Origin of the sequence: Idiomarina sp. Sol25 (assembly GCF_033052775.1) — a bacterium.
Classification (GTDB): domain Bacteria; phylum Pseudomonadota; class Gammaproteobacteria; order Enterobacterales; family Alteromonadaceae; genus Idiomarina.
The window spans coordinates 1-461,373 of the sequence record NZ_JAUPEW010000001.1 but is presented as its reverse complement, the minus strand read 5'-3'; the positions used below and the strand labels follow the sequence as shown (position 1 = coordinate 461,373).

At 46.6% G+C, this 461,373-nt stretch carries 434 protein-coding genes, 19 tRNA genes and 1 riboswitch (1 of these 454 only partly in view); of the genes, 181 read left to right on the top strand and 272 right to left on the bottom strand.

The genetic code is table 11. The features are described 5' to 3' along the window. The 5 genes in view from Q5L94_RS02265 to Q5L94_RS02245 are tightly spaced (at most 58 nt apart) and all read left to right on the top strand, a layout consistent with a single transcriptional unit that may run on beyond the window. Nucleotides 1–1,120, top strand: partial view of a class I SAM-dependent DNA methyltransferase gene (locus Q5L94_RS02265; RefSeq protein WP_317496862.1) — the 3' portion only. 863 nt of this gene lie to the left of the window's left edge; the window shows 1,120 of its 1,983 coding nt (coding positions 864–1,983); its start codon lies beyond the left edge, outside the window; its stop codon occupies nt 1,118–1,120. Next, nucleotides 1,117–2,502 carry a restriction endonuclease subunit S gene (locus Q5L94_RS02260; RefSeq protein WP_411161924.1) on the top strand — a complete coding sequence of 462 codons (1,386 nt, stop codon included), beginning with the start codon at nt 1,117–1,119 and terminating at the stop codon, nt 2,500–2,502. Before Q5L94_RS02265 ends, Q5L94_RS02260 begins: the two co-directional genes overlap by 4 nt. Continuing rightward, on the top strand, nt 2,495–5,659 hold the full coding sequence (locus tag Q5L94_RS02255) for a type I restriction endonuclease subunit R (RefSeq protein WP_317496861.1): 3,165 nt from the start codon (nt 2,495–2,497) through the stop codon (nt 5,657–5,659). The genes Q5L94_RS02260 and Q5L94_RS02255 overlap by 8 nt, the downstream gene beginning before the upstream one ends. A gap of 58 nt (nt 5,660–5,717) precedes the next feature. Next, nucleotides 5,718–7,304, top strand: a complete 1,587-nt coding sequence (locus tag Q5L94_RS02250) for an ATP-dependent nuclease (protein WP_317496860.1) — start codon at nt 5,718–5,720, stop codon at nt 7,302–7,304. Beyond that, the gene (locus Q5L94_RS02245) at nt 7,289–8,320 is read left to right on the top strand and encodes an AAA family ATPase (protein ID WP_317496859.1); all 1,032 of its coding nucleotides are present in this window, start codon (nt 7,289–7,291) and stop codon (nt 8,318–8,320) included. The genes Q5L94_RS02250 and Q5L94_RS02245 overlap by 16 nt, the downstream gene beginning before the upstream one ends. A gap of 34 nt (nt 8,321–8,354) precedes the next feature. Here Q5L94_RS02245 and Q5L94_RS02240 read toward each other — a convergent pair whose 3' ends face one another. After that, nucleotides 8,355–8,915: a tyrosine-type recombinase/integrase gene (locus Q5L94_RS02240; protein WP_317496858.1), complete on the bottom strand. Its 561-nt coding sequence runs from the start codon at nt 8,913–8,915 to the stop codon at nt 8,355–8,357. Nucleotides 8,916–9,178: 263 nt separating this feature from the next. Between Q5L94_RS02240 and tnpA the strand changes: the two genes are divergently transcribed. From tnpA to Q5L94_RS02205, 7 genes are all read left to right on the top strand, one after another. Continuing rightward, nucleotides 9,179–9,478, top strand: coding sequence for an IS66 family insertion sequence element accessory protein TnpA (tnpA, locus tag Q5L94_RS02235; protein ID WP_317496857.1), 300 nt, complete (start codon nt 9,179–9,181; stop codon nt 9,476–9,478). After that, nucleotides 9,475–9,831 (top strand): IS66 family insertion sequence element accessory protein TnpB, encoded by a 357-nt coding sequence (gene tnpB, locus Q5L94_RS02230; protein WP_317496856.1) that lies wholly within the window; start codon nt 9,475–9,477, stop codon nt 9,829–9,831. Before tnpA ends, tnpB begins: the two co-directional genes overlap by 4 nt. Before the next feature lie 113 nt (nt 9,832–9,944). Then, complete coding sequence (tnpC, locus tag Q5L94_RS02225; protein WP_317496855.1) at nt 9,945–11,519, top strand: IS66 family transposase; 1,575 nt, start codon at nt 9,945–9,947, stop codon at nt 11,517–11,519. A 147-nt stretch (nt 11,520–11,666) separates the two neighbouring features. After that, entirely contained in the window at nt 11,667–12,176 is a 510-nt protein-coding gene (locus tag Q5L94_RS02220; RefSeq protein ID WP_317496854.1) for a hypothetical protein, read from the top strand. Then, nucleotides 12,173–12,397 (top strand): hypothetical protein, encoded by a 225-nt coding sequence (locus tag Q5L94_RS02215; protein ID WP_317496853.1) that lies wholly within the window; start codon nt 12,173–12,175, stop codon nt 12,395–12,397. Before Q5L94_RS02220 ends, Q5L94_RS02215 begins: the two co-directional genes overlap by 4 nt. 207 nt (nt 12,398–12,604) lie before the next feature. Then, nucleotides 12,605–13,864, top strand: a complete 1,260-nt coding sequence (locus Q5L94_RS02210; RefSeq protein ID WP_317496852.1) for an ATP-binding protein — start codon at nt 12,605–12,607, stop codon at nt 13,862–13,864. Nucleotides 13,865–13,875: 11 nt separating this feature from the next. Then, entirely contained in the window at nt 13,876–14,547 is a 672-nt protein-coding gene (locus tag Q5L94_RS02205) for an RloB family protein (protein ID WP_317496851.1), read from the top strand. 114 nt (nt 14,548–14,661) lie between these two features. On the opposite strand, the gene Q5L94_RS02200 is transcribed toward Q5L94_RS02205, so the two are convergent. Beyond that, nucleotides 14,662–15,972 (bottom strand): tyrosine-type recombinase/integrase, encoded by a 1,311-nt coding sequence (locus tag Q5L94_RS02200; RefSeq protein WP_317496850.1) that lies wholly within the window; start codon nt 15,970–15,972, stop codon nt 14,662–14,664. Between the two features lie 293 nt (nt 15,973–16,265). Here Q5L94_RS02200 and Q5L94_RS02195 point away from each other — a divergent pair, with 293 nt between their 5' ends. Then, nucleotides 16,266–17,405 (top strand): tyrosine-type recombinase/integrase, encoded by a 1,140-nt coding sequence (locus tag Q5L94_RS02195; RefSeq protein ID WP_317496849.1) that lies wholly within the window; start codon nt 16,266–16,268, stop codon nt 17,403–17,405. 114 nt (nt 17,406–17,519) lie between these two features. Here the strand turns inward: Q5L94_RS02195 and Q5L94_RS02190 are convergent, their stop codons facing one another. The 5 genes from Q5L94_RS02190 to Q5L94_RS02170 form a co-directional block, all read right to left on the bottom strand. Further along, on the bottom strand, nt 17,520–18,572 hold the full coding sequence (locus tag Q5L94_RS02190) for a hypothetical protein (RefSeq protein ID WP_317496848.1): 1,053 nt from the start codon (nt 18,570–18,572) through the stop codon (nt 17,520–17,522). A 61-nt stretch (nt 18,573–18,633) separates the two neighbouring features. Continuing rightward, nucleotides 18,634–18,777: a hypothetical protein gene (locus Q5L94_RS02185; RefSeq protein WP_317496847.1), complete on the bottom strand. Its 144-nt coding sequence runs from the start codon at nt 18,775–18,777 to the stop codon at nt 18,634–18,636. 67 nt (nt 18,778–18,844) lie between these two features. After that, nucleotides 18,845–19,894 (bottom strand): hypothetical protein, encoded by a 1,050-nt coding sequence (locus Q5L94_RS02180; RefSeq protein WP_317496846.1) that lies wholly within the window; start codon nt 19,892–19,894, stop codon nt 18,845–18,847. Between the two features lie 64 nt (nt 19,895–19,958). Beyond that, nucleotides 19,959–20,297 (bottom strand): hypothetical protein, encoded by a 339-nt coding sequence (locus Q5L94_RS02175; RefSeq protein ID WP_317496845.1) that lies wholly within the window; start codon nt 20,295–20,297, stop codon nt 19,959–19,961. Between the two features lie 19 nt (nt 20,298–20,316). Continuing rightward, nucleotides 20,317–20,622 carry a hypothetical protein gene (locus Q5L94_RS02170; RefSeq protein WP_317496844.1) on the bottom strand — a complete coding sequence of 102 codons (306 nt, stop codon included), beginning with the start codon at nt 20,620–20,622 and terminating at the stop codon, nt 20,317–20,319. 797 nt (nt 20,623–21,419) lie between these two features. On the opposite strand from Q5L94_RS02170, the gene Q5L94_RS02165 reads away from it, so the two are divergent. Then, a complete protein-coding gene (locus Q5L94_RS02165) occupies nt 21,420–22,001 on the top strand; it encodes a hypothetical protein (RefSeq protein ID WP_317496843.1) in 582 nt (193 codons plus the stop codon). Beyond that, nucleotides 21,994–22,167, top strand: a complete 174-nt coding sequence (locus Q5L94_RS02160; RefSeq protein WP_317496842.1) for a hypothetical protein — start codon at nt 21,994–21,996, stop codon at nt 22,165–22,167. Before Q5L94_RS02165 ends, Q5L94_RS02160 begins: the two co-directional genes overlap by 8 nt. A gap of 83 nt (nt 22,168–22,250) precedes the next feature. Here the strand turns inward: Q5L94_RS02160 and Q5L94_RS02155 are convergent, their stop codons facing one another. The 10 genes from Q5L94_RS02155 to Q5L94_RS02110 all read right to left on the bottom strand — a co-directional run bounded on the left by Q5L94_RS02155 (nt 22,251) and on the right by Q5L94_RS02110 (nt 28,642). After that, nucleotides 22,251–23,132, bottom strand: coding sequence for a hypothetical protein (locus tag Q5L94_RS02155; protein WP_317496841.1), 882 nt, complete (start codon nt 23,130–23,132; stop codon nt 22,251–22,253). A gap of 118 nt (nt 23,133–23,250) precedes the next feature. Further along, nucleotides 23,251–23,337, bottom strand: a tRNA-Leu gene (locus tag Q5L94_RS02150). 185 nt (nt 23,338–23,522) lie between these two features. After that, nucleotides 23,523–23,596, bottom strand: a tRNA-Cys gene (locus Q5L94_RS02145). A gap of 6 nt (nt 23,597–23,602) precedes the next feature. Beyond that, nucleotides 23,603–23,678 (bottom strand) — tRNA-Gly (locus tag Q5L94_RS02140). A 96-nt stretch (nt 23,679–23,774) separates the two neighbouring features. After that, nucleotides 23,775–24,323, bottom strand: a complete 549-nt coding sequence (gene pgsA, locus Q5L94_RS02135) for a CDP-diacylglycerol--glycerol-3-phosphate 3-phosphatidyltransferase (RefSeq protein WP_011233905.1) — start codon at nt 24,321–24,323, stop codon at nt 23,775–23,777. A 23-nt stretch (nt 24,324–24,346) separates the two neighbouring features. Then, entirely contained in the window at nt 24,347–26,185 is a 1,839-nt protein-coding gene (gene uvrC, locus Q5L94_RS02130) for an excinuclease ABC subunit UvrC (RefSeq protein ID WP_317496840.1), read from the bottom strand. Next, the gene (locus Q5L94_RS02125; RefSeq protein WP_317496839.1) at nt 26,182–26,832 is read right to left on the bottom strand and encodes a LuxR C-terminal-related transcriptional regulator; all 651 of its coding nucleotides are present in this window, start codon (nt 26,830–26,832) and stop codon (nt 26,182–26,184) included. Before Q5L94_RS02125 ends, uvrC begins: the two co-directional genes overlap by 4 nt. A 207-nt stretch (nt 26,833–27,039) precedes the next feature. Continuing rightward, entirely contained in the window at nt 27,040–27,633 is a 594-nt protein-coding gene (locus tag Q5L94_RS02120; protein ID WP_317496838.1) for a 3-methyladenine DNA glycosylase, read from the bottom strand. A gap of 7 nt (nt 27,634–27,640) precedes the next feature. After that, nucleotides 27,641–28,435, bottom strand: coding sequence for a thioesterase family protein (locus tag Q5L94_RS02115; protein WP_317496837.1), 795 nt, complete (start codon nt 28,433–28,435; stop codon nt 27,641–27,643). A gap of 115 nt (nt 28,436–28,550) precedes the next feature. Continuing rightward, nucleotides 28,551–28,642, bottom strand: a tRNA-Ser gene (locus Q5L94_RS02110). A gap of 245 nt (nt 28,643–28,887) precedes the next feature. Between Q5L94_RS02110 and Q5L94_RS02105 the strand changes: the two genes are divergently transcribed. From Q5L94_RS02105 to Q5L94_RS02085, 5 genes are all read left to right on the top strand, one after another. Then, nucleotides 28,888–29,556 carry a Bax inhibitor-1/YccA family protein gene (locus Q5L94_RS02105; RefSeq protein ID WP_317496836.1) on the top strand — a complete coding sequence of 223 codons (669 nt, stop codon included), beginning with the start codon at nt 28,888–28,890 and terminating at the stop codon, nt 29,554–29,556. A gap of 65 nt (nt 29,557–29,621) precedes the next feature. Then, nucleotides 29,622–29,966: a sulfurtransferase complex subunit TusD gene (tusD, locus tag Q5L94_RS02100; RefSeq protein ID WP_317496835.1), complete on the top strand. Its 345-nt coding sequence runs from the start codon at nt 29,622–29,624 to the stop codon at nt 29,964–29,966. Next, complete coding sequence (locus Q5L94_RS02095; RefSeq protein ID WP_317496834.1) at nt 29,966–30,289, top strand: DsrE family protein; 324 nt, start codon at nt 29,966–29,968, stop codon at nt 30,287–30,289. Before tusD ends, Q5L94_RS02095 begins: the two co-directional genes overlap by 1 nt. Then, entirely contained in the window at nt 30,286–30,555 is a 270-nt protein-coding gene (locus tag Q5L94_RS02090; RefSeq protein ID WP_317496833.1) for a hypothetical protein, read from the top strand. The genes Q5L94_RS02095 and Q5L94_RS02090 overlap by 4 nt, the downstream gene beginning before the upstream one ends. 9 nt (nt 30,556–30,564) lie before the next feature. Continuing rightward, nucleotides 30,565–30,894: a TusE/DsrC/DsvC family sulfur relay protein gene (locus tag Q5L94_RS02085; RefSeq protein ID WP_317496832.1), complete on the top strand. Its 330-nt coding sequence runs from the start codon at nt 30,565–30,567 to the stop codon at nt 30,892–30,894. Between the two features lies 1 nt (nt 30,895). Here Q5L94_RS02085 and serS read toward each other — a convergent pair whose 3' ends face one another. The 6 genes from serS to lrp form a co-directional block, all read right to left on the bottom strand. Then, nucleotides 30,896–32,188, bottom strand: a complete 1,293-nt coding sequence (serS, locus tag Q5L94_RS02080; protein ID WP_317496831.1) for a serine--tRNA ligase — start codon at nt 32,186–32,188, stop codon at nt 30,896–30,898. Between the two features lie 7 nt (nt 32,189–32,195). After that, nucleotides 32,196–32,585 (bottom strand): fluoride efflux transporter CrcB, encoded by a 390-nt coding sequence (gene crcB / locus Q5L94_RS02075; protein ID WP_317496830.1) that lies wholly within the window; start codon nt 32,583–32,585, stop codon nt 32,196–32,198. Then, on the bottom strand, nt 32,578–33,864 hold the full coding sequence (locus Q5L94_RS02070; protein ID WP_317496829.1) for a replication-associated recombination protein A: 1,287 nt from the start codon (nt 33,862–33,864) through the stop codon (nt 32,578–32,580). The genes crcB and Q5L94_RS02070 overlap by 8 nt, the downstream gene beginning before the upstream one ends. A gap of 59 nt (nt 33,865–33,923) precedes the next feature. Further along, nucleotides 33,924–34,526: an outer membrane lipoprotein chaperone LolA gene (gene lolA, locus Q5L94_RS02065; protein WP_317496828.1), complete on the bottom strand. Its 603-nt coding sequence runs from the start codon at nt 34,524–34,526 to the stop codon at nt 33,924–33,926. A 3-nt stretch (nt 34,527–34,529) separates the two neighbouring features. Next, on the bottom strand, nt 34,530–36,938 hold the full coding sequence (locus Q5L94_RS02060) for a DNA translocase FtsK (protein ID WP_317496827.1): 2,409 nt from the start codon (nt 36,936–36,938) through the stop codon (nt 34,530–34,532). Between the two features lie 94 nt (nt 36,939–37,032). Further along, nucleotides 37,033–37,524: a leucine-responsive transcriptional regulator Lrp gene (lrp, locus tag Q5L94_RS02055; protein WP_411161922.1), complete on the bottom strand. Its 492-nt coding sequence runs from the start codon at nt 37,522–37,524 to the stop codon at nt 37,033–37,035. A gap of 141 nt (nt 37,525–37,665) precedes the next feature. On the opposite strand from lrp, the gene ald reads away from it, so the two are divergent. From ald to infA, 5 genes are all read left to right on the top strand, one after another. Continuing rightward, nucleotides 37,666–38,793 carry an alanine dehydrogenase gene (gene ald / locus Q5L94_RS02050; protein WP_317496826.1) on the top strand — a complete coding sequence of 376 codons (1,128 nt, stop codon included), beginning with the start codon at nt 37,666–37,668 and terminating at the stop codon, nt 38,791–38,793. 146 nt (nt 38,794–38,939) lie between these two features. Next, entirely contained in the window at nt 38,940–39,899 is a 960-nt protein-coding gene (gene trxB, locus Q5L94_RS02045) for a thioredoxin-disulfide reductase (RefSeq protein WP_317496825.1), read from the top strand. A gap of 9 nt (nt 39,900–39,908) precedes the next feature. Further along, entirely contained in the window at nt 39,909–40,619 is a 711-nt protein-coding gene (gene aat, locus Q5L94_RS02040) for a leucyl/phenylalanyl-tRNA--protein transferase (RefSeq protein WP_317496824.1), read from the top strand. Continuing rightward, nucleotides 40,619–41,347 carry an arginyltransferase gene (locus Q5L94_RS02035; RefSeq protein ID WP_317496823.1) on the top strand — a complete coding sequence of 243 codons (729 nt, stop codon included), beginning with the start codon at nt 40,619–40,621 and terminating at the stop codon, nt 41,345–41,347. Before aat ends, Q5L94_RS02035 begins: the two co-directional genes overlap by 1 nt. 9 nt (nt 41,348–41,356) lie before the next feature. Beyond that, nucleotides 41,357–41,575: a translation initiation factor IF-1 gene (gene infA, locus Q5L94_RS02030; protein ID WP_008489926.1), complete on the top strand. Its 219-nt coding sequence runs from the start codon at nt 41,357–41,359 to the stop codon at nt 41,573–41,575. 70 nt (nt 41,576–41,645) lie between these two features. Here the strand turns inward: infA and clpA are convergent, their stop codons facing one another. Both clpA and clpS read right to left on the bottom strand, forming a co-directional pair. Further along, on the bottom strand, nt 41,646–43,916 hold the full coding sequence (clpA, locus tag Q5L94_RS02025; RefSeq protein ID WP_317496822.1) for an ATP-dependent Clp protease ATP-binding subunit ClpA: 2,271 nt from the start codon (nt 43,914–43,916) through the stop codon (nt 41,646–41,648). Nucleotides 43,917–43,943: 27 nt separating this feature from the next. After that, the gene (gene clpS, locus Q5L94_RS02020; RefSeq protein WP_011233927.1) at nt 43,944–44,252 is read right to left on the bottom strand and encodes an ATP-dependent Clp protease adapter ClpS; all 309 of its coding nucleotides are present in this window, start codon (nt 44,250–44,252) and stop codon (nt 43,944–43,946) included. Between the two features lie 217 nt (nt 44,253–44,469). Between clpS and cspD the strand changes: the two genes are divergently transcribed. Beyond that, nucleotides 44,470–44,685 carry a cold shock domain-containing protein CspD gene (cspD, locus tag Q5L94_RS02015; protein ID WP_011233928.1) on the top strand — a complete coding sequence of 72 codons (216 nt, stop codon included), beginning with the start codon at nt 44,470–44,472 and terminating at the stop codon, nt 44,683–44,685. 77 nt (nt 44,686–44,762) lie between these two features. Here cspD and yejK read toward each other — a convergent pair whose 3' ends face one another. Next, on the bottom strand, nt 44,763–45,806 hold the full coding sequence (yejK, locus tag Q5L94_RS02010; RefSeq protein ID WP_317496821.1) for a nucleoid-associated protein YejK: 1,044 nt from the start codon (nt 45,804–45,806) through the stop codon (nt 44,763–44,765). A 67-nt stretch (nt 45,807–45,873) separates the two neighbouring features. On the opposite strand from yejK, the gene Q5L94_RS02005 reads away from it, so the two are divergent. From Q5L94_RS02005 to Q5L94_RS01995, 3 genes are all read left to right on the top strand, one after another. Then, nucleotides 45,874–47,508, top strand: a complete 1,635-nt coding sequence (locus tag Q5L94_RS02005) for a DUF3413 domain-containing protein (protein WP_317496820.1) — start codon at nt 45,874–45,876, stop codon at nt 47,506–47,508. 86 nt (nt 47,509–47,594) lie between these two features. Next, nucleotides 47,595–47,671 (top strand) — tRNA-Pro (locus Q5L94_RS02000). A gap of 225 nt (nt 47,672–47,896) precedes the next feature. Beyond that, nucleotides 47,897–48,058 carry a hypothetical protein gene (locus Q5L94_RS01995; RefSeq protein ID WP_317496819.1) on the top strand — a complete coding sequence of 54 codons (162 nt, stop codon included), beginning with the start codon at nt 47,897–47,899 and terminating at the stop codon, nt 48,056–48,058. A gap of 226 nt (nt 48,059–48,284) precedes the next feature. Here the strand turns inward: Q5L94_RS01995 and Q5L94_RS01990 are convergent, their stop codons facing one another. The 10 genes from Q5L94_RS01990 to Q5L94_RS01945 form a co-directional block, all read right to left on the bottom strand. After that, entirely contained in the window at nt 48,285–49,064 is a 780-nt protein-coding gene (locus Q5L94_RS01990; RefSeq protein WP_317496818.1) for a hypothetical protein, read from the bottom strand. A gap of 20 nt (nt 49,065–49,084) precedes the next feature. After that, on the bottom strand, nt 49,085–50,488 hold the full coding sequence (locus tag Q5L94_RS01985; RefSeq protein WP_317496817.1) for a hypothetical protein: 1,404 nt from the start codon (nt 50,486–50,488) through the stop codon (nt 49,085–49,087). Then, complete coding sequence (locus tag Q5L94_RS01980) at nt 50,488–50,841, bottom strand: hypothetical protein (RefSeq protein WP_317496816.1); 354 nt, start codon at nt 50,839–50,841, stop codon at nt 50,488–50,490. The genes Q5L94_RS01985 and Q5L94_RS01980 overlap by 1 nt, the downstream gene beginning before the upstream one ends. Nucleotides 50,842–51,524: 683 nt before the next feature. Beyond that, the gene (locus tag Q5L94_RS01975) at nt 51,525–54,011 is read right to left on the bottom strand and encodes a hypothetical protein (RefSeq protein WP_317496815.1); all 2,487 of its coding nucleotides are present in this window, start codon (nt 54,009–54,011) and stop codon (nt 51,525–51,527) included. After that, a complete protein-coding gene (locus tag Q5L94_RS01970; RefSeq protein ID WP_317496814.1) occupies nt 54,011–54,250 on the bottom strand; it encodes a hypothetical protein in 240 nt (79 codons plus the stop codon). The genes Q5L94_RS01975 and Q5L94_RS01970 overlap by 1 nt, the downstream gene beginning before the upstream one ends. Next, the gene (locus tag Q5L94_RS01965) at nt 54,247–54,558 is read right to left on the bottom strand and encodes a hypothetical protein (RefSeq protein ID WP_317496813.1); all 312 of its coding nucleotides are present in this window, start codon (nt 54,556–54,558) and stop codon (nt 54,247–54,249) included. Before Q5L94_RS01965 ends, Q5L94_RS01970 begins: the two co-directional genes overlap by 4 nt. 2 nt (nt 54,559–54,560) lie before the next feature. Further along, nucleotides 54,561–54,875, bottom strand: a complete 315-nt coding sequence (locus Q5L94_RS01960; RefSeq protein ID WP_317496812.1) for a helix-turn-helix transcriptional regulator — start codon at nt 54,873–54,875, stop codon at nt 54,561–54,563. Nucleotides 54,876–54,969: 94 nt separating this feature from the next. Next, nucleotides 54,970–55,446 (bottom strand): hypothetical protein, encoded by a 477-nt coding sequence (locus Q5L94_RS01955; RefSeq protein ID WP_317496811.1) that lies wholly within the window; start codon nt 55,444–55,446, stop codon nt 54,970–54,972. Continuing rightward, complete coding sequence (locus Q5L94_RS01950; protein ID WP_317496810.1) at nt 55,446–56,936, bottom strand: tyrosine-type recombinase/integrase; 1,491 nt, start codon at nt 56,934–56,936, stop codon at nt 55,446–55,448. The genes Q5L94_RS01955 and Q5L94_RS01950 overlap by 1 nt, the downstream gene beginning before the upstream one ends. Nucleotides 56,937–57,208: 272 nt before the next feature. Beyond that, nucleotides 57,209–58,258: a Fic family protein gene (locus Q5L94_RS01945; protein WP_317496809.1), complete on the bottom strand. Its 1,050-nt coding sequence runs from the start codon at nt 58,256–58,258 to the stop codon at nt 57,209–57,211. A gap of 122 nt (nt 58,259–58,380) precedes the next feature. Here Q5L94_RS01945 and Q5L94_RS01940 point away from each other — a divergent pair, with 122 nt between their 5' ends. Beyond that, nucleotides 58,381–60,294: a methyl-accepting chemotaxis protein gene (locus tag Q5L94_RS01940; RefSeq protein WP_317496808.1), complete on the top strand. Its 1,914-nt coding sequence runs from the start codon at nt 58,381–58,383 to the stop codon at nt 60,292–60,294. On the opposite strand, the gene Q5L94_RS01935 is transcribed toward Q5L94_RS01940, so the two are convergent. Both Q5L94_RS01935 and Q5L94_RS01930 read right to left on the bottom strand, forming a co-directional pair. Continuing rightward, nucleotides 60,284–60,688 carry an HIT family protein gene (locus Q5L94_RS01935; protein WP_317496807.1) on the bottom strand — a complete coding sequence of 135 codons (405 nt, stop codon included), beginning with the start codon at nt 60,686–60,688 and terminating at the stop codon, nt 60,284–60,286. The two genes, Q5L94_RS01940 and Q5L94_RS01935, sit on opposite strands and share 11 nt — an antisense overlap. A gap of 3 nt (nt 60,689–60,691) precedes the next feature. Next, entirely contained in the window at nt 60,692–61,192 is a 501-nt protein-coding gene (locus Q5L94_RS01930; protein ID WP_317496806.1) for an alpha/beta hydrolase, read from the bottom strand. Between the two features lie 115 nt (nt 61,193–61,307). On the opposite strand from Q5L94_RS01930, the gene Q5L94_RS01925 reads away from it, so the two are divergent. After that, entirely contained in the window at nt 61,308–62,150 is an 843-nt protein-coding gene (locus tag Q5L94_RS01925) for a TIGR02285 family protein (protein ID WP_317496805.1), read from the top strand. Here Q5L94_RS01925 and Q5L94_RS01920 read toward each other — a convergent pair. The 5 genes from Q5L94_RS01920 to asnA all read right to left on the bottom strand — a co-directional run bounded on the left by Q5L94_RS01920 (nt 62,147) and on the right by asnA (nt 65,990). Then, on the bottom strand, nt 62,147–62,530 hold the full coding sequence (locus tag Q5L94_RS01920; protein ID WP_317496804.1) for a glutathione S-transferase N-terminal domain-containing protein: 384 nt from the start codon (nt 62,528–62,530) through the stop codon (nt 62,147–62,149). The two genes, Q5L94_RS01925 and Q5L94_RS01920, sit on opposite strands and share 4 nt — an antisense overlap. 84 nt (nt 62,531–62,614) lie before the next feature. Continuing rightward, a complete protein-coding gene (locus Q5L94_RS01915; RefSeq protein ID WP_317496803.1) occupies nt 62,615–63,598 on the bottom strand; it encodes an LLM class flavin-dependent oxidoreductase in 984 nt (327 codons plus the stop codon). A 6-nt stretch (nt 63,599–63,604) separates the two neighbouring features. Beyond that, nucleotides 63,605–64,342, bottom strand: a complete 738-nt coding sequence (locus tag Q5L94_RS01910; RefSeq protein ID WP_317496802.1) for an SDR family oxidoreductase — start codon at nt 64,340–64,342, stop codon at nt 63,605–63,607. 20 nt (nt 64,343–64,362) lie between these two features. Beyond that, nucleotides 64,363–64,953 carry a TetR family transcriptional regulator C-terminal domain-containing protein gene (locus Q5L94_RS01905; protein ID WP_317496801.1) on the bottom strand — a complete coding sequence of 197 codons (591 nt, stop codon included), beginning with the start codon at nt 64,951–64,953 and terminating at the stop codon, nt 64,363–64,365. Between the two features lie 56 nt (nt 64,954–65,009). Then, nucleotides 65,010–65,990 carry an aspartate--ammonia ligase gene (asnA, locus tag Q5L94_RS01900; protein WP_317496800.1) on the bottom strand — a complete coding sequence of 327 codons (981 nt, stop codon included), beginning with the start codon at nt 65,988–65,990 and terminating at the stop codon, nt 65,010–65,012. Between the two features lie 150 nt (nt 65,991–66,140). Between asnA and asnC the strand changes: the two genes are divergently transcribed. The 11 genes from asnC (at nt 66,141) to Q5L94_RS01845 (ending at nt 80,242) form a co-directional block, all read left to right on the top strand. After that, complete coding sequence (gene asnC, locus Q5L94_RS01895; RefSeq protein WP_317496799.1) at nt 66,141–66,611, top strand: transcriptional regulator AsnC; 471 nt, start codon at nt 66,141–66,143, stop codon at nt 66,609–66,611. Continuing rightward, nucleotides 66,608–67,648 (top strand): selenide, water dikinase SelD, encoded by a 1,041-nt coding sequence (selD, locus tag Q5L94_RS01890; protein ID WP_317496798.1) that lies wholly within the window; start codon nt 66,608–66,610, stop codon nt 67,646–67,648. Before asnC ends, selD begins: the two co-directional genes overlap by 4 nt. After that, on the top strand, nt 67,649–68,653 hold the full coding sequence (mnmH, locus tag Q5L94_RS01885) for a tRNA 2-selenouridine(34) synthase MnmH (protein ID WP_317496797.1): 1,005 nt from the start codon (nt 67,649–67,651) through the stop codon (nt 68,651–68,653). Nucleotides 68,654–68,747: 94 nt separating this feature from the next. Then, nucleotides 68,748–71,366 (top strand): M14 family metallopeptidase, encoded by a 2,619-nt coding sequence (locus Q5L94_RS01880; protein ID WP_317496796.1) that lies wholly within the window; start codon nt 68,748–68,750, stop codon nt 71,364–71,366. A 137-nt stretch (nt 71,367–71,503) separates the two neighbouring features. Continuing rightward, nucleotides 71,504–71,677, top strand: a complete 174-nt coding sequence (locus Q5L94_RS01875) for a DUF1328 domain-containing protein (protein ID WP_016341288.1) — start codon at nt 71,504–71,506, stop codon at nt 71,675–71,677. Nucleotides 71,678–71,799: 122 nt separating this feature from the next. Next, entirely contained in the window at nt 71,800–73,482 is a 1,683-nt protein-coding gene (locus Q5L94_RS01870) for a carbon starvation protein A (RefSeq protein ID WP_317496795.1), read from the top strand. A gap of 15 nt (nt 73,483–73,497) precedes the next feature. Then, entirely contained in the window at nt 73,498–73,770 is a 273-nt protein-coding gene (locus tag Q5L94_RS01865; RefSeq protein WP_011233950.1) for a cory-CC-star protein, read from the top strand. A 35-nt stretch (nt 73,771–73,805) separates the two neighbouring features. Further along, a complete protein-coding gene (locus Q5L94_RS01860) occupies nt 73,806–74,816 on the top strand; it encodes an ArsA family ATPase (protein ID WP_317496794.1) in 1,011 nt (336 codons plus the stop codon). Nucleotides 74,817–74,887: 71 nt separating this feature from the next. Beyond that, nucleotides 74,888–75,904 carry a zinc-binding alcohol dehydrogenase family protein gene (locus tag Q5L94_RS01855; RefSeq protein ID WP_317496793.1) on the top strand — a complete coding sequence of 339 codons (1,017 nt, stop codon included), beginning with the start codon at nt 74,888–74,890 and terminating at the stop codon, nt 75,902–75,904. Between the two features lie 69 nt (nt 75,905–75,973). Beyond that, nucleotides 75,974–77,128 carry an efflux RND transporter periplasmic adaptor subunit gene (locus Q5L94_RS01850; RefSeq protein WP_317496792.1) on the top strand — a complete coding sequence of 385 codons (1,155 nt, stop codon included), beginning with the start codon at nt 75,974–75,976 and terminating at the stop codon, nt 77,126–77,128. A gap of 12 nt (nt 77,129–77,140) precedes the next feature. Continuing rightward, nucleotides 77,141–80,242, top strand: coding sequence for an efflux RND transporter permease subunit (locus Q5L94_RS01845; RefSeq protein ID WP_317496791.1), 3,102 nt, complete (start codon nt 77,141–77,143; stop codon nt 80,240–80,242). 62 nt (nt 80,243–80,304) lie between these two features. Here the strand turns inward: Q5L94_RS01845 and Q5L94_RS01840 are convergent, their stop codons facing one another. The 5 genes from Q5L94_RS01840 to Q5L94_RS01820 all read right to left on the bottom strand — a co-directional run bounded on the left by Q5L94_RS01840 (nt 80,305) and on the right by Q5L94_RS01820 (nt 85,498). Next, the gene (locus Q5L94_RS01840) at nt 80,305–81,348 is read right to left on the bottom strand and encodes a bifunctional glycosyltransferase family 2/GtrA family protein (protein WP_317496790.1); all 1,044 of its coding nucleotides are present in this window, start codon (nt 81,346–81,348) and stop codon (nt 80,305–80,307) included. Between the two features lie 21 nt (nt 81,349–81,369). Beyond that, on the bottom strand, nt 81,370–81,738 hold the full coding sequence (locus Q5L94_RS01835) for a hypothetical protein (protein WP_317496789.1): 369 nt from the start codon (nt 81,736–81,738) through the stop codon (nt 81,370–81,372). 75 nt (nt 81,739–81,813) lie between these two features. Next, nucleotides 81,814–83,514, bottom strand: a complete 1,701-nt coding sequence (locus Q5L94_RS01830) for a M28 family metallopeptidase (RefSeq protein ID WP_411161921.1) — start codon at nt 83,512–83,514, stop codon at nt 81,814–81,816. 14 nt (nt 83,515–83,528) lie between these two features. Beyond that, on the bottom strand, nt 83,529–84,023 hold the full coding sequence (locus tag Q5L94_RS01825) for a DUF192 domain-containing protein (RefSeq protein ID WP_317496788.1): 495 nt from the start codon (nt 84,021–84,023) through the stop codon (nt 83,529–83,531). A 68-nt stretch (nt 84,024–84,091) separates the two neighbouring features. Further along, nucleotides 84,092–85,498, bottom strand: coding sequence for a protein adenylyltransferase SelO (locus tag Q5L94_RS01820; protein WP_317496787.1), 1,407 nt, complete (start codon nt 85,496–85,498; stop codon nt 84,092–84,094). A 106-nt stretch (nt 85,499–85,604) separates the two neighbouring features. On the opposite strand from Q5L94_RS01820, the gene Q5L94_RS01815 reads away from it, so the two are divergent. Beyond that, a complete protein-coding gene (locus tag Q5L94_RS01815) occupies nt 85,605–86,501 on the top strand; it encodes a uridine diphosphate-N-acetylglucosamine-binding protein YvcK (RefSeq protein ID WP_317496786.1) in 897 nt (298 codons plus the stop codon). Here Q5L94_RS01815 and dcd read toward each other — a convergent pair. Next, complete coding sequence (gene dcd / locus Q5L94_RS01810; protein WP_011233961.1) at nt 86,498–87,085, bottom strand: dCTP deaminase; 588 nt, start codon at nt 87,083–87,085, stop codon at nt 86,498–86,500. The genes Q5L94_RS01815 and dcd overlap by 4 nt on opposite strands. Nucleotides 87,086–87,130: 45 nt before the next feature. Beyond that, nucleotides 87,131–88,114, bottom strand: a complete 984-nt coding sequence (apbC, locus tag Q5L94_RS01805) for an iron-sulfur cluster carrier protein ApbC (protein ID WP_411161929.1) — start codon at nt 88,112–88,114, stop codon at nt 87,131–87,133. 108 nt (nt 88,115–88,222) lie between these two features. Here apbC and metG point away from each other — a divergent pair, with 108 nt between their 5' ends. Beyond that, nucleotides 88,223–90,259, top strand: coding sequence for a methionine--tRNA ligase (metG, locus tag Q5L94_RS01800; RefSeq protein ID WP_317496784.1), 2,037 nt, complete (start codon nt 88,223–88,225; stop codon nt 90,257–90,259). Nucleotides 90,260–90,271: 12 nt separating this feature from the next. Here the strand turns inward: metG and Q5L94_RS01795 are convergent, their stop codons facing one another. After that, nucleotides 90,272–90,574, bottom strand: a complete 303-nt coding sequence (locus Q5L94_RS01795; protein ID WP_317496783.1) for a PilZ domain-containing protein — start codon at nt 90,572–90,574, stop codon at nt 90,272–90,274. Between the two features lie 98 nt (nt 90,575–90,672). Here Q5L94_RS01795 and hspQ point away from each other — a divergent pair, with 98 nt between their 5' ends. Together hspQ and Q5L94_RS01785 are read left to right on the top strand one after the other, a co-directional pair. Beyond that, a complete protein-coding gene (gene hspQ / locus Q5L94_RS01790) occupies nt 90,673–90,984 on the top strand; it encodes a heat shock protein HspQ (RefSeq protein WP_317496782.1) in 312 nt (103 codons plus the stop codon). Between the two features lie 61 nt (nt 90,985–91,045). Next, a complete protein-coding gene (locus tag Q5L94_RS01785; protein ID WP_317496781.1) occupies nt 91,046–91,414 on the top strand; it encodes a histidine triad nucleotide-binding protein in 369 nt (122 codons plus the stop codon). Between the two features lie 5 nt (nt 91,415–91,419). Here Q5L94_RS01785 and Q5L94_RS01780 read toward each other — a convergent pair whose 3' ends face one another. Both Q5L94_RS01780 and ggt (Q5L94_RS01775) read right to left on the bottom strand, forming a co-directional pair. Then, nucleotides 91,420–91,860 carry a hypothetical protein gene (locus tag Q5L94_RS01780; RefSeq protein ID WP_317496780.1) on the bottom strand — a complete coding sequence of 147 codons (441 nt, stop codon included), beginning with the start codon at nt 91,858–91,860 and terminating at the stop codon, nt 91,420–91,422. Nucleotides 91,861–91,866: 6 nt separating this feature from the next. Continuing rightward, entirely contained in the window at nt 91,867–93,606 is a 1,740-nt protein-coding gene (gene ggt, locus Q5L94_RS01775) for a gamma-glutamyltransferase (RefSeq protein WP_317496779.1), read from the bottom strand. A gap of 53 nt (nt 93,607–93,659) precedes the next feature. Between ggt (Q5L94_RS01775) and rrtA the strand changes: the two genes are divergently transcribed. After that, a complete protein-coding gene (gene rrtA, locus Q5L94_RS01770) occupies nt 93,660–94,253 on the top strand; it encodes a rhombosortase (RefSeq protein ID WP_317496778.1) in 594 nt (197 codons plus the stop codon). An 8-nt stretch (nt 94,254–94,261) separates the two neighbouring features. On the opposite strand, the gene Q5L94_RS01765 is transcribed toward rrtA, so the two are convergent. The 14 genes from Q5L94_RS01765 to pspA all read right to left on the bottom strand — a co-directional run bounded on the left by Q5L94_RS01765 (nt 94,262) and on the right by pspA (nt 108,747). Then, nucleotides 94,262–96,745, bottom strand: coding sequence for a S9 family peptidase (locus tag Q5L94_RS01765; RefSeq protein ID WP_317496777.1), 2,484 nt, complete (start codon nt 96,743–96,745; stop codon nt 94,262–94,264). Between the two features lie 30 nt (nt 96,746–96,775). Further along, nucleotides 96,776–97,414 (bottom strand): maleylacetoacetate isomerase, encoded by a 639-nt coding sequence (gene maiA, locus Q5L94_RS01760; RefSeq protein ID WP_317497191.1) that lies wholly within the window; start codon nt 97,412–97,414, stop codon nt 96,776–96,778. Next, complete coding sequence (locus Q5L94_RS01755; RefSeq protein WP_317496776.1) at nt 97,414–98,439, bottom strand: fumarylacetoacetate hydrolase family protein; 1,026 nt, start codon at nt 98,437–98,439, stop codon at nt 97,414–97,416. Before Q5L94_RS01755 ends, maiA begins: the two co-directional genes overlap by 1 nt. 6 nt (nt 98,440–98,445) lie before the next feature. Next, nucleotides 98,446–99,576 carry a homogentisate 1,2-dioxygenase gene (locus tag Q5L94_RS01750; RefSeq protein ID WP_317496775.1) on the bottom strand — a complete coding sequence of 377 codons (1,131 nt, stop codon included), beginning with the start codon at nt 99,574–99,576 and terminating at the stop codon, nt 98,446–98,448. Beyond that, nucleotides 99,569–100,642, bottom strand: a complete 1,074-nt coding sequence (gene hppD, locus Q5L94_RS01745) for a 4-hydroxyphenylpyruvate dioxygenase (protein WP_317496774.1) — start codon at nt 100,640–100,642, stop codon at nt 99,569–99,571. Before hppD ends, Q5L94_RS01750 begins: the two co-directional genes overlap by 8 nt. A 190-nt stretch (nt 100,643–100,832) precedes the next feature. After that, complete coding sequence (tyrR, locus tag Q5L94_RS01740; RefSeq protein WP_317496773.1) at nt 100,833–102,413, bottom strand: transcriptional regulator TyrR; 1,581 nt, start codon at nt 102,411–102,413, stop codon at nt 100,833–100,835. A 115-nt stretch (nt 102,414–102,528) separates the two neighbouring features. Then, a complete protein-coding gene (locus tag Q5L94_RS01735) occupies nt 102,529–102,870 on the bottom strand; it encodes a 4a-hydroxytetrahydrobiopterin dehydratase (RefSeq protein WP_317496772.1) in 342 nt (113 codons plus the stop codon). A gap of 19 nt (nt 102,871–102,889) precedes the next feature. Further along, on the bottom strand, nt 102,890–103,684 hold the full coding sequence (gene phhA / locus Q5L94_RS01730; RefSeq protein WP_317496771.1) for a phenylalanine 4-monooxygenase: 795 nt from the start codon (nt 103,682–103,684) through the stop codon (nt 102,890–102,892). 59 nt (nt 103,685–103,743) lie between these two features. Beyond that, nucleotides 103,744–104,970: a trans-sulfuration enzyme family protein gene (locus Q5L94_RS01725; RefSeq protein ID WP_317496770.1), complete on the bottom strand. Its 1,227-nt coding sequence runs from the start codon at nt 104,968–104,970 to the stop codon at nt 103,744–103,746. Between the two features lie 108 nt (nt 104,971–105,078). Continuing rightward, nucleotides 105,079–106,068, bottom strand: coding sequence for a TIGR01620 family protein (locus Q5L94_RS01720; RefSeq protein ID WP_317496769.1), 990 nt, complete (start codon nt 106,066–106,068; stop codon nt 105,079–105,081). Further along, nucleotides 106,065–107,438, bottom strand: coding sequence for a YcjX family protein (locus tag Q5L94_RS01715; protein WP_317496768.1), 1,374 nt, complete (start codon nt 107,436–107,438; stop codon nt 106,065–106,067). Before Q5L94_RS01715 ends, Q5L94_RS01720 begins: the two co-directional genes overlap by 4 nt. Continuing rightward, complete coding sequence (gene pspC, locus Q5L94_RS01710; protein WP_317496767.1) at nt 107,435–107,818, bottom strand: envelope stress response membrane protein PspC; 384 nt, start codon at nt 107,816–107,818, stop codon at nt 107,435–107,437. The genes Q5L94_RS01715 and pspC overlap by 4 nt, the downstream gene beginning before the upstream one ends. Next, the gene (pspB, locus tag Q5L94_RS01705) at nt 107,815–108,057 is read right to left on the bottom strand and encodes an envelope stress response membrane protein PspB (protein WP_011233982.1); all 243 of its coding nucleotides are present in this window, start codon (nt 108,055–108,057) and stop codon (nt 107,815–107,817) included. The genes pspC and pspB overlap by 4 nt, the downstream gene beginning before the upstream one ends. 15 nt (nt 108,058–108,072) lie before the next feature. Then, entirely contained in the window at nt 108,073–108,747 is a 675-nt protein-coding gene (gene pspA, locus Q5L94_RS01700; RefSeq protein WP_011233983.1) for a phage shock protein PspA, read from the bottom strand. A 190-nt stretch (nt 108,748–108,937) separates the two neighbouring features. Between pspA and pspF the strand changes: the two genes are divergently transcribed. The 8 genes from pspF (at nt 108,938) to ggt (Q5L94_RS01660) (ending at nt 118,705) form a co-directional block, all read left to right on the top strand. Next, nucleotides 108,938–110,014, top strand: a complete 1,077-nt coding sequence (pspF, locus tag Q5L94_RS01695; protein ID WP_317496766.1) for a phage shock protein operon transcriptional activator — start codon at nt 108,938–108,940, stop codon at nt 110,012–110,014. Continuing rightward, entirely contained in the window at nt 110,007–111,632 is a 1,626-nt protein-coding gene (locus tag Q5L94_RS01690) for an ABC transporter substrate-binding protein (protein ID WP_317496765.1), read from the top strand. The genes pspF and Q5L94_RS01690 overlap by 8 nt, the downstream gene beginning before the upstream one ends. Beyond that, entirely contained in the window at nt 111,629–112,657 is a 1,029-nt protein-coding gene (locus Q5L94_RS01685; RefSeq protein WP_317496764.1) for an ABC transporter permease, read from the top strand. The genes Q5L94_RS01690 and Q5L94_RS01685 overlap by 4 nt, the downstream gene beginning before the upstream one ends. Continuing rightward, nucleotides 112,644–113,537 carry an ABC transporter permease subunit gene (locus Q5L94_RS01680; protein ID WP_034820655.1) on the top strand — a complete coding sequence of 298 codons (894 nt, stop codon included), beginning with the start codon at nt 112,644–112,646 and terminating at the stop codon, nt 113,535–113,537. The genes Q5L94_RS01685 and Q5L94_RS01680 overlap by 14 nt, the downstream gene beginning before the upstream one ends. Next, nucleotides 113,537–114,529: an oligopeptide/dipeptide ABC transporter ATP-binding protein gene (locus Q5L94_RS01675; RefSeq protein ID WP_317496763.1), complete on the top strand. Its 993-nt coding sequence runs from the start codon at nt 113,537–113,539 to the stop codon at nt 114,527–114,529. Before Q5L94_RS01680 ends, Q5L94_RS01675 begins: the two co-directional genes overlap by 1 nt. Beyond that, nucleotides 114,526–115,338: an ATP-binding cassette domain-containing protein gene (locus Q5L94_RS01670; RefSeq protein ID WP_317496762.1), complete on the top strand. Its 813-nt coding sequence runs from the start codon at nt 114,526–114,528 to the stop codon at nt 115,336–115,338. Before Q5L94_RS01675 ends, Q5L94_RS01670 begins: the two co-directional genes overlap by 4 nt. Before the next feature lie 23 nt (nt 115,339–115,361). Beyond that, nucleotides 115,362–116,891, top strand: coding sequence for a sodium/proline symporter PutP (putP, locus tag Q5L94_RS01665; RefSeq protein ID WP_317496761.1), 1,530 nt, complete (start codon nt 115,362–115,364; stop codon nt 116,889–116,891). Nucleotides 116,892–116,995: 104 nt separating this feature from the next. Then, the gene (ggt, locus tag Q5L94_RS01660) at nt 116,996–118,705 is read left to right on the top strand and encodes a gamma-glutamyltransferase (RefSeq protein WP_317496760.1); all 1,710 of its coding nucleotides are present in this window, start codon (nt 116,996–116,998) and stop codon (nt 118,703–118,705) included. A gap of 70 nt (nt 118,706–118,775) precedes the next feature. Here the strand turns inward: ggt (Q5L94_RS01660) and rssA are convergent, their stop codons facing one another. Further along, complete coding sequence (gene rssA, locus Q5L94_RS01655) at nt 118,776–119,750, bottom strand: patatin-like phospholipase RssA (protein ID WP_317496759.1); 975 nt, start codon at nt 119,748–119,750, stop codon at nt 118,776–118,778. A gap of 80 nt (nt 119,751–119,830) precedes the next feature. Between rssA and Q5L94_RS01650 the strand changes: the two genes are divergently transcribed. Then, nucleotides 119,831–121,153, top strand: coding sequence for an anti-phage deoxyguanosine triphosphatase (locus tag Q5L94_RS01650; protein WP_317496758.1), 1,323 nt, complete (start codon nt 119,831–119,833; stop codon nt 121,151–121,153). A gap of 60 nt (nt 121,154–121,213) precedes the next feature. Here the strand turns inward: Q5L94_RS01650 and recA are convergent, their stop codons facing one another. Together recA and Q5L94_RS01640 are read right to left on the bottom strand one after the other, a co-directional pair. Continuing rightward, nucleotides 121,214–122,332, bottom strand: coding sequence for a recombinase RecA (recA, locus tag Q5L94_RS01645; protein WP_317496757.1), 1,119 nt, complete (start codon nt 122,330–122,332; stop codon nt 121,214–121,216). 99 nt (nt 122,333–122,431) lie between these two features. Beyond that, nucleotides 122,432–122,938, bottom strand: a complete 507-nt coding sequence (locus tag Q5L94_RS01640; protein ID WP_317496756.1) for a CinA family protein — start codon at nt 122,936–122,938, stop codon at nt 122,432–122,434. A gap of 30 nt (nt 122,939–122,968) precedes the next feature. On the opposite strand from Q5L94_RS01640, the gene mutS reads away from it, so the two are divergent. Beyond that, on the top strand, nt 122,969–125,584 hold the full coding sequence (mutS, locus tag Q5L94_RS01635) for a DNA mismatch repair protein MutS (RefSeq protein ID WP_317496755.1): 2,616 nt from the start codon (nt 122,969–122,971) through the stop codon (nt 125,582–125,584). Nucleotides 125,585–125,625: 41 nt separating this feature from the next. Here mutS and rpoS read toward each other — a convergent pair whose 3' ends face one another. From rpoS to ftsB, 9 genes are all read right to left on the bottom strand, one after another. Next, nucleotides 125,626–126,594, bottom strand: a complete 969-nt coding sequence (rpoS, locus tag Q5L94_RS01630) for an RNA polymerase sigma factor RpoS (protein WP_317496754.1) — start codon at nt 126,592–126,594, stop codon at nt 125,626–125,628. A 78-nt stretch (nt 126,595–126,672) separates the two neighbouring features. Next, complete coding sequence (locus tag Q5L94_RS01625; RefSeq protein WP_317496753.1) at nt 126,673–127,590, bottom strand: peptidoglycan DD-metalloendopeptidase family protein; 918 nt, start codon at nt 127,588–127,590, stop codon at nt 126,673–126,675. Then, nucleotides 127,591–128,175, bottom strand: a complete 585-nt coding sequence (locus Q5L94_RS01620; protein ID WP_114981397.1) for a YqaA family protein — start codon at nt 128,173–128,175, stop codon at nt 127,591–127,593. Then, nucleotides 128,172–128,813, bottom strand: coding sequence for a protein-L-isoaspartate(D-aspartate) O-methyltransferase (locus Q5L94_RS01615; protein ID WP_404398985.1), 642 nt, complete (start codon nt 128,811–128,813; stop codon nt 128,172–128,174). The genes Q5L94_RS01620 and Q5L94_RS01615 overlap by 4 nt, the downstream gene beginning before the upstream one ends. After that, nucleotides 128,813–129,565, bottom strand: coding sequence for a 5'/3'-nucleotidase SurE (gene surE, locus Q5L94_RS01610; protein ID WP_317496752.1), 753 nt, complete (start codon nt 129,563–129,565; stop codon nt 128,813–128,815). Before surE ends, Q5L94_RS01615 begins: the two co-directional genes overlap by 1 nt. Next, on the bottom strand, nt 129,562–130,614 hold the full coding sequence (gene truD / locus Q5L94_RS01605) for a tRNA pseudouridine(13) synthase TruD (protein ID WP_317496751.1): 1,053 nt from the start codon (nt 130,612–130,614) through the stop codon (nt 129,562–129,564). The genes surE and truD overlap by 4 nt, the downstream gene beginning before the upstream one ends. Next, the gene (gene ispF / locus Q5L94_RS01600) at nt 130,614–131,093 is read right to left on the bottom strand and encodes a 2-C-methyl-D-erythritol 2,4-cyclodiphosphate synthase (RefSeq protein WP_317496750.1); all 480 of its coding nucleotides are present in this window, start codon (nt 131,091–131,093) and stop codon (nt 130,614–130,616) included. Before ispF ends, truD begins: the two co-directional genes overlap by 1 nt. A gap of 15 nt (nt 131,094–131,108) precedes the next feature. Then, the gene (ispD, locus tag Q5L94_RS01595) at nt 131,109–131,870 is read right to left on the bottom strand and encodes a 2-C-methyl-D-erythritol 4-phosphate cytidylyltransferase (RefSeq protein ID WP_317496749.1); all 762 of its coding nucleotides are present in this window, start codon (nt 131,868–131,870) and stop codon (nt 131,109–131,111) included. A gap of 18 nt (nt 131,871–131,888) precedes the next feature. Next, complete coding sequence (gene ftsB, locus Q5L94_RS01590; protein ID WP_317497190.1) at nt 131,889–132,170, bottom strand: cell division protein FtsB; 282 nt, start codon at nt 132,168–132,170, stop codon at nt 131,889–131,891. Between the two features lie 41 nt (nt 132,171–132,211). Between ftsB and Q5L94_RS01585 the strand changes: the two genes are divergently transcribed. Together Q5L94_RS01585 and Q5L94_RS01580 are read left to right on the top strand one after the other, a co-directional pair. Next, complete coding sequence (locus Q5L94_RS01585; RefSeq protein ID WP_317496748.1) at nt 132,212–132,985, top strand: sulfite exporter TauE/SafE family protein; 774 nt, start codon at nt 132,212–132,214, stop codon at nt 132,983–132,985. 40 nt (nt 132,986–133,025) lie between these two features. Continuing rightward, the gene (locus Q5L94_RS01580) at nt 133,026–135,515 is read left to right on the top strand and encodes an EAL domain-containing protein (RefSeq protein WP_317496747.1); all 2,490 of its coding nucleotides are present in this window, start codon (nt 133,026–133,028) and stop codon (nt 135,513–135,515) included. A 1-nt stretch (nt 135,516) separates the two neighbouring features. Here the strand turns inward: Q5L94_RS01580 and Q5L94_RS01575 are convergent, their stop codons facing one another. Further along, nucleotides 135,517–135,783 (bottom strand): DksA/TraR family C4-type zinc finger protein, encoded by a 267-nt coding sequence (locus Q5L94_RS01575; RefSeq protein WP_317496746.1) that lies wholly within the window; start codon nt 135,781–135,783, stop codon nt 135,517–135,519. Between the two features lie 108 nt (nt 135,784–135,891). Here Q5L94_RS01575 and Q5L94_RS01570 point away from each other — a divergent pair, with 108 nt between their 5' ends. Together Q5L94_RS01570 and Q5L94_RS01565 are read left to right on the top strand one after the other, a co-directional pair. After that, a complete protein-coding gene (locus tag Q5L94_RS01570) occupies nt 135,892–136,194 on the top strand; it encodes a DUF2007 domain-containing protein (protein ID WP_317496745.1) in 303 nt (100 codons plus the stop codon). Between the two features lie 30 nt (nt 136,195–136,224). Beyond that, nucleotides 136,225–136,647 carry an MAPEG family protein gene (locus tag Q5L94_RS01565; protein ID WP_317496744.1) on the top strand — a complete coding sequence of 141 codons (423 nt, stop codon included), beginning with the start codon at nt 136,225–136,227 and terminating at the stop codon, nt 136,645–136,647. 25 nt (nt 136,648–136,672) lie between these two features. Here the strand turns inward: Q5L94_RS01565 and Q5L94_RS01560 are convergent, their stop codons facing one another. Continuing rightward, nucleotides 136,673–137,329, bottom strand: a complete 657-nt coding sequence (locus Q5L94_RS01560) for a Fe2+-dependent dioxygenase (protein WP_317496743.1) — start codon at nt 137,327–137,329, stop codon at nt 136,673–136,675. Nucleotides 137,330–137,417: 88 nt separating this feature from the next. Between Q5L94_RS01560 and Q5L94_RS01555 the strand changes: the two genes are divergently transcribed. The 11 genes from Q5L94_RS01555 to thiH all read left to right on the top strand — a co-directional run bounded on the left by Q5L94_RS01555 (nt 137,418) and on the right by thiH (nt 147,623). After that, complete coding sequence (locus Q5L94_RS01555) at nt 137,418–138,197, top strand: hypothetical protein (protein ID WP_317496742.1); 780 nt, start codon at nt 137,418–137,420, stop codon at nt 138,195–138,197. Between the two features lie 135 nt (nt 138,198–138,332). Beyond that, nucleotides 138,333–138,725, top strand: a complete 393-nt coding sequence (locus Q5L94_RS01550) for a cytochrome c (protein ID WP_317496741.1) — start codon at nt 138,333–138,335, stop codon at nt 138,723–138,725. A gap of 33 nt (nt 138,726–138,758) precedes the next feature. Further along, a complete protein-coding gene (locus tag Q5L94_RS01545; protein WP_317496740.1) occupies nt 138,759–139,916 on the top strand; it encodes a multicopper oxidase domain-containing protein in 1,158 nt (385 codons plus the stop codon). 10 nt (nt 139,917–139,926) lie between these two features. Continuing rightward, nucleotides 139,927–140,679 (top strand): formylglycine-generating enzyme family protein, encoded by a 753-nt coding sequence (locus Q5L94_RS01540; RefSeq protein WP_317496739.1) that lies wholly within the window; start codon nt 139,927–139,929, stop codon nt 140,677–140,679. Beyond that, on the top strand, nt 140,672–141,316 hold the full coding sequence (locus Q5L94_RS01535; protein WP_317496738.1) for an SCO family protein: 645 nt from the start codon (nt 140,672–140,674) through the stop codon (nt 141,314–141,316). The genes Q5L94_RS01540 and Q5L94_RS01535 overlap by 8 nt, the downstream gene beginning before the upstream one ends. Nucleotides 141,317–141,356: 40 nt before the next feature. Next, nucleotides 141,357–141,475: riboswitch (TPP riboswitch) on the top strand. Between the two features lie 83 nt (nt 141,476–141,558). Beyond that, nucleotides 141,559–143,265, top strand: coding sequence for a phosphomethylpyrimidine synthase ThiC (gene thiC / locus Q5L94_RS01530; RefSeq protein WP_317496737.1), 1,707 nt, complete (start codon nt 141,559–141,561; stop codon nt 143,263–143,265). After that, a complete protein-coding gene (gene thiE / locus Q5L94_RS01525) occupies nt 143,265–144,779 on the top strand; it encodes a thiamine phosphate synthase (RefSeq protein ID WP_317496736.1) in 1,515 nt (504 codons plus the stop codon). Before thiC ends, thiE begins: the two co-directional genes overlap by 1 nt. Continuing rightward, nucleotides 144,769–145,527, top strand: a complete 759-nt coding sequence (locus Q5L94_RS01520) for a HesA/MoeB/ThiF family protein (RefSeq protein WP_317496735.1) — start codon at nt 144,769–144,771, stop codon at nt 145,525–145,527. The genes thiE and Q5L94_RS01520 overlap by 11 nt, the downstream gene beginning before the upstream one ends. Further along, nucleotides 145,511–145,711 carry a sulfur carrier protein ThiS gene (gene thiS / locus Q5L94_RS01515; RefSeq protein WP_317496734.1) on the top strand — a complete coding sequence of 67 codons (201 nt, stop codon included), beginning with the start codon at nt 145,511–145,513 and terminating at the stop codon, nt 145,709–145,711. Before Q5L94_RS01520 ends, thiS begins: the two co-directional genes overlap by 17 nt. Nucleotides 145,712–145,713: 2 nt before the next feature. After that, on the top strand, nt 145,714–146,484 hold the full coding sequence (locus Q5L94_RS01510; protein WP_317496733.1) for a thiazole synthase: 771 nt from the start codon (nt 145,714–145,716) through the stop codon (nt 146,482–146,484). Continuing rightward, complete coding sequence (gene thiH, locus Q5L94_RS01505; RefSeq protein WP_317496732.1) at nt 146,481–147,623, top strand: 2-iminoacetate synthase ThiH; 1,143 nt, start codon at nt 146,481–146,483, stop codon at nt 147,621–147,623. Before Q5L94_RS01510 ends, thiH begins: the two co-directional genes overlap by 4 nt. On the opposite strand, the gene Q5L94_RS01500 is transcribed toward thiH, so the two are convergent. From Q5L94_RS01500 to Q5L94_RS01450, 11 genes are all read right to left on the bottom strand, one after another. Continuing rightward, a complete protein-coding gene (locus tag Q5L94_RS01500; RefSeq protein ID WP_317496731.1) occupies nt 147,574–148,251 on the bottom strand; it encodes a hypothetical protein in 678 nt (225 codons plus the stop codon). The two genes, thiH and Q5L94_RS01500, sit on opposite strands and share 50 nt — an antisense overlap. Continuing rightward, a complete protein-coding gene (gene eno, locus Q5L94_RS01495) occupies nt 148,205–149,497 on the bottom strand; it encodes a phosphopyruvate hydratase (protein ID WP_317496730.1) in 1,293 nt (430 codons plus the stop codon). The genes Q5L94_RS01500 and eno overlap by 47 nt, the downstream gene beginning before the upstream one ends. 39 nt (nt 149,498–149,536) lie before the next feature. Further along, nucleotides 149,537–151,174: a CTP synthase gene (locus Q5L94_RS01490; RefSeq protein ID WP_317496729.1), complete on the bottom strand. Its 1,638-nt coding sequence runs from the start codon at nt 151,172–151,174 to the stop codon at nt 149,537–149,539. 162 nt (nt 151,175–151,336) lie between these two features. Then, nucleotides 151,337–151,717: a DUF6404 family protein gene (locus Q5L94_RS01485; protein ID WP_317496728.1), complete on the bottom strand. Its 381-nt coding sequence runs from the start codon at nt 151,715–151,717 to the stop codon at nt 151,337–151,339. Then, nucleotides 151,718–152,071 carry a hypothetical protein gene (locus Q5L94_RS01480; RefSeq protein WP_317496727.1) on the bottom strand — a complete coding sequence of 118 codons (354 nt, stop codon included), beginning with the start codon at nt 152,069–152,071 and terminating at the stop codon, nt 151,718–151,720. It lies immediately after the preceding gene. A 32-nt stretch (nt 152,072–152,103) separates the two neighbouring features. Then, a complete protein-coding gene (locus tag Q5L94_RS01475; RefSeq protein ID WP_317496726.1) occupies nt 152,104–152,583 on the bottom strand; it encodes an RDD family protein in 480 nt (159 codons plus the stop codon). A 37-nt stretch (nt 152,584–152,620) separates the two neighbouring features. Beyond that, the gene (locus Q5L94_RS01470) at nt 152,621–152,857 is read right to left on the bottom strand and encodes a hypothetical protein (protein ID WP_317496725.1); all 237 of its coding nucleotides are present in this window, start codon (nt 152,855–152,857) and stop codon (nt 152,621–152,623) included. A 127-nt stretch (nt 152,858–152,984) separates the two neighbouring features. Then, a complete protein-coding gene (locus tag Q5L94_RS01465; RefSeq protein WP_317496724.1) occupies nt 152,985–156,116 on the bottom strand; it encodes a CusA/CzcA family heavy metal efflux RND transporter in 3,132 nt (1,043 codons plus the stop codon). 10 nt (nt 156,117–156,126) lie between these two features. Further along, nucleotides 156,127–157,032 (bottom strand): efflux RND transporter periplasmic adaptor subunit, encoded by a 906-nt coding sequence (locus Q5L94_RS01460; protein ID WP_317496723.1) that lies wholly within the window; start codon nt 157,030–157,032, stop codon nt 156,127–156,129. After that, a complete protein-coding gene (locus Q5L94_RS01455; RefSeq protein ID WP_317496722.1) occupies nt 157,029–158,276 on the bottom strand; it encodes a TolC family protein in 1,248 nt (415 codons plus the stop codon). The genes Q5L94_RS01460 and Q5L94_RS01455 overlap by 4 nt, the downstream gene beginning before the upstream one ends. A gap of 49 nt (nt 158,277–158,325) precedes the next feature. Next, on the bottom strand, nt 158,326–158,652 hold the full coding sequence (locus Q5L94_RS01450; protein ID WP_317496721.1) for a hypothetical protein: 327 nt from the start codon (nt 158,650–158,652) through the stop codon (nt 158,326–158,328). A gap of 184 nt (nt 158,653–158,836) precedes the next feature. Between Q5L94_RS01450 and Q5L94_RS01445 the strand changes: the two genes are divergently transcribed. The 3 genes from Q5L94_RS01445 to Q5L94_RS01435 all read left to right on the top strand — a co-directional run bounded on the left by Q5L94_RS01445 (nt 158,837) and on the right by Q5L94_RS01435 (nt 162,283). After that, on the top strand, nt 158,837–159,616 hold the full coding sequence (locus Q5L94_RS01445; RefSeq protein ID WP_317496720.1) for an acetoin reductase: 780 nt from the start codon (nt 158,837–158,839) through the stop codon (nt 159,614–159,616). 250 nt (nt 159,617–159,866) lie between these two features. Beyond that, entirely contained in the window at nt 159,867–161,015 is a 1,149-nt protein-coding gene (gene yiaY, locus Q5L94_RS01440; RefSeq protein ID WP_317496719.1) for an L-threonine dehydrogenase, read from the top strand. Between the two features lie 383 nt (nt 161,016–161,398). Then, on the top strand, nt 161,399–162,283 hold the full coding sequence (locus Q5L94_RS01435; RefSeq protein WP_317496718.1) for a ZIP family metal transporter: 885 nt from the start codon (nt 161,399–161,401) through the stop codon (nt 162,281–162,283). A 94-nt stretch (nt 162,284–162,377) separates the two neighbouring features. Here Q5L94_RS01435 and Q5L94_RS01430 read toward each other — a convergent pair whose 3' ends face one another. The 16 genes from Q5L94_RS01430 to rpoE all read right to left on the bottom strand — a co-directional run bounded on the left by Q5L94_RS01430 (nt 162,378) and on the right by rpoE (nt 176,721). Continuing rightward, nucleotides 162,378–162,974 (bottom strand): HAD family hydrolase, encoded by a 597-nt coding sequence (locus tag Q5L94_RS01430; RefSeq protein WP_317496717.1) that lies wholly within the window; start codon nt 162,972–162,974, stop codon nt 162,378–162,380. A 12-nt stretch (nt 162,975–162,986) separates the two neighbouring features. Continuing rightward, entirely contained in the window at nt 162,987–163,178 is a 192-nt protein-coding gene (locus Q5L94_RS01425) for a hypothetical protein (protein WP_317496716.1), read from the bottom strand. 290 nt (nt 163,179–163,468) lie between these two features. Continuing rightward, entirely contained in the window at nt 163,469–164,242 is a 774-nt protein-coding gene (gene mazG / locus Q5L94_RS01420) for a nucleoside triphosphate pyrophosphohydrolase (protein ID WP_317496715.1), read from the bottom strand. A gap of 22 nt (nt 164,243–164,264) precedes the next feature. Then, nucleotides 164,265–166,454 carry a GTP diphosphokinase gene (relA, locus tag Q5L94_RS01415; protein WP_317496714.1) on the bottom strand — a complete coding sequence of 730 codons (2,190 nt, stop codon included), beginning with the start codon at nt 166,452–166,454 and terminating at the stop codon, nt 164,265–164,267. A gap of 3 nt (nt 166,455–166,457) precedes the next feature. Then, nucleotides 166,458–167,810: a 23S rRNA (uracil(1939)-C(5))-methyltransferase RlmD gene (gene rlmD / locus Q5L94_RS01410; protein ID WP_317496713.1), complete on the bottom strand. Its 1,353-nt coding sequence runs from the start codon at nt 167,808–167,810 to the stop codon at nt 166,458–166,460. Between the two features lie 27 nt (nt 167,811–167,837). After that, the gene (gene acpS, locus Q5L94_RS01405; protein WP_317496712.1) at nt 167,838–168,218 is read right to left on the bottom strand and encodes a holo-ACP synthase; all 381 of its coding nucleotides are present in this window, start codon (nt 168,216–168,218) and stop codon (nt 167,838–167,840) included. Next, nucleotides 168,218–168,946, bottom strand: coding sequence for a pyridoxine 5'-phosphate synthase (gene pdxJ / locus Q5L94_RS01400; protein WP_011234058.1), 729 nt, complete (start codon nt 168,944–168,946; stop codon nt 168,218–168,220). Before pdxJ ends, acpS begins: the two co-directional genes overlap by 1 nt. Nucleotides 168,947–168,985: 39 nt before the next feature. Next, a complete protein-coding gene (gene recO / locus Q5L94_RS01395; RefSeq protein ID WP_317496711.1) occupies nt 168,986–169,690 on the bottom strand; it encodes a DNA repair protein RecO in 705 nt (234 codons plus the stop codon). A gap of 3 nt (nt 169,691–169,693) precedes the next feature. Beyond that, complete coding sequence (era, locus tag Q5L94_RS01390) at nt 169,694–170,611, bottom strand: GTPase Era (RefSeq protein WP_317496710.1); 918 nt, start codon at nt 170,609–170,611, stop codon at nt 169,694–169,696. Then, entirely contained in the window at nt 170,608–171,297 is a 690-nt protein-coding gene (gene rnc, locus Q5L94_RS01385; RefSeq protein ID WP_317496709.1) for a ribonuclease III, read from the bottom strand. Before rnc ends, era begins: the two co-directional genes overlap by 4 nt. Further along, entirely contained in the window at nt 171,294–172,214 is a 921-nt protein-coding gene (lepB, locus tag Q5L94_RS01380; protein WP_317496708.1) for a signal peptidase I, read from the bottom strand. Before lepB ends, rnc begins: the two co-directional genes overlap by 4 nt. 3 nt (nt 172,215–172,217) lie before the next feature. Further along, complete coding sequence (gene lepA / locus Q5L94_RS01375) at nt 172,218–174,029, bottom strand: translation elongation factor 4 (protein WP_317496707.1); 1,812 nt, start codon at nt 174,027–174,029, stop codon at nt 172,218–172,220. A gap of 103 nt (nt 174,030–174,132) precedes the next feature. Beyond that, the gene (locus Q5L94_RS01370; RefSeq protein ID WP_317496706.1) at nt 174,133–174,576 is read right to left on the bottom strand and encodes a SoxR reducing system RseC family protein; all 444 of its coding nucleotides are present in this window, start codon (nt 174,574–174,576) and stop codon (nt 174,133–174,135) included. After that, entirely contained in the window at nt 174,576–175,541 is a 966-nt protein-coding gene (locus Q5L94_RS01365) for a MucB/RseB C-terminal domain-containing protein (protein ID WP_317496705.1), read from the bottom strand. The genes Q5L94_RS01370 and Q5L94_RS01365 overlap by 1 nt, the downstream gene beginning before the upstream one ends. 4 nt (nt 175,542–175,545) lie before the next feature. Then, nucleotides 175,546–176,124, bottom strand: a complete 579-nt coding sequence (locus tag Q5L94_RS01360) for a sigma-E factor negative regulatory protein (protein WP_317496704.1) — start codon at nt 176,122–176,124, stop codon at nt 175,546–175,548. 18 nt (nt 176,125–176,142) lie between these two features. Continuing rightward, nucleotides 176,143–176,721, bottom strand: a complete 579-nt coding sequence (gene rpoE / locus Q5L94_RS01355; RefSeq protein WP_317496703.1) for an RNA polymerase sigma factor RpoE — start codon at nt 176,719–176,721, stop codon at nt 176,143–176,145. Nucleotides 176,722–176,866: 145 nt separating this feature from the next. Between rpoE and nadB the strand changes: the two genes are divergently transcribed. Beyond that, complete coding sequence (gene nadB / locus Q5L94_RS01350) at nt 176,867–178,468, top strand: L-aspartate oxidase (protein ID WP_317496702.1); 1,602 nt, start codon at nt 176,867–176,869, stop codon at nt 178,466–178,468. Here nadB and Q5L94_RS01345 read toward each other — a convergent pair. Next, nucleotides 178,465–178,698 carry a hypothetical protein gene (locus Q5L94_RS01345; RefSeq protein WP_317496701.1) on the bottom strand — a complete coding sequence of 78 codons (234 nt, stop codon included), beginning with the start codon at nt 178,696–178,698 and terminating at the stop codon, nt 178,465–178,467. The two genes, nadB and Q5L94_RS01345, sit on opposite strands and share 4 nt — an antisense overlap. A 45-nt stretch (nt 178,699–178,743) precedes the next feature. Further along, nucleotides 178,744–179,016, bottom strand: a complete 273-nt coding sequence (locus Q5L94_RS01340; protein ID WP_317496700.1) for a succinate dehydrogenase assembly factor 2 — start codon at nt 179,014–179,016, stop codon at nt 178,744–178,746. A 79-nt stretch (nt 179,017–179,095) separates the two neighbouring features. Between Q5L94_RS01340 and Q5L94_RS01335 the strand changes: the two genes are divergently transcribed. Together Q5L94_RS01335 and Q5L94_RS01330 are read left to right on the top strand one after the other, a co-directional pair. Further along, nucleotides 179,096–179,989 carry a folate-binding protein gene (locus Q5L94_RS01335; protein WP_317496699.1) on the top strand — a complete coding sequence of 298 codons (894 nt, stop codon included), beginning with the start codon at nt 179,096–179,098 and terminating at the stop codon, nt 179,987–179,989. Nucleotides 179,990–179,993: 4 nt separating this feature from the next. Further along, the gene (locus Q5L94_RS01330; protein WP_317496698.1) at nt 179,994–180,476 is read left to right on the top strand and encodes a peptidylprolyl isomerase; all 483 of its coding nucleotides are present in this window, start codon (nt 179,994–179,996) and stop codon (nt 180,474–180,476) included. Between the two features lie 60 nt (nt 180,477–180,536). On the opposite strand, the gene lysS is transcribed toward Q5L94_RS01330, so the two are convergent. The 6 genes from lysS to Q5L94_RS01300 form a co-directional block, all read right to left on the bottom strand. Continuing rightward, complete coding sequence (gene lysS / locus Q5L94_RS01325; RefSeq protein ID WP_317496697.1) at nt 180,537–182,048, bottom strand: lysine--tRNA ligase; 1,512 nt, start codon at nt 182,046–182,048, stop codon at nt 180,537–180,539. Nucleotides 182,049–182,084: 36 nt separating this feature from the next. Next, a protein-coding gene (gene prfB / locus Q5L94_RS01320) for a peptide chain release factor 2 (RefSeq protein WP_317496696.1) occupies nt 182,085–183,183 on the bottom strand; the annotation gives its coding sequence in 2 pieces (ribosomal slippage) (nt 182,085–183,107 and nt 183,109–183,183; 1,098 coding nt in all). A 39-nt stretch (nt 183,184–183,222) separates the two neighbouring features. Then, the gene (gene recJ, locus Q5L94_RS01315; RefSeq protein ID WP_317496695.1) at nt 183,223–184,935 is read right to left on the bottom strand and encodes a single-stranded-DNA-specific exonuclease RecJ; all 1,713 of its coding nucleotides are present in this window, start codon (nt 184,933–184,935) and stop codon (nt 183,223–183,225) included. Between the two features lie 3 nt (nt 184,936–184,938). Next, nucleotides 184,939–185,670 carry a bifunctional protein-disulfide isomerase/oxidoreductase DsbC gene (dsbC, locus tag Q5L94_RS01310; protein WP_317496694.1) on the bottom strand — a complete coding sequence of 244 codons (732 nt, stop codon included), beginning with the start codon at nt 185,668–185,670 and terminating at the stop codon, nt 184,939–184,941. 55 nt (nt 185,671–185,725) lie between these two features. Then, nucleotides 185,726–186,628, bottom strand: coding sequence for a site-specific tyrosine recombinase XerD (xerD, locus tag Q5L94_RS01305; protein ID WP_317496693.1), 903 nt, complete (start codon nt 186,626–186,628; stop codon nt 185,726–185,728). Between the two features lie 97 nt (nt 186,629–186,725). Then, on the bottom strand, nt 186,726–187,211 hold the full coding sequence (locus tag Q5L94_RS01300; protein ID WP_317496692.1) for a VC2046/SO_2500 family protein: 486 nt from the start codon (nt 187,209–187,211) through the stop codon (nt 186,726–186,728). A 111-nt stretch (nt 187,212–187,322) separates the two neighbouring features. On the opposite strand from Q5L94_RS01300, the gene Q5L94_RS01295 reads away from it, so the two are divergent. Then, nucleotides 187,323–187,407: transfer RNA gene (locus Q5L94_RS01295), tRNA-Tyr, on the top strand. Between the two features lie 37 nt (nt 187,408–187,444). Here the strand turns inward: Q5L94_RS01295 and Q5L94_RS01290 are convergent. Further along, nucleotides 187,445–188,413, bottom strand: a complete 969-nt coding sequence (locus Q5L94_RS01290) for an NAD(P)H-quinone oxidoreductase (protein ID WP_317496691.1) — start codon at nt 188,411–188,413, stop codon at nt 187,445–187,447. Between the two features lie 84 nt (nt 188,414–188,497). Here Q5L94_RS01290 and Q5L94_RS01285 point away from each other — a divergent pair, with 84 nt between their 5' ends. Further along, nucleotides 188,498–190,141 (top strand): response regulator, encoded by a 1,644-nt coding sequence (locus Q5L94_RS01285; RefSeq protein WP_317496690.1) that lies wholly within the window; start codon nt 188,498–188,500, stop codon nt 190,139–190,141. Here Q5L94_RS01285 and Q5L94_RS01280 read toward each other — a convergent pair. From Q5L94_RS01280 to rpsB, 16 genes are all read right to left on the bottom strand, one after another. Then, nucleotides 190,138–190,974: a pirin family protein gene (locus tag Q5L94_RS01280; RefSeq protein WP_317496689.1), complete on the bottom strand. Its 837-nt coding sequence runs from the start codon at nt 190,972–190,974 to the stop codon at nt 190,138–190,140. The two genes, Q5L94_RS01285 and Q5L94_RS01280, sit on opposite strands and share 4 nt — an antisense overlap. Then, the gene (locus Q5L94_RS01275) at nt 190,971–191,933 is read right to left on the bottom strand and encodes a glutathione S-transferase family protein (protein WP_317496688.1); all 963 of its coding nucleotides are present in this window, start codon (nt 191,931–191,933) and stop codon (nt 190,971–190,973) included. Before Q5L94_RS01275 ends, Q5L94_RS01280 begins: the two co-directional genes overlap by 4 nt. 94 nt (nt 191,934–192,027) lie before the next feature. Beyond that, the gene (gene lpxB / locus Q5L94_RS01270) at nt 192,028–193,167 is read right to left on the bottom strand and encodes a lipid-A-disaccharide synthase (protein ID WP_317496687.1); all 1,140 of its coding nucleotides are present in this window, start codon (nt 193,165–193,167) and stop codon (nt 192,028–192,030) included. Further along, nucleotides 193,167–193,934, bottom strand: coding sequence for an acyl-ACP--UDP-N-acetylglucosamine O-acyltransferase (gene lpxA, locus Q5L94_RS01265; protein ID WP_317496686.1), 768 nt, complete (start codon nt 193,932–193,934; stop codon nt 193,167–193,169). Before lpxA ends, lpxB begins: the two co-directional genes overlap by 1 nt. After that, the gene (gene fabZ, locus Q5L94_RS01260) at nt 193,935–194,390 is read right to left on the bottom strand and encodes a 3-hydroxyacyl-ACP dehydratase FabZ (RefSeq protein ID WP_011234085.1); all 456 of its coding nucleotides are present in this window, start codon (nt 194,388–194,390) and stop codon (nt 193,935–193,937) included. A 14-nt stretch (nt 194,391–194,404) separates the two neighbouring features. Further along, nucleotides 194,405–195,430 (bottom strand): UDP-3-O-(3-hydroxymyristoyl)glucosamine N-acyltransferase, encoded by a 1,026-nt coding sequence (gene lpxD, locus Q5L94_RS01255; RefSeq protein ID WP_317496685.1) that lies wholly within the window; start codon nt 195,428–195,430, stop codon nt 194,405–194,407. Nucleotides 195,431–195,433: 3 nt separating this feature from the next. Further along, nucleotides 195,434–195,949 carry an OmpH family outer membrane protein gene (locus tag Q5L94_RS01250; RefSeq protein ID WP_317496684.1) on the bottom strand — a complete coding sequence of 172 codons (516 nt, stop codon included), beginning with the start codon at nt 195,947–195,949 and terminating at the stop codon, nt 195,434–195,436. 44 nt (nt 195,950–195,993) lie between these two features. Continuing rightward, the gene (gene bamA / locus Q5L94_RS01245; RefSeq protein ID WP_317496683.1) at nt 195,994–198,495 is read right to left on the bottom strand and encodes an outer membrane protein assembly factor BamA; all 2,502 of its coding nucleotides are present in this window, start codon (nt 198,493–198,495) and stop codon (nt 195,994–195,996) included. A gap of 31 nt (nt 198,496–198,526) precedes the next feature. After that, nucleotides 198,527–199,882, bottom strand: a complete 1,356-nt coding sequence (gene rseP, locus Q5L94_RS01240) for a sigma E protease regulator RseP (RefSeq protein ID WP_317496682.1) — start codon at nt 199,880–199,882, stop codon at nt 198,527–198,529. After that, nucleotides 199,882–201,072 carry a 1-deoxy-D-xylulose-5-phosphate reductoisomerase gene (gene ispC, locus Q5L94_RS01235; RefSeq protein WP_317496681.1) on the bottom strand — a complete coding sequence of 397 codons (1,191 nt, stop codon included), beginning with the start codon at nt 201,070–201,072 and terminating at the stop codon, nt 199,882–199,884. The genes rseP and ispC overlap by 1 nt, the downstream gene beginning before the upstream one ends. A gap of 4 nt (nt 201,073–201,076) precedes the next feature. Next, nucleotides 201,077–201,940, bottom strand: a complete 864-nt coding sequence (locus Q5L94_RS01230; protein ID WP_034820446.1) for a phosphatidate cytidylyltransferase — start codon at nt 201,938–201,940, stop codon at nt 201,077–201,079. A gap of 3 nt (nt 201,941–201,943) precedes the next feature. Continuing rightward, entirely contained in the window at nt 201,944–202,717 is a 774-nt protein-coding gene (uppS, locus tag Q5L94_RS01225; RefSeq protein ID WP_317496680.1) for a polyprenyl diphosphate synthase, read from the bottom strand. An 82-nt stretch (nt 202,718–202,799) separates the two neighbouring features. Next, on the bottom strand, nt 202,800–203,357 hold the full coding sequence (gene frr / locus Q5L94_RS01220) for a ribosome recycling factor (RefSeq protein WP_317496679.1): 558 nt from the start codon (nt 203,355–203,357) through the stop codon (nt 202,800–202,802). 31 nt (nt 203,358–203,388) lie between these two features. Further along, complete coding sequence (gene pyrH, locus Q5L94_RS01215; RefSeq protein ID WP_016341299.1) at nt 203,389–204,123, bottom strand: UMP kinase; 735 nt, start codon at nt 204,121–204,123, stop codon at nt 203,389–203,391. 103 nt (nt 204,124–204,226) lie between these two features. Next, on the bottom strand, nt 204,227–205,105 hold the full coding sequence (gene tsf, locus Q5L94_RS01210; protein WP_317496678.1) for a translation elongation factor Ts: 879 nt from the start codon (nt 205,103–205,105) through the stop codon (nt 204,227–204,229). Nucleotides 205,106–205,120: 15 nt separating this feature from the next. Then, complete coding sequence (gene rpsB, locus Q5L94_RS01205) at nt 205,121–205,849, bottom strand: 30S ribosomal protein S2 (protein WP_011234096.1); 729 nt, start codon at nt 205,847–205,849, stop codon at nt 205,121–205,123. Between the two features lie 285 nt (nt 205,850–206,134). Here rpsB and map point away from each other — a divergent pair, with 285 nt between their 5' ends. From map to dapD, 3 genes are read left to right on the top strand one after another with little or no spacing between them, the layout of a single operon-like run. Beyond that, nucleotides 206,135–206,923, top strand: a complete 789-nt coding sequence (gene map / locus Q5L94_RS01200; protein WP_317496677.1) for a type I methionyl aminopeptidase — start codon at nt 206,135–206,137, stop codon at nt 206,921–206,923. Between the two features lie 20 nt (nt 206,924–206,943). Further along, nucleotides 206,944–209,583 (top strand): [protein-PII] uridylyltransferase, encoded by a 2,640-nt coding sequence (glnD, locus tag Q5L94_RS01195; RefSeq protein ID WP_317496676.1) that lies wholly within the window; start codon nt 206,944–206,946, stop codon nt 209,581–209,583. Nucleotides 209,584–209,592: 9 nt separating this feature from the next. Next, complete coding sequence (gene dapD / locus Q5L94_RS01190; RefSeq protein ID WP_317496675.1) at nt 209,593–210,417, top strand: 2,3,4,5-tetrahydropyridine-2,6-dicarboxylate N-succinyltransferase; 825 nt, start codon at nt 209,593–209,595, stop codon at nt 210,415–210,417. A gap of 3 nt (nt 210,418–210,420) precedes the next feature. On the opposite strand, the gene truC is transcribed toward dapD, so the two are convergent. Continuing rightward, nucleotides 210,421–211,131, bottom strand: a complete 711-nt coding sequence (gene truC, locus Q5L94_RS01185; RefSeq protein WP_317496674.1) for a tRNA pseudouridine(65) synthase TruC — start codon at nt 211,129–211,131, stop codon at nt 210,421–210,423. A 2-nt stretch (nt 211,132–211,133) separates the two neighbouring features. Continuing rightward, nucleotides 211,134–211,478, bottom strand: coding sequence for a YqcC family protein (locus Q5L94_RS01180; RefSeq protein ID WP_317496673.1), 345 nt, complete (start codon nt 211,476–211,478; stop codon nt 211,134–211,136). 93 nt (nt 211,479–211,571) lie between these two features. Here Q5L94_RS01180 and Q5L94_RS01175 point away from each other — a divergent pair, with 93 nt between their 5' ends. Both Q5L94_RS01175 and Q5L94_RS01170 read left to right on the top strand, forming a co-directional pair. After that, the gene (locus Q5L94_RS01175; RefSeq protein WP_317496672.1) at nt 211,572–212,603 is read left to right on the top strand and encodes a DUF3549 family protein; all 1,032 of its coding nucleotides are present in this window, start codon (nt 211,572–211,574) and stop codon (nt 212,601–212,603) included. After that, entirely contained in the window at nt 212,603–212,914 is a 312-nt protein-coding gene (locus tag Q5L94_RS01170) for a DUF3301 domain-containing protein (protein ID WP_317496671.1), read from the top strand. The genes Q5L94_RS01175 and Q5L94_RS01170 overlap by 1 nt, the downstream gene beginning before the upstream one ends. Before the next feature lies 1 nt (nt 212,915). Here Q5L94_RS01170 and Q5L94_RS01165 read toward each other — a convergent pair whose 3' ends face one another. Together Q5L94_RS01165 and syd are read right to left on the bottom strand one after the other, a co-directional pair. Then, nucleotides 212,916–213,596 carry a GNAT family N-acetyltransferase gene (locus tag Q5L94_RS01165; protein ID WP_317496670.1) on the bottom strand — a complete coding sequence of 227 codons (681 nt, stop codon included), beginning with the start codon at nt 213,594–213,596 and terminating at the stop codon, nt 212,916–212,918. A gap of 96 nt (nt 213,597–213,692) precedes the next feature. Continuing rightward, on the bottom strand, nt 213,693–214,244 hold the full coding sequence (syd, locus tag Q5L94_RS01160) for a SecY-interacting protein (RefSeq protein ID WP_317496669.1): 552 nt from the start codon (nt 214,242–214,244) through the stop codon (nt 213,693–213,695). 59 nt (nt 214,245–214,303) lie between these two features. Here syd and queF point away from each other — a divergent pair, with 59 nt between their 5' ends. Then, nucleotides 214,304–215,128, top strand: coding sequence for an NADPH-dependent 7-cyano-7-deazaguanine reductase QueF (queF, locus tag Q5L94_RS01155; RefSeq protein ID WP_317496668.1), 825 nt, complete (start codon nt 214,304–214,306; stop codon nt 215,126–215,128). Between the two features lie 4 nt (nt 215,129–215,132). On the opposite strand, the gene Q5L94_RS01150 is transcribed toward queF, so the two are convergent. Further along, nucleotides 215,133–216,938 (bottom strand): M61 family metallopeptidase, encoded by a 1,806-nt coding sequence (locus Q5L94_RS01150; RefSeq protein ID WP_317496667.1) that lies wholly within the window; start codon nt 216,936–216,938, stop codon nt 215,133–215,135. Nucleotides 216,939–217,089: 151 nt separating this feature from the next. Between Q5L94_RS01150 and Q5L94_RS01145 the strand changes: the two genes are divergently transcribed. The 5 genes from Q5L94_RS01145 to Q5L94_RS01125 all read left to right on the top strand — a co-directional run bounded on the left by Q5L94_RS01145 (nt 217,090) and on the right by Q5L94_RS01125 (nt 223,067). Then, on the top strand, nt 217,090–218,613 hold the full coding sequence (locus Q5L94_RS01145; protein WP_317496666.1) for a GGDEF domain-containing protein: 1,524 nt from the start codon (nt 217,090–217,092) through the stop codon (nt 218,611–218,613). A gap of 74 nt (nt 218,614–218,687) precedes the next feature. Continuing rightward, entirely contained in the window at nt 218,688–220,043 is a 1,356-nt protein-coding gene (gene ppnN / locus Q5L94_RS01140) for a nucleotide 5'-monophosphate nucleosidase PpnN (protein ID WP_317496665.1), read from the top strand. Between the two features lie 7 nt (nt 220,044–220,050). Then, nucleotides 220,051–220,437, top strand: coding sequence for a DUF3192 domain-containing protein (locus Q5L94_RS01135; protein ID WP_034820394.1), 387 nt, complete (start codon nt 220,051–220,053; stop codon nt 220,435–220,437). Beyond that, on the top strand, nt 220,434–221,957 hold the full coding sequence (locus Q5L94_RS01130; RefSeq protein WP_317496664.1) for a hypothetical protein: 1,524 nt from the start codon (nt 220,434–220,436) through the stop codon (nt 221,955–221,957). Before Q5L94_RS01135 ends, Q5L94_RS01130 begins: the two co-directional genes overlap by 4 nt. A 105-nt stretch (nt 221,958–222,062) precedes the next feature. Beyond that, nucleotides 222,063–223,067 (top strand): isocitrate dehydrogenase, encoded by a 1,005-nt coding sequence (locus Q5L94_RS01125; RefSeq protein WP_317496663.1) that lies wholly within the window; start codon nt 222,063–222,065, stop codon nt 223,065–223,067. Between the two features lie 45 nt (nt 223,068–223,112). On the opposite strand, the gene rlmM is transcribed toward Q5L94_RS01125, so the two are convergent. The 9 genes from rlmM to Q5L94_RS01080 all read right to left on the bottom strand — a co-directional run bounded on the left by rlmM (nt 223,113) and on the right by Q5L94_RS01080 (nt 231,727). Continuing rightward, on the bottom strand, nt 223,113–224,222 hold the full coding sequence (gene rlmM, locus Q5L94_RS01120) for a 23S rRNA (cytidine(2498)-2'-O)-methyltransferase RlmM (protein WP_317496662.1): 1,110 nt from the start codon (nt 224,220–224,222) through the stop codon (nt 223,113–223,115). After that, the gene (locus Q5L94_RS01115) at nt 224,222–224,602 is read right to left on the bottom strand and encodes a DUF423 domain-containing protein (protein WP_317496661.1); all 381 of its coding nucleotides are present in this window, start codon (nt 224,600–224,602) and stop codon (nt 224,222–224,224) included. The genes rlmM and Q5L94_RS01115 overlap by 1 nt, the downstream gene beginning before the upstream one ends. Further along, a complete protein-coding gene (locus Q5L94_RS01110; RefSeq protein WP_317496660.1) occupies nt 224,599–225,222 on the bottom strand; it encodes an alpha/beta fold hydrolase in 624 nt (207 codons plus the stop codon). The genes Q5L94_RS01115 and Q5L94_RS01110 overlap by 4 nt, the downstream gene beginning before the upstream one ends. Further along, the gene (locus tag Q5L94_RS01105; RefSeq protein WP_317496659.1) at nt 225,222–226,121 is read right to left on the bottom strand and encodes a transcriptional regulator GcvA; all 900 of its coding nucleotides are present in this window, start codon (nt 226,119–226,121) and stop codon (nt 225,222–225,224) included. Before Q5L94_RS01105 ends, Q5L94_RS01110 begins: the two co-directional genes overlap by 1 nt. Before the next feature lie 97 nt (nt 226,122–226,218). Continuing rightward, nucleotides 226,219–226,983, bottom strand: a complete 765-nt coding sequence (locus Q5L94_RS01100; RefSeq protein WP_011234117.1) for an SDR family oxidoreductase — start codon at nt 226,981–226,983, stop codon at nt 226,219–226,221. A 20-nt stretch (nt 226,984–227,003) separates the two neighbouring features. Next, on the bottom strand, nt 227,004–227,900 hold the full coding sequence (mmsB, locus tag Q5L94_RS01095) for a 3-hydroxyisobutyrate dehydrogenase (protein WP_317496658.1): 897 nt from the start codon (nt 227,898–227,900) through the stop codon (nt 227,004–227,006). 26 nt (nt 227,901–227,926) lie between these two features. After that, nucleotides 227,927–229,048: an enoyl-CoA hydratase/isomerase family protein gene (locus Q5L94_RS01090; protein WP_317496657.1), complete on the bottom strand. Its 1,122-nt coding sequence runs from the start codon at nt 229,046–229,048 to the stop codon at nt 227,927–227,929. A 9-nt stretch (nt 229,049–229,057) separates the two neighbouring features. Next, the gene (locus Q5L94_RS01085; RefSeq protein ID WP_317496656.1) at nt 229,058–230,215 is read right to left on the bottom strand and encodes an acyl-CoA dehydrogenase family protein; all 1,158 of its coding nucleotides are present in this window, start codon (nt 230,213–230,215) and stop codon (nt 229,058–229,060) included. Nucleotides 230,216–230,227: 12 nt separating this feature from the next. After that, nucleotides 230,228–231,727, bottom strand: a complete 1,500-nt coding sequence (locus tag Q5L94_RS01080; RefSeq protein ID WP_317496655.1) for a CoA-acylating methylmalonate-semialdehyde dehydrogenase — start codon at nt 231,725–231,727, stop codon at nt 230,228–230,230. Between the two features lie 68 nt (nt 231,728–231,795). On the opposite strand from Q5L94_RS01080, the gene Q5L94_RS01075 reads away from it, so the two are divergent. Beyond that, nucleotides 231,796–232,674, top strand: coding sequence for an EamA family transporter (locus Q5L94_RS01075; RefSeq protein WP_317496654.1), 879 nt, complete (start codon nt 231,796–231,798; stop codon nt 232,672–232,674). 20 nt (nt 232,675–232,694) lie between these two features. Here Q5L94_RS01075 and Q5L94_RS01070 read toward each other — a convergent pair whose 3' ends face one another. After that, nucleotides 232,695–233,876, bottom strand: a complete 1,182-nt coding sequence (locus Q5L94_RS01070) for an acetyl-CoA C-acyltransferase (RefSeq protein WP_317496653.1) — start codon at nt 233,874–233,876, stop codon at nt 232,695–232,697. 78 nt (nt 233,877–233,954) lie between these two features. Between Q5L94_RS01070 and Q5L94_RS01065 the strand changes: the two genes are divergently transcribed. The 11 genes from Q5L94_RS01065 to rcsF all read left to right on the top strand — a co-directional run bounded on the left by Q5L94_RS01065 (nt 233,955) and on the right by rcsF (nt 247,955). Next, nucleotides 233,955–234,374: a MerR family DNA-binding transcriptional regulator gene (locus Q5L94_RS01065; RefSeq protein WP_317496652.1), complete on the top strand. Its 420-nt coding sequence runs from the start codon at nt 233,955–233,957 to the stop codon at nt 234,372–234,374. Then, nucleotides 234,371–235,540 carry an isovaleryl-CoA dehydrogenase gene (locus tag Q5L94_RS01060; RefSeq protein ID WP_317496651.1) on the top strand — a complete coding sequence of 390 codons (1,170 nt, stop codon included), beginning with the start codon at nt 234,371–234,373 and terminating at the stop codon, nt 235,538–235,540. The genes Q5L94_RS01065 and Q5L94_RS01060 overlap by 4 nt, the downstream gene beginning before the upstream one ends. A 15-nt stretch (nt 235,541–235,555) precedes the next feature. Beyond that, nucleotides 235,556–237,163: a carboxyl transferase domain-containing protein gene (locus tag Q5L94_RS01055; protein WP_317496650.1), complete on the top strand. Its 1,608-nt coding sequence runs from the start codon at nt 235,556–235,558 to the stop codon at nt 237,161–237,163. A 16-nt stretch (nt 237,164–237,179) separates the two neighbouring features. Then, nucleotides 237,180–237,965, top strand: coding sequence for an enoyl-CoA hydratase-related protein (locus tag Q5L94_RS01050; RefSeq protein WP_317496649.1), 786 nt, complete (start codon nt 237,180–237,182; stop codon nt 237,963–237,965). A 14-nt stretch (nt 237,966–237,979) separates the two neighbouring features. Further along, on the top strand, nt 237,980–239,950 hold the full coding sequence (locus Q5L94_RS01045) for an acetyl/propionyl/methylcrotonyl-CoA carboxylase subunit alpha (RefSeq protein ID WP_317496648.1): 1,971 nt from the start codon (nt 237,980–237,982) through the stop codon (nt 239,948–239,950). Between the two features lie 32 nt (nt 239,951–239,982). Then, a complete protein-coding gene (locus tag Q5L94_RS01040) occupies nt 239,983–240,882 on the top strand; it encodes a hydroxymethylglutaryl-CoA lyase (protein ID WP_317496647.1) in 900 nt (299 codons plus the stop codon). A gap of 22 nt (nt 240,883–240,904) precedes the next feature. After that, complete coding sequence (locus tag Q5L94_RS01035; RefSeq protein ID WP_317496646.1) at nt 240,905–242,848, top strand: acetoacetate--CoA ligase; 1,944 nt, start codon at nt 240,905–240,907, stop codon at nt 242,846–242,848. A gap of 3 nt (nt 242,849–242,851) precedes the next feature. Then, complete coding sequence (locus tag Q5L94_RS01030; protein ID WP_317496645.1) at nt 242,852–245,068, top strand: putative bifunctional diguanylate cyclase/phosphodiesterase; 2,217 nt, start codon at nt 242,852–242,854, stop codon at nt 245,066–245,068. Between the two features lie 17 nt (nt 245,069–245,085). Further along, complete coding sequence (locus Q5L94_RS01025; protein WP_317496644.1) at nt 245,086–246,735, top strand: electron transfer flavoprotein-ubiquinone oxidoreductase; 1,650 nt, start codon at nt 245,086–245,088, stop codon at nt 246,733–246,735. Between the two features lie 324 nt (nt 246,736–247,059). After that, the gene (locus Q5L94_RS01020) at nt 247,060–247,476 is read left to right on the top strand and encodes an H-NS family nucleoid-associated regulatory protein (protein WP_317496643.1); all 417 of its coding nucleotides are present in this window, start codon (nt 247,060–247,062) and stop codon (nt 247,474–247,476) included. A 182-nt stretch (nt 247,477–247,658) separates the two neighbouring features. After that, complete coding sequence (rcsF, locus tag Q5L94_RS01015; RefSeq protein WP_317496642.1) at nt 247,659–247,955, top strand: Rcs stress response system protein RcsF; 297 nt, start codon at nt 247,659–247,661, stop codon at nt 247,953–247,955. Here rcsF and Q5L94_RS01010 read toward each other — a convergent pair. Then, the gene (locus tag Q5L94_RS01010) at nt 247,952–248,593 is read right to left on the bottom strand and encodes a hypothetical protein (protein ID WP_317496641.1); all 642 of its coding nucleotides are present in this window, start codon (nt 248,591–248,593) and stop codon (nt 247,952–247,954) included. The genes rcsF and Q5L94_RS01010 overlap by 4 nt on opposite strands. A 211-nt stretch (nt 248,594–248,804) precedes the next feature. On the opposite strand from Q5L94_RS01010, the gene tsaA reads away from it, so the two are divergent. Together tsaA and Q5L94_RS01000 are read left to right on the top strand one after the other, a co-directional pair. After that, on the top strand, nt 248,805–249,512 hold the full coding sequence (tsaA, locus tag Q5L94_RS01005) for a tRNA (N6-threonylcarbamoyladenosine(37)-N6)-methyltransferase TrmO (protein WP_317496640.1): 708 nt from the start codon (nt 248,805–248,807) through the stop codon (nt 249,510–249,512). A 78-nt stretch (nt 249,513–249,590) separates the two neighbouring features. Further along, entirely contained in the window at nt 249,591–251,294 is a 1,704-nt protein-coding gene (locus tag Q5L94_RS01000) for a proline--tRNA ligase (protein WP_317496639.1), read from the top strand. 79 nt (nt 251,295–251,373) lie between these two features. Here the strand turns inward: Q5L94_RS01000 and gpt are convergent, their stop codons facing one another. Next, nucleotides 251,374–251,859: a xanthine phosphoribosyltransferase gene (gpt, locus tag Q5L94_RS00995; protein ID WP_317496638.1), complete on the bottom strand. Its 486-nt coding sequence runs from the start codon at nt 251,857–251,859 to the stop codon at nt 251,374–251,376. A 7-nt stretch (nt 251,860–251,866) separates the two neighbouring features. Beyond that, nucleotides 251,867–253,159, bottom strand: a complete 1,293-nt coding sequence (locus Q5L94_RS00990; protein ID WP_317496637.1) for an NCS2 family permease — start codon at nt 253,157–253,159, stop codon at nt 251,867–251,869. 108 nt (nt 253,160–253,267) lie between these two features. Between Q5L94_RS00990 and Q5L94_RS00985 the strand changes: the two genes are divergently transcribed. Beyond that, a complete protein-coding gene (locus tag Q5L94_RS00985) occupies nt 253,268–253,588 on the top strand; it encodes a 2Fe-2S iron-sulfur cluster-binding protein (protein WP_317496636.1) in 321 nt (106 codons plus the stop codon). 12 nt (nt 253,589–253,600) lie between these two features. Here the strand turns inward: Q5L94_RS00985 and Q5L94_RS00980 are convergent, their stop codons facing one another. The 5 genes from Q5L94_RS00980 to prmB are packed head-to-tail and all read right to left on the bottom strand — an operon-like array spanning nt 253,601 to nt 257,458. Then, nucleotides 253,601–254,743 (bottom strand): ATP-NAD kinase family protein, encoded by a 1,143-nt coding sequence (locus tag Q5L94_RS00980; RefSeq protein ID WP_317496635.1) that lies wholly within the window; start codon nt 254,741–254,743, stop codon nt 253,601–253,603. A 2-nt stretch (nt 254,744–254,745) separates the two neighbouring features. Then, nucleotides 254,746–254,874 (bottom strand): entericidin A/B family lipoprotein, encoded by a 129-nt coding sequence (locus tag Q5L94_RS00975; RefSeq protein ID WP_110012565.1) that lies wholly within the window; start codon nt 254,872–254,874, stop codon nt 254,746–254,748. 20 nt (nt 254,875–254,894) lie between these two features. Next, the gene (locus Q5L94_RS00970) at nt 254,895–255,434 is read right to left on the bottom strand and encodes an elongation factor P hydroxylase (RefSeq protein ID WP_317496634.1); all 540 of its coding nucleotides are present in this window, start codon (nt 255,432–255,434) and stop codon (nt 254,895–254,897) included. A 6-nt stretch (nt 255,435–255,440) separates the two neighbouring features. Continuing rightward, nucleotides 255,441–256,529, bottom strand: a complete 1,089-nt coding sequence (gene aroC / locus Q5L94_RS00965; RefSeq protein WP_317496633.1) for a chorismate synthase — start codon at nt 256,527–256,529, stop codon at nt 255,441–255,443. Beyond that, nucleotides 256,529–257,458, bottom strand: coding sequence for a 50S ribosomal protein L3 N(5)-glutamine methyltransferase (gene prmB / locus Q5L94_RS00960; protein WP_317496632.1), 930 nt, complete (start codon nt 257,456–257,458; stop codon nt 256,529–256,531). Before prmB ends, aroC begins: the two co-directional genes overlap by 1 nt. 86 nt (nt 257,459–257,544) lie before the next feature. On the opposite strand from prmB, the gene smrB reads away from it, so the two are divergent. Continuing rightward, nucleotides 257,545–258,108, top strand: a complete 564-nt coding sequence (smrB, locus tag Q5L94_RS00955) for an endonuclease SmrB (protein WP_317496631.1) — start codon at nt 257,545–257,547, stop codon at nt 258,106–258,108. A 3-nt stretch (nt 258,109–258,111) separates the two neighbouring features. Here smrB and sixA read toward each other — a convergent pair whose 3' ends face one another. The 3 genes from sixA to Q5L94_RS00940 are packed head-to-tail and all read right to left on the bottom strand — an operon-like array spanning nt 258,112 to nt 259,392. After that, nucleotides 258,112–258,594, bottom strand: a complete 483-nt coding sequence (gene sixA / locus Q5L94_RS00950) for a phosphohistidine phosphatase SixA (protein WP_114981509.1) — start codon at nt 258,592–258,594, stop codon at nt 258,112–258,114. Further along, nucleotides 258,591–258,968 carry an RnfH family protein gene (locus Q5L94_RS00945; RefSeq protein WP_114981510.1) on the bottom strand — a complete coding sequence of 126 codons (378 nt, stop codon included), beginning with the start codon at nt 258,966–258,968 and terminating at the stop codon, nt 258,591–258,593. Before Q5L94_RS00945 ends, sixA begins: the two co-directional genes overlap by 4 nt. After that, nucleotides 258,946–259,392: a type II toxin-antitoxin system RatA family toxin gene (locus tag Q5L94_RS00940; protein ID WP_317496630.1), complete on the bottom strand. Its 447-nt coding sequence runs from the start codon at nt 259,390–259,392 to the stop codon at nt 258,946–258,948. Before Q5L94_RS00940 ends, Q5L94_RS00945 begins: the two co-directional genes overlap by 23 nt. A 107-nt stretch (nt 259,393–259,499) precedes the next feature. On the opposite strand from Q5L94_RS00940, the gene smpB reads away from it, so the two are divergent. After that, nucleotides 259,500–259,979 (top strand): SsrA-binding protein SmpB, encoded by a 480-nt coding sequence (gene smpB / locus Q5L94_RS00935; RefSeq protein WP_034820895.1) that lies wholly within the window; start codon nt 259,500–259,502, stop codon nt 259,977–259,979. On the opposite strand, the gene Q5L94_RS00930 is transcribed toward smpB, so the two are convergent. The 13 genes from Q5L94_RS00930 to queE form a co-directional block, all read right to left on the bottom strand. Beyond that, nucleotides 259,921–260,433, bottom strand: coding sequence for a hypothetical protein (locus Q5L94_RS00930; protein ID WP_317496629.1), 513 nt, complete (start codon nt 260,431–260,433; stop codon nt 259,921–259,923). The two genes, smpB and Q5L94_RS00930, sit on opposite strands and share 59 nt — an antisense overlap. After that, the gene (locus Q5L94_RS00925) at nt 260,387–260,779 is read right to left on the bottom strand and encodes a DUF192 domain-containing protein (protein ID WP_317496628.1); all 393 of its coding nucleotides are present in this window, start codon (nt 260,777–260,779) and stop codon (nt 260,387–260,389) included. The genes Q5L94_RS00930 and Q5L94_RS00925 overlap by 47 nt, the downstream gene beginning before the upstream one ends. Continuing rightward, a complete protein-coding gene (locus Q5L94_RS00920; RefSeq protein WP_317496627.1) occupies nt 260,776–261,564 on the bottom strand; it encodes a type II secretion system F family protein in 789 nt (262 codons plus the stop codon). Before Q5L94_RS00920 ends, Q5L94_RS00925 begins: the two co-directional genes overlap by 4 nt. After that, nucleotides 261,561–262,412: a type II secretion system F family protein gene (locus tag Q5L94_RS00915; RefSeq protein ID WP_317496626.1), complete on the bottom strand. Its 852-nt coding sequence runs from the start codon at nt 262,410–262,412 to the stop codon at nt 261,561–261,563. Before Q5L94_RS00915 ends, Q5L94_RS00920 begins: the two co-directional genes overlap by 4 nt. Next, nucleotides 262,394–263,617 carry a CpaF family protein gene (locus tag Q5L94_RS00910; protein ID WP_317496625.1) on the bottom strand — a complete coding sequence of 408 codons (1,224 nt, stop codon included), beginning with the start codon at nt 263,615–263,617 and terminating at the stop codon, nt 262,394–262,396. Before Q5L94_RS00910 ends, Q5L94_RS00915 begins: the two co-directional genes overlap by 19 nt. After that, nucleotides 263,614–264,828 carry a type II and III secretion system protein family protein gene (locus Q5L94_RS00905; protein ID WP_317496624.1) on the bottom strand — a complete coding sequence of 405 codons (1,215 nt, stop codon included), beginning with the start codon at nt 264,826–264,828 and terminating at the stop codon, nt 263,614–263,616. The genes Q5L94_RS00910 and Q5L94_RS00905 overlap by 4 nt, the downstream gene beginning before the upstream one ends. After that, on the bottom strand, nt 264,813–265,520 hold the full coding sequence (locus Q5L94_RS00900; RefSeq protein WP_317496623.1) for a Flp pilus assembly protein CpaB: 708 nt from the start codon (nt 265,518–265,520) through the stop codon (nt 264,813–264,815). Before Q5L94_RS00900 ends, Q5L94_RS00905 begins: the two co-directional genes overlap by 16 nt. Nucleotides 265,521–265,704: 184 nt before the next feature. Next, a complete protein-coding gene (locus tag Q5L94_RS00895) occupies nt 265,705–266,211 on the bottom strand; it encodes a hypothetical protein (protein ID WP_317496622.1) in 507 nt (168 codons plus the stop codon). 110 nt (nt 266,212–266,321) lie between these two features. Continuing rightward, nucleotides 266,322–266,822 carry a hypothetical protein gene (locus Q5L94_RS00890; protein WP_317496621.1) on the bottom strand — a complete coding sequence of 167 codons (501 nt, stop codon included), beginning with the start codon at nt 266,820–266,822 and terminating at the stop codon, nt 266,322–266,324. A gap of 2 nt (nt 266,823–266,824) precedes the next feature. Beyond that, nucleotides 266,825–267,364, bottom strand: a complete 540-nt coding sequence (locus tag Q5L94_RS00885) for a hypothetical protein (RefSeq protein ID WP_317496620.1) — start codon at nt 267,362–267,364, stop codon at nt 266,825–266,827. Continuing rightward, nucleotides 267,351–268,574, bottom strand: coding sequence for a Tad domain-containing protein (locus Q5L94_RS00880; protein ID WP_317496619.1), 1,224 nt, complete (start codon nt 268,572–268,574; stop codon nt 267,351–267,353). Before Q5L94_RS00880 ends, Q5L94_RS00885 begins: the two co-directional genes overlap by 14 nt. Continuing rightward, the gene (locus tag Q5L94_RS00875; RefSeq protein WP_011234161.1) at nt 268,571–268,849 is read right to left on the bottom strand and encodes a Flp family type IVb pilin; all 279 of its coding nucleotides are present in this window, start codon (nt 268,847–268,849) and stop codon (nt 268,571–268,573) included. Before Q5L94_RS00875 ends, Q5L94_RS00880 begins: the two co-directional genes overlap by 4 nt. A 95-nt stretch (nt 268,850–268,944) precedes the next feature. After that, complete coding sequence (queE, locus tag Q5L94_RS00870) at nt 268,945–269,616, bottom strand: 7-carboxy-7-deazaguanine synthase QueE (protein ID WP_411161928.1); 672 nt, start codon at nt 269,614–269,616, stop codon at nt 268,945–268,947. Nucleotides 269,617–269,678: 62 nt separating this feature from the next. Between queE and queC the strand changes: the two genes are divergently transcribed. Next, a complete protein-coding gene (queC, locus tag Q5L94_RS00865) occupies nt 269,679–270,335 on the top strand; it encodes a 7-cyano-7-deazaguanine synthase QueC (RefSeq protein WP_317496617.1) in 657 nt (218 codons plus the stop codon). Between the two features lie 14 nt (nt 270,336–270,349). On the opposite strand, the gene nagZ is transcribed toward queC, so the two are convergent. Beyond that, entirely contained in the window at nt 270,350–271,342 is a 993-nt protein-coding gene (gene nagZ, locus Q5L94_RS00860; protein ID WP_317496616.1) for a beta-N-acetylhexosaminidase, read from the bottom strand. A gap of 130 nt (nt 271,343–271,472) precedes the next feature. On the opposite strand from nagZ, the gene Q5L94_RS00855 reads away from it, so the two are divergent. Then, a complete protein-coding gene (locus tag Q5L94_RS00855; RefSeq protein ID WP_317496615.1) occupies nt 271,473–272,825 on the top strand; it encodes a S41 family peptidase in 1,353 nt (450 codons plus the stop codon). 31 nt (nt 272,826–272,856) lie between these two features. Here Q5L94_RS00855 and Q5L94_RS00850 read toward each other — a convergent pair whose 3' ends face one another. From Q5L94_RS00850 to hemA, 10 genes are all read right to left on the bottom strand, one after another. Further along, the gene (locus tag Q5L94_RS00850; RefSeq protein ID WP_317496614.1) at nt 272,857–275,196 is read right to left on the bottom strand and encodes an acyl-CoA dehydrogenase; all 2,340 of its coding nucleotides are present in this window, start codon (nt 275,194–275,196) and stop codon (nt 272,857–272,859) included. 63 nt (nt 275,197–275,259) lie between these two features. Beyond that, the gene (locus Q5L94_RS00845) at nt 275,260–275,886 is read right to left on the bottom strand and encodes a TetR/AcrR family transcriptional regulator (protein WP_011234169.1); all 627 of its coding nucleotides are present in this window, start codon (nt 275,884–275,886) and stop codon (nt 275,260–275,262) included. Nucleotides 275,887–276,002: 116 nt separating this feature from the next. Further along, entirely contained in the window at nt 276,003–277,490 is a 1,488-nt protein-coding gene (locus Q5L94_RS00840) for a TrkH family potassium uptake protein (RefSeq protein WP_317496613.1), read from the bottom strand. Nucleotides 277,491–277,500: 10 nt separating this feature from the next. Further along, nucleotides 277,501–278,343, bottom strand: coding sequence for a 3-deoxy-8-phosphooctulonate synthase (gene kdsA / locus Q5L94_RS00835; RefSeq protein ID WP_411161927.1), 843 nt, complete (start codon nt 278,341–278,343; stop codon nt 277,501–277,503). Between the two features lie 15 nt (nt 278,344–278,358). Next, nucleotides 278,359–279,630 carry a DUF819 domain-containing protein gene (locus Q5L94_RS00830; RefSeq protein ID WP_317496611.1) on the bottom strand — a complete coding sequence of 424 codons (1,272 nt, stop codon included), beginning with the start codon at nt 279,628–279,630 and terminating at the stop codon, nt 278,359–278,361. Between the two features lie 15 nt (nt 279,631–279,645). Then, nucleotides 279,646–280,020 carry a SirB2 family protein gene (locus Q5L94_RS00825; protein ID WP_317496610.1) on the bottom strand — a complete coding sequence of 125 codons (375 nt, stop codon included), beginning with the start codon at nt 280,018–280,020 and terminating at the stop codon, nt 279,646–279,648. A gap of 24 nt (nt 280,021–280,044) precedes the next feature. Further along, nucleotides 280,045–281,517 (bottom strand): DUF3369 domain-containing protein, encoded by a 1,473-nt coding sequence (locus Q5L94_RS00820; protein WP_317496609.1) that lies wholly within the window; start codon nt 281,515–281,517, stop codon nt 280,045–280,047. Continuing rightward, complete coding sequence (gene prmC / locus Q5L94_RS00815) at nt 281,517–282,365, bottom strand: peptide chain release factor N(5)-glutamine methyltransferase (RefSeq protein WP_317496608.1); 849 nt, start codon at nt 282,363–282,365, stop codon at nt 281,517–281,519. The genes Q5L94_RS00820 and prmC overlap by 1 nt, the downstream gene beginning before the upstream one ends. Continuing rightward, nucleotides 282,362–283,456 (bottom strand): peptide chain release factor 1, encoded by a 1,095-nt coding sequence (prfA, locus tag Q5L94_RS00810; protein WP_411161920.1) that lies wholly within the window; start codon nt 283,454–283,456, stop codon nt 282,362–282,364. The genes prmC and prfA overlap by 4 nt, the downstream gene beginning before the upstream one ends. 4 nt (nt 283,457–283,460) lie before the next feature. After that, nucleotides 283,461–284,732, bottom strand: a complete 1,272-nt coding sequence (gene hemA / locus Q5L94_RS00805; protein WP_317496607.1) for a glutamyl-tRNA reductase — start codon at nt 284,730–284,732, stop codon at nt 283,461–283,463. Between the two features lie 132 nt (nt 284,733–284,864). On the opposite strand from hemA, the gene lolB reads away from it, so the two are divergent. From lolB to ychF, 6 genes are all read left to right on the top strand, one after another. Further along, entirely contained in the window at nt 284,865–285,500 is a 636-nt protein-coding gene (gene lolB / locus Q5L94_RS00800; RefSeq protein ID WP_317496606.1) for a lipoprotein insertase outer membrane protein LolB, read from the top strand. Continuing rightward, a complete protein-coding gene (ispE, locus tag Q5L94_RS00795) occupies nt 285,482–286,342 on the top strand; it encodes a 4-(cytidine 5'-diphospho)-2-C-methyl-D-erythritol kinase (RefSeq protein WP_317496605.1) in 861 nt (286 codons plus the stop codon). The genes lolB and ispE overlap by 19 nt, the downstream gene beginning before the upstream one ends. A 15-nt stretch (nt 286,343–286,357) precedes the next feature. Next, nucleotides 286,358–287,305: a ribose-phosphate pyrophosphokinase gene (locus tag Q5L94_RS00790; protein WP_016341307.1), complete on the top strand. Its 948-nt coding sequence runs from the start codon at nt 286,358–286,360 to the stop codon at nt 287,303–287,305. Nucleotides 287,306–287,443: 138 nt separating this feature from the next. Beyond that, nucleotides 287,444–288,109, top strand: coding sequence for a 50S ribosomal protein L25/general stress protein Ctc (locus Q5L94_RS00785; protein ID WP_317496604.1), 666 nt, complete (start codon nt 287,444–287,446; stop codon nt 288,107–288,109). A gap of 14 nt (nt 288,110–288,123) precedes the next feature. Next, on the top strand, nt 288,124–288,720 hold the full coding sequence (pth, locus tag Q5L94_RS00780) for an aminoacyl-tRNA hydrolase (protein WP_317496603.1): 597 nt from the start codon (nt 288,124–288,126) through the stop codon (nt 288,718–288,720). A 6-nt stretch (nt 288,721–288,726) separates the two neighbouring features. After that, nucleotides 288,727–289,818 (top strand): redox-regulated ATPase YchF, encoded by a 1,092-nt coding sequence (gene ychF / locus Q5L94_RS00775; protein ID WP_253619648.1) that lies wholly within the window; start codon nt 288,727–288,729, stop codon nt 289,816–289,818. A gap of 44 nt (nt 289,819–289,862) precedes the next feature. On the opposite strand, the gene Q5L94_RS00770 is transcribed toward ychF, so the two are convergent. Genes Q5L94_RS00770 through Q5L94_RS00755 form a run of 4 tightly spaced genes read right to left on the bottom strand, consistent with a single transcriptional unit; the run spans nt 289,863 to nt 294,094 of the window. Continuing rightward, on the bottom strand, nt 289,863–290,270 hold the full coding sequence (locus tag Q5L94_RS00770) for a group 1 truncated hemoglobin (protein ID WP_317496602.1): 408 nt from the start codon (nt 290,268–290,270) through the stop codon (nt 289,863–289,865). A 9-nt stretch (nt 290,271–290,279) separates the two neighbouring features. Further along, a complete protein-coding gene (locus Q5L94_RS00765) occupies nt 290,280–291,134 on the bottom strand; it encodes a DUF3034 family protein (protein WP_317496601.1) in 855 nt (284 codons plus the stop codon). Nucleotides 291,135–291,140: 6 nt separating this feature from the next. Next, nucleotides 291,141–293,438: an EAL domain-containing protein gene (locus tag Q5L94_RS00760; RefSeq protein ID WP_317496600.1), complete on the bottom strand. Its 2,298-nt coding sequence runs from the start codon at nt 293,436–293,438 to the stop codon at nt 291,141–291,143. Next, on the bottom strand, nt 293,438–294,094 hold the full coding sequence (locus Q5L94_RS00755; RefSeq protein ID WP_317496599.1) for a methylamine utilization protein: 657 nt from the start codon (nt 294,092–294,094) through the stop codon (nt 293,438–293,440). Before Q5L94_RS00755 ends, Q5L94_RS00760 begins: the two co-directional genes overlap by 1 nt. A gap of 197 nt (nt 294,095–294,291) precedes the next feature. Between Q5L94_RS00755 and Q5L94_RS00750 the strand changes: the two genes are divergently transcribed. From Q5L94_RS00750 to Q5L94_RS00720, 7 genes are all read left to right on the top strand, one after another. Beyond that, entirely contained in the window at nt 294,292–295,674 is a 1,383-nt protein-coding gene (locus tag Q5L94_RS00750) for a class II fumarate hydratase (RefSeq protein WP_317496598.1), read from the top strand. Between the two features lie 24 nt (nt 295,675–295,698). Next, the gene (locus Q5L94_RS00745; RefSeq protein ID WP_317496597.1) at nt 295,699–296,367 is read left to right on the top strand and encodes an SDR family oxidoreductase; all 669 of its coding nucleotides are present in this window, start codon (nt 295,699–295,701) and stop codon (nt 296,365–296,367) included. A 145-nt stretch (nt 296,368–296,512) separates the two neighbouring features. Then, nucleotides 296,513–296,589 (top strand) — tRNA-Met (locus Q5L94_RS00740). 19 nt (nt 296,590–296,608) lie between these two features. After that, nucleotides 296,609–296,693: transfer RNA gene (locus Q5L94_RS00735), tRNA-Leu, on the top strand. Between the two features lie 21 nt (nt 296,694–296,714). Then, nucleotides 296,715–296,789 (top strand) — tRNA-Gln (locus Q5L94_RS00730). A gap of 37 nt (nt 296,790–296,826) precedes the next feature. Then, nucleotides 296,827–296,901 (top strand) — tRNA-Gln (locus tag Q5L94_RS00725). Nucleotides 296,902–296,915: 14 nt separating this feature from the next. Beyond that, nucleotides 296,916–297,002: transfer RNA gene (locus Q5L94_RS00720), tRNA-Leu, on the top strand. 77 nt (nt 297,003–297,079) lie between these two features. Here Q5L94_RS00720 and Q5L94_RS00715 read toward each other — a convergent pair. Beyond that, nucleotides 297,080–298,222, bottom strand: a complete 1,143-nt coding sequence (locus tag Q5L94_RS00715; protein ID WP_317496596.1) for an FAD-dependent oxidoreductase — start codon at nt 298,220–298,222, stop codon at nt 297,080–297,082. A gap of 106 nt (nt 298,223–298,328) precedes the next feature. Between Q5L94_RS00715 and Q5L94_RS00710 the strand changes: the two genes are divergently transcribed. The 22 genes from Q5L94_RS00710 (at nt 298,329) to Q5L94_RS00605 (ending at nt 318,954) form a co-directional block, all read left to right on the top strand. Continuing rightward, nucleotides 298,329–299,198 (top strand): DMT family transporter, encoded by an 870-nt coding sequence (locus tag Q5L94_RS00710; RefSeq protein WP_317496595.1) that lies wholly within the window; start codon nt 298,329–298,331, stop codon nt 299,196–299,198. A 79-nt stretch (nt 299,199–299,277) separates the two neighbouring features. Continuing rightward, complete coding sequence (gene miaB / locus Q5L94_RS00705; RefSeq protein ID WP_317496594.1) at nt 299,278–300,717, top strand: tRNA (N6-isopentenyl adenosine(37)-C2)-methylthiotransferase MiaB; 1,440 nt, start codon at nt 299,278–299,280, stop codon at nt 300,715–300,717. 15 nt (nt 300,718–300,732) lie between these two features. Beyond that, the gene (locus Q5L94_RS00700; RefSeq protein ID WP_317496593.1) at nt 300,733–301,722 is read left to right on the top strand and encodes a PhoH family protein; all 990 of its coding nucleotides are present in this window, start codon (nt 300,733–300,735) and stop codon (nt 301,720–301,722) included. Next, nucleotides 301,722–302,213: an rRNA maturation RNase YbeY gene (gene ybeY / locus Q5L94_RS00695; protein ID WP_317496592.1), complete on the top strand. Its 492-nt coding sequence runs from the start codon at nt 301,722–301,724 to the stop codon at nt 302,211–302,213. The genes Q5L94_RS00700 and ybeY overlap by 1 nt, the downstream gene beginning before the upstream one ends. Beyond that, nucleotides 302,210–303,097 (top strand): CNNM family magnesium/cobalt transport protein CorC, encoded by an 888-nt coding sequence (gene corC / locus Q5L94_RS00690; RefSeq protein WP_317496591.1) that lies wholly within the window; start codon nt 302,210–302,212, stop codon nt 303,095–303,097. Before ybeY ends, corC begins: the two co-directional genes overlap by 4 nt. Beyond that, nucleotides 303,097–304,608: an apolipoprotein N-acyltransferase gene (gene lnt, locus Q5L94_RS00685; RefSeq protein WP_317496590.1), complete on the top strand. Its 1,512-nt coding sequence runs from the start codon at nt 303,097–303,099 to the stop codon at nt 304,606–304,608. The genes corC and lnt overlap by 1 nt, the downstream gene beginning before the upstream one ends. Nucleotides 304,609–304,696: 88 nt before the next feature. Then, on the top strand, nt 304,697–304,894 hold the full coding sequence (locus Q5L94_RS00680) for a hypothetical protein (RefSeq protein ID WP_253619662.1): 198 nt from the start codon (nt 304,697–304,699) through the stop codon (nt 304,892–304,894). Between the two features lie 36 nt (nt 304,895–304,930). Then, entirely contained in the window at nt 304,931–307,507 is a 2,577-nt protein-coding gene (leuS, locus tag Q5L94_RS00675; protein ID WP_317496589.1) for a leucine--tRNA ligase, read from the top strand. 3 nt (nt 307,508–307,510) lie between these two features. Continuing rightward, nucleotides 307,511–307,996 (top strand): LPS assembly lipoprotein LptE, encoded by a 486-nt coding sequence (gene lptE, locus Q5L94_RS00670; RefSeq protein WP_317496588.1) that lies wholly within the window; start codon nt 307,511–307,513, stop codon nt 307,994–307,996. Between the two features lie 12 nt (nt 307,997–308,008). Further along, on the top strand, nt 308,009–309,091 hold the full coding sequence (holA, locus tag Q5L94_RS00665; protein WP_317496587.1) for a DNA polymerase III subunit delta: 1,083 nt from the start codon (nt 308,009–308,011) through the stop codon (nt 309,089–309,091). Continuing rightward, nucleotides 309,088–309,717, top strand: coding sequence for a nicotinate-nucleotide adenylyltransferase (gene nadD / locus Q5L94_RS00660; RefSeq protein WP_317496586.1), 630 nt, complete (start codon nt 309,088–309,090; stop codon nt 309,715–309,717). Before holA ends, nadD begins: the two co-directional genes overlap by 4 nt. Before the next feature lie 63 nt (nt 309,718–309,780). Continuing rightward, complete coding sequence (rsfS, locus tag Q5L94_RS00655) at nt 309,781–310,098, top strand: ribosome silencing factor (protein ID WP_317496585.1); 318 nt, start codon at nt 309,781–309,783, stop codon at nt 310,096–310,098. A gap of 3 nt (nt 310,099–310,101) precedes the next feature. Beyond that, the gene (gene rlmH / locus Q5L94_RS00650) at nt 310,102–310,572 is read left to right on the top strand and encodes a 23S rRNA (pseudouridine(1915)-N(3))-methyltransferase RlmH (protein ID WP_317496584.1); all 471 of its coding nucleotides are present in this window, start codon (nt 310,102–310,104) and stop codon (nt 310,570–310,572) included. Between the two features lie 8 nt (nt 310,573–310,580). After that, nucleotides 310,581–312,476, top strand: coding sequence for a penicillin-binding protein 2 (gene mrdA / locus Q5L94_RS00645; RefSeq protein WP_317496583.1), 1,896 nt, complete (start codon nt 310,581–310,583; stop codon nt 312,474–312,476). Continuing rightward, nucleotides 312,463–313,581 (top strand): rod shape-determining protein RodA, encoded by a 1,119-nt coding sequence (rodA, locus tag Q5L94_RS00640; protein WP_317496582.1) that lies wholly within the window; start codon nt 312,463–312,465, stop codon nt 313,579–313,581. The genes mrdA and rodA overlap by 14 nt, the downstream gene beginning before the upstream one ends. Nucleotides 313,582–313,598: 17 nt before the next feature. After that, nucleotides 313,599–314,570: a lytic murein transglycosylase B gene (gene mltB, locus Q5L94_RS00635; protein ID WP_317496581.1), complete on the top strand. Its 972-nt coding sequence runs from the start codon at nt 313,599–313,601 to the stop codon at nt 314,568–314,570. Next, nucleotides 314,557–315,384: a septal ring lytic transglycosylase RlpA family protein gene (locus tag Q5L94_RS00630; RefSeq protein WP_317496580.1), complete on the top strand. Its 828-nt coding sequence runs from the start codon at nt 314,557–314,559 to the stop codon at nt 315,382–315,384. The genes mltB and Q5L94_RS00630 overlap by 14 nt, the downstream gene beginning before the upstream one ends. Before the next feature lie 62 nt (nt 315,385–315,446). After that, a complete protein-coding gene (locus Q5L94_RS00625) occupies nt 315,447–316,604 on the top strand; it encodes a D-alanyl-D-alanine carboxypeptidase family protein (RefSeq protein WP_317496579.1) in 1,158 nt (385 codons plus the stop codon). Between the two features lie 12 nt (nt 316,605–316,616). Then, nucleotides 316,617–316,883, top strand: coding sequence for a DUF493 family protein YbeD (gene ybeD, locus Q5L94_RS00620; RefSeq protein WP_317496578.1), 267 nt, complete (start codon nt 316,617–316,619; stop codon nt 316,881–316,883). A 44-nt stretch (nt 316,884–316,927) separates the two neighbouring features. Further along, nucleotides 316,928–317,593 (top strand): lipoyl(octanoyl) transferase LipB, encoded by a 666-nt coding sequence (gene lipB / locus Q5L94_RS00615; protein WP_317496577.1) that lies wholly within the window; start codon nt 316,928–316,930, stop codon nt 317,591–317,593. After that, nucleotides 317,577–318,545 (top strand): lipoyl synthase, encoded by a 969-nt coding sequence (gene lipA / locus Q5L94_RS00610; RefSeq protein ID WP_317496576.1) that lies wholly within the window; start codon nt 317,577–317,579, stop codon nt 318,543–318,545. Before lipB ends, lipA begins: the two co-directional genes overlap by 17 nt. Nucleotides 318,546–318,561: 16 nt before the next feature. After that, nucleotides 318,562–318,954 (top strand): MAPEG family protein, encoded by a 393-nt coding sequence (locus Q5L94_RS00605; RefSeq protein ID WP_317496575.1) that lies wholly within the window; start codon nt 318,562–318,564, stop codon nt 318,952–318,954. A gap of 9 nt (nt 318,955–318,963) precedes the next feature. On the opposite strand, the gene Q5L94_RS00600 is transcribed toward Q5L94_RS00605, so the two are convergent. From Q5L94_RS00600 to rlmE, 17 genes are all read right to left on the bottom strand, one after another. After that, a complete protein-coding gene (locus tag Q5L94_RS00600) occupies nt 318,964–320,079 on the bottom strand; it encodes a peptidase (protein ID WP_317496574.1) in 1,116 nt (371 codons plus the stop codon). Nucleotides 320,080–320,090: 11 nt separating this feature from the next. Beyond that, the gene (nlpI, locus tag Q5L94_RS00595; RefSeq protein ID WP_317496573.1) at nt 320,091–320,975 is read right to left on the bottom strand and encodes a lipoprotein NlpI; all 885 of its coding nucleotides are present in this window, start codon (nt 320,973–320,975) and stop codon (nt 320,091–320,093) included. 124 nt (nt 320,976–321,099) lie between these two features. After that, complete coding sequence (gene pnp / locus Q5L94_RS00590) at nt 321,100–323,250, bottom strand: polyribonucleotide nucleotidyltransferase (RefSeq protein ID WP_317496572.1); 2,151 nt, start codon at nt 323,248–323,250, stop codon at nt 321,100–321,102. A 180-nt stretch (nt 323,251–323,430) separates the two neighbouring features. After that, nucleotides 323,431–323,700: a 30S ribosomal protein S15 gene (gene rpsO, locus Q5L94_RS00585; protein WP_011234216.1), complete on the bottom strand. Its 270-nt coding sequence runs from the start codon at nt 323,698–323,700 to the stop codon at nt 323,431–323,433. A 97-nt stretch (nt 323,701–323,797) separates the two neighbouring features. Continuing rightward, entirely contained in the window at nt 323,798–324,730 is a 933-nt protein-coding gene (truB, locus tag Q5L94_RS00580; protein WP_317496571.1) for a tRNA pseudouridine(55) synthase TruB, read from the bottom strand. Continuing rightward, nucleotides 324,730–325,116, bottom strand: a complete 387-nt coding sequence (gene rbfA, locus Q5L94_RS00575) for a 30S ribosome-binding factor RbfA (RefSeq protein WP_317496570.1) — start codon at nt 325,114–325,116, stop codon at nt 324,730–324,732. The genes truB and rbfA overlap by 1 nt, the downstream gene beginning before the upstream one ends. A gap of 18 nt (nt 325,117–325,134) precedes the next feature. Then, nucleotides 325,135–327,825 carry a translation initiation factor IF-2 gene (gene infB / locus Q5L94_RS00570; protein ID WP_317496569.1) on the bottom strand — a complete coding sequence of 897 codons (2,691 nt, stop codon included), beginning with the start codon at nt 327,823–327,825 and terminating at the stop codon, nt 325,135–325,137. Nucleotides 327,826–327,851: 26 nt separating this feature from the next. Further along, a complete protein-coding gene (gene nusA, locus Q5L94_RS00565) occupies nt 327,852–329,351 on the bottom strand; it encodes a transcription termination factor NusA (protein WP_317496568.1) in 1,500 nt (499 codons plus the stop codon). A 26-nt stretch (nt 329,352–329,377) separates the two neighbouring features. After that, nucleotides 329,378–329,836 carry a ribosome maturation factor RimP gene (rimP, locus tag Q5L94_RS00560; RefSeq protein WP_317496567.1) on the bottom strand — a complete coding sequence of 153 codons (459 nt, stop codon included), beginning with the start codon at nt 329,834–329,836 and terminating at the stop codon, nt 329,378–329,380. 176 nt (nt 329,837–330,012) lie between these two features. Next, a tRNA-Met gene (locus Q5L94_RS00555) sits at nt 330,013–330,089 on the bottom strand. Nucleotides 330,090–330,164: 75 nt separating this feature from the next. Then, nucleotides 330,165–330,251: transfer RNA gene (locus Q5L94_RS00550), tRNA-Leu, on the bottom strand. Between the two features lie 6 nt (nt 330,252–330,257). After that, a complete protein-coding gene (gene secG, locus Q5L94_RS00545; protein ID WP_317496566.1) occupies nt 330,258–330,599 on the bottom strand; it encodes a preprotein translocase subunit SecG in 342 nt (113 codons plus the stop codon). A 4-nt stretch (nt 330,600–330,603) separates the two neighbouring features. Then, the gene (gene tpiA / locus Q5L94_RS00540; RefSeq protein ID WP_317496565.1) at nt 330,604–331,362 is read right to left on the bottom strand and encodes a triose-phosphate isomerase; all 759 of its coding nucleotides are present in this window, start codon (nt 331,360–331,362) and stop codon (nt 330,604–330,606) included. An 87-nt stretch (nt 331,363–331,449) separates the two neighbouring features. Then, the gene (gene glmM, locus Q5L94_RS00535) at nt 331,450–332,790 is read right to left on the bottom strand and encodes a phosphoglucosamine mutase (protein WP_317496564.1); all 1,341 of its coding nucleotides are present in this window, start codon (nt 332,788–332,790) and stop codon (nt 331,450–331,452) included. Then, on the bottom strand, nt 332,787–333,602 hold the full coding sequence (folP, locus tag Q5L94_RS00530) for a dihydropteroate synthase (protein ID WP_317496563.1): 816 nt from the start codon (nt 333,600–333,602) through the stop codon (nt 332,787–332,789). The genes glmM and folP overlap by 4 nt, the downstream gene beginning before the upstream one ends. 70 nt (nt 333,603–333,672) lie before the next feature. Next, on the bottom strand, nt 333,673–335,622 hold the full coding sequence (ftsH, locus tag Q5L94_RS00525) for an ATP-dependent zinc metalloprotease FtsH (RefSeq protein WP_317496562.1): 1,950 nt from the start codon (nt 335,620–335,622) through the stop codon (nt 333,673–333,675). A gap of 41 nt (nt 335,623–335,663) precedes the next feature. Continuing rightward, nucleotides 335,664–336,290 (bottom strand): 23S rRNA (uridine(2552)-2'-O)-methyltransferase RlmE, encoded by a 627-nt coding sequence (gene rlmE / locus Q5L94_RS00520; protein ID WP_011234227.1) that lies wholly within the window; start codon nt 336,288–336,290, stop codon nt 335,664–335,666. Between the two features lie 91 nt (nt 336,291–336,381). Here rlmE and yhbY point away from each other — a divergent pair, with 91 nt between their 5' ends. Further along, nucleotides 336,382–336,678, top strand: a complete 297-nt coding sequence (gene yhbY, locus Q5L94_RS00515) for a ribosome assembly RNA-binding protein YhbY (protein WP_011234228.1) — start codon at nt 336,382–336,384, stop codon at nt 336,676–336,678. On the opposite strand, the gene Q5L94_RS00510 is transcribed toward yhbY, so the two are convergent. The 10 genes from Q5L94_RS00510 to grpE form a co-directional block, all read right to left on the bottom strand. Continuing rightward, nucleotides 336,653–337,201 (bottom strand): hypothetical protein, encoded by a 549-nt coding sequence (locus tag Q5L94_RS00510; protein ID WP_317496561.1) that lies wholly within the window; start codon nt 337,199–337,201, stop codon nt 336,653–336,655. The two genes, yhbY and Q5L94_RS00510, sit on opposite strands and share 26 nt — an antisense overlap. A gap of 157 nt (nt 337,202–337,358) precedes the next feature. Next, nucleotides 337,359–337,835, bottom strand: a complete 477-nt coding sequence (greA, locus tag Q5L94_RS00505) for a transcription elongation factor GreA (protein ID WP_011234230.1) — start codon at nt 337,833–337,835, stop codon at nt 337,359–337,361. Next, nucleotides 337,832–341,056 carry a carbamoyl-phosphate synthase large subunit gene (carB, locus tag Q5L94_RS00500; protein WP_317496560.1) on the bottom strand — a complete coding sequence of 1,075 codons (3,225 nt, stop codon included), beginning with the start codon at nt 341,054–341,056 and terminating at the stop codon, nt 337,832–337,834. The genes greA and carB overlap by 4 nt, the downstream gene beginning before the upstream one ends. A 58-nt stretch (nt 341,057–341,114) precedes the next feature. Beyond that, on the bottom strand, nt 341,115–342,260 hold the full coding sequence (gene carA, locus Q5L94_RS00495) for a glutamine-hydrolyzing carbamoyl-phosphate synthase small subunit (RefSeq protein WP_317496559.1): 1,146 nt from the start codon (nt 342,258–342,260) through the stop codon (nt 341,115–341,117). 158 nt (nt 342,261–342,418) lie between these two features. Beyond that, nucleotides 342,419–343,225 (bottom strand): 4-hydroxy-tetrahydrodipicolinate reductase, encoded by an 807-nt coding sequence (gene dapB / locus Q5L94_RS00490; protein ID WP_317496558.1) that lies wholly within the window; start codon nt 343,223–343,225, stop codon nt 342,419–342,421. Next, entirely contained in the window at nt 343,225–344,457 is a 1,233-nt protein-coding gene (locus tag Q5L94_RS00485; RefSeq protein WP_317496557.1) for a dicarboxylate/amino acid:cation symporter, read from the bottom strand. The genes dapB and Q5L94_RS00485 overlap by 1 nt, the downstream gene beginning before the upstream one ends. Before the next feature lie 128 nt (nt 344,458–344,585). Continuing rightward, complete coding sequence (locus Q5L94_RS00480; RefSeq protein ID WP_317496556.1) at nt 344,586–345,422, bottom strand: M48 family metallopeptidase; 837 nt, start codon at nt 345,420–345,422, stop codon at nt 344,586–344,588. A 49-nt stretch (nt 345,423–345,471) separates the two neighbouring features. Then, nucleotides 345,472–346,626 carry a molecular chaperone DnaJ gene (gene dnaJ, locus Q5L94_RS00475; RefSeq protein ID WP_317496555.1) on the bottom strand — a complete coding sequence of 385 codons (1,155 nt, stop codon included), beginning with the start codon at nt 346,624–346,626 and terminating at the stop codon, nt 345,472–345,474. Between the two features lie 102 nt (nt 346,627–346,728). Beyond that, nucleotides 346,729–348,657, bottom strand: a complete 1,929-nt coding sequence (gene dnaK / locus Q5L94_RS00470; protein ID WP_317496554.1) for a molecular chaperone DnaK — start codon at nt 348,655–348,657, stop codon at nt 346,729–346,731. Nucleotides 348,658–348,762: 105 nt separating this feature from the next. Next, entirely contained in the window at nt 348,763–349,428 is a 666-nt protein-coding gene (gene grpE / locus Q5L94_RS00465; protein WP_317496553.1) for a nucleotide exchange factor GrpE, read from the bottom strand. Between the two features lie 142 nt (nt 349,429–349,570). Between grpE and nadK the strand changes: the two genes are divergently transcribed. The 5 genes from nadK (at nt 349,571) to Q5L94_RS00440 (ending at nt 359,354) form a co-directional block, all read left to right on the top strand. Continuing rightward, the gene (gene nadK / locus Q5L94_RS00460; protein WP_317496552.1) at nt 349,571–350,449 is read left to right on the top strand and encodes an NAD(+) kinase; all 879 of its coding nucleotides are present in this window, start codon (nt 349,571–349,573) and stop codon (nt 350,447–350,449) included. Nucleotides 350,450–350,529: 80 nt separating this feature from the next. Then, nucleotides 350,530–352,194 carry a DNA repair protein RecN gene (gene recN / locus Q5L94_RS00455; RefSeq protein ID WP_317496551.1) on the top strand — a complete coding sequence of 555 codons (1,665 nt, stop codon included), beginning with the start codon at nt 350,530–350,532 and terminating at the stop codon, nt 352,192–352,194. An 86-nt stretch (nt 352,195–352,280) separates the two neighbouring features. Continuing rightward, nucleotides 352,281–352,631 carry an outer membrane protein assembly factor BamE gene (locus Q5L94_RS00450; RefSeq protein ID WP_317496550.1) on the top strand — a complete coding sequence of 117 codons (351 nt, stop codon included), beginning with the start codon at nt 352,281–352,283 and terminating at the stop codon, nt 352,629–352,631. A gap of 30 nt (nt 352,632–352,661) precedes the next feature. Then, nucleotides 352,662–355,397, top strand: coding sequence for an insulinase family protein (locus Q5L94_RS00445; protein WP_317496549.1), 2,736 nt, complete (start codon nt 352,662–352,664; stop codon nt 355,395–355,397). 192 nt (nt 355,398–355,589) lie between these two features. Continuing rightward, complete coding sequence (locus Q5L94_RS00440) at nt 355,590–359,354, top strand: EAL domain-containing protein (protein ID WP_317496548.1); 3,765 nt, start codon at nt 355,590–355,592, stop codon at nt 359,352–359,354. 14 nt (nt 359,355–359,368) lie between these two features. Here Q5L94_RS00440 and fadJ read toward each other — a convergent pair whose 3' ends face one another. Further along, nucleotides 359,369–361,495 (bottom strand): fatty acid oxidation complex subunit alpha FadJ, encoded by a 2,127-nt coding sequence (gene fadJ / locus Q5L94_RS00435; protein ID WP_317496547.1) that lies wholly within the window; start codon nt 361,493–361,495, stop codon nt 359,369–359,371. Beyond that, nucleotides 361,495–362,805 carry an acetyl-CoA C-acyltransferase FadI gene (gene fadI / locus Q5L94_RS00430; protein WP_317496546.1) on the bottom strand — a complete coding sequence of 437 codons (1,311 nt, stop codon included), beginning with the start codon at nt 362,803–362,805 and terminating at the stop codon, nt 361,495–361,497. The genes fadJ and fadI overlap by 1 nt, the downstream gene beginning before the upstream one ends. Before the next feature lie 211 nt (nt 362,806–363,016). Between fadI and Q5L94_RS00425 the strand changes: the two genes are divergently transcribed. From Q5L94_RS00425 to Q5L94_RS00400, 6 genes are read left to right on the top strand one after another with little or no spacing between them, the layout of a single operon-like run. Further along, nucleotides 363,017–363,973, top strand: coding sequence for a MoxR family ATPase (locus tag Q5L94_RS00425; protein ID WP_317496545.1), 957 nt, complete (start codon nt 363,017–363,019; stop codon nt 363,971–363,973). Further along, nucleotides 363,973–364,932 carry a DUF58 domain-containing protein gene (locus Q5L94_RS00420; protein WP_317496544.1) on the top strand — a complete coding sequence of 320 codons (960 nt, stop codon included), beginning with the start codon at nt 363,973–363,975 and terminating at the stop codon, nt 364,930–364,932. Before Q5L94_RS00425 ends, Q5L94_RS00420 begins: the two co-directional genes overlap by 1 nt. After that, nucleotides 364,932–365,408 (top strand): DUF4381 domain-containing protein, encoded by a 477-nt coding sequence (locus Q5L94_RS00415; protein WP_317496543.1) that lies wholly within the window; start codon nt 364,932–364,934, stop codon nt 365,406–365,408. Before Q5L94_RS00420 ends, Q5L94_RS00415 begins: the two co-directional genes overlap by 1 nt. Further along, nucleotides 365,401–366,384 carry a VWA domain-containing protein gene (locus Q5L94_RS00410; RefSeq protein WP_317496542.1) on the top strand — a complete coding sequence of 328 codons (984 nt, stop codon included), beginning with the start codon at nt 365,401–365,403 and terminating at the stop codon, nt 366,382–366,384. The genes Q5L94_RS00415 and Q5L94_RS00410 overlap by 8 nt, the downstream gene beginning before the upstream one ends. Next, nucleotides 366,381–368,219: a VWA domain-containing protein gene (locus tag Q5L94_RS00405; protein WP_317496541.1), complete on the top strand. Its 1,839-nt coding sequence runs from the start codon at nt 366,381–366,383 to the stop codon at nt 368,217–368,219. Before Q5L94_RS00410 ends, Q5L94_RS00405 begins: the two co-directional genes overlap by 4 nt. Beyond that, entirely contained in the window at nt 368,213–369,937 is a 1,725-nt protein-coding gene (locus Q5L94_RS00400; protein WP_317496540.1) for a BatD family protein, read from the top strand. Before Q5L94_RS00405 ends, Q5L94_RS00400 begins: the two co-directional genes overlap by 7 nt. A gap of 76 nt (nt 369,938–370,013) precedes the next feature. Here the strand turns inward: Q5L94_RS00400 and Q5L94_RS00395 are convergent, their stop codons facing one another. The 11 genes from Q5L94_RS00395 to Q5L94_RS00345 form a co-directional block, all read right to left on the bottom strand. Then, nucleotides 370,014–371,882 (bottom strand): SurA N-terminal domain-containing protein, encoded by a 1,869-nt coding sequence (locus Q5L94_RS00395; protein ID WP_317496539.1) that lies wholly within the window; start codon nt 371,880–371,882, stop codon nt 370,014–370,016. Nucleotides 371,883–372,035: 153 nt separating this feature from the next. Further along, a complete protein-coding gene (gene hupB / locus Q5L94_RS00390) occupies nt 372,036–372,308 on the bottom strand; it encodes a nucleoid-associated protein HU-beta (RefSeq protein ID WP_317496538.1) in 273 nt (90 codons plus the stop codon). 306 nt (nt 372,309–372,614) lie between these two features. Further along, nucleotides 372,615–374,939: an endopeptidase La gene (gene lon, locus Q5L94_RS00385; protein WP_317496537.1), complete on the bottom strand. Its 2,325-nt coding sequence runs from the start codon at nt 374,937–374,939 to the stop codon at nt 372,615–372,617. Between the two features lie 121 nt (nt 374,940–375,060). After that, a complete protein-coding gene (gene clpX / locus Q5L94_RS00380) occupies nt 375,061–376,332 on the bottom strand; it encodes an ATP-dependent protease ATP-binding subunit ClpX (protein ID WP_317496536.1) in 1,272 nt (423 codons plus the stop codon). A 28-nt stretch (nt 376,333–376,360) separates the two neighbouring features. After that, a complete protein-coding gene (clpP, locus tag Q5L94_RS00375; protein WP_317496535.1) occupies nt 376,361–376,981 on the bottom strand; it encodes an ATP-dependent Clp endopeptidase proteolytic subunit ClpP in 621 nt (206 codons plus the stop codon). A 99-nt stretch (nt 376,982–377,080) separates the two neighbouring features. Further along, nucleotides 377,081–378,382 (bottom strand): trigger factor, encoded by a 1,302-nt coding sequence (gene tig / locus Q5L94_RS00370; protein ID WP_317496534.1) that lies wholly within the window; start codon nt 378,380–378,382, stop codon nt 377,081–377,083. Nucleotides 378,383–378,562: 180 nt separating this feature from the next. Next, nucleotides 378,563–378,790 carry a hypothetical protein gene (locus Q5L94_RS00365; protein ID WP_317496533.1) on the bottom strand — a complete coding sequence of 76 codons (228 nt, stop codon included), beginning with the start codon at nt 378,788–378,790 and terminating at the stop codon, nt 378,563–378,565. Between the two features lie 99 nt (nt 378,791–378,889). After that, a tRNA-Pro gene (locus Q5L94_RS00360) sits at nt 378,890–378,966 on the bottom strand. A gap of 27 nt (nt 378,967–378,993) precedes the next feature. Next, a tRNA-His gene (locus Q5L94_RS00355) sits at nt 378,994–379,069 on the bottom strand. Nucleotides 379,070–379,095: 26 nt separating this feature from the next. Next, nucleotides 379,096–379,172: transfer RNA gene (locus tag Q5L94_RS00350), tRNA-Arg, on the bottom strand. 28 nt (nt 379,173–379,200) lie between these two features. Then, nucleotides 379,201–379,277 (bottom strand) — tRNA-Pro (locus Q5L94_RS00345). On the opposite strand from Q5L94_RS00345, the gene Q5L94_RS00340 reads away from it, so the two are divergent. Together Q5L94_RS00340 and folD are read left to right on the top strand one after the other, a co-directional pair. After that, entirely contained in the window at nt 379,250–379,429 is a 180-nt protein-coding gene (locus Q5L94_RS00340; RefSeq protein ID WP_317496532.1) for a hypothetical protein, read from the top strand. The genes Q5L94_RS00345 and Q5L94_RS00340 overlap by 28 nt on opposite strands. Nucleotides 379,430–379,517: 88 nt before the next feature. Beyond that, entirely contained in the window at nt 379,518–380,378 is an 861-nt protein-coding gene (gene folD / locus Q5L94_RS00335) for a bifunctional methylenetetrahydrofolate dehydrogenase/methenyltetrahydrofolate cyclohydrolase FolD (protein ID WP_317496531.1), read from the top strand. Nucleotides 380,379–380,381: 3 nt separating this feature from the next. Here folD and Q5L94_RS00330 read toward each other — a convergent pair whose 3' ends face one another. Next, nucleotides 380,382–381,116 (bottom strand): pilus assembly protein, encoded by a 735-nt coding sequence (locus Q5L94_RS00330; RefSeq protein ID WP_317496530.1) that lies wholly within the window; start codon nt 381,114–381,116, stop codon nt 380,382–380,384. Between the two features lie 111 nt (nt 381,117–381,227). Further along, nucleotides 381,228–383,846 (bottom strand): type I DNA topoisomerase, encoded by a 2,619-nt coding sequence (gene topA / locus Q5L94_RS00325; RefSeq protein ID WP_317496529.1) that lies wholly within the window; start codon nt 383,844–383,846, stop codon nt 381,228–381,230. A 296-nt stretch (nt 383,847–384,142) separates the two neighbouring features. On the opposite strand from topA, the gene astB reads away from it, so the two are divergent. Continuing rightward, a complete protein-coding gene (gene astB, locus Q5L94_RS00320; protein ID WP_317497188.1) occupies nt 384,143–385,486 on the top strand; it encodes an N-succinylarginine dihydrolase in 1,344 nt (447 codons plus the stop codon). 34 nt (nt 385,487–385,520) lie between these two features. Here astB and purF read toward each other — a convergent pair whose 3' ends face one another. The 10 genes from purF to fabB all read right to left on the bottom strand — a co-directional run bounded on the left by purF (nt 385,521) and on the right by fabB (nt 397,107). Then, a complete protein-coding gene (gene purF, locus Q5L94_RS00315) occupies nt 385,521–387,038 on the bottom strand; it encodes an amidophosphoribosyltransferase (RefSeq protein ID WP_317496528.1) in 1,518 nt (505 codons plus the stop codon). 14 nt (nt 387,039–387,052) lie between these two features. Then, nucleotides 387,053–387,547, bottom strand: coding sequence for a CvpA family protein (locus tag Q5L94_RS00310; RefSeq protein WP_317496527.1), 495 nt, complete (start codon nt 387,545–387,547; stop codon nt 387,053–387,055). A gap of 89 nt (nt 387,548–387,636) precedes the next feature. Next, nucleotides 387,637–388,182 (bottom strand): SPOR domain-containing protein, encoded by a 546-nt coding sequence (locus Q5L94_RS00305; protein ID WP_317496526.1) that lies wholly within the window; start codon nt 388,180–388,182, stop codon nt 387,637–387,639. A 3-nt stretch (nt 388,183–388,185) separates the two neighbouring features. Continuing rightward, nucleotides 388,186–389,478 carry a bifunctional tetrahydrofolate synthase/dihydrofolate synthase gene (folC, locus tag Q5L94_RS00300; protein ID WP_317496525.1) on the bottom strand — a complete coding sequence of 431 codons (1,293 nt, stop codon included), beginning with the start codon at nt 389,476–389,478 and terminating at the stop codon, nt 388,186–388,188. Next, nucleotides 389,478–390,356 (bottom strand): acetyl-CoA carboxylase, carboxyltransferase subunit beta, encoded by an 879-nt coding sequence (accD, locus tag Q5L94_RS00295; protein ID WP_317496524.1) that lies wholly within the window; start codon nt 390,354–390,356, stop codon nt 389,478–389,480. Before accD ends, folC begins: the two co-directional genes overlap by 1 nt. A gap of 91 nt (nt 390,357–390,447) precedes the next feature. Further along, the gene (gene truA / locus Q5L94_RS00290; RefSeq protein WP_317496523.1) at nt 390,448–391,233 is read right to left on the bottom strand and encodes a tRNA pseudouridine(38-40) synthase TruA; all 786 of its coding nucleotides are present in this window, start codon (nt 391,231–391,233) and stop codon (nt 390,448–390,450) included. An 11-nt stretch (nt 391,234–391,244) separates the two neighbouring features. After that, on the bottom strand, nt 391,245–393,620 hold the full coding sequence (locus Q5L94_RS00285) for a FimV/HubP family polar landmark protein (protein WP_317496522.1): 2,376 nt from the start codon (nt 393,618–393,620) through the stop codon (nt 391,245–391,247). A 79-nt stretch (nt 393,621–393,699) separates the two neighbouring features. Continuing rightward, entirely contained in the window at nt 393,700–394,716 is a 1,017-nt protein-coding gene (locus Q5L94_RS00280) for an aspartate-semialdehyde dehydrogenase (protein WP_317496521.1), read from the bottom strand. 9 nt (nt 394,717–394,725) lie between these two features. Next, entirely contained in the window at nt 394,726–395,871 is a 1,146-nt protein-coding gene (locus Q5L94_RS00275; RefSeq protein ID WP_317496520.1) for a 4-phosphoerythronate dehydrogenase, read from the bottom strand. A 21-nt stretch (nt 395,872–395,892) separates the two neighbouring features. After that, nucleotides 395,893–397,107 carry a beta-ketoacyl-ACP synthase I gene (gene fabB / locus Q5L94_RS00270; RefSeq protein ID WP_317496519.1) on the bottom strand — a complete coding sequence of 405 codons (1,215 nt, stop codon included), beginning with the start codon at nt 397,105–397,107 and terminating at the stop codon, nt 395,893–395,895. A 133-nt stretch (nt 397,108–397,240) separates the two neighbouring features. Here fabB and mnmC point away from each other — a divergent pair, with 133 nt between their 5' ends. Beyond that, complete coding sequence (mnmC, locus tag Q5L94_RS00265) at nt 397,241–399,061, top strand: bifunctional tRNA (5-methylaminomethyl-2-thiouridine)(34)-methyltransferase MnmD/FAD-dependent 5-carboxymethylaminomethyl-2-thiouridine(34) oxidoreductase MnmC (RefSeq protein WP_317496518.1); 1,821 nt, start codon at nt 397,241–397,243, stop codon at nt 399,059–399,061. Here the strand turns inward: mnmC and Q5L94_RS00260 are convergent. Beyond that, entirely contained in the window at nt 399,026–399,322 is a 297-nt protein-coding gene (locus tag Q5L94_RS00260) for a YfcL family protein (RefSeq protein ID WP_317496517.1), read from the bottom strand. The two genes, mnmC and Q5L94_RS00260, sit on opposite strands and share 36 nt — an antisense overlap. A gap of 105 nt (nt 399,323–399,427) precedes the next feature. Here Q5L94_RS00260 and fldB point away from each other — a divergent pair, with 105 nt between their 5' ends. Together fldB and Q5L94_RS00250 are read left to right on the top strand one after the other, a co-directional pair. Then, entirely contained in the window at nt 399,428–399,952 is a 525-nt protein-coding gene (fldB, locus tag Q5L94_RS00255; protein ID WP_317497187.1) for a flavodoxin FldB, read from the top strand. A 1-nt stretch (nt 399,953) separates the two neighbouring features. Then, nucleotides 399,954–402,356: a zinc-dependent metalloprotease gene (locus Q5L94_RS00250; RefSeq protein ID WP_317496516.1), complete on the top strand. Its 2,403-nt coding sequence runs from the start codon at nt 399,954–399,956 to the stop codon at nt 402,354–402,356. A 33-nt stretch (nt 402,357–402,389) separates the two neighbouring features. Here the strand turns inward: Q5L94_RS00250 and Q5L94_RS00245 are convergent, their stop codons facing one another. From Q5L94_RS00245 to Q5L94_RS00235, 3 genes are all read right to left on the bottom strand, one after another. Beyond that, nucleotides 402,390–402,770 (bottom strand): acyl-CoA thioesterase, encoded by a 381-nt coding sequence (locus tag Q5L94_RS00245; protein WP_317496515.1) that lies wholly within the window; start codon nt 402,768–402,770, stop codon nt 402,390–402,392. A gap of 40 nt (nt 402,771–402,810) precedes the next feature. Further along, a complete protein-coding gene (locus Q5L94_RS00240; protein WP_317496514.1) occupies nt 402,811–405,042 on the bottom strand; it encodes a S9 family peptidase in 2,232 nt (743 codons plus the stop codon). A gap of 140 nt (nt 405,043–405,182) precedes the next feature. Further along, a complete protein-coding gene (locus Q5L94_RS00235) occupies nt 405,183–407,342 on the bottom strand; it encodes a TonB-dependent receptor (RefSeq protein WP_317496513.1) in 2,160 nt (719 codons plus the stop codon). Nucleotides 407,343–407,516: 174 nt separating this feature from the next. Here Q5L94_RS00235 and Q5L94_RS00230 point away from each other — a divergent pair, with 174 nt between their 5' ends. After that, the gene (locus tag Q5L94_RS00230; RefSeq protein ID WP_317496512.1) at nt 407,517–409,163 is read left to right on the top strand and encodes a M28 family metallopeptidase; all 1,647 of its coding nucleotides are present in this window, start codon (nt 407,517–407,519) and stop codon (nt 409,161–409,163) included. A gap of 126 nt (nt 409,164–409,289) precedes the next feature. Next, the gene (locus Q5L94_RS00225; RefSeq protein ID WP_317496511.1) at nt 409,290–410,993 is read left to right on the top strand and encodes a GNAT family N-acyltransferase; all 1,704 of its coding nucleotides are present in this window, start codon (nt 409,290–409,292) and stop codon (nt 410,991–410,993) included. On the opposite strand, the gene Q5L94_RS00220 is transcribed toward Q5L94_RS00225, so the two are convergent. Next, nucleotides 410,975–411,721, bottom strand: coding sequence for a UDP-2,3-diacylglucosamine diphosphatase (locus Q5L94_RS00220; RefSeq protein ID WP_317496510.1), 747 nt, complete (start codon nt 411,719–411,721; stop codon nt 410,975–410,977). The genes Q5L94_RS00225 and Q5L94_RS00220 overlap by 19 nt on opposite strands. Further along, a complete protein-coding gene (locus tag Q5L94_RS00215) occupies nt 411,681–412,178 on the bottom strand; it encodes a peptidylprolyl isomerase (protein ID WP_317496509.1) in 498 nt (165 codons plus the stop codon). Before Q5L94_RS00215 ends, Q5L94_RS00220 begins: the two co-directional genes overlap by 41 nt. A 117-nt stretch (nt 412,179–412,295) precedes the next feature. Between Q5L94_RS00215 and cysS the strand changes: the two genes are divergently transcribed. Then, complete coding sequence (gene cysS, locus Q5L94_RS00210) at nt 412,296–413,675, top strand: cysteine--tRNA ligase (protein WP_317496508.1); 1,380 nt, start codon at nt 412,296–412,298, stop codon at nt 413,673–413,675. Between the two features lie 28 nt (nt 413,676–413,703). Next, nucleotides 413,704–415,248 (top strand): leucyl aminopeptidase family protein, encoded by a 1,545-nt coding sequence (locus tag Q5L94_RS00205; protein ID WP_317496507.1) that lies wholly within the window; start codon nt 413,704–413,706, stop codon nt 415,246–415,248. 85 nt (nt 415,249–415,333) lie between these two features. On the opposite strand, the gene Q5L94_RS00200 is transcribed toward Q5L94_RS00205, so the two are convergent. Then, nucleotides 415,334–415,933 carry a Yip1 family protein gene (locus Q5L94_RS00200; RefSeq protein WP_317496506.1) on the bottom strand — a complete coding sequence of 200 codons (600 nt, stop codon included), beginning with the start codon at nt 415,931–415,933 and terminating at the stop codon, nt 415,334–415,336. A gap of 198 nt (nt 415,934–416,131) precedes the next feature. Here Q5L94_RS00200 and miaE point away from each other — a divergent pair, with 198 nt between their 5' ends. Then, nucleotides 416,132–416,914: a tRNA isopentenyl-2-thiomethyl-A-37 hydroxylase MiaE gene (miaE, locus tag Q5L94_RS00195; protein WP_317496505.1), complete on the top strand. Its 783-nt coding sequence runs from the start codon at nt 416,132–416,134 to the stop codon at nt 416,912–416,914. A 55-nt stretch (nt 416,915–416,969) separates the two neighbouring features. Here miaE and Q5L94_RS00190 read toward each other — a convergent pair whose 3' ends face one another. The 3 genes from Q5L94_RS00190 to Q5L94_RS00180 all read right to left on the bottom strand — a co-directional run bounded on the left by Q5L94_RS00190 (nt 416,970) and on the right by Q5L94_RS00180 (nt 421,826). Further along, on the bottom strand, nt 416,970–418,253 hold the full coding sequence (locus tag Q5L94_RS00190; RefSeq protein ID WP_317496504.1) for a dicarboxylate/amino acid:cation symporter: 1,284 nt from the start codon (nt 418,251–418,253) through the stop codon (nt 416,970–416,972). Nucleotides 418,254–418,349: 96 nt separating this feature from the next. Next, nucleotides 418,350–419,348, bottom strand: a complete 999-nt coding sequence (gene sohB / locus Q5L94_RS00185; protein WP_317496503.1) for a protease SohB — start codon at nt 419,346–419,348, stop codon at nt 418,350–418,352. 72 nt (nt 419,349–419,420) lie between these two features. Continuing rightward, nucleotides 419,421–421,826, bottom strand: a complete 2,406-nt coding sequence (locus tag Q5L94_RS00180) for a VolA/Pla-1 family phospholipase (RefSeq protein ID WP_317496502.1) — start codon at nt 421,824–421,826, stop codon at nt 419,421–419,423. A 185-nt stretch (nt 421,827–422,011) separates the two neighbouring features. On the opposite strand from Q5L94_RS00180, the gene Q5L94_RS00175 reads away from it, so the two are divergent. After that, nucleotides 422,012–422,764, top strand: a complete 753-nt coding sequence (locus tag Q5L94_RS00175; RefSeq protein WP_317496501.1) for a YciK family oxidoreductase — start codon at nt 422,012–422,014, stop codon at nt 422,762–422,764. 81 nt (nt 422,765–422,845) lie between these two features. Then, complete coding sequence (locus Q5L94_RS00170; protein ID WP_317496500.1) at nt 422,846–423,916, top strand: hypothetical protein; 1,071 nt, start codon at nt 422,846–422,848, stop codon at nt 423,914–423,916. Nucleotides 423,917–423,930: 14 nt separating this feature from the next. On the opposite strand, the gene Q5L94_RS00165 is transcribed toward Q5L94_RS00170, so the two are convergent. From Q5L94_RS00165 to Q5L94_RS00110, 12 genes are all read right to left on the bottom strand, one after another. Next, nucleotides 423,931–426,048 (bottom strand): aminotransferase class V-fold PLP-dependent enzyme, encoded by a 2,118-nt coding sequence (locus Q5L94_RS00165; protein WP_317496499.1) that lies wholly within the window; start codon nt 426,046–426,048, stop codon nt 423,931–423,933. Between the two features lie 56 nt (nt 426,049–426,104). Next, complete coding sequence (nqrM, locus tag Q5L94_RS00160) at nt 426,105–426,317, bottom strand: (Na+)-NQR maturation NqrM (protein ID WP_287795902.1); 213 nt, start codon at nt 426,315–426,317, stop codon at nt 426,105–426,107. 11 nt (nt 426,318–426,328) lie between these two features. Further along, on the bottom strand, nt 426,329–427,357 hold the full coding sequence (locus tag Q5L94_RS00155; protein WP_317496498.1) for an FAD:protein FMN transferase: 1,029 nt from the start codon (nt 427,355–427,357) through the stop codon (nt 426,329–426,331). A 3-nt stretch (nt 427,358–427,360) separates the two neighbouring features. Further along, complete coding sequence (gene nqrF / locus Q5L94_RS00150; protein ID WP_317496497.1) at nt 427,361–428,587, bottom strand: NADH:ubiquinone reductase (Na(+)-transporting) subunit F; 1,227 nt, start codon at nt 428,585–428,587, stop codon at nt 427,361–427,363. A gap of 36 nt (nt 428,588–428,623) precedes the next feature. Next, complete coding sequence (gene nqrE, locus Q5L94_RS00145; RefSeq protein ID WP_126782735.1) at nt 428,624–429,232, bottom strand: NADH:ubiquinone reductase (Na(+)-transporting) subunit E; 609 nt, start codon at nt 429,230–429,232, stop codon at nt 428,624–428,626. Nucleotides 429,233–429,237: 5 nt separating this feature from the next. Further along, entirely contained in the window at nt 429,238–429,870 is a 633-nt protein-coding gene (locus tag Q5L94_RS00140) for an NADH:ubiquinone reductase (Na(+)-transporting) subunit D (protein WP_317496496.1), read from the bottom strand. Further along, nucleotides 429,863–430,639 (bottom strand): Na(+)-translocating NADH-quinone reductase subunit C, encoded by a 777-nt coding sequence (locus Q5L94_RS00135; protein WP_317496495.1) that lies wholly within the window; start codon nt 430,637–430,639, stop codon nt 429,863–429,865. Before Q5L94_RS00135 ends, Q5L94_RS00140 begins: the two co-directional genes overlap by 8 nt. Then, entirely contained in the window at nt 430,632–431,834 is a 1,203-nt protein-coding gene (locus tag Q5L94_RS00130; protein WP_317496494.1) for an NADH:ubiquinone reductase (Na(+)-transporting) subunit B, read from the bottom strand. Before Q5L94_RS00130 ends, Q5L94_RS00135 begins: the two co-directional genes overlap by 8 nt. Nucleotides 431,835–431,836: 2 nt before the next feature. Beyond that, entirely contained in the window at nt 431,837–433,177 is a 1,341-nt protein-coding gene (locus Q5L94_RS00125; RefSeq protein ID WP_317496493.1) for a Na(+)-translocating NADH-quinone reductase subunit A, read from the bottom strand. A gap of 174 nt (nt 433,178–433,351) precedes the next feature. Next, on the bottom strand, nt 433,352–434,530 hold the full coding sequence (fabV, locus tag Q5L94_RS00120; protein ID WP_317496492.1) for an enoyl-ACP reductase FabV: 1,179 nt from the start codon (nt 434,528–434,530) through the stop codon (nt 433,352–433,354). A gap of 84 nt (nt 434,531–434,614) precedes the next feature. After that, nucleotides 434,615–434,935, bottom strand: coding sequence for a BolA family protein (locus Q5L94_RS00115; RefSeq protein ID WP_034819916.1), 321 nt, complete (start codon nt 434,933–434,935; stop codon nt 434,615–434,617). 114 nt (nt 434,936–435,049) lie between these two features. Next, on the bottom strand, nt 435,050–435,526 hold the full coding sequence (locus Q5L94_RS00110) for a hypothetical protein (protein WP_317496491.1): 477 nt from the start codon (nt 435,524–435,526) through the stop codon (nt 435,050–435,052). A 116-nt stretch (nt 435,527–435,642) separates the two neighbouring features. Here Q5L94_RS00110 and Q5L94_RS00105 point away from each other — a divergent pair, with 116 nt between their 5' ends. Further along, entirely contained in the window at nt 435,643–436,953 is a 1,311-nt protein-coding gene (locus tag Q5L94_RS00105; RefSeq protein WP_317496490.1) for a capsule assembly Wzi family protein, read from the top strand. A gap of 26 nt (nt 436,954–436,979) precedes the next feature. Here Q5L94_RS00105 and Q5L94_RS00100 read toward each other — a convergent pair whose 3' ends face one another. Then, the gene (locus Q5L94_RS00100; protein ID WP_317496489.1) at nt 436,980–438,785 is read right to left on the bottom strand and encodes a sodium:proton antiporter; all 1,806 of its coding nucleotides are present in this window, start codon (nt 438,783–438,785) and stop codon (nt 436,980–436,982) included. 173 nt (nt 438,786–438,958) lie between these two features. On the opposite strand from Q5L94_RS00100, the gene Q5L94_RS00095 reads away from it, so the two are divergent. From Q5L94_RS00095 to bfr (Q5L94_RS00055), 9 genes are all read left to right on the top strand, one after another. After that, nucleotides 438,959–439,984, top strand: a complete 1,026-nt coding sequence (locus Q5L94_RS00095) for a Fe(3+) ABC transporter substrate-binding protein (RefSeq protein WP_317496488.1) — start codon at nt 438,959–438,961, stop codon at nt 439,982–439,984. A gap of 22 nt (nt 439,985–440,006) precedes the next feature. Continuing rightward, nucleotides 440,007–441,635 (top strand): iron ABC transporter permease, encoded by a 1,629-nt coding sequence (locus tag Q5L94_RS00090; RefSeq protein WP_317496487.1) that lies wholly within the window; start codon nt 440,007–440,009, stop codon nt 441,633–441,635. Beyond that, entirely contained in the window at nt 441,636–442,694 is a 1,059-nt protein-coding gene (locus tag Q5L94_RS00085) for an ABC transporter ATP-binding protein (RefSeq protein ID WP_317496486.1), read from the top strand. A gap of 73 nt (nt 442,695–442,767) precedes the next feature. Beyond that, the gene (locus Q5L94_RS00080) at nt 442,768–443,709 is read left to right on the top strand and encodes a CorA family divalent cation transporter (protein ID WP_317496485.1); all 942 of its coding nucleotides are present in this window, start codon (nt 442,768–442,770) and stop codon (nt 443,707–443,709) included. Between the two features lie 101 nt (nt 443,710–443,810). After that, nucleotides 443,811–445,682, top strand: a complete 1,872-nt coding sequence (locus Q5L94_RS00075; protein ID WP_317496484.1) for an acetate--CoA ligase — start codon at nt 443,811–443,813, stop codon at nt 445,680–445,682. Between the two features lie 36 nt (nt 445,683–445,718). Then, nucleotides 445,719–446,696: a calcium/sodium antiporter gene (locus tag Q5L94_RS00070; protein WP_317496483.1), complete on the top strand. Its 978-nt coding sequence runs from the start codon at nt 445,719–445,721 to the stop codon at nt 446,694–446,696. A 63-nt stretch (nt 446,697–446,759) separates the two neighbouring features. Continuing rightward, nucleotides 446,760–446,984: a (2Fe-2S)-binding protein gene (locus tag Q5L94_RS00065; protein WP_114981584.1), complete on the top strand. Its 225-nt coding sequence runs from the start codon at nt 446,760–446,762 to the stop codon at nt 446,982–446,984. 33 nt (nt 446,985–447,017) lie between these two features. Next, entirely contained in the window at nt 447,018–447,494 is a 477-nt protein-coding gene (bfr, locus tag Q5L94_RS00060) for a bacterioferritin (RefSeq protein ID WP_317496482.1), read from the top strand. Further along, the gene (gene bfr, locus Q5L94_RS00055; RefSeq protein WP_317496481.1) at nt 447,494–447,961 is read left to right on the top strand and encodes a bacterioferritin; all 468 of its coding nucleotides are present in this window, start codon (nt 447,494–447,496) and stop codon (nt 447,959–447,961) included. Before bfr (Q5L94_RS00060) ends, bfr (Q5L94_RS00055) begins: the two co-directional genes overlap by 1 nt. A 71-nt stretch (nt 447,962–448,032) precedes the next feature. Here the strand turns inward: bfr (Q5L94_RS00055) and Q5L94_RS00050 are convergent. The 5 genes from Q5L94_RS00050 to Q5L94_RS00030 form a co-directional block, all read right to left on the bottom strand. Then, nucleotides 448,033–448,120 (bottom strand) — tRNA-Ser (locus Q5L94_RS00050). A 46-nt stretch (nt 448,121–448,166) separates the two neighbouring features. Next, nucleotides 448,167–449,798 carry a methyl-accepting chemotaxis protein gene (locus tag Q5L94_RS00045; RefSeq protein WP_317496480.1) on the bottom strand — a complete coding sequence of 544 codons (1,632 nt, stop codon included), beginning with the start codon at nt 449,796–449,798 and terminating at the stop codon, nt 448,167–448,169. Between the two features lie 121 nt (nt 449,799–449,919). Then, entirely contained in the window at nt 449,920–450,477 is a 558-nt protein-coding gene (locus tag Q5L94_RS00040; protein WP_317496479.1) for a gamma-glutamyl-gamma-aminobutyrate hydrolase family protein, read from the bottom strand. Nucleotides 450,478–450,551: 74 nt separating this feature from the next. Continuing rightward, complete coding sequence (locus Q5L94_RS00035) at nt 450,552–451,529, bottom strand: amidoligase family protein (protein WP_317496478.1); 978 nt, start codon at nt 451,527–451,529, stop codon at nt 450,552–450,554. Further along, complete coding sequence (locus tag Q5L94_RS00030) at nt 451,522–452,907, bottom strand: M28 family metallopeptidase (RefSeq protein ID WP_317496477.1); 1,386 nt, start codon at nt 452,905–452,907, stop codon at nt 451,522–451,524. Before Q5L94_RS00030 ends, Q5L94_RS00035 begins: the two co-directional genes overlap by 8 nt. Nucleotides 452,908–453,232: 325 nt before the next feature. Between Q5L94_RS00030 and Q5L94_RS00025 the strand changes: the two genes are divergently transcribed. Beyond that, nucleotides 453,233–454,075, top strand: a complete 843-nt coding sequence (locus Q5L94_RS00025) for an SDR family oxidoreductase (protein WP_317496476.1) — start codon at nt 453,233–453,235, stop codon at nt 454,073–454,075. 16 nt (nt 454,076–454,091) lie between these two features. Here the strand turns inward: Q5L94_RS00025 and Q5L94_RS00020 are convergent, their stop codons facing one another. From Q5L94_RS00020 to Q5L94_RS00005, 4 genes are all read right to left on the bottom strand, one after another. After that, complete coding sequence (locus Q5L94_RS00020) at nt 454,092–455,513, bottom strand: FAD-dependent oxidoreductase (protein ID WP_317496475.1); 1,422 nt, start codon at nt 455,511–455,513, stop codon at nt 454,092–454,094. Beyond that, on the bottom strand, nt 455,513–459,979 hold the full coding sequence (gene gltB, locus Q5L94_RS00015) for a glutamate synthase large subunit (protein WP_317496474.1): 4,467 nt from the start codon (nt 459,977–459,979) through the stop codon (nt 455,513–455,515). Before gltB ends, Q5L94_RS00020 begins: the two co-directional genes overlap by 1 nt. Before the next feature lie 137 nt (nt 459,980–460,116). Next, nucleotides 460,117–461,157 carry a quinolinate synthase NadA gene (gene nadA / locus Q5L94_RS00010; RefSeq protein WP_317496473.1) on the bottom strand — a complete coding sequence of 347 codons (1,041 nt, stop codon included), beginning with the start codon at nt 461,155–461,157 and terminating at the stop codon, nt 460,117–460,119. Between the two features lie 140 nt (nt 461,158–461,297). Continuing rightward, nucleotides 461,298–461,373, bottom strand: a tRNA-Lys gene (locus tag Q5L94_RS00005).

The following is a 461,373-nucleotide window of genomic DNA, read 5'->3' as shown; positions in this document are numbered from 1 at the left end:
GTTTGGCGTTGATTGGAAAGCCTCACAGCGTGTCGTTAACGACGAGCACAAAGTAAGAGGCTTCGATGGTCGCTTTGGTCCAGGGTTACCCCGTGTTTCTGACGGTTCACTGCTTTTTTTGTTGCATCTGGTCAGCAAAATGCGGGACACACGTGATGGTGGCTCGCGTATCGGTATTATCTTAAACGGCAGTCCTTTATTTACTGGCTCTGCAGGCAGTGGTGAATCGGAAATCCGTCGTTACCTGCTGCAAAACGATTTGGTTGAAGCCATCGTCGCCCTGCCAACCGACATGTTCTTTAACACCGGCATCAGTACCTATATCTGGATCTTGTCCAACGCCAAAAAGCAGGAGCGTAAAGGAAAGTTGCAACTGATTGACGGCAGCGACGCCTTCGCGAAAATGCGCAAGTCATTAGGCAGCAAACGTAAATACCTGACCGAAGAGAACATCAACGAGCTGGTGCGTTTATACGGTGCCATGGAAGAAGCCCAAAATAGCAAAACCTTCCCTAACGAAGCCTTTGGTTATCGCCGTATTACCATCGAACGTCCGTTGCGCCTTAACTTTCAGGCCAGCGAAGAGCGTATCGTCAGATTAGACGACGAAAAGGCACTTCAAAAGCTTAAAGCCGAAGACTTTAACCAACTGAAACAAGCCATTCAGCAAATTGACGACGACACTCTGTTCACGAATCGTGATGACTTTACAAAAGCGCTTAACGCTCAACTCAAAGAAAGCGACATAAAGCTTAGCGCCGTACAACTAAAAGCGGTGTTCACTGCCTTAAGTGAACGCGACAGCGACGCTGATGTCTGTACCGACAAAAAAGGTAATGCAGAAGCGGATGCTGGCTTACGCGACTATGAAAACGTACCGCTGACAGAAGATCTCTACGAATACTTTGAGCGTGAGGTCAAACCGCACGTGCCTGACGCCTGGATAGACGAAAGCAAGCGCGACGAGCAAGACGGCGAAGTCGGTATCGTGGGCTTCGAAATTCCGTTCAACCGCCACTTTTACGTATTCGAACCCCCTCGCCCACTCGAGGAAATCGACGCAGACCTCAAACAATGCACAGATCAAATCAAGCAGATGATTGAGGAGCTGTCGGCGTGAAAATGAGCAGAAATAGAAATTTTTTTCCAACAGGGTGTAAAGAAGTATTCGAACTTCCTTCACAATGGAAACTAATATCCTTGGGTTGGGTGTTAGAAAGCCCCGTTACCGACGGGCCGCATTCCACTCCACAATTTCTCGAAGAGGGTGTTCCATTTCTCTCTGTTGACGGAATACAAGAAGGATCTTTAGTCTTTGAAAATTGTAGATATATTTCTAGGGAAGATCACACTGAGTTTAAGAAAAAAGCTGCACCAAAGGCTGGTGATATTCTTTTAGGTAAGGCAGCCTCAGTTGGGAAGGTAGCACTTGTTACCGATAGTGCTCCAGAGTTTTCCATCTGGTCGCCACTGGCATTGATTCGTGCTATTCAAAATAAATGCATTGCTAAATTTCTATTGTATTGCTTTAACTCCGTAGAACTTCAGAACCAAATTAAGCTCCTATCAAACAGCAATACCCAAGCTAATTTGGGTATGAAAGATATTCCCAAATTAAAGCTCCCAATCCCACCGTTCGACGAACAACAAAAAATAGCTCAATTCCTTAACTACGAAACGGCAAAAATTGATGCGTTGATTGACGAGCAAAAACGGTTGATTGAGTTGCTTAAAGAAAAGCGCCAGGCGGTTATCAGTCATGCGGTTACCAAAGGGCTTAATCCAAACGCACCGATGAAAGACTCTGGTTTTGAGTGGCTTGGGGAAGTGCCTGAGCATTGGCGAGTCAAATCCTATAAATATGCTTGTAGAATATATCGAGGGAAATTTACGCATCGTCCGAGGAATGACCCAAAAATGTATGATGGGCAACACCCATTCATTCAAACTGGTGACGTCGCTCGTGCTCAGAAAACGATCGAAACTTACTCGCAAACCCTGAATGATAGAGGGGCCGCAGTTAGTCAAAAGTTTCCTGCTGGTACATTAGTAATGGCGATAGCCGCCAATATTGGTGATACGGCTATCCTTGGTTTTGAAGCATATGCACCCGATAGCGTTGTTGGATTCAAGCCGACTAACGATACAAACTTAGAATTTTTACGGTACAGCTTAATTTCAGCGCTACCGGCGCTTGAACAAGCGTCTACACAAAACACTCAGGCTAATTTGAATATTGATAGAATTGGCTCACTGGTTGCGACCTTCCCTTCTCTCGATGAACAAGAACGCATAGTTAAACACATTGAGGAACAACTCTCTGGGGCTAGTGAGCTAATCAAGGAAGCATTAAAAACGGAAAAGCTCCTCAAAGAACGCCGCTCCGCTCTAATCTCAGCTGCCGTTACCGGCAAAATTGATGTGCGCGACTGGCAACCGCCCGCAGGTTCCGATACAGTGGATTCAAACGCGTCAGTGCAAACGGAGAGGCATTATGGCTGACACCAAAGAGCGTCAGTTTCAGACGGACATACTGAATAGCCTGGAAAGAGACGGTTGGTTAATTGGCTCTGCAGCCAAATACGATAAAGCCAACGCGGTGTATACCGAAGACTTAATCGGTTTCGTGAAAGACGCCTACCCTGACCGTTGGGAGCGCTTTTGCAAGTCTAACCCCGGTGACCCGGAAAAGCTCTTAGTTCACGCCGCCGTTAAAGGCATGACTCGTGACGGCGCACTTTATGTGCTGCGTCACGGCTTTAAAGCCATTGGCGGCACTATTAAGGTCTGCGCCTTTCGCCCCGACCATGGCATGAATCCCGATACCGAGCGCCGCTATCAGGCCAATCGTTTGCGCGTCGTTGAGGAAGTCTCCTACTCGCCCCATGCCCGCGAAGGCGACTATAACCCACGCATCGACCTGGTGTTTTTTGTCAACGGCATTCCAACGGCCACAATGGAGCTAAAAAGCGAGTTTAAGCAAACCGTTGAACACGCCAAACGCCAGTATAAAAACGACCGTCCGGTAAAAGACCCTGTTACCCGCAAGCCAGAGCCGCTATTAACGTTTAAGCGCGGTGCGCTGGTGCATTTTGCGGTCAGCCAAGACGAAGTGGCCATGACCACCAAGTTAGCGGGCAAGGAAACATTCTTCCTGCCGTTTAACTTAGGCAAAGATGATGGCGGTGCCGGTAACCCACAATCTGCATCTGAGAACAACTACGCCACCAGTTACCTGTGGGAGCGGTTGTTTAACAAAGACGCCTGGCTAAAAGTCATTGGCCGCTTTATGCACCTGGAGGTTGAAGAGAAAGAAAACTTCGACGGGCGCACACAGAAAAAAGAAACGCTGATATTTCCCCGCTACCATCAGTGGGACGTGGTCAATCAGCTTATCGATACCACACGCCGTGAAGGCCCCGGCAGTAAATACCTTATCCAACACAGTGCCGGCTCGGGTAAGTCCAATTCAATTGCCTGGACAGCGCATCAATTATCCTCACTGTACGCTGACGACGGCTCTAAGCTGTTTAACTCCATTGTGGTGGTCACCGACCGCACGGTACTCGATTCGCAGTTGCAAAACACCATTCGACAGTTTGAGCACGCCGACGGTGTGGTGCGTGCCATTACCCGCGACGTGGGCAACAAGAGTAAGTCTGAGCAATTGGCCGAGGCGCTGCAGGAGCAGGTTCGCATTATTGTTGTCACAATTCAGACGTTCCCCGCATTGTACGATGCCATTGATAAGTACCCTGCTCTGCAAGCCGGTAACTACGCGATTATTGCGGACGAAGCGCATTCGTCACAAACCGGTGCATCTGCCAGTAAATTAAAAGCCTTACTGGGCTCTGACCGTCCTGAAGGTGAGGACGTTAGTGCCGAAGAGCTTTTAGATGCGGCAGTACAGGCACGGATGCCGAACGAGCGCATCAGTTACTACGCATTTACCGCGACACCCAAAGGTAAAACGCTGGAGCTCTTTGGTCGCCCGGACGACCCGCACTCGCCCATTAGCGATGACAATAAGCCCAAGGCGTTTCACGTGTATTCCATGCGTCAGGCCATTGAAGAAGGCTTTATTCTCGACGTACTGAAAAACTACACCACTTACGCCACGGCCTGGAAGATTGCTCATCCCGAGGGTGAGGACAAAGAAGTCGACAGCAAGAAGGCGCGTATTAAGCTGGCTAAATGGGTGCGATTGCACCCCTACAACATTAATCAGCGCGTTGAAATCATCGTTGAACATTTTCGCGAGAACGTCCGTCACTTGCTGAACGGTCAGGCGAAAGCCATGGTCGTCACCGGCAGCCGTCAGGAAGCGGTGCGTTATCAGTTAGCGATGACCAATTACATTGTTGATAAAGGCTATCAGGACGTGCATGCGCTGGTGGCTTTCTCCGGTGAGGTTCCGGCGGATGATTACATTACTGAGAGCGTGACCGAGTACGACAAAAAATTAAACCCGGGTTTGAACGGTCGTAAGCACGATAAAGCGCTCGACTCCGAAGACTTTAACGTGATGATTGTGGCCAATAAGTATCAAACCGGCTTTGACCAGCCCAAGCTGTGTGCCATGTACGTTGATAAGAAACTACAAGGCGTTGAGTGTGTACAGACGCTGTCGCGTTTAAACCGTACTTTCCCAGGTAAAGACCAGACCTTTATTCTCGACTTCTTCAACAGCGAAGAAGACATTCTGGAGTCGTTTAAGCCCTACTACACCACCGCAGAGCTTGATTCTGTGACCGACCCGCACATTCTGTTCGACATTATGAGCAAGCTCGATGAAGAGCATATTTATGAATGGTCGGAAGTGGCGAAATTTGCCGAGGCGTTCTATGACCCGAATGCGCCTGCCTCGAAACTAGGTTATTACTGTAAACCCGCCAAAGAGCGTTTTATGGCGCGGTATAACGATGCTGTTGATACGCTGAAACAAGCGAAAGACATGCTGAACCAGGCGCGAATTTCCGGTGATAAGGTCAGCATTAATAAAGCCGAAGACTCGGTTAAAGCCGCCGGTGAAATGGTCGACCAACTCGACCTGTTCAAAAAGAATCTGAACAGTTACGTGCGGATGTACGAGTTCTTGTCGCAGATAACGCCGTACAACGACCATGAGCTTGAATCGTTATGCGTTTATGCAAAGAGTCTACTCCCCCTACTTCGTGTCGAACGCTTAGACGATGAAGACGATGTCGATATATCCGGAATGACACTGACGCATTACCGCACCACCAAAAAAGCCGAAAAAGAACTGAAACTAGGTGAAGAAGATGGTGGTTACTTAAGTTCAGTCAAAGCCGTTGGTAGTGGTAAACCACATGACCCCGAGAAGAAAAAGCTGCAGGAGATCATCGACGCTTTGAACGACTTATTCGGAGCCGAAGTTGGTGACGAACACAAACTTCGTTACGCCGAAGGAATAGCCGGTCGCTTACGTGAAGACGATGAAATAATGGCCCAGGTTAAGAAACACTCGGAAAACGAAGTAATGCACGGTTTACTACCACAGCGATTATTGGACCGTGTTGTTGATTCGATGGATGATCATGAAAAGCTGTCGATGGAAGTGCTGGAGAACCCAGCTATTAGGGATGGATTTGCTAGGTTGATATTGAAGATGTTGGTTGAGAACCGCAACGCACCTTGAATTATCTAATTTTTACTATTCGAGAAAGGCCCTCTCTAAGACACAAAGTATTTAAATTATGAAAACAATAACAAAGATAAAGCTAAAGAACTTTAAGAAGTACCGTGAGTTTGACGTTGATGTAAATCCCGAGCTAAACCTACTCATCGGTGATAATGAGGCAGGTAAGAGTACTATTTTAAGCGCTATTGAGCTGGTGCTCAGTGGTAGCAAAAGTAAAGTCGAAACGCTAGGGCTGGAAAACTTGTTTAACACAAATGCAGTACAAGACTTTTTAGCTGGTGACAAGGCTTATGAAAATCTACCCGTTCTCATTGCTGAGCTGCATTTAAATGAACAAAACAATATTTCTCTAAACGGCAAAAACAACATTGACGGAGTTCTAGCTGATGGGCTGCAGTTGATTTGTGAGCCAAACGACGAGTTGAGTAGCGAAATTGCTCTCGTACTGGATCAAGTAATGCCAAACTTTCCCTACGAGTATTACTCAATAAGGTTTTCCACTTTTGCCGGAGAGTCCTTTACTGGTTATCGTAAGTTCCTAAAGTTTTTAACGCTTGATAGTTCCCAAATTAACAGCGAATACGCGACAAGGCAGTATATCAAAACTGTTTATGAATCCCATGTCGAACAAGCGCAACGAGCTGAGCTCCAAAACGACTATCGCCAACAGAAAGCCCACTTTAAGGAAAACAACTTAAGCCCAATAAATGCCCCTTTAACCGGGTATCAGTTTGCGGTGCGCTCTGGAACCAAGTCAAACTTAGAAACAGACTTGATAATCACCGAAGACGATATTCCTCTTGAGAATAAAGGAAAAGGCAGACAGTGCTTTATTAAAACTGAGTTTGCATTAAAGAAAAATGACTCAGAGCGTGATCTTGATGTTCTCTTATTAGAGGAGCCTGAGAATCACCTCAGCCATACAAACATGAAGCGACTGGTATCTCGTATTTCGGAGTCCGAGGCTAAACAAATATTTATTGCGACCCATAACAGCCTGATCAGCACCCGTTTGGATTTGCGAAAAACGATTTTCATGAACAGTTCATCGCCTGATCCCATGGTCTTGAAAAACTTATCTGACGAGACAGCTAAGTTCTTTATGAAGGCCCCTGACAACAACGTCTTGGAGTTTGTGATGTCACCCAAAGTAATTTTGGTGGAGGGTGACGCAGAATATATGCTGCTTGAACAACTATACGTCAATACTAATCATCACAAGCCTGAAAACGATAATGTACACATTATCTCTGTTGGTGGGACCAGCTTCAAGCGCTACCTTGATATCGCTAAACTGTTAGATGTTAAGGTTGCAGTGATAAGAGACAATGACGGTGATAAGCAAATGCACTGTGTTGATAATTACGCTGACTACGATGCTGAAAATATACGTATTTTCTACGAGGAAAACGATGATAACTGGACATTCGAAGTTTGTATGCTCCAATCTAACTGGGATATTTGTGAAGAGCTATTTAGCGGTAAGCTGAGAAAAAAGCCGAATAAAGACGAGAGAACAACGCTCGAGGAGTATATGTTAAGCAACAAAGCTGAAGCGGCTTTTAAGTTACTTGATAAAAAGGCACCAGATTTAACCGCACCAGATTACATTGGCGAAGCTTTAAAATGGATAAACGAGTAATTTTCGCTGTAGCTGGTTCAGGTAAGACCAGCCTTATCATAGATAAGATAAGTCAAAACTCTCGTTGCTTGATTCTAACGTATACTGAAAACAACTTTAAAAACCTCAAGCATCGTATATTTGAAAAATTCGGATGTATCCCTAGTGGAGTTAAGGTTTACACATACTTCACTTTCATATACTCGTTTTGCTTTAAACCACTTTTAGGGCACCAGGTGAAGATTAAAGGGATATGCTGGGAGACTCCCCCACACTTTACGTTACGGCTGAAAAGAAGTGATGGACGTTTTTATATTGATAAACACAAACGACTTTACCATAACCGTATAGCGAAGTTATTTGAGCAGCGTGAGATAATAGGAGAGATTAATGAGCGAATCGAAAAGTACTTCGATCATATATGCATTGATGAAGTTCAGGATTTTGGCGGTCATGACTTTAATTTCTTAACTCAAATAGCAAAGGCAAATGTTGATCAACTCCTGGTCGGAGATTTTTATCAACATACGTTTGATACCAGTAGAGATGGTAATACCAACAAAGCTCTCCACACTTGTTACACCAAGTATAAGCAAAGGTTTATAGACGCTGGTTTTGCGATTGATTCAGAAACTCTTTCCCACAGCTACCGTTGTAGCTCAACCGTATGCAATTTTGTAAAAGGTAATATAGGGATTGAGGTCTCATCTCATCGCGAAGATGCTACAAGCGTCGAATTCGTCGATCGAGAAGATCGTGCTGCAGAGCTTTTTAATTGCAATGAAACCGTAAAGCTATTTTATCAAGCAAGCCATAAGTATCCAGGGTTCACTAGTAACTGGGGAGCTACGAAGGGTGAAAACCATTACAACGATGTTTGCGTAGTTTTAAATGCTACCACTATGGAGAAGTATTCTAAGGATGAGTTAAACGACTTACCTTCGAGTACCAAAAACAAACTTTATGTGGCATGTACTAGAGCGAACCGGCATTTATTTTTGATCCCAGAACGATATTTGTCAGCTTTCAAGAAGTGAATAAAGTTTTTAACAAAAAAAGGGACTAAAGTCCCTATAGTTCGAGCTCAACAAAGTCCCTATCAACATCTTCCTGGGTTATTCCGATGTATCGCAACGTGACGGCCTCTGAGCTGTGACGTAGCATTTTCATAACCCTGGCAATGTCGTTAGTGTTCTTGTACAGATGGTAACCTCTGGTTTTACGCATAGAGTGCGTACCTAAGTCGATACCAACCTCCTCACCTATTGCCGCAAATGCTCGAGACACATAACGGCGGCTTAATGGTTTTGCAGGTGTATTTTTAGACCGTTGATTTCGATAAGACTGAAAGAGATAAATGTGGTCAGGGTGCTCAGCGCGAATACGAGCGATGACCGCCCTCGCCTTTTTATTGAGTTTAATTGTCGCTAGCTTCGACGTTTTGCCTTCGACCAGCAACAGCCGGTCGTGCTCGATATTTTCAAACTTGATGGATAGTAAATCTGAGATCCGCAACGCTAGATTCAAACCAACATCCCAAACGTCAGCAATTTGCTGACCGTAAGTTCGTTTGAGAAGGTAGCTGATTAGTTTCACGGTATCCAGATTCTTAACCGCTTGTACTTCGGCCATGGTCTAGTTCCTTTTTTGCTGTAAAACGTGATTTTGAGTACTTAAGGGGGTATAAAGAGGTAAGTAACCCGTTTTTAGTGGGTTTGCTTGTTCCCATTTCGTTATTTTGGGAACAAGCCTGGGAGCAAGGGCTTCCCTTGCTTCACGAACATGATGTATGTTTGAAATTTTGAGGATAAGTGTAAGCGTCACATAAACCACGCCTAGTCACCACTTTACAGATAGCCTAATTTATCGCCACGTTCTAACCAACGAGGTGATTTATGAGTCGAGTATACCGCTCTAAAGCGCAGTGGCAGGCGCTAATTGATGAATTTGAGCAAAGCGGGCTAAGCCGCAAGACGTTTTGTGAAGCTCAAGGTATTAATCCGGACTACTTTAGCCAGCGCCGCCGTCGATTACAGCAGGATGCCGACGGTGCAGGCTTTGCACGGGTAGCGGCTGAGTCGTCGCCGGCATCCGCAGCGGCCATGCAGGTTCGCGTCGGTGACGCGCAGCTAGTATTGCCAATGTCAGTATCTCCCCGCTGGGTGGCCGAGCTGGTCAAAGCCCTCAGCGCATGAAGATGTTTGTCGAGCCGCCGGCGATTTATCTGTATAAGCAGCCGGTCGACTTTCGCAAGAGCATCAATGGCCTCAGCGCCATTGTTGAAGCCGAGATGGACCACTCGCCGTTCAGCGGTGCCGTGTTTGTGTTCTGCAACCGCCAGCGCGATAAAGTCCGGGCGCTTTACTGGGACAAAACCGGTTTTTGTCTTTGGTATAAGCGGCTGGAAAAGAACAAATTTAAATGGCCGAGAAAACTCTCCGGCGATGTGCTCAACCTAAGCGAACAACAATGGCAGTGGCTGCTCGAGGGCCTGGATATCACTCTGATGAAAGGCCATCAGCCATTGCATTTTAGTGCCACAATCTGATCGAAAACGGTTTATAAGGATCCTGCATAAAAACCGTTTTACGATCGCTAATCGGTCTAAGTAAAGTCAATAAAATAGAGGCTTGCAGCGTTTTCATGGGGTATAATAGTCTCATGAAAACGAGCGATATTAAACAACTCCCGGATGATGTTGAGAGCCTGCAAAAAATGGTTCTCGAGTTGCAATCTGAACGCGAAAAACTCCAGACAGAAATGGCTCTGGAAGAGCAACGTTGGCAACAGAAAATCCGTTACATGATGGAGCAATGGCAACTGTCGTTGCAAAAACGCTTCGGTGCCAGCAGCGAAGGGCTGCCCGGTCAGGGCGAGTTGTTTAATGAGCTGGAAGAGGCCCTTGAGCCGACGGCGGAAGAAGTAGCCGCAGACCAAACCGTTACCTACACCCGCAAGAAGCCCCGCTGTCCGCGCATTGATGAGTCACTGCCGCGCGAAGAGGTGTTGCGCGATATCGCAGACGAAGACAAAGTCTGCGACTGTTGTGGCCATGACTTGCACCGCATGGGCGAGGAAACCAGCGAAGAGCTGGAGTTTATTCCGGCAAGCATTAAAGTGCTGCGTCATGTACGTCCGAAATACAGCTGCCGGGCGTGCGAAAAGCACGGCACACAAACCGCTGTCAAAATCGCACCGGTTAAACCGAGCATACTGCCCAAGAGCATCGCAACGCCGAGCTTGCTTGCGCAAATCATCAGCGCCAAATTCCAGTTCGGGTTACCGCTGTATCGTCAGGAAGCGATGTTTAAACAATACGGTATTGAGCTGAGCCGTCAAACCATGAGTCGCTGGATGTTGACTATCAGCGAGAAACTGCGGCCGCTTTATCAACGCATGCGTGACATCCTGCTAAAACAGCCGGCTTTATGGGCTGATGAGACGACCTTAAACGTGCTCGATGTGGATAAATCCAAATGCTACATGTGGGTTTACGGCTGTGGCACCGATAAACCGAGGCCGGATAAATCACCGAACATCGTGCTTTATGATTACCAGGACGGGCGCGGTGGCGTCCATCCCGCTGCGTTTTTAGCCGACTATTGCGGTCCACTGCAGGTGGATGGCTATCAGGGCTATGAGCAAACCCGTTCACAGCTGGCCGGCTGCTGGGCGCATGCCCGTCGTAAGTTCATTGAGGCCAAAACCGTACAGGGCAAAGGCAAAAGCGGTAAAGCCGACCAGGCGCTGAGCTTTATCCAGAAGCTGTACGGCATTGAGCAGAAAATCAAAGACGACGGCCCGGCGCAAAAGCAGGAAAAACGTGACGCCTTAGCACAGCCTGTTATGGACAAGCTAAAAACCTGGCTGGATAAGTCGGCGCTGCAGGTCAACCCGCAGTCACTGCTCGGCAAAGCCATCCATTACACGCTCAAACAATGGGACAAGCTGCAGGTTTACCTGCATGACGGCCACGTTAATATCGATAACAACCGTGCCGAGCGCGCAATAAAACCTTTCGTTATCGGCCGTAAAGCCTGGCTGTTCTCAAACTCACGCGGCGGCGCTCAGGCCAGCGCCATCTTGTACAGCATGGTCGAAACCGCCAAGGCCAACGGCCTGATGCCGGTCGACTATCTCATGATGTTGTTCGAGCAACTGGCGTTGCTCAATAACGATGATGACCTCGACTCGCTGCTGGCCTGGAACATCAACGCCGACAAAAACGGTCAATAAAACTGACCCACCACAGGCTGTTCGGATAGACCGAAATCGGTGACCGGATTAAACCGAAACGCGTGATCGGGTGGCACCGAAATCATCTCAGCGACAATTATCTTGGCCGGTTGTGTGGTTTATGCGACGCTTACGGATAAGTTAATCATGGAAGAGCATTCGATAAACTCATCTTACCGAGAACGGCTTATAGAACACTTATTCGTTGGCGAGTTGTTAAAACACTCGTGGCGCTGTAACAGCTTCTCAGTAGAGGTGGCGAAACCCGAAGTAGACAATTCAGGCTACGATTTAATTATTGAATCGAAAGAAATTATTCGTCACGTTCAACTAAAGTCAGCTTTCATTGGTGCCAAAACAGCTCGGCAAACCGTTCACCTTTCACTGGGAAACAAACCGTCAGGCTGCGTTGTTTGGGTGTATTTCGATAAGGACACTCTGGAACTGGGACCATTTTTATTTTTTGGTGGCAGGCCTGGGTTTTCTTTACCCGATATAAGTAACTATCGAGTAGCCAAGCACACCAAAGGAAACTCAGATGGTCTGAAAGCGGAAAGACCGAATTTAAGAACTATTAATAAAGGTGAGTTTAAAAAGTTTTCGACATTTGATGAGTTATACAATGCACTATTCGTACTAGAGGAGCCTGGTACATGACATTGCACCAGCTAGGAAAAACACTTCACGACATGTATTTCAACTCAAAAAAAGGGGAGTCAGTAGTTATGATCCACTTTTTTGGGGTTAAGTACGCTCACGAAATCAAAAGTTCTGATGCCTCGAAGAGAGAAATTGTAGAAGCCGCCGGAATCAGCAAGTCATATGCGACCGAACTTTCAAAAGCTGTTAAGTTAGCTGAGTTCGTTCGGCCCAAATAGCCACAGCTAACCCTTTAATTAGCCTTCCTCGTTGTAATTATCTATGACTAGAGGGAGTCTCGCAAATCAATGGCGACTCGGAGCTTTCAAGTAGATTGGTGTAATAGATATGACAATTTTCGTCAAATACTCTCTTTAAACTGGCTATAATTACATTTTAGTGTTAGTTTTTTATCAATTAATCATAAACATTGGGGAGAAAGCGAAATGCTCATCGAAATGAGTGTCGCTAACTTTAGGTCCCTACGCGACCAACAAACTTTTAGTCTTATGAAAAGCAGTAGTGATGAGCTTGAGTGTACTAATACTTTTTCAACGAGAGCGTTCAAGACCTTTGAGCTTTTACGTTCAGCTGCAATTTACGGTCCGAATGCCAGCGGCAAATCAAATTTTCTTGCGGCCCTACGAACCATGAAGAAAATTGTTCAAGAATCGGCTAGCCATTACAAAAGGGGCGATAAACTACCTGTAACCCCATTTCGCTTGAATGCAGAAAATCGTGGGCTACCATCTGAATTCGAAGTTTCATGCATCGTAGACGGAGTTCGCTACCAATACGGGTTTTCTGTTACAGCAGAAAAGGTTCACGAAGAGTGGTTATTTGCCTATCCAAAAGGACGGCCTCAACGTTGGTTTATTAGATCCTGGAATAACGAGGAAGAAAAGTATGAGTGGGACCTGGGTCATAACCTAACAGGCGAGAAGCAGTTATGGCTGAAGTCTACTCGTGACAACGCCTTGTTTCTATCCACTGCCATCCAGCTTAACAGTGAGCAACTCAAGCCGTTATTCGATTGGTTTGATGAGTCACTTCGCTTTGCTAATGTCAGTGGTTGGAACCCTGCTTTTACGGCCTCTTTATGCGAAGTAGAAGATAAATCCCGGGTGATGGACTTCATGAAGGCAGCGGATCTCAATATTGATGACATCCTTGTAGAGACAGAAGCTTTTGACTCAAAAGTTCTTCCAGACGATATGCCGGAGCATATTAAAGATGTTATTTCTAAGGACTTAGAAGGTAAAAAGATTATCGATATCAAAACAGTTCATAAAGACAGTGAAGGAAAAGATGTCGTATTTGATCTTGAAGATGAATCGGACGGAACGCAAAAGCTATTCTCATTTGCAGGACCTTGGTTAGACGCTTTAGAAAACGGATATGTCCTATTTATTGACGAGCTACACGATAATTTACATCCTCAGCTTGTTCAATTCTTAGTTCAGCTGTTTCACAGTTCAAAGACAAACCCAAAAAATGCACAACTGGTATTCACTACCCATGAAACCTCAATTCTTAATCAAAACGTTTTTCGTCGCGATCAAATTTGGTTTTGTGAGAAAGCAAAGGATCTTTCATCACACCTATTCTCTCTATTGGACTTCAGCCCTAGAAAAGGACGTGAGAATATCGAGCAAGCATACTTGTCTGGCCGATATGGTGCCATTCCGTTTGTCAGAGCGATTTAAGGTTAGAAATAATGGGAACGGATAACATATTTCATAAAAGGAAAGCGAAAAGGGCTAATAATCTTAAAAGACGTTCAGCTAAACGAGCTCCTTACGCTAAGATATTGATCGTTTGTGAAGGTGAAAAAACAGAAACGAGCTACTTTGAGGGGGTCGTTAACTTTTATAGCCTCAACTCGGCAAACGTCGAGGTTTGCGGTGACTGTGGCTCTGATCCCATGAGTATTTTTCGTTACGCCAAACAACGTTTCCGAGAGGAGCAAGATTTAGGCGATCGGTTTGACAAAGTTTATTGTGTATTCGACAGAGACAGCCATGCTAATTATTCCGCTGCAGTTTCATCGATTAACTCAATGACTCCAAAAGACACGTACCACGCGATTACATCTGTTCCCTGCTTCGAATATTGGCTGCTACTTCATTTTGATTATTCAACTCAACCATTTGTTTCGACCCAAGCAAAAAGTGCTGGAGCGATAGCTCTAGATAAACTAAAAGAATATATGCCTCACTACGAAAAAGCGCAAAAGTCAGTATTCTCTGAATTAGTTGGGCAACTGGAGTTCGCAAAACAAAATGCTGCGAGAGCATTAAAAGAGACTAAAGAACGAGCTGACGATAACCCTTCAACCCGTGTTCATTTACTTGTTGATTTTATGCAAAATATCAAAAATAACAGTTGAGCTAATCAAAGTTTACCGATTGGCTGTGCAAATGTATGGCTCGGATAAATCCGATCACGTTTGGCTTTTTTCGAAGTAACTGTTCAGAACCACCCAAAACATCAAGGTTAAGGACTAAGATCCATTATTCAGTTTACCGAAGTATTCTCCCCACCACTCCATCATCTCAACCCTTTCGTCCCAGTACTCCGCCTTGTGCGAATAAGCGCCCTTCACTTTGTTCTGTTCAACGTGTGCTAATTGACGCTCTATAGCGTCAGACCTGAACTTTTGATCGCTCTCATGCAGCGTCGACGATGCCATGGTTCTAAAGCCATGTGGCACCGCCTTCTCTTTCAAGCGTCCATCCGGGTAATGAGCATTGTCCTGGTACTTTAGATATGTTTTGGCAATCTTACCGTCTTTGGTATCTTTTGCCTTGGGAAAGTAGCCCATTTTGAACACTGCCTGACGCATTGTGTTATCAGACATTGGCTCATCGGGCTTGGTTTCAGACGGGAATAGCAACTCATAGTGGCTGGTAATGCGTTTGATTCGATTAATAACATCAAGGGCCTGAGCTGATAACGGCACGTCGTGTGGCCGCTTCATCTTCATACGCTCCGCAGGAATCGACCAAACCTTGTTATCGAGGTCAAACTCTTCCCAACGAGCGCCTCTAAGCTCCCCTGAACGAACAAAGGTCAGAATCAGTAGCTCAATCGCCAGTGCTGTTAACTCCCTACCTGCCTCAGTATAACGAGCAAGATCTTGCATAAAGAATGGTAGGTTATTAATATCCAGGGCTTCTCGGTGAACAACCGGTTTGGAAATAACTTTGACGGGTCGCAGTAAACGAATGTCGACATCGTCTTCAAGCGAATACTGATCGACTACGTATTCAAATAGACGCTGTGTATCGTCCGCTATGCGTTTGGCTGTTTCATGGTGACCCTTGCCCTCAACATTCTCAATTAAACGTCTAATATCTTCTTTACGGACGTCAGTGATCAGCTTGTCACCCAGTTTTTTAAGGATGCCATTTTCGAGACGCTTCCATACCCTCGCCTTATGATCTTCAGACCAAACTCGAGCCGTTGCCTGGGATTGATATTCCAACCATTTTGCAGCATAAAAACGTAAACTGTTATCATTCGTGTTTGATGATTTTGTTTCACCAGGATCGATACCGTCAGCCAACATAGCTTTGGCCTTAATAACTCCATCTTTTGCTTGCTTGAGAGTTACTTCAGGAAATACACCCAGCGCCAGCGTCTTCTGCTTTTTACGAAAGCGGTACTTTAAACGCCAATACTTACCGCCCTGCTTTCTTACAAGAAGCCTTAAACCGGTGCCACCTGCTACCCGATACCATTCATCACGGTCTGAGGGTTTGAGGTGTTCGACGTGCTTATGTTTTTCGATGACTAGCTTGTCGTCTGCCATGGTGCTACATCCGCATAACCGAATTGATATAGCACCAAAAGTAGCACCACTTAGTATCGATTTGCAACGATTTGATGTAGACAGAAGGAATCAGGGTTTGCCTTGAAAGCCAGTAAAATCAATGCCTCACGGCATGTAATAGACTTTTAAATAATCGGAATTGGTGCCCGGGGCCGGACTTGAACCGGCACGCTGTTACCAGCGAGGGATTTTAAATTAATCGGTTGTATTTTTTCCCGTTTTGTTTCAATATCTTATAATGTCATTTTAAAACTATAACAGATTCTATAACAATGAAACTATATCAACACCCTACCGAAAAAGCCTTTTTATACACCCAACAAGGCAGTAAAAAAATTTATATGGGTTATTACTCCCCTGATGGAAAAAGACGCTTAAAATCGACTAAAACGGACGATTTAGAAGAAGCAAAGGTAAAACTTCAAGAACAAATTTTTTTATTAAATGCTGAAAAATCTGGACAGATAACGATCCAACACGACAATAAAAAAACGGTTGGATATATTGCTAAGCAAGTTATTAAACATTTAGAAGAAACACAACACCCAAGAACAACTTGGACAAAAATAAAAACAAGACTTGAGGAAATAATTGATCTTTATGAAAATTATGATGTTAGAAAACTTAAAAGAAAAGAGTTAAAAGAAATTTTTGAAATACCAAGATCCAAACCTCAACTATCCTATTTACGAACAGCATTAAATAAAATTTTTGAATATGCTGAAGATGAAGAATATATTGATGGTAAACCAACCTACCCTAAACCCATCATAAAACCATTTGTAAAAAAACGTTTTCCTTTAACTGATAAGCAATATAACGAACTTTTAATTTTTTTAATGAGGTTAGAAAGCAACGAAAAAAACAAACTTAGAAAAGAAAATAAAAACCTTTTGATTTTTATGTTTCAACTTTTATATTCAACAGGGGCAAGAGTTGGAGAGTTAAAACGGTTAAAAATGGCTAATATAAACATATCAAACAGAGAAAACGAAAATAATTATATTTATTTACCAGTATCAAAAACAAAACCAAGACAGATAATTATTCCCGATTTAGCAGTTTATGCAATAAAAGAATTTACTAAAAATAAAGGTAAAAATGATTATTTATTTTTAAGAGAATACGATCAAGAATTTCCAGAATTTTCAGATATAGTAAGAAATTTAAAAAAAGAACATCCAGATTTTTTTAAAAAGAACGATTTAGAAAATTTCGTTATTTATAATTTAAGACATACATTTATAACAAGGAAGATACAGGAAGGTAAGAAGTTATTTATGATTTCGCAACACTGTGGGACAAGTGTAAAAATGTTACAAGATCATTATTCTGATTATATCGTTTCTTCTAATTACGATAATGTATTTACTGAAAAAGAACGGATAACATACCTTAATATATTTGATTGATTGCTTTTATTTTATGTTAACTTGTAGAATTCTAAAAAAAGCAATCAAAGATGTTTACTTTGTTTTTTTCTGAATAAAAAATAGGGGCTGTGAAGCCCCTTAAAAAATTTTATTTTAAAAATCACAATGGCAATACGAAGGAAATTTTGAATATAATTCACCAGCAGAACAAATAATAGTCATTGAACCAGCATTTTCAGATTTTCCAATTTTACCATCTTTTTTACAACTACCTTTTAAAGTACCTATCGGATAATCTTTACTTTCATTATTTTTTAAACTTACATCGATTTTACCAGTACATAAACCATATTTATAATCTACTGTATCACCAGCAGAACAATCATAATCAGTTTTAGGAGGTGTTGAAACACTGCAAGAAGCATTCGATCCTCCATTACGACCTTTACAAGTCCAATTATTACCAGAACCAGCAACAAAATCACCTTTAGAACAATTATTTTTTGTAGAGCCACAAGAACCATTTATTTTTTTAGGTTCTTTGTAATAACAAGAATCATCAAAACCGCCATTTTTACCACGACAAATCCAAGTTGTACTTGATACTATATCTAACGTACCTGTAAAACATTTATATTTTTGTGTTTCATCACAAGAACCATTTTCTTTTGGTAAAGACAGTTTAGAACACCTTTGAATTTTACTTTTCATTTCATCATAAACTTTTTTACACGTCCAAGAATCTCTAAAACCAGAAGAATTTAATTCAGAATCATTTATACAAGAATTTTTTGACGATCCACAAAAGTTAGTATTATCGTTATTTGGTTCTTTTGTTTTATTACAAATCTTTTTTTCGCCTTTTTCATTTTCACAAGTCCAAATTGCTTGATCGTCTTTTTCTTTTAATTCACCTAAAACTTCACCTTCATCACAAGAATAAAAGTCATTACTACAACTTGGAGGTGTATAAACTGTATATTCTTGACAACCTGGTAAATCTAAATCAACAGCAGACATCTGAAAACAGTTATGAGATTTTTCAGATTTTATAAATCTAGGTTGATTATCTACGTAGATTGGATAATAGTCAGATCCTAAACCTTTTCCTTTTATTCTTGTAATGTCGTCGTTAGCAAAAACAAAATTGTTTATATTTGCTATTGATAAAAAAATTATTAATGTTATTTTAATTATAGTATTCATTAGTTTACTCCGATTTTTCTTTTTTATTACCTCCTTTTTTTAAATTGTGAGGTTTTAATTTTTATTGATCTTTATTTTCTTTTTTACTTTTTAAATAAAGTTCAAATTCTAATTTAGAACTATTTTTTTCAACTCTTTCTAATAGTTCTTTTTTTCTCTGCTCAAGTGGCTTTTTTTTATTTCTATTCTTTAAAGTTCTTTTCATCTAATACCTCCTTATTATAATTTCAATTTAACATAAAAACCAAAAAAATCAAATAATTGCTTGATTTTTAATTATTTTTCGGGCTTCCGTTTCCACTATTTTTAACTTTTTCATTTTTTATTTTTTCTTGATTATCTAAATATTCTTTTATTGCTTTTTGATTATCTGTTAATTCAGCCGATTTTTTTAATTCATTCTCTGGTGTTTTAACTTCTTTATTATATGTATTAAGAGCCTCTTTTTTACTCTTATAATCTCTACTAAACCACTTTTTAAACGAAGTAATATATTTAGTTATTTTTTCTTTAAGAATGTTAAAGTTTTCTGATAACTTTTTATATCTTCTTTCTAATTTATCCAAATCTTGTTTTTTTCTATCTTCTTCAAATTCAAGAGTTTCTAAATCTAATAATTTTTTCTCTATATTTTCCTCTATTTTATTTAAAGCTTTTCTATCGTTTTGTTCTTTCTTTTCTAAAAGTTTGATATTTTTATTTTTTTCATTTTGTTTTTTATAAATATAATCATCACGCTTTAAATGGTCTTTTTCCGTTATTTTTTTACTCTTACCTCTTTTAAATCCAAGCTTACCGAAAACCTGTCCAGCAATGTCTTGAAAATCTGAAAAGGCGGGATTAACTTCTCTTTTACCAGTTTCTGGATCGATAACCTTTTTTTGAATTTTTTTTAATGGAGCAACTTTATTTTTAAAATCGTAATTATAAAACGTCAAATGGCAATGTATATTTCTTTTAAATTCTCCAGTTTCTTGATCAATATGCCCCTCATCCAAATGAAAAGCATATAGAAGAGGTTCAAAGCCGTATTTTTGTTTTATTTCTTTGCAATATTCTTTTATATATTCATCAAATAATTTTTTTAAATCATCATCATTAAGAGCTTCATTTTCTAACTTTTCAAATTGTTCACGACTAAATATTAAAAGATGTTCAAAACACTCATTAAAGTCTTTTCTTGGGCGTTTTTTATTAATCTCTTTATATTCTTTTCTACAATCAGAAAGTTTACGAAATTCGTTAGTAAAGTTATTTTTTGAGAATTGAGAGAATATTGATTTGGTTTTTTCGGAGTTATAATCATCTTCTATTTTTCTCATTATATGTTTCAATAATGATTTATATTTTTGTTTTTTATAATACCACGTTCTAACTGCTATATAATTACTCATTTTCTTGATGTTTTTTTAATATCTTTTCTTTCAAAGAAAAAACTCCTTTTTTTACTTGTTCGTCAAAATCATATAAAATTTCTATTAATTCACATTTTTTATTTTCATAATCATTTTTTAAACTAGAGTCATTATTTAACTCATCATTTTCAAACTCATTTATTAAAATTTCAATATCTTCTAATTGTAATAAAGTCTCTTCGATTTCATACCTTAAAAGTTTTAATGCTTTAAAGTATCTTTTTTTTGAGTCTTTACCTCCTATTCTTGAATTGATTTTTTTTATTTTCTTTTTAAAAGTTTCGGCTCTTTCTTTATCATTATGATACATATTTTCCTCTTTTTTTAATTTAATTTTTTATTTGTTTTATTTCACTTTTTAAATATAAATAGATGGGGTAATTCCAATATATATCATCTTGACTATAAGTTTTTCCGATAATATTATATTTTTTATTTTTTCTTCTTCTATCAAGTCTTATCTCTTTTTTTTGTGTCTCGTTCATTTCATAAATATTTATTACTTGATCTTTTATATCCATTTTTTCTAAAATTAAACTTAATGATTTTTTACTTTGTTTTTCGGGTTGAATAAATTCATCAAAGTTATTTTTTTTACAATATTTTTTATATTCTTCGTAGCTTAATAATTTCATAGTTTTTTATTTTTTGTTATATATATTTTTTAACATATAAATAAAATAAATCAAGCAATCTTAAACATTCTTTTTTTAGAATGGTTAACCCACGAATACCTATCTAAACGCAAAAACTACGTTTTAGCTGATAGGTCGCGGGTTTAAGAAAGTTCCTTTCTTAAAAATCTTTGTGTTAAAAACCAATTATTTTTATACCGACAAGCGGCATAAAAAAATTAATTTTTAAGTCATTCAAAATATAAAATTTAGCTGCTGCTAATTTTCTATTTTTCATAAAGAATTTGGATGCTCATATTTATATTTAAAAATAACTGATGTCATTTTTTAAAATAAATATTTTTCGATTTCACCATAAAAATAAAAATCTTTGATTTTTATAACCAGATAAAAAAGAAAACTGCGATCAATATTTTCAGTATATCGTTAACAATCAAGAAAACATTTTAATAAAAAGATCGCTATATGAATTCTTTAAAATTTAACTGTTATAAAATAAAAGAAGGGAATATTTTTTTATAATTTGAATATAACCGCTAAAAATCAATATTTTTTAACTGTTTTTTAATCTTTAAATCCTAATCTCTATGATTAGAACTACTAACCTCTATGATTAGGTTTCCTAATCTCTATGATTAGTATTTATTTTTAATCCTAACCTCTATGATTAGTATTTATATATTTTCATAATTAATATTTTTAATTAAATAATATAAAATCCTAATTTTTTAAAATTAGGTATTGATTTTATTTAAAATTAATATACAGATGAATATATAACAAAAAATGAGGTATTTATGGAAAATAATAATAAACAATCAAAAAGAAATGTTAATAATTTCTTAAACAAAGTGAAAAATGTTGAAGATAAATGGAAGTTTGACAGGTTTAAGAAGGAAAAAATATCAAAAGAATTTTCAGAAACTAAAACAGATGAAGAAGGTAATTCAAAAGAAAATAAAACTTTTAAAGATACTTATGTAATGAAAGAGCCAGATTATATAAAGCTATATATAAAAGATATTGTTTTATTAAGTGAATTGCCAGTTTCTTTAACTGATTTTATTGTAGCGTTATTAAAAAATATTAATTATAACGGTCAAATAGTTTTAAATTCCTCCATTAAAAAACAATTAAAAGAGACTTTAAAATTAAGTTCTATTCAAGTTGTAGATAATAAATTAACTCAACTTAAAAAAGCAGATATTATAAGAACAGTTGATCGTGGTGTTTTTGCTGCTAATCCTTTCTTTTTCGGACGTGGAAAATGGGAAGATATAAGAGAACAAAGAGATAACTGGATCAAAATTTCTTATAAAGATAATAAAAAATCTATACAAACAAGTTTTTCAGAAAATGAGGAGGATTATAATGAATAATAATAATGACGATTATTTTAATTTGGGCGGTGTTGCTTTATATGTAGGTATAATGATGATGATTTTTATGTTATTAAAACTAAATCAAATGGGGGGAGGTATTTGTATATCACCTTTGGATTACATTTATAACACACACCTTATTGAAGAATGTTTAAAAGAATAATAATTTAAAAGCCTTTTAAGGGCTTTTTTTATTGTTTTAGTATGTTTACCTATCAGATATAAAAAAACGCCTAAAAAGGCGTTTTAATACTTATCTGGTATTTTTTTATAAGCTCTGCTGATTATCATATTTATAAAATTAGAATACTGATTTTTATCTATATAATCCAATTCTGATCTTCTTTTTAAAATTTTATGAATACGTTTGATTATCAACCAATCTTTAAACATTAATCTATCTGTATCAGATCTTTTATATGATAATAGAAGTTCGATCAAATCTTCTTTTTTTAACTGGTTGTATTCACGTATAATAGTACTGATTTCTCTCAGTTCGTCTCTGCCTTTAAACATTAAATATTTCATTCTTGAACGTTCAATAAAGTTTTTATATTTCTTACTGTTATGAATATCTAAATATTCTTCGACATAAAACTCACCGACTAAAGAACTAACCTTTTCATCAACTTCTAATGAAATATAACGATCTGCTATTGTTAAATAATCCTCTGGTAAATTACTTAGATGAACTACAACGTCAATTGTGTCATCAATAGACATATCTATAATTCTTTCTTCAATTTCGACTATATCAAACATTTTTAAATCGTTATTTCGTCTTTCAATCATCTTTTCAAAATCTTCCATATAAAGTAATGGAAGATAAATTTCCCATTCGAATTGTCTTATTTTAAAAGTTAAAAGGCAGTGTTCCTCTTCGTTTTCGTCGTAAACTTCTCTTTCTAAATCGAATTGATATGCTGATTCAATATCTATTTCAAATTCTTCTTCGTGTTCTTCTTCAGTTTCATAATCTTCAGAAATATAATTAATTCTTATTATATCTTTATCTAAATAATCCGTATCGATGTAGAAATCGAAAAATATTTTGTTCCAAAAATTACCACGACCTACAATTAAACTGTATTTTTCTCTATCTGTAAGGTATTTATTTTTATCGATCATAAATTTAACTTCTTAGTGTGATTTTTAATAAATTTAGATAACCTTAATTAAAAGAGAAGTAAAAATCAATAAGGATATAGATATATCAAGAAAGGTAAAAATATATATTTTAATTAGATGGTGCGGCCGGACGGACTTGAACCGTCACGCTTTTACAAGCGAGAGATTTTAAATCTCTTGTGTCTACCAATTCCACCACGGCCGCAAAGCTTGCCGATTTACTGTTATATATAACACACTATAACAGCAATATCTGAAAAGATTTTAAAAAATAAACTCAATAAAATCAAGCGTTTAAGTCTATTTTTTAACATACACACAAAGAATTTTAAATCCCTTGTGTCTACCAATTCCACCACCCGGGCACTACATAGAAGTGTTCTCGAATAATGGAGGCGGGTCCCGGAGTCGAACCGAGATCCACGGATTTGCAATCCGCTGCATAGCCATTCTGCCAACCCGCCAGACTTTGGAGCGGGAAACGAGATTCGAACTCGCGACCCCAACCTTGGCAAGGTTGTGCTCTACCAGCTGAGCTATTCCCGCACCGTCATCTGCCGTGGCATTCTACTGTTTAATCGGTTTCAGTCAATGACTTTTTATCATTTTAATGACTGTTTGCACAAATTTACGGCAAAACAGTTAATTTCTGGTCAATTCGCTCTTGGCGCCGCGTAAATATTCCCACATGGACCACACAGTCAAAACAAAAGCCGAATAGAATAAGAACATCGATAACCAATAAATATAGACGTTTGCATTCCAAAGCAGTCCAATTAAGGCCAGCATCTGTGCCACTGTTTTCCATTTGCCTAAATTCGAAACAGCGACCTTTGCTCTGTGGCCGCTTTGTGCCATCCACTCGCGTAGCGCACTGACTATAAGCTCACGACAAATCATCGTCAGCGCCGGAATGGTAATAAAGGCAGAATTATAATCTTCAACAATGACAACCAGTGCAGCGACTACCATCGCTTTATCTGCTACCGGGTCAAGAAACTCGCCGAACTTAGTAAACTGGTTAAAACGACGGGCAATATAGCCATCCAGAGCATCTGTGATTGCCGCTAACCAAAAGATAAAAGCAGCCCAGAAACGCGCATCTTCCATTGGTAAATAGAAAACCACCAGAAATACCGGAATAAGTACTATCCGGAAGCTGGTCAAAATATTAGGGATATTCCACTTCATTATCCGCTGATTCCTTATTGTTTTTACTCATCACGAAATGAGTAATAGATTTTCTCTGCCAATGCTCGGCTAATGCCAGGTACGCTGGCTAATTTATCAATACTAGCGTTTTTTACCTCTTGTAATCCACCTAGATTTTTCAAAATGGTCTGTCTGCGCTTCGCTCCTACTCCGTCAATCTGTTCTAAGGTCGAGGTTTTCTTAACTTTAGCCCGCTTCTGCCGGTGCCCGGTTATGGCAAAACGGTGCGACTCATCACGTATGTGCTGAATCAAATGCAGCGCACTGGCGTCTTTACTCAGCGGAATGGTTGCATGGCTCCCCGCCATGATCAAAGTTTCCAGGCCCGGTTTGCGCGACTCACCTTTGGCAACACCAATTAATACCGGCGCTTCTTTTCCCCAGTCATTAAAGTAGCTCTCCGCCTGGGCTAGCTGGCCTTTACCACCGTCGATAAACAGAATATCCGGTATGTTGCCCTGCTCTTTCGCATTGTCGTACCGCTTCGCCAGAGCTTTAGACATGGCAGCGTAATCATCGCCCGGCGTTATACCGGTAATATTATAGCGGCGGTAATCTGATTTTTTAGGTCCGTTTTGATCAAACACAACGCAGGAAGCCACCGTTTGTTGACCCATTGTGTGGCTAATATCAAAACATTCCATGCGCTGAATGGGTACACCAAATTCCAGCACTTGCTGTAATGCCTGAGTTCGGCGGTTCATCGTACTTTGCTGATTCAGGCGACTCTCTAGCGCATTAACCGCATTCTTTTGAGCCAGCGACTGATACTGACGCTTATCCCCGCGCACTTTACTTTGCAGTTTAACAGGTTGTGACAACGCATCACTCATGACCTCCGCTAAAACGTTGTCCGGCTGTACATCGACGGGAAGCACGACTTCTCTTGGAATTTTCCGTCCGGCAGTATCCGATAAATAAAACTGCAGCAGAAAAGCTCTGAGCACTTCATCGTCAGGGGTATCTGTCGGCACCTTAGGAAAATAGCTGCGACTGCCCTGCAAATGATTATCCCGGATAAACAGCATTTGCACTGTCGTCATTCCATTACCACGCGCTAAACCAATAACGTCCAGTTCTTGCTGGCTGCCGGTCACCGAGTTGCGCTCCTGCGTTTTTCTTAATGCAGCAATCTGGTCACGAAATCTTGCTGCTCGCTCGAAATCCAGGCTTTCACTCGCCTGCTCCATTTTATTCATTAGCTCGTCAATAACCTGCTGATTCTTGCCCTGCAGGAACTGTTTCGCCAGTACTACCTGTTCATTGTATTCATCGTCAGTGCAAACATTAACACAGGGCGCGAGGCAACGTTTTAACTGATACTGCAAACAAGGTCTGGTGCGCGCACGATAATAAGAGTCGTCGCATTGTCGAATTGGAAACAGCTTTTGCAGCAGGTTTAGGCTTTCGCGTACAGCTGAGCCATTAGGAAAGGGACCAAAATAGTCCCCTTTCGCGCGTCGAGCGCCCCGGTGAAAACCAAGCTTAGGGTGCTGATGAGCAGTTAAAATAATATAAGGATAGGACTTATCGTCACGCAACAAGACATTGTAACGCGGCCGATATTTTTTGATAAAAGAGTTTTCTAATATTAACGCTTCAGCTTCGGTGTTGGTAACGGTTACGTCCATAGACGCAATTTGCTTAACTAACACCTGTGTTTTCATCCGGTCTACCTTCTCACGAAAGTAACTGGACACACGTTTTCTCAAATCTTTTGCTTTACCAACATAAATCACGTCACCCGACTCATCGTACATCCGGTAAACGCCGGGCTGATGAGTCAGGTGACGGAGAAAACTGTCGCTGTCAAACTGCTTTTGTTGATTACCTTCTGTCATCTACCTTCAAACTGAATTAGGTCAACAAGACCTGACTGAATTGCAAGATGAGACAATTGTACATCACCATCGATACCGAGTTTAGAGAAAATCCGATAACGGAAGGTATTTATTGTTTTACTGCTAATGCATAAATGCCGGGATATTTCCCTTACCCGAATGCCTCGACTGAGCATTTGTGCCACCTGAAGCTCACGTTCACTCAGCATATCAACCATTGTTTTTTGCTGCTGCGAGCGTGGGTTCTGTGCAAGGTAAGCAGCTACTGGAGCCGCGACAAAAACATTGCCCTGCTTCAGCGAACGAATAGCCTGAACCAAATCGGTACTGTCGCACGAGTCCAGTAAATATCCGTCAACAACGCTAATACCGCACTGAAAATCAAGTACATCTTGTTGGTTTCTACCCCAGACAATAAGTTTTAGATCGCAATGACGACGCTTCAAGCGACGCCAGTGTTCCACTGTTGCAGCACCGCCAAGTTGGCTGCACAAAACAACCACAGCATCTTCATACTCGTAGCAAGCACGGCGTAAATCGGCAATACCGGTTACGGTTAATATTTGGTCACTGAAGTGTTGCTGCAGAACGGCGGCCATGCCAGCACTAATAATGGGATTGGGGATCGCTAAAATAATACGGTTCATTTTCACATTCCTTATTTGTATACCTTGTTAGTCTTCCTGATTAGGTTAAATCCGTACCACTCTGCCCGAATTCGGATAGAATATTCTGAGCTTTTAAGGACAATAACAAGCGGCTTTTACAGAACTTTACAAAAACTCTGAAAAAGCCAATTCAAAGGCGTGAAAATAACATTTGAAGGCTAGCTTCAAGGTGAATTTTTATACTGGCTACAAGCGTGCCTGATCCAGCATATCCCACAAGTAACAGGCTAAATAACTGCGGTAAGGCTGAGCCCGTTCGGGAATGATCAGAATATCCTGATCTTTCAGCAGACTCATGGCCTTACGCAGCGAGCTGTCCTGAATGGGAAAAAGATCTTCGTGGGCAAAATGAAACATCGCTAAAATAGACGCCGTCCAGGGGCCAATACCTTTAAGCTGACTCACATCCTTAATCAGGTCAGTTGAACTCATCCGCGACCAGGCTTCTATTCTCTCAGGTTGAGCTTCATGACAGTGAGCAACACTGTTAATGGCTGAAGCTTTGGAACGACTGACACCGCACCCTGTTAATTCCTCTGCAGGAAGGTAAGCAATGCGGCCTACTCCTAATGCTTTTGCCTTTTGTTCTGCCCTTTCAATAATGGTTGCGGAGGCTTTTAAAGACAGCATTTGACGAATAATAATTCGTGGTAAGGCTTCAATAACAGGTGTTTCAGATGCCGCCAATAAGGCCCGCTCGGGCAACTGGAGCAGCAACAAGTCGATACCCGGCTGGGTATCGATAAGATGTTGTCTGACGATTGCTGGTGTCGTTTTCATACAATTACTACGCAAATACCGTAAAAGTCTGTCGACTTATAGCTAACAACTCGCCCTGCTCACTCCACAGACCCGCACGACTGTGTCCATAACCATGTTCAGCATGCTCAATAAAAGCTTCGTACTGAAACCAGTCGTGGCTACTGAAACTTTGTAGAGGAATATCGGGAAACTCAATAGTCCAGGTTAAAGAGGAGGCCGGCGCAGGGCTGTCTAAATGAGGCAAGACTGCCGGTGGCCAGGCGTCAACTAAAGCCAGTATCGTCGCCGTAGTCAGCTGTTGTTGCTCTTCACGAAAACGTATCCAGCCACCAAAAGTTCTTCCCGGTTGTCCGCTAAATGGCATACCACCTGACGTAATACGGTAATCGAAGTTTTTCGCAAACTCTGGGACAATATCCGCTTCAGGTAAACCTGGTCCGTCTTTTATGGTTTTAAGATCGGGTGGCGTTTCACTTGCCACTGTAACCGTTGAACTTCGGGCTTTGCCCAGGCTCGCCAGACAAGACAACATAATCTGGCCTTGCTGTTGCAATTCGACAGCAACCTGAATAACCGATTTTCCCTCGCGCAAAATTCGGTAACTTAACTCAGCCTCACCCGGTTCAGCAGGTGCAACAAAAGAGATATTCATGGAACGAAGATGGTATTCAGGCGGAAATTGTTTCAACAAAAACTGAGCAGACAGTGCTGCACTGAAGCCGCCGAAAAATGCACGTCCCTGAGCCCAGCCTGAAGGTAGTTCAATGACTTGATTGTTCTTATCCGCGACGATTTGTTCTATTGCTGTGTGGAAGTTCATACTATTCCCTATTTAAACGACCGTTTAATTTAAGCGTTAAGAATACCAACAACCATTGAAAAGCAGCAACCACAAAAAAAGCCCCACTCGTATGAGCGGGGCTTTTTTCTAAATTTGGCGGAGAGGGAGGGATTCGAACCCCCGGTGGGTATGAACCCACGCCTGATTTCAAGTCAGGTGCATTAAACCGAGCTCTGCCACCTCTCCGTATTTTTGTTCTCTGCAACTGCGTTGTTGAGAACGAGGCGAATATTAAAGACCTAAGTTACGCTTGTAAAGTAAAAATTTGAACAAAGTGTTCGTTTGGGTGTTTATTAAACAAACCGAACAAAATTCACCAGAAATTACTACCTTATCCTCTACCCAACGCCCCCATTAATGCTGTAATATCGAGGAAACTTTTTAAATAAAAAACAGTCTTAACAGACAGTAAGTTCAACACGGAGAAATCTATGAACAATCGCAGTCAGACTTATGTCGGTCAGAACGAATCGACGCTGGCCGTTAATAAAGTATTACGCAACACCTACACTTTATTGGCAATGACATTAGCCTTTAGTGCTATTGTTGCTACTATCAGCACTATGATGAACTTGCCTTATCCGGGTTTCATCATCACTTTAGTTGCTTACTTTGGCTTACTTTTTGGTATTCACAAAACCAAAGACAGCGGCATGGGCATTGTACTGACCTTCGCTCTAACAGGCTTTTTAGGTTACACCCTTGGCCCTATCCTTAACATGGCATTATCAATGCCTGGTGGTGGCGAGATGGTTGCTACTGCGCTCGGCGGTACAGCTCTGACCTTCTTTGCAACCTCGGCTTATGTCTTAACCACGAAAAAAGACATGTCTAAACTGGGTGGTCTGGTTACTGCTGGTATCATCATGGTCTTCGTAGCAATTCTGGCGAACCTGTTCTTCCAGTTGCCAGCATTACAGCTTGCAATCTCTGCTATCATGATTCCATTGATGGCCATGCTGATTATGTGGCAGACCAGCGACATCATTAACGGTGGCGAGCGTAACTACATCCTCGCAACAGTTACTCTGTATGTCTCGATTTATAACTTGTTCCTTAGCTTGCTACAATTGCTAATGGCGTTTGGCGGCGACGATTAATCGCTTCCGTAAAATCGTAATAAGCGCCCCGCATTGCGGGGCGTTTTTGTATGAACGGAAAATTTATGGCTAAGCTCACACTCATCCTTCAAAAGTCAGTTAAAGAACGCGCCCAATCTCTGGATGCTCTGGCATTTGCAAAAGCGGCTATCGCAAGTGGCCACACCATAGCCTGTGTGTTTTTTTATCGAGAGTCAGTAAATCATGCGGAATTTCCTACGCCAACAGAAAATGAAGACTTGATTACGCAATGGGAAGAGCTTAGCCAACACAACCAAGTACCTCTGGTGGTCTGCCATACCGTGGCTGAACGCAAGGGGATGGAAAAATTCCATCCCAGCTTTGAAGCCTCTGGCCTGACGGCTCTGGCAACAGCTATGGCTGCCAGCGACCGGACCTTACAGTTTTAATGACCATGAAAAAAATTGCTATTTTACAATGCAGTGCTGCGGGCGACTCAGCAACCGAAGCACTCGATATCGCTTTAGCATTAGCCAGCTTTGATTATCCGGTGCAATTAATATTGTCCGGTGAAGCCGTTAAGTCTTTACTGAACCAACCTTCAAAGCGTTACGCCATGCTGGAGTTGCTGGATGCTGAACCCATTGTAATGAGCTCAGAAGCGTTAACCGATACAAGTGCCCTGCCCGCAAACATTGATACGGTTATAGTCTCGCCAGAACAGTTAAAGAGTCACCTAAGCCAATTTGACGAGGTATTACAATTCTCATGACCTCTACTTTACACTGGTTAAGAAATTCGCCTTTAGTGCCCTGGCTGGAACAACATAGCCACTTGCTGGGTGAAACCGATGCGTTGCTAATGTCCGGCGTAGCACTCAATCAACTACCACCCGAGCCACCTGTTCAATTACCGGTTTATGCGCGCAAGCAGGAAGCTAACGCTTTGGATACTGCACTGCCTGACTATGTCGTGTTAAAATCGGACGAGCAGTGGGTTGAGCTGGTGCTTAGCTTTCAACAACAGATAACCTGGTAATAACACGGCATGATTGAATTTAACGGTCAAGAATACGAAACTGACAAACACAACTACCTTGCAAACCTAGATGACTGGAGCGAGGAGTTGGCGCTTCACTTTGCGCAGTTAGAAAGTATTGAAATGACTCCGGCACACTGGGAAGTCGTGACTTTTGTGCAAGATTTCTATCGTGAATTTGATACCAGCCCGGCAATGCGCGTACTGGTTAAAGCCATGAAAAAGCAGTTAGGCGAGGATAAAGGCAATAGTCGTTATCTGTATAAACTCTTTCCCAAAGGCCCGGCAAAGCAGGCCACACGAATTGCAGGCCTGCCTAAACCGGCTAAATGTATTTAATTTAAGCCTTAAGTACTTCTACACCACCCATATAAGGGCGTAGCGCTTCAGGAACGACTATTGAACCGTCTTCCTGCTGATAGTTTTCCAGCACGGCTACCAGCGCACGGCCAACAGCCAGGCCTGAACCGTTTAATGTGTGCATAAGTTCAGGTTTCTTTGCGCCCTTACGACGGAAACGAGCCTGCATACGGCGCGCCTGAAAGTCCTGCATGTTCGAGCAGGAGCTGATTTCACGGTACGCTTCCTGCGCCGGCAGCCAGACTTCCAGATCATAAGTTTTAGCTGCCCCAAAGCCCATATCACCGGTACAAAGTAGTACTTTACGATACGGCAACTCAAGTTTTTGCAGCACCGCTTCAGCGTGGCCTGTTAATTGCTCCAGCGCATCCATCGACTGTTCAGGTTTTACCAACCAGACCAGTTCCACTTTATCAAACTGATGCTGGCGAATAAGCCCACGAGTGTCGCGACCGTGAGAACCGGCTTCACTTCGAAAACACGGCGTATGCGCGGTAAACTTAAGCGGTAGCTCTTCTTCGTCCGCAATTTCATCACGGTATAAGTTCGTTAACGGCACTTCAGCCGTTGGAATCAACGACATAGGAATTTGATCCTGAGATTCGCCTTCAATATGGAATAAGTCTTTACCGAACTTAGGTAACTGCCCGGTTCCGTACAATGAATCCTGGTTCACCATATAAGGCACGTAGGTCTCAAGATACCCGTGCTCGTCAGTATGTAAATCCAGCATAAACTGGGTCAGCGCGCGATGCATGCGGGCGATACCACCACGCATAACCACAAAGCGTGCTCCAGTAAGTTTTGCGGCCGTTTCAAAGTCCATACCTTTGGCTAACGCTTCGCCTAAATCGACATGATCTTTCACTTCAAAGTCGAACGACTTAGGCTGGCCCCAGGTCAGAACTTCCTGGTTTTCATCTTCATCCGCACCTTCCGGGACTTCGTCTGCCGGCAAGTTCGGAACACCCATAATAATATCGTTGAGTTCTTGCTGGATAACTTTCAATTCGTCTTTAGCGTTATCCAGTTGCTCGCCTAAATCGCTTACCGCGTCGAGCAAAGGCTGTATGTCTTCACCCGATGCTTTTGCCTTACCTATGGCTTTCGAGCGGCTGTTACGCTCTGCCTGTAACTGCTCGGTGCGTACCTGCACCTCTTTACGCTGCTCTTCCAGCTTTTGTAATTTGGCAACGTCTAAGTCAAAGCCTCGCGTTGCTAGCTTTTTTGCGGTCTGGTCTAATTCCTCTCGGAAGTATTTTGCGTCTAGCATGAGTGTCCTATTTAACCGTTGTTGAGTACAACATCATTGCCGCGAAAACAGCAGCAATACAAATAATTACATTAAAGGCAATGTGCAGAGCGGCTTTAAACAGCTCGCCCTGACTGGCTAAGGCCACAACCTCGACAGAAAATGTCGAGAAGGTTGTAAAAGCCCCCAGTAAACCAACCCCTAAAAATAAACGAGTGGTTTCAGAAACGGGTTGTTGCTCTGCGTAAGCCAGTAACAACCCTAAGAAAAATGAACCTATTATGTTAACGGTCAACGTGGCAAAAGGGAATGCCCGAAACCCAAATGATTGCATAGCCAGAACCATAGCAAAGCGTGCCGATGCACCTATTGCACCACCCGCGGCTACGCAAAAGAAATGAGGAAGGAGGTTATTCATCAGGCTCCCTGTGCCAGTCTGACTTTGAGTCCATATCCTGAAGCCAACGGAGCTTTTCCTGCAACTTTATTTCCAGACCGCGTGGCTCCGGCGTATAAAATTGGGTGTCGGCTATTTCTGATGGTAAGTAACGTTCACCAGGAACGTAAGCGTTAGGGTAATTATGTGCGTACTGGTAGTCAGCACCATATCCCTGAGCGTTGTGCACCTTAGTTGGTGCGTTACGCAAATGTTCAGGCACTGGCGCATCACTGTGTTCTTTAGCGGTTCTTAGCGCGCTTTTAAAGGCATTGTAAACGGCATTGCTTTTCGCTGCACAGGCGCAATAAATAACCGCTTGAGCAATGGCACGCTCACCCTCTGCCGGCCCCACTCTGTGGTACGTGTCCCAGGCATTCAATGCCAACTGTAATGCTCGGGGGTCAGCATTGCCTATGTCTTCCGAGGCGATAGCCAGCAATCGGCGGGCAATGACTAAAGCGTCCCCTCCACCGGTTAATAAACGTGCATACCAATACAAAGCGCCGTCGGGAGACGAGCCTCTGACAGACTTATGGAAAGCGGATAGAACATCGTAGTAATGGTCACCCTGATGATCAAAAGCCGTGGCTTTTTCACCAATAGCCGCAGTGATCAACTCTGGTGTAATTGGCTGGCTGCTGCTCTCAACAAAATCAGCAACCACTTCAAGGTAGTTTAATAAGCGACGCGCATCCCCACCGGCTAAATCCAGAAGTTTTGCCCGAGCTTCACCTTGCAGTTGCAACTGACGTTGACCAAGCCCCCGTTCCGAGTCTGTTAACGCGCTTTCCAGAGCCTGTTCAAGATCCGTTTTGGACAGTGTTTTTAATCGGTAAACCCGCGCCCGCGACAACAGTGCGTTGTTAAGCTCAAAGCCGGGGTTCTCGGTGGTCGCGCCAATAAAGACAATAGTGCCGTCTTCAATGTGAGGCAAAAAAGCGTCTTGCTGGCTTTTGTTAAAACGATGCACTTCATCCACAAACAAAATGGTGCGGCGCCCCTGCTGCTGAGCCAGCAACTTCGCTTCTTCAATGGCTTTTCGAATGTCTTTAACACCGGAAGTTACCGCACTAATGCGGCTGACTGTAGCATTTGCCTGGGTCGCAATAAGTTCCGCTAAGGTGGTTTTGCCGGTACCCGGGGGCCCCCATAAAATCATTGAATGTAAATGGCCCTGCTCTACAGCTACTCGCAAAGGCTTACCCGGAGCAAGCAGATGCTGCTGACCTACATACTCGTCAACCGAGCGTGGACGCATTCGCGCCGCAAGGGGCTTGAAATCGGGTTGAAAATCTAAGTCCAGGCCTGTCACAACAATTAACTTTGATCGTCGACGTCGACGTCAGCGGGAACGTCAAAAATAAATTGTTCGTCGCTGATGGCTTCATTTAGCGCCACATTATTCAACATCAGTTCAGTCCGCTCGCCCTGAGCCTGAATCATGGTTATCTCTGTGAGCTTCTCATCGGTAAATGTTAACTCCAGCTTGCTGCCATTCGTTTCATGCTCAACAAAGTAGCGGTTATCGCGAAAACTGACGTTGTAGTTCTGCCACTGATTACCGTTGCTGTCCAACACCAGCAGCAAAGGGCTGTCATCAACCATGTCCTGCTGTGCATAAATAGTCACTTGCTCGACAAAAGGATTGTAGTACCAGACCTTTTGGCCGTTAGCGACCATCACGCTTTCATCCGGCTCTTTCGTATGCCAATACAAATTAGCCGGTCGCTTTAGCTTTAATATGCCACTTAGTGTTTGTAGCACTTCGCCTTGCTCATCTTTTACTTGCTGTTCAAACTCTGCCGATAAGCTTTGAGTTTTCTTCAGTAAACTTTGCAGAGTCTGCTTGTCTGGCTCATCGCCTGAAGCAAACACATTAAACGAAACGGCCATAACCATGGCCAATAAAACTGCTTTCATGAATTAGTCCCTTGGAGCTCGTGGAGCCAGCACTTCGCGCTGACCGTTATTGCCTGCACTGGTTACGACACCGCTCACCTGCATTTGTTCGACAATACGGGCGGCGCGGTTATAACCGATACGGAATTTACGCTGTACACTCGACACTGATACCCGCTGGGTCTCAGTAACAAAGGCAACAGCCTCGTCGTACAAAGGGTCAGATTCAGCATCATCAGATTCCTGTTGTTCACCCGGTAGCAGCGCTTCTTCGCCCTGATCACCTGATAAAATTTCTTCCAGATAATTAGGTCGACCACGTTTCTTCCAGTCTTTAACCACCGCATGAACTTCATGGTCATCGACAAAAGCACCATGTACACGAACGGGAGAACCGCTACCCGGCGGTAAGTAGAGCATATCGCCCTGCCCCAGCAATTGATCCGCTCCTGGTTGGTCAAGAATGGTTCGCGAATCGACTTTTGAAGATACCTGGAACGCAATTCGGGTGGGAATGTTCGCTTTAATTAAACCCGTGATAACATCAACCGATGGGCGCTGAGTTGCCAAAATGAGATGAATGCCTGCTGCACGCGCTTTTTGGGCAATACGGGCAATCAATTCCTCGACCTTTTTACCGACAATCATCATCATGTCAGCAAATTCGTCTATCACCACCACAATATTCGGTAATTTTTCCAGCAGCGGCGGTAACTCATCCATAGAGTCGCCCGGCTTCCAGATAGGATCGCGAAGTGGCTCGCCCGCGTCTTTCGCCGCCTGAACTTTCGCGTTATAGCCTTTTAAGTTACGCACACCAAGAGACGACATTAGCTTGTAACGGCGTTCCATTTCACCGACACACCAACGCAGCGCATTGGCGGCATCTTTCATGTCAGTAACAACCTCGGTCAACAAGTGCGGAATGCCCTCGTAAACCGACAGCTCGAGCATTTTAGGGTCTATCATAATAAGGCGAACGTCTTCAGGCGTACTTTTGTATAGCAGGCTCAAAATCATCACGTTAACACCAACAGACTTACCTGAGCCGGTGGTACCCGCCACCAGTAAATGCGGCATTTTTCCCAAATCAGCAACTATTGGCGTGCCGGCAATATTTTTACCCAGAATCATCGTTAGTGGCGAACTGCTATTAGTGAACTGGTCACTATTAATCACTTCGCTTAACTGCACAATTTCGCGGTGTTTATTCGGCAGCTCCAGGCCAACGTATGACTTACCCGGAATTACCTCTACCACACGTACTGCAACCGCCGACAAGGTACGGGCAATATCTTTTGCTAAATTCGAAATTCTGGACACTTTAACGCCCGGCGCTAAGTCGAGCTCAAAACGGGTAATAACAGGACCCGGTTCAACGTGCGCCACCCGAACATCCACGCCAAAATCTTTCAGCACTGTCTCGACCGTTCGTGATACCTGATCCAGTTCTTCCTGGGTTACTGGATGCTCTTTTTTATTCGGTCTATCCAGAAGCTCTATTGACGGCAGCGGCGAAAGTGACTCCCCCTCGCCTGAATTAGCTTCTGATTGCGGTTCCTCTTCCGCAGGGAGTTCTGACGAAGACGGCGCGGCAACCGGCTTCTTAGGAGTGTCTTTTTTCGCAGCTGCCTGTTTGCTAAATTTAGGCGCATCGTTGTCTATGTCATCGTCTTCATCAACCGAGCTCATTGATGGTAGACTCAGAACAGGCTCTTGTTTGTCAGCCCCGAATAAGTCGCTACTGAGCGTTGTCGGTTTCTTTTCTTCAAAAGTCTGCTCACGCTCGCTGTCATCATAAGTTTTTGAGTGGTCTTCTTTATCTTCCGCTTCCGAACTTCCGCGACTTTGCCACAGAACTCTAACTTTTTCGGTTAACCACAAAGCCCCATCGATAACCCACTCACCGAGTTTATCTGCCACCTGCAACCAGCTTATTCCAGTCACTAAGGTTATTCCGGTAAAGAAAAAAGTCAGTAACAGCAGTGTCGTCCCGACGAAGTTCAGATAAGGAAGTAGAGACGCCGCAATCACATCGCCGATAACCCCACCGGCGGAAAAGTAATAAATATCATCGAAGTTAATAGAGGACAGTGCGGATGCACCAATAAGCGCGAGCATAGCGCCTATCATGCGCAAACTGACCGCAAGGTAATCCATTTCCAATAAATGGTAAGTTTTGCGGAACAATAAGTAGCCCAGGCCGACAAAGCCGAAAGGAATAAGGTAGGCAACAAAACCAAAAGCAAACAAGAATACATCTGCCATCCAGGCACCTACGGCACCGCCGGCATTATGGATGCTTCCCTCATAACCGGTCTGTGACCAGCTGGGATCAGCGGGATTAAAGCTCACCAATGACAAAAAAATGAAAATGGCCAGCGCACCACTTATCAGCAACCCTGCTTCTAAAACTCTTTGTACACCTGTCATTATCTTATTGCAGCGCCTTCGTTGGTATTCTTATTAAGATAAAATATCGAGATAAATTTTATCCGCATGATTGTAGCGAATATCAGCCTCAATGTTACCCCTTTACTAATACTTTATTTTCTTGTTTAACCTCTTCCATAACCACATAGGTTCGTGATTCATCAACCCCCGGCATCATTAACAGGGTTTCGCCTAATAATTTGCGGTAAGCGCGCATATCCGGCACCCGGGCTTTTATCAGAAAGTCGAAGTCACCCGCCACTAAATGACATTCAAGAATTTCGTCGGTTTTACGTGCTGCCTCACTAAATTCGGCAAAAGCGTCGGCTGAGGTTCGGGTTAAGGTAATTTCAACGAAAACCATCAGGTTTGCACCTAACTTCGCAGGGTTAATCCGGGCATGATAACTTTCTATAACCTGCTCTCGTTCGAGCTTTCGCACACGCTCCAAACACGCCGTTTGACTAAGCCCGACACGCCTTGCCAGTTCAACGTTCGACATGCGCCCATCATCCTGCAAAAACCGCAGGATCTTTCTGTCGGTTTTATCAATAGTGACTTCCGCTGGCTGCTCGGAATTAAACATAATAAATCCCTAAATAATTAATAATAATTAGTATATCACACCAAAAAATAACTTAAAAAAAGTAAGTCATGCACTATCGTTTGCGTCTATAATTTGCGCCAAATAATTCCCCCTTAAACACGAAAATGCAAGAGGCAGATAATGTTAATTGGTGTACCAAAAGAGATTAAAAACCACGAATACCGTATCGGCTTAACTCCGGCAGCTGTGCGTGAATATGTGGAAAATGGGCATGACGTCATTATTGAAAACAACGGTGGCGCAGCAATTGGTTTCACAAACGAGCAATACATGGAAGCTGGCGCAACTATTATTGATACACCAGAAGAGATTTTTCAGCGCGCCGATATGATTGTTAAAGTAAAAGAACCTCAGCCAAACGAATGTAAAATGCTTCGCGAAGGCCAAATTCTTTATACTTTCCTGCATTTAGCACCGGACCCAACTCAAACTGAGTTACTGGGTAAAGCGGGTTGTACTGCTATTGCTTACGAAACGGTCACCGATAACCGCAATGGTTTGCCTCTTTTAGCACCTATGAGTGAAGTTGCCGGTCGTATGTCAATTCAGGCAGGTGCACACTACTTAGAAAAAGCACACGGTGGCAGCGGTACCTTATTAGGTGGCGTTCCTGGCGTAGCACCGGGCAAAGTACTGATCATTGGCGGTGGCGTTGTGGGTACTAACGCGGCGAAAATGGCTATTGGCCTGGGTGCTGAGGTCACTATTTTAGATCGTTCTCTGCCTCGTTTACGTGAATTAGATGATATTTTCGCTGGTCGCGTACAAACGGTTTACTCAACCGTTGATGCCATCGATAAATACTCTCGTGAAGCCGACTTAGTGGTTGGTGCGGTTCTTATTCCGGGCGCAGCGGCACCTAAACTGCTGACTCGTGAAAACATCAGCAATATGAAGCCGGGCTCAGTATTGGTTGACGTTGCAATTGATCAGGGCGGCTGCTTTGAAACATCAAAAGCAACTACGCATCAGGACCCTGTTTACATTATTGATGATGTGGTCCACTACTGTGTAGCGAACATGCCGGGGGGTGTTGCCCGCACATCAACTATTGCACTGAATAATGCAACCTTGCCGTATGGTATTGCTCTGGCTAACAAAGGCGTGAAAGCCATGCTCGAAAACGAGCACCTGTTACGTGGCCTGAATATGCACAAAGGTAAAATTACCTACAAAGCTATTCACGATGATCTTGGTCAGCAGTTAGGTCTGGATTACCAGGACCCACGCGAAGCGCTGCAAGCATAATTACCAGGTTGTTCTGAACAAGCCCGTGAACAAAAGTTTGCGGGCTTTTTTATTGGCAGTTCTTGTTCGCTAAGCTTGTAAACCCTACAATCAACCCCCATAGCTAAATAACGAACAATCAAAAACGAATTAATGGAGTTTTCCTAATGGCTGAAGCCAAACACTGCAAGTTACTTATTCTCGGATCAGGTCCTGCTGGCTATACAGCTGCAGTCTATGCTGCACGCGCTAATTTGAATCCTGTTATGGTAACGGGTATGCAACAAGGTGGTCAGTTAACCACCACAACCGATGTTGAGAACTGGCCGGGCGACGCCGAAGGTTTAACCGGACCGGACCTTATGGTCCGTATGCAAAAGCACGCTGAACGCTTTGATACCGAAATTGTGTTCGACCATATTAGCAGCGTCGATTTTTCTAAGCGCCCTTTTCAGTTAAAAGGTGACGTTGGTGAGTATACCGCGGACTCAGTCATTATCAGCACTGGCGCATCGGCTAAATACTTAGGTTTAGACTCAGAAGAAGCTTTTATGGGTAAAGGCGTTTCAGCTTGTGCAACGTGTGACGGATTTTTCTACAAAAAGCAAAAAGTTTGCGTAGTCGGCGGCGGTAACACCGCAGTTGAAGAAGCGCTTTACCTGTCAAACATTGCCAGCGAAGTACATGTTATTCACCGTCGCGACACTTTCCGTGCGGAGAAAATCTTGGTTGACCGCCTGCATGAAAAAGAGAAAAACGGTAACGTTACCTTTCATCTGAACAAGACCTTAGATGAAGTTCTGGGTGACGACGCCGGTGTTACTGGCGTTCGCATTAAAGACACGCAAGACGGCAGTACCAAAGATCTGGAAGTAGCAGGCTGCTTTATTGCCATAGGCCACCAACCTAACACCGGTATTTTTGACGGTCAGTTAGAGATGCAGGACGGCTACATTCAGGTGCAGACCGGGCTTCAGGGTAATGCAACAGCAACCAGCGTTCCAGGCGTTTTTGCGGCCGGTGACGTAATGGATCACATTTACCGTCAGGCAATTACCTCTGCCGGCACGGGCTGTATGGCCGCATTGGATGCCGAGCGTTACTTAGACGCACTGACTAAGTCTTAGTCTTTTAACGTGATTGTTCAGCTTGATCCGGCATCAATAAGCTTTCCACCCGCAGCGACAGCTTTGCATGAGCCCAATGGACTACTCGCTGTCGGTGGAGATTTGTCGCCGGCTCGGCTGATACACGCCTATCAACAAGGTATATTTCCCTGGTTTTCGGAAAATGATCCAATTTTGTGGTGGTCCCCTAACCCCAGAGCCGTATTCTTCCCCGACCAAATCCATACTAGCCGATCTTTAGCTAAGACCAATCGTAAGCCAAACTGGCAAATGAGCATCAATTGCAATTTTGCTGAAGTGGTTCGCGCCTGCGCAGACGAACGCGCGGATAAAGAAGGTACCTGGATCACGGAAGAAATGATTGAAGCTTATTGTAAGCTTCATCAGTCAGGTCACGCCCATTCCGTCGAAATTTGGTTCGACAATGAACTCGCAGGCGGTTTGTACGGTATTTCAGTAGGCCGTGCTTTTTGTGGCGAAAGTATGTTTCACTACAAAACCGACGCGTCAAAAATAGCCTTGTTACGTTTCGCTCAATATTTTAAAAAGCATGGCGGCCAGCTAATCGATTGTCAGGTAGGAAATCCGCATTTATTTTCATTAGGTGCTGTTAACCTTCATCGGGAACGCTTTTTAATGAAACTCAATATTGCACAGCAAAGAGAGATGCCGGATATTTTTTGGCAAGCTCGTGAGCTTTCTCACTCTGGAGAACTGTAGTGCAATTTGGTGTGACGAAAGAAAGCCAGTGCCACTATTTAACCGACCAGGAAGAGCGACTCGTTGTTGCCCTGCCTAATGAACTCGAAAGCCTTAATGCAGACGCCTATCAGCAACTCATGCAATACGGCTTCCGGCGCAGCCATAATGACGTGTACCGTCCTCACTGCCGGCTTTGTACTGCTTGTCAGTCGCTTCGTGTGGTCGTGCCCGAGTTTCGCTTTAGTAAAAACCAAAAACGAATTCTAAAAAAGAATGACGACTTAACACTGCAGGTTAAGCAGCAGCCGAAATCTGAATACAGTCAATTGTTTTCACAGTTTATTGAGCAACGACACGCGGATGGGGAAATGTACCCACCCGACCCGGACAAATTCTGGAGCTGGGTAGATTGTGACTGGTTAACTCCCGAGTTATTAGAATGGCGCAATGCCAGCAATGAATTAATGATAGTTTCGGTAGTTGATCGCACTGCTGAGGCAATGTCCGCGGTCTATACCTTTTTCCATCCCGATGAGGAAAAGCGTTCGCCGGGCACCTTCGCTGTATTAGAAATGATTCGATTGGCTCAGGAACGAGAAGTTGCCAGACTCTATTTGGGTTACCAAATTGATGACTGTAAAAAGATGAATTATAAAACTCGATTTGCCCCATATGAACGACTGGTTGGCAATCATTGGAAAAAAGAGCTAAAATCGCACACACTTAAAGCTCAAAACAAAGATTAGAGGATTTTAATGGCGAAAGAAGACAGTATTGAGATGCAAGGAACGGTTCTTGACACCCTTCCTAACACTATGTTCCGAGTAGAATTGGAAAATGGTCACGTAGTTACTGCCCATATCTCAGGAAAAATGCGTAAGCACTATATCCGCATCCTGACCGGCGATACCGTGACTGTGCAGTTAACTCCTTACGACCTGACCAAAGGCCGCATCGTCTTCCGCGCACGTTAATCCGCACTGAGGATTAAAAAAAACCGGCTCCATTTAATGAGCCGGTTTTTTCATTTATGCCGAAGACGTATTAACTTTCGACGGTTTCATTTTTGCTGTCGTAATCAAACTGCAGTCCGTCCATGCCATCAGCAGTCACTTTAACACTACCACCACTGGCCAGTTTCCCGAACAGAATTTCGTTGGCTAAGGTTTTCTTCAGGTGTTCCTGAATAACCCGACTCATTGGGCGCGCACCCATTTCTTTGTCATAGCCTTTTTCTGCAATCCAGGCATGAGCAGAAGGGTCAACCTCGAGCGATACGCCTTTTTTATCTAACTGAGCCTGCAGTTCACAAATAAATTTATCGACAACCTGTTCCAGTACTTCCGGTGAAAGATGGTTAAACCAGACAATACCATCCAGACGGTTGCGAAACTCCGGTGTGAAAATATTATTAATTTCAGCCAACGCATCGAAGCTGTGATCCTGCTGCTTAAAGCCAATAGACTTACGCACAGTTTCACGAACACCCGCGTTGGTTGTCATAACAATAATTACGTTACGGAAGTCAGCTTTACGGCCGTTATTGTCGGTTAGGGTGCCGTTATCCATCACCTGCAACAGAATGTTAAACACATCGCTGTGGGCTTTCTCCAGCTCATCCAACAGCAACACGCAATGTGGCTGCTTGATTACAGCGTCGGTCAACAAACCGCCCCGCTCGTACCCTACATAACCCGGAGGTGCCCCAATTAGGCGGCTGACCGCATGGCGCTCCATATACTCCGACATATCAAAGCGCACCAGCTCAATGCCCATGGCTTTAGCCAATTGCTGTGTTACCTCGGTTTTACCAACACCTGTTGGTCCGGCAAAAATAAACGAACCTATTGGCTGGTTATCGTTGGCAAGCCCTGAACGCGACAAGCGAATAGCACCGGTAAGTTTATCAATCGCTTCATCCTGACCAAACACCACCATTTTCAAGTTGCGATCGAGCTGCTTCAATAAGTCTTGATCAGACCGAGAAACCGATTGCTCCGGAATACGGGCTATTTTGGCGATAATGGTTTCAATATCAGAGACCCCCACGGTTTTACGGCGCTTAGAAGGCGGCAATAAACGCTGAGAAGCACCGGCTTCGTCCATTACATCAATGGCTTTATCGGGCAAATGACGTTCATTAATGTATTTAGCAGAAAGCTCTGCTGCCGCTTTAATAGCCGGTTGCGTGTAACGAATACCATGGTGGCTCTCGTAACGTTCTTTAAGACCCATCAATATTTTAGTTGTGTCTTCAACAGAGGGCTCAACCACATCCACTTTCTGGAAACGACGAACCAGCGCTCGGTCTTTTTCAAAAACGTTCTTAAATTCATTGTAAGTAGTGGAGCCAATACACTTAAGCTGCCCGCTTGAAAGCAACGGCTTAATCAAGTTAGAAGCATCTAAAACGCCACCGCTGGCGGCTCCGGCGCCAATAATTGTGTGAATTTCGTCAATGAACAGAATGGCATGTTCTTTTTCCTGCAACTCTTTCAACAGCATTTTGAAGCGCTTTTCAAAGTCACCACGATATTTCGTGCCCGCCAGAAGGTCGCCCATGTCCAATGAATAGATGGTGGCATCCTCGAGGATCTCTGGTACTTCCCCTTTAATAATGCGATAAGCCAGGCCTTCTGCGATAGCGGTTTTACCCACACCGGCTTCACCCACTAACAACGGATTATTCTTACGACGACGACACAGAATTTGCGCGCAACGTTCCAGCTCAAAATCGCGGCCAATTAACGGGTCAATTTTGCCTTCCTTTGCTTGCACATTCAGGTTGGCACAAAAGCGTTTTAAATAGCTTTCCTGCTCCTCGCCACCCTTAACAGCTTCTTCTTCCGCCATTTCTTCATCCATAGGTTCATCGTCATCGCTACGAGAAATACCATGAGAAATGAAGTTAACGATGTCCAGTCGGGTAATATCGTTTTTACTCAGCAAATAGACGGCCTGAGATTCCTGTTCACTGAAAATGGCAACCAATACATTGGCGCCCGTTACCTCTGCGTTACCAGATGACTGAACATGAAATACTGCGCGCTGTAAAACTCGCTGAAAACCAAGCGTAGGTTGAGTATCCGGACTTTCTTCTTCGGGACCAAACAGTGGCGTACTGCGATCAATATAACTTAACAGTTCTTCTTTCAATTGTTGAAAGTTTGCCCCACAAGCTCTAAGCGCTTCCGACGCATCTGGGTTATCCAGTAATGCAATGAGCAAGTGTTCAACTGTCATCAATTCATGATTACGTTCGCGCGCTAGCCGAAACGCATCGTTTAGCGTTAATTCAAGGGCTTTATTCAACATAGACCACTCCTTACCAGCCAACCCGGATCATTCTTGCTCCATGGTGCACAATAATGGATGCTGATTTTCCCGGGCATACTGATTTACCTGTACTACTTTAGTTTCGGCGATTTCCGCAGAATAGACACCGCAAACGGCCTTTCCTTTATAATGCACCTGTAACATGGTGTCCGTGGCGCGCTCCTGATCCATCTTAAAAAATCTCATCAATACTTCAATCACAAAATCCATAGGCGTGTAATCATCATTATTAATAATGACCTTATACATGGATGGTGGCTTGAGCTCCTGCTTTTCCTCTGTATCGCTAAGGTGCTGGTGATCAAACTGACTCATTTATTAACAACCTGCCATAATAATAGTTTTAAATTTAGCAAAAAATAGAAAAAAGCAACCAAAATATTAACAATCTAGGTTACTTTTTAAACTTTAGGGCTTGACTAATCACTCACGTCACCTAGAGTTAAACATGGTGCTAAATCGGCGATTTTTCAAGCCACCGCACCTAATAATAATAAACTATCTATCTGTTGCAGAAGAAGGATGTAGAAGTATGGCTACCGGAAAAGTCAAATGGTTCAATAATTCGAAGGGCTTCGGCTTTATCGAAAGCGAGGACCGCGAAGGTGATATTTTCGCTCACTATTCAACCATTGAAATGGAAGGCTATCGCACACTTAAAGCGGGGCAACCCGTAGAGTTTGAACTCGAAGAAGGCCCTAAAGGTTTGCATGCCAACAACATTGTTCCCGGTGCTGCCGATAAATAACATCGGCTAAACCAAACAATTTAAGTACTTTCAAAACGCCGGCTTGTCCGGCGTTTTAATTGACTTAATCACTCCAACTAACTATCTATACCAAAATAGCGCCGTAATTGATCACGTAAATTTGGCGGCGTACCATTAATTGTTAACGTATCCGTCGCCGCGTCATAATGCACTCTCTCTCCCAGGGCTGTGTGATCAAAGCCAACGCTGACGCCTCCACCTTGCCCCTGAAACTTAACCAACTTACGTAATGTCGACTTATCAGCCGGAAAGTCATCGACTAATTCGCGTGAATTCTGTTCAGCAAAATCCTTTGAGAAACTCTCAAAGCTTTTTTCTACCGGGTACTGCTCTGCAAATTGCTCTGATAGATCTTTAATTTTTACTGTGTCTCCCTGCTTCCATTGGTCGTCACAATACTCATAAGCCGCTTTGTTCAGCGCTTGCCGTTGTTCCGTTTCCAATTCCGACTGTTTCGCATATTCTTGTACGGAATCGACTAACTGTTGTGTGTGAGCTTTTGAGTTTAAACGCTCAGTACATCCCAGAAAATCGAGGAAGAAATCTGAAACCTTGCGACCGGCGCGTCCTTTAATAAAGGAAATATAGCGCTCACTTTCCGGAGATGTTTTCCACTCGGTTAAGTCGATACGAGCCGCCAGTTGCACTTTTGTTATATCTAACTGCGACGAGCGGTCAACAGCCAGCTCGGGGTTTATCGTTACCCCCTCTTTAACGGGTAAGAAACAGACCAGTAGATACTCAGTACTCAAATGCTGGTAGCGGGTGACTAACAAAAAGCCTGCTTCTAACAAATTATAGTTTTGCAGTTGTTCCAGCAATAGCTTGGCAGATTGCTGACTGAATTCGACAAAGTCCAGTCGCCCGTCATACCAGGAGGTTAAATGCTCAGGGAAGGGACCGGGCTCTCCCTCTTCGTCATCTTTAAGAAAACTCGCATAACCTTTTGCCGGTTTGCTGGTATACACGTCCGTTAATTCGACTAACAAATCGTGCAACTGGTCATCTTCCGTTAACGCCGAAGGAGCCAAACGAAGCCCGACTTGTCCGTCATTTTGATAAAACTGGTGAATAATACTTTCTTCTATCCGCAATTGCATAACGGGGACTATCCTTGCTGTTTTGCTGTGTTACTATAATGCCATTGTAACACGGGACTGACGAACGATGGGAAAGTACCAACGTAGGGATAAAATTGCCCGATTAATAAGCTGGGGACATTGGTTTACCTTTGCCAATATCGTCCTTTGCCTGTTTATTGGACTTTTGTATATTGAAGCGGCCCCGAAGTCCTCCACGGCTATCGGTAATCTCTACATGCTCGTCAGCTGGATAGGCCACTTTGCCTTCCTGCCTTTTATATTCTTTATTATTCTGATATTCCCATTTTGCCTGGTTGTTCCCTACTCCAAAATATTACGGGGGTTTGCCGCCCTGATAGCCTCATTCGGCCTGATAGCGCTTATCGCAGATGCGCTGTTCTTTCGTCAATACGGGTATCATTTGAACACCTATTCTATGGCGCAAATGACTCGCGATGCAGAAGCGGTTTTCACAGGAGCAAGTTTCGTTATTATTTCCGGCGTGCTGTTAGGTTTTTTACTCACTGTCGGGATACAGCTGCTGTTGGCTAACCTCGCCTGGAAGCGCCTGGAATACCTACAACAACGAAGAATCGGCGCTCCGGTCACAGTCATTTTCCTTTTATGCTTTTTCGTTAGTCACAGTATTCATGTTTGGGCTGACGCGGTGTTGTACGATCCTATTACCCAACAAGACGACATGTTTCCTCTGTCCTACCCAACAACGGCAAAAACATTAATGGCTAAGCATGGAGTCATTGATGTTGAGAGCTACCAGGCCAGACAACAAATGCTGATGGCTACCGATAAAATAAAACTTAAGTACCCTCAGCAACCACTTTTGTGCTCTAAAACAGACTTTCAGCAATCAACAACCCTCATTCTATTTGAGCGTAGCAGTCGCGAAATTCAGAAAGAGCTGGAAACTCTGGCAGCCAAACATCAACTAGAGCGACCTCAGCTTAAACTATTGGCTCATCCGAACCGCGACGGCGGATTATTTCAGGTGCTTTATGGCTTGCCCGACTTTTATCAGGAGTCCATTGAGCGACAGCAGCTGAAGCCCGCTTACCTTAAGCCGCTTAACGACTTTAATTTTGATGTGCGTTGGTATCACAGCGAAAACTGGGGCAGCTCTTTGAGTCTAAGTCAGTTTCATCCTGACTGGCAAAGCCAGCAGTTGACTGAGTTTACCTCTCACCCTCAGAACCAAATTAATGTCATTTTAATTGCTGAAGAAGATATTTCTACTTTAAACAAGGTCCTTCAGCAAACCGGAGACCAACAACTGCTGCTCACAGCGTTGTCTCCTGCGCAAAGTGAAGAGTTATTGGGTAACAAGCAATTTGCCCTTGAAAACATGCAAGTTCCGCTTTGGCAACGACATTACCAACTTGCTGACCAACCTATTGCCGGACTTATGGATTTGGTTCCAACCATGCTGGAAGATCGTATCTCCTGCGCGGGTTCTCATAAAAATTACACCAACGGCGAAAGCCTGCAGACACCTAAGCGCAGCTGGCCGCTAGTTGAAACCTACAGTCCTTTTATTGTTATTTATGACCAGAAAGAGATTACGATTTTAGATAATAGTGGTCAATTTAGCGTATACAGCAGCGGCGATTTTGAACTGAAAAAACAGGCCGAACCGCCCGTTCCGGTGCTTATCGACGCACTGAAAGACCTAAAGCGCTTTAGCGAAACTGAAAACAAGGAGTAATTGTCGAAAATAGCAGCAGTTGAGCGTCGGAGAGCGTGTTGAGACTTGCTAATTCGGCTTAATCCAGTAACATAGCAGTCCTCGGTCGGCGTGTGGCGCAGCTTGGTAGCGCACTGTCATGGGGTGTCAGGGGTCGGAGGTTCAAATCCTCTCACGCCGACCAATAAATCAATATAAATCAGGGGTTTAGGCGAATGTCTAAGCCCCTTTTTTATGCCCTTAGATTATTTTGTAATAAGTGAAGCCAAAATGAAGCCACTTATAACGCTACAATGTTTTAGCCCTGCTTTGGTTGTCGTCAATCTCTCACGCTTCAATAATCCGCTGTCTTATTCCACACCCACAAAGCCCGCGCTAACCTATCGTTTTAGTTTTCGGAGCATAGGGAATGGATAACGAAACGGATCAGGCGTTGGTGTGGGTAAATACTGAAATAAAAACTTTCGAGCAGACTATCGAGCAGATACACGCCCATCTGTTCGAGTTGTATCAGCTTCGGGCTGAACTTCTGAATAATACCGCCGAACATAGCCACGAAAACGCTCACTAATATAATGCGCGTCTAACTGGTTAAGTTCGGCCATTTGTTTAGTCATCTTGCCGCATCGTAGCAGGTCATCAAAAGCGTTTTTCTGTTCAATCAATAGCTTTTTATCTGCGTTGGGCTTTTCGTGTAGGTAGTCGTCCGCGTCTTTAAGAAAAAGAAACAAGGCCGCCCGTACCATTTTAAGCTCTGGCGTTTGGGCGGCTATGCTATCAGGTGAGCAGAACAACGGTTAGCCCCACTGCTGTGATGCGTTTTGCTCGGCTTGCTCTGCTAACTCTTGGTAATGGCTACGTACTTTTTTCGCTGTTACTGTGTCGTCCATGCTTAACAGGTCGTTGTACGAACTGAATACAAGCTCATCAGCGCGTTTTAATTCACGTTCAAGCGCCAGCAAGTCGGGACGGTGTGCGTTTAATGCCGCTGCTCTGTAGTTTTGCTGTTGCTCTTTAGTCAGACCAACGGCGATTGGGTTAGCGTCTAGGATTGCGGCCAATACATTGCCGTCAGCATTCCCTATTGCACTGTTAATGGCTTCGCTTCGGTCGGCTGGCTTCATTTCACGCAATACGGCGCGGATCTCTTGAGCGTCTTTAGTGTCGTAGCTAATTGACTCCCGAAACTCGTCCTCAACCTGCTGTAAACGGATTCTAATCGTGTTACGCGCTCGGTCGTTGGCCGTTGCGTGGCGCTGCATTGATTGATCATACTCTCTTGCCACCTTGTTTAGGTGCTGGTACTGCGTGTCGCTCGGGTGCTGATTATCACGCATCTTTATTAGGCGTTGCGCCGTTTCAGCCATACCACGTTGAGCCGCTAAAACACTCAATAACGAATGGTCGCCATCGTAGCCGTATTTTGACAATTCTTTCTTAAAGCCAACTTCCCATTTATCCGATGCTAGGCGGTCGGAAACTTCAACCGCTGGCAAAGGCTTCTTAGCATCGGCGCTGGTGTCGTGTCTAACGGCTAATTTGCCGTCGCGATATTCTACGTCTGTTCTATATGTCATGGTGTGTTACCTCTTGTTGGTTAAAATGCGATTCTTACGCACTTTGCTGGAACTGGTTTGCGGTCAGCTATATAAATTAGCCCCGCTGTTGCGTTTGCGCGGTCATCAGAACCGCCTACGGGGTGATCTATCTTGTCTACACCGCTTCGGCTGGTTCGGCGCTCAAGTCCGGCAAACTGGTTTAATAGCTTCGGGTCGTTTGGTAGCTCTACCCGTCCAGTGTTAAGGATTGGTAGTGCGTGCTGATAAAGCTGTGAGCGGTTGCAGTCGCTATATTCGATTCGTATACCGTGGCGCTGGAACTCGTCTGCTGGCCATTGTCCGGCGTATTTATCACTGGTAGCGGTTCGCACTTTGTAGGCTTTCATAACCTCGGCGTATTCCTTTGCGATTTCAGCGGGGCTACCGCGTTGCGCTTTTAATACGTCTACTACTATTAAGTCCTGCCCGCGCTCTTTGTGACCAATGGCTAAGCAAAATTCATCTTTGCCACCGCCTGCAGGGTCAATAAAGGCTTGATAGCTTTGGCTACGGTCGTAAGGTAATTCGGGCGGTTTGGTTCGTGCTAAGTCCTGCAGTAGGTCACGGTCAATAAACGCCGCTATGTCGTTACGGAACTCGCCGTACCATTCACTGGCTGCCGCTTCGGGGTCGTCCTGCATGGCTTCATCAATTACCCGCTTATCTAAAGTCGGGTTAAAGTCTTTCGTACCGCCCTTAATTACCAAGCAATCCGAGTCTTTGCCGTAGTGCTTCTGATAGCGGCTATAAACAAGCCCTTTTTTTGCGTATGGTGAGCTAATGACGATAAGCATACCGCCGGTAGTCGCAAGGCCAGGAACTGCAGCGCGGTATATTTCAACGTCAGGATTAGCCGTACTTTCGCTACGGAAAAAGCACGCTTCGTCCATCAATACTGCTAATAGTGTCCTGCCACGAATCGCCCTATAACTGGCGGTTGTTACCTGAATCACTACACGGTTTCTAAGCTCTATACTGTCGGACGTGTAACGCTCTACCATTCCGGCCAGTGCTGGGCTTTGCTCGAACAGTCCACGAATATAGTTAAGACTTACAGCGGCTTGGTTACGGTCGGTTGCGATTAAAGCAATTACGCCACGTTCGCCGGTGCTTAGCTTTTCGGTGAGTCCGTCCAATTCAGCGCCCACGGTTGCTAAGTAAACGGCCATGCCCGCCGCTCTGTGTGTCTTTGCACTACGGCGGCCAGCGATTACAACAAACTCACTTACACGCTTTTCTGGTGGCTTGCGTCCACCGGCTAAACGGGTAAAGGTTTCTAGCTGGTCATCGTCTAAGGGCAACCCAAAGGCGGCGGCTGTGATTGCGTCCCACGTCTGCCAGCTATCACCGGTAAAGGTATCGCCGCAAAGCTCGGGATTACGCATAAACTCTAGGACGTCCATTATTTAGCCTTGCTTCGTTGTATGACTGCCTGCAGAGTCGTATCACGCGCAACGCGATCAAGCCCGAGGGTTTTATAGAGTCCTATCAGGCTGTTAATGCTTTGGGTTAGCTTGCCGGTGTCTACCTCTGCGCCGTTTGCTAAAGCTGCTTCTTGTTGCTCTATCAAGGCTTCCATGTGGATAGCTCGGCGGCATAGGCTGGCGCGTTGGTAGGATAGGCCTTGCAAGCCTCCTAAATCGCTTATAAGCGCGTTATGACGTTCGGTTAGCGCCTTTGCTACGCCCGTTCGCTTGTCTAGCTTGTCGAGCCAGTCATGGGTATATTTAGGCGGTATCGTTTGGCATTTACTCATAATTGGATCAGGATTGCCCCGCATACGCCCAAAGTGATGACGCCTGCAGTAATAGCAACGCCACTAATCGAATATAAAAAAACCTCTTTAACGTCTTGTTTGCTCATAACTTGCCCCTATGTGCCATGTATCTAGTACCTATTTTACCGCCTTTTGGCTTCACTTTGGCTTCTTAGCTACTAACAGAAACAACAAAAACTTTTATTTACAAAGGCTTAACAGGTAGCAGAACTGGCAATTTAGGACAGGGGGCGTTAGTTATAGGGTAAATTGCTGTTTTTTCGAGGTTTACAGGGGGTACTGGTCAAAAAAGGCTATTTTAATTCCCCCTTTAATTGCAGGTGGTGGATTGAGTTTTAGCCTAGCTGGTTGGTGTAACGCCAAGCCCACGTCCTGTAAGGGTTTAAGCTAAACTTTACACCGGTTTACACCGGCTTGGTGTAACGCTAAAGCTAGACAGGTAAAGGCTTTAATAGAGGTTTACACCAAAAAACAAAAATTCTAATTTTTTATTTACTCTTTTATCTCTCAAATTTTCTTTTTTGGTTTTTGGGATATTGGTGTAAAGTTCGCCCCAAAGCTAGGCTAGACAAGGGATTAGCGTTACCCCGAGTTGGTGTAAAGCTGGTGTAAACCTAGCCCCTAAAACGAAAAAAGGCGCATTTAAGCGCCCTTTGTTATCGTTAAGCGGTCTTATACCGCCGTTTTTGCCCTTGCTTATCAAGCGTTATCGTTCCGTCCTGTAGCATTGAATCGACAAGCTCATCAAAACGCTTTCGCTTAGGGTCTTTTTTCTCTAGCTCCTGCCATGCTCTCGGCTTCCTTACCATTTGCTTTAACCGGCTGTGTGTAATCCCTGCCCCTTTGCAGTTCCTGAGAATTGTTTGGGTTGCATGAGCAATTACATCAAGTTCGGTCGCGCTGCCACTTTCTGCGTATGCCTTGTGCAGTAAAAAGCGTATATCTTCAATGCTCTGTTGCACTAACGCATGAGCGTAGCGGGCGTGTTCCAGTGTTATCTTGCCACCGTCTAAGCCTAAAATGCTGGCTACCTTAAATAGCTGCTCTGGCGCTCGGGCATAAATACCACCTACAACGGCATGGTTTCGCTGTTCGTCCTCGTCATACCAGTCTACACAAGCGTCCAAAAAGTCCTCGGCTTCCGGTGTAACGCTGATAACCTGCCTTTGTCCTTGTATAGCGCCTAGCTGGTATTCAATGTGCTGTTGTAATGAAGCGTCCCCCATTACGTTACGTTTGCTTCGGTCTAGCTTAGAGCGCGTTTCGGGGCAACGTACAACAATTGTACGGCCTAAAAATCCGTTATCTACGTTACCTGCAGTTAAGAATGAATCTAGCCGCTCTGGTACGCTATGCCCCATTAAGGAAAAGAACGGGTCAGGCCAGCCGTTTACTATGTAATCATAGCGTAGCTTTGCTTTTTCTAGCGCCCGTTGCAGTTTGTCGCGCTCTTGCGTGTCATCTTCTGGCAGCTTGTCGAGTTTTGTTTCAAGGTCGTCTATGTCCTTTTTGAAGCCCTGCAATAGCTGGCGCTTTTCCATACCTCGGAACGTATAAAGGTTGGTTTCGCTCATTACCAGTATTTCGCGCTCCATTTTGGTTTCATAGGTTGCCGCGTTCGGGTTCTTCATAGCGCCTAAAAAGCTGTGAATCTCGTCCACTAGGTAAAGGCTCGCCCCGTCCCCTTCTACTAGGTTGTAAATCATATCCTTAAAGCTACCACTATCACCGTGTAGCAATCGGGAACAGCCAATACCACGCGCAAGCCCTTTCGCTACATTTTGCGCCGCTTCTTTACCGGCTGCCGTTGGAGCGATTGCCAGCGTTAAAAGGTTTAGCTTTTCTACATACTCACTACGGCGGTCAATACCTGCCAATGCCATAACATGAAGTGCGGCTAGAGGGTAAAGCTCTGGACGGTTACGGCGTGCCTTTTGTTTCATCAAGCGGCATATATCACCGGCAAGGCCAGGCGGTTCGGTTACGTCCACGTCTTTAACGTCCGGTAATGCGAGTTCGTCCGTTTTGTTCTCGCCAGTGAAGTCCCACTCTACCGCTGCCAGTTCTTGCGCCTGCTGTGCCATATATTGGCACTGGTTGTGCTTTGTGATGCTCTGGCCGTTCTCGCTGGTGAATAACTCGCCTGCAGCTTTTAGGGCTGCGTTTTGGTCGTTGCCATTCTCAAAGTAAGTAAACAGGTCGAACGCATCAATAATACGCGCTTTCCCGCTCTCTGTGAGTTTCCCGAGTCCGGCTTCCATATCGCTACCGTGGTGGCTTAATAGCTTTCCATCGTCTTTAACCTGCATCTGGTAATTGCCGCTTTCAGACAATGGTGAGCAAGCGCGCTCGCCTTTAACCTTGCCGCCATACTTATCGAGTAGGTCAGTTGCGCGGTACTCGGCTTTCCAAGCGTCTATGGGGCTTTTTAAGTCAGTTTGCAGGCGTTCCCTAGCCCTTTTAAGGCTTTGCTCCATACGTTCGTTACGTTCGCGCTCTGCGGCTTCTATGGCTTGTAACTCGGCGTGCAGTTCCTCGCCCCAATCATCAACCGATAAAGAGCCGCTGAACGGATCTAACTCGTAGTCGTAAAACTCGCCCTTGTTCGGTAGGTAGCAAATCTGGTTTGCGGTTTCTGTTTTGCGGTCGGGGGTAATGCCAGCGGATTCTAACTTGTCGTTAAGAATCTTTTGCAGGATCTCAAAGTCGCGCCCGCTAACAGGGTGAGCCAAAGGGATAACAAAGCGCCCTTTTTGCTTTTCTTCCGTTGCGCTGCGGCTTGTATACCCGAGCATATCAAAGGGCATTACACCTTGAGCTAGGCTAAAAGTTTCTTTCAGCGTTCGCCCTTGTGGTTCGTCAATATCCGCCCATAGTGCATAAAACTCGCCATTTTTGCGCTGTTCCACTACGTCACGGCTCGCAAGGTTTGAGAATATCGCCCATTGTGCGGAATCTTTAGCCACACTTTGGGGGGCTGCTGCCATATCCTCTATTTGGTCTAGCGTTACGCTAACGTAGGGTTTTGGATTTCGCTTATTTTTTGCACTGTGATATTGCCCAAAGCCCGAGCAAAGGGTAATATTAAGGCTGTTATCTTGATTGGTTAATGCGCTTACTTCGGTAGGCGCTTTTTTTTGTGCTTCCATTAGTGCGCCCCCTCTACAATTTCAACAATACCGCCAGCGATTAACGCCTTTACTTGATCGGCTTTGCGTTCAAGCTCTGCAATTAGCTCGCCTGCCAGTTGAGGTTTAGCACTGTTCCGAGCCGCTAGATATTGCGAGTAGTCAGCCATAAAGCTATCTAAAAAACGGGCGGCTTCATGGTTGTTCGCTCGAACGTGATTAAGAAAAATCTTGCGGTGCATTTCTTTTACGTTGCTCATAAGTCCATGCCCTCCGCTACAGTATCTTTACCTAACTTTGTTAGGCGTAAACAGATAGCTTTTCCCTTTACGTGCTGAAACGCTTCCACGTAGCCAAAGTTGTCTAAAATGTCGATAACTTCGCGGGTGGTTTTAGGTGTGAAACCATGCCATTTACCATGATGGATAAGCACCTCATAAGACTTGCTGGAATCCACCGCTAATCTTTCTAGTAAATCCCAAGCTAAACAGCTTTTGAGGTTTTTGCCCTTTAGTAGCTTTTGAGCAGGATTATGATTATTCATGCTTCTTTCTGGTACTTGTAACATGATTAAATCTCCTGCTCTGACAGCCACGCATCAAGGTCGCTTTTGCGGTAATAGCAAAGGCGTTCGCCCATTTTTAGTTTGCGTGGGAATGATGGGTCACGTTCGCTTAAACGGTGAAGCGTTACGCGGTGCATATTTAAGTATGCCGCCGCTTGGCTAGGCCGTAAAAGGTCGGTATCAGGTGTAGGAAATGACTCGGGTATTTTTGCTGGTGTTTTTGTGACGCTATCGAGCAAGCTAGTTACAAGCTCGGGTTGCTGCTTAATGATAGTCAAAAGCTCATCTTTTAACTTTTGGTCTGCATTGATTGTAGCCATGTTTAACCTCTAGTTGCTGGTGGTTTCATGGCTAATTTTTTCAATCAGGCGGTTTTGCTCTGGTCAGAAACAAAAAACAGTTTATGTCCGGTAATCAATAATCCGGTTCTTCGGGGTCATATTCGTACACTTCGACCGCTTTTTTATATTCCTCTTTTACGGCCTTTCTCTGCTCTGTTGTCAGATCGTCACGCTCTAGTAACTCTTCAATAGCTAACTTATACATAAATGCGCCCGCGCCCTGCTCTGCTACACCGGCTTTACCGGCTAATACCGCTCGCTGGATCGTTTTATCGCCCATTTCTCCGGTTGCATCACCTAATAACCCGCCTATCTGGTGGTTGTTTATTCCACATTGACGCAAGCAATAAGCCTGCAGATTCTTTATATGTCCGTCTGTACTCTGCCCTTTAGCTTTGCGTCCTGTTTTAACTTGCCACGGTTTAGCGTCTTTTCTAAATGCTTCTACACCATCGGCTATAAACTCAAGCAAAGCAGGGCTAGGCGTCTTTCCAGCGCGTACAGCTCGCACGAATAAATCAAGTTTTAAGTCAATCTCGCCTTTAGTCATCACTCGTCCCCCGCTGCTTTAGCCTTGCTTGGTTGTGGTTGCTCGTCAGCATAAAACTGCTTCATAATCGCTACGCTTCGGTTTAAATCTTGCTTGAAATAGTGACGCGCTATCATATCCCCATCTTTATGGCCTACCAGCGCCGCGATTTCTAACGGCGCTAACCCTTGTTTAACCCAGTCTGAAATAAAGTTGTGCCGGAAACTGTAAAAATGAATATCTTGCCGAACACCGGCCAGCTTTAAGACCTTTTTCCATTTTTTATCATAGACCTTTCTATCCCAAGCTCGCTCCAAGCCCTTTTTAGCCATTTTATCTGACGGAAACACAAGGCCGCTGGTTGGATTGCCTTGTTGTTTGCACCATGTACCTAATACCTCGGCAAGCTCTCCAAAAATAGGGAATTGCACCTCTGTGGGGTTTGGGTGGTGGTTTGTTTTTTTCGGGGTAAATTGCAAAATAGCGTACTCGCTCGCTTTAGCGTGTAGTTGCTTTATATTCTGCCAACGCAAGTTAAGAGCATCACTAGGACGCATACCGGTTAAGCGGGCTATATGACAAAAAGGGATAAACCAGTCCGCATAAGCTAGGCTAGACAAATCTGGCAAATGCTTATTTTTCTCTAAGCGTAGGCTGCGGTTGCGTTGCTCTACTAACTCCTGCCCATATCGCTTTAGTCCAGCTTGTATTTTTTCGCGTTCACTATCTGTCAGTAAGTCACGCGCAAGGTCGTATTCTTCGTTATGTTCGTCTTGGCGCTCTTTCTCATTTTGTGTCGCGCCTTTCAATTTCACACCTTTTAAGGGGAACTCTTTTAAAACTGGCTCATCGTTCACATGGCCGTTTTTCTCGCCAGCGGCATATTTAAGCATTGCCGCGAATGCTCCAAAGTATCCGCGCCTAGTCGTGTACCATACGCCTTTATAAGTTTTTCCTTTGCGCTTAAATTCGCGTTCCAGCATTTCGGACTCCCAGCGCCGCACGTCTTGAACGGTTAAATCGCTCATAGGAATATGCCAAAGGGACTGAAAGTGGTTTCTAATCTTATTTAGCGTAGCTCGGGCGCGTTCCTTTCCGGCGTATTCCTCTAAAGCCGGTGTATAAACTTCGTCAAAGTATTTACCCACCTTTAAACGGCTCTGAGCGCGTGCTTCTGCTTCCTTTTCACGCTTCTTGGCTAATGGGTCGGCTTCGCCTTTGGTCATTCCTAAACGCCACTCTAGGGCGATTTCAGCGGCCTGCTGCGGGTCTAAAGCTGGATAGTCACCAATACGCGCATTTACTCGTTTTCCCAATGCGTCTGTATAGCGCAAACGCCAAGCCGCCAACGCTGTTACTTTCTTCGTTTTGCCACTTTTTAAGGTTTTCTCGTAGCTGTCACGAACCTTTAACAGGTGAAAGCCTTTTATCTTGGTGCAGCCTATTTGGTCTTTTACCTTTCCTTTGTTAAGTAATTTATGCGCTGCAGTTTTACTTATTGACGTTTCCATAATTAGCCCCTTATCTTTATGGCTTCTCAAAAAACATGAAGCCAAACTGAAGCCATTATAGCGCAATAAACGGCTATTTCTAGCTACAAAAAGCTACAAACTAATTTAGGCAAAACAAGCCAAAAGGCAAGCTAAATAGGGATTAGGCCTTTGTTTATGCGGCTCTCAGGTTGTTGCGTGGGCTGGAATGGGGTGTCAGGGGTCGGAGGTTCAAATCCTCTCACGCCGACCAATTCTTCTTCTAGTGACACTCAAAAAAGCATTCATTGGTTTCATTCCGGTAAGCTAAGCTGCTCTCCCATTTCGGTTGTCACTCGCCAGTAACCTCCTCTAGCAGAACCTTTTCGAATTAATACCCCTTGTTCTTTCAATTTAGAAATGTGTTTTTCTACTGCGCGCGAGGAGATATTCAACACTTCTGCGACTCTGGCAGCACTCCATTCGGGTTGCTCATTTAATAGCCTTAGCACCATATTTCGTGTGCTAGTACCCGAATATCGACCTTTACCCGAACCGTTATCCGAACCTAACAGCGAACTTTTTACCGAACTTATTGCTATTTCTCTGGAAAAATCATGCGAAATATTCGCTTCTTCCAGCATAGCTGCTTTGTCTTTTTCTTCTTTCACTGTGGTTGAGATGCTCTGTTGTAAACAATCCAGAATAAACTCAACCATAAGACCTCTATCATTTTCACTAATTGAGCGCCGCAAGCAGTCAAGATATTCGTCTTTATTGAATTTAAAAGTTTGTTCAAAGCTTAACCAGGCAAACGCGGGATGCCATTGAGCTAAAATAAGGCTAAACCAAAGCCGGCCAATGCCTCCATTAGCGACAGAGAACGGCTGAATAAATTCGAACTGCTGTAAAAAAATAGCGGCTTTTATTAAAGGATGATCGTCACTTTCCTCTAACCAGGACAATAAACTTCTTACCGACTTCCCCGCCTGACCTGCGGGCGCGGTCATATGAACCAATTTGTTGTTTCGGTAAACGCCCATTCCCGTTGCACGATAGCTTCCGGCACTGGGCGTTACTGCGGCGCAAATCATTTGGTGAGCGTTTTTAAGATCTGATTCCGAATGTACATTCCACTCAGACAGTTTTTTATAGGCTTCGTCTAAGCGAATTCCCTCCAGCGGCTGTGACTGCTCATCCAGGCCAACCGATGCATGAGCTTTAATAGGCAGTTGTTGAGACTTAAACTCTTCCAAATTGCTTTTACCGGATTCAAGTAATGCTAACCAACGACCGAATTCGGTGCTTATTCGCGCCACTAAATTCACGCATTTACTGGTAATCAAATAATCTGCTGCTGCCATTTCTTATCAGTAACCCTGAGGTTACGCTCCGTTATTTGCTCTAATCTTTGTATGATTTTGGCCGATATGACGGTATTAGCTTAACGTATATATAAGCCGTAAGGTAATTATTTGAGGGCATCATGAATTTACAAAATAAATTAACTTTAAGTATGGCTATTGCTTTAACAACAATATTGGTCATTGCTATGGGCGTCTCGACCTTCATGATGCGCTCATTAATTGAGGAGCGGGTGACGGAGCAAGAGCTTCCTGCGGCTCTGGGCGAAATTCGCGGGGAAATAAGCCAGTTAATTACCACCCCTATGTTGGTTTCTCAAGAGCTGGCCAACAACCAATATTTAATCGATGCCCTAAAAAGTGATGAACCTGAAAGTGTACAGCAGGAAATTACCCGCTACCTTAGCCGTATACATCAAGAAAGAAGCGCTGTTACAGCCTTCACTGTCAGTAAAGGAAGTAATAACTACTATACTGCTGACGGTCTATTTAAAACAATGTCACCTAATGAAGAACGCGACCAGTGGTTCTTTAACTTTGTAAATGGCAATACTTATCAGGAACTGAATTTTGATGTGGATGAGTTATCTGGCATACCGACCGTCTTCGTAAATGTCCGTATCAGTGACAATGATCGCACTCTTGGGGTCGGTGGTATAGGCCAGAGTCTGGAAGCATTGCAAAATGCTGTTGCCAATTTTAATGTCGGTGAAAATGGCATCGCCTACCTGGTTAATGAGGAAGGTAAAATCCAGATCCATCCCCGCATAAGCAATTTCCGAAAATTATCAGAGGAGGTTGGCAGCGCTGTGGCTGATAACCTAATGAGCGATAACGAAGTCGAAATCGGTTACACCAACCAAAGCGGAGAGGATTTAATCGTAGCCAGTACTTACCTGCCGAACAGTAACTGGCGAATTGTTATTGAGTTACCGGAGAGCGAACTATATGAAGGGCTCAATCAGACGGTCATGGCCATAATACTTATTAGCTTAGTGATTGGCTTATGCTTTGTTATAGCCAGTTGGTTTTATGCCCGAAGTATTGTTCGTCCAATAAAATACGTGGCCAATAGCCTTAACCGGATGTCCAACGAGGGGGGCGATTTAACGCAGCGCCTGGATATCAATAGTAGTGATGAAATTGGGGATTTGGCAAACGGCTTTAATGCTTTTGTCGCCAACCTTGGTAGTATCATTACTCATGTCCGAAATACAGCTTACGAAGTCAATGAGAAAGTGCAAGGTATCGATAATTCGATGATGCAAATCGATAATCTGTCCCGGGAGCAGGAAAACAAAACCGATCAGGTCGCGGTTGCAATGAGTGAGATGGAAACAACGGTTAGAGAAATTGCCGAAAACTCAAACCAGACAGCCAATCACGCCAGTGCGTCGCAGCAAACCACTTCTCAGAACCAGCAGCAATTACAAAAAGCGGTTGCTACCATGCAAGAGTTGTCAACCTCTATGCAAAGCGCAGCAGGTTCAGTAGAGAATCTAGCGACAGAAGTTGCCGGTATTGTGACTGTCATTGATACTATCGAGAGTATTTCGGAACAAACCAACTTACTGGCGTTAAACGCAGCTATTGAGTCAGCCCGGGCTGGTGAAGCCGGACGAGGCTTTGCTGTGGTGGCGGACGAGGTACGAACCTTGTCGCAACGAACCAGCGAGTCGACAGAGCAAATTCGTCAGAAAATTCAGAGCTTGCAACAGGGTTCTAAAGCAGCAGTTTCAGCGATGGATGCGAACCGCACTAAGGCCGAAAGCACGAGCGAGCGTATTGTTGCGGCTAATGAAAAGCTCAACGATTTAGTTGTTCTGATACAGGAAACTGCTGATATGAGTACTCAAATTGCTACTGCAACAGAAGAGCAAGCTTCGGTCAGTCAAGATGTAGCCAAGAATATCCAGGCAATTGCCGACTTCTCTACGCAGGTATCAACGGCAGTTAAAAGCAGCCATAGTGAGTGCGAGCAGATGTCGTCTCTTGCCGATAGCTTACGCACTCAACTTGAGCAATTTAAAACGTAATATCAGCGAACAGCGATTGCAGCCTTGCCACTTCGCTTTCTTCAAGCGGTTGCATTGGCTGTTTTCCCCAAACTGGCGCCGGCCAGGCAACGTCAGTTTGGAACCGCGCTATATGATGCACATGCAACTGCGGAACCTGATTTCCTAAAGCAGCAACATTGAGTTTATCGGGTTGGTATTCAGCTTTTAGCCAGTGGCAAAGAAACCGGCTTTCTTGCAGCAACTGCAGTTGGTTATCTTCAGAGAGATCTATGGCTTCGCGCACGTCTGCTACTTTAGGAACCAACAAAAACCACGGAAACTGTCTGTCATTCATGACTCTGACTTCGCATAGCGGCCAATCGGTTAAATGGTAACTGTCTCTGGCTAATTCCGGAGATAATGTATATTCCATGACCTATCCTTCTAGTAATGTTTCAAGAAACCGTTTAAACAGTGCATTAGTTTGCGGCAGGCTGTCAATTAAACGGTGATCATCATTCACCAGGTGTAACTCTGCCCTGGTTCTCTCCGCATAACGCCAACTGTTTTCGACAGGAACAATATGGTCGTTCCAGCCATGAACAATTTGAGCCTTACAAGCCGGTGTTAGTTCGTCAAAATTTGCCTGACCACCTAAGTAAAAGGCCGGAGCCATTAAGAACAGCCCCCGGCTCTTTGTTTTAGCTGCTGCAACCGTTGCCACGTAACCGCCCATACTGGAGCCAACCAGTAAGAAATTTTCCGTTAGTGCTTCAATATAAGTCGTGAGTTTTTCCACGCGCTGATCAGGATCATCAATAACCTGATAATCGACACTGGTTACGCTAAACCCTAAAGCTTCAGCGGTTTTTGCTAAAACTTTAATTTTGGTGCCCCAGGGACCGCTCTCTTTTCCGTGATTAAAAATAACCTGCATTTAGCAATTACCTATATTTTGTGCTTAGATAGAACCATCAGATATAACAATTAAATAACAATGTAACCTTTTATCATGATAGTAAAAACGTTCATTATAAAGAAAGGCGGTTACTATGACCTTTAACAAGCAACTTGTTGCGCTGTACACCGCATTATCTATAGTGGTTTTGTTTAGCTCAAGCAGCCTTGCCGGGCAGGAGGACATTATCTGGGGAGTAAACTCCTCTCCCCCTTTTCATATATTTGATGGCAAGTACGAAGAGCAAGGTTTTTGCGATGCTTTAGTCAGCAGCTTTCAGCGCCAGCTACCGGAACTGTCGCACAAGGTCAGAAAGTTGCCCTCCCGCCGCATCACCATGCTTATGCGAAAGAACAAGAATCTGTGTTTTCCCTGCCTGATTAAAGAAGCAAGTTATAATTCCGAATTTAATTACACCAAAACAACTCACCGGTACCAACCGCACGGTATTATTACCCGTGCTGACACAGCGGCCAGGCTCATTGGAAAGTATGGTCAACCAGTAGATTTTTCCAGTCTGGTTCAGGACTCAAACTTACGCTTTGCGCAACCCGCTGAACGCCGTTACGGCCGCCTGCAGCCTCTGCTGGAAGAGCACCTTATTGATTCAGATAATTTTAGTTTCATCAGCGGCGACAATGCCCACATCAATTTGCTGACCATGATAGTCAACGAGCGTATTGATTACACTATCGATTATGAAATGATCATGACTTACTACAACAAAACCAAGTTTAAAAGCAATGGACTGGTGTTTTTGCCTATTGAAGAATACGAGGGTGTGGTTATAGAGGGAGCGGTTGGCTGCAGTAATAATGAGTGGGGACATAAAGCCGTTCGACACCTTAATGGGGTCATCAACGAGCTTCAAGCTGATCCGGACTTTCAGCAAAGCCTGGATCAGTGGCTAGGAACCAATCGCCCAATGTTTGATTAAGCAAAGCGCTGTTGTAAATACTCGTTAATGTCGTCGGACTCATACATCCACTGTACTTTATCGTTCTGCTCAATGCGCAGACACGGCACTTTAACTCTGCCGCCGCCGTCTAACAGCTCTTGTCTGTGCTGCTCATTATTTTTTGCATCTCTTAATTCTATATTCAGATTAAGGCGGGCAATTTCCTTACGTACCTTGACGCAAAACGGGCAAGCAGCAAATTGATACAGAGCCAACGACTTGCAGGCTTCATCTACCTGTTGCTGAGCCTCATCACTGCGGCTCTGGCCTTTTGGCGTGGTCAACTTTTCAATCAGTAAAACAATAGGCGTTAAAATAAGCCGTAGAGTACGAAAAAAGTAACGAATAATAATTCTCATAAAAATACAACCAGACTGCCTGTTAAAGATGCCGCTATTCTAACGTGTTTAAGGTAAAGCGTCAGTCTTTTAGCTGAACGCTTTTCACTTTCCGTTTAAAGCTTCTGCAGCAATTTCGAGCGACCTTAAACGAGCCTGATGCTCAAAGGCATGACAGGTAAGAATAACTTCATCTATACCGGTATCATCAATAAACTGATTAATATGTCGTTGAACTGAATCCTTAGTGCCAACCGCCGTATAAGTTAATGCATGATTCGCCCCGGCCAGTTCATGAGGTGCAGCAGCCTTTCTTATGTCATCCACAGGTGCTTTTAAAGGCCCGGGTGTACCACGTCGCAACGCAATAAACTGTTGTTGCATTGAGCTCATCATTCTTCGCGCATCGTTTTCGCTGTCTGCAGCAAAAACATTCATTGCCGCAGCAACATAGGGTTTGCTGAGGTAACGCGATGGACGAAAGTTTTCGCGATACGCTTTTAATGCATGCTGCAAATAGTCTGGTGCAAAATGCGATGCAAAGGCATAAGGCAAACCTAAATGCGCAGCAAGCTGAGCGCCAAAAGTGCTTGAGCCGAGCAACCACACCGGAATTTTCTGTCCAAATCCGGGCACCGCTTTAATCGCATCGCTTTCCTGTGCTTCTTCCAGATAACCTAAAAGCTCCTGAACATCGTTAGGAAACTGTTCGGCGTCGTCGGGTTTACGTCTTAACGCCCGTAAAGTTCGACCGTCTGTTCCTGGTGCTCTGCCCAGACCAATATCGACACGCCCGGGGTACAAAGCATCTAACGTACCAAACTGTTCAGCGACTACGAAAGGCGCATGGTTCGGCAACATAACACCGCCGGAACCTACCCGGATTTTTTCGGTTTTACCGGCGACGTAACCTAAAGCAACCGCGGTTGCGGCCGAGGCAATTCCAGTCATATTGTGATGCTCAGCCATCCAGAAACGGTGGTAACCCCACCGCTCTGCATGCTGGGCTAAATCAGCCGAGTTATGCAATGATTCAGCCACTGACCCGCCTTCCGTGACAGGCGCTAAATCAAGAATTGAGTATTTCATCGTAACTTACATCTCTTGCTTGGTTGGGCGAATGATCATTTCATTCACGTCAACTTGCTGAGGTTGCTCAATTGCAAACGTAATGGCGCGGGCAATAGCCGCCGAATCAATCGCGTCTGAATATAAATCGTCAGCCATTTCTTTTGCGTCTTTGTCACTAATGTGGTCTGTCAATTCTGTTGCTACAGCACCGGGTGAAATATTGGTGGCGCGAATTTCACCGTTAGATTCCTGACGAATGCCTTCAGAAATCGCTTTTACCGCAAACTTGGTTGCGCAATACACCGTTCCGCCGGCAAAGACTTTCTGGCCTGCAACCGATGACAGGTTGATGATATGACCGACATGCTGTTCGCGCATAACGGGTAATACAGCAGCTACGCCATATAGAACACCTTTAATGTTCACATCGATCATGGTGTCCCACTCATCCACTTTCAGCGCATCGAGCGGGGCCAGTGGCATAAGCCCAGCGTTATTAATCAGTACGTCAATACGACCAAATTCCGCTTTAGTATCATCAGCCAGTTTTTGTACGGCTGCTTTGTCGGTTACGTCAACCACACGGTAAGCTGCCTGGCCACCGTCTTTTTCAATTGACTCAGTCAATTCTTTTAGGCGATCTTCGCGGCGCGCCGCTAACATCAGTTTTGCGCCTTTTGCCGCAAGCATACGAGCGGTTTCTTCGCCTAAGCCGCTGCTTGCACCCGTAATAATGACAACTTTATCTTGTACTTCTGACATAGCTTTACCTCCGGTTAGTGCTATTGGTCAACTGCCCCTAACTGCTTTAATATCATGTCTTCAAAACGCAGTAGCGGCAGCATAGAACGCTGAACTTTGGCTCGCAGTAATGCTCCCTGCCAACCAGAAAGAATGAAGGCTCCCATCTGTGCGGTATCAATGCATTGCTGAATTTGCTGTGCGTCCTGCGCAGCTTTTAAACACCGAGCAATACGCTGCTCCCAGTCAGAAAAAATGCCATCTAACCGTTCGCGAAATAAATCACTCTGCGAGGCCATTTCCTGACCCAGGTTGCCTATCAAACAGCCTTTGGAAAAATCACACGATTTTAAGTCCTCTACCGAGCGACGCAAATAACTGCGCAAACGATCAACTGGTTCCAGTTTTTCGTTAGCCAGAGTTTCGTCCATACGTGCTTCGTAATCCTCGGCGTAGGTTTCGATAACAGCGAGGCCAAAATCATTCTTACTTTTGAAGTAATGATAAAAAGAGCCCTTGGGCACCTGCGCCTCGCTCAGAATTTTATTCAACCCGGTGCTGACGAACCCGTGTATGGATATCAGGTCAGCACCGATTGTTATGATATTTTGTCGTGTGTCATTCTTAGTCATGCGACCTATATTAGACCAGTCGTCTAGAAACTTCAAGATAAGCTTATCAATTGTAATTACAGAGCTTCGGCAATGGGCTCCGGCCAGACACCGCACTGGACTTTAGCAATGTGGTCGCTTTGTAAAATTTGCATCACCACCCGCGACTGCCCTATTCCTCCACCGATAGTTAAAGGCAACTCACCCGCTAACAAGGACTGGTGCCAGGGTAGCTGGAGCTTTTCTTCCTGTTGGCTAATAACCAACTGTCGCTTTAATGCCTGCTGGTCAACACGTATCCCCATAGACGAGAGTTCCAGCGCGTCATCTAATGCCGGGTGCCAGACAAGAATGTCGCCGTTTAAACCAGTACTACCCTCCTCGTTGACAGAACTCCAGTCATCATAGTCCGGCGCTCTGACGTCATGCGCATGACCATGACTCAGCTCACCACCAATGCCCACCAGAAATACTGCTCCATACTGCTTAACCACCTCACGCTCACGCTGTTTTGCGGTAAGGCTTGGGTAAGCAGTGATCAAGTCCTCGGCATGCACAACATGAATTGCCTCTGGCAAAGTTCCCGTGCCACCGTGTTGTTCAATGTATTGCTGCTCGGTTTGACGCAGAGCACCATAAATACGCTCAACTGTCTGGATCAGAAACTCCAGCGAACGCTGCTCTTCAGTAATGACTTTTTCCCAGTCCCACTGATCAACGTAAACAGAATGTACGGAACTCAAAGCTTCTTCGTCGGGCCGCAGAGCTTTCATCTGGGTAACGATGCCCTCACCGGCACCAAAGCCGTAACGGCCAAGGGTAAAGCGCTTCCACTTAGCCAACGAATGAACTACTTCATAATCTTTGTCGGGCACGGCTTTTACTTTGACTGCAACCGCCTTTTCCCAGCCCGACAGATCATCCTGAACACCACTGCCCAATTCACTTAGTAGTGGCGACTGCACTTCAATAAGCCCGAGCTGAAGCTGCAACTGCTGAGTGAAGCAGGCTTTTACGAACTGAATCTTCTGTTGCTGTAACATGTATTGTGACTTCATAAATACTCCGAATCGTTAATAAAAGAATAAAAACACGATTCAATTAATACCTTTTATAACTATTTATTCAATAACGTTTAACAAAAATAGCTTTACTTATTATTTTCCGTTAATTTATAAGCAAGTTAATTAACAAAGCTTTAATAAAACATGAAAAAATCACCTGAAAATTATCAAATCGATGATCTGGACCGTTCCATACTTCGAACTCTGATGGACGAGGCTCGTATTCCTTATGCTGAGCTGGCTAAACGCTATAAAGTGAGTCCGGCCACTATTCACGTGCGGGTTGAAAAAATGAAGCGCGCCGGAATTATTGAGGGCACACGTTTACAGGTTAACGCCAAACGCTTAGGCTACGATGTCTGTTGTTTCATTGGCATTACCTTGAAAAGCGCGGGTGACTATCCGGCCGCAATTGAAAAACTGGAAAAGCTCGAAGAAGTTATTGAGGCGTACTACACCACCGGGCAGTACAACGTCTTTATTAAAATTATGACACCGTCAATTAACGAGCTACAACACACGCTAATCAATCGAATTCAGGCTATTGATGAAATACAATCGACGGAAACGCTCATTTCATTACAGCAGCCAATTAACAGAGACATACAGCCATGAGTCAGGAAATTAAGCTAACAGAATACAGTCACGGTGCCGGTTGTGGCTGCAAAATATCGCCACAGGTTTTATCAAGCATTTTGCAAAGCAAACTGGATATAGCACCCGATCCTAAACTGCTGGTGGGTAACAGCACCCGTGACGATGCTGCCGCCTATGACTTAGGCAACGGTCAGGTTGTATTAAGTACTACCGACTTCTTTATGCCAATTTGTGATGACCCTTTCGACTTTGGCCGCATAGCTGCAACAAACGCTATTAGCGATATTTACGCTATGGGCGGTCAGCCTTTAATGGCTATCGCTATTTTCGGCTGGCCAATCAACAAACTACCAGCGGAAGTGGCGCAGCAAGTTATTGATGGGGGGCGACAGGCTTGTGCTGACGCGGGCATTATGCTTGCTGGCGGACACAGCATTGATGCGCCAGAGCCAATTTTTGGGCTAGCAGTTACCGGTCAGGTAGAAAAACAAAAACTCAAACAAAACGATACGGCCCGGGAAGGTGATGTATTAATGCTGACCAAACCATTAGGGGTTGGTATTTTAACTACAGCACAAAAACAGAAAAAACTGTTGCCCGAGCATAGCGGAATTGCAATTGAAACCATGTGCCAGCTGAATCGAATTGGCAGCGTCTTTGCAGATATTAAAGGCATTAACGCCATGACAGACGTGACCGGATTCGGTTTAGCTGGACATTTAATTGAAATGGCTGAAGGTGCCGACCTTTATGCAAAAATACAGTTCGATACAATCCCGACCTTGCCCCACGTACACGACTACCTCAATCAGGGCTGTGTTCCCGGGGGCAGCCTGCGCAACTTCGAGAGCTACGGTCAGCATATTAGCCCGGTACCTGAGCAACAGCGTAACCTTTTATGTGACCCGCAAACTTCCGGCGGCTTACTTATCAGCGTGGCAAAAGAAGACGTTGAAGCCGTTTATCAAACCTGTCGCGAGCATAATCAGTCAATACAGATTATTGGTGAGCTTTATCGTGCTGAGATGCAAACCTACCGAGTGGTTGTTGAATAAATGTCTGGTCAATGGATAACCCACTCACAATTTGACGAACTCTTTATTAACGGTACACCTTTGCTGGATTTAAGAGCTCCGGCGGAATTTAAAAAAGGCGCTTTTAATACCGCGGTGAATCAACCTCTAATGACAGATAACGAGCGCGCAAAAGTGGGTACTTGTTATAAACAGCACGGCCAGGATGCCGCCATTGCGCTGGGACACGAGCTGGTCAGCGGGAAAACCAAACAACAAAGAGTTAGTGGCTGGAAACGTTTTTTCAGTACACATCCAGATGGCCTGATTTACTGTTTTCGGGGCGGTTTGCGATCACAAATAGTACAACAGTGGTTAAACGATGAAGGCGTTGCCCGACCGCGTATTGAGGGCGGTTATAAAGCACTCAGACAACACCTGATTCAGCGCACGCAAGAGCTTGCCGCCGACTTTAACTGGATTGTCGTAAGCGGCCGTACCGGCTGTCAGAAAACCGAGTTTATTAAGAATCAACCGAATTCAATTGACTTAGAAGGATTGGCGCATCACAGGGGGTCCGCATTTGGACGTTACCCGGAGCCTCAACCCACCCAAATTGACTTTGAAAATCAATTAGCCGTTGAACTGATAAAACTTAAGTCTCATGGCGCGACCACCCTCTTTATTGAGGACGAAGGCAGTCATATTGGCTCGGTTTCCGTTCCTGAGTGCCTGCGCCATGCCACTCACAAAGCTGAGCGGCACCCTATTGAGGCAAGTATAGAGCAACGTGTGGAAGTCATTTACCAGGAATATGTTGTAGCCGCCGAGGCTCTTTACCCGTCACGTGAGCAGTTTGAAAATTATTTACTCGACAGTCTAACCCGAACTCGCAAACGACTGGGCGACCTTCGCTTTCGCCAACTGTTCGGTATATTGCAACGGGCGTTAAGCCATGACAGCGCAGAACTGCATAAACAGTGGATAGAAGGCTTACTGGTTGACTACTACGACCCCATGTACGACTACCAAATGAAAAAGCGATAAGCATCGCTAAAAATCTGCGACCCGCCGAAAACAACAGTCAATGCGTTAAGCTTTTGTTATGGTATTGGCATAATAACACCAAGGGGATCTATCTATGTTGAAGCGAATGTTAAGTCGTGTCACCGCGGCCGCATTGGTCATCGTTGCCCTGCCTTCTATGGCGGTAACAAAAGACCTTTCTTACTACCTGCCACAGGATGTCAGTTACAATCCGGAAATTACCAAACCCAAAGATGTGCTGGGTTATCAGGTTGGTGAATGGCATGCCCGCCCCGAGCAAATTGTAAAATATATGGAAGTTCTGGCCGAAGAGTCAGATCGTATTACGCTGGAAGTCACCGGTCGCACACATGAGCAGCGTCCTTTGTTACTTCTGACCGTCACTTCAGAAGACAACCACCGCAATATTGATGACGTTCGTGAGCGTCATTTGGCCGCCGCTGATCCAAACCGTGATGCTGATCCGGACAATACCCCAGTGGTCATGTACATGGGCTATAGTATTCACGGGGACGAATCGAGCGGCAGTAATGCAGCAATATTGTTTGCTTATTACCTTGCAGCCGCTGAAGGCGAAGCCGTAGATGAGCTTTTGAATGATTCCGTTATTCTGCTTGATCCGGCGTTTAACCCGGACGGTCTTGCCCGTTTTGCACAGTGGGCAAACCAGCACCGCAGTCAAAACCTGGTTGCCGATCCTCAACACCGGGAACATGTACAACCCTTTATTCGTGGCCGGGTTAACCATTACTGGTTCGATATGAACCGTGACTGGTTGTTGCTACAGCACCCTGAATCGCGCGCGCGCGTTGCAAACTTTCAAAAGTGGAAGCCAAACGTACTGACCGATTATCACGAAATGGGAACCAACAGCACGTATTTCTTCCAGCCGGGTATTCCGTCTCGTAAAAACCCATTAACGCCGGATGAAAACGTGCGCTTAACGGAAATTTTGGCGGCAGAACACGCTGACTCGCTGGATGATATTGGCAGCCTGTATTACACCGAAGAATCATTTGATGATTTTTACTACGGCAAAGGCTCTACCTACCCTGACATTCAGGGAGCTGTCGGCATTCTATTTGAACAAGCCTCCAGCCGCGGACACCTGCAGGACTCGGTTAATGGTGAGGTCAGCTTCCCGTTCACTATTCGTAACCAGTTTGTCGCCTCTCTCAGTACCATTTACGGCACTCACAAAAATAAAAGTCGTTTTATTGAGTTTCAGGAGCGTGCGTACGATGAAAGTATGGAAGCTGCGCAAAAGACGAAATTCGAAGGTTATTTAATTGGAGACTCAAGCGATCCGTCGCGTGTGGAAGGCTTACTGAAAATCTTTAAGCAGCACGGTATTAAAGCTTACCGCGTAGAAAAAGATATTGAGCAAAATGGCACTCAGTTTAAAGCCGGAAGCAGTTATTATATCCCTCTGGCTCAGGCTCAATACGGTTTGATTCAGGGAATATTCAGTACGCGCAAGAACTTCCCGAACAATACCTTCTACGATGTTTCGGGCTGGACTTTACCGTTAGCTTTTAACGTACCATTTGAGACTCACCGTGGTCGTATTCAAATAGCGGATAACGCCTGGGATGCGCCAAAACGTAAAACATCAGCTCTCACTGATGCTTACGCCTACGCATTTAACTGGAACGACTACCACGCTCCGGGCTTATTACAGGAGTTGCTGGAGCAGAACATTCACGTTCGTCAGACCACCAAGCCCTTTACTGTAAAAGGTGAACAAGGCCGCCAGGAATTTTCAGCAGGCTCTATTGTTGTACCTAAGGCCTATCAGCAATTGGAATGGCGCGATGTACAACGTCGGCTGGCCACCGCAGCAAAAGAGAAAGGTATTCAGGTAACCTCTATCGAGACCGGATTAACACCAGAAGGTGTCGACCTGGGTAGTCGCAACATTCAGCCGGTAGACGAGCCCAGCGTAATGATGCTGACCGGAGCGGGTGTTAACCTATACGAAGCTGGTGAAGCCTGGTACTACCTTGACCGCCACGTTGGTATTCCATTGTCGATGGTTGATACTGAACGTTTATCCAGCGCTGACTTAACTCGTTATAGCCATATTATTATGGTGGACGGACATTACAGCAATTTAGATAAACAACTGCGTAAGAAAATTCAAAACTGGGTAAGCCAGGGTGGCACAATAATCGGTCAGCGCGGTGGTGCTGAGTGGTTAGCAGAGAATGGTCTTCTACAAACTCGCTTTGTTGATGACGCCGTATTCCAGAACGCTTTTGCTAAAAAACAGTTAAGTTACGAAGAACGTAACGATTTTTACGCCGAGCAGCGTATTGCCGGAGCGATATTCTCAATGGATGTCGATACTTCTCATCCGTTATTCTTTGGCTTCCCGCGTGACCAAATGCCGGTGTTCAAGAATACGGCAGCCGCTATGGAAGAACCGGAGTCGCCTTTTGTTTCAGTTGCCCGCTATTCGGAGCAGCCTCTAATGAGTGGCTACACGGATGAGCGCAATCGCGAAATACTAAAAGGTAAAACCAATATTGCCGCTCATCGCTTAGGCAGCGGTCAAGTAATTGGTTTTGCTGACAACGTTAATTTCCGCGCCTATTTTTGGGGAACCGCTAAATTACTCAGTAATGCCATTTATTTAGCTCCCCGTATTCAGGTTTATGCAAAAAAACTGGACGATAAAGCGGCAGCTGATGCCACCGCTGAAGCTCATTAATTAATCAGCTTCTATAAAGTAAAAACCGCTGGGACTTTCCGTCTTAGCGGTTTTTTTACAATTACCTATATTGGTTATTTTTCTAATCATGGTCTACCTTACTAATTGAATCTTCTAAATTAATCAGTGAGGTGAATATGTTGCGTTGGGTTCTTATCTTTCTAGCTGTGGCTGTAGTTGCTGCTATTTTAGGCTTTGGTGGAATTGCGGGAACAGCAGCCGGAATCGCTAAAATTATCTTCTATATCTTTATTATTCTCTTTGCAATTTCTTTAGTTGTTCGCCTGCTTCAGGGTAATAAAAGGCTTTAAATGTTTTAGCCTTTATTAGATATTAGACATTGGTCGCATGCCAACCGTTATTGAGTTTACGCTACAATAACAGTTGGCATTTTTCGTTTCCTGTCTAACACTACAACAATGAGGCTCTTGCCATGAACGCAATCGTAATGATGGTTCTGGGTTTAGGCGCAATGTTTCTCGGTTACGTTTTTTACTCTAAATTCATTGCTGAGAAAATTTTTAAGCTCGATCCTGATTTCAGAACACCCGCTCACGAATTAGAGGACGGCGTCGACTTCGTCCCTACCAATAAATACGTTCTGTGGGGCCACCACTTTACTTCTGTAGCCGGTGCAGCACCTATTATTGGTCCTGCCATTGCGGTTATCTGGGGTTGGGTACCTGCTTTCTTATGGGTTATTTTCGGTACCATATTTTTTGCTGGTGTACACGATGCCGGCGCTATCTGGGCAAGTAACCGTAATAAAGCCAAATCTATTGGTAACCTGACCGGCGATGTTGTTGGAAAGCGCTCTCAAACGCTGTTTATGATCGTTATTTTCCTGGTGTTATTAATGGTCAATGCAGTATTCGCTACCGCTATTTCGGGGCTGCTGATTAAATTCTCCAGCTCAGTAGTTCCGGTTTGGGGGGCCATATTTGTCGCGCTTATTATCGGACAAATTATTTTCCGTAAATGGATGGGCTTGGGTGCTATATCCATTATCGGTGTACTGGCGCTGTACGCACTTATCTGGGCAGGTCCGTCCTTCCCTATAGAATTGCCGGAAACGGTCATGGGTATTAGCGACAACGCGCAATGGGTTCTTATCCTGTTTGGCTACGCAGCCATTGCTTCGTTACTGCCTGTTTGGATGTTGCTTCAGCCACGAGACTACATCAACGGTCTGCAGCTTTTCATTGGTCTTATTTTGCTTTACGGCGCCACGTTACTACTGGCTCCGGAAATTTCAGCTCCGGCCTTCAATAGCAACACTCCGGAAGGCACCCCATCAATGTTGCCGCTGCTGTTCGTCACCATAGCCTGCGGGGCAATTTCGGGCTTCCACGGCCTGGTTGCATCGGGCACAACCTCGAAGCAACTTAATAAAGAAACCGATGCCCGCTTTGTCGGATACTTTGGCGCAGTTGGCGAAGGTTCATTGTCATTGGCGACCATCATCGCTGCAACAGCCGGCTTTGCAACATTAGCTGACTGGGAAGCGGTCTACTCTTCTTTCGGACAAGGTGGCGTATCAGCCTTTGTTGAAGGTGGCGCTAACATTATTAGTCGGGGCCTCGGCCTGGACATTGGTGTATCGGAAACACTACTGACGGTTATGGCAGTGCTTTTCGCCGGTACCACCATGGATACAGGTCTTCGCCTCCAGCGTTATATTTTCCAGGAATGGGGAAACATCTATAACATCAACTGGATGCAAAAAGCCCTTCCAGCTACCCTGCTTGCGGTTGGTAGCTGTTTATTGTTGGCCTTTGGCGCTGGTGGTGCCGACGGTTCCGGCGGCTTAGTTATCTGGCCTCTGTTTGGTACCACAAATCAGTTATTAGCCGGTTTAACCTTACTGGTTATTACTGTCATGCTGGTTCGCCTTGGCAGACCTATGTATTACACGTTAATACCATTAGTTTTCCTGCTGATAATGACAGTCTTCGCGCTTATTGTGCAGCTCAAGGACTTTTACAACAGCGGTGACTGGTTCTTAATGGGTCTGGATTTAGTCGTACTGGTTGCAGCTATCTGGATTGGTCTTGAAGCTAGTGCAGGCTTATCTAAAATCCGTAAGGAACAAAAAGCTCAGAAGAAACACTATTAAACAGGAGTAAGTAGCATGAATATACAGTCAGTCCGCCGTTGGTTCAGCCGGGCAAGTGATTTGGCCAATGAGTTCTATAATGCGCCCTATCGCTCAGCTATTGCCCGGGCAAAGCGCGACGAAGACGATTTATTCATGCTACTGGTTTTTTCTGAAATGATGGGCGTGCCGAACCCGGCCGCCTATTATACTTTAGAGTTACAGCCATTAATGCTGGAACGTTTCCACGAATGGCATCAACGTATGGGAATGGAACACTCACCTCTTGATCATTTCCGTTGTTGCTAATTTTATAACCCGACCAAAAACAGGGTTCTTTTCTCATGTTGTTAAGCGATAAAAAAGTTTTATTAATTGGTGGTAAAGGCGGAGTTGGTAAAACAACCGTGTCTTCTGCTCTGGCGGTTCTTGCTGCCCGTCAAGGCAAAAAAGTCCTGTTGGTTTCAACCGATCCGGCACATAGCCTAGCCGATGTTTTCGACAAAAAAATCGGTGATAAAAAAACTGTCATGCGCGAAAATTTAACCGCATTAGAAATTGACCCTGACCATGAAGTTAAAGCTCATATCGATAGGGTCAGTTCTCAAATGAAACGCTTTACTAACCCCGACCTTTTTCCTGAAATTGAACGTCAAATGCGCTTAACCCAGCAGTCGCCGGGGGCTCAGGAAGCTGCTTTGCTGGAACGCATTTGCAACGTTATTGATGAAGCCGAAAAGGACTATGACTTACTCATTTTTGATACAGCCCCAACCGGGCATACCCTGCGTTTATTGACGTTACCCGAGGCAATGGCTGCCTGGACTCAGGGTATGTTGCGTTCGCAAAAGCGTTCCGAAGACTTCGACTCAGTTCTTGAGCACTTATCGCCCAAAGCCGGTAAAGACATTAATAACCCAATGGCTGACCCCAAAGACAATGCCAGCGACGGTATGACCGACCGTACCAGAGCAATTACAGAACAGTTATTAACTCGACAACGGCTTTTTCAACGCACCCGGCGCTTATTGCAGGACAGCAGTTACACATCCATATTGTTTGTGCTGACACCCGAGCGGCTGCCTATCCAGGAAACCGATCGTGCATTACAGTCATTAACAGCAGAAAAGTTACCCGTTGGTGGTGTTGTCATTAATCGGATTTTGCCTGAACAGGCTGACGGCAGCTTTTTGGCCAAACGCAGGCTTCAGGAAAAAACTTACATAGAAGACATTCACAAACGTTTTAAAGCATGGCGAAATTACTCCCTTTATCTATTAGAAGAAGATGTACAGGGTCTCGACGCATTAGAGGCCTTTGCAAATAGTCTGGAGCAAGCAGGATTTTCATCCTAATTGCCATCTTTGTCATCGCTTTCTCTAATAAGACGTATAAAGTGTGATTGTTATGAATTAAGGAGAAGACTATGCGCGCTGTAGGATACAAAGAATCACTTCCGGCCGAAGACCCAAATTCACTGCTGGATATTACCGTCGATGATCCGACTCCCGGAGAAAAGGATCTACTGGTTAAAGTTAAAGCCGTAGCCGTTAACCCGGTTGATACCAAAATCAGAATGCGCATGGCGCCTGAGTCTGGCCACAAAATTATTGGCTGGGATGCTGTCGGCGAAGTTGTCTCTACCGGAGATAAAGTAACCGGCTTTCAAACAGGAGATCGTGTTTGGTACGCGGGTGATTTGACCCGACCAGGTTGTAACGCGCAATTGCAAACCGTTGATTATCGCATTGTAGGCAATGCCCCGGCGAATCTCGATGACACTCAGGCCGCCGCCCTCCCCCTGACCAGTATTACTGCCTGGGAAATTCTGTTCGATCGCTTACAGCTTGATAAACCGTCACCGCATAACAAGAGAATTCTGTTAGTCATTGGCGGAGCCGGTGGTGTTGGATCTATCTTAATTCAGCTTGCCGCTCAGCTAACCGATGTTACCATTATCGCTACCGCCTCCCGCGCAGAATCTCAACAATGGGTAAAAGCTCTTGGGGCCGACCACGTTATTAATCATTACGACGACTTAGCCGAGCAAATAGAGTCTGTTGGCGCCTCCCCGGTAACCGATGTGGCCTGTTTGACTCACAGCGAACAATACTTCGCGCAATGTACGAAATTGATGGCGCCTCAGGGTCGCTTTTGCCTCATAGATGACCCATCCGAAAGTCTCGATATTACCCTGATGAAGCAAAAAAGCATCAGCTTGCACTGGGAGTTTATGTTTACCCGTTCTATGTTTACTACGGCAGACATGATAAAGCAGCAGGAATTACTGAACCACATAGCGAGAATGGTCGAAAAAAGCCAAATCCGTTCGACTCTTGGTAAAAATTTTGGCGAAATGAACGCGGATAATCTCCGGAAGGCGCATCAGGCTATAGAAAGTCAGAAAACTATCGGAAAAATAGCGCTAACTGTTGCCGAATAGTTTTACAAACATACATGAATGTATGTATAATTCCGGATTGATATAAATTAATAGGTCAGAGGTAATTTAATGAACACGCGTTTTAGGTTTGCCCCCATTTTTGCCGCGAGTCTTCTATTAACGGGAGCACTCAGCGCATGCAGCGACCAACAACAGCAGCAACAAGGCCAGCAACAAGCAGCTCAGGTTGACGTAATTACCGTAACGCCTGAGTCAATCAGTCTTAGTACCGATTTGCCTGGACGTACAGCAGCCTATCGGGTTGCTCAAGTTCGCCCGCAAGTTAGCGGGGTATTGCTGGAACGAACTTTTGAAGAAGGCGCCTTTGTAGAAAAAGGACAGCAACTTTATCAAATTGATCCGGCCGTTTATGAAGCGGAATTAGCCAGTGCTGAAGCTGAAGTTGAAAGCGCAAAAGCTGTTTTACGCAGCTCAGAGCTTCGTTATAAACGTTTTCAGGAACTGCTTGAAGAGAACGCAGTAAGCCAGGACGAGTTTGATAGTGCAGAAGCTACCTTTTATCAAAACAAAGCGGCTGTTTCAGTGGCTGAAGCCAAATTAAAAAATGCCAGCATTAACCTTGAGTACACGAAAGTCAACGCACCCATTAACGGTGTCATTGGCCGTTCTAACTTCACTGAAGGTGCATTATTAACAGCATCTCAGCCTGAACCTTTGGTTACGATTAATCAACTGGATCCAATTTATGTTGATATCAACCAATCCAGTAAGCAGTTTATGAAGTTACAAGCTGATATAAAATCCGGCCGTATTCAGGCGAACGAGAAAGGTAATGCACCCGTTCGTCTTAAATTAAATGGTCTGGATTACGATCAAAAAGGTGAACTGCTTTTCTCTGAAGTCAGTGTCGATGAAGATACAGGAGCAATTCTATTGCGTGCTGAATTCCCTAACCCGGATAACACACTGTACCCAGGCATGTTTGTGCGTGCTGAAGTGAGTGAAGGCACTATCAACTCAGCCATTAAAGTACCGCAAAAAGCTGTAACTCGAGACCCCAGAGGACGACCTTATGTCATGCTGGTAAATGATGACAAAAAAATTGAACAACGGATGATAACGACAGAACGCGCTGTAGGCAGCAGTTGGTTAGTATCTGAAGGCCTTAAAGAAGGCGATACCGTTGTCACTTCAGGTCTGCAAAAAATTCGTCCGGGCGCATCGGTGACTATCGATTCATCTAACTCTGAACAGCAGCAGTAAGGGAAGTCAGTAATGGCCAAGTTTTTTATAAATCGCCCAATATTTGCCTGGGTTCTCGCGTTGCTGACCATGATGGCCGGTGCAATCGCGATGCTGCAGCTCCCTATTGCTCAGTATCCGACCATTGCGCCACCAGCGGTCGAAATTCAGGTAAGTTACCCGGGTGCTAACGCCGAAACCGTTTCAAATACCGTAACCAAAGTTATTGAACAGAATATGACAGGCGTCGATAACCTGCTCTATTTCTCTTCTCAGAGTAACTTTGGCAGCGCTACCGTCAGTCTGACTTTTGCTTCCGGAACCGACCCTGATATTGCTCAGGTGCAAGTTCAGAATAAACTTTCTCAGGCGACCCCCCAATTGCCTCAGGCAGTTCAGGCTCAGGGAATTACCGTTAGCAAAGCGAGTAGCTCATTCTTAATGGTAGCTGCGCTCGTCGCCTCAGACGACCGCTACTCTCAAACCGATTTAAGTGACTATATAGCGTCCAATATTCAGGATCCTATAGCCCGTACAACCGGGGTTGGTAACGTTCAACTCTTCGGTTCACCCTACTCGATGAGAATTTGGGTCGACCCTTCCGCGTTGGTTAATTACGGCCTGACAATGGCCGACCTGAAAAGCGCCATTCGGACACAAAATGCTCAGGTGGCAGCCGGTGAACTGGGCGGCACACCAGCCGTCGAAGGTCAGCGTCTTAATGCGACAATTATCGCACAAACTCGTATGTCGGATGTTTCTGAGTTTGAAAACATCACCTTAAAAGTATTGTCTGATGGTTCGCAAGTCCGACTTAAAGACGTCGCTGAAGTCGAAAAAGGTGCAGAAAACTACTCTATTCAGGCCAATTATAACGGTAAGCCGGCAACAGGTCTGGCAATTAATCTACAAACCGGGGCTAACGCTCTGGAAACAGCCGATGCAGTAAAAGCGCGAATGGCTGAGCTGGAAGAGTTTTTCCCTGATGGAATGGAATTGGTTACAGCTTACGACACCACTCCTTTTATCAAAATTTCGATTTCTGAAGTGGCGCAAGTTTTAATAGAAGCCATTATTCTGGTCTTCCTGCTTATGTTCGTTTTTCTTCAGAACCTAAGAGCCACTTTAATACCCACTTTAGCAATACCGGTGGTTATTCTGGGCACCATGGGCGTACTCGCGCTAGCTGGCTTTTCAATTAACACTCTGACCATGTTCGGGATGGTGCTCTCCATCGGCCTGTTAGTTGATGACGCCATCGTCGTTGTAGAGAACGTTGAGCGCTTAATGTCTGAAGAGGGCTTGTCACCCAAGCAGGCAACGATTAAGTCGATGGGGCAAATTACCGGAGCACTTGTTGCTATCGGTGTGGTTATGGCTGCGGTATTTGCACCTATGGCCTTCTTCCCGGGTGCCACCGGTGCCGTTTACCGACAGTTTTCACTGACCATCATTACCTCGATGGGTCTGTCTGTCCTTGTTGCTATTGTGTTCTCACCAGCATTGTGTGCCACCCTGTTAAAACCTGTTAAGCACGACAAAAACAGTGGCTGGGGACCGCTTGGCTGGTTCAACCGCACCTTAGAGAAATGGACCGACAAGTACACCAATGCCATCCACTCAATTTTACGCCGTACTGTGCGGTTTGGCGTTCTTTACCTGGGTATTATTGGCATTTTGGTATTTTTATTTATGAAGCTACCATCGGCTTTCTTGCCCGAAGAAGACCGCGGTGTATTTTTGACTCAAATGCAATTACCGGTTGGCTCTACGCTCGAACAGTCTGTCAACACCATGGATAAAATAGAAAACTACTATCTCGACCAGGAAGATGCGGTCCAGTCAGTATTTTCTGTTGTTGGTTTCAGTTTCTCAGGGCGCAGTCAGGCTAATGGTATCGCTTTTGTGCGGCTGAAAGACTGGAGTGAACGTGACGAAAGCCAGCATGTTGACGCCGTTATTGGCAGAGCTTTTGGTTTCTTTGCTAGTATTAAAGAGGCGATGATATTTGCCTTTAACCTGCCACCTATTCCGGAACTCGGTGTTTCCAGTGGTTTCAACCTGTTCCTGCAGGATCGCGGTAATCTGGGTCATACCGGTTTGCTCGAAGCCCGTAACCAGCTGTTGGGTATGGCAGGACAGAACGAAAAGCTAGTGCAGGTCCGTCCAAACGGACTTGAAGATGCACCACAGCTGCGTATTGATATCGATTTTGAAAAAGCTCAGGCTTTGGGACTGACTATTGCCAGTATCAATGAAACCTTAAGCACAGCCTGGGGGTCATCCTACGTTAACGACTTTATCGATCGGGGCCGGGTTAAAAAGGTCTATCTGCAGGGCGAAGCAGAATCGCGTATGTTGCCTGAAGATATCAACGAATGGTATGTCAAAAACAATCAGGGCGACATGGTGCCATTTAGCTCATTCTCGAGTTGGGAATGGACCTATGGTGCCCAGCGAGTCGAAAGCTATAACGGTGTTTCTGCAATGGAAATCCAGGGGCAGGCAGCCCCAGGAGTCAGTACCGGCGAAGCCATGATTGAAATGGAAAAGATGATTGCGAAGCTTCCTCCGGGAATTGGTTTCGAATGGACTGGTATTTCTTTACAAGAGCGTCAATCTGGTGATTTTGCGCCTATTCTTTATAGCGTATCGCTGATTGTTGTGTTCCTGTTCCTGGCAGCCCTGTACGAAAGCTGGTCAATACCATTTTCAGTCATGCTGGTTGTCCCCCTGGGTATTCTGGGTGCAGTCGTTGCTGTCATGCTTCGCGGTATCTCTAACGATGTTTACTTCCAGGTAGGTCTGTTGACAACCGTTGGGGTGTCGGCAAGGAACGCCATACTAATCGTTGAATTTGCGAAAGACTTGCAGGCTCAGGGTAAAGAACTACTGGAAGCCACGCTGGAAGCCGTGCGCTTACGTCTGCGCCCTATTCTTATGACGTCCTTAGCCTTTGTCTTTGGTGTTATGCCTCTGGCGCTAAGCGATGGTGCTGGCGCTGCAAGCCGTAATGCCATTGGTACCAGTGTTATAGGCGGAATGATTGGCGGTACTGTACTGGCGATCTTCTTCGTACCGTTATTCTTCTATGTTGTACGGCGAATATTCCCGCCGAAACAAACGGAAGAATAACAGATAGCAGACACAAAAAACCCGGAGCTTAACTCCGGGTTTTCTTTTTAAAACGACGCTTATTAGGCCGCTTTTTTAAAAACTAACCTCTTTTGTCCACCGTAGCTCAACAAGAAAACTAAACCTTCCGCTAATGGCTTACCAATAAAGGGCGTAACACCAAGGTAGCGGAACGCCTCCGTAAGGCCGTAATTAGCAGCCACTAAGACAACGGCGAGACAACTGTATTTAGTTGCATCCCAGGCAACATGAGCCCCTTGTTTGAATACCCATTGGCGATTCAGAGAAAAATTGAATACCCCAGATATAACTCGAGCCAGAACAATAGATTCCAACACCTGACCGGAGAAAAAGTAAGCTGTCGCAAAAATCGAATAATCCAAGCCGGCAGACAGAATGCCGATACTGGCAAACTTTAAAAACTTTTGGTAGATTTTTATCGAGTCGATTACTGGTCGGTAATGACTTGTTTCATTACCCTCTTCATAAACCGTGGTTATTTCCTGAGAATTTATCCGATAGCCGCAGCGCTTAGCTGAAAGCAGCATTTCCAGCTCAAACTCATAACCGGAACTGGTAAAATGGACTAAGTGTTCAAGAAAGCCCAAAGGTATTCCGCGTAATCCTGTTTGGGTATCTTTAATGTCCTGCCCCGTTACCAGCCGAAAAATAACCCGGGTAAATTTATTACCGAGCCTGGAGCGGAAAGGAATGTCTTTTTCATCAAAAGTGCGGCTACCCAGCCATAGCTTATCCGGGTAACCTTTTAGGCAAGTACAGATAGCAAGAATGTCTTTCGCCAAATGCTGACCGTCTGCATCAGCTGTAACGGCACCAGAACAACGTTCATCACGTTGCTTGATGATCCAGTCAAATGCCGTGCGCAACGCCGCGCCTTTTCCCTTATTTTGCTCATGGCTTAAAACATGAACGCGATGGCGATCAGCCAGTTGCTCAAAAACGTCGGAGAAGCGACTACCGTCATCAACAACGATAATACCCAGATAGTGACTCCATTCTGGATCTTCAGTAGTAATTCTATCAATAAGCTCCAGCAAGTGCTGGTCGGGATCCAGCGCCGGAATAACAATATAAGGTTTCTTCATTCCAGCTCTGGACCTTTGTTTCTATGGTTTTTTATCCTGATCTTCTTTGACTTCGTACTCTCCATCAATAACCGATCCACGGTCTTCCTTATTATTTTCATAATGTTCTTGCTGTTTTTGATGCTGCCGCTGTTGCTCCTGATAATGCTGTTTCGCTTGTTTACGCATGCGCCAGACCTGTTTAATAGTATGCCGTTGACGCCACATAACCGGAATCATCAGCACAAATAAAACGGCGGCGATGACCATGCCAAAAGCCAGTCCAAGGCCTATCAGAACCAATAACAAAAAAAGGCCCAGCAAACGGCTGAGCCAATTACCGGAGGATGAACCTCCGGTACGCGAACCCTGGTTGAAACGGACATAAACTTTATCACGTTTATGAGTCATAACTGCTCCTAAAAAATGACTGCAAAGCTAAGACAACATAAGGTACTGACCGTTCCTACCAGGTTATCTTAACGTCTATTTACGCATATCTTCTGTTGCTTTACGTGCCGCTTCAAATTCATTACCGGGTGCCCATTGAGGCCATTCACGTGAGTTGGCTAACTCGTTACCGATTGAATAAAAAACGGACATATCCTGCTGTACACCACGTAAATCCCAGTTTTCATCAAATTCATCAGCTGGCTTGTGATAAGCATCGCGGTTAAATATAGCACGTTGCTCTTCAGTCCACTCCCGGCCTTTTTCAACATGGTCATTACCGCCTTTAGCGTAAAGCATTGGAACACCTCTTTTCGCCAGATTAAAATGATCTGAGCGGTAGAATGAACCCACTTCAGGAGTTGGCTCAGGTGCTACATAACGATCTTGGGCCTTTACGTAGCGTTTCAAGTAGTCTTCCATAGAAGAATTGCCATAACCTACGACAACCATGTCTTTCATTGGACCATAAACATTCATAACGTCCATATTGATACCGCCAACGGCTTTGCCCAGCGGCAGCATTGGATGCGACGCGTACCAGTCAGAACCAAGCAGACCACTCTCTTCTGCACCGACCGCAGCAAACACAATAGAGCGCTCTGGTTGTTGCCCTTTGGCAAACTGCTCAGCCATAGCCATTAATGCAGCCGTGCCCGAGGCATTATCCTGCGCACCATTATAGATAGGATCATCTTCACGCACCGGGTCGGTGCCCAAATGATCATGGTGAGCCATGTAGATAACGTGCTCTTCCGGATATTTAGAACCTTCAATGTAACCAATAACGTTATTGGTATCTAAATATTCAAATTTGTTTTTAACCGTCAATGAGGCTTCAATATTCAGAGGTTTAGGCTTGAAGTCACCGCTTAATGCCAGCTCCCGCATTTGCTCTAAATTTTTACCAACACTAGCAAATAACGCGTTAGCGCTTTCTTCTGTCACCCAACCTTCGATGGCTGAGCGATCCATATTCTTATTTTCGCGTTTTAAGTCAAAACGTACTGGAGAACCGCCAGCAATAACGCCCCAACCGTAACCGGCTGGACCTGTTTCGTGTATTACAAACGCGGCTTCAGCGCCCTGTCTCGCGGCTTCCTCAAATTTATAAGTCCAGCGTCCATAATACGTCATCGCATTACCATTAAAGAGCTCTGAATCTCCGGTGGCATAGCCCGGGTCATTCACCAGCATAACAACGGTTTTACCTTCAACATCCAATCCTTCGTAGTCGTTCCAGTCATATTCAGGAGCAACAATACCGTATCCGACAAAAACGACGTCGCTGTTTTCGACCTTAACTTCGTCAACCACACGCGGTGTCCACGCCATCATTTCAGTACGATACTTCATTGACTCGGGTGCTGACTCACCATCAAAGTTCAGAGAACTCACTTTATAAGGCATCAGTTTGACTAGCGGGACAGGCTGACGGTAGCTGTCATTTTCCTGGTCATAAGGTTTTAAGCCCCACTCGCGGAAATGATTTTCAATAAAACTAACCGCTTTTTCTCCACCGGCTGACGCGGGCGCCCGCCCTTCAAACTCGTCAGAAGATAACGTCTTTAGATAATCCCGGTAATTGGGGTTGAAAGCTGAGTCCTGTATGTCGGCAACGGCTTTATCTGTTTCTTTATTTGATTCGTCTGCCGGTCCGCAGGCAGCTAAAGCACTTAAGCTCAGTGCTCCCAATATCGCGTACTTCATGGTTTCTCCTTTTCTATTACTCTTCATTATTATTCCTTATCCTATTTTTGCTTACAGCTCTCGCTCTCAGCTTTTCTTAATTGATCGCCCATGCGAATATCATGCTCAGCAAAGAATCCACCATTGACCTCAAGCACACTCCAGTAGTTTTTCCCCGGAGAATAGCTTCGGCATTGCGTTGGATCATCGCTGCGGCAAGGTCGCATCGTGAAAGTTTTCACAATACGGCCTTGTCGATCAAGGTAAGCAATATCTAATGGAATTAATGTCTGGTACATCCAGAAGCCACTGTAGCCGGGGCGCTCATTGCCATAACGGAACCACATCCCGTTGTACTCGCCCAGTGACTCTCGCTGCATTAACCCTCGCGCTTGTTGCTGCTGATTATCCGCCAACTCGACGGTTAAAGGTTGTTCAAGCTCACCCAGGCAAACTTCGGTTTTATCAAATTCTTGTGGTTCAGGAACATTCCATTGTTGCGCCATACCGCAAAAAGGTAAGGCGCTGATTAACATAAAAAGCACTCGATAGTTCATTCGCTTGACCCTGTCGTCATCAATGACTCTGATTTTGTCCTATCCAGTGGGAGATCGCAATTCAAACCTCAGCTTGAACAGGACAGTTCAGAGATCTGCTCCTCAGCCGTTGGCGGTTTAGCCCATGGGCTTTCACTTAAGCTCTCAGCAAAAGGGTTCGTTAAAGCCTGCATATAGTCGTGTAATAACGAGTCGTCACCCGCTTCTGCTGCATCTATTACCCGCTGCGCGTGGTGTGTTCTGACAATAACCCAAGGGTTAACTCGCTTCATAACATCAATATTACTCGTTCCGTTTACGGCGTTATTGTATTCCTGCCACCAGCTCTCACCACTTTGTGCCAGTAGTCCTCTCGGCTCTTTCGCTTCAAGCGAATCAATCAAGTCACGGAACGCTAAGTGATAATCGGCCTGGTTCACCTCCAGCAGACTTAACCAGCCACCGACCAACTGCATTCTCTCGTTGACAGGTACTGACGACATACCCAGACGTTCTGTCATTCGATTTAAGTAAGCTTTTCGAAGTTCGGGTTCGTAAGTGTCCAGCGCCGCCCGCAATTTATCCGCCTCAATTAAAGGACTAACGGCCTGAGCCAGGCGCTGTAAATTCCAGAGCCCGACTCCCGGTTGTTGCAAAAGACCGTAGCGTCCGCCTGCATCCGTATGGTTAAAAATCTTTTCGGGCTGGTAATCATCCAGAAAGGCGTAGGGGCCAAAGTCGAACGTTTCACCCGCTAAACTCATATTGTCAGTATTCATTACACCATGAATAAAACCATAAGCCTGCCAGGCTGCAATCATCTCAGCAGTACTTTTTACCACCTGCGAAAACTGTTCCGCGATATCCGCACTTGCTAAATGTGGCCAGGCCACTTCTATGGTGTCCTGCCAGAGGTGTTGCATGGTGTCTTCCAACCCCCGATGAAAACAATGCTCAAAGTGACCAAAGCGGACATGCGTAGTCGCTGTGCGGGCAAGCATCGCACCGGTTTCAACCCGCTCCCGTTGTATCTTCCCTTGTGTCGAAATTAATGCCAAAGCGCGCGTTGTCGGAATATTTAGCGCGTGCAGCGCTTCACTTGCCAGTAACTCCCGTATAGAAGAGCGCAGCACCGCCCTGCCATCTGCCCCTCGGCTGTATGGGGTTGGTCCGGCACCTTTTATATGAATATCGGTTATTCTATCCGCTACTACAGCCTGACCCAGGAGCAAGCCCCGGCCATCGCCTAAATAAGGGTTAAAATGCCCAAACTGATGCCCTGCGTATTTTTGTGCAACAGGCTCACTTCCCGGCCAGGACTCAAGCCCTCCCAACCACTGAGACAATTCAGCCGGCGGCGTTTCTCCATTGGTTAATTCAGCCCATAACGGGCTATTTAACCAGCGTAAACTTACCTCGCCGTCGGGTTTTACTGGTTGGCGAGTTGTAATTTCCGGGAACTTACGGGCAAAGCGGTTATCAAAAACTATTGGCATACATCCTCCTGCTAAATAGATTGTTACACAGTCAGTGAGGCTTGCATAACTCATAATAAATCAGCTAAGGTCGCAACGTTTGGCCACTGGCAGCAAAGGAAGCCCCATGCAACTTCATTCTTTACGACGTATCACCGCAATAGGCGGTGGCCACGGTCTCGGCCGGGTACTGTCGACGCTGTCGTTTATGAAACATAAGTTAGTCGGTATTGTAGCAACCACAGATAACGGCGGTGCAACCGGTTTGTTACGTGAGTCACAACACTGCATTGCCTGGGGTGATATCCGCAACTGCCTGTCACAACTTGTTGAACAACCACTCGCGGCCGAAGTCTTGAATTACCGTTTCGATTGCACATCGTCACTGCATGGCCATAACTTCGGTAACTTGCTGCTTTATACACTGGATCAGCTCAGTGCCCGCCCGTTAGATGGTATACAGCTCTTAAGTCGCTTACTGAACGTCGATAATCGTATACTTCCTATGTCGGAATGCCCAACCGATCTCATTGCAACAACCAACGACGGTATTCAGTGTCATGGTGAAATACGCATTGATAAACTTCCGGTTATGCCACGCAAGCTGTCTTTGTCCGGCAGCGTTACTGCAACCCCCGAAGCAATACGCCATATTCGAAGCAGCCAGTTAATCTTGCTGGGACCGGGAAGTTTTATGACTTCGGTTATGCCACCGTTACTCGTTAGTGGTATTCGTGATGCCTTGCGGACAACTCAGTCCAAAGTGGTGTTTATCGATAACCTGGTAGATGAAAACGGCCCTGCTGGCGAGCTCAGTTTGGCTGAAAAAGTTGGCTTTATCGAAAAGCAATTGGGTAAACAGGTTGTCGACTTAGTGTTGAGCAACAAAAAAGAAAATGATCTGAAACTACCCGTTATTGGCGGTTTGCAGAGCGATGAAAACGTCTACTACCGCCATAACACGAACAATTTATTAGCTAAACTAGAAGAAGCCGCTAAACAACTCCTGGTAGAGAGCGCTTAGCCGCCGTCAGCTGAAATACGCGAAGCCACCGCGCTGTGCTGATCCCGATATTTAGCATCTTCACGCTTGTTGTAAGGCCTTGCACAAGGGCCACTGAGCTTCTCAAAACTAATAGCGCCTATCTTCATACCCGCTCGTAATGCCAAAGGTAACTTGCCGCTATTAAAAAACTCCAGAACAATTTGTCCTGACCAGCCCGGGTCAATGCGGTGAGCCGTTACATGTACCATCAATCCTAAACGCGCTAATGACGAGCGACCGTCTAACCAGCCCACCATATCGGCGGGTAAGGTAATAGATTCGTGTGTTACCGCTAAAGCAAATTCGCCCGGGTGAATAAAAAAAGCCTGGTCGTCTTTAAGTACAATTTCATCACTCATGACTTCCTGAATGGCCGCTTCAATAGCTTCGCGCGAGCCGCTAATATCAATAAAAGGTGCCGCATGATCCTGCAGCACACGAAAATCGTTTCCTAAATGAATATCCAGTGTAACGCCTGAGATATTATTGGCTTGGGGTGCAGGTTCGACACCTATAATTCCATCTTTCAAATGCTGTTCTATTTCAGTGTCGTTTAGGCGCATCGTTCATCGTTCTCCGTGTTGTCGTTTAAGACCTTAAGGCCAGTACTATAACGAATTTTCTTGCTGATAATAGAGGTTTGCTGCAACTTGTTGCGCTGAATTTAAAATTAGCTGACTTAACGGGTGTTCCGGCTGTGCTAACAATAGTGGTGTATCACCATCCAGACTCTCGCGCAGCTCGCTGTTCAAAGGCCATTGACCCAATAACGGTAAGTTGTGCTCAGTAGCCATAACCGCGCCGCCGTTCTTGCCAAAAACCGCATCTTCATGTCCACACGACGGGCATTGATAAAAACTCATGTTTTCCAGTATGCCTGTAAGCGGAATATTCAGCTTCTCAAACATAGCCACACCTTTCTCTGCGTCTTTAAGCGCCACAGTTTGAGGTGTGGTGACGACCACAGCACCCGTTACCGGTAACTTTTGTGCCATGGTCAGCTGAATATCACCGGTGCCCGGCGGCATATCCACAATAAGATAATCCAGCGCCGGCCAGGCCGTGTCTTTGTAAAGCTGCTGCAGAGCACCACTGGCCATAGGGCCTCGCCAAATGGTCGCGTCATTGTCTTCAACCAGGTATCCCAGCGAATGCACATGCAGTCCGTGGCGCTCTAAAGGCATCATTTTATTGTTCGTAGTCAGCTCCATCTCTGAGCCGCCACCGCCAAGCATGGTCGGAATGGATGGCCCGTAAATATCGGCATCCAGCAACCCAACCTTAGCGCCTAACTGCGACAAAGCTAATGCCAGGTTCACACTCACGGAGGATTTCCCGACTCCACCTTTGCCGGAGGAGACAACAATGACATTACCCGTGGTAAGAGGTAGTTCCGGCTGTGAGTTCTTCAATTTTTTTATCTGACAGTTGAGCTGCCAGTCAAACTCGCCCAGTTCAGGATCCTCCTGTATGGCTTTGAGCAAGAACTCATCAGCAACAAAAGGCAAGTTCAATACCCGTTGCTTACCGGAGCCAGTTACCCAGTCATCGGGAATACCATTGGGCAATAAGGGGTGAGTAAAATCTGTCATCATCAACCTCGGGGATCTGTGTATCAGCCAAGAGCTATGCTAACATGAGCGGCATAAAACTTTGGGGTTTACATTAGATTAATCAACAAAACGGAAGCAGATTTTCGCATGAGCCAATCCGCACGTAAAATACTGGTTACCAACGCACTGCCTTACGCTAACGGACCTATCCATATCGGTCACATGTTAGGTTATATTCAGGCCGATATATGGGTACGCTTTCAGAAGCTGCGCGGCAATGAATGCCATTTCGTCTGTGCTGACGATGCGCACGGCACACCTATTATGCTCAAGGCCCAGCAGCTTGGCATAACGCCTGAACAAATGATTGGCGACATGCAACGCTCGCATGAATCCGATTTTAGTGATTTTTTAGTCGGTTTTGACCACTACTACAGCACACACAGTGACGAGAACCGTGAGTTGGCTGAGACTATCTACACGCGTCTCGATAAAGCCGGTCATATTAAGACCGAAGTCATTGAACAGCTGTATGACCCTCAAAAAAAGATGTTCCTGCCCGACCGCTTTGTAAAAGGCGAGTGTCCGGATTGTGGCGCAGAAGACCAGTACGGCGACAACTGTGATGTTTGTGGCGCAACATACGCACCAACCGACCTGAAAAATCCAAAGTCAGTAGTTTCTGGTGCAGAACCCGAACTGCGGGAATCGGAACACTACTTCTTTGATCTACCGGCATTTGGTGACATGCTAAAAAGCTGGACACGTTCCGGTTCATTGCAAAATGAAATGGCGAACAAGCTCAACGAATGGTTTGAACAAGGCCTGCAGCGTTGGGATATTTCCCGCGACGCGCCCTACTTTGGCTTTAAAATTCCCGGCACCGAAAATAAATACTTTTACGTCTGGCTGGATGCACCCATAGGTTACATGAGTAGCTTTAAAAACTACTGCACAACCACAGGCAAAGCCGACTGGGACACTTATTGGCAAGCCGACAGCGAAGCCGAGCTTTATCATTTTATTGGTAAAGACATCATCTATTTCCACAGCTTATTCTGGCCGGCCATGTTAAAAGGCGCCGATTTCCGTCAACCAACCAATGTCTGGGCACATGGTTTTATTACGGTTAACGGGACTAAAATGTCTAAGTCTAAAGGGACATTCATTAAGGCTCGCACTTACCTTGAGCATCTTGACCCGGAATATCTGCGTTATTATTTCGCAGCCAAGCTGACAAGCCGTATTGATGATCTGGACTTAAACCTGACCGACTTCGCCCAACGGGTCAATTCTGATCTTGTTGGCAAGGTAATAAACATTGCCAGCCGCTGTGCCGGTTTTATTCAGAAAAAATTCGACGGTAAGCTTTCAGCTAACGTAGCTGACTCAGCATTGCTCGAAGACTTTCAGTTAGCCGGTGACAACATAGCTGAACTTTATGAGAAGCGAGAGTTTTCGCGCGCCATGCGCGATATTATGGCGCTGGCTGATCGCGCTAATCAGTACATTGCCGATAAAGAACCCTGGCAGTTAATTAAGCAGGAGGGCAGCGAGCAGGAAGTTCATGAAATTTGCTCGTTGGGTATCAACCTGTTCCGGACGTTAATGATTTACCTGGCTCCGGTTGTACCAAAATTAACTGAAGAAGTGCAGCACTTCTTGAATGATACGTTCACCTGGGAAAGCCACAAAACGGCTTTAACGGAACACCCGATAAATAAATTTAAAGCGCTTATGCAGCGTGTTGAAATGGACGACGTAAACGCCATGATTGACGCATCAAAAGAAGAACAAGCTTCACAAGCCCCTGCTGTGGAAGCTAATAACGACGAGTTGAAAAAAGAACCCATTGCCGATGAAATCAGCTTTGACGATTTTGCTAAAGTCGATTTACGCGTTGCCCGCATTGCAAATGCCGAGCACGTTGAAGGCGCGGATAAGTTACTGAAACTCACATTGGATCTAGGTGGTGAAACGCGTCAGGTATTTGCGGGTATCAAGTCAGCTTATGATCCTGAAGCATTAAAAGGTCAATTAACTGTTATGGTTGCTAACTTAGCACCTCGCAAAATGCGTTTCGGTTTATCTGAAGGTATGGTACTTGCAGCGGGTCCGGGTAAAGATGAAATCTACATTCTTAGCCCACACGACGGCGCTAAGCCAGGCATGAGAATAATGTAATCAGCAGGGCTGCTAGTCCATTGATATAATGCGACAACCTAAAATAAAATCACCGCTGTTGTCTTCCAGTCTCTGACTGCGAACGACTTCAGCGGTGATTTTTAATGGAGCTACCGAACCAGACGAACCAATTTCGGCAAATAAACTATCGCCAATTTCTGCACTTGCAGGCAACTGTAAAGACAAACCCGCCGCGCTTAAATCCAGACAGACTCCCTGTAACTGCTGCTCTCCCCTTTCATTTTTAAGAGTAACCTTTACATCCGCATTAACTGCCATTCGCATAAAGTGTCGATTTTCCGGGGATTCCAGCATTTTGCCCTCTTATTTGCATATTAAGTGTAAATCTTACTTAAGTTTTAGCATGCTTTTGCCGATAAAAAAACATTATCGGATAACATGGAACCGTCATCATGGTAGAAGCGAAGTTTTCAATTGGTCAACTTATTACACACAGCCTTTACGGTTACCGTGGCGTGATTATTGATGCTGACCCGTGCTTCACGCTATCTGACAGCTGGTACAACAAAATGGCTACCTCTAAACCGGCAAAAGATCAGCCTTGGTATCATATTTTAGTTAACAACTCGTCAATTCAAACTTATGTTAGCGAAAGCAGCTTAGAAGCTGACTTTTCAGAACAAGCAATTCAACACCCGATGGTTGATCTGTTGTTTTCGGGAAAATCCGCCAGCCAATATAAGCTGTCCGAAAGCCTCAACTGAATTTGCCGATGCCCAATGCTACAGTTACCATAGACTAAAATAGCTTAAGAAGGGTAAGACAATGGCAGAAGAAACGATTTTCACAAAAATTATCAACCGTGATATCCCTGCGGACATTATCTACGAAGATGACAAGGCGCTTGCGTTTAAAGACATAAATCCACAAGCCCCGTTCCACTGTTTGGTCATTCCCAAACAACCTATTGCGACAGCAAACGACATTAATGAAGACAACGCTGCTTTGGTTGGTCACTTGTATGTGGTTGCAGCTAAATTAGCAGCTGAGCATAATTTTGCACAAGACGGTTACCGGTTGGTAATGAACTGTAATGAGTATGGTGGCCAGACGGTGTATCACATTCACCTACACGTGCTGGCCGGAAAACCAATGGGCTGGCCACCTTATACCGATAAGAAAAAAGAAGCGTAAAGCAATTAAGGGCGATACCGGGTATCAAGAATTTTATCAACAACCCAGGCATCGTCCCTCTTAATCAGTACCACATCACGGCTGTCCTTCGCTCTCTCACCGTTGTGATAGCCGTCAAAAATGACCGTTACTCGTAAATCTTCTGAATTATTTAAGTAATCGGTAAAAGAGTTGGTTTCCACTTCAATCTCAACCGTTTCAAAATAACGGCCAAGAACGTATCTCTGAACCGCACTAACCGCACCATAATGGTTAATTAAATCAGCCATTCGTTCTGAAGAAAGCTGCTTTGCCTGCTCTAAGTTTCTGTCCTTATAAATGGAGTTATAAAACCCCTCGATAACTTCTTCCGGCTGGGCTTGCGCATAATTTATCGGCTCATCGCCTCCGCATGCAGACAGCGTCATTACAGCAAAAGCCAAAATCAACAAGTTTACAATTTTCATCGCCTGCTATTCTCCTTTTGCCACGCCTTCACGACGTGGGTCAGCACCACCGATAAGAGTGCCGTCTGAATCAATACTGACTCCGTGTAAGCCGCTATTTAAATCAATAACTTTGACGTCATGTCCGCGCTTTTCTAAAACCGCTTTCAGTTCACTTATGTCCCGGCCCTTTTCCAGCGAGGTGTAGTCATTACGATTGGTTACGTGGCCAAGATTGATGGCTTCCTGCACATTAAGGTTCCAGTCCAGCACACCAACTAATGTCTGACTGACATAATTAATAATTCGGCTACCGCCGGGAGAGCCTAACGCGTGCAAAACTTGTTCACCTTTAGCGTCCAGCACAATAATGGGATCCATGGAACTGCGGGGACGCTTGCCCGGCTCAACTCTGTTCGCATATTTTTCATTACCATCGCCTGGCGCCAGAGAAAAGTCCGTTAATTGGTTATTTAACAAGAAGCCGCCAGCCATGACCGTTGAACCAAAGCCCATTTCGATACTGGTCGTCATAGACAATACATTGCCTTCTGCGTCGACTATTGAAACATGGCTGGTATTTGGCAGTTCATAAGCAATATCCTGCTCATACTCAGGTTTTAACTGAATTCCCGGTTTTGCCTTACCCATGTCTTTTTCAGTAATTTTGTCTGCCCTGCTCGACAAGTAAGTTTTGTCCAGCATGGCTTCAACCGGCATCTCAACAAAATCCGGGTCAGCAATCCACTGGTTTCTGTCAGCATAAGCCATCCGCGACGCCTGAGTAAACAAATGCGCAAACTCTTCCGAATTCGGTTTAAGTTCACCTAACTCAAAGTTCTCTAACACTCCCAGGGTTTGCAATGTCGTAATGCCCCCTGAGCTTGGTGGCCCCATGCCGCAAACCTGATACTGTCGATATACGCTGCATACCGGCTCGCGCAGTTTAGCTTTGTATTGGCTTAAATCTTTAAGACTTAATACGCCAGGCTCTATGGTGCTGTTTTGTACCGCGTTCACGATCTTTTCGGCCAGCTCGCCCTGATAAAGTGCATCCGCACCCTGCTCAGCAATAAGACTGAGACTTTTTGCATAGTCTGGGTTCTTGAGAGTCGAACCGACTTTTAATGGTTCGCCATTGGGGAAAAAGTAATTGCTGGCTGCAGGCATTTTTTTCACACCAGGGTTAATTTCCATCTCAACCAACTTAGCCAGTCGTGGAGACACTTCAAAGCCTTGTTTTGAAAGTTCAATAGTTTGACTGAAAAGTGACGACCAGTCCGCTTTGCCCCAACGCTTATGAGCTAACTCCAGGCCGCGAATGACTCCCGGGGTTCCCACGGAACGGCCACCAACGACGGCATCAATCCACTTAGGCGCATTCCCCTCTTCATCCAAAAACAAAGACTCAGTAGCATCCATAGGAGCAGTCTCACGCGCATCTATGCTGTACAGCTTGTTCTCTTCGTTATCCCAATACAAAATAAACGCACCGCCCCCCGGCCCCGATGACTGAGGTTCAACCAGCCCCAACATAGCCTGTACGGCAATAGCTGCATCAACGGCAGAACCACCACGCTTTAATACTTCATAGCCGGCCTCAACTGCGTGCGGGTTAGCTGCGGCAACCATGAAATTATCGGCAGTCACCGCATTCTTTTCAGCAAAGCCGGTTGCGGCTTCCGGTTCACGGATTTCTTGTTCAGATACAGGCGAACAGGCAGTTAATACGCTTGCAGCAATTATTGTCGGTAGCCAGAACTTCATAAGGCCTCATTCATATTGGGAGGAATTTCCCCTATCATACGAATCAGAAACCCATGACGCAACGAAAAGGGAAACGAATGGAGAGGTTTAATCAATACTGGGCGGGGCTTATCCTTGTTCTGATTTTATCCGTTTTTTTACAGCTGATGCCTCAATGGCACTCGCTGTTGGCTTTTAACTCAGAAACAGTTATGGCTGAAGGCTGGCCATTGATTAGCGCCCACTTTATTCATTTAGACTGGTGGCATGCGTGGTTTAACTTCATTGGCCTCGCACTCATTGTCCTCATTTGGCGTGAATACTGGAGCACTCGGTGGCTAATAAACGCCTTGCTTATAAGCGGTGTTGCAACCTCGGTAATGCTCTGGATTATTCCCGTTAGTGTAAGCTTTGTTGGTTTGTCCGGTGTTTTACACGGGCTGCTTGCTTACTGCTTAATTAAGGACATTCGTTCGGGTAAAAAATGGATGTGGCTTATTCTGATTGCTCTTGTGGCAAAAGTCGGTGCCGAGTTACTGGGCTGGGAGCCGGAACATTTTGTTGGCGAGTATGTCAGCTACATTCACGCTGCAGGTTTAGTGAGTTCATTATTACTGTATAAATTAGAACGGCGCCGTATTAGTGACGCCGTTCCTCTGGATAAGTAAAGTTTGCTTTACTTAAGATTTTCTTCAAACAACTTAAAAATCCGACGGTATTCGTTCAGCCAGCTTTCGGGCTGACGAAAACCGTGCGGTTCGACCGGATAAATTGCCGTTTCCCAGTCTTCTTTTTTCAGCTCAATTAAACGCTGTACAAGACGAACACTGTCCTGGAAAAACACATTGTCATCAATCATTGGGGAATTGATAAGTAACGCATCTTCTAAGCCGTCAGCAAAGTAGATAGGAGAGCTACGACGATACGCAATAGCATCGTCCTGGGGCAAATTCAGAATGTTTGACGTATAGCCGGTGTTATAATGAGCCCAGTCAGTCACCGGACGCAATGCAGAACCGGCCTCGAATAATCCAGGCTCTTTAAACAAGGCCATAAAAGTTAAAAAGCCACCATAAGAACCACCATAGGTGCCTAATTTGTCGCCATCAACATTCAAGTCACTTTCTAAATACCCCGCAACGTCAACCAAATCTTCAACTTCCGGTGTTCCCATTTGACGGTAAATAGCGGTACGCCAGTCGCGTCCGTAACCTTTGGAACCGCGGTAATCGAGGTCTGCCACCACATAGCCATTTTTATTCAGTAAGCTGTGGAACATGAATTCGCGGAAATAGCCTGACCAACCCATATGCGCATTCTGCAAATAACCTGCACCATGAATAAACACAACCGCAGGGTATTCTTCGGCTCTGTTTTCATCAAAACCTTCAGGCTTATAGATACGGGTATAAATAGGCTCGTTCACGTGAGAAGACTCAACCCCGACCAGTTCAGGCGCAGTCCAGTCAATACTCAAAAACTTCTCCGAAACCGTATGCGTCAGACGCTTCGCCGTTTCAGAAGAATTCACCGCTTTATGATAAAGCTCAGGTGGCATTAAGGGCGTTGAATGAGTCAGCAGCAACTCGTCATCTTCAGGGCTGAGCTCGAATGCGGTCATGCCATCAAGGTCAGTCAAAGCTTCCGGTTCACCGCTACCATCGGTTTTCACCCGGTACACTTCGTAGATACCTGGATGTTCAATGTTCGCCTGGAAATACAGATAGTCTCCGCTACGGTTTAAGTCGGCAGACTCCACAACATAATGGCCTTTAGTTAACTGGCGCGTACTGCCATCAATGCTTTTCGCATACAACTGAGAGTAACCGTCAGCTTCCGACGTAAACCACAATTCGCCATCATTTAACCAGCCAAATTCGTTGTGGGTGTAGTTGATCCAGGCATCATCGTGCAAACGGTCTTGAGAAACCAACTTTTTACCGGAGGTGTCTACCGTGGCAAGCCAGCGGTCTTTGTTGTCCCAGGCTTCCAGCATGACGGCAACTTCGGTGCCCTGCGCGTTCCACTGAATAGCACCGTTATCCCAACCCCAGTCGGACATCAGAGTAATTGGACGCGGCTTCTCTTCAGAGGTGTAGCTTTCGCCTTCTGCTTCAAGGTTTTCGCGCTTCACTTCCGCCAGTACATCTTCGTTCCAGCCCGGTAACGTGTTGTAAGTTAAAGTAGACTGGCTACCGTTAGTTAAATTCAGAAGAACCAACTGATGTTCAACCGGCTTGGCATCAGCCACACGGCGACGTACGTTCTCACTTTTTACCCGGCCGTCTTCGCTGATGTAGTTCGGCATAATATCGCCTTCATCACGCCAGCTTTGCGGATCAGTAATGGCCACCAACAAAAAGTCACCTTTTGGTGACAAACTGGCCGATACCAACTCTTTATCTTCAGGTAAGTAGAAGGGTTCTGGCGCTAAAGTTGCGTTTTCCTTCTGCAATTTTGAACGCTTTTCAAAACGTTCCTCTGCTGCTTTGCGCTCTTTTTGCACGAACTGAATTAACGCTTGTTCTTCACGAGCAAGATAATCTTTCGGCTCTTCGTTTGCCTTAGGCTTTTCTTTAAAAGCTAATGAAGCAACCTGGCGGCTTAGGCCCGAATTCACGTCAATAACAAAAAAGTTATTCCCCTGCTGGTAACTTAACTGACCATTAGTCATGGGTTGCAGGTTGTGCTGGCGGGCATCGTCACGGGTTAATTGACGGAGGCTGCCATCATTAAAACGAACAAAAATATTGCCTTCAAAGGTATAAGCCAAAAAGCTGTCATCAGCTGCATGAACTTGTTCATCGGCCACATACTGATGCAAGTTTTCTACAGCCACTTTCTGTGGTTCACCGACACCATTTTCCAGCATCATCAAATCACGAATGTCGCTGCCTTCGCGCTTTTGATAAAAAAGAATGTCCTCACCGTCCATACTCCAGAAAGCCTGCTCCGGGAAACGTCCCATCCAGTCCGGATCAGCCATAATTTGTTCCATAGTGAGCTCGGCTGTTCCCTGCGCACTGGCAAGAGAGTTAGCTTGTAAGGTTGGTGCGTTTTTCTTCGTGTCAGCAGTATTCGTATTCTGAGGAGAGGTTGATGCGCAAGAGGCGACAAACAATGCCGCCCCAATGGCCATCACCAGACGTGACTTCACCATATTATTATTTTCCTTTTTAGGATCCCTGGATTACTGTGCATCCGCTTGATTTTCAGGCCGAGCCTGTTGCACTGCGTCAAGCGCCTGCAAACGTTCATGCACTGCCATCAATGTTGGATAAGAAGATAAATCCAAATTAAAGCGCTGCGCATTGTATACCTGAGGTATCAAACAGATATCGGCCAATGTTACCGAATTACCATAGCAATAATCACCTGCAGATTCGGTCAGCCGCTGCTCAAATGCGGTAAAACTTTTTTCTACCCAGTTTGCAATCCATGCAGAACGTTGTTCATCGCTACAGTTAAGCTCACCGGTTAAATACTGCAACACCCGTAAATTAGTGACGGGTTGCAGTTCGCAAGCAAGATCATAAGCCAACGCTCTAACTCTGGCTTTATCAGCAGGAGTAGAGGGCAGTAAAGGGGTTTCCGGGTAGCACTCTTCCAGATACTCAATAATGGCTAAGGACTGATTTAACCTAACGTCACCATCTATAAAAGTAGGAACCAACCGCGCAGGATTAAGCTTTCTATAAGCTTCACTGTGCTGTTGTCCGCCGTCTTTCACTAAATGCACCGGTTCGTACTCGTACGCCAGCCCTTTCAGGTTTAACGCAATACGAACCCGGTAACTGGCGCTTGAGCGCCAGTAGCCGTAAAGTTTCATCACTTTTCAGGACCTTCGTATTGAACAACTTTTTGGTTAATGGTGCCAAATATTGACTGACCACCATCATCTTTCATTTCCATTTTGATGGTGTCACCAAACTGCATAAACTGCGTCGCCGGCTTGCCATCACGAATGGTTTCAATCATACGCACTTCAGCAATACAGCTGTAACCAACACCGCCTTCTTCAATAGCGGTTCCGTGGTCAGTTCCCTGCTTATTGGAAACTGTACCCGAGCCAATAATGGCACCCGCTCCTAAATGACGAGTCTTCGCTGCATGAGCAACCAATTGGCCAAAGTCAAAGGTCATGTCTTCACCCGCATTAGGTTTACCAAAGGCTTTACCGTTGTACTCTGACAATAGCGGTAAATGAACCTTATTGGCTTCCCAGGCATCGCCCAGTTCGTCTGGTGTTACCGCAACCGGCGAGAAAGCTGAGGATGGTTTACTCTGAAAGAAACCAAAGCCTTTGCCCAGCTCGCCAGGAATAAGCCCGCGCAGTGATACGTCATTAACCAGCATCAACAGCTTAATATGTTGTCCGGCGGTTTTAGCATCAACACCCATAGGCACATCATCAGTAATAACGGCAACTTCGCCTTCAAAGTCAATGCCCCATTCAGTACTGCTCATTTCAATGTCATCGTACGGCGCTAAAAAGTCATCCGAGCCGCCCTGATACATTAAAGGATCTTCCCAGAAGCTTTCTGGTATTTCAGCACCACGTGCACGGCGAACCAATTCAACGTGGTTTACATAGGCACTTCCATCGGCCCACTGATACGCGCGAGGTAAAGGTGATTCACACAAAGCTTCATCGAACTGGACGCTGCCATCAACGTCACTGTCGTTAAGCTGCTGATAGATTTTTTCGAGCTTAGGAGCAATACCGTCCCAGTTGTCGAGCAACTCTTGCATGCAAGATGCAATGGCCGGAACCGCTACTGCCGAACTTAAATTTCTGCTGACCACCATTAACTGACCGTCACGAGTACCATTTCTGTATGTGGCGAGTTTCATAAGTTGTTATTTCTCCTGCCAACTGTAGACGTAGTCCGGGGTCTCAACCGCTAGTGCCTCGTCGCTTGCTTGCAAGGCATCGCGGGTATCAAGCATAACCGCAACTTCGTCTGTGAATTTCTTTTTATGCTCACGCCCGGCTTTAAATGCTTTCGGGTGTGGGCCATGAGTAAAGCCTGCCGGATGGAAGGTTACCATACCGCGGTCGATATTATCACGACTGAAAAAGTCACCTTCATGATAGAACAGCACTTCGTCGTAATCGTCATTGTTGTGGTAAAACGGCACCTTCAATGCGCCCGGGTCTGACTCAATGGGACGCGGAACAAAAGTACAGACCACAAAACGATCCGCAACAAACGTGGTGTGCGCCGATGGCGGCAAATGATAACGATGACTCATTAATGGCCGGATATCCCGCCAGTTCAGACGAACCGGAGCTAATTCGCCGTGCCAGCCTATCGCGTCCAGCGGGTTATAAGGATAAGTAATAACCGACACCTGCTGATGACGTTTTACATACACCTGCCACTGTTCTTCACTGTATTGAGCCTGAAACGCCTCATCGATATCCGGCGTATCCAGCACTGCCGGATCAAAAATAGCATGATTACCCACCAGGCCTTTCTCTGGCAGGCTATAAGAGCCATTAGTTGCCTCAATCATCAGCAACTGCATGGTTTCATCGGGTTCTAGCCGCCAGTTAGTAGAGCGGGGAATTAAGAAGTAGTCCCCTTTCACCAGGTGAATGTGCCCGTAGTCACAGTGCAGATGACCACTGCCTTCATGAACAAAGAGCAAGTCATCGCCGTCGGCATTACGCACTAAATAATCCATTTTGCTGTGGCAATGCCACAAGCGAAAACGGCAATTACTATTGTGCAGTAAGTCAGGCGTTAACCAGGGATTTTCCGGAGCTATGGCTTCTAACTTATTAAAGTCAAAAGCCCGTGGACGCAAGGGCCCACGCCACTCCGACCAACCGGTCGGAGCATGCTGATGGTGAAAATGCGTGGCCGGGCCGAAAAAGCCACTACGACCAGCTTCACGTTCATAAATGGCCTGCTCCGGAAAATCAGCGTGAGCTTGTCGAGACGACTTGCCCACCTGTTTCGGAAAGCTGATCCATTTACGCATCGCTTAACACTCCCCGGCGGATCTGGTCTTCTTCAATACTTTCGAATAGCGCTTTGAAGTTACCTTCGCCGAAACCTTCATTGCCTTTACGCTGAATGATTTCAAAGAACACCGGACCGATAACGGTCTGTGTGAATATTTGCAGCAAAATGCCGTCTTTTGTTGGTGCTCCGTCGATTAGGATGCGCTGTTCACGCAGTGCATCTAAATCTTCCTGATGCCCTTCGACACGATCATTGACTTTCTCGTAGTAGGTTTCCGGTGTATCCATGAAGTCCATACCAATGGAACGCAGATCTTTTACGGTTTTATAGATATTGTCACTGGTTAAAGCAATATGCTGAATGCCTTCACCTTTGTACTCTTTTAAGTATTCTTCAATTTGCGATTTGTCATCGTGAGATTCGTTAATTGGAATACGGATTTTACCGCAAGGTGCTGTCATAGCCCGGCTTAACAAGCCTGTCAGTTTGCCTTCAATATCAAAGTAGCGAATTTCACGGAAGTTACCAATGCGCTCATAAAAGCCTGCCCAGGTATCCATGTTGCCGCGGAATACGTTGTGCGTCAGATGATCTATTTCAAACAGGCCAGCGGCGTGCTCGCTCATTTTCGCTTCCCAGTTTTCGTAGAAGTCGAAATGCTGCTTATAAATTTCATGGTTTTCGTAGTTGTCGACAAAATACAACGCACTTTCGCCAATACCAAACACCGCAGGTACACCTTCTACAACGCCTTTATCGGCAGGGAAAGCTTTAGCACCATTTTCAAGTGAGTGCTTCAATGCATGGGCTGCATCTTCCACGCGCCATGCCATACCACAAACACTTGGACCATGGTCTTTCGCAAACTCTTCAGCCTGCCCACCCGGTTCAGCGTTAATAATGAAATTAATGTCGTTCTGTTTGTACAACCAGGCCTGCTTGCTGTTGTGCTTAGCCACTTCAGTGAAACCCAGTTTGTCGAACAAGTCTTTTAAAGCATCAATGCCTTTCTGATCCGGAGCGGTATACTCAACGAACTCAAAACCGTCTGTATTTAACGGATTAATCATTTTATCTGTCATGGTGACTTCCTCTTGTTATTCGGTTGTTAACACCATGACTGTAGCGCTAGTTGTGGAGAAAAGGCGAATAAGAAAGGAAAATAGGAAATTGCTTAAGTTAACGTTTAAACGTAAAGCTTAATGTACAGGCTGAACACTTGCTCTGGATCAAGGTACAGCCTGGTTAACTTGTAAAGCTTTTGTTACAAGGCTACTTTTTTGTCTGTTCTGCTTTACGGGCACGACCGCTGCGTTGCTTACCAATGCCATAATCGCGTAATTTATTAGCCACTGCGGTATGGGAAAGTCCTAAGCGTTTTGCCAATTGACGTGTACTGGGGAAGCTAGGATACAAACGGCGTAATACGTGGCTCTCAAAACGACGTACCGCATCGTCCAGACTCATATCGTCGATATCCAGTGCTAGTTGGTCATCTTCCTGACTCAACTCCGGCAAACGGATATCGGCGGGCTCCAGCGTATAACCTTCTATCATTGAAACCGAACGGAACATGGTATTTTCCAGCTGGCGCACATTACCCGGCCATTGATAACGTTTGAGTCGCTCTTTCGCCGCCCGGCTTAAGTTTACCTGACTGCGCCCGAGTCTCTTACAAGCCTGAATCACAAAATGCTCTGCCAACAATAAAATATCGCTTTTGCGTTCACGCAGCGGCGGGACATTCAGTGCCAGGACGTTAAGCCGATAATATAGGTCTTCGCGAAACTCACCGTTTTCAACAAGTTCATAGAGGTTACCCTGGGCTGTGCAAATGACCCTTACGTCTACACTCACTTCCTGCTCTTCACCTATACGGCGAAACACGCCATCTTCTAAAAAGCGCAGTAATTTTGCCTGCAGGCCAATGGACATTTCACTGACTGAGTCCAGTAACACAGTGCCCCCGGCAGATTGCTCCAGAACCCCGGTTTTACGAGTGCTCTGGCTGCTTATGCTGCCTTCTCCATGACCGAACAGTTCGCTCTCAGCAACATTGTCTGGCAGTGCTGCACAGTTTATGGCCAAAAAGGGTTTATCCTGGCGCTGGCTAGCTAAGTGACAGGCTTTTGCCAACAGCTCTTTACCAACACCCGTTTCACCTTCAATTAACAGCGGCGCGTCAAGTTCAGCCATGCGCTGAGCATCTTTAATCACACGCTTCATCGTACTGTTATCGGTTAAGAGACGTTCAAAGGCTTTTTCATTATCCTCACTCTGCCAGGTTGCAGTTACGGGCTCTGACTTACAAGTCATTACCGCACCGGCAAACGCTGTGCGACCTTCCTCATCATTAACCCAAATAGGCAATAATTGTGCGTAGTATTCAGAATTGCCTATCGTTACAGCTTCGTAAATAGGATCCCGGGGTTGTTTATCCAGCCAGCGCTGTAAAGAGATGCCATGCACGTAATGCATCAACGGCTCACCTTTCAGGTTGTCTTCCTGACCCGCTAACAACCGTAAACCTGCGTCATTGATAATGTCGATATGGCCTTTACTATCTATAGAGAGAACGGGGTCCGGCAAGGTGCTTAGTAATAAGCTAAATTCATAATGCTCGCGTTCAAACGGCATGTAAGGGATGGTTTTTACGTCAATAATATTGGGAATGCGACGAATTTGAGGCATAAGATGCCGAAAGTCATCGAAGGCTAATTCGGGAAAATTGAGGAAGATTTTTCCTTTAGGATCGACTTCAATACCACGTAAATCAATTTCGTGGTCTCGCAAAATTTGCAGAACATCCTGACAAATACCAAGACGGTCATCACACGTTATCTCAAGTCGCATAAACCCAACTGCATTCAACTAAATGTAAAGCAAATAATACACTATTGTTACCGCTGAAAAAACAAAAACCCCGGCCAATAGACCGGGGTTCCATGCCGTTCATCGAAAGACTTACTTAAGCTTCAAGCGCACCGTCAGTTTTTGCCGCCATAATGAAGTCGTTTTTATGTAAACCGTTAATGGAGTGAGTCCACCAAGTAACCGTTACCTTGCCCCACTCAGTGAGCAGTTCAGGATGATGTTTCTCCTCCTCAGCAAGGTCGCCTACGCGGTTCGTGAATGCCAGTGCTTGTTTAAAGTTTTTGAACTTAAACTCACGCTGCAGCATCATGACACCATCATTTGTTACTGGCGTCCACTCGGGGATTTCACGCATCAATTCTTTCAGCTCGTCATCGCTGACTTGTGGCGCGTCTGCATGGCACGCTTCGCAACGTGCATTTTCCAAGTTTGACATATTTTAATACTCCTTTGCCTTAGGCTACATCTTTTGGTGGAAATTTCGGTTCAAACAACCCAAGCTCCATCGCTTCATGAACCAGCGACATGATATCCATATCGGATATCTTAAACAGCTCGTCCACACTCTCTATGGTGTAGTAGATAGGTTGAATAATATCAATTCGGTAGGGTGTACGTAGCGCATCTAAGGCTTTCAGCGGTTTCCGCTCCGGTATATCGCTGTTAACCGCGTATTCAGTTTCCTCCGGTGAGGATAAAATACCGCCGCCATAAATTCGAATGCCTTCTTCGGTTTTTAACAACCCGAACTCTACGGTAAACCAGTACAGACGAGCCAGATAAACCCGTTCTTTCGGTGTGGCCGCCAAACCTAACTTACCGTATTGGTGTGTAAAATGCGCAAACGCCGGGTTCGTTAATAACGGACAATGCCCAAATATTTCGTGAAAAATATCCGGTTCCTGTAAGTAATCGAATTCTTCCCGTGTACGAATAAAGGTCGCTACCGGAAACTGCTTGTTTGCCAGTAAACGGAAAAACTCATCAAATGGAATTAACGCAGGAACCTGAGCGACTTGCCAGCCAGTTTCTCGCTCCAGTACTTCATTAATTTCATGCATTTGTGGCAAGCGATCCTTCGGCAGGTCGAGTAATTCCAGTCCCTTCATATACTCATCGCAAGCTTTTCCGGGTATGCATTCCAGCTGACGCTCTACGAGATCTTTCCAAATCCCGTTTTCCTCGTCGCTCCAGTGAATAATACCGTTTTCATCCGGTTGCCTTGATACGTATTGACTTTGTTTACCCATAATTCAGCCTTGTTGCTTCCTCATTAATGTTTGATCGTTTTTGTTATTATTAGTTCAGATTACGCAGATTGCTGCCATTGCACACGGCAAGCTTCTAACGCTTGTTCAAGATCTGCGATAATATCGTCTGCTGCTTCTAAGCCTACCGCAATTCGAATCAATGTATCCGAAATTCCCGCTTTAAGACGAGCCTCCGGCGTATACGGAGAATGCGTCATTGACGCCGGGTGTTGAATGAGAGTTTCAGCGTCACCCAGGCTCACCGCCAGAGCTATCATTCGCAATTGATTCAGAAAGTAACGTGCTTTCGCTTCATCGCCTTCCAGTTCAAAAGCGATAACCGCCCCGTTACGGCTCATCTGCTTACCCATTAAAGCCTGCGCCTCGTGGTCAGGCGCTCCGGGGTAGTATATCTTCTTAATATCGTTACGCGCGGCCAAAAAATCATAAACCGCATCGGCGTTTTCACAGTGGCGCTGCATGCGCACGTCGAGAGTTTTCAGACCACGCAGTATAAGCCAGGCGTCGTGTGGACTAATGGTGGCGCCCATGTCTTTTAAGGTTGTGCTTTTAATGGTATTGATATCATCGTCACTGCCACAGATAATGCCGGCTACCACATCGCCGTGCCCGTTAAGAAATTTGGTTGCACTATGCACAACAATATCGGCACCATGTCGTTTAGGCTGCTGCATCAGCGGCGTCATAAAGGTATTATCCACCACCAGGCGAATGTCTAAGTCAGCAATGACGGAATGAACTTTTTCGATATCAACCACTTTCAGATGAGGGTTAGCCGGAGTTTCCAGAAAAACTAGCCGGGTATTTTCTCGCAGAGTTTCTTTCAATAAGCCTTCGTTGTTTAAATCAATAAAGTCGGCTTCGACACCAAAGCGCTCAAACAATTCGCTGAACAATGCAAAGCTACAGCCGTATATGGCATCGGATACCACAATATGATCACCGCTGCGCACAAAAGCCATAGTAGCAGCCGCAATAGCGCCCATTCCTGTCGCAGCCGCCGCAGCAGCTTCATAGCCTTCAAGCGATGCCATCCGGCGCTCTAATTCAGCTGTTGTCGGATTACCTAAACGGCTGTAAATGTAGCCTTCTTCCTCACCAGCAAAGCGACGAGTGCCCTGCTCGGCAGAAGAAAACCGAAAAGTCGATGTCTGATAAAGTGGAGCGGTCAACGCCCCATGAGGGTCGTCATGCGCGGCTCCGGCATGAATTACCTGAGTCGCTGGCTGCCATTTATTATTATGTGGTTTTAAATCAGTAGACATGCGTTTTGGCTCGTTTGTCAGAAAATTGTTAACGAGCAACTAGAGTGCAACGAGCTTACCTTAGTTGGCAATCTTTGCGCTGTGTCAAAGCATTAAACAACTGTAACGCTAGTTTTCCACTTCCTGCTCAGATGTTGCTGTAGCCTTTGCCTGACGCGATTTATAAACAAAAGGTAAAACGCTCTTTAGCTGACTTAGTAAGTCTTTTTGCAGTTTTAAATAGCCCGGCTTTTTGACCTTTTCGAACGGCATGGGTCGGCATAATTCAATCACTTGGTAGCCCAGTCTGGCGGTAAGCAAACCGGCTCCTAAACCTTGTCCGGCCCGGGTTGATAAACGCGTTAATAGTTCAGCACTAACCCACTGAGCGCCTAAATCTACCGCGACTTCGCTAAGCCCTGCGTAGACAATATTGGCAAACACCTGGCTACATAAGCGAACTCTGGCCCAGTACCCCAATTTTACGCCGTACAACTGGGCAATACGCGATATCATCCGCTGGTTACGCCACATAACGATAAGCATATCCAACAGAGCGAAGGGGCTCACTGCAACCATAGCAGCGGCTTCTGCCGACCAGCGACTGATAATACGGGTAGCCTGCTGGTCTATACGGTTTAAAACGTCCACTTCAAAGCGTTCACGTTCTTCATCCGCAGACCAGTACGGTTGTTTAATTTGCTGCCAGCGATGTTCTAAATCCGGATGTTGCAGAAGCTGTAACTGTTGCTCCGGTTTGGAATCTTCAGACTGTTTTTTCCAGCGCCGTTTCAACTTTTGCAGCAACCAGATTTCGCGCACCATAAAGCCCAATAGTGCCAACGCAATCACACCAAAACCAACCGCCCATAAACTGCCTAAAAATATATTCTGTTGAAAACGCTCAATAACCATCAATACCGATTCAATAACGGCGGCGGTTAAAGCAACAACTAATCCCAGTGCCAGCCACTTACCCCAGCGACCAGACTTTGCGCCCGCAGTTGCTTGGCCGGAAACTGGTTCGTGTCCGGGTTGCCCGGGCGTATTATCAGTATCAGAAAATTCCACCGCTGGTTCATCCACCGGATAGTAAGTTAATTTGCGCGGATCGCTCATTTGAGTTTATCTCCCAGAACGTATTCAAGTAGCTGGTCCAGCCGGATGTGCGGCAGAGGTGAATTCTGCGCGGTGAAGCCGGGATAAAACTGCGGATAAATATAGCCTTGTTGCCAGTCTGCAGCTGTTGGTATGGCATCAGGTACCTCGGGTGCCCCAACCCGCACAAACTCACGGTTTTCATTAATTCCGTCCAGAACTGTTGTGCCGTTACTTAATTTCTTAATTTGACTGGTAGCAATGCCGGCAACGCTAAATACCTGGTGCGGTATTTGATCAAACTGTAATTCCTGACGCTGCTTCTGCGTCATAACACGCAGTAATTCCGTCAGTTTTTGATGGTCTTGCGGGGCAATACTGTCGGCTTTTGTCGCAACCAGCGCGACTTTATCAATAACCGGCGACATCAACCGCTTAAGCAAACTGTTATTGCCATATGAAAAGCTCTTCATCAGCTCATTTATTGCCAACTGTAATTCCGCAAAATGATGCTCACCATTCTGCAACGCCTGCAGAACATCAACTAGCACAACCTGCCGGTTAAAGTGCTTAAAGTACTTTTGATAAAACGGAGTCACAATATGCTGCTGATAGTAACGGTATTTCTCGCGCAGACGTTTCGCCCAGGCATCGGGTACTGGTTGTGACAACGGCCAGGGGAAAAACTCCAGCGCAGGAGCTCCCTCCAGCTCTCCGGGCAACACCATTCTTCCCGGCTGCAATAGTAGTAATTTTTGCTCCCGGCACTGGCGTAAAAAAGTGCGATAACCCGATGCCAGTTCACGTATCTGCTGCTCAGCTTTATCCTCTGACGCAGCGGTTGCTGCCGTTTCCACCTTAGTCAACCAGCTCTCTGCCAGCTTATGTCGCAGTTCAGCTTTTAGTAAGCTCTGCTGTTGCTGACTCCACTCGTCATAGCTCAATTGCAAAAGAGGTAAATCCAGCAGCCACTCGCCTGGATAATCAATTAAGTCCAGGGTTAAGCGACGGGTATCAAGCACTCGCCCGGCTAACCCTCGATGCGGCTTATATTTTATTTCGACACGTATTTCACTCACATCGCGTGTCGACTGCGGCCACCGGGGCACATCTGTGGTTAAACAGTCTATTGCCCCTTCGTAGTCAAAACGCGAGACTTGCCAGTTACTGCCGGTGTGTAAACGACAGCCATTAAGACGCTGTTGTTGCTTTACTTTAAAATAAGGCAATTGCTGCGTTTCGTTTGCATATAATAGCTGCTCAAGTAAACCGGTGATTAATGCGGTTTTTCCCGCGCCGCTTAACCCCGTTACAGCCAGACGTATATGACGATCAAACCCGCGATGAATAACGTCGCGGGTTTGGTGTTGTAGCTTTTGAAAACGGCTCACAGACGATTAAATTCTCGTTGAAGATTATAGTGATTTGAGGTTACGTACTTTTCCATTGATTGCAACTGTTGCTCCAGTTCATCAAACTCCCGCTTAATATCGCGAAAAGCCTCACGCGGTGGTTCTCCACCCTGCCAGACCTTAGTCTTTACACCAACATTATGGCGCCCGGTATCCGGTAGCTTTTTGTCCAGAATTAACCAACCGGCAATATAGAGCACAAAGAAAGAGCCATTAGTAAAAATAACCCCAGTAACAAAGGCCACTCGTATTAGCCAGGGTTCCAGATTCAGGTAGTCTGCAATACCGGCACAAACCCCAGCAATTTTTCCTCGTTCTGAGTCACGACGCAGTTCTCGTTTGGATTTTCGCTCGCTCATTGTCTGTCCCTCCAGCCCGGAGCGTCAGCATCCAGAATACGTTCCAGTGTCTGTACGCGTTCACGGATGCGTTTTGCCTGATTCGCCAGTAACGCCAAAGACTCCCTTTCTTCCTCGTTCAATCCCTGATTCATTTGTCGTTTACTGCGGTAATGAAGGATGATCCAGATAGGCGCGACTATAATGACAAACAGAATAATCGGCGCCATCAACATCCCTAGTATTGCTTCAATATCCATTTTTTTAAGCCTGTTTTAAGAGTCTTGTTTGGTTTTTGAGCTCATACGAGCACGCAATGCTTCCAGCTCGTCATTCACTTTACTCTCGTTTTCCAGCTCTGCAAATTCGTCACGTAATGTCCGTTTACCCATATCATAAGATTCAACCTGGGCTTCCAAATCATCGATTTTGGCTTCGTAACGATCAAACCGCTGCATAGCGTCATCAACTTTGCCACTATCGACCTGTTGCTTAACCTGCAAGCGGCTACTGGCTGCCTTCTGACGCATCAGAATCGCCTTTTGGCGAGACTTAGCATCAGCCAGTTTTTCCTGAAGTTGGCCAATTTCGTCGTTTAGCTTGTCCAGGTTCTCATTAACGCGATCCATTTCCTGCTGCAACGAGTCAACGCCCTGCTGTGCTTTTTGCTTTTCAATTAGTGCCTGACGCGCTAAATCGTCACGTTCTTTAGTTAACGCCAGTTCAGCCTTGTTTTCCCAGTCCTGAACTTCATTTTCCATCCGCTGCTGCTGACGCTGAATGTCTTTCTTTTCAGCCAACAGGCGCGCTGACGTAGAGCGTACTTCAACTAACGTATCTTCCATTTCCTGAATAATCAGGCGTACCATTTTTTGCGGATCTTCGGCTTTATCCAATAAAGAATTGATATTGGAGTTCACGATATCGCTAAAACGTGAAAAAATACCCATAATAATGACCTCATACTGGTTTAATAAACAACTCGATGATTTATCATTCAAGTATCAGGCCAACTTTTATTTATGCCATAACAATATGTTTTATAAGTGCTTTTTATAATTCATGCTAATTCCCCTCTTGCGAGGGTTCGTAAAATAAACTAATAATTAGCAAAAATAACTATAAGATAAGGCATTCGACATGCGCCCTGAGCGAAAACCCGACAACCTCATCGGACAATCCAACAGCTTTTCCGATGTGCTGGAACAAGTGTCGCAAATTGCTCCTCTCGATAAGCCCGTATTAATTATTGGTGAACGAGGCACCGGTAAAGAGCTTATTGCAGCGCGTTGTCATTACTTGTCCCGACGCTGGCAACAACAGTACATTACCCTCAACTGTGCCGCTCTGAATGAAAACTTACTCGACAGTGAGCTCTTTGGCCATGAAGCCGGCGCTTTCACCGGTGCCGCTAAAAAACACGAAGGTCGTTTTGAACGCGCAGACGGTGGCTCACTATTTCTTGATGAATTAGCCAATACGTCCTTACGGGTTCAGGAAAAGCTGCTGCGGGTTATTGAGTACGGAGAATTTGAACGCGTGGGCGGCCGCCATTCGGTTAAAATTGATACTCGCCTCATTGCCGCCACTAATGAAGACCTTCCGTCGCTTGCTGCCAAAGGTCAATTTCGTTCAGATCTACTGGACCGCCTGGCATTTGATGTCATCACCCTACCGCCATTACGCGAACGCCGCGACGACATCATGCTGCTTGCTGAGCACTTTGCCATTTCTATGGCGCGGGAAATGGAACTGGAGTTATTCAGTGGTTTTTCCGAGAAAGCGCGTAAAACCTTGCTTGAATATCATTGGCCCGGTAACGTACGCGAGCTTAAAAACACGGTAGAGCGCAGTTTATATCGGCTGGGAAATGGTCATGTCCCTATTCACGACATTATCATTGACCCGTTTAACAGTCCGTTCCGGCCCAAAACTCCGGTTACAGAAAAAACGGTAGCGCAAGAGCCGCTGGCTAATGAACAAAGCCATACTGAAAATAATGACGTAATTGATATGCCGAAACTCAACGCCGATCAACCAATAGACTTTAAACAAAAGTCGCAAGAGTATGAAATTGATGTCTTGTCGCAAGCCTTACGTTTATGTCAGTTTAACCAAAAGAAAACAGCTAATTTTCTTGGACTGACTTATCATCAGTTACGAGGTTACTTAAAAAAGTATCAGTTATTGGAAGGGGCTTCTGCAGCTAATGATTAAAGCGTACGCGAATGTGGCTGTTATTGCAGCAGCGTTTCTCTCAGGCTGTCAGTCTGAGGAACCAGAGCCTGCTCCTCTGGCCAACGGCATTATTTACTGTTCAGAAGGCAACCCCGCTTCTTTTAATCCTCAGCTTGTTACCTCAGGCACTACCGTTGATGCAACCGCGGCTCAACTCTACGACCGGTTAATTGATTACGATGCTGAGCAACAAGAATTTGTACCTGCACTTGCGAAGCGCTGGGAAACTTTGGATAACGGCACTCGTTACCGGTTTCATTTGCGCGAAGGCGTAAAATTTCATACAACCAACTACTTTCAGCCCAGCCGGGAACTAACCGCTGAAGACGTTCAATTCAGCTTTAACCGGTGGCTGAATGAAACCAGCCTTTATCATCAGGTTGGAGGGAGCTATCCCTTTTTCAGAGCCACAGGGCTGGATCAGTTGATCAATAAAGTTGTCAAAATTGATAAAATGACGGTCGATATCGTGCTGAATAATGCCGACAGTTCGTTTTTAGCAAACCTTGCCACAGACTTCGCCGTTATTTTATCCGCTGAGTACGCCCAACAACTTTTGACTGAAGACCGACCCGGACAAATTGATGCTTTACCCATAGGAACCGGCCCCTACCGTTTCGAGAGTTATCGCAAGGATGTGTTAATACGTTACTCCCGACATCCGGGGTATTGGCGGGAAGGCCCCGGAATTGAGCATCTGGTGTATTCTATTACCCCTAACGCAAACAAGCGTATGCTTAAGCTGGTTACCGGTGAATGTGACATTATTCCTTACCCGCTGGTAAGTGAGTTGCAGGCACTCAACAGAGAGCAATTAATTGTCACCGACGAGGTGAGTCCAAATGTCTCTTTCTGGGCATTTAATACTAAGAAAAAACCTTTTGATGACCCTCTTGTTCGTCAGGCTCTGAGTCACGCTATTAACCGCGAAGCGATTATTCAGACTATCTATTCCGGTAATGCTGAGCTGGCACAATCAATATTGCCTCCAACATCCTGGGCTTATGATGACCGTGGCATTCAGCATCAGTATGACCCGGAAAAAGCCAAACGTTTATTGGAAGAAGCCGGTCATTCAAATTTGAATATTAACATCTGGGCCATGCCGGTACAGCGCGTCTACAATCCTAACGCCCGCAGAATGGCGGAACTGATGCAGTCAGACTTAGCTCAAATTGGTGTCTCAGCAAGCATTGTTTCTTATGAATGGAACACCTTTCGCCGGCGCCTTTCTCGTGGCGAACACGATACCGTGCTCATTGGTTGGTATGCCGACAATGCTGACCCTGATAACTTCTTCAGACCACTGTTGAGCTGTGCTGCCGTAGCGACCGGTGGCAACCGGGCTAACTGGTGCCACACGGGTTTTGACCAGTTGCTTTACAGCGCCATTGCAACCACGGTTCCGGAAGAACGTAAAGCTCTGTATCAGTCAGCTCAGCACTTACTGAACCAGCAACAACCTTTATTGCCTATTGCCCACTCAAAACGCTTTCAGGCACAGCAGAAAAACATCAGTGGCGTGGAACTTCCTCCATACGGAGGTATTAACTTTCGCCTGGCCACTAAAGATACTGCGGAGGAAGAATCACAATGACCCGCTATCTTATAGGCCGTTTAAGCGTTTTTATTATTGCTGTATTTTTACTAACGGTGTTTAGTTTTAGCCTCAATTACTTGTTTCCGGGCGATCCAATAACCAATATGAGCGGCATCCGGCCGTTCCAGAGCAGCTATCCTCTCATGGTTGAACTGCGTGGCGGTGACCAGAACCTGGCTATTCAATACATGCGTTACCTGCAGCACTTATTTGCCGGCGACTGGGGGTTATCACTGAGTAATGGTACACCGGTATTTGCCGATGGTATTCAACACTTTATGGCCTCAATGGAGCTCATTCTTCTGGCCTTACTGGTTGCCGTTGTTTTTGGTTTACCATTGGGTGTATTTGCTGCCTCCCGCTTTCGTCAGCGTTCCGACCAAACCGTAATAAGCCTGGCTATGGTTGGTTACTCTATCCCGGTTTTCTGGTTAGCTCAGTTACTGATACTACTGTTTGCGATAAAACTCGGTTGGTTCCCTATTACCGGCCAGATAAACCCTTTATATGGCGTCGAACCACAAACCGGTTCAATTCTCATCGATGTATTTTTAAGTCGCTCGGAATATAAAGCCGCGGCGCTTCAGGACGCTTTAAATCATATTGTTCTGCCGGTGATCATACTGGCTATCATGCCAATGATGCTGTTACTGCGCTTAATGCGAAATGCAACTCAGGAAATGCTGCAAAAGCCGTTCGTAAAAGCTGCTCGTGCCCGCGGGTTAAGTGAATTTAGAGTATTGGTAAAACACGCGATTCCAAATGCAGTGCAATCAGTGCTGCAACAAACCACTCTCATCTTCAGTTTACTATTAACCAACAGTATTGTGGTTGAATCCATTTTTAACTGGCCGGGAATGGGCAATTGGCTTATCCGTAGTATTTTTGAACGTGACTACCCTATTATTCAGGCAGCTGTATTAATGTTCGCTTTCGTTATTTTGTTCTTTAACCTACTGGTCGAGCTATACCATGGCTGGCGATTCCCAATAGTGAGGCACGAACAATATGCCACACGTTAATCTGTATCATCACGATGAAACCCCATCGCCACTTAAGCTAGTCTGGAAGAGCTTCCGCTCAAGGTTTCTCTCCATGGCAGCCTTGTATGTTCTGCTGGCAATGATATTGGTCGTATTGCTGTCCCCCTTGCTCGCACCCTTTAATACGTCAGCCCAATTCTCTGATGCCATTGCACTTCCCCCTTCATGGGTTGAAAGCGGCAATATGAATTATTTATTTGGCACCGACGATTTAGGTCGGGACATGCTATCGCGACTATTAATTGGTGGGTTATACAGTCTGGGACTACCGATACTTATGGTTGCAGTATCCTCACTAATTGGCATGAGCATAGGGGCTCTTGCTGGGATTGACCGAACGATAAAATACCAAAGCTTATCGCGGCTTTTTGATACTTTGCTGTCCATACCTTCCTTCTTGATGGCACTTATCATTATTGCGATTCTCGGTACCGGTTTTAATAACGTAGCCTTTGCTATAACGCTTTCGTTAATTCCGCAGTTTATCTTCGTTACCCGTAATGCGGTGCACGAAGAGTGGCATAAAGATTACGTTACCGCGTCGCGACTCAATGGTTGCTCCAAAGCCTACTTGCTTTACCGGGTGATATTACCTAACGTGACCCCCACATTGGTCATGCAGCTTACGGTATCGCTTTCCGTTGCTATTATGGATATTGCGGCTCTCAGCTTTCTTGGGCTGGGTATTCAGGCACCAACTCCTGAATGGGGCAGCATGCTGGCACGCAGTCTGGACGAGGTTTATTTATCGCCCTGGTCCATGGTGCTACCGGGCGTAACGTTGTTTATTACCATTATGGCTATTAACATTGTCGGAGACAGCCTGCGGCGTGCTTTAAAAGAAAGGGTTAACAGCTAATGCAGTTACTCGATATACGCAACCTGACAGTAGAAATGCAAACAGCGCACGGCATCGTCCGGGTACTTGATAAAGTTAATCTGCAGCTTACTGAGGGAGAAATTCACAGTATTGTGGGCGAATCCGGGTCGGGGAAAAGTTTGCTGGCAAAAGCCATTATGGGCTTTATAAACCCCAACTGGCAGGTTACCGCTGACAGGCTTTGGTGGAACGGTCAGGATTTACTGGCAATGACGCCTAAACAGCGCCGGAAAATTACCGGGCGCGATATGGCTATGATTTTTCAGGATCCTAATGCGTACCTGGACCCTAACAGCACCGTCGAGCAGCAAATTGTAGAGGCCATTCCACAAGGGGACGTCCGCGGTACATTCATGCGTCGACGGGTTGACCGTAAAACCCGGGTTAAAAGACTGCTTCATCGAGTGGGTATTCGCGACCACGAGTCTATAATGGAAAGCTACCCTTTTGAATTGTCTCAGGGCATAGCGCAGAAAGTGAGTATTGCTATAGCCATTGCTCACCGTCCCAGACTCCTTATTGCCGACGAGCCAACTACTGCAATGGAGCCTTCAACCCGTCTACAGATCCATCGTTTGCTGGCACGGCTGGCCGTTAGCCAAAAAATGTCTGTTGTATTAATTTCGCAGGATGTTGGCTCCATTTTACCTGAGACTAAACGCTTAACCCTGCTTTATTGCGGACAGTTAATGGAAACCGGGCCCGCCCACAACATTTTATCTGAACCAGCGCACCCTTACACCGATTCGATGCTCCGTATGTCGTTGCAAACGCAGCAAGAGTTGCCTCACAAGGCGCGTTTACCGACCCTGCCCGGCTCTATACCAACATTGCGGCATATGCCGATCGGTTGCCGTTTGGGTCCCCGATGTCCTTACGCTCAAAAAACCTGCGTTAAAGCACCACGGGCTACTCATCACGGGCAGCGTGTGTATCATTGCCATTTTCCGTTACTGGATAGCAGCTCATGAGTCACTTACTGGAAGTCCAAAACCTAGGCAAAACCTACCGCTCCCGAAAAGGCTGGCCATGGACTCCTAAATCGGTAGCAATAGAACCTTTGTCCTTCACCCTTGAAGCCGGAGAAATATTGGCTGTAATGGGCGAGACAGGTTCCGGTAAGTCGACCCTGGCACAAATTATTGGTGGTGTAGATACCGCAACCAGTGGCGACATTCTGCTTAATGGTCAGAAGCTCCATAGCAATAACTTTCCGCAGCTATGCAACAACATTCGAATGATATTTCAGGACAGTGAAAATTCCCTGAATGCGCATCTCAACATAGGTAAACAACTGGAGGAACCTCTGTTATTTAATACCCAGTTAACGGCTGCCGAGCGCCAGGAACGGGTCAATTTGACTTTGCAACGCGTTGGCATGCTACGCGAACACTGGGAGTTTTACCCTCATATGCTGTCCAGTGGGCAAAAGCAACGAGTCTGTATTGCGCGTGCCATTATTCTGGAGCCGCAGATTGTTGTCGCTGACGAGGCTCTGGTCGCACTTGACCCATCAATTAGAGCTCAAATCATCAACCTAATGCTTGATCTACAGAAAGATATGGGCATTTCTTATATTTTAGTGACACATTCGCCACAAATCGTAAAACATATTGCCGATAAGATCTTAATTTTATATCGTGGTAAAATGATCGCGTTTGATAAAACAGACATAGTACTAAAAGACACGCAGCAAACTTACGTTCAACAATTGCTGCACGAACATTTAAAACATAACATTCAATATAACAGCGACAGAAGCGCTAAGATCGCTGACTAAAAACTAAAAAACGGGAGTTTAATGTGGAAACAGGTACTCTGATATCACTAGCGCTGTACTTTATTGTCATGCTAGGTATTGGGCTTTATGCCTATAAAAAGTCTACCGACTCGGTTTCAGGCTACATGCTTGGAGGACGAGGCTTAGGTCCTGCAGTTACAGCATTATCAGCAGGTGCATCTGATATGAGTGGCTGGATGTTGATGGGCTTACCCGGTGCAATTTACGTCTCTGGCGTGTCACAGTTGTGGATTGCAGTGGGTCTGGTCATTGGTGCATTCTTAAACTATGTCATTGTGGCACCCCGCCTCAGAACCTACACCGAAGTTGCTAACGACTCAATTACGATACCCGACTACTTTGCTAATCGATTTAACGATAAAGGTCGTCGCCTGCGTATCTTTTCTTCAGTCGTTATTATCATCTTCTTCACCTTGTACACTTCAGCCAGCTTAGTTGCGGGAGGAAAGCTGTTCGACAGTTCCTTCGGCATGGACTACACCACAGGTCTCTGGGTCACGGCTGGTGTCGTTTGTGCCTATACCCTGTTCGGCGGTTTTTTGGCAGTGAGTATGACGGACTTCGTGCAGGGCTGCATCATGTTCGTTGCCCTGGTCCTGGTTCCAATCGTCGCCTTTGCTGAACTTGGTGGATACAGCAGTGTTGTAGGTCAGGTTGGAGACATTAATCCAGACTTCCTGCAATTCTTTAAAGATGGCGAAACGGGTGAAATGCTAGGGTTTCTTGGTATCGTTTCATTGCTCGCCTGGGGGCTTGGTTACTTTGGCCAACCACACATTATCGTGCGTTTCATGGCAATTCGCTCAGTAAGCGATGTCAAAGCCGCTCGTCGTATCGGTGTTTCATGGATGACGGTTTCTATCATTGGTGCCATGGCAACAGGTTTTGTCGGTATTTCTTACGTCTCTGAGACGCAGATGAGTCTCCCCGATGCTGAAACTATTTTCATTATCTTTTCTCAGTTCCTGTTCCACCCTTTAATTGGTGGTTTCCTGCTGGCCGCTATACTCGCAGCAATTATGAGTACTATCTCCTCACAACTGCTGGTTAGCTCAAGCTCTTTAACCGAAGACTTCTATAAAGCCTTCCTGCGTAAAGATGCAAGTCAAAAAGAGCTGGTTTTTGTTGGACGTCTGTCTGTTCTGGCTGTCTCGTTGGTCGCCATCTGGCTGGCATGGAACCCGGAAAATACCATTCTGAGTCTGGTCAGTAACGCCTGGGCTGGCTTCGGCGCAGCATTCGGCCCCGTTGTTATTCTAAGCCTATTCTGGAAGCGTATGAACCGCAACGGCGCATTGGCAGGGATGTTAGCCGGTGCCATAACAGTGTTGTTCTGGATTTACGGACCAACCTTTGGTGGCGAGCACCTTTCAGCTTACGTTTATGAAATAGTACCTGGATTTATCCTGTCTACTCTGGCAGTCATCGTCTTCAGCAAAATGACTGCTGAACCAGAGCAAGAGCTTCAGGATAAATTTGTTGAAATGGAAAGTGTCATTGATGATTACTACCATGGTGACAAAAAAGGTTAAGCTATTTACGCCTTGTAACTGATAAAAAGACCAGCCCATCGTGGCTGGTCTTTTTTGTTTTGGAAGTCCGGCCTATAGTGGAAAAAAACAAAAAGGTAACCACTATGGCTAAATTAAACATTATTGCATCCGCCGCGCTCGCATTTTCCTGCGCGGCAACAACCTTACCCAGTAATGCCAGTGACCGTATTACCGGGCATCACTTTGCTACCCGCTCGGAAGCTATGGCGCCTACGGCAATGGCCGCAACAAGCCAGCCATTAGCCACGCAAGTTGCGTTAGATATTATGCAGGAAGGCGGTAATGCAATAGATGCCGCTATTGCAGCGAATGCGGTATTAGGTCTGGTCGAGCCAACCGGAAACGGCATTGGTGGCGACCTCTACGCCATTGTCTGGGATGCTGAGGCTAGGAAACTTTATGGCCTCAATGCCTCCGGCCGTTCTCCGCAAAGCTTAACGCTCGACTATTTTAAAGAAAACGGATATGAATCAATTCCTGCTCGCGGTGTACTGCCCTTATCCGTTCCCGGGGCAGTAGACGGCTGGTTTGAACTGCACGATCGCTTCGGTGAGTTAGGCATGGAGAAAATATTACAGCCAGCTATTAACTATGCTGAATCCGGTTTCCCAGTTACCGAAGTCATCGCTTATTACATGAAGCGTAACGCCGAAGTACTAAAAGATATCCCCGGCTTTACCGATGTCTTTATGCGTGACGGTAATGTACCGGAAAAAGGAGAGCGATTTAAAAACCCGGATCTGGCCAATACTTACAAAATGCTCGCCAACGAGGGCCGTGACAGCTTTTATAAAGGTGACATTGCTCACACCATTAGTGATTTCGTGGAGAAACATGGCGGCTTTCTTTCCTACGAAGACTTAGCTCAGCATACATCAACCTGGGTCGATCCTGTCTCGACTAACTACCGCGGATACGATTTATGGGAATTACCGCCTAACACCCAGGGAATTGCCGCACTTCAAATTTTAAACATGCTTGAACAGTTTGATATCAAAGCAATGGGTTACGACAGCCCGGAGTACATCCATCATTTTGTTGAAGCCAAGAAGCTCGCTTTTGAAGACCGTGCTAAATACTATTCGGATCCGGCGTTCAATGATGTACCTGTTCAAGGCCTTATTGACAAAGAATACGGCAAAAAGCGTGCGCAGTTGATTAATTCTGAGCACGCTGGGCGCTCTTATGAGCCGGGCAACCCTCCCACAGAGGGCGACACTATTTATCTGACCACTGCCGATAAAAACGGCAATATGGTGTCACTGATTCAAAGTAACTATCGCGGCATGGGTTCAGGCGTTACTCCAACCGGTTTAGGGTTCGTTCTGCAAAACCGGGGAGAGCTTTTTGCGCTAGACCCAAACCACCGTAACGTATTTGAACCAGGTAAACGCCCTTTTCACACCATTATCCCGGCCTTCGTCACTAAAGACGGTAAGCCTCTTATGAGCTACGGGGTTATGGGCGGTGCAACTCAGCCACAAATGCATGCACAAATTCTTATCAACCTCATTGATTTTGGCATGAACTTGCAAGAAGCCGGTGACGCGCCGCGTATTCTGCATACCGGTTCAAGTCAGCCAACCGGGTCGGTAATGGAAGATGGCGGTGTTGTGAGCCTCGAGAACGGTTTCTCTAAACACACTCGCCGTGAGCTGATAAAAATGGGGCACACACTGCAGGAAGCCGTGGGTCCATATGGTGGTTATCAGGCTATCTGGAAAGACCATGAAGAAGACGTCTATATTGGAGCTTCGGAAAGCCGTAAAGATGGGCACGCTGCGGGTTATTAACAGTGTTAGCCGTTTCGCCTCAGACCAGACGAAACGGCTTTATCTTTTCAGATACAAATAGAAGTTCTTACTAGCCTCTGCGTTCACGATAGAGTTCAATTTCTTCCATGATCAAGTCACGCATTCTGGTCGTTGTTTCGTAACCAAGATCAATGGCTTCCTGACCACGATAAAACTCCATAATACCAATGTGACCTAGCTTAGGCTGCACTAAGATATCAGGCGGATCACCCGCCATACGGGCCTTAGTAATACGCTCCTGCATAATGTCTATAGAGCTGGCCATAACACTGAACATACCCGGCGCTTTTTCACCGTTATTTCTAAAGCGTTCTTTAAAACTATCCAGGTACTCTTTACTGCCCGACCACATATTATCGAAAAATCCGTTTTCGTTATCCTGAATCTCCGCATCCGTCTTTTCTTTTTCCAACTGTTCGGCCTCTGTCTGAGGCGGAATACTGCGGCCTCGACGTTGCAAAGCCTTGGAGTTCAACTGCGAATTCAGGTGGACGGCAATAACAAAATCAGCACCTAAAGCGCGGCATAACGACACCGGAACAGGATTAACCAAACCACCGTCGATTAACCAGCGGCCATCGAATGACTTGGGAGACAATATTCCAGGCATGGCACAAGACGCTCTGGAGGCATCGTATAGGTCGCCGCTGCGCAACCAAATCTCGCGGCCACTATATAAATCAGTAGCGACCGCGCCATAAGTCACAGGTAAATCTTCAATGTTACGCTGGCCAAACTCCTCGCGGGCGCGATTAAAGACTTTCTCCCCACCAATGATGCCACCATGGTTAAAACCAAAATCCAGCAAATTAAACACTTCCCAACGGTTCATGCCCTGAACCCATTGCTCTACCTCGGCCAATCGCCCGGACGCATAACCTGCCCCCACTAACGATCCAATTGATGTACCGGCCACCATATTTATGCGCACGCCCATCTCTTCCAATGCCTTAATGACACCAATGTGCGCCCATCCTCTTGCCGCTCCAGAGCCCAGAGCTAAAGCGACTTTCACTTCAGACATGTGCTGTTTCCTGCTTTTCTTAATAATGTATCTATCGTACTATGATTACTCATTCGTCAACAACACCACTGAGCAGTTAGATGATTTGGACAGAACGTCAGTCAGGTACATCAGCACAGCGCCCTAACGATACCCGCACAAACTTTCAACGGGACAAAGCCCGAATTCTTCACAGTGCTGCATTCCGGCGACTGCAGGCAAAAACTCAGGTTATGTATGTTGGTATGCACGACTTCCCCCGTACACGACTGACGCACTCACTGGAAGCCAGCCAAATTGGTGCTAGTCTGGTAGTCCATTTAAGTAACCGGCATCCGGCCCTGACTGAGCAACTGGAGCTGTCAGAGCCTTTACTCGAATCTTTATGTCTGGCGCACGACATAGGCCATCCACCATTTGGCCACGGTGGTGAAATTGCTCTTAATTATATGATGCGTAACAACGGCGGATTTGAAGGTAACGGTCAGACATTTCGTATTGTCACCCAGCTTGAAGCTTATACGCCTGAGCATGGCATGAGCTTAACCCGAAGAACTCTGCTGGGGCTGTTAAAGTACCCGGTATTAGCCAGTGCAATCCGAAGACAAAAACTTCCCCCTGAGGTAACAAACTTTCGCCATTTACCCACTCGCGAATGGCTGCCACCAAAAGCCTTGTATGACGACGACTCAGAACAGTTAGACTGGGTACTTCAGCCGCTAAGCACTAACGATAAGAAACATTTCCAGTCGTTAGTGCACGGACCATCACAAACTACCCATGGGAAAAGTGCTCTAAAAAGTGTTGATGCATCGATTATGGAAGCGGCAGATGATATAGCCTACGGCGTTCACGATCTTGAGGACGCCATTGTTGTCGGCCTGATCCAGAGGCATCACTGGGAAGAACATATGTTCTCTGACTTACAGCAGCTTGAAGCAGAACTTTCCGACTTTAACGCCCGAAAGTTAACCGAGGATCTCTTCTCCGGCAGCCATCACCTCCGCAAGCAGGCAATAGGAGGATTAGTCAATCGGCTGCTTACCTCAGCAAGACTTACCTCTACGGAAGACAGTTTTGACTGCCCTTTGCTGCAATATGAAGTTGAGTTAGGAGCTCCCGAAAAAATTCTGCTAAATTCACTAAAGCAATTTATTTTTAAATGGGTGATTCGAAAACCAGAAATGCAAGCGCAGGAATTTAAAGGGCAGCAAATTGTTATGGAGCTGTTTGAAGTTTTAGCCGTAGAGCCGGAACGTTTATTGCCTGAAAACACCCGTGTACGTTACTTGCATCAGCAACAAAAAGGTGGGAATGCTTTGCGCGTAATTTCTGATTACCTTTCCGGCATGACTGACGGTTACGCCGCTAAACTCTACCAGGAGTTGTTCTCGGTCAGCTCGCCCAAAAGTGCATTTCAGTAATTTTACTCATAAAAAACCGGAGCAATAAGCTCCGGCTTGTTGTTCCGAAAAATAAGCCAGTTATGACAAACTGATATCGTCTTTCGCGTTACCTTTCTTTTCTGCTTTCTTGTCAGCCTTAGCCTCGCTCTTCGCATCGTCTTTCGCAGCAGCACGCTCAGCTTCACGAGTTTCTTTTGTTCGCTTTTCTGGTTTCGACAGCAGAAGTTCGCGAATACGACCTTCTAATTCGTCGGAAATTTTAGGGTTCTCCTGCAAAAACTTCATTGAGTTAGCTTTACCCTGACCAATTTTGTCGCCGTTATAGCTGTACCAGGCACCGGCTTTATCAACCATTTTGTGTTTAACACCCAAGTCGATGAGCTCACCTTCTTTAGAAATGCCTTTGCCGTATAAAATTTGGAAATGCGCTTCTTTGAACGGTGGAGCTACCTTGTTTTTAACCACTTTCACGCGGGTTTCGTTACCCACAACTTCGTCACCTTCTTTCAATGCACCGGTACGGCGAATATCCAGACGAACCGAAGAGTAAAATTTCAATGCGTTACCACCCGTTGTGGTTTCAGGATTACCAAACATCACACCAATTTTCATCCGAATTTGGTTGATAAAAATACACATGGTGTTAGATTTTTTAATGTTCGAGGTTAGCTTACGCAACGCTTGAGACATTAGACGAGCCTGCAAACCAACATGGCTATCGCCCATTTCCCCTTCAATTTCCGCTTTGGGTGTTAGCGCGGCTACCGAGTCAACAATAACAATATCGACTGCGCCGGAACGAACCAGCATGTCGCAAATTTCTAAAGCCTGCTCACCAGTATCTGGCTGAGATATTAATAAGTCATCAACGTTAACGCCTAAAGCTTCCGCGTAAATCGGATCCAATGCGTGCTCAGCATCAACAAAGGCACAGGTCTTACCCATTTTTTGTGCCTCGGCAATCACTTCAAGAGTCATGGTCGTTTTACCACTGGACTCAGGACCGTAAATTTCTATAACTCGTCCAAAAGGTAAGCCACCAATACCAAGAGCAATATCCAGTCCTAGCGAACCGGTTGAAACAGAGTCGATATCCAGAGTCTGGTTATCGCCCAGACGCATGATAGAACCTTTACCAAATTGACGTTCGATTTGTCCGAGCGCTGCATCTAACGCCTTTTGACGATCATTGCTCATTATAAGCTCCGTTATTAATCACTGGTTTTATAAACAGTATACTGTACACATTTACAGTATCAAGCGTTGTTCTTATTTTTTCACTAAAACAAAAGTAACTTATTGTAATTCAATTAGATTTATAAGCTTACCCAGAACCGCATCTAAGGTTTGTAGACGCACCTGAGTGCGGTCACCCGCAAATTGTTCAGACCAGCACCAACAGCTGTCACTATTTGCTATTGCCATCCATACCAGACCCACCGGTTTCTCCGCTGTGCCACCCGCAGGCCCTGCAACACCACTTACTGCAATCCCCCAGTCGGCATCGCATGCCGCAATGGCACTAGTCGCCATTTGCTGAACACAAGCTTCGGATACTGCCCCGTGCTTTTCCAGTACGCGAGACTCAACCGACAACAACTTTTGCTTAAGACCGTTAGTATAGGTGATTAATCCACCATTAAACCAAGCAGAACTTCCCGCAACTTCGGTAATAGCGTATCCTATTCCCCCTCCGGTACAAGATTCTGCGGTGCATAGTGTCTGCTGCTTCTGCTGTAGACTCGAACCCACTTGTTCCGCGAGTTTAAAGGTTTGCGGCGCGATTGCCGTGGTTGCTAACATAACACTGGCTCCAGATAAGAATAATCAATTATGCCTGAATTCTCTGATAAACAGATCCAATCACATACCCCAATGATGCAGCAATACCTACGGATAAAAGCGGAGCATGCTGACATGCTTTTATTCTATCGCATGGGGGACTTTTACGAACTGTTTTTTGAAGACGCCAAGCGCTCAGCGCAACTGTTGGATATCTCCCTAACCGCGCGGGGTCAGAGTAATGGTGAACCTATTCCAATGGCAGGTGTTCCCTATCACGCAGTAGAAAGCTATCTGGCGCGCCTGGTCAATATGGGCGAATCGGTTGCCATCTGCGAACAAATTGGCGATCCGGCAACGAGCAAGGGCCCGGTTGAGAGAAAAGTCGTGCGTATTGTTACACCTGGTACCGTTACTGACGAGTCGCTGTTAGCAGAAAAAAGACAAAACCTGTTAGTTGCTATTTGCCCGCTGAATCCGAAACAGCCAGAAGCGGAATACGCGATATCCAGTCTGGAGCTAAGTAGCGGCCGTTTCTGGATAACCAAAGCCCATTCCAGTGAACAGCTGGCTGCAGAAATGCAGCGTTTAGAACCGGCCGAACTGCTCTATCCGGAATCTATCTCGTTAGCCGGGCTACCTTTGGCTAAAGCAAAATGCAAACGCCGACCGGCCTGGGAGTTTGAGCAACAAACCGCGTTTATGCTACTGACGCGCCAATTTGGCACTCAGCATTTAGAAGGCTTTGGTATCAAAAATAATGAGCCTACCTTGGCCGCTGCCGGTGCTATTTTGCATTATGTAAAAGAAACTCAACGCGCTGCTCTGCCTCATATTCAGGCGCTGGTTACAGAGCATCCGCAAGACGCTATTATTCTCGACGCCGCAACACGCAGAAACCTTGAGCTACAGCAGAGCATGGGTGAAGGCGATACGCATCTTTCGGCGGTACTCGACAAAACCGTTTCAGCTATGGGTAGCCGTCAGTTTCAACGTTGGTTGCAGCGCCCGGTTCGCAATCATCAGGAACTCAACCAGCGCTACGACGCTGTCGATGCGTTAAAAGAAAATCTGAGTTTTGAAAATATACAGCTAGCATTAAAACAGTTAGCCGACATTGAACGTATTGTTGCCCGTGTGGGCTTGCGAAGCGCGCGTCCGAAAGACTTTGCACGTTTGCGCGACAGCCTGGCTAAAATACCGGAAGTCAGAGCGTCTTTATCTCACCGTTCGCTGAGCTATCTGAAAGACATTATTGAACCCTTTCCAGAAGTTGTCGACTTGCTGACTAAAGCCGTTATTGAGCAGCCACCTTTATTGATTCGCGACGGTGGTGTTATTGCCGAAGGATACGATAAAGAGCTTGATGAATTGCGCGATCTTGCAACGGGTGCTACCGATTACCTGAAACAACTGGAGCAGCGTGAGCGTGAGAGAAGTGGTATTGCCACATTAAAAGTTGGCTATAACAGAGTTCATGGTTACTTCATTGAAGTCAGCCGGCAGTCATCAGAAGCGGTACCCGATGACTATCAGCGCCGCCAGACACTAAAAAATACAGAACGCTATATTATTCCTGAGCTAAAAGAGCACGAAGACAAAGTTCTGAATGCTCAGGCCCGCTCTCTGGCCAGAGAAAAATGGCTTTACGACCAACTCTTTGAGCACTTATTGCCACAGGTAAACGCACTGCAAAAAAGCGCTTCGGGTCTGGCTCAACTCGATACCTTGTGCTGTTTTGCCCGGCTGGCTGACAATTATCGTTATTGTCGCCCACAGCTGCAAAAGGAAACCAGCTTAATTGAATTGGAAGCAGCCCGTCACCCGGTTATTGAACAACTAAGCGATGAGCCTTTTATTGCTAACCCCATGTCGCTGGCACCTCAGCAACGTATGCTGATGATAACCGGCCCTAACATGGGCGGTAAATCGACTTATATGCGACAAGCCGCGTTAATCGTTATTCTGGCGCACATGGGCTGCTATGTACCAGCTGATAAGGCAATTATTGGCGACATCGATCGTATCTTTACCCGTATTGGTGCCTCTGATGATTTAGCCTCAGGCCGTTCGACTTTTATGGTAGAAATGACAGAAACCGCAAACATTCTGCATAACGCCACTGCAAAAAGCCTGGTGCTTATGGATGAAATTGGTCGTGGTACTTCAACCTATGACGGCTTGTCACTGGCGTGGTCTTGTGCCGACTACCTTTCCCGGCAACTCCAGTGTCTTACTTTATTCGCCACTCATTACTTCGAGTTAACCGAGTTGGCAGAAGAGTTACCAGCCACGGTAAACGTTCACGTCGATGCGAAAGAGTACGGCGATACCATCGCCTTTTTGCATAAAGTCAGTCCAGGCGCTGCTAGCCAGAGCTTTGGTTTGCAAGTGGCTAAACTGGCCGGAGTGCCCGATCATGTCATTCATAAAGCAAAACAAAAGTTGTCAGAGCTGGAGCATACTCACCACGGAGTTTTAAACGACCCCAAACAAACCACTATGGAACTCACTCCTCCGCCTGAAGCCTTTCCCTCTCATACAGAAAAACGCGACCCACTGCGTGATGAGCTGGAACAACTGGACATTGATGGTCTGACCCCGAAACAGGCGCTGGATATTCTTTACCAATGGCAGCAGAAACAAAAAGGCTCAACAAAAAGTTGAGCCTTTTTCATTACTGAAAATACTTTCAGTCATTGCTCTATTTACTGAGCAGTAAATAGAGAATCTAACGTTAAGCCTTGCTGTTTTAACGAATCACGTAATTTACGCAGGGCTTCCACTTGTATCTGTCGGACTCGCTCACGTGTGAGACCAATTTCACGACCAACATCCTCTAAAGTTGAAGGTTCATAGCCCATTAGCCCGAAACGGCGAGCGAGAACCTCACGTTGTTTCTCACTTAACGACTGCAACCATTCAGTGATATTTCCTTTCAGGTTTTCATCCTGTAAAACACCTTCCGGACCGGTATCCGCATCATCGGTCAGGATATCCAACAAGGCTTTATCGTTATCGCCGCCTATGGGCGTATCTACCGAACCAATGCGTTCATTCAGACGCAACATTTTGGTGATGTCGCCCACCGGCTTATCGAGGCTTTTCGCAATATCTTCGGCAGTTGGCTCGTGATCCAGTTTATGCGCAAGTTCACGGGCAGCACGAAGGTACACGTTAAGCTCTTTAACAACGTGAATCGGCAATCTAATGGTACGCGTCTGGTTCATAATAGCGCGTTCAATCGTTTGTCGTATCCACCAGGTAGCGTAAGTTGAGAAACGAAACCCGCGTTCAGGATCGAACTTTTCGACCGCCCGAATAAGCCCCAGATTACCCTCTTCAACTAAATCTAATAACGGCAATCCGCGATTAGAATAACGACGGGCAATTTTAACAACCAGTCTGAGGTTACTTTCAATCATACGACGGCGAGCTGCTTTGTCGCCTTTCAATGCACGGCGGGAATAAAAGACCTCCTCTTCAGCAGTCAGTAAAGGAGAGAACCCAATTTCTCCCAGGTATAACTGCGTCGCGTCCATCTTCTTTTGATATTGAGTTGAAGACGAGGATAGCGCCTCTTCCAACTCTTCTGCTGTGCTGTCTGTGCTATCTACAATAGACTCTTCTTCATTAGCTTCGACGTTTTCAACTGCTTCTTCCTTTATGCGGCTCATAACAAGCTCCTGTTATACTGAACACCGTGTTACAACACACGTCGACTTCCTTATCTTGTTATTATTATTCCCACATGACTAGCGAGATTTGGGTAAGTAATGCCTCGGATTGACTGACTTACCACGAAAACGAACCTCAAAATGCAATTTCACACGAGAACTACCGGAATCTCCCATACGTCCGATAGTCTCACCTACGTCCACCCATTCTTTCTCCTGTACCAGAATGTCTTCATTGTGAGCGTAGGCAGTAATAAAATCATCGTTATGTTTCAAAATGATTAAATTACCAAACCCGTGTAATGCGTTTCCAACGTAAACCACTTTTCCTGCCGCCGCGGCGTTAACTGAATCACCCCGACCACCGGCAAAATCTATTCCTTTATTGCCTTGTTCACGCAACGAGAAGTCAGCTATTATCTTCCCCGATGAAGGCCAACGCCAAATAATATTGTTATTACTCGGTTGAGCCACTTCGGACCGTTCAATTCGCTGAATCGGTTGGCTCTTGCTCCCCTTATCGGTTTGTTTTCCAACCGTTTTTCTCGCGCTTGTTTTTTGACCATACCCTTTCTGTTTCTTATTAGCAACGGGCGTTTTTATATTATTTTGTGCGTTATCAGAGGCTTTTTTATTCTGTTTAGCACTAGCTGTTCGCTGCGCCTTTCTGGCTGTGGTGGCGCCTCGTTGCGGTGCGCTTTCCAGACTCAACTTTTGCCCCGGATAAATAGTGTAAGGTTTTTGTAAATTATTGATATGGGCAATATCCTGGACATCCAGGTTAGCCCGGAAAGCTATTGAATAGAGTGTTTCTCCGGGCTGAACTTCATACTCTTTGTCGTTAATTGAGTTGGCTTCAAAATCGCGGTAAGTTTTTCCGGTATAGAGTTCTTCGACGGGCGCAGGTGCCGACCGGCCACTGCAAGCCTGCAGCAGAATGATGGCAAAAACCAATAATAGAGATTGCTTAATTGCCCCGGACGATACCAACATCATTTATACCAACTGCGCTATTACGTACCCAATAATAACCAGTATTACCAGTGTCCAGCCAATGCGGTCAACATATTCACGAAGTTTCACGCCCATTTCCGGCCCACCAGTGCGCAACAGCCAGGCCACCAGATAAAAGCGCATACCGCGACTGATAGCCGATGCAATAACAAAAGGAAAAAACGCTATTTGCATAACGCCGGCAGTTACCGTAAACAGTTTATAAGGAATGGGAGAAAAGCCTGCAATAAATACTATCCAAACACCCCAGTCCGAAAACCAGCCCTGCACAGTAAGCAGCTTCGACTCATAGCCAAGTGCCTCAACCGCTGGCAGAACTAGTGATTCATAGGCCCAGTAGCCGAGAAAGTAGCCTAAAATTCCGCCTGCGACTGAGGTAACTGTCGTCAGAAACGCTAATCGCCACGCCCTTTTAGGCTGGGTCATTGCCATTGGCGCCAGCATAACATCGGGTGGTATAGGAAATATCACCGATTCGGCAAAACTCAACAGACCAAGAATAATGTCTGCTCTGGGGTGCTGAGTCCAGGATAATACTTTATCGTACAGTGCGGAGAACAGCTTCAAACGACATCTCCCTTAACTAAAGGCACGAAACGCACATCACCAATACGCTGTTGTTCCAAAGAGTCACCAAAGCGACGCATAACGACCAGGCTCTGCGACTGGTTCTGTTCGCCGACCGGAATGATCATCACGCCGCCGTCGGCAAGCTGATCCACTAAATCCTGAGGTATATCGCTGGCAGCCGCGGTAACAATAATGCCGTCGAACGGACCCTTGCTGCGCCAGCCTTTCCAGCCATCGCCATGACGCATGGCAACATTATGTAAATCCAACTGCCGCATGCGTCGCTTGGCCTGATACTGCAACGTAGCAATACGCTCAACACTGAAAACCTTGTCAACCAGCTGAGCCAGAACCGCCGTCTGATAACCCGACCCTGTGCCTATCTCCAGCACATTTTTACAATGATGCTGCATTAATAACTGCGTCATTGTTGCCACCATTAATGGCTGCGAAATGGTCTGCCCGTTACCAATAGGTAGTGCCGTATTTTCATAGGCTTTGTGAGCTAATGACTCGGGCATAAACAGATGTCTTGGGGTTTCAGATATCACCCTCAAAACCTCTTTGTTGGTAATGCCGAGATCCTCTAATTGTTGAATCAGCCGCTTAACCCGCGACTGTCCATTACTAATCATCATTTTTGTTGTTTTAACCAGTCTGTCAGTGTATCGGTGTGTCTTTGCGCTGTCATATCCAGGCTTAGCGGTGTAATAGAAACATACCCCTCTTGAATCGCGGTAAAATCAGTATTAGGTTCATCACTTGCATGATGCCCAATGGGTCCATACCAAAAGATTTCGCTGCCAAAAGGGTCTCGGTCGTGAACCATGGTCTCTGCACGATGCCGACGCCCCAATTTAGTCACCCGCGTGCCTTTTAACTTATCGTAGGTCGTATAAGGCACATTGATATTCAGTACCGTATCCAGTCGCAGCGGATCGTTTTCCATATTTGCGACAATTTCTGCCACGACTCGCCCGGCGGTGTCATAGTAGTCGTGTCCACGGCCCCCCATTGACACCGCAATCGAAGGCAGCCCCATAAAACGCCCCTCCATCGCGGCCGCAACCGTGCCCGAGTACAATACATCATCACCCATATTGGGGCTGTCATTAATACCAGATACGACTAAATCCACGTCTTCAGCCATTGGCGAATTTGTACCTAAATGAACACAATCTGTCGGCGTGCCATTAACAGAATAGAAGCCATTATCCAGCCGGCGCACCCGCAAAGGATTATGTAAGGTTAACGAATTACTGGCACCACTGCAGTTACGATCCGGAGCTATCACTCTTACATCTGCCACTTCCTTTAAAGCCTGGTACAACGCGAGAATTCCCGGAGCGTGTACGCCGTCATCATTACTCAATAGAATTTTCATCATCTGGATTCACCACTTAAGTCCACAATTTCATTTAACACGGCTGTTGCATAAGCACCGGATGGAAGCGTAAAGCGAAGTTCTGCGTCCTTGCCCTGCCAACTCATTTCTGGGTTTTCTATGCGCAACAGAATAGCCCGCCGAGCTGCTTCTACACGCAGCTTTTTGAGCGCCTGTAACCAACTATCGAAAGCTTGTAAAAAACGTTGTTCAAAGGCCTCGGCTTCCCCCTTAACTAAGGGTTTAGTCGTGCTTCCCGCTAAAGGTGCCGTTAAGTAAATATTGTTATTTGCCAGCCGTTGTTTAAGTTCGTCGTCCCATTGCTCTACGGTAAAAACCGACTGGGAGCCTTCCAGCATGACACAATCACCTTCCAGATGGCCCTCAATACCAAAGTCGCGTATTCGCTCAGCCACTATCTCGTTAAATAAATAGCTGCGCAGTGCAGACAAATAGAGGCTTCGTTTGGTGCGGCTGATACGCGGTGGTCGGCTCGCCATAAGCCAGCGCTCTGCCTGAGCTACGTTATCTCCGCTGCGGCCAAAGCGCTGCTCGCCAAAATAATTTATTACACCCCGCTCACTCACTCCTTGCCAGAGCTTTTCCAGCGCCTCTCTGGAACTAACATTAGCTAACTGGATAACGAAGCGATTCGCACGGTGAAACCCCGTCTTTAATTTTTTGGTTCTGCGTATTACTCGCTCAACTGACATTTCTTCATCATTTAACTCGTTCCAGTTAAGCGTTTCTTTGCCGGGTAGCTGAATAGAAAACCATTGCCAGGTCACCGCCTGACGATCTTTTAACCCTGAGTAACTGACATTTCTCTCTGATACTCCGGCAAACCGGGCTATTTTCTCCGCACAAAAATTTGTATTAGCTCCGGTTTTCCTAACCCAAAGCCACTGGTGCTCACCTTCACCGTCATCGGCAACATCCAGCTGTTCAATAACCTGAAAATCTTCCGGCGTCTGTTTAAACTTAGCCTTCGGTCTGTCGCCTTTATGTAAACGTGGTAACTCAGCCAAAGACACTTGTGAGGGTGCCAACATTAAAATGACTCCATAAGAACCACGGCATGACAGGCAATACCTTCTTCACGCCCCACAAAGCCCAATTTTTCTGTCGTTGTCGCTTTGACATTCACATTATCGATGCAGGTTTTTAAACATTGAGCAATACTGGCCCGCATATCGTCAATACGAGGTGCCATTTTCGGAGCCTGAGCGACAACGGTTACATCAATGTTACCGGTCTTAAACTCTTTGTCCTGACATAGACTGACTGCATGACTCAGCAATTCGGCACTATCTGCCCCGGCATAGCGTTCATCGGTATCCGGAAAGTGCTGACCAATATCACCCAAAGCTAAAGCGCCCAATAACGCGTCGGTGACAGCGTGCAGAACAACATCTCCGTCGGAATGAGCGACAAGTCCCTGGTCATGCTCAATTTCAATGCCTCCTAAAATTAAAGGCTTATCAGAACCCCAACGATGAACGTCATAACCATGGCCAACACGGATTTTCATGAACGACTGCCCTCTTTAATTTTTATGATCATTATTGTTCGCTAATAACCAGTCGCGAACACATTCAAAATCTTCCGGATGAGTCACTTTTAAATTACGGATAGACCCGGGAATAAGCGCCGGCTGAAAGCCACACCATTGCATAGCCGACGCTTCGTCCGTTAACTGAGGGTTTAGCGCTCCCATCTGCTCAATAGCCTGGCGTAAACGTTCTGCATGAAAAACTTGTGGTGTCTGTGCCTGCCAAAGCGCTTCCCGATCAACACTGGATTCTATATGAGTCAGACCGTTTTCATTATTGATAGCGATAACAGCACGTTTCAAAGAGTCTCTTACCGGAATGGCCAGAATTGCGCCTTGAGGATCCGTTAATCCATAATCAATAACCGCTGTTAGTGCCCTTTTCGGTAAGCACGGACGCGCTGCATCATGCACCAGCACGTGGGTAGCCCCTTGCGAAACGGCAACTTTAACTCCAGCCATTACAGATTCGGCACGGCTATTCCCGCCTTGTACAAAATGAACCTTTATTGGCAGGGTTTCTTTAAGCTCAATAAGGTATTCACCATTAGGGTCAGAAACCGCGACGAAAACCTGTTTCACCCGCGAATCGTTCAATATGGCTTCGATGCTGTACTCCAGCAAAGTCCGGTTAGCGACCGTGAGAAACTGTTTGGGGACGTTTGTCTGCATACGGCTTCCGTTGCCAGCCGCAGGAATTACAGCCATTAACGAATCAGCCTGACCGTCTGCGTGGCTCTCTGACTCACTTTTCATCTCGCTCACCCGTTCATGCTATGGATTACGATCAGGTACAAGACGGAAGAAAACTTCATCTTTTTTTACCATCCCTAGTTCGTTACGGGCACGCTCTTCCAGCGCATCTTCCCCTTCGCGCAAATCTTCGATATCTGCGTAAATGAGTTGATTACGTCTTTCCAGATTTTCATTCGTATTTTTCTGACTGCTGACTTCTTGCTGCAACCGCCAATAATCCGGTAGGCTGTTTTTGCCAAACCACAGACGGTATTGTAACGCAAGGAACAAGGCCAACAACACGACCAGAGTCACCCGCATGCTCAGCTCCGTTGTTTTTCCTGTTATCATTATGAAGACTATTGGCGTTACTGAAAAGCCGTTTTCAGCATTATAAGACAAAAGAGGTTCATTTGGAGTATTTCGCTGCCGCAATAGTATTTTTCTTTGCAGCTTTGGTTCAGGGGGTAAGCGGTTTTGGCTCCGGTTTGTTAGCCGTCCCAATTCTGGCGCTGTGGTTTCCTATTAGCTTACTTACGCCTGCGCTGTCTGTCGTTAATATTGTGATAGGCGGCTGGATTTATTGGAAAAACAGAGAAGCAGCTCGCCCGTCTCAATGGAAGTGGCTGATTTTTTCAGGCGTCATCGCCTCTCTGATATCGGGCTCCTTGCTGCTAAGCGTAAACGAACAGCTTATTAAACTGGTTCTCGGTTTTGTCATACTGGCTGTTGCACTCGCACTAGCCAGCGGTAAACAACTACCAACAGCGGAACATACGCCCGGACATATTGCAGTGGGTACGGGCTCCGGCTTACTCAACGGCCTAATGACATTAGGCGGGCCTCCTATTGTTTTATTTCTGGCCAATGCCCGTATCCCAAAACAGCAATTTCGCGCTACACTCAGTCTGTTTTTCTGCTGCATTGCCATGGCAAACGTCGCGAATTTCTCGCGCCAGTCTATTTACGCGGAGTCCCATCTTTATCTGGTACTCACCTTACTACCCTGCGCACTTATTGGCGCCAGCGTCGGGCAAAGACTTCAACAGCATGTGTCAGAGCAACGCTTTAGACAATTTACACTGGTGCTAATGATACTTTCAGGACTCAGTGTCGTATTGCAAAGTATTAAATAGTTTTAGTACTCCAGCCAACGGCTCTGGTAAAATTAAATTTATGCTTGAAACCCTGTACGCATTTTTCGATTTGGGTCAATTTTCCCAGCCCTCTATAAATGGCTCCCATAATCCTGGGTTAGTCACTCTCTCTTATTGTGTTGCGCTACTTGCCTCTTATACCGCGGTACTCACGCTGGAGCGCGTACGAATATATCAGGCAAAGTTTGCTCGCTACAGTTGGCTAGTTGTCAGTGCGGCCATCTCTGGTGTCGGCGTCTGGAGTATGCATTTTATTGGTATGCTGGCTTTTGAACTTAACCTTCCCATGAGTCATGGCGTATTATTAACTCTTATTTCGGTTGTCCCTGCCATTGTCGGCAGTTTTATTGCCATGAAAATCCAAATATCTGAGTCGTCGGGCGGTGCTATAATAATAGCAGGCACTATATTAGGCGCAGGTATTGGCCTCATGCACTATACCGGTATGGCTGCAATGCAAGTGCCAGCTCACCTTCGTTATGACCCATTTTGGTTTATACTTTCGGTAGTTGTTGCCGTATCGCTGGGCATTATTGCCTCTCTTGCATATCGGCATTATAAAAAGTCGGAAAGAACCAGCTGGTTCAGTCGCAGAAGCGCACAGATTGTTGTTGCCGCCATTATTGCTCTGGCTATCTCAGGTATGCATTATACCGCCATGATCGCGGCTAATTTTTATCCTGCAAGAGAACCCGATACAACATTCATAGGCCACGGCAACTGGCTGGCGTATGTTGTCGGCATTGGTTCGTGCTTAACCGCTTTGATGGCTATTATAGCCACGCAGATAGACCGGCGTTTACAGCAGCAGCAAAAATTGGCCCAAATGTCGGCAGAGCAACTTTATGAAGTTATTAGTGCCATAGATGACGGCTTGTTGCTATTCGACGAGCACAACCGTGTTTTATTAGCGAACCAGGCCTTTACGCGACTCACTGGGGAGGAACTAAAACAATTAAAAGGAAGTAAACTCAATATTGAAAACTATATTGAGCACGCCGATAAATTACTGGAAAATATCAAGAGCACGTTAGTTCATAGAGCAGCATGGCAAGGTAAAGTTAATGCGAAAAAGCGCTCTGGCGCGACTTTTCCTGTACGCTTAAGTATTTCAGAAGTACGCTACAACCAACAAAAAGAACGACATTTTGTCGCAACGGTCACAGACATTAGTGCAGAAGTTGAGTCCAGTGAACGTATCCGTAACCTGGCTTACAACGATGCCTTAACCGGATTAGCGAATCGCCGTTCTTTGTTGGATCATTTGCAGGATAAGCTTGCAACCGATAAGAAAGACGGGCAAAACGGCGCGTTAATTCTGTGCGATATCGATAAATTTAAAATACTGAATAATACCCTGGGTTCGGACATGGGTGATTTGCTGCTAAAACGCGTGGCAGAAAGGCTGAAAAGCTCAACCAAAGCCAACTCATTCCTGGCACGTTTGAGCGCGAACGAATTCGCCGTTGTGTTAACTGGCCTTGAGCGCGGTAATTCAATTAACATAAAACAGCAATTGTTGACCCGAATTTATCAATTGCAGGATCAACTACAACAGCCCTATCAGTTAAACAGCTACACGCACCTTTGCTCCTTTAGCGCAGGCGCTTCCTTGTTTGACGACAGCGAATCAAATGCTGAAACCTTAATGACGCAGTCAGGCCTCGCATTATCTCACTCAAAACGCAAAGGCACGGGAGAGGTCTCACTGTTCCGTCAAGACTTTGCCGATGCGGTCAGTAAGCGAGTCAAACTGGAAGAGCAATTGCGTCATGCAATAAAACAGAACGAATTCGAACTTTATCTGCAACCCCAGGTAAATGTTGAGTCAAAGGCTACCGGAGCTGAAGCACTCATCCGCTGGAAACAAAGTGATGGTCACTTTGTTTCTCCTGCTGACTTCATTCCTTTAGCCGAAGAAACCGGTTTGATTGTTCCTCTGGGGTACTGGATTACTGAGCGCGCCTGCCAAATTCTCCAGCAATGGCAACAGAGCCCGGAAAAAGCAAAGATGCAACTGTCGATTAACGTCAGTGCCAAACAATTTCAACAACCCGAATTTGTTGAGCAGGTTCAACTTCTGGTAGAAAAGTATGAGGTACCGCCTCATAAGTTAAAGCTGGAGCTCACAGAAAGCTTACTGATGGATGACATTTCCAGCGTCACCAACAAAATAAAGCGTTTGAAGCTGCTTGGTATTGAGTTCGCGCTGGATGATTTCGGTACGGGTTACTCGTCTCTTTCCTATCTTATGCAAATTCCGTTCGACACCCTGAAAATTGACGTGTCGTTCGTACGCAATATGCTGGATAGTAAAGAAAAAGCTCAAATTGTTCACACCATTATTCAGCTAGGAGAAAGTCTAAAACTGAACATTGTTGCTGAGGGAGTCGAAACCGAAGAACAGTTTAATTATTTGGCCCGGCTAAATTGCGATACCTTTCAAGGCTACCTGTTCAGTAAGCCCGTACCTGAGTCCGAACTTCTGGCAGATAAGACAGCTCCATAGCTTAACGTAGCTGGCTGTCTTTACTCCCCCTCCGGTTAAAGCCCGCTTTGCTTGAGTCCTGCTTGTCGAGTTCCGCCTGGCATTCCACACACAGACGAACACCCGGAATAGCTTTGCGCCGGGCTTCCGGAATAGGCTCACCACACTCTTCGCAAAACTCCAGACTTTCGCCGCCGGTAAGTTTGCTGCGTACGCGTTTTACTTCATCTTCGGTACTGGCATCAATTTGTTCCTGTACGGCACCATCGTGCGACCAGCCACCCGCCATATACAACTCCTTAGAAAAAATGGAGAACACAAACAGACGCTGAGTCTGATACATTAACTATAACGTAAAAATTAACTGCTATTCAGGTTTTACCTATAAGAAACGCCTATGAAACTTATTTATACCCATGAAAACAAACTATTAGTGGAAAACGCTCGTAACCTATTGCAAATGGAAGGCATTGAAACGGTTATGAAAAATGAGTTTTCCAGTGGCGCCGCTGGTGATTTAGCGCCATTAGATACCTGGCCTGAGCTCTGGCTTGTTGAAGATACTCAACTCGCTGTCGCTAAAACACTGATTGAAAACATGGAAGAGCAGGCTAACGGGGCGGACTGGCGTTGCAATAATTGTCAGGAAATTAACGGAGCCGCTTTTGAAGTCTGCTGGAATTGTGGAAGCCCGGCTTAATGAATCATACAAAACGAAAGGAGATTTAAAATGAACGGAAGTGAAACTTATACCATGGCTTATTGGGGCGTTCTTATTGCACTAGTCATTTTGCTGGTTCAATGGGTTATTGCCAGTGGTCAAAAAGCGAAGCAACCCGGTGCCGTCCCGGGCAAAATCGACGACTCACTGAGTCATTCATCTTTTGTGTTTCGTGCTCATCGTACCCTAATGAACTCATTAGAGAACTATCCGCTGATGCTGGGCACAGTATTTCTTGCTTTCTTCATAGGTGCCAGCGCTTTCTGGACGGGGCTGTTTATCTGGATTTTCGCTATTGCACGCTTAATTCATATGGTTCTTTACTACGCTATAGCAACAGAGAAAAACCCCAGTCCCCGCAGCTATTTCTTTATGATTGGTTTGGCAGCTAACGTGGCTTTACTTATTTTGTGCGGTGTAACTTTGGTTTAAAGTACTTTAATGTTGTCTGGGCTGATTATACATCAGCCCATTCTCTTAACAGGTTATGAAACACTTTGGTCAGGCGATCAAAGTTTTCAGACTTACCGTTGGCATCAAATTCCGCTTTCAACGATTGCTCTATATCAAAGAGTAGCTCTCTGTAATTAGGCTGTTTAATTAAGCTTTGCACCCAGCCTATCATTGCCAGCCTCGAACCTTTAGTAACCGGATTAACCCGATGTAGGTAATGGCTCGGATACATGAGAATATCTCCCTGCCCCAGTCGCCAGCTCCGCTCGCCACTGGCATCCTCAATAACCAACTCCCCGCCTTCAAAATCCGATAATGGTGACAAACCCAGCGTAAAAGAAATATCGGTTCTTACACCGTTCATTAAGGAATCATCCATGTGGGTACCATAGTACTCTCCCTGCTGATATCGGTTTATAGTCACCCGCGCCACCTGCTTTGGCCGCATAACCGATTGCACCAGAGCATTTTGCTGAAGCCTGTCCAGCAACACCTGAGTAGCCGCCTCAGACTTTTTACCCGACAGTTGCTGGTTATTTTTTACATCTTTCGCTGCCCAGCCTGCGGTTTTTTTGCCATCGCGAAACTGCCCGGCATCAAGACCCGCAACAATACTCTTTACTGTGTCTGTATCAACGGCGTTGCTAATTTGTAATATCATGCTTCCACACTTCTAACTTGCGAATAATTATCATTTCTGCAAATATACATGAGTTAACTCTCTCAAAAAAGCATACTAAGGTCTTTATATGTTTGAAAAGAAAAAAGTTTGGCTTGGCGTTGGCAGTGTTCTGGCCACCACTGTAGCAGCAGCGCCACTGACGCAACCGGGCGCAGCACCGTCTATGTTCATGGCAGCCCCTATGGCAGAAGGCGAAATGGCCGCCCCTGAAATTGATTTAAACACCAATGACACCGCTTTTCTGGCGCAGTTGGGTTTTATTCGCGGCCATTTATGGGTGGGAATAAAACTTTACGAGCAAGGTCACATTGAAATGGCCAAAACTCATATGAAACACCCGGGTGACGAGCTCTACAGTGGCCTCACTGAGGCATTTGAAGCACGCGGCTTACCCGGATTTGCCGAACCGTTAAATACCCTGGCGGAAAGTGTCATTAATGATAAAGATGAAGACACGGTTATGAGCAACTACAAGACTCTGCTGGACTCTGTCAGCGCTAATGAACCTATTGCTGACATGTCAGCTAAAGACGTGATACTGAGTGTTTCATCAATGCTAATGGTAGCCGCCGACGAATACGCTATTGGCATTCAAAATGGCGAAGTCGCTAACGTGCACGAATATCAGGACGCCATGGGCTTTAAAGAAATTGCGCTCGAACGTTTAAACCGCATTAATGATAAAGAAGCAAGCAAAGCTGAAGAAGCCATTAGCGAAACCCGCAAGGTCATCGGTAATCTCGAAAACCTCTGGCCTACCACAACTCCAGAAGGCAAATTCGAAGGCGACCCGAGTAAAATTTACGGTGCTGCCTCTCGTATTGAACTAGAAGCACGCAGTATTTAATACCCACCAGCCTGCATTAGGCTTACTTCTTTTACACATAAAGGAGTAGGCCTGAGTTACCCCTTCATTTCACTCGTAAAAGCTCATTAAAGAAGTATTCTAAAGGCATCTTAAGTCAATGACGAAGGTGTCGTTATGAGCATTCAATCTCTTTGCAAAGTATCACTTATTGCCGTTTCACTCGCGGGTTTATTCGTAAGCCAGGCAGTCGATGCCAGCGAGGGCGAAAACGTTTACAAAAAATATTGTCAGGCTTGCCATCAGCCAAATGGTAAGGGCATGCAAGGTGTTTTTCCACCACTGGCAAATAACCCGAACCTAAAGGACAAACCGTCTTATATCGCCGAAACCATAATTCAGGGTAAGTCAGGCGCTATCACCGTTAATGGAACTAACTACAACGGCGCTATGCCGCCCATGGGTTATCTGAAAGACGCCGATATCGCGACCTTAGTGGACTACATCAATACCGATCTTGCAGGCGGCAGTGAGACTATCACAGCCGAAGCCGTTGCCAGTTTGCGTTAAACCTATTTGTTATCAGTTAAAGGAAAAATCATTATGAAAACTCTAAGCTTATCAATTATCAGTGCCTCTCTTCTGGCCGCTATGGCGTCTGCATCAACTCCGGTTAATGCGGAAGAACTCAGCCTTAAGCACGACAGCGAATATGTCATTGACGGTAAAATCTTTGGCTTACCAGAAGCTAAAGTGTACCGTGAAGACTACAGCGGCCCGGCGGTTGTTGGCGACTACCTTACTCAGGTTCCAAATATCGCCAAGCTCGACTATGAAGGCAACAAAACTCACGATGTACGCATGGATGTGTTCTCTCAGAAAATAGAAGTTGCTCCGGGAGTAACCTATTCAGCCTGGACATTCGGTGGCTCAGTACCCGGTCCCGTATTACACGTGCGTGAAGGCGACCGTGTCATTTTCAAAATGAAAAACCGCTCTGACGAAGAAGTGACTATCACGAAGCCGGTAAAAAATGGTTCGCCATTTTTCCAGCAAGTACAAGCCAACGGTTATCAGAATAATCAGCCTGTCGTTAACCCAATGCCCCACTCTATGGACTTTCATAGTGGCACAGTAGCAGCGGAAGACAAATGGCGTACCATTTCTCCGGGTGAAACTATTGAGTTCGAATGGATAGCCAACTACGCGGGGACTTATATGTATCACTGTGGTACTTCCAGCGTACTTATGCACACAGCTATGGGGCAGTATGGCGCCGTTGTGGTATCTCCTAAAGATGGCTACCCAACTGACAAAGACGTTGATAAAGAATTCGTTCTGGTGCAATCAGAGCATTATCTGGAAGAGGCATCAGAAGGTAACTACATCTATAACCACGGTGCAGCTTTAGACCGCCAACCAAGTCATGTGACCTTTAATGGCCATGTTGCAGCACTTAGCGACAACCCTTTACGCGCGAACGAAGGTGACCGTGTGCGCTTACATGTGTTAAACGCAGGTCCGTCGGGCACTTCCAGCTTCCACGTTATTGGTGCCATTTTCGACCGCGTCTGGTACGAAGGTGACCCGCGTAACGAATGGTACGGCATGCAAACCGTACTGCTGGGTGCCAGTAACAGTGCGACAATTGAGTTTATTGTTCCGGAAGAAGGCATCTACAAGCTGGTCGATCACGAATTTGCTGATGCAGAGCGTGGCGCAGCTGGCGCATTAATTGCCGGTCCGCGCAAAGAGAAATAAGGGGAAACTTATGGTTAAGTGGCTTGGAGTTGCAGGTGTTTTATTGTCACCGTTAGTGCTTGCCGATCCAGTTCTGATCAATGGTGGTACGTTTAAGCCACCGGTATTACTGGACAAAGAGCGGCTCAGCATAGAGATGAAAAGTTTCATGCTGGACTCAACTCCGGTCACTAACCAAGAGTTTCTGGAATTTGTCATTGAACAACCGCAGTGGCAGCGAGACAACATCGCTGCCCTATTCCATGACGGAAATTACCTGAAGCATTGGGATGATAATACTGGATTTGCTGAAGGCAAAGAAAACGAACCCGTCACTTATGTCTCCTGGTTTGCCGCACGCGAATACTGTTCCGCACAAGGTGGCCGCCTGCCCGGCCTTAACGAGTGGGAGTATGCGTCGGTCAAATATCGGCAACAGCAGAACATCAGCGATGATGACTATGCCCGCAACTTGTTTGCCTGGTACAGCCAGCCACACAGCGCGAAACAACAAACTGTCGACCCAAATGCTGACCAATTGATGCACATGCACGACCGTGTCAACGAATGGGTAGACGACTATCAATTATTACTAACCAACGGCGATGACGTCGATTTGCTCTCCGGTTCTTGTGGCGACGGAGCGCGCTTTATGTCGAGTTTTAGTAACGCCAATTACGCCACATTTTTCCGTTATCAGTCGCGCAGTGATTACGCCCCGCAAAGTGCAACCAGCACTATGGGTTTTCGTTGCGCATACGACCTGGAGAACGATCATGAATAAATTGCTAAAATTGACCGCCCTGGCCTCTTTGATCTTTGCTGCCCAGTCTCTTGCGCAGGATCATTCGCATCACGATATGCACAAGAATCAGACAGCTAACGACCACAGCAATCATACAGCAATGAACGCAGCAGAGGTCTCTCACTCCGAGTCGGTATACCAGGTAGATGCGACCTGGAGCACGCATAAGAATAGCGAACTCAAGCTTTCAGAACTTGAAGGCCAGCCGGTTATTCTTTCCATGATTTATGGCAGTTGCACCACCGCCTGCCCAGTCTTGGTCCATGATGTAAAACGCTTATACAGCAAGCTGGACGAAGACACTAAACAGCAAGTTAAGCTCGTTATGGTGAGTTTTGACACCGCTCGCGATACACCCGAAGCGCTAGCTGACTACGTCAAGCAATACAAGCTTAACAACGACAGCTGGCTGTTTCTGAACGGTTCGGAGCAGGATATCAGAACCTTAGCTACAGTACTTGGCGTGAGGTATCGCCAGCGTCCGGACGGTGATTTTGATCACAGCAATTTGATCACTATTCTCGATAAGCAAGGACTTATTGTTGAGCGTATAGAAGGTTTAAGCCAGCCGATGGGTAAGCCAGCTAAAGTTGTCGCCAAACTGGTTAACGATTAACGACGGTTGCATTCGTTCTAAGATTTTGTTCCACTAAAAAAGAATCTTGTCGGAGTGCCGGTTACTTTCTTGATTAAGTAACCGGCTGAGACCGCAATTGCGGGATCCGTTGAACCTGATCAGGCTAATACCTGCGAAGGGAACAAGAGAGCATCAGCATGACACAACCGTCGTTTCTGCGCTGGTGTTCCTTTCAACACTCCTGACAAGCATCTCTAACATCAACAAAATGAGAGAATGCTATGTCGACTGCACCATCGAATAACCGTTTAAACCGCCAACAGGCTGAATCCTTTTTATCGTCGTTATCCGGGCATTATTACCCTAATTCCAGCCGTGAATTTCTTTCAGGCAGTAACAAAGACATCCAGGTACCCTTTCGCCGCATTCATTTAAGCGAAACTTTGCACCAACCCACGCCGGGTGTGAAGTTACCACCGAACGATCCGGTGGATGTGTATGATACTTCCAGCGTTTACGGCGACCCGGAAGCTGCAATTGACGTGAACGAGGGTTTGAGAAAAATTCGTGAAAACTGGATCAAGCAACGTCATAGCGAGAACCAAGAAGACAATCACGGTATTACTCAACTGGCCTACGCCCGGCGCGGCATCGTTACGCCCGAAATGGAGTTCATAGCACTGCGTGAGAATATGGGGAGAGAGCACCTTGAAAACCCCATAACGCCGGAATTCGTGCGCGACGAAGTCGCCAGTGGACGCGCGATTATTCCCGTTAATACCCACCATCCCGAATCTGAACCGATGATTATTGGCCGCAACTTTTTAGTCAAAGTGAACGCCAACATTGGTAACTCCTCAGTCAGTTCGTCTATTGAAGAAGAAGTTGAAAAGCTGGTATGGGCCACGCGCTGGGGCGCTGATACCGTTATGGACTTGTCTACCGGGCGTAATATTCACCAAACCCGGGAATGGATCTTACGAAATAGCCCGGTCCCCATTGGTACGGTGCCTATCTACCAGGCATTAGAGCGCGTCAATGGAATTGCTGAGGATCTGAGCTGGCCCGTATTTAAAGACGTGCTGCTGGAACAGGCTGAGCAAGGGGTAGACTATTTTACGATTCACGCCGGCGTACTGCACGACTTCATTAAGCTAACCGCAAAACGAGTGACCGGCATTGTCTCCCGTGGCGGTTCGATTATGGCGAAATGGTGTATGGCGCATCAGCAGGAAAGCTTCCTTTACCAACACTTCCGGGACATCTGCAAAATTTGTGCGAAATATGACATATCACTGTCTTTAGGTGACGGCTTGCGCCCCGGTTCCATAGCAGATGCTAACGACGAAGCTCAGTTCGCCGAACTGAGAGTACTTGGCAAACTGACTCAAATTGCCTGGAAATACGATGTGCAGGTGATGATAGAAGGCCCCGGCCATGTGCCTATGCATAAAATTCAGGAGAACATGGATGAGCAGTTAAAATACTGCCACGGCGCGCCGTTTTATACCTTAGGGCCACTAACCACCGATATAGCCCCCGGTTACGACCACATTACCTCGGGTATTGGTGCTGCCATGATTGGCGCTTTTGGTTGTGCCATGCTCTGCTATGTTACCCCGAAAGAGCACTTAGGTCTTCCCAACAAGGAAGATGTCAAACAAGGGATGATCGCCTACAAAATAGCGGCTCATGCAGCCGATTTAGCCAAAGGGCACCCAGGCGCTCAGGCCCGGGATGACGCTATGTCAAAAGCCCGCTTCGAATTCCGCTGGGAGGATCAATTTAACTTGGCGTTGGACCCGGTTACCGCTCGCAGCTATCACGATGAAACACTGCCTCAGGATTCGAACAAAACTGCGCAGTTCTGCTCTATGTGCGGTCCTAAGTTCTGCTCCATGAAAATTTCTCATGAGGTGCGTCAATACAATCCGGACACTCGCATTGATGTAAAAGTAAAAGATGCGGCGACCGCAGGAGCAGAATAATGTCGGTACCTGTCGTATGGACTGTCGCTGGCTCTGACAGCGGCGGTGGCGCAGGCATTCAGGCGGACTTGCACACATTTCGCAGTCTGAATGTACATGGTTGCAGTGTCATAACCACAGTGACCGCTCAGAACTCTGTTGAAACCAATGGATTGTTCCCATTAGCTGCTGACGCCATTCGTCAGCAGCTGGAATGCCTGCAACAGGATATGGCCCCTGCCGCGATAAAAATTGGTTTGCTCAGTAATGTTCAACAGTTGCGGGCTGTGGCTGACTTTCTAAAACAGTGGCCTGATACCCTTCCCCGGCCTTTCGTGGTCTGGGATCCAGTGGTGGTCAGCACTCAGCAGGATCAGTTGTCTGAACTCAAACCAGAACACTGCGAGGAGTTATTCCCGCTGGTTGATATTATTACCCCGAATTTGGAAGAGCTCAGTTGGTTGAGTGGCTTGAGTGTTAACGATAAGAGTTCAATGTGTCGCGCTGCAAAACAACTTTTTCATGCTGGACTAACTCAGAGTCTTATCACTGGTACTGACTTTCGTAATGCAGGGAAAATATCTGATCATTACCTAACCCCCGAAGAGCATACTCAATACATTCAGCAAAAGTTGAAAACAAAACACAGCCACGGAACAGGTTGTACTTTGTCTTCTGCTATTGCGGCGGTATTAGCGCATGATTATCCATTTGAGGATGCCATTACGGTAGCTAATGCCTATGTGCATCAAGGCTTACTTCAAGCCAAAGGTATAGGCCGCGGACCCGGTCCGGTGGCTCATACACACTGGCCACAGAAAATTGAATATTTTCCAAAAATTGAAACGCCCGAGTTGCCCGATATCTATGGGGAATTCCCGAGGTTAAACCAACACCCAGGACTCTATCCCGTAGTAGATTCTTATGAGTGGATAGAAAAGCTCTTAAAACTGGGCATCAAGACACTGCAACTGCGTATTAAAGATGTAGATGACCCGCAGCTAGAAACCGCTATTAAAAGAAGTATTCAGCTGGCGAAGCAATATTCAGCACAGCTGTTCATTAATGACCACTGGCAACTCGCTATTGAACACAACGCTTATGGCGTGCATTTAGGTCAGGATGATTTAACTGAAGCTAACCTTCACGCTATTCAGCAAGCAGGTTTACGACTGGGCATTTCCACTCACAGCTACACCGAGTTATTGATAGCCCAAGCTTATAAGCCCTCTTACATCGCGTTAGGTCATATCTTTCCAACTCAGACCAAGGCTATGCCCTCTAAACCGCAAGGGCTGCAGCGATTACACCGTTATGCAGCGTTATTAGCGCCAACGACTATACCGACAGTTGCTATTGGTGGCATTTCTTTAGAACGCGTAGCTGCCGTGAAAGCTACCGGCGTTAACGGCATAGCGGTTGTTAGCGCGATTACTGCTGCAAGCGACGTCGAGCAGGCTGTTCGTCGGCTACAGAGAGAAATGGACGCTGAAGTTGAGACTACGCCAAAAATGGAGGTCGCTCATGCTAAATAACGAGCAACTTCTGCGCTACAGCAGTAACCTTCTGATGAAAGAAATAGGCGAAGTTGGACAACAGCGTTTGCTCAAAAGCCATGTTTTAATTATTGGTTTGGGTGGTCTGGGTTGCCCAGCGAGTCAGTATCTGGCGTCATCGGGCGTTGGGCAAATCACACTGGTCGATCATGACACCATTAGTCTCAGCAACCTACAGCGCCAAACACTCTATTCCAGCGATGATATTGGTTTGCCCAAGGCGCGGCAGGCTGGTCATTCTTTGTCGCGGTTAAACCCGGACATTCGTATAACAGCGCTTGAAGAAAAAGCCTCTGAAAGAAACCTGGACGTGCTCGTCGAGCAAGCCGATTTAGTCCTCGACTGCACCGACAATCGTGAGACCCGATACCTTATCAATCAAAGTTGCTACCGACTGAACACCCCGCTAATTTCTGCAGCTGCACGAGCTTTTAATGGACAACTCATTGCGCTTAACCCGGAGCAACCACACGGCTGTTATCAGTGCCTCTATCCCGACGATGTTACTGAACCTCTGAACTGCAGTAATGCCGGCATTGCAGGCCCTGTTGTCGGCATTATGGGGGCTAGTCAGGCACTGCAGGCAATTAATTATTTTACCGGGCATGAGCTTAACTGGGGTTACCTGCACACCTTCAACGGCTTATCGCAAAACTGGCAACAACTCTCTTTACCACAGGCCGCTTCGTGCCCTGTATGCGGAGGTAAAAATGCGCATTCAAGTTAATGACAAACATCTTGATATCACTGAAAAAACCAATTTATCGCAGCTATTATCTGCTCAGAATATTGATACCTCGGCCGTTGCCGTCGCCATGAACGGACAGATTATACATCGCGAGCAATGGCAACAGACTGAGCTTAAAGACAACGATACCATCACCCTTGTTCAGGCCGTTGCCGGAGGTTAACCATGCTGAGAATAGCCGATTGTGATTTTCATTCCCGCTTACTTATAGGTTCGGGCAAATACAGCAGCGCGGACATTATGCAGAAGTCTCTGGCTGCATCCGGTAGCGAGTTAGTGACGCTGGCGTTAAAGCGCGTTGAACTCGAACGCCCCACTGACGACATTGTCACGCCTATACAAAATTTAGGTTTACAGCTACTACCCAATACCTCCGGTGCAAAAACCGCACAGGACGCGATTTTTGCCGCCCGCCTTGCCCGTGAAGCTTTAGGTACCCATTGGCTTAAACTGGAAATACACCCCGACCCCAACTATTTGCTACCGGACCCGATAGAAACCCTAAAAGCCGCTGAAGCTTTGGTTAAAGAGGGTTTTACAGTATTGCCCTACTGCGGTGCTGATCCGGTATTGTGCAAACGCTTAGAGGAAGTTGGCTGCGCGGCGGTTATGCCGTTAGGCGCCCCCATAGGCTCAAACCAGGGCCTGTTAACACGGGATTTTCTGCGGATTATCATTGAACAGGCATCGGTACCGGTCATTGTCGATGCCGGCATTGGTGCGCCAAGCCACGCCGTGGAAGCCATGGAAATGGGAGCAGACGCCGTATTGGTCAATACCGCGATAGCTACTGCGAATGACCCTATCGCTATGTCAAAAGCCTTTCGCGATGCCGTTATTGTCGGGCGCCAGGCCTTTGAAGCAGGCTTAAGTCAGAATGTTTCGTTAAAAGCCACAGCGTCCAGTCCTTTAACGGAATTTCTGGAGTCGTTATGAGCTTTTACACTGTCTGGGAGCAAACCAGCTGGGATGATACCCGCCTGCAGCTTTACAGCAAAAATGCGGCTGACGTTGAAACCGCTTTAAGCAAGCAACATCTCAGTACCGGTGATTTCATGGCGTTACTGTCGCCGGCGGCAGAACCTTATCTGCCCCTTATGGCAGAGCGCTCGCAGCAACTGACCCGGCAACGCTTTGGTAATACCCTGCACCTGTTTATCCCGCTGTATTTATCGAACCTGTGTGCAAACGATTGCAGCTACTGCGGCTTTTCTATGAGTAACCGCTTAAAACGCAAAACCCTGTCGCCAGCTGAAATCGAGCAGGAATGTCAGGCCATAAAAGCCAAAGGTTTTGACACCCTGCTGATAGTGACTGGCGAGCATGAAACCAAGGTAGGTATTGATTATTTCCGTCAGGCGCTGCCTATTATCAAGCCCTATTTCAGCTATGTCATGTTTGAAGTACAACCATTGGCTACCCATGAGTACGCTGAATTACGAACGCTGGGTCTGGACGCGGTTATGGTGTATCAGGAAACTTATCAGGCCGCTACGTATGCTAAACACCACTTAAAAGGGAAAAAACGTGATTTCCGCTGGCGGCTTGAAACACCCGACCGCCTGGGCGAATCCGGTATCGATAAAATTGGCCTGGGCTCATTGATTGGACTGGAGGACTGGCGTGTCGACAGCACCTTTACCGCTCTGCATCTGGATTATCTGCGGCGACGTTACTGGCGCAGTCGCTACTCGCTGTCATTTCCACGGCTGCGTCCCTGTGCCGGAGGTGTCGATAACGCAAAGACAATTTCTGATAAACAACTGGTTCAATTAATTTGCGCGTACCGATTGCGGTTCCCGGATGTAGAACTCAGCCTTTCCACGCGCGAACAACAAGCGCTTCGTGATGGGTTATTCCGTTTAGGTGTGACTTCGGTTAGTGCGGAATCAAAAACTCAGCCCGGCGGTTACGCCAACGAGCAGCAAGAGCTCGAGCAGTTTTCGATAGACGACAACAGGCCAGTAAGTGAGGTGGCGCAGGCAATAAAAGCGAAAGGATTACAACCGGTATGGCAGGACTGGCTTAACGAGCTATCCGCAATGCCACCTGAAACTTTTTCCAGTCCAGAGTAGCCACCAGTAACAACTCACGCAGCGTTAAGGTGCGTGGGTTAATGCGCCCTTTATGATTCCACTGATGCCCACAGCTGGCCGCGGTCATAATGCGTTTGTTGGGTTTCAGTAAGGCGTCCTGGCTGTGTTCACCCTGTCCGGTAAAATCAAACCAACCACGGTAGTTGAGATGCAGGCGATTTTTCTCCTGATCAACGCGATCGATACTGTCCAGCATAATGGTCGTAAATTCAGGAGTTTGATAACGAACCGGAACCACCAGACCCAAAGCGGCATGTTTAGCAAACCATTGGCTCTGCGCTTCGGCAGATATACCGGCTGAAGGAACTTTTGTTGGCTGAGGAGCTTGCCAGCTGGCGTTCTGAACATCCAGCTTTAACGGCGAATACTGCACTGCATTGAGACAACCATGCGCAGCGTGACGAATATAGTGCGGAAGACTCGCTAAACGGCGTTGCAAAGCCGCAACCGGCATATCATTAACTTGTGCCAGTTGCGGTAATTCGCGTTCATACAGCGCTGAGCACAGCTCGGCAAAATCGCCCTGCTGTGCCAGCGGCTGAAAAATGTCCGCCTGTTGGTTAGCCAGCGTTGACTTCCTGTCGTCCGCGGTAAGGCGCTTGGCCATTCAAATCGCCCTCTATACGCAATAATTGGTTGTACTTAGCAACCCGGTCAGAGCGACACAGTGAGCCGGTTTTAATCTGACCCGCTGCGGTGCCTACTGCCAAATCCGCAATAGTAGCGTCTTCGGTTTCACCCGAACGGTGAGAAATAACCGCCGAGTAACCTGCTTCACGCGCCATCGCGATGGCTGCTAAGGTTTCTGTCAGGCTACCAATCTGATTAAATTTAATCAAAATTGAATTGGCAATCGACTTGTCGATGCCCTCTTTCAGAATACGTGTATTGGTCACAAACAGGTCATCGCCAACCAACTGAACTTTGCTGCCCAGCTTTTCAGTTAAGACTTTCCAGCCATCCCAGTCGCTTTCGTCCAGGCCGTCTTCGATAGAAATAATGGGGTAACGGTCGCAAAGCTCTGCCAGATAGTCAGCAAACTCTTCGGCGGTAAACGATTTCCCTTCACCAGACAATTCGTATTTACCATCACGGTAGAATTCAGATGCTGCGCAATCCAAAGCCAGCGTAATGTCGCTGCCCATTTTGTAGCCTGCGTTTTCCACCGCTTCAACAATCACCTGCAAAGCTTCTTCGTTCGACGCCAAGTTTGGTGCAAAACCACCTTCGTCACCAACCGCGGTGCTTAAGCCACGCTTCTGCAGAACCTTTTTCAGAGCATGGAATACTTCAGCGCCCATGCGCAGGCCTTCTTTGAAGCTTTCAGCGCCGACCGGCTGGATCATGAACTCCTGAATATCCACGTTGTTATCTGCATGTTCACCGCCGTTTAAGATGTTCATCATTGGCAGTGGCATGCTGTATTTACCGCTGGTGTTATTCAGGTTAGCAATGTGTTCGTAAAGCTCGATGCCTTTACTCAAAGCCGTCGCTTTCGCCACCGCCAGAGACACAGCCAGAATGGCGTTAGCACCCAGCTTTTCTTTATTATCGGTACCGTCGAGCTTTAGCATAATGTTGTCGACAGCTTCCTGGTTAATCGCATCAATACCATTTAAGCTTTCAGCAATAGCACCATTAATATTGGCAACCGCCGTTTCAACACCTTTACCTAAGTAACGCGATTTATCACCGTCGCGTAACTCCAGAGCTTCACGTGAACCGGTTGATGCGCCACTTGGTGCTGCAGCACGGCCCATGTGGCCAGACTCCAGGTAAACGTCGGCTTCAACCGTCGGGTTACCACGGGAATCCATAATTTCACGACCAACAACTTTAACAATCTTACTCATGCTTAAATCCTGTTTAATGCTTAATCATTAGCCGGGTTATTAACCCAAACGCTCTTTATGAAATTCACCAGCAGCTTCTATAAAGCCTTTAAATAACGGGTGCCCGTCACGCGGCGTTGAAGTAAATTCCGGGTGGAACTGTACTGCCACAAACCAGCGATGTTTCGGGTTTTCCAGAATCTCGACCAACTGTTTGTCATGCGAGTAACCGGTAATTTTTAAACCAGCTTTCTCCAGTGCCTCTACATAATGGTTGTTCACTTCGTAACGATGACGGTGGCGTTCTTCAATGGTCTCTTTACCGTACATTTTCAGCGCTTTAGAGCCCTTTTCTAAATGACATTCTTGTGAGCCAAGGCGCATGGTGCCACCCAGATCAGAATGCTTATCACGCAATTCTTTCTGGCCGCTGGCGTCCATCCATTCGGTGATAAGCCCCACTACCGGATCACTACAATTTTCATCAAATTCCGTGCTGTTAGCGCCAGCTAAACCGGCCACATTACGAGCGAATTCAATCATTGCGACTTGCATACCTAAACAAATGCCCAAATACGGAACATTGTTTTCACGAGCGTATTTCGCTGCAATTAATTTGCCTTCAATACCACGACCACCGAAGCCACCGGGAACCAGAATAGCGTCCACGTCTTCGAGCTTTGAGGTGCCTTTGGTTTCTAAATCTTGCGAGTCTATGTAACGAATGTTCACCGTTAAACGATTCTTAAGACCAGCGTGCGCCAAGGCTTCGTTAACTGACTTGTAAGCGTCCGGAAGTTCAACGTATTTACCGACAAAACCAACTGTGACTTCACCGTTCGGATTCGACTCCTGATAGAGAACCTCTTCCCACTCATGCAAGTCGGCTTCAGGACAGTCCAGACGGAAACGCTTGGTTACTATATCGTCCAGGCTCTGAGCCTTCAACATAGAAGGTATTTTGTAAATACTGTCGACGTCGCGCAGACCAATAACCGCGCGCTCTTCTACGTTGGTAAACAACGCAATTTTCGAGCGCTCAGTTGCCGGTAATGAACGATCTGAACGGCATATCAATATATCGGGTTGAATACCAATAGAACGCAGCTCTTTCACTGAGTGCTGTGTTGGCTTAGTTTTCACCTCACCCGCAGCGCCTAAGAATGGCACTAGGGTCAGGTGCATAAATAAGGTGTGGTCACGACCAATTTCCGTGCCCAATTGACGAATGGCTTCAAGGAAAGGTTGTGACTCAATGTCACCCACCGTGCCGCCAATTTCAATAATGGCAATGTCGAAGCCTTTACTGCCTTCAATAACACGACGCTTAATTTCGTTGGTAATATGAGGAATGACCTGAATGGTCGCTCCTAAAAACTCACCTTTACGCTCACGGCGTATAATGTCTTCATAGACACGGCCGGTGGTAAAGTTGTTGCTGCTGGTCATACGGGTGCGGATAAAGCGCTCGTAGTGACCAAGGTCAAGATCGGTTTCAGCTCCGTCTACGGTGACAAAAACTTCACCGTGCTGAATTGGACTCATGGTACCCGGATCTACGTTAATGTAGGGGTCCAGCTTCATGATAGTTACGTTAAGGCCCCGTGCTTCAAGAATTGCCGCCAGGGAGGCTGCAGCAATGCCTTTACCCAGCGAGGATACAACTCCGCCGGTTACGAAAATATAGTTTGTCGCCATGTGATACCTAGTTGGTCAGGTCAAATTTGGGATTGCATTCAGACGGGAAAGTAGTATACCGAAAGACGGCTCTAACAACAAATAAAAAGCACGCCACCTGTCTCCAGCAAAGCACTTTTGCTAGTATCGCGCCAGCTAAAACCTATCCAGCGATAGGTTAAGTCAGGAATATTGCTCAGTGCATTCTTCTGTTTCGGGCAGTTCTTCCCAACCGGATAATTTGCTTCGCTTTGCGCTAAAGCTGTAGTAACAAGCCAAAATAAGACCAAATGATAAGCCAGCCAATAGCGGCGCGCCAATAGCAGCTAATGCTGAAAGCCCGGTAGAGTTCCAGACAAGTAGCCACATAATTAAGCCCCAGCCAACAGCAAAAAAAGAACCTAAACTCAGAGCATTACGCATAAAGCTATTATAATGCGGCGGCCTTGTTTCTTTGCCTAACCACCACATAAACAATAAGAATGGTGGTTCATAGTTAGGCCTCCAAATTTTGGAGTTTTCAAGTTCGACCATTGCGGCCTGCTTTTTTGCTTCAAAAGACATTCAAACTTTCCTTTTCCAAAGTGCGATTGATGCCGCTATCGTAAAACCCAAAAACAGTGACTGCAGTTGCAACGCATAAGCCTCAGTGAAAATCGCTAAAATGTAATAAGCATAAGAATTGATAACAACATCCGAAAGCATCACCAGAAGACCTAGCGTTAATCCAGTGCGCAATCGATAAATCAGCAAGTAAACAATTAACAAATCGAGAACGCCAAGTAATGTCCAGTATACATTCATCCAGAGCGGAGCAAAATTATAAGGAAGAACACCAAAAGCGATATTATCGTAAAGATGAATCACTCCTCCTATTAGAAAACAGATACACAATATAAAAATTAAGATCTTGTTCACTATTCAGAGTCCTGTCCTAAAGTTAGAGTCCCCTAATCGAGATGAGCTTCTTTATCGCTAAACTCAAAAGGCCCTTTAGATTCGCTGCGAATCACTACGGTACCAGCTAATATATCGTGCCATGCCTGTTTTTTGTCACTGAATATTATCCAGAAAAAGCCTAAAAATATAGGTAGCGCCGAGGGAATGTAAGCAAAATAACGGCCGATGGCTTTCCCTATACTCAGGCTTCCTCCGGTATGCTCATCCACTACCCGTAAGTTCAATATCATTTTACCGGGTGTTCCTAAGAACTTAATCCAGAAAAAGATAGTCAGTATGGCCGGTATAACGTAGTTAATCAGTACGTCCCAGAAGCCGTATATCAGCTTTTCACCTTGCCAGTACTCCTGACCGTAGATAAATCCAACGGGTATTGAAAACAAAATCACCAGGATAACAACGTCAATGAACATCGCTGCAAAGCGAACCCGAAACCCAGCATACTTAGCGTATTCCTTTCTACCTTCCATTACCGCCCCTTTCCAATCCGTTTTTAATTATGGAAGCTTAATCATCAAACCGTTTTAGATAATGAAAAAGAACATATGTCCAAATAACAGCTGCGGGTATCAGACTAAAAGCAAGTTGAGAGTACATTTCAGAATTGCCGGTAAACTCAACCAGACTTATTGCCAACCCTAGCCCCACACCAAAAAGTAAACTTAGAACGGAAAATAAAATGGTAAAGGCTTTGCGGTCGAATTTAGTTTCGCTAGCAGCTAATGCCTTCGCGCCTGAGTTCATGGTATTTCCTTAATAATCGGAACTTATTGTTTTAATCATGTTAATAAAACCAAACTAACTTGTTAAGAGTGAATCAATAAAAAAGCGCGCTCAAAATGAACGCGCTTATTCGGAGGCATTAATAAAATTACATTTTCGCCTGTTTAAATCGATTTACCAAATAAAACAACGCGGGTAAGACGACCAATGTCAGAAGCGTTGATGAAATAATACCACCAATAACAACGGTGGCCAGAGGCCGTTGAACTTCCGCTCCTGTACCGGTATTAAACGCCATAGGAACAAAGCCCAAGCTCGCGACAAGAGCCGTCATTAACACCGGTCGAAGACGTTGTTGCGCGCCCTCAAATACAGCGTCTTTTAGCTGTAAGCCATCCCGGAGTAATTGCCGGATAAAAGACAGCATAACAACCCCGTTTAACACCGCGACGCCGGACAAAGCAATAAAACCGACCGCCGCAGAAATAGACAGAGGCATCCCTCGCAATGACAAAGCGAAAATTCCGCCAGTTAATGCCAAGGGCACGCCGGTAAAGATGATCAATGCGCTGCTTAAAGAACCGAAGGCACTATACAGCAGACCTAAAATAAGCAGCAGCGTCAAAGGAACCACCAGGCTTAAGCGCTGTGAAGCTGACTGCAACTGTTCAAAAGTGCCGCCATAGTCAATCCAGTAGCCCGTGGGCATATCCAGGTTTGTGTTTAAACTCTCTTGAACCGCATTAACGAATGAGCCCAAGTCGCGGTCAGTAACGTTGGCACTGACAATGACATTCCGTTTACCACTTTCCCGGTTAATTTGGTTAGGCCCATTAGCCAGGGTCAATTTAGCTACTTCACCTAACGGCACATACTGTAGCTCTGGGTTATTTGCCGCAGGCACATCCACCGGCAGCTGTTTCAATTTTTCAATGTTCTGCCGCCAGTCATTGTCCAGCCGAACCAATAATTTGAAACGTTTGTCGCCTTCATAAATAACCCCGGCCTGAATGCCGCCTACAGCGCTCTGCAGTGTACTTTGTACATCAGCGACCGTAAGCCCCAGCAACGCCAAATGGTCTCGCTTAGGCTCAACGGACAAGATAGGTAAGCCGGTCATTTGCTCAACGCGCACGCCGGAAGCCCCCGAAACCTCTCTGATAATAGCCGCTGCTGAGTCACCCAATTGTTTGAGTTGTTCAAGGTCGTCGCCGTATATACGTACGCCAAGATCAGCCCGCACGCCGGCAATCAACTCGTTAAACCGCATTTCTATCGGCTGGGTAAATTCGTACTTGTTACCGGGCAACTCTTGTACCGCCTTACGAATTTCACTGACCAGTTGCTCTTTGCTTTTATCCGGGTTGGGCCAGTCTTTGCGTTCCTTCAGCATAATAAAGGTATCAGCCACGCTCGGTGGCATCGGGTCCGTTGCGACATCCGGTGTACCAATTTTCGAGAATACCCGCTTCACTTCGGCAAAGTCAGCAACCACGGCTTCTACGTCTTTCTGCATATCGACCGACTGCTGCAAGCCCGTACCCGGAATTCGCAAGGCATGCATGGCAATGTCGCCTTCATCCAGTTGTGGTAAAAACTCCGTGCCCATACGGCTGGCCTGAAACAAAGAAACAGCGAACAAGCCGAAGCCGATAGCAATAACGAACACCGGAAGTTTTAGCGCACCTCTTAATACCGGTTGATATGCTTTACGAGCGCCCCGCATCACTTTGTTCTCGCCGTGCTTAATATTGCCACGGACAAAGATAGCGACAGCGGCAGGAACAAAAGTGACCGAGAAAATCAAGGCACCCAGCAGCGCTGCAACTACGGTGAAAGCCATAGGATGGAACATTTTTCCTTCCACACCGCTTAGCGCGAATATGGGCAGGTACACCAACATAATAATGAGGACACCGAATACCGCCGGGTTGAATACCTCACGCGTACTTTTCATGACCTCAACCAGACGTTCCTGAGTTCTTAACACTCTTCCTAACCGCTGTTGCGCATTACCCAGTCGTCGCAGAGCATTTTCCACTACAATAACGGCCCCATCGACAATAATGCCAAAGTCTATCGCGCCCAGACTCATCAAGTTGCCGGACACTTTATTCGTGACCATTCCGGTAATAGCAAACAGCATACTAAGTGGAATAACGCATGCGGTGATCAAGGCAGCCCGTATATTGCCGAGCAAGATAAACAGAACCACAATAACCAAAACCGCGCCTTCGAAAAGGTTCTTCTCAACCGTGGCAATGGTTTTATCCACTAAGGTAGTACGATTATAAATAGGCTCAGCAACCACGCCTTCTGGTAAGCTTTGTTGCACTTGTTCCAGCTTTTCAGACACCGCTTGTGCCACTATGCGACTGTTCTCACCAATCAGCATCATGGCGGTGCCCAGAACCACTTCTTCCTGATTAGATGTAGCTGCACCGGTGCGCAGCTGTTCACCCAGTTTGACTTCAGCGACATGGCGCACCCGAACCGGCGCATCGTCCCGCTTTGATACCACCACATTGCCAATGTCTTCCAGAGACTTTAGCTGACCCGGCGAGCGCACCAGCCACTGTTCCCCGTTCTTTTCTATATATCCGGCGCCGGCGTTTCGGTTGTTCAAGTCCAGAGCTTTGAGTAAGTCCTTCATGGTCACTTTGTAAGCCAGCATACGCCCCGGTTGAGGTGCAACCTGGTATTGCTTTTCATAGCCGCCAACACTGTTTATTTCGGTAACCCCAGGCACTTTTACCAACTGCGGTTTAATGATCCAGTCCTGTATGGTGCGCAGGGTTTCCGCAGTGTAAGGGTTACCCTCTGCGTCGGTTGCCCCGGGTTTTGCTCTGACAACGTAATTAAAGATTTCGCCCAAACCGGAGGCTATGGGTCCCATTGCAGGTTCAACGCCTTGCGGCAGCTCCCCCCTAACCTGCTGCAACCGCTCGCTGATTTGTTGCCGGGCCCAGTAAATGTCAGTGCCTTCTTCAAATACCACCGTCACCTGAGACAAGCCATAACGAGAAATTGAGCGGGTATAATCCAGCTTCGGAATACCCGCCATAGCCGTTTCTACCGGGTAAGTGATACGTTGTTCTGTTTCCAGCGGTGAGTAACCCGATGCTTCGGTATTTACCTGTACCTGTACATTGGTAATGTCCGGCACCGCGTCAATTGGCAGCTTCATGGTGCTATACACACCAACAGCCGCAATCAAAAAGGTCGCAGCCACCACTAACCAGCGGCGTTCAACCGCAAAGCGAATGAGTGCATCAATCATGATAGTCCCCCTAGTGGCTGTGCCCTGCACCCTGTTTGAGAATGTCAGCCTTAATCAAATAACTGTTGCCAATGACATACTCTGCGCCTGGCTGAAGCCCCGAAAGAACCTCGACGTAGTCACCCGATTTGCGCCCTGTTTTAATCTCACTGGCTTCAAACCGGTTGCCGTTGCGGATAAAAACTACGGTTTCTCCGTTCAAGGTCTGAATGGCATCGGACTCAACCGCGATATCGGCAGTAAAGGTGTCGGTTGTGACATCCGCTTTAACGTGCATTCCCGGGCGCCAATGTCCTGACTTATTGGGCAATACCACGCGTGCCCGGGCTATGTGCCCGCCGGTCATCTGAGGTGCAATGTAAGATACTGTACCGCTTACCGTTTTATGGTGGTGCAAGTCGTATAACTCGGCGCTTTGACCTTCCTGCATTGCTTCCACGTTTTCGGGAAACGCCGACAACTCTACCCAAACTGAAGCGGTATTAATTACCTGAAATAAAGGTTGCTGATCAACCAATTCACCAACATTGGTAAAACGTTCAGAAACCTGGCCACTAATCGGACTGACCACATTAAACTTGGTACCTGTACTGACGTTTTCTACTACAGCAAGTACCTCGCCCTTTTTAACCAAGTCACCGATATTGGCATTAAGCGAACTCACAATGCCTTTATAGCGGGCGCTAATATGCGCAATATTGTTATTTTCCGGCGCAATTACGCCGAATACGGTTTGAGTCACAGCCATGCGTTGGGAGCTAACTTGTCCCATAGTCAGGTCGGCGTTCTCTATGGCTTTATCGCTCAGTTCAGTATGGAACTTTTCATGGTGGTCATCTTCCGACGCCCAGGTTTGTTGGGTGTAAGTACAGACAGCTAACAAAGCAGCTGTTAGAAAGTAAGTTGATAGTTTCACTGCTGTTCTCCTAAAAATGCTTGTCCGGTCATACGTTCCAGCTGAATGACATCGCTGTATATGGCGTGCTCCCGCGAAACTCTTTGATACTCGAGCTGAGCTAGCTCATTCTGCGCATCCAGCACCTGCAATAGCGAATGCGTACCGCGCGCATAGCCCTGGTTCGTTTGTTCGACCAGTTGCTGTGCCAGTGGCAATAGTGTGTCTTTCACTTTTTGTCGGTAGTTTTGGTGGGTTTGCAGGCTGTTTATTAGCGCCAGTGCCAGCGACCGCAACTGAGTTCGCACCAGCTTTTGCTGCTGCAGGTTCGATTGATGCAACACCCGACGCTGCTGAATACGCCCAATATTAGGATCTTGCAGCTGCAATGGCATCGACGCCTCAACCACAAAACCGGTATCATCCGACTGATTGTTGTAACGCACGCCAAATCCCAGACTTAAGTCAGAGGTGGAGTCTGCTTCCAACGCCTTTGCCTGAGCCTGCAATAAGCGCTCGGAATCTAACAGGCGTAAATATTCAGGTGCCTTATTTACTGCATTTAGAACGTCGGCCTGTTCCGGCAAATTTAAGGGGAAATAAAAAGTGCCCGAAACTTGGTTAAAGTTCGGCTGCTCAGCCCACATTGCGCTGAGCTTTGCCTGCGCTTTAGCCAACTGGCCTTTCAGTTCCTCTATATCAGCCCCTTGGCTCTCGCGCTGAAGTTGGATACGGGTTACCTCAGAGTTTGGAACCGCGCCAGCATTTGCCCGCTCCTGTGCTGTTTCTAACAGACTCTCCGTACGATGTAGCTGCTGCTTGCTAAGGCTAATAAGCTCCTGCAACTTGAGTACCTGGTAAAAGCGTTGTGTTGTTTGTGCCAGTACCTCAATGCGTTGGTATTCAAACTCGGCCTGTTGCACTTTTTCTTCGGCTGTTGCCGCATTAATGCGCTGCTGGCGTTTTTCTCCTAACTCAATGACCTGAGAGAAGGACAACGTCATCTGCGCATTATCCAAACCGGAGCTTTCACCAGAGCCAGCAAAGTTTTCAACTTCCAGTCCAATTCTCGGGTTAGGTGAAAACCCAGCCTGCAGAGTCAGAGCCTCGGCGGCCTGCTGTTGATAGTCGTACTTTTGTAAATCGGGGTTACTCTTCAGCGTGCGGTTTAATGCATCACTTAAAGTTAAATCTGACGCGGCAGCACTAACCGGAAATACCAATATGGCACCCAGAAAGACCACCACGAAGCTTAAACGCTTCATGTTTTATCTCCAATTGTTCGCTATTTAAAAATGACGGTAGAAATGGAGATTAATCGTTTGGTGGGGGAACCGGCGGTTGGTGGGCTAAACCCTTATCAAAAATCACAGCGGTAGGCTGAGCTTCGGTAATAACGGGACAAGCAGAGACACTAATACCGTAACCAGTAATGCAGCTCACGTGCGCATGAAACTGGTGCTCGTGACCCTGCTCAAGATCTAAAGATGAAGAATTCGGGCTATGTTCTAAACCATGGTTGACATCAAAAACAACATCCACACTGCTGTGGCTTGCGTCTTCCATATGGCCAACCGCGGACGCACAGGTAAAAAAGCTGTGTATCAGGATGACTGTAATGAGTAACCATGGGATTTTCATGCCCGCTACTTTATCGAACTTAAGCCGAAAACGCTAATGGTGGGGTAATAATTAGAATCAATTGACCTAAAGACGTTGCATTAAAATTCAAAAGTTAATTCATTACTGTTTCATCTACACTTGCGAAATTTAACCACCGCGTATGTACTATAGTTGAAATGCAATTTTCAAATAGGAGTACGTTATGTCTATACAAAATAAAGTAGCTTTAGTGACTGGAGCCGCTCAGGGTATTGGACGGGCTATAGCTTTGCGATTGGCAAAAGATGGTGCAGACATTGCCATTGTTGATCTAAACGAAGACAAAATGAATGAAGTCTCCCGGGAAGTAGAAGCATTAAACCGGAAGGCAACGACATTCAAAGCTGATGTAAGTGATCGTGAGCAAGTTTACGCAGCCATTGACCATGCCGAAAAAACACTAGGTGGTTTCGACATCATGGTTAACAACGCCGGTATTGCACAAGTTCAGGCAATTGCAGATGTCACTCCGGAAGAATTGGATAAAATTCAGAAAATTAATGTTGATGGCACCCTTTGGGGCATTCAGGCAGCAGCGAAGAAGTTTATTGAGCGCGAACAAAAAGGCAAGATTATAAATGCCTCTTCCATAGCCGGTCATAATGGATTTGCATTATTAGGTGTGTACTCTTCCACTAAATTCGCCGTGCGCGCTTTAACTCAAGCCGCAGCTCTGGAATATGCAAGTCAGGGTATTACGGTAAACGCATACTGCCCCGGAGTTGTTGGCACCGATATGTGGGTTGAAATTGACAAACGTTTTACTGAACTGACTGACGCGTCTGAAGGCGAAACATACGAAAAGTATGTTGATGGGATTGCCCTTGGCCGGGCGCAAACACCAGAAGACGTAGCAAGCTTTGTATCCTACCTGGCGGGTCCGGACTCTGATTACATGACCGGTCAAGCGCCGTTAATTGATGGTGGTATCGTTTTTCGTTAATTCGGAAGCCTTATTTACATCCTGATAGATAACGAAACCACGATAATTGCTGGTGTTTATTTCAATGCACCAGCTTAGTTCCCGAATGAAGCAGCCCCCAAGGGCTAAGTTATTCACTGCAAGAAGCAAAACGCATCAACGTAAGTAACTAAGGCTTGCATGCCAAATTATTGATTCAGATCAAGCTATTTGACGGAACAAAGGAACACAATAAGAGAATATAAATTCACTGACAGAAAAGGCTAATGCCATGAGCAGTACTTTTTATATTCCAGCAGTCAATATTATCGGCGAGAACGCCCTTAAAGATGCGGCCACGCAAATGGATAACTATGGCTTTAAACAAGCCTTGGTAGTTACCGATCCAGGCATGACCAAACTGGGCGTTACTGAAGAAATCAAAGCCCTGCTAAAAGAGCATGGAATAGGCAGCCTAGTTTACGATGGCGTACAACCCAACCCGACTGTGACAAACGTTAAAGCCGGGTTAGATGTTCTGCAGAAGCATCAGTGCGATTGTGTTATTTCACTAGGTGGAGGTTCAGCTCACGACTGCGCCAAGGGCATAGCACTGGTTGCCACTAATGGCGGACATATTAGCGACTATGAAGGCGTTGATGTCTCGAAAAAGCCACAACTGCCACTCATTAGTATTAATACCACCGCAGGCACTGCGTCTGAAATGACCCGCTTCTGCATTATTACCGACCCGGAACGCCATATTAAAATGGCAATTGTCGACCAAAATGTGACCCCCATCCTGTCGGTTAACGATCCGGGATTAATGGTCGGTATGCCTGCCAGCTTGACTGCAGCAACGGGCATGGATGCTCTGACCCATGCCGTTGAAGCCTATGTATCCACCGATGCTACACCCATTACCGATGCCTGTGCCATAAAAGCCATAGAGATTATCCGGGACAATCTGCACGAAGCGGTTCATAACGGAACGAATATGGAAGCTCGTGAGCAAATGGCTTACGCACAGTTTCTGGCGGGTATGGCGTTTAACAATGCATCTCTGGGTTATGTACATGCCATGGCCCACCAACTTGGCGGATTCTACGATTTACCGCACGGTGTCTGTAACGCGGTTTTATTGCCTCATGTGCAACGCTACAACAGTCAGGTTGTCGCACCGCGCCTGAAAGACATTGGTAAAGCGCTGGGCGCAGACGTACAGGGATTAACAGACAAAGAAGGTGCTGACGCTGCTATTGCCGCCATTGTCCAACTGTCTCAGAGCGTTAATATTCCGGCTGGTCTGGAAGAACTGGGGGCAAAAGAAGAGGACTTTAGTACACTAGCAGACAATGCGATGAAAGACGCTTGTGGCCTGACTAATCCAATTCAACCCAGTCACGAAGACGTTGTTGCTATTTTTAAAGCGGCTTTTTAACCGGAATCTTTTACGCTTAGCCGCTCAACGTCGAGTATCGCTAAAGATTTTTACAGTGCGTTCAATACATCCTATCCCCGCAGCTACATTAATGTAGCTGCGAAAAAATGAGTATATGCCCAATAGTAGCCTTCACATCGATAGACATAATTTGATTCTCTCCCCCTTGCTCGTACGTGAATAAAAGCTTGCTCTACTGTCACCAATCCCGGCACAATCAATCAAGATAATTAATTGATAAACTGCTTCCAATACTTGATCTGAATGCTTGGGAACACGCTACTATTTAAGGTGTCGGAGTAAACGTGCAGACTAGCTGCAGTATTTTAAGCGAACCACTGGTTAGAAGTTACCAGGCGTTTTGAGGAACATTAATGAAGGTAATGGAATTATTTCAATCAGATTGGCGGTTTGGAAGCAAGCTGCTTGCTTGGTGCGCCTTATTTTTAGGTGTGGGCTATGGTCTGTATCAGCTCATTCTGCTCATGCAGTCTCAAGACAATGTACGCTATGCGTTTTATGCCGGAGCAGTAGCTGCCGCTGCCACGGCTTTGGGGACTCTTCCAGCCCTATTCTCACGTGGTCTCTCCGGCCGCTTACACGCTGCAATGCTAGGCTTTGGTGGTGGTGTCATGCTGGCCGCCAGTATTTTTTCTCTCATTGTGCCGGCATTAGATCTGTTTCAAGTAGCAGAGCAAATAGCCTGGCAGGGCCCACTCAAAGTAGCTGCCGCTATTCTCCTGGGCTCTTTTTTGATGATGGCTCTGGAGCGCAGTGTACCACATGAGCACTTTATTAAAGGTACTGAAGGCCATCAGGCACTGATATTGAAACGCAGTTGGTTATTTGTCATTGCTATTATCTTGCACAATATACCCGAAGGACTGGCAATTGGCGTCGCGTACGCTGGCGAAGATACTGTTGGAGCTTCAACTCTGGCAACTGGTATTTCTGTACAAGACATACCGGAAGGTTTTGTCGTAGCCATGGCCTTACTGGCCGCTGGGTACAGCCGCAAACTTTCCATTGGCGTCGGAATGTTATCCGGTTTGGTGGAGCCGTTGATGGCAATTATCGGAGCCATAGCGTTAAGCAATTCCGCCGTTTTACCTTGGGGTCTTGCAATGGCAGCCGGTGCGATGCTGTTTGTTATCAGCCATGAAATGATCCCAGAGTCTCACAAGCAAGGCCACGAAATGTCTGCAACGAATGGTCTGATGCTGGGTTTTGTGCTGATGTTTGTACTCGATACCGCTTTGGGTAGTTAGCGCTCAGCTTAAATTAACGCGTCTTAAAACAGACAAATTCTTCTCAACTTGTTCGCTAACGGGGGCTATTTCAGGGTTACTTGAATGGGTGTTCTCAATCAGTAATACGCTTCCAGTTAAGGTACTTCTCATGGGCTAATGCAAGCATTGGCAAGTCTTCTGCTGTATCGCCGTAGGCATAAATGGTTTTAAAGTCGATCAAATTTACTTTTCGTTTAATGGCAATGACTTTATTCTCCAGGCTGCAGTCACCTGACACATAACGTCCTGTTAATTTATTATTCTTTGTTTCCAGTTCGCTGCATACCCACTTAATACCTTGTGAACGGCACCAGCGGGAAAGATAAAGGTCTAAAGAGGCCGACACCACATAGACTTCGTCTCCTTGCGCTTTGTGCCATTCAATTTTTTTAAGGGCTTCGGCTCTGATAACATTGGGTAGATATTGCTCGGAGAAGCTACGGGCTAACCTCGTAATGTCAGCCACGGAGCGATTCCAGAACACGATTTTAGATAATAGCGGCCTAGTCTTTGACGGTTTAAGCAGCCTTAGTTTATACAGTGCAATAAACGGGGACGCTAATAGCAGCGTCATTATCAATCGGCGTTTAGGCGTAACGTAAAACAGGAACTGAGTATAAGTATCCTGCTCTGTTATTGATCCGTCAAAATCAAAAAGCGCTAAATTCATTAGAGCTCGTAATTAACGGGCTTTATCACAATTAGGAACCGCATTGATATTGCGCTGAACGTCGGTATCTAATTTAGTGACGTCCATATCCTCAAGAAACAAGAAAAAGTCTTCGTCGTCTTGAGTCTTTAAATAAATATCCAACTCTGAATTACTCCATGAAAAGTTATCATCACGGCAGGCAGAGACTAGTCTCACGTTCATACTGCCCGCTCCTCCTTTTTCATTGTTTTCGCGGCAGTCTTTTACCATCTGTTGCCCTTCAGCCATTGTTTGCGCATCTTCTTTTGACAAAGGTATTTTACACAAGTAACTGACCATTGCTGTGCAGCAAAGTTTCAAAACTTGATTAAGTCATCCGTTTTTCAAGTAAAACAGGGAATGATGAGTAGGAAAAGGGAGAGGCATACCCTCGGGCGGGAAGAGGCGTAAGAGTGAGCGGCCTGAATATCCAGGCCGCTCACTCAGCCGTATTTACGCGCGAGGGTTTGCCGTTATTTCCGCTTAGCGACTTGCCATAGAGATTCTAACTCTTCAAGGTTGCAGTCGGTTGGTTGCTTGCCTTGCTGACTTAAACTTTGCTCAATGTGCTGAAAGCGGCTTTTGAATTTTTCATTGGCGCGTTGCAGCGCGGCTTCGGGGTTCACTTGTTTGTGGCGGGCGAGGTTAACTACGGCAAACAATAAGTCGCCAATTTCTTCTTCGATATGGTCCTGGTCGGTGGCTTCTTTTACTTCCTGAATTTCTTCGTCAACTTTGGCGTAAACAGGCTCAGCTTCGGTCCAATCAAAGCCCACTGACGCGGCACGCTTTTGCAGTTTGGCAGCTTTTAAAATACTGGGCAGTTGACTGGGTATGTCGTCAAACACAGAGCCTTTGGCATCTTTCTTTGTCCGCTCCTGCTGTTTTATCTGTTCCCACTGGGCTTTAATTTCAGCGTCAGACAGATTGCGCTCAGCATCGGTGCCGAATACATGCGGGTGGCGACTTATCAATTTTTCAGCGGTATGTGCAGCGATGTCGTCCAGCTCAAATTGCTGCTCTTCGCGCGCTAACTGAGCATAGAACACTACCTGAAACAGTAAATCGCCCAGCTCATCTTTTATCGACTGCCAGTTACCCGACTGAATGGCATCTACCACTTCGTAGGTTTCCTCTATGGTGTAAGGAATTAACGAGGTCATGTTCTGCTTTAAATCCCAGGGGCAGCCGCTTTCTGGGTTGCGTAGCTGAGTCATAACCTGTTGCAGTTGTTGCATGCCTTTCACTGAGGTACCTCTATTGTTTCAACTAAAGCTTTAAAGTAATGCGCTGAACTTGCTCAACACCATGAACCTGGCGCAGTCTGTCTGTAATACGGCTGAGTGCGTCGCTGTCTTTTACGGTCAGAGTTAACACCACAGTTGCCGACTGTGACTGCGCATCGCTTTCGCTGTCCATTTGCGCCACTGCCGCCTTCTCGTTCGACAGCACACTGGTAATGTCATGCAACAACCCGTTACGGTCTAAAGCTGACACACGCAGGCTTGCCCGGTATTCCTGTTTGGAATGCCCCGACCAGGACACTTCAATACCGCGCTCGGGGTGCTGGTGCAATAAATGCTTCAGTTGATCGCAGTCGCTATGGTGCACGGACACGCCCCGTCCCTGAGTAATAAATCCGGTAATGGGCTCACCCGGCAGCGGTTCACAGCAGTTAGCAAAGTGCATCATCAGGTTACCAATGCCTTCTACCGTAACGTCAGACTTCGGTGTTTTTGGCGACTGCTTGGCTTTACGACGTTTAGTTAAGCGCTCTACTTTGTCGGCTTCGGTTTCCTGCGGTTTCAGGAAGTTCACCACCTGGTGCAAGCGCACGTCGCCGGCACCAATAGCGGCTAACAAATCGTCCAGCGTCGGCACGTTAAAGCGCTCGACCGCTTTACTAGCATCTGCCACATGCAGTTGATACTTCTGCAGTTCGTTTTCCAGTAACTCTTTACCGGCCTGCAGGTTCTTTTCTCTGTCTTCTTTTTTGAAGTAGGTGTGAACCTTGGCCCGCGCTCGCGAGGAATGCAGGTAACCGAGTTGCGGGTTCAACCAGTCGCGCCGCGGCTGGGCGTTTTTCTGAGTCAGAATTTCAACCCGGTCACCGTTTTGCAACTGGTAAGTAAAAGGCACAATACGGCTGTCGATTTTTGCGCCAATACACTTATGCCCTACCTGACTGTGAATGTAGTAAGCAAAATCGAGCGGAGTTGAGCCCATGGGCAAATCGACCACCTCGCCCTTCGGGGTAAACACATACACACGGTCTTCAAACACCTGCGAGCGAATTTCATCTACCAGAGTTTCGCTGCCAGCCATGTCTTCATGCCAGGCCAGTAGCTTACGCAGCCAGGCTATTTTGTCTTCAAAACCGTGGCGTTTACCGGCCGCAGCGCCTTCTTTGTACATCCAGTGTGCAGCCACACCCAGCTCGGCGTCGTCGTGCATGTCGTGCGAGCGTATCTGAATTTCAACGTTCTTGTGCTCAGGCCCTATAACCACGGTGTGAATGGACTGGTAGCCGTTGGGTTTAGGCGTTGCTACGTAGTCGTCAAACTCGGACGCAATATGGCGCCAGCTGGAATGCACCACGCCCAGTGCGGCGTAACAGTCTTTCAGGTTATGCGTCAGAATTCGTACAGCACGAATGTCGAACAGTTGGTCAAACTGCAGGTGCTTTTTCTGCATTTTGCGCCAAATAGAATAAATATGTTTGGGGCGGCCATAGACATCGGCATCAATACCCTGCTGCTTCAGCGACTCCTGCAACCCCGACACAAAATTATCTATGTAGAGTTCGCGGTCGGTGCGGCGCTCATCAAGACGCTGAGCAATGGTTTTGTAGGTTTTAGGATGCAGGTAACGGAAAGAAATGTCCTCCAGCTCCCACTTCAGCTGCCCTATGCCTAATCGGTTAGCCAACGGCGCGTATATTTCTGCGCACTCTTTAGCGGCCAGTACCCGGGTTTCTTCGTCGGCTTTTTTTACTTCGCGCAGATAGCAAATGCGTTCGGCCAGCTTTATCAGCACCGCGCGCACATCTTCCACCATAGACAGTAACATGCGTCGCACGTTGTCTATCTGACTGCCGTCTGGCTGGCCGTGTTGGAAGTGTTGTAAATCACCAATACTTTGCATTTGCTGTACGTTTCGCAGTAGCACAATCAGGGTTTTCGATTGTTTACCGGTGAGTTTCTCTAAATCGAGCTTGCCTGCTTCCAGCAATGGCACGTACAACGCCGCCAGCAAGGATTCTGCATCCAGCTTTAACGGTGCCAGTATTTCGACCATCTCCTGGCCTTTCAGCAAGGCTTCAGCTTCTTCAGGAAACTGCTGCTTCAACTGCTGAAAAGTACTTTCTAACGGCTCAGGATCAGTCACAGCGTTCAGCCAATGCTGTTCGCTGTCTTTGTATTTGGGGTCATCCACGTGGGTACTGCGTACATGGACCATGATTTACGACGCTCTCTCCAGACAAACCATAGTTTCAATGTGATGGGTTTGCACAAACATGTCAACTGTACTCAGGCCGATTATGCGGTAATTGCAACCTTTGCTTTCGCTTAGCATGCCGGCAATATCCCGCGCCAAAGTATCCGGTGCGCAGGAAACATACAAAATGCGCTGTGGTCTGTGTTCGGGCTTCAGCTTATGCAGCAACTTCACCACACCTTCAGCCCCCGGTCTTGCAGGATCTAAACACCACAAATCGGCGGGCTCACCTAAGTCTGAAGCGGTAATTTCGTTTAAGTCGGCGCTAAGTGAACTCAGGTTATCCATGCCGTTGTTTTCAGCGTTAATGCGCGTCTGCTCGGCCATGCGGTAAACACCTTCTACTGCCAGTACCGACTTTGCCCTGCGCGCCAAAGGCAAACTAAAGTTACCAATACCGGCGAAAAAGTCATACACACGCTGTGTTTTTTCCGGCTTAAGCCAGTCCATAGCCTGTTGCACCATGCGCTGGTTAATACCGCCGTTAACTTGTAGGAAGTCTCCCGGCTGAAAATACAGTTTGTCACCGTCAATGCTGGTATCAAAAGGCATTGCGGCTCCGGCTAAAGGCTGCAGATCGTTCTCGCTCTGTAACCAAATGTCGGTTTTATTGGCTGTTTGCCACTCCTGCAACGTCTGCATAGCATCGACTGGCAGCGCTTCCGTTATACGCAGCAAAATAATGGGGTTATTGGTATTAATAGCCTCAATATGGCCGAGCTTGCTGGCAACAGCCGCTGTATTTAACAAAGGGTACAAGGCATTGACACGTTGCAGCAGAATTTCATCGGCTACCAGGCAGTCCTGTATGGCGACAATATGGTGGCTTTGTGCTTCTCTGAAGCCAATCAGCAGCTTTTGCTCCTTGCCCAGCCAGCGCGTTGCCAGCCTCACTCTGCGACGGTAACGCATCGGTTCGCTAATCAGCGGTTCCTGCCACGGCAGACTGCTGGTTTGGGGATTAAATACGCCGAACTTCTGAAACAGCTCTTCCACCACTTGCCGCTTATGAGCCAGCTGTTTTTGCTCGTCTATGTGCTGAAAGTCGCAACCTCCACAGCTAGCATAATACTGACAAGGCGCTTCACGACGGTCGCTACTGGGCTCCAGAATACGCTCTAAATGACCACTGTGTTTGCCCGCAGTTTTGTACTCTATGATCTCGCCCGGCAAGGCGCCCATAATAAAACGGGTGGGCTGACCTTTTACAGCTGCACGTACAACCGCACGCGCCTGATGGTCAAGTGCTGACACCTGACCTTTTAGGATTTTACTTACGGACTTATTGCGCTTTTGCGGCTTAAAAAATTGCGCCATGTTGGTTTTGCTTTACCTGATTTATTTCTAGTCTGTTTCTAAAATAACCGTTGCTACCGCGTAGTGCTTTTCGTCACTAATGGATAAATGACTGCCGGTGATGCCCTGCTCTTTTACCCATTGTGCCGCGGTTCCGGTGAAATGCCATTCAGGTTTACCGTATTCGTTATGTACTACCTGCATATGCTGAAAAGACAATCCGGCGGAAATACCACGACCAAAAGCCTTGGAGCAGGCTTCTTTGGCAGCAAAGCGTTTGGCCAGAAAAGCAGCTTCATCAACCGAGGCTGTCATTTCTTCCTGCTCTTTTGTTGTTAACACGCGTTTCACTAAACTGTTGCCACGCGCTAACGACTGCTCTATACGGGCTACTTCAACAATGTCAGTACCTAAGCCCCAAATTGCCATTAGCGTGCCTTATCTAAAATATTGCGCATATCGCGCACAGCCTGATCCAAGCCAACCAATACCGCACGGGCAATAATCGAATGACCAATATTTAATTCACAAACTTGCGGAATTTCCGCCACTTCTAATGTGTTGTGATAGTGCAGACCGTGCCCCACATTCACCTGTAAACCAATGGAATGCGCGTATTCTGACGCTTCCATTAAGCGTGCCAGTTCAACGGTACGCTGCTCTTCAGTTTCGGCCTCCGCGTATTGCCCGGTGTGCAATTCCACAATGGGTGCACCGGCTTTTTTAGCGGCATCTATTTGCTCGTGGTCAGCATCAATAAATAAAGAAACCTGGATACCCGCATCGCTTAAGCGACGAGTGGCATCGGTAATGGTTTCTAACTGACCAGCAACATTCAGGCCACCTTCCGTAGTCAGTTCCTGGCGTTTTTCAGGTACCAGACAACTGTAGGTAGGCTGCGTTTTTATCGCTATATCGAGCATTTCTTCAGTAACCGCCATTTCCAGATTCATAGGCACGTTCAGTGTTTGCTTCAGCATGGCAACGTCGCGGTCAGTAATATGGCGGCGGTCTTCACGCAAATGAATGGTAATGCCGTCGGCACCAGCTTGTTCGGCAATAGCTGCCGCAGCTACCGGGTCGGGATAACGAACTCCACGTGCGTTACGCAACGTGGCCACGTGGTCAATGTTAACGCCCAGGCGTAAACCTTTCATTATTCAGCTCCTTTCGCTTTTCGGCTAATTCTTCGCAATTCACTGACGCTTAGTGCCACGGAACAGTTCACGACTGCGCAGCGGTTTGTCACCTAAATAAACCGCTAAGGCATCACGCATAATATATTTTAGCAGTCTTAAGCGGCTTTCGTCGTCAACATCCCACGCGGCCAGTTTTTGAATATCCGCCACCGAGTATGCTCGTTGTTGATTGTCTCTGGCTTGGGTCACAAAGCCATGATCGGGAATAAAATAGCACCACTTCGAGTCGGACAGCACATGACCGGTATCGGCGTCATAATGCCAGTCAAATGCCGCTCCTAAATGCTGCAATAACTGCCATTCAAACTGACGCAAAGCAGGCTCTACACGCTCGCTGTTGGTCATGTTTTGTAAGGCTGACAAATAGCTTTCAAAAAGCTCGGGCGCTTCAGCTTCTGCCGGCACCAGCCGTTGAATTAACTCATTGAGGTAAAAGCCACTGTAAAGTTTATCGCCCTGCAACCGCAGTTCTTGGGTTGGCTGCTGCGGTTCCAGCAAGGTTAAAGTTTTTAAATCGCTGCGCCCCTGAAACTCGGCCAACAGTGGCATAAAAGGTTGTGCTAAACCGCGCCAGGGGCTTTTCGGACGCTTAGCGCCTTTTGCCACCACCCGGACCCGTCCTTTATCTTCAGTGAACAGATCCAGAATGAGACTGGTTTCCTGATAGTCCCAACGATGCAACACCAGTGCCCGCTGCGCCACCGGTTAATCTTCCCGGTAGCCCAGACTTTTCAACGCTCGCTCGTCGTCCGACCAACCAGATTTTACCTTAACCCAAAGTTTCATCATGACTTTGTTGTCCAGCAGTTTTTCTAAATCGCGCCGGGCTTCGGTGCCTATAGTTTTCAGTTTACTACCACCCTGCCCGATAATCATCCGTTTCTGCGCTTCGCGCTCTACCAGTATTAAGGCATGAATGTGAGTGGTGCCTTTTTCAGACTGACCAAACTGCTCAATTTCTACTGTCGTTTCATACGGCAGCTCCTCGCCGGTAAAACGCATAAGTTTTTCACGCACAATTTCTGCCGCCATAAAGCGTACAGAACGGTCGGTTACGTAGTCTTCAGGATAATAGTGGTAGCCCGGCTGCAAATGCGAGCGAACAATTTTTCTCAGCTCGTCAACATTATCGCCGTGTGTTGCCGATATGGGCAAAATGGCATCAAACTTGTGCTGCTCATTCAACCACTGCAAGTGCGGTAATAAACGTTCTTTATCTTTCAGTTGGTCAACTTTATTAACCAATAACACTACCGGCACTTTACTGCGCTGAACTTTCTCCAGCACCATTTTGTCGTCTTCTAACCACTTTAAGTTTTCAACCACGAACAGCACTAAGTCTACATCTTTTAACGCAGAGGAAGCAGTCTGGTTCATCACGCGGTTTATGGCACGAGGTTCTTCTTTGTGCATACCCGGCGTATCGACATAAATGGCCTGACAGCCATCGTCGGTGTCTACACCTAAAATACGGTGGCGGGTAGTCTGAGGCTTATTCGAGGTAATGCTGATTTTCTGCCCCAGCAACCGGTTAATCAGTGTGGATTTTCCCACATTCGGACGACCAACAATGGCGACGAAGCCGCTGTGTTTATTCTCGTCCAGTTCTATATCCAGCGTCATGCGCTCTCCTGCAAATGTTCTAATGCGGCCGTTGCTGCAGCCTGTTCGGCTTTACGGCGGCTGGTACCTGTGCCTTTAAAAGGACTTTCGATACCTTCTACAGAACAGTTTACGGTAAATTGTTGATTATGCGCCTGCCCTTGCGTAGCGACCACGTCGTACTCAGGTAAAGGCTTCTGACGCGACTGCAGTAACTCCTGCAGGCGTGTTTTTGGATCTTTCTGGCTGGTTCCGGGCTCAATCAAGGTTAACTGGGGCTCAAACCAGTTAAGAATGACTTGCCGAATGGTATCCATGTCACTGTCCAGATAAATGGCACCAATAATGGCTTCTACTGCATCGGCAAGAATGGACTCACGACGATAACCACCGCTTTTTAACTCGCCCTGACCTAGCGACAAAAAATCGCCCAGCCCCATTTTCTTACCCAGCTTCGCCAAAGAACGACCACAAACTATAGCAGCGCGCATACGGCTTAAATCGCCTTCTGCTACTTTGGGAAACTTTTGATACAAAGCTTCAGCTATCACCAGACCTAAAATAGAATCGCCCAGAAACTCCAGACGTTCATTGTGCGTTGATGAAGCACTACGGTGGGTCATTGCCTGATGCAGTAAATCCTGCTTTTCAAAACTATGACCAACAATTTTTTCCAGTTCCGTTAAAGGTGGTTTGGGCAAACTCACTCAATACTCCCTAGCCTTTCAAATCGAACTCCCGTAGGAACCCACGACGGCAACCAACTATCGCTACTGCGATCCATTTCAAAACTCATCCAGATGAATACCGCTCTGCCAACCAGCAGCTCTTCGTCAACAAAGCCCCAGTAGCGGCTGTCACGAGAATTGTCGCGGTTATCACCCATAGCAAAATACTGGCCTTCCGGCACTACCCACTCATCTTTCTGTGTGCCCGGCTGATTAAAATAAAGCATGGTGCGCGGCGCAACACGTGGGTCGATAAGAATTTCGTGGTTTACGTCACCTAACTGCTCGGCATACGTGCGTAAAGGCGACGAACCAGAGAAATACTCACCATCTTCTTTTAACGTGGTGGATATCACTTTCATTTCTTCGCAATCTTTCTCGCCAATGGCACAAGCCGGCTGAATATAAAGCGACTTATCACGGTAAATAATACGGTCACCGGGTAAACCAATAATGCGCTTTATATAATCTATATTTGGCTCTTCCGGATATTTAAATACCGCAATATCACCGCGTTCCGGCATTGAGGTATCTACCAGGGTTTCCTGAAAAACTGGGTCTTTAATGCCGTAGGAAAACTTTTCTACCAGAATAAAGTCGCCCTTCAGCAAGGTTGGCATCATTGATCCTGACGGTATCTGGAACGGCTCGTACAGCAAAGTACGTACCACCAGTACTAAAGCAATAACCGGAAAAATAGACTCGCTCAGCTCCATCAATTTAGGCTGAGGCGCCAGAGTGTCAATCTGCTGTTCGGTTAAAGCCTTGGTTGTTTTTGTCTCAACCTCAGCAATAACCGCTTTACGCTTTGGCTTCAATACCCGCGCATCGTAAAGCCATAACAACCCGGACAGAACCGTAATTATGGTTAAAATAATTGAAAAATAATTGGCCATTTCCTACTTGCCTACTTTTAAAACCGCAAGGAAGGCTTCCTGAGGTACTTCTACGTTACCCAGGTTCTTCATGCGCTTTTTACCCTCTTTTTGTTTTTGTAAAAGCTTCTTCTTACGACTAACATCACCGCCATAACACTTAGCGGTTACGTTTTTACGCAGCTGCTTGACCGTCGAGCGCGCAATAACATGGTTGCCAATGGTCGCCTGAATGGCAATATCAAACATTTGTCGTGGAATTAACTCACGCATTTTATCCACTAACATGCGGCCACGACCTTCAGCGTGATCACGGTGGGTGATCATTGCCAGCGCATCTACCCGGTCACCGTTAATTAGTATATCGACACGAACCATGTCCGCAGGTTCAAATTTCTTGAACTGATAATCCAGTGAAGCGTAACCACGACTGGTCGATTTCAACCGGTCAAAGAAGTCCATGACCACTTCCGCCATAGGCAGTTCGTAAGTTACCGCAACTTGTTTACCGTGATAAGCCATAGCCGTTTGTACACCACGCTTATCAACACATAAGGTAATCACATTACCCAAAAACTCCTGCGGAACCAGAATATTGGCTTCTACGATAGGTTCGTAAATGGTTTCAATATCGTTAACCGGTGGTAAATTAACCGGGTTATCAACTTTCACCATGCTGCCATCAGTTTTTTCAACTTCGTAAACAACCGTTGGCGCCGTGGTAATCAGGTCTATGTTGTACTCACGTTCCAAGCGTTCCTGAATAATTTCCATGTGCAGCATACCAAGGAAACCACAACGGAAACCAAAGCCAAGTGCCGCAGAATTCTCCGGCTCATAAAAAAGCGACGCGTCATTTAAGGACAATTTACCCAAAGCATCGCGAAACGATTCGTAGTCCTCTGAGCTGATTGGGAACATGCCGGCGTAAACCTGAGGTTTTACTTTTTTAAAACCTGGCACCGGTTCTTTTGCCGGGCTCTTCGTGTTGGTTAGGGTGTCGCCGACCGGGGCGCCCAGAATGTCTTTAATGCCCGAAATAACATAGCCTACCTCGCCGGTGTGCAAAATACCGGTTTCGTGAGGCTTTGGATCAAAATAGCCGACCTTATCAATTTGATACGACTGACCAGTGGACATTACTGTCATTTTCTCACCAGCACGTAACGTTCCGTTGCGCACGCGAACCAGAGAAACAACGCCCTGGTAATTATCAAACCAGGAGTCAATAATCAGTGCCTGTAATGGTTCTTCTGGCTCACCCTTAGGCGCCGGTATCTGCCGGACAATGCGTTCAAGCACGTCATCGATACCAATACCGGTTTTCGCCGAGCACTGAACCGCGTCCACCGCTTCAATCCCGACAATATCTTCTATTTCCTGCGCCACGCCCATTGCATCGGCCTGCGGCAGGTCAATTTTGTTCAGTACCGGAACAACTTCTAAGTCCATTTCGATAGCGGTGTAACAGTTTGCCAAAGTCTGCGCTTCAACACCCTGAGCTGCATCAACAACCAGCAGCGCACCTTCACAACCCGCCAGTGAACGCGAGACTTCATAAGAGAAGTCAACGTGCCCTGGAGTATCGATGAAGTTTAACTGATAGGTTTCGCCATCTTTAGCCGTGTAATAAAGGGTTACGCTCTGTGCTTTAATCGTAATACCCCGCTCACGCTCCAAATCCATGGAATCAAGTACTTGCTCAGCCATCTCACGGTCAGTCAGTCCGCCACAATGCTGAATCAGACGATCCGACAAAGTCGACTTACCGTGATCAATGTGAGCGATTATCGAGAAATTACGAATATTACTTTGCTTGAACGCCCTATTCGGCATTGATGATACCTCTGTAAAACTAAATTCTGGAACTTAAAAAATTAGCCCTGATCATACTCATGTTAGCGGCAAGAACAAAGGACTTTATGACAGTTCAGGGCTTTCAGTGCCGAACTTCAACCGCAACGCTTTCCAGTTTGACCATTGCATTGACTTGAATGTCACGTTTACGGAACCAGCGTTTTAGTCCCCAGAAAGTAAAAGCAAAGCCGGCAAAGGACAGTAAAATAACAAAACCTTCGGGTAACGTGCCTGTGTTTTCCAGTAGCACAGCTAATAGCAGCAGTGTCAGTATGGGTAAACCGTAGAGTAGTAAAGCAAAGCGTGTTACTGCGGTTTCCGGTACTTCTAATTGCACTTGGTCGCCTGGGTTAAAAGCTTGTTCAGTAACCACGGTAAACTGCGCATTTCGGTCAGAAAAAACTTTACTTAAAATGCCGGCACCACAGTTAGATACCTGCGCACAACCCGAGCAGGCAGTTTTCAACTTGGTGGTAACGGTTACGCGGTTGCCATCAACCGCTGTTACTTCTGCTATTTCTTTCATTATTTAACTTCTGCCGCTATGCGTTGAGCCATAGTTAAAGGTACCTGACCCACCACTGTCACAAGAAAGTTATTATAACGCTTTGAGAACAAAGTGTGTGAAGAGGATAACGCGAGATCGGTTTCCATACCCTCAGTTAGCTCGGCCACATAAACCGAGTACTCGGCAAGACCATCGGAAAATAAATAGTGGTCAACCGGCGTCGAATCAACGACTAAAGTATGGCTTTGCTGACTCAATAATTTGAACCCTCGCGGTGCCCACTGTGGCTCAACACCGTAATTTGTTGCACTTTGCACCCGCAGATCTTTTAGCAGTGGCGGCATTTCAATATTGCTTATTTCTTTAGTAATTTCAGGTGCAGTATTGCGAACGGATAAACTGGTTAATTGCATTTGCTCCACAACATCGCCGGACTGATTCATCATGATCATTTTCAGCGGCATACCGTGCTTGCGATCAATCCATAGTGCATAGCTATAGCGTTGGTTATCTCGGCTTAAAATACGAATATGCTGGGCGTTGCGACCTAAAACTCTTGCACCACCGCCAACAGTCACCTTATAGCTATGGCTAAGTTTTTCAAAGGGTTGAGAAAATGCGGCCGGGAAAATAGCGGTAATTGTATCGGACTTTAATGCGTAGTTACTGGCTGACGTATTAAAGTGGGCAACCTTGTTATTCACTCTCAAGATGCGAAAATCCGGACCATTCATCTGGATTAACAGTTCGGTACTTGCTGTTTCCGGATCGTTACCCTGTAGCCACTGATAAGGCTCAATTTGGTCACCATGTACATGAACTAACGACGCTTCAAAATTCAGTTCAGTTAAAGCTTCTGCCATACGGTTGAACCAGTCAGCACCACTTTCTGCTTGTTCGCTAGCCTGTTGTGCGCTTACCGACATGGTTCCGGTGAATAACACAGCGCCACATAAAATAGACCGGTACAACCGAGTTATCATAGCCTTAATTACCTTTGTTGAGCTCCTGCTCTGACTGCTCATCTTTATCTGCTTTTTGTTGCAACATCAATTGTTGTTGATGATCAATCAGGTATGACTGAACCTGGCGGCGTCTTTGCTGATCGCTGATTTGCGACATTGGCTCAACACGATTCAGGCTTACCGGCTCGCGGCCACCACCAATTGGGCTGGTCAGCAGAGTCGGTTCTGCACTGCTGCCATCAGGTGTCGCGGGTTGCTGATAAGTTTGCACTGTCATCACCGCAACCACTGCCACACTTGCCGCAACAGCAACTTTTGCGAAAGGCTGGAACCAACGTGAAGCCGCTTTATTCTGGCTCTTAGAGCGACCAAAACCTGGCTTAACGACATTGGACTCCTGGCTTACGCTAACGCGAACCCGCTCGCTAATATCAAGGCTGATATCGGAGTTTAAGTCACCTTTTATTGCCGCGCGAATAACACTATAACGGTGCCACTCCTGCTGAGCCTGTTCATCTTTCAACAGTGCTTCAATTTCATCGGCCTTGATGAGCTGTTCATCAAACAGCGCGGATGTTGATTCTGATTTGTTCCGAGACATAGATGCCCCTCTGTTAGTTTACCGTTCCAGCAACGGTCGGAGTTGATTATCTATTGCTTCCCGAGCGCGAAAGATGCGAGAGCGGACAGTACCTATAGGACAGTCCATTTCTAGCGCAATTTCCTCGTAACCGAGACCTTCAATTTCCCTTAATGTAATTGCCCGACGTAAATCATCCGGCAACTCATCAATTGTTTTTAACACCACATCTCGAATCTCATCAGAGAGCATTTGTTTTTCCGGAGAGGCGCTGTCTCTTAGCGCACCCGCTCCCTCATAAAACTCAGCGTCTTCTGCATCAATATCAGATGCGGGCGGCTTTCTACCTTGCGAAACTAAATAGTTCTTCGCCGTATTAACCGCAATTCGGTACAGCCAGGTATAGAAGGCACTATCACCACGGAAGTTCGGTAACGCCCGATACGCTTTTATAAACGCTTCCTGTGCAACATCAGCTACGTCACCTTGTTGTTTGACATAACGCGATATCAAACTCATGACTTTGTGCTGATACTTTTTTACCAGCAGATCAAAAGCCCGGTTATCACCTTGTTGTACTCTTTCGACCAGCTGTTGGTCACTCACCTGTTCGCTCATCCGAGCCTGTTCTCCCTTAACCCAGGAACTGCTGGAACTGGCGGCCCGTCCTGTTTCTTACTGACTGTGACAGAGCCGCATGTAAAAAGTTCGCAAAAATATCGCCAAATGCGTAAAATCGTTCAAAATTCACATTGAGTACTTTATGGAACCTGTTGCAAATTATCAATGCGATGTACTGATTATTGGTTCGGGAGCCGCGGGATTAACTACCGCTTTACAGTTGGCCGACAACTTGAACGTTACGGTACTGAGTAAAGGTCCGCTGACAGAAGGCTCAACCTTTTATGCGCAAGGCGGCATAGCCGCAGTATTCGACGAAAACGACAGTATTGAGAGTCACATCGAGGATACCTTAATTGCCGGTGCCGGCCTTTGCGATCCCGAAGCCGTTAAGTTTACCACAGAAAACGCGCGTGCAAGCCTGCAATGGCTGATTGATGCCGGAGTGGGCTTTGATCAAGTTGAATCTAAAGACAGCAACCCGACGTACCACTTGAACCGTGAAGGCGGTCACAGTCACCGCCGAATTCTGCACGCAGCAGATGCCACCGGCAAGGCGGTACAGACGACATTGCAGAAAAAAGTGATGGAGCATCCTAATATTCAGGTGCTGGAGCGATACAACGCGGTCGATTTGATCACGGGGTCACGTATCGGTAAACCAGATGGTTGTTATGGGGCTTATGTCTGGAGTCGTCAGAAAGAACAAGTGGAAACCGTTGCCGCAGGTTGCGTGGTACTGGCAACGGGCGGCGCAAGTAAGGTATATCAGTATACCAGTAACCCGGATATTGCCAGCGGCGACGGTATTGCCATGGCCTGGCGTGCAGGCTGTAGTGTTGCCAATATGGAGTTTAATCAATTCCATCCAACCTGTTTATTTCATCCCAATGCTCAGAGCTTTCTATTAAGCGAAGCCTTGCGTGGTGAAGGTGCTTTGCTGAAGCGGCCGGACGGTACTCGTTTTATGCCGGACTTTCATGAGTCTGCTGAGTTGGCGCCACGCGACGTCGTTGCCCGCGCTATCGACTTTGAGATGAAGCGACTGGGTGCCGACTGCATGTATCTGGATATTTCTCATAAACCGAAAGACTTCATTCAGCATCACTTCCCTACCATTATGGAAAAATGCTTGTCGCTGGGTATTGATATCAGCAAACAGCCGATGCCGGTTGTTCCTGCGGCTCACTATACCTGTGGTGGTGTTAAAACCGATATGAACGCTGCGACCGATTTACCCAACTTGTATGCCGTTGGTGAGGTTGCCTGCACAGGTCTGCACGGAGCCAATCGCATGGCTAGCAACTCCCTGCTTGAATGTCTGGTTTTCGCCCGTGCGGCAGCTAAAGATATTTTATCTAAGCGCCCACATCAACAAGCCTTAAACCATATTCCCGGTTGGGACGAGAGTCAGGTAGGCAATTCCGATGAGGAAGTTATTATTCAGCATAACTGGCATGAGCTACGACTGTTTATGTGGGACTACGTTGGCATTGTTCGTACCACCAAGCGTCTGGAACGGGCACTTCACCGAATTCAGTTGTTACAGCGTGAAATTCACGAATATTACTCGAACTTCCGTGTGAGTAATAATTTACTGGAGTTACGTAACTTAGTGCAGGTATCGGAGCTTATTGTACGCAGCGCTATTAGTCGTAAAGAAAGTCGCGGCTTACACTATACTCTGGACTACCCTGACACCTTGCCGGATACTCAGCCTACGGTGCTGACACCTAAAAGTTAGGGCTCTGACAGATGTTGTAACTGGCGCCGCAGTTTTATCTGCTGCGCCTTTGACAACTGAAACCACCAAACCCGAAGCCAGCGCCGCTTTTCCTGACCTTTTTCTGTTTTATAGGCAAGCGGCAGTAAAACCAACATACCGCCTACGACCAGTGCCTTACTGAATAATTGACAGCGCTCACTCTGCCACCACCAGTAACGCCCGCAGGCCGACGCCGACAACACGCGCATCGGTCGCTTTAAGTGGAAATAACTGTCAGGGTTCACCGCGCGGGTCTATACCTTAACGCGCGACAACATAAACTGAATCATTTCGGCCAGTTCTTCGTCTTCGCACTTTTGGTGACCCATAAACCAGGCAAAAAGATCCGGGTCATCGCAGGTAACCAGACGACGAAAGACAGCTTTTTGCTCTTCAGTCAGTTCGTCATAAGCCTGATCAACAAAAGGCTCAAACAATACATCCAACTCCAGCATCCCGCGGCGGCACGCCCAACGTAAACGACGCTTATCTTTAAGTGCTTCTTCCGACTGTTTTAACGGCAACATAAAATCTCCGCAGCAATTGCCCTTGTAATTCGATAATGTGCCCTAATATACCACGTAAGCCATTTAATAAGGAGTCATTGTGGTTGAGTTAACACAGCATTTTACTGACGCAAATCAGGATCACCTTTCCGTTCAACTGACGGACTATGGTATCCTCTCGGTTTCTGGCGAAGATGCTGACAGTTTTTTACAGGGTCAGCTGACATGTGATTTACGCAAACTCGACCAGAATAATTGCTTATATGGCGCACATTGCGATCAAACCGGAAAAGCATTTAGCATCTTCTGGACTTATCGCGAAGACGACACCGTTTTTTTAGTGATGCATCGCAGCGCCATCGAAGGCTCTTTAGCGCAATTAAAGAAGTTTGGAGTCTTTAGCAAAGTCAGTATTGAAGATGTAAGCGACGACTGGAGCATAGCCGGTGTTTTCGGTAGTAAAGCAGCCAGCGTGGCAGCAGAATTTGATGGCCGGGTAATACAGGTTGGGACCAGTCCCGACCAATATATGTTACTTAGCCAACAACCAATTTCTACGGATTATCCGCAACCCTACTGGGATGCGTTGGAAATTGAACGGGTTCGTCCACAACTTACGTCTGAGAACATCCAGGCATTTGTCCCGCAAATGATGAATTTGCAGGCGTGGGATGGAATCAGTTTTGACAAAGGATGTTATATCGGCCAGGAGACTATTGCCCGGATGAAGTATTTGGGCAAACAGAAACGGGCGCTTTTTCGCTTATCCGGTAAAGTAACGGCTCAAGTTACTGCTGGTACGCAATTAGAAAAAGCCATTGGCGATAACTGGCGTCGTGCAGGTACGGTCATTATGGCAGTGAACCGCACCGACACCCAAGTGGACTTGTTAGCTGTTTTACCCAGTGACATAGGCACTGACACGGCTATACGGGTTCGGGATGACGACGCAAGTTTCCTGGAAATACACTCACTGCCTTATCAATTAGGTTAAATTTATGAGCGAAACCATTGCACCAAACAAAGTCGTGGCTATCAACTATGCCGTTAAAACGGAAGATGGCCAGACCCTTGACCAGTCAAAAGACGGCAGCCCACTGAACTTCATCCACGGTCGTGGCATGCTGATTCCTGGTCTGGAAAATGCACTGGAAGGCAAAACCGTTGGCGATAGCTTCACTGCAGAAGTTAAGCCAGAAGAAGCTTATGGCGAACGTCATGACGGCTTAATCCAGACTGTACCACGTAACCTATTCGGCGAAAACGAAGTACAGCCTGGCATGCAGTTCCGCGCCAGCACGGATCAAGGCGAGCAGTCTGTTGTTATCGTTGAAGTAAAAGACGACGAAGTAACTGTTGACGGTAACCACCCATTAGCCGGTGTTAACCTGAACTTTGACGTAGAAGTTATTGAAGTTCGTGACGCGACTGAGCAAGAACTTGAGCACGGTCACGTTCACACTGACGGCGAAGATCACTAAGCGCTGTTTTTGATAAAAAAACCCGGCTAATTAGCCGGGTTTTTTGTTTCATAATGGTAATTAATCCGCTTTTGGGCGCATGTGTGGGAACAATAATACGTCGCGAATAGACGCAGAATCCGTTAGCAGCATAACCAGACGGTCAATACCAATACCCTGACCAGCTGTTGGCGGCATGCCGTGCTCCAGTGCGGTAACGTAATCTTCGTCATAGAACATGGCTTCGTCATCACCCGCTTCTTTCTGCTCAACCTGCTCGCGGAAACGTTCAGCCTGATCTTCAGCGTCGTTCAACTCTGAGAAACCATTAGCTAGTTCACGGCCACCGGCAAAGAATTCAAAACGGTCAGTCACAAACGGATTATCGTCGTGACGACGTGCCAACGGTGACACTTCAGCCGGATACGCTGTAATGAACGTAGGCTGAATCAGACGATGCTCGGCAACTGTTTCAAAAATTTCGATTTGAACTTTGCCTAAGCCCCACGACGGCTTAACGCTCACACCAACCTGCTCTGCAATTTCAGTAGCACGATTCATATCATTAAGCTGCTCAAGGCTCACTTCCGGCATGTATTTGATAATAGCTTCAAGCACTGTCATGCGCTCAAACGCCTTACCAAAATCATAATCCACGCCTTGGCTGGTAAACTGAGCAGAACCTAACACCGACTCAGCCGCACCGCGTAACATTTGCTCAGTTAAGTCCATTAAGTCGTGATAATCCGCGTACGCCCAATAGAACTCCAGCATAGTGAACTCAGGGTTGTGGCGCGTTGAAAGACCTTCATTACGGAAATTACGATTAATTTCAAACACCTTTTCAAAACCACCAACGACTAAACGTTTCAGGTAAAGTTCTGGTGCAATACGTAAAAACAGCTCCATATCCAGGGCGTTATGGTGCGTACTGAAAGGACGAGCTGCTGCACCACCGGGAATAGCCTGCATCATCGGTGTTTCAACTTCCAGAAACTGGCGATCGCTTAAAAAGCGACGAATATAGTCAATAATTTTAGAGCGGGCCACGAAAGTACTGCGGGACTCTTCGTTGGTAATCAAATCTAAATAACGCTGACGATAGCGCATTTCCTGATCTGACAGGCCATGGAATTTATCGGGCAACGGGCGCAGCGCTTTAGTCAGCAAACGTACTTCGTCAACTTGCACGCTTAACTCACCGGTTCCGGTAATAAACAAGGTACCAGAGGCGCCGACAATATCGCCTAAATCCCACTTTTTAAATTCAGTGTTGTAATAACCTTCGGGCAGATTGTCGCGGGCAACATACAGTTGAATTTTGCCGCTCATATCCTGAACCGTTGCGAAACTCGCTTTCCCCATAATACGACGGGTCATCATACGACCGGCCACTTTCACGCGAATGCCCTTTTCAGCCAGATCCTCTTTGCTCACATCATCGTATTCAGCGTGCAAATCGGCAGCTAAAGAATCCCGACGGAAATCGTTCGGGAATGCGATACCCTTATCGCGAAGCGCCGACAGTTTCGCCTTTCGCTGCGCGATCTGTTCGTTTACGTCTACTTCAGGTGCCTGCGATTTATCAGTCATTATCGATTTTCCTCTGTCGGGATACTTAAATTAAACTTACAGCCCGCTTTTTAAGCTGGCTTCAATAAATGGGTCAAGTGCGCCATCAAGCACAGCCTGAGTATTACGGTTCTCGATACCCGTACGTAAATCTTTGATACGCGCATCGTCCAGAACATAAGAGCGAATTTGACTGCCCCAGCCGATATCAGCTTTTGAGTCTTCTAATGCCTGTTTCTCTTCGTTCTGTTTCTGTAATTCAAATTCATACAATTTCGCTTTCAGCTGTTTCATTGCTGAATCGCGGTTCTTGTGCTGCGACCGGTCACTCTGACATTGCACCACAATGCCTGTTGGTTCGTGCGTTAAACGAACGGCGGAATCAGTACGGTTAACGTGCTGACCGCCCGCGCCAGAGGCACGATAGGTATCCACCCGCAGGTCGGACGGATCAATCTCAATATCGATATCGTCGTCTACTTCCGGGTAAACAAATACCGAGGCGAATGAGGTATGGCGGCGATTACCTGAGTCGAAGGGTGATTTACGCACTAAACGATGCACACCGGTTTCGGTGCGAAGCCAGCCGTAAGTGTATTCGCCAACGACACGAACGGTGGCCGATTTTATACCCGCGACATCGCCCTCTGACAGCTCAGTAATTTCCGCTTTAAAGTCATGCGCCTCTGCCCAGCGCAAGTACATGCGCAGCAGCATGTTAGCCCAGTCCTGAGCTTCGGTTCCGCCAGAGCCTGACTGAATATCCAGGTAGCAGTCTGCCGAGTCGTTGTCTTTTGAAAACATACGACGAAACTCTAACGCCTCCAGTTGTTTTACTAGACCGGACAGTTCTTCATGAGCTTCGTTAAAGGTGTCTTCGTCTTCTGCTTCTACCGCAAGATCAACCAGACCCTCGACATCGTCGAGCCCCTGCTGAAGTTTATCCAGGGTTTGTACAACTTGCTCTAACGCCGCACGCTCTTTACCTAAGGCTTGTGCCTTGGGTGGATCATCCCACACATTGGGCTGTTCCATCTCACGGGTAACTTCTTCCAGACGCTCTAACTTAGCATCGTAGTCAAAGATACCCCCTAAGCGAATTACTACGCTCACGCATTTCTTTAATGTTGTTGTAGGTTGCGTTAGTTTCAAACATGCGACTACCTAATTCTGTTAATTCTAAAAGGGGCGTAGTTTAACGTATTGCGCGTATTTGCTCCACCAACAACTGAACGTTTGTGCGTCCGCGGAAGTGATTAAGTTGTGGCTTGTATAAAAGTTCAACAACCGAGCTCTCTCGCGCCGGCCATTGTTGTGTATCAACGTTAAAGGCAATCGCATCTAATAACTCGCCTTGCGGATGACGCACCACCAATTTTAAATGTCGCTCTCCGACAATACGCTGATCCACCAGCTCAAACTGGCCGTCAAACATAGGTTCTGGAAACTGTTGTCCCCAGGGGCCTGCACTTTGCAGCATATTCACACTGTCCTGCGAAAGTTGCACTGTTGTGAGTTCGCCATCGGACCAGAATACACGTTGCTTCTCTTCTTCTGAAAGCCACTCCGACGCAACTTGCTCAGCCAGTTCAGAAAAGCGCGTCAGATTTTCTTTTTTCATGGTTAAACCGGCGGCCATAGCATGTCCACCGAAACGTTCCATGATTCCCGGCTGCAGACTATGAACACGTTCCAATAAGTCTCTCATATGCAGACCGCTAACCGAACGTGCGGAGCCTTTTAGGAATTCATCATCATCGTTGGCTAACGCAATAACCGGACGGTTCACCTGTTCTTTTACTCTTCCCGCGACAATACCAATAACACCGGCATGCCAGTCGGGCTGATACAAGGTGACTAAATCAGGTACCTGCCCCTGATCAAAACGCAGCTTTGCGACAGCGCTTTCGGCATGCTCGCGCATTTCCGTTTCAATCGATTTACGTTGCTGGTTTAATTCGTTAAGCTGCTGCGCTAACTGCTGCGCGCGGGACTCACCCGCTAATAAGCACTCTATTCCCAGTCCAATATCGTCTAAGCGCCCTGCTGCATTAATTCGCGGACCAAGAGCAAACCCTAAGTCACTGGCGGCCAGCTGACTGGCATCACGGTTCGCAACTTCCAGCAACGCTTTAATTCCGGGGCGGCTCATACCTTTACGAATACGGGCTATCCCCTGTTGCACCAATACGCGGTTGTTATAATCCAGCGGTACAACATCCGCGACAGTGCCAAGAGCAACGAGATCCAGCCAGTCAGCCAGGTTAGGTAATGGCTCAACACCTTCATCACGTAACGCTGAACGCAACGCCAGCAGGACATAAAACGCCACGCCCACGCCCGCTAAATTTTTGCTGGGAAACTCACAGCCGTGCTGATTCGGGTTCACTATCGCATTAGCCGGAGGCAGCTCTTCAGGCGGCAGATGGTGGTCGGTAACCAGCACCTGTATGCCCTTTTCACGAGCAAGTGCAATAGCTTCATGCGCTGCAATGCCGTTATCGACAGTCACAATTAACTGCACATTCTCGACAGCCAGTTGTTCTACCATGGCAACAGACAGGCCATAGCCGTCAGTCATTCGATTTGGTACACGATAATCCACTTGCTGTAGACCAAAGGCCTGCAATGCCGACACCATTAATGCTGAGCTAGTCGCGCCATCGGCATCAAAGTCACCGCAAATACAAACCTTTTCTTGATTTTTTAACGCTTTTTGCAGCAGTTCAACGGCTTTACCGATGTCTTTTAACGAAGAAAAATGCAGTAGCCCGGAGGCTTTCAAAGATAATTCGTCAGCACGACGGACACCCCGACGGGCATAAATTTGCCGCAACAAAGGTGGCATTTGTTGCGGCAAAAAGTCATCGTCAACGACTTGATAACGACGTATTTCATAATCACTCATGAATTACTGTGACTCACCTTTTTTAATTTCAGCAATTAAGCGTGATGCAGGTAGCGCTCCCGGTACTAAACGACCGTCGGGCAGAACAATAGCGGGAGTGCCGCTTACCCCAAACGATTTTCCCAGTTGGTAGTGCTCAGCAACCGGATTAGAACAGCTTGAGTCGCCACTGTAATTTTCGTCTTCTTTAAAGGCGGTAATGGCCGCTTTTTTGTCGTCCGCACACCAAACCGTTTGTAGCTGCTGTCCACCTTTGCTACTCATGCCTCCACGAGGAAAGGCCAGGTATTTTATGGTAATGCCTTCGGCGTGATAGCTGTCCATGTTTTCGTGCAGGCGCTGACAATAACCGCAGGTAGTGTCAGTAAAAATCGTTACCTGATATTTCTCATTCTCAGCGGGGTACACGATCATATCGTTTTCAAAGCCTTTCAGCATTTTCAGGCGAACTTTAGCCATGCCAGCTTCACTTAAATTTTCCGGTTCATTACCGGTTATATCAAACACATTGCCGCTAATAAGCCGTTCACCATCATCGGACACATAAAACATGCCCTGATTGGTCACCGCACGGACATAGCCGTCAATTTCACCGGGCTCTGTCGACAAAACTTCAATACCAATTTTATTCAGGTGCCGGGTGTCGACTTCATTTTGTTCAGCACTAATTGCCGGCGCACTAAAACTTGCACCAACCAGCCCTACTAATCCAACTACAGACATTAAATTGCGCATAAATACCTCTTAAATTAACTGTCCGAACCCTACCCTGTTACCAGTCAAAATGCAATTAGCCGCGCGGGTGATGCTGAGCATGTAAGGCCTGCAGACGTTCACGTGCAACCTGGGTATAAATTTGTGTGGTAGATAAATCACTGTGACCTAACAGTAGCTGTAAGACACGTAAATCGGCTCCATGGTTCAGCAAATGCGTGGCAAAAGCATGGCGTAAAGTGTGTGGCGACAAATGTGCGTAAATGCCGGCTTCTTCGGCGTAATGCTTTAATCTGTACCAAAATGCCTGGCGTGTTAATAACGAGCCACGTTGCGTAACAAATATCCAGGGACTGCTCTTATTCGTTATTGCCGGGCGTCCGTGTTTTAAATAATTATCCAGCCATTCCAGCGCTTCTTCCCCTAACGGCACCAAGCGTTCCTTGTTGCCTTTGCCGACAACCCGAACTAAGCCTTGCTGGCGGCTCAACTGGTCATATTGCAGACGAATAAGTTCGGTTACCCGTAATCCGGTGGCATAGAGCACTTCCAGCATAGTCCTGTCACGCAGACCAATGGGAGTTTCTGTATCAGGTTGTTCCAATAGAGAAATCACATCGTCTTCGCTTAACGAATGTGGAATGCTTTGCGGTAATTTAGGGCGTTTTAAGCGTGCGGTTGGGTCTACTGCCACCCACTGCTGTTTTACAGCAAACTGGAAGAATTTCTTCGTCGAACTTAAAAAACGCGAGGTACTTCGTGGGGACAAGCCTTGCATACGCCGCCACAACAGGTAGTCCTGTAACACAACTTCATCGGTGTCCATTAAGGATTTCTTCAGCGGCAGCAAATATTCACAATAACGGCGTAAGTCACTGCGGTACGCGGCTTGAGTGTTATTACTGGACCCATGATGCAGCCAGAGATGCTCAGTAAAAGCATCAATACGGTCTTCGTCCTCTGGGCGGAGTTGCTTCATGGGTTTTGGAAAATTAGCGAAATGATAATGCTATTATGCCGTATAGCGAGAGCGGCTGAAACTGCTTGTGCGAAACTCCCAGTAAAGAAGTAAAGCGCTAATGAGTAATGCCCAGTTTCTGCAGAACATCATATAGGCCAGCGGGCCCTTTGTGTTTGTACTCATCTTTTTCTTCCGTTTGTGGTTGTTTTTTCTTTTCCAGCCGCTGACGAACACGCCAGTCCAGGTTGTGGAGAAGCTCCAGGGGCAAACGATCAGGCGTTGCATCGGGGATAAGCGGCTGAGGATGAGTTGCGTCCTGCAGTTTAAAGTCTGACAACTGACTAACTGTTGCATAGACACCACTAGCCAGCACCATACCTGGCTTTGCATCTAAAGGGCGCGCTCTGCCAGCACCAATGGTTCTTTGCCAGTTAACTTGCGCAGGACGCTCAGAAATAACCGGGTCGCCACCCAACGCAGACACCCAATAAGCAAACTCGCCCGCGAAGCCGTGATTAACTGCTTCGCTCGCGTGTTGCTCAAAGAAGTGAGCGGCCTGGTTTTCGACAGCAGCATTCTGTACAGCTGAAACTTCACTCATTAAGACTCTGGATAATCGGTTACAGATACTTCTGTATCGGCCAAAGTCCTAAAAGTTTAAGTTTTCTCTTTACAGCTAAGCTAAGACTGTTATTATACGCGCCTCTTGAGTGGAGGGGTTCCCGAGTGGCCAAAGGGATCAGACTGTAAATCTGACGGCTCAGCCTTCGCAGGTTCGAATCCTGCTCCCTCCACCATTTCTTTATTGCAGCGCCAGTTCGCTATCAGCCTGAGTTACTCCTCCGAAAGTGTTATAACCACCTTACCCTGAGTTTTATTATCTGCAACATAATCCAGTGCCTGCTGAATATCGTCAGCCGCAAAAACTTCATCGATAATAGGTTTTATGGTGCTGTTTTTAAACTGATCACCAAAGTCACGCCACAAACCTTGTAAAATTTGCCCTTTGCGTTCCGGTGATAATGCTCTCAGAGTTGAACCAATCAGCTTTTGACGTTTCATCAGCATCCGTCCGAAATTAACTTCACCAGTCACACCAGCCATTAAGCCAATTAAAATAATACGACCATCCTGTGCCAGGTATTGCTGGTCTTTTGCTATGGATTCACCAGCGACAGGATTCAGAATAACGTCAACTTCACCGAGGGCTTTAACTTCTTCGAGAACGTCCTGTTCGTGCCGGTTAACCGCATGTTTTGCTCCCAGTTTCAGGCAAAACTCTGCTTTCTCTCCGCTACCCACTATGGCGATAAGTTCGTTACCGCTTTCCCGGCACAACTGTGTTAATGAGGAACCTACACCACTAGCACCGGCATGAGCCAATACTCTCTCTCCGGGTTTTAAGTCAGCCAGTTGAAAGACATTAAGATAAGCCGTAGCAAAGGTTTCCAACCAGCCCGCAGCTTCTGCATTAGCCCAGCTTTCAGGAACCTCCAGTATTTGTTCGGCGGAAACATTCACTTGCTCAGCAAAGCCGCCACCAGCCAATAAGGCGCTGACACGTTGCCCGGTTTGCCAGCTACTGACCTTGTTCCCCACCTTTTCTATTACACCACAGACTTCTAAGCCAGGAACAGCTGAAGCTCCCTTAGGCGGTGGATATTTTCCTGCTATTTGCATTAAGTCGGCACGGTTAAGTCCGGCGCTTAGTACCCGCAGCTGAACTTCATTAGCCTTAGGCTCTTCCAGATTAGGGTGATTCAGCCAGTGTGCTTTTTGTTCGGAAATCGAAATTGCTTTCATATCAGCCTCTGTTGCAGCTTAACATTATTGAAATTAGCCAGTATGCTGTCGATATGGATATGATCAGGATACTGTTTGGCGCCAATGGACAAAACCTTAGAGCTCAATAATAAACGCGTATTGTTAATAGATGACCAGAAACCCTTTCAGGTCATGCTCAAAGGCCTGTTGCTAAACTTGGGGGCGCAGGACGTACAAGTCAAGACCACCGGCGAAGCAGGTATTGCCGCTTACATAAAAAAACCACACGATATTCTGCTGGTAGACTATAACTTGGGGCGTGGTCGCAACGGTCGACAGGTTTTAGAGGAACTGCAAGTTCGGGGGCTAATGAAAGAGCATACGCTGTTTTTTATTATTACGGGGGACAACACTCGCCCTATGGTGCTCAGCGCACTAGAATTACAACCCGATGATTATTTGATGAAACCGTTTTCACATCGTGTGTTGCGCTCCCGGCTGGTACGGGCCTATAAACGCCGCATGTGGTTAAAAGACGTATTCAAGGCGCTGACAAACCATGATTATGATACCTGTATTGATGCCTGCCAGAAACATATTCAATCTAACAGCCGCTACAGTAATTACTGTCGTAAACTGCAAATTGAGTTATACAACAAAACCGGGCAATTAGATAAAGCGGAAACGGCAATTAAAGAATTGCTGGAAGAAAACTCCCACAGCTGGGTCTTTCTAAAACTGGCTGAAACACGGTTATTACAAAACTCTCCCGAAGAAGCGCTGAATATTCTTAATCATTTAATTAAGCGCATGCCTAATGCTGTTGAAGCGTATGACCTGAAAACTGAGTGTTACCTTCAACAGCAACAGCTGGAAGACGCTTTGGAAAGCGCTCGCGATGCCATTACCATGGCGCCATTTTCAATTGAAAGACAAACCAAACTGGCCCACATTGCCCGCGATAACGGCGACTTTGATATTGCCAAACAAGCCATGAACAACGTGTTGCAGATAGCCCGTAAATCGGTTTTTCGTAACGCGCATCACTTGTGTAACTATTTACGCAGTATTCTAGATGCGGCCGAAAACAGCGATACGCCTCAGCAAATCAGTAAATATCAGACAGAAGCAACAATGGAGCTGCAACGTGCCCGCTATGATGAGCATCTGTTGCATGCCGATATTTCATTTGAAGATTTAGAATCCATTTTATTGTCGCGTATTGACTCATTCAATGGACGCTTACACCAGGCACAGCAGCGCTTAAATGAAGTTGTTGGCGAAAAATTGGCGCACAACCAGCCTATTAATAAAGACTTACTGCCTGACGTTATCGCCATTTTGCTGGATGTCGGGGAATACGAAAAAGCAAATGCGCTCGCAACGAACCAGGACGAAAATCCAACTCTTGACACTTACACCTCTAAAATTTTACGGGCGCGCCTGGCCGCGGCTCAAAAACAGCAGGATAACTTCTTTGAAGTTCACAAGGCAGGCTTAAATGCATACCAGCAAGGCCACTACATTCGTGCACTAGAGCTGTTTCGCAAAGCGATGGAAGCCGCGCCAATGAACAGCGGCGCAGCACTTAACTTTGTTCAGGCCGCCGTTCGTTATGCAGAGGAAACACCTGGCGGCGAGCGGGTTCACCTTAAGAAAGAATGCGACAATTGTTTTAAAGTCTTAGAGGGGCTGCAATTATCCAGTAGCCACAGTAACCGGTACGGGCGGTTACTGGAGCAAACCGAAGAGTTGGAACTGCGCTAGCTTAGTTTTTGGTTAGCGGCTAACTGCCCCGATTGATAATCTTTAATAGCCTGCTCAATCTGATCCGACGAATTCATGACGAAGGGACCGTATTGGACAATGGGTTCATCAATAGGTTTGGCGGCCAACAGAATAAAGCGCGCATTTTCGATAGCGGAGAAATCTAATGTTTCAGCAGAGTCAAGCAACATCAACTCACCCTCTTTCGCCGCCTCTCCATTCACTGTCAGATCACCTTGATAAACATAAGCCAGACGTCGCTTTTGACCTTGTGACGGAAAACTGAGACCGTCACTTGCTAAGTGAATGTCCAGCATTAAAAAGTCTCTTCCCGGCGCATTAACAGGGCCCTCCTGCTGCTGGTATTGTCCTGAAATAACCCTTATCAGAGCATCACCATTTTTCACCTCAGGAATAGTAGCTGACGGGTAGTCGTGCCACTCAGGTTCACTCATTTTTTCATCGCCCGGCAAATTGACCCATAGCTGAAAGCCCCACATTAGGCCTTCAACTTGCTTCGGCATTTCGGCGTGAATAATACCTTTCGCCGCTTTCATCCACTGTACACCGCCTGCATCAATTTCACCGCTATTTCCGACAGAGTCTTTATGCTCCATAGTCCCCGCTAACATATAGGTCAGGGTACAAAATCCGCGGTGCGGGTGCGGCGGAAAACCCGCAATATAATCATCCGGGTTATCGGAGCGAAACTCATCCAGCATTAAAAACGGGTCCTGATGTTTTAGCCCCGGCTGATTAATAACACGAGTGAGTTTAACTCCCGCACCATCCTGCGCCGGCATTCCACGGTGTTTGGCTAAAATAACACTCATGACTGGCCACTCCCTTTGCTACCCCGGTTATGTTCTTGGTGGAAATCGATTTCCGGCCCCTTAGGTACTATTTGTGTCGGATTAATGGTTTTATGGCTGGCATAGTAATGCATCTTAATGTGGTCCATCACCACGGTCTCTTCAACACCCGGGTGTTGATACAGTTCTAACAGGTAATTCCACATGTTAGGATAATCGACAATGCGCTTCTTGTTGGTTTTAAAGTGCCCGAAATAAACCGCATCAAAACGAACCAAAGTAGTAAATAATCGCCAGTCCGCCTCGGTGAGCTTATCACCGGTTAAATAGCGGTTTTGACTAAGAATACTCTCTACCTTGTCTAAAGCAGCAAATAGCGACTCATACGCCTCTTCATACGCCTGCTGCGTTGTCGCGAAGCCACTACGATAAACACCGTTGTTAATGTCGTTGTATACCCACTCATTAACTTCTTCTATCTGCTTTTGCTTATCTGCAGGAAAGAAGTCCAGTGTATTCCCTGTCAGTTCATTAAACGCTGAATTGAAAATACGGATAATTTCGGCTGATTCATTATTCACTATGGTCTGATTTTTCTTATCCCATAACACTGGGACGGTTACTCGTCCGGTGTATTCCGGGTCGGCTTTTAAATACAGCTGATAAAGAAAGTCTGCGTCATACAGTGGTTCGTTAAGTGGCGCGTCAGCAAACTCCCAGCCATTCTCCAGCATCAGCGGGTGCACAACAGAAACGTCAATGTGACTTTCCAGACCTTTTAATTTACGGAAGATAAGCGCCCGGTGAGCCCACGGACATGCGTAAGAAACGTAAAGGTGGTAACGCCCTGATTCAGGCTCGAACTCAGTGCCCTCCGCTACGGTATTACGAAACTGTGATTCGCTACGAACAAAGCGGCCACCGTGTTTTTTGGTGTCATACCACTTGTCGTGCCATTGACCATCAACTAATAAACCCATAATAAACTCCTTAAGTTGGTATGGCCTTATAATAGAGTCTATTTTTTGGAATTATTAGCGCATTATTTTCTATTTATTTTTCTAAAAAATAGAACTATAGAAAGGACTCGACCACATCAGCGGCTTTTTCGCTCGCCGACACTTTCAGTTGTTGGTGAAGATTCGTAAATTGCTCCAACAAGGGCTGGTTGTCCTGCTCAATTAACTGGACAAGCGCTTGTTCGATAGCCTCTTCAGAGGCTTCTGATTGAGCCAGTTCCGGCACTATTTCTTTACCCGCTAAAAGGTTAGGTAAGGAGAAAAAAGGCGCATGAAACAGACGTTTTATAATTTGATAAGACAACCAGTGAAAGCGATAAGCGACCACCATCGGGCGTTTTATCAGCAAGGCTTCAAGCGCAACAGTTCCTGACGTTAGCAGTAAATAATTGGCTGCAGCCATAACTTTTCGGCTTTCACCAACAGGTAGTGCAATATTCAGATCGGGGCTGTACTGATCTACTAGTTCCCGCAATTGTGTGGCGCGAGCTTCGCTTATCATAGGTGCCACAAAGCGTAGTTCTGGATATTTTTTCGCTAGCTTGTTCGCGACCTTCAGAAATATCGGCGCCATTCGGGCAATCTCACCCTTACGACTTCCAGGTAAAATGGCAAGATACGCAACATCAGGTTCAAGTTCCAGCTCGTTACGTGCTTCTGTTTGTTGCCACTGCATAGGAATATCATCTGCCAGCGGGTGACCAACAAAGGTTGCTGGTAGCTGGTGCCTGTCGTAGAAGTCTTTCTCAAAAGGCAATAAACACAGTACGTGATCAACAGCTTTTTTTATGCCTTTGATACGACCCTCACGCCATGCCCAGACAGATGGACTGACATAATGAATAGTAGAAATACCGGCTTTTTTAAGGCGGGCTTCAACCGTCAGATTAAAGTCAGGAGCATCAATGCCTATCATCACATCCGGTTGTTCAGAAATGAGATAGTTGACCAGGTTCTTTCTGTGTTTTAACAACTTAGGCAGTTGCTGAAAAACCTCAGCTATGCCCATAACGGCCAAATCATCCATGGCAAAGAACGAGTCCATTCTCTGCTCTGCCATTAAAGGCCCGCCGACCCCAATAAAAATTGCATTAGGGTGACGTTTGACAATGGCCTGCATTAGCCCGGCGCCTAACAGATCACCCGAGTGCTCACCGGCAACAATAGCTATTTTAGGCGGCTGGTTGTGGTTCATTACGGACGAATAATGCCTCGTGAACTGTTTTCAACAAAGGCTTTAAAGCCATCCAGAGCCGGTTCATTTAATGCTGAAATACTCTCCAGAGCTTCGTCTACAGTCAGGCTGGAGCGGTACAATATCTTATAGGCACGACGAACATTTTGAATTTGTTCGGGTGTATAGCCGCGACGTTTTAAGCCCTCAGCATTGATTGTTCTGGGTTTGGCGTTATGGCCCTGCGCCATCACAAAGGGAGGAATATCCTGAACGATAATAGAATTAACCGCGGCAAAAGAGTGCGAACCAATATGACAAAATTGATGTACACCGCTCATGCCACCCAGAATAACCCAGTCACCTACGTGAACATGGCCAGCCAGAGTAACCTGATTAGCAAAGATATTGTCATTACCTATGACACAATCATGAGCAACATGTACGTAAGCCATAAACAGGTTATTATCACCAATTTTGGTTAACGAGCTATCCTGCACTGTACCACGGTGAATGGTTACCGACTCGCGGATGACGTTGTTGTCACCAATCTCAAGCTCTGTCGGTTCACCGTCGTATTTTTTATCCTGACAGTCTTCACCAACAGACGCAAATTGATAAATGGTATTATTTTTACCAATGGTTGTCGGGCCTTTTAAGACAACGTGTGAGCGGATATCGCAGTTGTCGCCGATGACAACATCGGGGCCAATAACCGTCCAGGGACCGACACTAACGTTCGTACCGAGTTTGGCGCTGGGGTCGATAATTGCGGTTTCGTGAATCACTTAAACTTCTCTTCTTGCACAAATAATTTCAGCAGTACAGGCAACGTCACCGTCAACTTCCGCGCGACCGGTAAATTTCCAGATACCGCGACGTTCTTTTTCAAAGGTAACAAAGAAATCAACGGTATCACCCGGGATAACCTGACGTTTAAAGCGAGCGTTATCGATACCAGCAAAAAGGTACAAATCGTTTGCATTCTTCTTACTTTCGGTAATTTTAAACCCCAATAAACCGCAAGCCTGAGCTATGGCTTCAAGCAACAACACCCCTGGGAAAATAGGCTTCGCCGGAAAATGCCCATTAAACATAGGCTCATTAAAAGTCACGTTTTTTATCGCGTGCAACGAGTCTTTAGAATTTGTTTCTATAACTCTGTCTATTAATAAAAACGGATAACGATGAGGCAGTAAATCTAATACGCCCTGAATATCAAACCCTGATTCCGTAATTTTCAAACCTTTCACCTTACTCAATTATTATCGTCAGCTTGCTTTTCTAACTCTTTGACACGCTTGAAAAGATCATCCAGCTGACGGAATCTCGCCCCATTACGTCGCCATTCGCGGTGTCCACTGGCAGGGATACCTGACGCATAAACACCTGGCTCGGTGATTTCTTTTATCACCATAGCAAATCCCATAATTTGCACGTCGTCGCATACACTGATGTGACCATTAATAGCCGACGCTCCGCCTATCATACAGCGCTTACCAATGCGGCAGCTACCTGCGAGTACAGTACAGCCTGCAATAGCCGTATCTTCATCAATGAATACGTTATGTGCTATTTGACATTGGTTATCAATAATACAGCCCGACGAAATAATGGTATCGTCTAGCGCTCCACGATCGACCGTCGTACTGGCACCAATTTCAACATTGTTTTTAATAACAACGCGGCCTAGCTGAGGGATTTTTAGCCATTTGCCATTATCAGGTGCCCAGCCAAAACCGTCAGCACCAATAATAGAGCCGGAATGAAACAGGCAGTCATCGCCAATAATACAACGATGGTAAATTTTAACGCCTGACCAAAGTGTGCATCCAGAGCCAATTTGCGTTTCAGGGCCAATATAGCAATGTGGTCCAATACTGGTGTCATCACCAATTATAGCGTCATCATCAACGACCGTGTATTCGCCAATACTAACATTTTTGCCTATGCTGGCTGACTGTGCAATTTTCGCAGATTCAGCGACACCCTTCGCTGGTTTCGGCGTAGTGTCTAATAGCTGCGCTATTCGAGCAAAAGCCGCGTAAGGGTTGGACACACGAATCGCATTATCAATCGCATCGCTTTCGTCTTTTTCAGAGACAATAACCGCGCCGGCAGAGGTTGTTTCTAATTGACTTTTGTAACGGCTATTCGCCAGAAAAGCGATAGCGTCACCAGTAGCAGACTGCAAGGTCGCCACGCGCAAAATGGGGAGCTGCGAATTGCCTCGCACCTCCCCACCCACATGGTCAGCCAACTGCTGCAATGTGTACTCAGACATAGATTAGTTACCTGACGTCATTTTCTCGACGACAGCACCAGACAAGTCATTATCGGCCTTCATGTAAGTAACCGCATTACTTTCAAGAACCATGTCGTAGTCTTTAGTTTCTGCAACAGCAGTAATCGCGTCCTGAACTTTTCCAAGTAGCTTGTTACGTTCTTCATTTTGGCGACGACGAGTGTCTTCCTGCAACGCTTTGCTCTTCAGCTGTGCTTCAGAGATCGTTTGCTCAAGATCACGCTCTAACTGAGTTTTCTCAGAAGCAGACATGATTGATGCATCGCGTTCCTGCTTTTGACGCAATTCCTGAACTTTTTGTTCAAGGCGGCGCATTTCTTCAAAGCGATCCTGAAACTCAGTTTGTAGCTGCTCTGAAATTTGCTCACGTTGTGGTAACTGCTGGAATACTTCCATCATATCAACAACACCAATTTTTTGTTGTGCCTGTGCGGCACCAGCAAAAAGCGCTGTAGAAACAGCAACCGCTGCAGCTGTAGATTTAATTAACTTTTTCAAGGTAAAACTCCTTCAAATTTTATCACTATATTTAATTATTATTATCAGAATGTGGTTCCGATATTAAATGAGAACACTTGGGTTTCATCACCCTCAACTTCTTTTAAGGCCCGACCTAACGAGAAAGTTAATGGACCCATTGGAGATATCCATTGCACAGAGACACCAGCCGATGCGCGGAAATCTCCCGGTGAGCTATAGTCAGTTAACGGTTGTGGACTGGTATTTTCCAAATCCTTGTATCTATCGTAGTCGAATTCAGTATCCCAAACCATACCAAAATCAACAAAGACACTCGTTCGTACACTATTACGCATACCTTCATCTACAAAAGGTGTCGGTACAATCAGTTCCAGTCCACCAGAAACTTTAGCGTTACCGCCTAAAGAGTAGTTATTTTGTACAAACAACTGCTGGTTGCCGGTTTCTGAACTGTAGTTCGGTGTCGGCAACCCAGTAAAGTCCGGAATACCCTCTGAGTTAACTGACTCGGGTACAACATACACAGCTCTTGGGCCGACCGTGTTCGGTTCGAAGCCGCGTAAATCGCCCTGGCCGCCGATACGGAAGTATTCCCAGAACGGCAGCAAGTAATCATTACCAGCATCGTCTTCGCCGTAACCGTTACCATAACCAATATTCAGTCTGGTGAGAAATGACCACTGCTGGTCACGGCTTAGTGGGAAATAATGTTTATAGTCGTAATTAAAGCGGAAGTACTTGACATCGCTAAACGGTGCAGAGACTTCAAAGCTGGCTTGCTGCGACGAACCACTGGTTGGGAACCGTCCACGATTTAATGTTACCCGTGACCACCCTGCGTTCAGTTCATAAATGTCGAAACTAATTGGTCGCTCCGGATTTTGGTCATCCAAATAAGACCGGTAAAACTGCTGAATTTGCTCAATACTTTGGTTTTGCGAATTGACACTCACTTCCTGGTTTTTATAACCAATACCAAAATTTAGACGGTTAATTTCATCAATTGGAAAGTTAAGTCCCGTTGATAACCCATAGGTTTTCTGATTATAGTTTACGAGGTTTTGCGCATTACCCGCATCAAACTCACTCATATAAACCTGACCTGAAAGCCCAACACCATTCATGGTGAAGTAAGGGTCGGAATACGACAAGCTGACATTTTTATTAAATCGGCTGGTGCTGATGTTAAAACCAACCCGGTTTCCCGTACCCAAAAAGTTGTTTTGCTGGACACCTGCATTAAGTTGCAGACCAGAGTAATCGCCGTAACCGATACCAGCATTAAAAGAACCTGAGGGTTGCTCTTTGACCTTATAAGTCACATCGACCTGATCATCGCTGTCTTCAACTCGTTCAGTAGAGGTTTCTACGGTTTCAAAATAGCCTAAGCGCTGAAGGCGCACTTTACCTTGCTCAATGTTGCTGTCAGACAACCAGGCGCCTTCAAGTTGACGCATTTCACGGCGTAACACCCGGTCTTTGGTTGCGCCGTTGCCCTCAAAGTTAATGCGGCGAACGTAGACACGTTTTCCCGGGTTTATCGAAAAGGTGATTTTTACCGTTTTATCTTCGTCATCGTGCTCAGGAATAGCTCTAACTTCTGGGTACGCATAACCGTACCGCCCATAAAAGCGGCTGATCATGTCTTCAATATAAGTCACCTGAGCCGCGTTATAAAGCGTGCCTTCCTCAATTTTAGCAATTTTTCCAACCAGCTCGTCATGCCCTTTTAAGTCGCCAATAACGTCCGTTTCGCTAATATTGTATTTATCACCCTCATTCACATTAATAGTAATATAAATACCTTCACGATCCGGCGTCATAGAAACCTGCACAGACTCCACCTGGAACCGCAAATAACCACGGTCACGATAGAAGGACTCTAAGGTTTCCAGGTCACCGCTTAATTGTTGCTTCTGGTAACGCTTTTCACCTATAAAGTTCCACCATGGAAGGCTATCCCGAAGTTCAAAGGTATCCAGTAATAGCTCATCAGCGAACGCCTTGTTGCCCACAATGTTGATTTGCGCAATTTCAGCGGCATCGCCTTCTTCAAAATTCATACGCAACTCAACACGGTTACGCGGCAAGTCCACGACCTGCACTTCTACCGAGGCATTGTATTTACCAACGCTGTGATAAAAGTCTTCCAGACCTTTTTCTATGCCTGAAATAGTGGTTCTGTCTAAAGGCTCACCAGTCACAATATTATTATCAACCAGGCTCTCTTGAAGCTGCTCGTCTTTAATATCGCTGTTACCTTCAAAGGTGATTTCGGCAATGGTTGGCCGTTCACTAACGGTGAAGATCAAAGTGTCTTCATCTCTCCGCGCATCGATATAGTCGAAGTGAGTAGAGGAGTAAAGCGAACGAATAGCGCTACGAATTTGCAGCTCACTCACTTCGTCACCAACCCTTACGGGGATGTATGTTAACGCAGCACCTAAAGCGACGCGTTGTAATCCTTTTACTTCAATATCTTCGACAACAAATTCATCTTGTGCGTAGGCTGGTGCTACTGCACCTGCAATCATGGCACTCACTAACAGCTTTTTAAACGTCATTATCACTAGCTACTTATTGTTAATTCGTGACTCAGAATGCGAAACGGGCGATGTCATTTGATATTGCTAACGCCATCAACGCGAATACCAGCACCCCACCAATCCTATAGCAAACGTCTTGCACTCTTTCGGATACCGGCTTACCGCGAACCCATTCAATGCTGTAAAACATCAAATGACCGCCGTCTAATACCGGTAAAGGTAATAAATTAATTATCCCTAAATTGACACTTAACAGCGCCAAAAAACTTAAAAAATAAACGAACCCATTGCTGGCACTCACTCCAGCACCTTCGGCAATACTTAAAGGCCCTGCCAGGTTCTTTACAGAAACATCTCCGGTCAGCAGTTTACCTATCATTTTCACGCTAACAACCATCAATTCCCAAGTTTTTTCTGCGCCTTTCGCTAAGCCACCGAAAAAACCGTATTGATGGTTAAAAACGTAATTGTCTGGCAACGGCTCTGTTACCGGAACTACGCCAAGGTAGCCTATGACACCATTTTGGCTTTCCCGTTCCCCTATTTGAACAGAAATTTGCTGCTCAACCTGGTTCCTCTCAACCGTAAATAAAACGTCCTGTCCCGCCGATTGAGCGATTATCTTACGTATTTCAGTCCAACTTTCGACACTTTCATCACCAATTCGGGTGATCGTGTCACCTTCTTTTAAGCCACCCACTTCCGCTGGCGAGCCACTTTCTACCTGGCTAAGTTCGGTATAAACAGCGGGTTGATAAACCTCAATTCCCAAACTGCCAAAGGTCGATTCCGTTTCCGGATCAAACTGCCAGTCACTTAAATTCAGTGTGCGTTTTACTTCATCACCGTCCGGCGTTCTTAATGTGAGTACTGTTTCATCGTCGCCAATGGCCGACATAAGCCCCAACTGAACCTGTTGCCAGTCATAGGCTTCAACATTATCAACTGAGAGAATTTCGCTGCCTCTTTCAAGCTGAGCTTCGGCAGCAACAGAGCCTGCTTTTATATCGCCGATAACCGGTTTCACTGTTGGTACACCAATACCAAACATCAGCCATAAAACAGCAACAGCTAATATAAAGTTCGCAACCGGACCGGCAGCAACTATAGCGAAACGCTTATAAACTGATTGTGCATTAAAACTGACATCTCGTTCTTCCTCGCTGACATCATCAATGCGTTCGTCCAGCATGCGTACGTAGCCACCAAGAGGTATAATACCCAGCTGATAAACCGTGCCGTCTTTGCCTTTACGTTTCCATATGGCCCGGCCAAAACCCACCGAAAACGTTAACACTTTTACACCGCACCGGCGCGCAACCCAGAAGTGTCCAAACTCGTGGAAAGCAACTAAAATGCCCAGAGTTACAACGAAGGAAAAGAAATACCAAATTGCGTCTATCACTATGCGTACTCCTGCAGCCATTTATTGGCCGCTAAACGCGCTTGTTTATCTATGGCTAACAGCGCTTGTAAACTATCGGCCTCATCAGCTTGTATTGACTGCAGTACCGAATCACACACTTTTGCAATATCAGTAAAACCAACCTGTTCTCTTAAAAATGCTGCAACCGCAATTTCATTCGCCGCGTTTAAAGCCGTAGTAGCCCACTGCCCTTCCCAACACGCTTCTATCGCCAACTGTAAACACGGATAACGTTGCGCTTCGGGCTGCTTAAAGGTCAGTTCAGCTATTTGAGTAAAATCTAAGCCCGCCACACCACTTTCCAAACGCTCCGGATAACCCAGCGAATGAGCTATTGGTGTGCGCATGTCCGGCTCGCCCATTTGAGCAAGTACGGAACCATCAGTGTATTGCACCATAGAGTGGATAACGCTTTGCGGATGAATGACAACTTTCAGTTGATCGCGTGAACAATTGAATAACCAACGGGCTTCAATGTATTCCAGCCCCTTGTTCAGCATAGTGGCGGAATCGACCGAAATTTTCCGACCCATGGACCAATTAGGGTGACTGCATGCCGCAGCCGGAGTTTGTTGAGGCAGCACATTAAGGGGTAAATCGCGGAATGGGCCGCCGGAGCCGGTTAACAATAAATACTGTATCCCATGTTCGGTTAACGCCATACTTCCGACCTGCTGCTGCGCAGCCAGGGGTAAACACTGAAAAATGGCGTTGTGCTCACTATCGACCGGGATAATTTTAGCGCCAGAACGTTGTGCATGATCAATAAACAACTGACCGCTCATGACCAGGGCTTCTTTATTGGCTAGCAGTACGTCTTTACCTGCGTCAATTGCAGCAAGTGTCGGTGAAAGTCCGGCAGCACCAACAATAGCCGCCATAACCACATCCACCTCACCAGCCGAACTGACCTCAGCTAAAGCCTGATCTCCATAAATAACTTGAGTTGCAGTCTTTTGACCGAGCAACGTCTTAAGCTCTGCTGCGGCATTTTTTGAACCCATAACCGCATATTGCGGACTATGCTTTACACAAAGCTCAGCCAGGGCACTAACCTGGCTATGGGCGGTTAAGGCAAAAACCTGAAAGTCATCCGGGTGCCGTGAAACAACATCCAATGTGTTTTGACCAATGGAGCCGGTTGCTCCCAAAACTGTTATCCGACGCATAGGTTTAATGCAAAAACTCCAGATAAGCTAAGGTGAAAATAGGTACTGCAGCTGTAAGACTGTCAATACGGTCAAGAATTCCCCCGTGCCCAGGTAAAATTGAGCCACTGTCCTTAACCCCTGCACTACGTTTAAACATGCTCTCGTTTAAATCACCAAATACTGAAGCAACAACGGTAAACAATCCGGTTAAATAATAACCGGTAAATTGATCGGCCGGCACTTTGGTCCAGTGCGCTACTACCATCATCACCACAAAAGCTAAGGTCACACCACCACAAAGGCCTTCCATGGTTTTTCCGGGGCTTACCGCCGGCATCATTTTATTACGACCATAGCGTACGCCGGCAAAATACGCACCGACATCTGCCGCCCAAACCAGCAGCAAAATAAACAGAACCACCCAGCCACCAAAGAAGCGAGACTCATCAATATCAATTGAGCGAACCGTGACTAATGCCGCCCAAGTAGGAATGAAGATGAGCAAGCCGAATACACCAACAATAGCGCGGGTTCGGGACCACATGCGCCGGCTGGAGGGATAGTTTACGATCATTGCCAGCGCAACAACCCACCAGACACCGCCAGCTAAAATGGTGTAGTAGATGAGTTTAGAGAGCTCACCTCCCTCCCACAAATGCTCGTACGGAGCCAGCCAGGACAATACGCCAATTATAGCACCGACAAATAAGGTGTAAGCGATTCGCGCTGAAGTGCGACGCACGCCCATTAGCGGAGACCATTCCCAGGCGCCCAACATAAGGACCCCCTGAATGAAAAGAGCAAAGCCCCATAACGGCAGCATAAAAACACCGTACAGTGCCACCGGAACCAGCAATAGTGCTGTAATAATACGTTGTTTTAGCAAGTGTTATTCCTCTATCCGAGTTTCTATGCCTTGCATTAGCACGGTTAGTTGTTCGCTCGTTAAACCAAAACGGCGTTCCCGTTGCGCAAAATCTGTAATTGCCTGAGCAAAGGCGGTATCGTCAAAGTCAGGCCATAAAACTGAAGTGAAATACAGTTCAGCATAAGACAGCTGCCATAAAAGAAAGTTACTGATACGATGTTCACCGCCTGTGCGAATGAGTAAATCCGGCACTGGCTGATCTGCCATCATCAATTCACTGGCTATTGCCTGTTCAGTAATTTCTGTCGGTGCTATTTCACCTGCTTTGACTTTCTCAGCTAATTTACGACTGGCTTGCGTAATATCCCACTGGCCGCCGTAGTTCGCCGCTATGTTCAGATTCAGCCCGCTGTTACTTTGCGTTTGCTCTTCCGCTTCGCTCATGCGCTTTTGCAAACGCTTTGAAAAAGCCTCTTTGTCACCAACAATGCGCAAGCGAATATCGTTATCATCTAATTTTTTAATTTCGCTTTTCAGTACTGACATAAACAATTCCATCAGTACCGAGACTTCTGTAGCCGGACGCTTCCAGTTTTCACTACTGAATGCAAACAAAGTCAATGATTCAATACCGTTACGGCGAGCAAAGGCAACAGCCTTGCGCACTGCTTCTGCGCCCGCTTTATGCCCAAAGGTTCTTATTTTACCGCGTTGTTTCGCCCAGCGCCCGTTACCATCCATTATAATGGCAACATGCTTGGGGACTAACTGCTCAATAGACGGTAATTCGTTCATTCAATCTGCCGTAAACATTAAAAAACGCCGTGCGAGTATACCTGACACGGCGTCATAGACCAACGTAGGTAAGGTTTGATGGTTAAATTTCCATCAAATCCCCTTCTTTTGCTTTCAGAGCTTCATCAATTTGCTTAACGAATTTATCGGTCAGTTTTTGAATTTCTTCTTCAGCACTACGTTCTTCGTCTTCGGTAATTTCTTTTTCTTTCAGCAGGTCTTTAATATCACCATTCGCATCGCGACGAATATTACGTACCGCAATACGTCCGTTTTCAGCCTCGGCACGAACAATTTTAACTAAATCGCGGCGACGCTCTTCCGTCAACGGAGGCAATGGAATACGAATAACCGCACCGGCTGAGGCTGGGTTCAGACCCAAATCAGAATTAATAATAGCTTTTTCGACAGCCGCTGAAGCCGACTTATCAAACACTGTCAGAGCCAGAGTTCTGGAGTCTTCTGTGGTGATATTTGCTAACTGCTTAAGAGGCGTGTCAGTACCGTAATAGTTCACCATGACACTGTCCAGTATGCTTGGATGAGCACGGCCTGTACGTACTTTTGACATTTGACTGCGCAGCGATTCAACACTCTTTTCCATGCGATCTTTAGCGTCTTCTATAATTTCTTTTATCACTGTCTTATACCCTTTTATTCAATAACTGCAGTTACTCTGCGTTCTTACTAATCAGTGTACCTTCTTCTTCACCCATTATCACGGCTCGTAAGGCACCCGGCTTATTCATATTAAATACCCGGATAGGCAGAGCGTGATCACGCGCCAGAGTAAATGCCGCTAAATCCATTACTTTTAACTGTTTTTCCAGTATATCATCGTAATTAATGTGCTTATACAAAGTCGCATCCGGGTTACTCACCGGGTCATCAGAATATACTCCGTCAACCTTGGTTCCCTTAAGTACGACTTCGGCTTCAATTTCAATACCGCGCAAGCAAGCGGCAGAGTCAGTAGTAAAGAACGGGTTACCGGTTCCCGCAGAAAATATCACCACACGTCCTGATTTTAGCAAACTGATGGCTTCTGCCCAGTTGTAACTGTCACAGACTCCTGTCAATTCAATAGCTGACATTAAACGTGCGTTAACAAAAGCACGGTGTAAAGCGTCGCGCATAGCCAAACCATTCATTACGGTTGCCAACATGCCCATGTGGTCGCCCACAACACGATTCATACCGGCTTTTGCTAAGCCTTCTCCGCGGAATAAGTTACCGCCCCCAATGACTAAACCTACCTGAACCCCAAGTTCAACTAATTCTTTAATTTCCTGCGCCATACGATCAAGTACTTTGGCGTCAATACCAAATGGCTCATCTCCCATAAGAGCTTCACCACTGAGTTTTAACAATATGCGTCGATAACTGGGTTTCGGATGGGTGCTCATCATTGCCTCTACTCTTTCCTTTAGTTTAAAAAAAACCGCGTCCTGAACGCTCAAGACGCGGTTTATAATTTTCTATTTCATGGGGCTGGTCGAGACCACGCTATTAGCCTTTACTCGCTGCCGCCACTTGTGCCTGAACTTCAGAAGCGAAATCTTCTTCTTTACGTTCAATACCTTCACCCACTTCAAAGCGAACGAAAGTCACTACGTCAGCACCAGCTTTCTTCAGTAACTCACCAACAGTCATTGATGGATCTTTAACGAAAGGCTGACCTGTCAGGCTGATTTCGCCGGTAAACTTACGCATACGGCCTTCAACCATCTTTTCAGCAATTTCTTTCGGCTTACCGCTTTGCATTGCGATATCAACCTGAATCGCGCGTTCTTTCTCAACAACTTCAGCTTCTACGTCTTCAGGCTTAACGAATTGCGGACTGCTTGCCGCAACATGCATGCACAGGTCGCGAGCCAAATCTTCGTCACCGCCAGTTAAAGCGACAGCAACACCGATACGAGCACCGTGAGTATAAGTCGCTACAACGTCACCAGCTTCAAGAGTTTGAACACGACGCACGTTCATGTTCTCACCAATTTTAGCCACTAAGTCTTCACGAGTTTTCTCAACAGTCTGACCACCGATGTCAGTTTTTTTCAATACTTCAACGTCATTTTCTTTGTTAGCAAATGCTGCGTTGATAACTTTATCGCCGAATGCCAGGAAGCTGTCATCGCGAGCGACAAAGTCGGTTTCACAGTTCAGTTCAACCAACGTTGCCTGGTTACCTTCAGATTTAACTAAGATAACGCCTTCAGCCGCAACACGGCCTGCTTTCTTAGCTGCTTTTGCCTGACCGCTTTTACGCATCAGTTCAATTGCCGCTTCCATATCACCGTCGACTTCCTGCAGTGCTTTTTTGCAGTCCATCATGCCAGCGCCTGTGCGCTCGCGCAGTTCTTTAACTAGAGCTGCTGTAATAGCCATGATTCTATTCCTCGATTATTCAGTTGCTTCGACGAAATCGTCTGAGTCTTTCGCTTCAACTTGCGCTGTACGTGCTTCTTTTACCGCTTCAGCAGCAGTGTTCAAGTATAATTGAACAGCACGGATTGCGTCATCGTTACCTGGAACAATGTAATCCACACCGTCAGGGTTAGAATTTGTATCCACAACAGAAACAACTGGAATGCCCAGGTTATTTGCTTCTTTAATAGAAATGTGTTCGTGATCAGCGTCGATAACAAACAGAACGTCAGGTAAGCCGCCCATGTTTTTGATACCGCCTAAGCCTTTTTCCAGCTTTTCCATTTCACGAGTATTAACCAAAGCTTCTTTCTTGGTCAGTTTCTCGAAAGTACCGTCCTGGCTCATTGTTTCAAGGTCTTTTAAACGCTTGATTGATTGACGAACTGTTTTCCAGTTAGTCAACATGCCGCCTAACCAACGGTGGTTTACATAGTACTGACCACAGTTAATGGCTGCTTCTTTCACCGCTTCAGCTGCTGCGCGCTTGGTACCAACAAACAGGATTTTACCTTTGTTAGAAGCAACGTGCTGCATGTAGCTCAACGCGTCGTTGAACATAGGCACAGTTTTTTCGAGGTTAATGATATGAATTTTGTTACGAGCACCAAAAATGTAAGGTTTCATTTTTGGGTTCCAGAAACGAGTTTGGTGACCGAAATGGACACCCGCTTTCAGCATGTCACGCATTGACACGTTAGCCATAATATTTTCCTTTTTAGGGGGTTAAGCCTCCATACATCCCATAAGCCGACCTGTTCTTAGACAAGCACCCCGCCTTATGTGTCGATGTATGTGTGGATTATAATTTACATACAAGTGTACTTAGTTGGCATAAGGCCAAAAAAGCGTGCGTTTTATACCATAAAGCCGAGCCCTGCACAACAAAAAACCTTCGCTAACTTCTGCATTGGCCTACCTCAAAGATAGCGAATTTTATCAGTCACTGTTAAACTGTCGGCTTTTCCAGCAGTCATGGACAGGAAGAGAATGACCATCTCAATTAAGACACCCGAAGAAATCGAAAAAATGCGCGCCGCGGGCAAACTCGCCGCCAGTGTGCTTGAAATGATTGGTGATTACGTCAAGCCTGGCGTAACCACGGAAGAACTGGATGATATATGCCATAAGTACATCACGGATCATAACGCTTATCCAGCACCATTAAACTATCACGGCTTCCCTAAGTCGGTATGTACTTCGGTAAACCATTGTGTCTGTCATGGTATTCCCGGCCCGAAAAAACTGAAAGACGGCGATATCATGAACATTGACGTTACCGTTAAACTGGATGGTTACCATGGCGACACCTCGAAAATGTTTATTGTTGGTAAACCTTCAATAATGGCCGAGCGGTTAATTAAGGTAACTCAGGAGTCGCTTTATAAAGCCATAGAAATGGTTAAGCCGGGTATCAAGCTGGGTGACTTTGCTGAAGTTATTCAAAAGCATGCCGAAGGCCATGGCTACTCTATTGTTAGAGAATACTGTGGTCACGGTATTGGTTCTGTCTTCCATGAAGACCCTCAAATTCTGCATTACGGTGAGGCAGGTACAGGCGAAGAGCTAAAAGCCGGTATGTGCTTCACTATTGAACCTATGGTCAATGTAGGTAAGCGCCATACAAAACTGATGAAAGACGGCTGGACCGTACTGACTAAAGACCGCAGCTTAAGTGCACAGTGGGAACATACATTATTGGTTACCGATAACGGTGTTGAAGTACTGACACTGCGCAGTGATGAGCCCGACTTAGCGCGAGTTATCGAGCACAGCTAACGCATTTGCAGGGGGAGCCTATGGCTAACGTTCAACAAGATAAAGACTTTCACGGGCGCTGGCCTGACCGAACCCTGCAACCTTGCCTAAAAGACTACAAAGCGCTTCTGGAAAGTTACCAGAACTGGTCTGCAGCACGTTTTGTCACCGCGGATATCGATGAGCTGATTCATCACCGCGCAACCTTCTTTGACCAGTTAATTAGCCAGTTGTGGCAGCAATTTCAACTAGAGAACGAGCCGGCAACTATCTTAGCTGTGGGTGGCTATGGTCGTGAAACTCTGCACCCCGGGTCAGATATCGACCTGCTCATTTTAGTGGGTCCGGAAAATGCTGAAGCCGAAGCTAAGTTGTCTGAAAAGCTCGGGCAGTTCATTACCTTTTTATGGGACCTACACCTGGATATCGGCCATTCGGTACGTACTATCGAAGACTGCTTCGCTCAGTCAGAAAAGGATATCACAATAGCCACAAACCTTATTGAAAGTCGCTACCTTTCAGGATCTGAGTCGCTTTACAATGAGTTTCATCAACAGTTGTTAAATGACTTTCCCTGGTCAAGCCGGGATTTCTATCAAGCCAAACTTGATGAACAAAAGCAGCGCCACCAACAATACCACAGCACGTCTTATAACCTGGAACCGAACATTAAATCGAGTCCCGGTGGGCTACGTGATATTCAGACCGTAGGCTGGATTGCTAAACGTCATTTCCGTACTCACTCGGATGAAAACCTGGTTGAATACGGTTATATGACAGCCGATGAATTCGTTGAGCTGCGTGACTGCATGAACTGGCTATGGCGCATACGCTTTGCGCTTCATTTAGAGGCAGGTAAACGCGAAGACCGCTTACTCTTTGATTTTCAGCCAGGCGTTGCTGTTCGCCTGGGCTACGGTAATGACGGTAAAGCCTCCGTTGAAACCATGATGAAAGATTACTTTAAAGTGGTTTTACGCGTAAGCGAGCTTAATCAAATGCTTCTGCAGTTTTTTCATCAGGCAATATTAGGAACGCAGGACTTACAACACGCTGAAAATATTAACGATAACTTTGCCGTTGCGAATAAACTGTTAACGGCTCGGCATGATAATGTATTCGATAGTCACTGCAATATTATCCGCGCTTTTGTCTGCATTGCGGAACATCCGCAAATACAGGGCATACACTCGAACACCATACGTTTACTCAGAAATGCCCGAGCTCAACTAAGTGAGCCACTCAGCCATGACCCGGAATGCCGTGACCTATTCAATCAGTTGATTCAGCATCCCAGAGGTTGTGGCTTGTCTTTTGCACTAATGCATCACCACAGTGTGCTGGCAAGCTACTTGTCACAGTGGCAACAAATTGTCGGACAAATGCAGTTTGACCTTTTTCACGCCTACACAGTAGATGAACACACCTTTCGCTTAGTAAGAAACTTGTACCGCTTTAGCGACGACGATTATCAGGATCAGTTTCCGCTGTGCGAAAAGCTGGTTGCGAAAATGGATCGCCGCTATTGCTTGTATTTGGCGGGTATATTCCATGACATAGCTAAAGGTCGCGGCGGCGATCACTCAGAGCTCGGCGAAATGGATGCGCGTAACTTTTGCCACCAACACGGTTACAGTGAAGAAGACGCAGAGCTAGTGGCCTGGCTGGTGCGGCACCATTTAACCATGTCGGTTACCGCGCAAAAGCGGGACATTCATGACCCGGAAGTCATCCAGGAATTTGCTAATCAAGTTTCAACGCTTGAGCGACTAGACTTCCTTTATTGTCTTACGGTGGCAGATATTCGGGCAACGAACCAGTCACTTTGGAACAACTGGAAAGCAACGTTACTGGAAGAGCTTTATAACGCCACCTCCTACTTGCTGGCACAGGACAGTAATAAGCCTACCCTGGATATTCGCCAAAGAATTAATGAAAATAAAGCCAGTGCAATGGCCTTACTGTTAAGCGCAGGCTTCGAAAAAGCGGAAATTCTGGCATTATGGGGACGCTTTACTGCGGATTATTTTTTCCGCCATACGGCAGAGCAAATCAGCTGGCATTCACAGCATATTCTGAACCTGCCAAGCGAGCAACTGCCGCTCATCCTCATTGGAGACGAAAACAACTACGGCACAACTGAGTTGTTTATTTACCATCACGAAGAGGGGCATTTGTTTGCCTCGGTTGCGGGCGTTCTGGACAGCCAGCAACTCAACATTCTGGATGCACAAATTCTGGCTACCCGTGACGGCTTTGTTATGGATACCTTTGTCGTATTGCAACGAGACGGCAAACCGTTAACAGAGCCTCATCGTATTGAAGAGGTAAAACAACAGTTGCTGGATGTCCTGCACAAACGGATACCCGTTCCCAGCACGAAACGGCCTTTATCGCGTCGCATGAAGAACTTTTCGGTGGCAACTGAGGTCACTTTTATACCCAGTAAACATCACGGCCGCACTACCTTTGAACTGGTAACACTGGACAGGCCGGGGCTTATTGCTAAGCTTGCCGCTATTTTGCAGCAACAGAACGTTATCCTGCTGGCGGCGAAAATCACCACCATAGGCGAGCAGGCAGAAGACTTATTTATTGTCACTACCGAGCAGCAAACCGCTCTTAGCGACAAGCAAAAAAAAACATTGAAAGCAAAAATTATCAAAGACCTGGAGTTTTAAATTCTTATCATGGAAAACATAAAACAGCGCATCATTGATGCATTTGAACAACGTGATCAAATCAATGCCCGAACCGAAAACGACGACCTCCGCGAAGCTGTGCGTTACGTTATCGATGAAATTGACCGCGGCGAGTTACGAGTTGCCGAAAAAATTTCCGGTGAATGGGTTGTTCATCAATGGCTTAAGAAAGCGGTTCTTTTGTCATTTCGCTTAAACGACAACGACCTGATTGAAGGCGGAGAAACCCGTTTCTGGGACAAAGTGCCGGCCAAATTTGCCGACTACGACAGTGCCCGTTTCCGTGCTGAGGGCATGCGCGTTGTACCACCCGCTATGGTTCGTAAAGGTGCCTTTATCGGCCGTAACGTTGTCGTAATGCCATCGTACGTTAATATTGGTGCTTACGTTGGTGAAGGCACTATGGTGGATACCTGGGCTACCGTTGGTTCCTGTGCGCAAATTGGAAAAAATGTTCACTTGTCCGGCGGTGTTGGTATCGGTGGGGTTTTAGAACCATTGCAGGCTAACCCAACGATTATTGAAGATAACTGCTTCATTGGTGCGCGCTCTGAGATCGTTGAAGGCGTTATTGTCGAAGAAGGTGCGGTAATTTCCATGGGCGTTTATATTGGCCAGAGCACTCGCATTTATGACCGGGAAAACGACCGAATTCTGTATGGTCGCGTCCCTTCGGGTTCCGTTGTTGTGCCCGGCTCGCTGCCTTCCGCAAGTGGCACTCACAGCCTTTACGCTGCTATCATTGTCAAAGTGGTTGATGCGAAAACTCGTGCCAAAGTGGGTATCAATGCCCTGCTACGCAGCGCGGAATAACGTTTACTTAAGAAATGGCTGGTGAAACTCATCCGGCAGTGGTATTTCCAGGTTTACAGATTCACCACTGACCGGGTGTTTAAAACTCAACCCTGTCGCTGCCAGCAGTAAACGGTGGCAATTAAAGTGCTCGCGAAAAAAGTTATTATGCCGTCCCTCACCATGGTTAGTATCACCGACAATGGGATGCCGAATGTGTGCCATGTGCCGGCGTAATTGATGCTTGCGACCCGTTTCCGGTTGCATCTGAACCAGTGAGTAACGCGTGGTGTCATGTTTTTTGCTGACTTTATAAGGCAGCTCAATCTGCTTTAAACACTGATAATGCGTCACCGCAGGTTGCTTATCTTTATCCGGATCCGCGTCTTTATCAGCAAGCTTATCCAATTCTTCTTTCAAGGCGTAATCAATAGTGCCGCTTTCTGATACGTAGCCTCTGACCACAGCATGGTAAGTTTTTCTCACTTCGCGCGCGATTAATTGCTCCGTCATAGTACGGGCAACATCGCTGTTTAAGCCAAAAACCAACAAACCGGATGTCGGGCGATCTAGACGATGAACAGGGTAAACGTGGCAGCCAAGTTGATTGCGCAGCATCTGCATTGCAAACTCACGGGCACCGCTTGCTATACGGCTTCTGTGAACCAATAAACCGCTGGGCTTATTAATAACGGCAAGATGCTTATCCAGGTAAACAAGGTCTAACTGACTCACTGTCAGACATCTTCCTGCAAGGGGTCAGTTCCGCTGAGCAACACATCAAATTCACGTATCAGTGCAATGAGTTGTTCGTATTGTTCCAGCTCGCTGCGGTAGATATGCGCAGCCATTGGGCTAACGGCAATCCCCTCAGGCAAAGGGCGCTTGCTATCCACTAACGCCCACATTCGGGGAAGCATAATAAACTGCAACCACTGATGAAATTCCAGCGTGTCGACAGCAAATGGCTGCTGACTCTCCAACGCCTGCACCGGCGGGTGCTGAGACTGCCATAAGCCAAGACTGTTTAGTTCACGCTCTATTCTGTCCAGCAATCGAGCGGCTTTCTGATATTGCTCCATATCAGACTCCGTTACCACATAATTGTATAAACCGATATAATGGCGCCATAGTGATTTAATACGCCTTAAAATTCAAGCAAAAAGGGAGCGCCTGTGTCAGCACCGACCATAACTACCTTGGGTGAGTTTTTGCAAGCCGGCCAAGCCGAATACAAAATTTTTGATATAGGCAGATGCCTGACAGAGCTGTCTCAAGAAGAGTTTGCAGCCATTGAGCAACAGCAACGTCCATACCCCTACCCCATAGCGCGGCAGGCTCAATTGGCAATACTGTTCCAGCATAAACAACGTGACCAACAGCCTTTTATTTGGTTTCTGCAATTTCCGCTGGACGAGCGGGGTCTTTTAAATATAGCCGCGCGTAATCAATACCTGGAGTATGTGGTTAATTCATTAGGCCACGAAATTACCGGAGAAATGACCGAGGAGCAGCAAAATCAGCTGCAACAAAACCCGTATTTATTAACGCCGAATGAGCAACAGCGCGCGGCTTTGCATGCCCGGGTTCAGCGCCAGCAAAAATTATCGCCGTCCATACATTTTGAAACGGCGGAAGCGTATTTGAGGCAACCTGAAAGCGGTATAGATTGGCAAAAAGTAGGCTTGCAAGGGTTACACGACTGCGCAGCCCGGTTAGAGCAACTGCCGGAACTGAGCAAAGCCATAGCAACGCATTTTTCTCATTACCCAAGTGCTGTACGCCAGCCGTTGGCCGTTGCGCTTGAGCAACAAAGCCTGACTCCACCGGTAAGAGACGCTCTTCTGCAGAACCTCGAGAGCAGTAATGCTCAACTGTGCACTGACAGTTTGCGCGCGCTGGCCTCCGCTTCAGCTCATCCTCGGGTACAAAAAGCAATAAACAAACTGGTTCCAAATGCCAATGCCGATCAGCTCGTTGTTATTGCTGCTCGTTTATGGCCGGTGCTTTGCGAAGAACCAAATTTGTTGCGCTACTTAGACGCCATAGCAGCGCTCGATAATTCGCTGTTTGATGCCTTATTCCAGGACATTATTGCCCTGCCAGATATACGCCCGTTACTGTTGGCCATTATTGCCCAACAAAAACAGTCTGCGGCAGTTAATGAAGCATTAAATCGATTAAAACAACAGACACAGGGAAGCTAATGAATTTACTCGATGTCATTGTTTTACTGGCGCTGGCAACGGCAATATGGGTTTTCTGGCAACACCGGCAACAGTCGGAAAGCGCTCAAAAACATGCGCTGTTTTATTGCAAGCAGCAAAGGCTTCAGTTTTTAGATATTCGTCGCGAGGACACGCGTTGGTCGTTTAAGGGCAGCCAGCCAGGCTGGCGTAGTACCTTCAAAATGGGCTTTAGCAGCGACGGCGAAACTCGTTATGAAGGCGACTTAACCCTTCATAACCAGCGTTTGGTCGGCGTTGAATTACCGCCGTTTCGTATTCCCGCGCAATAGTTTAACTAGGCTGCCGTTGGTAAAACAGGACTTCACCGGGCAGCTTTTCGACTTCTATTTGCGCCTGAATACGATAGCCGCGCTTTTTAAAGAAAGCCTGATAATCCGAACGAGTGACGTAAACGGCTATCCCTTGTGATTCCGGATCTTCTTCAAAAACCGCTTTGGCAGCTTCAACAAGTAAGTGCCCCAAGCCCTGCGACTGATATTGGGGTGCTACCGCAATAAATGCCAGCATATGATAAGGCACATCCGGCATCGCTTCCTGAATTAAGCGTTCTTTTTCAAGCACCTGTTTAGTACTCAAAAAACCAGCCGTGAGCAACATGCTTATCCGCCAGTGCCAGAAACGCCCGGGACCAAAGCTTTTACCAGGACGGGTAAGACACGCAACACCTAATAATGTGCCGCCATCTCTAATACCAATAATAGGTTGCCCGCTTTCCCAGAAAGCGTTCAGGTCTTCCCGAATAGCGGCCCTTAAACGTTTATCGTAGTCAGGCTTGTCGAACCGGAAAATCTTTTGCAACAACTCGTCATCGTAATAAGTCTTGAATAAAAGAGAGGCTGCTAGCTTCAGATCTTCAGCTACAAGGTAAACCAGTTCACCCTGAACATGCTCACGGCTGTTCTCACCTGCGTCATCAATTTCGCTTTCCGTTTTTTCTGTCAAACCCTGCATAGTAAATGGCCAATCGTTAGTTTTTATAACACCAACTTAACCATTTTTCAGAATTCTGTCGAGACCCATTTACCCGCTATTAAAGCAAGACTGTCATCAAGAGTTGTTATCAGCTTTAACTTGAGGCTGACAATTCTCAAGCCAGTCAGCCAGAGAGTCAGACAGAACTTCGTGTTGTTCCTTACCTACCCATTCAAGTCCAACCGCACCACTTTGGTTATCTATGGTTACCAACAAGCTGTCATCCTCGCTACCTAAACCAATAAAGATCGTTTCAGGCTGTTTCAAACGACGCTTCATTAAAATGTGACCAGTAATATTCTCTAATAAGCGCTCACCGTCTTCTGCACTCTGCGTCTGTAGCAAGCTAACTGGATGGCCCTGGTAGTCAAGCGCAAGGTCTCCCGCGTACCAGCGGCCAAACAAAGCTTTAATACTTCCATGAAAATTCGTTTCCAGAGCACTCTCAAGATCATCAAAGTTTAGCGCTTCAGGTTGCCGGCATGGCGTCCATTCAACCGTATTCTCGTCAATAACAGTTCCATAAATTGGACTCTTCCACTCTTCTACATACTCTGTATAGCGCACAGGAACATTTTCCTGATAGCGCATCATTAGTGCATCGATTGATTCTTCTAGCGTCTTCATCTGGTACTTACACCTAAGAAAATTTACAATACAGCCATTGTACTTACGGAGCGACTTAAATGCCAAAGAAGGACGCACTAGACCACTTATCTCTGGGGCAGCACACCGACTGCCCGAATGAATATGACCCAAAACAGCTGCAACCAGTCCCCCGCTCACTGAATCGGGAACCTATAGGGCTTAAAGACGAGCTACCTTTTTCGGGTGTGGATTTATGGACCGGTTATGAAATTTCGTGGCTAAACGCAAACGGACTGCCACAGGTTGCGGTAGGTTATTTTACCGTGCCTGCCAAGAGCCCTAATCTGGTCGAATCCAAGTCATTTAAGCTTTATTTAAACAGCTTCAATGACTCGCGTTTTAACACTTGGGAGCAGGTGCAACAACTGATGGAAACCGACCTGTCCGCTTGTGCCGGTGCGTCGGTTAACGTCAAGCTGAGACAGTTGTCTGAGTTGGAAGGCGAGTCTGTGGCAACCTTTCCGGGTCACTGTATCGACCATCAGAATATTCGTATTTCGCAGTACGACTATCAGCCGTCACTGCTTGCTACAGAGCAAAATGAAACAGAAGAAGAGCTACACAGTCATCTGTTAAAATCGAACTGTCTGATAACCAATCAACCCGACTGGGGTTCGGTTTACATTCATTATCAGGGGCCGAAGTTGGATCGCGCTGCGCTGCTCGCTTATCTGGTGTCATTCAGACGCCATAACGAATTCCACGAGCAATGCGTTGAGCGCATTTATCAGGACTTGAAAGCACTGGGAATGAAGAAGTTGACGGTTTATGCCCGTTACACACGTCGTGGCGGTCTGGACATAAATCCGTTTCGTTCAGACTTCGAGCCAGCGCTGCAAATGCAACGCATGGCCCGACAATAAGGGATTAAGCGTTAGGGTGCGGAATTTGTAACCATTGCAGGAAACGAGCTTTCTGTTCAGCAGTAGGCTCGTCTAATGGTTCTATTTTCGCGTCAGTTTCAGGAGTTGGTTGCACCGTTAAGGTTTTCTTGTGCAACTGGTCGCGACGGAAAAATGTCACTTCAATAGAATCACCCGCTCTATATTCATCAAAAGCTTCTTTAAAGCGACCATCAACTACGGTGTGTCCGTCGTAAGCAACAATGACATCACCCGGCGTAAAGCCGGCTTCCCAGGCGGGGCTGCCTTTGCTAACTCTGGTCAATTCCATACCGCCACTGGCTTCACTGGCACTCCAGCCAGCCCAGACTTTCTCAGCTTCGCGTTCGTCCTGCTCTTCATCCTTGTCCTGATCATAAACCAGCTTTAAACCCACCTGCTCCAGCATACTCTCGAACGGAATATCTGCGGCCGGAGTTTCAACATTGTCTTGCCACCAGTCCTGCCAGGATTCACCCGTTAAGTCTTTCAAAATAGTTAGCACATCGGCTGAAGTGAAGCCCTGCTCGTCGGCATCAAAGCGCTGATACAACTCATTATGCACGTCGCGATAGCTAACTTCTCCATCAGTTTTTTTCAACAGTTCGCTGTCCAGCAGCCAGGAAACCAGAGCACCTTCCGAGTATATATTCACAGAATCGTTGTGCGCGCGGTCGCCATATTGATCAATCCACGCCTCAAAAGAGGCTTCAGCCACTGACATAACATCTCGGCCTGGTTTTGATCGATAGCGGTCAATGCTGGTTGCTACTCGTTCGAAATACTCAGACGGCTTCATAATTTCTGCCTGTAATAACAAATGATTCTGGAAGTAGCTGGTTGAACCTTCAGCAATCCAGAATAAATCAGTGTAGTTTTCTTTTTGATAATCGTATGGAACCAGTCCGTCCGGGCGATAAGCTTTCACGTTCCAGGTATGCACAAACTCATGTGACGCTGTCGACATAAACGACAGGTAATCGTCACGACTAGCAAAGCTGTATCTTGGGCGCTGGATAATCGTCGAGTTTTTGTGTTCAGTCGCACCACCTGCGCCAGTTGTCGCGTGGACCATAAAAACATAACGCTCATATGGGTAGCTGCTCCAAATCGAGTCACCGGTAGCCACCAGCTTTTGTAAGTCTTCGACCGTTTTCTCAGCGTCGTAGTTACCCTCTCCCCAGAATACGACTTCATAATCGCGATCATCCTGAGTGAACTCATAGTGTTTGTTAATGCCCGTTTCTATGGGCGAGTCAACTAACACATCCCAACTTTCGGCCGAGAACTGGTGTGCACCGTCTCTGTCCATACCGGAGTAACTCTTCCACTCATCCGGAACATCCAGAGACACTGACACCGGTTTATCGCGCCAGGCGTCTGCATACATAAATACAGCGGATGCATCTAAGTAAGCATGGCTGTCGTCGATATGGCGGCTACGGCGCCCGAGCTGATTCGCGTAAATTTCGTAATCGACGGTTACTTCACCACTGTCTTCAGGTAAATATACGCGCCAGGTGCTTTTATCGACCTTTTCCCAGCGAAGTTCTTCCCCGTTGCTCTGAGCATCAAAATCCCGAACCCCATTAGCCAGATTCAAAATGCGATAATATCCGGTTCTCCAGGCTGGCATTTTTACATCCAGAAACTTAGTATCACTGGCTGGAAAGGTTATAGACACTTCGCCTTTGTGGTGCTCAGGTTGTGTTAAATCAATTTTATAATTGGTATTTGCCAATACAATGGAAGGTGCCAACATAACACCAACAGCTAATAAGCTCTTGCGCACAGTTTATCTCCGTTAGTTTCGCTTTATTTGTTAGTTAACTTGTTTAAAGACTACCACAATCCACCGATAGAAAATAAATTCAGATAGGTTAGACTTTATGACATTATTTTTCGTATTATGCGTATTGACTTCAACATTTGGTAGGTGAGCATTGGCATTACCAGAAACACCACAAGAGCAGGTTCAGCACCTTAGCAAGAAACTGCGACAGAGCATCCAGTCGCGTAAGCAGATAGAAGACGATTATCTGCGCGACTCGCAACGTTACTCAAACTTTGTGAACGATCTTTGTCTGGCATTAAATGGTGTTGATAGTGAGTTAGACGGTTTACTGCATAAATTACGAGGTCATCTGCAGCAAAATGCGTCCGCTGCGGTTATAGAGCCCATAATGCAACAAGTGGGTGAGGTGATTTCTCAGCATACTGTTCGTATGCAAACGCTGCTAAAAAAAACCAACGAAAGTATTCACCTGGCATTACAGTCTATTAAGCCACGCGATAGCAGTGGCAGAAGCCAACTACAAAAAATAGCAAATGAATTCGAGCAACCAACAATGACGGTTTCTCATTATTTGCCATTAGTAAACCAATTGCTGACACTTTCCTACCAGCAGCAAGGTACTCAGACAGAAACGCAAGTAACCCAATATCAAAGTCAATTGCTTGATTTACTAAGTGAGGTCGAGTTTCTTGGAAGCGCCGCTGATACTTTGCAGCAAGTAAGGGTAGCTTTACAAAAGCCGCAAACCAGCGAAACCTTGTTAGCTATCACATTAAAAGTTATGCGGCTGGTATTTAACAATATTAACGATGAACGCCGCTCAGCACAGCTGTTCCTGCAACAATTAAATGCTTCATTAGAATCTGTCCAGAGTGTATTAGGTAAAACCATAAATCACTCTGCTGACTTTGCTGACCAACGACTGCATCTGAACCAACAACTAAAAAGTGGCGTTTCCGAGATAAAAGCTTGCGTCACTGACGCGTATGAATTGAACGATTTAAAAGAGTCGGTCGGCTTGCAGTTGCACCGTTTAGGTGAAACTTTGAATCGACACCTCAAGTTACATGACGAAGAGCGTCAAAGTTTCCATAGCAACACGCAAGCCATGGAGCAGAAACTCCGTGAAACCGAAGAACAGGTTTTACATTACAAGCAGGAGCTGGCTAAACAAAAGTTCCGCAGCTTACAGGACAATCTGACCAAGTTGCCGAACCGCTCTGCTTTTGATGAGCGTTTAAACCTGGAATTCCAACGCTGGAAAAACGGTGAAACGCCACTCAGCATAGCCATTATCGACGTTGATCATTTTAAGAATATTAACGATAGCTTTGGCCATATTGCCGGCGACAAGACCTTACAAGTTATCGCAGGTACTCTCAGCAAATCGCTACGAGAATCAGCCTTTGTTTGTCGCTATGGTGGCGAAGAGTTTGCTATCATATTCTGTTCTGACGGACAAAGTGCCTGTCAACATATAGAGAATACTCGGGAGAAAGTGGCTAATATCCCGTTTAGATTTAAAACCGACGATATACGCATTACTATTTCCGCAGGAATAGCTGAATTTAAGTACAATGAAGATATACCACTGGCGGTTTTTGAAAGAGCCGATAAGGCGCTCTATGAAGCAAAAAACAGCGGGCGCAACAAAGTCATCACAGCAAAATAAAGAGCAAATCTGATGGGCACCGCCGGTACAAGAATGACCCCGAGTCATCGTTATTACAGGAGTATGAAAAAATAATGAGAGCAAGTATTTCTCCAAGAGGCAGCATGTCTCTTTTGTCACAACTGGAAATAGAACGTTTAAAGCAATCCTCAAACAGCCAACTCTATAAATTATTTCGCAATTGCTGTCTCGCGGTTTTAAATGCCGGAAGCAATACCGATAGCAGCGCTGAAATTTACGATAAATATGAAGACTTCGCCGTTAATATTATCCGCAAAGAGCGCGGTATAAAAATTGAATTGATTGAGCCGCCGGCTGAAGCTTTTGTTGATGGCGAACTGATTGTCGGCATTCGCGAATTACTGGAATCCGTATTGCGCGACATTCTCTTTACCGGAGAACGTTACTCAGAAGAAGAACTGAAAGACGCTGACAGTGCCACCCTAACCCACGTGGTGTTCGACATTTTACGTAACGCCCGTACTATTCAGGCCATGCAAGAGCCCGATATGGTGGTTTGCTGGGGCGGTCACTCAATTAACGAAGCTGAGTACAAATACACTAAAGAAGTGGGTTATCAGTTGGGCTTGCGTGGCTTAAATATCTGTACCGGATGTGGCCCGGGTGCAATGAAAGGCCCTATGAAAGGCGCGACTATTGGTCATGCTAAACAGCGTATTAGTGGTGGTCGCTACTTAGGTCTTACTGAGCCTGGCATTATTGCTGCCGAGCCACCTAACCCTATTGTTAACGAACTGGTTATTTTGCCCGATATTGAAAAACGCCTGGAAGCTTTCGTTCGCTGTGCGCACGGTATTGTTATTTTCCCGGGTGGCGCTGGCACCGCTGAAGAGCTGTTGTATCTTCTTGGCATACTGATGCACCCGAAAAACCAACAACAAAGCTTACCGGTTATATTGACAGGCCCTGAGGCGTCTAAAGATTACTTTGATGCGCTGGACACCTTTATTGTTGAAACTCTGGGTGAAGAGGCTCGAGGCTTTTACCGTATTATTATTGCTGACCCCTCAGGTGTTGCACAGCACATGCACGCCGGCATGGCCGCAGTAAAACAATACCGCCGTGATTCTGGTGACGCTTACTACTTTAACTGGACCTTATTTATTGATGAAAACTTCCAGCGGCCGTTCTACCCGACTCACGAAAATGTTGCGTCACTGAACCTGCACCCGGAACAGCCTAAAGAAGAGCTAGCAGCCGACTTACGACGTGCGTTTTCAGCTATTGTAGCCGGGAACGTGAAAGATGGTGGCATTCGTCAAATTCGGGAAAAAGGCGTATTTACCATTCACGGTGAAAAAGAGTTAATGAAACGACTGGACGTATTGTTAAGAGCATTCGTCGAACAAGGACGTATGAAATTGCCAGGTTCGGTGTATCATCCTTGTTATAAGGTTGTTACTGACTGAAGGATTTATGAAAAATAAAGTCTTTGTCATACTCGCCATTGGCGCTGTTTCTTATCTAGCCATAGTAGGAGCAGTGCTGATGCTTTATCAGGCTGATCCTGCTGATTTACAGTGGCAGGAACGAGAGACCTATAACGCCAGACAAATTGGCCAGTTGGATCTCGGTATGTCCAAAGACAGTGTTATTCGTATTTTAGGCTCACCCGATATCAACGAAGCAAAAGCCTCATCTGAAGGTGACATGCAAGTTCTGTTTTATCGAACTCATCACGTGACTTCTGACGGAATAACGACTAAAGATGAATGTACCCCTTTGGTTTTTCGCGATAATAAGCTTATCGCCTGGGGCAACGACTCTTATCGTGACTATCAGAATTATCAGAGGCGAGAATGAGAGAGCTGACCGAGTGTTGTGAAAAAGCGGCAAGTTTACTGAAACAACACGACGTTCGTCAGCTTTATCGTCTGGTTCAGTTTATTGATGAAGAATATCAGCAAAACCGCTGGCCTGAACTGCTTCCCCTTTACGCTCAGCAATACGCTCCTGCGGATAATCAGATAATAAGTGAGTTACTCGCGGTTTGTGTGAACGCGCTGCATTGCGGTTATCAATGGTCTTTGCACTCACATTATCGCCGAATTCTGGCCGCTGCTTGTGTCAGTGAAAAGCTTAATCCAGACCCTGCCCACTGGAAGCAGCTGCATTTAAGACAGCCGCTGTGGCTCTCTGCTTTAGAGCCTTTAACGCTAAAATCTGCTGACATTGTCGTTTTTCGCTATTGGGTTAACGCCTTAACTCAGGTTCAGCTGCAACGCTGTGAGCCTACTCAAGCTTTTTTCCCCTTATTGAACAGTGAATTCCGCTATCGCTTTTGGGCGCTGTTAAATCAGCAGGATACACTTCCTTTAAGACTCACGGGTCAGAAGTTTTCACATCATAAGAACCAGCAGACCGCAGTACTTTTAGGTTTTGAAGGAAAACATCAGATTCTGGCTCTTATACATAAGCTGGACAGCCCATTTTATGTCAGCCCGGACGAGACACAAAATTGGGACGTTAACGACAAACCTCTGACTCAGGAACAGGTGAACGCTCTGGCTCAGCACCGATTGCTAAAGCACAAGCCAAAAAGTGCAACACAACAAACGCCCAGGAAACTGTTACAGGCAATAAACCGTTACGCCAATGCCAGTGGCGCCTTAAACGCAGTAATTCAGCAAATTAACCAACTGCCTTTTTTAGCCAGCAGCCTCCATGCTGCCGTGCATCAGAGCGAACGCATTGGCTACAGCGAAGCCAGCCGTATGGACTTAAAGCAGTCTTATTTATGGTTAGGCTCTAAACGAGCTTCAGTTATTCTTGCTACTGCTTTTTTGCAGCATCAGTTTTCATTAAATACCATTCCTCAGCATAACGCATTGATGCAAAAGCTCGGCTTACTGACCACAACGCTACAGCACTTATCAACAGAAACCGGCGTTAGCCTGCCAACCCCGGCACCACTGCTTGCTCTGCTTTCAGGCTCCGATCTTTTTCGTCACCCAGAGCTGCTTAAATCGGCAAGGTGGCCCCGTCCGCGAGAAATAGAGCATTGCTACAGTACAAGTTGGGTAGGCTCTGCACTGGATATCAGTGACTTTCGTCGCAGTCGACAATTAGTTAAGCGTTGGCAATTGCCGGCCGCCACTGAAAATTTATTGGATCCCGATAAGAGTGAAGACAATGAACTCAATGCTTTGTTTTTCTTAGCCAATTATTTGACCATAAGTACCTATTACCCCAATGTGTTATTAAGCGACTCGGTCAAATCACTGCTAAAGTCTTATTGTCAGCAACTTCAAGTAAACGGTGAGCAACTGACCCGAATTAAAGCTAAATCAGCTTTTGAAAGTCACTGTTACTCACCGTTATAACCTACATTTACTGGCTGAATAATGCTTTGCTAGTCAGTATTAACGCCGCAATGGTAGAATTACCATTCCTGTTTTTGTTGTAACACGGTTTAAAGGAATCAATTCATGAGTAGAACTATCACAGTAATTCCAGGTGACGGCATCGGTCCGGATATTGTCGAGTCCGCAACAGCCATTCTTGATAAAGCAGGTTGTGACTTTGAATATGAATACGTCGACGCTGGTTTAACTGCTTTGGAAAAAACCGGAGAGTTACTGCCACAGGACACTCTTGATGCGATTGAGCGTAACGGTGTTACCTTAAAAGGTCCGCTAACCACTCCGGTTGGTGAAGGCTTTACCTCTATTAATGTCAGCCTCCGCAAACATTTTTCATTATACGCTAACGTGCGCCCTGTTTTGTCTTTTACCGGCACACAAGCGCGCTACGAAAACATTGATATTATTACCATTCGTGAAAATACCGAAGGTATGTACTCCGGCTTAGGCCAAAAAGTATCTGAAGACGGTAACGAAGCCGAAGCAGTAAGCAAAATCACTCGTGAAGGCGCTGAGCGCATTGTTCGTTTTGCCTATGAAACCGCACGTCGCGAAGGCCGTAAGAAAGTCACCGCGGTGCATAAAGCCAACATTCTGAAATCCACTTCCGGTTTATTCCTGAAAGTAGCGCGCGAAATTGCGGAAGAGTATCCTGATATTGAATCAACAGAAATGATTGTTGATGCGGCCTGCATGCGCTTGGTTATGAACCCGGAAGAGTTTGACGTTATTGTTACCACCAACCTGTTTGGCGATATTCTGTCTGACCTGTGCGCAGGTTTGGTCGGCGGCTTAGGTATGGCACCCGGCGCTAACATTGGTAAAGACTGCGCCATTTTCGAAGCTGTACACGGCTCAGCCCCGGATATTGCTGGTAAAAACCTGGCAAACCCAACCTCAGTTATCTTAGCGTCAATTCAAATGCTGGAATACTTAGGTATGCAAGAACAAGCCGAAAAAATCACCAAAGCATTAGAAGATGTGATTTCCAGTGGCGACCGTACCACTCGTGATTTGGGCGGCTCGCACGGTACCACTGATTTTACTCAGGCAGTTATTGAGCGTCTTTAAGGCGAAAGGCATAGCCATGAATGAACTCAGGCTATGCCTTTAAAGCTAGCTGCGGGGCAACCAGCGCAAGTGTACAGTAATTTCTTCACGGTCGTGGTAAAGGTGCTTGGCCTGAATTTCAAACGGCTTAGTCCCCTCGGTTTGTAGCTGTTCTTTAATCTGATCCAGGTAGCCTTTAACTGCGGCGTAGCGCTGACGCATTGGTAACTTAAGATTAAAGATGGCTTCTTCACAATCACCGTCTAGTAACCAACTGGTCATCAGCTCGCCGACACGTGCGGGTTTTTCAACCATATCGCACACCAACCAGGTAACATTTTTGCGTTTCGGGCGAAATTTAAAGCCGTCTTCCTGAATGTGCTTTACCTGACCGGTTTCCATTAAAGATTCTGCCATTGGTCCGTTGTCCACAGCCTGTACCATCATACCGCGGCGTACCAACTGATAAGTCCAGCCTCCCGGCGCTGCACCAAGATCTACCGCCTTCATGCCCGAATGAACACGTTTTTCATGTTCGTTTTCAGGCACAAATACCTGAAAGGCTTCATCCAGTTTTAACGTTGAACGGCTTGGTGCCTCTTTTGGCATACGCAAACGCACAATCCCACCATCGTGCACTGTCTGGTTATAGCTGTACGAATACCCCACCAAAGCATGTGCCGCATTGACAAATAACACGTGAAGCATCGGTCGTTTGGCTAACGGTTTATTACTTAAAAGCTCTTCTTTACGCAACGCCTGACGCAGCGGTACGCTAAACTTACGGCAAAATTTGGATAGCTGGTTAGCTTCGTTAGTATCTGGGGTTTCCACCCGTAACTCACCGGCTAAACCAAAAGTTTCCTGGTGAGGTTTTAGTACCTTTATGACTTCGCTGGCACGGTCTTCAATACCGGCCACTTTAACCGGCCCCAGCAAGGCAAACATTTCGCGCGCAAAGACCAGGTCTTTCAGCGTCAGTTTACGGGCAATATGCTCTGCTTCTTCGTGCTGACAATGGTAGGTAACGTAAGCTTGTTCGGGTTGTGTCTGGCAATAACCATAAACACCCAGTTCCGCGGTTTTATCCTGAATTTCGGCCGCGCAATCACCTTCGAACCCCGCACGACACAGCAATACAATGCCACTACCTCTGCCGTTAACAATCTCACTCATTAACTACCTGCTCCTAACTTCATTGCGCCAACTAATAAACTGACCCAGCCAGCAATAAATAATACTCCGCCAATAGGTGTTATAGGTCCAAACCATTTAACACCGGTAAGTGCTAAGGCATACAAACTGCCAGAAAATAGAACCACGCCAGCCAGCCACAAATAGCCGCTGGCAACAAACCAAACCGACGGTGACTGCTTTAACCAAAGCGCTAAAGCAAACAGTGCCAACGCATGATAAAACTGATAGGTGACTCCGGTCTCAAAAGCGCTCAGCAAACTCTCACTTAATTTCGATTTTAAACCGTGCGAAGCAAAAGCGCCCAACATAACGCCGGTACCGCCTAAAATGGCGGCCACAATTAAAAATACCTGACTCATTGAATAAACTCCTTAATGGCATCTGCTGCCTGCTGCCAAAGCTTAGGTGTATTCACCGCCTTGGCTTTTGTGGCGGCAAATCCGTGATCGGCACCCTCTAGCCATTGTAACTGCCAGTTATGCGGCAGCTCCACGCCTTGCCCCTGCTCGGCTCTTTTTAAAAGCGGCTTACTGAACGGGTCACGCGTTCCCTGCAAAATAAGGCCGGGCGCCTGCGTCATCTTTAATTCTTCAAGGCGTGACTTCTCAGGTTTTTGCGGTGGGTGGAACGGAAAGCCCAAAGCAATGACTGCTTTCGCGCCGTATTTATCGGCTAAGCGCAACATTACCCGGCTTCCTAACGACTTGCCCATCAAAACTAACGGTTTATTATCTTGCTGTAACTCGCTCAGCAGTTCATCAATCGCATCGACCAATGCCTGCATTTTATTCGGCGGACGTGGCTTACCGGTTTCACGAACCTTTTCCCAATAAGGAAAGTCCGGGCGCACAACCTCCGCACCAAGCGCTATGCCATGCTCTGCAAAGAAATTCATAAAAGCTGTGTCGGGACCGCCTCCTGAGCCGTGCAAAAACACGATGCGGAACGCTCCTTCCGGGTTCTGTTGTTGATAACGCATTATTGGTTAAACTCTTGCTCTTCTTTTTGAACCAAGTTTAGCAGCCACTGACGAAAGGTCGCGATTTTACCTATCTCCGCCTGATTGTCACGACAAACCAGATAAAACGCTTTATTCCGCTGCAGTGCCTGAGGAAAAATACGAACCAGGTGGCCACTGTCAATTTCAGACTTCACCAACACGTTATTGGCTAATGCAATGCCCTGCCCGTGGACTGCAGCCTGCAAAGCCAGGCTGGAATGACTAAATACTGGTCCGTTATCGCCTTTATACTGGGGCAACCCTACCAATTGAAACCAGTCCTTCCAGGCATTTCGGGTTTCATCATGCAGTAGCGTTTGTTTGAATAAATCTATCGGCTCTTTAATGTTGGCTTTGTCTAACAGCAAAGGAGAACAGACAGGCCATAAGTATTCTTCATGCAGCTGGTAAGCTTTTACGCCGGGCCAGCGACCATCACCATAGTAAATAGCAACGTCTACATCGTCCGTCAAAGAGCCGCTAATCTCATCCACCGCTTTAATGCGTATGTCCATATCTGGGTGTTCTTCGCGAAAACTGCTGAGCCGCGGAACAAACCATAAAATGGCGAAGCTGGGCGGAACCGACACGGTCAAAGCACCGCGTTCAGACACTAGCCGAAGTTTATCGGTGGCCTGCGCCAATTGCTCAAAAATATCCCGTAATTCTAAGTAGTATTCCTGCCCTTCTTCGGTGAGCAGCAGCGAGCGGTTTCGTCGAATAAAAAGCTTAAGCTCAAGGAAGTCTTCTAACGCTTTTACCTGATGACTGACGGCCGCCTGAGTCACAAATAACTCTTCGGCTGCTTTGGTAAAACTGAGATGACGCGCTGCCACTTCAAATGATTTTAGCGCGTTTAAGGGAGGTAATTTCCGCATGCCATTAACTAAAAAGCGTCTCTGTTTAGTAGATAACCACCACTATAACAGAGACGCCCTTAGTTCGGCTATTTATCATTACTTTAACTAATGTGACTTACAGACGAACGCCGCCGTCAATTTCGACCACACGGCCGCTAAAGAAGTCATTTTCAATAATGTAGCGAGCACTGTGGGCAATTTCATTGGGCTGGCCCCAGCGTTTTAGCGGCACCATAGACAACGCGCGATCAACCGCTTCAGGTTTCATCTGTGCCGTCATTGGCGTTTCAATAAAGCCAGGCGCAATAGCACCACAGCGAATGCCGTAACGACCCAGTTCACGAGCCCAGGTGACTGTCATAGCAACCACACCGGCTTTCGTTGCGGAGTAGTTAGTCTGCCCCATGTTGCCGGCTCGCGCGACACTGGAAATGTTGATGATAACACCTTTCTTACCAGCTTTTACCATCTGCGCTGCGGCTTCACGTCCGCATAAGAAGGTACCGGTGAGGTTCACATCCAGTACCGACTGAAACTGCTGTAATGGCATTTTCTGTTTCAGTTCGCCGTCTTTGAATTTGATCAGCAAGCCGTCACGCAGTAAGCCTGCGTTGTTCACTAGCACATCGATGCCATCAAATTCTTGCTGAATTTGCTCAAATACGGTTTCTACCGACTCTTCATCGGTAATATCAACTTCATAACCAACCACTTTGGCTGCGCCCAGCTTTTCGCATTGTTCCTGAGCTTCACCTAATACGTCGCCGTTAATATCGATAAGTGCAAGTTTGGCACCTTGTCTGGCGAAATCTTCAGCCATCGCGAGGCCTAGCCCCTGAGCACCACCGGTAATAACAATGACACTGTCTTTAATTTGCATGTGTTTCCCCAATTCTTAGGTTACTTCTGTGACTTAGGTGCCACATAATTAAAAATACTGGAAAAGTCCTGGCGACCATGGCCTTGCTCAGACCAGCTGTGGTAAAGGTTGCGAGTCAGTGACCCCATAGGCGTTGCGGCACCGCTTTCTAATGCAGTTTGTTGCGCAAGGCCTAAATCTTTAGCCATTAAGTCAACCAAAAAGCCGCCCTGATAGTCATTGCTTGAGGGCACGTTATCCATTACCCCAGGGCACGGATTATATACCTGTAATGTCCAATTGCTACCTGAGCTTGCTAGCATAATTTCCGATAAAACTTTTGGGTCCAGCCCGTTTGCCTTACCCAATTGCAAAGCTTCAGAGGTACCTACCATTAATACTGACAACAACATGTTATTACAGATTTTTGCAATCTGTCCGGCACCGACATCACCGGCGCGGAAAACATTTTTGCCCATGTCGTTAAGCACGCTACGAGCCCGGTCAACGTTAGTTTCTGTGCCGCCGCAAATAAAGGTTAAAGTACCAGCTTTCGCGCCACCAACACCACCGGAAACCGGGGCGTCGATAAAGGCAATACCAGCTTTCTCTAAATGTTCACCCACATACATAGCGGTTTCAGAAGAAATGGTACTGCAGTCAATAACCAACTGATTTTTATTCAGCTTGTTGATTAGGCCATCGTCACCGAGATAAACGCCTTTTACGTGACGGTCTGCAGGCAGCATAGACACTACAAACTCGGCTCCTTCGATGGCTTCAGCTGCTGTTTTCGCCGCCTGTGCACCGTCAGCAACTATCGCTTTAAGTGCTTCTTCCGATAAGTCAAAAGCCTTAACCTTGTGGCCGGCTTTTGCCAGGTTACTGGCCATTGGGCCACCCATGTTACCCAGTCCAATAAATCCTACGGTTGCCATATTGGCACTCCTTCTCGTTATTCGTTCTATTTATCAAGATCGGCTAATGGATGCGTTCGCTCGCCCCAAGGCGGTAAAAAGAATGCATCAACTTCTTCCGCTGGTACTTCGGCTACCGAGTTATGCTGCCATTGTGGATTCTTATCTTTATCAATCAGCAGTGCCCGAATACCTTCCGCAAAATCGCCACGAACCGCACAGTTACAGGACAAGGTTAGCTCTAAACGGAAACAATCAGCCAACGACAAATCAGAGCCTTGCTGCAACTGGTTCCAGACCAGGTGCGATGTAAAAGGACAACCATTGGCCAGATTCTTACGCGCCCGCGCCAGCCATTTATCATCCGTTTCATCATTGACAATACGTTCAACAATTTCACCAATGTCGTTGCCCGTTGTAAGCTCTGTTATTAGCTTCTGATGCGGTTCTACCTGAGGCGTGGGTAACGCTGTTGGGTCATTACTTGCCTCGTCACTCAGTAAGTCCGTCACCTTTTGTTTGTTCAATGCCTCAGTATTGCCCCACTGAACTTCTTTCAGTTTATTCAGAATGCTTTCTTTGCTTTCATGCCCGACAAAGTGATCGGCCAGGTTCAGATACAGTGCATCGTTCGCATTCATCGTCGCGCCGGTAATGCCTAAGAACAAGCCGCAACCTTGTGGCATACGATTAAGGAAGGAGGTCGCACCAACATCTGGGTACAAGCCAATAGTCACTTCCGGCATAGCCAGTAACGAACGTTCGGTCACAATACGATGACTGGCGCCATTCATCAGCCCCATACCGCCGCCCATCACAATGCCGTCACCCCAGCAAATAAGAGGTTTGGGGAAGGTCTGAATAAAGTAGTCCAGTTGATATTCCTTCGTGAAGAAGTTTTCGACTTCCTCTACTAATTTGCCCGGCTCCGCTTGCATGGCTTTATACATGGCGACAATGTCACCACCGGCACAGAAAGCTTTTTCACCAGCCCCCTGCAACCAGACACAGGCGACTTTGTCGTCTTCTGCCCATTTCTCCAGCTGCGGTAAGAGCTTTTCAGCCATCGCCAGGCTCAGAGCATTCAGCGATTTCTCGGAATTTAACGTAGCAACGCCGATGACTTTGTCACCGGCGTTCAGTTCTTCAAAAAGTACAACGTCTTGCATGGAATCTCCTTACAAGATTTCGCGATCGTCATCCGCCAGTATACGGCGCCCAATAATCATGCGCATCACTTCGTTAGTGCCTTCCAGAATCTGGTGTACACGAACATCTCTTACATGGCGCTCTAACGGATACTCTTTAATGTAACCATAACCACCGTGAAGCTGCAGTGCATCGTTACACACTTTAAAACCAACATCGGTCGCAAACTGTTTTGCCATAGCACAATAGGTGGTTTTATCAGCGTCGTTGTTATCGACTTTACTGGCAGCCAGACGAACCATTTGGCGGGCTGCAACCAGCTCAGTCGCCATATCGGCCAACTTAAACTGCAGCGCCTGAAAAGCCGCCAGGGGCTTACCGAATTGCGTACGCTCCTGCATATAAGCTTTGGCAGTATTTAGTGCCGCCTGCGCTGTACCCACTGAACATACCGCAATGTTAATGCGGCCGCCGTCTAAGCCCATCATCGCAAACTTAAAACCTTCGCCTTCTTTGCCCAGCAGATTTTCTGCCGGAATACGAACGTCTTCAAAAGTCACTAAGCGGGTAGGCTGTGCATTCCAGCCCATTTTATCTTCGGCTTTCCCGTAAATAACACCTTTGGCGTCCGCCGGTACCGCAAAGGCAGAAATGCCTTTAGGTCCGTCTTCACCTGTACGAGCCATAACCACTAAAACATCAGTTTCGCCGGCACCGGAAATAAACATTTTAGAGCCGTTCAGAACGTACTCGTCGCCGTCTTTTTTCGCACTGGTGCGTAAGCTCGCAGCGTCCGAACCAGATCCGGGTTCAGTCAAGCAATAGGAGCCAAGCTTCTCGCCTGTCACTAATTCTGGTACCCACTGGTCAATCACAGACTGTTGACCGAATGAGCCAATCATCCAGGTAACCATATTATGAATGGTCATCATAGCCGTGGTTGCTGTACAACCGCCCGCCAGTTGCTCAAAAATAAGCGCAGAGTCCAGGCGGCTCATTCCAAAGCCGCCAGCCTCTTCCGGTGTATACATGCCCATAAAGCCCATTTCACCAGCTTTACGAAACACTTCTATTGGGAAGTAATGCTCTTCGTCCCATTTAGCCGCATTGGGCGCCAGCTCTTTATCAGCGAAGGCCTTAGCAGTGTCTACAAAAGCTTGCTGATCTTCTGTCAATTCGAAATTCATCGTTATCCCCTGTTATCTTAGGTTAATTGACATGTTAGGACCTGCCGGATCTTCCAGGTCGCTCTCAAACCAACGCGCCGTTACGGTCTTAGTTTCGCTATAGAAACGAACGCCCTGCTTACCATAAGCGTGTAGGTCACCAAAGAATGAACGCTTCCAGCCAGTAAATGAGAAGAACGGCAGTGGTACCGGAATTGGAATGTTAATCCCTACCTGACCCACTTCAACTTCGTGTTGGTATTTACGCGCTGCGGCACCGCTTGCTGTAAAGATAGAAGTACCATTACCGTAAGGATTGTTGTTAACCAGCTCTAATGCATCTTCTAAGCTGTCCACTTCTGTGGCGCACAATACTGGACCGAAAATTTCCGTTTTATAAATTTCCATATCCGGCGTTACGTTAGAGAAGACCGTTGGACCAACCCAGTTGCCGTCTGGCAAACCGTCAACTTTACAGTTACGGCCATCAACCAGCAGCTTCGCGCCTTCTTTTTCACCCTGAGTAATCAAAGCTTCAACGCGCTCTTTTGCTTGTGGGCTAATCACCGGACCATAAGCGGCATTTTCATCATTCCATGCGCCCGGACGAACTTTTGCAATGGCTTCCGCAATTTCAGGGATCCACTCTTTTGCCGCACCAACAAATACCGCGACAGAAATCGCCATACAACGTTGACCTGCCGCACCGACAGAAGAGCCAACCATATTGTTGATCACTTGCTGTTTATTGGCATCTGGCATAATAACGCAATGGTTTTTCGCACCGGCAAAGGCTTGTACGCGCTTACCATTTTCTGTACCGCGACGGTAGATGTACTCTGCAACCGGTACAGAGCCAACGAACGACAAGGCACGAACTGCCGGATGATCCAGCAGAAAATCAACCTGATCTTTATTGCCATGCAAGACCTGCAACACCCCTTTAGGCGCGCCAGCTTGTTCAAATAATTCCACCAAACGATTTGGCGTTAATGGATCTTGCTCAGAAGGTTTAAGAATAAAGGTGTTACCACAAGCAATGGCCAGCGGGAACATCCAAAGTGGAATCATCGCCGGAAAGTTAAATGGTGTAATACCTGCACAAACGCCAAGTGGCTGAGTGTAACTGTAAGAATCAATTTTACGGGCAACGTTTTCAACGGTCTCGCCCATCAATAACGAAGGAATGTTCGCTGCGTGTTCAACCACTTCTATACCACGCCAAACATCACCTTTGGCATCTTCAAAAGTTTTACCAGTTTCTTGTGCCAGCGTTTCAGCTATTTCTTCCTGATGTTCTTTTAACAAAGCCTGATAGCGCATCATTACGCGAGCACGCTCAGAAACCGGCACTTCTTTCCAGGTTTTAAAGGCTTCGCGAGCACTCTCAACCGCGGCGTCCATTTCGCTTTGGGTAGCAACAGGCACTTGTGCAATAACTTCCTGAGTTGCCGGGTTGGTGACAGGAATCCACTGTTCTGACTTCGAGGCGATAAATTCGCCATCTATATACAGAGGCACTTTCTTAGACATAATTCACCTTCTTATTGTGTTATTTTGTCATCTATTGATGAGCTAAATTTAGTTAAGTGAGCCTTAACGTGACCCTCTTAATTCTGATTACTTTACTTTGGGCCGCCAGCTTTTCGCTAATCGGCGTTTATCTTGCTGGCCAGGTTGACGGTTATATTGTTGTCTTTATCCGCATGGTTTTAGCCCTGATAACCGTATTGCCGCTATTTCGTTGGCGGCATTTGTCTCCCAAAAGTGGGCAGCTACCTCAACTGGCTAAACTGGCCGTTATTGGCGCTGTACAAATTGGCGCCATGTATTTGTTTCTTTATCATGCATTTTTGTATTTGAGCGTTGCCGAAGTGCTTTTGTTCACTATTTTTACACCACTCTATATAACGCTAATTGACGAGCTGATACTTAACCGCAAGCATCTCCCGCTCTTATGGTGGATAGCCGCAACGGTATCGGTATGCGGTGCCGCCATTATTCGCTATCAACCTTTGTCCGATGACTTCGTCACCGGCTTCTTTTTAATTCAGGCAGCCAATGCGTGCTTTGCCACCGGTCAAGTTGCTTATAAGCGTTTACCCACAGGTAAAACCTTAGAACAAAGTCAACAATTTGCCGCCTTTTTCTTTGGTGCCAGCATCGTTGCCGGCCTTGGTGTTTTATTCTTTGGCAACTTAACCAAAATGCCGACCACTCATCTTCAATGGGGCATCTTATTGTGGCTCGGTACTGTTGCCTCCGGGCTTGGTTACCTTGGTTGGAACCTTGCCAGTAAATGGGTCAACACCGGACAACTGGCCACGATGAACAATGCGTTAATTCCCACTGGAATTCTGGTTAATGTCTTATTCTGGGAACAGTCATTTGACTACACCCGCTTAAGCATTGGTGCTTTGATTATAGTACTTGCCATTTGGCTAGCCGGACGAGCTCAAAAACTGAAACCCTCCGGCTAGCCTATATCAGCAAAGCCCTATTACACCATTTCCACAGCCAGAGCGACGGCTTCACCGCCGCCGATACACAGTGAGGTAATGCCTCGTTTCTGGCCTTTCTGTTTCAAAGCGTGCAACAACGTTACCAGCAAACGTGCGCCGCTTGCGCCAATCGGATGCCCTAACGCACAAGCTCCGCCATGCACATTGACTTTAGCCGGGTCTAACTTCATTTGCTGAATGGCCAGCATAGTTACCATGGCAAAAGCTTCGTTAATTTCCCATAAATCGACGTCGTCTTTTGTCCAGTCCAGCTTGCTGAGCAAGGAGTTCATTGCCCCAATTGGTGCGACGGTAAATTCAGACGGTTCCTGCGAGTGCGTCGTGTGACCCATTACTCGCGCCAGCGGTTGCAAACCTTTGGCCTTTGCATCGCTCTCACGCATTAAAATAAGCGCTGCTGCACCGTCAGAAATGGAACTGGAATTAGCCGCGGTAATGGTGCCATCCTTTTTGAATGCCGCACGCAACTGAGAAATTTTATCCAGACGCGCTTTACCCGGTTGTTCGTCGATATCGACAGTCACGTCACCTTTACGGGTGGAGTATGTAACCGGGGTAATTTCGTCTTTAAAAAGGCCATCCTTAATAGCAGTCTGAGCTTTGGTAAGTGAATGAATGGCAAACTCATCCATTGCTTCACGATCCAAACCGTATTCATCAGCAGTGTCCTGTGCGTAACATCCCATAGCTTTATGCTCGTAGGCGTCTTCCAGCCCGTCCAGCATCATATGATCCAGAACTTGTCCGTGCCCCATACGATAACCGCTACGGCCTTTTGGCAGCATATAAGGTGCATTCGACATACTTTCCATGCCACCGGCAAGCACCACATCTGCTGAGCCTGCTTTAATTAAATCGTGCGCCATCATTGCAGCTTTCAAGCCAGAGCCGCATACTTTATTAATGGTTGTCGCGCCGGTAGAGCGAGGTAAATCGGCATGCAGCATTGCCTGACGCGCTGGTGCCTGACCCAAACCGGCAGGTAACACATTGCCCATGATAACTTCTGAAATATCATCGGCTGTTAAACCGCTGTTACTCAGCGCTGCTTTTATAGCTGTTGCGCCCAAATCAGGAGCCGTAACTTCACTCAAACTGCCCTGAAAACCGCCCATTGGCGTGCGGTTGGCCGCTACAATAACGATAGAATCGCTCGACATTTTTCCTCCAAATGCACTTTACGTTAACGTAAACTTCCTCTAAGCTTAGATCTTAGGACAACCAAAAAGCAAGTACCGATGAACAATAAAGTGACCTACACTATTGGCGAACTGGCAAAAGAATTTGACATTACCACCCGCAGCATTCGTTTTTACGAAGACGAAGGCTTGCTTTCCCCCAGACGCCAAGGGCAACAACGCATATATACCAACAAAGACCGGGTTCGTTTAAAGCTGATTCTACGCGGCAAACGACTCGGTTTTTCACTGGCCGAAACCGGTCGTTTGTTCGAACTTTACGACGCGGATAACAGCAGTGCGGCCCAGCTCGAAAAGGTACTTGAGCTGGTCAGTGAGAAGAAACACTCACTCAAGCAACAAATGGAAGATATTAATGTGTTACTGACCGAGCTCAGTGGTCTGGAGCAGCGTTGTCAGGACGAGCTCGAGAACATTCAGTCGTCAGTTTCAGAAGTTCATTCTCAGGAGTCGTTATGATCAGTCAATATACCACCTTTAATTTTGGTCTCGGCGAAACAGCCGATATGATCCGTGAACAAGTTAATGCCTTCGCGCGTGATGAAATCGCCCCACGCGCCACAGAAATTGATGAAAAAAATCAATTTCCCGGCGACTTATGGCAAAAACTTGGCGACATGGGTCTGCTGGGCTTAACCGTTGCCGAAGAATACGGTGGTTCCGGCATGGGCTACCTTGAACATGTTATTGCTATGGAAGAAATTAGCCGTGCTTCTGCCTCAGTTGGCTTAAGCTATGGTGCCCATTCAAACCTTTGTGTTAATCAAATTCATCGCAACGGTAACGAAGAACAAAAACAAAAGTATTTGCCTAAGTTATGCACCGGTGAACACGTTGGCGCTTTAGCTATGAGTGAACCTAATGCGGGTTCTGATGTAGTCAGTATGAAGCTGCGCGCGGAGAAGAAAGGCGACAAGTACATTCTGAACGGCAATAAAATGTGGATCACTAACGGTCCGGAAGCTAATGTCTTCGTAATTTACGCAAAAACCGAACCGGAGAAAAACTCTCGGGGCATTACCGCCTTTATCGTTGAAAAAGACACACCAGGGTTCAGCCAGGCGCAAAAACTCGACAAGCTGGGTATGCGTGGGTCAAATACCTGTGAACTGGTCTTCGAAGACGTAGAAGTCCCTGAAGAAAACATTTTGGGAGAGCTAAACGAAGGCGTTAAAGTATTGATGAGTGGTCTTGATTACGAGCGTGCCGTTCTTGCTGCAGGCCCTTTAGGCATTATGCAGGCCTGCCTTGATACTTGCGTGCCTTATATTCATGATCGTAAACAGTTCGGTAAAGAAATCGGCGAATTCCAGCTAATTCAGGGCAAAGTTGCTGATATGTACACTCGCACCAATGCGGCGCGTGCCTATGTTTACGCCGTGGCTCAATCTTGCGACCGTGGCGAAACCACCCGTAAAGATGCCGCCGGAGCGATTCTTTACGCCGCAGAACTGGCCACCCAACTTGCACTGGACGCTATACAGTTATTAGGCGGCAACGGCTACATTAACGAATACCCCACAGGACGCCTGCTGCGCGACGCGAAGCTTTATGAAATCGGCGCTGGTACATCGGAAATTCGCCGCATGCTTATTGGTCGCGAACTGTTCACTGAATCCAAATAATAAGGAGGCAACGCCGTGGCGATTTTATCCAGTAAAATCAACACCCGCGATGCACAATTTGCAGCTAACAGCGAGTCTATGCAGGCCGTCGTTAACGACCTGCAGGAAAAAGCGGCAAAAATTCATCAGGGTGGCGGGCCTAAGTATCAGGAACGCCATTTGTCCCGGGGTAAGTTATTGCCCCGCGACCGTATTAATAAACTGCTGGACGCGGGTTCACCGTTTCTGGAAGTCGGTCAGTTTGCGGCCTGGGAATGTTACGAAGACTACGTTCCTTCTGCTGGTGTAGTTGCCGGTATTGGTCAGGTTGAAGGCACTGAGTGTATGATCATCGCCAACGATGCCACCGTCAAAGGCGGCACCTATTACCCGCTGACCGTGAAAAAGCATCTGCGTGCCCAGGAAATTGCCGAGCGTTGTCACCTGCCTTGTATTTATCTGGTGGACTCCGGAGGCGCTAATCTGCCCCGTCAGGATGAAGTCTTCCCGGACAAAGAGCACTTTGGTCGCATTTTCTTTAATCAGGCGAATATGTCTGCCAAAGGCATTCCACAAATTGCTGTGGTTATGGGCCTGTGTACTGCCGGTGGCGCTTACGTGCCGGCTATGGCCGATGAAAGCGTCATAGTAAAAGAGCAAGGCACTATTTTCCTTGCAGGTCCACCGTTAGTTAAAGCAGCAACGGGCGAAGAAGTGTCAGCCGAAGAGCTTGGCGGTGCCGACGTGCACACACGCATTTCCGGTGTTGCGGATCATTTCGCTCACAACGATGAACACGCCTTAGCCTTAGCGCGCCGCTCGGTCGCACGCCTTAACCGCGGTGAACCAACCAAACTGGATCGTCAACCGGCTAAGCCACCGCGTTACGATGCAAAAGAGTTATACGGCATTGTCGGCACCGACCTACGCAAACCTTATGACGTTCACGAAGTGATTGCGCGCATTGTTGATGACTCAGACTTCGACGAATTTAAAGCCAACTACGGTAATACGTTGGTGACGGGGTTTGCCCGCATTGATGGCTACCCCGTCGGTATTGTCGCGAATAACGGCATCTTGTTCTCTGAGTCGGCACAAAAAGGCGCCCACTTTATTGAGCTTTGTGCCCAGCGCAAAATTCCACTGGTGTTTCTACAAAACATTACCGGCTTTATGGTCGGTAAAAAGTACGAGGCCGAGGGCATTGCCAAGCATGGCGCGAAAATGGTTATGGCGGTTTCCTGCGCTAAAGTGCCTAAGTTTACTGTGTTAATCGGCGGTAGCTACGGTGCTGGTAACTATGGCATGTGTGGCCGCGCTTATGATCCCACCATGATGTTTATGTGGCCGAATGCCCGTATCTCTGTTATGGGCGGTGAACAGGCTGCTGGCGTTATGGCGCAGGTAACCAAAGACAACTTAGCCCGCAAAGGCGAAAGCTTAAGTGAAGAAAAAGAACAAGAACTTAAAAAGCCCATTGTCGAGCAGTACGATAAACAGGGCCACCCCTATTATGCGTCAGCACGCTTATGGGACGACGGCATTATTGACCCGGCACAAACGCGCGAAGTTCTGGCATTAAGCCTTGCCGCTTCATTAAATGCACCGATTGAAGACAGCCGCTTCGGCGTCTTTCGCATGTAATCGGAGGTTATTAACCATGGCAAAATACACAGAACTCAATATCAACGATCAGGGCGTTGCGACACTGACGTTAAACCGCCCGGATGTTCACAACGCATTTGACGATGTGATGATTGCAGAGCTGCTACAGGCGTTAAAAAAGGTGGAAGAAAGTGCCAGCGCGAGAGTGCTGGTGCTTCGCTCAGAGGGCAAAAACTTTTCTGCCGGTGCGGATCTGAACTGGATGCGCTCAATGGCGGATAAAAACTACCAGCAAAACGTGGATGACGCCGGTGAGCTTGGCCTGCTAATGGAACGCCTGGACTTGCTTAGCAAGCCCAGTATCGCGTTAGTCCAAGGTGCGGCCTTTGGTGGCGCAGTAGGCCTTGCCGCTTGCTGTGACATTGTACTGGCACAACCGCGTAGCAGCTTCTGCTTGAGTGAAGTCAAAATTGGGCTTATTCCGGCAGTTATCAGTCCTTATGTTGTGCGTACTATTGGTGAGCGCCAGTCACGCCGCTATATGCTGACCGCTGAGCGCTTCTTTGCCGACAAAGCGCAAGAGCTAGGTTTGGTCAACGAAATTGTAGAAAGCTTTGAAGAGCCGTTAAACAAACTACTAGACGCGCTTCTAGCGAATAGTCCACAAGCGGTAACCGCCTGTAAGCAACTGATCCGCAATGTTGGTTCACGTCCAATTGATAAAGACGTACGTGAACATACCATTAAAGCCATTGCCGAAATTCGCGTGTCGGACGAAGGCCAGGAAGGACTCAGTGCGTTTCTTGAAAAACGCCCCGCCGCCTGGCTTAAACAGAGTTAACAACAGGTCTCATTATGATCAAAACATTATTGATTGCGAACCGTGGTGAAATTGCCTGTCGTATTATTGCCACAGCAAAGAAAATGGGAATTCGCTCCGTAGCGGTATTCTCCGATGCCGACCGCAACTCACGCCACGTTAAGCTGGCGGATCAGGCCGTACATATTGGTCCTGCAGCCAGCACTGACAGTTATCTGCGTGCCGATAAAATTATCGCCGCCGCTAAACAAACCGGTGCTGAAGCCATTCACCCGGGCTATGGTTTTCTCTCAGAGAACGAAGACTTCGCTGACCAATGTGAGCTGAACAACATCATTTTTGTGGGACCACCGGTATCGTCTATTGCCGCTATGGGCTCTAAGAGCGCGGCTAAATCCATTATGCAGGACGCCGGTGTACCTCTGGTTCCGGGTTACCACGGCAGCGAACAGGATATTGAAACGCTAAAAGCCGAAGCTGAAAAAGTTGGCTTCCCATTACTACTAAAAGCGGCGTACGGCGGCGGTGGTAAAGGTATGCGTGTGGTAGAAAACATGGGCGAATTCGACGACGCCCTGAATTCCGCCAAACGCGAAGCGAAGTCCTCTTTTGGTAACGATAAAATGCTGATGGAGCGTTTTATTCGTAACCCTCGCCACGTGGAAATTCAGGTGTTTACCGATGAACATGGTAACGCCGTCTACCTGGCAGAACGCGACTGTTCGGTGCAGCGCCGTCACCAAAAGGTGCTTGAAGAGGCCCCTGCTCCGGCATTGACTGAAAAAACGCGCACAGAAATGGGCGAAGCTGCAATTCGCGCAGCCCAGGCAATAGATTATGTTGGTGCTGGAACGGTTGAGTTTTTGTTTGATCAAAGTGGCGAGTTCTACTTCATGGAGATGAACACTCGCTTACAGGTTGAGCATCCGGTTACGGAAATGATCACCGGCCAGGATTTAGTCGAATGGCAATTGCTGGTCGCTTCAGGTCAACCACTACCTCTGGCGCAAAATGACATTCAAGTAAACGGTCACGCATTCGAAGCACGGATTTACGCCGAAGATCCGGACAACGATTTCTTGCCCTGCACTGGTACTATTAAACATTTACGCACGCCTGCAGAAAAGAACGGCATCCGCATTGACACCGGCATTGAAGAAGGCGACGAGATATCTGCTTTCTATGACCCAATGATAGCCAAACTGATTGTCTGGGACACCGACCGTACCCGCGCCCTGTTGCGTCTGCAAAAGGCTTTGCGTGAATATCGTTTAACCGGCTTAACGACTAACGTCGACTTTTTACATCGTTTAGCTTCACATCCCGAATTTGTGAAGACCAACCTCACTACTGAGTTTATTCAACAACATCAAGAGGAGTTGCTGCCCGATAGTTCAGTGAATTATCAGCAAATTGCGACGGAAGCGGCTTTATTTGATATTTGTCAGCGCCAACAGCAACGAGGCAGTTCACCATGGCAAAGTGGTAATGCGTTTAGAATGAACTCAGCAGCCACACATACAGTTTCACTGCAATTCGGCGAAGAAACTTACCCTATTTCACTAGTCGAAGGCGCTAACGGAGAATTCCTGCAGCAAATTGATAACGAAAGCATACAATGGCAGGCGTCTTTAACCGACGACAAACTCACGCTAACTTCCGGTAGTATGCGCTATCATCGCTACGTCAGTGCCGACCACCAGCAAATTACGGTATTCACTGATAACGGCCCTATGACTTTCCATCGACACCGTGTGGCTGATACGCTGTCGGATGAAGCGGCTCACGGTGGTCACGTTGCCCCAATGAACGGAACCATCATGGAAGTACTGGTTGAAAAAGGTGACACGGTCAAGAAAGATCAGCCGTTGGTCATTATGGAAGCCATGAAAATGGAGTACACCATTAAAGCTGGCCATGAAGGTGAAGTCACCGATGTCTTTTTCGCCGCAGGAGATTTGGTCAGTGACGGCGATGAACTGCTTGCAGTGAACGAAACCGAATAATAAAAAATAATCAGAAGTGATCAGGAGTGACTATGGCTATTGCAGAACAGATAAAAATCGTCGAAGTTGGTCCTCGTGACGGCTTGCAAAATGAAACTGCTGTTTCTGTTGATGCAAAAGTTGCCTTAATTGGAGCGCTGGCAGAAGCCGGCGTTTCTTATATCGAAAGTGCCAGCTTTGTCAGCCCCAAATGGGTGCCACAAATGGCTGACAGCACTGCCGTTATGGAGCAGATTAAACGTCGCCCGGGAGTCACTTACGCCGGTCTAACGCCAAATTTGAAGGGCTTTGAAGCGGCAGTTGCAGCCGACATGGACGAAGTCGCAGTGTTCGGTGCAGCGTCGGAAGCTTTTACCCAAAAGAACATTAACTGCAGTATCGACGAGTCGCTGGAGCGTTTTAAGCCAGTTATTGCCGCAGCTAAAGAAAAAGGCATTCCCGTCAGAGGTTATGTTTCCTGCGTTTTAGGTTGCCCCTACCAGGGTGAAGTTCCGCTAGAAAATGTGGTTAAAGTTGCAGAAGCCTTATACCACATGGGCTGTTATGAAATATCGCTGGGCGACACCATAGGCGTCGGTACGCCGTTAAAAGCCCAGGAAATGCTTGCCGCTGTTGCAGAGAAAGTCCCCATGGACAGGCTAGCGCTGCATTTTCACAATACTTACGGGCAAGCTTTGGCTAATATCATAGCCTGCCTGCCACTAGGCGTTGCAACTATTGACTCAGCCGTAGCTGGTCTGGGTGGCTGCCCATACGCTAAAGGCGCCAGTGGCAATGTTGCCACTGAAGATGTGGTTTACATGTTAAATGGTATGGGCATAAAAACCGGTATTGACCTGAACAAGTTAATCGCGGCCGGAGCCGGTATTTGCCAGCATTTATCGCACGGCGCTCGCTCTCAGGTCGCAATAGCAGAATTGGCAAAAGCTTAATTAGCAAAATAAGGGGATTAAAATGACTTCAGAAGCTTTATGGCAACCGTCAGCAGATACCATTGCTAATGCCCGCATGACAGACTTTCTACAACAAGTGAATACCGAAAAATCTGCCGCGCTGGCCAATTACCACGACCTTTATCAGTGGTCCGTCGACAACGACGAAAGTTTCTGGTCTATGATATGGGACTACTTTGATGTTATTGGTGAAAAAGGCACTACGATAGTCACCGATAAAGAAAAGATGCCCGGCGCTCAGTGGTTTCCTGATGCCAGCCTAAATTTTGCCGAAAACCTGCTGCGTCATAAAGACGACCATATTGCTCTAATTTTTCGCGGTGAGAATGGCACACGCCAACAGCTAACTTATGCCGAACTCAACCACGAAGTTGCTGCTTTCGCCGAAGGCTTACGCCAACGGGGAGTTGAAGCCGGTGACCGTGTTGCTGCCATGATGCCTAACTGCATTGAAACCATCATTGGTATGCTGGCAACCATCAGTATCGGCGCTATCTGGTCGTCTTGCTCGCCAGACTTTGGCGTTCAGGGCGTACTTGACCGTTTCGGTCAGATAGAGCCTAAAGTTCTGATTACTGTTGATGGTTATTTTTATAACGGCAAAAACATCAATATAAAAAACAAAACCGCCGATATCATCAAACAAATTCCAAGCATTGAAGCCACGGCATTGGTTAATTTCAGTCAACAAAAAGACCGTATAGAAGGCGACAATGTGTTTTCATGGAGCGATTTTGGAGATGCCGAACAAACACAGATAGATTTCGCTCCGCGCAACTTTAATGACCCCCTCTATATTATGTTTTCGTCGGGCACTACGGGCGTTCCTAAATGCATTGTTCATGGTACGGGCGGTACTTTATTGCAGCACTTAAAAGAGCACGGTCTGCATACCGACCTAGACCGTGACGACAATCTGTTTTACTTCACCACCTGCGGCTGGATGATGTGGAACTGGCTGGTCAGTGGTCTGGCTGTGGGCGCGACCCTAACCTTATTCGATGGTTCGCCCTTTGCGCCTGAGCCTGAGTTTTTATGGGACGTAGCTGACGAAGAAGGCATTACCGTATTTGGTACCAGTGCCAAGTATTTAGCAGCGCTTGAGAAAGAAGGCGTTAAACCGGGAGAAAGTCATAACCTGGAAAACCTGCGCAGCATCTTAACCACGGGGTCGGTACTACCTCCAGAAAGCTTTGACTACGTTTACCGCGACATTAAAACAGACCTGTGTCTTTCCTCAATATCAGGTGGTACAGACATTGTCTCCTGCTTTGCCCTTGGCTGCCCTATTCTGCCGGTTTACCGGGGCGAACTACAATGCCGGGGCCTTGGTTTAGCCGTTAACGTTTATGACGAGAACGGAAAACCGGTTAAAGGTGAAAAAGGTGAACTGGTTTGCGAAAATTCGTTCCCCTGCATGCCCGTAAGCTTCTGGAACGACGAGAATGGCGAGCGTTATTTTAATGCGTATTTCGATCGATTTAAAAATACCTGGGCACATGGTGACTTTGCCGAGCTCACCAAGCATGACGGCGTTATTATTTACGGTCGTTCCGATGCCGTTCTTAACCCGGGCGGCGTGCGTATTGGCACCGCTGAAATTTACCGTCAGGTAGAAAAGGTTGATGACGTGCTGGAGAGTATTGCTGTCGGTCAGCAGTACGAAGATGACGAACGCGTCGTTCTCTTTGTAAAACTCAGAGACGGCAGAGAACTAAATAACGAACTTCGCCAAACCATTGCGAAAACCATTCGTGCTAACGCGACTCCACGGCACGTACCTGCTGTAATTTTGCAGGTTGACGACATACCCCGTACTATAAGCGGTAAGATAGTCGAATTAGCGGTACGTAATGTGATTCACGGTGAGCCCGTGAAAAACACGGATGCTCTGGCAAACCCAGAGGCACTGGATTACTTCCGTGATAGAGAGGAGTTGCGTTAATCCATGATGTTCCTGCACGGATCACGGCAGGCTGTTATAGCAGCCCTTGTTGGTTTGGTTATTACGGTTACCGCTTTTAGCTATTTGCGTTATCAGGAAAATCAAGTTGTCCACGATGCCCTCGAAGCGGAAACTTACAACTTGCAACGAGACATTCGGCAAAGCCTGGTCTCTCATTTATTTGTAGCTGAACTGTTGGCGCGCGAGTGGGAACGCAATGCTCTTTCTATAGAAGAACGCTGGAAAGACAACGCCGATATCGTGACTCTTTACTATCAGAACGTAAAAGGCATCACTTGGCTCAATGATGAACTGGATATTGAGCTTATTTACCCTCCAAACGGGCAGCCTGAGCTACTGGGAACGCCTTTTGCTAAGACGCCATTGCTGGAAAAATTAAAAACGTCTGAAGGAAACCGTCATGCGATGATGGGCCCTGCCGGAAATTTAGGCCGTATTAGCAGCGACATAGCTATTTTTGTCCGTGTAGAGCAAGAGCAAACCCACGGCTTTCTGGGGTTTGTGATAAGTCTGCAAAGCCTGTTTAATAATGTTGTGCGCAGCAACATCAGTGAAGGCTTCCAACTCAGTGTTCGCAGTAACAACGACATACTGTATCAATTTGCCGGCGATACCTCATTACGCGAAGAATGGTCGCATTTTCATTCACTGCAATTGGTGGGGAATAGCTGGGAGCTCTCAGTCTGGCCAACCGCTGATCACCTGGAGCAACTCCGTGGGGGCATTTCGGTAGCTGCGTTAATTGCCGGCTTACTCGTCACTGGCATGCTAACTTTTGTACTTTATATTTTAAGTCAAAGCCGCTTTAAGGCACAGCAGCTCGCCGATTCCAATATTGAACTTTATAGTGAAATTGATGAGCGCGAACGCATTGAAAAGCAAATGGCTTACCTTGCCGAACATGATTCTCTTACCGGCCTTGTAAACCGAAACGCCTTAAAACGCATTCTGGGTGAGTGGTTAGAAACCGAGTCACCCTACAAAAAAGCCGCTTTGTTGTTTATTGATTTAGATAGGTTTAAAGAGGTCAATGACGCATTGGGTCATACAGTTGGTGACGAATTGCTACGCCGGGTTGCGCGGCGCATCACAAAATTAGCGCCTAAAGGTAGTGTTCTGGCAAGAGCCGGCGGTGATGAGTTTTTACTGGCAATAGCAAAGCCTGATAGTCGTGAAAGTGTTATTAAGCTGTCGGAACAGCTGCTTCAGGCGCTCGACACGCACTTTTTCGTGGACGTCTATGAGCTCTTTATTAGTGCCTCTATTGGCGTCACTTTTGCGGATGATGCCGATTTCAACGCTGAATACTTTATTCGTAATGCAGACACTGCGCTTTATCAGGCAAAAGAACATGGCCGCAATACCTATAAAGTTTACGATAAAGCCATTCATCGTGACTTGACCAAAAAACTGGAGCTGGTTAAACGGCTACGCCATGCCGTTTCCAAGCAGCAGCTTACCGTTTATTACCAGCCTAAAGTCGAACTTGGTAGTCGCCGTATCAGTGGTTTGGAGGCTCTGGTTCGCTGGGTTGATGACGATGGCAGTATCATTCCTCCGGATGAGTTTATTCCACTGGCTGAAGATACCGGCCTCATTATTCCAATATCGGAATATGTGATGGAAGAAGCCTTTCTCCAATTAAAGCAATGGCACCAACTTGGCTTCGAAGAATTGAGCATTGCCATCAATATATCAGGAAAGCAGCTACACTTAGCTGATTTGGTCGATGACATTATGGAACGGGTGAACGAAGCCCAGATACCGCCAAACAAAGTAGAATTAGAGCTAACTGAGCAAGTGTTTATAGAAAACATTCAGTCTCATACCCGCTTCATGCACTCGGTGCGTGAACAGGGAATGTCACTGGCTATAGACGATTTTGGTGTGGGCTATTCATCACTGTCATATTTAAAGAATTTCCCGGTTACTTCGTTGAAAATAGATCGCTCTTTTGTCAGAGATTTACCACACAACGAAGACGACGCAACCATTACCCAGGCCATTATTAGTCTGGCACGTAATTTAAATCTGCAATTGGTTGCTGAGGGTGTTGAAACCGAAGAACAAGTCGAATTTTTATTACAACGTGAATGCAGTACCGGACAAGGCTTTCTTTTCAGTAGACCGGTTCCGGCGCGGCAAATCACTGAACTATTGCAGCAGTATAAAGGGCTTATCCCTATCCAGATAGCCTGAATATAGTGGAGGTTAACGTGGAACGCGAAAGCATGGAATTTGACGTCGTTATAGTCGGTGCGGGCCCCTCGGGGCTGGCAACCGCTTGTCGACTCGGACAACTCGCACAGGAAAATGAGCAAGAGCTCATGATATGCGTGGTTGAAAAAGGTGCTGATATCGGCGCTCATATCTTATCCGGCGCGGTGTTTGAACCACGAGCCCTGAACGAGCTTTTCCCTGACTGGAAAGATCGCGGCGCTCCGCTCAATACCGAAGTTACCGGCGATGATGTTTTATTGCTAAAAGACGAAAATAACCACAGTCGCCTGCCGGACTTTAGTGTCCCTAAAACCTTCCATAATAAAGGCAACTACATTGCCAGTATGGGTAACCTGTGTCGCTGGATGGCAGAACAAGCCGAACAACTGGGTATTGAAATATTCCCGGGATTTGCGGCCTCTGAAATTCTGTATAACGATGATGGCAGTGTTGCCGGCATTCAAACCGGAGACATGGGCGTTGCTAAAGACGGCAGCGAAAAAGACGGCTATATGCCGGGCATGGAACTGCGTGCTAAGTACACCTTATTCGCAGAAGGTTGTCGCGGTCATTTAGGCAAAGAGCTGATTAGCAAGTTTGAACTGGACAAAGACAGCACCCCGCAACATTACGGTTTAGGCTTTAAAGAAATTTGGGATGTGCCAGAAGACATGCACGAGCCCGGCAAAGTGGTTCATACCGCCGGCTGGCCATTAACCGACAGTGATGCTACTGGCGGGGGTTATCTTTATCACGCCGAAGACGGACAAGTTTACTTAGGTATTATTGTTGATCTTAACTACGCTAACCCTTACCTGAACCCATTTCAGGAGTTTCAGCGGTTCAAAACTCACCCGGCTATTAAGCAAGTTATAGAAAATGGTAAGCGAGTGTCCTACGGCGCGCGTGCTATTGCGAAAGGTGGCTATTATTCGTTACCGAAAATGACCTTTCCCGGAGGTTTGCTGGTTGGCTGTAACGCAGGCACCTTAAACTTTGCCAAAATTAAAGGAAACCATACCGCAATGAAGTCGGGGATGGTGGCTGCTGAATGTGTATTTGAACAGCTAAAAAATGGTAAAGCCAACGACGACATTACCCGCTACAAAGAGGCGTTTGAAAAGTCCTGGGTATTTGATGAATTGTATCGCTCACGCAATTTCGGTGGTGCTGTACATAAGTTAGGCACAATACTTGGTGGCGCTTACAATATGGTCGATCAAAATTGGTTTGGCGGTAAATTACCCTTTAAATTTAAAGAGTGGACGCCAGATTATAAAGCGACAGGTAAAGCCGAAAACTATACGGAAATCGACTATCCAAAAGCAGATAATAAACTGACATTTGACCGTCTGTCATCGGTATTTTTGTCGAATACTAATCACGCAGAAGATCAACCCTGCCATTTAAAGCTTAGTGACGCTAATATTCCATTAGAGGTCAATTTGCCGAAATATGCGGAGCCTGCACAACGCTATTGCCCTGCTGGGGTTTATGAAGTTGTTGAAGAGGACGGTAAACAAGTTTTTCAAATTAACGCGCAAAACTGCGTACATTGTAAAACTTGCGATATTAAAGATCCTAGCCAAAATATCACCTGGGTTGTACCTGAAGGTGGCGGCGGACCTACCTACCCTAATATGTAAATAAACACTTCGTAAAATGAATAACAAAAAACACCAAAGCATGATAAATGTTTTGGTGTTTTTTCGTTTTTGGAACTGAAAATTATAATTTTTCGACTTATTTAAGTGATAGATTTACTTGCAAATGAAGCACACAAAGGAAGCGAGAGCAGTATTGATAGTAATTATAAATAATTGTTAATAAATAACACTAGACTGTGGCTTTAATCCATTCCCTCTATTTCTATGTACTTATTCAATAAAAAGAAGTTTCAACTTAAACTGTAATAACAGCTACAATGAAGAGAAACCAATATTTAAGCAATCAAATAAGGTAAGCAAAAAATGAGTGAAGTCATTAACATTCTTCGTCACGAACGCCGTTTAAAAGCCGCATTAAAAGAACTGGACTTAAACGAGCTGGAAAGTATTAAAGCTAAATTGGATTCTGTTATTTCTCAGCGTCGTGAAGAAGAGGCTGAAAAGCAACGCAAGAGCGAAGCAAAGCAGAAAAAGATTAATGAATTTAAAAATGCCATGGCTGATGCCGGTATTGAGCTATCCGATATATTAGAGCAAGAGCTGGGTGGCGAACCTATTGTTAAAACTACTCGTAAAAAACGAGCACCTAAGCCTCCTAAATACGAATACACTGACGAAAATGGCGAGAAACAAACCTGGACGGGCCAGGGACGCATGCCAAAAGCCATAAAAACGGCCGTTGATAGTGGCACGCCCTTAGAAAGGTTTTTAATTAAATAGCATAAATACGGCGTAATCGATACGAATAGGGAGTATTGATTACGCTTTTTGTTGAACAATAGGCTCAGCTTGATTAGGCTATAGAAAATTCAAACTGGCAAGGATCGACATTGCGCTATCGTTTCATAGCATTCGTATTAACGCCATTATTCGGCCTTTCTGCCTGTAGCATCTTACCTCAGATGTCAGGAGGGTCTCATCGGATCGATTCAGGTGACATTGAAATTTACCGTGACGACGATAAGCCATCGCGCGCATACGAATTAATCAGTATTGTAAATGGTGAAAGCTGCCAGCGACAATTTAAAGGCGCAGAAGCCTCAGCTAACGATGCAGTTAAAACCCTGCGGGAAGACGCTGCGCGGTTTAAAGCTCATGCGGTTATCAGCACTCAGTGCTTTTCTTTTAAGCCCGAAGCCGACTCCATCTGTTACAGTGAAGTCAGCTGCGTAGGTCGTGCTGTTCAGTGGCGTGATTAATGACCTTGTTTCAAGGTCACGTCGCCAACGCCAACTTCCACCTGAACTCTGACAGAGCCATTACCCTGATAACGCGACTCAGATGTCACTATCATTCTGTCTTCCTGAGTATTACCGAAGTTCTTTAAACTAGTATCGCCGACTCCTACTGAAGCTTCTACCTGCTTGTAGTTTCCCTTCGCCAGATTCAAAGATACATCACCAACACCTAAATCAACTTTTAAATCGTTGAATGGTACGTCACCTTCAATCTGCCCAACACCGAGGTCTATCTCCAGCAACCGGCTACGCGGTACCGATACTATCCAGTGTTGTGACATGTCGTCATCCGGCGTAGCAGAAATCTCCAGACGATTCCCGTCTCGCTCACCTTTTATAATCACTTTGTCGAGCTCACCACCACCGACAAACCAGCCGTCGTCATCCGACTCTACAAGAAGCTCAATTCCAACCGTATCACCGTCGGTTACATTTAGCTCAACCGTTCCCACTGTTGCGTCTAAATGAATTTCGGTGTCGTCGCTAACGATGTAACTGCTACTTAACGTACGTTCACTTTCAGCAGAAAACGCAGCTGTACTTACCGTAACCAAACCAATAAAGCCTAAAGTTAAAGGCCAAATTTTGTGTTTCATCATTTTTCTTTTCCTATTGTTATTAAAGGTATTCATGCTAACCCCTAAAGCACTAAAAGTTGCTTATGACTAGCTTTTGCAACGCCTGTGCCAAAAATAAAAACTATTTAAAATCATGCGGTTAAGATATCTTTAATTTTAGTGGTTAGTGAATTTGCAAACTATGTGGTGAAATTGGCTACCACAGTTTTGGATATTCACTAGCGGAGGCAGAATGAAAAGCCAGCAGCAATTAACACCCATCGCTATCATTCGTACGCCTTTTCCCGAAAAGTTTAGTGTTCCCCGGCAACCTGGTTTGGCCCCCTCTGCATTGGCTCAGATTGAGTTAGTTGGAAATTACCAACATGCACAAGCCATAGCGGGAATAGAGCAGTTCTCTCATCTTTGGTTAACCTTCGAGTTTCATCAGCACAGTTCGTGGCAAGAGCGCGTTCGCCCGCCCCGGCTTGGCGGTAATGAACAGCTGGGCGTCTTTGCCACCCGCTCGCCCTTTCGGCCGAATCAATTAGGCTTATCTGTGGTTGAGTTAGTTGCAGTAGAAACCGAACCTAAGGTGGTGTTGACGGTACGCGGAGCTGACTTAGTGGATAACACCCCTATTGTTGATATAAAACCTTACATTCCCTATGTAGACGCCATTAGTGACGCTCAAGCAGGGTTTGCTCAGCAAAAACCGGAAGAAAGCTTAAAGGTGAAATTTTTGGAGGCTGCGGAATCGACTCTTACCAGAGAGTCAGAGCGCACTCCTGAGCTTAAAGCGCTGATTACTGAGGTACTAAGACAGGACCCCAGACCCGCTTACCATAAGTCACAGGAAAATCAGAGAAATTACGGCACAGCGCTTTTGAATTACAATATTCGCTGGTATGTACAACAAAACACCGTTTTTGTTGAAGAAATCTCATTAAAACAGCTGTAAAAGGCTTTTGGGCTGAGTCAGACACTGCTAAACTTCGCTCTAATTTCTGACCACTATAACTTGCAGAGACGCCGGACTATGCGCAGCAGCAAATATTTATTATCAACGCTTAAAGAGACACCTTCTGATGCTGAGATCGTGAGTCATCAGCTGATGTTGCGGGCAGGTATGATCCGTAAAGTCGCCGCCGGGTTGTATACCTGGACGCCAACCGGTTTGCGTGTAATGCGCAAAGTTGAAAACGTTGTGCGTGAAGAAATGGAAGCCGTTAACGCGTTGGAAATTTTAATGCCAATGGTGCAACCCGCCGATCTTTGGCAGGAATCAGGACGCTGGGATGACTACGGCCCGGAGTTACTGCGTATAAAAGATCGTAACCAGCGTGACTTTTTACTGGGGCCAACCCACGAAGAAATTATCAGTCAACTTGTACGTAAGGAAGTGAGCAGCTACAAGCAATTGCCGTTAACCTTATTCCAAATACAGACTAAATTTCGTGACGAAATCCGCCCTCGGTTTGGCGTGATGCGTGCGCGCGAATTTCTGATGAAAGACGCCTACTCTTTCCATTTGACCGACGAATCTCTGCAGAAAACGTACGACGATATGTATCAGGCCTACTGCCGTATTTTCGAGCGTCTTGGTTTAGATTATCGTCCGGTCATAGCCGACACAGGCTCAATTGGCGGAAGTCACTCGCATGAGTTTCATGTGCTGGCAAGCTCGGGCGAGGACGCCATCGCGTTTTCTGACTCTTCAGATTACGCGGCAAACGTGGAAATGGCAGAAGCGCTGGCTCCTGCCGGTAAGCGCCCTGCTCCGAATCAAAAAGTAGAAAAGCATGAAGTACAAAGCGACGAGCTTGCTGCTGTTCTGCAGCCTTTGTCGGTAGAAAGTCAGCAGGCAACCAAGTCTTTTATTGTTAAAGCAGCGGACGACATTGATTCTGAATACGTTCAACTCGTTCTTCGCGCTGACCATGAACTGAACACAGTAAAAGCCGAGAAACTGGCTCAAGTCGCGGCTCCGCTGGAAATCCTGACTGAAACAGAGAAAGCCACCGGCGCAGAAGCCCCTTACATTGGTGTTGTAAACGCGAAATTACCTCTGTTAGTTGACAGCAGTGCAGCGCACCTTGCCGATTTTGCCTGTGGTGCCAATGAAAATGGTCAGTGGCTAACCGGTGTTAACTGGAACCGTGACACGGGTGATTTCAGCGTTGTCGATATTCGCAACGTCGTTGCCGGTGACCCGAGTCCTTGTGGTCAGGGCAAAGTCAAAATTGCTCGCGGTATTGAAGTTGGTCATATTTTCCAGCTCGGAAAAAAATACAGCGACGCTATGAAAGTTGGAGTGTTGTCTGAAAGCGGTAAGCACGAAACCTTAACCATGGGCTGTTATGGTATAGGTGTTTCGCGCATAGTCGCTGCCGCCATAGAGCAGAATAACGATGAGCGCGGTATTTGCTGGCCTGAAGCTTTAGCGCCTTTCCAGGTTGTTATTGTGCCAATGAATATGCACAAATCGGCACGAGTACAGGAAGCCGCTGAGAAGCTTTATACTGACTTGAAGGCTAAGGGTATTGATGTTCTGTTTGATGACCGTAAGGAACGCCCTGGGGTCATGTTTACCGACATGGAGCTCATAGGTATTCCTCATCAAGTCGTGGTTGGTGAGCGTAACCTTGATGAAAACCAGGTTGAGTACCAAAGCCGTAAAGGCGGAGAGAAGCAGAAAATCAATTTAGATGACTGCATTAGCTTCATACAGCAGCAACTCTAGCTTATGCTTTTAATAAAAATGGCCTGATAGTTTTCGCTATCAGGCCATTTTTTTGACTTAACTTTTTTAACAAGAGAGTCTAAGACTCCTGGCCCGCCAAAGGTTCAATGTAATGTAAGTGCATATCCCACGGAAAGTGGATCCAGGTGTCCTGGGCTAAGTCGGCAACGAAATCGTCGACCATTTCCATACCACTGGGTTTTGCGTACACCGTTACAAACTTAGCTTTCGGTAAGCGTTCCCGCAGGAATTTCAGCGTATTACCGGTATCCACTAAGTCATCAACGACCAGAAAACCTTCGCCGTCTTCCGTTGCCGTTACGTCTTTCATTACCTGTAAATCGTCACGCTGTTCTGTGTGGTCATATGAGCTAACAGCAACACAGTCAACAACTCGAAGATTAAGCTCGCGCGACACAATTGCCGCCGGAACTAAGCCGCCCCGGCTAACCGCAATAATACCTTTATATTGCTCCGCTGGTAATTGGCGACGTGCTAGTTCGCGCGTTGCGCGGTGCAACTCTTCCCATGATACAAAAAACTCGCGGTTTGAATGCCATCCCATAATTTCGTTACCCTAACCAAATAAATTTAGCGACAAAAAGTGCGCCCAAGAAAACGACGCTTGGTGTTAAATCCTGATAGCGTCCGCCCAGTAATTTCACCACAACGTAACTAATAAACCCTAATGCAATGCCGTCAGCTATCGAAAATGTCAGTGGCGTCATTAGTAAAACCACTGTTACCGGCGCGGCTTCGGTAATGTCGTCCCATTCGACATCTTTTAGCGTAAACAGCATTAACACCGCAACATAAATGATTGCACCTGCGGTTGCGTAGGCAGGGATCATACCAGCCAGCGGCGCAAAGAACATGGCCAATAAAAACAAAATGCCGACCACCACCGCGGCAAGCCCCGTTTTACCACCCGATGCCACTCCTGCAGCTGACTCGATATAACTGGTGGTAGTTGAAGTACCCAGCATGGACCCGGCAACGGTAGCCGTACTGTCTGCCATTAATGCTCTATTCAAACGTGGCATTTCACCATTGGATTTTGCCAGCCCCGCTTTCTGCGCCACCGCCAGTAAAGTGCCGGACGTATCAAACAGATCGACAAACAAGAAAGCAAAAATAACCGATAACATGCCAATATCAAAAGCTGCCGCTAAATCCATTTGCATAAAGGTTGGCAGCAAACTCGGTGGTGCAGACACAATACCATTGTATTCAACCAACCCCATTGCCCAGGCAATAACGGTTACCAGCAAAATACTGATTAAAGCCGCCCCCTGTATTTGCCGCGCAACTAACCCAATAATGAGAAAGAACCCCGCTGCAGCTAGCAATACGGAGGGCTCAGACAAAGAACCTAAAGTCACCATGGTGTCGACGTTGGCCACAATAATATTTGCATTTTGCAAGCCAATTAACGCCAGAAAAGCCCCGATACCTGCAGCAATAGCTAAACGCAATGTGGTCGGAATGGACTTTATGATCCATTCACGAACACGCAAAGCCGAAAGCAAGAAAAATAAGCAACCGGAAAAGAACACGGCTCCAAGGGCTGTCTGCCAAGTGTAACCCATGCTAAAAACAACAGTGTAGGTAAAAAAAGCATTGAGCCCCATACCTGGCGCCAGTGCCACCGGATAATTCGCCCACAGCCCCATGACCAGACAGCCAATAGCCGCCGCCAAACAGGTAGCGACAAATACGGCTCCGTAATCCATACCGGTTTCACTTAAAATGGACGGATTAACAAAGATAATATAAGCCATAGTCAGAAAGGTTGTGAGCCCTCCAATAACTTCAGACTTAACCGAACTACCACTTGCTTTTATTGAAAACAGCTTTTCCAGCATGAGAAACCTTGAAAGTTTGGCGTTGTGGTTAAAGGACAGGTATTTTATCCTAACTGCTACAGAATTTGTTGCTCACTTTTTATTTTTTAACAGGATACAGAATTTATCATGCCAACCGTTTACTTTGTTGATGCCGATGGTAACCAATTTGAAGCATCTGTCGATGCAGGAACCAACGTTATGGAAGCCGCTGTCGAAAATTTTATTGATGGCATTATTGGCGAATGCGGCGGCGTTATGTCGTGCGCAACCTGCCATTGTTACATACCGCCAGAATGGCAAAACAAAATTCCTGCCCCGTCGGAGCAGGAAGAAGACATGATAGATATGGTTTTAGAGCCGCAGGACAATAGCCGCTTAAGCTGTCAGATAGAAGTCACTGACGAATTAGACGGCTTAGTTGTACACATGCCGAAAACTCAGTTCTAAATAAGCCTGAAATTAATACACGGCTGCCACCGGCATAAGAACTTCGTCGTGGTAGCCGGTAATAACCCGAATGGTACCTGAGAGTTCACGGTCTAGTTCAGAGTCGCCCGTATCGACTCGTAGTGGTTTGTTATTCAGAGCCTGCAACTTAGTTTTAGTGGCAACCACCCAAATGTTCTCTTTGCCAATATGCCGAATAACCCGAGGACTTAACTGCTGATTTCCACGACCCAATAAATGCCCCTGCCCGCCAATTAAGGTTATAACCAATTTGACGCTTCCGGTTTCGCGCTGAGCCACAGCTTCGTATAAACGGCTTTCGGTTACGTCACCGGCTAGCAGGTTATTCTGCTGGACTAAGTCAACACCAAGCAAGGTGTTCTCGTGACCCATAGACTGCATAATAGCTTCTACTGTAGAGCCAGACCCCATGACTAAAAGCTCGTCGTCAATGCGCTCAGTTACTTCAGCAGCAATATCATCCAGTACCATCTCGTCGCTTTCTTTACCGCCCATTTTTACCGCCTGAACGTATTCAAGTTCGGCTGGTACCGACATTTCACCGAAACGGCGGGCCTTTACTGTGCCTTTTCTGAAAGCATCTTCATCAATATCCATTACATCGGCGTTATGAATACTGGATAACTCGCCTTGCAGGATCTTCTCAATAACCCGCCCGGCACCGGTTGGACTGATAGCGTACACACCCGAATGAATTTTAACGCCAGCCGGTATACCCAGAACTAACTGTTGTTCGGGAACCACCTGATAGATATCGCGCGCAGTACCGTCTCCGCCGGCGAATAAAAGAATATCGACGTCATGAGTCACTATTTCAGACACCGCTTTTTTTGTATCTTCTGGTGAGGATGGCGTTTCAGAAGCTTTGTAGACCGAATCAAATGAAAAACCCAGCGCTTTGAGGCTATCAGCGCCCATTTCATTATCGGCAGTAACAAAATGAAGTTGCTGTTTGTATGGCTGCAGTAACTTTAATGCGGTCTCAGCTCTTTTAGCAGCCTTTTTCTCAGCCCCGGCCGCCAATGCTTTTTCGCGAATATCGGCGCCATCGCTTCCTTTCAAAGCTAAGGCGCCACCAATACCCGCGTACGGATTAATAATAAAACCAACGGTTAATCTACTACTTGTTTCCATTACTACTCGTCATCAGCCTCATCTTCAATCGCTTCACCGGCATTTTGCAAGTCGCGGCCAGCGCCTTCTATTGTTTCACAAGCGCTTAACCCCAGTATTGCAACGGTGACTAACAATGCTCTTAAAAACATAGATAACTCCTTATCAAGGACTAAAAATTGACGGATTGACCGTTTGGCCAGCTACAATTAAAGTCGTGACAGAGCGCTTTTGCAAACTGTGCCGCGCGTGGCGGTATGGTATTTTCTTCCAGTAAACGACTTAACTGCGCAGCCACTTTTTCTGTAAACGCCTGCCTGTCTACCTCAACGCCATTTAAATTATCCACACTTACCTGAAATGGAAAGCCGCAACACAAAGAAAACAGCCATTCCAGCGCCTGTGGTTTTTGCTCAACCTGTTCAAAAGACTTTTGCTGAGCTTCGTTGCGCCCATCCGGCTCGTACCAGTAACCATAATCAAACTGCTTTCGGCGCACTTCACCGGCTATACACCAATGCGCGGTCTCGTGTAAGGCGGAGGCAAAAAAACCATGAGCAAACACCACCTCATGCAGTTCACCTGCTTTTGTTGCTGGCTGATAGTACGGCTCATCGTCACCCGCAACCAGTATTGTGTTGTAATCTTCACGGAAACAGCGCTTAAAAACGTCAATTAAGCGCTCATAATGATGTTCTGACGTCTTATTCATATTCGCTTAGCGACTAATATCCGGTGTTTCAGTTTGCACGTTTAAATTGTGTGCACGTTGGCGTAACCAGTGGTCGGCTAACACCAGGCTGGTCATAGCTTCAACAATAGGTACCGCACGTATACCAACACAAGGATCATGACGACCTTTCGTTACTATGGCCTGTTCGTTGCCCCAGCGGTCAATTGTGCGCCCGCTAATAGCAATACTTGAGGTTGGTTTCAGTGCGATATCTGCGAAAATCGGCTGGCCACTGCTAATACCGCCTAAGACTCCGCCGGCATGGTTTGATAAGAAACCGCCAGGCGTCATTTCATCACGGTGTTCGCTGCCTCGCTGGCTCACCACCTCGAAACCGTCGCCAACACTCACCGCTTTTACCGCATTAATACTCATCAGTGCTTTGGCTAAATCTGCATCCAGCCTGTCAAAAACCGGTTCGCCCCAGCCCGGTGGCACACCGGTAGCCTGCACCCGAATTTTAGCGCCAATTGAATCGCCCTCTTTTTTCAACTGACGAATAAGCTCCTGCATAGCTTCAACCGCATTGGCATCACCGCAGAACAATTCATTCTCGCGTACCTGCTGCCAGTCAATATTACTAGCCACAACATCGCCCATTTGCGTTAATGCTGCCTGTACCTGTATGCCCTGCTGCTGCAGCAATTTATCGGCTATAGCGCCAGCGGCTACCCGCATTGCCGTTTCACGGGCTGAAGAACGGCCGCCACCACGGTAATCTCGTACACCGTACTTATGTTGATAGGTGTAGTCAGCATGACCCGGGCGGAAGGTATCTTTGATGTCAGAATAATCTTGGCTACGCTGGTCGGTGTTTTCAATCAGCAAACCAATGGAGGTGCCGGTTGTCACGCCTTCAAACACGCCGGAGAGGATCTTAACTTGATCGGCCTCGCGACGTGCCGTGGTATAGCGATTTTGCCCGGGCTTACGGCGGTCTAAGGCGTCTTGTAAGTCGGCTTCGGTTAACTCTAAACCTGCAGGACAACCGTCAACAACGGCACCCAGCGAGGGCCCATGGCTTTCACCAAAGGTGGTCACTTTGAATAACTGCCCAAAACTGTTTCCTGGCATTAGCTGGCCTTACTTTCACGTTGTTTATGTTCAATGAGTTGCTGTTTCGTCAACAGGAATACACCGTCGCCGCCGTTAGCAAATTCAAGCCACATAAACGGCGTTCTTGGATACTTTTCAGCTAAAGCCGGCATTGAATTACCCACCTCACAAACAAACAGGCCGCCATCGTTCAGTAATTCCGACGCCTGCATCAGCATTTTATCTACCAAAATTAAACCATCTTCACCGGCAGCCAGCCCAAGTTCCGGTTCATGGTGATACTCAGCCGGTAGATCAGCCATATCCTCGGCATCAACATACGGAGGGTTCGTAACAATTAAATCATATTTTTCTGCTTTTACCGCGTCGAATAAGTCCGACTGAATAGGCGTAACCCTATGAGTTAAACCGTGCTGCTCAATATTGAACTCCGCCACTTCCAGCGCTTCCGTGGAAATATCCAGCGCATCGACCTCGGCTTCAGGAAACGCATAGGCGCAGGCTATAGCGATACAACCGCCGCCGGTACATAAGTCCAGAACACGGTGCGGGGCTTCGACTAACCAGGTCTGAAAGCCATTTTCAATAAGCTCGGCTATAGGTGAGCGTGGCACCAGCACTCGTTCGTCAACATAAAATGGCAGCCCGGCAAACCATGCCTGGTGGGTCAGATATGCAGCCGGAATATGCTGTTCAATACGTTGCTTTAATAATTCGGCAAACTCTTGTTTCTCAGAGTTGAGTAAACGGCAATGCCCCATACCGGCCAGCTGAGCCGTAGTCAGTTGCAGCACATAGCTTAACAAAACCCGTGTTTCATCAATTGGGTTGTCAGTACCATGGCCGTAATACACGTCAGACTGGTTCAGCTGAGTTACGCTCCAGCGAGTCATGTCATCAATGCTTACTAACTCCTGAATGGCTTGTTCCAGATTACGCACTTGCAAAGGCTGTCTCCCGACCATTGAATGTTTTATACTAAATAAACTTAATGCCTTAAAGATACCTTAATTCAGCGCGGTTTTCATCAATCATGGTTGCAAACAAACGTCAGTCATCATCACTTTCTGAAGACGATATCGAGCTTTTTCGTGAAGCCGCAAAAGGTGCTGCCCGTATAAAGCAGGACAAACTGGCACCGGAACCACCCAAAATTGCTGAATTACGTAAACGCAGGCAGTTGTCGCAACACCCCAGCGCCCAGCAAATTGCCGATGCTAGCCGCTCGGCCAGTCATTATTTTTCCGATGATTTTGAAGCCCATTTTGCCGACGGCCCGGTTCGTTTTGCTGCGGAGGGGGAGTCTGGGTATTTGGTTAAACAGTTACGCCGGGGAGACTACACACCCGAGTTACTGCTGGACTTACACGGCATGACATTAGCCACGGCACGCCAGGAGTTAGCGGCGTTATTACTGGCATGTGAGCGCGAACACATAGACTGTTGCTGCATTATGCACGGGCACGGCAGTGGTAAATTAAAGCAGCAATTGCCACACTGGCTGGTGCAGCATCCGCATGTTCGGGCGTTCCATCAGGCGCCGCTGGAATGGGGTGGCGCGGCGTCGCTATTGGTACTGTTAAAAGTTGCGAGCTAGTAATTAGCCCGCACACCGCTCTGCTATTAACAGCTGCTGAAATTTGCCGCGTAAAGTTTCCGGCGAAAAGTCGACAACCGCAATACCCGCTGTCGGAAAAATAGGAGGCTGCACGCTGGCATCCAGCTCATGCACTAAATAACTCACTAGCGGCATGTGCGACACCAACACCACACTTTCATAACCGTGCTGCTGAATTTCTGCGGCCAACCAACTGACAACCGAACCGGCATGACCATCGGGCGTAATGTCATCGCAATTTTGCTTCTGCCCGGTTTTCAGATGCGACAATAAGATAGAAGCCGTTTGCTGAGCGCGTATATAAGGGCTGACATAAACACAGTCAACTTTCGGCTGTTTATCTATCAGCCATTTCGCCGTGGTTATAACTTCGTGTTCACCGTTGGTGGTTAAACGGCGCTCGCGATCAGAATAACTGCCCTGTGGGTAGTTTGCTTCACCATGACGCATGATATACAGCTTCATTCTGGCTTAGACTCCTCGGCCTGCGTTCGGCGATTTGTGTCAGGTCGGCCACCGGTAACCCGATTAGCCCGGCCGGACTGTTTGGCTTCTTCCGCACGACGTTTGCGTACGGCTTTTGGATCGGCAATGAGCGGACGATAAATCTCAATGCGGTCACCGTCTCGCGGTTGCGCATTTAACTTCACCGTCTTATTCCAGATACCCACTTTTTGCTGTTCAAGATCAATTTCCGGAAACTGCTCGAACACGTCCGACATTCGTATGCACTCTTCTACCGTTGCGCCCTCTTGCGGATGCACCGTTAGCAGCACTTGCTTGTCAGGAGTAGCGTAAGCCACTTCAATAGTGAGTTTATTGCCCATGCTGGTTTCCATACACCTGCTCCGCCCTTTTCACAAAGGCATCAACCATACGGGAAGTCACTTCTTTAAATATTTTACCAAAGGCCATGCCCAGCAAGCGACTGGAAAAATCAAAGTCCAGCTTAAGCTCAACTTTGCAGGCGTCGTCGGCCAGTGGCGTAAATACCCAGCCACCAGTTAATTTTTTGAATGGTCCGTCTACCAGGTCCATGTCTATACGTTCGGGTTCGTGCAGCGTATTGCGGGTAGTAAAGGTTTTGCTGATACCCGCCTTGCTTATGTCTAACGCAGCCACTTTTTGTTGGCTGGACGACTCCAGCACCCGCGCAGCAGCACATCCGGGTACAAACTCCGGGTAAGCTTCAACGTGGTTAACGAGGTCGAACATTTGTTTTGCGCTGTACGAAACTAAAGCACTTTTCTCGATACTCGGCATTTTTTTACCTACGACTAAAATCAACTGCGCAATAATAACGCAACCAGAAACGCTTTGAAGCCCTTAAAGCAATTTTCTTTTCAGTGCGCATAGGTATAATGGCTGTCATGAGTAAAAAGAAACCACAACAATCATCCAATACCATCGCTCGTAATAAAAAAGCGCGGCATGAATACTTCCTTGAAGACAAGTTCGAGGCGGGTGTCAGTTTGCAGGGCTGGGAAATTAAGAGCATACGGGCTGGCAAGGTCAACATAAGCGACAGCTACGTCATTATAAAAAATGGCGAGGCTTACCTTTTGGGTGCCGAAATTCAGCCACTTAACCAAGCCTCAAGCCACGTTTACTGCGAGCCCGACCGCAGCCGTAAACTGCTACTGAAGCGCCGCGAGCTGGATAAGCTTATTGGCGCCTCAGAGCGTGAGGGCTATTCCATAGTTGCCACAACCATGTACTGGAAAGGCCCATGGGCAAAACTGGAAATATTTTTAGCCCAGGGTAAAAAGTCACACGACAAACGCGACACCATTAAAGAGCGCGACTGGCAACGCCAGAAAGCTCGGATAATGAAGCATTCGGTGCGTTAATTGGAACTTCAGGTGCGTCATTCAGGCGTGCCTGTTGAAGTTTCAATAGTTGATTGAGTAGCCTTTCAAGCTCTCCGTCAAATGTATCCAGCTCAACCCGAGCATCCATAAGAATGTTGGTGGTCTGACGTAAGTTGAGTAATGCCAGGTTAAACCACACATTCCGGTCAGAGGAATTAAATTTCAGGGATCGCCCGTAAGCTGATTCACTAGCTTCAAAACGATACTGTCTAAAGTAAATATTACCGAGCAGAGCCCAACTTTTATCCGTTCCTAACCCCTTACGATGTAACCATTGCAAGTGCTGTTCTGCTGATAAAAGATCCCCATCCTTATACCAGTTAATGGCGCTTTCCAGACTCTGTTCCCTAACTTGCCTCTCTTCTACTGTCGCACTGCAGCCTTGATTAGTTAAGCTCAATAGCAATACAGCAATCAAAATGCTTGTTTTCATTTAGCTCTCCATGCTTATTAATAAACTTTAGTTTGTTCCCAACCCATTTTTCTAAAGGCCAAAAGTTTCCAGCAGCCATTTCAATTAATCCGTGAGCCCCTTTAAAACGGGCCATTTCGTTGGGACAAATGAATCGGCGAATCTCTATAATGTTGTTTCCTTTGTCAAAGGCTACAACATCAATTGGCTCTTTCATTCCCCAGGTGTGTATTGATTTACAAAAAGGGAACCAAAAAGCCATCTCTGTCGTTGGTTGCTGCTCGCCCAGCATGCCAATCAACCTTTGATGAAACTTTTTCATGGCTTTTACTTTGGGCCATAATATAATTTCTTTCTCATTTGTCATCCAAACCCTCCTTGGCTTATTTGAACAATTACTGGCCCCAGAATAACCAGAAAATTTACCGGGAAAAAACAGGTTACAAGTGGAAAAAGAAGCTTTACTGGCGCTTCTTGCGCTCTCTTCTCCGCTGAGTTAAGTAAATCCTGTCTTAATTGATTAGCATAAAACCTTAACGACTTGGTTAGGCTAGTTCCTTGCTGATATCCTTTTATTAGCATCGAAGTCCACTCATGGAGCTGCTTTGCGTCATACCTTTCATTCAGTTCATCCATTGACTGAGCAAAACTTGTCCCTCGCCTTAGCCGACTGAGCATCGATGTGATCTCCCGCGCCAGCAGAAGATCGCTGCACGACGCAGATACCTTTTCTAAAGCGGAAATTAACGGAATACCTGAAGCAATCATCATAGAAATTAGATCACAAAAATCAGGAAGTTGGCGAACTATCGCTTTGTTATTTTTTAGAACTAACTGTCTTCTCTTATTTATGATCATTAGTAATAAGAGAATATAAGCAAGGCTTAAAAGCCAAAATCCAGAAAGCAGAGAGATAGAGACTGACACACATGCCATAAAAACCCAGAAACAAAATGATCGACCGGCTCCTTTTAGGAAATCTACTTCCAGGTAACGAACAGTCCATCTTTTGACATTTTCCGGTAAAACGGACCAAATTTTTGATACTGCATAATCAAGCTTTTGCCCAAGCCCCAGTATTTGCCAGACAGGGGGGACTAAAAGCGAAAAGCTAAGAGTAGCGAGAAATATTAAGGCAGCAACTATAATCATTTTTCATCTTCCGGATGCATAATTCGCTTAACCATCCACCCACCAATAACCATTAATATAAGAGCCACTATAAGCATAAAAATACCAACGCGTGACTCAGTAAAAAGTGCTGTATGTTCTGGTTTCATCCAACTTAAAAGAAAATACAATCCAACTGGCATCATAACGAGAATTTTAGCCTGCATCCTGGCTTGTGAAGTCAGCGTTATCTGCCGCTCTTTTATGTGCTGCTGTTGTTGGAGATTATCAGCCAATCTTAGAAATAAATCCGATTGTTGCCCTCCACTTTTCAAACCTAAAACTAAAGATTGAACCACCAGTTTAATGGAGAAAACAGGAACTCTCCGCTGCCAGTCTTCCAAGCAATCAGTTAATGGCTTACCCACTTTTTCCTGCCTCAACAGCTCGTCCACCTCTTGCCCTAAGGGAGGTAGTAACGTTCCTTTTAAATTCTTCAATGCTGATCCGACACTTGTACCACTTCTTAACTGGTTACTGAGGCCAATCAACATACCGGGCAACTGCTTTTCAACTTTTATGTAACGTTGCTTTTTAAAATGGTGATAAACAAATGGCGGAGCCAATAGAGTCATAACAAACGTCGCTACTGCCCAGGTTCTATTAACATAAAACCATACGATTAAGGGCGATAAAAGCGTGACTACCAAATAACTTCTGACCAAAATTGTTACCGGCATTCTCAAGAAAAACTCTTCTAAAGAGCGTACTGTTGATAGCGTCAATTTCTCTTCAAGTTGCTGATATCGTTTTGGTGTTAAATGCGAAAAGATCCATAGCCAGCAAAGTCCGCTGCAAACGATTAAGAACGCTAAAACGAAGATGAACATAACCCATCTCCCATAATCGATTCCCAGACCTCCTGGCGAATGTCGTCCCCTTGTTCGTCAGCAAACTTACATAACGTCTTATTACTTATTAATGACTGAGTCGTATTGCGCCTTTCAAATAGTGGTGACAGCTGTAAAACATTATCGTCTATACCCATAACTTCACTGATACTAAGCACGGATCTTCTGCCATCAGAAAGACGCGCTATCTGAACCACAATATTAACGGCACTGGCTATTTGTTGCCGCAACGCAGAAATAGGAAGCTCTATTCCACCCATCAAGACCATAATTTCCAAACGTCTTAAAGCATCGCGAGCACTGTTCGCATGAACCGTGCTCAGAGATCCCGCGTGACCAGTGTTCATAGCCTGTAACATGTCTAAAGCTTCCGACCCACGGCACTCGCCTACAATAAGTCGATCGGGACGCATTCTCAGCGCATTAATAACGAGCTCGCGAATATTTATAGCGCCGGTCCCTTCTTGATTTTTGGGTCTGGCCTCAAGACTTATCAAATTATTGTGATCTAACCGCAGTTCAGCCGCGTCTTCGATACTTATAATTCTTTCATCTTCAGGAATTGCCTGAGACAGAATATTTAATAAGGTTGTTTTTCCCGTTCCAGTCCCGCCAGAAACAATAATATTTTGGCGACAACGAACAGCAAGCCTTAAGAATTCAGCAGCTTGCTCCGTTAATGAGCCACTATCTACCAAGTCCTTGGTCGTTAAAGATTTCTTAATGAACTTTCGAATAGTGAGACACGATCCTTTGGTCGCTAAAGGTCCTAAAACAGCGTTTACGCGAGAACCGTCCGGTAAACGAGCATCGACCATAGGCGAAGCATCATCAACGTGACGACCTAAAGGCAGAACAATCTTATCGATAGTCCGCCGCAGAGAAAATTCGTTACTGAATTGTTCATCCGCTTTTTGCAACTTACCTGAGCGTTCAACATAGATCTGATCATAGCTATTAACCATAATTTCAGTTACTGAGTCATCTTCTAAAAGGCGCTCAATAGGGCCCAGACCAATCACTTCAGCCACTACATCTGCTATGTCTTTTCCGGACTCACCTGTAGTTTCCTTTAAATAGGATTCAGCATAGCGTCTCAACTCACATTCACTCATAGACTCAAAACGCGGATCTCTGGTATCTAAATGCTCTTTAAGGCTGTTGATTAAATTTACTGATGTCATCGAAATGTCTCCCTTAGCTGTAAAATGGAGTCTTTCTGATACCAGTCGTGTTTTTGCGCTAATCGTTTTTGCTTATCATTCAATCGCTCTTTAGCCGTATCCATACGCTCAGCGGTAACCATAATAATTAATTCCGTGGTTTGCTCTCTGTTCTGCTGACTTCTGAAGGCATTTCCCATAATCGGCAATGAATCTAAGCCCGGTATCTCGTCATCCTGAGCTGACTCATCTGTACTTAAAAGACCAGACAAAACCAGCGTGTCTCCGTCATTTGAAAGAAACACCGATTCCGTACGACGACTAAGTATGCCGGGGACACCTGAAACAGAAACAGCAGGATCAATATTGCTTAATTCGGCGTGGAGCTGCGTTTTAATTCTGTTGTCATCTAAAACGACCGGCTGAATAACAAGCCTTATGCCGTATTCGCGGAAAGTAACGTCCTGCATACCCTGCGCGACAACTTGAGGAATAGGCAGTTCCCCTCCCGCAAGAAACGTCGCCTTCTCACCGCTTTGGGTAGATAAAACAGGATTTGCCAATAGTTTGGCTAGACCGCGTCGCTGCATAAGCATCAGTTGGGAATTAATTTCGGCGTCCCACTCGAACAAACCAGATAAAGAGCTCGAAAATGTAGGGCCGCTCGTTGTCCCTTGCCATCTAATTCCAAGATCTTCGAGATACTGGCGCTTGGTTTCCAGAATATTGACTCTCAAGGTCAACATCGGCGGCTCTTCCTGAAAAGATTCAGTTAAATTTAAAATCTCTTCATGATTCTCGGAAATTTTCTCGAGCTCTTCGTAATTTCTTTTGGATACCTTGCCCGTTAAAACTGTAATTCCGGACTTTTCTGTTTTGTTAAGAGTCTGTTCTGCTTCAGATATAGCGTCTAAACGCCCCTCCAGGGAGAGCTCCAGGATCGCTGTTACAATAACCTTTAACTCTTTTAATACCTCTTCGGATTTTAGCCAGATATCAGCTTTGCCAACTCCCACCCCTCTTAAAATTGCACGGCTATTATCGAGCACATGAACATCTACAACAGTCTCGTCACTGATAAGTATATCGCTTCCTGGCTCTATACTGATAATTCGAGTCTCACCTTCTTCAAGATAGTAGGAGCTATGATTAACCTCGGCCCGAGCATTAAGGACGACGAACAATAACAGAGCCACGACTAAGTAATGTTTGAACTTTACTGAACCTTCCATGGTTGCACCTTGCTTTGTTTAGAATCTTGATGCCAAATACTTACTTGATCCAAATGGCGGCTTCTCGCCCAGACCAACATTGGACTTCCAATAGCTTTCGTAAATGCCGCTACCTTCTCAGGCTCCACCAACAATGTCAGCGAATATGAACCATATCCCTCCTGCAATCCGTGGATATCGAAAACTTCAATTTTTTCAAAAGAAAGGTACTCTCGTGAACTTTCGAAAGAATCCCCGGCAAATACAATATCAACCTGATCTCCGACTTTCAGCAGCGCATTATGGTGGCCTAAATTATCCGTAGTGACCGTGATAGCGTAATAACCATTAGGCAGAACTTCCGACAAACCACTGTTCTGATTATTCGATAAAATTCGTTCAGAAACGGGTTCACCAGATTTAACAGAATTTCTTAGTTTCCTACCGATAACTAAACTAGCCGAGCTCTCCAGGTACCAATGCTCATTGATAAGTTCGTGCGGATATTTTCGAACCAGCAAGTCGCTTACTTCAAGAATATCTCCGGCATTAAGGTCTTTGGAAAAAACAACAACGCTACCAGCACTTCCTGAGGCCTCTTGAAGTCGTCGGGAAGTTTCTTTCTGTAGATATTGATGAATTAAAAAAACAGTCACCATCGAAATTATTGAACTAAAAATGACGGCAAAAATCCATTTCGCCTTTTTTGTCATGAGCCTCCTCCTGGTATTAGTACTAAATAGCGCCAAATAAAATAATAAAAATCTTTCGCGTTACGACCCGTCTCAATTAAATAATCAATCAGTGAAAATTGCTCTTCAAAAATAAGTAAAGTGGTCATTATTAAGAGAGAGATCAATAACCACTCTGTCGATGCCTGACCACTTTGTTTTCTTCTCATAAGACATAAACCAAAATTACATACTCACCTTGCTCGGAGAACATTAGGCGCCCCATATCTTCTTTAAAGATCCAAAAGTCATGAGGTTTCTCAATCGATTGAAAAGAATCTATTTTTTGGCTGTAAGTAAATTTTAATACTTTTTTTATATCTTTGAATTTGAATGTCGATAAATAAACCCAGACCTCTTTTCCATTTTTCTGGCTTTTTGAAATGGCATGAAAAGGCCCGTCAAGCTTAGGCTTTTCCATATGCGGAAGAATTATTTTACTTAAAATCCATGAACCATCATTTCCTTTGAAGAAAGTCCAGTTGTCTTCTCCAATTGGACAAATCCAAAAATCTCCATGAGGAGCAGGACAGTAGGAATAGAAATCTTCAATAACGCTCCAGTCTGGAACATTAGGACTTTGTAAAAAATAAGCAGTAGCCGTCGCATTCTGAGAAATTGGTATTTCAGACCATTCCCATTTATCAAACCCTGCAGGAATATCAGAAATCATATTTATATACCTCAATTAAAGCTTCAACCATGACTTATTACCGCTGTACTCGCGTGCATGTTAGCTAAGTCTGTTTCGTTGTTCGTATCGAAACATGACTAAAATCTTCCTCATAAAAAATGAGCCAGAATCACATACTCACCTTGCTCAGAAAAAATTACGCGCCCCATATTCTCTTTTAATATCCAAACATCATTTTCCTTCTCAATAGATTGAAAAGAATCAACTTTTTGACTGTAATAGGACATCATTGCGGTTTGTAAATGTTTAAGCGGATATCTAGCCAAATAAATCCATATTTTCTCTCCATTTCTCTCATGTTCTGAAATGGGAGTAATAGGCCCCCTTAAAGACTCTTCATGTGCTGGAGACTTGGTCAGTGGCATTAGTATCCACTGTCCGTTTTCTACCTCAAACAACGTCCAGTCGGTATCTTCTATTGGACAAAGCCAAAAGATTATTTCCCCTCCGGGACAATATGGATAAAATTGGCTCAACTTTTTCCAGTCAGGAGTTTCTGGCTTTCTCAAAAAAAGAGCATCAATATTGATGGATGAGCTAATCGGTTGCTCAGCCCAGCTCCAGTCATCTAAAACTACGGGTAAATCCATAACTATTCCTTTTTTTGAAGTACTTCCTCTGGCACGACATCCGGAGATATCGTACCGAAAACTAAATAATCGGAACTAAGCTCTTTAGCCAAAAAAATTGAGCCAAGCCCATCTTGGATTAATTCTTTTATTTCTCCTGAGAGTAAGTTATTTACAACTAAAGACGCAGGCCTAGTCGATAGCTCCTCGCTGCTTTTTACCTGCCAACTATCGGTTAACCTAGTCATTGGATAAAAAGGTTTTTTATCCAATTTCTTCAACTCTCTTAAGTTTTTTCCCTGGAGCTTTACGGGGAGAAGCTTATTTAGAGGGATAAATAGCTTTTCTGTATGTTTATTTAGCCGATACTCTCCCGATAATTTAGCTCGATCAACATCCATAACCCTGCTCCAAATAATTTTACGAGCCTCAATAAGGTTAACGGTACTGTTGTTAACCGAAGGTATAAGAACTTGATACAACGACAAATAAATAGCTAGCAAAATACCAATTGATAACATAACCTCAACAGTAGCTTGACCTTTATATTTAAAGCGCGTCACGACCTAAAATTCCTGTTTTATCTTTATAAGATATTGAAGTTAGCTGAGGCTCCCAGAGCGCATTAAACAAGTTATCCGTTTCATAAAGCTCATCTTTTCTAGAGAAGATTTTGTCTGGACGACTAAAATGCGTTTTTGCTTTAGCATATGCAACTTGGTTACTGCCCCCCACTTTTATTATCACCGTATCCATGCTCATCTTTAAAAAGTTGTTTAGCCGCATATAGCTAAACTTTTGCGGATTCGAATGAAACGACTCCATCTGCGCTAATCCTAGTCGGGACGACATTGAGTTACTTTGAAACGCGCCCCCATAACCGGAACGATGATAACGTTTTTGTTTCTGTGCTTTAGCGCCCCAACCTAATGGCAATTGCTCCCTATAACTTCCAAAAAACCATTTTCGTCCGTGAAGAGAAACTGAATCCAGCGCATGCCAGTCCCAGCCTCCGTTTCTGTTTCTTGATAATTCTGTTCCACCGCGCTTTACTATTTTATGAGTGAATATGTCTATCCAGTTATATCCTCTAGATTTACTGAAGGGATCCAGACTTTTCAGTGTCAACTCTTCTAGTTCTTTTGATTCTCTTTCGTTACTGGTTTTACGGACTTCTGTTTTGCGCCACCAAAGAGTTGGGAATGGCACGACACCACCTCCCTGATACGCTTCCCAACTTAGCTCTCCAGAATGCTTAGAAACGATATCTTGAATAAGAAGTGGTAGCTCCATGACGAAACTTGCATCTAAAAGCCTCTGTGCCGCTGATATTCCTTGTATCACAGCCGATTGGAAACGGATTAAGACACGCGCCAATTGCTGATAACCTTCTTCGACTCGGTCGAGAATGGTGGATAACACTCTGGTTATTTGCCCCAAATAAGGAATGAATGAGGTCACTCCCTCTAAATTATCCGCGGTGCGATCCAACATAGACATATAGCTCGCTAGACCAACCCACTGAGCTATTGCTACCTGGTTTCCAATAAGCGCACGGTTTGTCAAAGCCAAGAAATTCATTTGCCGGGACATAGCGACAGCTGCGCTATAAGCCGCGTTATCAGCAACACTTTGCAAGTACCACTGGCGCCTGGCGTGCTTCCCCATATCGGTCACAGCGAAAAGCAACATCGAAACGAGTAACAAAACCCCGACCATTAAAATCAGGGTTTGTCCTTTTATTCGCGTGTTGGATTTTTCCAAAGCAATCATTTCTTCTTGCCTTGCTCAGTGGCCTCGTCATAATTTCCGAGGTTTACTTCAGTATTGGCCACAGTTCCGGCGCGTCTTGAAGACTGCCGAGCTCTGTTTAATTGTTGCGTAGATGATTGACCTGTCATTTCTTGAGCAAGTCCAGCCACCTGGTTACGTATGGACTTACCAAAAAGTGAATAGACTCCGATTGCAGCAACGGCAATCAAAGCGACAATAATGATGTACTCCGTCATTCCCTGACCACGAGAACGCCGAGCTAAATGCGTATTCATAATTCCCTCCTGGCAATAATCAACACCACAATTGGCGTTGAAGTCAGGAAGTATAGAACGAGTTTTAGAGGATCAGATCAGAAGTAGCAAATGTCTTACTCAATATTAAGATATTTATGCATCTGCACGGAAAGGCGCCAGTTGCGCGCTATGCAGGTTTTCATGGCAAGCTCTGTGGCGCGTGGGCGCTGGCTTATGGGTTGCAGACAAATAATGGCATCTGCTTTGGGCGGGCAGCGTTCTAGTAAGGAATCTAACGCGTCTATGTGCTTTTGCATGGCTATGGGGTGCTTTATTTCATTAGCGCGTGCCATGCAGTCGGGGCGCACTAAATAACCACCGGGCATATCCAGCTTGGGCGATACTGTTACCCAGGTATTGTCGGTTACTTTTAGCTCAAAGGTACCGCTGGTTTCTATTTGCAGCTGGTAGCCTTTGGCTTCTAAAGCTTCGCCAAGCGGCAGTAAGTCAAACATAGCGGGTTCACCGCCGGTTATTACCACGTGTTTGGCGGAGTAACCTTCTTGTTCAAAGCGCGCAATAACGTCCTCGTCGGTCATTTCTGACCATTTTGACGAGGCTTCGGTTTTTGCCATTAATGCGTCTATGCTTACCTGGTCGCTGGGGTTGGTTTCCCATGTGTGCTGAGTATCGCACCAGGGGCAGCCCACAGGACAACCCTGCAAACGCAGAAAAATAGATGGCACGCCGGTAAAGGTGCCCTCGCCTTGCAAGGTTTCAAAAATTTCGTTGATGCGGTAAGACATAGCTTCCGTTAAAATGGCTTTGGTTAACATGAGTGAATGCGGATTATACGGGGAGTTACAGCATGTCGCAAAAGGTCGTTGTTATTTATTCAGGCGGAATGGACTCTTTTACCGTTTTGCACAAAGCCCTGGCCGAGGGAAAAGAGGTACTGGCTCTGTCGTTTAACTACGGACAACGCCATGTCAAAGAACTAGAAGTTGCGGCTAACGTCTGTAAACAGCATGGAATACCCCACAAAGTGGTGGATATTACCGCTATTAACTCGCTACTGTCGGGTAGCTCGCTAACCGACGACATAGACATTCCTGAAGGCCACTACGAAGAAGAGTCGATGAAATCCACTGTGGTACCTAACCGCAATATGATTTTACTGTCACTGGCCATTGGTTACGCGGTGTCTGAAGAGGCCTCTGCGGTGTATTACGGTGCGCATTCGGGTGACCACGCTATTTACCCGGACTGTCGCCCTGAGTTTGTACGCCAAATGGATGTAGTGAGTAAAATGGCGAACTACGAGCCGGTAGCGGTGCACGCGCCTTATTTAGACGTGGACAAAAACGCGATTTTAGCCGACGGCATTAAAATGGGGCTGGACTACAGCCAAACCTGGACTTGCTACAACGGCCGCGACAAAGCCTGTGGTAAATGCGGTGCCTGCCAGGAACGTTTAGAGGCCTTCGCCGCCAACGGCATTGAAGACCCTATTGCATACGAATAAAAGCTACAAATAACCTACAGCCAGCGCTGGGCTTGTTCCCAGCGCTCGGTGCGTTTTAACTCTTCGAGCGACACCGCCGACGATGACATCAGCATTCGGTTCACGCGCTGCGCACTTTCCGGCTCAGTGGCGGGTAAGTTAGCGTCCAGTACTTGTACCGCTCCGGCTCTGTCATTACACACCAGAATCATGTCGCAGCCAGCCTTTAGCGCCGCCACAGCGCGCTGCTGCATGTCACCAGCAACGGTTGCGCCCTGCATAGACAAGTCGTCACTAAAAATAGTGCCATTAAACTGCAGTTCGCTGCGCAGTATTTGCTGTAGCCAGAACTCGCTGAAACCGGCGGGTTGTGGGTCTATTTGCGGGTAAATAACGTGAGCCGGCATTATGCCGTCCAATTTCTGGCTTAATGACAAAAACGGCTTTAAATCGTGCGCGCGAATTTGCTCTAAGGTACGGTCGTCTTCCGGAATGGCAATGTGAGAATCTGCCTGAACGGAACCGTGTCCGGGAAAATGCTTACCCGTACAAGCCATACCGGCTTCATGCATGCCTTCCATAAAGGAAGACGCCACCTTAGAAATCTCCGAAGGCACCGCAGAAAATGCACGGTCACCAATAACGTCACTGCAGTCGGCTACGTCCAATACCGGGGCAAAACTGATATCTATGCCCACAGCCTGAACCTCTGCAGCCATTAACCAGCCTAAGTCACGCGCGGCGCGCTGGCGTTCGTCTTCATCTTCAATTTTTTGCAGCGAGCCCATAGATGGAATGGCGCTAAAGCCTTGACGGAAGCGTTGCACCCGCCCGCCTTCGTGGTCAACTGCAATAAGCAACGGCTTAGCCGCGGCGGCTCGAGCCTCACGTATTAACTCCTGCAGTTGTTCCAGCGAGGCAAAATTCCGTGTAAACAGAATGAGTCCGTTTACGGCCGGTGCCGCAAGAAGTTTTTTATCCTCCGCGGTCAGCTCTGTGCCCGCAATATCTATCATTAGTTGTGCCATAACAGCGGCTTTCTCGTTTGGTTTTCAATAGTCAGCAGTTTGCCATGAGTTCAGTAAAGACGCCATGTTCCTTGTTTATCTTTTCGTTCGCTGTGCTAAATTAACATTATTACAACAAAAGAGGCGCGATATGAAACTCGAAAAATCGCTTTTATGTATTGGTATCACTTTAGCACTGTCGGCCTGCGGCGGTTCAGACAGCGGCATCTCAGACAGCGGCAGCTCCGGTGGCTCTGCCGGTGGTGGTGACAATAATTACGCTTTTTGTTCCGCTGAATATCAAAATAAAAAATTTTTCGAGGACATGAAAGAGGATTACTTCTGGGCAAGCCAGCTACAGAACAGCTTAGACCCTGAGGCCTTTGACGACGTTTATGCGGTTCTTGAAGAATTACGCGTACCGGAGGATACCTACAGCTATATTCTTACAGAAGAGGAATACGATAGCTTGTTTGTCAGTGCCACTTATTTCGGGTTTGGTTTTTCTATGGAGCAAATTAGCGCCAGCCGGGTAAAAATTCGTTTTGTTTATGACGGTTCGCCTGCTGCCGCTGCAGGTATGGAGCGTGCTGACGAAATTCTGGCTATTGATGGCGTATCCGTTTCTGAATTATTGGCCAATGGAGAGTTCAACGAAGCCGTGGGGCCGAGTGAGCAAGGTCTGAGCCGTGAAATTACCTGGCAAAAGCCGGATGGAACCGAGCAGACCGAGTTGTTGAGCAAAGTTGAAGTAGAAACCAATACCGTTATGGGAGCTCAAACTTACGAGCAAAATGGTGACACGGTTGGTTACTTTGCACTGGACTCATTCATTAACCGCACTGGCGCAGATTTAAATACCGCATTTGACCAATTTGCCAGCGAAGGCATTAACCATTTAGTCATTGACGTGCGCTATAACGGCGGGGGCTTAATTCGTTATGCCAATCAAATTGCAACTCAGACTGCGGGCACGAATGTTGAGGGGAAAACCTTTTTGCAATACCGCTTTAACGAGCAGAACAGCGACCAGAACCAGACACTCCCTTTTAGTTTGGTCGATGGTGTCGAGCAACTTGATTTAGACCGGGTGTTTGTGTTGACCACCGGCAGCAGTTGTTCGTCTTCAGAAATCATTATTAACTCTTTAAAACCTCATATAGAGGTAGTCACGTTAGGCCAGCCAACTTGCGGTAAACCAGTTGGACAACAGCCCGCCGAGTTGTGCGATAAAGTCACTTTTGCCATTAACTTTGAAACTGTCAATTCAGAAGGTGAAGGGAAATACTACAATGGTCTGACACCAACCTGTTCGGTTGAAGACCAGTTGGTCGCTGACTGGGGAAGCCCAGAGGACCCATTAACGGCGGCAGCCAATACATACATTAGCACCGGCAGTTGCCCGGTAGACTCCGCCAGCGCAGAAATAAAAAAGAGCGCTCAGGCGCGCTCTTTTGTTAAACCTATTCACAACATGAAGGATAAGCGCGAGTCCCTGCAGTAAGGTTATATGCAGGAACCCGATGCAGCAGCGGTTAGTCTTTAACCGCTGCTTTTCTTATGTCACCTTTGGTGGTGTAAAACTGATTGTTTTCGATAATACCCGGCGCAAAGCTATCAACACCAATTGCGGTTAAGCGCAACTCTTCGGTTTCAGCCAGTTTAGTTGCCGTGTCTTTATCCACCAGGCCTTTTTCCAGAGCCGCATCAGCCAGCTCTTTACCATTAAGGTTTGATGAGATCTCACCGCGCTTTTGAGCCTTACGCAGGCTTTTGTAAACTGACTTCATTTCCAGCATCGAAATAAAGGCTTTTTCCATATGTCCGGTGGCATCACCAATACTGTCTTTCCAGTAACACAGGAAGGTATGACGGTCACGAGTAACGCCCGGCTCCATCATGCTGACACTGATGTCCTGTAAAATTTCATCAGACGGTTTTTTGAAATGATTGCCCAGTGGGAATATCAAAATACGCATTACCCACGCCATGAAGCGATTCGGGAAGTTATCAAAGAAACCGTAAAACGCATCGGCAATGCTGTATAAATGGTGCTTCAGCGCATAATGAACGTAAGGTAAATCAGCTACTTGACGGCCTTCGTCTTCAAAGCGCTTCAGTACTGCCGAACCCATATATAAATGACTTAAAATGTCACCTAAGCGGGCTGAAATCATTTCTTTACGTTTCAAATCGCCGCCCATCATCAGCATAGAAATATCTGATGCTAAAGCTAAACCACGACTCATACGACCCAGCTTACGATAATAATGCGCAGTTTCACCACTCACCGGAGACTCGCCAAAGCGTGCGCCGCTCAGACCCAGCCATAAGCTGCCAAAGACGTTACTGACGGCAAAACCGATATGTTTCATCAGCAGACCGTCGAACTCACGCATGCCCTCGTCTTCATTCGGGTTAGCCGCAGCTTTCATTTCTTTAAGTACGTAGGGGTGACAACGCGTTGCGCCCTGACCAAATATCATCAAGTTTCGGGTCAGAATATTTGCGCCCTCAACCGTAATAGACACTGGTGTCGCCATGTAGGCGTGGCCCAGATAATTATGCGGACCTAATTGAATGCCTTTACCGGCGTGAACATCCATTGCGTGCTCTAATACTTCACGACCCATTTCGGTCATGTGGTATTTGGTCATGGCGGTTACCACCGAAGGACTCTGCCCCTGACATAAAGCAGAAATGGTCAGACGACGCATAGATTCGAGTGTGTAGTTGGTTCCGCCAATTTTACCCATTGATGACTGAACACCTTCGAACATACCAATTGGCATGCCGAATTGCTGACGCACATAAGCGTAAGCGCCAGTCATACGCTGAGTTACGTGGCCTGATGCAGCAGCCAGTGCCGGCAATGAAATACCACGCCCTGCTGACAAACATTCAACCAGCATACGCCAGCCTTTACCGGCATAATCTGAACCACCAATAATCCATTTCAACGGAATAAAGACGTCTTTACCAAAGGTTGTACCGTTCAGAAACGCCTGGTTCAGAGGGAAATGACGATCGCCAATTTCAATACCTTTGTGCGATGTCGGGATTAACGCACAAGTAATACCAATTTCTTTTTTATCACCTAATAAGGCTTCCGGATCGTAGAGCTTAAATGCCAGACCCAGAACTGTTGCTGAAGGCGCTAAGGTAATGTAACGCTTCGACCAGTTAAGACGAATACCAACAACTTCTTCACCCTCGTGCTCGCCTTTACAAATAATACCTTCATCCGGAATTGAACCAGCATCGGAGCCAGCTTCTGGTCCGGTTAAGGCGAAACACGGAATGTCAGTGCCATCAGAAAGACGCGGCAACCAGTAGTCTTTTTGTTCTTTAGTACCATAATGCGTTAGTAGTTCGCCCGGCCCCAGAGAGTTCGGAACCATAACAGATACCGCAGCACTGATAGAACGACTGGCAATGCGCGAGACGATGTAGGAATTTGCCGCTGGGGTAAAATCAAGGCCGCCGTAATCTTTACCAATAATCATGGCGAAGAAGCGTTCTTTACGCAGATAATCCCAAACTTGTTTGGGCAAATCGCGATCCTGCTGAACAATTTTGAAATCGTCCAGCATATCCAGCAGCTTAGCCAGCTGGTTATCGACAAACGTCTGTTCCTCGGCGGTTAGCTTAGGTTCAGGTACATCCAGCAGTTTTTGCCAGTCCGGGCGTCCGCTGAACAGTTCTCCGTCCCACCAAACATCACCCGCCTCCATAGCCTCACGTTCTGTGTCAGACATGGGTGGCAAAATGCGTTTAAAAATTGCAAAAACAGGCTTAGTTACCAGGCTGCGACGAATATCTCCGACTGCAAACACCAGTACCACTAAAACCACTAACAGAATAAGAATTTCCATGGGTATCTCCAGTGCACCATCACAATGAAAGTGTAGTCAAATATCAAATTTACGACAGGTTTATTATGCTTCTTCCAGCCCGCCGGAAACAAATGGGATCAAATGATCGATAACGTCCTGCGCACCCACTTTTTGATTGAACTCAGCCTCCGCAATTTCAATCAGAGCTTGTCCCGATACTTGGGCAAAAACTGCCGCTCCCAAAATAAAGTGTAGACGCCAGAACATTTGTTGCTCATCCAAATGTGGATTTGCGCGCTTTAATAAAGCCATTAAATGCTGCAATACCTCACCAAACTCCTGCTGAGTGTATTTACGTAAATGGCCCTGAATTTCAGAGTAAGCAAAGCCCAGTAACCTCAAAAAGATATCGGGACCGTGTTTATTGACCTCGGTTAACTTTGCCAGAGGTATTTTAAAGCGCTTAAACAGCTCTTCTGTTTTTAGCTCGCTCTGCTGCTCTGCCAGTTTCAACTGTTCCTCCAAAACGGGCATGAAAACAACCAAGTAACGCGCCATTACGGCCTGAATAAGTGCTTTTTTTGAGCCAAAGTGATAGTTTACAGAAGCAAGGTTAACCCCTGCTTCCTGCGTAATTTGCCGTAATGAAGTCTGCTCAAACCCATCGCGGGAAAAGAGCATTTCTGCGGCATTAAGTATTTTCTTTTGAGTCGGAATTCGGGCTGCCATGAAATAAATAAACGCATGATTTAAACATGCGTTTAATTTAATTCATGTGGTTTCAGCGTGCAAGTGTTCGCTGAATTTATTTTTGGTGAGAGTGTAAACCTTAGTAGGCTACACTATTAGTGCCGCCAGTAATGACGGTGGAACAAAATAAGTACGGTCATAATTTCCAGCCGCCCTGCCAACATAGCAAAAATTAGCAACAACTTAGCACCAGCATCAAGGCTGGCGAAGTTACCAGCCGGGCCAATAATGTCACCTAATCCAGGTCCAACGTTACCTACTGCGGAAGCTGCACCAGATATTGCCGTCATAAAATCCAGTTCAAATAATGACAAACCTAATGCAATAACGGCTATCAGCAAAAAGTACATAAAGCAAAAAGCGACCATTGAACCAAGTAAAGAGTCATTTACCCGACGATCCTGATAGGTTTGGACGCTAACGAGGTTAGGGTGAATTAGTTGGCTGAACTGCTTTCTTAATAAAAGCTGCGACAACTGAAAACGAAAAATCTTCATACCGCCAGAAGTGGAGCCGGTACATCCCCCAATAAACATTAAGTAGAAGAACGCCATTAATGACCAGCTTCCCCAGTTTCCGTAATCTTCGGTTGCGTAGCCGGTTGTGGTCACTACCGAAACAACATTAAACGCGGTATGCATTAATGCGTCGCCAAGTTCCCGCCCTTTAACTATCTGAACCAAGGTAATCAATGCAATAACAATGAAAAGGAAGGTAACAAAAGCGCGTACTTGGCTATCCTTCCAAAGTGGCCCAAAGTCACCTTTTAAAAAGCGAATGTAGAGCACAAAAGGCAAAGCGCCTGCGACCATAAAAAGCGTGCCGGTTATGACCAAAAAGGGTGTATCAGAGAAATGCCCAAAAGACGCATCGTAGTTCGAGAAGCCGGCTGTCGCTATGGTGGTCATGCCGTGAACGAAGGCATCAAAACTGCCCATGCCGCCAATCAAGTACAAACTAATAACGGCAACCGTCAGAATGAGGTAGACCCGCCCTATTGCCAAAACCATATGGCTGGAACGCGGCATAAATTTCCCCGACATGTCCGAGGATTCAGCCTGGAACAACCGCATGCCGCCAACTTGCAAAAACGGCAAAATGGCCATAGCCATAACGATAATTCCAATTCCGCCCAACCATTGCAGCATAGCGCGCCACAACAAAACACTTGCGGGTAAATCGTCCAGCCCGGATATAACTGTCGCTCCGGTAGTGGTAATGGCTGACATGGCTTCAAACCAGGCACTGGAGAAGTCCAGATAAGGGCGTGCAAAAATAAATGGCAAAGTTGCAAATAAGCTGGCCGAAACCCAGCACAAGGAGGTTAACAGGAAAACCTGTCTTGCCCGCAGCTTGGCATCACCCGCTGGCTGCAGGAACAAAACCAAACCAAAAACCAAACCTAAGCTGGACAGCGTCAGATAGGTCCACTGCTCTTTTTCACCATTGACCACCGCCATAACAAAAGGCGCGAGCAAGGCGATAGAAAGCAAGGCGATGAGGCCGCCAATGGCTTTCAGCAATAACTTAACAGCCTGACGTTTATCAAGCGGAGTCTGACGCAATGACTGGCTGGCTTGCATTGACATCGTTCTAGTTAGACGTGTCTAAAGGAGCAAATGATTTTACCAAATCATCAATCGCTTTCATCTGCTGAAGGTAGGGTTCCAGAGCATGCAGAGGCAACGCACAGGGACCATCACATTTCGCTTCATCGGGGTTCGGGTGTGCTTCAATAAACAATCCTGCAATACCCAGCGACATACCAGAACGAGCCAGCTGTGCTGCTTGCGCGCGGCGTCCGTCAGCGGAGTCGGTTCGGCCACCAGGACGCTGCAAAGCGTGAGTTGCGTCAAAAATCACCGGCGCCATAGGCTTCATTTCGTCCATGCCGAGCATATCAACAATAAGATTGTTATAGCCAAAGCTTGAGCCGCGCTCACACAGCATCAGTTTTTCATTACCAGCCTCGGCAAACTTTTTAATGATGTGCTTCATTTCCTGTGGTGCAAGAAACTGTGGCTTTTTAATATTCACCATAGACCCGGTTTCAGCCAGTGCTACCACCAGGTCAGTCTGACGGGCAAGAAACGCCGGTAACTGCAATACGTCAACCACTTCAGCGACCGGAGCGGCCTGATGCGGTTCGTGTACATCGGTAATTAAAGGCACATTAAACTGCTGTTTCACTTCTTCAAAAATGCGTAACCCTTCTTCCAGACCGGGGCCGCGAAAAGAGTGAATAGATGACCGGTTGGCTTTATCAAACGACGCCTTAAACACGTAAGGTATGCCAAGTTTACTGGTTACCTCAACGTAATGCTCGGCAACTCGCAACGCTAAATCACGAGATTCCAGCACGTTCATTCCGCCAAATAAAACAAAGGGTTTATCATTTGCTATTTGAATGTCACCAAGCTGTAACTCTTTAATCATCATAAACTCCCGCGGTTAACTACCGACAACTCGTAGAATCTGTCCGGCGAAATACGCCATATAGGTTCCAAGCGCATAACCCATTACCGCTAATAATACACCAACCGGCGCCAATGACGGATGAAAAGCTGAAGCGACAACCGGTGCCGACGCTGCGCCCCCCACATTAGCCTGACTGCCCACCGCCATATAAAACACAGGAGCACGAAGCAGTTTGGCCACAAGTAACATAAGCCCGGCGTGGATCAACATCCAGATAGCACCAATTAAGAAGTACTTAGGCGCCTCGACAATTTTAGTCACGTCCATATGTAAGCCGATGCTGGCAACCAATATGTAAACAAAGACCGAACCTATTTTAGACGCCCCCGCAGCTTCCAAAGAACGAGCCCGGGTAAAGGAAAGCGCAATACCGCCAGCAGTGGCTAACACAATGACCCAGAAAAACAAACTGTCGAGACTGAATTTACTTAATGCAGGATAGTTCGTTGCTATTCCCGGTGCTATCCAGTCGGCCAGAAAATGCGCTATCCCGGCCACACCAAAGCCAATAGCCAGAATTAGCATTAAATCACGTAAGCTTGGGTTTCTGACATGCTCCGCTTCATACTGCTCCACTTTACGACGAATGTTATCGATAGCGGATGTGTCAGCGCCGGTGCGGGCATCAATTTTCTTGGCATTTGCGGCCATATAAAGCAGTACAGCCATCCATAAGTTGGCAACAATAATGTCGACAGTCACCATAGCTGAGAAAATATCACCGCCAACTTCGTAAACTTCTTTCATGGCAGCTTGGTTTGCGCCACCGCCAATCCAGCTTCCGGCAATGGTTGTCATGCCACGCCAAACTGCATCGGGGCCAGCGCCACCAAGCATTTCAGGGAATATAGCAGACACCAGTAACAAGGCTATAGGGCCGCCAATGACAATACCGAAAGTACCGGTTAAAAATAGAATAAGAGCCTTTGACCCGAGACCCACTACGGCTTTTAAATCCAGACTTAAGGTAAGCAAGACCATACAGGCAGGTAACAGGTAATCCATTGCTATATCTGTTACGGCGGTTTGATTGCCATCGACAATACCAAAGGTATTCAGCAAAGACGGTATGAAATAGCAAAGCAATAAAGCCGGAACAAAGCGATAGAATTTTTTGAAAACAGGATGCTCGCTGCTATTGGTGTAAAATACAAAGCCAAGAATGGCCAGCAATAAACCAATTACAACCCCATCGTTAGTGATTAAGGCATTCGTTTCCGAAACAACAGACTCAGGCGCTAACATAGGTACTCCCTTAACTTAACCGGCAATAAGTGCTTGTTTGGACACGGCCACATGAAACAGGAAGGCTATCCAGCCACAAGCACCAATAAAACCAAGCCAGCGCGCACCCGCTGTTTTTCCTTTCATAGCTAAGACACCAAAGCCAATATAAGCAATAACACCTATGACTTTATCGGTTAACCATGGAACCTGAATTGGGTACATGCTTAACGTCACCATGATACCCACAGCACTGAGTAACAATAAGGTATCGTTAATGTGAGGGACTATCTTCAGCCACTTCTTTTTTAATAAAGGAGAGTCAAGAAGCAAAAGCACAAAACGGAATAAAAAAAGGCTGATCGAAATCAGCACAAATAATACATGCAGGTGTTTAAAAGCAGTGTACACAGTAACCTCTTATTTTTAATTTAATTAAATGGTTCTCAGCTCAGGCAGGGATTTTATAACAACATCAAGAAACTTAGGTGAATAATAGCGGCCCCGCTCGTCTTTCAGGCGCACAGCAATATCGCTGTCACTAATGCCACTTTCCCACCAATCCAGCAACTGCTCGGTCAACAGAAGAACCTGAGTACTTATCGCAATATCCGAGCCTTGTTTACCTTCGGGCAAACCCAGACCGTCCCAGCGTTCCAGTCTCTCAATAAGTGCTCTGTGCGCACTTTGTGTTGCTTCGTGCTCACCGTGACCCAGCGCTCGTAATGAGCGGGCAACTCGTTGCTGACACGTAGTTTCTACCGCTGCAGCCGCATCCGAAGCGCAGTTAAGCAACGGTCGCGCCTGCGCGAATAAAGACCAGGCCAAAGCCGTTGTCTCTGCGTCTTCTGCCGCAACTTTTTGAGCTACAGCGTAGGCCAGCCGGACTTCGCTATTTTGCTCCAGAATGCCGTTAAAGTGGCTGGCATGGTGCAGCATAAGTTGGTCAGCTAAACGCGCCAGAAACTTATCGGAATCTTCCAGACAGACCACGTTATCTTGCGCCAGCTGTACGTTTTCAGAAAATAGTTGAAGCACATGGTGATCATCGGCCGTAAGTGCTCTGGATAAGCCGCCGATAAACAAAACAGAACCGTGCGACCGGCAATGACTGCGGCAATATAACAGCACAAAGTCGTCACCATAATACGAGCCATGATTTGCGATAACATGCTCTAGCTCGGCTAAGGCTTTTGACGGAATAACCGAACGTAACGTCTGACCAACACACACTCCAGAGTCCTCTCCGTGAGCGGCTAGCACTTTATAGGACGAGCCGTCTTCGTTAGAGGTAGCATACAAGGTTTGTTTGGCACCGCCGATGACCCAGCTCAACTGCTGCACTAAACCATCAACAAAACTGTTCATTGGTTGCAGAGCATAAAGGTTAGCCGAAGCAGCGATGATTTTTTCAAGCCCGTGACGACTTTGATCAATGGACATGATATCGCGGTACGAGCGCAGCGATGACATTACTGCAGTAAAAAGCTTCTGTGCAGTAAGTTCAGTTTTGGATTTGTAGTCGTTGATGTCGTAGTTAACAATAACCGTGCGTTCAGGTGCCTGACCCGGCTGCCCTGTTCGCAAAATAATACGGGTAAAATGGTTGTCAGCTTCTTCACGAATATAACGAGCTACCTGCAGTCCGGCATCATCGGTTTCCATAACAACATCCAGCAGTAATATGGCTGCATCAGGATGCTCATCAATTAACTGCTTTGCCTCTTCACCAGAAAAAGCACTGTAAAACTTTAAGCCACGACCTAAAAAATTAAAGTCGTTGAGTGCCAGTTTGGTTACCGCATGCACCTCTGGTTCATCATCGACAATCAGAATTTTCCAGTATTCTGTCGGTAATTTTGTGGTTTGCTGGCTGCCTTCGTCAGCAAACATAAACTGATTGCTCATTATTCGTCTCTCCCCGCCCTGGCTTTTGTCCCGCCGGTAACTCGTTCTACCCTAGCATAATCCTGCCAGCGGTTAACCTTTTTGTAACCACTTTTAAACAGTAGCTCTGCAACGCTATCAGCCTGTTGCCATCCCTGCTCAAGTAGTAACCACCCCTGGTCTGCTAAATGGTTGTTGGCTTCTTTTATAATAGTCTCTATATCGGCTAAACCGTTATTTTCCGCAATTAACGCCGTCTGGGGCTCAAATCTGACATCTCCCATACTCAAGTGCGGATCGCCTGCGTCAATGTAGGGAGGGTTCGATAGAATCAAGTCAAATTTAAGAGACTTTGGCACAGATTGAAACCAGTTACTGCACAAAATATCAACATTTAAACCTAAAGCTTGACTATTTCGGCGTGCCAGTTCCACCGCATCGCGGCTTTTATCACACGCCCAAACTTGCCAGCCGGGACGTTCAGACTTCAAAGCCAGCGCAACAGCACCTGTACCCGTGCCTAAATCCAGTACGCGCGCCTGTTCGGGAAGCTCCAGGCTAAGTGCCGTTTCAACCAGCGTTTCAGTATCGGGACGGGGAATTAACGTGCTGTCGTTTACCTCAAGCATCAATGACCAAAACTCGCGGCGACCAGTGATATGAGCCACGGGCTTGCCTTTCTGCCGGGCTAAAATACATTCCTCATAATGGCGGTGCTGCTCTTCCGTCAGCAGCTTTTCCGGCCAGGTCATAAGGTACGTTTTTTCTTTATCCAGCACAAAGCAAAGTAAGGCAGAAACATCCGCAGCAGCGTCTTCAGTCTGCTTTAACTGCTCCCGCCCCCAGTTTATGGCTTGCTCCAGCGTCATTGCTGTCCTTCAGACAGAGCCGCCAGTTGATCCGCCTGATGCTCAGTAATAATGGCATCCAGTATCAAATCGATATCGCCGGTAAGTACTTCATCTAACCGATACAGCGTCAGGTTAATACGGTGGTCTGTTACCCGGCTTTGCGGGTAATTATAAGTGCGAATACGCTCTGAACGATCACCACTTCCTACCAGGTTACGACGGGTACTGTCTTCTTCTGCCTGACGTTTTTCATCTTCCAGACGTTGTATTCTTGCCTGTAAAACCGACATGGCTTTAGCCCGGTTTTTATGCTGCGAACGTTCTTCCTGACATTCAACCACCACACCGGTTGGTATGTGGGTAAGACGAATAGCAGAATCGGTTCGGTTAACGTGCTGACCACCAGCACCGGAGGCGCGATAAGTATCGACACGTAAGTCGGTCGGATTAATTTCAACGGCCTCGGCTTCTGGAATTTCCGGTAACACAGCAACAGTACAAGCTGAAGTATGAATACGCCCTTGCGATTCAGTTTCCGGAACACGTTGTACGCGGTGCCCACCAGACTCAAACTTCATGCGTCCGTAAACACCGTCACCACTCATGTGAGCAATGATTTCTTTATAGCCACCATGCTCACCTTCACTGGCACTGACTATATTGACCTTCCATCCATTTTTTTCAGCGTAGCGGCTGTACATACGAAACAAGTCACCAGCGAATATCGAAGCCTCATCACCGCCAGCTCCGGCACGAATCTCCAAATAGCATGAACGATCGTCGTTAGGGTCTTTAGGTAGCAACAGAAGTTGTAAGCGGTTCTCCAGCTCTTCTTCGGCTTTTTTCGCCTCTTTTAGCTCTTCTTCCGCCATTTCACGCATGTCAGCGTCATCATCTTCAGCCATATCTTTTGCGGCTGTCTGATCCTCCTGATTCTGGCGGTACTCTTCAAAGCAACCAACCACCTCTTCCAATTGAGAGTACTCACGCGACAATGAGCGAAAACGGTTTTGATCACTGATCACATCGGGTTCACCCAATAAAGCCTGCACTTCCTGATAACGCTCAACTAATCCTTCTAGTTTACGTTCAATGGATGGATTCAACATGTTTTTATTTGCCTTTTGATGAGTCAGAGGATGGCTCTGACCAAAGTTGTTGCAAAACGGCCAGCGTATATTGGTCGTTATTTTCGCCGGCAGATTTCAATAAGCTTGTCGGTTTATGCGTTAACTGCTGCACCAGCCTATGACTGAATCGCTGCAGCACTTCGGCCGGGTCTTTGCCCTGCTCTATTTGCGCTATCGCTTTCTTTAACTGCTCGTCGGCTAAGTTTTTTGTGTGCGTACGATACTCCCGCACCAGCTCGACACTGTTCAGCGACTTCAGCCAGTCATTAAACTCTTTCGTTTGCTGCTGAATAATAACCTGAGCTTCACGAGCGGCCTGCTCACGGTTACGGATATTTTCACTAATAATACTTTGCAGATCGTCAACGGTATAAAGATACGCGTCATCGAGTTCATTAACCTGCTCTTCAATGTCTCGTGGCACAGCCAGGTCAATTAACAGCATGGGTCTATGCCGACGCTTTTTCAGTGCTTTTTCAATGCTTCCTTTACCAACAATAGGCAAGGTACTGGCGGTTGAACTGACAACAATATCGGCCTGCGGTAATAACTCTGATAGCTCAGACAGACTGTGAGCCGTTGCACCAACACGCTCGGCCATCTCACTAGCCCGTTGCAAGGTTCGGTTTGCCACCAGAATTTCACTAACGCCTTGTTGTTTTAGATGCTGAGCAACCAGCTCGGAAGTATCACCCGCTCCAATCAGCAGCACCTTCGATTTTTGCAAATTGGCAAAGATATGACGCGCCATAGAGACCGCAGCATATGCAACCGAAACCGCGTTTTGACCTACCGCCGTTTCATTTCTAACGGTTTTCGCAACACGAAAGGTTTGCTGAAATAAACGTTCAAGAATACCGCCGACAGAGGCCTGACGTTTCGCCGCCTGATAGGCTTGTTTTACCTGACCAAGAATTTGTGGCTCGCCCAATACCAGCGAATCTAAACCACTAGCAACCGACATAAGGTGAGTAATGGCCTGCTCGCCCTGAAAATGATAGTGATGATTTTCCAGAGCCTTTGGTGCCAATTTGTGGAAACCGGTTAACCAGCCCAGGAGCAAGTCGCCAGACACTTCCCCTCGGCAATAGAGCTCGGTTCGGTTACAGGTAGAGACGATAACGGCTTCTTCAACACCTTGAAGATTACGCACGGCCTGCAGCGCAGCATCAAGCTGTTCAGCACTGAACGCGACTTGCTCGCGCAAATCGACTGATGCGGTTTTATGATTAATTCCGAGAGCTGAAATGGTCATCTGACTGTGAAACTCGTTATCCCAACGCGGCCAAAATCTAAGTTGCCCGATTGTACGTGAAAGCCTTAGTCATTGAAAGTGACAGCGCTTTCTGGTCAACTAATTACATTCCGATTGCAGCAATTGAAAAATATGATTCAACGCCGACTATTCTGGGTTTGCCTGGTTGTTATTACATCGTTAACCGGGTGCGCGCTGCCGACGCCATCAGAGCAAGCAAGCAGTGCCGAAGTTAATCAACGTATTATTGATTCCCATCAACAAAAGCTGGAGCAGTTGCAACAATGGTCTCTAAGTGGTCGCATGGCGGTTATCCAGAAGCAGAATAAGGAAAGAGACAGCTTTTACATTAACTGGCGTTACCAGCCCCACCAGCAAGTCATTCGTTTTTCTCATCCGCTAAAAGGCCAACTGGCTAAACTGATCGTCGACGACAGCGGCGCTTTGTTGACTGACTCCGATAACCAGGAACGCTGGGCTCCTTCAGCCGATGCCTTGCTATACCGTCTGCTGGGTGCGACTGTTCCCTTTGAACAGTTACACAACTGGGTTCTGGGAAGAAAAACAAGTACGTTAGAGTCCGTGAGTTATCATAAAGATGGAACCTTAGCTCAGTCGACGATATTTCATCAGGGGCAAAACTGGCAGCTCAGTTGGTTCTACGATCAGAACAAAGCACAAACAGTAACCTTACCGGAACAAATCCATTTGGAAAGTCCTGAGCTACAGATAAAGGTGCAAGTGAACGAATGGCAGTCAATACATTAACGCTCCCCGCTCCGGCGAAACTTAATCTGTTTTTGCATATTATCGGACGCCGCGCCGACGGGTACCACAATTTACAGACCGTTTTTCAGTTTCTGGACTACGCTGACACCCTGAAGTTCTGCACAGCCGATGACAACCAGTTTGATTTAGTTGACCGCAACAGCCTTATTCCCCGCGAAGAGAATTTAGTCTGGAAAGCGCTAACAGCGCTGAAAAAAGCTTACGAAGAAAAAGGCATGACGCAATTACCCGGCTGCTCGGTTGAATTAATTAAGAGACTTCCTCAGGGTGCCGGGTTAGGTGGGGGGTCATCCAATGCGGCAACTGCACTTGTTGGGTTGAATCAGCTTTGGGGCAGTCATTTAAATAACACTGAATTACAGGCAATAGGTCGCAAGCTCGGTGCCGACGTACCGGTATTTATTCATGGACATGCCTGTTTTGCTGAAGGTATCGGCGATGTATTCACTAATATAACACCACCTACTCCGTGGTATTTAGTGGTTAAACCCAATGTTTCTATCAGCACGGCAGCACTGTTCTCTCACCCTGAACTACAGCGCAACTGCTCGCCAGTTACCGCGGAAAACTGGCAACAGCAAAAAGTAGCGAATGTGTTTGAACCGGTGGTCTGCGATCTACACACCGAAGTTGCTATGTTACGCCGTGCCTTGCTAGAATACGCCCCGACTCGGCTCACTGGCAGTGGAGCATGTCTTTTTTCAATATTTGAGACGAGACAAGCCGCAAAGGAAGCGCAACAGCAGGTTCCCAAAGAACTTTGCTCATTTATCGCTCAAGGCCAGAACCGTTCACCACTTATCCAGACATTAACCCAATAAAAGTCGAGGTATGTTGTGCCTGACATGAAACTTTTCGCCGGCAACGCCACTCCTGAGCTAGCCCAGAAAATCGCCGATCGCCTTTATATCAAACTTGGTGAAGCTTCCGTTGGTCGCTTTAGTGACGGCGAAATTAGCGTCGCCATTAATGAAAACGTCCGCGGTTCCGACGTCTTTATTCTTCAATCTACTTGCGCCCCAACCAATGACAATTTAATGGAACTCATTGTTATGGTGGACGCATTACGTCGTGCATCAGCTGGTCGTATTACTGCAGTGATGCCTTATTTTGGTTACGCTCGTCAGGATCGCCGGGTTCGTTCAGCTCGTGTTCCTATTACGGCTAAGGTTGTTGCTGATTTCTTATCCAGTGTTGGTGTTGACCGTGTGCTGACTGTCGACTTACACGCAGAACAAATTCAAGGCTTTTTTGACGTACCTGTCGATAACGTTTTTGGTACTCCGGTATTGTTAGAACACATGCGCCAGCAAAACTTCGACCATCCGGTTGTGGTTTCCCCTGATATTGGTGGTGTTGTACGTGCCCGTGCTTTTGCCAAGCTTATGGACGACACCGATTTAGCCATCATTGATAAGCGCCGTCCGTCAGCCAACGTGTCGCAGGTTATGCACATAATTGGTGATGTTAAAGGCCGCGACTGCATTATTGTCGATGATATGATTGATACTGGCGGAACGCTTTGCAAAGCCGCAGAAGCACTGAAGTCTCACGGTGCAAAACGTGTGTTTGCTTACGCTACCCACCCGGTATTTTCCGGTAATGCGGTGCAGAACATTAAAGATTCTGAAATTGACGAATTTATCGTTACCGACAGTGTTCCGCTAAGCGATGCGATGAAAGCCACGGGTAAAGTTACTCAGTTGACCTTGTCCGGTATGCTTTCAGAAGCACTGCGCCGCGTCAGTAATGAAGAATCTATTTCAGCAATGTTCGATTACTGATTGTTGTAATTATTCGTACCCAGTGCTAGTATTGCGCGCCCTTAGAAACCGGCCTCGTTGTCGGTTTCTAAGTTTCTGGGTCAGCTCTTGGTCGCGAGTGCTGACAAATAAAAACTTTAAACATTGAGAGGCCAAATCATGGCTGAATTAGATTTTAACATCCAAGCTACCGTCCGCACGGACAAAGGGAAAGGTGCGAGCCGCCGCCTGCGTCATGAGGACAAAGTACCAGCGATTTTATACGGTGGTAAAGGCGAGCCAATCGCATTAGCACTAGACCACAACAAAGTGAATAACATGGCCGACTACGAAGCCTTTTATTCGCACATTTTGACGCTGGAATTTGATGGTAAGAAACATCAGGCAATTCTAAAAGACATGCAGCGTCACCCGTACAAGCCTAAATTGACTCACCTGGATTTCCAGCGCGTTGAGAAAGGCCACAAACTGCACACTAACTTACCTCTGCACTTCTTAAATGAAACAACTGCGAAGGGCGTTAAAGAAGAAGGTGGTGTTGTTGTTCACCACGTAAATGACGTGGAAATTACTGTATTACCTAAAGACTTACCAGAATACCTGGAAGTTGACATTGCTGAACTCAGCGTTGGTGACACCATTCACCTGACTGACTTAAAACTGCCTAAAGGCGTTGAGTTAGTTGAACTGACTAAAGGTGAAGACCACGACCAGGCGGTTGTGTCTGTTACTGCTCCTCGCGTCGAGAAAGAAGAGACCGAAGAAGATACAGTAGCACCTGGCGACGTTCCTGCTGAAAACAGCAAAAACGCTGACGAAGAATAAGTCAGTCTCCTGTTATGGGAACTGAAGTAAAACTGCTTGTGGGCCTGGGAAATCCGGGCCCCGAGTATGAACGAACTCGTCACAACGCTGGTTTCTGGTTAGTTGATGACTTTTGCAGACGCCACGCGATTACGCTCTCCCCTGATTCAAAAAGCAAAGCTCTGATTGGACGCTGGCAACAAGGCGCTCATGACCTGCGCATTGTATTACCACAAAATTTTATGAACCGTAGTGGCTTCTCTGTTGCGGCTCTGGCTAATTTTTATAAAATACCGGCTAATGAAATTTTAGTGGCTTACGATGAGCTCGATTTACCCCCCGGCGTTGCTAAGTTTAAGAAAGGCGGAGGTGCCGGCGGGCATAACGGAATTAAAGACATTATTGCTCAGACTGGTAAGCAGGACTTTATGCGGTTGCGCATTGGTATTGGTCACCCGGGCGATAAAACAAAAGTAACTGGCTTTGTTTTAGGCAAAGCTTCAGCAAATGAACAGCGGCTTATTGATGACTGTATCGATGAAGCCAGCCGCAGTATCGACACATTAATGGCGGAAGGCTGGGGAACTGCGTTGCAGCGCCTGCACAGCTACCGCCCTGAACAGAAAGGCTAAACTCTCATGGGATTTCGATGTGGTATCGTTGGTTTACCTAACGTAGGTAAATCCACTCTCTTCAACGCACTGACCAAAGCAGGCATTGAAGCTGCAAACTTTCCATTTTGTACCATCGAACCAAACACTGGCGTTGTGCCTGTTCCTGATCCTCGTCTTGATAAGCTAGCCGCTATTGTTAACCCTGAACGCGTTATTCCAACAACCATGGAATTTGTGGATATCGCCGGATTAGTTAAAGGAGCTTCAAAAGGCGAAGGCTTAGGTAACCAGTTTTTAGCAAACATTCGTGAAACTGACGCTATTGGCCATGTTGTTCGCTGTTTTGAAGACGACAACATCGTGCATGTCAGCGGTGGTATCGACCCTGCCGATGACATTGACACTATTAACACCGAGCTGGCATTGGCCGATTTAGATTCGGTTGATAAGTCTCTATACCGTTTAAGTAAAAAAGCGAAAGGTGGGGATTCACAAGCTAAAGCCGAAATCGCCGTGCTGGAAAAGCTGAAACCGGCATTGGACGAAGGCAAAATGGCTCGTTCTGTTGAGCTAAGCAAAGATGAGCGTGCCACTATTCGTTCATACAACTTGCTGACTTTAAAGCCGACTATGTACATTGCTAATGTCAACGAAGACGGCTTTGAAAATAACCCTCATCTTGACAAAGTTCGTGAAATTGCCGCAACCGAGAATGCGGTAGTCGTTCCGGTATGTGCCGCTATTGAATCGGAAATTGCCGAGCTGGACGAAGCCGATAAAGAAGAGTTCTTGAGCGAGCTGGGTCAGGACGAACCCGGTCTGAACCGCGTTATTCGTGGCGGCTATGAACTACTAAACCTGCACACTTACTTCACTGCTGGCGTAAAAGAAGTTCGCGCCTGGACTGTTAAAGTGGGTTCAACTGCACCGCAGGCTGCCGGACGCATTCATACTGACTTTGAAAAAGGCTTTATTCGTGCCGAAATCGTTGGTTATGACGACTATATAGCCAACAACGGTGAACAAGGTGCAAAAGATGCCGGTAAATGGCGTCTGGAAGGGAAAGAGTACATTGTGAAAGACGGCGATGTCATTCACTTCCGTTTTAACGTTTAAATAGCAATTAGTGGCTCGCTCTCAGCGAGCCATTTTTTCACCCATTACTCTTCAACGATATCGCTATGCATTGGCGCCAGCACGCCCAATAACTGATTCTGCGCTGAAACCGGAACATCCTCTTTTTCCATTGCGGCAATCAAGTGTTCGACTAAAGCGTTAAAATCCGCATTGTCGACTCCCATATTACGATGGGAAGTTTTCATATCCTCGCCGCTGTAATCACAAGGACCACCACTTAAGTCACACACTTGTTCACTGATGAGCTTATGCACGCGCATAATATCAACACCATCAAAATGATGCGCAATACGATCATCACCACCCACCCGATAAAGCATTTCTTCGACGATAGTCTCTATGCCCTGCTGCTGTCCCAGTTGCTGATACAAACTCTGAGCAAAACTCAGCGGCGAAAGAAACAATACCGCCAATAACAAAACGATTTTCATAGTCTCTCCTTAAAAGGCCGCCTGAACCGATAAATACCAACCCGTTTGATCATCCAGGCCGGCAATAGAGCCCAGATCGGTGTAGGCACCAACAACCGATACCTGTTTGTTTGGAAAATAAGCAACAAAAAGATCTTTCCAGTCCTGCTCTTTCGCAAAACTTAAGTTGTCCGGTTTCTGTCGGTACTCAACGCCCACAGCCCAATAACGATTAATAAATGCAGCTACGGACGCTTCAGCCAGCCACTCACGGCTATCTTCTTTATCGCCGCCAAACCCCAGTAAGCCCAGTTGGTTAGCTTTACTTGAACGCAACGTCAGATTGGCAACCCAGGTACGGTGGAAAGGCCCGTCCAGCCAGGCTTTTGCCGCACTGACATACCAGTCAGTGCTACTGTCATCCTGAGAGCCTACCGCCGCGGGCAACTCATAGTCCTTGTTCTTCTTGTGTTGTAAACCCAGGCTAATTTGCGGTAGGTCACCATAAATGAGGTCCCCTGCTAAACGTACTTTTGCACCAATAATGCTTTGGCTTAATTCGCCGCCAATAGTAGAGAGATCAAAGGTTTGTTCGGCATATGACAGCTCAATACGGTTATTCCAGCTCAAACTGGCGCCCTGAACGCTTAAGCGAAAATCATCAACTGACACTTCACTTAAATTAACCGTCGCGCCAAACTGGCCTTCACCGGCATAACTGCTTAACGTAGCCCAGGGCACTATGCCTCCGCCACCAGAGCCCTCAAGACTACTGGTACCGCCGGTTGCCAGTAATCGGGCTCCCTGATCCGCTGCTACAGGCGGAGTTAAAGCTAAAACACCGGTCAGCAAAAAACAGCCGCCATATAAACACTTGTTCATCATTCGTTATCATCCATTGGTTTCATGGTTATTTATATTTAAGTACTCTATAAAGCCTGAAATTGGTAAGGGTTTGCTAAAGAAATAGCCTTGCAACTCATCGCAATGCATCGACTGCAACACTCTCCAGCTATCCTCATTTTCCACACCTTCTGCAACGACACGAAGACCTAACTCGTGAGCTAAGTGTATGGTTGAACGAACAATAGATTTGTCCTTAGACTCCTCGCTCAAATGCTGTACAAAGGCCCGGTCTACTTTCAATTCCTCTACCGGTAAACGCCGCAATTGTGCCAATGAGGAGTGCCCGGTACCGTAGTCATCAATTGATATTGAAAACCCAAGACGCTTCAATGTTTCCAGCCGGGCAATGGCTTTTTCCGGGTCTTTCATTACCGCACTTTCTGTAATTTCCAGTACCAGTAATTTTGGCAACTCAGGAAAATCAATAATGAGTTGTTCAAACAGCAAGGGTAAGGCGTCGCTCAATAAGTCGACGGTTGACAAATTGATGCTCAATTTTAAAGTCCGCCCCTGCTCATGCCAGCTCTGAAGCAGTTTGGCCGACTCTCTGCACACCCAGTTGGTCAACTCTGTAATGGCTCCGGATTGCTCTGCTAACGGAATAAATTCATCCGGTCCGACAAATCCGAGCTTGTCACTTTGCCATCTCAACAATACCTCAGCCCCCACCACTGAACCCGTCTGGCAATTAATTTTAGGTTGCAGTACAAGATGTAGCTCCTTATCCGCTACTGCGTCTTTAAGGGACTCGATAATTTGCAGGCGCCGCATGTATTGTTCGTCCAACCCACTTTTATATTCAACATAAAAGCTCTTCTGGAGTTTGGACTGCTGAACACTGACTTGCGCGCGACGAATAAGTAAATCGACCTCGTTGCCATGCCCAGGAAAATAAACAACACCGATATTAAAGGCCAGTCGATAATCACTGTCGCCGACTTTAAAAGGCGTATCAAGAAAAGAGTGAAGCTCTTTAATTTTGTTGTCGAGATCGAATTCGGACTTATCAGAAGCGTATAAAACAGCAAATTCGTCGCCACCGATGCGAGCCAATAATTCAGCGTTGCCACAACACCACTTCAGCCGGGCAGATAACTGACGCAGGATGTCATCACCGATTTCCTGCCCCACACTGTCGTTGAGAACTCTGAACTGATGAATATTCAACAATAACAGGCATCCGGAGCTGGTATTGCCATCTAAACGGTACTGTAACTGCTCACGGAAAAACGAACGATTCGGTAAATCGGTTAAATGGTCATGAGATGCCTGATAAGAAATTCTTTTTTCACGTTCGGAAATAGCCTTGCGCATGCTGCCAAAGGTATTCGCCAGCTCTCCGAACTCATCGTCGTTCAGCGACAACTCGGATTCGCTGTAGTCGCCTTGCTGTAATTTCCTAGCCGCTCCCGATAACTGCTGTAACGGACGGGAAACCCCTCGGGCTATAATCGCCGCTAAAAGCATCGCTATAACCAGAGCGACAATTGCAATTAAAGCAATTTGCCAATGCAGCCGTGTGAACTCGGCGGCCGCCGTTTCAAGTGACGTTGTCAATGCCACATGAACGGCGTCATCGGAACCGGCATCAAGCACCACTTCACTCCCCGCCAGTTCCTGGCTTAACAGCCAGTTATCAAGAGTATGACCGTCTTTGTTCAGGGCTTTTGCAAACGAGGACACTTGTCGGGCCTCCAGACTGGAAGCAATGACTTTTCCCGAGTTTTCCAGCCACAGGGTGATATCGGCATTAGCCAGGTTTTTTAACTCTTCTGCTAACCCCGAATCCACTTCAAAACCTAAGGTTGCCCAGGCAATAAGATTTGGAGCATTAACCGGTACTGTAACCAGTTGAAACAGTTCTCCTTCGACAACCGCCAGTTCACTGTTCGAGCCTGCCCCACTATGGCTAATACGTAGCTTATCAAAAGCATGAGATGATGCTATTTCTTCGCCCTCGGGAGTTTGCAGCACCATCAACTCAGCTTCAATACGCTCACCGTAATTGACCAAAGCTGACACTATGGTTTCCCGATCTTTTGAAGCCACCGCGCGTTTAAACCCAAAATCGTCGGTAAGAACTTCTGCCGCTTGTAACAACTGAGCGCTACGGCTATCCAGAAGCTCCCGAAAAACTCTTTCACTGACACTAAGCTCACGTTCAATGGAGCGACCTAACTGATTCTCCGTAGCGACCCAAACCGCGGCCAAAGCAACCAACAAAGCGCCCGCTACGAGCCCTGCAAGGATGAGAATTAAACGGGTTCTGAACCGTGTTATCATCAATTCCCCCTACGATTAAATCGCTGTTCCAGCCGCGAGGGCTCTTTATCTTCCTGCACCGGCGGTGATACTTGCACCTGCGCAGTTAGCTTCCCTGAATCTGAGGTTAATTGCACGCTCTGTGCTTTAGACAGTTTGTCCCCCATCCAATAGTGCCACACCCTGACTTCTGTGGGAGCTTCACTTTCTTCCAGAGTGAGCTCAACAATACCCTGCTCATTTGTTATAGCAACATCGTATGCGTCACTTACCAGCACGTAGGCAACCATCTGGTCGTGGATATTACAGCCCAGAGTCACTATCCCAGCTTTATCAAAATTAACACTTGGTTTTTCTTTATCTGAATAGAGTTTTAACTCAAAATTCTTAGCCTCAGAGAAAGAGTAAACATGATGCCGAATGTTATCGCTGTTAGGAAATACGACGTCGGTGCCAGGCTCTACTGCGCTAACCGTGGGAGTAAACTGTTTGTCCACCTGATCAACTACTGCCGACGTCTCGGGCACTTGGACAGACACTTTTTTACTTTCAATTAATAGCGCAGCATTTGCCAACGGCTGACCATCTCCAGCCAAAATCTCAATCCGTACGCTATCTGCAACCACGTTTGAAACCGCAAATACCATAAAAAGAACACTAACAAATAATCGCTTCACACAGGATCCTCCACAAAATCACCCTTGGATACGCGCACATTGATCAACCGTAACCGAAAAACTGAAACTGCGCTATGATTGCAGGACGTATTAATGATCCACTATGGTTCATTATTGGTACTTGAAATATATAAGTGTCAACACACGAGTTTAGACGCCAAGCTTTTACTCTTAGCTTAATGACAGGAGGGCTATTAATGAGTCAGGATTATCGCACAGAGAAGGACAGCATGGGCGAGGTCAAAGTCCCCCAAAAAGCACTTTACGCCGCACAAACTCAACGCGCCGTTGATAACTTTTCCATCAGCGGGTTAACTTTTCCAACTCAACTGATACAAGCCATAGCAATGGTCAAAGCGAGCGCCGCCGGTGCAAACGCTAAAATCGGTCAGTTAGAAAAGAAGCAGGCCGACGCCATTATTAAAGCCGCTAAAGAAATTATTAATGGCCAACATTTAGATCACTTTCCTATTGATGTATTCCAGACCGGTTCAGGCACCAGTTCCAATATGAATGTGAACGAGGTTATTGCCAATTTGGCTAAGCAAAACGGTGTTGAAATTCACCCCAATGACCATGTGAACCAAAGCCAGTCAAGCAACGATGTAATACCTACCGCGATTCAGGTGGCGAGTGTGCTGGCTGTAGAGAAAGCGTTAGCACCGGCTTTAAAAGGCCTTATTGATGCCATTCGCAGTAAAGCCATTGAGCTGCGTAATGTGGTAAAAACCGGCAGAACTCATTTAATGGACGCTATGCCAATGACCATGGCACAAGAACTTGAAGCCTGGGCCGGTCAGTTGGACGTTACCGCTGAACAGCTTCCGCAACTATTGCAACGCAGCCGCGTGCTTCCTCAGGGCGGTACAGCAATAGGTACCGGAATAAATGCCCCAAAAGAATTCGCAGCCGAGTTTGCTGATCAGTTGACCCAGCTTAGTGGTAGCGACTTTAAACACTCAGCGAACCCTTTTACAGGTATTGCCGGACAGGAAATCAATTTACAACTCTCGGCACAACTGAATACGCTGGCAACTACCTTACTCAAAGTCAGTAACGACTTACGCTGGATGAACAGTGGCCCGCTAGCGGGCTTAGGTGAAATTCAACTAACTGCATTACAACCCGGAAGCAGCATTATGCCGGGAAAGGTAAACCCGGTCATTCCGGAAGCTGTAGCTATGGTTGCCGCTCAGGTAAATGGTAATCACACCACAATTACGACCGCAGCTCAGCAAGGCAATTTCCAACTAAACGTTATGCTGCCAGTTATTGGCTACAACTTGCTACAGTCCATTAATATACTTAGTAACAGTTGTGACGCACTGGCAAGCAAAGCCATTGCCGACTTCGAAGTTAATGAAGAGCGGTTACAACAAGCCTTAGCGAAAAACCCTATTCTGGTTACAGCCCTTAACCCGGTCATTGGCTACAATAAAGCCGCCGAAATTGCCAAAATAGCGTACAAAGATGGACGAGCCATTATCGATGTCGCTGATGATATGACCGACTTAGGTCGTGAGCGACTTGAGCAGTTGCTGGATCCGAAAAAACTAACTGAAGGTGGTGTTAGCGAATAACGCCTCTGGTATTTGGAGTACAAAATGAGTCAACAACAGATTTTAATTACCGGTGCTAACCGAGGCATTGGCTACGAATTTGCCCGACAGTATGCCGAACTAGGCCACAAAGTTATCGCCGTTTGCCGTAACAATTCAAAGCAATTAACAGAGTTGGACGTCGAAATTATTGAAGGCATTGATGTTACCAAAGCCTCCGACTTACTGCGTCTTTCTGAGACCATTGGCGATAAAAAGATTGATATCTTAATTAATAACGCCGGGCTTCTGCATAAAGACGTATTAGGTGAAATTGACGCTGGTAATATACGGGCTCAGTTTGAAGTCAATGCGTTAGCGCCATTAAGAGTCACCGAAACGCTGCTGAAAAACTTAAAGAAAGGCAGCAAGGTTGCCTTAATTACCAGCCGCATGGGCTCTATTGCGGACAATGGTTCAGGCAGCCGCTACGGGTACAGAATGTCAAAGGCAGCATTAAATGCGGCCGGAAAATCTCTTGCGCTTGACTTAAAAGAACAAGAAATTTCCGTGGTCTTGCTGCATCCCGGCTTTGTACAAACCGATATGGTGAATCATGCCGGCGATATTCCCGCAGAAACAGCAGCGGAACGCTTAATGCAACGTATTGAGGAATTAAGCTTAAGCACCACCGGACAATTTTTTCACAGTAACGGAGAAAGCCTGCCTTGGTGATTTGCTGCCTTTTTAAGCAAATCACTGCTTTTTTGCTCAAACGCGCCCGTTAATATCGTTTTTTCTCAAAAATAGGTTGACGGGCTGCGGAGCGATTTGCATAATACGCGCCGCACTCACAGAGAGCGGTAAGTAAAAAAGGTATGGCTACGTAGCTCAGCTGGTTAGAGCACAGCACTCATAATGCTGGGGTCGCAAGTTCGAATCTCGCCGTAGCCACCAACCTTTAACTGACTATGATGCGGACGTGGTGGAATTGGTAGACACGCTGGATTTAGGTTCCAGTGCCTCACGGCGTGAGAGTTCAAGTCTCTCCGTCCGCACCAACTCTCAGAGCCAGCTAAAATTGGGGCATAGCCAAGCGGTAAGGCAGCGGGTTTTGATCCCGCGATTCCCAGGTTCGATCCCTGGTGCCCCAGCCATTAGTTGTTTCCAAAAGTGATTGCCATCTTAGTAGGATGGGGCATAGCCAAGCGGTAAGGCAGCGGGTTTTGATCCCGCGATTCCCAGGTTCGATCCCTGGTGCCCCAGCCATACTAACTGCTGTTGCGGTGGTGGCGGAATTGGTAGACGCGCTAGCTTCAGGTGCTAGTGTCCGTAAGGACGTGGGGGTTCAAGTCCCCCCCTCCGCACCACTTTATTCGAGTATAATTTTACTCAAGTAAAAGTGGAAAACAGAAAAGGCCACCTTAAGGTGGTTTTTTTGTGCCTGTTATTCGCCCACAGCCTGTTGTAATAACCAACGTTTCACCCACGGTAAAGCAGCCATTTTCAAGGATGCTGCGGTTGCAAGCTGCATAACGGCATTACGACTGCGCCAGCCTAACTGTATAGCATCCATCATCCGCATCATTTTCGCATTTTCGCCTTTCCGGGTCTTTTCGTACTTAGCCAACGCGGCGCTTGGAGTATTTTTCTGTAGTACCTCAACCAGACAGCGAACATCGGCAAACCCCAGGTTAACGCCCTGCCCGGCCATTGGGTGAATACTGTGAGCAGCATCGCCTAATAAAACAATAGAGTCTTCTTTAACGTAGTGCGCAGCATGTTTTCTCTGCAGCGCAAAACTGGCGCTTCTTAGCACTCGGAAATTACCGATATGGGGAGAAAAGGTCTCACGCAAATAATCTTCAAGACCCGCCTTGTCTCTCTGCAGGGAACTGATGTTGTCACGTAAGCCGTAGTCTATAAGGCAAGCTTGTTGTTCGGTCAACGGCAGCAAAGCATAAGGCCCCTGCGGGCGAAAAACTTCCCAGGTTTCGGGTTCTATTGGCTTTTCCAGACTGACATTTACTAATAAACAACGTTGGTCATAATCCCAGCCCCGATAATAAAAACCGGCAAGCTGAGCCACTTTAGAATTGGCTCCGTCACAGCCCAATAACAGATCATAACTGAGCGTATCGCCCTGACTTAAAACCACCGTTTTTGTCCGGGCATTGAGTTTATCGAGCGTGTCGCCTGCTCGTAAATCGACATTTTTGAGAGTGCGTAATTTTGTCCACAGAGCCAGCTGCAAAGCATTATTTTCAACCATAACGCCCAGTTTGGATAAGCCCGCTTCACTCGCCTGAAAGCTCAAATTATGGCCACTTTGCGATGTCACGCTCAGTTTCTGATAGTCAAAGACTCGCTGCTGACGCACACAAACACCGATACCTAAACCCAGCAACCATTCCCAGTTGCTGTTATTCACAGATGATATGCGTAAATCCCAGTCAGGATCTGTACTGCTATCTTCTCCTGGAGGAAAGGGTTCAAGTAAGGTCACATTTGCGCCTTGCTGCGCTAACGCTAGTGCAGCCGCAGCGCCGACCATTCCGCCGCCATTTATTAGTACTGATAGCTGTTTCATGTACCGCGCTCTCACTCCTTATATTCCTGCTAGCCCTTATAAATAACACATCTCGCTGTGAATTTCCGTTATCATAGTCAATAAGACGATGTTCAGAGTGTTTTTTATGCAGACCAGGGAAAGTTCACAAAAAGCGGTCATTATTGCTTCCTTGCTTATTCTAAGTGCCGAAGCCAGTTTTGCGGGCGTAAGTGCCCTGGTTAAATACATCAGTCAGGATCAACCTTTCGAGCAATTGGTCTTTTTCCGCAACCTTATGGCCTTTCTTGTTCTGCTTCCCTGGTTATGGCGCAAAGGTCTTGGCAACTTAAAAACTGAACGTCTGAAGCTGCACCTTATTCGTGGCGTTGCGGGCATTGCCGCTATGTACCTGTTTTTCTACGCCATTGCGACAATTCCGCTGGCGCAGGCCACTCTGGTTTTATTGTTGTCTCCCTTTTTAATACCGGTTATTGGCTGGCTTTGGCTGCGCGACTATGTCGCTAAACAAACCTGGCTGGCTATTGGTCTGGGATTTATTGGTGTCTTTATTTTTCTTGACCCTATGAACAGCGAACTTTCACCTGTCATCGGGTTAGCTTTTTTAGCCGCGGCACTAGCAGCTTTCACCAAAACTGTTATTCGCCGCATGTCGGATACCGAATCGACAAGTAAAATTGTATTTTATTTTTCTACTCTGGCTACCATAGCTTCAGGGCTTCCTTTGCTATGGCTGTGGCAGCCTATTCCAACGCAACACTGGCTGGGTGTTATCGTTATGGGCTTGCTGGCAGTTTATGGGCAATTGGCTATGACCAAAGCTTTTTCCATAGCTCCACCGGCAAAGGTTGGGGTGTTTACTTACAGCTCGGTTTTGTTCGCCGCGTTACTCGGCTACTGGTTATTTGGCGAGGAACTTGCCTGGCACATGTTGTGGGGCGCGTTAATCATTGTTGTTGCAGGCTATTTTGCCATACGGACACGGCGCAAAAGTTAATCATTTCAAACTTGGCAATCTGCTCCAATACGCGATAAAATAAGCGCCTTATACGAAATCCATCAACCATCGAGTGGTCATGAGTAAGAAGTTATATATCAAAACCTGGGGTTGCCAGATGAACGAGTACGATTCTGCAAAAATGGCAGAATTGCTCCACTCAACCCACGGCTACGATGTTGCCGAAGAAGCCGAAGATGCCGACCTCATTCTGTTGAACACCTGTTCCATCCGTGAAAAGGCGCAGGAAAAGGTCTTTCACCAATTAGGTCGCTGGAAAAATCTGAAAAAGAGCAACCCTAATTTATTGATTGGTGTTGGTGGCTGCGTTGCTTCTCAGGAAGGCAATGAAATTCGCGCCCGCGCGCCTTTTGTCGATATTATCTTTGGTCCTCAGACTCTGCACCGCTTGCCAGAAATGGTGAATCAGGTCAGCGAGACTCATGCACCTATGGTTGACGTCTCTTTTCCTGAAATTGAAAAGTTTGACCGTTTAGCCGAACCTAAAGCAGACGGAGCCAGCGCTTTTGTCTCTATCATGGAAGGCTGCAGCAAATATTGCTCATTCTGTGTTGTGCCCTACACTCGCGGCGAAGAAGTCAGTCGCCCGGTTGATGATGTCATTTATGAAATTGCACAACTGGCGGAACAAGGCGTTCGTGAAGTCAACCTGTTAGGACAAAACGTTAACGCCTATCGCGGTGAGCATTACGACGGCGAAGTGTGCCGCTTTGCTGAATTGCTGCACCTGGTTGCGGCCATTGATGGTATTGACCGCATTCGCTATACCACATCGCATCCGGTTGAGTTTACAGACGACATTACCGAAGCCTATAAAACCATTCCGGAACTGGTCAGTCATTTACACTTACCAGTACAAAGTGGTTCAGACCGTATATTAACCATGATGAAGCGTGGCCACACGGCGCTGGAATACAAATCGAAAATTCGAGCCTTGAAAAAAGCGCGCCCTGATATCGCCATGTCATCCGACTTTATCATCGGTTTCCCCGGTGAAAGCGATGCCGATTTTGAAGCAACCATGGATCTTATCCAGAGTATTGACTTCGACATGAGCTTCAGCTTTATTTACAGTGCTCGCCCGGGAACGCCAGCGGCTGATTTACCTGACGACATTAGTGAAGAGACCAAGAAAAAGCGGCTGCAGCTATTACAGCAACGTTTGAACCAACAGTCTATGGCGCACGCTCGTCGTATGCTGGAAACAGAACAACGTATTCTGGTTACCGGACCATCGAAAAAGAACCCGATGGAACTGACCGGACGCACTGAGAACAATCGGGTTGTAAATTTCGTTGGTCAACCCCATATGATTGGACAGTTCGTTGATGTACGTATTACCGAAGTGCTTCCTAACTCATTACGTGGTGAGTTAATTCGGGAAGAGGCGGGTATGGGGCTTCGTGTAGATACGGCACCAGAAATTATTTTGCAACGAGGAAAATCGAGCGAGCCAGATGAATTAGGCGTTGTTCGAATGCCTCGACAAGCCAGTTAAGTAAAGAGGAAACGATTGAGTCCACAAACACAGACACTTGATTTTGAATTAGAGCCGGCGGATTCACGTCGGCTTTCCAATCTCTGCGGCCCTTTAGACGAAAACCTGAAGCATGTAGAGCGGCGCCTGGGCGTAGAAATAACACACCGCGGTCATCAGTTTCAATTAATAGGCCACGCAGCCAGCGTTGCAGCCGTGCACAAATTGTTACTCGACCTCTACGTTGAAACAGCAACCGTAAAAGGCAAAGAAGGCCAGATTGAACCCGAACAAGTGCACCTGGCCATTCAGCAGGCAAAGGTTCTTGAGCAAAGCGACGATCAAGGCGACCCTGCCGCTGAAAAGATGACTCACATTAAAACCAAGCGAGGTTTAATTAAGCCTCGCAATCATAATCAGGCTGGTTATGTTCGCGCCATTCTGGCTCATGATGTGAATTTTGGTATTGGACCTGCCGGTACCGGCAAAACCTATCTCGCGGTAGCTTGTGCAGTAGATGCTTTGGAACGTCAGGAAGTACGCCGTATCCTCTTAACTCGTCCGGCCGTAGAAGCAGGTGAAAAACTCGGTTTCTTACCGGGAGACTTAGCTCAGAAAGTAGACCCCTACTTGCGCCCTCTCTATGACGCTTTATTTGAAATGCTCGGCTTTGAAAAAGTTGAAAAGCTGATTGAGCGTAACGTCATTGAGGTGGCTCCGCTGGCTTACATGCGCGGGCGTACGCTGAATGACGCCTTCATTATTTTAGATGAAAGCCAGAATACCACTTGTGAACAAATGAAGATGTTTCTGACCCGCATTGGCTTTAATTCACGAGCCGTTATTACCGGCGACATCACTCAGGTGGATTTACCCCGTGGCCAACGCTCAGGATTGAGGCACGCTATTGAGGTGCTGAATAAAGTCTCGGACATCAGCTTTACCTTCTTTCAGGCCGGTGATGTCGTACGCCACCCCGTAGTGCAGCGTATCGTTCAAGCCTACGAGGAATTCGATAAAAGCTAATGACTGATTTAACACTGGATTATCAGCTGGCTGACGGTATTACCAAGGCTCCTGAGGAACACGCTGTGCACAGGTGGGTTGCAACTACCTTGGATTACCTGCAAAAAAACGATAAAGCGGTTGAGCTAACGGTGCGCATTGCTGCATTAGAAGAAGCTCAGCAGCTTAATAATGAGTTCCGCAATAAAGATTACGCCACCAATGTTTTGTCTTTCCCCTTCAATAGCCCGGTAGAATTACCCGTCACTTTGTTAGGTGATTTGGTTATCTGTCAGAGCGTCGTTGAACGTGAAGCCGAAGAGCAACAAAAGTCAGCCATCGACCACTGGACGCATATGGTGATACACGGTACTCTCCACCTATTAGGTTACGATCATATTGAAGACGACGAAGCCGAAGAAATGGAACGAATTGAACGTAACATCTTAGCGAGTCTGGAAATATCAGACCCGTATCAAACTGCAGACAATATGGAGCTTAACACTCAATGAGCGACGACAACCCCCACTCAGCCAACGGCTCATCGGGAAAATCCTGGGCAGCGAGACTGCTGCAAGTATTCGCTGGTGAGCCGAAAAGCAGAGAAGAACTCGTCGATTTGATTCAGGACGCCGAAGACCGCGACCTGATAGACAACGATACCAGAGAGATGATTGAAGGCGTGCTCGATGTCGCTGAGCTTAAAGTCCGCGACATTATGATTCCACGCTCACAAATGGTCACCATTGATATCCATCAGGGTGTAGACGAATTCCTGCCTATCGTTATCGATTCTCAACACAGTCGTTACCCGGTTGTTACTGACAATAAAGATCACGTTGAGGGCATTCTGTTAGCAAAAGATTTGCTCAGCTACGGCTTTAACATGACCGATGAAGCCTTTTCGCTGGACAAAGTCATGCGCCCGGCTGTTATCGTTCCTGAGAGTAAACGCGTTGATGTGTTACTAAAAGAATTCCGTTCCAACCGTTATCATATGGCTATTGTTGTCGATGAATACGGCGGCGTATCTGGTCTGGTCACTATTGAAGACATTCTGGAAGAAATCGTTGGCGAAATTGAAGACGAAACCGATGCTCATGGTAACGATGAAAAGACCAATATCCGTCGTCTTAGCCCAAGCCGTTATTCTATAAAAGCGTTAACCACTATTGAAGATTTTAACCAATACTTTGACACCAATTTCAGTGATGAAGAGCACGATACTGTCGGTGGCCTTGTTGCGCACGGCTTTGGCCATTTACCGCAGGCAGGTGAAGAAGTAACGCTTGGCAACATGACCTTCCGGGTCACTAATGCAGATAAAAGACGTATTCAGCAGCTGCAAGTCAGTCTCGACTCTGATGTAAGCACCTCGCCGGAATCTGCACAGTAATGATGAAGCATTCAGGAAGCGTTACGCGCTCTTTGCTATTAGTGATTTGCGGCGCTCTCCTGACGCTTTCTTATTCACCTTTTCACTGGCACTGGCTGCCCTTTATCATACTTCCCATAGTGGTAAGACTGATATGGCCCCTCGCTCCCAAACGGGCATTCAGGGCGGGCTTTGTCTTTGGCATGGGTTGGTTCGGTGCTGGTTTAAGCTGGATTTACGTTAGCATCGATCAATATGGTGGTGTTCCGGTTCCGGTTACGCTGCTTCTATTAGTACTGCTTTTTGCTTATTTAGCACTGTTTCCAGCAATTGCATTTTGGTGCTGGCAGAAGCTCTCTCATCGTAAATTTGCCTGGCGCTTCAGCTTGCCTTTCTTTTGGCTTATTGCAGAACTACTCAGAGGCTGGCTATTCACTGGCTTCCCCTGGCTAAGTATCGGTTACAGTCAAACCGATGGCATTTTCGGCGGACTGGCGCCGGTTATTGGTGAAACAGGTATTACCGTGGCTCTTTGGTTTACTGCCATTACTTTGGTTCTGGCGCTAAGATTCAAAAAGCCGGCGTCGCTTTTAATTCCACTTATTCTTCTCACTTGCGCTGTCGTATTTCCTAAAATACAACCCACAGAGAGAAAAGCAGAATCTATGTCGGTATTGCTGGTTCAGGGCAACATTCAGCAATCATTAAAATGGCAGGCTGAACAACAATGGTCGAATATTCTTCGCTATTTGGATTTAACCCGCCCCAAATTTAATCACGATCTGGTTATTTGGCCGGAATCCGCAATAACCGCGCTTGAGCCTTATGCCAGTGATGTCCTCAATACGGTAAAACAGTCCGCAAGCATGAACGGTTCAGCCTTAATTACCGGTATTATTGATTACGACAGATTAAACGACGATTTTTACAACTCGGTTATTGTGCTGGACGAAAAAAGCTACAGTTACGGTAATGCTAACCGCTACCAAAAACACCAACTGCTGCCAATTGGCGAGTTTGTCCCCTTCGAAGACTTTTTACGCCCGTTGGCTCCGCTATTTAATCTACCTATGTCGTCATTTAGCCGAGGGGGGTATCAACAACCTAACCTCAAAGCCAACGGTAACAATCTGGCCATGGCTATATGCTATGAAATAGCCTTTGCAGGTCAGGTTCGCAGCAATACCTACGACGATACCGATTACTTGGTAACGATTAGCAATGACACCTGGTTTGGTGATTCACATGGCCCCTGGCAGCACATGCAAATAGCACGAATGCGTGCAATGGAACTTGGTAAACCCTTGTTGCGGGCAACGAATAATGGTGTTACAGCGGCCGTTGATGAGCATGGTCAGTACATAGAACTGGCTCCGCAGTTTACGGCAACAGCATTATCAGCCGATGTTTATCCGGTTAGTGGTTCAACGTTGTTTAATAAAATAGGTAACTGGGGGGCTATAATTCTGGCTCTGTTTGGCCTGTTACCTTTAATCGCTACAAAACGTACTAAGAAACGCGCTCAGACATAGTCATCGGGCGCGAAAATCAGTACACTATAAAGGCTTAGCAGAACTATTCTGTTGCTGTTCTTTTCCATTTTTTCACAGGGATCTCATTATGGAAAATATATTTGACGCCATTCTTTTTGCTGTTCTTGTTGCGGCAGGTGGTCTGGGACTAACTTCTTGGCTCATGCTGTTCGCCATTGATAAATCAGAGCCTGCCGAAGTCAAACAACGCGCTGTTTTTGAAAACGGTTTTTTTGGTCTGGCCGGCATCGTCGTTGTACTTCTTATGTGGTACGCAATTAGCTAAACCGATATTTAAATTCAAACGGAATCAGCAAGAATTATGCAAGAACAATACAACCCGAGCAAAATCGAATCTGCCATGCAAAAACGCTGGCAGGAACAAGACGTATTTACGGCAAAAGAACAGCCGGGCAAAGACAAGTTCTACTGCCTGTCCATGTTCCCCTACCCCAGCGGAAAACTGCATATGGGGCATGTTCGTAACTATACTTTAGGTGATGTCATTAGCCGTCATCAGCGTATGCTCGGAAAAAATGTTATGCAACCTATGGGCTGGGATGCCTTTGGGCTTCCTGCTGAAAATGCCGCTATTCAGAATAAAACGGCACCGGCGAAATGGACTTATCAAAATATCGATTATATGCGCGAGCAGTTAAAAAGCTTAGGTTTTGGCTACGACTGGAACCGTGAGCTGGCAACTTGCTCGCCGGATTATTATCGCTGGGAACAATGGTTCTTCACTAAGCTTTATGAAAAAGGCCTGGTGTATAAGAAGAATGCGACGGTTAACTGGGATCCGGTAGACCAGACAGTCCTGGCCAATGAGCAAGTTATTGACGGCCGGGGCTGGCGTTCAGGCGCTAAAGTCGAGCAGAAAGAAATTCCTCAGTGGTTTATTAAAATAACCGATTACGCTGAAGAGCTGTTAGACGATTTGGAGCAGCTTGATGGTTGGCCAGAACAGGTCAAAGCGATGCAGCGTAACTGGATCGGCCGCTCAGAGGGTGTCGAAATTGACTTTAACGTCGCCTCTTCGGAGCAGACCTTACGCGTTTATACCACCCGTCCAGATACGCTTTACGGCGTTACCTACATGGGCGTTGCGGCACAGCACCCTTTAGCTACGGAAGCCGCTAAAACGAATCCTGAACTGGCTAAATTCATTGAAGAGTGCAAAAACAGCAAAGTTGCAGAAGCTGATATTGCCACCATGGAAAAGCTGGGCATGGACACCGGTATTAAAGCCGTTCACCCAATGACCGGCGAAGAAATTCCGGTGTGGGTCGCTAACTTTGTTTTAATGGATTACGGTTCCGGCGCTGTTATGGCCGTGCCTGCACATGACCAGCGCGACTGGGAGTTTGCAACGAAATACCAGTTGGAAATTCGCCCGGTAATTGAGCCTCTTAGTGGTGATAGTGACATTGAAAAAGCAGCCATTACTGAGAAAGGCACCGTTATTAACTCGGGGCCATATAACGACATGAGCTCGGCACAAGCCTTTGACGCTATTGCAACCGAGCTAAAAGAGAAAGGCATTGGCGAGCGTAAAGTTAATTACCGTTTACGCGACTGGGGGGTATCTCGTCAGCGTTACTGGGGAACCCCAATTCCAATGCTGAACCTGGAAAATGGCGAGTCCGTGCCCGTACCGGAAGATCAGCTACCGGTTAAACTGCCTGAAGATGTGGTTATGGACGGTGTGAATTCACCGATAAAATCTGACCCCAAATGGCGTAAAACCGAATATAACGGCCAGCCGGCAGAGCACGAAACCGATACCTTCGACACCTTTATGGAGTCGTCGTGGTACTACGCTCGTTACTGCAGCGCACAAACCGATGATGCCATGCTGGATCCGGAAAAAGCCAACTATTGGCTACCGGTTGATCAGTATATTGGTGGTATTGAGCACGCCATTTTGCATTTGTTGTACGCCCGCTTCTTCCATAAATTATTGCGCGACACCGGCTTAGTGGAGTCTGACGAACCATTCAAACGTCTGCTTTGTCAGGGCATGGTACTGGCAGACAGCTATTACCGCGAAGATGAAAAAGGCGGTAAGCAATGGGTATCGCCTCTTGAGGTTGACATTGAGCGTGACGAAAAAGGCGCTATTGCCGGCGCTAAACATAAGCAAGACGGTCAACCGGTTAATATCGGCGGCATGAGCAAAATGTCAAAGTCTAAAAATAACGGTATTGACCCGCAAACCATGGTTGAACGCTATGGCGCCGATACCGTGCGCTTATTTATGATGTTTGCCGCACCACCGGAAATGACTCTGGAGTGGTCAGATTCCGGTGTTGAAGGCGCACAACGCTTTTTACGCCGTTTGTGGAAACTGACTTATGACTTAAATAACGCCGGTGGCGCTTGTTCAGGTCAAAGCTTAAATGCAAACCAAAAGCAGCTACGTCGCGAGTTACATAAAACCATTGCCAAAGTCAGCGATGACATGGGACGCCGCCAGCATTTTAATACAGCAATAGCAGCCATTATGGAGCTGCTTAACCACTTGCAAAAAGCGCCACTGGAAAGCGATGCTGACCGTCAGGTACTAGCTGAGTCTATTGATGCTATGGTGCGTATGCTTGCGCCTATCACGCCGCATATATGCGAGCAGTTATGGCAGGAACTGGGACATCAGGAACCACTGTCTTTCGCCGACTGGCCAACGGTTGATGAAAGCGCGTTAGTTGAAGACGAAAAACTGATTGTGGTGCAAATTAATGGCAAAGTTCGGGCTAAATTAACTGTACCAGCCGATGCTTCCGCAGAACAAGTTGAGCAAATTGCTTTTGATGAAGAGGCCGTACAAAAGCATACTGAAGGCAAAGAAGTTCGTAAGAAAATCTACGTGCCCGGGAAAATTCTCAATATTGTTGTTGGATAACCTATGCGCGTTACCATAAACCTTGTACTCACCCTTCTGCTGATAGCCACTCTTAACGGGTGTGGCTTTCAGCTGCGCGGAAATTACCAACTGCCAGAAACACTGCAGTCGGTTTCTCTGCAAAGTCAGGTTTCAAAAGAATTAAGTGAGCATATGGAACAGCGCTTTATTCATTCGGGCATTCAGGTCTCTACAGCGGAGCAGCCTGTTGTCGTTCGGCTTCTTTCAGATAAGTTAGAACGAAGAACACTGTCGTTGTTTGAAAGTGGTCAGGTTGCGGAATACGAGCTTCTGTATCAGGTCAATTATCAGTTGTTCAACAACGAAAAGCTGCTACTTGAGCGAACGGTTGAGGTGGCGCGCGACTATCAGGACGACCCTAACTTTGTATTGGCTAAAACCCGCGAAAGGGAAATGCTGGTCGATGAAATGAGAGCCGAAGCGTCGCGCCTTATTTTGCAACAAATCATCTCCGAAATGTCGGAATAGAACTCTTAGTCAATGCAAACTATCTATCCTGAAAAACTTGAACCTTATCTACAACGGAATGGGGTTCCCTCTGTGCTGCTTGTATTTGGTGATGACCTTTTACTCAGGAACGACGCGCTGGCCAGCATTCGAAAAAGTTTAGCCAGCGATGACCTCGAGCGGGTGCATTGGTTACAAAGTAAAGACTTCGACTGGCAGCAACTGTCTGCCGGAGAACAGTCGATGAGTCTGTTTGGCAATATGCGTCTGGTGGAACTTGAATTACCCGAAAACAAACCCGGTCGGGACGGTTCTACCGCATTAACCGAATACGCAAAGAACCAGGCCGACAATGAAATTCTGGTTGTGATTGGCGACCGGCTTAAAAAAGAGACGCAGAACAGTCGTTGGTTTAAAGCACTGGCAGAGCGCGGCCCGCTGGTTCGCACCCAAAGCCCAGATAAGTCACAGTTGCCGGCCTTTATTCACCAGCGTGCTCAACGCTATCAACTCACTCTCGCCGCGGGTGTTCCGGAAAAGTTATCAGACTGGTTTGAAGGAAACTTGCTTGCTCTGGATCAGGAGCTGAGTAAATGGCAATTGTTGAGCAACGATGGCGTCATTACGGAAGACTTTTTGAAAACATCAATTGATGATGTCAGTCGCTTTAGCGTGTTTGCGTTGCAGGAAAGTATCCAGCAACAAGACTTTGAAGGCGCATTGCATCGGCTGGAGCGATTGCTGGACGAAGAAAATGATTTTCACAGGCTCATCTGGATTTTGCAGCGCGAAGTACAACTGCTAACAGCGTTGCAAAAAGCTAAGCAGACACAAGCCGATACAAACGCACTTTTCCGTCAATTTATGATTTGGCCTAATCAACAACCGGGGTATCACCAGCGCGCAAATAAATTGAGCCAGCAAACTCTATTGAGTGCACAGCAGTTGATTGAGAGAATAGAAGCGGCGCTTAAGCTTGATAGCGGCGAATCCCCTCTTACACTCACGACTCATCTACTCAGTTTACTTTGCTGTAATAATGCCGACGCCATTAATGACGGGCTTTCGGTGTTTAATCACGGCATTGAGCCAAACGAAAAATTGATTCAGCTATGATACGCGCAATTTTTGGCGGCACTTTTGACCCTATTCATAACGGGCACCTGCAAACGGCAGCCGCTCTGGTAAAAGAGCTCGACATTTCTACTTTAGCACTGATGCCAAGCGCGGTACCGCCGCATCGTCCGCAACCAGATGCCAGCCCGGAGCAGCGGCTGGACATGGTTAAGCTTGCATCTCAACAACACACGGCCTTCACCGTCGAGGACTGGGAGTTAAGACAGAATAGACCTTCCTTTACGGCGAATACATTAAGTGAGTTTAAAACCCAGTTTCCTGATGACACCCTACTTTTTGTGATGGGGATGGACTCATTAATGAGTCTTCACCGCTGGCATCAGTGGCGCCAGCTTATTAAACACGCTCACCTGATTGTTATGCCAAGAGCAGGAGTACCTTTTAACGCTCAGGATGACGAGTTGAAAGCGTTTATTTCAGCGCATATGACCCGCGATAAAAACACCTTGAACGAACAACGCCAGGGCCTGCTTTATATTGCAGAAACACCAATGGTCGATGTTTCCGCCACTGAACTCCGGAAACAACTTCAGCAACGTGAAAAAAATCTGCCACTGCCTTCCAATGTTTATGACTATATAAGACAACATCAGCTGTATTTGTAACTGAACACTTCTCCTAATTTCTGTTAAACTTCGGGTTTTAATCCTTAAATCGGAGAAAATCTTTTGCAGGCAGAAGAATTGCGTGAATTTGTCATTGATAAAATCGATGATCTTAAAGGTCGTGACGTTCAAATTTTAGATGTTCATGATAAAACCGACGTTGTTGACTACATGATCATTTGCTCTGGCAGCTCGAAAACGCATGTAAGAAGCATTGCTGAACATGTGGCGACAGAAGCAAAGCATGCTGGCATACCACCTATTGGCGTAGAAGGTGGAGAACAGTCGGAGTGGGTTTTAGTTGACCTTGGTGATGTTGTTATACATGTTATGCAGGACAGCATCCGCGACTTCTATCAATTAGAAAAACTCTGGGGCTAGTCAGTGCAAATTCAATTACTCGCCGTTGGCACAAAAATGCCCACGTGGGTTACTGAAGGCTTCAACGAATATAAAAAACGGTTCCCGGCGGATTGTAAGTTGGTGCTGCATGAAATAGCCGCCCAAAAGCGAACGCGTAAAGCAGATTTAAACCGCGTTATGCAACAAGAAGGTAAGTCGCTGCTGCAAGCAATACCCAAAGGGAACCGAATTGTCACTTTAGAGGTCACAGGCCAGGACTGGGATACACCTAAGCTTGCTCAGCAACTAGAGAAATGGCAAATGGACGGCAGAGATGTCACTCTATTAATCGGCGGGCCTGAGGGTCTTTCCGATGAGTGCCTGGCAGCAGCGGAGCAACGCTGGTCTTTGTCTAAATTAACATTACCCCATCCGGTGGTGAGGTTAATCGTCGCAGAAAGCCTTTACCGGGCATGGAGCCTGAATAACAATCATCCGTACCATAGAGAATAAGAATAATAATGCGTCACCGCACCCACATACGTGATCATGATTCCGAAGCGGCCGTTTTTGGGCGACGCGTGCTTGTTGCTATGGTGATTGTTGTTGCTGCCTTTATTGCTCTGGCGTCAAACATGTATCACCTGCAAGTGAGTGAACATAACGAGCTTCAGACGCGCTCTAACGATAACCGAATAAAATTACTTCCTCTGGCGCCGAATCGGGGCTTAATCTATGACCGCAACGGTGTTTTATTAGCAGAAAACACACCAATTTACAGTCTGGATGTAACTCCGGAAGAAATCGATAACCTTGAGCAAACCCTAAGTCAACTTCAACAGTTACTCAACTTTCCTGACAGCACTATTGAGCGCTTCTACCGCAATCTAAAAAATCAGCGGCGTTTTAATAATGTGCCCTTACTCGACGAGTTGAATGAAAAGCAGCTGGCAGTTTTTGCTGCGCACCAACATAAATACCCAGGCATAAGCATCGAAGCTCGTCTGATACGAAACTACCCTCACAAAGAATTATTAACACACGCAGTTGGCTATGTTGCCAAGATCAACCCAAGAGATGTCGAGAGCCTGCGCGAAAATGGAGAATTACCTAATTACGCCGCTAGCCGGACGATAGGGAAACTCGGTATAGAGAGGTACTACGAAAAAGATCTTCATGGCGAAGTCGGCTATCAGAGCGTAGAGGTAAATAACCGGGGACGTGCAGTTAGGACACTGAGTATTGAAGCCCCTAAACCGGGTCAGGACATCGTCCTGGAACTGGATCTTGAATTACAGCGAAAAGCTTCGGAGTTACTGGGTGAGCAACGCGGCTCTATTATATTAATGGACGCCACCACCGGCGGAATACTGGCTATGGTCAGTACACCCAGCTACGATCCAAATTGGTTCGTTAATGGCATTTCGGTTAAGCAGTATCAATCGTTGTTGAATTCAACTCAGAGCCCGTTACTTAATCGCGTAACTCAGGGCGCGTATCCTCCGGCATCAACCATCAAGCCTCAAATCGGTTTGCTTGGATTAGAGGATGGCACTATTGAAGAAGACACTCGCATATGGGATCCCGGCTGGTTTGAAATAAAAGGCGTTGACCGACGCTACCGCGACTGGCTGGCCTGGGGACACGGCTGGGTCGATGTAGACAGAGCTATTACCGAAAGCTGTGATACATTTTATTACGATTTAGCCCTTAAGCTCGGCGTTGATAAGATATCCAGTTTTATGACCCAGTTTGGTTTTGGTGAAAGAACAGGCATCGATATTCACGAAGAAGTCTCTGCATTAATGCCCTCTCGTGGTTGGAAAAGAGCTCGTTTTGGTCAGCCCTGGTATGCGGGCGAAACGCTCTCTGTTGGTATTGGCCAAAGTTATTGGACAGCAACCCCGATGCAACTGGCGGTTGCCACTGCCATGGTTGCAAACAAAGGTGAGCACCTTATTCCCAGACTGCTCCGCGGAAAAATACAAGATGGTGTATTTGAGGAAGCTTTAATCGCCCACCGGGAAAAGTTGACCTTATCCGATAGCAGCAACTGGGAAATTATCACTAAAGGGATGCGTAACGTCAACATGTCACCCAAAGGTACTGCGCATAGAGCGTTTAAAGACGCGCCCTACTCCTCGGCAGGTAAAACCGGAACAGCTCAGGTCAGAAGCCTGGGACAGGAAGAGGAATATAATGCAGAAGATATTGCCGAGCGCTACCGCGATAATGCAATGTATGTGGGTTATGCTCCGGCAGACGACCCTGAAGTTGTTGTCGTAGTGGCAATAGAAAATTCGCTTGGGGGCGGTGGAAGTGTTGCGGCACCGGTGGCAAGAGAAATATTAGACGTCTGGCACGCCCGATTTAACAATGGCAACAAACAGCAGGAAAAAACAAATGCTGACAACTGAAGAACGCCAAAGAAGCCCGCTACTGAAAAAGCTGCACATAGACGGGCCGCTGCTGATTCCTCTGATTGTGCTCTCAGTTCTTAGTTTGTTTGTTATTTACAGCGCCGCAGGCCAGGACCTGGAAGTCGTAGAAAGACAGTCGATACGTATAGGTCTGTCTTTTGTTGTGCTTTTTGTGGTTGCACAAATTCCCCCACGTGCCCTGTCACGCTTTGCGGTGCCAGCTTTCGGTGGCGGGGTTCTGCTGCTAGTGGCCGTACTTGTTTTTGGTGAAATGGGAAAAGGTGCTCAACGTTGGTTGGATATCGGTCCTTTAACCATACAGCCGTCAGAGATAATGAAACTCGCCATGCCCCTTATGCTCGCCTGGTACATGAATCAACAGCCTATTCCTCCCTCCATTTATAGGCTGTTTGGCGCTTTAGTGCTGGTGATTATTCCAACCTTACTCATTGCCCGTCAACCCGATTTAGGAACTTCACTACTGGTTGCCTGCGCTGGACTTTTCGTTATATTTTTGGCTGGATTAAGCTGGAAGTTGGTTACCGCCGCAGCTATTGCTGCCGCAGCCTTTACCCCGGTACTCTGGTTTTATCTTATGCACGACTACCAACGTCAACGGGTGCTCACTTTTTTAAACCCTGAGCGTGATCCACTCGGTTCAGGCTACCACATTATTCAGTCAAAAATTGCCATCGGTTCAGGCGGCATTGATGGCAAGGGCTGGCTTCAGGGAACGCAGTCTCAACTGGAGTTTTTACCGGAGCGTCATACCGACTTTATTTTTTCTGTTTTTAGTGAAGAATTTGGCCTTACCGGAGTTATCCTTTTGCTTGCATTGTATGGCTTCATTATTTTACGAGGCCTAATTATTGCTCTGCAAACTCAGGATATCTTTTGTAAGTTATTAGCCGGTTCACTGACACTGACCTTCTTTGTTTATGTATTTGTAAATATTGGTATGGTTTCAGGACTATTACCGGTAGTTGGGGTACCATTACCTTTAATCAGTTATGGTGGCACGTCGATGGTGACGCTAATGGCCGGCTTCGGCATGCTCATGTCCATTGCGACCCATCATCGCTTAGTTATGAAAAATGGCTAAAAAAACAGGGAAACTTTATGCGCACCTTATTAGGATTAGCGTTGCTAACCGCAACAACCAGCTTGTCGGCATATGCTCAGGAGCAAACGCCTGAGGTTGAAGAGTTTATTCAACAGCAGGTAAAAGAGCATCAACTCGATGAAGCTCTGGTACGTCAATGGCTGTCAGAAGCAGAAAAAAATGCCGATGTACTGGAAGCTATTCAGCGCCCATGGGAGGCCAAACCCTGGTACCAATACCACACTATTTTCTTGACTGATAAACGCTTAGACGCGGGGGTTAAATTCTGGAAAAAACACACAGAAACGCTGGAGCGTGCGGAAGCTGAATACGGCGTACCTGCTCAAATCATAGTTGCAATAATTGGTGTCGAAACCTTTTACGGCAATTACATGGGTAAATATTCCGTTCTGGATTCACTTTACACTTTAGGTTTCCATTATCCTCCCCGTTCAAATTTTTTCCGTTCCGAACTTAGTGAATTCTTTCAGTTAGCAACTGAAGAAGGTTGGGACGTAGCCGAAGCAAAAGGTTCCTACGCCGGCGCTATGGGTTTCGGTCAGTTTATTTCCTCTAGCTATCGGCATTACGCAGTGGACTTTGATAACGACGGACAGAGAGACATCCTGACGAATCCGGTCGATGCTATTGGTAGTGTGGCTAATTATTTTGCAGAGCATAGGTGGCAACAAGGTCAACCTGTGGCTCAACCTCTGACCGACAAACAGGATTGGAAGGCATTAGTTAGCGACGGTATGAAACCCAATACCACGCGTTCCGAAGTTAAGCGTAAAGGCTATGAGCTTCCGCAGCATCAGGCGGTTAATGATGACACCGAAGTTAGGGTATTTGAGTTTGAAACAAAAGACGCTTATGAATACTGGCTGGGATACGACAACTTCTATGTCATTACCCGGTATAACCATAGTCCACTTTACGCGATGGCTGTCTACCAGTTTAGCGAGCAACTGAAAAATGAAATGCAGTAATTTATCAACCATAATGCTGAGCGTGTTTTTGCTCAGTAGTTGCTCCAGCGGTCCCTCCGGCCGGTACTCTCAGCATGAAGACAGTGCTCCGACTCGTTTACCTACTGAGTCGGAGTTACGCAGTGCCGTTCCCGTTCACGAGCCTATTAGCCCTCAAGGCAACCGGGACTACCGGGTTTTAGGTAATGATTATGAGGTAATGGACAGTGCTATTGGTTATGTCGAGGAAGGTTATGCTTCCTGGTATGGCAATAAATTTCACGGTCATCTGACGTCCAATGGCGAGTACTATGACATGTACAGTATGTCAGCAGCTCATACCCGGTTACCTCTGCCTACTTATGTAAAAGTCACTAACTTAAACAACGACCGTACCGTCACGGTTAGGGTAAATGATCGCGGACCATTCCATCCTGAACGTATTATCGACTTGTCATTTGCGGCAGCTTATAAGTTGGGTATGCTGGATAGTGGTACAGCCCCAGTTCGGGTTGAAGCCATTAATTTAAATACTCCAATGCGAGTCGAAGAGCAATCTGCCCCGAGAAGCCAATCGAATTATCATATTCAATTAGCCGCTTCGTCAAATATCGACCGTTTATCGCAGTTAAAACACAACTTACCGCCCAAGTTCCGGGAAATTGCAACTACTGAACAAACTCATGGTCTACATAAACTCATGCTGGGGCCGGTTTCTGAAGATGCAAGTCACAATTTACTCGAGCAGATACGATCTTCCGGATACCCTGAAGCTTTTCGAGTAAAGGCAGCGCAAAGTCAGGCGGATACTCCTGACGCTGTGCAACAGAACTGATATAATCCGGCTTCCTTAAGCACATGATTCACTTTTTGACCGATAAGATAAAGATAATTCCAATGAAAAAAATTTGTCACCTCTTTACCGTTGTAACCCTATTGTTCAGCTCAGCAAGTTTTGCGGCCCAGTCATTGGTTCCCAATGCGCCGTCAGTAAATGCCAAGGCTTATATCCTTATCGATCACACCACCGGCAAGGTTTTAGCAGAGAGTAATTCGAGCGAAAGTTTGCCTCCTGCCAGCCTGACCAAGATGATGACCAGCTACATTATTGGTAAAGAGATGTTGTCCGGCCGTATTAGCGAGAACGATCTCGTTACCATCAGCGAAAATGCCTGGGCCAAAAATTTCCCTGAATCATCCAAAATGTTTATCGAAGTTGGCAAAGAAGTCAGTGTTAAAGACTTAAACCGCGGCATTATTATCTCTTCTGGTAACGACGCCTGTGTTGCTATGGCTGAGCATATCGCCGGAAGTGAAGACGCTTTTGCCGACTTAATGAATAACTATGCCGAACAAATTGGTATGAAAGACAGCCATTTTGCTAACAGTCATGGTCTACCCGATTCTGAGCAATACGTCTCCGCTCGTGATATGGCGACGTTAGCAAGTGCTTTAATAAATGAGACTCCCGAAGAATATAAACTCTACGCAGAAAAGTCTTTTACCTACAATAATATCAAGCAGTACAATCGTAACTCGCTGTTATGGGATCGTAGCTTGAATGTTGATGGTATAAAGACCGGCCATACTAATGAAGCAGGTTATAGTCTGGTTTCTTCTGCAGTTGAAGACGGAACACGTTTAATTGCAGTAGTAATGGGCACCGGTAGCGAGCAGGCTCGCAAAGTTGAAAGTAAAAAACTACTTAACTACGGATTCCGTTATTTCGAAACCGTCAAAGCATATTCTGCCGGCGAAAGTTTTATTTCCCAACGTATTTGGGGTGGTGACTTAGATGAAGTCGAGCTGGGCATCAGTGAAGATGTCGTTATCACTTTACCTAAGGGCCAACGGGATAAGTTAAAAGCTAATTTTGAGCTTGATGAGCAACTACAGGCACCGCTTTCGAAAGGCCAGCACGTAGGCACCGTTTACCTTCAGCTAAACGGTGAAGATGTAGCTTCATTTCCGCTGGTAACCTTACAAGCTGTCGAAGAAGGTGGATTCTTCAAGAAAATGATGGACTATATAAAACAGCAGTTTACTGAAGAATAAAGGTTTAGATAGATGCAAAAAACTCGTTTTGACGAACTGGTCGATTTTCCCTGTCACTTTACTTTTAAAGTGATGGGGGTTGCTAGTGACAGCCTTCCTGATCAGGTTGTAGAAGTTTTACAAGAGCATGCTCCGGGCGACTACAGTCCTTCCGTAAGGCCCAGCAGCAAAGGTAACTACCATTCAGTTTCTGTTGCTGTGCGTGTCGAAAGCCAGCAGCATATCGAAATATTGTATCGTTCACTCTCAGATATCGAGGACGTTCGCTACGTTCTGTAGCGGCAGGACTAGCCGTTGTTGCTGACAAACGTTATAATGATGGCATGAACGATACACTCATTATCCGTGAATTGGGCAGGCAGCCATACGAACCCGTATGGCATGCTATGCAGAAATTCACTGACCAACGCGACGAACACACTGCCGACGAGCTGTGGGTAGTCGAGCACGACCCTGTGTTCACTCAAGGACAAGCCGGCAAAGCTGAGCATATCCTTGCTCCGGGAAATATTCCGGTTATCCAGGTCGACCGAGGCGGACAGGTTACCTATCACGGGCCGGGTCAACTCGTTATCTATTTTCTCCTTAATATCCGTCGTCTTAATTATGGTGTCCGTCAACTCGTTAACCACATTGAAAACACCGTCATTGACACCCTTTCCGACTACGAAATTGATGCCAAAGCGCGTCGAGACGCCCCTGGGGTTTATGTCGATGCAGATAAAATCTGCTCTCTGGGACTGCGTATTCGTAAAGGCTGCTCTTTCCACGGATTGGCATTGAACGTTAATATGGACATGGAACCTTTTTCCCGAATAAACCCTTGTGGCCTTTCGGGCATAAAAATGATTCAAACTAAGGATCTCAATGGTCCTGATAGCTTTAGTGAAGCGGCTGATGCAGTGATAAAACACTTTACCAGCTCTCTTTCCTACAGCAACATTCTTCAACAAACGGGACTCGCTCAAGATTATGTCAAAGCCAGTTAGAGTTGAACCTGGTGTCAAAATGCGTGACGCCGATAAAATGGCACTGATACCAGTACAAATTATTCCTACCGAACGCGACCAAATGTTGCGCAAGCCGTCGTGGCTGAAGGTTAAGTTGCCTTCTTCAACTGAGCGTATTGATGAAATTAAGCAAGCAATGCGCAGCCATGGTCTGCACTCTGTTTGTGAAGAAGCATCCTGTCCAAATTTACCGGAATGTTTTAATCACGGTACAGCCAGCTTTATGATTCTGGGCGACATTTGCACACGTCGTTGCCCATTCTGTGACGTTGCCCACGGTCGCCCTCTTCCTCCCGATCCGGGAGAAGCTGAAAAACTGGGCAAAACCATCCGCGACATGAAAGTGAAGTATGTCGTCATTACCTCGGTTGACCGTGATGATTTACGCGACGGCGGTGCTCAGCATTTTGCAGACTGTATTCGTGAAATTCGTAAGCACAGTGAGAACAACATTCAGGTAGAAGTGCTGGTACCGGATTTTCGTGGTCGTATGCAGGTTGCCCTGGATATTCTGAAAGGTGAAGCACCTGACGTCTTTAACCACAACCTTGAAACCGTGCCTCGCCTCTATAAAGCGGCCCGCCCCGGTGCAAATTACCAGTGGTCATTAGATCTGCTGCAAAAGTACAAGGAAGCACGTCCGGATATCCGTACCAAGTCGGGACTTATGGTCGGCCTTGGGGAAACCAAAGAAGAAATACTGGAAGTCATGAAAGATCTTCGTGCGCACGATGTCGACATGTTAACTATCGGACAGTATTTGCAGCCTAGCCGCCATCATATTCCGGTAGCGCGCTACGTGCATCCTGACGAATTTGAAGAGCTGCGTGTTGCTGGTGTAGAAATGGGCTTTAGCCACATTGCCAGTGGTCCACTTGTGCGTTCGTCTTACCATGCTGACTTACAAGCTGCGGGCGAAACCGTACGTTAATTAGGGAAGAATGACCATGAGCCTTTTACTGTGGTGTTTACTTATTGCCGGAGTCCTGCCAATTTTGGCTAAGGCGCCTGTGGTTTATTTTCAGAACCGGGAGAACGGTTATGACAATAAACACCCGAGAGCTCAACAGCAGCGGCTACTTGGGCGTGGAGCCCGAGCCGTTGCCGGTCACTATAATGCCTATGAAGCCTTCCCATTATTTGCTGCGGCCGTATTGGCGGCCTTAGCAACCTCCCAGGTTACCGAGCGCATTGAGTTTTTGAGTATTTCTTTTATTGTGCTTAGAGTGCTTTATCACATTGCTTATGTAAGTAACTATGACAAACTTCGGTCACTTATTTGGTTTCTGGCAACACTTTGCCCAGTGTTAATTCTGGCGCAAGTCGCTATTAGCGTCTAAATCAAAGTATCAATTTTTGCGTTTCAGCAATCTTAAGTAGAGTTCGGGCCATATTTGGGTGTCATGCTGCTCCATGGCGGTTCTAATATTAACTGGACGCCATGCTTGCCTGTCATCTACAGAATTACAGGTATCCGCTTTAAAAAGGCCGACAATAGCGTCTTCTGGGCTTCCTAAACGCCACTTCCCTTGCTTCTTAATCGCAATATCTTGCCAGGACCTGAGTTCATCTTTCCACGGCAGGCTTTTATAAATCGCTTTAACCTGCCGCGCCGAATAATCGTTATGAGCTTCAGTTACAATAATATTCAGGCTGTCATGATCGTAATAGCCATAGCAAAACTTCTGGGCGAGTACTTCCGACATTTCGTACTCATCAGCAAACCCAACCCAGTGTCCCAGCTCATGTTGAATAACTGCTTCTGAACTGTCAGCAGTTAAAGTCAATGTCTGACTATTGGCACTGGCAATACCCTTTTCGGCTAATATTACCTGCCTATCAAAACTTTTTTCAAAATGACAACTTGCCCGTTTTCTCTGCGTATCGGTTACACAAGATAAGTTTTCGTCCAAAGTATAGCTAACGCACCAATTCTGAGTATCAAAAGGTGCATTTTTTACTGCGGACAAAAAGTTAAGATAGCGTCGCTTTTCGCCGGAGTCAGCAGCAACAACATTAATTTCCATATTGCATTGCGCGCTAGGCTTATAGCGTTCAATCAGCCCAAACTGACTCTGCAACCAAGAGTCTTTCGAGTTTACCCAGCGATGCATCCATTCGTGCATAGAAATGTTTTGATCGGCTAGCTCAGCCGTAGCCACATGCCTTTGAGCCTCTGGGTCGCCAGCATCAGCGGCCAGTTCAAGCCAGGTATCATTTGCTCTTGGAAATTCGTTGATTAAGCTTTCTATGGCTGGAAAATAGTGCTGCTTCGCCGACCGCTGCCACCAATAATAAGCAGGGGTGCGGTTATTAAGTTTCCAGTGATGATTTGCCAGTTGGTGTTGTGCCCGGGCATTACCCTGATGCGCTAGCCTGTAGCGCTCTTGTTGTTGGTTAGAAACCTGATGAGACCACCCACTTAAAGCGAGCAGAAACAACACAATTAAGAGTCCGGCTTTCACTCCTTTTCTCTTTAACGACTAAGTAAGGATTCACGAATACGGGTTAACTCAACCGACGCATAACGGTGTTCAACGAAGCCATATACATTTGTCATTAAAGCCAATTTAAAATAGTTAACAGCCTGCAGTTGCTCCCCTTTCATTTGCATATATTTGCCAAGATAAAAATAGGCCTCACACAAACGTTCAGTCAGCTTTTCCGACTCACCTAAGTTACGAGTCATACGTTGTAAAAACTCTTCTTCAGAAAGTTTCCCCGTATAAAGCTGTACAATCTGATAACCCCAGTCGGACTTATCCAGTTTCTCAGCGTTTTGCGCAAGACTTTCTTGTGCCAGTTCAGCATCATTTTCATGTTCAGCAAGAAACAGCCAAATAACACGGTAAGGGTCATCGGGTTCTTTTTCCAGGTGGTATTCTAAGTCTTCCTGAGACAATTTCGTTCTCGCGTCGTAATACTCAGCTATACCACGGTTCAAATAGGCGTAACGATGTTCGGGGTTTAGTTCAATTGCGGAATCAAAAGCCTCGTAAGCGTAATCAAATTCTTCTAATTGCGTATATTGAATACCTAAGAAATTATACGCATCAGCCAGTCTCGGGTTATATTCTAAAGCCCGGGTAAAATCCATTCTCGCAAGTGTTCTTAAGCCTACTGCGTCGTATAATGCCCCACGACGGTAATATAGCTCTCCGCGCTGTTCTTCGGTTAAATCTTCTCTTAACATTTGCGCAATGCGTGCCAGCTCAATTTCATAGCGAAATTCCGCACGCTCAGGTTCAGCGAGTACCACAGTATCAGGTAACTGATTAAATGAACTTTGCGAGGCACACCCCGTCATGGCGCCTAATAACAACAAAGTTCCAATGAACCTAACACTTCTGCGCTCTTGCATAATTTTATCCTTAAATAAACACTGGCCTCTATTACAGCACATTCAACGCCATTCAGGCAAAAAGCAGACATAAAAAAACCCCGTTTACACGGGGTTCTTAACAAAGCTGAGAAAATCTTTACGATTATTCTTCGCTTTTGGTTTCTTCTTCAGCTGCAGGCTCTGCCGGCGCTTCAGTTGCTGCTTCTTCTTTTTTCTCAGCAGCTTCTTTCATGCTTAGACGAACGCGGCCCTGACGGTCAATCTCCAGTACTTTAACCGGAACAACATCGCCTACTTTCAGGTATTCGTTTACGTCGTTTACACGCTCTTCTGCTATTTGAGAAATGTGAACTAAGCCATCTTTACCTGGCAAAACAGTAACAAAAGCACCGAAATCTACGATACGAGCTACTTTACCCTGGTAAATTTTACCGACTTCTACGTTAGCCGTTAACTGCTTGATTTTCTCAATAGCGGCGTCAGCATCAGCCTGGTCGCTTGCTGCAACTTTGATGGTACCGTCATCACCAATCTCAATGTTGGTATTGGTCGATTCAGTCAGCTCGCGAATGACCGCTCCGCCTTTACCGATAACGTCTTTGATCTTGTCCTGATCAATTTTAATGGTGGTAAAACGAGGTGCATAAGTCGACAATTCTTCACGGTGACCGCCAATAGCTTCGTCCATCACTTTCAGAATGTGTAAGCGAGCTGATTTAGCCTGCGCTAATGCACTTTCCATGATGTCGCGAGTAATGCCGTCAATTTTGATGTCCATTTGCAGCGCAGTAATACCATCGGTGTTACCCGCTACTTTAAAGTCCATATCACCTAAGTGATCTTCATCACCGAGAATGTCAGACAGAACAACGTGCTTGTCGCCTTCTTTGACCAAGCCCATAGCAATACCCGCTACAGAAGACTTGATTGGTACACCTGCATCCATCAACGCCAGTGAAGAACCACAAACGGAGGCCATAGAGCTTGAACCGTTTGATTCAGTAATTTCTGAAACAACACGAATGGTGTATGGGAACTCGTCGTGGCTAGGCATAACCGCCTGAATACCACGTTTAGCCAAACGACCATGACCAATTTCACGACGTTTTGGCGAACCAACCATCCCTGTTTCGCCAACACAGTATGGAGGGAAGTTATAATGCAGCATGAAACGATTGGTGTTCATACCGGTCAGCTCGTCAATCATCTGAGCATCACGATCGGTACCTAAAGTCGCCGTTACCAGCGCCTGAGTCTCACCACGGGTAAACAATGATGAACCGTGAGTACGCGGTAATACACCAGTCGCCACGCTAATAGCACGAACCATGTCAGGGTCGCGGCCATCAATACGCTTTTCACCCGCAATAATACGGCTGCGGACAATGTCACTTTCCAGGTCGTGGAAGATTTTGCCGGCTTCTTCTAAATCGACATTTTCATCTTCAGCAGTCAGCTTCTCGACCATCTGCTCTTTAACTTGGTCAAGCTTGCCTTTACGTTCTGCTTTGTCGGTAGTGCGGTAGGCTTCGCCAATACCTTGCTCTGCCAATTCACGGATTTTGGTCTGTAAGCTTTCATCTTTTGCAGGTGCCTGCCAGTCCCACTTCTCTTTGCCTGCTTCTGCAGTAAATTCAGTAATGGCTTTTATAACGTCCTGCATTGCTTCGTGACCGTACATAACGGCGCCAAGCATTTGGTCTTCAGACAGCAGTTCAGCTTCTGATTCAACCATTAATACTGCTTTATCCGTACCCGCAACCACAAGGTCCAGCTTGGAGTTTTCTAGCTCGTCGGCGGTTGGGTTTAGTACGTATTCATCATTAACCACACCAACACGTGCCGCGCCAATTGGTCCTGCAAAAGGAGCTCCAGAAATAGATAAAGCGGCTGATGCACCAATTAATGCGACAATGTCAGGGTTAATTTGAGGGTTGACTGAAACGACAGTCGCAACAACTTGAACTTCGTTCATGAAACCATCAGGGAATAATGGACGAATTGGACGGTCGATCAAGCGACTTGTCAAAGTCTCATTTTCGCTGGGACGCCCTTCACGCTTAAAGAAACCGCCAGGAATTTTACCGGCTGCGTAAGTCTTTTCCTGGTAATTGACTGTTAATGGGAAAAAGTTTTGCCCTTCACGTGCTTCTTTTTTAGCAACAACAGTGACCAAGACTGTTGTATCATCGATGCTGGCAAGTACAGAACCAGTCGCCTGACGGGCTATTACGCCAGTTTCTAATGTGACTGTATGCTGACCGTACTGAAATTGTTTAGTTATTGGATTCACGTTGCTTTCCTTTACCTTCAAAATATAGAGTATCCGGATTGATACTCGTCTTCTCTCTTTATTTATCTCACCGCATAGTATAGGGGAATTGTGACGAAATTAAGACCCATAAGCCTAAAAAAGAATACAAAAAAAGGGCCTCAAGGCCCTTTTTATTTTATTCTTTTCAGAACGTTTGTCTTAACGGCGGATGCCCAGACGTTCTACGATAGCTACGTAGCGTTTTTCGTCTTTACGCTTCAGGTAATCGAGAAGCTTACGACGGCGACTAACCATACGTAACAAACCACGACGTGAGTGGTGATCTTTCTTATGTTCTTTAAAGTGGTCTTGTAATTCAGCCAAGTTTTTAGTTAAAAGTGCAACTTGCACTTCAGGAGAACCGGTATCGTTCTCGCCTTGACCAAATTCTTTTAAAATCTCAGCTTTCTGTTCAACAGTTAGTGACATGCTAACTCCTAAGTTTTGTCAAAATGATCGACGCCAATCACTAATTCAGCATCGATATGAAGGCGGCGATTATACTCGCCAGCTGCCGTAAAAACAACTACAAATCCACATACTCTCGTGCAACAACCCGGCGCGGCCATAATTCCGCATTTTTCACCCGTCCGACGCCAAGAAATAGTGAGTTTTCAGTCGTAACCCGCCATTCTTCTGCTTCATTACCATTTTGCTCAGGTAAAGGAATGGGCTGTCCATGCAAAAAGTCCCGAGTTTGCTCTTGAGTTACCGTTACCCCGGGCAATTCGCCCAGTAATAAGTCAGCCGGATGCAATAACGCATCGAGAGCTTCATAGCCCTCTTCTGCTAACGTTTCCAGTTGTTCCAGAGTCACCATAGCGGCTTCAGCTATGTCGGCTACTCCGTTACGGTGTAGCATGGATACGTGAGCACCACAGCCTAATAACTGACCCAAGTCATCAACTAAAGTACGAATGTAGGTACCTTTGCTGCAACTCACTTGCAGGGTCACTTTCGTGTCCTCGATATCCAACAACTCGATTGAATGAACGGTGATTGTGCGTGTTTTTTTGGGAACTTCAATGCCTTGCCGCGCATAATAATATAGCGGGCGACCTTCGTGTTTAAGTGCCGAATAAATAGAGGGAGACTGCTCCTGTTCACCAAGAAACTGCTTTACTGCATCAGCAACCTTAGCGGCATCAACTGCTACAGGCTTTTCCTCTACCACTTCACCTTCTGCGTCACTGGTGGTTGTTCTTACTCCCAGCGTAGCCTCGACTCGGTAGGCTTTATCGGCTTCCAGCAGATATTGCGAGAATTTGGTCGCCTCTCCAAGACAAACAGGCAAAATCCCGGTTGCCAGAGGGTCCAACGCACCAGTATGACCCGCTTTTTGTGCATTATATAGACGCTTAACACGCTGCAGGGCATGGTTTGAACTCATGCCCTGCGGTTTATTCAATAATACTACGCCCGTGACAGCGCGGCCTTTGCGTAGACGAGGTTTAGACATTAATCGTCTCCGCTGTTTTCGCTGCTTTTCTTATCTCTTTCACGAGCTTCCGCAACCAATTTCCCCATACGAATTCCTTCATTTAAAGAAGCGTCGTGCTGGAACTTCAGTTGCGGAACAATACGTGCTTTGATGCGCTTACCCAATAAAGAGCGAATGAAACCTGAGGCTTCATTCAACACTTTTAATGCCTGTTTAACTTGCTCAGGCTCATCTTGGAAAAAGGTAACAAACACTTTGGCATAAGCTAAATCACGAGAAACTTCCACGTCGGATAATGTGACCATGCTAACGCGAGGATCTTTTATCTCACGTTGCAGGATCATAGCAATTTCTCGTTGTAGCTGATGCCGTACCCTCTCGGTACGGCTAAACTCTTGAGCCATAAATTACTGTGTCCTTGATTACAGCGTACGTTCAATCTGAATGGTTTCGAAGACTTCGATTTGGTCGCCTTCTTTGACATCGTTGTAGTTCTTAACGCCGATACCACATTCCATGCCATTACGAACTTCCTGAACGTCATCTTTAAAGCGACGTAAAGATTCAAGCTCGCCCTCGTAAATAACAACGTTATCACGCAATACACGAATTGGAGCAGAACGCTTCACCACACCTTCAGTGACCATACAACCAGCAATGGCTCCAATCTTAGGTGATTTAAAGACATCACGAACTTCAGCCAAACCAATGATCTGCTGTTTAAACTCAGGCTGCAGCATACCGCTCATTGCCGCTTTAACTTCGTCAATTAAGTCATAAATAACGCTGTAATAGCGTAAGTCGACACTTTCCTGTTCAACCAGCTTTCTGGCTGCAGCTTCCGCGCGAACGTTAAAACCAACAACAATGGCATTTGACGCACTGGCCAGAGAAATATCGGTTTCAGTGATACCACCAACGCCGCTACCGATGATGTTCACTTTCACTTCCTCAGTAGAAAGCTTAGTCAACGCATCAGAAATGGCCTCCAGTGAACCTTGTACATCAGACTTAAGTACAATATTCAGCTCAGCAACATCCCCTTCAGCCATGTCCGCAAACATGTTTTCCAGTTTCGCTTTTTGCTGCTTCGCTAATTTCACATCGCGATATTTACCCTGACGGTAGTTAGCAACTTCACGCGCTTTACGCTCATCTTTGACAACTGTAGCTTCATCACCAGCCTGAGGAACACCAGACAGACCTAGTATTTCTACAGGAATAGATGGACCTGCTTCTTTAATTTCTTTGCCGGTTTCATCACGCATAGCACGGATGCGACCGTATTCAAGACCACATAGTACGACGTCACCCTGCTTCAGCAAACCACGCTGAACCAATATCGTTGCTACCGGCCCCCGGCCACGATCCAAGCGCGATTCAACCACAATACCTGACGCCATGCCGGTTTCTTCTGCGCGTAAATCCAAGACTTCGGATTGAAGCAAAATGGCTTCCAACAGCTCATCTATGCCTTCACCGGTGTGAGCCGACAGTGGAATAAACTGCACGTCACCACCCCAGTCTTCAGGAATAACATCTAACTGAGACAGTTCGTTTTTGACACGATCTGGATCTGCGCCTTCTTTATCCATCTTGTTCACAGCAACCACCAGAGGTACGCCAGCTGCTTTTGCGTGCTGAACCGCTTCTTTGGTTTGCGGCATAACACCGTCGTCCGCTGCAACTACGAGAATGACAACGTCTGTTGCGCCGGCACCACGTGCACGCATAGAAGTAAAGGCGGCGTGTCCTGGAGTATCCAGGAAAGTTACCATGCCGTGACCCGTTTCAACGTGGTACGCACCAATGTGCTGAGTAATACCACCCGCTTCCCCTGATGCAACTTTGGCTTTACGAATGTAATCCAGCAACGATGTCTTACCATGGTCAACGTGACCCATAACAGTAACGACCGGCGCACGAGGTGCCTCTTCTCCGCCTTCCTGACGGTCAGAAAGCACTTCTTCTTCCAGCGCATTATCTTTCACTAGCGCAGGTTTGTGACCCAGTTCTTCAACCACCAGGGCGGCTGTGTCCTGATCAAGAATCTGGTTAATGGTAACCATCTCACCCATTTTCATCATGGTTTTGATAAGGTCACTGGCCTTAACCGCCATACGGTTAGCGAGTTCACCAACGGTAATGGTCTCACCAATTTTCACGTCTCGTTCAACTGGCTGAGCTGGTTTATTGAAGCCCTGCTGCAGCGATGAGCCGCGACGACCACCTTTACGACGCTTCTCGCGGCGTGGAGTCTCATCGCTTTCTTCATCTTTACGACGACGTTTTTTACCGCGTTTACGGCTTTTACGCTCTTCGTCAAAGTCTTGTGCGTCTTCAGCTTCTTGAGCGGTAGACGACGTTGTAAAGTGTACGTCTTCCTGCTCTTGCTGCTTGCGTTTTTGCTCTTCTTCTTCCCAGCGTTTTGCGTTTTCTTCTGCCAGTTTACGAGCTTCTTCCGCTTGAGCTTCCGCTTCTTTTTCCGCTTTTTTACGCGCTTCTTCTTCCTGCTGACGTTTCAACTTTTCAGCCTCAGCTTTCGCTTTGTCTGCTGCTTCACGCTCTTCAGGAGTCATTGCTGCACGCTTTTCAGCTTCTGCTTTTTGACGCTCTTTCTCTTTTTCTTTGCGCAGCTTTTGTTTCTCAGCTTTTTCTTTCTCAGCTTTTTCGCGTTCTGCCTTCGCTTTCGCTTCGGCTTCTTTACGCTGCTGCTCTTCTTCACGTTGCTTTTCTTCTTCGCGAAGCTTCGCCTCTTCGGCTTCTTTTTCTTTAGCTAAGCGCTCCTGTTCCTCACGTTCCTGCTCTTCAGTTGCTGAACGCTTCACGTAGGTACGCTTTTTACGTACTTCTACCTGAACAGATTTAGCGTCTCTACCACCACCGACATTTAGTGTACTTTTCGTTTTACGCTTTAACGTCATTTTGCTGGGTTCAGAGCTGCCGCCACCGCCGTGCTGACGGTTCAAGTGAGCCAGTAATTTCTGTTTTTCTTCTTCGTTAACAGAATCACCCGCTTTCTTGGTCATGCCCGCTTCAGCGAACTGCTGAACCAGACGATCAACTGTTGTACCGACATCTGTGGCCAGCTTATCGAGCGTTACTTCTTCCATAGTCTGTTGTACCTCCGCTGATCGTTCTACTGTTCTTCATTGAACCAGCAAATATTGCGGGCTTTCATAATCAAATCGCCAGCCTGCTGTTCATTTAATTCTTCAATATCGGCTAAGTCGTCAACGCCCTGTTCCGCTAACTCTTCCAGAGTTGTCACGCCTTTACTGGCTAACACATAAGCCAGATGACGCTCCATTCCTTCCAGGTTCAACAGTGTGTCGTCTGGTTCAGCCGATTCCAGAGATTCTTCTGTAGCCAGAGCTTTCGTGGTTAAATAAGCACGTGCTCTGCTACGTAATTCTTCTACGATATCTTCGTCCATTCCTTCAATATCAAGGAATTCTGCAACCGGGACATAAGCCACTTCTTCAAGTGAAGAGAAGCCTTCATCAACCAGTACACTTGCAAAATCTTCATCGATATCTAAAGTCGATACGAACAAGTTCAATAGGCGCTGAGTTTCCGCTTCATTTTTTTCGTTGAAATCGTCTTCGGTCATAACATTCAGCGTCCAGCCGGTTAGCTGGCTGGCAAGGCGAACGTTCTGTCCACCTTTACCAATAGCTTGCGCCAGATTATCTGCTGCAACCGCAATATCCATAGTGTGTGCATCTTCATCCACAACTATAGACGCGACTTCAGCAGGTGCCATCGCGTTAATGACGTACTGTGCTGGATTGTCATCCCAAAGCACAATGTCTACGCGCTCACCACCAAGTTCACCAGAGACCGCTTGAACTCGTGCACCGCGCATACCGACGCAAGCCCCAACAGGATCTATGCGCTTATCATTGCTCTTAACCGCAATTTTAGCACGCGAACCCGGGTCTCGGGCAGCACCGCGAAGCTCAATCATCTCTTCACCTATTTCAGGCACTTCGATACGGAACAATTCCAACAAGAAATTAGGATTGGTTCTGCTTACAAATAATTGTGCACCCCGGGCTTCCGGACGAACGTCATAAAGCAACCCGCGAATACGGTCACCTGGACGCACCGATTCTCGCGGTAACATTTCGTCGCGATAAATAATTGCTTCTGCGTTATTACCTAAATCCAGAATAACGTGTTCCCGATTTGCACGCTTAACAATACCGCTGACCATTTCGCCCACTTGCTCGCGATATTCATCGACAACTTGAGCTCGTTCAGCTTCACGCACCTTTTGTACAATAACCTGTTTTGCCGTTTGGGTCGTAATACGGTCAAACTCTATCGAATCGATTTGTTCTTCTACGTAATCACCAGCCTGAACCGATGAATCTTCGTATTGCGCTGCTGACAAGCTAATTTCACGGTAAGGGTGTTCTAACCCTGAATCCGTGTCTTCAACGACCAACCAACGACGAAATGTATCAAATTCGCCGGTGGTACGATCGATATCAATACGAACTTCAATATCGCCGTCGTACTTCTTTTTGGTCGCATGAGCCAACGCTGACTCTAACGCTTCAAATATCTTTTCGCGTGGTACTGCTTTTTCGTTTGAAACCGCTTCTGCGACTAACAGTATTTCTTTACTCATGAGTGCTGCCTCGCCAACGCAATCTTTTAATCAAATGCCGGAACCAGGTGAGCGTTTTTCACATCGCGCATATTCACCTGAAAAGTATCGTTATCAACGGCAAGGGTCAGTTCTTCTCCCTCAACCGCAATCAATTCTGCCTTAAATTTTCTTTTGTTCTTTTGCGCCGCTATTAGTTCAAAAGCAACGGTTTCTTTTATATAAGGCTGCATTTGTTCGGCATTAAAAAACGGTCTTTCCATTCCCGGAGAGGACACTTCCAGGTTGTATTCAACATTGATAGGGTCTTCAACATCCAGTAGTGAACTGACCTGATAACTCACGTCTGCACAGTTATCCACACTGATACCTTCCGGATGATCGATATAAACCCGTAACGTTGAAAACTTACCGGCGCGGATAAACTCTACGCCCCACAATTCAAAGTCCAGCGCTTCTACCGCCGGCCGAATTATATCGGTTAACCGTTCTTGCAAATTTGCCAATTACTGCCTCCTGAAACAAAAAAAGGGCGCAAGCGCCCAGTGTTCTGGCTATCCTAAGATAGCTAAGGCCGCATAGCAAAAAGCCCCGAGCTGCTGCGGGGCTTTCTGAACACTGGACCCTTTGTCAGTTATTTTAGCAAAAGCGACGCCTTAATGCGAAATGCTGCTACTAAAATTGGTTGCGGGGGCAGGATTTGAACCTACGACCTTCGGGTTATGAGCCCGACGAGCTACCAGACTGCTCCACCCCGCGTCCGAAACTTGTTGCACATTATACGTATTTTACGTTTATTTTCAACCTCTGAGGCAACAATCAGAGAGTTAATTTTGGTGCAGAAGGCGGGACTTGAACCCGCACGCCCGTAAGAGCACTACCCCCTCAAGGTAGCGTGTCTACCAATTCCACCACTTCTGCAAAATCTTAGTCAATTGGCGGCACGTCAGATTCAGAGTCTGACTTATCATCAGCTGGAGGTAACTCTTGCTCTTCAGCCGGAACTGAAAGGTCTGAAAAGTCATTTGATGACTCATCAGTAGAAGTCGATAAGTTACCCAGTACCAGGCTCAGAATGAAAAACACTACCGCCAACCCGGCTGTTGCGCGGGTCAGGAAGTTACCGGAACCTGATGAACCAAAAACAGTGTTCGATGCTCCTGAGCCAAAAGATGCGCCCATGTCTGCGCCTTTGCCTTGTTGCAGCATAATAAAGCCAATTAAGACCAAAGCGACAACGAGAAATGCGATCATCAAAATTTCGTACATAATTTTACCCTTGAGCAGCTTGGCAAATAGCAACAAAGTCTGACTCTTTCAAACTTGCACCACCTATCAGGCCGCCGTCAATGTCTTTTTGCGCAAATAATTCGGCAGCGTTGTCAGCTTTAACTGAGCCGCCGTACAATAACGGCATTTTCTCACCAATCGCGCCAAATTGCTCTACCAGTAACGCTCTTAATTTTGCATGAACGTCCTGTGCTTGTTCTGGTGAAGCCGTTTCTCCGGTACCAATTGCCCAAACTGGCTCGTAGGCCAAAACAATTTTACCGGCTTGCTCTTTAGGAAGATCAGCCAAAGCCGCTTGCGCTTGCTCTGCTACAACTTCCCAGGTGTTTCCCTCATCGCGTTGTGCTTTATTCTCGCCAACACAAATTACCGCTGTCATACCAGCATTAACCGTAGCTAAGGTCTTCTCATTCACCATTTTGTCGGTTTCTGCGAAAAACTGCCGACGCTCTGAATGTCCCACTAGCACGTAGCTAACACCAAACTCTTGTAGCTGCGAGGTTGAAATTTCACCGGTGAAAGCGCCGCCAGTGTGTTCAGATACACTCTGAGCACCAATGGCAATGTCATCGTAATAACACTGATTAGCCAGCTCGCTAATAAGGGTGAACGGAGGACAGATAACTAACTTAACTTGCTGTAGCTGATTAAGTTTTTCCCGCAAAGCTGTCGACATTGTTTTCGTTAGCTTGCGATTTCCGTTCATTTTCCAATTTGCAATCACTAGTGATGCATTAGGCATAGTTTGTCCTCTACTCCAGAGCGCGGGAATAGTAGCGAAACACTCACCAACTTACAAGCGAGATTTTCACCACTAGCCGCTAACTGTTTAATTTGTAGCCGCTTCGACCTCTTTAGCAATTTGCTGAGCAAAGGCTTTTACCTTTGCTTCGTTCTCACCTTCAACCATTACGCGAATTAAAGGTTCAGTGCCAGACTTCCGTAATAAGACCCGACCGCTGCCTGCAAGAGCCTCTTCCACTTCACGCACAACACTTTTCACATTTGCTGATTCCAGAGGCTGTTTATCACTCTCGAAACGAACATTAATAAGTACTTGCGGCAGTTTATGAAAGTCACAGCTCAGTTTTTCCAGGGACTTTTGTTCCTGGTACATCGCCGCTAGAACCTGTAGGCCGGCTATAATGCCGTCTCCGGTCGTGTGATGCTGACGGTTTATAACGTGCCCGGAATTTTCGCCACCGAGATACCAGTCACGCTTAACCAGTTCCTCAATAACATAACGGTCGCCGACTTTCGCCCGAACAAAAGGAATGCGCCGTTTATCCAGCTCCTTCTCCAAAGCAAAGTTCGTCATCAAAGTACCAACAACCCCGCCCTGAAGCTGCCCCTGATTCTGCGCAGTGACAGCAAGCATATAAAGAATTTCGTCACCATCAATGGGGCGTCCGTTTTCAGTCACCATCATTATGCGGTCACCGTCACCGTCAAGCGCTATACCAAGGTCAGCTTTTGTTTCCAGTACTTCATTCTGCAATGCCGTTAAGTGCGTTGCACCACACTCTTTATTAATATTCAGTCCATTCGGCTGCGTGCCTATTTCGGTCACTTCAGCACCGAGTTCCCGAAGCACATTTGGTGCAATGTGGTAAGTAGCCCCGTGAGCGCAGTCAACCACTATGTGAAACCCTTCCAGAGTCATTTCATTGGGGAACACGCTTTTACAAAACTCGATATAGCGGCCTGCGGCATCGTTAATGCGTTTTGCCCGCCCCAGCTCTTCGGAAATAACGCAATCCATCGGCTCGTCCAGCAAGCGCTCAATTTCCAACTCGACTTCGTCCGGAAGTTTGTGCCCGTTATCAGCAAAAAATTTAATGCCATTGTCATAATATGGGTTATGGGAAGCGCTGATTACGATTCCGGCAGCGGCTCTGAACGTACGTGTAAGGTAAGCAATTCCCGGAGTCGGCATAGGCCCTAAGAAGTCGACCCCGACACCAGCAGCGGCTAAGCCTGCCTCCAGTGCTGACTCAAGCATATAACCAGAAACCCGGGTGTCTTTGCCCACTAATACGCGACTGGTGCCCTTAGCGGCAAGCACACGCCCGGCCGCCCACCCAAGCTTAACTGCAAACTCAGGGGTTATCGGGAAGTGCCCGACACGTCCGCGCACGCCATCGGTGCCGAAATATTTACGCTCACTCAAAGGTGTTCTCCTTCTGTAGTTGCTGCAACCACTTTCATTGCGTCAACTGTCTCCTTAACATCATGAACGCGAATTATACGTGCTCCTTTCATAGCTGCAATGGTTGCAGCTGCTAAACTGCCTGCTAAGCGGTCTTTTACTTCACGTCCTGTAACATGACCTATCATGCTTTTTCGTGACATTCCTACCAATAACGGTAACTGCAATTCGTGAAACGCCTGCAAACGTTGCAATAACTGATAGTTATGTCGCTGCGACTTGCCAAAACCAAAACCAGGATCCAGCCAAATTCTCTTGCGCTCTATGCCTGCTTTTTCACACTCTATGACACGCTCTTGTAAAAACGTCTTAACGTCGAAAACAACATCGTCGTAATTAGGATTCTGTTGCATACTACGAGGCTCACCCTGCATGTGCATCAGGCACACCTCTGCGTTTGTTTCAGCCAGCGCCTTAAGAGCGCCCTCCTCACGCAACGCATTAACATCATTAATAATATTCGCGCCAACTTGTATCGATTCTGTCATTACTTTCGGTTTGGTTGTATCCACTGAAATAGAAACGTCAAAGCGCTCCCTTACCGCATTTACCAAAGGAACAACTCTGTCCAACTCTTCTTGTTCAGCAACCGAATAAGCACCAGGACGGGTAGATTCCCCCCCTATATCCACAATATCAGCGCCATCTTTGATCAGCTGTGCAACGTGATCTATGGCGTCATTTAGGCGATTGTACTCCCCACCGTCTGAAAATGAATCCGGAGTAACATTAACAATTCCCATCACTCGCAACGGCTTTGGATTTTTTGGCATGGCTTAGCTCCGCTAATAACTGTGTCCTACAAAAAAGCCACCTTTCGGTGGCTTTTTAAAAGAATCAACGTTAAGAAGTTGCATCCCCGGGTTTATCAACATTAATGGGGCGGTCTGGACGTTCTTCGGTGTTTTCTGCTTTAGCAGCCCCACCATCAGAATCGTTACCACCACTGTCTCTGTCATCCCAGTCTTTTGGCTGACGAACATCGCGGCGGTTCATTAAGTCATCAATTTGGTCGGCATCAATCGTTTCATAGCGAACTAATGCGTCTTTCATTGAATGCAAAATATCTTCGTTTTCTTCCAGCAGTTTTTTCGCACGCTGGTAATTGCGATCAATTACTGACTTCACTTCTTCATCAATAGCGCGCGCCGTGTCGTCTGACATGTGCTTGTGCTGAGTAACTGAGCGCCCGAGGAATACTTCGTTTTCATCTTCGGCGTACAGCAACGGCCCCATTTTCTCTGAAAGCCCCCACTGGGTAACCATTTTACGAGCAATTTCAGTTGCACGTTCAATGTCGTTAGAAGCACCGGTAGTCACTTTATCGTTACCATAAATAATGGCTTCTGCGAGGCGTCCACCGAACAAGCTTGAAATCATACTTTCAAGGTGCTGCTTACTGTGGCTGACACGATCCTGCTCTGGCAGATACATTGTCACACCCAGCGCACGGCCTCGTGGAATAATCGATACTTTGTAGACTGGATCATGTTCTGGCACAAGGCGACCAACAATGGCGTGGCCGGCTTCGTGATAAGCGGTCATCGCTTTTTCATCGTCCGTCATCACCATTGAGCGGCGCTCTGCACCCATCATGATCTTGTCTTTTGCTTTATCGAATTCTTCCATTGAAACAACACGCTTGTCGCCCCGGGCGGCAAATAGCGCAGCTTCGTTTACTAAGTTCGCTAAATCCGCACCAGAAAAGCCAGGTGTACCACGAGCGATCACTGACGGTTTGACGTCATCGCCTAATGGCACTTTACGCATGTGCACTTTAAGAATTTGCTCACGACCACGAACATCCGGTAAACCAACAATAACCTGACGGTCAAAGCGACCGGGACGTAATAAAGCAGGGTCTAATACATCTGGACGGTTAGTAGCGGCAATAACGATAATGCCTTCATTACCTTCAAAACCATCCATTTCAACCAACATTTGGTTCAGTGTCTGTTCACGTTCGTCGTGGCCACCACCTAATCCGGCACCACGTTGACGACCCACGGCATCAAGCTCATCAATAAAGATAATGCATGGCGCAGATTTTTTCGCTTGTTCGAACATGTCACGAACACGGGAAGCACCAACACCAACAAACATCTCAACGAAGTCTGAACCGGAAATACTGAAGAACGGCACTTTAGCCTCGCCGGAAATTGCTTTAGCCAGCAATGTTTTACCGGTTCCCGGAGGACCAACCATGAGCACGCCTTTCGGTATTTTGCCGCCAAGACGCTGAAATTTAGAAGGGTCTTTCAGATAGTCGACAAGCTCTGAGACTTCTTCTTTAGCCTCATCACACCCCGCAACATCTTTAAACGTTGTTTTTGACTGCTCTTCGTTCATCAGCTTGGCTTTGCTCTTACCAAACGACATGGCTCCACGGCCACCACCACCGCCTTGCATCTGACGCATGAAGAATATCCATACACCAATCAACAGCAGCATCGGGAACCACGAAATAAAAATAGATGCCAGAATACTCTGCTCTTCTGGCGGAGTACCTTGGGTTTCTACATCGTTCGCCAACAAATCATCCAGAATTTTTGGATCATATTGAGTTGGTACAACAGTTTTATAAGATTGACCATTGCGAGTCATACCTGAAATAGTGCGTCCATCATCACCAAACTCAGCACGACGAATGTTGCCATTATTAACCTGGGATACAAATTCACTGTATACCATGGTTGATGATGACGTTCCGCTCGGACTGAAGCTCTGAAAAACGCTCATCAGTACGACGGCTATTACAAGCCACAAGATGAGATTCTTTGCCATATCGCTCAAAGCCTATTACCTCTATTAAAAATCAACTACCCAACAGGGTACTACAGTTTATAGTCTGTCGCTACCAAGTAGACCTCTCTCGAACGTGCTCTTGAGGACTCTGGTTTTCTAGTTTTCACATCATTAAACGCTGCACGTACATCTTTCAGGAACGATTCAAAACCTTGCCCCTGAAACACTTTGACAGCAAAACTCCCGCCAGGTTTTAAAACCTGATGACACATGTCCAGCGCGAGCTCTACCAAATACATTGAGCGCGCCTGGTCTACGGTGCCATTACCGCTCATATTAGGTGCCATATCAGACAGCACCACATCAACATTTTTACCGCCGATACGTTCTAATAAAGCTTCCAGTACCGATTCTTCACGAAAGTCACCCTGAAGAAAATCGACTCCGGCGATTGGGTCCATCGCTAAAATATCACAAGCAATGATTTGACCGTCGCCGTTAAAGTAGTCGGCAACGTATTGTGACCACCCGCCCGGGGCCGCTCCTAGATCAACGACGGTTTGACCTTTTTTGATCAGTTTGTCCCGTTTTTGTATTTCTTCCAATTTAAAAACAGCGCGGGAGCGTAATCCCTTCTTCTGAGCTTTTTGGACAAACTGATCGTCAAAATGTTCTTTCAGCCAGCGCTGACTACTTACACTGCGTTTTTTTCCCATGATTTAACGAAGTTTCCTTAATTGTCTGGCCTGAATACCTGATCTGGCGTTACAATGTTAAAAAATCAAGCTCTAAAACGGATATTATCGAATGTCATTAAGTAATAAGCAAAAACAGCACTTAAAAGGTTTAGCACATCCGCTCAAACCCGTCGTACTACTTGGGGCTAACGGCCTTACTGAAGGTGTTCTTGCAGAAATTGAGCAAGCACTTGACCACCATGAACTGATTAAAATAAAAGTGCCGGAAGAAGACCGCGAGCTCAGAAAGCAAATTATGGCAACCATTGTACATGAAACCGGTGCCGCTGAAGTGCAAATTATCGGTAAAACACAAGTGATATACCGTGCTGCAGAAGAACCTAAGATTCGTCTTCCACGCGGTTAACCTTTTGAATCGCAGGCTTAAGAGCTAATGCTTTCGCTACTAACTCTAATGCCTGCGATTTCTCCATCCACTTATCTGTAGTGGAAAAATAAGCATCCAGCATCAAAGTCATGCATTGTTCATCATCTTGCAGCCCGTAGTCTTTCAGTAACGGTTCTATCTTTTTGTGCGCTTTTAGAAATTCAATTCGTCGTTTCCGTTCTTCCTCTACTACGCTACTCTTAACATAGTCTCGCTGAGTGTAAGCATAGTTGGGTTCATGCAAGGTATAACCTGGAGCGAAAAACCAATTAAGAGAGATTCTTTCTTGCAGTAGTTTTCGGATAATTTCAGCAAAAGGTAGTTTGTTACTACGTTTCCAGTAGGCGTAATCGTTGGCATTGCGGCCTAACCAAACAGAAACATCTTTATAAGTTGCTTTTTGTGAGATGAGTTTTAAACGTTCGAGGCATTCCGCGACAGTAAGTTCATCAAGAGGTGTATGCTGAAAACTGTTAAATGATAGTGACTGTTCCTTGTCCATTGTCATCCTACTTTGTAATTTTAATGTTATTAATTAACAGAAGAACAAACTATACAATAAACCGTATAAAAACAAACAACAATGTATTTCAAAAGCCGATAAAAAGAAAAGGCTGGTAAACTTACGTTTCCAGCCTTTTAAAAAATCATTTTAGATATTACTTATATTGTACTGCAACAACCTCGTATTCAACTTCACCGTTAGGCGTCGTTACTGTCGCAATATCATCGATTTCTTTACCAATAAGTGCACGCGCAATAGGTGAATTCACAGATATTAAGTTTGATTTAATATCCGCTTCATCATCGCCGACTATTTTATAAGTAACTTCTTCATCCGTTTTCGTATTGTAAACGGTGACTGTGGAGCCAAAAATAACCTTGCCGTTATTTGGCACTTTAGTTACATCAATAATCTGCGCATTAGAAAGCTTGGATTCAATTTCCTGAATACGGCCTTCACAAAAGCCTTGCTGTTCACGCGCTGCATGATATTCCGCATTTTCTTTTAAATCGCCGTGCTCACGAGCATCAGCAATAGCTTCAACGATGCGCGGACGCTCAACCGTTTTTAAACGTTTAAGCTCGTCACGTAATAATTGCGCGCCATGTTCCGTCATTGGAATCTGGTTCATATTAACGATACCCTTTTATGTAATTCTTGTACCGAACTCACCCGAGCCCGATCATCCGCTGTATTTGCTTTAACTGTCGCAAACGCAGCATTTAATGTTGTGGTGTAAATAACTTTATTCAATAGTGCTTCACGGCGAATATAGACCGAGTCTTCAATCGCCTGACGGCCTTCTACTGTATTTATAATATAGCAATATTCGCCGTTTTTAATCGCATCAACAATATTTGGACGGCCTTCTTGCAGTTTATTTACAATACTGCAGTCAATACCTTCTTCACCAAGCATTTTAGCTGTACCGCGCGTTGCTTCTAAACTGAAGCCTAACGCCAATAAACCGCGGGCTAGGTCCATCAAACGTTGTTTGTCACTGTCTTTTACAGAAATGAGTGCTTTGCCTTTTTTAGCCAGCGCTTCGCCAGCACCCAGGTTAGCTTTAGCATAAGCTTCTTCAAAGCTTTCACCTACGCCCATAACTTCGCCGGTTGAGCGCATTTCAGGTCCGCGAATAGGATCCACGCCCTGGAATTTAGCAAAAGGAATAACCACTTCTTTCACCGAGTAATACGGTGGAATAATTTCTTTTACATAGCCCTGCTCTTGCAGTGACTGACCAACCATTACTCGCGCTGCCACTTTGGCTAACGGCACACCTGTCGCTTTAGAAACAAAAGGTACGGTTCGCGCAGCTCTAGGGTTTACCTCAATAAGATAAATTTCATCATCTTTAACCGCAAACTGAGCGTTCATCAAGCCATTCACATTCAATTCAAAAGCTAAATTACGCATTTGTTCACGTAATTGAGCCTGAATAATGTCACTCAATGAATATGGAGGCAATGAACACGCTGAGTCCCCCGAATGTACACCGGCTTCCTCTATATGCTGCATAATGCCGCCAATTAGCACGTCGGTACCATCGCAAATAGCATCAACGTCAACTTCTATCGCGTTATCAAGGAAACGATCCAGTAGTACCGGCGCATCATTTGACACTTTGACCGCGTCAGTCAGATAACGTTGCAAATCCGCTTCGTCATAGACAATTTCCATTGCCCTTCCACCCAGAACATAGGATGGACGAACGACTAACGGATAACCGATACGTTTAGCCTCAGTTAGTGCTTCGTTGAAGCCTGTAACTGTTGAGTTCTCGGGTTGTTTTAACCCCAGACGACGTACGGCCGTCTGAAAACGCGCCCGGTCTTCTGCTCTATCAATCGCGTCAGGTGAAGTACCGATAATTGGCACGCCATTAGCTTCAAGCTCACGCGCCAGCTTCAGCGGAGTCTGACCACCATATTGAACAATAACCCCTTTAGGCTTTTCAATACGGACAATTTCAAGAACATCCTCGAGTGTAATAGACTCAAAGTAAAGACGATCTGAAGTGTCGTAATCGGTAGATACTGTTTCCGGGTTACAGTTGACCATAATGGTTTCATAACCGTCTTCGCGCAGCGCCAGCGACGCATGTACACAGCAATAGTCGAACTCAATGCCCTGCCCGATACGATTAGGTCCGCCACCAATAACCATGATTTTTTCTTTGTCGGACGGAGCCGCTTCGCATTCTTCATCGTAGCTTGAATACATGTAAGCTGTGCCAGAGGCGAATTCAGCCGCACAGGTATCAACACGTTTGTAAACGGGATGAATGTTATACTTATGGCGCTTTTTACGAACTTCAGCTTCACTCACATGCAGAACGTCGGCTATACGAGAATCAGCAAAACCGCGGCGTTTTAATACCGTAATAACGTCTGCGGTGAGTCCCGCTAAACCGAGTTCATCAATCTCTTTCTCAAGGTTTACAAGCTCTTCAATCTGAATCAGATACCATTCGTCTATGCGTGTCAGCTCAAAGACTTCGCGTACCGTCATTCCTAAGCGGAAGGCGTCGGCGATATACCAAATACGCTCAGCACCCGGTTCTTTTAATTCACGGATGACTTTTGAACGGGCATCTTTAGCTTCTAAGTCCACAATAGGGTCAAAGCCTGAGGCACCAAGCTCCAGACCACGCAGGGCTTTTTGCATCGACTCCTGGAAGTTACGGCCAATAGCCATGACTTCACCAACCGACTTCATTTGCGTGGTCAGCCGGTCATTGCAGTTAGCAAACTTTTCAAAGTTAAAGCGCGGTATTTTGGTGACTACGTAATCTAACGCGGGTTCAAAAGACGCAGGCGTTCTGCCGCCGGTTATCTCGTTATCCAGTTCATCCAGCGTATAACCAACCGCCAGTTTCGCTGCAACCTTAGCAATTGGGAAGCCTGTAGCTTTTGATGCCAGAGCCGATGACCGGGAAACCCGAGGGTTCATTTCAATAATAACCACACGCCCGGTGTCCGGGTTAACGCCAAACTGTACGTTAGAGCCTCCGGTTTCTACACCGATTTCACGCAGAACGGCCATTGCCGCATCACGCATTAGCTGGAATTCTTTATCGGTTAACGTCTGAGCGGGAGCAACAGTTATCGAGTCACCGGTATGAATTCCCATTGGATCGAAGTTTTCAATGGTACAGACAATGATGCAGTTATCGCTTTTATCGCGCACAACTTCCATCTCGTACTCTTTCCAACCCAGCAATGACTCATCAATTAGCAGTTCATTGGTTGGCGAGAGGTCTAAACCCCGTCTACAAATTTCTTCAAACTCTTCGCGGTTATAGGCAATGCCACCGCCACTGCCGCCCATAGTGAAAGACGGTCGTATAATGCAAGGGAAACCCAGTCGGCTTAGCACATCAAAGGCTTCATCCAGACTATGAGCCATTTCTGCATTCGGTGTTTCCAGACCAATCGCTTTCATTGCTTTATCGAAGCGATCACGGTTTTCCGCTTTATCAATCGCATCGGCATTGGCGCCAATCATTTCAACCTTGTAGCGTTCCAGCACACCGTGGCGATCTAAATCCAGCGCACAGTTCAAAGCGGTTTGGCCACCCATGGTCGGTAACACCGCATCTGGACGCTCACGCTCAATAATTTTCTCTACTACTTCCCAGTGAATTGGCTCGATATAAGTTGCATCGGCCATTTCCGGGTCAGTCATAATGGTAGCGGGGTTAGAATTTACCAAAATGACTCGGTAACCTTCTTCGCGCAGCGCTTTGCACGCTTGAGCGCCGGAGTAATCAAACTCACAGGCCTGGCCGATAACAATAGGGCCTGCCCCCAGAATCAGAATGCTTTTAATGTCGGTACGTTTTGGCATAAAGTCGCTCTATCTGTCCTTTCGCTACGGATGACGGCATCGAATATCATTCGACGAATCAGGCTTTGGCCTGCATCAATTCAATAAAGTGGTCAAACAGTTCACTGGCATCATGTGGACCAGGGCTTGCTTCCGGATGACCCTGGAAACTAAACGCAGGTTTATCTTTACGATGAATACCCTGCAATGTTCCATCGAACAAAGATACGTGAGTCACTTCCAGATTATCCGGCAACTGTTTCTCATCAACGGCAAAGCCATGGTTCTGACTGGTAATCATCACCCGTTTCGTTTTTACATCTTGTACCGGGTGGTTAGCGCCGTGATGACCAAACTTCATTTTCATGGAGTGCGCGCCACTGGCAATGGCCAGTAACTGATGGCCAAGACAAATACCAAAAATTGGAATGTCTTTATCCAGCAAGGTTTTGATTGCTGTAATCGCATAATCACAAGGCTCAGGGTCGCCCGGACCATTCGATAAGAAAACCCCATCGGGTTTTAATGCTAGTACATCCTCGGCCGACGTTTGAGCCGGTACGACTGTAATTTTACAATTTCGGTCCGCAAGCAAACGCAGAATGTTGTGTTTACAACCGTAATCATAAGCGACTACATGGTATTCATTCTGCTCTGGTTTGGTATGGCCTTCGCCCAGCTGCCAGCTACCGCCCTGCCAGTCATAAGGTTTGTCGCAGCAAACTTCTTTCGCAAGATCCATTCCCTTTAAGCCCGGAAACTTCTGAGCCAGTTCCTGCGCTTTATTTTCATCCAGCTCGCCAACCATAATGCAGCCATTTTGCGCGCCTTTTTCGCGCAAAATGCGAGTTAAACGACGCGTATCAATATCTGCAATACCCACCACATTGTGACGTTGCAAGTAAGCGCTTAGCGTTTCCTCACTACGGAAATTGCTGGCTTTCATTGCCAAATCTCTAATGATAAGTCCTTTCGCCCAAACCTGATCAGACTCTGCGTCTTCAGAGTTAATACCGGTATTGCCTATATGGGGATAAGTGAGAGTAACGATTTGTTCTGTATAAGATGGGTCAGTAAGAATTTCCTGGTAACCTGTCATGGCCGTGTTGAAGACCACTTCGCCGACTGCAGAGCCTTCGGCTCCGATAGCGGTTCCGCGAAACACGGTCCCGTCAGCAAGCACCAGAATCGCTCGTTTAGCGGATTGACTCGCTAGAATACTCAAGGGCAACCTCCGTACATAAAAAAACGGGTAAATCAATAATTTGACTTCCCCGTCTTGCGTCCTGAACCGCGCGTTTTGCCAAATCACGCCGGCCTTCGGACTGATTCAGGCAAATTCCCGCCATTCTACGAAATATTACGAAAATCGTCCAGCAGTATTTATTGCTTGAGCATGCGTTGCAGTATGTCCTGCAAATTTAAGGTGTCCTGCAGGCTATAAAAACCGGGCGCTTGTTCTTCAAGCCATTTGGCGGCACGTAAGGCTCCGTCGGCAAAAGTTTTTCGATTACTGACACGGTGTCCAATCTCAATGCGTTCACCCGCAACCGCCAGAGTGACTTGATGTTCACCGATAATATCTGCTGCCCGCATTACCGAGAAGCCAATACCGTCGTCGCTGCGCAGCCCGTCAGCGCGAATACCGTCGTTAACCTGTTCCCAGTTTTGCTGCCGGCCTTTTGCTGCAGCCTGCCCCAAACTCAGTGCCGTTCCGGACGGGCCATCTTTTTTATCTCGGTGATGCGCCTCAAAAATTTCAATGTCAGCATTGGGCAATGCAGCACTGCTTAAACCAACCAACTGTTCTAGCAAGGCAATCCCGATGCTGGTATTACTGGCGTACAGTACCGGCACTGTCTCGGCCGCCTGAGCCATACGTTCTCTCTGCTCGTCTTTTAGCCCCGTCGTACAAACAACAATAGGTAACTGATATTGTTCAGCAAGCTTCAGGTTTTCAGTGAGCGCTTCAGGCAAAGAGAAATCAATAAGAACATCGACCTGCTCTGGCTGCAGCTCATCGGCACTAATAAAATGAACAGGCTCGCTCTCTGTCGCACTGTCGCCGTAACTGTTGCTGCTTTTTCTGACAATGGCTGCGCCCAGCTTAGCTTGGTTATCGTCCGTCAAAGCCTGAATAACGGCTCTCCCCATTCTGCCCGAGGCTCCAAATACGCCCACATTGATCATTATTTTGACTCCGTCGCTAAATGAGTTTGATCCTGCAACAGGTTTTCACTGCGCGCAACGACTCTGGAAACCATCATATCGCCAGTCACATTGGTCAGGGTTCGGGCCATGTCAATGATGCGATCGATAGCAGCGATAAACGCAATGCCTTCTAAAGGCAACCCAATAACATTCAGAGTAACGGTTAACATTACCAGAGCGGTGCCCGGTACGCCTGCCGTTCCCACCGAAGCCAGCGTCGCTGTTAGCATGATCAAACCGTAATCCATCCACTCTAACGGTATTCCGTAGAGCTGCGCAATAAAAATAGAGGCAACGGCCGGATAAATGCCACCGCAGCCGTCCATATTAATGGTGGCACCTAAAGGTAAAACGAAACTGGCATAATCCTTCGAGACACCCAAACGTTCTGTGACAGCCCGGTGCGCCGCTGGTAATGAGCCAAACGAACTGCACGTGGTAAAGGCGACAATCTGCGCATCAAATACCGCTTTGAAAAACTGCCAGGGACTCATGCCGCCTGCGGTGCGAATTAAACCGCCGTAAACCACCACAATATGGATAAGACAGGCCAAATAAATAACACCCACAAATTTCGCCAGTGGCAGCAAGGTACTAAAACCGTATTCACCAATAACCCAGGACATTAAACCAAGTACACCAATAGGCGTTAACTGCAACACCATACGAGTAATTTCATACATGACTTCAGCGCCCGACTTTATCGTCTTACGCAAAGGCTCGCCTTTGCCTTTTAAACGCTGAATAGCAATACCAACCAAAGCCGCAAAAACAACGATTTGCAGTACATTACCTTCAGTTAACGCTGCGAAAGGATTACTGGGCACAAAATTGAGGAAAACTTGAGCTATACCGGGAATTTGCTTTTCATTTTGCTCTGTTGCAGTCAGCGTGTCTGCAGGGCTCATATCAATTAGACTGGCCAGAGTTAAGCCAATAGCACTGGCAATAATCGCGGTCAGCATAAATAAACCAATGGTTTTAGCACCCAAACGACCTAATTTCTTCCCATCATTCAGATCCGTAATAGCACTAACAATGGCACAGAAAATAAGCGGCGCGACCAGCATCTTAATGGCTTTTATAAACAAATCGCCAAGAGGCTTAAGCGCAACACCAACCTCAGGAGCCAGCCCACCTATTAGCATACCTAATACAAAGGCACCTAAAACACGTTGCCAAAATGGAATTGCAAACCACGCTTTAAACATAATTCCCCAGCCGCTTTATAAAAAATGGGAGCTAGGGTAAAACGTTAAAGAGAAGGTCAAAAAGAATAAATTGAACTAGGTTATAACCTTTTGAAAGGCAGAGGGAATGAGCTGTTCCCTCTGTTACTTTATTTGTCTGAACTGCCAACCGATGCCGGACGTTGACAGTCTGGTGTATTCCCCGCGGCACGAGCCGCAGAGTAACGCTCTTGTAACGACGGGATCAGCGCTTCAAGGTCTTTAATACGAGTTTGGGGATTCGGGTGAGTCGACAACAACTCAGGCGGCGATTTACCGTCTGAAGCCGATTGCATATTGCGCCACAACTCAGGAGCCTCTTCCAGTTTGAATCCAGCGTCGGCCATATATTCCATACCCAGTTCATCCGATTCTGATTCATGGGTACGTGAATAAGGCAGCAGGATACCAACCTGAGCCCCTACACCTAAAGCGGCCATTAATAGGCCGGCTTTATCGTTATCCAATTGAGTACTGGCAAGAATGCCACCGAGCTGCAAACCTAGCCCGACCATCATGTTGCTAGAGATGCGTTCATTACTGTGCTCAGCAATAACGTGGCCAATTTCGTGCCCAATAACTGCCGCAAGCTGATGCTGGTTTTCGGCAACCTCTATCAGGCCGTCGTATACGCCAATATAACCACCCGGTAGAGCAAAAGCATTGACAGCGGGCTCTGCAAAAACAGCCACTTGCCAGTCCATTTCACTGTAGTTTCCTGGCAAGTTTTCAACTAATGCATCGCTGACACAACGCACGTAAGCATTGACCTCAGCATCGTCATTAATTTTTTTCTCTTCGCGCATTTCCTCGTAGGAGGCAGCCCCCATTTTATTCAATTCGCTACTTGAATAAAGTTGCAACTGCGAGCGCCCCGTCGGAGATTTAGCACAACTGGCCAGTGCGACCAACATGCAGGCGCTTAACGTCACCGTCTTCCAATTCATTGACTGCCTCCGGTCTTTTTTATCATGCACTTATCCAGTGATAGACAATTTAGCTACGTAAGTCATCAAAGAATTGTTTCACGCCGTCGAAAAAACCTTTTTCTTTGGGTCTGAATTTGGCAGCTTCATCGCCGGTACCCATTGAATTTTCGAGCTCTTCCAACATGTCACGTTGCTTAGATGACAGGTTCACCGGAGTTTCAATCACCACTTTGCAAATCAGGTCGCCGACTTCACCAGTGCGAACCGACTTAACGCCTTTACCACGTAACCGGAAGTGTTTACCCGTCTGTGTCTCTTTAGGTACTTTCAGTTTGACTTTACCTTCCAGGGTTGGCACCTCAATGTCACCACCAAGAGCCGCTTTAGTGAAGCTTACAGGTACTTCACAGAAGAGGTTATTGCCGTCGCGGGCAAAAATAGGATGCTCTCGTACATGAACCTGAACGTATAAGTCACCTGCCGGCGCGCCGTGCTCACCCGCTTCGCCTTCATTCGCTAAACGAATGCGGTCACCTGTATCGACACCGGCCGGAATCTTAACCGATAAAGTTTTAGTCTCTTCTTTACGGCCATGTCCATGGCATGTGCGGCAAGGATTTTTAATAATCGTACCCGTTCCGCGGCATTGAGGACAGGTTTGCTGTACAGCAAAAAAGCCTTGGCGCATTTGGATTTGACCTGCGCCATGACAATGGCCACAGGTTTGCGGCTTACTGCCTTTTTTCGCACCACTACCATTACAGTCGCGACACTCAACCAGAGTGGGAATTTCAAGCTCAACGGTTTTACCACGAACCGCTTCTTCCAGCGACATATCCAAGTTGTAACGCAAATCAGCACCACGCTGGGCACGAGCTTGCTGACGTCTGCCGCCGCCAAAAATATCGCCGAAGACATCACCAAAGATATCAGCAAAATCAGCACCGCCCCCGCCGAATCCGCCTGCACCATGGCCAGCTCCGCCCTGGCGTGCCTGTTCGAAAGCTTCGTGCCCATATTGATCATACATCTGGCGTTTCTGAGGATCAGAAAGGACTTCGTACGCTTGCTTAATTTCTTTAAACTTAATTTCCATTTCTTTATCACCCTCGGTTCTGTCCGGGTGATACTTCATCGCCATACGTTTGTAGGCTTTTTTAATGTCACGTTCATTGGCGTCTTTCGATACGCCCAGAACCTGGTAAAAATCTTGCGTCGCCATAATTTCTTCGTCTTCTATCTGTGCTGTTTATCAGCCTGATACAAATACACGGGCATTACCTTGCGGCAACACCCGTGTGCTTTTGCGAAGTTGCCTTAATGCTTACTTCTTATCGTCGTCTTTGACTTCTTCAAATTCAGCATCAACGACATCATCATCTGCTTTGGAAGACTGCTGTTCACCGCCAGCTGCGCCTTCAGCACCTTGCTGTGCCTGTTGCTGCTGAGCAGCTTCCATCAGCTTTTGTGATGCTTCCATCAACGCCTGAGATTTCGTATCAATGGCTTCTTTGTCACCATCTTTAGACGCTTGCTCAAGTTCTTCACAAGCTTTCTCAATAGCGTCTTTGTCTTCCTGAGACAAGGCGTCGCCAACTTCCTTCAACTGGTTACGGGTTGCATGAACCAAACCGTCTGCCTGGTTGCGTGCCTGCACCATTTCTTCAAACTTCTTATCTTCCTCAGCGTGTGCTTCGGCATCTTTAACCATTTTATCAACTTCAGATTCATCCAGACCAGAAGATGCTTTAATGGTGATTTTCTGTTCTTTACCTGTGTCTTTATCTTTGGCTGACACGTGCAGGATACCGTCCGCATCGATGTCAAAAGTCACTTCAATTTGTGGTACACCACGCGCCGCTGCACGAATACCTTCAAGGTTAAACTGACCCAGCGATTTGTTATCCCCAGCGCGCTTACGCTCACCCTGAATAACATGGATAGTTACTGCAGACTGGTTGTCTTCAGCCGTTGAGAAAGTTTGCGATTCTTTAGTCGGAATCGTCGTGTTTTTCTCAATCAGTTTCGTCATTACGCCGCCCATGGTTTCGATACCCAGCGACAACGGGCATACGTCCAGCAGCAGTACGTCTTTAACGTCGCCCTGCAGTACACCAGCCTGAACCGCAGCACCAACGGCAACCGCTTCATCAGGGTTAACGTCGCGGCGTGGTTCTTTACCAAAGAAGTCAGTTACGGCAGCCTGTACTTTCGGCATACGAGTCTGACCACCCACCATGATAATGTCCTGAATGTCACTGACAGACAGATCAGCATCCGCTAACGCCTGTTTCAGTGGCTCAAGCGATTTCTTAATCAGGTCTTCAACCAGTGACTCAAGTTTCGCACGGGTCACTTTAATTGCCATGTGCTTAGGACCGGTGTTATCTGCCGTAATGTATGGCAGGTTCACTTCGGTTTGCTGCGCAGATGATAATTCTATTTTCGCTTTCTCTGCCGCTTCTTTTAAGCGCTGCATAGCCAGTGGATCTTTACGCAAGTCAATGCCCTGGTCTTTTTCAAACTGCTCAACCAAGTAGTTAATTAAGCGGTTATCAAAGTCCTCACCGCCTAAGTGCGTGTCACCGTTAGTCGCCAGTACTTCAAAGGTGTGCTCGCCCTCAACTTCATCAATTTCGATAATAGAGATATCGAACGTACCACCACCTAGGTCATACACGGCAATGACGTTGTCGCCGGACTTCTTGTCCATACCGTATGCCAGCGCAGCTGCTGTTGGTTCGTTAATAATACGTTTAACATTAAGACCTGCGATTTTGCCCGCGTCTTTGGTTGCCTGACGCTGAGCATCGTTAAAGTATGCCGGTACAGTAATTACCGCATCCGTGACTTCTTCGCCCAGAAACTCTTCGGCGGTCTTTTTCATTTTTTTCAGAACTTCAGCAGAAATTTGCGGCGGTGCTTTTTTATCACCGTCAATTTCTACCCACGCATCACCGTTGTCAGCCTTAACAATGTTGTAAGGCATAATGCCGATGTCACGCTGTACTTCATCATCCTGAAAGCGACGCCCGATAAGGCGCTTAATTGCAAATAAAGTTTTATTTGGGTTGGTTACTGCCTGGCGTTTTGCCGGCGAACCGACCAAAATTTCACCATCATCAGTGAATGCTACTACTGACGGAGTTGTGCGGTCGCCTTCGCCGTTTTCAATAACGCGAGCTTTGCCACCATCCAGTACAGCAACACAAGAGTTTGTCGTACCTAAATCTATACCAATTGTTTTACCCATGATTCGTCTCCAACTTCTGATTCATGTAATTTGTTTCGTTACCCCTTATCTGGGGTGCCTATGTTCGAATTTCAATACCCAACACAGGGATAATTTTCGATTTTATTACGCTTTTGTATCCACACCCGAGTTCGAGTTACGCGCAACCATCACCATCGCTGGGCGCAACAAACGCCCGTTCAGCTCATAGCCTTTTTGCATTACTGCAATAATAGTGTTGTTCGGATGCTCATCAGATTCCTGCATTGACATGGCCTGGTGTTGATCCGGATTAAACGCTTCGCCCTCTTCACCAACGGCTTGAACACCAAACTTCTCCAGCGTTGAGGTTAAGCTTTTGTAGGTAAGCTCAATTCCCTCAACAAAGTTTTTGTTCGTTTCGTCTTCTTTGTCAGCCAGCTGTAAAGCGCGTTCAAGGTTATCTACCGAAGTCAGTATCTCGTTAGCGAACTTCTCCAGCGCAAACTTATGCGCCTTTTCAACATCCTGACTGGCCCGGCGACGCACGTTTTCCATTTCAGCCTGAGTGCGCAGTACCGAGTCGCGTTGATCATTCGCCTTCGCCTCTGCTTTACTTAAAGCCAGCTCAAGTTCCGCAATGCGATCCGTTTGCTCTGATGACTGTCCCGCAGTTTCAGCTTCATCGGCTGCGACGTCCTGCTGCAAAGCTTCTTCCGCCGCCTGCGCGGCTTCCTGTTCAGCTTTCTGCTGCTCTACGGTCGGCTCAGCAGCCGCTTCATTTTTTTGTTTCGAATCGTTTTTATCGGTCATAAGTGACTCTCTTTAACCAGTTTAAAATTAAGGTTGCAGAATTAATGGGGGCAAGTTTTCTTCTTTCAAGGGGATTTCTCTTACTTGATAAATTTTCTTGCTCATCGTAGCGTAAGCACACGAACGCACAAGGATTCCGTTAATGAGCGCTTTTACAAAGATTGGGTTACTCGGCAAAGCTGATGATCGTGGGACCCAGTTAACTTTAGAAACGATTGCCACGGCTTTAATTCATCGTGGTTTTGTTCTGTGTCTGGAAGCACGCACGGCGGAGCAATTAAACTTGCCGGAAGAAATCGAGACACTAAGCCTGCAGGACTTAGGCGAATGGGCCGAAATTGCTGTTGTCGTCGGCGGTGACGGCAACATGCTCGGTGCTGCCCGCGCCTTATGTGAGTACGATATCGGTGTTATCGGCGTCAATCGCGGTAATTTGGGGTTTTTAACCGATTTAGATCCCGACGAAGTCATGACGCCTTTGTTGTCGGTACTCAATGGAGACTACCACGTAGAGGAACGTTTCCTGCTCTCCGCCGAAGTCATTAACAACGGCAGTTCATCGGGTACCGGCAGAGCAATTAATGAAATTGTCCTGCACTCCGACAAAGTTGCGCACATGATAGAGTTTGAACTCTATGTGAACGACCATTTCGTCTTTAGTCAACGCTCTGATGGTTTAATTTGCGCCACCCCAACCGGCTCAACCGCCTATTCACTATCCGGTGGCGGCCCCATTCTGCATCCTGGCCTGGACGCAATGACTCTGGTGACTATGTTTCCTCATACCTTAAGCAGTCGACCAATTGTCGTCGATGGTAACAGTGAAGTCAGGTTAAAGGCTGCTTTAGACAATGACTTACTGCAAATTAGTTGCGACGGTCATGTTCGGATGACAGTTCACCCAGGCGATGATGTCATTATCAAAAAGTACCCGAAAGCCTTACGTATGATTCACCCTATTGACCACAACTACTATCACGTATTACGTAATAAACTCGGTTGGGGTAGCCGACTTTTTTAAGCGGGATACTTGCATTTCGACTCAGCTACTGTATAAATACTGTATAACCTGTATATATCAACAGTATTGGAGCGAAGGCTATGTTATCCCAATTAACTATTCGCAACTTTGCAGTCGTTAAATCGTTAGACATTGAATTTCACAGCGGCATGACCGCTATCACCGGCGAAACTGGTGCCGGTAAATCTATAGCTCTGGATGCCCTGAGCCTTTGCCTGGGGAGCCGGGCCGACGCTAACTGGGTTCGCCCGGGTCAGGAAAAAGCCGAAATTACAGCCGTTTTCGCGTTGGAAGATGCCAGCCCCGCTCACCAGTGGTTAGCTGATAATGAGTTTGACGCTGATGATGACTGCGTTTTACGTCGTGTTATTCAGCGCGACGGACGCTCCAAAGCATGGATTAACGGGACACCGGTTCCTGTCAGTCAACAAAAGTCTCTGGCACCACTATTAGTCAACATTCATGGTCAACACGAACATCAACTGTTGTTAAAGGACGAGCATCAATTAACGCTACTCGACAGCTACGCCCGCCATCAGCACTTGTTAGACAAAGTCCAACAAGACTATAAAAACTGGGCTTCAGTTGAGAAGCAATACCAAAGCTACCAGCAACAAAAAGAAGAACTGGAAGCCCAGCGTCAGTTACTTGAATATCAGGTTAATGAGCTAAATGAGTTTGCGCTGGAAGATGGCGAATTCGACGAGCTGGAGCAAAAACACAAGCGCTTAAGTAACAGCAAGGTTTTACTCGAAGCCGGTGTGTTTGCCTTAAACGCTCTTTACGAAGGAGAACACAATAACGCATCCAGTCTGGTTCAGTCAGCCAGCCAGCGCTTAGCTGAAGCTGAGGAGATGGACACCGCACTTTCTCCTGTTACCCAGTTATTGCAACAGGCAAAAGTACACATTGAAGAAGCGGCACTTGAGTTACGCCAGTATCAGGACGATTTAGAACTCGACCCGGGCGAACTTCAGATTATAGAAGACCGTTTAAGCGCCGCTATTCATTTAGCGAAGAAGCACCAGATACCCGGTTCAGAACTGAGCCAGCAACACAAAAAGTTAATAGACGAACTTGATAATCTAGAGCAAGCGGGCGAACAAGCCGAGAAACTTGACGAAGACCGGCAGCAGGCTCGAAAAGTCTACCGCGAGAGTGCTCTTAAGCTTTCGGCGAGCCGCGAACAGGCAGCTGCGGAGTTAAGTCAGCAAATAAGCAGCTCGATGCAAGAGTTGAATATGCCACATGGCCGTTTTGTTATTCAGGTTGAGCATGACACCAGCGCCCGGGCTACGCGACTGGGTACCGATGAAGTCGAGTTCCTGGTAACAACCAACCCCGGACAACCCATACAGGCACTGAATAAAGTCGCTTCTGGGGGTGAACTTTCGCGAATTAGCCTTGCCATACAGGTGATGACAGCGACACAGAAAACGGTTCCTACCATGATGTTTGATGAGGTTGATGTTGGCGTCAGTGGCCCTACAGCATCAATAGTGGGGTCTATGCTTCAGGCTTTGGGGAAGACCTCTCAGGTTATTTGTGTTACACACTTACCACAAGTCGCGGCTAAAGCTCATCAGCAATTACAAGTGAGTAAGTCAACTGATGGGGCCGAAACTGAAACCTCGGTAGTTGCGTTATCTAAAGAACAGAGGGTTATCGAACTGGCGCGCTTATTGGGTGGCGACAAAGTTACCGACATGGCAAAAGCAAACGCGAGAGAGTTACTCGCCAGTTAAATTCGTTCTATACTGGCGTTCGGGTAAGTCATTGTTTATCATCGACGCCAATACAATCAATTGAGATTAATTTTAATAGGTATTTCATGTCAAGATTTGGAGTTTTTCTAGTTGCCGTTATAACCTTAAATGGCTGTTCTCTTCTCGATAAAATGGTATATCGCATTGATATTCCTCAGGGGAATTATCTTGAGCAGGACGATGTCGACAAATTGCGGGTGGGAATGACTGAAGAGCAAGTTGTCTTTGTGCTGGGAACTCCTGTTGCGCAGAACAGTTTTGACTCTGACCGCTGGGTATATCTTTATAAAATGGATCCCAATTCAGGTAAAGATTACCGCAAAGAGTTGGTGTTAACCTTCAATAACGAGCGTTTACAGGATTTTAAAGGCGACTTTGATAAACCCGAAGACTTTAACCAGGCTCTGGATCAGTAACTCGCCTCGAAATCGACATCAAGGAGAATTATGGCGAACTCTTCACTTAACGATGAGGTCGTCCGTGTTGTCCGAAGTTCTGAAGACAAACGAGACTATCAGCACCTGACATTAGGGAACCAATTAAAGGTGTTATTGGTTCATTCCCCTGATAGCCAGAAAGCCGCGGCGTCTGTCGCGGTAAATGCCGGCCATTTTGATGATCCTGAACATACTCAGGGGTTGGCTCATTTTTTAGAGCACATGTTATTTTTAGGCAGCCAAACGTTTCCTGAACCCTCCGCTTTTGGACATTTCTTAAATTTGCAAGGTGGTCAGCACAACGCCTGGACCGGCACTGAATTTACGAACTATCACTTTGACTGCAATGCTAATGCACTACCGCAGGCGCTGGAATATTTTTCCGCTGTGCTGAAGTCCCCTTTGCTCTCAGAGAGTTGGATAGACAAAGAAATAAGTTCTATAGAGTCTGAGTTTCGCCTGAAACAGAATGATGAACTCAGACGTTTGTATCAGGTTCATAAGGTTACCGCGAACTCAAAGCACCCTTTCAGTCAGTTCTCTGTTGGCAACCTTAATACCCTAAAACACGATGAGCACGGCACCTTAAAAAGCAAGTTGCGGCGTTTTTTTAACGAGCATTACGTGGCGCAAAGGATGCGTCTGGTCATCGCCGGTCCTCAGTCTCTTTCTGAGCTCAAACAATTAGCCCACCGCTACTTTGCTGATATTAAACAACAATGCATTGGCAAGGCGTCTATCAACGTTCCTCTTTATCGTCAGGAACAAAAAGGAGTGTGGATAACAGTTAAACCCGTCAAGGCAGCTTACCGTCTTATTTTGACATTACCGTTACCAAGTATCGACGCAGACTACCCGCATAAAACCACCAGCTTTATCGCGCATTTATTGGGCTACGAAGGTCCCGGAAGTTTATTCAGCGCTTTGCGTTCGAAAGGTTGGGTCAACTCACTCTCGGCGGGTGGAGGTATTAGTGGTAGTAATTTCAAAGACTTTAATATTAATATCCAGCTTACTGAGGCAGGGCGCCGCCAGGTTGAACCGGTTGTTCAGTGGGTTTTTGCCTATATCAGAAAAATTGAAGCTGACGGGATTGAAGACTGGCGCTACAAAGAGCGCCGCATTACCACAGAAATGAGTTTTCTGTATCAAGAGCCGACTCCGGTCGGAGAACTGGCTAATCAGCTCGCTGTAAACGCTTTTCACTATAGTCCAGAAGACACACTCTACGGTGATTATCGTATGGATGGGTTGAATCACTCGTATGCAGCAAAAATCTTGCAGCAGATGACCGCCGAGAACGCGCGCATCACTTTAATCGCTCCTGATGTCCGTACGACTGAAATCGCGCCGATTTATCATACGGAATATGGCTTAAGTCCTATCAGCAAAGAACAGTTTCAGTTGTTTTTATCAACACCAGATGACTTCAACTGCCAGCTACCCAAGCCCAACCGTTTTCTCAACTCCCGCTTTAAACCATTGCCTCTGGAGGCTGGAGGCTCTCTGCCAACACGATTAGAAGACAGCGCACAGTTACAATTATGGCACCTGCAGGATCGCGATTTTCGAGTGCCCAAAGGGCACATTTACTTGTCCTTAAGATTACCCGCGGTAACCAGTTCAGCTTTTCACTTCGCTATCGCCAGATTATGGTCTGAGCTTATGATAGATGCGTTAAATGATGACTTATATGACGCCGAAGTCGCTGGCTTACATTTTAATATTTACCCAACTCAAAACGGTATCACAATACATACAACCGGACTTTCTGCCGGGCAAATTCCATTAATGCAACATCTTATCCGGCGAGCTTTGAAAACTCGTTTTGCGAGACGCCGCTGGCAGGATCTGAAACAAAGCTTACTAAGTAACTGGCATTCAGCTCATCAGAGCCAACCACTGAACAAGCTTTTTGCTGAACTGAACCAACAACTGCAGTCTGGCTTATTTCGGCTTAGCGATTTAGCCTATGAACTCGAGAAAATCTCTTTCCGCCAGTTTACTGTAGAAATAGTTAAGCTTTTCTCCCCGGTGCACGTTACTGCATTAGCTCACGGTGACTGGCAAAAAAGCGAGGCCCTGGAACTGGGACAGCTTATTAAAAAGAGTCTCCCTGACCAACGCAGCGTTCCCAACAAAAGGCTTCCGGTTAAACGCGTCCGTGATTTTTGTTCGCAGCAATTAATTGTTCCTGCTGAACATTCAGACATCGCTATTTTGCTTTATTTTCAGGGGGAAGATGATACTTCAACAGAGCAAATCAGTTTTATGCTCTTGCAGCAGTTAATTCATCAACCGATATTCCAGGCGTTAAGAACTGAACAACAACTGGGTTATGCCGCCGGGAGCCAGTACTTTTCGGTAAAGCGTTTGCCCGGGATCTTATTCTTTTTACAGTCACATGAGTTTGATGCTGAAAAACTTTATCAAGCAATACATGACGTGATTAAAGTGCAAGTGGCGGAGCTTGAGGATCTGACACTGAAGGAATGGCATCACGCTAAATCGGTACTTAAACAGCAGATTAAGACGGTTGATCGTAACTTAAGGGTTCGCAGCCAGCGGCTCTGGGGTGCTATTCAGCTCGCCGATACAGGGTTTAATCGCCAGCAAGAACTCCTCAGTGCCCTGGAACATTGCCAACTCACCGACTGGCTGGAACGAATAAAACAGCGTTTAGGTGATAAATCGCAAGCGCTAAGGCTTCAAACCGAAACACTGACTGAATCGAATAGTCTTTGACAGTCAGTGCTTCTCTCGTTATCTTAACGCTATACTAACAATAAAGAGCTGCTGAAGTAGCCATTCAATAGGTTTTTCGTGAATTTTACATTGCCTATCAGGACATTATGCCCTGCTCTTTTTCTATGTATTTTGTTATTCGGAAGCTTTAGCTTCCATGTTTACGCGCAACACTCCTCCACACAAAATGCTGTGCACCAGTGGACCTTTAATGAGGGCTTACCCAGCAACCATGTAAATGTTATAGCTCAGGGACCACAACGTTTCTTGTGGATAGCGACAGCCAGTGGCTTAACTCGATTTGATGGCAACGAATTCAAAAATATTTTAGCTACACCTGAGGCAAAGAGAGATTTACTTTCAGATAATATCGAACATCTGTTTTTCGATACATCGGGTGCGCTATGGCTCGGAACCCGAGACGGCTTGGCAAAACTCCAGCTTAACTCCGAAAATAGGCTTAAAACATTTGAGTTATCGGGACGTCAGTCCGGCAGTGAAACTCGTATAAAACACATTTCGGAAGATGACAAAGGCCGGTTACTGGTTAGTACAGATCGATTCATTTACCGCCACACTCCCGGGACAGAAGATGTTGAACCCTTAAGCCTAAACTATAACGGCGCCCCCATTCAGAACGTAAACTATATGTATCACGGCAAAAACTGGAGCTGGTTAAGTACTGAAAATCAGGGAGTGTTTGCCTGGGACGGTTTTTCCAGTGACGTTTTTGCGGTTAATAAACAAAATCCAATTACAGAAAGGCTACCGGGTAGGCTACTTTATGCTGCGGTTCATTTTCAAAATCAGCTATGGCTTGCAACAGAGCAAGGTTTGATTCTGCTGGACAAAGATTTACGCTTACAACCACTCCCCGAGCATCTTAGCAACCTGGATAAAGTTAATGATATAGCATTAACGCAAGACCGTTCCGCCATTTTACTCAGTACGACAAATGGCCTGTATGAATTACGAAATGAAAAGCTTACCCAACTTCATAACGCGCCCGCAGCCGCAGCTATAGAAATTACCCGGGGCGATGTTTTTTTCTTAACGAATAATCAGGGCGTATTTCAAATTGATACGCCCTTGGCTCCGTCTGTCCTGGCCTCCTCAAATACACAAAAAAGCTCAGCCAGCATAACAATGCCGCAACTGATGCAACAAGTATCAGCAGCAATAGAAGATGACAGCGGTAACTGGTGGTTAGCGACAGACTTAGGGCTAGTATTTTACAATACCGTCAATGAAGAAATCTCGGAGCTTAATCACTACCCCGACGCTCAGTTTGAGATCAGTAAAATGCGTTTATTCGCTAACCAACTTTATATTGTCAATAACTCTGGAGCTCTATATCAGTACGATACTATCAATAGAAACTGGAGTTCACTGGCAACGCCAGTGTTGTCGGCAACGCCCGGTAATTTAAATTTAACGACTTTTGACCACTCGCTTTGGCTGCATACTAAAACCGAAGCCATCGAAATAAACGCATTTGGACAAGTCTCTCAGAAAAAAACAATTTCTGTCGATAATGAACGGTTAAACAAACCACCCTATATAGACTTAAAAAAAGTCGGTAACGCCACCTTTATAGCTGACTTTGCGGTTCCGTTCGCGGCTGCTCCGGCAGAGTTACGCTACCGCTACAAATTGAATCACGGCGAAAATAACTGGCAAACGTTAGAAAAAAGTGGTACTCCGCTACAACTTTCGTCTTTGCCCGCAGGTTCGCATAAATTAGAGGTTCAGGTATCTTATAATGATGACCTCTGGTCCCCATCGGCGATAGCTCAGCTTGACGTTGCCGTTCCTTTTTGGAAAACACCTTTTGCCTGGGTTACCTACATACTTATCTGTGCCCTCGGGCTGTTATCCTATTGGCTTTATCTGCGCCAGCGGCAAACCCGAATGCGTCGCGACCTTAAGCAGTATCGGCGACAGGCTCAGGGTGTCCTTTCCAGCCGTTACCAATGCTGGGAATGGGACCTCGAATCAGGCGAACTGATACGACAGAATATCTGGGAAAACTGTCCTTCTTTCCCTATTGACGGGAAGCGACTCGGCCTATCTGGTGGTAAGTCGAACGTACACCCGGAAGACTTAAAACGACTGCAAAAAAGCCTTGAAGATCATTTAAATGGTGAGTCTGATTCGTTCGAATGCAGCTACCGGCTCGACAACCAAGGAAATTGGCTGTGGGTGTTAGATAGAGGAAAACTCCAAGTTAACGGTGAACATCGAACCATGTTCGGTACTCTTGGTGATATAAGCAGTCTGATAAGCTCTGAAGAGCGAATTACAATGCTGGCCTCATCTATCACGAATATATCTGATGGTATTTGCATTTACGACCGTTTTTTCAGAAAGCGTGAGGTTAACAACGCATTTGAGAAAATTAGCGGTTTCAGTCGTGAACAGGTTTTAGGCCAGTTACTAACGCTTGAGTGTTACCCTGAAAGCTTTGTTAATCAAATAAAAAGAGCCGTCATAAAAGAGGGAACCTGGCGTGGCGAAGTCACCGATATTAAAGCCAACAGTGAAGAGTTCCTGATGGAATTAACTCTTGATGCTGTTCGGGATGATAACAGCGAAATATCACTCATTGTTGCCAGCTTCTCGGATATTACCGAAAGGCGCCACACAGAAAATGAGCTTCGTCGCTTGTCAAACACCGATACTTTAACCGGTCTGCCCAATCGTTCTTACTTTCAAGTCAGTCATTCAAATCTGGTTAGGAAAAAAGTCTCACATACTCTATTGCTCTTTGATTTAGATGACTTTAAGAAAATTAACGACTCCTTAGGTCATGAAGTAGGCGATCAGCTTTTATGTCAGGTTGCCGAGCGACTCATGGACATTGGTCGTCGGCAGGATACTCTTTATCGATTGGGTGGAGACGAGTTTGGTTTGCTCATTGAAGACAGCGTGGACATAAACCTAATTGGTGATTTGGCCAATCAAATTAACCTAAAAGTCGCAGAGCCTTACTTCATTGAGCAGCAGGAAATCGTCATTGGCAGTTCCATTGGCATTGTACTTTACCCTCACGACGGCCGGACGTCGCAGGAGCTTTTGCAGAAAGCCGACATGGCGATGTATCATGCGAAGCAGCGTGGCGGAAACTGCTATCAGTTTTTCAGCCAGTCAATGAACGAAAACGCAGTCAAACGACTTAAACTGGAAAATGAATTAAGGGCGGCTTTAAAATCTCATAATATTCGTGTTTACTATCAGCCGAAAATAGAAATACACTCCGGCCATATTGCCGGACTTGAGGCGCTGGCTCGCATTGAGAACGAAGACGGCTCAATGATTAATCCCGCTGACTTCATTCCTCTGGCCGAAGAAACCGGGCTTATCATTCCCCTCGGCGAAGAAGTTTTGCGCCTGGCATGCCGTGATATGAAGCGCTTTATGGCCTGCCAGGGTTCGCCCAAGAGCATTGCTGTTAATTTATCTGCGCGGCAGTTTATGCAATCCAGTCTGGCCTTACAAATTGAACAAATTTTACGAGAAGAAGAGTTGCACCCTCGACATGTTGAGTTTGAGATAACCGAAGGCATGGTCATGAGCGACCCTGAACGCGCCATTACTATGATGGAAAATCTCTCAGATATGGGCGTAAAACTGGCTCTGGATGACTTTGGTACAGGTTACTCTTCGCTGTCTTATCTTAAGCGCTTTCCAATGAACAGCCTGAAAATTGATAAAGCCTTTGTTGACGACATTACCATCAACGACAAAGACCGCAATATGGTGGCGTCAATTATTGCAATGGCGCATAACCTTGGTTTGAGGGTTGTTGCAGAAGGCGTTGAAACCAAAGCCCAGCTGCAGACATTAAAAAGCCTCAAATGCGAATGCATTCAAGGCTTTTATTTTGCAAGGCCGATGCCGGCTGATGCATTAATTGAGTTTATTGAGCAGCACAACGAAGTTACTGCTCAGGCTTAACCCATTAAGAAAAACTATTGATAAAAACTCCAGCCATTCTCTACCATCTTTTTAAGTAATGGTGCCGGGGTGTATCGTTCACCTCGCTCGGTCGCCAGCTTCTCCAGTTTGTTCACTATGTTTCCAAGCCCCTGGCTGTCCATATAGCGGAAAGGCCCACCAAGGAAAGGGGGGAAACCGATACCAAAAATTGCACCGATATCACCATCACGAGGACTTCGGATAATCTCTTCCTGCAAGCAGTACGCCGCTTCATTCAGCATAGGCAACAGACAAATATCAACGATATCGTCCGCAGATTTACTCTGGCTCGGATCAATATCCAGCAACGAATACACTGAAGTGTCTACCGGTTTGCCCTTCACTCCCTTACCGTATTGATAAAAGCCTTTCTGATTTTTCTTGCCTTTACGATCATCGTCTATCAATTTTTCAAAAGCTTCAGGGGCTTCAAAGCGATCACCCAGTTCCTTCACTAATACCGGAGCCACTTTTGCCGCCACATCAATACCAACCTCATCAAGTAAAGTAATTGGCCCGACCGGGAAACCAAACTTCACCAAAGTTTTATCTAAGTGCTCAATAGGCTCTCCGGCCAGCAGCAGGCGTGCCGCTTCGTTCATGTAGGGCGCAAGAATCCGGTTTACATAGAATCCGGCACCATCTTTCACAACTATTGGAGTTTTGCCCTGCTTCTTAGCCAGAGACACCGTTGTGGCTATGGTCTTATCCGACGTCCCCGGATGGGTAATAATTTCTGCCAACGGCATTTTATCGACCGGAGAAAAATAGTGGAGCCCAATAACCTGCTCCGGACGTTTGGCTTTAGCCGCTATTTGAGTAATAGGCAGTGAGCTCGTATTGGTAGCAAAAATGGTCGACTCGGCGGCGTACTCTTCGATGTCAGCAACCATTTTTTGCTTCAGGTTAAGGTCTTCAAATACCGCTTCAATAACCACATCGGTACGTTCAAAACCGCTATAGTCAAGCGAGCCGCTAAGCATTAGCATGGTCTTTTCAAGCTCTGCACGACGCATATGACGACGCTTCACTTTTTTATCTAGACGCTCGTAACTGTAATGTAACGCATGCCGAATTCCGTCTTCAGCGATGTCCTTGATACGCGCGGGAATGCCTGCTTTAGCCGCCGTAACATAGGCAATGCCACCGCCCATCAATCCACCACCTAAAACGCCAACCCGTTTAACCGTATCGGGTTTAACACCATCGGCACCGGTTTCTTTCTTCATTTCTGTGGTGGCGAAGAAAATCTGGCGCAGCTCATAAGATTCTGGTGTCATCGCCAATTCACCAAAACTGCGGGCTTCTTTGTCTAAACCTGCTTCACGGCCACGTTCAACACCTTCACGCACTGTCTGAATGATTTTATCAATTGCCGGGTAATTGCCCTGAGCTTTCTTCTGCGCCTGCTCGCTGGCCTTTTTAAAGATAATGTCGCGGCCAAACTTGGTCGCTTCCAGCACTTTGCTGATGCCCTTAAGTGGTGGCTTAGTGGCTTTTGGCTTACGTTTTAACGCGTTCTCAACGGCAACATCCAACAATATGCTTTGAGGCACAACCTCAGCAACGAGCCCTGCTTTTTTAGCCTGTTTGGCTCGCAATTCCTTACCAGTCAGGATCATCGTCAGTCCTTGCTGGACACCAACCAGTTCAGGTAGACGCTGAGTACCGCCACTGCCCGGTAACAAGCCTAATTTCACTTCAGGTAAGCCCAGAGCTGTCTTGCTGTTGTCGGTACAAACGCGTACATGACACGCCATCGCCAGTTCCAGTCCACCGCCCAGACAGGCTCCGTTAATAGCCGCAACCACAGGCACATTCAACTGCTCGATGCGATCAAACATAGCCTGCCCTTTTCGCGCCAGACTTTCTGCGTCCACGGCATTTTCACAACCGTCTATCATGTTGATATCAGCACCGGCAATAAAGGAGCCTGGTTTACCACTAATAAAAACCACGCCCTTAACTGAATCATCGCTCTCTAAACGATTCATCAAGCTCCCAACTTCTTCAGCAAATGAGTCTTTTAAGGTGTTCATCGACTCACCAGGGACATCAATCGTAATTACAGCGACGCCGTCGTCCCTAACTTCCATAGTGAATGCTTTATCCTGACTCATTATTCTGTCTCCACAATCATTGCTGCACCCAGGCCACCGGCAGCACAAGCGGTTGTTAAACCGACACCACCACCGCGACGGCGCAATTCATTCAAAGTCTGTGTGATCATTCTGGTACCAGTTGCGGCAAACGGGTGACCATAAGCAATGGAGCCGCCCAGCACGTTAAATTTATCCATGTCGATTTCGCCAATGGCTTTATCACGACCCAGCTTCTCTTGCGCAAACTTGTCACTGGCAAACATTTTCATATTCGCCAATGTTTGCGCTGCAAAAGCCTCGTGCATATCAATAAGGTCTAAATCATTTAAGCTCATACCGGCACGGTCAAGCGCAACCGGAGTTGAATAGGAAGGTCCCATCAGCATGTCTTCTTCCACCTGCAGGGCAGCAAACGCGTAACTGCGCAAGTAACCTAATACCGGCAGACCCAGTTCTTTTGCGCGGCTTTCGGTCATCATCATGACAGCGGAAGCTCCGTCCGTTAATGGTGTACTGTTTGCAGCGGTCACTGAACCATACTTGCGATCGAATACCGGTTTTAATTTTCCCAGCTTTTCTATCTGACTGTCGCCACGGATATTATTATCGCGGCTCAAGTGCTGTTTGTAAGGTTCAGGGTAGGCAGTCATCACTTCATCACTTAACCAGCCAGCTTCCCACGCCGCATGAGCTTTTTGGTGCGATCTTACCGTTAACTCATCTTGATCTTCACGGCTAATGTTATGCGTTTTCGCCATTTGTTCAGCCGTTTGTCCCATACTAAGCCCGGTACTGTATTCAGCCACAGCCGGTGGTACAGGCAATAAGTCTTTAAAGCCTAAACGCTTCAATATTGAAAACCGTTGCCCTAAGGTTTTTGCTTTATTCAAATCGACTAAAGCACGCGCCAGACGTTTACTCACACCGATAGGCAACACCGAAGACGAGTCGGCACCACCGGCGATACCACCACGGATGTGTCCGGCCACCATAGCTTCGGCAATATTTACTGCGGACTGAAAGCTGGTAGCACAGGCGCGTGATACACTGTAAGCGTCGGTACCAACAGGTAGGCTGGTTCCCAACACGATTTCACGGGCGATGTTAGGTGCTTCCGGCATTTGCACAACCTGCCCAAACACCAGTTGCTCAACCCAGTCACCTTCAATACCGGTTTTATTCACTAACTCCTGGACAACCATTTTACCTAAGTCGACTGCCGGTATGCCGTGAAAGTCCGTTGCCTGTTTCGCAAAGGGTGTTCTTATACCTGCCACAAAGGCAATTCTTTCACCATTTACGGTTAGCAAGCGTTGTGCTGCTGTCATAATAAATCCTCAATTCAAAAACCAATACTGGTCTGACCACAAATTATGTTACAAATTCTAGCCCGTAATAGAGCAGATTAAAACCACCGTTTTCGGTAAAGTATGCTGTGTAGATTGAAATTTCGGAACAAAGACAGCATTGTTGCTGTCATTGCTATGCAGTACTGACAGCATAGTCAGTTTTCGCCGATAACGACAGCCTGGAGTAAACATGACCGCGACAGCGTTTCAACAATTACAAACTTACCTGAATCGGCAAGTGCTTGGACAGCCGGACTTCACTCAGAACCTTCTAATTGCCGTACTGGCTGACGGCCATCTGCTAGTAGAAGGCCCTCCTGGTCTGGCTAAAACCCGGGCAGTACAGGCTTTAGCAAAAGGTATTGAAGGCAACTTCCATCGGGTGCAGTTCACTCCCGACTTATTACCTGCCGATTTAACCGGTACCGACATTTTTCGTCCCGAAACCGGACAATTTGAGTTTCAACAAGGCCCTTTGTTCCATAATTTAATTCTGGCCGATGAAATTAACAGGGCTCCGGCAAAAGTGCAGTCGGCGTTACTGGAGGCTATGGCAGAGCGACAAATTACTGTGGGCCAGCGCAGCTACCCACTTTCTGATCTTTTCATGGTGTTAGCAACACAGAACCCTCTGGAGCAGGAAGGGACCTATCCACTTCCTGAAGCTCAGCTCGACCGCTTTTTATTGCATCTAAAACTCGACTATCCAGATGCCGAAACTGAACAGCAAATTCTGCGGTTAACCCGGGGAGAAGCCTTATCAGGTGACCTCGATATGCCTACGCCGTTAACGCAAAAACAGTTATTTGACGCACGTCACGAAGTTTTGCAACTGTATTTAGATGACGCAGTCGAAAACTATCTGGTGCAGCTTATTATTGCCACCCGTCAGCCGCAGCGCTACGACCAGAATTTAGCTCAATGGATAGGTTACGGTGCCAGCCCTCGTGCCACTATAGCTGTGGAACGTTGCGCCAGAGCTAAAGCCTGGCTCGATGGTCGTGACTTTGTAACACCTGACGATGTTATTAGTGTTTTCCACAATGCTTTACGTCACCGTATTATTTTAAGTTACCAAGCCGAAGCCGACGGCGTATCACACGATCAGGTTCTTGATACGATACTGAAACTTGTACCGGCACCATAATGTTAAAAGCGGAAGTTGAACAATGGCTTAAGCAGTTGCACTGCGATGGAGTCAGTCCCGGTATTCAGGAGCTTCTCTACTATCGCAGTAAAATTAATGCGTTTGCGCGCCACCATAAAAGCCTGCCGCGCTCAAGCCAGACAGGCCCCCTGCTAAGCAAAAGCCGGGGCCGGGGAATGGAGTTTGATGAAGTACGGCATTACCAGCCCGGTGATGATATCCGATCCATTGATTGGCGGGTGACCGCGCGAACCGGTAAAGCCCATACCAAACTCTATCGTGAAGAAAAAGAACGCCCGGTATTTATCTGGGTGGACTTATCTCTGACTCAGCTTTTTGGCAGCCAATTTGTATTCAAATCTGTTCAGGCCTGCCATTTAGCCGCGGCACTGGCTTGGCATGCACAACACAAAGGCGACCGTATTGGTGGGCTGATTGGCAACGGCTGGCAACATCAGGAATTAAAACCTATAGCCCGGCAAAAAGGCGTTTTACGTTTATGTCATGCACTTCTGGAGATTCATAAAGACAGCCTGAACCGTTGGCAAGAAAAGCAAAAACAGCAACAAAACACGCTGGATGACAACTTAAAGCGGATACGACAACTGGTTAAACCTGGCAGCAGCATTCATGTTATTAGTGATTTTTATAATGCCAGCGCCCCCTTTCTGGACGGATTACGCGTACTATCCCAGCATAATTCGGTTCGTTGTTTTGGGCTTTACGACCCTATGGAACATGAATTGCCTCAGGGATACTCGTCTCATCCGCTGGCGATTACCGATGGTCAGCAACAGGTCAGTATAAATCTCGCTGACCAACAGCAAAGAAAAACATACCAGAATGCCGCCGAGCTTCGCTGGAGCAGTATTCAGCAAGAATTCAAGAAGCGGAAGTTGTCTTTAACACCAATATCCAGTGCTTTACCATTGGAACAGCAATGGGCAGAGGTAAAATAATGCAGCAACCGTCATTAGATAAGCTTAATGATATTGTCGAGCCGGGGTCGGCGAGTTGGTGGCCGCCGTCATGGCCGGCAATTGCTATTGCCGTTGCGCTACTGGCCGGCATTGCTTTATTTATTTTCTGGTTAGTTCGACGTCGGCAGCAATCGCGCGCGCGTAAAGCGGCTATCAAACAGCTGCAGCAAGACAGAAACATGAGTATCGAAGAGCTTACTATATTGTTGAAACGCACCGCACTGGCGTATTACCCCAGAGAGCTCGTTGCGGAAAAACACAGTCGTCAATGGATAAGTTTCTTACTCAGTCCTCTGTCAGACAAAGAAAAGTCAAAATACGAACCCTTGCTTAATGAGGCCAATAAAAACTTTTATGGTATTGCTGATAATAATTTTAATCGACACTACTACGAACTCGCTCGCCTGTGGCTGAGTAAAGATTTAAGCAAGCAACCCGGAGCCGAAGATGTTTGAATTTGCCTGGCCGTGGATGTTTTGCCTACTGCCCTTACCCGCCATTATCTGGAAATGGTTTCCAGCCGTACGTAAAAACAGCTCGGCTATACGCCTTCCCAGCACTTACGGTCTAGTTAGCGGCAGTCAGAATTCTGGCAAACGCTGGCTTTTATTACCGTTGATGAGCTTATGCTGGATCATGCTGGTCGCGGCTGTAGCAAAGCCTCAGTGGCTGGGCGAACCGCTCGCAATTCGGGCTGAAGGAAGAGAAATTATGCTGGCGGTGGATCTATCCGGCAGTATGGAAATTGCCGACATGCAACTGGAAGGCCGCTCAGTGAATCGTTTAACTATGGTTAAGCACGTTTTGAGCGACTTCATTGAGCGCCGCGAAGGTGACAGGCTTGGGCTTATTCTATTTGCTGATACCGCCTATTTACAGACTCCCATGACTTACGACCGCAACACCGTAAAACAGATGCTTAATGAATCTGTACTCGGCTTAGTTGGTGAACGCACCGCAATAGGAGACGCTATTGCTTTGTCGGTGAAACGCTTTCGTGACGACGACGAATCGAACCGGGTACTGGTATTACTAACCGATGGTCAAAACACAGCGGGGAATTTGACTCCGGAGCAGGCACTTGAGCTGGCTCAGGCTTACGATGTGACGATTTACCCTATTGCAGTTGGTGCTGAAGAAGTGGTAGTTGATAGCTTTTTTGGACAGCGGAGAGTTAATCCAAGCCGAGATCTGGACGTGCCGTTAATGCAAAGTATCGCTAAACAAACTGATGGTAAATATTTCCGTGCCCGCAGTACCAATGAGCTCGAAGAAATTTATCAACGCCTGGACAAGCTAGAGCCTATTGCCGGAGACCCTCAGCAACTAAGGCCTCGAGTAAGTTTATTTTACTGGCCATTAGCAATCAGTTTTCTTCTGTTTATTGCGGTAGCCTTGTTACACTATCGCCCATGGGGGAGTCGTTCATGAGCGAGTTTCACTTATTGCGCCCCTGGTGGTTGCTGGCATTAATTCCAGTCGCACTGCTGTATTGGCGTTTACTCTACAGTCAGAAACATCAGGCAGGATGGCATCAATGGCTACCCGGCCACCTGTCAAAAGTATTGGTTAAGTCAGGATCACAACCGTCTCTCTGGCCAGCCCACCGATTTCTGTTAATTTCAGTTCTGGCAACACTGGCGCTGTGCGGGCCTACCTGGGAACGACTGCCACAACCGGTTTACCAACTCGAATCGGGACAGGTTGTGATTATGGACATGTCGCCATCGGTTTTAGCCGACGACATTTCACCCAACCGACTAACCCGAATGAGATACAAAGCCATTGATTTAGTCCGGGCGGGACTTGATGGTGACACGGGTCTTATCGCTTACGCCGACGATGCTTTTATCATTAGTCCCCTGACTGCCGATAACCGTAATTTAATGAACCTCATTCCCTCACTGTCACCCGACATTATGCCGGCGCAAGGCAGCGAACCTCAGTTAGCTCTGGAACTCGCTGACGACTTACTAAAAAATGCCGGCTATCCGCAAGGCGATATATACTGGCTTACCGACGGCATCAGTAGTAGCGAACTCAACCAGCTCAGTCGTTATTTGCGCTCTATTGAGCATCGGGTTTCTATTCTGGCGGTTGGTACTGAAGAAGGTGCCGCAATCCGCGACAGCTCGGGCCGTTTATTAAAAGACAACAATCAAGTCATTATTGCCAAAACTTATCCTTCGCGATTATCTGATCTGGCTTCTATTACGGGAGGAGCCTTCTCATCAGTAACCGCCGACAACAGTGATATTGATAAACTGATAAACCAGCCACCACTAACGCGTGAAGGTAAAGACGGTGATGATCAGCAGCAAGGAGACGCATGGCGTGATATGGGCCCTTACGTTGCACTCTTTATCTTGCCTATTATGTTGTTCAGCTGGCGTCGGGGCAGTCTGCTAAGCCCTTTGTTAGTCTCTATGTTATTGCCTTTAATCGGCTTCACTCCAAGTGCTCATGCTGAACAGGAGTCCGTCTGGCAGAAACAACTACTGAATCAGGAGCAACGTGCACAACGTTTATATCAGGAAGAAGAATACCAACAAGCGGCTAACCTTAGTGAAACGCCTTTTCGCCAGGGCGCGGCTCTGTACCGCGATGGCAACTATGAAGCTGCCGCCGAGGCTTTCTCTCAGGACGATTCAGCAGAAGCGCAGTACAATTTAGGTAATGCTCTGGCTCAGCAACAGCAATACGATGCGGCAATAAAAGCTTACGACAAGGCGTTAGAACAACGGCCTGACTGGTCACGGGCAGCCGAAAACAAGCAGCTTGTTGAGCAATTACAGCAACAGCAGGAGTCCGAAGACTCCGGCGGCTCGGACGAATCCTCCAAGAAGTCAGATTCCGATAGTAACGAATCGGATAAGAATTCTGAGCAAAATGGTGACAGCGAAGAGCAGCAAAGTAGTCAACCCAACAACAATGATGGTCCTCCTAACCCGGATGAGCAGGGCCAGCAAGATGTAGAGTCTGACCCAGAGCAAAAAGAACAGGAGCAGGAGTCATCTCAGGAAGAAATACAAAAGCAGCAGAGCCAGGATCAAGACACCGAAAGCGCAGAAGAATCCAGCGAACAACTTCAACAACAGGTGCGCGAAGGCGACATTGATCCTGAGAAAGCTCAACAATTGGAACAGTGGATGAACCGAGTACCTGATGACCCAAGTATACTGCTACGCAATAAAATGCTTCTGGAGAGCCAGAAACGGCGTCAGCGAAGAGCCTCAGAACCCCAGGGAGAAGATAAAAAATGGTAAGAGTATGGCGGCACATTATCTTATTGATGAGTTTTTTGCTCGTGAGTCAGCTTGCTTACGCTGATGTCTCTGAGGTTACCGCAACGGTCGATCGCAACCCGGTTACGGCCAACGAGTCCTTCGTTTTAACGGTAACCGTTGACGACGATGTGGCTAACGACAGCTTTTCGCCATCTAAATTACTAAAAGGCTTTGTTGTGGGCAGAACTTCGGTTAGCCGCCAGACGTCAATGATTAACGGTAAACTGAGCAAACAGACGCGCTTTACAACCGTGCTCATTCCCCAGTCTGCCGGCGACTATAAAATTCCCGAAATTAGCATAGGTGGAGCCTCATCGGATCCTATTTCACTGCAAGTTCTGGAGCCAGGCAACAACCAGGACAATGAGCAGAAAGTCGCTTTCCTTGAAGCTCAGGTGGACAATCAGCAAGTCTATTTACAGCAGCCTATCACCTATGTTGCGCGGTTATTTCTTGCTGCCGACTTAAACAAGGGAAACTTAATACCGCCTGAAGCAGAGAATGCCGACATTCAGCAAATAGGCCGGGACGAAGAAAGCACTGAAATGGTGAATGGCAGGCGCTATAAGGTTTATCAGCGTGTTTATCAAATAACACCAAGCAAGTCCGGTTCTTTAAGTATTACAGGAGCCCGTTTCGATGGTGAAGTTTTCACTCAGGGCCAGCGTTCTATCTTTTCTTCTTTTTCCAATACGCAGCCTGTCAGCACCATTGCTGAAACTATAGAAGTTGAGGTGCAAGCCGTTCCGGATAATTGGCAAGGCCATTGGTTACCCAGCGAGCTTGTCAGTGTTTCTCAGTCTGTTTCGCCTGAACAAGACAGTTATACCGTAGGCGAACCCTTTACGGTTTCTTATATGCTGACCGCGGTTGGTGTGAAACCAGAGCAATTACCGGACATTCAACCCGAATTTCCCGATACGGTAAGAATTTATCCGGATGGCGATGAGACGGATCAGTTTAGCCGTAACGGCGTTATTATTTCGCAAAAAACAATAAGCTTTGCGATCGTTCCTAATCAGCCTGGGCCGTTAAAAATTCCGGCGCTAAGCATCCCTTGGTTTAATACCAAAACAGGCTCACCTGCATCGGCAAAAACCGAAGAGCTTAACTTTTCTGTCGCAATGGGCGACGGCATGCAGTCTATTCCGACGCCAAATGATAATGCCGAAGCTCCTGCTACTGAAGAGCAACCAGAAAATAGTGAGAAGCCGGCTTCAACTGAGGTGAAAACCCAATCAGCTGAATGGAGTATCTGGGTAATAAGCTTACTTGCCCTTGCATTGGTTATTTCGCTCATACTGAACGCCTACCTTCTTTGGCATAAAGGCACAATCTCTCAGAGCAGAGTGCCGTCGCGTAAACCGGAAGAAACACCGCGTAACCTCAATAAAGATAAGTTCTGGAGAGAATTCCAACTCGCCTGCCGTAACAATAATGCGCAAGAAGCAAAGGACTCTCTATTAAAGTGGGCAAACCGATATTTTGAGCGTTCCTTTAATAGCTTAACAGAGCTGTCCCAGTACCTTTCGATAGAAGCTTCATGCTCAAGCTTGCAGCAAAGTCTCTACCATCCGGGGGCTACTCCATGGCAAGATGGTAAAGTGCTTTATAAAGAGGTTAGAGCGTCTATAGAGAGTAGGAAAAATAAAGCAACAACCAAAAACGTGCTGCCTAATTTATATGGCAGTGGTTAGTAAAAACTTTCTGTAATAGAAATAAAAAAGGCTCAGACTTCTAACGGTCTGAGCCTTTTTTTTTGATATTAATCGTCTACGGAGTTAATAAACGTTTAATGTCTGCGTCCGCTTTTAAGTTATTAATAAAGGCCTGTAACATAACCTGAGCCTGACGGTTCTTCATCTGACTCGTTAACTCGTCAAATTGGCTGTCATCAGCATTTCCCGGAGAAACGTCGGTCAACGCGACAACAGCAGCATCGCCATTTGGCAAGGCAACCGTATTAAACACACTCTCATCGCTGGCTGAAGGAGACATAGAGAATAACTCACGTACGATGGTCCTTGGATACTCAGCGTTGTTACGCTGTATGCTATCGACCCAAACAATTTCATCGCTCACTTCTTTGCCCTCTTTCCAGGCTTGCATCCATTCATTCGCCTGGTCAAGCGCCAATTTCTGGGCTTTCTCTACACGCAGTTCGGACACGATGTTTTCTCGAACCTCATCCAGTTCTTTTACTCGTACTGGCTGATGCTCAGTTACACGTACTACCAAGGACCGATCATCCGAAGTTTCAATAATATCGCTGTTCAACTTCTCTTTAATTAGCTGTTCTGAGAATAAGTTGTTGAGAATAACATCGTCACTCAAGGGAGTTGGAGCTCTGTCTCGAGTGAACAGATCGGAACGACGTACAGTAGCTCCAATTTCCTCAGCCGCAGGTTCTAAAGTGTCAGGTTGCTCAAAACTAATTTCCGCTAGTTTTTGTTGCTTTTCAAAATAGCGGTCTTCCGCTTTTTCGGTCAACAGCTGCTGACGCACTTCGTCTTCTACTTCGCTAAATGGTGTCACTGAACCTTCGCGTAAATCGGTCAGTTTAATAATGTGATAACCAAAACTGGTTTCCACAATACCGGATAAGTCGCCAACACTCTCTAATTCAAAAGCTGCGGCATCAAAGTCTTCATCCATCATACCGGCTTCTATCCAGCCCAAGTCGCCGCCCTGTTCAGCTGAAAAGGTGTCATCTGAGTAAGTTTGCGCGACCTCTGGAAAGTCAGCACCTTGTTCAAGTTCAACAAGCGCTTCTTCGGCTTTTTCTTTCGCGTTATCAGTATCGAACTCGACCAAAATATGAGACATCCGACGCTCTTCTTCTGTAGAATACTGCTGTTGACGTTCATCATAATATTGACGTACTTCTTCGTCTGAAATCTCGACTTCCGATTCAACAGCCGCTAACGAAAGCTCAACATAAGCAACGCTAAGCTTTTCCTGAGTCCGGAACATATCTTGATTTTGCTGATAGAAGTTTTCAATATCTTGCTCAGAAATCTCTACCTGCTCTTCGAAGTTCTCATTATTAGCGACCAGAAAGCCACCTGAACGTGACTGGCTTTGTAAGCGCATAAGAGCAATAGCTTCAGGTTCAAGCACGAATGCAGTCGCAGACAGTCCTCGTAGCAACTGATTTCGGGTCATGTCCTGCTGCATGACATTTGCGAAAGCCTCGGGGCTGTAACCCGCATTACGTAACGCCATTAAGTAGACATCGTTATCAAATTGCCCTGCTGTGCGAAATTGAGGAATATCACGGATTGCAGATTTTACTTGCTCAGGACTCACTCTCATTCCGTTATCTTCAGCGTATTGCACTAAAAGCTCTTGTTCGATGAGTTGCTCTAATACTCCACTGCGTAAATTACGCATGTAATCTGGATCGGACGTAATAGCAGAAAACATATCGCCAAACTGCTCTTGCAAGCGGCTGCGCTCGTTTTCATAAGCACGATCGTAGTCACTACGAGGAATTTCTTCTCCATTAACTTTTGCGACAGCATCTTCTGTGTCACCAGTGATATAACCACCAACACCTGCTAATGCAAAAGTTAGAATGATTAACACAAGAATGGCCTTAGCAGTGTAACTCTGCGAGCCTTCCCGAATTCGCTCTAACATAATAAGGCTTTCCTTATTTAACCTAAATAAACGACGTCACATTATAAGGTGATTCGTCTTAAAACTCACCATTCATACAAAAAAATAACCCGAGGCTTTATAAACCTCGGGCTACTATTATTATTCTTTAAAAAAAGCGCTAATGCGCTTTTATTAATTTACTGCGTCTTTCAGTGCTTTACCTGCTTTAAAAGAAGGAACTTTAGCAGCAGCGATCTGAATAGTCTCACCCGTTTGAGGGTTACGACCAGTACGAGCAGAACGCTCACGCACGCTAAACGTACCGAAGCCAACTAATGCGACTTGGTCATCTTGTTTTAGAGCATCAGTTACTGCATCGATCATAGAGTCCAGAGCACGACCAGCAGCAGCCTTAGAAATATCTGCACCTGCCGCGATTTTGTCAATAAGCTGAGACTTGTTCACAGTATCATCCCCTTAGATTGTTATTATCAAGTTTCCGTGGTTCCATTCGGATTTTAAAATGGGCCAGAACGGTTATATCAATCTTGATCTGATTGTTCAAGCACCACTGGTATCCAAATGGTTATCCTATCCAGCTGTTCTTATGTCATACATGTGAATCAGCTATAAAGCCTAGGCTACCACAGTCTTTTAGATTGAAAACCCTTTTTACTCACTTTTTAACGAAAAAATGCGGCCTGAGGGACAATTTCTCACCCGCAGGCCGCATTCTAGTGCTTTAATATGACTTTAGTATCAGTCTATTGATTAACCTTTAACCAAAGCGACATCTAATACTTCGTCAATCCATTTTACTGGCTGAATCACTAAATCTTCTTTTACGTTATCGGCAATTTCTTTTAAGTCGCGTTCATTCTCTTTAGGAATTAACACATGCTTAATTCCACCGCGATGAGCCGCCAGTAATTTCTCTTTTAAGCCACCAATGGCCAGAACTTCCCCACGCAACGTAATCTCGCCGGTCATTGCGACATCAGAACGAACAGGTTTACCGGTTAGCGACGACACCATAGCTGTAACCATAGCAATACCCGCACTCGGTCCATCTTTTGGTGTGGCGCCTTCTGGCACGTGCACATGAATATCGCGTTTTTCATGAAAGTCTTCGGCTATCCCTAGTTTGTCAGCACGGCTACGCACAACTGTAAGGGCCGTCTGAATGGACTCCTGCATCACATCACCCAGAGAGCCTGTGGTGGTGGTTTTCCCTTTACCGGCTACGTTAGTTGCTTCGATGGTCAGCAAGTCACCACCAACTTCAGTCCAGGCCAGACCGGTAACCTGACCGATTTGATTGGCCTCTTCTGCTTTACCGTAATCAAACCGTTGCACGCCCAGATAATCGCTCAGGTTGTCGCCGGTAATCTCAACGTGCTTTATCGATTTATCCAGCACAATTTGCTTCACCGATTTACGGCATAAGCGTGACAACTCACGTTCAAGATTACGTACTCCCGCTTCGCGGGTGTAATACCGAATAATGCCTATAATGGCACTGTCCTGAACCGTTATTTCTTTTTCTTTTAAACCATTACGGCCAATTTGCTTTGTTAATAAATGTCGCTTCGCTATATTTAGCTTCTCTTCTTCGGTGTAACCCGATAAACGAATAACTTCCATGCGGTCTAATAATGGCGCTGGAATATTCATACTGTTCGATGTGGCAACAAACATGACATCTGATAAATCGTAATCCACCTCAAGATAATGGTCATTGAAGTTAATGTTTTGCTCCGGATCCAGAACTTCAAGCAATGCTGAAGCCGGGTCACCGCGCATGTCAGCCGACATTTTGTCAATTTCATCTAACAAGAACAGAGGATTACGAACGCCAACTTTCGACATTTTTTGGATCAGTTTACCCGGCATAGAGCCAATATAAGTGCGACGGTGACCACGTATTTCCGCTTCATCGCGCACGCCGCCTAATGCCATACGCACGTACTCACGTCCCGTTGCTTTCGCTATCGACTGTCCCAACGACGTTTTACCTACACCCGGGGGACCCACTAAGCAAAGAATCGCACCTTTTACTTTGGTGGTTCGTTGTTGTACCGCAAGATATTCAATAATACGTTCTTTAACTTTCTCTAGCCCGTAATGGTCAGCATCCAAAACTTTCTCGGCGTGAGCTAAATCCTTCTTAATACGCGAACGTTTTTTCCATGGAACCGATACCATCCAATCAATGTAACCGCGTACGACAGTTGCTTCCGCCGACATCGGTGACATCATTTTTAATTTTTGCAGCTCAGCTTCAGTCTTTTTCTTCGCTTCTGCTGGCATTTTAGCGTCATCAATTTTCTTCTGCAGCTGCTCAAATTCATCGACGCCATCTTCGGTTTCACCCAGCTCTTTCTGAATGGCTTTCATTTGCTCATTCAAATAGTATTCGCGCTGGCTTTTTTCCATCTGTTTCTTAACGCGACTACGAATGCGTTTTTCTACTTGCAGGATATCGATCTCACCTTCCATCAGAGCCATCAGGTGTTCGATGCGCTCGCGAATGTCGGTAATTTCAAGAATAGTCTGCTTTTCTGCAAGTTTCAGTGGCATATGAGCAGCCATTGTATCCGCTAAACGGTCACCGTCTTCAATGCCTGATAAAGACGTCAATACTTCCGGTGGAATCTTCTTGTTTAGCTTCACATAGCCTTCGAACTGATTCAGTGCCGAACGAATAAGAATCTCTTCCTCTTTTTCCGGCAACTCTTCCGCGGCCAGGTAATGAATACTGGCCTGAAAATATTCTTCGTTATCCTGCAATTCATCCAGCTGCGCCCGCTGCTTACCTTCGACCAGCACTTTAACAGTACCGTCGGGTAGCTTCAGTAACTGTAAGACCGTCGCGACTGTACCTACCTGATAAATATCCTCAGTAGTAGGTTCATCCACAGAAGCGTCTTTCTGAGCCGCCAGAAAAACTTGTTTATCTTCATCCATAGCAGCTTGTAAGCATCGAATCGACTTTTCCCGACCGACAAACAGCGGTATCACCATATGTGGGTATACCACAACATCTCTCAACGGCAGAACCGGCATCGTTAATTGTTCGGTGCGCTCTTCGCTCATTAAATTCTCTCCCGACCTAGGTTTACTTTGTAATATGCGGTCTTTACCTGAAAGTTCAATCCTTGACAGAAAAAAAGGGCCTTTCCGGCCCTTTTTCGAACACTTTTAATACAGTTTCGGATTATTCACCCGAAGCCTGCTTATTTTTCTGCTGATTTGCGTAAATTAGAATAGGATCGGATTCACCAGCGATTACTGACTCATCCACTACAACTTTCGCGACACCTTCAATAGAAGGCAGTTCATACATAGTACCCAGCAGAACACCTTCAACAATGGAACGTAAACCACGAGCACCTGTTTTGCGAGCCATAGCTTTTTTGGCGATAGCTCTTAACGCGTCTTCACGAAACTCCAGTTCAACATCTTCCATTTCAAACAAAGCTGAATACTGTTTGGTTAACGCATTCTTTGGTTCGCGCAAAATTTCAATCAGCGCTTCTTCGTCGAGCTCATCTAGCGTAGCGACAACCGGTAAGCGACCAATGAATTCAGGGATTAATCCATAGCGAACCAAATCTTCTGGTTCCACTTTGGCAATAATTGCTCCTTCTTCACTTTGCGTCTTACTCTTCACTTCTGCACCAAAACCAATACCGGTTCCAGTCGACAAGCGTTGCTCGATAACTTTATTTAAACCGGCAAAAGCCCCACCGCAAATAAACAGAATTTTTGATGTGTCGACTTGCAAAAACTCTTGTTGAGGATGTTTCCGGCCACCCTGCGGCGGCACAGAAGCAACGGTTCCTTCGATCAGTTTTAACAAGGCTTGTTGCACACCCTCGCCACTAACATCACGGGTAATCGACGGGTTGTCCGACTTACGGGAAATCTTATCAATCTCATCAATGTAGACAATGCCGCGTTCTGCTTTCTCAACGTCGTAATCACATTTCTGTAAAAGTTTCTGAATAATATTTTCAACGTCTTCGCCAACATAGCCCGCTTCAGTTAATGTTGTTGCATCGGCCATAGTAAATGGCACATTCAAATAACGGGCTAAGGTTTCAGCCAGGAAAGTTTTACCTGAGCCTGTCGGCCCAATTAGCAAGATGTTACTTTTGCCAAGCTCAACTTCTTGCTTCGCTGAACCGCGTAAGCGTTTGTAGTGATTATAAACAGCTACTGACAGCACCTTTTTAGCGCGATCCTGACCAATAACATAGTCGTCCAAATTCTTACGAATAGCTTTTGGCACAGGCAACTCATCCTGATCCGGAACCGGAGACAGTTGATGAATTTCTTCTTTTAGAATGTCATTGCATAGCTCAACGCATTCATCACAAATGAACACGGACGGTCCCGCAATAAGCTTCTTAACTTCGTGCTGACTTTTGCCACAAAAAGTGCAATATAGCGGCTTATCGCCGTCACCTTTGGACTGATCCGTCATGCTTTTCTCCTAACTGCTCTGTGCCAACTCAGGACTCTTCGCCACGTTGACGTAAAATACCATCGACAAGGCCGTAATCGATTGACTCTTCTGCCGATAAAAAGTGATCGCGATCAGTATCTCTGGCCACTTTATCGTAATCCTGACCTGTGTTCTCCGCTAACATACGGTTTAAACGCTCTTTCAGATCCAAAATTTGTTTCGCATGTATTTCAAAATCTGACGCTTGCCCCTGGAATCCGCCCAAAGGCTGATGAATCATTACTCGGGAATTAGGTAAACAGTAACGTTTACCCTGAGCGCCTCCAGCTAACAGAAATGCTCCCATACTGGCTGCCTGCCCCATACACACGGTGCTAACGTCTGGCTTAATAAAACGCATGGTATCGTAAATAGCCATACCAGCGGTCACTACGCCACCAGGCGAGTTAATATACAGATAAATGTCTTTATCAGGATTATCTGATTCTAAAAACAGTAGCTGAGCCACAATGAGATTGGCCATGTGATCTTCTACCTGACCACAACAAAAAATGACACGTTCTTTTAAGAGACGCGAATAGATGTCGTAAGAGCGCTCACCTTTCGAAGTCTGCTCGACGACCATAGGGACTAGCTGTGCCATTGGATCCTGAATATCGCTCGACATGTTTTATAAAGCTCCTGAAATAAAAATGGCTCGTATGAGGTCATACGAGCCATTAAACCAAGCTGTAGCGGGACCCGTCAAGGATTCCGTTACAAGAGATTACTGCTGCTTCGGATTCATGATGTCGTCAAAGCTTGCTTTCTTGTCTTTCACGGAAGCTTTTTCCAACACAAATTCGATAGCCTGCTCTTCCAACGCTAAGTTACGAACTTGCTGCATCATATCGTTGTTTGACTTGTAGTACTCGACAACTTCCTGCGGGTCTTCATAAGCAGAAGCTGCTGTCGCGATTATCTCATCAACTTTCTCATCATCAGCTTTAAGCTCGTTACCACGAATCACTTCACCTAATAACAAACCAACTTTAACGCGCTCTTTCGCTTGCTCTTCGAACAACTCAGCCGGTAAGTCAGGCATTTGTTCAGCATTACCACCAAAGCGTTGAGCAGCTTGCTTACGTAGCTGGTCAATTTCCTGGTCGATCATTGATTTAGGTAGTTCAACGTCGTTGTTTTCAACAATACCTTTCAGTACTTGTTCTTTAACTTTTGCTTTCACTGCGTTTTTCAGCTCGCGTTCCATATTTTTGCGAACTTCTTCTTTCAACGCTTCAACGCCGCCTTCTTTCACGCCGAACAATGCAACGAACTCATCGTTTAGCTCAGGCAGGTCACGTGCTTCGACTTTCTTCGCAGTGACCACAAATTGCGCTTCTTTACCTTTTAGGTTTTCGGCGTGGTAGTCTTCCGGAAAAGTGACTTCGATAGTCTTTTCTTCGCCCGCTTTAATTCCTTTAATTTGATCTTCAAAACCAGGAATCATACGACCTTCGCCCAGTTCGAGCGCGAAGTCGTCAGCTTTACCGCCTTCAAATTCTTCACCGTCGATAGAGCCAACGAAATCCATAGTGACACGGTCACCCTTTTTGGATTTACGCTTAACTTCTTTCCAGTCAGCGTGTTGTTTCTGCAACGTTTCCAGCATGTTGTCAACGTCTTTCTCAGTGACTTCAACAGCAGGCTTTTCAACTTCTACTTTGTCCAGGTTCTGTACTTCTACTTCTGGATACACTTCAAACGTAGCCGTGAACTCAAGATCTTTACCTGGTTCATTGACTTTAGGTTCAATTGCAGGTGCGCCAGCAGGGTTCAGTTTTTCCTGCATAACAGCTTCAAAGTACTTACTTTGCATGACACTTGACGCTGCACGTGAACGGGCTTCGCGACCAAACAGCTTCTGTAATACGTTCGGTGGAATTTTTCCTTTGCGGAAACCATTCACACGACGATGGCGATATTCTTCTTTTAATAAGCGTTTTACTTCGCTATCAATTGTATCTGCCGGGACTGTAACAGTCACACGACGTTCTAAACCTTGAGTTGTCTCTACAGAAACCTGCATTGCTTCATTACCTCGGTTTCAATCAATGAATGTTACGCGCATCAACTTATCATTATAAAAATGAGATACGGCAACGGCGTTGACCTTTAAAAATGACGCAGCATTATAGCGAGGTGACCGCCCGGAGTCGAGCCCCCGAGCGGCAATTTTTAGGCTTCACTTTAACGGAAGGAAAAATAACTAAGATTTATCTTTAAGTTCAAGAAGTAAATTATTGATTTCACCCAGTTTATCCGGTTTATCCCCGGCCATGTTTTCTTGATCGGCTACTTCGGTTTCCAGTTCATCGTAGCGCCACTGCGTAAGCACTTCAATTTTCTGCTCGTTTGAAAGCTTGGGATGATTTGCCACGTCTTGCGGAGAATCAAACGCTTCAGCGGGGTTCTTTAAACTTTTCTTAAAGTCCATAACAATAGCTCCAGCTAAGGATTAACAACACAATCTTTTGATTAAGTATCCGATAAATGTAGCAGTAGTGGCTAAAAAGAAAAAGGGGAATTAGTGTAATGGTCGGCGATGCAGGATTTGAACCTGCGACCCCTTGGACCCAAACCAAGTGCGCTACCAAACTGCGCTAATCGCCGAAATACAGAATATGACTTCAAAAGAAATGGGGTGGATGATGGGACTTGAACCCACGACAACCGGAATCACAATCCGGGGCTCTACCAACTGAGCTACACCCACCACTGAGTGATTTCTTTGGCGCGTTATGGCGCACCCGGCAGGATTCGAACCTGCGACCCACGGCTTAGAAGGCCGTTGCTCTATCCAACTGAGCTACGGGCGCATATCGAACCAACAAACCGTCAGAAGAATGGTCGGCGATGCAGGATTTGAACCTGCGACCCCTTGGACCCAAACCAAGTGCGCTACCAAACTGCGCTAATCGCCGAATTTCTCCGAAAGCCGTGTCAGACGCAGCTTTTAAAAACGCCATTGCTGGTCGACAACGGTGGCGAATATTACCTGCTGAATGCTGACCCGTCAAACTTTTTTTCGGTTATTGATGCCGACTGGCTACTTTTGCAACAACCTGACGACTAAACCAACAACCGGTGACATTCAGGACCGAAAAAAGTTACAATACGTCTTATACATCACCTTGAATTCTCTCATCTTTGGGAACGTCATTATGCCAGCTCAAATTATCGATGGTAAAACCATCGCTGCCACTGTTCGCCAATCGGTTAAACAGCAAGTAAAAGAACGCCTTGACTCCGGTTTACGGGCGCCCGGGTTAGCTGTTGTCCTAGTCGGAAGCGACGCCGCTTCAGAAGTTTACGTGGGCAACAAGCGCCGTGCCTGCGAAGACGTTGGTTTCCGCTCGTTTGATTACGACTTGCCAATAACCACTACGCAACAAGAACTTGAAAAGCTCATTGAAGAACTGAACGATGACGACGCCGTAGATGGTATTTTAGTTCAGCTTCCGTTGCCCGCTGGCCTTGACGCCACACCGATTTTAGAACGAATTCGGCCGGATAAAGATGTCGATGGTTTTCATCCTTTCAATATCGGACGCTTGTCACAACGTATTCCTGCTTTGCGCCCCTGTACCCCCAAGGGCATTATGACACTGTTAGAGCACACGCAAATCGACTTACATGGATTAAACGCCGTAGTTGTCGGGGCATCAAATATTGTCGGTCGTCCAATGAGTCTGGAATTATTATTGGCCGGAGCAACGACAACGGTATGTCATCGCTTTACCAAAGACTTATCTGACCATGTAAAGCGTGCTGACATCGTCGTCGTTGCCGTAGGCAAAGCAGAGTTCATTCCCGGCGAGTGGATTAAACCGGGCGCAATTGTCATAGATGTAGGAATGAATCGTTTACCAGACGGCCGGTTAACCGGTGACGTTGAATTCTCTGTCGCTGCCGAAAGAGCTGGCTGGATCACTCCTGTTCCCGGTGGCGTTGGCCCCATGACAGTGGCTTCATTAATTGAGAACACATTACAGGCCTGTGTCGATTATCACGACGTTCGTTAAATTTTATTGCTGTCGGTAGCCGCTTAACATGGCATGTTGAGCGGTATTCGATAACCCCCACAACGGTTTATCGAATAAAGTGCTGCGGCCGGCACAGTAAGTCGCAGCTTTTGAATCTGAGAGTAAACTCTGTGTTGCCGCCAGAAAATCAGCAGCAATTGGAATTGCCAGTGGCAAGCACCAATAAGTTTCAATGACCAAAACGCGTGCCTGATGCCATTCCTCTGAGGCATTATCGCCAGCCCGCGCATGATAATGATCGACCGAAATTTCCAATACATCTTTTTGCAATTCGTGATCCCAACGCCAGTCGGAAAACTGGCGAAAATCATCAGTACTGGGCGAGAGAACCTTTAATTGTCCAAACCGCGAGAAATGCAGTCGCTGTTTAGCTATAGCCTCAGCTGCGGCGGTTATTTTGTTATCAATGTCCAGTTGTGGTTTTAAACCGGCCATTCCTGCCGCCAGCGTGTTCACCATGGCATTATTATTACCATGGTTAAGACTTCCCGCTCTCACAGCATACTGATTCGCTACCGTGAGTGTTTGCTGCGCCCACCAAATAAAAAGAGCCTGAACAAAAGTAAAAACGCAGGCGACGATAACAGGCCAGACGACCAGCAGTTCAACACTCGCCTGCCCGGATTGTTTTTTCAGTATTTTAGCGGGGTTCAGAAAAGAAAAACCCGCTGCCGGAAAAGCAGCGGGAAGTGTTATGCTCAAGCGAGACAATAACATTAGGACCTCCGTGTCCGGTGTGCCGTGTCCTTCAATAGACACGGCACTATGTTAGTCCAGCTTTTATCTTTTAACTATTGGCAAATTGAGTGTTTGCTCGTAAGCCTTTAGCTACTTTTCTTCTACCTGCCACTTACCGTTACGGTAGAACGCCTTCCAACCCGTTTGTTTCTTCTTAATTTCAGTTACAACGTACTGTTCTTTGTTCTTTCTTGAAAAACGAACAATAGCATCATTACCGTCATTATCTTCCTTAGGCGCTTCTGCCAGGTACTTGAATTTTTCCGGTAAACGATCTTTAAACTGAGCCAGTTCTTTTACCGTTACCGCCCGAGTTTCTCTCGATTTAGGGAAGGTATTGGCCGAAAGAAAAATACCGGAAGCCCCGTCTCTTAGCACAAAGTAAGCATCCGACTCTTCACAAGGTAACTCAGGTAACGGCACCGGATCTTCTTTCGGTGGCGCAGCTTCTCCGCTTCGCAGTAATTTCCGGGTATTTTTACATTCACTGTTAGTGCAGCCAAAGTACTTACCAAAGCGTCCCGTTTTTAACTGCATTTCAGAGCCACACTTATCGCATTCAATGGTGGGTCCATCATACCCCTTAATGCGGAAAGTCCCCTCTTCAACCAGTTGACCGTCACAGGTTGGGTTGTTACCACAAACGTGTAACTTACGCTTTTCGTCAATAAGGTAACTGTCCATTGCGGTGCCACATTTAGGACAACGCTTTTTGGCTCGAAGCGCTTCAGTTTCACGCTCTTCTTCGTCAGTCACCTCTATCGCTTCTTCGCCCGGTGTCAGGTTAAGCGTTTTAGTACAACGTTCTTTGGGCGGCAGGTTATAGCCAGAACAACCAAGGAATACACCCGTGGAAGCTGTTCTTATTCCCATTTTTCGACCGCACTCAGGGCAGTCGATATCGGTAAGAACCATGCTGTTCTCACGCATGCCTCCCTCGGTCGGTTCCAGTTCAGCTTTTTCCAGGCGCTCTTTAAAGTCAGCATAAAACTTATCCAGAGTCTCTTTCCAGTCCCGCTTTCCGGCGGCAATATCATCCAGAGCCTGTTCCATTTCCGCCGTAAAGTTATAATTCATTAGCTCAGTGAAGTTTTCAATCAAGCGGTCATTGACAATTTCACCCATTTTTTCAGCAAAGAACCGACGGCTCTCAACCCGAACATAACCGCGATCCTGAATGGTAGAAATAATGGAAGCATAAGTTGATGGACGACCAATGCCTCGTTTCTCTAGTTCTTTTACCAGAGAAGCTTCACCATAACGCGCCGGTGGCTTAGTAAAATGTTGTTCCGGGTTCAGCTTCTCCAGCTCTAATGCATCGCCTTTTTTTACATCGGGCAAGGTCGCATCACCATCTTTTTTACTACTGGCCGGGGGCATTACCTTAGTCCAACCCGCAAACCGCATAACGCGCCCGCGAGCTTTCAATTCAAAATCGCCGGCGGTTGCCGTCAAAGTGGTACTGTCATAACGAGCCGGTACCATTTGGCAGGCCACAAATTGACGCCAGATAAGTTCATACAAACGTTGCGCATCTCGCTCAACAGACGCCAGTGACTCAGACTTAACCTTTACGTCTGACGGGCGTATCGCTTCGTGCGCTTCCTGTGCGTTACTTTTGGCACCGTAACGGATAGGAGCATCCGGTAAATAATTTTTACCAAAATCCTTGGTAATCAATTCACGACAAGCATCGACAGCTTCAGAACTTAAATTGGTTGAATCAGTACGCATGTACGTAATGTGACCCGCTTCATACAAACGCTGAGCCATCATCATGGTTTTCTTGACGCCAAAGCCTAATCGGGTACTGGCAGCTTGCTGCAGAGTCGAGGTAATAAAAGGCGCGCTGGGTTTGCTGGACGTTGGTTTATCTTCACGCCCGGTAATTTCATAATCGGCTTTTTTCAGTAGCGCTAAGGCCGCGTCCGTTTCCTGTTTATTGGACGGACGGAAGTTCTTACCTGCCTGCTTCATCACCTGCATGCGCAGAGACTCGTCCGCAGGCGTATTTAAGTCCGCATGGACGTCCCAGTACTCTTCCGGTACAAAGGCTTTAATTTCACGCTCACGTTCAACCACAAGCCTTACAGCAACAGATTGGACACGCCCTGCTGACAACCCTCGGGCGATTTTTTTCCACAGTAAGGGAGACACCATAAAACCAACGACGCGATCCAGGAAACGTCGGGTCTGCTGCGCATTAACCCGGTCAGTGTTCAGCTCTGCCGGATGTTCAAAGGCCTCCTGAATGGCTTTTTTCGTTATTTCATTAAACACCACGCGTTTATAACGCGAGTCGTCACCACCAATAAGTTCCCGCAAGTGCCAGGCTATCGCCTCCCCCTCGCGGTCCAAATCCGTTGCCAGAATAATTTCATCTGACTTTTTGGCTAACTGTTTTAGCTCTTTAACGACTTTCTCTTTTCCCTGCAAAACCTCGTAATGTGCTTCCCAGTCATTTTCCGGGTCAACCCCCATACGAGCAATCAGTCGCTTATAATCACGTTCTTTCTGGTATTTTGCCTTAGCGTCAGGCGCCATTTTGCGTACTTCCGCAGCCGGCTTACTCTTTATAGTCTCAGTGGCACGGGTAGGCAGATCACGGACATGACCAACACTGGACTTAACGACAAAGTCCTTACCTAAATACTTATTAATCGTTTTGGCTTTTGCCGGAGACTCGACAATGACGAGCGATTTTGCCATAGAATAATCGTTCTCTTGTTGTAGATGACCGTGTATATACGTGCTAACAGTAACAATTACAAGTGCAATTGCTCTTTAGCGGCCTTTTTTAGGTATATCGGTTATCGCTCGCAGAAACAACCGCAACTCGGTTATTTGATAAAAATTCGCACAAGTTAAATAAACAGTCATAATTAAACTAGCAGGCCAAAGTCCAGAAAAATAAAGGCTTTCAAGGCAGTTTTAAAACAGTATAATGGCAATTAAGTTTCTATTTTTAGGTGCACGACACGTGCAGGGAGTATCGAAAAGTGAGCATGCAACACTTCGAAGTCAACTATGACGGTTTGGTTGGCCCAACTCATAATTACGCTGGGCTGTCGTTCGGCAACGTTGCCTCTTTAGCTAATGCAAAAGCAACTTCCAGCCCTAAACATGCTGCCCTGCAAGGCCTGAAAAAAATGAAAGCCTTGCACGATATGGGAATGAAACAAGGCGTGTTAGCCCCACAGGAACGCCCGGATATTTTTGCTTTACGTCGTCTGGGCTTCCACGGTACTGATTCCGAAGTGTTGTACCGTGCAGCAACCGAAGCCCCCGCTATATTTCAGGCCGTTTGCTCCGCTTCCAGTATGTGGACAGCCAATGCCGCGACGGTGTCGCCAAGTGCAGACACCGCTAACGGGAAAGTGCATTTTACCCCGGCGAATCTGACCAATAAGTTTCACCGTTCGTTAGAACCACAAACCAGTGGCCGTATTCTGCAGGCAATGTTCAATAATGGTCGTTATTTTGAGCATCACACTCACTTGCCGGACAATGAACACTTTGGTGACGAAGGTGCCGCGAACCACACTCGCCTTTGCCGTGAATATGGTCATGCCGGAATTGAACTCTTTGTTTTTGGCCGTTACGCTTTCGACAGCTCTAAACCTGCACCTAAGCGCTTTCCGGCAAGACAGACTCTGGAAGCTTCCCAGGCAATTGCCCGGTTGCATGGTTTAAGTGAAGACAACACCGTTTACATTCAGCAGAACCCCGATGTCATTGATCAGGGCGTGTTTCATAACGATGTCATTGCAGTCGGTAATCAAAATGTACTTTTTTATCACGAGCAGGCCTTTGCAGATACCGAGTCGAAATTAGCAGAAATTCAACGCAAATTCGGCGAACATCCGCTACATTTCATTAAAGTTGCTACAGAGCAAGTAAGTATTCAGGACGCAGTAAATACCTATTTATTCAATACTCAGTTAATCACACCACCCGATGGTCAAATGACCATTGTCGCGCCTACGGAGTGTCAGGAAAACGATAATGTCCGTTCCTATCTCGAACAATTAACACAAAGCGCTGACAGCCCGATTAAGCGGGTTGAATACTTTGATGTGAAACAAAGTATGCGTAACGGCGGCGGTCCAGCCTGTTTGCGTTTACGTGTTGCTTTAAACGATGAAGAAATAGCTGGTGCAAACCAGAATTGCCTAATGTCTGACGGGCTATTTAATCGTTTGAATCAGTGGGTAGAGAAGCATTACCGTGACGAGTTAGCGGTCGATGATTTACGTGACCCTGCGCTATTGGAAGAATCGCGTACGGCGCTAGATGAGTTAACACAAATTATGAAGCTGGGTTCAGTGTATCCATTCCAGCAAGACTGAGCGCCAAGCGCTCAGTCTTTTATTTCAGAATAAATTAATCGTTGTCGTTGTGAAGTTCCAGGTTGGCGTCTTCTGAGCCGTCACGGTCGGACCTCGCAACGTCGTTACGTGCCGCATGCAAACGATCCAGGTATTCCTGACTCACATCACCCGTTACGTATTCACCACTGAATACCGAGGTATCAAAACGTTTAATAGAACGATTTTCAGCTCCTACTGCTTCAATTAAATCGTCAAGATCCTGATAAATGAGACCATCAGCTTTAATTATGTCACGAATTTCCGCTGCTTCACGTCCGTGACCAATCAGCTCGTTAGCGCTTGGCATATCAATCCCGTAAACGTTCGGGAAGCGAATTTCCGGAGCCGCTGATGCAAAATAGACTTTTTTTGCACCGGCTTCTCGAGCCATTTCAATTATCTGCTCTGATGTTGTCCCACGTACAATTGAATCATCAACCAGCAGAACATTTTTACCACGGAATTCCGCGCTAATGGCATTTAATTTTCGGCGTACTGATTTACGTCGCTGAGTCTGTCCCGGCATAATAAAGGTACGACCAATATAGCGGTTTTTCACAAAGCCCTGGCGATAAGGTAAGTCCAGCACGCTGGCTATCTCTAAAGCAATATCACAGCTGGTTTCAGGGATTGGAATAACCACATCAATATCGAGATCGTCGTAATCACGCTTTATCTTCTCGCCCAGCTTACGGCCCATATTTACCCGAGAGGCATAGACCGAAATGCCATCAATAAACGAGTCAGGACGCGCAAAATACACGTATTCAAAAATACACGGACAATGTATTGGCTTATCAGCGCACTGACGAGAATACAGCTTGCCGTCGTTAGTAATATAAATAGCTTCACCAGGCTCGACATCGCGCATATATTTAAAACCGGTGCCGTCAATGGCAACGCTTTCAGACGCAACAATGTATTCTTCGCCTTCGTCGGTATCGCGTTTCCCCAGAGCTAAAGGACGAATGCCCCACGGGTCACGGAATGCAACCATGCCATGACCCAGAATCATAGCTACCACAGCGTAAGAACCACGAACCTGACGGTGAACCGCGGTCATGGTGCGAAAAACGTCTTCTTCGCTCAGCGTTAAACTCTCGTTTTTATCCAGCTCATTGGCAAAAATGTTCAGCAAAATTTCCGAGTCGGAGGTGGTATTAATATGACGACGAGCCGTTTGAAACAAATGTTCCTGAACGTCAGCAGCATTCGTCAAATTACCGTTGTGAGCCATCGCAATACCAAAAGGCGAATTAACATAGAATGGTTGCGCCTCCGCTGAACTCGAACTACCTGCAGTAGGATAACGCACATGACCAATACCAACGTTGCCCGACAACCGGTGCATGTGACGCGTATGGAACACATCCCTTACCAGTCCGTTGGCTTTTCTTAAACGCAAAGTACAGTGTTCATCAACTGTCATAATACCAGCGGCGTCCTGGCCACGATGTTGAAGCATAGTTAACCCATCGTAAAGCGCTTGGTTAACAGGTTGCTTACCAACAATACCAACAATACCACACATGTCTTTTCACCTTTTTATACAGGTTGAGGGACTAAAAAACTGGAGCTGTTTTCCAGATAACTGAAAAACCACTGAATAAATATACCGAAATGGGGAATTAACACGGACCCCTTCCACCAGTCACTGGAAGATAACGTGGTAAAGGAGTCGATAAAGAATAATAACGCACTGACAATCAGCACTCCGCGTAAGGCGCCAAACACCAGACCAAGAACCCGATCAGTTCCTGATAAGCCGGTGTGATGAACTAATTGAGAAAGAATATAATTGATAATAGCGCCCAGAATAAGTGTCGCTACGAACAATGCAGCAATAGCGGCTGCGTTTCTCACCAAAGGGTCACCAATTTGGGTAAAGTATACCGCGAGATCTTCGTAGAACTGACTAGCGATAAAAAAAGCTGCTATCCAGATGGCCAGAGACACGGCTTCTTTAACGAAGCCTCTTACCAGACTGATAAGCGTAGAAAGGCCAATAACAATGATAACGGCGTAGTCAATCCAGAGCATAATGACTCACAATTGCTGAGCTAAAGACGCGGGCGATTTTAACAGAATGCGATTCATAATGTGATTTCTTTTCGCATATATTGCAAAACTTATGGCCGGTAGGTAATGACCTTACCTTCAAGACCGGTTAATTCTTTTAATGGCGTTAATTGCTTTTCAAGCTCTGCTTTAGACGTATCAGGACCAACCAATACCCGAATCAAAGAACTGCCTGAGGCTTTTTGTGAGTATGCGGCAAAACCCTTTGCCTGTAACTGAGAAATTAGCCGCTTAACGCTGTCTTCCTGACTAAAAGCACCTAACTGAATCACCCAGGCTTTACCGTCGACCGCGAATTCGACTGGCTCACGTGAGGGAGCCTGTACGTTTGTGTCGTCCTGAACCGAAGCGGCCTCGTCATCTGTCTTCTCAACATTTGATGACGCTTCTTCAACCGTAACCGGCTCTGCTACTGCTCTATCTGAGAGAGTTTCAGGTTTCTGTAGCTGCTCCTCTACTGCGGGCTTTAACGGAATGGTTTCCATTGGTTCCACAGACCCTTTCTTTTCGCCATCAAGCACATCAGGAATAATGATCACGGCTAACGCCACCAATATTAACGTGCCAACGAGACGATTTTGCAGAGGACTGGACAAAGCTCAAGCTCCTTTTAGATACGCGTTAATTCTCGCTACAGTGTAAAACGAGCCGAAGCCGAAAACCAGAGCCTTACCATGATTCATTTGCCATTGCTGCGCTGCTGTTACAGCGGCAGCAAATGCCTGTTCCACAGATTTAAACAAATAACAGGATTCTGTAGGTAGTTTAGCACTGGTCACCAAGTTATCCGCTGTTTCACCACGCGGCTCCGACAGCGAGCCAAGATACCAGCCAGAAGTCTGAGAACTCAATGCGTTAGCAACACCGGCATGGTCTTTATCACTTAACATACCAACTACAGCAAAAACCTTATGCCCGGGATAAAACTTACGTAAATAACGACTGGCATAAACTGCCGCCTGCGGGTTATGCGCAACATCCAGCAAGACTTCAATATCATCAACGTTATGAGATTGCATTCGCCCGGGCAGACTTGCCCTAGTGATACCTTCTCGAATAGCCGATAAGCTGACGGGTAACGGCAATTGTTCGATAGCCGCAATGGCTGTTGATGCATTGATCAGAGGCAGTTTGGGTAACGGTAAGTCATTCAATTGGGTGTTCTGACTGCGATAACTCCAGCTTCCTTTATATTCGGTACGATGAAAGTCACGCCCGACTTGATAAAGCTTAGCTCCTATACGCTCCGCGCTTTCTGCAATACTGGCCGTTGGATTTGCTTCACCGCAAATTAATGGTTTACCCGCTCTGGCAATACCGGCTTTTTCATACCCTATGTGCTCACGATTATTTCCGAGAAAAGCAATGTGATCGATGCCGATGCTGGTGACCACCGCCACGTCTGTGTCAACACAGTTAACTGCGTCTAATCGCCCACCGAGACCCACCTCAAGAATAGCGACATCCGGAGACTGGCGACCCATCAACCAAAGCGCGGCTAAAGTACCGAACTCAAAATAAGTTAATGACGTATTGTTACGAGCCTGCTCAATAGCATGAAAGGCATTAACGTGTTCGGAGTCCGGCAATTCTTGCGCATTAACCCGAACTCGTTCGCGGTATTCAGTAATATGCGGTGAGGTATAAACGCCAGTCGTGTAGCCTGCCGCCTGCAGAATCGTTTCCAGATAACAAACTGTTGAGCCTTTACCATTGGTTCCGCTAACCGTGATGACTAAAGGTGCGGGCTTTAATACGCCAGCATTAGCGGCCACTTTGGCTGCACGCGCCAGACCCATATCGATATTTTTCGAGTGAAGATTTTCCAGATAGGACAGCCACTCCTGCAGTGGGGCTGTCACCGCAGGAGCTGATAAAGATATTTCGGCCATTACTCGTTTACGCTTACTTCCGTAGCCTCGGTAGAGGGTAAGTTTTGCATTTTTGCTAGCAAACGGGCAACGGTGTCGCGCATATCACGACGGTCGGTAATCATATCTATGGCCCCATGTTCCAGCAAGAACTCAGCACGTTGAAAGCCTTCCGGTAAAGTCTGACGAACCGTTTGTTCAATAACTCGTGGCCCGGCAAAACCGATGAGTGCTTTAGGTTCAGCAATATGAATATCGCCCAACATTGCCAGACTCGCAGAAACACCACCCATGGTCGGGTCGGTTAGTATCGAGATGAACGGCAGACCTTCTTCGCTCATACGGGCTAAAGCCGCAGAGGTCTTAGCCATTTGCATTAACGACATCAGCGCTTCCTGCATACGAGCACCGCCGGAGGCAGAGAAACAGACCAGCGGAATACGATGCTTAAGGCAAACTTCGGCAGCCAGTACAAACTTAGCCCCTACGACCGATGCCATGGAGCCGCCCATAAAGTTAAAGTCAAAGGCAACCGCGACTAAAGGAACACCTTTTACGGTACCCTTCTCGGCAATTAAGGCGTCGTTCTCGCCCGTGCTTTTTTGTGCGGCTGCAATACGGTCTTTGTATTTTTTTGAATCTTTAAAGCGCAGCACATCTTTTGGCTCTAAATCTGTGCCTATTTCTTCGCGATTATCTTTATCCAGAAAAATGTCTAACCGACTACGCCCGGTAACCCGCATGTGGTGATCGCACTTAGGGCAAACATTAAGGCTGCGCTCTAAGTCAGCCTTATAAATAATATTGTCACAGGCCGTGCACTTACTCCACACGCCCTCTGGAACACCACGTCGTTTGTTAATTTTTGGCTTCGCAAGAATTCTTTCTATCCAGCTCATACTATTCCGCCCAAAGGCTGTTATTAGTCAATTTGATGTAGCTTACATGGTACCACAAATGGGTCAAGCAAAGAGGTCATAACAGTGACTCTTAATCGCCTAGCCATAAAGGCCCCAGTGGAGCATCGGGTATATTATAGTGTTCCGGGTAAGTTACTGCCACCAGATAAAGCCCACCCGGTTTCGCTGTAGCTGCGGCCTTGGTGCGGTCTTTTTGTCTTAGCAGTTCACCAATCCACTCCGGTGGCTGCAAATGCTGACCAACGACAATCAAACTACCGACGATATTGCGCACCATATGGTGTAAAAACGCATTCGCCGAAATATCCACGATAATATAGTCACCGCGGCGTTCAACCGTTAAGCCGGAAACCTTACGAAACGGCGTATGCGACTGGCAGTGAGATGCCCGGAAAGCAGTGAAGTCGTGTTCACCGATGAGCGCCTGAGCAGCTTCTTGCATAACCTCAGCATCAAGCGGTTGATGATAATGACTGACTCCAGCCGAATGGATACCCGGACGGAATCTGGTATTGGCAATAATATAACGGTAACGTCGTGAGGTAGCGCTAAAACGAGCACTGAATTCGCTGTCAACCTCCCGCGCCCAGCGCACAGCAATGCCAGCGGGCAAATTACTGTTTACTCCTAACGTCCAGGCAACATCAGCTCTTGGTACCGGGACATCAAAATGCACTATCTGCGCGGTAGCGTGAACGCCGGCATCCGTTCTGCCTGCGCAGGTCACCGCAACAGGAGCATTGGCTATTTTACTCAAAGCCTCTTCAACACACTGTTGAACACTGGCTACTTCACGTTGTCGTTGCCATCCATAATAACGACTGCCGTCGTATTCAAGGCATAAGGCCATTCGCATACTACTTTATCCTACGAATCTAATTTTTGTTGCAGCGTCTTAGCTTCATTTGCCAGCGCTTCATCATCACCTTCTGCTAATTGCTGAAGAATCTCCCGCGCTTCGTCCTCTTCGCCCATTTCAATATAGGCTCTGGCCAAGTCGAGCTGACCCGCCGGATCATCATCTTGTGGAGCACCTTCTGCATCTCCTGATTTATCATCCGGTAAAACGTCTTTTACTGCCGAGGACTGATAGCGGTCACTGTCTTCATCTTCCTCATCGGCGTCCGCCATTAAGGAGTCAATATCCACAAATTCATCATCGTCGGTAGCGCTCTCGGTTTCATCTTTTTCCGCAACCGGCTCATCTTTATCGGCAGTGTTATCCGCGTTATCGGTACCGCCAAAGAGTGACTCTAAGTCTTTGTCTGCTTCGTCTTCGGCCTGATCAAGTTCCGCATCGTCGTCGGGAACTTCTTCTTCAAGGTCATCCAGTTCGTCTAGCGACTGCGTCAGCTCATCCGACTCTTGCAGCAACTGTTCAAGATTATCCTCTTCGGAGTTTTCTTCTGCAGACTGATTTTCTTCCTGCGGCGTTAGCTCGTTTTCTTCCGGTTCGGGAGTCTCTTCTGGTTTAGCCTCATCAGCTTCTTGTTCACCTTCTGCTTCGGAGCTGTCTGTTTCTATGCTTTTAACTTCATCGCTTTCCGACTCGTCGTCCTGGCTTTCCGAAAGACCTAATTCAGCGAGAACATCATCAACTTCGCTGTCGTCAAAATCATCCGGCAGCAAATCATCATTTTCTTCATCAGACTCGCCTTCACCTTCGTCCGGAGTTTCATCAGCCGCAGGCTCATCATTGCTGTCAGCTTCTTCAGGGGCTTCTGAAGGCGCATTATCGGACAAAATGTCATCTATATCATCGGCGTCCGCTACCGCAGACTCGTCTTCCGTTGCTTGGTCTTTTTGCTCATTATCTTCTGAGTCAGGCTCATCAGCTTCTGCACTTGATGACTCCGGAGACTCTTCTTCATCATCTACGGAAAGGTCTATGGCCTGTTCATCATCATCGTCGGCTTCGCCAAACAAACGGTCCAGTTCATCCTGAGACAATTCACCAGATTCTTCGTCTTCTTCATCCGGCAGTACAGCCTCATCATCATCATCTAAATCGTCTTCTACAGCAGGATTATCCTCTACATCAGGTTCAGGTTCAGGTTCAGCTTCGGCTGCCGGTTTCGGCTTTTCCTTTTTGGCATCAGCTTTACTGTCGTCTTTTTCATCATCAAGACGAACGCTCAAATCAGCGGCTTCCGGTTCACCCGAATTGCCGGTTAACTCGGCTTCTAATGCACTTAAGTCGTCACCTTCATCGTCAGAGCTTTCTTCACCGTCAATATCGAATAAGCCATCCGTACTGTCGTTAGGCGCATCACCCAACAATTCTTTATCAAGTTCCGCGGCAGCTTCTTCTTCAGTAAGCTCTTTGCTGGTCTTCTCTTCCGCCTCTTCATCTTCCTCTGACGGTCTTGTTGAACGGCGTAAAAAGAAGAAAACAATAAGACCGATAATGAGCAGTGCCGGTAATACCGATACAAGCAACATATTCAGAGGACTTTGCAACCAGTCAGAAAAACCGGACTCCTCCTCTATTTCTTCCCGGGCTTGCTGTTCAAGCAGTTCTCGCTGTTGAGCTAATACCTGTTGAAACTGAACTTCCAGCTCATCGGTTTTGCTTACATTGTTGGTGAGCTCATCTAAGCGCGACGCTAGTGCGTCGATGCGCTCCTGTAAAGACTTATTCTCCTCATACATGCGTTCAACCGCCTGCATGGACTGCTGCATATCAGAGCGCAGCTCCTGAAAATTCTGTTCCTGTCGCTGTTCAACTTCCTGAATCGTTTGTTCAGCTTTCTCCCGAGCCTGTTCAAGTAATTCCTGCTGTTCCGCACGAGTTTCCTGAGTGTCCTGCCGAGCTTGCGAAAGTTGTTGAGACTTAGTTTTTAACTGACCATCAACCACGACTTGCCGGCGCGCAGCTTCGGGGTTAACCATTTTAATTTCTTGTAAAGAGGGAATGCGCAGATAAAAACCGTCGAGCATTCGGTTCATATTGCCATCGACGAAGGCCTCGTCGTTCGCCTGTACAATAGCCACCATAGTTTGATACTGAGTCACACTTGAGTGGGGCTTATAGCGTTGCGCAATATCCCACAGCGTGTCGTTGCTGTTGATAGGCCCATAGCGCTCCTGACCAATACGGACATCGGTTGCTTCTGAACCCTTCTCGCCTTTTATAACGACACCATCCTGCCAACCTGCGGCAGCGACAGTGACGCTGCCGGACAACAACATGGTTGCCAGCGAGAAATATCTCAGTACCTGCACTATCTTGGTTTTTCTCATCCTTCAGTCTCTGCCCGCGCTTTGCTCTTATCTTTAACGGCGTTCGTTAAAAAAACTTTATGACATACAGCGGCTTAAATTACCAGTAATCACGAATTAAAGTTTCCGCAATTTGTATGCTGTTGGTCGCCGCACCTTTGCGTATGTTGTCCGATACAACCCACAGGTTAAGTCCGTTAGGATGGCTGATATCTTCCCGTACCCGTCCGACAAAGACATCGTCATTGCCAGCGGCATCCCCCACTTGAGTTGGAAATTCCTCGCGCTGCTCCATTAAGGTAACACCAGGGGCTTCACTTAACAGCTGCTTTGCATGCTCAGCTGTAATTGGCTGACGCGTTTCAATATGAATAGCTTCTGCGTGCCCGAAAAACACAGGAACCCTGACCGCCGTAGGATTCACCCGAATACTGGGGTCATTAAATATCTTTTGAGTTTCCCACACCATTTTCATTTCTTCTTTGGTGTAGTCGTTCTCCTGGAAAACGTCTATTTGAGGAATACAGTTGAAAGCAATTTGTCGACTAAAGTTCGCGACCGTCGGCTGCTTTCCATTTAATAGTTCTGCAGTTTGCTTCGCCAGCTCTTCCATCGCATCTTTACCAGCGCCGGATACCGACTGATAGGTACTGACATTAATGCGTTCAATACCAACCGCATCATGAATAGGCTTAAGTGCCACCATCATTTGAATAGTGGAGCAATTCGGATTGGCAATAATATTACGGTTCCTGAAATCAGCTAAAGCCCAGGCATTCACCTCCGGCACCACCAAAGGAATATCCGGTTCATAGCGATATTCAGAAGTATTATCAATAACAACACAGCCGGCTTCAGCAGCTTTTGGAGCAAACTCCCGTGAAATTGAGCCACCAGCGGAAAAGAATGCGATATCAGCATTAGACCAGTCGAACTCACCAGCATCTAACACTTCTATTTCCTCGACATTAAAGTCGATTGTTGCGCCAGCAGAGCGAGTACTTGCTAATGGAAAAAGTTCTGCCACTGGGAATTTTCGCTCAGCTAAGATTTCTATCATTTGCTTACCTACTAAACCTGTTGCACCTAATACGGCAACGCGAAACCCATGTGACATGCTGACTCCTTACTTAGACAATAGTCGGGCATCGAAGCCCAACTGTAAAAACTGTATATATTGCTCTCTATTATGGCATGTAACGACCTGATTAATGAACTCTCTGCGCGGGCTTTCTTTGCGATAGTTGCGCCGCAAACTGTCAAAACCGTCGGTAGTGAGGGCCCGTTGCCGAAAAAGCTCATCGTCCCGGAACAAGTCGAAGTGTTCTTTTGCCCACAAGTTAAGGTTTTCCGGTAAGTCCAACTCACTAGCGTTACGAGGATTCCAGACGACCGCGGGCAACACATCAGATAAAGTCTTACTGAATGGCCTGCCAAAGTGTTCCAGCAGTGCATTTGAAATCATTACCGCCCCGCCAACTTTACCTTCCAGACTGTGGCCGGCAATGTGCGGAGTTGCGATATCAACGTAAGGCACTAAACCTGACAATACTTCGGGTTCATTCTCCCATACATCCAGCACCAGCGATGGGCGCTCACCCTGCTCGACTCGCTCCAGTAAAGCGTTGTTATCGATAACAGCCCCCCGGCTGGCGTTAATTAATAACTGCTGCGAATGCAGTGACTGCAATGCCGTATTTTCAAACAAATGCTGAGTCGGGAAATCGCCGTCCCGCGTCAAGGGGACATGGCAGGAGATAATATCGGCCGTTAGTACACGCTGCCAATGGTCATGCACAAACTTAACGCCTTTTTTACACAAGGGCGGATCATAATAATGAACATTGAGTCCCAGAGCTTCCAGCCTCTTTCCCGCGGCTTTTCCCGTATGCCCGGCACCGACAATAGCAACATCGATTTCGTCAGCTACATATTGGGGTTTGCCACTTAACCAATTGAGCACCGCGCACAATACATACTCACCAACCGATTGCGCATTCGCCCCCGGCGCGTGGGCAAACCCAATCCTCCGCTCTTTTAAAGCCTGAATATCTATATGCTCAGTGCCAATGGTTGCGGACGCAACAAATTTAAGTTTAGGAGCTCGTTCTAAGAGTGCTCTATCAACTTGAGTCACAGAACGCACGAGTAAAGCGTCAGCTTCTGCTAACAGTTTCTGCGGGGGGATTCGTTCAGAAAAGTAGGAAAGAGTTCCCGCATCCGACAATAAGTCGGAAAGTGCGGGAATATTCTGATCGGCAACGATTTTCATCGAAATAACCGATCTTGTCGATTATTCAGAGTATTGGCGCATCACTAACGACGCGTTTGTACCACCGAAGCCAAAGCTATTAGACATAACCGTTCGCAGCGGTGCTTCAGTTGTCTGTCTAATGATGTTCATGCCGTCGGCTTTTTCATCCAGCTCTTCAATATTGATTGAGGGTGTTACAAACCCATTCTTAAGCATAAGCAGCGAGTAAATAGCTTCGTGCACACCAGCTGCGCCCAGAGCATGGCCTGTCATTGCTTTTGTCGCACTAATCATTGGCGTTTTCTCTGGGAAAACCTCACGAATGGCTTCTAACTCTTTAACGTCACCAACTGGTGTACTGGTACCATGCGTATTCAAATAATCGACTGGCGTATCTACCGTTTCCATTGCCATTTTCATGCAGCGGACGGCACCTTCACCCGATGGGGCAACCATATCGTAGCCATCTGACGTCGCACCGTAACCAACAATTTCACCGTAAATTTTGGCGCCACGAGCTTTTGCTGCTTCCAGTTCTTCAATAACCAGAATACCGCCGCCACCAGCAGGTACAAAACCATCACGCCCCTGATCGTAAGTACGTGACGCTTTTTCAGGCGTATCATTGTACTTAGTACTTAATGCACCCATGGCATCAAATTCCATGCCCAGCGTCCAATGCAGCTCTTCACCACCGCCGGCAAAAACGCGATCTTGTTTACCGAACTGAATTAATTCCAGCGCATGGCCGATACAATGCGCAGAGGTTGCACAAGCAGAGCTTATTGAATAATTAACGCCTTTAATTTTAAAAGGCGTTGCCAGGCAAGCCGAAGTGGTTGAAGCCATGCAACGAGGTACCATGTATGGACCTACTTTTTTCACGCCACGCTCACGCAAAATATCAGCCGCAGCAACCTGATGCTCGCCAGAAGCACCACCGGAACCAACAACTAACCCCGTACGCGGGTGAGAGACTTGCTCTTCGGTTAAGCCTGAATCCTCGATAGCCTGAGCCATTGCTATGTAAGCATAAGCTGCCGAATCACCCATAAAGCGCAACGCTTTGCGATCAATATGGTCTTTAGGATTTAAATCAACAGCTCCCCAAACCTGGCAGCGAAGTCCCATTTCCGCAAAAGACTCTGAACGGGTAATACCCGACTTGCCGGTGCGTAATGACTCCAGCACTTCTTCTTGATTGTTCCCGATACTCGATACAATACCCAGTCCGGTGATAACAGCTCTTCTCATTCTTTAATCCTGTCTGACATTTCTACGTCGATATCTTACCAACGTCGTGTGTGAATGTGGTCTGCTTTGTCCACTGTTGTTCGTAAAGTTGTTATTATAGCGTTCATCAACCAATAAATCATGGGATAGCCGCTTGAATTCTAATTCATCTGTTCAGTTTAACGAGCAAGGCGTGCCCGTTTCCACTACTTTCGATGATATTTATTTTTCTGTCGAAAGCGGTGTTGAAGAAAGTCAGTACGTATTTCTGGCGCAAAACGGATTACCGGAACGCTGGCTATCGCTACCAGCTCATTACAGCTTTACCATAGCCGAAACCGGGTTTGGTACAGGGTTAAACTTTCTGCTGACCTGGAAACGTTTTTTAGAGCAGGCACCTGCCAACACACGTCTTCATTTTGTCAGTTTCGAAAAGTTCCCTTTATCGCGTCAGCAACTTAAACAAGCATACCAATTGCTCGAACCCATAGAGGAATTCAGTCAGTCGTTTCTAGAGCACTACCCGGCAACGGATCCCGGCTGTCATCGCATTATACTATCACAGGGCAGGGTCATTCTGGATCTGTGGATAGGCGACCTTAATGAGCTGATACCAGAATGGCTTCCACAGGCACAGCAACAAATTGACACCTGGTTTCTCGACGGTTTTGCTCCAGCAAAGAACCCGGAAATGTGGCAGCCAGCACTTTTTGATGCCATGAAGCAAACCGCACACAGCGGGACAACCTTTGCTACCTTTACCGCTGCCGGCAGTGTCAAAAGAGCACTACAGCAAAGCGGATTCGAGGTTCAAAAAGTAGCGGGCTTTGGCCGCAAACGAGAAATGCTTTGTGGTCACTATCATAGCGCCGAAGTTTGTCAAAAATATTACGACAGGCGTGATGTTACCATTATTGGCGGCGGCATCAGTGCAGCGTGTTCCGCCCTTGCACTGAAACAAAGAGGCGTGAACGTCAGAGTTATTAATACCGGTACTGCTGACGGTGCATCCGGAAACCCTCAGGGAGCAGTTTATCCTCTGTTACACGCCGAGCATACGCCGCTCAGTCGTTTTTACTGGCAGGCGTTCTCCACAGCCACCAGCTTCTACCGTAACTTTTGTGCAGACCACTGGTTTCCTGTCGGCGTTATGCAACCGGCCTTTAACGATGACAGAGCTAAGCGTTACCAGCGTATAGCCGATAACCTTTACGCGACAGACACGGTACGCTATTTACCTCAGCCGGAGGCAGAACAAGAAGCCGGGGTTCCACTGGCAGTTCCAGCGCTGCACTACCCTAAAGCCGGATGGTTACGGCCGGCGGCTGTGGTCAAAAGCCTTTTGGAAGTCGCAAAAATTGAACTTGTTGAAGGCGAAGCTACGGCTCTGGAGAAAACTGAAAATGGCAGTTGGCAGATATCACTAAAGGACGAAAGTGTGCTGATCGCTGAGCGGGTTCTCATTGCCGCGGGTCATCACATCAATTCGTTATTGCCGGAAAGCGTCAAACCGCTGCCAATACAACCGGTTCGCGGACAAGTCAGTCTGGTGCAAACAACACCGTTATTGTCTTCGCTGAAAACGGTTTTATGCTTTAAAGGCTATTTAGTTCCGGAAGATGGCAAGCATCATTGTGTTGGCGCAACCTTTAATCGCGATAGAGAGGATTTAGAGCCAACCACTAAGGATGATGAAGAAAACCTGAAACAACTGGCTGAAAACGCGAAACAACCATGGGCTGAGTCTCTGCACTTAACATCCCAAAGGGTCTCGGTACGGGCGACCAGCCCCGATCACCAGCCTGTTACCGGAGCGGTTGCCGAAGATTTATATGTTATTACAGCGCTGGGGTCACGAGGCTTCACTTCTGCTCCTATTCTGGCAGAAGTGCTAGCCTGTCAGTTAACCGGAGAGTTAGTGCCGTTAACTCAGGATGCTTTATGCCGTATCTCCGTCAGTCGCTTTGAGAGCTAATTTGTCCAGTACATTGTTAATGTGAGCCTGGTCCGCCGGAGACAACTCATGTCGCGTTTTGTGAACTGCCTCACGCAAAGCCGGCATGATCTTCTCCGGTTGAGTCTCACCAGCCATTTCCAGTTGCGCAACGACTAAGTCGAAATGCCCGCGCAAATACCCGCAGGCAAATAACTCATCATCTGTCCCGGAAACCACCGCATCATCGAATACGGTTTCAAGTTGTTCCACTAATTGATCAAAGTCCGTACGAGTTCCCATCTGCAGTTTCCCGTTGAAAAACAAAGGCACTCATTCTAACGGTCTTTTTGTTACAATGCATCCGCATCACAGACTCAACCTATGACAGAGGTAGTTATTATGTCCCTGGAAATTGGCTTGTTTTACGGCTCTACCACTTGCTATACCGAAATTGCTGCAGAAAAAATTCAGCAAGCCATCGGCGAGGACATCGTCCAGCTGTTTGATATAAAAAATACCCCGCTAAAAGAAGCTGAGCAATTTGATATTCTTATTTTCGGCATTTCCACCTGGGACTTTGGCGAACTTCAGGAAGACTGGGAAAGCCATTGGGACGACATAAATGATGTGAACCTGAACGGTAAAATTGTTGCGCTTTTTGGCATGGGCGATCAGGAAGGTTATACCGATTGGTTCCAGGACGCTCTGGGCATGCTGCACGATGCCATAGCCAACCACGGCTGCAAGCGCATTGGTTTTTGGCCAAATCAGGGGTACGAATTTGCTGCTTCCAAAGCGTTAACCGCAGATAACACTCAGTTCGTCGGTTTATCACTAGATGAAGACTCCCAATATGAGCTATCAGATGAACGTATCGAACAATGGACGACGCAAGTTTTAGAAGAAACTGCCGAACAATTAGGACAATAAAATGCAAAGCTTTCTTTCAAAAGCCCTGCTGTTACTCGCTTTGCTAATATCGGTAACGGCTCAGGCAAAAACCGAAGTTTCCAGTATTGACCAGTTCACCTCGTCATTTCAGGAGCACCCCGGTTTTTTCACCTTTTACCACGATGAAGCGAGTGCAAAGTTTTATCTGGAAGTGCCCAGACAAGGATCACAGTTTATTTTTCAAACCAGTCTTCCCTGGGGCTTAGGTTCTAATGATGTCGGGCTGGACCGCGGTCAACTGGGGGAAACTCGGTTAGCCTCATTTCATGTTGAGGGAAATAAGACGTTACTGGTTCAACACAACACCGAGTTTCGTGCACAAACCAGGAATCAGGCTGAACGCAGTAGTGTCGATCAAGCGTTTGCCGACGCCGTGCTTTATGGTTTTGACGTTGTTGCCAGCAACAACGAACGTGTATTAATAGACTACACCCCTTACTTGTTGAGCGATGTACACGGTGTTAGTAAGCGCTTACAGCAGACCGAGCAAGGACAGTTTAAGGCTGATACAAGCCGCTCAGTGATTTACCCTGAACGCAGCAAAGCCTTTTCAGAAAATACGGAACTGGAAGCAAAAGTCACTTTTGTCGGCGAAGGAAAAGGGCAGTGGGTCAATCAGGTTGCAGCCAACGCCGATGCGCTTTCTTTGCACCTCCATCATTCTTTTATAAAGTTACCTGACGCCGGATACCACCCCCGGAAATTTCATCCAAACAGTGGTTTCTGGGCTCACAGTTTTAAAGACTACGCCGCACCTCTTGGCGAATCGATGACAGTTCAATATATCCCACGCCACCGGTTGAATAAGAAAGACCCTATTGCCTCACAAAGTGAGGCGCGTGAACCTATTGTTTATTATCTTGATCCGGGTGCTCCGGAACCTGTCAAAACAGCACTGCTTGAAGGTGCCCGCTGGTGGGCTCGGGGCTTTGAAGCCTTGGGTTACGAAAATGCTTTTCAGGTAAAAGTTCTGCCCGACGATGCTGACCCTATGGATGTGCGCTACAACGTCATTCAGTGGGTTCACCGTGCAACTCGAGGTTGGTCTTACGGCTCATCGGTAATAGACCCTCGTACCGGCGAAATCATTAAAGGTCATGTCACCCTTGGGTCACTGCGTGTCCGCCAAGATATGAAAATAGCCGAAGGCTTATTGACCCCTTTTATCGAAAACCCCAGAGAACTTAAAAGCGCGGTTAAAAATATGGCTCTGGCTCGTATTCGCCAATTAAGTGCGCACGAGATAGGCCATACCTTAGGCATTGCTCATAACTTTGCTGCCAGCGCGTCAGACAGGGCTTCCGTTATGGACTATCCTCACCCGCTGGTAAACCTGACAACCAATGGCAGTTTAAGCTTGAGCAACGCTTACACAGAAGGCCTAGGAATATGGGATAAGCAAGTTCTGGCTTATGGGTACAGTGACTTTGGCGGTATGCCGTCGTCTGACGAGCAACTCGCCCGTATTCTGGACAAAAATAAAACACTCAACCTGAGCTTTATTTCCGACAGAGACGCACGCCCTGCCGGTGGTGCTCACCCTCAGGCACATTTATGGGATAACGGCGGTGACCCTGTTACCGAGCTTGAGCGACTGCTTTCCGTGCGTCAGCAAGTGTTGGATAACTTCAGCAAAGACATGCTGAACGGCGATCAGCCATTAAGCCAGTTGCAATCGACTTTTGTACCTATTTACTTGCTGCACCGCTACCAGACCGAAGCGGCAGTAAAACGTCTGGGTGGTGTTAATTACCATTATTATATGGCTGACGAATCTACAGACGACTACCAGCCAGTAGGTGCTGCCAGACAACAAACTGCTCTGAAGCAGTTATTAAAAACCATTCAGGCAGATACTTTGCGCGTACCCTCACATATTCAACAATGGCTGGTGCCGCCAGCTTACGGTGAAAGCCCGTCCCGCGAAAACTTCAGTGGTAAAACAGGGCTAATCCCCGATACCGTCAGCATGGCTGCCAGTGCCGCGGATCACAGTTTGAATTTGATGCTAAACAGCCAGCGTCTGAACCGGTTAGCACAACAACACGCGGACAATGACCGAGTGCCTTCTCCGGCCGGACTGATGACAGCAATTTTCAATACTGTTTTCAGCGACTGGGAAAACGCAAAGAAAGACCCTGTTCAGCAGCGCTTACTGGCAACGGCCATCAACGCCGAAGTAAGAGCAGTAAAAAATTCGGGACTGGCTGCAGAAACCCGGTTAGTCATGCGAGCAGAGCTGGCTGAACAACAACAGCAACTTGCCAAGTCCGACTCACTACTAATACAACAATTAGCAAAAGATTTAGATAAATTTTTAAACGAGGGGGAATGGCCCGAACAGTACGAACCCGAGCCGTTACCGCCGGGTTCGCCCATCTAAAACCGTTAATGTAGAGCCGCTTTCGGGCGGCTCTTAAAAGTCGTCTAACTGTTCTTTCGTTTTGCCATGAGGCGTTGGCTGGCGCGTTTCCGGATCAATATGTACGAACACAATGTCGTCAGCTGAACAAATGTTTTGCTTGGTGTGCTTATTGCGTACCAGACAAGTGATAGCTAAAGACGTACGTCCCGCAGATTTCACCTGCAAGCCAAATTCAACGACATCGCCCTGAAACGCTGAGGTTTCAAAGGTAATAGCACCAATATGCTTAGTTACCAGGCTTTTTGACCCTAACTGGCAACTGGCAAAGATATAAGCTTCTTCGTCAATCCATTCTAAAATACGGCCACCAAATAGCGAACCGGCAAAGTTCAAATCATTTGGCATAACCAGTCGGCGAGATAAAAAGCGCATAGTCACTCCTTGTTCATGGAAGATATGTACATATTATAACCTATTGTTCGCCAATGGTTTGTTGAAAAAATTGAGCAATCATCGAATATAAATGAATTTTTTTATTACGCCCGTTAATAGAATGCTTTTTCCCCGGATAATTCATCATTTCAAAAGCCTGAGCGTTATCCTGTAATTGCTTGTAGAGCTTTGTGCTATGAGTAAACAAAACATTGTCATCGGCCATTCCATGATAAATCAGTAAATCACCTTTTAAGTTCTTACTGTATGGAAAAACCGATGAGTTTTCATAGGCATCGCCGTCATTAGGCATGCCCATAAAACGTTCAGTATAATGCGTATCATATAGACGCCAGTCGGTTACCGGTGCGCCAGCTACTCCGGCCTTAAAGTATTCAGGTGCTTTAAACATAGCCAGCAACGACATATATCCACCGTAGCTGTGACCGTATATACCAATACGCTTTGAATCGACATAAGGCAGGCTGGTTAAATACTTAACCCCCACCACCTGATCGTCCACTTCCGGGCTCCCCATGTTTTTATAAATAGGTGCCTCGAAGCGTTTTCCCCGGTTCGCCGAACCCCGGTTGTCCAGAGTAAAGACGATAAAGCCCTGCTGAGCCATATACTGAACAAAACCGCTACCCCAGCTTTTCGTTACTCGCTGAGCGCCGGGTCCACCGTAAACATACACAAGAACCGGATACTGCTTTTCTGCATCAAAGTCTTTTGGCTTGGTCATTTTGTAGTACAGTGTCTGACCGTCTTCAGCTTCCAGTTCACCAAATTCAGGGTAACGCCAGTTTCTCAAATAAGGAGAGAGTGCATGCTCTCCAGTCACTTTGTTTTCAGCCAGCCACACCAGATGATTCCCTGTAGGACCGTGTAAACTCACTTGTTTAGGCTGCTGAGACGATGAGTAGGTATCCAGATACGAGCGTGCATCGGTGTCAAATTTAATATTGTGCATGCCTTCGCGTGCAGTAATGCGCGTAGGATTAGCCGCAGAACTGGCATTTAGCTGAGTACGATACAGGTGAGATTCCAGAGGTGACTTTTTCCGAGCGGTAAAATACAGTGTACCAGTACTTTCATCAATCGCTTCCAGTTCATCAACCTGCCAGTCGCCGGCACTCAATTGACGAATTAATGACCCATCCAGGCGATATAAATAAAGGTGTTTGAAACCACTTCGTTCAGATGCCCAAATGAAATGTTTGTTATCATTTAAGAAATACAAGTCATCGTGCAGGTTCAGCCAGCTGTCCGAGGTCTCCGTTAATAACTCGCGCTGAGTTTCGCTTGCTCTATTATAAAGCCAAAGCGTCAAGGCCTGCTGATTCCGGCTCTGCCATTGGTAACTCAAACGATTGCTGTCACCAACCCATTTCACCCGGGCCAAATAACCATCACTTTTCTTATCCAGCTGCAACCAATTGGTCTGCTTGTCGGCAATTTTATATACACCCAGGTCAATCTCAACATTGTCACTTCCGGCGAACGGATAACGTTGTTGTATGGTTTCAATTCGGTCTGCGTATATCTCGCTACGGGTGGCCAGAGGCACCGGGCTTTCATCGACTTTAGTCAGCGCGATAGCCGACTCATCCGGAGCCCACCAGTAACCTGTCATGCGCTTCATTTCTTCCTGTGCAACAAACTCCGCCATGCCAAACTTAAGCGTGTTACCGCCTTCGCTTGTAACCGCGTGTTCTTCGCCATTGGCAAGATCAATAAAGTACAAGTTCTGTTCCCGGACAAAAGACACATAGCCGCTTTTTGGCGAGAACTTAACGTCAGTTTCAAAAGCATCCGTCTTTGTCAGCTGAGTCACTTTTTCTTCATCAGTCCGGTAATAAAAAACATCACCGTTATAGGGAAAAAGCAGCGCGTCCCCTTTTGCTGACCAGCTGTACTCAATTATGCCATTGCCACTAATGCGTTGACGCTCCCTGCGGGCTTTCTCTTCATCGGACAATTCAAGCTCATCGGCGGCAAGCTGGTCTGCTGAAACTAACAATTTATGCTTGTCGGCTTCAATATCGTATAACCAGAGATCATAACGTTGCGGGTCTTCCTTACTGCCTTTTAAGTATGAAAGGTATTGCCCGCCGGGCGCAAATTTTAACGACTTGGGAGTTTCACCCGTAAGACTGGGACCACTAAATAAACGCTCTATGGTTAATTCTTCGGCAAAAACAGAGAGACTAAAAAAGCTAAAAACAATAACAGCAATCGCCTGGATACGACGATTAAAATGAAAAGGCATGATGCAAGATCCAACGATGAGTTTATTACCACCTATATTAACAAAGTTCGGAATAAAAATGGGTTGGCTGCGGTGAAATAACACGAAAACGCTACCGTCGAATTACGACGATAGCGTTATTTTCCGAAAAGACAGTTCAATTAAAAGCTAATAGAAACGCCAGCCTGAAAACGACGACCCATAACAGGCGCATCATCTTTTATAAAGGAGCTGTGAACAAAGCCTAACTGATCCGTCAGGTTTTCACCTTTCAGGTAAAGGGTAGCACCGTAATTTGCTAACCATTCAGGATAAAAGTTGACGCGGGCGTTCAATAAGCCATAAGCGTCAGTAACTGTTTCATTCTGCCCTATTTTATCCTGTTCCATATAGCGCGTATAACCGATAGCACCGTCCCAGCCAACGGCCTGGTAACGCACTTCAGTACCAAAACGCTGAGCCGGAATTCGCGGCAAATCATCACCATCACGCTGTTTTGCGCGAGTGTAATCGCTAAAGCCGTGGAGTGACCACTGTTCTGTAAATTTCCAGTCTAACTCAAGTTCATAGCCATAAAGCTCGGCGTCAATCTGTTTAAACTGAACCACTTCGAGACCGCCGTGTTCATGAGCATGTTCATCTGCATGCTCCTCTTCATGAGCATGCTCTTCGTGGCCATGGCCTTCATCGCCATGTAATTGTTCACTGTTCAGGCCAATGAAATCATCGTAGATGAAGTCATCAACGCGGTTGTAAAACACATTCAAATTTGCATGAAAACGATCATTCTCGTAATGGAATCCCGCATCAATATTGTTTGATGTTTCGGTTGTAATCGCAGCATCATTCGGCTCAATATGGTATTCATCGTGCTCTTCTTCATGCAGCTCATAACCCAGGCCAAGCTCGTAAGTGCGGGTTGCAAAGTGATTACCGTTAGCAAAGACTTCGTTTGCAGCCGGCGCCCTTTCTGCATGACTCAGGTTGAATGAAACCGATGTGTGGTCACTAAAATGATAGAGGTAACCGGCAGATGCCGAAGTGGCGTCAAAGGTATCCAGTTTGCGCTCTTCGCTGGAAAGCGATGTACGTTCGTGGCGAACACCTAAATCAACGTGATGAGATCCAAATTCCTGCTCTACGACCCAGAACAAGCCTTGGGTACGACGAGACGTGTTCGGCGTGAAGGCTTCTTCCCCAAAAGCAGATTTATCGCTGATGTCCCACTGCCAACCAACCGCGCCTTTCCAGCCAGCAATCTCTTTATGCTGACCAATCAGTCGTATCTCTTTTTGCGCATTTTCAAATTGAGTTGCGACGAGGCTGTCTTCAATTTCCTGATGCTGGTAATCCGTTAAGGCGGCGCGGAAATCCACACGATTAAAGCCACTAAAAGGATTACGCCATTGACCTGCAAATTGAATACGTTCTTGCTCTAGATCAGCATAAGGACCAGCTTCCACATGGTCATGATCTTCCTCTTGACCATGTTCTTCTTCATGCTCACTTTCTTCCTCACCATGGCCATGGTCGTGACCAGGAATACCGTATTCTTGATAAAGTCCCTGATAAGACACTCCGAAAAAGCCATCATCGAACTGGTAACTGGCGCCAATAGTGCCGCCCTGAGCATCAATAAACGAGTTATCAATGTGATCCACCGTTTCACCTTCGTCATTCGTAAACGACGGTGTCTCATAGTCATTTGCACGGCGAATAAAAGCGTCGGTATAAAGCGCCCAACGACCATTGCCTACTTGCAAATCGTAAGATCCCTCTTTGTTGTCGTTATTGGTAGAAGCTGACACATTCGCATTACCCTGCATGCCGTACACAGGCTCAGAAGGAATGCGGTTATCGACTACATTAATGACCCCGCCAATTGCTCCACTGCCATACAGCAGTGTTGCCGGGCCTCTTAGTACTTCAATTTGCTGTGCGGTACTGGTTTCTGTTGTGACCGCATGGTCGGGACCACCTCGAGATACGTCACCAGTATCAAGTCCGTTTTGGGTGATCTTTACTCGAGGCCCGCCGAGGCCCCGAATAATAGGGCTGCCAGCAACATTCGCAAAATGGGTATTGTTAATACCCGGCTCCATTGCCAGAGTTTCTCCCAGACTATGGGCATTCTTTTGCTTAAGCGCGTCACCAGAAATAATATTGACAGGCTGCGCCGATTCAAGCGCCGTCTTATCCAGCGGGCTTGCATTAATGACAATGACTTCATAGTCATTTATGTGTTCATGTTCTTCTTGTTGTTGCGCCTGTGCAACAGTGCTTGTTGCCAGTAATGCAAGAGTTAACGCATTCAGTTTCATAACCACTCCAGTTAACGTTGTTTCAGATTAACGCCATCTCGCTATTGTAATAATATAACATTACAAAATCCTGATACGTTTTGCAACACTCTTTCAATTATCCACTCTGGTTGTCTGCTACCTGCTGCGGTACACTAGCTTGGCTATTATGATAAAAAACACCAAGGACATGATATGAAGCCATCCCATATTCTTCTGCCCGTCACATTAAGCCTGCTGATAGCGGCTTGTGGCGCATCAGAACCCGAACTAAAAAAGACGGAAATCCGTGCTGAAGAATCCAATATCCGTGCTCATTTAGAGTTTCTTGCAGACGATGACCTTAAAGGTCGCGAAACTGGTAGTAACGAGCATGAAATTGCCTCTAACTACATTGTTTCTGAGTTCAAACAGTTAGGCCTTGAGCCTGCTGGTGACGAGGGCACTTATTATCAGCGTGTGCCCTTTCGTAAAAGTACGCTGAAAGAAAACAGCGCTAGCATGACCTTTGAAAATAACGGCGAAGTGGTTGAATTTGAATTCCCTAAGCAATTCATTACCGGCCCAAGTCATTATGAAGAAAAAGATGAAATTACTGCGCCATTAGTTTTTGTCGGCTATGGTATGGAAGCTCCTGAATTTGGTCTTGATGACTACAACGGCCTTGACGTAGAAGGCAAAATTGTTGTGATGCTAACCGGTCGTCCGGACTTTTTGCCTAGTGAAGAAGGCGCTCATTTAGCCAATATTAAAAATGATATTGCCCGGGAAAAAGGTGCGGTTGGTATTATTACTTTGCACACTCCGGTGCGCGAAAAAACTCGCAAATACGAAACCAGCGTTTATTACACCAAAACGCCACGCATGACCTGGTTAGGTCCTAATGGTTTGCCTAAAGGTGAAGAACAACAGTTAAAAGGTTCCGCCTATATTGATGATGAACCCGCCGAAAAACTCTTTGCCAGTGCACCGACAGAACTGAGCACTATCTTCGAGAAAATCGAAGAAGACCCTGACTTCTCTCCTGAAGGGTTTGAACTGGAAGGTGAAGTCACTCTGGCTCGCGAATCGCGTCACGAAGAAATTTCCAGCCCTAACGTCGCAGCTGTATTGCCCGGTTCTGACGAAACCCTGAAAGACGAGTACGTTGTTTATACAGCGCATTCCGATCATATTGGCGTAGTAAAAGACATGAGCCGCGAAGACAATATCAATAATGGTGCTATGGATAATGCCAGTGGTGTTTCTATTATGCTGGAAACCGCGCGTTTGTTTGTAGAGTCAGAGCAAGAATTTGACCGTTCAATTATGTTCTTGTCTGTCACCGCAGAAGAAAAAGGCCTGTTAGGTGCAGACTACTTTGCGAATAACCCGACGGTTCCATTAGAAAACATCGTAGCAAATGTGAATCTGGATATGCCGGTACTGCTGTATGATTTTGCCGACGTCATTGCCTTTGGTGCTTCCCATTCAACTTTAGGCGAGACGGTTAGCAAGGCTGCTGAGCAGTTCGATACAACGCAAAGCCCTGATCCTATGCCCGAGCAGGCTATTTTTACACGCTCAGACCATTACACTTTGGTTAAAAAAGGCATTCCGGCGGTGTTTTTGATGACCGGATTTACCTCACGTACCGAAGGTGAAGACGGCGGCGAAGTCTGGGGCAAGTTTTTTGCTGAGCACTATCATAAGCCCAGCGATGGACTCAACTTAGACATTAACTACGAAGCTGGAGCGCGCTTTACCGACATTAACTTTGCCATTGGCAAAGATATTGCCAATGCCGATAAGCGCCCACAATGGCTGGAAGACTCGTTCTTCGGTAGACAATTTAACGACTAGGCGTACGGTTAAAGTAAAGAACGAATTCGAGGGAGCCCTAATCGGCTCCCTTTTTGTTAGCGACCGTCATTAAAATGTCATTTACGCTCTCTACACTTTTACCATCAGTAGCTGCCGGAGCACTTGATGTTATCTGTAGACAAAGTTGTTAATGACAAGCTTCCACTCATTAAAGGGAAACCTTGGTTAGAAAAGCCAACGACCTGGGTTTTACGCAACCTTTTACACGAAGAAGACATTCAGAAGTTTGGCAAAAGCTCCCCCTCTTTAGAAGGCATAGACTTTGTTGAACACACCTTGGACTACTTTAATTTCACTTACTCCTACTCTTCGCAAGAACTGGATAATATCCCTGTAAGCGGACGTCTGGTTATTATTGCGAATCATCCGATAGGCTCTCTTGATGGGCTGGCATTATTAAAGTTAGTGAGTGAAATGCGCAGCGATGTAAAAATAGTTGCCAATGAATGGCTGTCTGCACTTGAACCGCTTAGCTCCCTGTTGCTGCCCATTAATGTTTTTGGCGGCAAGCCCAGCCGAAAAGACATTCGCAACATACATAACCACCTTCACGACGAAGGGTGCGTCATATTGTTTCCTGCTGGCGAAGTGTCGCGGCTACGCCTCAATGGGGTACGCGATACTCACTGGCAAAGTGGCTTTCTGAAAATAGCCAAGGCAACCCAAAGTGACATTTTGCCGATACGTCTCGACGCTCATAACTCAGCCTGGTTTTACACCGCTTCTATGGTCTACAAGCCTTTAGCTACCATGCTCTTGGTAAAGGAAATGTTTCGTCAGCAACGTAAGCAGGTTAAGTGCCATATAGGGCAAAGAATACCTGTTGAAGCCTTTCTTCATCAGGGCCTTAGTATCAACCAGCAGGTTAAACTGTTTAAAAAGCACTTGTACCGTTTAGGTACTCAAAAAAAATCGATTTTCCCAACTCAGACAGCAATAGCCCGTCCTGAATCGCGCCAACCTTTGAAAGCGGCCATTGAGGCCTGTGAGTTACTTGGTGAAACCCCCTGTGGCAAAAAGATTTATCTGTATGAATTTAGTGGTAGCTCTCCTATTCTTCGGGAGATAGGTCGCTTACGAGAAATCGCTTTTCGCACCGTAGGCGAAGGTACCTGGCGTAAACGCGACCTTGATGAGTACGATACCTGGTATATGCACCTGATACTCTGGGATCCGGACGATCTTGAAATTGCCGGTGCTTACCGTCTGGGCGACTGTAAAAAAATAATAGAAACGCACGGCCAAAACGGGCTTTACAGTGACGGATTCTATGAGTTCTCGGACGCTATGAAGGGTATTTTTCCGCAAAGTCTGGAACTGGGCCGTTCATTTGTACAACCCCGGTATTGGGGTAAGCGCAGTCTGGACTATCTCTGGGTAGGTATTGGTGCGCTGTTGCGTAAGCATCCAGATTATCGTTACTTATTTGGCTCTGTCAGTATTAGCAACGCGTTACCAAAGGATGCGCAGGCCGCTTTAGTCAAATTTTACAGCAGCCATTTTCCACCGCAAACACCAATGGCCAGGGCGAACATTCCTTATCGTTTAAACACCGACTCAACGGTGCCTGACTTTACCGGTAACAACTACGCCGATGAATTTGTTCTGCTAAAAAGCTACATGGCGAATATCGGCTCTGCCATTCCCACGCTTTACAAACAATACTCGGAGCTATGTGAACCCGGCGGAGTGCAGTTTTTAGAGTTTGGCGTTGACCCGGACTTTAACCACTCGATAGATGGATTGGTGTTAGTGGATACCACCAAACTCAGCGCGAAAAAGCGCAAGCGTTACTTAGAAACGAGATAAGCACTAGCCTGCTGATACCAGTCGCCCAGTACAATACGTTTAGCGGGTTTACCGTCACCGAGAGTGAAGCAATGCACTGCCGGACGGTGTGTGTGGCCATGAATGAGCTGTCTAACGCTGTGCTTTTCCATAACATGCAGCACTTCACTGTGCTGAGCATCCATTTTATAAAGCTGTTCCGGGCTTAGTTCAGGTCTTTGGCTACTGGATTTCTCCCGTAACCGGTTAGCAATACGCATACGCCAGGACAAGGGCAAGCTACGCATAATACCTTTGACCAGAGCATTCTGGATAATAGCCCGATAACGCAGGTAACCTTTATCCAGCGTGCATAAGGTATCACCATGCATCAGTAGTACCCGCTCGCCATACAAGTCAATGACCGTTTCATCAGGGAGAAGGGTTAAACCAACATCGCTGGCAAAACGCTCGCCCACCATGAAGTCACGGTTCCCGGCCATAAAGTAAAGGCGTACACCACTGTCCGTCATGTACTTCAGCTGATTTTTTACTTGCGCCGCAAATTCGCTGGTGTCGTCGTCGCCCAGCCAGGCATCGAACAAATCGCCAAGAATATAAAGCGCATCAAGATTAGTGTGTTGCTGACAAAAGTTATCAAAAGCAGCCAGAATATCTGGCCGCCCCGGACTTAAATGTAAGTCAGCGATAAAGCCGGTGGTCACGGAATCAGTCTTTAACCGACACACTTTCAATAACCACGTCTTCAACCGGCACGTCCTGATGGAAGCCCGCTGAACCGGTTTTCACGTCTTTAATGGTGTTTACCACGTCCATACCTTCTACAACCTCGGCAAATACGCAATAACCATAACCGTTAGGTGTTTCATTCTGAAAGTTAAGAAAAGCATTGTCGTTCACGTTGATGAAAAACTGAGACGATGCTGAATGAGGATCGGGCGTGCGCGCCATAGCTACCGAGCCAACCACATTCGGTTTTGCTGTCGGCGCTTCGTTTTCGATATTGTCGCGTGTTTCTTTTTGCTTCATGCCAGGCTCAAAACCACCGCCCTGCACCATGAAGTTACTAATAATACGGTGAAAAATTGTGCCATCATAAAAACCGTCACGGGCATACTGTAAAAAGTTATCTACAGTCTTAGGCGCGGTTTCATTGTGCATTTCTAAAGTGATATCACCATGATTGGTATGTAAAACGACTTGCATTGAATGTACCTGTTTCATTGACTAAACCAGCCAATAGTGTACCAGAGCCGTACCATAGGTGGTATCATAAGCCCCCAGTTTTCATCGCTAACCGTTTAAAAGTAAGAGACACTATTTATGGCATTAACCGTATTTAACACCCTCACCCGCAAAAAGCAGTCATTTGAGCCTATTCAACCCGGCCACGTGGGTATTTATGTGTGCGGTGTTACCACCTACGACTACTGCCATATTGGCCATGCCAGAACTTATGTCGCTTTTGATATTGTTGTGCGGTATCTGCGAAAGTTAGGGTACAGCGTGAAATACGTCCGCAATATCACCGATCTGGACGATAAAATCATTAAACGTGCGGCTGAAAACGGAGAAGATTTTCATCAGGTTACTGAGCGCTTTATTCGGGAAATGCATAAAGATTTTGACGCGTTGAATTTAGTCCGTCCCGACATTGAACCGCGTGTAACCGGCCATATGGATGAAATTATCCAGATGATTGAACGCCTTGTTGAGAACGGCAACGCCTATGAAGCCGGCAACGGCGATGTTCTCTTTGATGTTTCTACATTTAACGATTACGGCAAGCTCAGTCGTCAGGACTTAGAGCAATTGCAAGCGGGTTCACGGGTTGATGTTGACGCAGCCAAACAAGATCCGCTCGACTTTGTGCTCTGGAAAAGCGCTAAGCCCGGCGAGCCCAGCTGGTCTTCGCCCTGGGGTGAAGGCCGCCCGGGCTGGCATATTGAATGTTCAGCAATGAATAAGAAGCACCTAGGCAGCACTTTCGATATTCATGGTGGCGGCTCTGACTTGTCTTTTCCTCATCATGAAAATGAAATAGCGCAAAGCTGCTGCGCGAATCAATCTGAGTACGTAAAGTACTGGATGCACAGCGGTATGGTGCAGGTCGACAATGAGAAAATGTCGAAGTCACTGGGCAACTTTTTTACGATTCGCAGCGTACTGGAACAATACGACGCGGAAACTGTGCGGTATTTCCTGTTGTCGAGCCATTACCGCTCACAGCTAAACTATACTCAGGAAAACTTGGATCAGGCGCATTCCGCTCTGGAGCGCTTATACACTGCATTGCGTGACATAACACCGCAAGCCGCCAGTGAAGAATTGCATAGCAAATACTGGCAGAGCTTTCAGCAGGCTATGGACGACGACTTAAACGCGCCGGAGGCCATGAGTGTGTTATTTGAAATTGCCCGGGAAATTAACCGCAACCGCGAGAGTGCTCCGGACGCAGCCGCGCAATTAGCGCACGTTTTACTTGAACTGGCTGAAGTAATGGGGCTGCTGCAACAGTCTCCGCAAGAGTTTTTACAAGGTGACGACGACGATGTCGCCAAAATTGAAGCGTTGATTGCCAAGCGTAATCAGGCCCGGGAAGATAAAGACTGGGCTGCAGCAGACGAAGCCCGTGATGAGCTAACCAACATGGGTGTTGTTTTAGAGGATGGTGCTGAAGGCACCCGCTGGCGTCGCGCTTAACCGACAAACTGATTAAGAGGTTTAACCTATGGCATTTGCACAACTGCAAATCGTCAGCTCACTGGCTGACGCATACTCAAAAGATGGTGCCGACGCACTTATCTTAATTGGAAATTTTGATTCTATTGACGATTCTGCTCTGGCTGAAACGATTCAGCAGGCACAAATTACCGATCAAAGAGTGGGAAAACAGCCTTTACTGTTACAGGCTGACGGTGTTCCGGGCCAGCGTTTGGTCGCTGCGCCTACCGGGCCGTTAAACCGCGACTTTGACGATGTTCGTCAGGTTTTCGATGCGGCACATGCGGCAGCAAAAGTTGCGCAAGATGCCGGCGCCCGACACCCGGTTATCGCGTTGAATAACGTCAATGTGAACGACGATCGTTATCAGCAAGCCTTTTTAGCCGCTTATCTTGGCTTTTGTCAGGCACTTTATCAGCCACTGGAAGCTCGTGAAGCTCATGGTGAAGAAGCCATTGAACCGACTCAAAACGTCATTTTAGTTGGAGAGCTTGACGCTGAATGGGCCATGGCGGTTGAAGCCGGTAAACGCGTTGCCCGCGACCTTGCAGGTACCGAACCTGAGCGTATGGCACCACCTAAATTTGCTGAATATTGCCGCCAGGCCTTTGCTCACACTTCGGTTAAGGTCACTGTTATCGATGACTACCAGCAACTACAGCATGAGTACCCTTTACTGGCAGCCGTTGGTCGCTCATCAATGGCCGTAGAGCGTCATCGCCCTTGCGTTATTCGCCTTGAGTATCACGGCAACAACCCCGAGCGTACAGTTATGTTTGCCGGTAAAGGTATCGTTTACGACACCGGTGGTGCTGACTTAAAAACCGGTGGTCATATGGCTGGTATGAGCCGAGATAAAGGCGGTGCTGCAGGCGTTGCCGGCTTCTTAAAAACGGTTTCGGAATTACAGCCAGAGCACCTTAATGTGGTTGCTGAAATTGGCGCGGTACGTAACAGCATTGGTTCGGATGCTTTTGTGGCCGATGAAATTATTACCGGCCACAGCGGCAAGCGTGTCCGCATTGGGAATACCGATGCCGAAGGCCGCCTGATAATGGCCGACTTACTTTCGCATTTACGCGAAGAAGCGGCGAAAGCTGACGGCGAACACGAGTTATATACGGTAGCAACTCTGACAGGCCACGCAGCCCTTTCAAAAGGCCCATACAGCGCTCTGGTACCCAATGGCCATGCACGTCGTCAGAACCTGGCTCAGGCATTATTCGATGCAGGCGAAACCTATGGTGACCCGGCAGAAATATCCTGGTCGCGCCGTGAAGACTTCGACTTTGTTAAAGGCCGTACCCTTTGCGACGATCTGCTATCCTCCAACAACGGTTCTTCTGCTGCCACACCACGTGGACACCAATTCCCGATGGCATTTCTGAGCGGAGTATCCGGTCTGGACAATCATGGCATTGATAGTGAGCACCCGATAAGCTACATCCATATCGATATTGCCGGTAGCGGCGTAGAAGGCGGAGACTGGCAACACGGTAAACCAACAGCAGCTCCGGTTACTTGTCTGGCGGGTCATTACCTGAAGAAATAACTTTTACGAAAGCGCTTTATTGAAAACAATAAAAAAGCCCGGTTCCGCTTAACCAGAACCGGGCTTTTTTTATTTAAAATTTACGTTAAGAAATAAAGTCAGGGCCAAAACCATTGGTCCATAAAATGGCCGTTGTTGCCATAAGTACAACCATAGCAATAAGACCTGCGGTCACTACCGAGCTCGCGTACAGAAAACCCCGTTCTTCCGGAATGTGCATAATTACCGGTAGGCCTGAGTAAAGCAGGTAAACCGAATAAGCCACGCCAATAAGGAAAACGGACGCAACAAACCACAACTCAGGATAAACTGACGCTATTCCCGACATAATTACAGGAGTCGCCGCGTAGGCTGCTAATTCAAGCGATTTCGTATAACTGGGGTCGGCACCAAAGGTTTTTGCCATCCAATAAATTAAGTAAGCCAACGCAAACGTGGCTCCCAAAATACCAATATACATTGCAACGCCAAGCATAACACCACTGCTTTGGGTAAGATAAATGGACTCGCGTGCTCCAACGCTCCAGCCAATATGCGCTGACGCGTAGTAAGCGGCCAAACAAGGTAAAATTGCTACCAGTAAAATGTGAGAACACGAATAAAGAAAGCTCTCACGCTTGCTGTCTATCGATTTCCACTCTTGCACTGGATGGGCGTATAACCCCCAAATATGATTCAGTATCATAATTTCACTTCCCCATAGTTCGCGGTCATACCGCCGAATTCATAAATACGTTATAATTTTTGACGCGGGTACTGCTGAAAAATTCACCCCATGTATCTAATATTCAGCACCATCTGTATTCTGTCAAGGCCTTTTGTTATAGAACAAAGGGTTAGTTGTTAATTTATTATTACACCTTTTACGCCAAGAAGGATCGCTGTGAATTATAGTCTCGTCGAACCCTATCTAAATCTGCTCGACCCAATACACTCATTTTTACTTTGCCGGACGCCTTCAGAGTGGGTTAAGCAAGCGTCTATGGCTGAGAATCTGCCCGTCATTTTACTGGATCATTTACATTGTGAGTTAAAAGCGGCTCAAAGCGCAGCCTTATTGCTGCGCCGTTATGCCGTTAATAAAGATCACGGGCAAACCCTGCTTGACGCTCTGCAGCCATACGAAGATCTGGTTTATCGCGGCCTTGGAAATTTTCAGCAACTGAAACAAAGCAAGCAACTGTCTCACGCTTTACAAGCTGCTGAGTCACAACCGTACGCCGACGAAATTATTGATAAAATGTCCCGTTTAATACGGGAAGAGCTGCATCATTTCCAGCAGGTTCTTGAAATAATGCAGGCACGTGATGTACCGCTTTACAAGCTCAGCGCATCGCGTTATGCGGCCAGCCTTATTCGGCATGTACGTACATACGAGCCGCAGGCTTTAATTGATAAGTTAATTATAGGCGCTCTTATTGAAGCGCGCTCTTGTGAGCGCTTTGCCGCACTGGCTCCTTATCTGGATGAGGACATCGCCCGCTTTTACGTGTCCCTGTTACGTTCAGAAGCACGCCATTATCAGGATTACCTCGAGTTAGCACAGAAGCTAAGCGATACGGACATTACCGAGCGGATTAATCAGTTCAGAGAGTGGGAAGCAGAATTGATTATGTCTGAAGATACTGAGTTACGTTTTCACTCAGGAGTACCGGTGCACGCTTAAATGTGCACCGGCTCTCGGAGAACAACCGGAGAAGTAACCGGAAAAAGCTCAGCAGTTAGAGCTCTTCCAGCTTTTTGCCAGCGTCTTTGTCGTGGTATACGTCTTCGTCAAAGTCGCCCTCTGAACGTGCCACCACACAACTGACCATAGCGTCACCGGTTACGTTAACTGCCGTTCGGGTCATATCCAGCAAGCGATCCACACCGATAATAAGGCCAATACCTTCAACCGGCAAACCAACTTGCTGCAGCACCATGGCGAGCATGATAAGCCCAACCCCGGGCACTCCGGCAGTACCAACAGACGCCAGTGTCGCGGTCATAATCACCATCAGGTATTCAGCAACGCCTAAGTCCAGCCCATATACCTGCGCAATAAAGACGGTAGCAACACCCTGCATAATAGCCGTACCATCCATATTGATGGTAGCGCCCAGCGGCACAGTGAAGGAACCTACGCTGTTACTGACGCCTAAACGACGGGTAACGGTTTCCAAAGTGATAGGCATGGTCGCATTACTGCTTGCGGTACTAAAGCCAAACAGTTGAGCGTCACGCATCTTACGCAAGAAAATTCCCGGTTTAACCCGGGCAAGAACGCGCATAAATAGTGGGTAAATAATTAAGCCATGAGCAATAAGCACAAACAGAACCAACAGGAAGTACTTGGCAAGACTGCCTATCATTTCCACGCCAATTTCTGTGAAAAGTTTGGCCATTAGTGCAAACACACCATAAGGCGCCAGGTTCATTAAGATAACAACCAGCTTCATAATGACCGAATTCAGATCATCGAAAAAGCCTTTCAAACGTTCACCCGGCTTACCAACCAGCGCCATGGAAATGCCGAACAGCAACGCAAACACAATAATTTGCAACATATTGCCTTCGGCCATCGCGTTGATCGGGTTATCAGGGAACAGATTAACAATGACTTCGCTAACCGATGGTGCTTCGCTGGTCTCAAAGCTTGCGTCCGAAGCACGCTCAATGCCGGAGCCTGGCTGCACCAGAATTGCCGAACTAATCGCAAAAGTAATAGCGATAGCCGTGGTGATCATATACATGCCAACAGCTTTTCCGCCTAAGCGTCCAAGCTTGCTGGGGTCACTTAAGGAACAAGTGCCGACCACCAGTGATACAAACACCAGTGGCACAACCAGCATTTTCAAAGAGGTAATGAATATTTGACCAACAACGTCGAAAAGACCGTTGGTTAAATACAGAGAAACCCAGGCATTATCACCGGCAACGTAACGAATAATGGTACCGAGAATGATCCCAGCGACCATGCCGATAACAATGCGGCTAGTCAGGCTGAGTTTTTTCTTTTCGCTCATAAGCGTCCTTTATTATTCATTCTGAAAAACTGCGATAGCCTAGCAGAAAGCATTTAAATAAGCAGCTATAAAACTTTAAGCCTCGCTGAATACCTTCTATTGTGCGACATCTGACCGGGTTAAGGAAGATTTTAAGGTATGGATAATAACGGACATACCTTTTGCAAAACGTTCACTTAGTGGTTTACGGATAACATACTGTAATTGCAATACATCAAACCCCTTATGCTGTTTCATTAACCACGCGTCACTGGTTATCACTTCATCAATTAAGCCGAGATCTTTCGCTTCCTGACCTGACCAGACCTCGCCTGTTGCTACTTTGTCTATATCCAGCTCGCTGCGATTTTCCTGAACAAAAGACTTAAACTGACGGTGAATGGCCTCTAAATCCTGTTTAAACTTACGACGGCCTTCATCGGTATTTTCACCAAAAATAGTCAAAGTGCGCTTATATTCGCCCGCGGTTAATTGTTCAAAATCAACATTATGCTTTTTCAAAAGACGGTGGAAATTCGGTATTTGCGCCACCACACCAATTGACCCAATAAAAGCAAAAGGTGCCGCCATGAGCTTATGACCAACGCAAGCCATCATATAACCGCCGCTTGCCGCCACTTTATCTATAGCAACATTAACGGTTAAGTTATGCTCTCTTAAACGCAGCAACTGAGCCGCCGCGAGACCATAACCATTAACCACACCACCGCCACTTTCCAGTCTTACCAGTACTTCGTCTTTCTCAGTGGCCAAGTTTAGAATAGCGTTGACTTCATGGCGTAAACTGTCGACCTCTTTTGCATCCATGCTGCCTTTAAAATCAATAACAAAAAGGCGTTTCTCTTTGTTCTCCGCAGCCTTCTTTTTCTTTAACGCTTTTAGCGCTTTTTTCTGAGCTTTTTTATCCATAAGCTCAATTTTTAACTGTTCACTCAGCTCATTCAGCTCTTTAGATAAATGCGTGACTTGCAAATCGCCTTTACTTTTTTTCTGTTTCTGCGCCGCCTGAGCAACAAGACCGACAATAAAACCAACGGCCACCACAATAATAGCGGCTTTTAGTAAGAAGCCTCCAATATCAGCAACAAAATCCATACCACTCTCCTAAAACGAAAAAGGCCAGCATAACTGCCGGCCTTTGAATACCAAGTGTTCAATAACCTGAGATTATTCTACCACTTCTTCGTTGGTTACTGGTAACTGCAACATGTCGGCTGCAAACCAGAAAGCAATTTGTTGCTGCATTTCTGCGGTAACTTGCGCAGATGGGCCTGCGTCAACCAGCGAGCCGTGCTCTGCGTCACCACCAAAGCGAACGATACCTGATACCGGAGTAGTACCATCTTCCGACGTTGCTGTAGTGGAGATGCCTTGCAGACCAAGCAATGCGGCCAGAGGTTCTGTTCCCGCCAGAGGTTTATTCTCCACTGAATTCGGAATAACTGCATCATCAATAGCTTCTATAACATGAATGGGTGTTTGTGAAGCTACTACTGGAGCTGCATAGTTAACAGGATCGCCGGAATCGATAACGGTTTGAGCCGCAAATGCGAACTGCTCAAGAGTTGCGTTAATTTGCGCGACTTGTTGCTCTGATGCTTGTGCCATAAATCCTGCATAGAATTCTTCAAGAGTTGCGCCGCCAGCGATAGCTTCGTCAGCACCCGCTTTAAACTCTGGATTAGACGAATACAACAAGGTCGCTTTAATCGTCGGTCCAAAACTGTCGGAAGCCAATAGGAAACTGGCTATGCTACCACCTGGCATACCTAAACTTGAGGCTTGAACAGAAAACTGCGCATCAAGAGCCGCAAGCGGGCTGTCTTCTCCAAAAGAGGTATTAGCTAAGGCGGTGAAACCTGTGCCGGCAATTGCTCCCAAAGAATGTCCAACAAAATGTACATCACTTCCGTCAAGTTCAGCACCATCACCTGCGATAAAGTTATTCAAACTAACGCGTAGACCGACCAAGTCAGCAATCGATTGACGCAAATTATCGCGTGTCGTCAGCAAGCTGCTCAGATTCATATAAGTTGTAACGTTTTCTGTGCCGGTAGCGGTAATATCAAGATTGCCATCGCTATCAACATCAAAGCCTCTATCCCCATGCAGTGGATGATCAATGGCAACAGTTGCAAATCCAGCGATAGCTAACGTGCCGGCAATAGCCGCTGCATTAGATTTATCCTGAGCGATACCGTGTTGGAACATCACCACAGGCCAACCGTCAGCAGGCGCAGTTAAAGTAGGTAAAGCAGGATCCATTCCGGCGCGAACAGCATTTGCTGTTGCCAAATCAGGAATAGTCACAAAAGCATTAACCGTTTTAGTATCCTGAACAGCCGGCACTGGGTTGTATTTAGTCAAATGGCGCTCTTCATCAACGCCTGGCAAGTCGATTCCATTTGGCTGAGCAATACAGGTTTCAACCAAAGTCTGGATAGCTTCTGCTTTATCGGCTGCTATCGACTCTTGAGTGATACCAAGGGTGCCATCAGGAATGTCTCCGCTTTCAATCCCGCCGACGATAGATATCGGACTATCACATTTTGCCGTCCAACGACCTGTTATTGGTGCAGTAGGGTTTTCAGCACTAGGTATTGGAGAGTAATAAGGTAAGTCTACTTGTCCGCCATACAGTTTTGCCGCACTCGCTGCGGCAAGCGCATTTGGATCGGTGAGACCTGCGTCAGTCAAGTCTTCATCTAATGTTCGACCTAAATATGCTGCTTGCAGTTGTGGACTATTACCAGCTGCCATTTTCTGTCCTAGCAAGGTTTTTGTCATACCTAATACATCACCCACGGACTGTGTGGTAAAGTTCGAGCTGTAAATCACCCCTTCAGGGTCTACACCATACTGCGCCAAAGAGCCTTCATAACTATTAACCAGGCGTTGTAGAGAGACGGCACTCTCATCACCTGAAACCGGCTTCTCATCCGCATTACGTTTCATCAAGGTATAGGTTTGTGATGGTTTAACGTCGCGACCAAGAGAGTCTTGAATATTGTCAGTCAATACCACCAGGTAACCGGTTTTAGGTTTGAATGGACGCAGCGGTACAACAGCAACACTGCCATTGCCTGTTGCTTTAACGGTGAAGTCGGTATTGTGTTCAAGTTCACCCGTTATTGCACATACAGCCGCGGGGGTTGCTGCGGCACATCGCTCAGAAACCTCATTGCCGCCCTGTATGGTTTTAAATACACGTATTGATCCCTGAGCTTCCAGACTAGCGGCTTCAATAGTAACTTGCTCACCGTTTTCATCGACAGGCAATGAAAACTTAAAAGTTATAGGAGAGTGTGTCCCCCAACCATCAAGCCCATTAAGGGCCACTTTTGGATTTGAGACGTCGTCCGGATTATCCACTGGAATGTTCAGCGTTCCGTCTTTACTTTCACTCAATAAAATATTGCTGGGAGTTGGTATTTCACCATTGGACGGGTCAAAAACTACGCGTGACGCAGCAACACTAACTTCCTTTTCTGTAAGTGGAGCTTCGTCGCCGCTACCACAGCCTACAAGGCTAAGTGCAGAACCAATTGCAAGCGGGAGTAATAATTTCTTCATGAGGTATCCTCAATTCTTTTTATGATTTGTTATTTTACGTCTTCTCTTAACGATTTTTATACACCTGTATCAAATAAGATGAAAGGCTTTTTACGGATTTTTCGTTCGTTTGCTGAGAAGTTACTCGAATATCGTTACAATAGCCCACTCACCCGACCACAGTCCAATGGTATTAAGAAACTGTTATGGAAATTAAAACCGTACATGATTATCAGGCAAGTCCTGAATTATTGAAAAATAAGGTTATTTTAGTTACTGGTGCAGGCGACGGCATTGGTCGTCAAGCCGCTCTGAGCTACGCTGAACATGGTGCCACAGTTATTTTACTAGGCCGCACTGTTAGCAAGCTGGAATCGGTTTACGATGAAATTATCGCTCAGGGAAGCCCACAACCGGCAATTATTCCGCTCGATTTAAAAGGCGCAACGGAAAATCATTACCGAGATATGGCGGCCACCATTGCGGATCAGTTCGGTAAACTTGACGGCGTGCTGCATAACGCAGGCCTGCTTGGCATTCTGTCCCCTTTTACTCACATTGAAAAAGACAGCTGGGACGACATTATGCAGGTTAACGTCACGGGTCAGTTTGCGATGACTCAGGCACTGATTCCGGTAATGGAAAGGTCTCCGAACGCTTCCTTAGTTTTCACATCCTCGGGGGTAGGAAGAAAAGGACGCGCATTCTGGGGGCCCTATTCTGTCAGTAAATTTGCTACTGAAGGTATGGCTCAGGTTATCGCCGACGAGTATGAAGATACCAAATTGCGCACCAACGTCATTAACCCCGGCGCGACCCGCACATCAATGCGTGCGAAAGCGTATCCGGCAGAAGACGCTAAGTCGCTTAAAACACCCAAAGATCTGATGCCAACTTACTTGTACCTGATGAGCGATGATAGCATTTCTGATAATGGCTTGTGTTTCGACGCCCAGTAAACCGGCAGCTTCGAACTGACGTATCGGTAAAAAGGAAACGTGTTACACTCAGTAACATGCATAATTAATTAGGTTACGTCTATGACATCGAAGCTACAGCAGCGAGCCATTAATATACTCAGGCTCGCTTTGCCTTTCAGCGCATTGTTCAGTTTATCAGCAGTTGCTGAGCCGCCGGAAATCGAAATTTTTGATAACGTCCGCCAGCAACAATGGGTGGGCGTGAGTCCGGTTAGTCGCGATACCATCTGGCTATCAGGTGAGAAAGGAACGGTAGCCAGAACCACCGATTCAGGAAAAAGCTGGGAATATTTTCAACCCGGACCCGGTGACCTCGATTTTCGTGATATTGAAGCTATTGATGACCGCCGAGCCTATGCGTTAAGCGTTGGTACCGGTGGTCAGTCACGTATTTACTACACTGAAAATGGTGGCAGCAGCTGGCGTCTTCGTTATCGCGGTGAGTCAGATAGCTTCTTCAATTGTATGGCGCTCTCTCCTAGCGGTGAAGCCTGGGTGCATGGCGACAGCGTTGGCGATGAGTGGCGGATGGTACGCAGTGCCGATGGTCGCAACTGGATGCAAGTTCGCAGTGCGGTCGCCGAGCCGCCTCAGTCTAACGAAGGTGGTTTCGCCTCAAGTGGCAGCTGCGCCCGCTTTAATAACGACAATTGGATGATAGCAACAGGTAATGCTGATAAAGCTCGAGTATTAATTAAAGGCTCGTTTGGCATTCGCTTTCGTGTGGTAGAAACACCAATGGAAGCAGGACCCATGGCGGGCATTACCAGTGTCTGGCCTATTGACGATAAAACCTTTTATATTGCTGGTGGTGACTTAAATGATGCTTCTGGTGACGAAAATCGTTTGTGGCATTATCAAAACAACGAATTTGAAGCCTTGCCCGGGCCGCCCATTAAAGGCGCTCTTTATAGCTTAAGCCTGGTCGACCACAATGGTTCCTGGTTATTGACGTCTAACCCTCAAGGCGCGGCAGCATTAAACCTACAGAGTAATGAGTGGTTTAAGCTCTCTGATGCCAATATCTGGAATATTCAGTGTCATGGGGATATCAGCTGCTGGCTGGTTGGTAAAGACGGCTACGTTGGCCGTTTGCAATGGCAGGCGCCGCAACAGCGCCCGAAACTCTGACGGTTACTCACATATTAAGCGGCTGGGGAACTTAATAAAGCCAACCCACCTAATAAGTGACGGCTATTAAATCCGTGCCGCTTAAGCACATTAGCGACAACTTGGCTTCTGTTGCCTGAGCGACACAAGCAAATAACATCTCGTTCGCGCAAGTGTGAGTTACTGTGTATAAATTGAATAACTTCGGTTAGTGGCACATTGACCACCTCTGCATTGCAGGGAATATCGGACAACACATGCTCCTGCCGCTCCCGCACATCAATAATGAGTAAGTCATTGCGATGCCAGAATTCGTCAGTATCCCCCACCGGAATATTAACCCCGTCATCAACACGACAGTCGCCGTTTAATTCACAAGGCGTGTAAACAATATGATGCTCCGAGTCTTGCCCCGGGCAAATAAGCGTACTCTCGCCGATAAAGCATTCGTAAGCACTTGGTGCTGCCTCAGAGCCAGTAAATAAAAAGTCTGAACCCACCCGGCTTTTCAGTGCAGCTGATTCACTTAATACGTAAACCGGATTGCGACTACCGACTCGAAACAAACGCCTCTCGCCTATACTCACACAGCCACTGACGCTACCCTCGCATTCAACCGGAACCGCGTCACAAGAGTCAACAGCAGACTGCGGCCAGCCAAACACATCATATTCACCAATAGACTGCTCGGGCATGAGTATTGGCAATAGCAACTCGATAGACTGGCTAGTTATTGAATCAGCGGATGTCGATACCACCGCTTTCACTTGATAGTGCTGGCAACTGACAATATTCTCAATTCTGCCAGCTAAAGCCGGATGAGGATCGATAACGGCTATTTCTTTCGCTTGCTTATCTATCACCAGGTAACAACAATGATCATCGTACTTCAGTTGCACAACGCCATCTAACTGGGCGTCGTTATCGTTATTCGTATCCGCAACAATCAGACAGGAATTTCTCAATGCGTCAGCGGCTTGTTTTATACGCACACAAGCTTCAGTAATTTCCTCTTGTCGCGTTGCCGGGCCAAAAGATAATCGAATAGCCGAACCGCTGCGCCACTCTTCCAAACCCATGGCGTCTAAAACAAAGCTCTTTGTTACCTTAGAACTACAGGCAGAGCCTGAACTCACTCTTATCTGGCAGGCGTCAAAAACATCCATAATATCGCGCGATGCGACACCTTCTACGGAAAAGTTCAGTGTCGTAGGAACCGAATGCTCAAAGTCATGATTAAAGACAATAGAGGGAAAGGCGGATCGCAGGGCTTCAACCAACTGCGAACGATAATCCTGTAAAGTAGCCTCACTATGAAAACGGCGGTTACTGTCATCCAGCATTAATTCAAATAACGCATTTAATGCTGCTATTCCGGGTAAGTTTTCGGTACCGGAACGCAAACCTGATTCCTGCCCTCCGCCAATAATGAGCGGGGTATAAGGCGCTGAATGCCGAACTGCCATAAACCCGATGCCCTTGGGACCATAAAGCTTATGACCACTGAACGGAGCGTAATCAATGGTTGTTTCATCTAAATTAAGAGCTTTTTTCCCTAATACCTGAACGCAATCGACCATCCAGGGTACATCCGGGTTATGCTGACGTATGGTTTCTTCCAGTTGTTTTAAGTTCTGAATAACACCGGTTTCATTATTCACAGCCATAGTGCATATCATGGCAGCATCTTTTACATGCTCAGCAATAAACTCGCTATCCAACAGGCCCTGTTTATCAACTGGAATGGCAACAAGCTCAGCTTTCAGCCCAAGTAACTGGTTCCAGTGGGCCAAGGCTTGGGGCACTGCTTTGTGTTCTGTCGCACCATACAGCAGATATTTTTTTCGCTTATCGGGAGCAACCTGCATAGCGGCGTTAATTGCAGAAACAACGGCCGTCTGAATGCCCTCTGTTGCGCCACTGGTAAAAATAAGTTGCCCTGATGGCAAGCCGACAATTTTGCGAGCTAACTGACGTGTGGTATCCAGAATATAGCGAGCTTTTAAGCCAGTAATATGGCTACTTGAAGGGTTCCCAAAAACCGTTTCCATAGTGTGAGAAACAGCTTGGATAATTTCGGGAAGTACCGGAGTGGTAGCATTACAGTCCAGATAAAGTTCGTTTGCGTTGGTCTGAATATCTACTGGTTTCATGCTACCCCCCAAATTAACTAAAAGTTATATGTTTATAACCTTTATGACTAAAAGGGTCAATGAATCTGGTTTTCTTTCCAGGCTTGTTCCTTTCTCATTCTATCTTTTCGCTTGTCACATGGTTCATCACAGTCACAGGCTTTTTCCATGCCCAGAGCGCCGATGCCACCACAGCTGCCGGAAATTGTCTTGCGCTGTACAATATAACCAACGGCCATTGCCAGCACAACAATGATGAATAAAGCGAATACCATTATAAAGGTTTGCATTAAAACTCCTACTACTGCTCAGCCAACAACGGCTTAAATGCGTCACTCATATACTCTTCAAAACCGTCTTCGGTTTTATAAATGAGCATAACTGCCATATTGTGTTTTTTTGCGAAGGACTTTGCTCTTTCCGTTCCCATTACAAATAATGCAGTTGCATAAGCGTCGGCAGACATTGTGTCCTTAGCATAAACTGAAGTCGAAACTAAGTTATGCTGCACAGGAGCACCGGTTACCGGATTAATAATATGGGAGTATCGCTTACCATCTTCTTCATAATAATTGCGATAATCACCCGAAGTCGCCAACGCGCCGTCTTTAAATTGGACAACACGTTGCACCGCACGTTCCGTTGAAACCGGTTTTTCTATAGCCAGGCGCCATAATGCTTCATCCGGTTTGCCGCCTTTCGCGATAACTTCACCGCCAATTTCCACCAGGTATTGCTTTATCCGCAACTGATCTAACAAGTGAGCAACTCTGTCGACACCGTAACCTTTGGCTATAGTGGACAAGTCGACGTATAGATCCGGGTTACCTTTAATCAGCTGATGGTTTTCTACACGTAATTTCTGATAACCGGTTTTTTTACGAACCGCACTCAACTCTTCTTCAGACGGTTCTTTTTCTGGTCTCGACTGAGGGCCAAACCCCCAAAGGTTAACCAAAGGACCGACGGTTATATCCAGAACACCATCAGTTTCCTCCCCAATTTCAAGCCCGCGAGTGACCACCCGTTCAAGATCACGGCTAATGACCATCGGTTCGGTACTTTTAAACTGATTAAACAGGGAAAGCTCAGACTCGGGATCATAAGTCGACATTTGTGCATTTACGCGTTCGAGCACAGTATCGACTTTTTTCTGAATTTCATCTCTGTTATGTCTGGGGTCTTTCGAATAAACAGTGACACTATAGGTAGTTCCCATAGTCTTTCCGCTGAACGAAATTTTCTCAGGTGAATCAGAACAAGAAACTAAAAAGGCCAGCCCCAAAAGGGCTAGCCAAATTTTAGCAATCGACAATTTCGATAGCATCATGAATTAACCACCAAAGTCATCCAACATGATATTTTCATCTTCAACGCCTAAGTCTTTCAACAAGTTGATAACTGCCGCGTTCATAACCGGTGGTCCACACATGTAATATTCACAATCTTCTGGGGCATCGTGGTCTTTAAGATAACGCTCATAAAGAACGTTGTGAATAAAGCCAGTATCACCTTCCCAATTGTCTTCAGGCTGCGGATCGGACAATGCCACGTGCCATTCAAAGTTGTCGTTCTCTTCGGCCAGCATGTCGAAATCTTCAACATAGAACATTTCTTTTTTCGAGCGGGCACCGTACCAGAAGGATACTTTACGATCCGTTTTTATACGACGCATCTGATCAAACAAATGAGAACGCATTGGTGCCATACCAGCACCACCACCAATGAACACCATTTCAGCATCCGTCTCTTTGGCAAAGAATTCACCAAATGGACCTGAAATTGTGACCTTGTCGCCTGGTTTCAGACTGAAAATGTACGATGACATTTTGCCTGCAGGCAAGCTTAAGTCGTTAGGTGGCGGCGTTGCTATACGGACGTTCAGCATAATAATGCCTTTTTCTTCCGGATAGTTAGCCATTGAATAGGCACGCTCAACTTCTTCATCAACTTTTGACTCTACGTCAAAGAAGCCAAAGCGATCCCAGTCTGCGTGATATTCTTCCGCAATATCAAAATCTTTGTATTTAACGTGATGCGGCGGAGCTTCAATCTGAATGAAACCACCCGCACGGAAAGGCACATCTTCACCTTCCGGCAATTGAACCACAAACTCTTTAATAAAGGTTGCTACGTTGTCGTTAGACTTAACCGTACAGTCCCACTTGCGAATACCAAAAACCTCTTCTGGTAATTCGATTTTCATGTCTTGTTTAACGTTAACCTGACACGAAAGACGGCAGCCTTCACGAGCTTCACGTTTGGTAATATGATCAAGTTCAGTCGGTAGAATATCACCGCCACCTTCTTTAACCGTGACACGACACTGCCCACATGAACCACCGCCACCACACGCTGATGACACGAAAATTCCGGCGTTAGCGAGCGCGCCCAGGAGTTTAGTGCCTGGCTGAGTCACGATCTTTTTGTCGTCGTCTTCATTAATCAGGATTTCCACATCACCCTGAGGTACCAGCTTTGATTTTGCGAACATGATAATCGCAACCAAAACCAGTACGATGATGGTGAACATCCCTACACCGAGATATATCTCTTGCATCGATTCGTACCTTTTTTTACCGATTCAACACGCTGGTTATAAGGATACGCCGGAGAACGACATAAAGCCCAAACCAATCAGACCCACTGAAATAAATGTGATACCCAAGCCACGCAGGCCATCGGGTACATCTGCATATTTCAGTTTTTCGCGCACTGCGGCCAAAGCAACAATAGCCAAAGCCCAGCCAACACCACTACCAATTCCGAAAACAACGGATTCGCCGAAATTGTAATCGCGCTCTACCATGAAAGCTACGCCACCAAAAATAGCGCAGTTAACAGTAATGAGTGGCAGGAAAATACCCAGTGCGTTGTACAATGCAGGCACATATTTATCCAGCGTCATCTCCAGAATCTGTACCAATGCCGCAATAACACCGATAAAGGTCAGAAATTTCAAAAAGCTTAAATCCGCATCCGGGAAACCCGCCCACTCTAGTGCGCCAGGTGCCAGAATGTTGTGGTAAATTAAGTTGTTTACTGGTACCGAAATACCTAGCACCACAATAACCGCAACACCCAAACCAAATGCTGTCTTAACTTTCTTAGATACGGCCAAAAACGTACACATACCTAAGAAGAAGGACAATGCCAGGTTTTCAATGAAAACCGCCCGGATGAACAGGTTGATATATTGTTCCATGACCATTACTCCTTAGGTTCAACTTGTTCAGTGCGGAAGGTACGCAGTACCCAGATAAACCCGCCAATGATGAAGAAGGCGCTTGGCGGCATCAGTAACAAGCCAACCGGCTCGAACCAACCACCTTGTGATGCCAGAGGTAAAATCTGTACATCAAACAGGCTGCCTGAACCAAAGAGTTCACGAATGAAGCCAACAACCAACAGCACCACTGAGTAACCTAAACCGTTACCCAATCCGTCCAGGAAAGACATAAACGGAGTGCTCTTCATAGCGTAAGCTTCTGCGCGACCCATAACGATACAGTTAGTAATGATTAAGCCAACGAACACTGACAATTCTTTAGAAATTGAGTAAGCGTAAGCTTTTAGTATCTGGTCAACGACAATAACCAAGCTCGCGATGATTGTCATTTGAACAATAATACGTACGCTTGACGGAATATGATTCCTGATAATCGAAATAAATAAGTTAGAGCAAGCGACAACAGCGGTTAGTGCAATGCACATAACCAGTGTGTTGCTCATTTTCGACGTTACAGCCAATGCAGAACAGATACCAAGGATCTGCAGTGCGATGGGGTTGTTGGCGAATATCGGTCCGAATAATACGGACTTCATTTCTTTTGCACTAGCCATTGTTCAACTCTCCCTCACGAAGTTTCTTGAGTAATGGACCGTAACCATTTTCGCCCATCCAGAATTGAACTAGGTATTCAACACCATTACTGGTCAAAGTTGCACCAGAAAGCGCATCAACTTCGTGCTCGCCTTTGGCGCCGCCTTTTACCACTTCAAACTGGACGTTACCGTCCTCGCCGTAAACTTCTTTACCTTGCCAAGTTTTTATCCAGGCCGGATTAGTGATTTCACCACCAAGCCCCGGCGTTTCAGAGTGCTCGTAGAAGTTAACGCCTTTAACCGTGTCAAAGTCGCTTTCTAACGCCAGCAAACCGTACATGGTTCCCCACAGACCCTGACCACGAATATGAAGAACAAGACCTGTTGTTTCGTCGCTGTCATCTTTCACAAGGTAAATCTGTGTTAAATTTTCTCGGGTACCTAAACCAGCAGGATCGTTCTTTTTCTTAAGTTTCTTACTTGTTTCAGGGTCACCGGCTGCTTTGCGGTTGCTGAACGATGTCGGGTCAATGTCATCCTTAACGGTTAAATCTTCAAGGCTGACGACCATGGTATCGATACGTTGCTTATAAGTTTCAACAACGTCGGTATCGGCTTCCAGAATACCGGCAGCATCCAAAACGTTCTTCTGCATATCAAGTGCCGCATTCTTTTCCTGCATGGGTTTCAAACCAATAGCGGCACCAGAAACAACAATTGAGCAAACCAGGCAAAGCGCCAGCACGACACCAACGGTCTTGCCTAAACTTTCATTTTTATTAGCCATTGCGCGCTAACCTCCGTTTGATATTTGCCTGTGCTACAAAGTGGTCAAATAACGGTGCAAATACGTTAGCAAATAAGATGGCCAACATAATTCCTTCCGGGAATGCCGGGTTAATGACACGAATCATCACCGTCATAAAACCAATTAACAAGCCGTACGCAAACTTCCCTTTATTGGTAAAGGACGCAGATACTGGGTCAGTCGCCATAAACATCATTGCGAAAGCAAAACCACCCAATACTAAGTGCCAGTACCAAGGCATAGCGAACATTGGGTTTGTCTCGCTGCCAATAAGGTTCAGTAGTCCGGAGAACAGCACCATGCCGACAAAGACACCCAGAACAATACGCCAGGAGGCAATACGGAAATAAATTAACGCTAAACCGCCAACCAGAATAAGTAAGGTTGAAACTTCACCTACTGACCCCTGGATGTTACCAAGGAAAGCGTCCCACCAAAGCTGGGTGTTACCGTAATCCATTTCTCCCAGAGCCGCTTTACCCAGGTTTGTTGCACCAGAGAAGCCATCAACAGCCGTCCAGATAGAATCACCAGACATGCTGGCAGGATAAGCGAAGTACAAGAATGCGCGACCGGTTAGTGCCGGGTTAAGGAAGTTACGGCCAGTACCGCCAAAAATTTCCTTACCAATCACGACACCGAAGGTGATACCTAAAGCAACCTGCCATAGTGGCGTTGTTGCCGGCAAAATCAGGGAGAATAAAACCGAGGTAACGAAGAAACCTTCGTTAACTTCGTGTTTACGAATAGACGCAAACAGAACTTCCCAGAAACCACCAACAAAGAAGGTAACCGCGTAAATAGGCAGGTAGAAACACGCGCCATACCACATTTTCGCGCCCCAGCCGGCATTAGCACCTAACTCGCCGCCAAACAAGTGGAATAACCCAACTTGCCAGACGTCAGAAAGCGCATAGCCGTCAGCCAAAGCCAATGCAGCTTGGTTACCAACGTTATACATCCCCCAGAACATTGCCGGGAACGTCATCATCCATACCAGAATCATGATGCGCTTAAGGTCGATACGGTCACGAACGTGCGTAGCCGACTTAGTCACAGTTCCTGGTGTGTACAAAATAGTGGCTACGGCTTCGTAAAGCGCGTACCACTTCTCGTATTTACCGCCTTCTTCAAATTGCGGTTCAATACGCTCGAGTGTGTCTTTCAAGCTCATGGTTAGCCTTCTTTCTCAATCTTAGTGAGACAGTCACGCAGCACCGGGCCATATTCGTACTTCCCGGGGCAAACATAAGTGCACAATGCGAGGTCTTCTTCGTCCAGTTCAAGACAACCCAGCTGCTGACCTTCATCAGTATCCCCTGATAACAAGTCACGCAGCAGTAATGTTGGCAGAATGTCCAAAGGCATTACGCGTTCGTAGTTGCCAATTGGAACCATTGAACGTGAAGAACCATTCAGTGACGTGGTCATGCTGAATAACTTCTTCGGATTAAAGTGTCCGGCATAAGCGCGTGTAACTGAATGCAAGTCAGAACCAGGACGTATCCAGCCCAGGAACTCTTTATAATTGCCTTCCGGAATAACGCTAACCTGATTGTGAAAACGACCTAACCAGGCGTGCGCGTCATCCGCAGTGTGACCATGCAGGACTGACCCTGAAATAATACGTTGGTTATCACCGTTTAGCTCACCATCCGTTAACTCGTGCAAATTTGCACCTAAGCGTGTGCGCAGCAAACGAGGCTCTTTAACGGCTTCGCCTGCAACAGCAACAACGCGGTCAGTAAAGATTTCACCTGTCGTGAATAACTTACCGTAAGCAATAACGTCCTGATATCCGATGTGCCACACCGGGCGTTTGATGCTCGCAGGCTGAAGGAAGTGTATATGAGTACCAACCAAACCTGATGGATGAGGGCCGGAAAATGACTCCAGCGTGACATCTGCGTCGCCAGTATCCACTTCGGCGTCACTCGCTTTACAAACAAACAACTTGCCTTCGGTCAGGTTAGAAAGAACCTTAAGGCCATCAATGAAAGCTTGTTTTTGTTCATTTATAAATAAAGTTGGGTCGCCAGCTAACGGATTAGAATCCATCGCGTTGACAAAAATCGCGCTAGCCTCTGCATCTAATGCTGGAGTTTTGCTGTAAGGACGGGTACGAAGCGCAGTCCATTGACCAGACTCAACCAAAACGTCCTGAACTTTCTCACGACCTAATGAATTGAGTTTGTCGCTGTCAAATTTGTCAAAAGTAACTTGCTCGTCACCTTTCAGCTCAATAACAACCGCCTGCAACACTCGGCGCTCACCACGCAGGATGTCTTTTACTACACCAGCCCCGGGGGCTGTGTACTTGACACCAGGGTTTTTCTTATCCTCGAAAATCAGCTGACCTTTTTTAACCTGGTCACCTTCTTTCACGTGCATGGTTGGGCGCATACCCACGTACTCTTCACCAAGGGTAGCGACTGTCGTCACAGCCTTACCGTCGGATAGTTTTTGCTGGGGCGCCCCTTTAATAGGGATGTCCAGCCCTTTCTTGATCGTAATCATATGCGTTTGCACTACTCGTTAAGGGAAGATTCATCACAACCAGCCACTAGGGCTGGAAACCTGAATAATCAAATAGTTACCGACACAAGCAACCGCCCTCGGGGGGCTTATGGTCAGCAACCTGAAACATTTTCCACACTTATCGTTGGGATTTTAGCATTTTTCCCACAACGCTTACCAGTTTACTTTTGGATCAATATCCGCGTCATAATCGACATTATCGAAGCCAAAACCGAATAAGTGCAGAAACTCCTGATGGTATCCTTCGTAATCGGCAAGCTGGTGGAAGTTATCCTGAGTGACTTGCTCCCAGAGTGCTTCTATTTTTGCTTGAGTTTTATCGTTGGTTTCGTAACCGTCCATGTGAAGCCGACCGGCATCATCCAGTTCAGGGTTACTGCTATATAGGCCTTCGGTAAACAGGCGGTAAATTTGTTCGATACAACCTTCGTGTGTGCCTTCTTCTTTCATCACTTTATAAATTAATGAAATATACAGCGGCATAACAGGAATAGCTGAGCTCGCCTGTGTTACCAACGCTTTTAATGAAGAAACGTAAGCTTTCAGATTAAGCTCATCACATTTGGCGACGAGCTCTGATGCCGCACGATCCAGATCTTCTTTTGCACGGCCGATGGTGGCATGACCATAAATTGGCAGTGTCAGTTTTTTACCTATGTACGTATAAGCAGTGGTTTGACAATTTTCGGCCAGCACGCCTGCATTATGCAGAGCTTTAACCCAGCGTTCCCAGTCTTCACCGCCCATTACTTTTACCGTATTGGCAATATCTTCATCGGTAGCCGGATCAAGTGTCACTTCGTGTACCTGATCTTTGTCCGTATTGTAGGTTTTGGTTGTGTATTGTTTGCCTATTGGCTTTAACACTGAACTGTAAACTTCGCCACTATCGGGGTCTTTACGTTTAGGTGATGCCAGACTGTAAACAACGAGGTCAATTTTCCCCATGTTTTGCTTAATGTAGTCGATACTTTCCTGCTTAATTTCATCAGAAAATGCATCGCCATTAATTGAATGGAAAGCTAAACCGGCTTTGTCCGCTTCCTTATGAAAAGCAGCAGTATTATACCAACCAGCTGTCGCTGTTTTCTTTTCTGTAGGCTCTTTTTCAAAACACACACCAAGAGTATGAGCTTCGCTACCAAAAGCCGCCGTAATTCTTGAAGCAAGTCCGTAACCTGTGGAACAGCCTATGACTAATACATTCTTAGGACCATTGGTAATAGCAGGTTTATTACGGACAAATTCGATTTGACGTTTAACGTTTTCGGCGCAACCCACTGGGTGAGAATTGGTGCAGATAAAACCGCGAATTTTTGGCTTAATGATCATGTTGATGTATCCCTGTTGTTCGCATTATTTCGGCTATTGTAACCAATCAAACGGCAGGAACACATCAGACATGCGGAATTTTTCTTAATTTGCCGCTATTTTCGACCCACCCAGACAGTTTGGTGATCGTCTTGACTCTCCCAGTTGCTCCCACTCACCTTGAGTATAGGTGTGTAGCGCCAACGCGTGGATATGATTCATTAGTTCATCCGCTAAAATTTTATTAACCGCACGGTGACGGTTAATAAGTCTCTCGCCGCTGAACTTAGGGGTAACTAAGACCACTTTAAAGTGAGATTCAGCATTAGCGCCCCCCGAATGCATATGGCTTTCGTCCGCTACTTCCAAATGCACGGGAGTAAATGCTTCCCGCAACTTATTTTCAATATTTAGCCCAATAGACATAACTGCTCCCCTCTGCGTTCGCCTCTAGTCTTCAGTTTAGGTTACTTATACTGAACCGCAGAAAATTTTTACAAAAACCTGCTAACTCTACGAATTTTCGACAAATAAAGTTTTTCAATATTCGGAGTCATCAACTGCCGCATGACAAACTTCCTCAGTTGAGGATAGGCTAACGACAGCAGGAAAGACCGCATCCGCAACTTCGCCTTTTGAGGCAGTTGCCGGTTTAACCACGTGATAGCGTTGTGCGCTGACATTCCCTTCTGCCTGCCACAATAACACATCGGTTTTATCAAAAAGCTTTGACAAGGCATTTATGCCCTCACTTCTGTATGGGGGAAACGCGGTGCTTTCTCCCGATAAGCGCCAACCTCTGAGCTCGGCCTCCGATGCCAGCAAAGCCTCATTAATGCGGTTACGACAAAAGCTGATCTCAATCGTTGCCCGGCTCAATTGCCAGTTATCATTAGGCAGTAACTGTTCGTCCAGAGCTTTGACTTCAGCACTTTGTAAACTCATTTTGTCTTCCTGACCGCAGCCACTAAGAACTGCGAAGAAGAGCCCTGCCACCAAAAATTTTTTAAAAGTCATAAGGAAACCTCCAGGGCTTCATATTATAACTGAAAAGCACAGATAAACCGTTGTCTTAGTGTTAAAATTTCTGGCAGTATAGAGTGTAATTTGTCATAGGGATCCAAATCAGTTTCATGTCATCCATCTCTTTTTTCCGTAACACCCTTATTGCTGGTGGTCTTAGCTTAATCATTACCCCTTCTGCGCTTAGCTCCGTTTGGATTGAAGCGAGTGACGCGGAATTGCGGAACAGTCTGATTGTTTTAGCTGAATCAGGTCTTATCAAAACACCCATCCAGCAATTTCCAGTAACCTGGAAAAGCTTATTGCCGGAGCTGGACGCGCTTGAATTAAAAGGTTTGAGCCCAACCCAGCAATTAGCATTACGCCATGTGCGCCATCAATTATCACAAGCTCAGAGCGGGCCTAAAACACGCTGGTATATCGGTGCAACAGATAGCGAACAGGTCGTTCAGGATTACGGCGACGACATTTATGAAGAAGGTAAAATTAGCCTAAGCCGCAGTATGCACGGCACTAACTGGGCGGCCAGAGTTCAGGTAAATTATCGTCAGGATCCTTTTGAAGGCGACCACAAAAAGACCCTCGACGGCAGTTACTTAGCTTATAACCTGAATGACTGGAGTTTCAGCCTGGATTCGCTGCCGTTGCGTTGGGGGCCGGCAGAGCACAGCAGCTTGCTGTTTTCTAACAATGCTCGTCCTATGCCTAAAATTCGAATCGATTACGCTCCTGATTATCCGCCTGCCGGAATGAACCCATTCAAAATCAGTTTATTCAGTGCCTATCAGGACGATGGATACAGCGACCATTATCGGGTTAGCGGCATCCGCTTTTCCAGTCAGTTATTTCAGCATTTATGGTTTGGTATAAGCGCTATAGAGCAGAGTGGCGACAACCGACCCGACAACCGGATGTTAACCGCTGATGCCAGAACCGGTTTCGACTGGGGAGCTCATCAGTTTTCAGCTTACGCAGAGCTGGGTATTGACCGAAAACTGGAAACCGATGACAAACCAGTATATACCCTGGGCGCGCAATGGATGACAGGCTCTAAAGAGCGTCGTCATAGCTTCACGGTTGAATACAGTCAGTTAGATGGCGGAGAAGAGCACGACTTTTATTCACTGGACGAAAATCGAAAACAGTACTTTCTGAACCACCAGCGTAACCCCGGTTCGCCTTTCCCCCGTGAAAGTCAGACCGTATCGGCCAGCTATCGCCAGTTTTCAGCCGATGGCTCTGCCTGGACGGCGCTGGTCAGTCATAGTAAAGAAAAAGACGATGACACCCTGTCACGAGCTTTACTACGGCGTACTGAACCAGCTTTTTCCGGTTTACTTAAACTCTCTTTGCAATACCTTGACGGCAGCAATTACGACGGTGAAGTAGGCGTTCAATTGAGTGGAGAATGGCGCTTTTAACGCGCCAGCTCCGGCACTTCAACCGCCTATTCGACGTCATTTTCTTCAGGCTCCGCTGAAATCATAGCTATTACCGTCCAACCCGGCTGCGGTATCAACTCCCTTTCAGTGGTAAAGATATGGAGTTTTTCGGCATCGTCCAATGCGAACATGGGCAAGGCGCGAGTTCCATATTTCTGTTGGTAGTCTGCAAAACTAAAACTGTCGGTAATAGGTGTCGACTTAATTTTAGCGCCTTTAAAATGCAGGCTGGCAAGTTTTGAATACGTTACGCTGTCGCCAAACAAGTTTAGTGTCTTGCGGTAATTTTCGGTCAACTGGTGGCTGGCCCGGTAGTCCTGCTCCCCACCGTTCAGGCCATGCACTTTTCTGGAACCAAACCAGTCCTGATAGTACATCGACACTAAGGGATTCAACTGTTTGTAAGGCGACATAACCAGCAACTGACCAAGACCGGTTAAATCAATGTTGTTAGCTGCGTGCTCAGATGCCGGATTACCAAAATACACCGGTAAACTATCCATCCGCGCTAACTTGATATTTTCCCAGTTGGTATCGGCCAGGCGAACCGGAATGCCACTTTCTTGTAGGCTTTTTGCAACCGCCCGGGCCATTTGGTTAGCACCAAAAATTAAGAATCCTTTGGCTTGCGGCTCCAGCAGTCCCAGCATTCTGGCCAGCGGTTTCGCGGTCAAACTCTGTAGTACAACGGTGGTCATTATTACTAAGAAAACCAGCGGAACAACCGCTGCAGCTTCTGTCCAGCCAGACTCTTCCATTTTTAACGCAAACAATGCAGAGACTGCCGCCGCAACAATACCGCGCGGCGCTATCCAGGATAATAAGACCTTGTCTTTAAATCTTAACTCGGTTCCTATCGCAGACAACCATACGGCCAAGGGGCGCACCGCAAACAAAATAATGGCAATTAGAATAACCGCAGGCATTCCCAACGCATCAAACTCGGAAAAATCCAGTCGGGCGGCCAGAATAATGAAAAGCGCAGAGATAAGAAGCACACTGAGAGTTTCTTTAAACTCCAGTATTTCTTCCATATTGAGGTTACGGGTATTGGCCATAACCATGCCCATGACCGTAACGGTCAATAAGCCAGATTCATGCTGAATCGCGTTAGATAACGCGAAAACACCCAGCACTATGGTTAAGGTCGCAACGTTCTGTAAATAATGCGGAAACCAGCCTCGCCCCAAAGCCAGGCCAAGCAAGCGTGCTGCGCCCCAACCCAGAGCAAAACCCAAAGCAATAGTGGTTGCAAAAGCCTGCAGCGCATGCAGGAAAGCAACGTCCTGGCTGGCAATAATAAATTCGTATACCAGTACCGCGAGCAAGGCTCCAAGCGGATCAATAATAATGCCTTCCCAGCGCAGAATATTCGCCAACTTATTAATCGGCCGGATAGAACGGATCATGGGCTGGATAACAGTCGGCCCTGTGACCACAACAAGCGCCCCGAACAAGGCTGAAATTTCCCAGCCATACCCCATAATAAAATGCGTTAGTACGGCGATAACCACAAAGGTGACCAGCATGCCTATGCTAACCAAGTTGGTTACCATGCGACCATGACCTCGAATTTCTTCAAATTTCAGGGTCAGGCTGCCTTCAAATAAAATAACCGCAACCGCTAATGAGACAAAAGGAAACAGTAAGTCTTCAAATAGCGAGTCCGGTTCAAGTAACCCCAGAGTGGGCCCTAGCAGTAAGCCACAAATTAATAACGGCAGTATTGCCGGCAACTTAATACGCCACGCCAACCACTGACAACTAATGGACAACACGCCAATCAGGGCAAGCATCGATAAGTCAGACATAATTTCTCCGCTGAAAGTAAGTCGCTTTAGAATAGCAGAAGCTAACACTCTGACTACCCTCAAATAACGAATTTAGATGACTATTTTTTAAATGAGAATGGCTATCATTATTTGCTTTGTTTGATATAATCATAACGTTTCTATCAAGATAGTTCGTTAAGGAGTCATCTGAAATGCGTAAGTTTCATTCAATACTGGCAATACTTGCCGCGACTTCTGCGACACTGGTGTCCTTCACTAGCGCCGCTGCTGAAGTTAATGTTTACTCAGCCCGAAAAGAAGCGCTGATCAAACCCGTTCTGGAAAAGTTCACCGAAGAAACGGGCATCGAAGTTAATTTATTAACCGGTAAAGCGGACGCGCTACTTGCCCGGCTTAACTCCGAAGGCAAAAACACTCCGGCGGATTTATTCTTAACCGTTGATGCTGGAGCTTTGCACCGCGCTGTTGAAGCAGATGCATTCCAGGCAGTGGACTCTGGCGCGATTAACTCTGCCGTTCCGTCGCATTTTCGTTCTTCGGACAACCTTTGGTTTGGGTTAAGTTTACGCGCCCGCCCTATTTTTTACTCACCAGAGCGCGTAAACCAAGACGAACTGGACTCTTATTTAAGCCTGGCTGATGAAAAGTGGAACGACCGTATCTGCATCCGCTCTTCTAATAATCTGTACAACCAGTCCTTAGTTGCTGCGCTGATTGAACACCACGGTGCAGAGAAAACAGAAGAATGGGCAGAAGACTTTGTCGCAAACTTTGCCCGTAAACCGGTTGGGGGTGACCGTGACCAAATTAAAGGCGTTGCCTTTGGCGTATGCGATATCGCAGTTGCCAATACCTATTACTTTGGCCATATGCTGAACTCTGATGACGCCGAAGAGCGTGCGGCGGCCGAAAAAGTGAAGATATTCTGGCCAGCTCAGGACACACATGGTGCCCATGTGAACGTTTCTGGCATAGGTATTACTAAACACGCGAAAAACATTGACGAAGCTCAAAAGCTAATCGAGTTCCTGGTCTCTAAAGAGTCACAAAAATGGTATGCTCAGGCCAACTATGAATACCCAGTTCGCGAAGGCGTTGAGTGGAGTAAAACACTCCAGCAATGGGGTGACTTTAAGCAGGATGATATTGAAATGGATATTCTGGGCGAGAATAACGGCGACGCCGTGCGTTTAATGAACCGTGCCGGCTGGCGTTAATTTGCTACCAGGAGATGCGTAAATGAACCGTGGCACGCTGTTGCTGTTTGCCGTCGCGGTCTTGATAGGGCTACCACTCATTGTGGTAGCTTTGTCGTTACTGAACCCTCAATGGGACACTCTGCAACATCTTTGGCAAACCGTGATACCGGAATACATCGGTCATTCAGTGATCTTATTATTCGCTGTCGGTGCCGGTGTCACTTTGCTCGGGGTCAGTACGGCCTGGTGTATCAGTCAATACGACTTTCCCGGCTGGCGCTGGCTGAGCTGGGCGTTATTACTTCCACTGGCAATGCCGGCCTACATTACGGCCTATACCTATACAAGCCTGCTCGATTATGCCGGTCCGGTTCAGGGCCTCATCCGGGACATATTCTCTGTTAATATAGGCGAATACTGGTTTCCACAAATACGCAGTCTGAACGGTGCGATATTTGTTCTTTGTATTGTTCTTTATCCCTACGTTTACCTGATTACCCGATCCGCTTTCATGCAGCAATCAACAACCGCGTTTGAAAGTGCGAAAACCCTGGGTGCCAGCTCATTAAGAAGTTTCTGGAAAGTTGCTCTGCCACTGGCGCGGCCAGCTATAGCAACCGGCGTCACGCTGGCATTAATGGAAACTCTGGCCGATTACGGCACCATGGAATATTTCGGCGTCACAGTATTCACCACGGGTATCTTCCGAACGTGGTATGGCATTGGTGATGCGCAGGGAGCTTTACAGTTATCGGCTTTACTGCTGGTATTTGTCATTATTTTGATAATGGTCGAGCGCTACTCAAGGCGCCGTGCTCGTTTTTATCAGCAGCGTTCTGCAACCAAGCCTCCTCAGCGCCGACCATTAAGGGGCTGGCGGGCAGCACTGGCTTCTCTGATTTGCTGGCTCCCCGTTGTGCTTGGCTTTATAATACCAGCTGCGCAACTGCTCTGGTGGTCGGTTCAGAAGTCTGAAATATGGCAGCAAACCGAATTCTGGATGTTAACCTTCAACACACTCTGGTTAGGTTTACTAGCGGCATTGATCACTGTTGCTCTGGCCTTATGGCTTGCTTACGGTCGCCGTCGCCACCCTACCCGACCTTTACGCGCGGCTATCAGCCTGGCGGGTATGGGGTACGCTATTCCAGGCATTGTTATAGCGGTTGGGTTGTTGTCACCTTTAGCCTGGCTCGATAATCACATTATCGCTATCAGTGAATGGGTGTTTGACTTTAATCCCGGGTTATTATTTTCCGGTACCGTTATCGCGCTTTTATTTGCCTACAGCGTTCGGTTTTTATCAGTGTCCTTGCAAACCGTTAACTCCGGGCTGGAACAAATTACACCGCAAATGGACAATACCGCACGAACTCTGGGCGCCAGTGGTAAACGTATTTTATGGCGGGTTCACCTGCCGTTGCTCCGCAGCCCGTTATTGGCTGCGCTAATTTTAGTACTGGTCGATGTCATGAAAGAGCTACCAGCCACGCTGGTGCTACGCCCATTTGATTTTAACACCCTGGCGGTGCGGGCATTTGAAATGGCATCTGATGAACGCTTAGCCGATGCCGGGCCACCTGCATTGATGATTGTCGCAGTCGGGTTAATTCCGGTTATTATGCTGTCCCGGGCATTACGCAACAAAACACTGAAAGCAGGAGAGTAAATGAGCACATTACTGAATATTGACACAGTCAGCATCCAGCTCTCCGGTGACCTCATCGTCGACAGACTGAATTTATCTTTAGAGCCGGGCGATATTGGCTGTCTGCTCGGCCCCAGTGGCTGTGGGAAAACCACTCTGTTGCGCGCCATTGCCGGCTTTATTCCGGTTTCCAACGGAAAAGTCGAACTGCACGGAAAAACGGTCTCATCCAGCCAGGTGCATATACCGACCGAGCAAAGAGCAGTGGGTATGATGTTTCAGGACTTTTCATTATTCCCCCACTTAACTGTGGCCGACAATATCCGTTTTGGTATTAATCGATTACCCAAAAAACAGCAGGAAGAGCGAGTTAAAGAGCTGCTGATCCGCATTGGCCTCAATGGTTATCAAAATCGCTACCCGCACGAGCTATCCGGAGGGCAGCAACAACGTGTTGCTCTGGCCCGCGCTTTGGCTCCGAAACCTAAACTGATGCTGCTTGATGAACCTTTCTCCAGTCTTGATGCCGAACTGCGCGAAGTTCTTGCTCACGACGTAAGACGATTGCTAAAAGAAGAAGGTATTACCGCCTTACTGGTGACTCATGATCAGCAGGAAGCCTTTGCCATGGCAGATAAGTCGGGCGTGATGTATTCAGGTCAGCTGCTACAATGGGAAACCCCTTATGCCCTTTATCACCAGCCCACTCATCAACTGGTCGCCGACTTTATTGGCCGCGGCGTTTTACTCAATGGCGAAATAAGAGAACAGCAACTGCATTGCGCATTCGGAGTCATAGAACACTCACAGTTGCACGATAAACCCGACATGAGTGTCAACTTTTTAGTGCGCCCCGATGACGTATTAATTAATAACGACAGCAGTATGCAGGCCATAGTGGTTGGTTGCGGTTTTCGTGGTTCTCATTATCTCTATACTCTGGAGCTGGCCGATACCAGTCACGTGCTGGCTGTAGGCCCTTCCCATCAACCGTTAAAAACCGGCGAACAAATCGGGATTGATATCGACTTTGATCACTTAGTGGTATTCGACTCGTCTTTGTGCGAATTGCCAGACTAATTGATGAGTAAAACAAATGACAAGTTGAATGCCTCACTATAGACTTTGAATAATTGTCATATGTGAGGATTCTATGGACTTTTTAATTGACGCCTGGGATTTCAGTCAGCATCCCGCAAAACAACTTCAGTCGCCATCGAGCGCCGCGGAAAACACCTGGTTTCATTTTCAGCGTGATGCCGATGGGTTGACCGAGTGGTTAACTCAAGCCGGTATACCTGAGCCTCTGATTGATGCGGTACTGGAAGAAGACACCCGCCCTCGTTTTCAGCGTTTACCCGACGGTTTCATGCTGTTGCTACGGGGCGTTAATTTAAACACCGGCGAATCTCCAGAAGACATGCTCAGCCTGCGCTTACTCTATTATAAAGGCGCGTTGTACAGTTTTCGTAAGCGTCCTTTTTTATCCATAGCAAAATTGCGTGAGCAACTTGACCAACAAATGGGGCCGGAGTCGTTACACGACTTTATCGTTGCCCTAATTGAGCAGCTGAACTTACGAATTGAAGATGTGGTTTCCTCTGCAGAACAGCAACTGGAAGCCATTGAAGGTGAAGGCTTTGATAATACGGCATCGGTTCAGGTAAAACTCACGGCTTTACACCGGCGCCTGTTACGACTTAACCGCTTTATCCGCCCGCAGCTGGCCGCTTTAGAAAAGCTCAGCACTGAAACCGAAAAGGTTATGAGCACCGAGTTGCACCAATGGCTTATCAACGAACGCGATACCACTCAACGTTTGTTCGAACAAATTGACCTGATGCTGGAACAAGTCTGGATGCAGCGCGAGCAACTGCAGCAAGCCATTGCCGAGAAAATGAACCGCAACACCTATTGGCTTTCGGTTATTGCCGGCGTGTTTTTACCTCTTAGCTTTTTAACCGGTGTTTTTGGAATAAACATTGGCGGCATGCCTGGAGTAGAAAGTGAAGGTGCGTTTATGGTTTTCTGTGGTGCGCTGGTAATTATCGCTATTGTCGAATTCCTGTTGTTGCGACGTCTGAGATTCTGGTAAACCTGACTTATATCAAAGCGGCTTAGACCTAAGTCGAATAGGAAATTTAAGCCAACAGAATATGCTTAAAGGCTCTGCATAAAAGGATTTGAGGTAGTGATATGCAAGCCTATAAAAACGTTTACTCCGAAGCTCAGCAAGATCCTGAAGGTTTTTGGCTGGAGCAAGCCCGTCGCTTAAATTGGTTCAAAACGCCGAAAGTCGCTGCACAGGTCAAAAAAAATGGACTGGCAGACTGGTTTCCGGATGGCGAAGTTAACATCAGTTATTTAGCACTCGATGCACAAATAGAAGCAGGCCGCGGCGAGCAAGTCGCTTTGTATTACGACTCTCCGGTCACCCAAAGCAAAGCAAGTTACACCTTTAACCAGTTGCGGGAACAGGTTGCCTGCTTTGCTCATGTCCTGAAGCAACAAGGCGTAGAAAAAGGCGACCGGGTTATTATTTATCTGCCCATGATCCCGCAGGCTGCTATTGCAATGCTGGCCTGCGCCCGCATTGGGGCAATTCACTCGGTTGTCTTTGGTGGTTTCGCAGCGCACGAACTGGCTGTTCGCATAGACGACGCGGATCCCAAACTCATTATCACCGCGTCTTGTGGTATTGAAGGGACAAAAGTTCTGCCCTACAAACCTATTGTGGATAAAGCTCTGGCGGAAGCAATCTATAAGCCACGCACCATTGTCTACCAGCGCGAGCAGTGCCAGGCAGAAATGCAGGAAGGTCAGGACACCGACTGGGAGCGGGCACTGACGACAGCAAACCCTGTAGAAGCAGTTCCTCTACCGGCAACTCATCCTCTTTATATTCTTTACACCTCGGGCACTACAGGAAAACCGAAAGGCGTTGTGCGTGACCACGGTGGTTATGCCGTTGCCCTGAATTTTTCTATGAATTACGTTTACGGATTAAAGCCAGGGGAAATTTTCTTCACGGCATCCGATGTAGGCTGGGTCGTTGGCCATTCTTATATTGTTTATGGTCCACTGCTTTTTGGCTGCAGTAGTGTACTTTACGAAGGTAAGCCGGTGAATACACCTGACGCCGGGGCTTTCTGGCGTATCGTTCAGGGCTACAAGGTCAGCGCCATCTTTTCTGCTCCAACGGCTTTCCGGGCAATAAAAAAAGAAGATCCTGAAGGCGAATTTATGCAGCACTATAACTTAAGCTCTCTGAAACGCATTTATATGGCCGGAGAGCGTCTAGATCCGGCAACTTATGAATGGGCAACAGAGCTCACCGACTTGCCGGTTTACGACCACTGGTGGCAGACCGAAAGCGGCTGGCCAATGTGCGCTAATCCTGTCGGTATTGGAGCGGTAAAAGCAAAGCCCGGTTCATCCGCCTTTCCGGTTCCCGGCTACGAAATCAATATCCTGGATCCATTGGGGAAAAGTTTACGCAGCAAAGAAGAAGGTGCCATTTGTGTACGCTTACCTTTACCTCCCGGCTGTCTGACCACAGTATGGGGCGACGAACAACGTCTGCACAGCAGTTATCTCAGCGCCTTTCCGGGTTATTACTGCAGTGGCGACGGCGGCTACATCGACGAACAAGGCTATGTTTTTATTATGGGTCGCACGGACGATGTAATAAACGTTGCAGGTCATCGCTTGTCCACCGGAGAAATGGAAGAAATCCTCGCAGCCCATAAAGACGTTGCTGAATGCGTCGTTGTCGCACAAACCGACGAACTAAAAGGTGAGTTACCGGTTGGCTTTGTTATTCTTAAAAACGCTTCCACTATTGATCACGAGCAATTACAACAGGAACTTATCCAGTCAATACGTGCAGAGATTGGCGCTATTGCCTGTCTGAAAACCTTACACGTTGTGCCCCGGCTGCCTAAAACACGGTCAGGAAAAATACTGAGACGGCTTATTCGGCAGGTATTACAAGGCGACGATGTCGCGGTTCCCTCAACCATTGATGATCCATCAAGTATTGATGCTATTAAGAAAACCATGCGTTAAACTAGCACCCTTTCTTTTAGACAGGATCAGGGTGTTATGACGTTATCGATTGTTGCGGTCATTATAGGTTTAGCTGTTTTGGTCTGGAGTGCTGACCGCTTTGTTGAAGGCGCAGCCGCGGTAGCAAAACACTTGGGCATGGCGCCGTTAGTTATCGGTATGGTCATTATTGGCTTTGGTACATCGGCGCCAGAAATGGTTGTATCGGCACTGGCATCAATGCAGGGCAACCCTGCGTTGGCACTGGGTAACGCTTATGGCTCGAACATAACCAACATAGCACTGGTTTTAGGTATTACCGCTATGCTCGCCCCTATTGCGGTTAAATCTGTGGTTATACGTCGCGAGATGCCAGTTCTAATAGCCATAACCCTGTTAAGCGCTGTATTTCTGCTTGACTATCAAATCACCCGGCTGGAAGCCATTTTTCTGTTAGTTGTTTTTGTTGGCTACATGGGCTGGTCTGTATGGATAGGTTCAAAAAGCAGCGACGACAGCTTAGCCGCAGAGTTCACCGAAGAACTCGACTCTAACCCTCTGCCAATGAAACCCGCCATTATGTGGCTTATTGTTGGCTTACTACTGCTCATTGTCAGTTCACGTGCTTTAGTCTGGGGTGCCGTGAACATAGCGGTGTCACTTGGCGTCAGCGATTTAGTCATCGGTTTGACGGTGGTCGCCATTGGTACCTCCTTACCAGAGCTGGCTTCAGCCATTGCGGCAACCCGCAAGAATGAGCACGACCTGGCACTGGGTAACGTTATCGGCTCGAATATGTTTAACACCTTAGCCGTTGTCGGTATAGCGGGTGCTATTGAACCGGTTTCGCTTGAACCTTTGGTGTTAAGCCGCGACTGGGTTGCCATGGCCGTATTGACATTGCTGCTAATGGTCTTTGGTATTCGCAAGGCACGGCAAGGGCGAATTAACCGCGTGCACGGTTTTGTCTTTATCTGCCTGTACTTGCTCTATACCTTGTACTTGTTAAAAACTGGCTTTATCGCCCCCCAATAAAAACAATATTGCAAATCGTTCGTATTTAACATAGACTGTCATTATCAAGTGAGGTGATAGTCTATGTATGTTTGTCTTTGTAAAGGTATTAACGATAAAGTCATTCATCAGGCCGTAGTTTCTGGTGAAGTGAACTCAATGCGAGACTTACGCCAGCAATACGGTGTAGCCTCACAGTGCGGGTGTTGTAAAAACTGCGCCAAAGATGTTCTTCACGAAGCCCTCGAACAACGTTCTAATCAAGCAGGTAAAGAGACTCAACTTCCGGTTTCCGTATGCTACACTTAATTCATACCTAGTGAATTAAGGAGTAATACGGCTATGAAAGGTGATGCTAAAGTCATCCAGCAACTGAATAAAATACTGACACTAAAACTTACCGCTATAAATCAGTACTTTCTTCATGCCCGCATGTATCGTAACTGGGGCTTCGAAAGTTTGAACAAGCCTGTCTATAAGGCCTCCATTAACGAAATGAAGCACGCCGATGTTCTTATCGAACGTATTTTATTTCTGGAAGGCATTCCTAACTTGCAAGAACTCGGTAAATTATACGTAGGTGAAGACCCAAGAGAAATGCTGGAAATGGACCACAAAGTCCAGTTCAATGATGTCAGCGCAATACGCGAAGCCATAAAAGAGTGTGAGATACACAAAGACTATGTCAGCCGTAATGCTTTACGCGACATTCTCGACTCGCAGGAAGAGCATCTCGACTGGCTTGAAACTCAAATTGATTTGATATCGCGTCTGGGTAACGAGGTCTATTTGCAAACAAAAATTCAAGGAGCTGAATAATGCGCAGAGATAACAATATAGTTGAGCAGCTCAACCGTCTTCTGGCTTTTGAGCTGACATCAATTGACCAGTACACCTCGCATTCTCGTCAGTACGAAGACATGGGTTTAATGAAGCTTTATGAGCGCATTAACCATGAAATTGACGACGAACGCGGGCATGCGGACTTGCTTATTCGCAGAATTCTATTCCTGGAAGGTAAACCCAACATGAGTAATCGCGAACCTCATACCATAGGTTCGGATGTTCGGGAAATGCTGGAAAACGACTTGCAGCTTGAGTACAACAACGCAAAAACACTGCGTGAAGTCATTGAGTACTGTGAAGAAGTTGATGATTATGTCACCCGTGAGATGCTGGTCGGTATTTTAAAAGATACTGAAGAAGACCACGCGTACTGGCTACAGATACAGCTGAACTTGATGGATCGATTGGGCGAGAAGCTCTATTTACAAAGCATGATGTAATCCATTTCTCATCAAGTCCTCCCTTTCTGCAGACACAAAAAAACCGCCTCGAGGGCGGTTTCTTTTGTATCTGGCGGAGAGAGAGGGATTCGAACCCTCGATACGTTGCCGTATACACACTTTCCAGGCGTGCGCCTTCAGCCACTCGGCCACCTCTCCAGAACGGCCGCTATGGTAGGGGGTTTGGCCGTTCTAATCAAGGGGTTTAAACAATTTTAAAGCGTTTCATGCCATTATTTAACCGTTTTGCCAGTTCGTTCAGCTCACGGCTGGCTTCACTAATCTGTTCTGAGCCAGCAGCTGCTTGCTCAGCAGCCTGAGTAATGGACGTGAAGTTTTGGTTTATTTCTTCCGCTACGGCAGTTTGCTCTTCCGCGGCAGTCGCAATTTGTGCGTTCATATCGCTCATTTTTTCAACCGAGCTATTCACCGCATGCAAAGACTCACCCGCGGAACGCGCCTGTTCAACACTTTCTCCAGCCTTTTCTCTGCCTTTTTCCATAACGGTAACTGCGTCGTTGGCGCTCAATCGCATGGTTTCAATTAAGCTCTGAATATTACGAGTAGAATCCTGAGTTCGGTTCGCTAACGCGCGCACCTCATCGGCAACCACAGAGAAACCGCGGCCATGTTCGCCTGCACGGGCAGCCTCAATTGCGGCATTCAACGCCAGTAAATTAGTCTGGTCAGCAATGCCTTCTATCACTTCCAGTACTTTATGAATTTCTGCGGTGTTATCAGATAACTGACCAATAACTTTTGACGCACCTTCAACCTGGTTTGCCAGTTCTTCAATAGAGCGAATGGTCGCTTCAACTTCACGGCTACCACCAACAGTCTCTTTATCAGTGTCGTCCGCCAACTGAGCCGCCTGCTCTGTATGCTGAGCAACTTCCCGTACCGTCTGTGCCATCTGATGAATTGCCGTTGCCCCCTGAGTGGTCTGCTCTTGCTGCTGAACCACTAGTTGCTGGTTATCATTCGCTGTTTCAGACAACTCGTTCGATGAGTTCAGAATCGTATCTGCAGAATCATTAACGTCCTGCAGAATCTCTCTAAGTTGACGAACCATGCGATTCACGTCCGCCATCATACTATCTTCATAGCGTGTTCGGGTTGAAACCGTTAAGTCACCATCAGCAATACGCTGCAATACTTCAGCCGCCTCTTCGGGCTCGCCGCCTATGGTGTGAGTCAGCTTAGCCACTATCCGCCAGGCAGCTATGCCACCCGTAATAATAGCGAAAGCCGTCACCCACCACATTAAAGTGGCAAAGTTTTCGCTGCGGTCCATAACACCTTCGGTACCTGTCGCTATGTTCTGCTCCTGATACTCAATGAAGGTATTAATGCGATTCAGCCATTCAGCGTAAACCGGAGACAATTCATTCAGTACGTATTCCTGCGCTTGTTGACGTTGACCAGAGCTTAATAAACGCTCAGTTTCTTCGGCGGCGGCCAGTCCTCGCACTTGCACGTCTTCAATAGCTGCCAATAATTCACGTTCTTTGCTGCTAACCAAAGTGCTGTCAGAAAAAATAGCGCTCATGCCCTTATCCGCTGTGTTGTAGTTAGACTTTAAATCATCAATTAACTCGCGGAGCGGAGGGCGATCAGCAGCATCATCCACAAGTACTAAATCGCGCAGAGCAATAGCCCGGTCATGTACACTACCGCGATAATTAATAGCAAAGCGTTGTTTTTCACTTCCTACTTCATTCACTCTTGTGAGTGTTTTATCGATTTCGCTAACCTGATACGTACCGACAATTGTCGTTATAACAAGTAACAATAGAATGAAGGCAAACCCCGCATACAATCGATTTGCTATGCTCATGTGGTACTCCAGAAAGTGATGATGATATATTTATCTATGTAATTGAACGATTATACTAACCAGGCTTAAGGATGGATCAAAAAAATTGATATATTGATGACGGTATAATCGAAATGTTCAATTATTGTTTGATAAGCCAACGGAAAATTCTGAGCTGGCTGGGCACATAAAAAAGATACTCAGGATGCCACTGCACGCCAATAATAGTTTGTTCGTTCTGGCCTTCAGAAGCCTGCAGAAAACCATCGAGATCCCAGCCCACAGCAAGCATACCGACGCCGGTTTGCTTCACAATTTGTGAGTGCAGGCTGTTAACTCGCAGTTTTTGTTTTTTACAAATTTTTGCCAACTGACTCCGGGGCTCAATAAACACTTGTTTGGTTGGCAATAACCCGGGTCGGTTATAGGTTAGCTGTCGTAGCTCCCGGATATTCTGATTCAGTTCACCGCCCAACACCACATTAATCAATTGCGAGCCACGACAAATACCTAACAGAGGCTTTTTCTTTTCCAGTGCCCATCGTATCCAGGCAATTTCAAGCTCGTCTCTGTCAGGGTCGTACTCACCGTCACACTCAGGTGGTTGATTATACTCCGAAGGACTAATGTCATCGCCGCCACCAATAATCACGGCGTCAATGCCTTCGTGTTCACAGCGGTGCCTGACACTCGCGCGCACAGGGGATGCCCCAAGACACTTCAGAATAAGCCACGTACACCACCAGGAAGGCGACCACCGCCTGGCGGTCCCGGTTACAACCACTCGCGGTCTTTGAGCCATTGCTGCAACCTTTCCTTCCAGTCTTTCTCTGAAACTCCTATTAACGGGCGCTCAGCATCAGTAAACGCCTGCTTCCAGTATTCTAATGCCTGTTCGTCATTTGCAAGAGCATCCACTATCCACCAAATTCTCCATGGTTCGGTTAAATTCCAGTCAGGGTGTTCAAGCTGACAATTCGGTAAACGATAATGAAATGTCGGGCGGGCTTTGATCTTATTATCTTCCACTGCTTTTTTAATTTTTTCTTCATCCAGAAAAGCAAACAGTGGCAACATATCCAGCGCCCGATTACGAGTCGCGTTATGTTCCAGATAATCACTAATCAGTTGCTCCTGACTTACCTCCTGCTGAGAGACCAGCAAACGGGTGTAAGCTTCAGGGTATTTATCAATATAAGGACTCAGCTTTCGTGTTGTATCAACCCGGTGAGCCTCTACTAGCCACCATTGTAACAAAGAGAATGCCTGCAAATAACGCAGCAGGCTATTTGGGTCTAAAGATGGTATCTCGGGATTAATGTGTACACCGTAAGCCGCAATCCAGGATTCATCGGTACCTTTCGCCCCGGCTTCGCGTAAAGCGTCCGTCAATGGAATTAGCTGCTCACACTGTTCAAGAGTCAGTGGTGGGCAAACAATTTCAATCGGTACCAGGTTCTCAGCTATGCTACCTAACTCGCGCACCCAGGCAGACTTGTCTCCACCTTCGGCTTTGGCTTTTCGCTTTAAATAGTCCCAGTCTATCTCAACTGTAAATGACCCCAGTTCATCCACTTCAACTTTTTGCTCGGCTTTAGAGACAGCGACCCGTTCCCCCGACAACTGTTGTTGCAGAACTTCGACGGTTCTCTCCAGGGTTAAACCGCTAAACTCCAGTTCAAAACCAACTCTTCGGTCTTCCCCTTCATAATTTAGCGGCTCGGTTAATGCTTTGAACAACCTTTTACTCAATTGAAAATGTCCCCGCTGGTCCCGGAAATACGACTGGGCTTTCAAAGCCATCGTTACTGACACTAGCTACACCAAAAATGTAATTATCGATCACCACATTCTCCAGTGTGTATTCGTTTACGTTACCGACATAGCGACTGAACTGCCACTGCGGAGCGCTGGTTAAACGCCAGTAAACTTTATAACCCGCAATATTTTCTTTATCTTCCTCTTGGGCTGCCCAGCGCAAGGTTGTATCCGGTTTTACTGCACCTTCTATTTCGACATTAGCCGGTGGTCTTGGTGCCCACGACATGCTCGCCATAGAAACGGCGTTTAATGCCGTCAGTTTCGCTGCGTAGTCAAAGTCTACGCCCTCTATGGTGTCGCCATATTTAATGCCATCTTCCACGCGAAGGTCCTGGTGCTGACGATTATAGTTTTCGTTGGTTTCCATAATGCGGATACCGGCATAGCCTAAGTCATTAAAAGGTCTGTGATGCCCTCCGCGACCAAAACGATCTAAGCGATAAACAATCATTGTATCTAAATTGTTGATGTAGCGATCAGCCACTGTATCAATGTAGCGCGCTAAGTTGCGTGAAGGAGAATCCACTTCGCCACCATAAAAACGACGCATCGTTGCTTCACGGTCCGATTCATTCATACGGGTGCCTTCAGCAAAAATACGTGCAGTGGTGTTATTAATGACTCCGTTAATTCCTTCAATGTTACCAATCATGTCATTATTGAGCACAGCGGTCAGACGCCAGCCTTCTTCTTTGGCCTTTTCAGCCAGAATTTTTCCGCCAAACAGACCTTGCTCTTCGCCGGCCAGTGCCGCATAAACAATAGAGCCGTCAAACTCGTACTGAGTCAGCACTCGTGCCGCTTCTAACGCGCCAGCGACACCGGAGGCATTGTCGTTTGCGCCAGGGGCGTCCGAGGTATAATCCATAACATCGCTAACGCGCGAGTCGATATCACCGGACATCATCACATAACGATTAGGGTCTGTTTTGCCACGCTGAACAGCAATGACACTTTTTACTTCCACAGGGTCGGGTATGCGCTTTTCTCCCGAAATAGTGTCGCTGACATACATGACTTCTAGACAGCCACCACAGGCTTCTGATATGCGCTCAAATTCGGCAAAAATCCAGCGCCGCGCAGCACCAATGCCGCGCGTATCCGACTCGGTTTCAGATAAGGTATGGCGTGTGCCGAAATCCACCAGGGTCTGAATATCGCTTTCAATACGGTCAGCCTGCATGGCGTCAGCTATTTTATGTAGCTTTTCCTGCTCTTTATAATCAATGCTATCCTGAGCGATAGCGCTCAACGGCGTGGCTAAACCAACACTTACCGCCAGTAATGAACTTGTCCACAATTTGAACATAATTGAATACCTGTTAATTAATAAGCTTGATTCGATTATGCGGTATATAATAGAGGATGGAAAGCCATGCGCTGGAACAGCCTGCAATAACCTTTATGACTGCTCCGTTAGTTTGGCAAGCCCGCTTTGATTCGGCAGCCCCTTCAAAGCTGTCGTACTCGCTAAGATGTTGTTTAAACAGAGACTGAAATTGAGAGCGGTGATAATCTGTTTTAAGCTCATCAATCAGACTTTCTATTGTAAGGCTCACTGCTCATAATGGGCTATTGGTCAGTATCTATATTAAGTTCAACATTTCTTTTTCATTAACGCTAAGAGGATCTTCATGCAAACGCTTTTACTCGGTTACGGCGACATTGCAGACCGCGTTGCGCAAAGGCTCAGCGATCAAAACGAGCAGGCCACCGGAGTTTGCAGAACCCCGGAGAGCAAGCCGGTGCGCAAAGGAGTCAATTTAGTTGCAGCAGACTTAAACAATGAACAAGAGCTTCACCAACTGTTCCAGAATAAATGGGATAATGTTGTCATTACCCTGACCCCGGCAAAAGGCGCAGAAGATAGCTATCATCAGGGCTACGTCGTTCCCTGCCGTCACCTGCAGCAAGTGCTGTCGCAGCAAACTCATCAGCCTAATATTATTTACGTTTCCAGCACCGGCGTTTATGCACAACGCGACGGCGAGTGGATTGATGAAAACAGTGCAACCGAGCCTACATCAGACTCTGGTAAAGCTCTATTGCAGGCTGAATCCATTATCGATGCCTTACCGGGGCAAACCTCGATTCTTCGTTGCAGTGGTATTTACGGAGAAGGGCGTGACTTTTTGCTGCGTCAACTAAGTCAAGGTAATGTCCAGCTTCGTGACAGCTGGACCAACCGCATACATCAGGACGATGTCGCTGGCTTTATTGTGCATTTACTTACCCTGGTTAATCAGCCAAGTCCTGTTTATTTGGTTAATGACGATGAACCGGTCAAACAATACGAAGTTTACCAGTGGCTGGCTGAGCAGCTTGGAATTGAGCTGACCGGAAGCATTGATACAGACGTTGGTCCAAGAGGCTCTAAACGCTGCATGAATAAGGGCTTGAAAGAAAGCGGTTACCCACTTCAGTATGCGAATTTTCGCGAAGGTTACGCACCAGTTATTAAACAATGGCAGCGCTGATTGCGCTGCTCATAACTTATACGGCGTCGAAATAATCGAGCATTCCCTCGGCGGCGTTGCGTCCTTCGGCTATCGCCGTCACCACCAAATCGGCGCCGCGCACCATATCGCCACCGGCAAATATTTTCGGGTTGCTGGTTTGCATAGCATACGCAGTATCGCCAGTAGCCAGCACGGTGCCCCAGTCGCTTAGCGCCACTTTGTGCTGTTGTAACCATTCCGGCGGGTTAGGTTGATAGCCAAAGGCAATAATGACTGCGGTGGCCGGCATAACGAATTCTGAGTCCGGCACAGGCTGTGGACGCCGGCGACCGTCTTCATCAGCTGGGCCAAGCTCAGTGCGTACCATTTTCACGCCGCTAACCTTACCGGAATTGTCCGTAATCACTTCCAGCGGTTGCAGATTAAACTCGAAAGAAACTCCCTCTTCACGAGCGTTTTGCACTTCTTTGCGTGACCCGGGCATATTGCCTTCATCCCGACGATAAGCGCAGACAACCGACTTCGCCCCCTGTCTTATTGAGGTTCTGACGCAGTCCATCGCGGTATCGCCACCGCCAAGTACAACCACCGTCTCGTCTTTCACATCAATCAGCGGATACTGAGACATTGGTTCATGAGCCATGAGTTTTTGCGTATTACCAATCAGAAACGGCAAAGCAGGATAAACCCCGTCGGCATCCAGACCTTTTAATTTTCCATCCAGCGCTTTGTAGGTTCCTAACGCTAAAAATACCGCATCGTAACTGGCTTCCAGTTCAGCAAAACTGATGTCTTTACCCACTTCGACACCCAGCTTAAACTCAATGCCCATGTCAGTGAATATTTCACGACGTAAAGTCATTACCTCTTTGTCCAGCTTAAATGGCGGAATGCCGTAAGTCAGCAGTCCGCCAATTTCCGGGTAGCGATCATACACTACAGCTTTGACACCATTGCGAGCGAGCACATCAGCGCAGGCCAGCCCGGCAGGCCCGGCCCCTATCACAGCAACCCGTTCCTGACGTTGAGTCACACCACTTAAGTCTGGCCGCCAGCCCTGTTTAAAAGCTTCATCGACCATTTGTTTTTCAATACTGCCAATAGTTACTGCGCCGAAACCGTCATTCAGTGTACAGGCACCTTCACACAGACGATCCTGCGGACAGACCCGGCCACAAACCTCAGGCAGGCTGTTGGTTTTATGCATAAGCTCAGCGGCTTCAATAACTCGCCCTTCGTTGGCCAGCTCCAGCCACTGAGGAATATAGTTGTGAACCGGGCATTGCCACTCACAATATGGGTTTCCGCAGTCCAGGCAACGATCTGCCTGGCCTTTTAGCTGCACGTCGGGCATTGGATCATAAACTTCTTTAAACTCAATGCGGCGCTCTTCAACCGGACGTTTCGGCGGATCAATGCGCTGCACGTCCAAAAACTGATAAATATTCTTGTTCATTACATCACCTGCACACGTAATTCTGCGGTTGACCGCGCCCGATGCCCTAAAAGCTCTTTCACATCTGCCGCTTTTGGTTTGACGATATAAAAGCTGTCCACTATTTGCTCGAAGTTGTTTAGCAACTCGCGCGAGTAGTGACTTCCCGTTGCTTCGTGATGCTCATGAATTAAACCGCGCAAGTGCTCCTGAATAATCGGGGTATCCACTGCTACGGCTTCAACCAATTCGTGGTTAAGCCGACGGTGCAAATCACCGTCGCTGTCTCTTAAATAAGCAAAACCGCCGGTCATGCCTGCACCAAAATTGATGCCGCAGTCACCCAGTACCACCACAATTCCGCCTGTCATATATTCACAGCCATGGTCACCAATGCCCTCTACCACAGCTGTAGCGCCGGAGTTACGAACCGCGAAACGCTCGCCGGTACAACCGGCAGCATAAAGCTTGCCGCCAGTCGCGCCGTACAGACAGGTATTCCCCATAATAACGGCTTCGTGCGTGTTATAACGACAGCCTGCTGGTGGCTTAATGGTAATTTCACCACCGGCCATACCTTTCCCGACGTAGTCGTTGGCGTCTCCGGTCAGGTACAGCTTTAAGCCACCGGCATTCCATGCACCAAAGCTTTGTCCTGCGGTACCAATAAAACCTAAGGTAATTGACGCAACCGCCATTCCCTGGTTTCCATGCTGACTGGCAATGTAACCCGATACACTTGCAGCAACCGAACGGTCATCGTTACGAATAGCCAAGGACCAATGACCTCCGCTGCGCTTATCGATAGACTCTTTGCACAATTCCAGCAAACGCTGGTTCAGCTTGCCCTGGTCAAACGGCGGGTTCTTCTCGGTGCAATATAAAGAGTGCTCTGAACGCACTCCTGCGGACTGCAACAAGGCATGTAACTGTAACTGCTGCTGACGTTTGGTTTCACCGGTCAGTCGTTCCAGTAGATCAACCCGGCCAATAGCGTCGGTTAACTTTTCCAGCCCCAATTGAGCGAGAATGTCGCGAACCTCTTCCGCCATAAACTCAAACAATTTCACCACGCGTTCCGGCAAGCCTGAGAAATGTTCACGGCGCAGAGTTTCATCCTGAGTAGCCACACCGGTTGCGCAGTTGTTCAAATGGCAAATGCGTAAATATTTACACCCCAGAGCAATCATAGGGGCGGTGCCAAAGCCAAAGCTCTCAGCGCCTAAAATAGCCGCCTTAACAATATCCATACCGGTTTTTAAGCCGCCATCGACCTGCAACCGAATTTTATGGCGCAGATTATTAACAACTAAAGCTTCGTGCACCTCAACAAGACCTAGCTCCCAGGGCGAGCCGGCATACTTGACGGAAGTCATGGGACTGGCACCGGTTCCGCCGTCATAGCCGGACACAGTAATTAAATCGGCATACGCTTTCGCGACACCTGTAGCAATGGTGCCAATGCCAGGCGTAGAAACCAGCTTGACTGAAACTAAGGCTTTCGGGTTTACCTGCTTTAAGTCAAAAATCAGTTGAGCTAAGTCTTCAATGGAATAAATGTCGTGATGAGGCGGCGGCGATATCAAGGTAGTTCCCGCAACGGCGTAACGCAGCTGGGCAATTTCTGCAGTGACTTTTTCGCCGGGCAGCTGGCCACCCTCGCCGGGTTTGGCCCCCTGCGCAACTTTTATCTGTATAACATCAGCATTAACCAGATAATGCGGCGTAACACCAAAGCGTCCCGAGGCCACTTGCTTAATTCGCGAATTTTTTGCGTTGTTAAAACGCTTCGGATCTTCCCCGCCTTCACCAGAATTTGAGTGCCCGCCAATAGTATTCATGGCAATAGCTAAGGCTTCATGAGCTTCAGCGCTTAACGCACCTATCGACATAGCCGCCGTATCAAAACGCTGAAAAAGAAGCTCTTTAGCTTCTACCTTTTCTTTTTTAATTTTTGCTTTTTCAGGCAATTTAATGCTGAGCAAATCACGCAGGTGAGTCACCGGCCTCTCATTAACGAACTTAGCGTAAACGTCGTAATCTCGCTGCTCGCCTGTTGCTACCGCGCGTTGCAGTGAAGTCACAACATCCGGGTTGTAAGCGTGATACTCCCCGCCGTGCACATATTTTAGCAAGCCGCCCTGAGCCAGTTTTTTTCGTGTTAACCAGGCACGGTGGAAGCTTTGCTGAAGATCCTGCTGTATATCGTCAAACCCAGTACCATCAATGCGTGCTGGCACGTTTTCAAAGCAAAGACGACGCACATCTTCGTTTAGCCCAACCGCCTCAAACAAGGAGGATCCCCGGTACCCCGCCACTGTCGCAATACCCATTTTCGAGAGTATTTTCAGTAAGCCTTTATTCAGGCCTTTACGGTAGTTGAGCAACGCCTCCTTTATGTCCAGTGTGACTTTGCCCCTGGCCACCAGTTGTTCCACGGTCTCATACGCAAGGTACGGATAAACCGCAGTGGCGCCTAAACCTATTAATACTGCCATATGGTGCGGATCACGCGCGGAGGCGGTTTCAATAATAATGTTTGAATCACAGCGAAGATCATTATTCACCAGCACTTGTTGCACCGCCCCAACAGCCATGGCTGCCGGTATCGTCAGCTGTTCCCGCTGTAAATCTCTATCACTGAGAACCAGAATAACCGTTTGTTCATCCTTAACCGCGGCTTTTGCCTGTTCAACCAGGCTATCGATGGCTTGTTGCAGGTTTTGCTGCTTCGGTTTAAAACCAAGCGATAAAGTGGTTGAACGGTAATGTTGTTCGTCCAGTTCACGTAGCTGTTTTAAATCGGTGTACATCAGGATAGGAGATTCAAATACCACCCGATCGGCATCGCCTGATGCTTCGTTAAATACGTTATGCTCACGCCCGATAATAGTGGAAAGCGACATGACATGGCTTTCACGAATCGGGTCAATGGCCGGGTTGGTCACCTGCGCAAACTGCTGGCGGAAATAGTCGTAAAGCAAACGCGGCTGCTTTGAGAGCACCGCAGTGGGTGTATCGTCGCCCATAGAACCCACAGCTTCCTGACCATCTTTGGCCAGAACACTGATAATTTGCTGGATTTCTTCTTCGGAGTACAAATACGCTTTATGAAAAACCAGCATGGTCTTGTCGTCATACAAACGCTTACCCAGCTTGTCAGCGTGGCTACGCTCAAACGGTATTAAGTGACGACGGTGCTGTTCCAGCCATTGTTTATAGGGGTGACGCTGCTTGAGTTCTTCTTCAATTTGGTCGTTATACCAAATTTTGCCGGTATAGGTATCCACCGCCATCATTTGTCCCGGTCCTAAGCGACCTTTTTCAATCACTTCCTGCTCGTCGTAATCCCAGATACCCACTTCTGAAGCAATGGTCAGAATACCCGAACGGGTCAGAACATATCGCGCCGGACGCAGACCATTTCTATCCAGACTGCAGGCCACATGTCGGCCATTGCTCATGACAACGCCGGCAGGCCCATCCCAGGGCTCCATATGCAGGGAGTTAAACTCGTAAAAGGCGCGCATTTCGTCCGACATAGTGGCATCGCCCTGCCATGCCGGTGGAATCAGCAAACGCATTGCCCGGAATAAATCCATGCCGCCAGCCAGTAATAGCTCCAGCATATTGTCTAACGACGCAGAATCGGAGCCTGACAGGCCCACCAGTGGCTTTGCGTCTTGTAGATCCGGCAATAAGGGCGTCTGAAATTTATAAGCTCTTGCCTGTGTCCACTGACGATTTCCACGTACAGTATTAATTTCACCGTTGTGAGCAAGGAACCGGAAAGGCTGAGCCAGCGGCCAGCGCGGTTCTGTATTGGTAGAGAAGCGTTGATGGAAGACACAAATAGAGGTTTTCATTTCGGCATCGGCTAAGTCGATGTAATAAGCCGGCAAGTCAGCTGCCATCATCAGGCCTTTATAGACTAAGACCAGACTCGACAACGACGAAATATAAAGCTCATCCTGATTAGGCATCCGCTTTTCGATGCGCCTTCGGGCCATATACAAGCGTCTTTCTAGATCTTTTTTACGCCAGCCCGGCGGAGCCGACACCAGAACCTGCTCAATAACCGGCTCAGAGGCTTTAGCGCCTTCACCCAGTACTTGGTTGTTAACCGGAACTTTACGCCAGCCAGTGACCGCTAAAGTCTCTCTTTGAAGCTCTTGCTCAATAAGATGGCGGGCAGACTCACGCTTATCCTTGTCGCCGCTAAAAAATATCATACCGACAGCAAACTTCTTGCTTAGCTGCCAGCCTTGGGTTTCTGCGTAATGGCGGAAAAACTGTTCGGGTATTTGCAGTAGCAGCCCACAGCCATCTCCGGTTTTACCATCGGCGCCAATACCACCACGATGTTGCATACGATCCAACGCTTTTACTGCGGTAGAAATTAAACCTTGCTGAGCTTCGCCATTAATATCAGCGATAAGGCCAAAACCGCAGTTATCACGGACATCAGCTGGATCATAAAGTCCCATGCTTACACCACTCGAATAATTATTCAATAAAGTTAGATTAGCATGCAGAAATTCACTTCGGTAGGCACTGAAGTTATTATTGTTATAAATATGTTTTATGGACCAATAGTAGAAAGGCTCCCGAAGGAGCCTTTAAATTATTTTAAGCTAGCTGAAAATTCCAGCATTCGGTCTAACGGCACCATGGCTTTTTGACCCAGAGCTTCATCGACATGAATCTCATGTGTTGCTCCACCATCCGTTAACGCCTCTTCTATCGCTTTTAAGCCGTTCATTGCCATCCAGGGACAATGTGCACAACTGCGACACGTTGCACCATTACCCGCGGTTGGGGCTTCAATAAAGGTCTTATTCGGCTGCAACTGCTGCATTTTATAAAAAATGCCTTTATCGGTTGCTACTATGAAAGTCTCATTCGGTAATTCCTGACTCGCCTTAATAAGCTGCGAAGTAGAGCCAACAGCATCCGCCATCGCCACAATATTCTCCGGCGACTCAGGGTGCACGAGAATAGCGGCCTCAGGATGAAGCTTTTTCATATCCTGCAGAGCTTTCGCTTTAAACTCATCATGCACGACACAAGCACCCTGCCACAGCAGCATATCTGCACCGGTTTCCCGTGCGATATAGCCGCCCAAATGCTTATCCGGTGCCCAAAGAATTTTTTCTCCTTTGGAATCCAGATGATCGACAAGCTCAAGCGCCATACTGGATGTCACTACCCAGTCTGCACGAGCTTTTACCGCTGCCGAAGTGTTAGCGTAAACAACAACGGTCCGGTCAGGATGTTGATCACAAAACTCAGCAAATTTTTCTGGTGGACAGCCAAGGTCAAGAGAACACTCGGCTTTTAATGTCGGCATCAGTACTTGTTTGTGAGGCGTAAGAATTTTTGCTGTCTCACCCATGAAACGGACACCAGCTACAATCAGTTTCTTCGCCGGGTGATCTCGCCCAAAACGAGCCATTTCTAAAGAATCGGCCACACAGCCACCGGTTTCCTCAGCTAATGCCTGAATATCAGGGTCTGTGTAGTAGTGCGCCACCAATACAGCATCTTCATCAATCAGAAGCTGCTTAATGCGATTAATGGTTTCAGACTTTTCTTCCGCACTTAAAGGTTTAGGTTTTGGAGGAAAAGTATAATCAAGGCTATCCAGAGTTTGAATCTCGGTCATGATACTACGGCTTGTTTTCTAAGTGTTCTCAGTAAGTGAGGGCTATTATAGCTGAATTCAAGGGATGCTTATAGCTAAGTCCGTATCACTCTTAATTCATCGGTATGGATAAGTGTTTTTTAATGAGGTATTCAGTGAAGTGGTGGGTTGTGCAGGATTCGAACCTGCGACCAATTGATTAAAAGTCAACTGCTCTACCAACTGAGCTAACAACCC

Coding starts and splice junctions, on each gene's coding strand:
- Q5L94_RS00230 (WP_317496512.1), top strand. CDS start 407,517: ATGAAGCCATCCCATATTCTTCTGCCCGTCACATTAAGCCTGCTGATA.
- Q5L94_RS00180 (WP_317496502.1), bottom strand. CDS start 421,826: ATGAAGAAATTATTACTCCCGCTTGCAATTGGTTCTGCACTTAGCCTT.
- tnpB (WP_317496856.1), top strand. CDS start 9,475: ATGAAGATGTTTGTCGAGCCGCCGGCGATTTATCTGTATAAGCAGCCG.
- cysS (WP_317496508.1), top strand. CDS start 412,296: ATGGCATTAACCGTATTTAACACCCTCACCCGCAAAAAGCAGTCATTT.
- Q5L94_RS01300 (WP_317496692.1), bottom strand. CDS start 187,211: ATGAGTGAAGTTTCAGCTGTACAGAATGCTGCTGTCGAAAACCAGGCC.
- Q5L94_RS00820 (WP_317496609.1), bottom strand. CDS start 281,517: ATGAGCAATCAGTTTATGTTTGCTGACGAAGGCAGCCAGCAAACCACA.
- Q5L94_RS00125 (WP_317496493.1), bottom strand. CDS start 433,177: ATGATTACGATCAAGAAAGGGCTGGACATCCCTATTAAAGGGGCGCCC.
- Q5L94_RS01040 (WP_317496647.1), top strand. CDS start 239,983: ATGGCTATTGCAGAACAGATAAAAATCGTCGAAGTTGGTCCTCGTGAC.
- recN (WP_317496551.1), top strand. CDS start 350,530: ATGTTATCCCAATTAACTATTCGCAACTTTGCAGTCGTTAAATCGTTA.
- Q5L94_RS00905 (WP_317496624.1), bottom strand. CDS start 264,828: ATGGAAGGTTCAGTAAAGTTCAAACATTACTTAGTCGTGGCTCTGTTA.
- Q5L94_RS01280 (WP_317496689.1), bottom strand. CDS start 190,974: ATGAGTGTTATTTTAGCCAAACACCGTGGAATGCCGGCGCAGGATGGT.
- clpX (WP_317496536.1), bottom strand. CDS start 376,332: ATGACGGATCAGTCCAAAGGTGACGGCGATAAGCCGCTATATTGCACT.
- Q5L94_RS01345 (WP_317496701.1), bottom strand. CDS start 178,698: ATGCGCGTGTTGTCGGCGTCGGCCTGCGGGCGTTACTGGTGGTGGCAG.
- Q5L94_RS01985 (WP_317496817.1), bottom strand. CDS start 50,488: ATGGACGTCCTAGAGTTTATGCGTAATCCCGAGCTTTGCGGCGATACC.
- Q5L94_RS01540 (WP_317496739.1), top strand. CDS start 139,927: ATGGTTAAGTGGCTTGGAGTTGCAGGTGTTTTATTGTCACCGTTAGTG.
- pyrH (WP_016341299.1), bottom strand. CDS start 204,123: ATGAGCACCCATCCGAAACCCAGTTATCGACGCATATTGTTAAAACTC.
- Q5L94_RS01555 (WP_317496742.1), top strand. CDS start 137,418: ATGTTTGAAAAGAAAAAAGTTTGGCTTGGCGTTGGCAGTGTTCTGGCC.
- Q5L94_RS00785 (WP_317496604.1), top strand. CDS start 287,444: ATGGCTGAATTAGATTTTAACATCCAAGCTACCGTCCGCACGGACAAA.
- Q5L94_RS00890 (WP_317496621.1), bottom strand. CDS start 266,822: ATGGATTTACCCGTAGTTTTAGATGACTGGAGCTGGGCTGAGCAACCG.
- Q5L94_RS01850 (WP_317496792.1), top strand. CDS start 75,974: ATGAACACGCGTTTTAGGTTTGCCCCCATTTTTGCCGCGAGTCTTCTA.
- topA (WP_317496529.1), bottom strand. CDS start 383,846: ATGGCAAAATCGCTCGTCATTGTCGAGTCTCCGGCAAAAGCCAAAACG.
- Q5L94_RS00075 (WP_317496484.1), top strand. CDS start 443,811: ATGCAAGCCTATAAAAACGTTTACTCCGAAGCTCAGCAAGATCCTGAA.
- Q5L94_RS01905 (WP_317496801.1), bottom strand. CDS start 64,953: ATGACTAAGAATGACACACGACAAAATATCATAACAATCGGTGCTGAC.
- lepB (WP_317496708.1), bottom strand. CDS start 172,214: ATGGCCAATTATTTTTCAATTATTTTAACCATAATTACGGTTCTGTCC.
- nlpI (WP_317496573.1), bottom strand. CDS start 320,975: ATGCAAGAGCGCAGAAGTGTTAGGTTCATTGGAACTTTGTTGTTATTA.
- tyrR (WP_317496773.1), bottom strand. CDS start 102,413: ATGCGACTTGAGATAACGTGTGATGACCGTCTTGGTATTTGTCAGGAT.
- rssA (WP_317496759.1), bottom strand. CDS start 119,750: ATGTCTGAAGTGAAAGTCGCTTTAGCTCTGGGCTCTGGAGCGGCAAGA.
- Q5L94_RS01785 (WP_317496781.1), top strand. CDS start 91,046: ATGGCAGAAGAAACGATTTTCACAAAAATTATCAACCGTGATATCCCT.
- lolB (WP_317496606.1), top strand. CDS start 284,865: ATGATTCAACGCCGACTATTCTGGGTTTGCCTGGTTGTTATTACATCG.
- Q5L94_RS02170 (WP_317496844.1), bottom strand. CDS start 20,622: ATGAAATTATTAAGCTACGAAGAATATAAAAAATATTGTAAAAAAAAT.
- Q5L94_RS01965 (WP_317496813.1), bottom strand. CDS start 54,558: ATGTTACAAGTACCAGAAAGAAGCATGAATAATCATAATCCTGCTCAA.
- maiA (WP_317497191.1), bottom strand. CDS start 97,414: ATGAAACTTTACGGCTACTGGCGCTCAAGCGCCAGTTACCGGGTTCGT.
- dsbC (WP_317496694.1), bottom strand. CDS start 185,670: ATGCGCAATTTAATGTCTGTAGTTGGATTAGTAGGGCTGGTTGGTGCA.
- Q5L94_RS00485 (WP_317496557.1), bottom strand. CDS start 344,457: ATGTTTAAAGCGTGGTTTGCAATTCCATTTTGGCAACGTGTTTTAGGT.
- Q5L94_RS00480 (WP_317496556.1), bottom strand. CDS start 345,422: ATGAATTGGAAGACGGTGACGTTAAGCGCCTGCATGTTGGTCGCACTG.
- lptE (WP_317496588.1), top strand. CDS start 307,511: ATGCGCGTTACCATAAACCTTGTACTCACCCTTCTGCTGATAGCCACT.
- aroC (WP_317496633.1), bottom strand. CDS start 256,529: ATGCCAGGAAACAGTTTTGGGCAGTTATTCAAAGTGACCACCTTTGGT.
- era (WP_317496710.1), bottom strand. CDS start 170,611: ATGACGCTGGATATAGAACTGGACGAGAATAAACACAGCGGCTTCGTC.
- fabB (WP_317496519.1), bottom strand. CDS start 397,107: ATGAGAAGAGCTGTTATCACCGGACTGGGTATTGTATCGAGTATCGGG.
- Q5L94_RS00165 (WP_317496499.1), bottom strand. CDS start 426,048: ATGAAACCAGTAGATATTCAGACCAACGCAAACGAACTTTATCTGGAC.
- rcsF (WP_317496642.1), top strand. CDS start 247,659: ATGTCAGGAGGGTCTCATCGGATCGATTCAGGTGACATTGAAATTTAC.
- Q5L94_RS00910 (WP_317496625.1), bottom strand. CDS start 263,617: ATGACATCAGTAAATTTAATCAACAGCCTTAAAGAGCATTTAGATACC.
- Q5L94_RS00080 (WP_317496485.1), top strand. CDS start 442,768: ATGGACTTTTTAATTGACGCCTGGGATTTCAGTCAGCATCCCGCAAAA.
- Q5L94_RS02190 (WP_317496848.1), bottom strand. CDS start 18,572: ATGAATACTATAATTAAAATAACATTAATAATTTTTTTATCAATAGCA.
- gltB (WP_317496474.1), bottom strand. CDS start 459,979: ATGGGACTTTATGATCCAGCTGATGTCCGTGATAACTGCGGTTTTGGC.
- queF (WP_317496668.1), top strand. CDS start 214,304: ATGCCAAAGAAGGACGCACTAGACCACTTATCTCTGGGGCAGCACACC.
- infB (WP_317496569.1), bottom strand. CDS start 327,825: ATGGAAGAAGTAACGCTCGATAAGCTGGCCACAGATGTCGGTACAACA.
- Q5L94_RS00920 (WP_317496627.1), bottom strand. CDS start 261,564: ATGATTATAGTTGCTGCCTTAATATTTCTCGCTACTCTTAGCTTTTCG.
- mmsB (WP_317496658.1), bottom strand. CDS start 227,900: ATGGCAACCGTAGGATTTATTGGACTGGGTAACATGGGTGGCCCAATG.
- Q5L94_RS01470 (WP_317496725.1), bottom strand. CDS start 152,857: ATGAACTCAGGCGCGAAGGCATTAGCTGCTAGCGAAACTAAATTCGAC.
- uppS (WP_317496680.1), bottom strand. CDS start 202,717: ATGAACGAATTACCGTCTATTGAGCAGTTAGTCCCCAAGCATGTTGCC.
- Q5L94_RS02240 (WP_317496858.1), bottom strand. CDS start 8,915: ATGGCCGAAGTACAAGCGGTTAAGAATCTGGATACCGTGAAACTAATC.
- Q5L94_RS01485 (WP_317496728.1), bottom strand. CDS start 151,717: ATGTCTTTTGAAGCAAAAAAGCAGGCCGCAATGGTCGAACTTGAAAAC.
- lipA (WP_317496576.1), top strand. CDS start 317,577: ATGTCAAAGCCAGTTAGAGTTGAACCTGGTGTCAAAATGCGTGACGCC.
- dcd (WP_011233961.1), bottom strand. CDS start 87,085: ATGCGCCTAAACGACACTGAAATAGAACAGCATTTGAAAGATGGAATT.
- Q5L94_RS00215 (WP_317496509.1), bottom strand. CDS start 412,178: ATGCAAGTCGTTTTACATACCAATCATGGTGATATCACTTTAGAAATG.
- Q5L94_RS01370 (WP_317496706.1), bottom strand. CDS start 174,576: ATGAAAGAAATAGCAGAAGTAACAGCGGTTGATGGCAACCGCGTAACC.
- Q5L94_RS00205 (WP_317496507.1), top strand. CDS start 413,704: ATGGCATTTGCACAACTGCAAATCGTCAGCTCACTGGCTGACGCATAC.
- Q5L94_RS00450 (WP_317496550.1), top strand. CDS start 352,281: ATGTCAAGATTTGGAGTTTTTCTAGTTGCCGTTATAACCTTAAATGGC.
- Q5L94_RS01550 (WP_317496741.1), top strand. CDS start 138,333: ATGAGCATTCAATCTCTTTGCAAAGTATCACTTATTGCCGTTTCACTC.
- Q5L94_RS02165 (WP_317496843.1), top strand. CDS start 21,420: ATGGAAAATAATAATAAACAATCAAAAAGAAATGTTAATAATTTCTTA.
- Q5L94_RS00855 (WP_317496615.1), top strand. CDS start 271,473: ATGAAACTCGAAAAATCGCTTTTATGTATTGGTATCACTTTAGCACTG.
- Q5L94_RS00900 (WP_317496623.1), bottom strand. CDS start 265,520: ATGACAAAAAAGGCGAAATGGATTTTTGCCGTCATTTTTAGTTCAATA.
- Q5L94_RS00710 (WP_317496595.1), top strand. CDS start 298,329: ATGCAGACCAGGGAAAGTTCACAAAAAGCGGTCATTATTGCTTCCTTG.
- ybeD (WP_317496578.1), top strand. CDS start 316,617: ATGCAAAAAACTCGTTTTGACGAACTGGTCGATTTTCCCTGTCACTTT.
- clpA (WP_317496822.1), bottom strand. CDS start 43,916: ATGTTGAATAAAGCCCTTGAATTAACGCTAAACGATGCGTTTCGGCTA.
- Q5L94_RS00625 (WP_317496579.1), top strand. CDS start 315,447: ATGAAAAAAATTTGTCACCTCTTTACCGTTGTAACCCTATTGTTCAGC.
- Q5L94_RS02250 (WP_317496860.1), top strand. CDS start 5,718: ATGAAAACAATAACAAAGATAAAGCTAAAGAACTTTAAGAAGTACCGT.
- Q5L94_RS01675 (WP_317496763.1), top strand. CDS start 113,537: ATGCAGTTACTCGATATACGCAACCTGACAGTAGAAATGCAAACAGCG.
- recJ (WP_317496695.1), bottom strand. CDS start 184,935: ATGAGTGATTATGAAATACGTCGTTATCAAGTCGTTGACGATGACTTT.
- Q5L94_RS01465 (WP_317496724.1), bottom strand. CDS start 156,116: ATGATTGATGCACTCATTCGCTTTGCGGTTGAACGCCGCTGGTTAGTG.
- Q5L94_RS02125 (WP_317496839.1), bottom strand. CDS start 26,832: ATGAACCGTATTATTTTAGCGATCCCCAATCCCATTATTAGTGCTGGC.
- pspC (WP_317496767.1), bottom strand. CDS start 107,818: ATGAGCGAGCGAAAATCCAAACGAGAACTGCGTCGTGACTCAGAACGA.
- dnaJ (WP_317496555.1), bottom strand. CDS start 346,626: ATGGCGACGCAAGATTTTTACCAGGTTCTGGGCGTATCGAAAGACGCC.
- Q5L94_RS02090 (WP_317496833.1), top strand. CDS start 30,286: ATGACCTCTACTTTACACTGGTTAAGAAATTCGCCTTTAGTGCCCTGG.
- Q5L94_RS01030 (WP_317496645.1), top strand. CDS start 242,852: ATGATGTTCCTGCACGGATCACGGCAGGCTGTTATAGCAGCCCTTGTT.
- Q5L94_RS00510 (WP_317496561.1), bottom strand. CDS start 337,201: ATGGACAAGGAACAGTCACTATCATTTAACAGTTTTCAGCATACACCT.
- Q5L94_RS00310 (WP_317496527.1), bottom strand. CDS start 387,547: ATGCTCTGGATTGACTACGCCGTTATCATTGTTATTGGCCTTTCTACG.
- Q5L94_RS01430 (WP_317496717.1), bottom strand. CDS start 162,974: ATGAATTTAGCGCTTTTTGATTTTGACGGATCAATAACAGAGCAGGAT.
- asnC (WP_317496799.1), top strand. CDS start 66,141: ATGAAAAAATCACCTGAAAATTATCAAATCGATGATCTGGACCGTTCC.
- Q5L94_RS00225 (WP_317496511.1), top strand. CDS start 409,290: ATGTTATCTGTAGACAAAGTTGTTAATGACAAGCTTCCACTCATTAAA.
- Q5L94_RS01070 (WP_317496653.1), bottom strand. CDS start 233,876: ATGTCGAGCGATTCTATCGTTATTGTAGCGGCCAACCGCACGCCAATG.
- Q5L94_RS01960 (WP_317496812.1), bottom strand. CDS start 54,875: ATGGCTACAATCAATGCAGACCAAAAGTTAAAAGATGAGCTTTTGACT.
- nqrM (WP_287795902.1), bottom strand. CDS start 426,317: ATGCAAACCTTTATAATGGTATTCGCTTTATTCATCATTGTTGTGCTG.
- Q5L94_RS00840 (WP_317496613.1), bottom strand. CDS start 277,490: ATGCAAGCCAGCCAGTCATTGCGTCAGACTCCGCTTGATAAACGTCAG.
- Q5L94_RS00100 (WP_317496489.1), bottom strand. CDS start 438,785: ATGTCTGACTTATCGATGCTTGCCCTGATTGGCGTGTTGTCCATTAGT.
- Q5L94_RS00135 (WP_317496495.1), bottom strand. CDS start 430,639: ATGGCTAATAAAAATGAAAGTTTAGGCAAGACCGTTGGTGTCGTGCTG.
- prfA (WP_411161920.1), bottom strand. CDS start 283,456: ATGTTGAATCCATCCATTGAACGTAAACTAGAAGGATTAGTTGAGCGT.
- mutS (WP_317496755.1), top strand. CDS start 122,969: ATGCCTGAATTCTCTGATAAACAGATCCAATCACATACCCCAATGATG.
- Q5L94_RS00400 (WP_317496540.1), top strand. CDS start 368,213: ATGGTAAGAGTATGGCGGCACATTATCTTATTGATGAGTTTTTTGCTC.
- apbC (WP_411161929.1), bottom strand. CDS start 88,114: ATGACAGATTTTACTCACCCCTTATTGCCCAATGGTATTCCCGATGAC.
- bfr (WP_317496481.1), top strand. CDS start 447,494: ATGCGCAGAGATAACAATATAGTTGAGCAGCTCAACCGTCTTCTGGCT.
- Q5L94_RS02155 (WP_317496841.1), bottom strand. CDS start 23,132: ATGATCGATAAAAATAAATACCTTACAGATAGAGAAAAATACAGTTTA.
- Q5L94_RS02095 (WP_317496834.1), top strand. CDS start 29,966: ATGACCATGAAAAAAATTGCTATTTTACAATGCAGTGCTGCGGGCGAC.
- Q5L94_RS01650 (WP_317496758.1), top strand. CDS start 119,831: ATGATTTGGACAGAACGTCAGTCAGGTACATCAGCACAGCGCCCTAAC.
- yhbY (WP_011234228.1), top strand. CDS start 336,382: ATGTCATTAAGTAATAAGCAAAAACAGCACTTAAAAGGTTTAGCACAT.
- Q5L94_RS01945 (WP_317496809.1), bottom strand. CDS start 58,258: ATGGCAGCAGCAGATTATTTGATTACCAGTAAATGCGTGAATTTAGTG.
- Q5L94_RS00085 (WP_317496486.1), top strand. CDS start 441,636: ATGAGCACATTACTGAATATTGACACAGTCAGCATCCAGCTCTCCGGT.
- Q5L94_RS01115 (WP_317496661.1), bottom strand. CDS start 224,602: ATGAGTCAGGTATTTTTAATTGTGGCCGCCATTTTAGGCGGTACCGGC.
- Q5L94_RS01285 (WP_317496690.1), top strand. CDS start 188,498: ATGGACAAAACCTTAGAGCTCAATAATAAACGCGTATTGTTAATAGAT.
- Q5L94_RS00365 (WP_317496533.1), bottom strand. CDS start 378,790: ATGGACTTTAAGAAAAGTTTAAAGAACCCCGCTGAAGCGTTTGATTCT.
- Q5L94_RS00065 (WP_114981584.1), top strand. CDS start 446,760: ATGTATGTTTGTCTTTGTAAAGGTATTAACGATAAAGTCATTCATCAG.
- Q5L94_RS00070 (WP_317496483.1), top strand. CDS start 445,719: ATGACGTTATCGATTGTTGCGGTCATTATAGGTTTAGCTGTTTTGGTC.
- Q5L94_RS01365 (WP_317496705.1), bottom strand. CDS start 175,541: ATGATAACTCGGTTGTACCGGTCTATTTTATGTGGCGCTGTGTTATTC.
- pspF (WP_317496766.1), top strand. CDS start 108,938: ATGCGCCCTGAGCGAAAACCCGACAACCTCATCGGACAATCCAACAGC.
- clpS (WP_011233927.1), bottom strand. CDS start 44,252: ATGAGTCAGTTTGATCACCAGCACCTTAGCGATACAGAGGAAAAGCAG.
- rpsB (WP_011234096.1), bottom strand. CDS start 205,849: ATGGCTAACGTGTCAATGCGTGACATGCTGAAAGCGGGTGTCCATTTC.
- sixA (WP_114981509.1), bottom strand. CDS start 258,594: ATGAAGCTGTATATCATGCGTCATGGTGAAGCAAACTACCCACAGGGC.
- Q5L94_RS00090 (WP_317496487.1), top strand. CDS start 440,007: ATGAACCGTGGCACGCTGTTGCTGTTTGCCGTCGCGGTCTTGATAGGG.
- fadI (WP_317496546.1), bottom strand. CDS start 362,805: ATGACAGCAGCACAACGCTTGCTAACCGTAAATGGTGAAAGAATTGCC.
- lpxD (WP_317496685.1), bottom strand. CDS start 195,430: ATGTCTGAGTACACATTGCAGCAGTTGGCTGACCATGTGGGTGGGGAG.
- dapD (WP_317496675.1), top strand. CDS start 209,593: ATGGAAAACATAAAACAGCGCATCATTGATGCATTTGAACAACGTGAT.
- Q5L94_RS00235 (WP_317496513.1), bottom strand. CDS start 407,342: ATGAAACTGAATGCGTTAACTCTTGCATTACTGGCAACAAGCACTGTT.
- Q5L94_RS01975 (WP_317496815.1), bottom strand. CDS start 54,011: ATGGAAGCACAAAAAAAAGCGCCTACCGAAGTAAGCGCATTAACCAAT.
- miaB (WP_317496594.1), top strand. CDS start 299,278: ATGAGTAAGAAGTTATATATCAAAACCTGGGGTTGCCAGATGAACGAG.
- Q5L94_RS01080 (WP_317496655.1), bottom strand. CDS start 231,727: ATGTCTAAGAAAGTGCCTCTGTATATAGATGGCGAATTTATCGCCTCG.
- Q5L94_RS02060 (WP_317496827.1), bottom strand. CDS start 36,938: ATGACAGGTGTACAAAGAGTTTTAGAAGCAGGGTTGCTGATAAGTGGT.
- Q5L94_RS01125 (WP_317496663.1), top strand. CDS start 222,063: ATGAGTAGAACTATCACAGTAATTCCAGGTGACGGCATCGGTCCGGAT.
- selD (WP_317496798.1), top strand. CDS start 66,608: ATGAGTCAGGAAATTAAGCTAACAGAATACAGTCACGGTGCCGGTTGT.
- Q5L94_RS00745 (WP_317496597.1), top strand. CDS start 295,699: ATGAGTCAACAACAGATTTTAATTACCGGTGCTAACCGAGGCATTGGC.
- grpE (WP_317496553.1), bottom strand. CDS start 349,428: ATGACCGATAAAAACGATTCGAAACAAAAAAATGAAGCGGCTGCTGAG.
- nadB (WP_317496702.1), top strand. CDS start 176,867: ATGGAACCTGTTGCAAATTATCAATGCGATGTACTGATTATTGGTTCG.
- Q5L94_RS00630 (WP_317496580.1), top strand. CDS start 314,557: ATGAAATGCAGTAATTTATCAACCATAATGCTGAGCGTGTTTTTGCTC.
- nqrF (WP_317496497.1), bottom strand. CDS start 428,587: ATGCAAGAGATATATCTCGGTGTAGGGATGTTCACCATCATCGTACTG.
- Q5L94_RS01835 (WP_317496789.1), bottom strand. CDS start 81,738: ATGACTCATAAACGTGATAAAGTTTATGTCCGTTTCAACCAGGGTTCG.
- Q5L94_RS01750 (WP_317496775.1), bottom strand. CDS start 99,576: ATGCGTAAATGGATCAGCTTTCCGAAACAGGTGGGCAAGTCGTCTCGA.
- Q5L94_RS00095 (WP_317496488.1), top strand. CDS start 438,959: ATGCGTAAGTTTCATTCAATACTGGCAATACTTGCCGCGACTTCTGCG.
- Q5L94_RS01065 (WP_317496652.1), top strand. CDS start 233,955: ATGAACAATAAAGTGACCTACACTATTGGCGAACTGGCAAAAGAATTT.
- Q5L94_RS02160 (WP_317496842.1), top strand. CDS start 21,994: ATGAATAATAATAATGACGATTATTTTAATTTGGGCGGTGTTGCTTTA.
- nadD (WP_317496586.1), top strand. CDS start 309,088: ATGATACGCGCAATTTTTGGCGGCACTTTTGACCCTATTCATAACGGG.
- Q5L94_RS00875 (WP_011234161.1), bottom strand. CDS start 268,849: ATGAATACGCATTTAGCTCGGCGTTCTCGTGGTCAGGGAATGACGGAG.
- Q5L94_RS01825 (WP_317496788.1), bottom strand. CDS start 84,023: ATGAACTATCGAGTGCTTTTTATGTTAATCAGCGCCTTACCTTTTTGC.
- tpiA (WP_317496565.1), bottom strand. CDS start 331,362: ATGCCTAATGCATCACTAGTGATTGCAAATTGGAAAATGAACGGAAAT.
- Q5L94_RS00280 (WP_317496521.1), bottom strand. CDS start 394,716: ATGTCACATGGGTTTCGCGTTGCCGTATTAGGTGCAACAGGTTTAGTA.
- Q5L94_RS01955 (WP_317496811.1), bottom strand. CDS start 55,446: ATGACTAAAGGCGAGATTGACTTAAAACTTGATTTATTCGTGCGAGCT.
- folD (WP_317496531.1), top strand. CDS start 379,518: ATGCCAGCTCAAATTATCGATGGTAAAACCATCGCTGCCACTGTTCGC.
- tnpC (WP_317496855.1), top strand. CDS start 9,945: ATGAAAACGAGCGATATTAAACAACTCCCGGATGATGTTGAGAGCCTG.
- Q5L94_RS01510 (WP_317496733.1), top strand. CDS start 145,714: ATGCTGAGAATAGCCGATTGTGATTTTCATTCCCGCTTACTTATAGGT.
- Q5L94_RS02200 (WP_317496850.1), bottom strand. CDS start 15,972: ATGGCAGACGACAAGCTAGTCATCGAAAAACATAAGCACGTCGAACAC.
- Q5L94_RS02210 (WP_317496852.1), top strand. CDS start 12,605: ATGCTCATCGAAATGAGTGTCGCTAACTTTAGGTCCCTACGCGACCAA.
- Q5L94_RS01920 (WP_317496804.1), bottom strand. CDS start 62,530: ATGAGAATTATTATTCGTTACTTTTTTCGTACTCTACGGCTTATTTTA.
- recA (WP_317496757.1), bottom strand. CDS start 122,332: ATGAGCAATGATCGTCAAAAGGCGTTAGATGCAGCGCTCGGACAAATC.
- tnpA (WP_317496857.1), top strand. CDS start 9,179: ATGAGTCGAGTATACCGCTCTAAAGCGCAGTGGCAGGCGCTAATTGAT.
- Q5L94_RS01170 (WP_317496671.1), top strand. CDS start 212,603: ATGAATTTACTCGATGTCATTGTTTTACTGGCGCTGGCAACGGCAATA.
- mnmH (WP_317496797.1), top strand. CDS start 67,649: ATGTCTGGTCAATGGATAACCCACTCACAATTTGACGAACTCTTTATT.
- Q5L94_RS01535 (WP_317496738.1), top strand. CDS start 140,672: ATGAATAAATTGCTAAAATTGACCGCCCTGGCCTCTTTGATCTTTGCT.
- accD (WP_317496524.1), bottom strand. CDS start 390,356: ATGAGCTGGATAGAAAGAATTCTTGCGAAGCCAAAAATTAACAAACGA.
- Q5L94_RS01875 (WP_016341288.1), top strand. CDS start 71,504: ATGTTGCGTTGGGTTCTTATCTTTCTAGCTGTGGCTGTAGTTGCTGCT.
- pgsA (WP_011233905.1), bottom strand. CDS start 24,323: ATGAAGTGGAATATCCCTAATATTTTGACCAGCTTCCGGATAGTACTT.
- Q5L94_RS00760 (WP_317496600.1), bottom strand. CDS start 293,438: ATGATAACACGGTTCAGAACCCGTTTAATTCTCATCCTTGCAGGGCTC.
- Q5L94_RS02245 (WP_317496859.1), top strand. CDS start 7,289: ATGGATAAACGAGTAATTTTCGCTGTAGCTGGTTCAGGTAAGACCAGC.
- truD (WP_317496751.1), bottom strand. CDS start 130,614: ATGTTGGCACCCTCACAAGTGTCTTTGGCTGAGTTACCACGTTTACAT.
- ggt (WP_317496779.1), bottom strand. CDS start 93,606: ATGAAGTTCTGGCTACCGACAATAATTGCTGCAAGCGTATTAACTGCC.
- Q5L94_RS01340 (WP_317496700.1), bottom strand. CDS start 179,016: ATGTTGCCGTTAAAACAGTCGGAAGAAGCACTTAAAGATAAGCGTCGT.
- rlmM (WP_317496662.1), bottom strand. CDS start 224,222: ATGAGTGAGATTGTTAACGGCAGAGGTAGTGGCATTGTATTGCTGTGT.
- Q5L94_RS01725 (WP_317496770.1), bottom strand. CDS start 104,970: ATGTCTACTGATTTAAAACCACATAATAATAAATGGCAGCCAGCGACT.
- Q5L94_RS01520 (WP_317496735.1), top strand. CDS start 144,769: ATGCTAAATAACGAGCAACTTCTGCGCTACAGCAGTAACCTTCTGATG.
- sohB (WP_317496503.1), bottom strand. CDS start 419,348: ATGGATTTTGTTGCTGATATTGGAGGCTTCTTACTAAAAGCCGCTATT.
- yiaY (WP_317496719.1), top strand. CDS start 159,867: ATGAGCAGTACTTTTTATATTCCAGCAGTCAATATTATCGGCGAGAAC.
- Q5L94_RS02085 (WP_317496832.1), top strand. CDS start 30,565: ATGATTGAATTTAACGGTCAAGAATACGAAACTGACAAACACAACTAC.
- queE (WP_411161928.1), bottom strand. CDS start 269,616: ATGTCTTACCGCATCAACGAAATTTTTGAAACCTTGCAAGGCGAGGGC.
- Q5L94_RS01565 (WP_317496744.1), top strand. CDS start 136,225: ATGAACGGAAGTGAAACTTATACCATGGCTTATTGGGGCGTTCTTATT.
- phhA (WP_317496771.1), bottom strand. CDS start 103,684: ATGGGTAAACAAAGTCAATACGTATCAAGGCAACCGGATGAAAACGGT.
- Q5L94_RS01915 (WP_317496803.1), bottom strand. CDS start 63,598: ATGAAATACTCAATTCTTGATTTAGCGCCTGTCACGGAAGGCGGGTCA.
- rlmE (WP_011234227.1), bottom strand. CDS start 336,290: ATGGGAAAAAAACGCAGTGTAAGTAGTCAGCGCTGGCTGAAAGAACAT.
- Q5L94_RS01560 (WP_317496743.1), bottom strand. CDS start 137,329: ATGATATTACAAATTAGCAACGCCGTTGATACAGACACAGTAAAGAGT.
- rpsO (WP_011234216.1), bottom strand. CDS start 323,700: ATGTCACTAACTGTTGAACAGAAAGCTGAGATTTTAAAAGAATTTGGT.
- Q5L94_RS00405 (WP_317496541.1), top strand. CDS start 366,381: ATGAGCGAGTTTCACTTATTGCGCCCCTGGTGGTTGCTGGCATTAATT.
- queC (WP_317496617.1), top strand. CDS start 269,679: ATGTCGCAAAAGGTCGTTGTTATTTATTCAGGCGGAATGGACTCTTTT.
- Q5L94_RS00415 (WP_317496543.1), top strand. CDS start 364,932: ATGCAGCAACCGTCATTAGATAAGCTTAATGATATTGTCGAGCCGGGG.
- Q5L94_RS00245 (WP_317496515.1), bottom strand. CDS start 402,770: ATGCGCTTTTTATCTCGCCGACTGGTTATGCCAAATGATTTGAACTTT.
- Q5L94_RS00275 (WP_317496520.1), bottom strand. CDS start 395,871: ATGAAAATCGTTGCCGATCAGAATATTCCCGCACTTTCCGACTTATTG.
- Q5L94_RS01720 (WP_317496769.1), bottom strand. CDS start 106,068: ATGAGCGATCCGCGCAAATTAACTTACTATCCGGTGGATGAACCAGCG.
- clpP (WP_317496535.1), bottom strand. CDS start 376,981: ATGTCGAGCGATATTCAGGATCCAATGGCACAGCTAGTCCCTATGGTC.
- Q5L94_RS01275 (WP_317496688.1), bottom strand. CDS start 191,933: ATGGGTTTATTAGTTGATGGTCAATGGCACGACAAGTGGTATGACACC.
- Q5L94_RS00605 (WP_317496575.1), top strand. CDS start 318,562: ATGAGCCTTTTACTGTGGTGTTTACTTATTGCCGGAGTCCTGCCAATT.
- folC (WP_317496525.1), bottom strand. CDS start 389,478: ATGGCCGAAATATCTTTATCAGCTCCTGCGGTGACAGCCCCACTGCAG.
- Q5L94_RS00715 (WP_317496596.1), bottom strand. CDS start 298,222: ATGAAACAGCTATCAGTACTAATAAATGGCGGCGGAATGGTCGGCGCT.
- smrB (WP_317496631.1), top strand. CDS start 257,545: ATGGTTGCAAACAAACGTCAGTCATCATCACTTTCTGAAGACGATATC.
- Q5L94_RS00105 (WP_317496490.1), top strand. CDS start 435,643: ATGTCATCCATCTCTTTTTTCCGTAACACCCTTATTGCTGGTGGTCTT.
- Q5L94_RS01685 (WP_317496764.1), top strand. CDS start 111,629: ATGACCCGCTATCTTATAGGCCGTTTAAGCGTTTTTATTATTGCTGTA.
- mrdA (WP_317496583.1), top strand. CDS start 310,581: ATGCGTCACCGCACCCACATACGTGATCATGATTCCGAAGCGGCCGTT.
- Q5L94_RS02070 (WP_317496829.1), bottom strand. CDS start 33,864: ATGCGTCCACGCTCGGTTGACGAGTATGTAGGTCAGCAGCATCTGCTT.
- uvrC (WP_317496840.1), bottom strand. CDS start 26,185: ATGACAGAAGGTAATCAACAAAAGCAGTTTGACAGCGACAGTTTTCTC.
- ybeY (WP_317496592.1), top strand. CDS start 301,722: ATGACTGATTTAACACTGGATTATCAGCTGGCTGACGGTATTACCAAG.
- Q5L94_RS02175 (WP_317496845.1), bottom strand. CDS start 20,297: ATGTATCATAATGATAAAGAAAGAGCCGAAACTTTTAAAAAGAAAATA.
- Q5L94_RS01925 (WP_317496805.1), top strand. CDS start 61,308: ATGACCTTTAACAAGCAACTTGTTGCGCTGTACACCGCATTATCTATA.
- greA (WP_011234230.1), bottom strand. CDS start 337,835: ATGAACCAGATTCCAATGACGGAACATGGCGCGCAATTATTACGTGAC.
- Q5L94_RS00845 (WP_011234169.1), bottom strand. CDS start 275,886: ATGGCAGCCCGAATTCCGACTCAAAAGAAAATACTTAATGCCGCAGAA.
- lon (WP_317496537.1), bottom strand. CDS start 374,939: ATGAGCGAAGAGCGCACCGAACAATTAACGATGCCGGTTCTGCCGTTG.
- ftsB (WP_317497190.1), bottom strand. CDS start 132,170: ATGCGGGTGACTCTGGTCGTGTTGTTGGCCTTGTTCCTTGCGTTACAA.
- Q5L94_RS01570 (WP_317496745.1), top strand. CDS start 135,892: ATGAAACTTATTTATACCCATGAAAACAAACTATTAGTGGAAAACGCT.
- nqrE (WP_126782735.1), bottom strand. CDS start 429,232: ATGGAACAATATATCAACCTGTTCATCCGGGCGGTTTTCATTGAAAAC.
- carB (WP_317496560.1), bottom strand. CDS start 341,056: ATGCCAAAACGTACCGACATTAAAAGCATTCTGATTCTGGGGGCAGGC.
- Q5L94_RS00770 (WP_317496602.1), bottom strand. CDS start 290,270: ATGAAAATCGTTTTGTTATTGGCGGTATTGTTTCTTTCGCCGCTGAGT.
- Q5L94_RS00895 (WP_317496622.1), bottom strand. CDS start 266,211: ATGATTTCTGATATTCCTGCAGGGTTTGATAAATGGGAATGGTCTGAA.
- holA (WP_317496587.1), top strand. CDS start 308,009: ATGCAAACTATCTATCCTGAAAAACTTGAACCTTATCTACAACGGAAT.
- Q5L94_RS02120 (WP_317496838.1), bottom strand. CDS start 27,633: ATGAAAACGACACCAGCAATCGTCAGACAACATCTTATCGATACCCAG.
- Q5L94_RS01060 (WP_317496651.1), top strand. CDS start 234,371: ATGATCAGTCAATATACCACCTTTAATTTTGGTCTCGGCGAAACAGCC.
- lolA (WP_317496828.1), bottom strand. CDS start 34,526: ATGAAAGCAGTTTTATTGGCCATGGTTATGGCCGTTTCGTTTAATGTG.
- Q5L94_RS01180 (WP_317496673.1), bottom strand. CDS start 211,478: ATGGAGCAATATCAGAAAGCCGCTCGATTGCTGGACAGAATAGAGCGT.
- Q5L94_RS00420 (WP_317496544.1), top strand. CDS start 363,973: ATGTTAAAAGCGGAAGTTGAACAATGGCTTAAGCAGTTGCACTGCGAT.
- Q5L94_RS01445 (WP_317496720.1), top strand. CDS start 158,837: ATGTCTATACAAAATAAAGTAGCTTTAGTGACTGGAGCCGCTCAGGGT.
- pspA (WP_011233983.1), bottom strand. CDS start 108,747: ATGGGTATTTTTTCACGTTTTAGCGATATCGTGAACTCCAATATCAAT.
- Q5L94_RS00175 (WP_317496501.1), top strand. CDS start 422,012: ATGGAAATTAAAACCGTACATGATTATCAGGCAAGTCCTGAATTATTG.
- Q5L94_RS01795 (WP_317496783.1), bottom strand. CDS start 90,574: ATGCTGGAATCCCCGGAAAATCGACACTTTATGCGAATGGCAGTTAAT.
- gpt (WP_317496638.1), bottom strand. CDS start 251,859: ATGGGATGGCATTCAAACCGCGAGTTTTTTGTATCATGGGAAGAGTTG.
- Q5L94_RS01830 (WP_411161921.1), bottom strand. CDS start 83,514: ATGAAGAGTAATAGAAAAGGAGAAACCATGAAGTACGCGATATTGGGA.
- Q5L94_RS00765 (WP_317496601.1), bottom strand. CDS start 291,134: ATGATGAACAAGTGTTTATATGGCGGCTGTTTTTTGCTGACCGGTGTT.
- Q5L94_RS01575 (WP_317496746.1), bottom strand. CDS start 135,783: ATGGCGGGTGGCTGGTCGCACGATGGTGCCGTACAGGAACAAATTGAT.
- crcB (WP_317496830.1), bottom strand. CDS start 32,585: ATGAATAACCTCCTTCCTCATTTCTTTTGCGTAGCCGCGGGTGGTGCA.
- Q5L94_RS00020 (WP_317496475.1), bottom strand. CDS start 455,513: ATGAACAAGAATATTTATCAGTTTTTGGACGTGCAGCGCATTGATCCG.
- surE (WP_317496752.1), bottom strand. CDS start 129,565: ATGATGAAAATTCTATTGAGTAATGATGACGGCGTACACGCTCCGGGA.
- Q5L94_RS00110 (WP_317496491.1), bottom strand. CDS start 435,526: ATGACTTTTAAAAAATTTTTGGTGGCAGGGCTCTTCTTCGCAGTTCTT.
- secG (WP_317496566.1), bottom strand. CDS start 330,599: ATGTACGAAATTTTGATGATCGCATTTCTCGTTGTCGCTTTGGTCTTA.
- Q5L94_RS00030 (WP_317496477.1), bottom strand. CDS start 452,907: ATGTTCAAATTGTGGACAAGTTCATTACTGGCGGTAAGTGTTGGTTTA.
- Q5L94_RS01020 (WP_317496643.1), top strand. CDS start 247,060: ATGAGTGAAGTCATTAACATTCTTCGTCACGAACGCCGTTTAAAAGCC.
- hppD (WP_317496774.1), bottom strand. CDS start 100,642: ATGACAGATAAAATGATTAATCCGTTAAATACAGACGGTTTTGAGTTC.
- Q5L94_RS01625 (WP_317496753.1), bottom strand. CDS start 127,590: ATGATGTTGGTATCGTCCGGGGCAATTAAGCAATCTCTATTATTGGTT.
- Q5L94_RS01455 (WP_317496722.1), bottom strand. CDS start 158,276: ATGAAGCGTTTAAGCTTCGTGGTGGTCTTTCTGGGTGCCATATTGGTA.
- lipB (WP_317496577.1), top strand. CDS start 316,928: ATGAACGATACACTCATTATCCGTGAATTGGGCAGGCAGCCATACGAA.
- Q5L94_RS02195 (WP_317496849.1), top strand. CDS start 16,266: ATGAAACTATATCAACACCCTACCGAAAAAGCCTTTTTATACACCCAA.
- rodA (WP_317496582.1), top strand. CDS start 312,463: ATGCTGACAACTGAAGAACGCCAAAGAAGCCCGCTACTGAAAAAGCTG.
- tsf (WP_317496678.1), bottom strand. CDS start 205,105: ATGGCTATTACAGCAGCTCTAGTTAAAGAACTGCGCGAGCGCACAGGC.
- Q5L94_RS01780 (WP_317496780.1), bottom strand. CDS start 91,860: ATGAAAATTGTAAACTTGTTGATTTTGGCTTTTGCTGTAATGACGCTG.
- folP (WP_317496563.1), bottom strand. CDS start 333,602: ATGCCAAAAAATCCAAAGCCGTTGCGAGTGATGGGAATTGTTAATGTT.
- yejK (WP_317496821.1), bottom strand. CDS start 45,806: ATGCAATTGCGGATAGAAGAAAGTATTATTCACCAGTTTTATCAAAAT.
- Q5L94_RS01935 (WP_317496807.1), bottom strand. CDS start 60,688: ATGGAATATACATTATCTCCGGAATTAGCCAGAGACAGTTACCATTTA.
- pth (WP_317496603.1), top strand. CDS start 288,124: ATGGGAACTGAAGTAAAACTGCTTGTGGGCCTGGGAAATCCGGGCCCC.
- Q5L94_RS00445 (WP_317496549.1), top strand. CDS start 352,662: ATGGCGAACTCTTCACTTAACGATGAGGTCGTCCGTGTTGTCCGAAGT.
- Q5L94_RS01930 (WP_317496806.1), bottom strand. CDS start 61,192: ATGCAGGTTATTTTTAATCACGGAAAAGAGAGCGGTCCCTGGGGCACC.
- kdsA (WP_411161927.1), bottom strand. CDS start 278,343: ATGATTAAAGAGTTACAGCTTGGTGACATTCAAATAGCAAATGATAAA.
- Q5L94_RS01615 (WP_404398985.1), bottom strand. CDS start 128,813: ATGATTAGTAATGGACAGTCGCGGGTTAAGCGGCTGATTCAACAATTA.
- tsaA (WP_317496640.1), top strand. CDS start 248,805: ATGAAAAGCCAGCAGCAATTAACACCCATCGCTATCATTCGTACGCCT.
- eno (WP_317496730.1), bottom strand. CDS start 149,497: ATGAGTAAGATTGTTAAAGTTGTTGGTCGTGAAATTATGGATTCCCGT.
- ychF (WP_253619648.1), top strand. CDS start 288,727: ATGGGATTTCGATGTGGTATCGTTGGTTTACCTAACGTAGGTAAATCC.
- Q5L94_RS00985 (WP_317496636.1), top strand. CDS start 253,268: ATGCCAACCGTTTACTTTGTTGATGCCGATGGTAACCAATTTGAAGCA.
- Q5L94_RS02115 (WP_317496837.1), bottom strand. CDS start 28,435: ATGAACTTCCACACAGCAATAGAACAAATCGTCGCGGATAAGAACAAT.
- Q5L94_RS00395 (WP_317496539.1), bottom strand. CDS start 371,882: ATGTTAGAGCGAATTCGGGAAGGCTCGCAGAGTTACACTGCTAAGGCC.
- glnD (WP_317496676.1), top strand. CDS start 206,944: ATGGCTAACGTTCAACAAGATAAAGACTTTCACGGGCGCTGGCCTGAC.
- ald (WP_317496826.1), top strand. CDS start 37,666: ATGTTAATTGGTGTACCAAAAGAGATTAAAAACCACGAATACCGTATC.
- Q5L94_RS02215 (WP_317496853.1), top strand. CDS start 12,173: ATGACATTGCACCAGCTAGGAAAAACACTTCACGACATGTATTTCAAC.
- Q5L94_RS00330 (WP_317496530.1), bottom strand. CDS start 381,116: ATGTTATTGTCTCGCTTGAGCATAACACTTCCCGCTGCTTTTCCGGCA.
- bamA (WP_317496683.1), bottom strand. CDS start 198,495: ATGACGTTTAAAAAGCTGTTAGTGAGTGCCATGATTGCAGGTGCAGTA.
- nadA (WP_317496473.1), bottom strand. CDS start 461,157: ATGACCGAGATTCAAACTCTGGATAGCCTTGATTATACTTTTCCTCCA.
- tusD (WP_317496835.1), top strand. CDS start 29,622: ATGGCTAAGCTCACACTCATCCTTCAAAAGTCAGTTAAAGAACGCGCC.
- Q5L94_RS00940 (WP_317496630.1), bottom strand. CDS start 259,392: ATGCCGAGTATCGAGAAAAGTGCTTTAGTTTCGTACAGCGCAAAACAA.
- Q5L94_RS01865 (WP_011233950.1), top strand. CDS start 73,498: ATGAATATACAGTCAGTCCGCCGTTGGTTCAGCCGGGCAAGTGATTTG.
- Q5L94_RS01765 (WP_317496777.1), bottom strand. CDS start 96,745: ATGGTGAAGTCACGTCTGGTGATGGCCATTGGGGCGGCATTGTTTGTC.
- Q5L94_RS02220 (WP_317496854.1), top strand. CDS start 11,667: ATGGAAGAGCATTCGATAAACTCATCTTACCGAGAACGGCTTATAGAA.
- metG (WP_317496784.1), top strand. CDS start 88,223: ATGAGCCAATCCGCACGTAAAATACTGGTTACCAACGCACTGCCTTAC.
- Q5L94_RS01135 (WP_034820394.1), top strand. CDS start 220,051: ATGAAAAATAAAGTCTTTGTCATACTCGCCATTGGCGCTGTTTCTTAT.
- thiC (WP_317496737.1), top strand. CDS start 141,559: ATGTCGACTGCACCATCGAATAACCGTTTAAACCGCCAACAGGCTGAA.
- Q5L94_RS01360 (WP_317496704.1), bottom strand. CDS start 176,124: ATGTCTCGGAACAAATCAGAATCAACATCCGCGCTGTTTGATGAACAG.
- Q5L94_RS01000 (WP_317496639.1), top strand. CDS start 249,591: ATGCGCAGCAGCAAATATTTATTATCAACGCTTAAAGAGACACCTTCT.
- hspQ (WP_317496782.1), top strand. CDS start 90,673: ATGGTAGAAGCGAAGTTTTCAATTGGTCAACTTATTACACACAGCCTT.
- pdxJ (WP_011234058.1), bottom strand. CDS start 168,946: ATGAAAGGTTTACGCCTGGGCGTTAACATTGACCACGTGGCCACGTTG.
- dnaK (WP_317496554.1), bottom strand. CDS start 348,657: ATGGGTAAAACAATTGGTATAGATTTAGGTACGACAAACTCTTGTGTT.
- syd (WP_317496669.1), bottom strand. CDS start 214,244: ATGAAGACGCTAGAAGAATCAATCGATGCACTAATGATGCGCTATCAG.
- Q5L94_RS01690 (WP_317496765.1), top strand. CDS start 110,007: ATGATTAAAGCGTACGCGAATGTGGCTGTTATTGCAGCAGCGTTTCTC.
- relA (WP_317496714.1), bottom strand. CDS start 166,454: ATGGTCCATGTACGCAGTACCCACGTGGATGACCCCAAATACAAAGAC.
- Q5L94_RS01755 (WP_317496776.1), bottom strand. CDS start 98,439: ATGAAACTCGCCACATACAGAAATGGTACTCGTGACGGTCAGTTAATG.
- Q5L94_RS01840 (WP_317496790.1), bottom strand. CDS start 81,348: ATGAAGAAACCTTATATTGTTATTCCGGCGCTGGATCCCGACCAGCAC.
- truA (WP_317496523.1), bottom strand. CDS start 391,233: ATGCGAATGGCCTTATGCCTTGAATACGACGGCAGTCGTTATTATGGA.
- Q5L94_RS00250 (WP_317496516.1), top strand. CDS start 399,954: ATGCAAAGCTTTCTTTCAAAAGCCCTGCTGTTACTCGCTTTGCTAATA.
- rpoE (WP_317496703.1), bottom strand. CDS start 176,721: ATGAGCGAACAGGTGAGTGACCAACAGCTGGTCGAAAGAGTACAACAA.
- Q5L94_RS00260 (WP_317496517.1), bottom strand. CDS start 399,322: ATGGGAACTCGTACGGACTTTGATCAATTAGTGGAACAACTTGAAACC.
- Q5L94_RS00945 (WP_114981510.1), bottom strand. CDS start 258,968: ATGGAAACCAGCATGGGCAATAAACTCACTATTGAAGTGGCTTACGCT.
- Q5L94_RS02005 (WP_317496820.1), top strand. CDS start 45,874: ATGGGAAAGTACCAACGTAGGGATAAAATTGCCCGATTAATAAGCTGG.
- lepA (WP_317496707.1), bottom strand. CDS start 174,029: ATGCCGAATAGGGCGTTCAAGCAAAGTAATATTCGTAATTTCTCGATA.
- Q5L94_RS00880 (WP_317496619.1), bottom strand. CDS start 268,574: ATGATTGCTTTGGAAAAATCCAACACGCGAATAAAAGGACAAACCCTG.
- Q5L94_RS01845 (WP_317496791.1), top strand. CDS start 77,141: ATGGCCAAGTTTTTTATAAATCGCCCAATATTTGCCTGGGTTCTCGCG.
- Q5L94_RS01085 (WP_317496656.1), bottom strand. CDS start 230,215: ATGAATTTCGAATTGACAGAAGATCAGCAAGCTTTTGTAGACACTGCT.
- nusA (WP_317496568.1), bottom strand. CDS start 329,351: ATGAGTAAAGAAATACTGTTAGTCGCAGAAGCGGTTTCAAACGAAAAA.
- Q5L94_RS01105 (WP_317496659.1), bottom strand. CDS start 226,121: ATGCGGAAATTACCTCCCTTAAACGCGCTAAAATCATTTGAAGTGGCA.
- Q5L94_RS00285 (WP_317496522.1), bottom strand. CDS start 393,620: ATGAGAAAAACCAAGATAGTGCAGGTACTGAGATATTTCTCGCTGGCA.
- Q5L94_RS01435 (WP_317496718.1), top strand. CDS start 161,399: ATGGAATTATTTCAATCAGATTGGCGGTTTGGAAGCAAGCTGCTTGCT.
- Q5L94_RS00410 (WP_317496542.1), top strand. CDS start 365,401: ATGTTTGAATTTGCCTGGCCGTGGATGTTTTGCCTACTGCCCTTACCC.
- Q5L94_RS00980 (WP_317496635.1), bottom strand. CDS start 254,743: ATGGAAACAAGTAGTAGATTAACCGTTGGTTTTATTATTAATCCGTAC.
- Q5L94_RS00115 (WP_034819916.1), bottom strand. CDS start 434,935: ATGTCTATTGGGCTAAATATTGAAAATAAGTTGCGGGAAGCATTTACT.
- astB (WP_317497188.1), top strand. CDS start 384,143: ATGCAACACTTCGAAGTCAACTATGACGGTTTGGTTGGCCCAACTCAT.
- Q5L94_RS00155 (WP_317496498.1), bottom strand. CDS start 427,357: ATGATGCTATCGAAATTGTCGATTGCTAAAATTTGGCTAGCCCTTTTG.
- Q5L94_RS02105 (WP_317496836.1), top strand. CDS start 28,888: ATGAACAATCGCAGTCAGACTTATGTCGGTCAGAACGAATCGACGCTG.
- Q5L94_RS01425 (WP_317496716.1), bottom strand. CDS start 163,178: ATGAACGTGAGACTAGTCTCTGCCTGCCGTGATGATAACTTTTCATGG.
- Q5L94_RS01680 (WP_034820655.1), top strand. CDS start 112,644: ATGCCACACGTTAATCTGTATCATCACGATGAAACCCCATCGCCACTT.
- xerD (WP_317496693.1), bottom strand. CDS start 186,628: ATGAAGCAACTCCGCCCAGAGGACGAAGACCGTATTGATGCTTTTACT.
- Q5L94_RS02255 (WP_317496861.1), top strand. CDS start 2,495: ATGGCTGACACCAAAGAGCGTCAGTTTCAGACGGACATACTGAATAGC.
- Q5L94_RS01090 (WP_317496657.1), bottom strand. CDS start 229,048: ATGCAAGACGTTGTACTTTTTGAAGAACTGAACGCCGGTGACAAAGTC.
- Q5L94_RS00140 (WP_317496496.1), bottom strand. CDS start 429,870: ATGGCTAGTGCAAAAGAAATGAAGTCCGTATTATTCGGACCGATATTC.
- Q5L94_RS01880 (WP_317496796.1), top strand. CDS start 68,748: ATGTTGAAGCGAATGTTAAGTCGTGTCACCGCGGCCGCATTGGTCATC.
- Q5L94_RS01450 (WP_317496721.1), bottom strand. CDS start 158,652: ATGAAAATCCCATGGTTACTCATTACAGTCATCCTGATACACAGCTTT.
- ispE (WP_317496605.1), top strand. CDS start 285,482: ATGGCAGTCAATACATTAACGCTCCCCGCTCCGGCGAAACTTAATCTG.
- purF (WP_317496528.1), bottom strand. CDS start 387,038: ATGTGTGGTATTGTTGGTATTGTTGGTAAGCAACCTGTTAACCAAGCG.
- corC (WP_317496591.1), top strand. CDS start 302,210: ATGAGCGACGACAACCCCCACTCAGCCAACGGCTCATCGGGAAAATCC.
- Q5L94_RS02205 (WP_317496851.1), top strand. CDS start 13,876: ATGGGAACGGATAACATATTTCATAAAAGGAAAGCGAAAAGGGCTAAT.
- fabV (WP_317496492.1), bottom strand. CDS start 434,530: ATGATCATTAAGCCAAAAATTCGCGGTTTTATCTGCACCAATTCTCAC.
- fadJ (WP_317496547.1), bottom strand. CDS start 361,495: ATGAGTCAGGATAAAGCATTCACTATGGAAGTTAGGGACGACGGCGTC.
- Q5L94_RS01640 (WP_317496756.1), bottom strand. CDS start 122,938: ATGTTAGCAACCACGGCAATCGCGCCGCAAACCTTTAAACTCGCGGAA.
- Q5L94_RS00025 (WP_317496476.1), top strand. CDS start 453,233: ATGCAAACGCTTTTACTCGGTTACGGCGACATTGCAGACCGCGTTGCG.
- ispF (WP_317496750.1), bottom strand. CDS start 131,093: ATGAAAATCCGTGTTGGCCATGGTTATGACGTTCATCGTTGGGGTTCT.
- Q5L94_RS00680 (WP_253619662.1), top strand. CDS start 304,697: ATGGAAAATATATTTGACGCCATTCTTTTTGCTGTTCTTGTTGCGGCA.
- Q5L94_RS00130 (WP_317496494.1), bottom strand. CDS start 431,834: ATGAGCTTGAAAGACACACTCGAGCGTATTGAACCGCAATTTGAAGAA.
- lnt (WP_317496590.1), top strand. CDS start 303,097: ATGATGAAGCATTCAGGAAGCGTTACGCGCTCTTTGCTATTAGTGATT.
- Q5L94_RS00045 (WP_317496480.1), bottom strand. CDS start 449,798: ATGAGCATAGCAAATCGATTGTATGCGGGGTTTGCCTTCATTCTATTG.
- Q5L94_RS00750 (WP_317496598.1), top strand. CDS start 294,292: ATGAGTCAGGATTATCGCACAGAGAAGGACAGCATGGGCGAGGTCAAA.
- prmC (WP_317496608.1), bottom strand. CDS start 282,365: ATGACGCTGGAGCAAGCCATAAACTGGGGGCGGGAGCAGTTAAAGCAG.
- Q5L94_RS00925 (WP_317496628.1), bottom strand. CDS start 260,779: ATGACAAATGAGAAAGAAATTATATTATGGCCCAAAGTAAAAGCCATG.
- Q5L94_RS00170 (WP_317496500.1), top strand. CDS start 422,846: ATGACATCGAAGCTACAGCAGCGAGCCATTAATATACTCAGGCTCGCT.
- Q5L94_RS01670 (WP_317496762.1), top strand. CDS start 114,526: ATGAGTCACTTACTGGAAGTCCAAAACCTAGGCAAAACCTACCGCTCC.
- Q5L94_RS01970 (WP_317496814.1), bottom strand. CDS start 54,250: ATGAGCAACGTAAAAGAAATGCACCGCAAGATTTTTCTTAATCACGTT.
- Q5L94_RS01735 (WP_317496772.1), bottom strand. CDS start 102,870: ATGTCAAACTTGGAAAATGCACGTTGCGAAGCGTGCCATGCAGACGCG.
- Q5L94_RS00240 (WP_317496514.1), bottom strand. CDS start 405,042: ATGCCTTTTCATTTTAATCGTCGTATCCAGGCGATTGCTGTTATTGTT.
- lpxB (WP_317496687.1), bottom strand. CDS start 193,167: ATGAACCACAACCAGCCGCCTAAAATAGCTATTGTTGCCGGTGAGCAC.
- serS (WP_317496831.1), bottom strand. CDS start 32,188: ATGCTAGACGCAAAATACTTCCGAGAGGAATTAGACCAGACCGCAAAA.
- thiH (WP_317496732.1), top strand. CDS start 146,481: ATGAGCTTTTACACTGTCTGGGAGCAAACCAGCTGGGATGATACCCGC.
- infA (WP_008489926.1), top strand. CDS start 41,357: ATGGCGAAAGAAGACAGTATTGAGATGCAAGGAACGGTTCTTGACACC.
- Q5L94_RS01165 (WP_317496670.1), bottom strand. CDS start 213,596: ATGCAGGGTTTGACAGAAAAAACGGAAAGCGAAATTGATGACGCAGGT.
- Q5L94_RS00830 (WP_317496611.1), bottom strand. CDS start 279,630: ATGTTAGCGCCTGAGTCTGTTGTTTCGGAAACGAATGCCTTAATCACT.
- Q5L94_RS01290 (WP_317496691.1), bottom strand. CDS start 188,413: ATGAAAGCAATTTCGATTTCCGAACAAAAAGCACACTGGCTGAATCAC.
- ggt (WP_317496760.1), top strand. CDS start 116,996: ATGGCTAAATTAAACATTATTGCATCCGCCGCGCTCGCATTTTCCTGC.
- Q5L94_RS01995 (WP_317496819.1), top strand. CDS start 47,897: ATGGATAACGAAACGGATCAGGCGTTGGTGTGGGTAAATACTGAAATA.
- Q5L94_RS01815 (WP_317496786.1), top strand. CDS start 85,605: ATGCAACTTCATTCTTTACGACGTATCACCGCAATAGGCGGTGGCCAC.
- Q5L94_RS01910 (WP_317496802.1), bottom strand. CDS start 64,342: ATGTCAGAAGTACAAGATAAAGTTGTCATTATTACGGGTGCAAGCAGC.
- ispD (WP_317496749.1), bottom strand. CDS start 131,870: ATGAAAAGTGAGTCAGAGAGCCACGCAGACGGTCAGGCTGATTCGTTA.
- Q5L94_RS01870 (WP_317496795.1), top strand. CDS start 71,800: ATGAACGCAATCGTAATGATGGTTCTGGGTTTAGGCGCAATGTTTCTC.
- Q5L94_RS01110 (WP_317496660.1), bottom strand. CDS start 225,222: ATGCGTTATCAACAACAGAACCCGGAAGGAGCGTTCCGCATCGTGTTT.
- cspD (WP_011233928.1), top strand. CDS start 44,470: ATGGCTACCGGAAAAGTCAAATGGTTCAATAATTCGAAGGGCTTCGGC.
- nagZ (WP_317496616.1), bottom strand. CDS start 271,342: ATGGCACAACTAATGATAGATATTGCGGGCACAGAGCTGACCGCGGAG.
- leuS (WP_317496589.1), top strand. CDS start 304,931: ATGCAAGAACAATACAACCCGAGCAAAATCGAATCTGCCATGCAAAAA.
- Q5L94_RS01475 (WP_317496726.1), bottom strand. CDS start 152,583: ATGGAAGGTAGAAAGGAATACGCTAAGTATGCTGGGTTTCGGGTTCGC.
- trxB (WP_317496825.1), top strand. CDS start 38,940: ATGGCTGAAGCCAAACACTGCAAGTTACTTATTCTCGGATCAGGTCCT.
- Q5L94_RS01130 (WP_317496664.1), top strand. CDS start 220,434: ATGAGAGAGCTGACCGAGTGTTGTGAAAAAGCGGCAAGTTTACTGAAA.
- acpS (WP_317496712.1), bottom strand. CDS start 168,218: ATGGCAATTTGGGGCTTAGGTACTGACATTGTTGAAGTAGCCCGTATA.
- Q5L94_RS00975 (WP_110012565.1), bottom strand. CDS start 254,874: ATGTTTTTAAGAGCATTGTTAGTCACCGTTGCAATACTGGGGTTAAGC.
- Q5L94_RS02185 (WP_317496847.1), bottom strand. CDS start 18,777: ATGAAAAGAACTTTAAAGAATAGAAATAAAAAAAAGCCACTTGAGCAG.
- Q5L94_RS01820 (WP_317496787.1), bottom strand. CDS start 85,498: ATGCCAATAGTTTTTGATAACCGCTTTGCCCGTAAGTTCCCGGAAATT.
- Q5L94_RS01035 (WP_317496646.1), top strand. CDS start 240,905: ATGACTTCAGAAGCTTTATGGCAACCGTCAGCAGATACCATTGCTAAT.
- Q5L94_RS01860 (WP_317496794.1), top strand. CDS start 73,806: ATGTTGTTAAGCGATAAAAAAGTTTTATTAATTGGTGGTAAAGGCGGA.
- rbfA (WP_317496570.1), bottom strand. CDS start 325,116: ATGGCTCAAGAGTTTAGCCGTACCGAGAGGGTACGGCATCAGCTACAA.
- rlmD (WP_317496713.1), bottom strand. CDS start 167,810: ATGGCGCAATTTTTTAAGCCGCAAAAGCGCAATAAGTCCGTAAGTAAA.
- truB (WP_317496571.1), bottom strand. CDS start 324,730: ATGTCTAAACCTCGTCTACGCAAAGGCCGCGCTGTCACGGGCGTAGTA.
- hemA (WP_317496607.1), bottom strand. CDS start 284,732: ATGACCATTTCAGCTCTCGGAATTAATCATAAAACCGCATCAGTCGAT.
- Q5L94_RS00990 (WP_317496637.1), bottom strand. CDS start 253,159: ATGCTGGAAAAGCTGTTTTCAATAAAAGCAAGTGGTAGTTCGGTTAAG.
- Q5L94_RS01940 (WP_317496808.1), top strand. CDS start 58,381: ATGAATTTACAAAATAAATTAACTTTAAGTATGGCTATTGCTTTAACA.
- Q5L94_RS01490 (WP_317496729.1), bottom strand. CDS start 151,174: ATGGCGACAAACTATATTTTCGTAACCGGCGGAGTTGTATCCTCGCTG.
- Q5L94_RS01100 (WP_011234117.1), bottom strand. CDS start 226,983: ATGCAAATTAAAGACAGTGTCATTGTTATTACCGGTGGTGCTCAGGGG.
- pspB (WP_011233982.1), bottom strand. CDS start 108,057: ATGGATATTGAAGCAATACTAGGGATGTTGATGGCGCCGATTATTCTG.
- rrtA (WP_317496778.1), top strand. CDS start 93,660: ATGACGCAACGAAAAGGGAAACGAATGGAGAGGTTTAATCAATACTGG.
- Q5L94_RS00850 (WP_317496614.1), bottom strand. CDS start 275,196: ATGGAAATTCTTATTCTGTTAGTGGTTTTAGTGGTACTGGTGTTTGCA.
- Q5L94_RS01500 (WP_317496731.1), bottom strand. CDS start 148,251: ATGGCCAAGCGCCTTACCGCGGACGACAGGAAGTCAACGCTGGCTAAC.
- dapB (WP_317496558.1), bottom strand. CDS start 343,225: ATGATCAATGTGGGCGTATTTGGAGCCTCGGGCAGAATGGGGAGAGCC.
- Q5L94_RS02180 (WP_317496846.1), bottom strand. CDS start 19,894: ATGAGAAAAATAGAAGATGATTATAACTCCGAAAAAACCAAATCAATA.
- mltB (WP_317496581.1), top strand. CDS start 313,599: ATGCGCACCTTATTAGGATTAGCGTTGCTAACCGCAACAACCAGCTTG.
- tig (WP_317496534.1), bottom strand. CDS start 378,382: ATGCAGGTTTCTGTAGAGACAACTCAAGGTTTAGAACGTCGTGTGACT.
- Q5L94_RS00930 (WP_317496629.1), bottom strand. CDS start 260,433: ATGAAAACAAGCATTTTGATTGCTGTATTGCTATTGAGCTTAACTAAT.
- Q5L94_RS01855 (WP_317496793.1), top strand. CDS start 74,888: ATGCGCGCTGTAGGATACAAAGAATCACTTCCGGCCGAAGACCCAAAT.
- Q5L94_RS00915 (WP_317496626.1), bottom strand. CDS start 262,412: ATGTTCATCTTCGTTTTAGCGTTCTTAATCGTTTGCAGCGGACTTTGC.
- bfr (WP_317496482.1), top strand. CDS start 447,018: ATGAAAGGTGATGCTAAAGTCATCCAGCAACTGAATAAAATACTGACA.
- rpoS (WP_317496754.1), bottom strand. CDS start 126,594: ATGAGCCGCATAAAGGAAGAAGCAGTTGAAAACGTCGAAGCTAATGAA.
- ispC (WP_317496681.1), bottom strand. CDS start 201,072: ATGCGTCGGATAACAGTTTTGGGAGCAACCGGCTCCATTGGTCAAAAC.
- asnA (WP_317496800.1), bottom strand. CDS start 65,990: ATGAAGTCACAATACATGTTACAGCAACAGAAGATTCAGTTCGTAAAA.
- map (WP_317496677.1), top strand. CDS start 206,135: ATGACCATCTCAATTAAGACACCCGAAGAAATCGAAAAAATGCGCGCC.
- Q5L94_RS01045 (WP_317496648.1), top strand. CDS start 237,980: ATGATCAAAACATTATTGATTGCGAACCGTGGTGAAATTGCCTGTCGT.
- Q5L94_RS00425 (WP_317496545.1), top strand. CDS start 363,017: ATGACCGCGACAGCGTTTCAACAATTACAAACTTACCTGAATCGGCAA.
- Q5L94_RS01950 (WP_317496810.1), bottom strand. CDS start 56,936: ATGGAAACGTCAATAAGTAAAACTGCAGCGCATAAATTACTTAACAAA.
- lrp (WP_411161922.1), bottom strand. CDS start 37,524: ATGTTTAATTCCGAGCAGCCAGCGGAAGTCACTATTGATAAAACCGAC.
- Q5L94_RS01580 (WP_317496747.1), top strand. CDS start 133,026: ATGCTTGAAACCCTGTACGCATTTTTCGATTTGGGTCAATTTTCCCAG.
- smpB (WP_034820895.1), top strand. CDS start 259,500: ATGAGTAAAAAGAAACCACAACAATCATCCAATACCATCGCTCGTAAT.
- Q5L94_RS01545 (WP_317496740.1), top strand. CDS start 138,759: ATGAAAACTCTAAGCTTATCAATTATCAGTGCCTCTCTTCTGGCCGCT.
- thiE (WP_317496736.1), top strand. CDS start 143,265: ATGTCGGTACCTGTCGTATGGACTGTCGCTGGCTCTGACAGCGGCGGT.
- Q5L94_RS00970 (WP_317496634.1), bottom strand. CDS start 255,434: ATGAATAAGACGTCAGAACATCATTATGAGCGCTTAATTGACGTTTTT.
- nadK (WP_317496552.1), top strand. CDS start 349,571: ATGAGCGCTTTTACAAAGATTGGGTTACTCGGCAAAGCTGATGATCGT.
- Q5L94_RS01990 (WP_317496818.1), bottom strand. CDS start 49,064: ATGACATATAGAACAGACGTAGAATATCGCGACGGCAAATTAGCCGTT.
- Q5L94_RS00200 (WP_317496506.1), bottom strand. CDS start 415,933: ATGATACTGAATCATATTTGGGGGTTATACGCCCATCCAGTGCAAGAG.
- Q5L94_RS01330 (WP_317496698.1), top strand. CDS start 179,994: ATGAGCGAAACCATTGCACCAAACAAAGTCGTGGCTATCAACTATGCC.
- Q5L94_RS01980 (WP_317496816.1), bottom strand. CDS start 50,841: ATGAGTAAATGCCAAACGATACCGCCTAAATATACCCATGACTGGCTC.
- Q5L94_RS01050 (WP_317496649.1), top strand. CDS start 237,180: ATGGCAAAATACACAGAACTCAATATCAACGATCAGGGCGTTGCGACA.
- Q5L94_RS01010 (WP_317496641.1), bottom strand. CDS start 248,593: ATGATGAAACACAAAATTTGGCCTTTAACTTTAGGCTTTATTGGTTTG.
- Q5L94_RS00190 (WP_317496504.1), bottom strand. CDS start 418,253: ATGAGCGAAAAGAAAAAACTCAGCCTGACTAGCCGCATTGTTATCGGC.
- lysS (WP_317496697.1), bottom strand. CDS start 182,048: ATGACTGATAAATCGCAGGCACCTGAAGTAGACGTAAACGAACAGATC.
- ppnN (WP_317496665.1), top strand. CDS start 218,688: ATGAGAGCAAGTATTTCTCCAAGAGGCAGCATGTCTCTTTTGTCACAA.
- thiS (WP_317496734.1), top strand. CDS start 145,511: ATGCGCATTCAAGTTAATGACAAACATCTTGATATCACTGAAAAAACC.